The organism is Brevundimonas sp. NIBR10, assembly GCF_027912515.1.
Classification (GTDB): domain Bacteria; phylum Pseudomonadota; class Alphaproteobacteria; order Caulobacterales; family Caulobacteraceae; genus Brevundimonas.
Genome location: NZ_CP115464.1, coordinates 2,015,343 through 2,474,322, shown reverse-complemented (window position 1 = coordinate 2,474,322; position 458,980 = coordinate 2,015,343). Strand labels below are relative to the sequence as shown.

Annotated in this window: 424 protein-coding genes, 2 tRNA genes and 6 pseudogenes (1 of these 432 running past the window's edge); 191 read left to right on the top strand and 241 right to left on the bottom strand. The window is 64.8% G+C overall.

Going from position 1 to position 458,980, the window contains the following annotated elements; all coding sequences use genetic code 11:
• The 5 genes from O5K39_RS12115 to O5K39_RS12095 all read right to left on the bottom strand — a co-directional run.
• Positions 1-220, bottom strand: the beginning of a protein-coding gene (locus O5K39_RS12115; protein WP_271143884.1) for a Gfo/Idh/MocA family oxidoreductase. Its footprint begins 860 nt before the window's first position; 220 of the gene's 1,080 nt are visible here — the first part of the coding sequence; the start codon lies at positions 218-220; the stop codon falls past the left edge of the window.
• Positions 217-705 (bottom strand): nuclear transport factor 2 family protein, encoded by a 489-nt coding sequence (locus tag O5K39_RS12110; protein ID WP_271143883.1) that lies wholly within the window; start codon positions 703-705, stop codon positions 217-219. Before O5K39_RS12110 ends, O5K39_RS12115 begins: the two co-directional genes overlap by 4 nt.
• Positions 706-716: 11 nt before the next feature.
• Entirely contained in the window at positions 717-1,508 is a 792-nt protein-coding gene (locus tag O5K39_RS12105) for an SDR family oxidoreductase (protein ID WP_271143882.1), read from the bottom strand.
• Positions 1,509-1,616: 108 nt separating this feature from the next.
• Positions 1,617-2,153, bottom strand: a complete 537-nt coding sequence (locus tag O5K39_RS12100) for a TetR/AcrR family transcriptional regulator (RefSeq protein ID WP_271143881.1) — start codon at positions 2,151-2,153, stop codon at positions 1,617-1,619.
• A 185-nt stretch (positions 2,154-2,338) separates the two neighbouring features.
• On the bottom strand, positions 2,339-3,757 hold the full coding sequence (locus tag O5K39_RS12095) for an aromatic ring-hydroxylating dioxygenase subunit alpha (RefSeq protein ID WP_271143880.1): 1,419 nt from the start codon (positions 3,755-3,757) through the stop codon (positions 2,339-2,341).
• Positions 3,758-3,907: 150 nt separating this feature from the next.
• Here O5K39_RS12095 and O5K39_RS12090 point away from each other — a divergent pair, with 150 nt between their 5' ends.
• The 4 genes from O5K39_RS12090 to O5K39_RS12075 all read left to right on the top strand — a co-directional run bounded on the left by O5K39_RS12090 (position 3,908) and on the right by O5K39_RS12075 (position 8,427).
• Positions 3,908-4,372 carry a nuclear transport factor 2 family protein gene (locus O5K39_RS12090; protein ID WP_271143879.1) on the top strand — a complete coding sequence of 155 codons (465 nt, stop codon included), beginning with the start codon at positions 3,908-3,910 and terminating at the stop codon, positions 4,370-4,372.
• A 61-nt stretch (positions 4,373-4,433) separates the two neighbouring features.
• Complete coding sequence (locus O5K39_RS12085; RefSeq protein ID WP_271143878.1) at positions 4,434-4,922, top strand: nuclear transport factor 2 family protein; 489 nt, start codon at positions 4,434-4,436, stop codon at positions 4,920-4,922.
• A gap of 43 nt (positions 4,923-4,965) precedes the next feature.
• Complete coding sequence (locus O5K39_RS12080; protein ID WP_271143877.1) at positions 4,966-5,712, top strand: hypothetical protein; 747 nt, start codon at positions 4,966-4,968, stop codon at positions 5,710-5,712.
• A gap of 237 nt (positions 5,713-5,949) precedes the next feature.
• Positions 5,950-8,427 carry a TonB-dependent receptor gene (locus O5K39_RS12075; protein WP_271143876.1) on the top strand — a complete coding sequence of 826 codons (2,478 nt, stop codon included), beginning with the start codon at positions 5,950-5,952 and terminating at the stop codon, positions 8,425-8,427.
• A gap of 112 nt (positions 8,428-8,539) precedes the next feature.
• Here the strand turns inward: O5K39_RS12075 and O5K39_RS12070 are convergent, their stop codons facing one another.
• A complete protein-coding gene (locus tag O5K39_RS12070) occupies positions 8,540-9,442 on the bottom strand; it encodes a tyrosine-protein phosphatase (protein ID WP_271143875.1) in 903 nt (300 codons plus the stop codon).
• A 10-nt stretch (positions 9,443-9,452) separates the two neighbouring features.
• A complete protein-coding gene (locus O5K39_RS12065) occupies positions 9,453-10,232 on the bottom strand; it encodes an acyl-CoA thioesterase domain-containing protein (protein ID WP_271143874.1) in 780 nt (259 codons plus the stop codon).
• Between the two features lie 351 nt (positions 10,233-10,583).
• Between O5K39_RS12065 and O5K39_RS12060 the strand changes: the two genes are divergently transcribed.
• Both O5K39_RS12060 and O5K39_RS12055 read left to right on the top strand, forming a co-directional pair.
• On the top strand, positions 10,584-12,791 hold the full coding sequence (locus O5K39_RS12060) for an acyl-CoA dehydrogenase (RefSeq protein WP_271143873.1): 2,208 nt from the start codon (positions 10,584-10,586) through the stop codon (positions 12,789-12,791).
• A 32-nt stretch (positions 12,792-12,823) separates the two neighbouring features.
• Complete coding sequence (locus tag O5K39_RS12055; protein ID WP_271143872.1) at positions 12,824-14,494, top strand: FAD-dependent oxidoreductase; 1,671 nt, start codon at positions 12,824-12,826, stop codon at positions 14,492-14,494.
• Here the strand turns inward: O5K39_RS12055 and O5K39_RS12050 are convergent, their stop codons facing one another.
• Complete coding sequence (locus tag O5K39_RS12050) at positions 14,495-15,181, bottom strand: TetR/AcrR family transcriptional regulator (RefSeq protein ID WP_271143871.1); 687 nt, start codon at positions 15,179-15,181, stop codon at positions 14,495-14,497.
• 3 nt (positions 15,182-15,184) lie between these two features.
• A complete protein-coding gene (locus tag O5K39_RS12045) occupies positions 15,185-16,930 on the bottom strand; it encodes an amidohydrolase family protein (protein WP_271143870.1) in 1,746 nt (581 codons plus the stop codon).
• Positions 16,931-17,091: 161 nt separating this feature from the next.
• Here O5K39_RS12045 and O5K39_RS12040 point away from each other — a divergent pair, with 161 nt between their 5' ends.
• Positions 17,092-18,438 (top strand): amidohydrolase family protein, encoded by a 1,347-nt coding sequence (locus O5K39_RS12040; RefSeq protein ID WP_271143869.1) that lies wholly within the window; start codon positions 17,092-17,094, stop codon positions 18,436-18,438.
• A 50-nt stretch (positions 18,439-18,488) separates the two neighbouring features.
• Here O5K39_RS12040 and O5K39_RS12035 read toward each other — a convergent pair whose 3' ends face one another.
• On the bottom strand, positions 18,489-19,127 hold the full coding sequence (locus tag O5K39_RS12035) for a TetR/AcrR family transcriptional regulator (protein ID WP_271143868.1): 639 nt from the start codon (positions 19,125-19,127) through the stop codon (positions 18,489-18,491).
• A 69-nt stretch (positions 19,128-19,196) separates the two neighbouring features.
• A complete protein-coding gene (locus O5K39_RS12030) occupies positions 19,197-19,577 on the bottom strand; it encodes a nuclear transport factor 2 family protein (protein WP_271143867.1) in 381 nt (126 codons plus the stop codon).
• 203 nt (positions 19,578-19,780) lie between these two features.
• Here O5K39_RS12030 and O5K39_RS12025 point away from each other — a divergent pair, with 203 nt between their 5' ends.
• Positions 19,781-20,560, top strand: a complete 780-nt coding sequence (locus O5K39_RS12025; protein WP_271143866.1) for an SDR family oxidoreductase — start codon at positions 19,781-19,783, stop codon at positions 20,558-20,560.
• Positions 20,561-20,573: 13 nt separating this feature from the next.
• Here O5K39_RS12025 and O5K39_RS12020 read toward each other — a convergent pair whose 3' ends face one another.
• Positions 20,574-21,902: a CoA transferase gene (locus O5K39_RS12020; RefSeq protein WP_271143865.1), complete on the bottom strand. Its 1,329-nt coding sequence runs from the start codon at positions 21,900-21,902 to the stop codon at positions 20,574-20,576.
• Between the two features lie 73 nt (positions 21,903-21,975).
• On the opposite strand from O5K39_RS12020, the gene O5K39_RS12015 reads away from it, so the two are divergent.
• The gene (locus O5K39_RS12015) at positions 21,976-22,953 is read left to right on the top strand and encodes an enoyl-CoA hydratase/isomerase family protein (RefSeq protein WP_271143864.1); all 978 of its coding nucleotides are present in this window, start codon (positions 21,976-21,978) and stop codon (positions 22,951-22,953) included.
• Here the strand turns inward: O5K39_RS12015 and O5K39_RS12010 are convergent.
• The 8 genes from O5K39_RS12010 to O5K39_RS11975 form a co-directional block, all read right to left on the bottom strand.
• Complete coding sequence (locus O5K39_RS12010) at positions 22,849-24,276, bottom strand: amidohydrolase family protein (RefSeq protein ID WP_271143863.1); 1,428 nt, start codon at positions 24,274-24,276, stop codon at positions 22,849-22,851. The genes O5K39_RS12015 and O5K39_RS12010 overlap by 105 nt on opposite strands.
• Position 24,277: 1 nt before the next feature.
• The gene (locus O5K39_RS12005; RefSeq protein ID WP_271143862.1) at positions 24,278-25,771 is read right to left on the bottom strand and encodes a fatty acid--CoA ligase family protein; all 1,494 of its coding nucleotides are present in this window, start codon (positions 25,769-25,771) and stop codon (positions 24,278-24,280) included.
• Positions 25,772-25,777: 6 nt separating this feature from the next.
• Positions 25,778-26,068, bottom strand: coding sequence for a hypothetical protein (locus O5K39_RS12000; RefSeq protein WP_271143861.1), 291 nt, complete (start codon positions 26,066-26,068; stop codon positions 25,778-25,780).
• A 21-nt stretch (positions 26,069-26,089) separates the two neighbouring features.
• On the bottom strand, positions 26,090-27,316 hold the full coding sequence (locus tag O5K39_RS11995; RefSeq protein ID WP_271143860.1) for a CoA transferase: 1,227 nt from the start codon (positions 27,314-27,316) through the stop codon (positions 26,090-26,092).
• Between the two features lie 134 nt (positions 27,317-27,450).
• Positions 27,451-28,116, bottom strand: a complete 666-nt coding sequence (locus O5K39_RS11990) for a TetR/AcrR family transcriptional regulator (RefSeq protein WP_271143859.1) — start codon at positions 28,114-28,116, stop codon at positions 27,451-27,453.
• Between the two features lie 121 nt (positions 28,117-28,237).
• Entirely contained in the window at positions 28,238-29,704 is a 1,467-nt protein-coding gene (locus O5K39_RS11985) for an aldehyde dehydrogenase family protein (RefSeq protein WP_271143858.1), read from the bottom strand.
• Positions 29,705-29,748: 44 nt separating this feature from the next.
• Complete coding sequence (locus O5K39_RS11980; protein ID WP_271143857.1) at positions 29,749-30,489, bottom strand: SDR family oxidoreductase; 741 nt, start codon at positions 30,487-30,489, stop codon at positions 29,749-29,751.
• A gap of 73 nt (positions 30,490-30,562) precedes the next feature.
• Positions 30,563-31,354: a hypothetical protein gene (locus O5K39_RS11975; RefSeq protein ID WP_271143856.1), complete on the bottom strand. Its 792-nt coding sequence runs from the start codon at positions 31,352-31,354 to the stop codon at positions 30,563-30,565.
• A gap of 227 nt (positions 31,355-31,581) precedes the next feature.
• Between O5K39_RS11975 and O5K39_RS11970 the strand changes: the two genes are divergently transcribed.
• Complete coding sequence (locus O5K39_RS11970; protein WP_271143855.1) at positions 31,582-32,754, top strand: thiolase family protein; 1,173 nt, start codon at positions 31,582-31,584, stop codon at positions 32,752-32,754.
• A 13-nt stretch (positions 32,755-32,767) separates the two neighbouring features.
• Here the strand turns inward: O5K39_RS11970 and O5K39_RS11965 are convergent, their stop codons facing one another.
• Positions 32,768-33,955: an FAD-dependent oxidoreductase gene (locus O5K39_RS11965; RefSeq protein ID WP_271143854.1), complete on the bottom strand. Its 1,188-nt coding sequence runs from the start codon at positions 33,953-33,955 to the stop codon at positions 32,768-32,770.
• A gap of 205 nt (positions 33,956-34,160) precedes the next feature.
• Here O5K39_RS11965 and O5K39_RS11960 point away from each other — a divergent pair, with 205 nt between their 5' ends.
• The 7 genes from O5K39_RS11960 (at position 34,161) to O5K39_RS11930 (ending at position 39,561) form a co-directional block, all read left to right on the top strand.
• Entirely contained in the window at positions 34,161-34,913 is a 753-nt protein-coding gene (locus tag O5K39_RS11960; RefSeq protein ID WP_271143853.1) for a thioesterase family protein, read from the top strand.
• Between the two features lie 116 nt (positions 34,914-35,029).
• On the top strand, positions 35,030-36,043 hold the full coding sequence (locus O5K39_RS11955) for a thiamine pyrophosphate-dependent dehydrogenase E1 component subunit alpha (RefSeq protein ID WP_271143852.1): 1,014 nt from the start codon (positions 35,030-35,032) through the stop codon (positions 36,041-36,043).
• Positions 36,043-37,053 carry an alpha-ketoacid dehydrogenase subunit beta gene (locus tag O5K39_RS11950; protein ID WP_271143851.1) on the top strand — a complete coding sequence of 337 codons (1,011 nt, stop codon included), beginning with the start codon at positions 36,043-36,045 and terminating at the stop codon, positions 37,051-37,053. The genes O5K39_RS11955 and O5K39_RS11950 overlap by 1 nt, the downstream gene beginning before the upstream one ends.
• A gap of 16 nt (positions 37,054-37,069) precedes the next feature.
• A complete protein-coding gene (locus O5K39_RS11945; RefSeq protein WP_271143850.1) occupies positions 37,070-37,300 on the top strand; it encodes a biotin/lipoyl-containing protein in 231 nt (76 codons plus the stop codon).
• 7 nt (positions 37,301-37,307) lie between these two features.
• On the top strand, positions 37,308-38,087 hold the full coding sequence (locus O5K39_RS11940; protein WP_271143849.1) for a coniferyl-alcohol dehydrogenase: 780 nt from the start codon (positions 37,308-37,310) through the stop codon (positions 38,085-38,087).
• A complete protein-coding gene (locus tag O5K39_RS11935) occupies positions 38,088-39,044 on the top strand; it encodes an alpha/beta hydrolase (RefSeq protein ID WP_271143848.1) in 957 nt (318 codons plus the stop codon).
• On the top strand, positions 39,031-39,561 hold the full coding sequence (locus tag O5K39_RS11930) for a hypothetical protein (RefSeq protein ID WP_271143847.1): 531 nt from the start codon (positions 39,031-39,033) through the stop codon (positions 39,559-39,561). Before O5K39_RS11935 ends, O5K39_RS11930 begins: the two co-directional genes overlap by 14 nt.
• On the opposite strand, the gene O5K39_RS11925 is transcribed toward O5K39_RS11930, so the two are convergent.
• From O5K39_RS11925 to O5K39_RS11885, 9 genes are all read right to left on the bottom strand, one after another.
• A complete protein-coding gene (locus tag O5K39_RS11925) occupies positions 39,550-40,506 on the bottom strand; it encodes an oxygenase MpaB family protein (protein ID WP_271143846.1) in 957 nt (318 codons plus the stop codon). The two genes, O5K39_RS11930 and O5K39_RS11925, sit on opposite strands and share 12 nt — an antisense overlap.
• Positions 40,491-41,117, bottom strand: coding sequence for a TetR/AcrR family transcriptional regulator (locus O5K39_RS11920; RefSeq protein ID WP_271143845.1), 627 nt, complete (start codon positions 41,115-41,117; stop codon positions 40,491-40,493). The genes O5K39_RS11925 and O5K39_RS11920 overlap by 16 nt, the downstream gene beginning before the upstream one ends.
• Before the next feature lie 66 nt (positions 41,118-41,183).
• A complete protein-coding gene (locus O5K39_RS11915) occupies positions 41,184-41,909 on the bottom strand; it encodes an SDR family oxidoreductase (protein WP_271143844.1) in 726 nt (241 codons plus the stop codon).
• Positions 41,910-41,950: 41 nt separating this feature from the next.
• Positions 41,951-43,102: a hypothetical protein gene (locus tag O5K39_RS11910; RefSeq protein WP_271143843.1), complete on the bottom strand. Its 1,152-nt coding sequence runs from the start codon at positions 43,100-43,102 to the stop codon at positions 41,951-41,953.
• A 40-nt stretch (positions 43,103-43,142) separates the two neighbouring features.
• Positions 43,143-44,120, bottom strand: a complete 978-nt coding sequence (locus O5K39_RS11905) for a phosphotransferase family protein (RefSeq protein ID WP_271143842.1) — start codon at positions 44,118-44,120, stop codon at positions 43,143-43,145.
• Between the two features lies 1 nt (position 44,121).
• Positions 44,122-45,267, bottom strand: a complete 1,146-nt coding sequence (locus O5K39_RS11900) for a thiolase family protein (RefSeq protein WP_271143841.1) — start codon at positions 45,265-45,267, stop codon at positions 44,122-44,124.
• Positions 45,264-45,644: an OB-fold domain-containing protein gene (locus tag O5K39_RS11895; protein ID WP_271143840.1), complete on the bottom strand. Its 381-nt coding sequence runs from the start codon at positions 45,642-45,644 to the stop codon at positions 45,264-45,266. Before O5K39_RS11895 ends, O5K39_RS11900 begins: the two co-directional genes overlap by 4 nt.
• A gap of 47 nt (positions 45,645-45,691) precedes the next feature.
• Positions 45,692-47,284: an AMP-binding protein gene (locus O5K39_RS11890; protein WP_271143839.1), complete on the bottom strand. Its 1,593-nt coding sequence runs from the start codon at positions 47,282-47,284 to the stop codon at positions 45,692-45,694.
• Positions 47,281-48,459, bottom strand: coding sequence for an acyl-CoA dehydrogenase family protein (locus O5K39_RS11885; RefSeq protein ID WP_271143838.1), 1,179 nt, complete (start codon positions 48,457-48,459; stop codon positions 47,281-47,283). Before O5K39_RS11885 ends, O5K39_RS11890 begins: the two co-directional genes overlap by 4 nt.
• Positions 48,460-48,710: 251 nt before the next feature.
• On the opposite strand from O5K39_RS11885, the gene O5K39_RS11880 reads away from it, so the two are divergent.
• From O5K39_RS11880 to O5K39_RS11845, 8 genes are read left to right on the top strand one after another with little or no spacing between them, the layout of a single operon-like run.
• A complete protein-coding gene (locus O5K39_RS11880; RefSeq protein WP_271143837.1) occupies positions 48,711-50,678 on the top strand; it encodes an NAD(P)/FAD-dependent oxidoreductase in 1,968 nt (655 codons plus the stop codon).
• The gene (locus tag O5K39_RS11875) at positions 50,675-52,774 is read left to right on the top strand and encodes an acetate--CoA ligase family protein (RefSeq protein ID WP_271143836.1); all 2,100 of its coding nucleotides are present in this window, start codon (positions 50,675-50,677) and stop codon (positions 52,772-52,774) included. Before O5K39_RS11880 ends, O5K39_RS11875 begins: the two co-directional genes overlap by 4 nt.
• Entirely contained in the window at positions 52,771-53,664 is an 894-nt protein-coding gene (locus tag O5K39_RS11870) for an enoyl-CoA hydratase (RefSeq protein WP_271143835.1), read from the top strand. The genes O5K39_RS11875 and O5K39_RS11870 overlap by 4 nt, the downstream gene beginning before the upstream one ends.
• Positions 53,661-54,818, top strand: a complete 1,158-nt coding sequence (locus O5K39_RS11865; protein WP_271143834.1) for an acyl-CoA dehydrogenase family protein — start codon at positions 53,661-53,663, stop codon at positions 54,816-54,818. Before O5K39_RS11870 ends, O5K39_RS11865 begins: the two co-directional genes overlap by 4 nt.
• A 4-nt stretch (positions 54,819-54,822) precedes the next feature.
• The gene (locus O5K39_RS11860) at positions 54,823-55,854 is read left to right on the top strand and encodes an acyl-CoA dehydrogenase (RefSeq protein WP_271143833.1); all 1,032 of its coding nucleotides are present in this window, start codon (positions 54,823-54,825) and stop codon (positions 55,852-55,854) included.
• On the top strand, positions 55,851-57,842 hold the full coding sequence (locus O5K39_RS11855; RefSeq protein WP_271143832.1) for an NAD(P)/FAD-dependent oxidoreductase: 1,992 nt from the start codon (positions 55,851-55,853) through the stop codon (positions 57,840-57,842). The genes O5K39_RS11860 and O5K39_RS11855 overlap by 4 nt, the downstream gene beginning before the upstream one ends.
• The gene (locus O5K39_RS11850; RefSeq protein WP_271143831.1) at positions 57,842-58,510 is read left to right on the top strand and encodes an SDR family oxidoreductase; all 669 of its coding nucleotides are present in this window, start codon (positions 57,842-57,844) and stop codon (positions 58,508-58,510) included. The genes O5K39_RS11855 and O5K39_RS11850 overlap by 1 nt, the downstream gene beginning before the upstream one ends.
• Before the next feature lies 1 nt (position 58,511).
• Entirely contained in the window at positions 58,512-58,847 is a 336-nt protein-coding gene (locus tag O5K39_RS11845) for a hypothetical protein (RefSeq protein ID WP_271143830.1), read from the top strand.
• 3 nt (positions 58,848-58,850) lie between these two features.
• Here the strand turns inward: O5K39_RS11845 and O5K39_RS11840 are convergent, their stop codons facing one another.
• Entirely contained in the window at positions 58,851-59,897 is a 1,047-nt protein-coding gene (locus O5K39_RS11840) for a cyclase family protein (RefSeq protein WP_271143829.1), read from the bottom strand.
• 77 nt (positions 59,898-59,974) lie between these two features.
• On the opposite strand from O5K39_RS11840, the gene O5K39_RS11835 reads away from it, so the two are divergent.
• Positions 59,975-60,769: a TIM barrel protein gene (locus O5K39_RS11835; RefSeq protein ID WP_271143828.1), complete on the top strand. Its 795-nt coding sequence runs from the start codon at positions 59,975-59,977 to the stop codon at positions 60,767-60,769.
• A 7-nt stretch (positions 60,770-60,776) separates the two neighbouring features.
• Here the strand turns inward: O5K39_RS11835 and O5K39_RS11830 are convergent, their stop codons facing one another.
• Positions 60,777-61,076, bottom strand: a complete 300-nt coding sequence (locus O5K39_RS11830; protein WP_271143827.1) for a hypothetical protein — start codon at positions 61,074-61,076, stop codon at positions 60,777-60,779.
• 265 nt (positions 61,077-61,341) lie between these two features.
• Here O5K39_RS11830 and O5K39_RS11825 point away from each other — a divergent pair, with 265 nt between their 5' ends.
• Both O5K39_RS11825 and O5K39_RS11820 read left to right on the top strand, forming a co-directional pair.
• Positions 61,342-61,761, top strand: coding sequence for a nuclear transport factor 2 family protein (locus O5K39_RS11825; protein ID WP_271143826.1), 420 nt, complete (start codon positions 61,342-61,344; stop codon positions 61,759-61,761).
• Complete coding sequence (locus O5K39_RS11820; RefSeq protein WP_348637107.1) at positions 61,736-62,947, top strand: Gfo/Idh/MocA family oxidoreductase; 1,212 nt, start codon at positions 61,736-61,738, stop codon at positions 62,945-62,947. Before O5K39_RS11825 ends, O5K39_RS11820 begins: the two co-directional genes overlap by 26 nt.
• Positions 62,948-62,951: 4 nt before the next feature.
• On the opposite strand, the gene O5K39_RS11815 is transcribed toward O5K39_RS11820, so the two are convergent.
• From O5K39_RS11815 to O5K39_RS11800, 4 genes are read right to left on the bottom strand one after another with little or no spacing between them, the layout of a single operon-like run.
• The gene (locus O5K39_RS11815) at positions 62,952-63,902 is read right to left on the bottom strand and encodes an alpha/beta hydrolase (protein ID WP_271143824.1); all 951 of its coding nucleotides are present in this window, start codon (positions 63,900-63,902) and stop codon (positions 62,952-62,954) included.
• Positions 63,899-64,684: an SDR family NAD(P)-dependent oxidoreductase gene (locus O5K39_RS11810; protein WP_271143823.1), complete on the bottom strand. Its 786-nt coding sequence runs from the start codon at positions 64,682-64,684 to the stop codon at positions 63,899-63,901. The genes O5K39_RS11815 and O5K39_RS11810 overlap by 4 nt, the downstream gene beginning before the upstream one ends.
• A gap of 7 nt (positions 64,685-64,691) precedes the next feature.
• Complete coding sequence (locus O5K39_RS11805; protein WP_271143822.1) at positions 64,692-66,092, bottom strand: FAD-binding oxidoreductase; 1,401 nt, start codon at positions 66,090-66,092, stop codon at positions 64,692-64,694.
• Positions 66,093-66,096: 4 nt separating this feature from the next.
• On the bottom strand, positions 66,097-66,300 hold the full coding sequence (locus O5K39_RS11800; RefSeq protein ID WP_271143821.1) for a ferredoxin: 204 nt from the start codon (positions 66,298-66,300) through the stop codon (positions 66,097-66,099).
• A gap of 205 nt (positions 66,301-66,505) precedes the next feature.
• Between O5K39_RS11800 and O5K39_RS11795 the strand changes: the two genes are divergently transcribed.
• The 3 genes from O5K39_RS11795 to O5K39_RS11785 all read left to right on the top strand — a co-directional run bounded on the left by O5K39_RS11795 (position 66,506) and on the right by O5K39_RS11785 (position 69,537).
• Positions 66,506-67,795, top strand: a complete 1,290-nt coding sequence (locus O5K39_RS11795; protein WP_271143820.1) for an MFS transporter — start codon at positions 66,506-66,508, stop codon at positions 67,793-67,795.
• A 132-nt stretch (positions 67,796-67,927) separates the two neighbouring features.
• Entirely contained in the window at positions 67,928-69,160 is a 1,233-nt protein-coding gene (locus O5K39_RS11790) for a cytochrome P450 (RefSeq protein ID WP_271143819.1), read from the top strand.
• Positions 69,124-69,537 (top strand): nuclear transport factor 2 family protein, encoded by a 414-nt coding sequence (locus O5K39_RS11785; RefSeq protein ID WP_348637106.1) that lies wholly within the window; start codon positions 69,124-69,126, stop codon positions 69,535-69,537. Before O5K39_RS11790 ends, O5K39_RS11785 begins: the two co-directional genes overlap by 37 nt.
• A gap of 41 nt (positions 69,538-69,578) precedes the next feature.
• Here the strand turns inward: O5K39_RS11785 and O5K39_RS11780 are convergent, their stop codons facing one another.
• Together O5K39_RS11780 and O5K39_RS11775 are read right to left on the bottom strand one after the other, a co-directional pair.
• Positions 69,579-71,243, bottom strand: coding sequence for an MFS transporter (locus O5K39_RS11780; protein ID WP_271143817.1), 1,665 nt, complete (start codon positions 71,241-71,243; stop codon positions 69,579-69,581).
• A gap of 51 nt (positions 71,244-71,294) precedes the next feature.
• Positions 71,295-72,908, bottom strand: coding sequence for a GMC family oxidoreductase N-terminal domain-containing protein (locus O5K39_RS11775; RefSeq protein ID WP_271143816.1), 1,614 nt, complete (start codon positions 72,906-72,908; stop codon positions 71,295-71,297).
• 157 nt (positions 72,909-73,065) lie between these two features.
• Here O5K39_RS11775 and O5K39_RS11770 point away from each other — a divergent pair, with 157 nt between their 5' ends.
• The 7 genes from O5K39_RS11770 to O5K39_RS11740 all read left to right on the top strand — a co-directional run bounded on the left by O5K39_RS11770 (position 73,066) and on the right by O5K39_RS11740 (position 80,243).
• Positions 73,066-73,848 carry an NAD(P)-dependent oxidoreductase gene (locus O5K39_RS11770; RefSeq protein ID WP_271143815.1) on the top strand — a complete coding sequence of 261 codons (783 nt, stop codon included), beginning with the start codon at positions 73,066-73,068 and terminating at the stop codon, positions 73,846-73,848.
• Positions 73,845-74,726, top strand: a complete 882-nt coding sequence (locus O5K39_RS11765; RefSeq protein ID WP_271143814.1) for an SMP-30/gluconolactonase/LRE family protein — start codon at positions 73,845-73,847, stop codon at positions 74,724-74,726. The genes O5K39_RS11770 and O5K39_RS11765 overlap by 4 nt, the downstream gene beginning before the upstream one ends.
• A gap of 159 nt (positions 74,727-74,885) precedes the next feature.
• Positions 74,886-75,851: an acyl-CoA dehydrogenase gene (locus O5K39_RS11760; RefSeq protein WP_271143813.1), complete on the top strand. Its 966-nt coding sequence runs from the start codon at positions 74,886-74,888 to the stop codon at positions 75,849-75,851.
• A gap of 3 nt (positions 75,852-75,854) precedes the next feature.
• A complete protein-coding gene (locus O5K39_RS11755) occupies positions 75,855-77,033 on the top strand; it encodes an acyl-CoA dehydrogenase family protein (protein WP_271143812.1) in 1,179 nt (392 codons plus the stop codon).
• Between the two features lie 11 nt (positions 77,034-77,044).
• Positions 77,045-77,737, top strand: coding sequence for a hypothetical protein (locus tag O5K39_RS11750; protein ID WP_271143811.1), 693 nt, complete (start codon positions 77,045-77,047; stop codon positions 77,735-77,737).
• Entirely contained in the window at positions 77,734-79,386 is a 1,653-nt protein-coding gene (locus O5K39_RS11745) for an AMP-binding protein (protein ID WP_271143810.1), read from the top strand. Before O5K39_RS11750 ends, O5K39_RS11745 begins: the two co-directional genes overlap by 4 nt.
• Positions 79,383-80,243, top strand: a complete 861-nt coding sequence (locus O5K39_RS11740) for an enoyl-CoA hydratase (RefSeq protein ID WP_271143809.1) — start codon at positions 79,383-79,385, stop codon at positions 80,241-80,243. The genes O5K39_RS11745 and O5K39_RS11740 overlap by 4 nt, the downstream gene beginning before the upstream one ends.
• 37 nt (positions 80,244-80,280) lie before the next feature.
• On the opposite strand, the gene O5K39_RS11735 is transcribed toward O5K39_RS11740, so the two are convergent.
• The 10 genes from O5K39_RS11735 to O5K39_RS11690 form a co-directional block, all read right to left on the bottom strand.
• On the bottom strand, positions 80,281-80,511 hold the full coding sequence (locus tag O5K39_RS11735; protein WP_271143808.1) for a hypothetical protein: 231 nt from the start codon (positions 80,509-80,511) through the stop codon (positions 80,281-80,283).
• Positions 80,508-81,395, bottom strand: a complete 888-nt coding sequence (locus O5K39_RS11730; protein ID WP_271147149.1) for an SGNH/GDSL hydrolase family protein — start codon at positions 81,393-81,395, stop codon at positions 80,508-80,510. The genes O5K39_RS11735 and O5K39_RS11730 overlap by 4 nt, the downstream gene beginning before the upstream one ends.
• Complete coding sequence (locus tag O5K39_RS11725; RefSeq protein ID WP_271143807.1) at positions 81,395-82,237, bottom strand: SDR family oxidoreductase; 843 nt, start codon at positions 82,235-82,237, stop codon at positions 81,395-81,397. The genes O5K39_RS11730 and O5K39_RS11725 overlap by 1 nt, the downstream gene beginning before the upstream one ends.
• 37 nt (positions 82,238-82,274) lie before the next feature.
• Positions 82,275-83,012, bottom strand: coding sequence for an SDR family NAD(P)-dependent oxidoreductase (locus O5K39_RS11720; protein ID WP_271143806.1), 738 nt, complete (start codon positions 83,010-83,012; stop codon positions 82,275-82,277).
• A gap of 95 nt (positions 83,013-83,107) precedes the next feature.
• Positions 83,108-83,818, bottom strand: coding sequence for a 2-oxo acid dehydrogenase subunit E2 (locus tag O5K39_RS11715; protein ID WP_271143805.1), 711 nt, complete (start codon positions 83,816-83,818; stop codon positions 83,108-83,110).
• Between the two features lie 77 nt (positions 83,819-83,895).
• Complete coding sequence (locus tag O5K39_RS11710; protein WP_271143804.1) at positions 83,896-84,696, bottom strand: helix-turn-helix domain-containing protein; 801 nt, start codon at positions 84,694-84,696, stop codon at positions 83,896-83,898.
• Between the two features lie 219 nt (positions 84,697-84,915).
• The gene (locus tag O5K39_RS11705) at positions 84,916-85,614 is read right to left on the bottom strand and encodes a DUF2889 domain-containing protein (RefSeq protein ID WP_271143803.1); all 699 of its coding nucleotides are present in this window, start codon (positions 85,612-85,614) and stop codon (positions 84,916-84,918) included.
• Positions 85,615-85,666: 52 nt separating this feature from the next.
• Complete coding sequence (locus O5K39_RS11700) at positions 85,667-86,827, bottom strand: thiolase family protein (RefSeq protein WP_271143802.1); 1,161 nt, start codon at positions 86,825-86,827, stop codon at positions 85,667-85,669.
• Between the two features lie 2 nt (positions 86,828-86,829).
• Positions 86,830-87,231: an OB-fold domain-containing protein gene (locus O5K39_RS11695; protein WP_271147148.1), complete on the bottom strand. Its 402-nt coding sequence runs from the start codon at positions 87,229-87,231 to the stop codon at positions 86,830-86,832.
• A gap of 2 nt (positions 87,232-87,233) precedes the next feature.
• A complete protein-coding gene (locus O5K39_RS11690) occupies positions 87,234-88,421 on the bottom strand; it encodes a cytochrome P450 (RefSeq protein WP_271143801.1) in 1,188 nt (395 codons plus the stop codon).
• Positions 88,422-88,704: 283 nt separating this feature from the next.
• On the opposite strand from O5K39_RS11690, the gene O5K39_RS11685 reads away from it, so the two are divergent.
• A complete protein-coding gene (locus O5K39_RS11685; RefSeq protein ID WP_271143800.1) occupies positions 88,705-88,911 on the top strand; it encodes a ferredoxin in 207 nt (68 codons plus the stop codon).
• Positions 88,908-89,711 (top strand): enoyl-CoA hydratase/isomerase family protein, encoded by an 804-nt coding sequence (locus O5K39_RS11680; RefSeq protein WP_271143799.1) that lies wholly within the window; start codon positions 88,908-88,910, stop codon positions 89,709-89,711. The genes O5K39_RS11685 and O5K39_RS11680 overlap by 4 nt, the downstream gene beginning before the upstream one ends.
• Before the next feature lie 89 nt (positions 89,712-89,800).
• Here O5K39_RS11680 and O5K39_RS11675 read toward each other — a convergent pair whose 3' ends face one another.
• From O5K39_RS11675 to O5K39_RS11665, 3 genes are all read right to left on the bottom strand, one after another.
• Positions 89,801-90,499: a TetR/AcrR family transcriptional regulator gene (locus O5K39_RS11675; RefSeq protein WP_271143798.1), complete on the bottom strand. Its 699-nt coding sequence runs from the start codon at positions 90,497-90,499 to the stop codon at positions 89,801-89,803.
• Between the two features lie 105 nt (positions 90,500-90,604).
• A complete protein-coding gene (locus O5K39_RS11670) occupies positions 90,605-91,837 on the bottom strand; it encodes an FAD-dependent oxidoreductase (RefSeq protein ID WP_271143797.1) in 1,233 nt (410 codons plus the stop codon).
• 54 nt (positions 91,838-91,891) lie between these two features.
• Entirely contained in the window at positions 91,892-92,209 is a 318-nt protein-coding gene (locus O5K39_RS11665; protein ID WP_271143796.1) for a 2Fe-2S iron-sulfur cluster-binding protein, read from the bottom strand.
• Positions 92,210-92,580: 371 nt separating this feature from the next.
• Here O5K39_RS11665 and O5K39_RS11660 point away from each other — a divergent pair, with 371 nt between their 5' ends.
• From O5K39_RS11660 to O5K39_RS11645, 4 genes are all read left to right on the top strand, one after another.
• Complete coding sequence (locus O5K39_RS11660) at positions 92,581-92,760, top strand: hypothetical protein (protein ID WP_271143795.1); 180 nt, start codon at positions 92,581-92,583, stop codon at positions 92,758-92,760.
• Between the two features lie 40 nt (positions 92,761-92,800).
• The gene (locus O5K39_RS11655) at positions 92,801-94,060 is read left to right on the top strand and encodes an MFS transporter (RefSeq protein ID WP_271143794.1); all 1,260 of its coding nucleotides are present in this window, start codon (positions 92,801-92,803) and stop codon (positions 94,058-94,060) included.
• 155 nt (positions 94,061-94,215) lie between these two features.
• Positions 94,216-95,718, top strand: a complete 1,503-nt coding sequence (locus O5K39_RS11650) for a CoA-acylating methylmalonate-semialdehyde dehydrogenase (protein WP_271143793.1) — start codon at positions 94,216-94,218, stop codon at positions 95,716-95,718.
• A gap of 109 nt (positions 95,719-95,827) precedes the next feature.
• Positions 95,828-96,943 carry an NAD-dependent epimerase/dehydratase family protein gene (locus O5K39_RS11645; protein ID WP_348637105.1) on the top strand — a complete coding sequence of 372 codons (1,116 nt, stop codon included), beginning with the start codon at positions 95,828-95,830 and terminating at the stop codon, positions 96,941-96,943.
• A 747-nt stretch (positions 96,944-97,690) separates the two neighbouring features.
• Here O5K39_RS11645 and O5K39_RS11640 read toward each other — a convergent pair.
• The 4 genes from O5K39_RS11640 to O5K39_RS11625 all read right to left on the bottom strand — a co-directional run bounded on the left by O5K39_RS11640 (position 97,691) and on the right by O5K39_RS11625 (position 104,403).
• Positions 97,691-98,911, bottom strand: coding sequence for an FAD-dependent oxidoreductase (locus O5K39_RS11640; RefSeq protein ID WP_271143791.1), 1,221 nt, complete (start codon positions 98,909-98,911; stop codon positions 97,691-97,693).
• 152 nt (positions 98,912-99,063) lie between these two features.
• A complete protein-coding gene (locus O5K39_RS11635; protein WP_271143790.1) occupies positions 99,064-101,709 on the bottom strand; it encodes a TonB-dependent receptor in 2,646 nt (881 codons plus the stop codon).
• A gap of 80 nt (positions 101,710-101,789) precedes the next feature.
• Positions 101,790-103,328, bottom strand: coding sequence for a hypothetical protein (locus tag O5K39_RS11630; protein WP_271143789.1), 1,539 nt, complete (start codon positions 103,326-103,328; stop codon positions 101,790-101,792).
• A gap of 322 nt (positions 103,329-103,650) precedes the next feature.
• Positions 103,651-104,403: a hypothetical protein gene (locus O5K39_RS11625; RefSeq protein ID WP_271143788.1), complete on the bottom strand. Its 753-nt coding sequence runs from the start codon at positions 104,401-104,403 to the stop codon at positions 103,651-103,653.
• A gap of 81 nt (positions 104,404-104,484) precedes the next feature.
• Here O5K39_RS11625 and O5K39_RS11620 point away from each other — a divergent pair, with 81 nt between their 5' ends.
• Positions 104,485-105,090 carry a TIGR00730 family Rossman fold protein gene (locus O5K39_RS11620; protein WP_271143787.1) on the top strand — a complete coding sequence of 202 codons (606 nt, stop codon included), beginning with the start codon at positions 104,485-104,487 and terminating at the stop codon, positions 105,088-105,090.
• A gap of 121 nt (positions 105,091-105,211) precedes the next feature.
• A complete protein-coding gene (locus O5K39_RS11615; RefSeq protein WP_271143786.1) occupies positions 105,212-105,526 on the top strand; it encodes a hypothetical protein in 315 nt (104 codons plus the stop codon).
• Positions 105,527-105,582: 56 nt separating this feature from the next.
• Here O5K39_RS11615 and gltX read toward each other — a convergent pair whose 3' ends face one another.
• Positions 105,583-106,929 carry a glutamate--tRNA ligase gene (gltX, locus tag O5K39_RS11610; RefSeq protein ID WP_271143785.1) on the bottom strand — a complete coding sequence of 449 codons (1,347 nt, stop codon included), beginning with the start codon at positions 106,927-106,929 and terminating at the stop codon, positions 105,583-105,585.
• A 103-nt stretch (positions 106,930-107,032) separates the two neighbouring features.
• On the opposite strand from gltX, the gene O5K39_RS11605 reads away from it, so the two are divergent.
• Positions 107,033-107,296 (top strand): type II toxin-antitoxin system VapB family antitoxin, encoded by a 264-nt coding sequence (locus tag O5K39_RS11605; protein WP_271143784.1) that lies wholly within the window; start codon positions 107,033-107,035, stop codon positions 107,294-107,296.
• Entirely contained in the window at positions 107,293-107,688 is a 396-nt protein-coding gene (locus O5K39_RS11600) for a type II toxin-antitoxin system VapC family toxin (RefSeq protein WP_271143783.1), read from the top strand. Before O5K39_RS11605 ends, O5K39_RS11600 begins: the two co-directional genes overlap by 4 nt.
• Positions 107,689-107,699: 11 nt before the next feature.
• On the opposite strand, the gene dksA is transcribed toward O5K39_RS11600, so the two are convergent.
• Both dksA and O5K39_RS11590 read right to left on the bottom strand, forming a co-directional pair.
• Positions 107,700-108,134 (bottom strand): RNA polymerase-binding protein DksA, encoded by a 435-nt coding sequence (dksA, locus tag O5K39_RS11595; RefSeq protein ID WP_271143782.1) that lies wholly within the window; start codon positions 108,132-108,134, stop codon positions 107,700-107,702.
• Between the two features lie 181 nt (positions 108,135-108,315).
• Entirely contained in the window at positions 108,316-108,741 is a 426-nt protein-coding gene (locus O5K39_RS11590; protein WP_271143781.1) for a flagellar assembly protein FliX, read from the bottom strand.
• Positions 108,742-108,970: 229 nt separating this feature from the next.
• Between O5K39_RS11590 and O5K39_RS11585 the strand changes: the two genes are divergently transcribed.
• The 4 genes from O5K39_RS11585 to O5K39_RS11570 all read left to right on the top strand — a co-directional run bounded on the left by O5K39_RS11585 (position 108,971) and on the right by O5K39_RS11570 (position 112,444).
• Positions 108,971-110,035, top strand: a complete 1,065-nt coding sequence (locus O5K39_RS11585; protein ID WP_271147147.1) for a flagellar basal body P-ring protein FlgI — start codon at positions 108,971-108,973, stop codon at positions 110,033-110,035.
• Positions 110,035-110,331 carry a rod-binding protein gene (locus tag O5K39_RS11580; protein ID WP_271143780.1) on the top strand — a complete coding sequence of 99 codons (297 nt, stop codon included), beginning with the start codon at positions 110,035-110,037 and terminating at the stop codon, positions 110,329-110,331. Before O5K39_RS11585 ends, O5K39_RS11580 begins: the two co-directional genes overlap by 1 nt.
• A complete protein-coding gene (locus O5K39_RS11575) occupies positions 110,328-110,771 on the top strand; it encodes a flagellar basal-body protein FlbY (RefSeq protein WP_271143779.1) in 444 nt (147 codons plus the stop codon). Before O5K39_RS11580 ends, O5K39_RS11575 begins: the two co-directional genes overlap by 4 nt.
• Before the next feature lie 89 nt (positions 110,772-110,860).
• Positions 110,861-112,444 (top strand): EAL domain-containing protein, encoded by a 1,584-nt coding sequence (locus tag O5K39_RS11570; protein ID WP_271143778.1) that lies wholly within the window; start codon positions 110,861-110,863, stop codon positions 112,442-112,444.
• Positions 112,445-112,509: 65 nt separating this feature from the next.
• Here O5K39_RS11570 and O5K39_RS11565 read toward each other — a convergent pair whose 3' ends face one another.
• The 3 genes from O5K39_RS11565 to O5K39_RS11555 all read right to left on the bottom strand — a co-directional run bounded on the left by O5K39_RS11565 (position 112,510) and on the right by O5K39_RS11555 (position 114,445).
• On the bottom strand, positions 112,510-112,686 hold the full coding sequence (locus O5K39_RS11565; protein WP_271143777.1) for a hypothetical protein: 177 nt from the start codon (positions 112,684-112,686) through the stop codon (positions 112,510-112,512).
• Between the two features lie 6 nt (positions 112,687-112,692).
• Positions 112,693-114,252, bottom strand: a complete 1,560-nt coding sequence (locus tag O5K39_RS11560; RefSeq protein WP_271147146.1) for an ABC-F family ATP-binding cassette domain-containing protein — start codon at positions 114,250-114,252, stop codon at positions 112,693-112,695.
• A gap of 64 nt (positions 114,253-114,316) precedes the next feature.
• Positions 114,317-114,445 carry a hypothetical protein gene (locus O5K39_RS11555; protein ID WP_271147229.1) on the bottom strand — a complete coding sequence of 43 codons (129 nt, stop codon included), beginning with the start codon at positions 114,443-114,445 and terminating at the stop codon, positions 114,317-114,319.
• Positions 114,446-114,570: 125 nt separating this feature from the next.
• Between O5K39_RS11555 and O5K39_RS11550 the strand changes: the two genes are divergently transcribed.
• Positions 114,571-115,008, top strand: coding sequence for a hypothetical protein (locus tag O5K39_RS11550; protein ID WP_271143776.1), 438 nt, complete (start codon positions 114,571-114,573; stop codon positions 115,006-115,008).
• Here O5K39_RS11550 and O5K39_RS11545 read toward each other — a convergent pair whose 3' ends face one another.
• Together O5K39_RS11545 and O5K39_RS11540 are read right to left on the bottom strand one after the other, a co-directional pair.
• Positions 115,009-115,188 (bottom strand): hypothetical protein, encoded by a 180-nt coding sequence (locus tag O5K39_RS11545; RefSeq protein ID WP_271143775.1) that lies wholly within the window; start codon positions 115,186-115,188, stop codon positions 115,009-115,011.
• Between the two features lie 257 nt (positions 115,189-115,445).
• Positions 115,446-115,712, bottom strand: coding sequence for a type II toxin-antitoxin system Phd/YefM family antitoxin (locus O5K39_RS11540; protein WP_271143774.1), 267 nt, complete (start codon positions 115,710-115,712; stop codon positions 115,446-115,448).
• Positions 115,713-115,865: 153 nt separating this feature from the next.
• Here O5K39_RS11540 and uvrA point away from each other — a divergent pair, with 153 nt between their 5' ends.
• Entirely contained in the window at positions 115,866-118,808 is a 2,943-nt protein-coding gene (gene uvrA, locus O5K39_RS11535) for an excinuclease ABC subunit UvrA (RefSeq protein ID WP_271143773.1), read from the top strand.
• A gap of 6 nt (positions 118,809-118,814) precedes the next feature.
• Here uvrA and O5K39_RS11530 read toward each other — a convergent pair whose 3' ends face one another.
• From O5K39_RS11530 to O5K39_RS11520, 3 genes are read right to left on the bottom strand one after another with little or no spacing between them, the layout of a single operon-like run.
• On the bottom strand, positions 118,815-119,714 hold the full coding sequence (locus O5K39_RS11530) for a hypothetical protein (RefSeq protein WP_271143772.1): 900 nt from the start codon (positions 119,712-119,714) through the stop codon (positions 118,815-118,817).
• A gap of 60 nt (positions 119,715-119,774) precedes the next feature.
• Positions 119,775-120,611, bottom strand: a complete 837-nt coding sequence (locus O5K39_RS11525) for a hypothetical protein (RefSeq protein ID WP_271143771.1) — start codon at positions 120,609-120,611, stop codon at positions 119,775-119,777.
• A 40-nt stretch (positions 120,612-120,651) separates the two neighbouring features.
• A complete protein-coding gene (locus O5K39_RS11520) occupies positions 120,652-121,467 on the bottom strand; it encodes a hypothetical protein (protein WP_271143770.1) in 816 nt (271 codons plus the stop codon).
• An 81-nt stretch (positions 121,468-121,548) separates the two neighbouring features.
• Between O5K39_RS11520 and trmFO the strand changes: the two genes are divergently transcribed.
• Both trmFO and O5K39_RS11510 read left to right on the top strand, forming a co-directional pair.
• A complete protein-coding gene (gene trmFO / locus O5K39_RS11515) occupies positions 121,549-122,940 on the top strand; it encodes a methylenetetrahydrofolate--tRNA-(uracil(54)-C(5))-methyltransferase (FADH(2)-oxidizing) TrmFO (protein ID WP_271143769.1) in 1,392 nt (463 codons plus the stop codon).
• Between the two features lies 1 nt (position 122,941).
• Positions 122,942-123,820 carry an oxygenase MpaB family protein gene (locus tag O5K39_RS11510; protein ID WP_271143768.1) on the top strand — a complete coding sequence of 293 codons (879 nt, stop codon included), beginning with the start codon at positions 122,942-122,944 and terminating at the stop codon, positions 123,818-123,820.
• On the opposite strand, the gene O5K39_RS11505 is transcribed toward O5K39_RS11510, so the two are convergent.
• The 10 genes from O5K39_RS11505 to serS all read right to left on the bottom strand — a co-directional run bounded on the left by O5K39_RS11505 (position 123,817) and on the right by serS (position 133,273).
• The gene (locus tag O5K39_RS11505; protein ID WP_271143767.1) at positions 123,817-124,464 is read right to left on the bottom strand and encodes a squalene/phytoene synthase family protein; all 648 of its coding nucleotides are present in this window, start codon (positions 124,462-124,464) and stop codon (positions 123,817-123,819) included. The genes O5K39_RS11510 and O5K39_RS11505 overlap by 4 nt on opposite strands.
• A 1-nt stretch (position 124,465) precedes the next feature.
• Positions 124,466-125,086 carry a hypothetical protein gene (locus O5K39_RS11500; RefSeq protein WP_271143766.1) on the bottom strand — a complete coding sequence of 207 codons (621 nt, stop codon included), beginning with the start codon at positions 125,084-125,086 and terminating at the stop codon, positions 124,466-124,468.
• A 201-nt stretch (positions 125,087-125,287) separates the two neighbouring features.
• A complete protein-coding gene (gene secF, locus O5K39_RS11495) occupies positions 125,288-126,271 on the bottom strand; it encodes a protein translocase subunit SecF (protein WP_271143765.1) in 984 nt (327 codons plus the stop codon).
• Positions 126,268-127,884 carry a protein translocase subunit SecD gene (gene secD / locus O5K39_RS11490; RefSeq protein ID WP_271143764.1) on the bottom strand — a complete coding sequence of 539 codons (1,617 nt, stop codon included), beginning with the start codon at positions 127,882-127,884 and terminating at the stop codon, positions 126,268-126,270. Before secD ends, secF begins: the two co-directional genes overlap by 4 nt.
• A gap of 32 nt (positions 127,885-127,916) precedes the next feature.
• The gene (yajC, locus tag O5K39_RS11485; protein WP_271143763.1) at positions 127,917-128,243 is read right to left on the bottom strand and encodes a preprotein translocase subunit YajC; all 327 of its coding nucleotides are present in this window, start codon (positions 128,241-128,243) and stop codon (positions 127,917-127,919) included.
• Positions 128,244-128,388: 145 nt separating this feature from the next.
• The gene (locus O5K39_RS11480) at positions 128,389-129,510 is read right to left on the bottom strand and encodes a peptidoglycan DD-metalloendopeptidase family protein (protein WP_271143762.1); all 1,122 of its coding nucleotides are present in this window, start codon (positions 129,508-129,510) and stop codon (positions 128,389-128,391) included.
• A gap of 170 nt (positions 129,511-129,680) precedes the next feature.
• On the bottom strand, positions 129,681-130,325 hold the full coding sequence (locus tag O5K39_RS11475) for a protein-L-isoaspartate(D-aspartate) O-methyltransferase (protein ID WP_271143761.1): 645 nt from the start codon (positions 130,323-130,325) through the stop codon (positions 129,681-129,683).
• Entirely contained in the window at positions 130,322-131,110 is a 789-nt protein-coding gene (gene surE / locus O5K39_RS11470) for a 5'/3'-nucleotidase SurE (RefSeq protein ID WP_271143760.1), read from the bottom strand. Before surE ends, O5K39_RS11475 begins: the two co-directional genes overlap by 4 nt.
• Positions 131,111-131,206: 96 nt before the next feature.
• Entirely contained in the window at positions 131,207-131,590 is a 384-nt protein-coding gene (locus O5K39_RS11465) for a hypothetical protein (RefSeq protein ID WP_271143759.1), read from the bottom strand.
• Positions 131,591-131,737: 147 nt separating this feature from the next.
• Entirely contained in the window at positions 131,738-133,273 is a 1,536-nt protein-coding gene (gene serS / locus O5K39_RS11460; RefSeq protein ID WP_271143758.1) for a serine--tRNA ligase, read from the bottom strand.
• 105 nt (positions 133,274-133,378) lie between these two features.
• On the opposite strand from serS, the gene O5K39_RS11455 reads away from it, so the two are divergent.
• Complete coding sequence (locus O5K39_RS11455; protein ID WP_271143757.1) at positions 133,379-134,572, top strand: SGNH/GDSL hydrolase family protein; 1,194 nt, start codon at positions 133,379-133,381, stop codon at positions 134,570-134,572.
• 78 nt (positions 134,573-134,650) lie between these two features.
• Positions 134,651-135,733 (top strand): PA0069 family radical SAM protein, encoded by a 1,083-nt coding sequence (locus O5K39_RS11450; protein ID WP_271143756.1) that lies wholly within the window; start codon positions 134,651-134,653, stop codon positions 135,731-135,733.
• A gap of 20 nt (positions 135,734-135,753) precedes the next feature.
• On the opposite strand, the gene O5K39_RS11445 is transcribed toward O5K39_RS11450, so the two are convergent.
• A complete protein-coding gene (locus O5K39_RS11445; protein ID WP_271143755.1) occupies positions 135,754-136,830 on the bottom strand; it encodes a branched-chain amino acid aminotransferase in 1,077 nt (358 codons plus the stop codon).
• A gap of 80 nt (positions 136,831-136,910) precedes the next feature.
• Positions 136,911-138,155 carry a class I SAM-dependent RNA methyltransferase gene (locus O5K39_RS11440; protein WP_271143754.1) on the bottom strand — a complete coding sequence of 415 codons (1,245 nt, stop codon included), beginning with the start codon at positions 138,153-138,155 and terminating at the stop codon, positions 136,911-136,913.
• A 138-nt stretch (positions 138,156-138,293) separates the two neighbouring features.
• Here O5K39_RS11440 and O5K39_RS11435 point away from each other — a divergent pair, with 138 nt between their 5' ends.
• Entirely contained in the window at positions 138,294-138,926 is a 633-nt protein-coding gene (locus tag O5K39_RS11435) for a glycine zipper 2TM domain-containing protein (protein WP_271143753.1), read from the top strand.
• A 159-nt stretch (positions 138,927-139,085) separates the two neighbouring features.
• On the opposite strand, the gene O5K39_RS11430 is transcribed toward O5K39_RS11435, so the two are convergent.
• The 5 genes from O5K39_RS11430 to O5K39_RS11410 form a co-directional block, all read right to left on the bottom strand.
• Positions 139,086-139,814, bottom strand: coding sequence for a TlyA family RNA methyltransferase (locus tag O5K39_RS11430; RefSeq protein ID WP_271143752.1), 729 nt, complete (start codon positions 139,812-139,814; stop codon positions 139,086-139,088).
• A gap of 10 nt (positions 139,815-139,824) precedes the next feature.
• Positions 139,825-142,623, bottom strand: a complete 2,799-nt coding sequence (locus tag O5K39_RS11425; RefSeq protein ID WP_271143751.1) for a valine--tRNA ligase — start codon at positions 142,621-142,623, stop codon at positions 139,825-139,827.
• A gap of 76 nt (positions 142,624-142,699) precedes the next feature.
• Complete coding sequence (locus tag O5K39_RS11420; protein WP_271143750.1) at positions 142,700-143,284, bottom strand: DUF2497 domain-containing protein; 585 nt, start codon at positions 143,282-143,284, stop codon at positions 142,700-142,702.
• Between the two features lie 167 nt (positions 143,285-143,451).
• Positions 143,452-145,002 (bottom strand): TolC family outer membrane protein, encoded by a 1,551-nt coding sequence (locus O5K39_RS11415; RefSeq protein ID WP_271143749.1) that lies wholly within the window; start codon positions 145,000-145,002, stop codon positions 143,452-143,454.
• A gap of 137 nt (positions 145,003-145,139) precedes the next feature.
• Positions 145,140-145,784, bottom strand: a complete 645-nt coding sequence (locus O5K39_RS11410) for a protein-L-isoaspartate O-methyltransferase (protein WP_271143748.1) — start codon at positions 145,782-145,784, stop codon at positions 145,140-145,142.
• Positions 145,785-145,937: 153 nt separating this feature from the next.
• On the opposite strand from O5K39_RS11410, the gene O5K39_RS11405 reads away from it, so the two are divergent.
• From O5K39_RS11405 to O5K39_RS11385, 5 genes are all read left to right on the top strand, one after another.
• Positions 145,938-146,011 (top strand) — tRNA-Cys (locus tag O5K39_RS11405).
• A 148-nt stretch (positions 146,012-146,159) separates the two neighbouring features.
• Positions 146,160-147,743: a DUF5605 domain-containing protein gene (locus O5K39_RS11400; RefSeq protein WP_271143747.1), complete on the top strand. Its 1,584-nt coding sequence runs from the start codon at positions 146,160-146,162 to the stop codon at positions 147,741-147,743.
• 38 nt (positions 147,744-147,781) lie between these two features.
• Positions 147,782-148,447 (top strand): exonuclease domain-containing protein, encoded by a 666-nt coding sequence (locus tag O5K39_RS11395; protein ID WP_271143746.1) that lies wholly within the window; start codon positions 147,782-147,784, stop codon positions 148,445-148,447.
• 475 nt (positions 148,448-148,922) lie between these two features.
• Positions 148,923-151,346 carry a penicillin-binding protein 1A gene (locus O5K39_RS11390; RefSeq protein WP_271143745.1) on the top strand — a complete coding sequence of 808 codons (2,424 nt, stop codon included), beginning with the start codon at positions 148,923-148,925 and terminating at the stop codon, positions 151,344-151,346.
• Positions 151,347-151,425: 79 nt separating this feature from the next.
• A complete protein-coding gene (locus O5K39_RS11385; RefSeq protein WP_271143744.1) occupies positions 151,426-154,674 on the top strand; it encodes a S41 family peptidase in 3,249 nt (1,082 codons plus the stop codon).
• Positions 154,675-154,680: 6 nt separating this feature from the next.
• Here the strand turns inward: O5K39_RS11385 and O5K39_RS11380 are convergent, their stop codons facing one another.
• The 14 genes from O5K39_RS11380 to O5K39_RS11315 all read right to left on the bottom strand — a co-directional run bounded on the left by O5K39_RS11380 (position 154,681) and on the right by O5K39_RS11315 (position 165,453).
• Positions 154,681-155,721, bottom strand: coding sequence for a glycerophosphodiester phosphodiesterase (locus tag O5K39_RS11380; RefSeq protein WP_271143743.1), 1,041 nt, complete (start codon positions 155,719-155,721; stop codon positions 154,681-154,683).
• Between the two features lie 65 nt (positions 155,722-155,786).
• Positions 155,787-156,593, bottom strand: a complete 807-nt coding sequence (locus tag O5K39_RS11375; protein WP_271143742.1) for an inositol monophosphatase family protein — start codon at positions 156,591-156,593, stop codon at positions 155,787-155,789.
• A 103-nt stretch (positions 156,594-156,696) separates the two neighbouring features.
• On the bottom strand, positions 156,697-157,266 hold the full coding sequence (gene efp / locus O5K39_RS11370) for an elongation factor P (protein WP_271143741.1): 570 nt from the start codon (positions 157,264-157,266) through the stop codon (positions 156,697-156,699).
• Positions 157,267-157,399: 133 nt separating this feature from the next.
• Positions 157,400-157,768, bottom strand: a complete 369-nt coding sequence (locus O5K39_RS11365; protein ID WP_271143740.1) for a TonB family protein — start codon at positions 157,766-157,768, stop codon at positions 157,400-157,402.
• The gene (gene der, locus O5K39_RS11360; RefSeq protein ID WP_271143739.1) at positions 157,765-159,378 is read right to left on the bottom strand and encodes a ribosome biogenesis GTPase Der; all 1,614 of its coding nucleotides are present in this window, start codon (positions 159,376-159,378) and stop codon (positions 157,765-157,767) included. The genes O5K39_RS11365 and der overlap by 4 nt, the downstream gene beginning before the upstream one ends.
• A 32-nt stretch (positions 159,379-159,410) precedes the next feature.
• Positions 159,411-160,847, bottom strand: a complete 1,437-nt coding sequence (locus O5K39_RS11355) for a PQQ-binding-like beta-propeller repeat protein (protein WP_271143738.1) — start codon at positions 160,845-160,847, stop codon at positions 159,411-159,413.
• Between the two features lie 29 nt (positions 160,848-160,876).
• On the bottom strand, positions 160,877-161,656 hold the full coding sequence (locus tag O5K39_RS11350) for a tetratricopeptide repeat protein (protein WP_271143737.1): 780 nt from the start codon (positions 161,654-161,656) through the stop codon (positions 160,877-160,879).
• 107 nt (positions 161,657-161,763) lie between these two features.
• A complete protein-coding gene (panB, locus tag O5K39_RS11345; RefSeq protein ID WP_271143736.1) occupies positions 161,764-162,600 on the bottom strand; it encodes a 3-methyl-2-oxobutanoate hydroxymethyltransferase in 837 nt (278 codons plus the stop codon).
• Positions 162,601-162,670: 70 nt separating this feature from the next.
• Positions 162,671-163,084 carry a hypothetical protein gene (locus tag O5K39_RS11340; protein ID WP_271143735.1) on the bottom strand — a complete coding sequence of 138 codons (414 nt, stop codon included), beginning with the start codon at positions 163,082-163,084 and terminating at the stop codon, positions 162,671-162,673.
• Positions 163,074-163,631, bottom strand: coding sequence for a sigma-70 family RNA polymerase sigma factor (locus O5K39_RS11335; protein ID WP_271143734.1), 558 nt, complete (start codon positions 163,629-163,631; stop codon positions 163,074-163,076). The genes O5K39_RS11340 and O5K39_RS11335 overlap by 11 nt, the downstream gene beginning before the upstream one ends.
• A gap of 29 nt (positions 163,632-163,660) precedes the next feature.
• On the bottom strand, positions 163,661-164,047 hold the full coding sequence (locus O5K39_RS11330; protein ID WP_271143733.1) for a DUF6249 domain-containing protein: 387 nt from the start codon (positions 164,045-164,047) through the stop codon (positions 163,661-163,663).
• Between the two features lie 112 nt (positions 164,048-164,159).
• Positions 164,160-164,498 carry a hypothetical protein gene (locus O5K39_RS11325; RefSeq protein WP_271143732.1) on the bottom strand — a complete coding sequence of 113 codons (339 nt, stop codon included), beginning with the start codon at positions 164,496-164,498 and terminating at the stop codon, positions 164,160-164,162.
• Entirely contained in the window at positions 164,488-165,018 is a 531-nt protein-coding gene (locus O5K39_RS11320) for an RNA polymerase sigma factor (RefSeq protein ID WP_271143731.1), read from the bottom strand. Before O5K39_RS11320 ends, O5K39_RS11325 begins: the two co-directional genes overlap by 11 nt.
• 24 nt (positions 165,019-165,042) lie before the next feature.
• Positions 165,043-165,453, bottom strand: a complete 411-nt coding sequence (locus O5K39_RS11315) for a hypothetical protein (RefSeq protein ID WP_271143730.1) — start codon at positions 165,451-165,453, stop codon at positions 165,043-165,045.
• Positions 165,454-165,625: 172 nt separating this feature from the next.
• Between O5K39_RS11315 and O5K39_RS11310 the strand changes: the two genes are divergently transcribed.
• Both O5K39_RS11310 and O5K39_RS11305 read left to right on the top strand, forming a co-directional pair.
• On the top strand, positions 165,626-166,123 hold the full coding sequence (locus O5K39_RS11310; protein WP_271143729.1) for a hypothetical protein: 498 nt from the start codon (positions 165,626-165,628) through the stop codon (positions 166,121-166,123).
• Positions 166,124-166,141: 18 nt separating this feature from the next.
• Positions 166,142-166,381, top strand: a complete 240-nt coding sequence (locus O5K39_RS11305) for a DUF2188 domain-containing protein (RefSeq protein WP_271143728.1) — start codon at positions 166,142-166,144, stop codon at positions 166,379-166,381.
• Between the two features lie 31 nt (positions 166,382-166,412).
• Here the strand turns inward: O5K39_RS11305 and O5K39_RS11300 are convergent, their stop codons facing one another.
• From O5K39_RS11300 to O5K39_RS11185, 24 genes are all read right to left on the bottom strand, one after another.
• On the bottom strand, positions 166,413-166,664 hold the full coding sequence (locus O5K39_RS11300) for a DUF1467 family protein (protein WP_271143727.1): 252 nt from the start codon (positions 166,662-166,664) through the stop codon (positions 166,413-166,415).
• A gap of 93 nt (positions 166,665-166,757) precedes the next feature.
• Positions 166,758-168,434, bottom strand: a complete 1,677-nt coding sequence (locus O5K39_RS11295) for a ribonuclease J (protein WP_271143726.1) — start codon at positions 168,432-168,434, stop codon at positions 166,758-166,760.
• A complete protein-coding gene (locus tag O5K39_RS11290) occupies positions 168,435-169,211 on the bottom strand; it encodes a type III pantothenate kinase (protein WP_271147145.1) in 777 nt (258 codons plus the stop codon).
• Positions 169,208-169,975, bottom strand: coding sequence for a biotin--[acetyl-CoA-carboxylase] ligase (locus O5K39_RS11285; protein ID WP_271143725.1), 768 nt, complete (start codon positions 169,973-169,975; stop codon positions 169,208-169,210). Before O5K39_RS11285 ends, O5K39_RS11290 begins: the two co-directional genes overlap by 4 nt.
• Before the next feature lies 1 nt (position 169,976).
• A complete protein-coding gene (nuoN, locus tag O5K39_RS11280) occupies positions 169,977-171,422 on the bottom strand; it encodes an NADH-quinone oxidoreductase subunit NuoN (RefSeq protein WP_271143724.1) in 1,446 nt (481 codons plus the stop codon).
• Between the two features lie 7 nt (positions 171,423-171,429).
• Complete coding sequence (locus tag O5K39_RS11275; RefSeq protein ID WP_271143723.1) at positions 171,430-172,914, bottom strand: NADH-quinone oxidoreductase subunit M; 1,485 nt, start codon at positions 172,912-172,914, stop codon at positions 171,430-171,432.
• Between the two features lie 2 nt (positions 172,915-172,916).
• Positions 172,917-175,019: an NADH-quinone oxidoreductase subunit L gene (nuoL, locus tag O5K39_RS11270; protein ID WP_271147144.1), complete on the bottom strand. Its 2,103-nt coding sequence runs from the start codon at positions 175,017-175,019 to the stop codon at positions 172,917-172,919.
• 8 nt (positions 175,020-175,027) lie between these two features.
• Complete coding sequence (gene nuoK / locus O5K39_RS11265; protein ID WP_271143722.1) at positions 175,028-175,336, bottom strand: NADH-quinone oxidoreductase subunit NuoK; 309 nt, start codon at positions 175,334-175,336, stop codon at positions 175,028-175,030.
• A complete protein-coding gene (locus O5K39_RS11260; protein WP_271143721.1) occupies positions 175,336-175,962 on the bottom strand; it encodes an NADH-quinone oxidoreductase subunit J in 627 nt (208 codons plus the stop codon). Before O5K39_RS11260 ends, nuoK begins: the two co-directional genes overlap by 1 nt.
• Before the next feature lie 69 nt (positions 175,963-176,031).
• Entirely contained in the window at positions 176,032-176,523 is a 492-nt protein-coding gene (gene nuoI, locus O5K39_RS11255) for an NADH-quinone oxidoreductase subunit NuoI (protein ID WP_271143720.1), read from the bottom strand.
• On the bottom strand, positions 176,523-176,729 hold the full coding sequence (locus O5K39_RS11250) for a hypothetical protein (RefSeq protein WP_271143719.1): 207 nt from the start codon (positions 176,727-176,729) through the stop codon (positions 176,523-176,525). Before O5K39_RS11250 ends, nuoI begins: the two co-directional genes overlap by 1 nt.
• Before the next feature lie 5 nt (positions 176,730-176,734).
• Positions 176,735-177,805 (bottom strand): NADH-quinone oxidoreductase subunit NuoH, encoded by a 1,071-nt coding sequence (gene nuoH / locus O5K39_RS11245; RefSeq protein ID WP_271143718.1) that lies wholly within the window; start codon positions 177,803-177,805, stop codon positions 176,735-176,737.
• Between the two features lie 3 nt (positions 177,806-177,808).
• Positions 177,809-179,857 (bottom strand): NADH-quinone oxidoreductase subunit NuoG, encoded by a 2,049-nt coding sequence (gene nuoG, locus O5K39_RS11240; RefSeq protein ID WP_271143717.1) that lies wholly within the window; start codon positions 179,855-179,857, stop codon positions 177,809-177,811.
• Entirely contained in the window at positions 179,857-180,357 is a 501-nt protein-coding gene (locus O5K39_RS11235) for a hypothetical protein (RefSeq protein WP_271143716.1), read from the bottom strand. The genes nuoG and O5K39_RS11235 overlap by 1 nt, the downstream gene beginning before the upstream one ends.
• A complete protein-coding gene (locus O5K39_RS11230; protein WP_271143715.1) occupies positions 180,354-181,115 on the bottom strand; it encodes a GDSL-type esterase/lipase family protein in 762 nt (253 codons plus the stop codon). The genes O5K39_RS11235 and O5K39_RS11230 overlap by 4 nt, the downstream gene beginning before the upstream one ends.
• A gap of 5 nt (positions 181,116-181,120) precedes the next feature.
• Positions 181,121-182,434 carry an NADH-quinone oxidoreductase subunit NuoF gene (nuoF, locus tag O5K39_RS11225; protein ID WP_271143714.1) on the bottom strand — a complete coding sequence of 438 codons (1,314 nt, stop codon included), beginning with the start codon at positions 182,432-182,434 and terminating at the stop codon, positions 181,121-181,123.
• Positions 182,435-182,437: 3 nt separating this feature from the next.
• Complete coding sequence (locus tag O5K39_RS11220) at positions 182,438-182,698, bottom strand: hypothetical protein (protein ID WP_271143713.1); 261 nt, start codon at positions 182,696-182,698, stop codon at positions 182,438-182,440.
• Between the two features lies 1 nt (position 182,699).
• Positions 182,700-182,888, bottom strand: coding sequence for a hypothetical protein (locus O5K39_RS11215; protein ID WP_271143712.1), 189 nt, complete (start codon positions 182,886-182,888; stop codon positions 182,700-182,702).
• Entirely contained in the window at positions 182,885-183,547 is a 663-nt protein-coding gene (gene nuoE, locus O5K39_RS11210) for an NADH-quinone oxidoreductase subunit NuoE (RefSeq protein WP_271143711.1), read from the bottom strand. Before nuoE ends, O5K39_RS11215 begins: the two co-directional genes overlap by 4 nt.
• Complete coding sequence (locus tag O5K39_RS11205; RefSeq protein WP_271143710.1) at positions 183,547-183,738, bottom strand: hypothetical protein; 192 nt, start codon at positions 183,736-183,738, stop codon at positions 183,547-183,549. The genes nuoE and O5K39_RS11205 overlap by 1 nt, the downstream gene beginning before the upstream one ends.
• Positions 183,735-184,913 carry an NADH-quinone oxidoreductase subunit D gene (locus tag O5K39_RS11200; protein ID WP_271147143.1) on the bottom strand — a complete coding sequence of 393 codons (1,179 nt, stop codon included), beginning with the start codon at positions 184,911-184,913 and terminating at the stop codon, positions 183,735-183,737. The genes O5K39_RS11205 and O5K39_RS11200 overlap by 4 nt, the downstream gene beginning before the upstream one ends.
• 107 nt (positions 184,914-185,020) lie before the next feature.
• Positions 185,021-185,614, bottom strand: coding sequence for an NADH-quinone oxidoreductase subunit C (locus O5K39_RS11195; protein WP_271147142.1), 594 nt, complete (start codon positions 185,612-185,614; stop codon positions 185,021-185,023).
• A gap of 59 nt (positions 185,615-185,673) precedes the next feature.
• Complete coding sequence (locus O5K39_RS11190; protein ID WP_271143709.1) at positions 185,674-186,309, bottom strand: NADH-quinone oxidoreductase subunit B; 636 nt, start codon at positions 186,307-186,309, stop codon at positions 185,674-185,676.
• The gene (locus O5K39_RS11185; RefSeq protein ID WP_271143708.1) at positions 186,279-186,656 is read right to left on the bottom strand and encodes an NADH-quinone oxidoreductase subunit A; all 378 of its coding nucleotides are present in this window, start codon (positions 186,654-186,656) and stop codon (positions 186,279-186,281) included. Before O5K39_RS11185 ends, O5K39_RS11190 begins: the two co-directional genes overlap by 31 nt.
• Positions 186,657-186,955: 299 nt before the next feature.
• Between O5K39_RS11185 and O5K39_RS11180 the strand changes: the two genes are divergently transcribed.
• Positions 186,956-188,611 (top strand): AbgT family transporter, encoded by a 1,656-nt coding sequence (locus O5K39_RS11180; protein ID WP_271143707.1) that lies wholly within the window; start codon positions 186,956-186,958, stop codon positions 188,609-188,611.
• A gap of 95 nt (positions 188,612-188,706) precedes the next feature.
• A tRNA-Asp gene (locus O5K39_RS11175) sits at positions 188,707-188,783 on the top strand.
• Positions 188,784-188,854: 71 nt separating this feature from the next.
• On the opposite strand, the gene O5K39_RS11170 is transcribed toward O5K39_RS11175, so the two are convergent.
• A complete protein-coding gene (locus O5K39_RS11170) occupies positions 188,855-190,105 on the bottom strand; it encodes a glycosyltransferase (protein ID WP_271143706.1) in 1,251 nt (416 codons plus the stop codon).
• A gap of 289 nt (positions 190,106-190,394) precedes the next feature.
• Here O5K39_RS11170 and O5K39_RS11165 point away from each other — a divergent pair, with 289 nt between their 5' ends.
• Together O5K39_RS11165 and O5K39_RS11160 are read left to right on the top strand one after the other, a co-directional pair.
• A complete protein-coding gene (locus O5K39_RS11165) occupies positions 190,395-193,571 on the top strand; it encodes an autotransporter domain-containing protein (protein ID WP_271143705.1) in 3,177 nt (1,058 codons plus the stop codon).
• Positions 193,572-193,799: 228 nt separating this feature from the next.
• Positions 193,800-195,332, top strand: a complete 1,533-nt coding sequence (locus O5K39_RS11160; protein WP_271143704.1) for a site-specific integrase — start codon at positions 193,800-193,802, stop codon at positions 195,330-195,332.
• 16 nt (positions 195,333-195,348) lie between these two features.
• On the opposite strand, the gene O5K39_RS11155 is transcribed toward O5K39_RS11160, so the two are convergent.
• Positions 195,349-195,531, bottom strand: a complete 183-nt coding sequence (locus O5K39_RS11155) for a hypothetical protein (RefSeq protein ID WP_271143703.1) — start codon at positions 195,529-195,531, stop codon at positions 195,349-195,351.
• A gap of 111 nt (positions 195,532-195,642) precedes the next feature.
• Between O5K39_RS11155 and O5K39_RS11150 the strand changes: the two genes are divergently transcribed.
• The gene (locus O5K39_RS11150; RefSeq protein WP_271143702.1) at positions 195,643-196,299 is read left to right on the top strand and encodes a DUF433 domain-containing protein; all 657 of its coding nucleotides are present in this window, start codon (positions 195,643-195,645) and stop codon (positions 196,297-196,299) included.
• Positions 196,296-196,673 (top strand): DUF5615 family PIN-like protein, encoded by a 378-nt coding sequence (locus tag O5K39_RS11145; RefSeq protein ID WP_271143701.1) that lies wholly within the window; start codon positions 196,296-196,298, stop codon positions 196,671-196,673. Before O5K39_RS11150 ends, O5K39_RS11145 begins: the two co-directional genes overlap by 4 nt.
• 501 nt (positions 196,674-197,174) lie before the next feature.
• Here the strand turns inward: O5K39_RS11145 and O5K39_RS11140 are convergent.
• The 8 genes from O5K39_RS11140 to O5K39_RS11105 all read right to left on the bottom strand — a co-directional run bounded on the left by O5K39_RS11140 (position 197,175) and on the right by O5K39_RS11105 (position 206,659).
• Positions 197,175-198,836, bottom strand: coding sequence for an MFS transporter (locus tag O5K39_RS11140; protein WP_271143700.1), 1,662 nt, complete (start codon positions 198,834-198,836; stop codon positions 197,175-197,177).
• Between the two features lie 240 nt (positions 198,837-199,076).
• Positions 199,077-199,652 (bottom strand): NTP transferase domain-containing protein, encoded by a 576-nt coding sequence (locus O5K39_RS11135; RefSeq protein ID WP_271147141.1) that lies wholly within the window; start codon positions 199,650-199,652, stop codon positions 199,077-199,079.
• 11 nt (positions 199,653-199,663) lie between these two features.
• Positions 199,664-200,497, bottom strand: a complete 834-nt coding sequence (gene fdhD / locus O5K39_RS11130; protein ID WP_271143699.1) for a formate dehydrogenase accessory sulfurtransferase FdhD — start codon at positions 200,495-200,497, stop codon at positions 199,664-199,666.
• A gap of 52 nt (positions 200,498-200,549) precedes the next feature.
• Complete coding sequence (locus tag O5K39_RS11125; protein ID WP_271143698.1) at positions 200,550-200,843, bottom strand: formate dehydrogenase subunit delta; 294 nt, start codon at positions 200,841-200,843, stop codon at positions 200,550-200,552.
• On the bottom strand, positions 200,840-203,686 hold the full coding sequence (fdhF, locus tag O5K39_RS11120; protein WP_271143697.1) for a formate dehydrogenase subunit alpha: 2,847 nt from the start codon (positions 203,684-203,686) through the stop codon (positions 200,840-200,842). The genes O5K39_RS11125 and fdhF overlap by 4 nt, the downstream gene beginning before the upstream one ends.
• A gap of 4 nt (positions 203,687-203,690) precedes the next feature.
• Positions 203,691-205,181, bottom strand: coding sequence for an NADH-ubiquinone oxidoreductase-F iron-sulfur binding region domain-containing protein (locus O5K39_RS11115; protein ID WP_271143696.1), 1,491 nt, complete (start codon positions 205,179-205,181; stop codon positions 203,691-203,693).
• Positions 205,178-205,747 carry a formate dehydrogenase subunit gamma gene (locus tag O5K39_RS11110; RefSeq protein ID WP_271143695.1) on the bottom strand — a complete coding sequence of 190 codons (570 nt, stop codon included), beginning with the start codon at positions 205,745-205,747 and terminating at the stop codon, positions 205,178-205,180. Before O5K39_RS11110 ends, O5K39_RS11115 begins: the two co-directional genes overlap by 4 nt.
• Before the next feature lie 6 nt (positions 205,748-205,753).
• Positions 205,754-206,659: a LysR family transcriptional regulator gene (locus O5K39_RS11105; RefSeq protein ID WP_271143694.1), complete on the bottom strand. Its 906-nt coding sequence runs from the start codon at positions 206,657-206,659 to the stop codon at positions 205,754-205,756.
• A 398-nt stretch (positions 206,660-207,057) separates the two neighbouring features.
• Between O5K39_RS11105 and O5K39_RS11100 the strand changes: the two genes are divergently transcribed.
• On the top strand, positions 207,058-208,500 hold the full coding sequence (locus O5K39_RS11100; protein ID WP_271143693.1) for an alpha/beta hydrolase domain-containing protein: 1,443 nt from the start codon (positions 207,058-207,060) through the stop codon (positions 208,498-208,500).
• Here the strand turns inward: O5K39_RS11100 and O5K39_RS11095 are convergent.
• Positions 208,488-209,093: a TetR/AcrR family transcriptional regulator gene (locus tag O5K39_RS11095; RefSeq protein WP_271143692.1), complete on the bottom strand. Its 606-nt coding sequence runs from the start codon at positions 209,091-209,093 to the stop codon at positions 208,488-208,490. The genes O5K39_RS11100 and O5K39_RS11095 overlap by 13 nt on opposite strands.
• An 85-nt stretch (positions 209,094-209,178) precedes the next feature.
• On the opposite strand from O5K39_RS11095, the gene O5K39_RS11090 reads away from it, so the two are divergent.
• The 3 genes from O5K39_RS11090 (at position 209,179) to O5K39_RS11080 (ending at position 214,111) form a co-directional block, all read left to right on the top strand.
• Positions 209,179-210,834, top strand: a complete 1,656-nt coding sequence (locus O5K39_RS11090; RefSeq protein ID WP_271143691.1) for a GMC family oxidoreductase N-terminal domain-containing protein — start codon at positions 209,179-209,181, stop codon at positions 210,832-210,834.
• Positions 210,835-210,871: 37 nt separating this feature from the next.
• Positions 210,872-212,362 (top strand): aldehyde dehydrogenase family protein, encoded by a 1,491-nt coding sequence (locus O5K39_RS11085; RefSeq protein ID WP_271143690.1) that lies wholly within the window; start codon positions 210,872-210,874, stop codon positions 212,360-212,362.
• 96 nt (positions 212,363-212,458) lie between these two features.
• Positions 212,459-214,111, top strand: a complete 1,653-nt coding sequence (locus tag O5K39_RS11080) for a carboxylesterase/lipase family protein (protein ID WP_271143689.1) — start codon at positions 212,459-212,461, stop codon at positions 214,109-214,111.
• 4 nt (positions 214,112-214,115) lie between these two features.
• On the opposite strand, the gene O5K39_RS11075 is transcribed toward O5K39_RS11080, so the two are convergent.
• Together O5K39_RS11075 and O5K39_RS11070 are read right to left on the bottom strand one after the other, a co-directional pair.
• Positions 214,116-215,447 carry a GntR family transcriptional regulator gene (locus O5K39_RS11075; RefSeq protein ID WP_271143688.1) on the bottom strand — a complete coding sequence of 444 codons (1,332 nt, stop codon included), beginning with the start codon at positions 215,445-215,447 and terminating at the stop codon, positions 214,116-214,118.
• Positions 215,448-215,555: 108 nt separating this feature from the next.
• Positions 215,556-217,874 carry a TonB-dependent receptor gene (locus O5K39_RS11070; protein WP_271143687.1) on the bottom strand — a complete coding sequence of 773 codons (2,319 nt, stop codon included), beginning with the start codon at positions 217,872-217,874 and terminating at the stop codon, positions 215,556-215,558.
• Positions 217,875-218,154: 280 nt separating this feature from the next.
• On the opposite strand from O5K39_RS11070, the gene O5K39_RS11065 reads away from it, so the two are divergent.
• Together O5K39_RS11065 and O5K39_RS11060 are read left to right on the top strand one after the other, a co-directional pair.
• Entirely contained in the window at positions 218,155-220,248 is a 2,094-nt protein-coding gene (locus tag O5K39_RS11065) for a hypothetical protein (RefSeq protein WP_271143686.1), read from the top strand.
• Positions 220,249-220,366: 118 nt separating this feature from the next.
• Positions 220,367-222,010, top strand: a complete 1,644-nt coding sequence (locus O5K39_RS11060) for a tannase/feruloyl esterase family alpha/beta hydrolase (RefSeq protein ID WP_271143685.1) — start codon at positions 220,367-220,369, stop codon at positions 222,008-222,010.
• A 63-nt stretch (positions 222,011-222,073) separates the two neighbouring features.
• Here the strand turns inward: O5K39_RS11060 and O5K39_RS11055 are convergent, their stop codons facing one another.
• Positions 222,074-222,745: a TetR/AcrR family transcriptional regulator gene (locus O5K39_RS11055; protein WP_271143684.1), complete on the bottom strand. Its 672-nt coding sequence runs from the start codon at positions 222,743-222,745 to the stop codon at positions 222,074-222,076.
• Positions 222,746-223,083: 338 nt separating this feature from the next.
• On the opposite strand from O5K39_RS11055, the gene O5K39_RS11050 reads away from it, so the two are divergent.
• From O5K39_RS11050 to O5K39_RS11005, 10 genes are all read left to right on the top strand, one after another.
• Positions 223,084-224,748 (top strand): carboxylesterase family protein, encoded by a 1,665-nt coding sequence (locus O5K39_RS11050; protein WP_271143683.1) that lies wholly within the window; start codon positions 223,084-223,086, stop codon positions 224,746-224,748.
• 51 nt (positions 224,749-224,799) lie between these two features.
• The gene (locus tag O5K39_RS11045) at positions 224,800-225,639 is read left to right on the top strand and encodes an SDR family oxidoreductase (protein ID WP_271143682.1); all 840 of its coding nucleotides are present in this window, start codon (positions 224,800-224,802) and stop codon (positions 225,637-225,639) included.
• 3 nt (positions 225,640-225,642) lie between these two features.
• Complete coding sequence (locus tag O5K39_RS11040; RefSeq protein WP_271143681.1) at positions 225,643-226,581, top strand: nuclear transport factor 2 family protein; 939 nt, start codon at positions 225,643-225,645, stop codon at positions 226,579-226,581.
• Positions 226,582-226,797: 216 nt separating this feature from the next.
• Complete coding sequence (locus tag O5K39_RS11035; RefSeq protein ID WP_271143680.1) at positions 226,798-229,038, top strand: TonB-dependent receptor; 2,241 nt, start codon at positions 226,798-226,800, stop codon at positions 229,036-229,038.
• 89 nt (positions 229,039-229,127) lie between these two features.
• Entirely contained in the window at positions 229,128-229,955 is an 828-nt protein-coding gene (locus tag O5K39_RS11030) for an SDR family NAD(P)-dependent oxidoreductase (protein ID WP_271143679.1), read from the top strand.
• A 4-nt stretch (positions 229,956-229,959) separates the two neighbouring features.
• The gene (locus O5K39_RS11025) at positions 229,960-230,760 is read left to right on the top strand and encodes an SDR family NAD(P)-dependent oxidoreductase (RefSeq protein ID WP_271143678.1); all 801 of its coding nucleotides are present in this window, start codon (positions 229,960-229,962) and stop codon (positions 230,758-230,760) included.
• A complete protein-coding gene (locus tag O5K39_RS11020; RefSeq protein ID WP_271143677.1) occupies positions 230,760-232,103 on the top strand; it encodes an MFS transporter in 1,344 nt (447 codons plus the stop codon). The genes O5K39_RS11025 and O5K39_RS11020 overlap by 1 nt, the downstream gene beginning before the upstream one ends.
• Positions 232,104-232,150: 47 nt before the next feature.
• Complete coding sequence (locus tag O5K39_RS11015) at positions 232,151-233,185, top strand: hypothetical protein (RefSeq protein WP_271143676.1); 1,035 nt, start codon at positions 232,151-232,153, stop codon at positions 233,183-233,185.
• Positions 233,182-233,532, top strand: coding sequence for a nuclear transport factor 2 family protein (locus tag O5K39_RS11010; RefSeq protein WP_271143675.1), 351 nt, complete (start codon positions 233,182-233,184; stop codon positions 233,530-233,532). Before O5K39_RS11015 ends, O5K39_RS11010 begins: the two co-directional genes overlap by 4 nt.
• Position 233,533: 1 nt before the next feature.
• Entirely contained in the window at positions 233,534-235,093 is a 1,560-nt protein-coding gene (locus tag O5K39_RS11005; protein ID WP_271143674.1) for an NAD(P)/FAD-dependent oxidoreductase, read from the top strand.
• A 10-nt stretch (positions 235,094-235,103) separates the two neighbouring features.
• On the opposite strand, the gene O5K39_RS11000 is transcribed toward O5K39_RS11005, so the two are convergent.
• A complete protein-coding gene (locus O5K39_RS11000) occupies positions 235,104-235,904 on the bottom strand; it encodes an SDR family NAD(P)-dependent oxidoreductase (protein ID WP_271143673.1) in 801 nt (266 codons plus the stop codon).
• A complete protein-coding gene (locus O5K39_RS10995; RefSeq protein WP_271143672.1) occupies positions 235,901-237,085 on the bottom strand; it encodes an MFS transporter in 1,185 nt (394 codons plus the stop codon). The genes O5K39_RS11000 and O5K39_RS10995 overlap by 4 nt, the downstream gene beginning before the upstream one ends.
• A 108-nt stretch (positions 237,086-237,193) precedes the next feature.
• Between O5K39_RS10995 and O5K39_RS10990 the strand changes: the two genes are divergently transcribed.
• A complete protein-coding gene (locus tag O5K39_RS10990; protein WP_271143671.1) occupies positions 237,194-238,222 on the top strand; it encodes an amidohydrolase family protein in 1,029 nt (342 codons plus the stop codon).
• Between the two features lie 22 nt (positions 238,223-238,244).
• Here O5K39_RS10990 and O5K39_RS10985 read toward each other — a convergent pair whose 3' ends face one another.
• Complete coding sequence (locus O5K39_RS10985) at positions 238,245-239,597, bottom strand: MFS transporter (RefSeq protein ID WP_271143670.1); 1,353 nt, start codon at positions 239,595-239,597, stop codon at positions 238,245-238,247.
• Between the two features lie 290 nt (positions 239,598-239,887).
• On the opposite strand from O5K39_RS10985, the gene O5K39_RS10980 reads away from it, so the two are divergent.
• From O5K39_RS10980 to O5K39_RS10970, 3 genes are all read left to right on the top strand, one after another.
• Positions 239,888-240,964 (top strand): amidohydrolase family protein, encoded by a 1,077-nt coding sequence (locus tag O5K39_RS10980; RefSeq protein WP_271143669.1) that lies wholly within the window; start codon positions 239,888-239,890, stop codon positions 240,962-240,964.
• A 104-nt stretch (positions 240,965-241,068) separates the two neighbouring features.
• A complete protein-coding gene (locus tag O5K39_RS10975; RefSeq protein ID WP_271143668.1) occupies positions 241,069-241,470 on the top strand; it encodes a hypothetical protein in 402 nt (133 codons plus the stop codon).
• On the top strand, positions 241,467-242,312 hold the full coding sequence (locus O5K39_RS10970) for a fumarylacetoacetate hydrolase family protein (protein ID WP_271143667.1): 846 nt from the start codon (positions 241,467-241,469) through the stop codon (positions 242,310-242,312). Before O5K39_RS10975 ends, O5K39_RS10970 begins: the two co-directional genes overlap by 4 nt.
• A gap of 9 nt (positions 242,313-242,321) precedes the next feature.
• Here the strand turns inward: O5K39_RS10970 and O5K39_RS10965 are convergent, their stop codons facing one another.
• Positions 242,322-242,984 carry a TetR/AcrR family transcriptional regulator gene (locus O5K39_RS10965; RefSeq protein WP_271143666.1) on the bottom strand — a complete coding sequence of 221 codons (663 nt, stop codon included), beginning with the start codon at positions 242,982-242,984 and terminating at the stop codon, positions 242,322-242,324.
• 159 nt (positions 242,985-243,143) lie between these two features.
• Between O5K39_RS10965 and O5K39_RS10960 the strand changes: the two genes are divergently transcribed.
• Positions 243,144-243,995, top strand: a complete 852-nt coding sequence (locus O5K39_RS10960; RefSeq protein ID WP_271143665.1) for an SDR family oxidoreductase — start codon at positions 243,144-243,146, stop codon at positions 243,993-243,995.
• Positions 243,996-244,264: 269 nt separating this feature from the next.
• Here the strand turns inward: O5K39_RS10960 and O5K39_RS10955 are convergent, their stop codons facing one another.
• From O5K39_RS10955 to O5K39_RS10925, 7 genes are read right to left on the bottom strand one after another with little or no spacing between them, the layout of a single operon-like run.
• Positions 244,265-244,978 (bottom strand): SDR family oxidoreductase, encoded by a 714-nt coding sequence (locus O5K39_RS10955; RefSeq protein ID WP_271143664.1) that lies wholly within the window; start codon positions 244,976-244,978, stop codon positions 244,265-244,267.
• The gene (locus tag O5K39_RS10950; RefSeq protein ID WP_271143663.1) at positions 244,969-245,796 is read right to left on the bottom strand and encodes an SDR family NAD(P)-dependent oxidoreductase; all 828 of its coding nucleotides are present in this window, start codon (positions 245,794-245,796) and stop codon (positions 244,969-244,971) included. Before O5K39_RS10950 ends, O5K39_RS10955 begins: the two co-directional genes overlap by 10 nt.
• Positions 245,797-245,819: 23 nt before the next feature.
• On the bottom strand, positions 245,820-246,632 hold the full coding sequence (locus O5K39_RS10945) for an SDR family oxidoreductase (protein WP_271143662.1): 813 nt from the start codon (positions 246,630-246,632) through the stop codon (positions 245,820-245,822).
• Positions 246,632-247,546: a VOC family protein gene (locus O5K39_RS10940; RefSeq protein ID WP_271143661.1), complete on the bottom strand. Its 915-nt coding sequence runs from the start codon at positions 247,544-247,546 to the stop codon at positions 246,632-246,634. The genes O5K39_RS10945 and O5K39_RS10940 overlap by 1 nt, the downstream gene beginning before the upstream one ends.
• A 27-nt stretch (positions 247,547-247,573) precedes the next feature.
• Positions 247,574-248,332, bottom strand: a complete 759-nt coding sequence (locus O5K39_RS10935; RefSeq protein WP_271143660.1) for an SDR family NAD(P)-dependent oxidoreductase — start codon at positions 248,330-248,332, stop codon at positions 247,574-247,576.
• Complete coding sequence (locus O5K39_RS10930) at positions 248,329-249,714, bottom strand: MFS transporter (RefSeq protein WP_271143659.1); 1,386 nt, start codon at positions 249,712-249,714, stop codon at positions 248,329-248,331. The genes O5K39_RS10935 and O5K39_RS10930 overlap by 4 nt, the downstream gene beginning before the upstream one ends.
• Entirely contained in the window at positions 249,711-249,929 is a 219-nt protein-coding gene (locus tag O5K39_RS10925) for a ferredoxin (protein ID WP_271143658.1), read from the bottom strand. The genes O5K39_RS10930 and O5K39_RS10925 overlap by 4 nt, the downstream gene beginning before the upstream one ends.
• Before the next feature lie 148 nt (positions 249,930-250,077).
• On the opposite strand from O5K39_RS10925, the gene O5K39_RS10920 reads away from it, so the two are divergent.
• The 3 genes from O5K39_RS10920 (at position 250,078) to O5K39_RS10910 (ending at position 253,081) form a co-directional block, all read left to right on the top strand.
• Complete coding sequence (locus O5K39_RS10920; RefSeq protein ID WP_271143657.1) at positions 250,078-251,454, top strand: aromatic ring-hydroxylating dioxygenase subunit alpha; 1,377 nt, start codon at positions 250,078-250,080, stop codon at positions 251,452-251,454.
• A 31-nt stretch (positions 251,455-251,485) separates the two neighbouring features.
• The gene (locus O5K39_RS10915; RefSeq protein WP_271143656.1) at positions 251,486-252,067 is read left to right on the top strand and encodes a 3-phenylpropionate/cinnamic acid dioxygenase subunit beta; all 582 of its coding nucleotides are present in this window, start codon (positions 251,486-251,488) and stop codon (positions 252,065-252,067) included.
• 87 nt (positions 252,068-252,154) lie between these two features.
• Positions 252,155-253,081, top strand: a complete 927-nt coding sequence (locus O5K39_RS10910) for a zinc-binding dehydrogenase (RefSeq protein ID WP_271143655.1) — start codon at positions 252,155-252,157, stop codon at positions 253,079-253,081.
• A 53-nt stretch (positions 253,082-253,134) separates the two neighbouring features.
• On the opposite strand, the gene O5K39_RS10905 is transcribed toward O5K39_RS10910, so the two are convergent.
• On the bottom strand, positions 253,135-253,683 hold the full coding sequence (locus tag O5K39_RS10905; RefSeq protein WP_271143654.1) for a glutathione peroxidase: 549 nt from the start codon (positions 253,681-253,683) through the stop codon (positions 253,135-253,137).
• Positions 253,684-253,802: 119 nt separating this feature from the next.
• Here O5K39_RS10905 and O5K39_RS10900 point away from each other — a divergent pair, with 119 nt between their 5' ends.
• Together O5K39_RS10900 and O5K39_RS10895 are read left to right on the top strand one after the other, a co-directional pair.
• Positions 253,803-254,201, top strand: coding sequence for a limonene-1,2-epoxide hydrolase family protein (locus O5K39_RS10900; RefSeq protein ID WP_271143653.1), 399 nt, complete (start codon positions 253,803-253,805; stop codon positions 254,199-254,201).
• 105 nt (positions 254,202-254,306) lie between these two features.
• Positions 254,307-255,587: a cytochrome P450 gene (locus O5K39_RS10895; protein WP_271143652.1), complete on the top strand. Its 1,281-nt coding sequence runs from the start codon at positions 254,307-254,309 to the stop codon at positions 255,585-255,587.
• 142 nt (positions 255,588-255,729) lie between these two features.
• Here the strand turns inward: O5K39_RS10895 and O5K39_RS10890 are convergent, their stop codons facing one another.
• Positions 255,730-258,156, bottom strand: a complete 2,427-nt coding sequence (locus tag O5K39_RS10890) for a TonB-dependent receptor (RefSeq protein WP_271143651.1) — start codon at positions 258,154-258,156, stop codon at positions 255,730-255,732.
• 257 nt (positions 258,157-258,413) lie between these two features.
• Between O5K39_RS10890 and O5K39_RS10885 the strand changes: the two genes are divergently transcribed.
• Positions 258,414-259,178 (top strand): SDR family NAD(P)-dependent oxidoreductase, encoded by a 765-nt coding sequence (locus tag O5K39_RS10885; protein WP_271143650.1) that lies wholly within the window; start codon positions 258,414-258,416, stop codon positions 259,176-259,178.
• Here the strand turns inward: O5K39_RS10885 and O5K39_RS10880 are convergent.
• The 5 genes from O5K39_RS10880 to O5K39_RS10860 all read right to left on the bottom strand — a co-directional run bounded on the left by O5K39_RS10880 (position 259,175) and on the right by O5K39_RS10860 (position 266,282).
• Entirely contained in the window at positions 259,175-260,074 is a 900-nt protein-coding gene (locus tag O5K39_RS10880; protein WP_271143649.1) for a fumarylacetoacetate hydrolase family protein, read from the bottom strand. The two genes, O5K39_RS10885 and O5K39_RS10880, sit on opposite strands and share 4 nt — an antisense overlap.
• Before the next feature lie 27 nt (positions 260,075-260,101).
• Positions 260,102-260,869, bottom strand: a complete 768-nt coding sequence (locus O5K39_RS10875) for an SDR family oxidoreductase (protein WP_271143648.1) — start codon at positions 260,867-260,869, stop codon at positions 260,102-260,104.
• A 96-nt stretch (positions 260,870-260,965) separates the two neighbouring features.
• Entirely contained in the window at positions 260,966-263,233 is a 2,268-nt protein-coding gene (locus tag O5K39_RS10870) for a TonB-dependent receptor (protein ID WP_271143647.1), read from the bottom strand.
• Between the two features lie 187 nt (positions 263,234-263,420).
• Positions 263,421-265,043, bottom strand: a complete 1,623-nt coding sequence (locus tag O5K39_RS10865) for an AMP-binding protein (protein WP_271143646.1) — start codon at positions 265,041-265,043, stop codon at positions 263,421-263,423.
• Positions 265,044-265,259: 216 nt separating this feature from the next.
• On the bottom strand, positions 265,260-266,282 hold the full coding sequence (locus O5K39_RS10860) for an NADPH:quinone oxidoreductase family protein (protein ID WP_271143645.1): 1,023 nt from the start codon (positions 266,280-266,282) through the stop codon (positions 265,260-265,262).
• 240 nt (positions 266,283-266,522) lie between these two features.
• Between O5K39_RS10860 and O5K39_RS10855 the strand changes: the two genes are divergently transcribed.
• The 7 genes from O5K39_RS10855 to O5K39_RS10825 all read left to right on the top strand — a co-directional run bounded on the left by O5K39_RS10855 (position 266,523) and on the right by O5K39_RS10825 (position 272,815).
• Positions 266,523-267,803 (top strand): MFS transporter, encoded by a 1,281-nt coding sequence (locus O5K39_RS10855; protein WP_271143644.1) that lies wholly within the window; start codon positions 266,523-266,525, stop codon positions 267,801-267,803.
• 73 nt (positions 267,804-267,876) lie between these two features.
• On the top strand, positions 267,877-268,671 hold the full coding sequence (locus O5K39_RS10850; protein ID WP_271143643.1) for an enoyl-CoA hydratase-related protein: 795 nt from the start codon (positions 267,877-267,879) through the stop codon (positions 268,669-268,671).
• 35 nt (positions 268,672-268,706) lie between these two features.
• Positions 268,707-269,102: a Zn-ribbon domain-containing OB-fold protein gene (locus tag O5K39_RS10845; RefSeq protein WP_271143642.1), complete on the top strand. Its 396-nt coding sequence runs from the start codon at positions 268,707-268,709 to the stop codon at positions 269,100-269,102.
• Positions 269,102-270,292: a thiolase family protein gene (locus O5K39_RS10840; protein WP_271143641.1), complete on the top strand. Its 1,191-nt coding sequence runs from the start codon at positions 269,102-269,104 to the stop codon at positions 270,290-270,292. The genes O5K39_RS10845 and O5K39_RS10840 overlap by 1 nt, the downstream gene beginning before the upstream one ends.
• Before the next feature lie 48 nt (positions 270,293-270,340).
• Positions 270,341-271,309, top strand: coding sequence for a lactoylglutathione lyase (locus O5K39_RS10835; protein ID WP_271143640.1), 969 nt, complete (start codon positions 270,341-270,343; stop codon positions 271,307-271,309).
• 4 nt (positions 271,310-271,313) lie between these two features.
• A complete protein-coding gene (locus tag O5K39_RS10830) occupies positions 271,314-271,850 on the top strand; it encodes a carboxymuconolactone decarboxylase family protein (RefSeq protein WP_271143639.1) in 537 nt (178 codons plus the stop codon).
• Entirely contained in the window at positions 271,847-272,815 is a 969-nt protein-coding gene (locus tag O5K39_RS10825; RefSeq protein WP_271143638.1) for a DMT family transporter, read from the top strand. Before O5K39_RS10830 ends, O5K39_RS10825 begins: the two co-directional genes overlap by 4 nt.
• 9 nt (positions 272,816-272,824) lie before the next feature.
• On the opposite strand, the gene O5K39_RS10820 is transcribed toward O5K39_RS10825, so the two are convergent.
• From O5K39_RS10820 to O5K39_RS10805, 4 genes are read right to left on the bottom strand one after another with little or no spacing between them, the layout of a single operon-like run.
• Positions 272,825-273,493 (bottom strand): SDR family NAD(P)-dependent oxidoreductase, encoded by a 669-nt coding sequence (locus O5K39_RS10820; RefSeq protein ID WP_271143637.1) that lies wholly within the window; start codon positions 273,491-273,493, stop codon positions 272,825-272,827.
• Entirely contained in the window at positions 273,478-274,149 is a 672-nt protein-coding gene (locus O5K39_RS10815) for a glutathione S-transferase N-terminal domain-containing protein (protein WP_271143636.1), read from the bottom strand. The genes O5K39_RS10820 and O5K39_RS10815 overlap by 16 nt, the downstream gene beginning before the upstream one ends.
• A gap of 16 nt (positions 274,150-274,165) precedes the next feature.
• Positions 274,166-275,353 (bottom strand): thiolase family protein, encoded by a 1,188-nt coding sequence (locus O5K39_RS10810; RefSeq protein ID WP_271143635.1) that lies wholly within the window; start codon positions 275,351-275,353, stop codon positions 274,166-274,168.
• A complete protein-coding gene (locus O5K39_RS10805) occupies positions 275,350-276,240 on the bottom strand; it encodes a 3-hydroxyacyl-CoA dehydrogenase (protein ID WP_271143634.1) in 891 nt (296 codons plus the stop codon). Before O5K39_RS10805 ends, O5K39_RS10810 begins: the two co-directional genes overlap by 4 nt.
• A 257-nt stretch (positions 276,241-276,497) precedes the next feature.
• On the opposite strand from O5K39_RS10805, the gene O5K39_RS10800 reads away from it, so the two are divergent.
• The 5 genes from O5K39_RS10800 to O5K39_RS10780 are packed head-to-tail and all read left to right on the top strand — an operon-like array spanning position 276,498 to position 281,419.
• Complete coding sequence (locus O5K39_RS10800; protein ID WP_271143633.1) at positions 276,498-277,649, top strand: acyl-CoA dehydrogenase family protein; 1,152 nt, start codon at positions 276,498-276,500, stop codon at positions 277,647-277,649.
• Positions 277,649-278,665: an acyl-CoA dehydrogenase family protein gene (locus tag O5K39_RS10795; protein ID WP_271143632.1), complete on the top strand. Its 1,017-nt coding sequence runs from the start codon at positions 277,649-277,651 to the stop codon at positions 278,663-278,665. Before O5K39_RS10800 ends, O5K39_RS10795 begins: the two co-directional genes overlap by 1 nt.
• Positions 278,662-279,462 carry a crotonase/enoyl-CoA hydratase family protein gene (locus O5K39_RS10790; protein WP_271143631.1) on the top strand — a complete coding sequence of 267 codons (801 nt, stop codon included), beginning with the start codon at positions 278,662-278,664 and terminating at the stop codon, positions 279,460-279,462. Before O5K39_RS10795 ends, O5K39_RS10790 begins: the two co-directional genes overlap by 4 nt.
• A gap of 7 nt (positions 279,463-279,469) precedes the next feature.
• Positions 279,470-280,606 carry an acyl-CoA dehydrogenase family protein gene (locus O5K39_RS10785; RefSeq protein ID WP_271143630.1) on the top strand — a complete coding sequence of 379 codons (1,137 nt, stop codon included), beginning with the start codon at positions 279,470-279,472 and terminating at the stop codon, positions 280,604-280,606.
• Positions 280,607-280,639: 33 nt separating this feature from the next.
• Entirely contained in the window at positions 280,640-281,419 is a 780-nt protein-coding gene (locus tag O5K39_RS10780; RefSeq protein ID WP_271143629.1) for an SDR family oxidoreductase, read from the top strand.
• Here the strand turns inward: O5K39_RS10780 and O5K39_RS10775 are convergent.
• The 4 genes from O5K39_RS10775 to O5K39_RS10760 form a co-directional block, all read right to left on the bottom strand.
• Positions 281,416-282,399 (bottom strand): fumarylacetoacetate hydrolase family protein, encoded by a 984-nt coding sequence (locus O5K39_RS10775; RefSeq protein WP_271143628.1) that lies wholly within the window; start codon positions 282,397-282,399, stop codon positions 281,416-281,418. The two genes, O5K39_RS10780 and O5K39_RS10775, sit on opposite strands and share 4 nt — an antisense overlap.
• A 36-nt stretch (positions 282,400-282,435) precedes the next feature.
• Complete coding sequence (locus tag O5K39_RS10770) at positions 282,436-283,203, bottom strand: TonB-dependent receptor (RefSeq protein WP_271147140.1); 768 nt, start codon at positions 283,201-283,203, stop codon at positions 282,436-282,438.
• Between the two features lie 11 nt (positions 283,204-283,214).
• The gene (locus O5K39_RS10765; RefSeq protein WP_271143627.1) at positions 283,215-284,879 is read right to left on the bottom strand and encodes a TonB-dependent receptor; all 1,665 of its coding nucleotides are present in this window, start codon (positions 284,877-284,879) and stop codon (positions 283,215-283,217) included.
• A 282-nt stretch (positions 284,880-285,161) separates the two neighbouring features.
• Positions 285,162-285,779, bottom strand: a complete 618-nt coding sequence (locus O5K39_RS10760) for a TetR/AcrR family transcriptional regulator (RefSeq protein WP_271143626.1) — start codon at positions 285,777-285,779, stop codon at positions 285,162-285,164.
• Positions 285,780-285,846: 67 nt separating this feature from the next.
• Between O5K39_RS10760 and O5K39_RS10755 the strand changes: the two genes are divergently transcribed.
• The 3 genes from O5K39_RS10755 to O5K39_RS10745 are packed head-to-tail and all read left to right on the top strand — an operon-like array spanning position 285,847 to position 288,963.
• On the top strand, positions 285,847-286,578 hold the full coding sequence (locus tag O5K39_RS10755; protein WP_271143625.1) for an SDR family NAD(P)-dependent oxidoreductase: 732 nt from the start codon (positions 285,847-285,849) through the stop codon (positions 286,576-286,578).
• Between the two features lie 25 nt (positions 286,579-286,603).
• Positions 286,604-287,902: an acyl-CoA dehydrogenase family protein gene (locus O5K39_RS10750; RefSeq protein ID WP_271143624.1), complete on the top strand. Its 1,299-nt coding sequence runs from the start codon at positions 286,604-286,606 to the stop codon at positions 287,900-287,902.
• Positions 287,899-288,963 (top strand): phosphotransferase family protein, encoded by a 1,065-nt coding sequence (locus O5K39_RS10745; protein ID WP_271143623.1) that lies wholly within the window; start codon positions 287,899-287,901, stop codon positions 288,961-288,963. Before O5K39_RS10750 ends, O5K39_RS10745 begins: the two co-directional genes overlap by 4 nt.
• A 57-nt stretch (positions 288,964-289,020) precedes the next feature.
• Here O5K39_RS10745 and O5K39_RS10740 read toward each other — a convergent pair whose 3' ends face one another.
• Entirely contained in the window at positions 289,021-290,355 is a 1,335-nt protein-coding gene (locus O5K39_RS10740) for an amidohydrolase family protein (RefSeq protein ID WP_271143622.1), read from the bottom strand.
• A gap of 165 nt (positions 290,356-290,520) precedes the next feature.
• On the opposite strand from O5K39_RS10740, the gene O5K39_RS10735 reads away from it, so the two are divergent.
• Entirely contained in the window at positions 290,521-290,925 is a 405-nt protein-coding gene (locus O5K39_RS10735; RefSeq protein WP_271143621.1) for a VOC family protein, read from the top strand.
• 12 nt (positions 290,926-290,937) lie between these two features.
• Here O5K39_RS10735 and O5K39_RS10730 read toward each other — a convergent pair whose 3' ends face one another.
• Complete coding sequence (locus O5K39_RS10730) at positions 290,938-291,774, bottom strand: IclR family transcriptional regulator C-terminal domain-containing protein (RefSeq protein WP_271143620.1); 837 nt, start codon at positions 291,772-291,774, stop codon at positions 290,938-290,940.
• 228 nt (positions 291,775-292,002) lie between these two features.
• On the opposite strand from O5K39_RS10730, the gene O5K39_RS10725 reads away from it, so the two are divergent.
• A complete protein-coding gene (locus O5K39_RS10725) occupies positions 292,003-292,467 on the top strand; it encodes a PaaI family thioesterase (protein WP_271143619.1) in 465 nt (154 codons plus the stop codon).
• A gap of 14 nt (positions 292,468-292,481) precedes the next feature.
• Here O5K39_RS10725 and O5K39_RS10720 read toward each other — a convergent pair whose 3' ends face one another.
• The 8 genes from O5K39_RS10720 to O5K39_RS10685 are packed head-to-tail and all read right to left on the bottom strand — an operon-like array spanning position 292,482 to position 303,008.
• A complete protein-coding gene (locus O5K39_RS10720) occupies positions 292,482-293,333 on the bottom strand; it encodes an NAD(P)H-binding protein (protein ID WP_271143618.1) in 852 nt (283 codons plus the stop codon).
• 38 nt (positions 293,334-293,371) lie between these two features.
• On the bottom strand, positions 293,372-295,267 hold the full coding sequence (locus tag O5K39_RS10715) for a biotin carboxylase N-terminal domain-containing protein (protein ID WP_271143617.1): 1,896 nt from the start codon (positions 295,265-295,267) through the stop codon (positions 293,372-293,374).
• A 5-nt stretch (positions 295,268-295,272) separates the two neighbouring features.
• On the bottom strand, positions 295,273-296,880 hold the full coding sequence (locus O5K39_RS10710) for a carboxyl transferase domain-containing protein (protein WP_271143616.1): 1,608 nt from the start codon (positions 296,878-296,880) through the stop codon (positions 295,273-295,275).
• Entirely contained in the window at positions 296,880-298,043 is a 1,164-nt protein-coding gene (locus O5K39_RS10705) for an isovaleryl-CoA dehydrogenase (RefSeq protein WP_271143615.1), read from the bottom strand. The genes O5K39_RS10710 and O5K39_RS10705 overlap by 1 nt, the downstream gene beginning before the upstream one ends.
• 16 nt (positions 298,044-298,059) lie before the next feature.
• Complete coding sequence (gene lpdA, locus O5K39_RS10700) at positions 298,060-299,463, bottom strand: dihydrolipoyl dehydrogenase (RefSeq protein WP_271143614.1); 1,404 nt, start codon at positions 299,461-299,463, stop codon at positions 298,060-298,062.
• Between the two features lie 4 nt (positions 299,464-299,467).
• Positions 299,468-300,757, bottom strand: a complete 1,290-nt coding sequence (locus O5K39_RS10695) for a dihydrolipoamide acetyltransferase family protein (protein ID WP_271143613.1) — start codon at positions 300,755-300,757, stop codon at positions 299,468-299,470.
• A 3-nt stretch (positions 300,758-300,760) separates the two neighbouring features.
• Positions 300,761-301,774, bottom strand: a complete 1,014-nt coding sequence (locus O5K39_RS10690) for an alpha-ketoacid dehydrogenase subunit beta (protein ID WP_271143612.1) — start codon at positions 301,772-301,774, stop codon at positions 300,761-300,763.
• Between the two features lie 4 nt (positions 301,775-301,778).
• Complete coding sequence (locus tag O5K39_RS10685; protein ID WP_271143611.1) at positions 301,779-303,008, bottom strand: thiamine pyrophosphate-dependent enzyme; 1,230 nt, start codon at positions 303,006-303,008, stop codon at positions 301,779-301,781.
• A 119-nt stretch (positions 303,009-303,127) separates the two neighbouring features.
• Between O5K39_RS10685 and O5K39_RS10680 the strand changes: the two genes are divergently transcribed.
• Both O5K39_RS10680 and O5K39_RS10675 read left to right on the top strand, forming a co-directional pair.
• Positions 303,128-303,676 (top strand): Lrp/AsnC family transcriptional regulator, encoded by a 549-nt coding sequence (locus O5K39_RS10680; RefSeq protein WP_271143610.1) that lies wholly within the window; start codon positions 303,128-303,130, stop codon positions 303,674-303,676.
• Positions 303,677-304,255: 579 nt separating this feature from the next.
• The gene (locus tag O5K39_RS10675; protein ID WP_271143609.1) at positions 304,256-304,456 is read left to right on the top strand and encodes a hypothetical protein; all 201 of its coding nucleotides are present in this window, start codon (positions 304,256-304,258) and stop codon (positions 304,454-304,456) included.
• Between the two features lie 40 nt (positions 304,457-304,496).
• On the opposite strand, the gene O5K39_RS10670 is transcribed toward O5K39_RS10675, so the two are convergent.
• Genes O5K39_RS10670 through O5K39_RS10655 form a run of 4 tightly spaced genes read right to left on the bottom strand, consistent with a single transcriptional unit; the run spans position 304,497 to position 305,698 of the window.
• Entirely contained in the window at positions 304,497-304,937 is a 441-nt protein-coding gene (locus O5K39_RS10670) for an AlpA family phage regulatory protein (protein WP_271143608.1), read from the bottom strand.
• Entirely contained in the window at positions 304,934-305,128 is a 195-nt protein-coding gene (locus tag O5K39_RS10665; RefSeq protein ID WP_271143607.1) for a hypothetical protein, read from the bottom strand. Before O5K39_RS10665 ends, O5K39_RS10670 begins: the two co-directional genes overlap by 4 nt.
• Positions 305,121-305,396 carry a hypothetical protein gene (locus O5K39_RS10660; RefSeq protein WP_271143606.1) on the bottom strand — a complete coding sequence of 92 codons (276 nt, stop codon included), beginning with the start codon at positions 305,394-305,396 and terminating at the stop codon, positions 305,121-305,123. Before O5K39_RS10660 ends, O5K39_RS10665 begins: the two co-directional genes overlap by 8 nt.
• Entirely contained in the window at positions 305,393-305,698 is a 306-nt protein-coding gene (locus O5K39_RS10655) for a lytic transglycosylase domain-containing protein (protein ID WP_271147139.1), read from the bottom strand. The genes O5K39_RS10660 and O5K39_RS10655 overlap by 4 nt, the downstream gene beginning before the upstream one ends.
• Between O5K39_RS10655 and O5K39_RS10650 the strand changes: the two genes are divergently transcribed.
• Positions 305,690-306,505, top strand: a complete 816-nt coding sequence (locus tag O5K39_RS10650; RefSeq protein WP_271143605.1) for a LysR family transcriptional regulator — start codon at positions 305,690-305,692, stop codon at positions 306,503-306,505. The genes O5K39_RS10655 and O5K39_RS10650 overlap by 9 nt on opposite strands.
• 94 nt (positions 306,506-306,599) lie before the next feature.
• Here the strand turns inward: O5K39_RS10650 and O5K39_RS10645 are convergent, their stop codons facing one another.
• Positions 306,600-306,794 (bottom strand): hypothetical protein, encoded by a 195-nt coding sequence (locus O5K39_RS10645; RefSeq protein WP_271143604.1) that lies wholly within the window; start codon positions 306,792-306,794, stop codon positions 306,600-306,602.
• Between O5K39_RS10645 and O5K39_RS10640 the strand changes: the two genes are divergently transcribed.
• Positions 306,793-307,773, top strand: a complete 981-nt coding sequence (locus O5K39_RS10640) for an aldo/keto reductase (protein ID WP_271143603.1) — start codon at positions 306,793-306,795, stop codon at positions 307,771-307,773. The two genes, O5K39_RS10645 and O5K39_RS10640, sit on opposite strands and share 2 nt — an antisense overlap.
• Positions 307,774-307,829: 56 nt before the next feature.
• Positions 307,830-308,198, top strand: coding sequence for an SDR family NAD(P)-dependent oxidoreductase (locus O5K39_RS10635; RefSeq protein WP_271143602.1), 369 nt, complete (start codon positions 307,830-307,832; stop codon positions 308,196-308,198).
• Between the two features lie 371 nt (positions 308,199-308,569).
• Here the strand turns inward: O5K39_RS10635 and O5K39_RS10630 are convergent, their stop codons facing one another.
• The 4 genes from O5K39_RS10630 to O5K39_RS10615 are packed head-to-tail and all read right to left on the bottom strand — an operon-like array spanning position 308,570 to position 312,150.
• Positions 308,570-308,962, bottom strand: a complete 393-nt coding sequence (locus O5K39_RS10630; RefSeq protein WP_271143601.1) for a response regulator — start codon at positions 308,960-308,962, stop codon at positions 308,570-308,572.
• Positions 308,963-309,008: 46 nt separating this feature from the next.
• On the bottom strand, positions 309,009-309,287 hold the full coding sequence (locus O5K39_RS10625) for an Hpt domain-containing protein (protein ID WP_271143600.1): 279 nt from the start codon (positions 309,285-309,287) through the stop codon (positions 309,009-309,011).
• Complete coding sequence (locus tag O5K39_RS10620; RefSeq protein ID WP_271143599.1) at positions 309,284-309,655, bottom strand: response regulator; 372 nt, start codon at positions 309,653-309,655, stop codon at positions 309,284-309,286. The genes O5K39_RS10625 and O5K39_RS10620 overlap by 4 nt, the downstream gene beginning before the upstream one ends.
• 2 nt (positions 309,656-309,657) lie before the next feature.
• Positions 309,658-312,150, bottom strand: a complete 2,493-nt coding sequence (locus O5K39_RS10615; RefSeq protein ID WP_271143598.1) for a CHASE3 domain-containing protein — start codon at positions 312,148-312,150, stop codon at positions 309,658-309,660.
• Between the two features lie 18 nt (positions 312,151-312,168).
• Here O5K39_RS10615 and O5K39_RS10610 point away from each other — a divergent pair, with 18 nt between their 5' ends.
• Positions 312,169-312,555 (top strand): response regulator, encoded by a 387-nt coding sequence (locus O5K39_RS10610; RefSeq protein ID WP_348637104.1) that lies wholly within the window; start codon positions 312,169-312,171, stop codon positions 312,553-312,555.
• 21 nt (positions 312,556-312,576) lie between these two features.
• On the opposite strand, the gene O5K39_RS10605 is transcribed toward O5K39_RS10610, so the two are convergent.
• The 4 genes from O5K39_RS10605 to O5K39_RS10590 are packed head-to-tail and all read right to left on the bottom strand — an operon-like array spanning position 312,577 to position 316,544.
• Positions 312,577-314,019: a glycosyltransferase gene (locus tag O5K39_RS10605; RefSeq protein WP_271143596.1), complete on the bottom strand. Its 1,443-nt coding sequence runs from the start codon at positions 314,017-314,019 to the stop codon at positions 312,577-312,579.
• Positions 314,013-315,089 (bottom strand): HEAT repeat domain-containing protein, encoded by a 1,077-nt coding sequence (locus tag O5K39_RS10600; protein ID WP_271143595.1) that lies wholly within the window; start codon positions 315,087-315,089, stop codon positions 314,013-314,015. The genes O5K39_RS10605 and O5K39_RS10600 overlap by 7 nt, the downstream gene beginning before the upstream one ends.
• A complete protein-coding gene (locus tag O5K39_RS10595; protein WP_271143594.1) occupies positions 315,089-316,159 on the bottom strand; it encodes a YaiO family outer membrane beta-barrel protein in 1,071 nt (356 codons plus the stop codon). Before O5K39_RS10595 ends, O5K39_RS10600 begins: the two co-directional genes overlap by 1 nt.
• Complete coding sequence (locus O5K39_RS10590) at positions 316,134-316,544, bottom strand: response regulator (protein ID WP_271143593.1); 411 nt, start codon at positions 316,542-316,544, stop codon at positions 316,134-316,136. The genes O5K39_RS10595 and O5K39_RS10590 overlap by 26 nt, the downstream gene beginning before the upstream one ends.
• A 787-nt stretch (positions 316,545-317,331) precedes the next feature.
• On the opposite strand from O5K39_RS10590, the gene O5K39_RS10585 reads away from it, so the two are divergent.
• Both O5K39_RS10585 and O5K39_RS10580 read left to right on the top strand, forming a co-directional pair.
• Positions 317,332-321,651, top strand: a complete 4,320-nt coding sequence (locus O5K39_RS10585; RefSeq protein WP_271143592.1) for a M10 family metallopeptidase C-terminal domain-containing protein — start codon at positions 317,332-317,334, stop codon at positions 321,649-321,651.
• Between the two features lie 826 nt (positions 321,652-322,477).
• Positions 322,478-322,631: pseudogene (locus O5K39_RS10580) on the top strand (transposase); the annotation flags it as partial.
• A gap of 192 nt (positions 322,632-322,823) precedes the next feature.
• On the opposite strand, the gene O5K39_RS10575 reads toward O5K39_RS10580, so the two are convergent.
• Positions 322,824-323,090, bottom strand: coding sequence for a hypothetical protein (locus O5K39_RS10575; protein ID WP_271143591.1), 267 nt, complete (start codon positions 323,088-323,090; stop codon positions 322,824-322,826).
• 285 nt (positions 323,091-323,375) lie between these two features.
• Between O5K39_RS10575 and O5K39_RS10570 the strand changes: the two genes are divergently transcribed.
• Together O5K39_RS10570 and O5K39_RS10565 are read left to right on the top strand one after the other, a co-directional pair.
• On the top strand, positions 323,376-324,596 hold the full coding sequence (locus tag O5K39_RS10570; protein ID WP_271143590.1) for a hypothetical protein: 1,221 nt from the start codon (positions 323,376-323,378) through the stop codon (positions 324,594-324,596).
• 192 nt (positions 324,597-324,788) lie between these two features.
• Positions 324,789-325,100, top strand: a complete 312-nt coding sequence (locus O5K39_RS10565; RefSeq protein ID WP_271143589.1) for a helix-turn-helix transcriptional regulator — start codon at positions 324,789-324,791, stop codon at positions 325,098-325,100.
• 99 nt (positions 325,101-325,199) lie between these two features.
• On the opposite strand, the gene O5K39_RS10560 is transcribed toward O5K39_RS10565, so the two are convergent.
• The 5 genes from O5K39_RS10560 to O5K39_RS10540 all read right to left on the bottom strand — a co-directional run bounded on the left by O5K39_RS10560 (position 325,200) and on the right by O5K39_RS10540 (position 327,858).
• The gene (locus O5K39_RS10560) at positions 325,200-325,328 is read right to left on the bottom strand and encodes a hypothetical protein (protein WP_271143588.1); all 129 of its coding nucleotides are present in this window, start codon (positions 325,326-325,328) and stop codon (positions 325,200-325,202) included.
• Between the two features lie 165 nt (positions 325,329-325,493).
• Entirely contained in the window at positions 325,494-325,652 is a 159-nt protein-coding gene (locus O5K39_RS10555; RefSeq protein ID WP_271143587.1) for a DUF6766 family protein, read from the bottom strand.
• Positions 325,653-325,955: 303 nt separating this feature from the next.
• Positions 325,956-326,165: a DUF3597 family protein gene (locus O5K39_RS10550; protein WP_271143586.1), complete on the bottom strand. Its 210-nt coding sequence runs from the start codon at positions 326,163-326,165 to the stop codon at positions 325,956-325,958.
• The gene (locus O5K39_RS10545; protein ID WP_271143585.1) at positions 326,110-326,352 is read right to left on the bottom strand and encodes a DUF3597 family protein; all 243 of its coding nucleotides are present in this window, start codon (positions 326,350-326,352) and stop codon (positions 326,110-326,112) included. Before O5K39_RS10545 ends, O5K39_RS10550 begins: the two co-directional genes overlap by 56 nt.
• Positions 326,353-326,556: 204 nt before the next feature.
• A complete protein-coding gene (locus O5K39_RS10540) occupies positions 326,557-327,858 on the bottom strand; it encodes a mechanosensitive ion channel (protein WP_271143584.1) in 1,302 nt (433 codons plus the stop codon).
• 184 nt (positions 327,859-328,042) lie between these two features.
• Here O5K39_RS10540 and O5K39_RS10535 point away from each other — a divergent pair, with 184 nt between their 5' ends.
• Entirely contained in the window at positions 328,043-328,546 is a 504-nt protein-coding gene (locus O5K39_RS10535) for a DUF892 family protein (protein ID WP_271143583.1), read from the top strand.
• A 30-nt stretch (positions 328,547-328,576) separates the two neighbouring features.
• Here the strand turns inward: O5K39_RS10535 and O5K39_RS10530 are convergent.
• Positions 328,577-329,254, bottom strand: a pseudogene (locus tag O5K39_RS10530) (IS3 family transposase); the annotation flags it as partial.
• On the opposite strand from O5K39_RS10530, the pseudogene O5K39_RS10525 reads away from it, so the two are divergent.
• The 8 genes and pseudogenes from O5K39_RS10525 to O5K39_RS10490 all read left to right on the top strand — a co-directional run.
• A pseudogene (locus tag O5K39_RS10525) lies at positions 329,253-329,399 on the top strand (IS30 family transposase); the annotation flags it as partial. The pseudogenes O5K39_RS10530 and O5K39_RS10525 overlap by 2 nt on opposite strands.
• Positions 329,400-330,306: 907 nt before the next feature.
• Complete coding sequence (locus O5K39_RS10520; protein ID WP_271143582.1) at positions 330,307-332,400, top strand: ATP-binding protein; 2,094 nt, start codon at positions 330,307-330,309, stop codon at positions 332,398-332,400.
• Positions 332,401-332,410: 10 nt separating this feature from the next.
• On the top strand, positions 332,411-333,088 hold the full coding sequence (locus tag O5K39_RS10515; RefSeq protein WP_271143581.1) for a TorF family putative porin: 678 nt from the start codon (positions 332,411-332,413) through the stop codon (positions 333,086-333,088).
• 410 nt (positions 333,089-333,498) lie between these two features.
• Positions 333,499-339,309 carry a HAMP domain-containing protein gene (locus tag O5K39_RS10510; RefSeq protein WP_271143580.1) on the top strand — a complete coding sequence of 1,937 codons (5,811 nt, stop codon included), beginning with the start codon at positions 333,499-333,501 and terminating at the stop codon, positions 339,307-339,309.
• Between the two features lie 44 nt (positions 339,310-339,353).
• Entirely contained in the window at positions 339,354-341,339 is a 1,986-nt protein-coding gene (locus tag O5K39_RS10505) for a response regulator (RefSeq protein WP_271143579.1), read from the top strand.
• 181 nt (positions 341,340-341,520) lie between these two features.
• Entirely contained in the window at positions 341,521-341,913 is a 393-nt protein-coding gene (locus tag O5K39_RS10500; RefSeq protein ID WP_271143578.1) for a hypothetical protein, read from the top strand.
• Positions 341,910-342,182, top strand: a complete 273-nt coding sequence (locus O5K39_RS10495) for a DUF5985 family protein (protein WP_271143577.1) — start codon at positions 341,910-341,912, stop codon at positions 342,180-342,182. The genes O5K39_RS10500 and O5K39_RS10495 overlap by 4 nt, the downstream gene beginning before the upstream one ends.
• Positions 342,179-342,436, top strand: a complete 258-nt coding sequence (locus tag O5K39_RS10490) for a DUF5985 family protein (protein ID WP_271143576.1) — start codon at positions 342,179-342,181, stop codon at positions 342,434-342,436. Before O5K39_RS10495 ends, O5K39_RS10490 begins: the two co-directional genes overlap by 4 nt.
• Before the next feature lie 165 nt (positions 342,437-342,601).
• Here O5K39_RS10490 and O5K39_RS10485 read toward each other — a convergent pair whose 3' ends face one another.
• Entirely contained in the window at positions 342,602-343,852 is a 1,251-nt protein-coding gene (locus tag O5K39_RS10485; protein ID WP_271143575.1) for a hypothetical protein, read from the bottom strand.
• A 691-nt stretch (positions 343,853-344,543) separates the two neighbouring features.
• Entirely contained in the window at positions 344,544-347,165 is a 2,622-nt protein-coding gene (locus tag O5K39_RS10480; protein WP_271143574.1) for a calcium-binding protein, read from the bottom strand.
• Positions 347,166-347,696: 531 nt separating this feature from the next.
• Here O5K39_RS10480 and O5K39_RS10475 point away from each other — a divergent pair.
• Both O5K39_RS10475 and O5K39_RS10470 read left to right on the top strand, forming a co-directional pair.
• Entirely contained in the window at positions 347,697-350,024 is a 2,328-nt protein-coding gene (locus O5K39_RS10475; protein WP_271143573.1) for a calcium-binding protein, read from the top strand.
• Between the two features lie 375 nt (positions 350,025-350,399).
• Positions 350,400-350,603, top strand: a complete 204-nt coding sequence (locus O5K39_RS10470; protein ID WP_271143572.1) for a hypothetical protein — start codon at positions 350,400-350,402, stop codon at positions 350,601-350,603.
• A gap of 270 nt (positions 350,604-350,873) precedes the next feature.
• On the opposite strand, the gene O5K39_RS10465 is transcribed toward O5K39_RS10470, so the two are convergent.
• Complete coding sequence (locus tag O5K39_RS10465; protein WP_271143571.1) at positions 350,874-351,593, bottom strand: hypothetical protein; 720 nt, start codon at positions 351,591-351,593, stop codon at positions 350,874-350,876.
• 646 nt (positions 351,594-352,239) lie between these two features.
• On the opposite strand from O5K39_RS10465, the gene O5K39_RS10460 reads away from it, so the two are divergent.
• Both O5K39_RS10460 and O5K39_RS10455 read left to right on the top strand, forming a co-directional pair.
• Positions 352,240-353,607: a PAS domain-containing protein gene (locus O5K39_RS10460; protein ID WP_271143570.1), complete on the top strand. Its 1,368-nt coding sequence runs from the start codon at positions 352,240-352,242 to the stop codon at positions 353,605-353,607.
• 170 nt (positions 353,608-353,777) lie between these two features.
• Positions 353,778-355,334: an HWE histidine kinase domain-containing protein gene (locus tag O5K39_RS10455; RefSeq protein ID WP_271143569.1), complete on the top strand. Its 1,557-nt coding sequence runs from the start codon at positions 353,778-353,780 to the stop codon at positions 355,332-355,334.
• A gap of 59 nt (positions 355,335-355,393) precedes the next feature.
• Here the strand turns inward: O5K39_RS10455 and O5K39_RS10450 are convergent, their stop codons facing one another.
• Together O5K39_RS10450 and O5K39_RS10445 are read right to left on the bottom strand one after the other, a co-directional pair.
• On the bottom strand, positions 355,394-355,645 hold the full coding sequence (locus tag O5K39_RS10450) for a hypothetical protein (RefSeq protein ID WP_271143568.1): 252 nt from the start codon (positions 355,643-355,645) through the stop codon (positions 355,394-355,396).
• A 62-nt stretch (positions 355,646-355,707) separates the two neighbouring features.
• Positions 355,708-355,890 (bottom strand): hypothetical protein, encoded by a 183-nt coding sequence (locus tag O5K39_RS10445; RefSeq protein ID WP_271143567.1) that lies wholly within the window; start codon positions 355,888-355,890, stop codon positions 355,708-355,710.
• A gap of 388 nt (positions 355,891-356,278) precedes the next feature.
• On the opposite strand from O5K39_RS10445, the gene O5K39_RS10440 reads away from it, so the two are divergent.
• Entirely contained in the window at positions 356,279-356,734 is a 456-nt protein-coding gene (locus O5K39_RS10440; RefSeq protein WP_271143566.1) for a PA2169 family four-helix-bundle protein, read from the top strand.
• On the opposite strand, the pseudogene O5K39_RS10435 reads toward O5K39_RS10440, so the two are convergent.
• The 3 genes and pseudogenes from O5K39_RS10435 to O5K39_RS10425 all read right to left on the bottom strand — a co-directional run.
• Positions 356,714-357,595 (bottom strand): annotated as a pseudogene (locus O5K39_RS10435) (GNAT family N-acetyltransferase); the annotation flags it as partial. The gene O5K39_RS10440 and the pseudogene O5K39_RS10435 sit on opposite strands and share 21 nt — an antisense overlap.
• 191 nt (positions 357,596-357,786) lie before the next feature.
• Complete coding sequence (locus O5K39_RS10430) at positions 357,787-359,028, bottom strand: DUF3363 domain-containing protein (protein ID WP_271143565.1); 1,242 nt, start codon at positions 359,026-359,028, stop codon at positions 357,787-357,789.
• Positions 359,029-359,358: 330 nt separating this feature from the next.
• Positions 359,359-360,300 (bottom strand): DUF2493 domain-containing protein, encoded by a 942-nt coding sequence (locus O5K39_RS10425; protein WP_271143564.1) that lies wholly within the window; start codon positions 360,298-360,300, stop codon positions 359,359-359,361.
• A gap of 386 nt (positions 360,301-360,686) precedes the next feature.
• Here O5K39_RS10425 and O5K39_RS10420 point away from each other — a divergent pair, with 386 nt between their 5' ends.
• Positions 360,687-360,908, top strand: coding sequence for a hypothetical protein (locus tag O5K39_RS10420; RefSeq protein WP_271143563.1), 222 nt, complete (start codon positions 360,687-360,689; stop codon positions 360,906-360,908).
• Positions 360,909-360,932: 24 nt separating this feature from the next.
• Here O5K39_RS10420 and O5K39_RS10415 read toward each other — a convergent pair whose 3' ends face one another.
• From O5K39_RS10415 to O5K39_RS10375, 9 genes are all read right to left on the bottom strand, one after another.
• Positions 360,933-361,133: a hypothetical protein gene (locus O5K39_RS10415; protein ID WP_271143562.1), complete on the bottom strand. Its 201-nt coding sequence runs from the start codon at positions 361,131-361,133 to the stop codon at positions 360,933-360,935.
• Between the two features lie 160 nt (positions 361,134-361,293).
• On the bottom strand, positions 361,294-361,758 hold the full coding sequence (locus O5K39_RS10410; protein ID WP_271143561.1) for a GcrA family cell cycle regulator: 465 nt from the start codon (positions 361,756-361,758) through the stop codon (positions 361,294-361,296).
• 124 nt (positions 361,759-361,882) lie between these two features.
• Entirely contained in the window at positions 361,883-362,302 is a 420-nt protein-coding gene (locus tag O5K39_RS10405) for a single-stranded DNA-binding protein (protein WP_271143560.1), read from the bottom strand.
• 2 nt (positions 362,303-362,304) lie between these two features.
• Positions 362,305-364,389, bottom strand: a complete 2,085-nt coding sequence (locus O5K39_RS10400) for a strawberry notch-like NTP hydrolase domain-containing protein (protein ID WP_271143559.1) — start codon at positions 364,387-364,389, stop codon at positions 362,305-362,307.
• 161 nt (positions 364,390-364,550) lie between these two features.
• Positions 364,551-366,617, bottom strand: a complete 2,067-nt coding sequence (locus O5K39_RS10395; RefSeq protein WP_271143558.1) for a chromosome partitioning protein ParB — start codon at positions 366,615-366,617, stop codon at positions 364,551-364,553.
• A gap of 51 nt (positions 366,618-366,668) precedes the next feature.
• Entirely contained in the window at positions 366,669-367,574 is a 906-nt protein-coding gene (locus O5K39_RS10390; RefSeq protein WP_271143557.1) for a toprim domain-containing protein, read from the bottom strand.
• A gap of 7 nt (positions 367,575-367,581) precedes the next feature.
• Positions 367,582-368,274, bottom strand: coding sequence for a DNA repair protein RadC (gene radC, locus O5K39_RS10385; RefSeq protein WP_271143556.1), 693 nt, complete (start codon positions 368,272-368,274; stop codon positions 367,582-367,584).
• 544 nt (positions 368,275-368,818) lie between these two features.
• A complete protein-coding gene (locus tag O5K39_RS10380; protein ID WP_271143555.1) occupies positions 368,819-369,817 on the bottom strand; it encodes an alpha/beta hydrolase in 999 nt (332 codons plus the stop codon).
• Positions 369,818-369,819: 2 nt separating this feature from the next.
• Complete coding sequence (locus O5K39_RS10375) at positions 369,820-370,359, bottom strand: 4-oxalocrotonate tautomerase family protein (RefSeq protein ID WP_271143554.1); 540 nt, start codon at positions 370,357-370,359, stop codon at positions 369,820-369,822.
• Between O5K39_RS10375 and O5K39_RS10370 the strand changes: the two genes are divergently transcribed.
• The gene (locus O5K39_RS10370; RefSeq protein WP_271143553.1) at positions 370,324-371,061 is read left to right on the top strand and encodes a LysR substrate-binding domain-containing protein; all 738 of its coding nucleotides are present in this window, start codon (positions 370,324-370,326) and stop codon (positions 371,059-371,061) included. The two genes, O5K39_RS10375 and O5K39_RS10370, sit on opposite strands and share 36 nt — an antisense overlap.
• 727 nt (positions 371,062-371,788) lie before the next feature.
• On the opposite strand, the gene O5K39_RS10365 is transcribed toward O5K39_RS10370, so the two are convergent.
• A complete protein-coding gene (locus O5K39_RS10365) occupies positions 371,789-371,965 on the bottom strand; it encodes a hypothetical protein (protein ID WP_271143552.1) in 177 nt (58 codons plus the stop codon).
• 206 nt (positions 371,966-372,171) lie between these two features.
• Between O5K39_RS10365 and O5K39_RS10360 the strand changes: the two genes are divergently transcribed.
• The 8 genes from O5K39_RS10360 (at position 372,172) to O5K39_RS10325 (ending at position 382,679) form a co-directional block, all read left to right on the top strand.
• Positions 372,172-372,618 (top strand): hypothetical protein, encoded by a 447-nt coding sequence (locus O5K39_RS10360; RefSeq protein ID WP_271143551.1) that lies wholly within the window; start codon positions 372,172-372,174, stop codon positions 372,616-372,618.
• A gap of 50 nt (positions 372,619-372,668) precedes the next feature.
• The gene (locus O5K39_RS10355) at positions 372,669-373,985 is read left to right on the top strand and encodes a TolC family protein (RefSeq protein ID WP_271143550.1); all 1,317 of its coding nucleotides are present in this window, start codon (positions 372,669-372,671) and stop codon (positions 373,983-373,985) included.
• On the top strand, positions 373,982-375,238 hold the full coding sequence (locus tag O5K39_RS10350; RefSeq protein WP_271143549.1) for an HlyD family efflux transporter periplasmic adaptor subunit: 1,257 nt from the start codon (positions 373,982-373,984) through the stop codon (positions 375,236-375,238). The genes O5K39_RS10355 and O5K39_RS10350 overlap by 4 nt, the downstream gene beginning before the upstream one ends.
• Before the next feature lie 12 nt (positions 375,239-375,250).
• Positions 375,251-378,421 carry a CusA/CzcA family heavy metal efflux RND transporter gene (locus tag O5K39_RS10345; protein WP_271143548.1) on the top strand — a complete coding sequence of 1,057 codons (3,171 nt, stop codon included), beginning with the start codon at positions 375,251-375,253 and terminating at the stop codon, positions 378,419-378,421.
• Between the two features lie 11 nt (positions 378,422-378,432).
• Positions 378,433-379,209 carry an acyltransferase gene (locus O5K39_RS10340; protein ID WP_271143547.1) on the top strand — a complete coding sequence of 259 codons (777 nt, stop codon included), beginning with the start codon at positions 378,433-378,435 and terminating at the stop codon, positions 379,207-379,209.
• Between the two features lie 589 nt (positions 379,210-379,798).
• Positions 379,799-381,232, top strand: coding sequence for an ATPase domain-containing protein (locus tag O5K39_RS10335; RefSeq protein ID WP_271143546.1), 1,434 nt, complete (start codon positions 379,799-379,801; stop codon positions 381,230-381,232).
• Entirely contained in the window at positions 381,229-382,272 is a 1,044-nt protein-coding gene (locus O5K39_RS10330) for a sensor histidine kinase (protein WP_271143545.1), read from the top strand. Before O5K39_RS10335 ends, O5K39_RS10330 begins: the two co-directional genes overlap by 4 nt.
• Before the next feature lie 17 nt (positions 382,273-382,289).
• A complete protein-coding gene (locus O5K39_RS10325) occupies positions 382,290-382,679 on the top strand; it encodes a response regulator (RefSeq protein ID WP_271143544.1) in 390 nt (129 codons plus the stop codon).
• Positions 382,680-383,160: 481 nt separating this feature from the next.
• Here O5K39_RS10325 and O5K39_RS10320 read toward each other — a convergent pair whose 3' ends face one another.
• Genes O5K39_RS10320 through O5K39_RS10310 form a run of 3 tightly spaced genes read right to left on the bottom strand, consistent with a single transcriptional unit; the run spans position 383,161 to position 386,613 of the window.
• Complete coding sequence (locus O5K39_RS10320; protein WP_271143543.1) at positions 383,161-383,361, bottom strand: hypothetical protein; 201 nt, start codon at positions 383,359-383,361, stop codon at positions 383,161-383,163.
• A complete protein-coding gene (locus tag O5K39_RS10315) occupies positions 383,361-384,446 on the bottom strand; it encodes a PepSY domain-containing protein (RefSeq protein ID WP_271143542.1) in 1,086 nt (361 codons plus the stop codon). The genes O5K39_RS10320 and O5K39_RS10315 overlap by 1 nt, the downstream gene beginning before the upstream one ends.
• A gap of 4 nt (positions 384,447-384,450) precedes the next feature.
• Positions 384,451-386,613: a TonB-dependent siderophore receptor gene (locus O5K39_RS10310; protein WP_271143541.1), complete on the bottom strand. Its 2,163-nt coding sequence runs from the start codon at positions 386,611-386,613 to the stop codon at positions 384,451-384,453.
• A 675-nt stretch (positions 386,614-387,288) separates the two neighbouring features.
• Here O5K39_RS10310 and O5K39_RS10305 point away from each other — a divergent pair.
• From O5K39_RS10305 to gspD, 6 genes are all read left to right on the top strand, one after another.
• Entirely contained in the window at positions 387,289-387,975 is a 687-nt protein-coding gene (locus O5K39_RS10305; RefSeq protein ID WP_271143540.1) for a neutral zinc metallopeptidase, read from the top strand.
• 138 nt (positions 387,976-388,113) lie between these two features.
• A complete protein-coding gene (locus O5K39_RS10300) occupies positions 388,114-389,001 on the top strand; it encodes a hypothetical protein (RefSeq protein ID WP_271143539.1) in 888 nt (295 codons plus the stop codon).
• A 180-nt stretch (positions 389,002-389,181) separates the two neighbouring features.
• On the top strand, positions 389,182-390,741 hold the full coding sequence (locus O5K39_RS10295; protein WP_271143538.1) for a DUF4331 domain-containing protein: 1,560 nt from the start codon (positions 389,182-389,184) through the stop codon (positions 390,739-390,741).
• A gap of 438 nt (positions 390,742-391,179) precedes the next feature.
• Positions 391,180-391,599, top strand: a complete 420-nt coding sequence (gene gspG / locus O5K39_RS10290; protein WP_271147138.1) for a type II secretion system major pseudopilin GspG — start codon at positions 391,180-391,182, stop codon at positions 391,597-391,599.
• 200 nt (positions 391,600-391,799) lie between these two features.
• Positions 391,800-392,678, top strand: coding sequence for a type II secretion system protein N (locus O5K39_RS10285; RefSeq protein WP_271143537.1), 879 nt, complete (start codon positions 391,800-391,802; stop codon positions 392,676-392,678).
• Positions 392,626-394,749 (top strand): type II secretion system secretin GspD, encoded by a 2,124-nt coding sequence (gene gspD / locus O5K39_RS10280; RefSeq protein WP_271143536.1) that lies wholly within the window; start codon positions 392,626-392,628, stop codon positions 394,747-394,749. Before O5K39_RS10285 ends, gspD begins: the two co-directional genes overlap by 53 nt.
• 7 nt (positions 394,750-394,756) lie before the next feature.
• Here the strand turns inward: gspD and O5K39_RS10275 are convergent, their stop codons facing one another.
• On the bottom strand, positions 394,757-395,572 hold the full coding sequence (locus O5K39_RS10275) for a DUF4198 domain-containing protein (protein WP_271143535.1): 816 nt from the start codon (positions 395,570-395,572) through the stop codon (positions 394,757-394,759).
• On the opposite strand from O5K39_RS10275, the gene O5K39_RS10270 reads away from it, so the two are divergent.
• A complete protein-coding gene (locus O5K39_RS10270; RefSeq protein ID WP_271143534.1) occupies positions 395,565-396,332 on the top strand; it encodes a HupE/UreJ family protein in 768 nt (255 codons plus the stop codon). The genes O5K39_RS10275 and O5K39_RS10270 overlap by 8 nt on opposite strands.
• Positions 396,332-396,814 carry a hypothetical protein gene (locus O5K39_RS10265; protein ID WP_271143533.1) on the top strand — a complete coding sequence of 161 codons (483 nt, stop codon included), beginning with the start codon at positions 396,332-396,334 and terminating at the stop codon, positions 396,812-396,814. The genes O5K39_RS10270 and O5K39_RS10265 overlap by 1 nt, the downstream gene beginning before the upstream one ends.
• A gap of 245 nt (positions 396,815-397,059) precedes the next feature.
• On the opposite strand, the gene O5K39_RS10260 is transcribed toward O5K39_RS10265, so the two are convergent.
• Entirely contained in the window at positions 397,060-397,488 is a 429-nt protein-coding gene (locus O5K39_RS10260) for a response regulator (RefSeq protein ID WP_271143532.1), read from the bottom strand.
• Between the two features lie 247 nt (positions 397,489-397,735).
• Here O5K39_RS10260 and O5K39_RS10255 point away from each other — a divergent pair, with 247 nt between their 5' ends.
• From O5K39_RS10255 to O5K39_RS10235, 5 genes are all read left to right on the top strand, one after another.
• Positions 397,736-397,894 (top strand): hypothetical protein, encoded by a 159-nt coding sequence (locus tag O5K39_RS10255; RefSeq protein ID WP_271143531.1) that lies wholly within the window; start codon positions 397,736-397,738, stop codon positions 397,892-397,894.
• Between the two features lie 424 nt (positions 397,895-398,318).
• Positions 398,319-398,879, top strand: a complete 561-nt coding sequence (locus O5K39_RS10250; protein ID WP_271143530.1) for a hypothetical protein — start codon at positions 398,319-398,321, stop codon at positions 398,877-398,879.
• Positions 398,880-399,055: 176 nt separating this feature from the next.
• Complete coding sequence (locus O5K39_RS10245; protein ID WP_271143529.1) at positions 399,056-399,541, top strand: MucR family transcriptional regulator; 486 nt, start codon at positions 399,056-399,058, stop codon at positions 399,539-399,541.
• A gap of 322 nt (positions 399,542-399,863) precedes the next feature.
• Positions 399,864-400,178 carry a hypothetical protein gene (locus O5K39_RS10240; protein WP_271143528.1) on the top strand — a complete coding sequence of 105 codons (315 nt, stop codon included), beginning with the start codon at positions 399,864-399,866 and terminating at the stop codon, positions 400,176-400,178.
• 70 nt (positions 400,179-400,248) lie between these two features.
• Positions 400,249-400,722 (top strand): hypothetical protein, encoded by a 474-nt coding sequence (locus O5K39_RS10235; protein WP_271143527.1) that lies wholly within the window; start codon positions 400,249-400,251, stop codon positions 400,720-400,722.
• A 136-nt stretch (positions 400,723-400,858) separates the two neighbouring features.
• Here O5K39_RS10235 and O5K39_RS10230 read toward each other — a convergent pair whose 3' ends face one another.
• Positions 400,859-401,122 (bottom strand): LysR family transcriptional regulator, encoded by a 264-nt coding sequence (locus O5K39_RS10230; protein WP_271143526.1) that lies wholly within the window; start codon positions 401,120-401,122, stop codon positions 400,859-400,861.
• A gap of 378 nt (positions 401,123-401,500) precedes the next feature.
• Between O5K39_RS10230 and istA the strand changes: the two genes are divergently transcribed.
• On the top strand, positions 401,501-403,012 hold the full coding sequence (gene istA / locus O5K39_RS10225) for an IS21 family transposase (RefSeq protein ID WP_271143525.1): 1,512 nt from the start codon (positions 401,501-401,503) through the stop codon (positions 403,010-403,012).
• Positions 402,999-403,727 (top strand): IS21-like element helper ATPase IstB, encoded by a 729-nt coding sequence (gene istB, locus O5K39_RS10220; RefSeq protein WP_271143524.1) that lies wholly within the window; start codon positions 402,999-403,001, stop codon positions 403,725-403,727. Before istA ends, istB begins: the two co-directional genes overlap by 14 nt.
• Positions 403,728-404,200: 473 nt before the next feature.
• Here the strand turns inward: istB and O5K39_RS10215 are convergent, their stop codons facing one another.
• The 3 genes from O5K39_RS10215 to O5K39_RS10205 form a co-directional block, all read right to left on the bottom strand.
• Positions 404,201-404,542 carry a YkvA family protein gene (locus O5K39_RS10215; protein WP_271143523.1) on the bottom strand — a complete coding sequence of 114 codons (342 nt, stop codon included), beginning with the start codon at positions 404,540-404,542 and terminating at the stop codon, positions 404,201-404,203.
• 1,049 nt (positions 404,543-405,591) lie between these two features.
• The gene (locus O5K39_RS10210) at positions 405,592-407,316 is read right to left on the bottom strand and encodes a response regulator (RefSeq protein ID WP_271143522.1); all 1,725 of its coding nucleotides are present in this window, start codon (positions 407,314-407,316) and stop codon (positions 405,592-405,594) included.
• On the bottom strand, positions 407,313-408,806 hold the full coding sequence (locus O5K39_RS10205; RefSeq protein WP_271143521.1) for an ATPase domain-containing protein: 1,494 nt from the start codon (positions 408,804-408,806) through the stop codon (positions 407,313-407,315). The genes O5K39_RS10210 and O5K39_RS10205 overlap by 4 nt, the downstream gene beginning before the upstream one ends.
• Before the next feature lie 365 nt (positions 408,807-409,171).
• Here O5K39_RS10205 and O5K39_RS10200 point away from each other — a divergent pair, with 365 nt between their 5' ends.
• Positions 409,172-409,393: a hypothetical protein gene (locus O5K39_RS10200; protein WP_271143520.1), complete on the top strand. Its 222-nt coding sequence runs from the start codon at positions 409,172-409,174 to the stop codon at positions 409,391-409,393.
• A 403-nt stretch (positions 409,394-409,796) separates the two neighbouring features.
• Entirely contained in the window at positions 409,797-409,946 is a 150-nt protein-coding gene (locus O5K39_RS10195; protein WP_271143519.1) for a hypothetical protein, read from the top strand.
• 115 nt (positions 409,947-410,061) lie between these two features.
• On the opposite strand, the gene O5K39_RS10190 is transcribed toward O5K39_RS10195, so the two are convergent.
• Positions 410,062-410,328 (bottom strand): hypothetical protein, encoded by a 267-nt coding sequence (locus O5K39_RS10190; protein ID WP_271143518.1) that lies wholly within the window; start codon positions 410,326-410,328, stop codon positions 410,062-410,064.
• A gap of 527 nt (positions 410,329-410,855) precedes the next feature.
• Between O5K39_RS10190 and O5K39_RS10185 the strand changes: the two genes are divergently transcribed.
• From O5K39_RS10185 to O5K39_RS10165, 5 genes are all read left to right on the top strand, one after another.
• Positions 410,856-411,119, top strand: a complete 264-nt coding sequence (locus O5K39_RS10185; protein WP_271143517.1) for a DksA/TraR family C4-type zinc finger protein — start codon at positions 410,856-410,858, stop codon at positions 411,117-411,119.
• A gap of 97 nt (positions 411,120-411,216) precedes the next feature.
• Complete coding sequence (locus O5K39_RS10180; protein WP_271143516.1) at positions 411,217-411,699, top strand: alpha-ketoglutarate-dependent dioxygenase AlkB; 483 nt, start codon at positions 411,217-411,219, stop codon at positions 411,697-411,699.
• Between the two features lie 45 nt (positions 411,700-411,744).
• Positions 411,745-412,557, top strand: a complete 813-nt coding sequence (locus O5K39_RS10175; protein ID WP_271143515.1) for a TIGR02587 family membrane protein — start codon at positions 411,745-411,747, stop codon at positions 412,555-412,557.
• Positions 412,557-412,952: a hypothetical protein gene (locus O5K39_RS10170; protein ID WP_271143514.1), complete on the top strand. Its 396-nt coding sequence runs from the start codon at positions 412,557-412,559 to the stop codon at positions 412,950-412,952. Before O5K39_RS10175 ends, O5K39_RS10170 begins: the two co-directional genes overlap by 1 nt.
• 119 nt (positions 412,953-413,071) lie before the next feature.
• A complete protein-coding gene (locus O5K39_RS10165; protein ID WP_271143513.1) occupies positions 413,072-413,260 on the top strand; it encodes a hypothetical protein in 189 nt (62 codons plus the stop codon).
• A 259-nt stretch (positions 413,261-413,519) separates the two neighbouring features.
• On the opposite strand, the pseudogene O5K39_RS10160 reads toward O5K39_RS10165, so the two are convergent.
• From O5K39_RS10160 to O5K39_RS10150, 3 genes and pseudogenes are all read right to left on the bottom strand, one after another.
• Positions 413,520-413,681 (bottom strand): annotated as a pseudogene (locus O5K39_RS10160) (transposase); the annotation flags it as partial.
• A gap of 382 nt (positions 413,682-414,063) precedes the next feature.
• On the bottom strand, positions 414,064-414,537 hold the full coding sequence (locus tag O5K39_RS10155; protein WP_271143512.1) for a hypothetical protein: 474 nt from the start codon (positions 414,535-414,537) through the stop codon (positions 414,064-414,066).
• On the bottom strand, positions 414,516-415,241 hold the full coding sequence (locus O5K39_RS10150) for a Tad domain-containing protein (RefSeq protein WP_271143511.1): 726 nt from the start codon (positions 415,239-415,241) through the stop codon (positions 414,516-414,518). The genes O5K39_RS10155 and O5K39_RS10150 overlap by 22 nt, the downstream gene beginning before the upstream one ends.
• Positions 415,242-415,831: 590 nt before the next feature.
• On the opposite strand from O5K39_RS10150, the gene O5K39_RS10145 reads away from it, so the two are divergent.
• Positions 415,832-416,290, top strand: coding sequence for a response regulator (locus O5K39_RS10145; RefSeq protein ID WP_271143510.1), 459 nt, complete (start codon positions 415,832-415,834; stop codon positions 416,288-416,290).
• Positions 416,291-416,775: 485 nt separating this feature from the next.
• Here the strand turns inward: O5K39_RS10145 and O5K39_RS10140 are convergent, their stop codons facing one another.
• The 3 genes from O5K39_RS10140 to O5K39_RS10130 form a co-directional block, all read right to left on the bottom strand.
• Positions 416,776-417,414 carry a general stress protein gene (locus O5K39_RS10140; RefSeq protein ID WP_271143509.1) on the bottom strand — a complete coding sequence of 213 codons (639 nt, stop codon included), beginning with the start codon at positions 417,412-417,414 and terminating at the stop codon, positions 416,776-416,778.
• 51 nt (positions 417,415-417,465) lie between these two features.
• Positions 417,466-417,813 carry a hypothetical protein gene (locus O5K39_RS10135; RefSeq protein WP_271143508.1) on the bottom strand — a complete coding sequence of 116 codons (348 nt, stop codon included), beginning with the start codon at positions 417,811-417,813 and terminating at the stop codon, positions 417,466-417,468.
• Between the two features lie 198 nt (positions 417,814-418,011).
• The gene (locus O5K39_RS10130) at positions 418,012-419,028 is read right to left on the bottom strand and encodes a histidine kinase dimerization/phosphoacceptor domain -containing protein (RefSeq protein WP_271143507.1); all 1,017 of its coding nucleotides are present in this window, start codon (positions 419,026-419,028) and stop codon (positions 418,012-418,014) included.
• A 205-nt stretch (positions 419,029-419,233) separates the two neighbouring features.
• On the opposite strand from O5K39_RS10130, the gene O5K39_RS10125 reads away from it, so the two are divergent.
• From O5K39_RS10125 to O5K39_RS10090, 8 genes are all read left to right on the top strand, one after another.
• The gene (locus tag O5K39_RS10125; RefSeq protein ID WP_271143506.1) at positions 419,234-421,231 is read left to right on the top strand and encodes an ATP-binding protein; all 1,998 of its coding nucleotides are present in this window, start codon (positions 419,234-419,236) and stop codon (positions 421,229-421,231) included.
• Between the two features lie 221 nt (positions 421,232-421,452).
• Positions 421,453-422,271 carry an MHYT domain-containing protein gene (locus O5K39_RS10120; RefSeq protein WP_271143505.1) on the top strand — a complete coding sequence of 273 codons (819 nt, stop codon included), beginning with the start codon at positions 421,453-421,455 and terminating at the stop codon, positions 422,269-422,271.
• Entirely contained in the window at positions 422,201-423,109 is a 909-nt protein-coding gene (locus tag O5K39_RS10115) for an HWE histidine kinase domain-containing protein (protein WP_271143504.1), read from the top strand. The genes O5K39_RS10120 and O5K39_RS10115 overlap by 71 nt, the downstream gene beginning before the upstream one ends.
• Positions 423,110-424,162: 1,053 nt before the next feature.
• Entirely contained in the window at positions 424,163-424,531 is a 369-nt protein-coding gene (copC, locus tag O5K39_RS10110) for a copper homeostasis periplasmic binding protein CopC (protein ID WP_271143503.1), read from the top strand.
• Between the two features lie 2 nt (positions 424,532-424,533).
• A complete protein-coding gene (copD, locus tag O5K39_RS10105) occupies positions 424,534-425,451 on the top strand; it encodes a copper homeostasis membrane protein CopD (RefSeq protein ID WP_271143502.1) in 918 nt (305 codons plus the stop codon).
• Between the two features lie 57 nt (positions 425,452-425,508).
• Positions 425,509-425,790 carry a hypothetical protein gene (locus O5K39_RS10100; protein WP_271143501.1) on the top strand — a complete coding sequence of 94 codons (282 nt, stop codon included), beginning with the start codon at positions 425,509-425,511 and terminating at the stop codon, positions 425,788-425,790.
• Positions 425,787-426,227 (top strand): periplasmic heavy metal sensor, encoded by a 441-nt coding sequence (locus O5K39_RS10095; protein ID WP_271143500.1) that lies wholly within the window; start codon positions 425,787-425,789, stop codon positions 426,225-426,227. The genes O5K39_RS10100 and O5K39_RS10095 overlap by 4 nt, the downstream gene beginning before the upstream one ends.
• The gene (locus O5K39_RS10090; protein WP_271143499.1) at positions 426,224-426,817 is read left to right on the top strand and encodes an RNA polymerase sigma factor; all 594 of its coding nucleotides are present in this window, start codon (positions 426,224-426,226) and stop codon (positions 426,815-426,817) included. The genes O5K39_RS10095 and O5K39_RS10090 overlap by 4 nt, the downstream gene beginning before the upstream one ends.
• Positions 426,818-426,821: 4 nt before the next feature.
• On the opposite strand, the gene O5K39_RS10085 is transcribed toward O5K39_RS10090, so the two are convergent.
• The 6 genes and pseudogenes from O5K39_RS10085 to O5K39_RS10055 form a co-directional block, all read right to left on the bottom strand.
• Positions 426,822-427,313 carry a nuclear transport factor 2 family protein gene (locus O5K39_RS10085; protein ID WP_271143498.1) on the bottom strand — a complete coding sequence of 164 codons (492 nt, stop codon included), beginning with the start codon at positions 427,311-427,313 and terminating at the stop codon, positions 426,822-426,824.
• 68 nt (positions 427,314-427,381) lie between these two features.
• Positions 427,382-427,597, bottom strand: coding sequence for an ammonium transporter family protein (locus O5K39_RS10080; protein WP_271143497.1), 216 nt, complete (start codon positions 427,595-427,597; stop codon positions 427,382-427,384).
• A gap of 36 nt (positions 427,598-427,633) precedes the next feature.
• The gene (locus O5K39_RS10075) at positions 427,634-428,161 is read right to left on the bottom strand and encodes a copper resistance protein CopC (RefSeq protein ID WP_271143496.1); all 528 of its coding nucleotides are present in this window, start codon (positions 428,159-428,161) and stop codon (positions 427,634-427,636) included.
• A gap of 35 nt (positions 428,162-428,196) precedes the next feature.
• Entirely contained in the window at positions 428,197-429,546 is a 1,350-nt protein-coding gene (locus O5K39_RS10070) for a copper oxidase (protein WP_271143495.1), read from the bottom strand.
• A 2-nt stretch (positions 429,547-429,548) separates the two neighbouring features.
• Positions 429,549-430,811: pseudogene (locus O5K39_RS19565) on the bottom strand (TolC family protein); the annotation flags it as partial.
• Positions 430,812-431,183: 372 nt separating this feature from the next.
• The gene (locus tag O5K39_RS10055; RefSeq protein WP_271143494.1) at positions 431,184-433,550 is read right to left on the bottom strand and encodes a heavy metal translocating P-type ATPase; all 2,367 of its coding nucleotides are present in this window, start codon (positions 433,548-433,550) and stop codon (positions 431,184-431,186) included.
• Between the two features lie 98 nt (positions 433,551-433,648).
• Here O5K39_RS10055 and O5K39_RS10050 point away from each other — a divergent pair, with 98 nt between their 5' ends.
• Positions 433,649-433,924: a metal-sensitive transcriptional regulator gene (locus O5K39_RS10050; protein WP_271143493.1), complete on the top strand. Its 276-nt coding sequence runs from the start codon at positions 433,649-433,651 to the stop codon at positions 433,922-433,924.
• Between the two features lie 273 nt (positions 433,925-434,197).
• On the opposite strand, the gene O5K39_RS10045 is transcribed toward O5K39_RS10050, so the two are convergent.
• From O5K39_RS10045 to O5K39_RS10035, 3 genes are all read right to left on the bottom strand, one after another.
• Positions 434,198-435,520 carry an AarF/ABC1/UbiB kinase family protein gene (locus O5K39_RS10045; RefSeq protein WP_271143492.1) on the bottom strand — a complete coding sequence of 441 codons (1,323 nt, stop codon included), beginning with the start codon at positions 435,518-435,520 and terminating at the stop codon, positions 434,198-434,200.
• 4 nt (positions 435,521-435,524) lie between these two features.
• A complete protein-coding gene (locus tag O5K39_RS10040) occupies positions 435,525-435,995 on the bottom strand; it encodes a DUF427 domain-containing protein (protein WP_271143491.1) in 471 nt (156 codons plus the stop codon).
• Positions 435,996-436,480: 485 nt separating this feature from the next.
• Complete coding sequence (locus tag O5K39_RS10035) at positions 436,481-443,308, bottom strand: tandem-95 repeat protein (RefSeq protein WP_271143490.1); 6,828 nt, start codon at positions 443,306-443,308, stop codon at positions 436,481-436,483.
• Positions 443,309-443,711: 403 nt separating this feature from the next.
• Here O5K39_RS10035 and O5K39_RS10030 point away from each other — a divergent pair, with 403 nt between their 5' ends.
• From O5K39_RS10030 to O5K39_RS10015, 4 genes are all read left to right on the top strand, one after another.
• Positions 443,712-444,662, top strand: a complete 951-nt coding sequence (locus O5K39_RS10030) for a helix-turn-helix transcriptional regulator (protein WP_271143489.1) — start codon at positions 443,712-443,714, stop codon at positions 444,660-444,662.
• Positions 444,663-445,008: 346 nt separating this feature from the next.
• Complete coding sequence (locus tag O5K39_RS10025) at positions 445,009-445,950, top strand: hypothetical protein (RefSeq protein ID WP_271143488.1); 942 nt, start codon at positions 445,009-445,011, stop codon at positions 445,948-445,950.
• Between the two features lie 11 nt (positions 445,951-445,961).
• Entirely contained in the window at positions 445,962-446,516 is a 555-nt protein-coding gene (locus O5K39_RS10020) for a fasciclin domain-containing protein (RefSeq protein WP_271143487.1), read from the top strand.
• 28 nt (positions 446,517-446,544) lie between these two features.
• Entirely contained in the window at positions 446,545-446,793 is a 249-nt protein-coding gene (locus O5K39_RS10015; RefSeq protein ID WP_271143486.1) for a hypothetical protein, read from the top strand.
• Positions 446,794-446,928: 135 nt separating this feature from the next.
• On the opposite strand, the gene O5K39_RS10010 is transcribed toward O5K39_RS10015, so the two are convergent.
• Complete coding sequence (locus O5K39_RS10010) at positions 446,929-447,225, bottom strand: hypothetical protein (protein WP_271143485.1); 297 nt, start codon at positions 447,223-447,225, stop codon at positions 446,929-446,931.
• Between the two features lie 17 nt (positions 447,226-447,242).
• Positions 447,243-447,467 (bottom strand): hypothetical protein, encoded by a 225-nt coding sequence (locus tag O5K39_RS10005; protein WP_271143484.1) that lies wholly within the window; start codon positions 447,465-447,467, stop codon positions 447,243-447,245.
• Positions 447,468-447,683: 216 nt separating this feature from the next.
• On the opposite strand from O5K39_RS10005, the gene O5K39_RS10000 reads away from it, so the two are divergent.
• Positions 447,684-447,950, top strand: a complete 267-nt coding sequence (locus O5K39_RS10000; protein ID WP_271143483.1) for a hypothetical protein — start codon at positions 447,684-447,686, stop codon at positions 447,948-447,950.
• Between the two features lie 70 nt (positions 447,951-448,020).
• On the opposite strand, the gene O5K39_RS09995 is transcribed toward O5K39_RS10000, so the two are convergent.
• Positions 448,021-448,473, bottom strand: a complete 453-nt coding sequence (locus tag O5K39_RS09995; protein WP_271143482.1) for a PA2169 family four-helix-bundle protein — start codon at positions 448,471-448,473, stop codon at positions 448,021-448,023.
• A 279-nt stretch (positions 448,474-448,752) separates the two neighbouring features.
• A complete protein-coding gene (locus O5K39_RS09990; protein ID WP_271147136.1) occupies positions 448,753-449,412 on the bottom strand; it encodes a helix-turn-helix domain-containing protein in 660 nt (219 codons plus the stop codon).
• A gap of 248 nt (positions 449,413-449,660) precedes the next feature.
• On the opposite strand from O5K39_RS09990, the gene O5K39_RS09985 reads away from it, so the two are divergent.
• Complete coding sequence (locus O5K39_RS09985) at positions 449,661-450,473, top strand: class I SAM-dependent methyltransferase (protein WP_271143481.1); 813 nt, start codon at positions 449,661-449,663, stop codon at positions 450,471-450,473.
• 1,145 nt (positions 450,474-451,618) lie between these two features.
• Positions 451,619-452,128, top strand: coding sequence for a thermonuclease family protein (locus tag O5K39_RS09980; protein ID WP_271143480.1), 510 nt, complete (start codon positions 451,619-451,621; stop codon positions 452,126-452,128).
• Positions 452,129-452,835: 707 nt separating this feature from the next.
• Here O5K39_RS09980 and O5K39_RS09975 read toward each other — a convergent pair.
• Entirely contained in the window at positions 452,836-453,573 is a 738-nt protein-coding gene (locus O5K39_RS09975) for a hypothetical protein (protein WP_271143479.1), read from the bottom strand.
• Entirely contained in the window at positions 453,570-454,073 is a 504-nt protein-coding gene (locus O5K39_RS09970) for an RNA polymerase sigma factor (RefSeq protein ID WP_271143478.1), read from the bottom strand. Before O5K39_RS09970 ends, O5K39_RS09975 begins: the two co-directional genes overlap by 4 nt.
• 106 nt (positions 454,074-454,179) lie before the next feature.
• Between O5K39_RS09970 and O5K39_RS09965 the strand changes: the two genes are divergently transcribed.
• Positions 454,180-455,490 (top strand): S8 family serine peptidase, encoded by a 1,311-nt coding sequence (locus tag O5K39_RS09965; RefSeq protein ID WP_271143477.1) that lies wholly within the window; start codon positions 454,180-454,182, stop codon positions 455,488-455,490.
• A gap of 1,075 nt (positions 455,491-456,565) precedes the next feature.
• On the opposite strand, the gene O5K39_RS09960 is transcribed toward O5K39_RS09965, so the two are convergent.
• Positions 456,566-458,146 carry a phospholipase D-like domain-containing protein gene (locus tag O5K39_RS09960; RefSeq protein WP_271143476.1) on the bottom strand — a complete coding sequence of 527 codons (1,581 nt, stop codon included), beginning with the start codon at positions 458,144-458,146 and terminating at the stop codon, positions 456,566-456,568.
• Between the two features lie 198 nt (positions 458,147-458,344).
• Here O5K39_RS09960 and O5K39_RS09955 point away from each other — a divergent pair, with 198 nt between their 5' ends.
• Entirely contained in the window at positions 458,345-458,950 is a 606-nt protein-coding gene (locus tag O5K39_RS09955; protein WP_271143475.1) for a PAS domain S-box protein, read from the top strand.
• Positions 458,951-458,980 lie beyond the last annotated feature (30 nt).

Here is a 458,980-nt window from a genome sequence, read left to right as displayed (position 1 = left end):
TCGAGGGGCTGCGGGCCAGTTCGAGTGAATCCCCAAAGGCTGCCTCGGCCCCGTAGGCTTCGCGCGCTTCCTCGGCCAAGACCTGAGTCCGGGCCGAGACCGCCGATAGGACAAAATCCCCCAAGAGTTCTCGGAGCGCGGGGATGTGAGCGTCACGCGCCCAGCCCCGCTTCGCGTTGGCCCCCACTATTCCGACACGGATCGGCGGTTGTGCACTCATTGCCCCGGGCCCTCCTTCAGGCGGCCGAGCAATCGGGAGGCGGCAGGATCGCCATCCAGCATGTTGTTCTGGCGATGGACAATCTTCCACGCACCGTCCGATTGCCGAGCGAGCTCAAGGCGCGACGCGCTCAGCCGACCGATGAAGAAGCCGTCGTCACCATGCCTGGCCACCATTGTGTGGCAGGTGGCGATCGCCTTGTCGCCCTCCACCAGGACATGCGGCACGGTCGACATATGCGCGCAGCCGGCACCGACATAGGCGAGGTGGCCCGGATCACGCGTGATGGCCTCGATGGTCTCTCGACCCTTCATCTCCCCGATGTCGCCGACAGCGTAGACGCCGTCATCCGTGTAGCAGGCCCCGACAGCTGCGGCATTCAGACCATCGACCGCATAGCCATAGCTATTGACCACCTGATAGATGGCAAGCTGGTCCTCGAGCTTCTGCAGCCGGGCCTCTACTGGCGAATGATCGCTTGTCATGACGTTTGCCCTCAGCCCACCATGACGCCGCCGGCGTCACAGTTAATGGATTGTCCGGTGATAGTCCGGCTTTCATCGCTGGCCAGAAAAAGGGCCAGGTTGCCGATGTCTTCCGGCTGGGAAATCGTGCGCAACGGCACCTCGGAAAGGGCCTTGGTTTTCCAGTCCTCGAAACTGATGCCCTGTTCTGCCGCCATCCGGATGCCCCAGTTTTTCCAGAGATCGGTCTCGATTCCTCCGGGGACCAGGCAGTTGCAGCGGATTCCGAACTCGCCGGCCTCGGTCGCAATCACCTTCGTAAGCGCGCGCAGGGCCGCCTTGGCCGTAACGTAGTGGGACTTGCGCGGCATCCCGGTCCAACCGGCCGTCGATGAGAAATTTATGATGGACCCGGTCCGCCGCTCCAACATCGAGCGCTGCAAGACCTCTCGCGCACACAGCATGGGGCCAGTGAGGGCGACGCTGATCACAGCGTTCCAGTTCTCGAGCGTCTGTTCCCAGACGAACTTGTCCTGCCCGGGAATGACGGCGTTGTTGAGCAGGATATCGATCTGTCCGAACGCCTCGAGCGCCCGGTCGACCATGATGCGGATATCGTCCTCGTTGGTGATGTCGGCCCGCACGCCGATCGCGCCCTCACCCGCCTCTTTTGCGGCCGCGAGCACCTCGGCTTCACGTCGTGCCACCAGGACGACCTTGGCGCCCTCGTTCACGAACTGCCTGGCCATGACGGCGCCCGTACCCTTGCTGGCGCCCGTGATGATCGCGACCTTGCCAGAGAGGCGGCCCAGGCGTCCTGTCATCGATCTCTCCCGGGTCCTGCCCAAGCGCATCAAGGGGCCACGCGGCCCTATTAGCTAACAGGTGTTAGCTCGAATGCTAGAGGAATGCAATGCAGGCGGTCCATTCCGTCAGTCCGCGAACAGTCGGCCAAGGGTCTCGCGTATGAAACCCTCGACCAAGGGGGCAGAGTTGCCCGGTCGCGCCGGGGCCAAGTGGGCCAAAGCGATACGGCCATGCGCAAGCGAGATCGTCAGGATGGCAGACGAGGCGGTATCCGCTGTAGGAAGCTTGCCGCCCGATCGGGCGTGACTTTCGATGGTCTCGACGACTGGACGGTAGGCGGGCCTTACTGGCCCATCGACGTCGGTATCGCTGGAGAGCTGAGTGGCGAACAGCAGCTGATATCGAGAAGGCCTCTGCATCGCATACCGGACATAGGCGCCGAGTTGTTCCTGCAGGCGCGAAAGCGGCGGCTCCTCCTGGACCTGTTCGGCGGCTGCAGACATTTCCAGGCCAAGCTGCCGCCAGCATTCGCGCTCCACCTCCCTCAACATGGCCGAAGCGTCATCGAACTGCCGATAGAGCGAAGGAGCCGCTACGCCGGCTTCCTTGGCGACGGTGCGAAGACTGAGCTGGCTCCCCGGAGATCGATCCAGAATCCGCATGGCGGCCTCGACCACCTCCTGCCTCAGGCGACCGCCTTCACCGCGAAGATTCCGCTGTCGCTTGAGCCCTGCTTCGGTCATTGATCGTGGTCTTCGGCCCAACTGCGGCCCCTTGGCCACCGAATACATCCTGCGTCGCGATCGATTCCAAGACCAGTCAGGTTGTTCCCTCTCCGCTTGAGGCCCTAAAAGCCGATGTCGACGATCGGGTGTTCAAAGCCATCGTTGGTGAGGTGCTGGGCCTTGGCGAGTTTCGCGGGATCCAGTTCGGCCAGATAACCGTCAATCAGACGATTGTAGTTGCTGATCAGCCCCTCCGCATCCTTTGACAGCCGCATGTAGTCGAAGCCGACGGCATGAAGGCCGCGCTGCTGACGCGGGAGATTTTCGTAATCCTGACGGGGGATCTCCGGGAAATCAGTGCTGTCGTAGGGAAGCACGATGGGGGCCTTTACCGGTTCACGCGCAGGATCGTCCGGCAGAAAGGCCAGAGACCAGATTTCGAAGAGGCAGGTCTCTGGGGTCAGCGGACGAATGCGATAGGCCGACATCGAACCGTAGAAGGGCAGAAGGAAATAGTGGGGGAACAGAAACTCGACCGTCCGGTGGGGGTTGGCGAGGTCGGCGGCGTTCAGGTCCGGTATCGGCAGGCCGTTCGCTACACCCTGCTGATGAATTTCGGTCTTCAGGCGATCGAGGAACACCCCGTAGGCGGCCATGGGATCTTCGGGCAGGTCCATGCCCGCGAGGCTTTCAGCGATCTTGACCTCACTCGAATGGACCATGCCCGCCATCCCGCTGCTCAACCGCGCGAGGAAGCGCGTGAACAGGTCGATATGTCCACGGGAGTCCAGGTCTTTCTGAATGAGCGTCGGGCCGTCCGCATCAGGCCCATACGGATTGAACGCCGACAGATCCTGCAGCTGCGGATGGGTCTTCATCGTGTGGTAGCCTTCCATGAAGGCCTCCATCGCAAGCTTCCAGTTGGTGGGGAGCTCGGTCGCGTACCACCATTCCATCTTCAGCCCGTCAGGATTGCGGATGCCCAGGCGCTCGGCCACTGGCCCGAGTGAATCGAGCAGTGACGGCGCGTCGTCGTCGAAATTGATGAAGGCGTGGCCGCCCCAGGTCTCCAGCCGACAGGGGACCAAGCTCAACTCGGCCTTGTCCAGCAACTCCTCGGAAAAGATCTGCTTGCCGAAGACGAAGGTGTTCTCGCCTTCCATGTTCCAGCGCCAGCCATGGAAGGGGCATACGAAACCCTTGGTCTTGCAGTTGCCCGCGCCCTCGACCAACGTCAGACCACGATGCCGACACGCATTGTGGAACGCCTTTACCCCGTTCTTGGTGCGGACCACGATGACCGATCGGTCAAGTATCTTGTATTCGACATAGTCCCCGACCTCAGCCACCTCCTCGAGCCGGCACGCCATCTGCCAGACGTGCGGCCAGAGCTTTTCACGTTCGAGATCGAAGAAGGCCTTATCGTAGTATCGCCGGGACGGAATCTTCTCCTGATCAACGACACGCAGCGGCACTTTAGCCAGCAGAGTCTCGTCATCGGAGATCGTCGTTGAGCGGTTCAGGTCCAGGGTCATAGCCATGACGGATCCCTAAAATGAGCTGGCGTTGGTGCAATCTGCGCGAGGCCGAGGCGTTACCTCGGGGGTCACCGTAGCGAACCCGACTGCAGCTGTCCCCGCTTGCCACGAAAGCTAACAGGTGTAATCATAAAATGACACGGGGGCGATGTATTGCAAATTTCCGGCCTGGAAAAACTGAAGGCGTTAGAGGCGATCCATCTCCTGAAGGCTCGGCGAGATCGCGCGGCCGACACCAAGGATTGGGCCCTGTACGAGTCCCTTCACGCCGTCGATCACCATTCCTACAACGGCGACTATCCGGCCTGGACCACGGCTGCGGAAATGATCGCCAACATCCGCGAGATCATGGAAAGCCTGACCACGCTTCACCATTCCCACACGCCGGAAATCACCTTCGAGACCGAGAACAGGGCCAAAGGGATCTGGGCGATGAAAGGCCTCTCCCTCTGGAAGCAGGGCGAAGCTGATCACTGGTTTCTCGCCTTCGGCCATTACTTCGAGACCTATGAGAAGCGAGCCGGAGAATGGCTGTTCACCAGCCGGTTACTGAAATATCTCCACACGGCGTCGTCGCCAGGCGCGGACTTCCCGCCTCGTCCGAGGGTCGAAACATGACCGCCGCAAAGCCGACAAGCGAACGGTGGGGCGTTGTCGTATCGCGGCAAGGACGGGCATCATGACAGAGATGACCGACATCGAACGGCTGGTGGCGATCGAAGACATCAAGCTGCTGAAGGCCCGGCGCGATCGCGCGGTCGACACCAAGGACTGGGACACTTACCTGTCCCTGCACGCTCCGGATCACCAATCGCACAACGACGGATTTCCATCATGGAACTCCGCTGACGAGATGATCGCAAACGTGAAACGCATCCTCGACCACACGAGGATCACCGTCCACCACTCTCACACGCCGGAAATCACCTTTGACGGATCGACCGTCGCGAAAGGCATCTGGGCGATGGAGGACAACATCTTCTGGAAGCAGGACGGCGAAGACCACTGGCTCCACGGCTTCGGCTTCTATCACGAGACCTATGAAAAACGTGATGGTCAGTGGGTGTTCACCCGCCGCCGGTTGCAGCGGACGCAGGTGCGGACTTCGCCGGGTGGCGTCCTGGACCCAACGGCACTGACCACGGACGTACCCGCAGGCCCCGAATGACAGCGCATCACGCCCCCTTACCCAAGCAGATTGAAACCCGGTCATGATCCTTCACGGTACGCCATCCGAACAGCTTCCCGACGTGCTCGGCACCGGCGAGACCGCCGTCCGGTTCGTGTTCTTCTCGTTGTCGGCCAGACACCCAGACGGCCGCGACGCGGAGTACATCGCCTGGCACTCGCTGGATCACCGGCCCGAGCAGTACCGCCTTCCGCAAATACGCAACGCCTTGCGCCTGGTCTCGACGCCGGCCTGTCGCGCGGCTCGCGCCGCCAGTGCAGAGCCTTACGACGCAGCCGACCATGTGATGACCTATATGTTCACCGACGAGGGTGGCATTCCCGGATTCAACACGCTGGGAAATGCCCTGAACGAAGGGGGACGGATGCCGATCCGCCTTCCCAGCGTCGGCTTCATGACCTCTGAACTCGTCGGCAAGGTTGCGGCCGACAGGGCGGTGGCCGGGGCGGACGTCATCCCCTGGAGACCGGCGCTCGGCGTCTATCTGATGATCGAGCGCGGCCAGGCCTCTCCTGCTTCGCTCGTCGAAATCCCCGGCGTCGCGGGCGTCTGGTGGTTCGACGGACTGGAGGCCCCCGCGCCTTACAACTCCGACGCCCGAGGGCTTCGCATTACCTACTGCTTCCTCGACGCCGACCCTGTTGCAACTGCGGAGGCCTTGAGGGCCAGAGTGACGGAGCGCTGGGCCAGCGGTGAGGTGCAGCCTCTGCTGGCGGCTCCCTTCTTCGTCATTGTCCCCTTCGAGTGGGATCGTTACCTTCCCACCTGAAAATACCTGGGGGATTCAGGCATTCGACGGGGCCCTAGAAATCGCCCCCCCGATGCGCAAGAGAATCGCTCCCAGCGCCGAACCATGTAATGTACCGTGCGAAGCGAGAGGCAAATCGTGCCTCGGAATAAATACAATGCCCGTGAGGCATTGATTAAAAAACGCCAACTTCAAAAGTCATCGAGGGAGAGACGCATGACGAACCAGAGGCAAGACACGAGAACGCGCACAGGATTGATGATCGGCACCGCCCTGGTGTCGAGCATGATCCTCGTCGGCGCGGCCCAGGCGCAGACCGCGCCTGATGCACAATTATCCGAACGGTCGGATCAAGTCGACGATATCATCGTCACCGCCCAGAAGCGCGAGCAGCGGCTTCAGGACGTGCCAATCGCCGTAACGGCGATCACCTCGGAAGCGCTGGAAGCCAATCGGATCACCAATGTGACCGACCTCAGCGGTCTTGCCCCCAACGTCACGGTTCGCCCCGCTGCCGGTGGCTCGCAGACTCCCGCATTCTCGATGCGCGGCGCCGTCAGCTACGGCGTGGTTCCCGGCTCGGACAAGGCGGTCTCGATCTATCTGGACGGCGTCTATATCGGCAATCCCAAGGGATCGATCTTCGACGTGCCGGATGTGTCGCGCATCGAGGTGCTGCGCGGTCCCCAGGGCACGCTGTTCGGTCGTAACGCGACGGCGGGCGCCGTCAGCGTGACGACACGCGATCCCGACGGTGTGTTTGGCGTCCGCCAGGAATTCACCATCGGCAACTTCGATCAGCGCCGTTCGCGGACCAGCATCGACACCCCGACATGGGGCCCGTTCAGTGCCTATCTCAGCTATGTCCACAACGAACGTAGCGGAGATGCCCGCAACCTAGGAGCCGGCACGGTCTGGGATCGTACGGCCCCAGAATCCGGCCTGGGTCTCCAGACTTCGCCGCAGACCCTCGGCGACAAGGACCAGAACTCGTTCTTCGTGGCGGTCAGGTTCGAGCCGAACGAGCGGTTCAGCACGGTCTACAAGTTCGACCACACCAAGGACGACTACACGCCGGACGCCACGTCCTTCGTTGGGATCAATGCGGCCGCCCCGCTGATCGGGTCGTTCCTGAACGCCCTGCTCACCAGCCAGACTACACCGGTGATCGCAAACACTGCGATGGTCCGTCCGGACGTCGTCAACAACGCCTTCACGGTTCCGGCCGAGCAGCGAAACAGCGGCCACAGCCTGACCAGCACTTTCCAGGTCAACGACGCGGTCACGATCAAGAACATCGCGTCGTACCGTTCGTCCTACCTGAACGCGACCACCCAGCTGGACGGACTGGGCGGCCTGACGTTCACCTCGGCGGCTCTGGTGCCGTACGCCACCTTCGTGGCCTTCTCCCAGAACCCCTCGCTGGCCCTGGCTTCGCCAGCGGTTCAAGGCGCGACCATCGGCGCCTTTGCAGCGGGCCTCGCCCCGCTCGTGGGTTCGCGCTTCCTGGTCGTGGGAGCCAACACACAGGACGATGGCGATCAGTGGAGTGACGAGCTTCAGGTCAACTTCGACAACGACTTCGTCTCGTTGACCGCCGGTGCCCTCTACTACCACCAGGAAGGTCGTTCGGGCAGCCCGCTCGGGCTCCCGGGCACGGCGAGCTTCTCACCGCTGCCGACGACTGGCCGTATCCCGATCGGCAACCAATCGGTCTCGTACAACGAAGCCACCTCGATCGCCGCCTACGCGCAGGGCGACTTCCATCTGACACCTCAGCTGGACCTCGTTGCTGGCTATCGCATCACGAACGACAAGAAGTCGGGCACCTATGAATCGGGTGGCGTCTTCACCCCCGCGTCGCCGGGCTCGGTGACGGCCGGAACATTCACCGGGATCCGGGTCACCCCGTTCGACTATGACGACACCCAGCCGTCGTACACCATCGGCGCGAACTACAAGCCCAACGACGACATCCTGATCTACGGCAAGTATTCCCGCTCGTTCGTGTCCGGGGGTTCGGTCGGCGGTGTCGGTTTCGAGCCGGAAATCGCAAAGGGGTTTGAAGCCGGTTTGAAGGCAGACTTCCTCAATCGCAGCCTGCGGACCAATCTGGCCCTCTTCCATGTAGATTACGAGAACCTTCAGGCGGCATCCTCCGGTATCAACGTCGGGCGGCCTGATCTGGGAACACTCGTCATCCAGCAAGGCGACTCCACCGCCAAGGGCGTCGAACTGGAAGTGACCTATGTTCCTACGACCGGTCTGACTCTCAACGGCAGCTTCGGCTACACCGACGTCGAGTTCGGCCCCGTCAATCCAGTCCTTCAGGCTTCAGTCGGCGCCGGCCAGTTCCTGCCGACCCTGGTCCCGGATTACACCGCGAACCTGTCGGCCCAGTACGAAACGGCGCCGATCTGGGGCAATGCGTATCTTTTCTTCCGGACCGACGCCGCCTGGCGTTCGGAACAACGCACCTATTCCAACCCGGTGCAGGCCGCGGCCATTCCGGTCTTTGGCTTGATCGACCACTCGGACGCCACCTGGATCGTGAACGCCCGCGCCTCGATCAAGGACATCTCCTTGGCCGGCGGCACGGCTGAACTCGCCCTGTGGGCCCGTAACCTGACGGACGACGACTCGCCGACCTTCCCGCTGGGATTCTCCAACTTCCTGGTGTCGTCCGCGTTCCAGCGCGCACGGACCTTCGGTCTCGACCTGATCTTCGACTTCTAGACCAGGTATCAAGGCAAGCGACTTCGGAACGGGCGGCCCCAAGGGTCGCCCGTTTTCGCGTTCCGCCCGGCCGTCACGGAGTCCGGTGGCTGGTGGCTGGTGGCTGGTGGGGCTATTCGGTGTAGAGTGCTTTCAAACGACGAATGTCGTCAGCATCGACGCCCAGTCTCTGGTCCAGATAGGTTTCGATCGACCCGTAGTCCCGGTCGATCTGCGCAAACACAGCGCGGAGATAGGCGGCATCCACCCGCATGAATACGGCGGCGACGTCAGGCGGCAGACGACCGGTCCCCGCCTGACGTCGCGCCTGACTCGCATCGGCGGCGCCGGCCGGGTTCACTCCTGAGAAATAGCGGTTCGACAACTCATAGTCGTAGAGGATGGTCTCGCGCGGCACACCCAGGGCGGAGAGGATCATGGCCGTCGCCAGCCCCGTGCGATCCTTTCCCGCCGTGCAGTGGTAGAGGCTCGCGCCGTCGTTCCTCAGTAGCACTTCAAACAGTGCCGCTTGCTGAGGACGCTGCGTGTCGAGGAATGTCGCGTAAAGATTGACGAACGCATCGCGCGCGCCGTCGACCGTGGGCGTGCCCTGATACAGACCTGCCATGGCCGAAAGATCCAGGTCATAGTCTCGCGTGAGGATGGTGGGTGCGCCGGACCCGGCCCAGGTCGTCGGCTCGGCTCGCCGTTCCGATACCGAGCGGAGGTCATAGATGGTGTGGATATTCAGCCCTGCGACAGCGGTAAGATCGGCTGGTGTCAGATGCGATAGCTCGGCCGACCGATAGATCCGACCCCAGGCCACATGGCGTCCGTCCAGGGTGCGGTAACCTCCTATGTCGCGAAAATTCTGGACTCCCGCCAACGGTACCAATCGCGGGGCAAAGATCGCGCTATCGCCGGCGGGCACCGGCGTTTGTGCGACTGCGAATACAGGGCCCGCCGACGCCGCCAAGGCGGCAAACGCGAGGGCAAGGACGATCTTTCGGCGGTTCATGGCCAGCCCCTTGTTCATGAGTCGAAACCTACATCCATCGCAGGGACGCCTCTTGGGTCACCGTCGCGACAAGCCGCTTCTGCTGGTCGAAGATCAGCCCGCGCGACAATCCCCTCCCCTCGTCGGCCCAGGGACTCTCCGTGGTGTACAGGAGCCACGCATCGGCGCGCGCCGGGCGATGAAACCAGATGGAATGATTGAGCGATGCCACGGAACGAAGCGTCCGGACGCCCTGATGGCCCATAGCGATCGTGCCCGGCAACCAGTAGTCGGACATGAGCGCTAGCAGGGCCTGATGATCTCGCGGCAGCTCGACATCTTGAGCCGAAGGCATCCGAAACCAGAAATCGCGCCGATGCTCGCCGGTTGCCTGGTGGAGCGACCCCGGATCGATCAGGCGCACTTCAATCGGAAAGGGCCTTTGAAAGATGCCTGCCACTGCCGGCGCCAGGAGGTCCGACTGGCTGACGGCCAACTGTTGCAGGTTCGCCAGCCCGGCGGGACCGACCACGTCCGGCGCCGTGACCGTCTGATGCGATACGCCGCCATCGGGGTCGTGGAATGAACACAACATGCTGAAGATCGGCCGCCCCAGCTGGCTCGCCTCGACGAACCGGGACGCGAATCGCCGACCATCGTGCAGACGCCTGACCTCGAATTCGATCGGGAGATCAATGACGCCGCCGCGCAGAAAGTAACCGCTCAGGCTGGTGGCTCGCCAATCGGGAGCGGTGCGGCCGGCCGCCGCGAGCGCTTGGCCCAGAGCCTGCCCGCCGAACGTGACGCCCGCAAGATTGTCCAGGTTCACCCGCGCGCGAAAGCGGTCCTCTCCAGCGATATCGAGGCCTAGAAGCTCCGTCGCGGTCGGGGGAGATCTGGAGATGGTTTCACACCTTTGCGGCTCATTGCTTGTCCCGGTGCCGGGAAGACGTCGCACCTGCAATCATACTTGCCAAACCTCGCCTAGCCGGCCTTTCAGGTCGAGACGAAAGACCGTCAGAGCGCGTTCCCGGGCCGCGACGCTCGCCACAATCGCCGCCACGATGTCTCTGTCGGTGTCTGGTCGCCCCGGTGCATGCGCGATAGCTGTGCTGGCATCGCAAGGGGTGTAACTGCACCTCGTCTCGCGGGCCTTAGGGGCGCTTGAAAGGGTAACACCATGCAATTGAGCCTCCCGGCCGACAGCGTTCCCGTGAAGGAGATGTTCGAGAAATTCTTCGCTGCGGAGTCGACCGTGGCGAGGGTCCGCGCCTCAGAGCCGGTCGGGTTCGATCCTGACTTCTGGCGGGAATTGATCAGTCTCGAGCTGCCCTTCATGCGACTGTCCGCTGAAGCCGGTGGTGGTGGCATGAGCTTGTTCGACGCATGCCTCATGCTGGAGCAGGCGGGTCGACGCCTGGCCCCCGCTCCGCTGGCTGAGTCTGTCGTCGCCCTTCGTATTCTTGGGGAAATCGGCGGCGAAACAGCCTCGGAGTGGATCGAGAAGCTGCGTGACGGCGAGACCGTCCTCACATTGGCTCTGAACCAGGTCGAGCCGGGCAAGGCCCAGATGGTGCCGGGCGCTGCTGTGGCGAGCGGTATCCTCACCTTCGATGGCCAGACCCTGGCGATCGAAGTGCCATCCCAGGCCCCTGAGGCCCCACTTACTCTGGGGGGTTCCGGTCTGGCGACCTTCACCCCCGGCTCCGGGGACCGGATCGTGCTCGCCAGCAATGCCGACGCCGGCGCCGTCTGGGCCGCAGGGATCGAGGAATGGAAACTTCTGACCTCCGCGGCTCTGGTCGGCCTGTCCCAGGAGGCGCTGACGATGGCCGCCGCCTACGCCTGCGAGCGGATCGCCTTCGGACAGCCGATCGGCGCCAATCAGGGCATCGCCCATCCTCTGGCCGTCGATGCGATCGACGCGGATGGAGCCCAGTTGCTGCTGTGGTGGACGCTGCGAGGCGTCGCGGATCAAAAGGCTGACGCGGGCGCGTTGATCGCCCTGTCACTGTGGTGGGCCAGCAGGACGGCGAGCAACAGTGTCGCTCATGCGATCCATACGTTCGGTGGTTACGGCCTGACTAACGAGTACGATATCCAACTCTACCACCGGCGCGCCAAGTCCTGGAGCCAGGCGTTAGGCGATCCCGAAGCCCAGCTGGAACGTGCCGGCAGAAGGCTGTTCCTTGGCGAAACGACGAGCCTGCCCGATCCCGGCGCGGTCGAAGTCGATTTCGAAACGCCGAACCACAAAAGCCCGCTCGCCGACCAGGCCCGCGAAATCCTGTCGGGACTGCTCGACCCAGATCGCGCGAACTTCGGCGAGCAGAATTTTGAGGCGCACGACTGGGCGGTTCATCACGCGATGGGCCAGGCAGGTCTGCTCTTCCCCGACTGGCCGGCCCGATGGGGTGGGCATGACGCCGATGCAGACACCACAAGGTCCATCCACGCTGTTTCGACGGAACTTGGCTACGCCGGGCTTTCTAGGGGCGTGACGAGCATGGCCGGCGTCCTCGTTCAGAAGTTGGGCTCGCCCGAGTTGCAGGACGAAGTCCTGCTCCGGATTGCAAAAGGCGAGGCGACGTCCTGCCTGGGGTTCACCGAGCCTTCGGGCGGATCCGATGTATTCGCCGCCAAGACCCGCGCGGTGCGCGACGGCGACGATTGGGTCATCAACGGCCAGAAGATGTTCACCTCGGGGGCGGACATCTCCAACTATGTCCTCCTGCTGACCCGGACCGACCCGGACGTCCCCAAGCACAAGGGGCTGACCCTGTTCCTGGTCCCGCTGGATCTGCCCGGTGTGGAGATCCATCCGGTTCACACCTTCATGGACGAGTTGACCAACGCGACCTTCTACGCCGATGTCCGGATATCCGATCGCTACCGGCTCGGCGACGTCGGCGGCGGTGTGAAGGCCATGTCCATCGCTCTGACCATGGAACAGGGCGGCAGCTACTATTTCGTGCAGATGCGCGAGATGATCGACGCCGTGACGGCGTGGGCGCGCGAGGAACAGCGCGATGGTGCATGCGTCATCGAACATCCTGCGACCCTGGCGCGGCTGGCCCGCGTTTATGGCGCGGCGTGCATCGCCGAGGGGCTGACGGCGCGCGCATTCTGGACGCGTCTCGCCGGCGAGCAGGACCTGGCCTATGGACCCGCCGCCAAGGTTTTCGGAACCCAGACCTTCATCGACCTGTCGGCCGACCTGCTGGACCTCGCGGCCCCCGGCTCGCTGGTGCGGGGTAACTCGGGCCTGGGACTGGTCGAAAAGGGCTATCGCCATTCGACAGCCACGTCGATCTACGGCGGCACCAGTGAGGTCCTGCGAAGCATGGTCGCCGAGCGACGTCTCGGTCTGCCGCGAAGCCGCGCCTAGCCTCGCCCGCCCCCCAGTCTGGAGATCAAGACATGAGCACGTTCGACGAACAGTTCGACTTCGTGGTGGTCGGCAGCGGTGGGGGCTCTATGTGCGCGGCGCTCGTCATGCGGGCGGCGGGAAAATCCGTCCTGATTCTGGAGAAGGCGGACCTGATCGGCGGCACGACCTCCATTTCAGGCGGCGTGATGTGGATCCCGAACAACCGCTTCATGAAGCGGGACGGAATCCCCGACAGTCTTGAGCAGGCGACCGCCTATCTCGACGCGGTGGTCGGTGATCGCAACGACGCGCCCGGCGCAACGCGCGAGCGCCGCCACAGATACCTGGTTGAAGGTCCGTCAATGATCGACTTCCTGGTCGATCAGGGCATCAAGATGACGCGCATCTCCCGCTGGCCCGACTACTACGACGACCGCCCGGGCGGATCGGACGCCGGGCGGACCGTGGTCGCCGACCTGTTCGACGCGAACCAGCTTGGGGAGTGGAAAGACAGACTGCGTCCGAACTTCCTGCCCCTCGCCGCTTCTCTCGAAGAAGCGCTGACGCTGCCGCACATGAAGAAGTCGGGCGAGGCCAAGAAGAACCTGGCCAAGATCGGACTGCGGACGATCTGGGGCAAGCTCACCGGCAAACACTACGTCGCGGCCGGGGCGGCACTTCAGGGCCGGATGCTTCACGCGGCGCTTAAGGCCGGAACCGATGTCCGCACCGGGAGTCCCGTCACTGAACTGATCGTCGAGGCCGGTCGCGTCACCGGCGTCGTTGTCACCAGGGACGGCAAGGCTGTGCGCATCGGCGGCCGCCTAGGCGTGTTGATCAACGCCGGCGGCTTTGCGCGAAATCAGGCGATGCGCGACCAGTATCAGCCGGGAATGTCCGCCAACCGCACCAATGTGGCCGAGGGCGATACGGGTGAGATGATCCAGGAGATGATCCGTCACGGCGGCGCGGTCGCGCAGATGGACGGTTATATCGGCTCTCCGGTTTCCATCCCGCCCGGCATGGAGGGGTCACCGGTCAAGCCCGGTTCACAAGGCCTCACGGCGGCGCCGCACGCCATTCTCGTCGATCAGACGGGTGTGCGCTACATGAACGAGAGCAGCAACTACACTGACTTTTGCCTAGGCATGACGGAACGCAACAGAGAGGTCCCTGCCCTCCCCAGCTGGGCCGTCTTCGACGCCAGTGTTGTCCGTGACTATATGGTCGCCGGCACCATGCCGGGATCCAAGAAGCCGCAGGCCTGGACGGACAGTGGCTATATGAAACAGGCGAACTCGATCGAAGAGCTGGCCGCCATCCTCAATATTGAGCCGTCAGTGCTGCGCGGAACCGTCGATCGGTTCAACGGATTCGTCGCCGCCAATGACGACGCGGACTTCAAGCGAGGGGCCCGAGCCTATGATCGCTGGCTGGGCGATCCCTTCCACAAACCCAATGAGACCCTCGGCGCGATCAGCGAAGGCCCGTTCTATGCCGTCCCGGTGATGCCCGGCGACGTCGGAACATTGGGGGGGGTGATCACCGATAGCGAGGGCCGTGTGTTGCGTGACGACGGTCTGCCGATCTCCGGACTTTACGCCACCGGTGTGTCGACCGCGTCCGTCATGGGACGGACATCCCCGGGCGCCGGTGTGAACGTGGGGCCGTCGTTCGTCTGGGGTTATGTGGCCGCCAAACACGCCTTGGCTTCGGCCTAGTCATCCGCGCTTTGGCGTAGGGTCTGTGCCGACGAACTGCAAAAACCGATCGGCCAGGATGTCGATCACATCGGATGACGGCGCGAAAGCCGTTCCCAGCGCAGCATGGTTGCTCTGATCGAGGATTTCGTAGAGCAGCAGCCAGGCTTCCTGCCAGCGACGGCGGCCTTTCTGATCGTTGGCATCCAAGCCAAAGGCAGGGATCGTCATGCCCAGGTCCATGATCAGATCGCTGATCAGCGCCTGAGCGCGCTGTGTGAAATTGCCTTCCTCCGTCGTGGCCTGGATGAAGATCCTCAGCATGCGATGATCGGCTTTGTCTGCCTCGAAGATGTCCGTGATCCATTGAAGCACGGCGGGGCGATCCTGAAATGGCTGGTCCCGGATCGCGCGGTACAAGGGTCTTCGCGTCTCGGCCGCATTTCTGAACACCTCGGCCGTCAGCGCCGCCTTGCTGGTGAAATGTCGGTAAAAGGTGACTCGGCTGACACCGGCCGCCGAAGCGATATCGTCGATGGTGACCGCGAAATAGCCCCGCTCGCAGAACCGCTCGATGGCCGCCGCCAGGAGTCTGTCACGACTGTCTTGTTTGCGCCGGCGATGAAAAGCCATCAGGCCGCCAAGACGGGGATCCCGGTCCTCGGCCGACAATGCCGGATCGGGCCGGACTTTCTCAGCGGTATCCACTGACTATTCGGCAGCCATGGCGAGCGACGCCGGCTGCTCAGGACCGATGAACTCGCCCGGGAAGCGTCCTGTGAAGGCTCCGTTGTCGAAGATGGGCACGCCGTTCACAAGCGTCAGGCGCATCGGCGCCGGGGCCCGTGTGTAGCGATAGGTGCGGCCGCCCTCGCCGTCCCAGACGTCCCAGATTTTTTCTTCCGGGCGACGTTCGATTTCGTCGAGCTTGAAGACCACGACGTCGGCGACCTTGCCGACCTGGATCACGCCCCGGTCATGCAGACCGAAGAAGTTGGCCAGCTTGCCGGTCAGGACGTGAACGCCCTCCTCGATCGTCAGAAGGCCGCGGTCGCGCACATAGTCGGTGAGCACCAGGACATTGTCGCCCGTGCCGCAGAACATCTTGCCATGGGCCCCGCCGTCCGAGGTGTTGCCGACCGAGAACGGATCCCGGAACAGGGACAGAAGAACGTCTTCGTCAACCTCCCATGACCGCTTGTGAACGACCGATTCCGCTCCGTTGTTGATGACCCATTGCGCCAGGGCGTCCGAGGCGTGAGCGATGCCGCTTTCAGCCATGTAGTCGGCCAAGGTCCCGGTGACCGGTCCCCAGCCGGATTCGCTGTCCATGAAGGTCAGGGCCGAGGGATCGTGCAGGTACGAATGGGGATAGGTGTCGTGGTCCCAGGCCTGGCGCGCTCGCGCCAGCCAGTCGGGGTCGGACAGCAAGGCGACCTTGTCCTCCCAGATCGGGGTATCGATGACTTCCTGCCAGACCTGGTTGCCGTTCTGGGCAAAGACGAGCGAGCGCCCGAAATTGATCACCGAGGTCGGTGAGACATGATGGTAGCCGGTCCAGACATCCAGGCCTTCGGCCTTGAAGCGATCGTGCACCACCTGAGACTTCTTGCCGATCTCCTTCTGGAACTTGAGTGACGGCAACCCGACCCACTGCAGGCGGACGCCTGCGGCCGTCGCCAGACGACCAAAGCGCTCGGCGGAATCAGGCCCCGTCATTCGCATGAAGTGATCGACGATGACCTGAACCGTGGCGCCTGGATAGCGGGCCACCACATCGAACAGCGCCTTGTACTCGGCGTCGTCGGCCTGCTGGGAGGGAAGCGGCCGGTCGTGCTTGTCGTAGTCGAGTTGATTGGACGAGAAGCCGATCGCTCCGGCGTCCATCGCGTCTTCCAGCAGCGCGACCATCTGTCTGATCTCGTCGGGGGTGGCGGTGCGATTCCAGGCGTCCTGCCCCATGACGGACAGCCGCATCGGAATATGTCCACAAAAGGCCGCGAAATTCACAGGTACCTTTACGTTCCGCAGGAACGAGGCCTTGTATTCGCTCCAGGTTTTCCAGTCCCAGGGCACCAGCTTCTGCATGGGGGCCTCGGGGATGTCTTCGAAGAAGTTGAAGATGTCGATGACGTTCTGCTGGTCCTCAACAGTTTGCGGATTCGGGGCCATCGAGAATCCGCAGTTACCGTTGATCGAGGTCGTGATTCCGTAGGCCGGCAAGGGCTCCATGTTGGGCGACCACCAGACCCCGCCGTCCCAGTGGTTGTGAGTTTCGATGAAGCCCGGTGTCACCAGGCACCCCACGGCATCGATCACACGTTCGCCTGTTCCCGCCGTCAGGTTTGGTCCGACCTCGGCGATCCGACCGTTGGCAATGCGGACATCGCCAACAAAGGCTTCAGCGCCAGATCCGTCGACGACCGTGCCACCTTTAATCAGAAGACGAAATTGCATGAAATCCTCCCGTAGACGACGACACATTATTGCTTGTGATACGCTCTGTAACGCAAGCCGCCTTCATACTCAAATCAGAATGCACACGACGATGCGCTTTACCTCGCCACCCAAAGTCGCTACAGAAACCGGTAAGCTGTCGGTTTTAGGGAGAGAGCGCCGTGAAAATAGAAGACATGATCATCGTCAGCGTCGACGACCATATCGTCGAACCGCCTACGATGTACGACCAGCACATCAGCGTGCAGCACAAGGGGATCGCCCCCGAATTGCGCAAGGACAAGAACGGCGTCGAGTTCTGGCTCTACGAAGGACGCCGCACGGGCGCGATCGGCCTGAACGCGGTCGTCGGACGGGTAAAGGAAGAATACGGCTGCGAACCCGTCTCGCTGCAACAGATGCGCAAGGGTGCCTGGGACATCGACGCTCGCATCGAGGACATGAATGCGAACGGCATACTGTCGTCCCTGAACTTTCCGAGCGTGGTCCAGTTCGACGGCTTCCTGTTCCACGGCATGCAGGACAAGGCGAACGCTTTGATCATCCTGCGCGCCTACAACGACTGGCATATCGATGAATGGTGCGGCAGCTATCCTGGCCGCAACATCCCCAACGCGATCCTGCCCTATTGGGACATCGACGCGACGGTCGAAGAAATCCGCCGTGTGGCCGCCAAGGGCTGCCACAACGTCTCGTTCAGCGACAATCCGGCGATCAAGGGATACCCCAGCATCCACAATGCCCACTGGGAGCCGCTGTGGAAGGCCTGTGTCGAAAACGACATGTGCATCAATATCCACATCGGGTCGGGCGCCCAGGCACCCCACGCCTCGATGGAATCGCCGATCGACGCCTGGATCACCACCATGCCGATCTCGATCGTGAACTCCGCCGCAGACTGGCTCTTCCTCAAAGCGCTTCAGAAATACCCGCTGAAAATCGCCCTGTCAGAGGGCGGGATCGGCTGGATTCCCTATTTCCTTGAACGCGCCGATTTCTCATTCCAGCAACACAACGCCTGGACACATTCGGACTTTGGCCCGGGCAGAAAGCCGAGTGACCTGTTCCGTGAGCACTTCCTCACCTGTTTCGTCGACGACAAGTTCGGCCTGGCCAACATCGCGGCGATTGGAGAAGACAATATCGCCTATGAGTGCGACTACCCGCACTCGGACACCTTGTGGCCCGACGTGCCCGAGATCCTGCACGCCAGCCTGAACCACCTGTCCGACGCCCAGATCGACAAGATCAGTCACGGCAACGCGCTGAAGCGATTCAACTTCGATGCCGTGAGCGTGCTGGGCGGTCGAGAAAAGTGCACGGTCGGCGCGCTGCGCAAGCTGGCGGCCCACGTCGATACCCGGCCTCAGTCGTTTGGCGGACCTGCGCCGCTTGCGCCGGGCGAAGTCCATAGGGCTGTGACCTCCGGCGACATCATGAAGATGTTCATGGACGTCGCCAAGGAAGACGGCACGACAGTCGAACCGGCTCTCGAACCGGCCGAATGATCACGGGCGGCGCGGGTCACCCGACCCGCGCCGCGTCCCTCGACGGCGGCTTATGCGCTTGCCGAAGGCGATAGAAGAAGCGTCAAGATGTCCGTCTCGGCGCGCTTCAGATCGTCACTGTCGAGTTCGTCCGACACAAAGTGAATCGAAGCATATCGGGCGGCCATCCGTTCGATTGCCGAGTAGACGATCACGGCCCGGGCAAAGGCATCCCGGTCTGAAAGCGTGTTTTGGCCCTGCGCCGCCCGAATTCGCTCCGCCAGACGCCCGACAATCGGCAGTGCGCTCGCGTTGCGGATTTCAGCGAACGCGGCCTGTCCGCCGTCCCCCCTGAAATTACGAATGTTCAGAATGGCGCGGTGCTTGTCCCAGTAGCGGTAGAACGCGGTGACGAACCGTTCGGCGTGGAACCGGGTATCCTCCGGTTTCCAGGGTTGATCGAGTTCCGCCAGGAGCTCACCGGTATCCTGCGCCGCATCCGCGCTCAGATGCAGCAGGACCTCTTCGACATCGTCAAAATACAGATAGAAGGTCTGTGAGGCGAGACTGGCGGCCCGCGCGATGCCGCTCGCGGTCAGCTTTTCGGCCGACATTGTCGAAATCAACTCGAGGGCGGCGACCAATAGACGGTTGCGGGTCTCCGCACCCTTTCGCCCAATCGCCTGGCCATCCTTGTTGATTTTCACCATGCCCGATGTTTGTCGCGTCGCGGAGGTGATCGCAAGGTTCGTCTCGGCGGCCGGGGAAGGCCGAATGGTTCAATCGGCCGCCAGTTCGAAGCTTCCGGCCCTGTCGACATACTCTTCGATGCGAAGGATCCGTCCGCTTTCGATCCGGACGATCAGGCAGACGGGCCATGCCCGTCGCGCCCCCCGGGAGTCGCGAACCACGAACAGGTGCTGCTGTACGAACGAACCGCCCTCGGTTCGTTCGCGTGAGATCCGTTCAAGGCCTCGCTCCGGGAAGGCCGTGATCATGCCCCCCCAGTCGGCCATCGTTTCATCCAAGCACCGGTCGATGCGATCGAAGTTGTGCCAGACCAGGGCTTCGGGCGCGAAACAGGCTCTTGCCGCCACCAGGTCGCCGCGCTGCATCGCGCCATAGGCATCCTCGATAACCCGCCCCTCGTCCTGCATCATGCGATGGCCTTCTCGTCGCTAGAAAGATGTGACGATGCACGTCTTCGATACTCTGGCGAAGGCAGATCCAAACAGCATCGCTGGGACGATTGGCGGCGCGAACGCCCCCACGATATCAGATCGCCATCGCCCTCCGCACGCTTGTCGCGAACGCCAGCCACAGCAACAGATCAATCCAACCTTGCCCCCGGAGAAAGACGGCCATGAAGATCGACTCCAGCGTATCAGCGATCGTCACCGGCGGAGCCTCCGGTCTGGGACTCGCGAGCGTCAAGGCCTTGCGCGCGGCAGGCGCGAAGGTTGCGATCTTTGACCTGAACCCCGAAGCCGGTGAACAGGCTGCGGCAGAGACAGGGTCGGTCTATTGCCAGGTCGACGTCCTGTCGGACGAAAGCCTCGACGCTGCCTTCGCCAAGGCCCGGGCCTCGAATGGCCAGGAGCGGTTGCTGGTTGCCTGCGCAGGCGGCGGCAACGCCCATGGCACGATCAAAAAGGACAAGGCGACCGGTGAGTTCATCGTCTTCCCGACCGCCGCCTTCGCTTGGGCCTTGACTCTCAATGCGGTCGGGACGTTCGCCACCGTCACACGGTTCGCCGCCGGCGCCGCGACGCTTGAGCCGGTCGACGGCGAACGTGGGGCGATTGTCTGCACAGCGTCGGTGGCTGCCGAGGACGGCCAGCAGGGTCAGGCGGCCTATGCCGCAGGCAAGGCCGCTATCATCGGCATGACCCTGCCGATCGCGCGCGATCTTTCGCGGTTCGGGATTCGCATCAACACGATCCTGCCCGGCATCTTCGATACCCCCGCAATGGGCCCCACGCCTCAGGAGGCGAAGGATGCGATGTCTGCGACCGTCGCCTTCCCCAAGCGGCTCGGCGATCCCGCAGAGTTCGCGAGCCTGGCTCTGGAATTGCTGCGTAACGGCTATTTCAATGCCGAGACCATCCGCCTCGACGGCGGGCTGCGTTTCGCCGCGCGCTGACGGGATTGGCGGCTTAAAGTTCGGACAATAGCGAGACCGTATCCGCGCCCAAGGGACTCGCAATGCCTAGCGGTTGGCGCAGGCTATAAAGGGGTCCCTCATCCGCCTCTGCGAAAGCCTGCCAGGCGCTCAGCTCGCTGCCCGAAACTTCGCCTAGACCGCTTGCGTAAGCGATGACGTCAGCCAAGGCGATATCAACCAGACGGGCCCCTCCCCCGAGCCAGGACGCCCAGGCGGCGAAGGCGGCAACCAGTCCGGTCAGCGGATCGGCGATGGCGTCTCCGACGAAGAGACTCTCACCCCAGCCACGCCGCATCGCCGCCGAGGCTCCGCCGGCGACCGCCGCATCATCGCCAAACCCAATCAGATTGGCGGTCGCTCCCGTACGGCCGTAGGCCGTGATCGATACCCATGTCGCGCCACGCCGCGCCACTGAACCGGCATCGATACCGAGCTGCTCAAGGGCCCGGGGCCGAGTGCTTTCGATCACGATGTCTGCGGCGTCGATCAGGGCACGGAGCCGCCGGACGCCTTCCGGGTCCTTGAAATCGAGCGCCACGCTGGCCTTGCCGGCGTTGAGCAGATCGTAGAAGCGGGGATCACCACCGCGAGCCCCATCAGGTCGGCTTAGGCTTTCGACCTTCACCACCCGGGCCCCCATAGCGCCCAGTAAGGACGCCGCCAGCGGCCCAGCCCAGAGCGCCGAAAGGTCAACCACCAGCGGGCGACGCGGGCGGGTGGTGGCGGCCCCAAGGGGGGGCTGGACCGAAAATGGACACGCCGGGCTCGGCGGGCGCCCTTCGGGCGCGATCGCCATGCCCAGAATCCGCCCTTGGGCCACCAAGCTTTCCGTTGTTCGTTGAGCGACCTGAACGGCGACCTCGCACCAGTCCGAGGCGACAACACCGAGCAGGGCCGGTAGCGAGTCCCAATCCTCTTTCCTCGCCAGGTTCAGCGCCAAATGGCCATCGAGCGTTTTCAACAAGCGCGCAGAACCATTGGCCGAGACCTGACCCCGTCGGCGCAGCCCCAGTCGCCTGGCCCTTTCGCCGAGGAGGGCCGCGCCGTTGGAAGGCAGGTCGGCATCTGGCGCCAAAGCCCCAAGAGCTAGAACCAGCCCATCCGCCAAGGACGTCAGGGGGATCGGCGCAACCAGGCCTGGCCCATCAGCCCGGCCGGTCAGCTCCAGCAAACCGCTGCGACGCCAGGCCAGGGCCGGATGATCGGCTTGCCAGCCCGAAAGATCGACTGGGCCAAGCGGCTCAAGCAGCCGGCGCGCAACCGATACCGCGAGGCTGCCGTCGTTTCGGGGCAAGGCCAGAGAAGGCTCGGCGGCGCGCATCGCGATCGATAGACCACCCTTGTTGCACCTGCCAAGGCTTGCCGGAACAGTCCGAACCTTCCAAGCAGGGGCCATGACCTACCACCGGCTGGAACCGTGGATGTTGAGCGCCGACTGGCGCCACGACGACCGCCCTTTTGTGGTGATCGACCTTACGACATGGCCGCGCGCGGTGCCGCTCGATCCACTGCCGCCGATACCTGTGATCGCTGTAGGTTCGCCGCTCCATCCCTTGGCTGAACAGGCCGATATCCGTGTCGATACGGCCCTCAACCTCGTCGGTCTCGCATCCGCGATCACCAAAGCGCCTCGGGCCGCCTGGGTGATTGTGGATCTGCTTCGCGCGACGGAAGGGATGGAGACATTAAGGGCCCTGACCTGCGAATCCCTTGCTTTCGCGGCCCTGCAATCGGGTCGCGAGCACCGCAACTGGTTGGCAGCGCACTCGGCTCGAACTCCAACGGGCCAGGGAGGGGTGGTGACCGAGCGCGATGGCGATGTCGTAAGCATCACCGTCGACCGCCCGACAGCGCGTAACGCGATCGACCGCGCCCTTCGTGACGCTCTGTTCGATGCCTGTTCGCTCGCGAACCTTGATGCTGACATTCAAACTGTGCGGATAACTGCGACCGGGCGATGTTTTGGTGTCGGCGCGGATTTGAGCGAGTTCGGAACGACCGACGATCCTCCCAGCGCGCATTTTATCCGAAGCCGCACTCTACCGGCGCGCGCGATCCTGCCGCGAGCGTCGATCTATGAGGTTCATGTCCGAGGCGCCTGCATAGGAGCCAGTCTCGAATTCGCGGCCTTCGCCGGTCGAGTGACCGCCTCCTCCGACGCCTGGTTTCAGCTTCCGGAACTGGGCATGGGCATCTTGCCGGGCGCGGGAGGATGCGTTTCCGTACCAAGACGAATTGGACGTCAGCGCGCAGCCCTGATGATGCTGTCAGGCAGACGCATCGACGCCCAAACCGCCCTGGACTGGGGCCTGATCGACGCGATCGTAGATGACCCTGCCCTCGATCACCGTGGCCCTGACATCGGCGGCTGATAGCGCGTTACGCACTTCGGTCCATGGCCGGGTCAAGAGGCAAAGGCTGGCGGCGCAGCCCACCTCCACGTACCGTTGTCGTCGAAGATCAACGGGGTCCGCCGTGAACAGACTTAGCGCCTGTTCCGGACTCATCGCCTCGCAGGCCCCGATCACGTGACCAGAGAGTGTCCGGCGCGATACCGCAGCTGCCATCGCGGCCCAGGGATCAGGATCGCCGAAGGGAACGTCGGTGCCCCCGGCCAATGTGACTCCCGCCGAGACGAAACTCTGCAGGCGGTAGAGGGCAGACCATTCGTCTGGCGCAATGGACTGGCGATAGGCGTCCCCGCGTTCGGACACGAAGTTCGGTTGCGCCACGACAGACAGCCCCTGGTCGGCGATATCCTGCAGCAGATGATCCGGACAGATCGAGGCATGCTCGATCCGATCTCCGGGCTCGACCCCTGCGTCGCGCAATGCTGCCAGAGTAAAGACCAGTTCGAGTTCCGAGACGCAGTGAACGGCGACAGTCCGTCCCTTGGCGTGGGCCTTGCGCATCATGGACACCACCGTGTCGAAATCAGGCATGTCTGCCTCATGAAGATGAATCTTGACCGGCCCCAGCTTGAGCGCCCGATTCATACCCCCGGCCCCGAGCGAAGCCTGACCCGCAAGGACGACCGATTGAGGTAGAGCTCCCCGCTCACGCTCCGCAACAAAATGAGACGCGACACGATCGTCGTTGGCCGGGCTCATCTCCGTGATCCCCGTGACGCCAAGACGGGACCACTCAGCCCCGACGTCATCGAAGGCTGGCATATTGGCGGCCATGACTTGCTGCATCCAGGCGTCTTCGTCGAAGAGCCTGCCGGTGACCCGGTCCAGGCCAGAAGGGAGCGGAACTCCGGGTGCCAGAAGAGTTTCGAGCGCAGCCGTGTTCAAGAACCACATCCGTCCAGACCGATGCTGGATTCGCACCGGGCGCTCCGGAGCCACCTGATCGAGCCAGACGCGGTCAAGCATGCCCGCAACGCTTTCGTGATATCCGACACCACGCAGCCAGCCGATCCCAGGCATCGACAGACACCGCGCGAGGCCTTCCCGGTCGACGACGTCGGGGGGACCACATTTGACGGAAGTTCGAGCAGCGGCCGTTGCAGCAACATGGACGTGATGATCGTGCAATCCGGGAATCAGCAGGCCGGCTTCAGCCTCGATTACCCTGGCGTCGGCGGCGTCCAAGCCCGACCCAATTTCCACAATCAGCCCACCGACGATCCGCACGTCCACAGATCGGCCGTCAAGCAGGGTCGCGCCGCGGATAAGCAGCGCCGGGATCAATCTACCGGCTCTCGCCGAACAGCTTGCGCACGTCTCGGCGCAACAACTTTCCCATCTCATTGTACGGCAGGGCATCGACGATCAAGATCTGCTCGGGCACGCGTGACGAACGCAGGCGTCCACGGACCAAGTCCTTGATGTCATCATGGGAAGGTGCGGTTCCCCTGACGACGATCGCGGTGGCCACGGCCTCTCCCCATTCGGCCGAAGGGACGCCGACTGCAGCGACATCCGCGATGTCCGGGTGCGACAACAGCACGTCCTCGATTTCGCCAGGCGATATGTTCTCGCCACCCCTTACGATCACGTCGTCGGCGCGCCCCGAAAGGAACAGATAGCCGTCGGCGTCGAGATAGCCGGCGTCGCGGGTCGGGAACCAGCCTTGCGTATCCAGGGCAGAGCGTTCGCGATACTCGCCGGACACCTGTTCTCCGCGAACATAGATCTCGCCAGGCACTCCGGCCGGAAGAACCCCGCCCTCCTCGTCCCGGATCTCTAGCTCGATGGTCGGCAGTGGTCGGCCTACGGACCCGAGCCTCGCGCGGACGGCCGGATCGTCGGAGGCGTGCGCCAGGCGATGCTCTTCGGGGCCCAGCAGGGCCACCGTGGAACTCGTCTCGGTCAGGCCATAAGCGTTGGTGAAGCCGCAGGACGGGAACAGCTCCAGCGCCCGCGCGACGAGTTCCAGCGGCATGCGCCCCCCGCCGTAGGCGATAGAACGCAACGAGAGCAGATTCCTGGCCTGTTCATCGTCGAGACCTTCCACAATCCGCGACAGCATTGTGGGGACGACAAAGGCGTTGGTCACCCGTTCGGCGCCGCAGAGCTGGGTCCAGGCTTTGGGCTCGAAGGCCGGCAGTAGAACGATCCGACGCATCGCATAGATTGAGCTCAACAGGGCCGCAATGCCTGCGATATGGTAGGGTGGCACGCTGACCAATGCGGCCTCGCTCTCATCCGCCGCCCCGAACTCGACCGTGCCAAGGATGTAAGAGACAAGGTTTGCGTGCCTCAGGATCGCGGCCTTGGGAGCCGCCGTGGTGCCGCTGGTGAAGAGTTGCACGGCAACCCCCTCCCCTTCGCCCGTCCCACGATCCGGCTCCGCCATAGCCTCGGCCCGCGCCACAAACTCCACCCGAGTCAGAAGCTGGTTCCCCGTTCCGGACATGAGTGCGCCTACCCGCGAGGTATCGCCGACCACAAACGCCGGCTCGATCCGAGCAAGGAGAGCCGCGAGGTCCGCGTCCGCCAGGCGATAGTTCAGGGGACAGTAGGGCACGCCGGCAAGCGCGGCGCCGAACAGCGCAATCGGAGCGGCTTCGCTACCCGTGTCCAGCAAGGCGACCTGCTCGCAACCACTCGCGGCGATCGCGGCGGCTGCGCCGGTCGCCGCGTTCCAGAGCTCGCCATAGCTCCAGGATCGGCCATCGCAGGTCAGACCGATCCGATCCGGCTCGGTATCCGCGGCCATTTTCAGCAGAAGCGAGATATCCACTGAGGATCAGTCCGAAGAGGGCAAGGGCTTGGCGTCCTTGACCTTGAGAGCGACGCCATTCAGCGCCAGCGAACCTTTTCCCGGCTTGATGCAAAGCAGTTCGACGGTACCGGAATCATCAACATAGCGCTTGCCCATGATCGTGCCTGAGGAGAAGGCGGGATCAAGGTCGCTCGAGACTCCGCGCTCAGCGACCATTGCCGCACCACCGCATTCGGCGACACCGTCAGGCACAGCCTTGATCACCATGATCTCGGTATCGCAGACGGCGCTCTTCAGCTTGGTTCCAGCTTTCATGTCACTCTTCCTTGCTAACGGTCAGGCGATGGCCTTGGCAGCCTTCAGGCTTTCGATCCTATCCCAGTCGAGCCCGAGCTCCATCAGGAACGGCTCGGTGTGCTCCGAAGCCTGAGGCGCACGGGTGGTCTCGACCGGCTGGTGATTGAACTGAACGGGATTCCGCACCAGCTTGATCGGCGCTCCGCCATCGACAGCCTCGACTTCGATGAGCATGTCGTTGGCAATCGCCTGATAATCCTGCGCCAGATCCAGCAGACTCTGCACCGGAGCCCACTGCCCCGTGAAGGTCTTCAGCTTCTCGCGCCAGTAGGCGAAAGGCTTTGCCAGGAAGGCGGCGGCGATCAGGTCGCTGGCGGCCTGATGGTTTTCCATGATCTTGTGAGCGTCCGAGAAACGCGGGTCGTCCGCGGCTTCCGGAATGCCCATGTGGGCGAACAGGTCCCTTGCATAGGGTCCGGGCGTCAGGGTGCACAGGTTGATCACCCCGCCGTCGGATGTCGCGTAGTTGCCGAGGAAGGGGTTGCCCGGAATTCCGCCGGACATCGGCATACGGGTGCGCGGTGCCGTGCCTGTTTCGATCGCCTGATCGACGGCGGCGCCGCTGGCCCACCAGCTGGTGCTGAGCAGCGAGACATCCACCTCGATCGCCTCGCCGGTTCGTGCACGGTGAAACAGGGCGGCGGCGATGCCGCCTGCGATGTTCATCCCGCCAATGGAGTCACCGAAGGCGGCGATCGGCTGCATGAAGGCGCCCCCCAGTTCCTCCGGCGTCATTGTGTAGGCCAGGCCACCCCGGGTCCAGAAGGCGGTGTTGTCGAACCCGCCCGCCGTTCGCTCGGGACCCTTGTCCCCATAAGCCGAGCCGCGCGCATAGATGATGTTCGGATTGGCGGCCCGAATCTGCTCGACGTCGAAGCCCAGTTTCTGCCTCACGGACGGCAGGTAGTTGGTCAGGAAAACATCCGCCGTCGCGGCGATCTCGTAGATCAGCTGTCGGCCTTCTTCGGTGGAGATGTCGATGCCGACGCTGCGCTTGCCACGGTTGGGATGCTCCACGAGCATGTTGCGCAAGGGGTCCACCTTGACCCCGCCCATGTTGACGAAGCCGCGCTGAGTGTCACCGCGAACCGGATGTTCAATCTTGATGACGTCGGCACCCCAGTCCGCCAGGACAGCCCCCGCTGCGGGGACGAAGGTGAATTGCGCTACCTCGAGGACCCGTACGCCCTTCATTACTTGTGTCATCTGTGCCGTCCCATTGCGCCGCGCTCAGTGCATTCCTGTGCGACGAAGCAGAAGGTAACGGGACGCCCGTGTCGGTCATAGCGGTGTAGCGGGTCGTGCTGACGTAATCGCGGCGGCGATGCCGGGCCGGTCGATCAGCGATTATTGCGACGCTGGTCCCTTATGGCGATTTCAGTCAACCGCGATTGCGCGGTGATGAGATTATCAATGTAGACCTCTTCGGCACTGGTTCCGTGGGCCGGCGAGGTGATGTGGAAATGTGGGGTCGTGACGACCGTAGCAACACGTTCAAGGCCAGTGAGGACGACGGTCGCCAGATGGGCGCAAGGGGTGTCCCCGTCGGCGAGATCGCAACCCATTTGTCGCGTCAGCGCATTCAGAAGCGGTCGTGTCGCTTGCGATCTGTAACTCAGAACTGCGAGATCGCAATCATCAGCGAAACTATTCCGCATTCTGAGTAATCGCGCATGACGCTTCCAGAACAGATAATGGGCCCGATGAAACGCTAGACAGTCTTCTGTGAGAGTTTCGTCTCGCCAGTAATCGCGTACCAGCTTCATGAAGGCATCGCCCGCAGTGTCCATCACGCATCGGAGCACTGCGAGAAGCAGGTCGCCCATCGCCGGAAAGTAAAGGTAGAGCGTCGTCATTCCGACCGACGCTTCCTTGGCCACCGCCGTCAGTGTCACCGGTGGGCCTTCCGGGTCGTCCAGAAGGGTCAACATGGCGCTGATGACCCGCTCGCGGGTTTCCTGGCCCTTACGGCCCAGGCGTTGACCAACGAGGTTGTAGGTCACCACCTGGGGGGAGGTCCCTGCCTGTGCCCGAGCCGAAGGGCGGGTCATGTCGCCTCGCCAGGGCGTCGCAGCCTGTTGCCGCCTCTTCCGGCGGCTCCGAAATGGGCAAAACGCACGGCCATCGTCAGGCAGCGATCCCGATGGATTTGGTTTCGAGGTATTCCTCAAAACCTTCCAGACCCCACTCTCTCCCGACACCGCTCTGCTTGTAGCCGCCGAACGGCATATCGGGCGAACTCCAGCTTCCGCCGTTCACGCCAATCGTTCCGGTCCGCATACGGCGCGCGACCTTCATCGCCCGCTCGCGGTCGGCCGACTGCACGCCCCCGGACAGGCCGTAGTCGCTGTCGTTGGCGATCCTGACCGCGTCATCGTCGTCCTCGAACGGGATGACGACCAGGACCGGTCCAAAGATCTCTTCACGGGCAATTGTCATGTCCGACGTCACATCGACGAAACAGGTGGGTTCGATGAAATAGCCGTCGCCCTTGTCGGTCGCAACATTGCCGCCTGCGATCAACCGCGCGCCCTCCGCCTTGCCCGTTTCGATATAACCCATGACCCGGTCGCGCTGACGCGCCGAGATCACCGGACCCATGACATTAGTCGGGTCATCGATCTTGCCCCATACACCGGCATAGGCCGCATAAGTGTGTTCCAGCACGGCTACAGCTTCTTCGTAGCGGCTGCGCGGCACCAACAGACGCGTACTGATCGCGCAACCCTGCCCGGCATGGAAGCAGACGATCGAATGCGCGACCGCCGTCGCGAAATCCGGCGTGTCGTCGAGGAGAATGTTCGCCGACTTTCCGCCGAGTTCGAGGAAAACCCGCTTCAGCGTCGCTGCGCCCTTCTCCATGATCCGCTTGCCCACGCCGGTCGAGCCGGTGAACGAAATGAGATCGACCCGCTTGTCAGTCACCAGCATTTCACCGGTGAGGACCGGGTCCTTCGCCGTCACCACATTGAAGACGCCCGCCGGGAAACCTGCCTCATGGGCGAGTTCGCCCATCAAGGCATTGATTAGGGGCGTCTCAGGCGCGGCCTTGAGGATCACGGTGCACCCCGCCAGAAGCGCTGGCACCACCTTGCCGACGGCAATGTAGAAGGGCACGTTCCAGGGCGTGATCGCGCCGACGACACCTACCGGCTCTCGCACCACGAGACGGTCGTTCGTGACTCCGTAGCTCACCCGCTGGCCCATGTTCTTCTCCCACTCGAAGGCATCGAACATTGTGATGAGTTCATTCCAGTAGGAGAGCGGCCCATCGACCTGTGGGCCCAGGGCCGCGCCCAGGGCTGAGCCCAGCTCATGCTGCGCGAGCGGAACGAGCCTGTCCCGATTGGCCTGCAGCCGCTCGCCCAATTTGACGACCATCTCGCGACGCAGGGCGTGGTTCGTCGACCAATCGGTGTCGTCAAAGGCCCGCCGCGCAGCAGCGATCGCTTCTTCCATGTCCTCGGCTGACGCGTCAGCAGCATGTCCGAAGACTTGCCCGGTCCAGGGATCGATGTCCTCGTAGGTCGCACCGCCCGCTGCGTCCCTCAGCCGGCCGTCGATGTAGAGCTTGCCTTCATTGAACGTCGTCATCTGCTGATCCTCAATCCTGTGTGTTTGCGCCGGGTCGAATGGGTTCAGTCGGCCGGGCGAGCCTGATAGGCCATGAGGCCAATGTGGAGGTCCGCCGGAAGGTCGACGATCGTCCGGAAGAGGTGCACCGTGGAGGCGTATTGCGAAACCGGTCGGGTCATGAAGTCGATGCCCTTCTTGGCGGCTGCGGTTAGGAAACGCATAGCGGCCTCGGGCTCCATGGTCGCGGAACTGCCTGGTCCAACCATCGCGCCGGCGCGCACGATGCTCACGCGGATGTTTCGGTCTTCGAGTTCGCTGTGCAGATCCTTGCTGAATCGCTCGATCGCGGACTTGGTGGACTGGTACATCAGCAGATGCGGGACGGGATGCTCGACGGATTCCGAGCTCAGATTGATGATCTGACCACCGCGATCCAGCATGGGGATGGCAGACCGGCAACAGAGCACAGGACCGGCGAAATTAGTCAGGACCGCTCCCATGATCTGGTCGTCCGTGGCTTCCTCGATCAGGAAGGGATTGAAGATCGCGGCGTTGTTGATGAGGACGTCGATCTTCGGGTGCGATCGCGCGATCTCGGCAAAGGCTGCGCGCACGGAATCCGGCGAGGCGACGTCACAGGCGATTGGAAGCGTTTTGCCCCCAATGTCTCTGGCGACTTCGCTGACCTTTTCGAGCGAACGCGCCAACATCACGACTGTCTCGCCGTCGTCGGCAAACCGTTGCGCCAGAGCCCGACCGAGGCCGCCATTGGCGCCCGTGATCACGATAACCTTGCCCGTCATGTCTGCTCCTGCATCCTTGCCTGTCGTTCAATCCTGCCACGACGCGGATAGCCGTGCGCGCGACACCCATCCGCTATCGCCACGGCGATGCCGACTGCCCACGCGTTGCCTCCGGGTAGACAGAGAGATCACCGGCATAGGCCACGCCTCCCGGCCAGAACTCCGTGCCGCTGATCTTTCTAAAATAGTGAACCGTCCGCGCGACCGAGCCGGCTTTTGAGCGCGGCTCCATGGTGACCCCGCTGGGAGATTTGCCCAATGCGCGCATGCCAAAGTCGGTGACCGTGAAAATCAGATCGTCGGTCTGCTGAGCCGTCATCACGAGCTGGTCGCCGGGACAGTAGCTGCGCGGCTCGACCTGAATATCAGACAGGACGCCGCGCTTCATGCCGACATGGCCCGGAACGTTGATCACCTCGACGCTGTGCACGTTCTCATACCAGGCCTGGTATTCGTCGAAACGTCCGGGAACATAGTTGCCCAGGATGATGCTGACGCCCGACAAAGGCTTGTCCCGCTGCCAGTTCGGGCCGATTTTCCAGTCGCCGAACAGTTGGAATGTGTGAAGTCGCTCCGCGCCATCTGCTGAGACCAGTCCGGAGTCGCGAGCCTCCGCGAGCAATGGACCGAGCGCGGGAATCTGGAGCTTCGGGTCACTGACCTCAAAATCGTAAACGCTCAGATATCGCCAGCACTGAACGGCATCAGGCATGATCTGGGCCTCAGTGACTTCATAGCGATCTGCCCCGGCAAAGCCCTTCAACCGAACCAGGGCGTCACGGTGCGGACCATCGAACCAATCTGCATAGGCTCCGGTCTTGTCCTCGGGAACATTGTGAAGATGGAGCGTCGTATAGAGTGTCATGTCCCCCACTCCTGTCATTGGGCGGCGTCGGGCTGGCTTTACGCACTGCAGTCCGGCAAGCAATCCGGCGCGATCGCAAGCACCCGAGATATCGCCCGCGTGGTGTTGCGGCCGACGTCGCTACCGCCCCGGCGATGACTGTGGTCCGCCGCTTGGCCTTGACTACAGATGGCTTACCGGCTGGACCACGTCGTGCCAGACAACGGCGTTGATCTGGAGAGCATTCAATGTCGTCCGCCGTGGTTGTGAGTGCGGTCCGCACCGCCGTTGGAACCGCCCGCAAGGGTTCGCTCGCCAACATGTCGGCGGAAGCGCTCGCCGCGATCGTCGTCCGCGCAGCGGTCGAACGGTCTGGCTTCGATCCCCAGGATGTCGACGACGTCGTTCTCGCCGAGTCGATGGCGGGCGGCGGAGCCGTGGCGCGGCATGCGGCCGTGGAGCTGGGCATGTTCCGGGCTGCCGGCATGGCCGTAAACCGCCATTGTGCGGGTGGCCTCAGCGCCGTGGGCGTGGCGGCCGGCGCGGTTCTGGCCGGTATGGAACGGATCATCGTGGCGGGCGGGGTCAACGCCATGTCCATGTCGCCGCGAATGCAGCGACGCGACCCTGTCACCGGAGAATGGATCGACTGGTGGATCCCGCCAACCCATCCCGACAGCGCCGAAGCGCCCAATCGCGACATGTCCATTACGGTGGGATGGAACGCCGCCAAGGAAGTCGGCCTCACGCGAGAGGAGATGGACGCCTGGGCTTTCCGGTCTCACGCGCGCGCGATCGCAGCGATCGATGAGGGTCGGTTCCTGGACGAGATTGTCCCGGTCCGCGTCCGGAACGCTGATGGCCAGGAGGTCGAGTTCAAGGTGGACGAGCATCCGCGACGCGGCGGCTCCCTTGAAAAATTGGCCTCGCTGGCCGTGCTTCACCCCGAGATCGAGGGCTTTTCGATCACCGCGGGCAATTCGAGCGGTCTCAATGACGCCGCCGCCGCCATGGTCGTTACCAGCGACGAGATCGCGCGCGCCGAAGGTCGGGAAATTCTGGCGACGATCCGCGGCTGGACGTCGATCGGGATCGACCCCGCCCGCACGGGTGTCTCGGTCCCTGACGTTGCGCGCAAGCTGTTGATGCGCGCCGGGCTCTCCACCGGAGACATCCGGCTGTGGGAAATCAACGAAGCCTTCGCAGCCGTACCGCTCGCGGCCTGTCGCACGATGAACCTTGACGAGGAGACGGTGAACGTCTCGGGAAGCGGGTGCTCGATCGGACACCCGATCTCCGCCTCCGGTGGACGGATGCTCGCGACCCTGGCCAATGAACTGAAACGCCGCGGAGGTGGGCTGGGGGTCGCCGCCATGTGCGCCGGCGGCGGTCAGGCCGGGGCGGTGCTGATCGAGGTTTGAGCGCCTCGCCTGTTTACACCGCCGCCAGGGCCTCTTCCCACGAGGGATCGTTCTCCAGCATGCGCCGGAATTTGAGCAGCTTGCCCGTGGCGGCCAGCCCCAAGGCCGCAACGAGCCGGTCGGCGCGTCGATACAGCGCGACGAACCTCTCCTCTTCGCCCGAACCGAACACGATCCGGACCTCATCGTGGGCCACAGGCGAGCCGACCAGTTGCATCTTCAGGCCGTACTGATCCGACCAGAACCAGGGCACAGGCATGTAGGGCCCGGGATTGAGACCGCCCCCGTCGGCCAAGAGACGTTTTGCTGCGTGCTCCGCCTGACGAACGGCATTGTCCCAGTGCTCGACCCTGCGAAGCTCGCCATAGCGGCGGTTCGGCCAACGCGCGATATCCCCGGCCGCAACGATCCCTGGCGCGGCGAGACAGGTTTCGTCGCAAACCAGGCCGTTGTCGATCGTCAGTCCAGAGCCTTCCAGCCAACCCGTGTTAGGCGTGACCCCGATGCCGAGAATGGCGACGTCCGCCGCGACGACAGACCCGTCGCTAAGGTGGACGCGCTCCAGGCGCTCGACGCCCTCAAAGGCCGCCGCAGCAACCCCCAGGCGGACATCGACACCATGGCGACGGTGCATATCGCCGATGATACCGCCGATTTCCGCGCCCAGGACATGCGCCGCCGGCGCAACCGCCTCGATCATGGTCACCGAAAGGTCCAGCTTACGCGCCGAGGCCGCTGCCTCCTGGCCCACGAAGCCGGCACCGACCACGACGACACGACAACCAGGTCGGGCCAGATCGTCTCGCAAGGCGATGGCGTCATCCAGGGTTCGCACCACATGCACACCCTTGATGTAGGTCCCGGGAAGCCGCCGTGGCGCGGCGCCTGTCGCGATGACGATGCCGTCGAACGACTCCGACTGACCCTCACCGTAGGTCAGGGTGCGCGACGCCGCGTCAAGTCCGGTCACAGCACAGCCCAGTTTCCATTCCGCATCGTCCAGCAAGGCGTCGATCGGAAGCGCGGCCTTCTCCGGCGGCCAGTCTCCGCGCGCGATCTCCTTTGAGAGCGGTGGCCGGTCGTAGGGAAAGTGCGGTTCATCGCCGAAGACTACCAACCGCCCGGCAAAGCCTTCCCGTCGCAGGGTCTCCGCAGCATTCAATCCGGCAAGTGATGCGCCGACGATCGCGATGGAATTCATGGTCAAACTTCGAGCCCTTGGTTCATCGGATGGCGAGGCGTAGGGGCCGAAAAGAACCGCTGTCAAACGACCGAGCCATTGCTGTGCTCGGTATCGCCGGGGCGTTTGCCGCCAGTGACCGGATGTCTGCTAGGTCACCCCGAACCTTCCAAGTTTCGAGCTCGGCGGGTGAATTGGCTGAGAGAAGTAGGCACGAGGAACGAGCGTGAGCGACAGCTTCTATACCCGCCTCGGCGACGGCTTTGCGCCGACAGGTCTGGGCGTTAGCGTCTGGAACCCGAATGCCCAGATGGGTGTCGCGCTCGCTGGGCTTGCAGCCCACGTCCTGGACACGATCCCCGCTCCCGCCGCCATGTCCCCTGCCCGGCTGACGATCGATATTCTCGGTGCCGTGCCGCTCGCGCCCCTTACACCCGCTGTCCGGATCGTTCGCGAAGGCAAGCGAATGCAGGTGCTCGAAGTCGAACTGTCCCTGGGAAATCGGACCTGGGTCAGGGCGTCTGCGCTGAGGGTCAGAACGGCCCTGTCTCCTGTGGCCGAGCCGGCGCCATCCCACCCGTTCCCTGACCTCGCCGAGAGCGTGGGGATCACTCACGATTCCGATTTCGCGACCACCGTGCGCCTTCACGGCGGCTTTCCTGATCCCGGTCCCGGCGCATGGTGGGTGAAGCCGAAGGTCTCAGTCGTCGCCGGTTGCCCCTTGAGCGCGCTGGAAGGCGTCGCGATGGTTTCGGACTATGGTTCCGGCGTGGGGCCCCTCGTCTCGTCGAAGGATTGGACCTACGCCAACGTCGACGTTTCGATCCACCTTACGCGGATTCCACGGGGGCCGTGGCTGCTGATCGACACGCGCAGCGAGAGCGCGGGAAATGGAATCGGAATGGTGCACAGTCGGCTTGGTGATCAGGACGGCATGATCGGCATGGCGCACCAGACCGTGTTTCTCGACCGCCGCTGAAACGCGGTATCGCCGGGGCGAAATCACTTCGGCGCGCCTTGCTGTTGGCGAGCAGGCGATGCCAAGTCCGGCCGGGGCGCGAGGTTTGCGCCGCCCAGCACAGAAAGACGGCATCGATGGCCACGACAGGGCAAGGCGAGGGCGTGAACGCAGCCGTTCCGGATGCCGCCACTCAGATCGAAATCTACCGGCGGATGTCCCTCATCATGCAGAACGACGAGGCCTCCCGGAAGGTCGTGCGGTCGGGCCGACTGATGATGCCCTATTATTCCCCGCGGGGTCAGGAGGTTATCCCGTCCGCCGTGTCCGTGAACCTCACCAATGAGGATCAGATCTGCACCATCTATCGTGGGATCCACGACATGCTGGCCAAGGGCGTCCCGCTCAAGGACCTGTGGGCCGAGGTGGCCGGGCGGGTCACCGGCACCTGCAAGGGCAAGGGCGGCCCGATGCACATCACCCATCCTGCGTCCGGAGCCATCCTGACGACCGGCATCGTCGGCTCATCGATGCCGATTGCGAACGGCCTGGCCTGGGCCCACAAGCTTGATGGAACGCGTCGGGTGGTTATCGCCTATTTCGGCGACGGAGCCTCCAATATCGGGGCCTTCCACGAAAGCCTGAACCTGGCCTCGCTTTGGAAGCTGCCCGTCGTCTTCGTCTGCCAGAACAACCGGTTCGGCGAACACACCCGCTATGAGAACGCCACCTCGGTTGATCAGATTTCCAAACGCGCCGTGGGGTACAACATGCCCGGCGTCACCGTGGACGGAAACGACCCGTTCGCCATGTATGCAGCCGCCAATGAAGCCATCAACCGGGCCCGCGACGGCGATGGGCCGACCCTGATCGAGGCCATGACCTTCCGCTTCTTCGGTCACGTCTTCGGCGACGACGACTTCTACATGACCAAGGAAGAGAAGGCCGAGGCGATCGCCAAGGACCCTGTCCCGGCCTTCCGCGCCCGGCTAATCGCCGACGGCGTGGCGACCGAGGCCCAACTCGCCGACCTTGAGGCCGATCTGGCCAAACAGATCGAGGAGGCCATCCAGTATGCTCTCGCCAGCGACCTGCCGTCCGCCGACGAACTGACCCGCGACGTTTTCGCTGCTGAAACCGAGGCCGCCTGATGCCCAAGATCAACATCATCCAGGCCATCAACGAGGCCATCGCGGAATCCATGGTGGCGGATCCCAAGGTCATCGTCCTGGGCGAGGACGTGGCCGACCGCGAAGGCGGCGGGGTTGTCGGCATCACGCGCGGCCTGTCCACCCGCTTCGGCGATGCTCGTGTCCGGTCCACGCCCATCGCCGAACAGGCGATCATGGGGGCGGCCATCGGCGCGGCGATCAACGGCTACAAGCCGGTCGCCGAGATCATGCTGATGAACTTCACCACCGTGGCCATGGACATGATCGTAAACCACGCCGCAAAGCTGCGGTTCATGTCAGGCGGCCAGACGACGGTTCCGATCGTGATCCGCATGATGACGGGTGCCGGCATCGCGGCCGCCGCCCAGCACAGCGACTTCCTTGAGGCCTGGTTCGCCCACACGGCGGGCATCAAGGTTGTTGCCCCGTCGAACGCCGCTGACGCCAAGGGGCTGATGCTGTCCTGCATCGCCGATCCCGACCCCTGTATGTTCATCGAATGCTCGCGCGCCTACGGCAATGCCTGCGAGGTTCCGGCCGACCAGGGGCCGATCCCGCTCGGCAAGGCCCGGATCGCCCAGGAAGGCCGCGACGTCACCATCATCAGCTACTCCGAAATTTTCATGCGCGCCGAGGCTGCGGCCAAGGAGCTGGAGGCGGATGGCGTCTCGGTCGAACTGATCGATCTGCGGACCATCTCGCCATGGGACCGCGAGACCGTCATCGCCTCGGTCCGCAAGACCGGTCGCGCCGTGATCGCACACGAAGCCGTCCGCCAGTTCGGTGTCGGCGCCGAGATCGCCGCCACCTTGCAGGAGGAGTTGTTCGGCGAACTTAAGGCTCCAGTGAAACGTCTGGGTGCCCCCTATACGTCGGTGCCGTTCTCGCCTGGCCTCGAACAGCTGTTCATCGTGTCGGTCAAAGATATCGCCGACGCCGCCCGCGCCACTCTCGGCGCGAAAACTCCCGCGGCCTTGGCCGTTTCCTGACCACAGGCACAGACCCATGGCATTCGACATCATCCTGCCCAAGATCGGCTTCTCGATGACGGAAGGCGTCCTCAGCGAATGGCTTGCAGAGGACGGCGCAAGCATCACTGAAGGCCAGCCGCTCTACTCGATCGAGAGCGACAAGTCGGTCAACGAGGTCGAGGCGCCGGCCTCGGGCACGCTTCGGATCACGGGCGTCGCTGGCACGACCTATGACGTCGGCGCCGTCATCGGCACGATCGAGTAGGACGCCCATGGTCGATCCGCTCGGCTTCGCAGGCAAGCGGATTGTCGTCACTGGATGCGCGTCGGGGATCGGTCACGCGACCGCATCGCTGTTGATCGAGGCCGGCGCCGAGGTGCATGGCATGGATCTGCACCCGTCGGACCTTTCGCTTGCGGCCTTCAACAAGGTCGATCTCGGCGACCCTGTGTCAATCGATACACTGGGATTTGAAGGTCGGCTGGACGCACTCCTCAACTGCGCCGGGATGTCACCGACAAGGCCCGCCGTCGAGATTGTGAGCGTCAACTTTTTGGGCACCCGGTATCTGACCAAGAAACTTGTCGATCACATGAGCGTCGGAAGCGCGATCGTGAATGTTTCCTCGAACGGCGGCGCTCGGTGGCGAAATCGACGATCGGACCTGCTCGCATTTATCGATACAGCCTCGTTCGCCGAGGGCCTCGCCTGGTTCGAGACCAACAAGCACACGATCCCCAACGGCTACGCCTTTTCGAAGGAAGCCCTGATCGTCTGGACACTTCAGCAGTCTCAATCGCTGATCCGGCGCGGTATCCGCATCAACGCCACCAGCCCCGGCGCGGTCCAGACCCCGATGCTGGTCGATATCGAAACCAGGGTGCCCGGCGAAGTGATCGACGCCGTCGCTCAACCGATCGGCCGACGCTCGACGCCGGTCGAGCAGGCATGGCCCCTCTTGATGCTGGCCAGCGATGCAGCAGCCTACATCAACGGCGTTGACCTCGCCGTGGATGGCGGCTGGGCGGCCGGCATGATGTTGGGGGACTAGATGGAACTCGGCAGGGTCGCAGCCGAACTCCAAGGGCCGCTGCGCAAGGTGCCGCCCACACCGTTCAACAGCGCGCTCGGACGATGGGCGATCAACGCCGCTATCGGTCTGATTCCGGCCATCGCCACCGAAGGCGTCGAGATGCGCAGGGTCGCTGGCACCACGCGTGGGTTGAGGGTTCACGTCCCCCTCGTCCGAAAATCCAAGGGCGCCCTGCTCTGGATTCACGGTGGCGGATACATCATCGGAAGCCCGGTCCTCGATGATCGGCTTTGCGGCGCGACGGCTCGAAAACTGGGAATCCCCGTGATTGCGGCCAGCTATCGCCTCGCTCCCAAACACTCCTTCCCGGCCCCGCTCGACGACTGTTTCGCCGCTTGGCGGTGGGTGCAGGATCATGCGTCCGATCTGGGCATAGATGCGAAACGAGTGGCCGTGGGCGGCCAGAGCGCCGGCGGCGGGCTGGCCGCTGGTCTGATCCAGCGCATCCAGGACAGAGATGGCCCCGATGCGGCCGCGCAGTGGCTGTTCAGCCCCATGCTGGATGACCGAACGGCCGCACGGCGCGACCTGGATGCTGCCGGGAATTTTGTTTGGAGCAATCGGCAGAACGCCTTGGGCTGGTCCGCCTATCTGGCGGCCGAACCCGGAGGGCGAGACCTGCCCGACTATGCGTCGCCGGCCCGGCGCAGTGGACTGGAAGGACTGCCACCCGCCTGGATCGGCGTCGGGGAGCTCGATCTGTTTCTGGACGAGAACCGCGCCTATGCCGACCGACTTCGGGCGGCGGGCATCGACGTCGTGATCGACACCATTCCCGGCGCGCCCCACGGCTTCGAGTCCTGGGCTTATGACACGGCGATCGCGCAAGACTTCATCAAGAGCGCACAGGCCTGGTTGGAAAAAGCTCTGGACCAGCCAGAGACGGCAGCAGGAGGAAACCATGAGCGACACTGAGACCCAAAAGTCCGGATTTGCCATCTACCGCGCCAAGGATGCCCCGGGCCTGATGGACACGGGCCGAATGTGCATCGCGTCGACGACCGATGTTCAGCGGGCGGGAATGAAGAGCCTTGTCGCCGTCGGTTATCTGGACGGCGACGAAACCACGATGCTGGTCGACAAGCCTGGCTTCGCGCTGACCCACGCCTGGCTCAAGGCGAGCTATCCGCTGGCGCTGCACAGCCACGACTCCGACTGCCTGTATCATGTCGTCGCCGGCAGCCTCAGAATCGGGACCGAGGAGTTGGGACCGCGCGACAGCTTTTTTGTGCCGGCAAACACGCCCTACACCTACACACCCGGCCCCGAGGGCGTGGAGGTGCTGGAGTTCCGACACGCGCAGGCATTCAACTTCGTCAACCTGTCGAAGGGTGAGGCCTTTTATACGAAGGCCGCCGTGACCATTTCGGCAAACCGCCGAGCCTGGCAGACTGCGAGGCCGCCTTCTGGATTCGAAAGTTCAGGCGACTGAGGTCTGGCTGGGATGAGCCCCCGTCTGACCGGCGGCGGCGAGAGCCGGTGCTGGCTCTGGCTTGGGGGGCTTCACGTGGGTCCCCACTTCGGAGACCTTGTACCCGTTCGGGTATACGGTCCGGATCAAGGCCTCATGCTGGCTCGGCGCACCGTCCGGGACAGGATCGGCGGCCGCAGCGCGTTTGAGCAAGACGTCGGCGAGACCCCTCATGAATTTGGATCCCGGCTTGATGCCGCAGGCTCGAGCCACACGGGGATCCAGTTGCGCCGAAAGCAAGGGCCCGATCATCGGACGCAACCATAACGGCATCAAGGAGCGGTTGAACTTGATGAAGACCTTGGCGAGTTCCTCGTTGCGCGGTTCGTAGCGGGTTTCAGTGTCGAGATAGTGGGAGAAGAAGGCCTGCGCCTCGGCGTAGGTCGGCGGAAGCGGCTTTGGAGATCCAAACGCCCGGGTCTGGTGGCTGTAGTACCGAAGGACGGCTTCACGTTCCTTGTCCGTGACCGGGCGCCAGCCGTAGCGTTCGGCCAGTTCGATCGAGCCGACCACCTCCTCGATCCCCACGGCCAGAAAATCATCCGTCTCGATATCGTATTGTTTGTGCATGGCGTTCACGCGACGGGCGGCATCGCGCCCCTCCCCCACGAAGCCTTCCGTCAGGACCTTGCTGGCCAGGATGGTCGTGTCGATCACCCGCTTGGCGACGCGCTTCTCCAACTCCCCGGATGCGTGCAGCACCTTCGATATCCGTGGACCCGAATAGGTCATCAGGAACCCGTTGAAGGCCTTGGCCATCATGGCGGACTGAAAGTCGCCGTAGAACAGGAGCGTGATCTCCCGATAATCGGTCTCTACATCCAGCGACTCGATCTTCCTCAGCCGTGCGTAGCGATCCGGCTCACCCAACCAGCGCTTCTCCTGGCGATTCATGTCGTCCCCCATTCGTCGTTCTTCTTGATGAAATGCTCGAGCAGATCGCCCGCCACGATCAGCAGGGACGCACCCAGTCCCTTGCCGTCGTCCCGGGCAGCCTGCAGACAGGCCCAGCCGAGATCACGCATCACGACCAGGGCCCAGGCCCGCGCAAGCTCGTGTGCACCGCTGTTGTCCAGTGCCGCCGCGAAGGCCGGCAGCCGTGCTGCCAAGGCGCCGATCAATCGGTCACCAATCTGGCTCACGGCCATAGGCGCATCTACGCGTTCGGAAAGGTGAGTAATAAGGATTGCGGGCGTCCTGTCGTCGGCGATGAACCGGGCGAGTTCACCGACCCAGACGCCGATCTCGGCTCGTGACGGGTTCGGGCTCGGCAATCGCTCGACAACCTTGCACAGGGCGTCACCGTAAGCCTTGGCGATATGGGTGAGCATATCAGGCTTGTCCGGGAAATAGAGATAGAGCGTCGAGCGGGAGACGCCGGCCGCCTGGGCGATCTCGTCGATTGTCGCCTCATGATAACCGCGGCCGAAGAAGGTCTCGCGCGCAGCATCCTGAATCCGCGCGCGCGTATGGGCGCGATGGGAGTCGCGAAGGGACAGGGGCCTGGCATCCGACATAGTGCCAGATTAGCTAGATCGGACGCTATGTACAATGGCCGGACACAGTGTCCGGTATTTTTCCACCTAGGCGCTTTGTGCGCGATCCGCGACAATGCTGGCACCGGAAATGAAGCTGGCGCGATCCGACGCCAGATAGAGGATCAGGTCGGCAACCTCTTCGGCGCGGCCAGGCCGGCCGGTCGTGACCATCTTCATCACCGTCTCCGGCGGCCCGACCTTGGCCAGAATGGTATAGAGGTCCTGAGCCATCGAGGTGTCGATCAATCCGGGATGAACCGCGTTGATGCGAATATCATGTCCGGCCCGGGCGACTTCGAGGGCTGCGCTGCGGGTGTAGTGCGCCACCGCAGCCTTGCTCGCTCCGTAACTCGCCATGATCGGGTTGCCCTTGAGCGAGGCCGCAGAGGACAGATTGATGATCGTGCCTTTCCCCGCCGGCCGCATGAAGGTGAGCGCAACCGCCATCCCCAGCAGCGAGCCCTCCACATTGATCGCGAAGGTCCGACGATAGATCTCCAGGTCCGCGTCGCCGACCCGATCGGACAGGGACACGCCGGCGCTGTTGACCAGAATATCGAGCCGACCGAACCGTGATCTGATCCAGTCCGCAAGTTCACCCCAAGCCACGGCGTCCGTGACATCCAAGACGCGAGCCTCGGCCGTGCCCCCGATGGCCATCGTCGTTGCCTGCACGCCGGAAGCGTCCCGGTCGATGGCTATGAGGGTTGCACCCGCGTCCGCGAGGGCGCGGGCCGCCGCCCGCCCGATACCAGCGGCGGCGCCGGTCACCACTGCAACGCGACCCGTCAGGTCGATCCAGGGCGCGGACATCAGACCATCGTCGCTGCGGGCCATTCGCCCCGAACAAGGGACTCGACGTCGGCATAGCCCTGCGAATCGCCTTCGCGGATTCTGAGCGGCCGATCGCGAACCTCCCAGCGCGCGCTTTCTGCAAGCTTGGCGGGGTCGTTGACGTCCTCGACCAGTTCGCCGTCCAGAAAGTCATCGCCCTTGTAGGCGCCGTGGATCAGACCTTTCCAGGCGCCGTACATGCCGGGTTGCAGTCGGAATCCCATCTCGGGATTTATGGCTTCCACCTCGAACACGCGCTCGGTCACATCCCGGCGACCGCTGGATTCCAGCACGTAGAGCTTCCCGCCCATCATGGCATGATCGGACTGGCGATAGGTCAGCTCCGGGTAAACCCGCAGCAGCTTGGTCTGACGACCGTCGGCTTCGTTGATGAAGCCGGTGAAATAGTCCAGCCCGCGTGGCTCGCGGTACTCGCGGAAATAATAGTTCAGGCCGTATCGGCTGCCGTCCGGGCGTTCGAGACATCCGACGAACCAGTTGAAATGGAAATCGGTGCTCGCCCCTTTAGGCGGCGGAACCAGATCGACAGGATCGACCCCGACGTGCTCGCGCACGCCCCAGCTGTGATCTCGGACACCGAACCATTCGTCGGAATTCACCGGGATTCTTTCGCCTTCGATCTGTATCCACCCGCTGATGGTTCCAGTTTGGTGATACCGGACCACATCTGTCGCCAGACGGCCGTTATGAATCTCCCGGTCTCGCCCCTCGAAGAAGGCGGGCATCAGGTCGGTGAAGGTCAGATCGAACTCGAGCGGCTGCGCAGCATTCGCGGCGCACGTCACCCGGATTCTGCGAAAAGGCTCCAGGACTTCGTAGCGCAGAGGGCCGACCGCCAGATCGTCGATGGCGGGGCGCAAAACGCGGCTGGCCCGGATCGTGCGCTGGCTCGTGCCCTGCTGACAGCCGGCGAAACCATCCAGCACGTTCCGGTTGCTGTATTTCCCCAAACCGAAATCGACCTGAAGCGACCCGTCCTTCCGGAACAAGGTCATCCAGATCTTTTCGGTCCAGCCGCGATCAGCCGTCTCCACCGTCGCGTGGGTATTGGCGATCTGGTGGTTCAGAAACTCATCCGCGCCGGTCAGCGCCGCGATCGTGGGGACCATCTTATCCGCCTTTGCTTGAAGTCTTGGTCATGTCCGACAGTCAGCCGAGAACGACGTCCATGAGGGCAATGTTGGCGTCCAACATCTCTTTCCAGCGCGCCATCTTTGGATCGTGCGACTCGCCGGCAACGATCATCTGATAGCCGCGCGCGACAATGGCAGCGATCTTTCCGACCGCTGCGGCCTCGTACCATTCGAAACCTTGAGCCGATCGCCCCGAGGCGGCCTCCCAGGCTTTTACCGCCTCGTCTCGACTGATGATCCCCGACAATGATGGCAAAGGGACGCCGAAATAGATTTCAGGGCGGAAGAAGTAGAGCACATAACCCAGGTCGGTCAGCGGCTCTCCATTGTGGCCCAGTTCCCAGTCCAGAACCGCCGAGAGCCTGAAGTCGGACCACATGAGGTTCGCGATCTTGGGGTCCCCGTGGACCGGAGACACTGGTCCCGATCGCGGCGCAGGTCTGGAAAGCAGGCGATCATAAAGCGCTACGAGGGCCGGGCAGTCGGCATTGGCAGCCCAGCTGCGCCACTTGCGAGCATCACTCTCCGGGGTGGCAGGGGTTCCGAAAGCCGCCAGAGGCTGAAGTCTTGCGATCGACCCGATCGCCGCCACCCATTGGCGCGACACAGACGTCCGTTGATCGGGGGTCGCCTCGGTGAACCATTCAGGCAGGACGTAGTCGGTCACCGCAGCTCCAGGGACCGTCTCCATGATGAAGAATGGATCGCCCAGAAGCCCTGAGTCCTCTTCGAGGTGAAGGATGCGAGGGGTCGGCAGGATATCAGGAAGCGCGCCGAGCTCCTGATATACATGGCCCTGTGTGATGACCCCGTGCCCTTGGAGGACCGGCGGCGTACTGGGCGGGAGCCGCAGAATGGCGTCGAGCCCCTCGAGCACGTAGGTTTCGTTGGAGTGACCTGCGGTCAGCGGACGGACGCCCGTGATCTCGACGCCGCGGGGCACACCCGCGCGGAGGCCCGCCAGAAGCGCGTTGATGTCGCGTTCGGCCGACATCTTAGGCCTTCTCGAGGATGTGCACGCCCGCGACGCCCGCGACACTGCTGAAGCCCAGCACATGGGCCAGGCCCAAGCGCGCGCCCTGAACCTGTCGAGCCCCTGCCTCCCCGCGAAGGTGCATGACTATCTCGACGATATTGGCGATCCCGGTCGCGCCGATCGGATGCCCCTTCGACAGAAGTCCGCCCGACACATTCACCGGAATCCGCCCGCCCAGAGCCGTAGCCCCACTGTCGATCAGGGCCCCCGCCTCCCCGTCGCCGCACAGACCGAGGTTCTCGTAATGAAGGATTTCCGCCGTGGCGAAACAGTCGTGAAGCTCGACCAGATCCAGGTCGTTCGGTCCGACACCGGCCATCTCGTAGGCCTTGGACACAGCGAGGCGCGTCACGGAATCGGCATCAAGCAAGACGGGGTTGCGCGGTTCATAGGGGTCAGACGCCAGCGCGGATCCCCGCACCCTTACCGCCCGCGAAAGCCCCAGTTCACGCGCCTTCTTCTCGGACACGAGGATGGCGGCGGCGGCGCCGTCGACATTGGCCGAGCACATCAACTTGGTCAGGGGCGTGGCGATCATTTCGCTGGCCAGGACTTCCTCCAGTGGCGTTTCGCGCTGGTACATCGCCTTGGAATTCATGGTCGAATGGTGATGGTTCTTGACCGCGACCTGGGCGAACTGTTCCATCGTCGTGCCGTATTTACCGGCGTGGATCATCCCCGCCTCGGCGAACATCGCCGGGGTCGTTCCCGATCCGAACAACCCCTCGGGCGAAGGGCCGTCGCCGATCGGTCCGCCGAGCAATCCCTTGGGATTCTTCTCGGCCCCGACCGCGAGGGCGACATCATATAGACCGCTCTTGATGGCGACGAACGCCTCGCGAAAGGCGGTCGCGCCCGAGGCACAGGCGTTCGAGACGTTGACGCAGGGTATCCCCGTCTGGCCGATCTGTTTGAGGATTTGCTGGCCGATCATCGAGGCGGCGTTGAACGTCGATGACGCATAGACGATGTCGAGATCGCGAACGGTCAGTCCGGCGTCATCCAGTGCCAGCAGCGCAGCCTCGGCGCCCAGTTGTGCCGGTGTGCGATCGGGGTATCGACCAAACCGGATCAGGTCCGCGCCGACGACATAGACGTCGCTCATTCCGCTGCTCCTGCCTTGACGAAATGAAAGCCGACATAGGGCGCGCCGTCAGGCGCCCGTGCGCCACCGGCGTCGTCAAACACCAGCGAAACCGGCAGACCGACACCCAGGGACTCCGGATCGACGCCGCGGACCGTGCCCTTCAGCGTCAAGCCGTCATCCAGGTCGACGATCGCCGATACGAACGGTGTTTTCACGCCTGGAAAACTCCGCAGGACCGTCGACCAGGTGACGATACGACCCCTCTCGCCGACGCGGAAAGCTTGAGGCGGCGTTCGGGAGGTACAGGCCCGACAGGCCATCGGCTGATCGATCATGATCGCGCCGCAGTCCGCGCAGCGAAAGCCCTCGATCGAGGGCTCGCCGGTCTCGGCCACGCGGATCGCGGCGTGGGCCGGTATCGCGACATGCGGATCAACGGCCATCAGACGGGCGTCCCGTATTTCAGTCGCAGGGCCTTCTTGTCCGGTTTGCCGACAGCGGACAGCGGAATGGCCTCCACGAAAACCACTGACTTCGGAGCCTGAACGGCCCCCTTCTGCGAACGGACCAGGGCGATCAGGTCTTCGGGACACGGCTCGGAGCCTGGCACGGCAACGACGATCGCCATCACCGCCTCGCCCCATTTCGGATCCGGAACGCCGATGACCGCGGCCTGTCTGACGCCCGGGTGGGTCGCCAGCACATCCTCGACCTCGCGCGCGAACACGTTGAAGCCGCCGGTGACGATCATGTCCTTCTTGCGATCGACGATGCGCAGGAAGCCGTCCGGCCCCTTGATCGCTACGTCGCCCGTATGCAGCCAGCCGCCCTCGAACACCTTCTCCGTTTCCTCGGGCATCCCCAGATAACCCGCCATGAGCAGCGGCCCGCGCACGCAGATTTCGCCAGGCCGGCCGTCTTCGACCTCACGGCAATCGTCATCCAGCAGCGCGACATGGACCCAGGGCGTGGGCCGGCCGCAACTCGCGAGCCGCAGAGGATCATCGGTCAGATGCTCCTTGCGCCGCATGACGGTGACCGACAGCGGCGCTTCGGCCTGGCCATAGAACTGGAAGAAGATCGGCCCCAGCTTGGCAATCGCATCTTTCAGCCGTGAGGCCGGGAACGCCGATGCGCCGTAGAAGACCACCTCGAGACTGGACAGGTCGAACTCGCCAAAGCGCGGATGATCGATCAGCGCAAGCACCATGGTGGGCACCATCAGGGTCGCAGTGATCCGGTATTTCTCGACCGCCGCCATGAACCCGACGGGGTCGAAACCGGGCAGGACCACCATGGCCCCGCCCTTGACCAGGATCGGTGTCAGCGACGCGGCCCCCGCATGGCTCAGCGGCGCGCAGATCAGGTAGCGGATTTCCTCGGGCCATTCCCATTCGGTGAGCTGGATAAGGGACGCCGTCAGAATGCCCCGGTGGGTCACCATGATGCCCTTGGGTTTGCCGGTGGTCCCGCCGGAATAGGCGATCCGCGCCAGGGCGTCCGGATCGACGACGGGTGCCGCCAATGGCCGGGCCTCGTAGGCTGCGGCGGCCTTGTCCAAGGACCGCACACCCTGCCCGCCCAAGGCCAGAAAGTGCTGGATACGAGGGGCGCGCCGCTCGATCTCGGCGACCTGCGCCTCGAAATGATCGGCATCGTAGATCAGAAGGTCGATCTCCGCGTCTTCGATGACATACAGATAGTCTTCGACCGACCCCATCGGGTGCAGGGACGTTGCCACAATCCCGGCGAAGGTCAGGCCGACGGATGCCGCGGGCACTTCCGGTCGGTTCTTCGACAGCAAGGCCGCGCGCAGGGGACGCGGCGACAGTGCGCCATAAGTCTGGGCGTAACGGCTGACCGACGCGGCCATCTGGCCCGCGGTGACCGTGCGTCCGTCGTCGAGGATGACGACGGGACGATCAAGATCGCGGCTCAGAGCGTGGGCGAGCAGGTCGGCGCCGTGGATGGGCTGGCGAAGGACGGCGTCGGGCACGGACGAGGAGGTGGGGCTCGGCGTCGCCAAACCGGTCATGCCGCGCCCTTCACGAAGGTCTGCGGCGGCACCAGTGCGGGCGAGTTGTGGAACAACTGGTTGGCGATGATGGCGTAGTGCATCTCCGAGGCGCCCTCAGCGATCGTCTTGGCCTTGGCGTCGCGCATGTATCGGTTGACCCCGGTGGAATCCATGATCCCGCTGCCGCCCCACATCTGAAGAAGCTTGCAACAGATCTCGAAGCAGGCGTCGCCGATGAACGCCTTGCAGGCGTTGGAGGTCGCAGGCTGCATCTCGCCGCGATCGAAGGCGGCGGCCGTGTCGTAGAGCAACGCGCGGCAGGCCTGGATCTTCGCCCAGGCCTCGGCCATCCAGTAGCTGATCGGCTGAAGCTCGGACATGTTGCGCCCGTAGAGCCGGCGGTCCTTGACGTACTCCAGGGTCAGGTCGAACAGCCCTTCGGCGCATCCGATCGAGGTCGCGACGTGCCCCAGGAGATTGGCGTGGTTGGCGGCGCGGTGGCTGAATCCGCCTGTCAGCAGGTCGCCCAGCACATTTTCAGGCTCGATGCGGACGTTGTCGAAGGCGATCGGTCCCGTGTTGGTTCCTCGCCAGCCCAGCTTGTGCTCATAGGGGGCAATGTGAAGCCCCTCGGCCTCGCGCTCGACGATCACGCAGCCGAAGCCTTCCTTGCCGTCTTTGTCGCGTGTGCGGCACATGACCAGATAGGTCTGCGCGGGCCCTTGTGTGCAATAGAGCTTGGAGCCGTCGAGGCGATAGCCATTCCCGTCGGGGATGGCCCGCGTAAGGTGCTCCATGACGTTGCCGGCGCCCGCAGGCTCGCTCTGCGAATAGGCCATGAGCCGCTCCCCCGAGGCGGAGCGTGGCAGGATGCGCTGTTTCTGCTCTTCGGTGCCCAGGATCGCCACAGCCGCGGGACACAGGATCATCTCGACCGTCAGAGCGCCAGCAAAGGCGGGACTGGCCTTGGCGATCTCTTCGCAGACAAGGCAGACCGAGACCATGTCTGCGCCGGCGCCGCCGTACTCGACGGGGGTGTAAAGGCCATAAAGACCGAACTCGGCCGCCTTGGAGATGAGGGAATCGGGTGTCCTTTCTTCCATGTCGATCTGGTTGGCGATCGGCATGACTTCCTTGCGGGCAAACGCCTCGGCCATGTCACGCAGGGCGCGCTGGTCGTCGGTCAGGATCATGGTCGGTTCCTCACAACCCCCGACCACCCGCGCGGCCAGAACGGGCCGGTTGTCGCCTACGCGGTCATGCGCAGAAAGGGTCAGCCAGCACAAAACGCCACGGCGATGCCGACCATTACCGAGGCGACGCGGGGGCGATAAATGCGCCGGTCGCATTGCATTGAAACGGACGACCGCTATCCCTCTGCCCGATCCTGCGACGGCGATCGGCGCGGGTTCAGACTTGAACAACGACGGATTGGCGGCGGACGATGACGGCTCCAAACGACACGCAAGCGCTGAAGGCTCTCGTCGGAGATCGCTTCCATCTGGCCGAAGCGTTGAAGGCCGCAGACGTGGCTCCCCTGCTGATGGTGCTGATCCACCTCGGCGGCGATCCTGCCTGGCTGGATCGCATCGCGCCCCACATCCAGGGGCCCTGGAGTTTTCACGAACACACGCCCGACGATCTGAAGGCGGAGTTGCGTCAAGCCGTGATCGATCTTCTGGCAGACTATGCAACGACCGGTCGGCAGCTGCCGATCACGCCACCGATGCACCTCCTGCCCCGGATGCTGGATGTCTGCACGGGCCAACACGTTCCGGCCGAATACTATCCGATGGTGCTGGAGGAAATGGACCTCGCCGGCGACGATCCAAAGACCGTCAAATGGCGAAGACCGGTGGCGCGTGAGGCACTGGACCATTTCAACGTCCTTGTCATCGGTGCGGGCTTCTCAGGAGTCGCCATGGGGATCAAGCTCAAGGAAGCGGGGATCGCCTTCACCATCATTGAGAAGAACGAGACCGTCGGGGGCACATGGTACGAGAATTCGTACCCGGGCTGCGGCGTCGATACCGCCAATCATTTCTATTCGTACAGCTTCAACAACAACCACGACTGGGATCATTTCTTCGCCAAACGCGACGAGATATTCCACTATATTCAGCGCAACTCGGATGCCAACGCACTAGGCGATCAGATCCGCTACAACGAAGAAGTCACCAGCGCAGAGTGGGACGACGCGGCCCAGCTGTGGCGGGTCGAGATTCGCGGCAACGACGGCAAGGCTTCAAGCGCGACGGCCAACGTCGTCGTGAGCGCGGTCGGCCAGCTGAACCGGCCGCAGATGCCGACCATTCCCGGAATGGACGATTTCGAGGGTCCTGCCTTCCACACCGCACGCTGGAACCACGAAGCCGACATCGCCGGCCGCCGCGTGGGTCTAATCGGCACCGGCGCCAGCGGGATGCAGGTCGGTCCGGCCATCGCGCCGATCGTCGACAATCTGACCATATTCCAGCGGTCGCCCCACTGGGCCATGGCTAATCCACTCTATTTCGAGACCGTCTCGGATGACAAAAAGTGGGTGCTCAAGAACATTCCCTTCTATGCCAAATGGTTCCGGTTTCAGCTGTTCTGGTCGTCGTCGGATGGCTTCCATCCGATGCTTCAGATCGATCCGACCTGGCCGGACCAGAAGCGGTCGCTCAACGCCGCCAACGCCAAGATCCGCGAACAGCTTGAAGCGCACATCGCCAGCGAACTGAATCATGATCCGGAGCTGATCCGGAAGTCGACGCCCGACTATCCGCCTTACGGCAAGCGGATGCTGCGCGACAATCACTGGTACCGGATGCTGACGCGGACCAACGTCGATCTCGTCACCGACCATATCGACCATATCGAGAAGGACGCCGTCGTCACCAAGGACGGCGTACGCCATCCGGTCGATGTGCTTGTGTTCGCCACTGGGTTTCAGGCTCGGCGGATGCTCAGCCCCATGCATATCGAGGGCCGTGACGGCATCACCATCCGTGAAAGCTGGGGCGAGGACGATCCTCGCGCACATCTGGGCATGACCATGCCAGGTTTTCCCAACCTGTTCCTGATCTATGGCCCCAATACCAACCTGGCCCACGGCGGCAGCGCGGTGTTCCATTCGGAATGCCAGATCCGCTACATCATGCAGGCGATCCGCGAACTGGTCGAAACCGGCGCGACCTCGGTCGAGGTCAAGGAAAAGCCTTTCTGGGACTACCAGGAGAGGGTCGATGTGGCGCACCGGGGCATGGTCTGGTCGCACCCCGGCGTGACCAGCTGGTACAAGAACGCGGCGGGCCGGGTGACGCAGAACTCGCCCTGGAGGCTGGTCGACTATCGCAACATGACCGAAGTCTTCGATCCGTCGGAGTATGAGTTCCGAGGTCCGGCGACAGGCTCGGAGAAGGCGGCATGAGCCTCGCCGCCCTGCTGAAGCCCCGGTCGATCGCCATTATTGGCGCGTCCGACAATCCCAAGCGTGTCGGCGGCATCCCCATGGAGCTACTGGCGCGCGCCGGGTTCGAGAAACTGTATCCCGTCAATCCCAAGAGCCCGACCGTTCAGGGCCGCACGGCCTATGCGGACATCGAATCCGTGCCTGAAGTGGTGGACCTCGCCCTCCTCGCCCTCGGCGCTGACGATGTCGTGCCCTATCTCGATCGCTGCCATGCCGTCGGCGTAAAGTCAGCCGTCGTCTTCGCGGCAGGTTATGCCGAAACCAACGAAGCCGAAGGTCTCGCCCGACAGGCCGCGCTGGAGGCATTCACGGCCCGTACCGGGATGCGCGTCGCCGGACCCAACTGCATGGGCAATGCCAATTTCGTCGATGGCATCTTCACCACCTTCGGCACCAGCTTCCAGCCCGGAGATCCGGCCGGTTCGACCGCCTTGCTGACCCAGAGCGGCAATATGGCTGCCACCGTCTATCGCATCGCCCGCCGCGCCGGGGTGGCCTTCAGCCACGTCATCAACACCGGCAACGAAGCGGACGTCGATTTCGCCGACTATCTCGGCTTCCTGGCCGAGGACCCCGATACGACCTGCGCCCTCTGCTACATCGAGGAACTCCGCAACGGCGGCGCATTCCTGCAAGCAGCCGCCGCGTTCCGGGCCAAGGGCAAGCTGCTGGCCGTCTTCAAGGTCGGGTCCAGCGAAAAGGGCGCGGAGGCCGCTCGTTCGCACACGGCCGCTCTCGCCGGTGACAGCGCCGCCTATGACGCCGCCTTCACAGCCGCCGGGGTTGCAAGGGCGGGCGAACTGGTGGGCCTGTCCGACCTCGCCTACCTGAACCAGTTCGGAACCAAGATTGGCGGCAACGCCTGCGCCATCCTGAGCGTCTCCGGCGCTGCGGGGGCCATCCTGTCGGATGCTCTGGCTTTGAACGGCGGTGACGTCCCCACGCTGCCGGACGACATCCAGGCCGCCTTGCGCGCGGAAATCCCGGCCTTCGGCATGGTGTCCAATCCTGTCGACCTGACCGGCAATCTGGTCAACGCCAATGACTTTCTGTTCGAAGCCATCGGTCTGGCGCTTCGGCCCGATAACATCGACGTCCTGCTGCTGTATCTCCCAGGCGTCTTTCTGGAGCGCGCCCTTGATCAGGTCGAACGCGCCGCCGCGGCGTCCAAAAAGCTGATCGTGGCCATCGACACCTTCGCTCTCGCCGACCGCGCCAAGCTCGCCGCCGCCGGCATCGCCTGTTTCGACGACTTCGACCGCGCAGCGCGCGCCGTCGCGACCTACGGCAGATGGAAGGCTCAGGGCAACGCGGTTGTCACCCCGGCGAGCGCCAGCGCGACCTGGCCCGCCTTCCCGGTTGGAGAGTCCGCCCTTTCGGAAACCGAGGCCAAGCATGCGCTCGCGGCCTTCGGCGTTCCGGTGGTCCACGACGCCGTGGTTCATGACGCCGCTGAGGCCCGTGAGGCCGCCCATAGGATCGGCTACCCGCTCGTCGCCAAGCTGGTTAGCCCGGATGTGGCGCACAAGACCGAGCATGGCCTGATCCGGCTGAGCCTCAGGGACGCAGACAGTGTCGTCGAGGCTTTCGAGGCTATGATGGACAAGGCCAGATCCATGCCCGGCGTGCGGATCGAGGGCGTGACCTTGGAGCCCATGCTTCAAGGCGGCGTCGAAATCCTGGCAGGCGTCACCCGCGATCCCGTCTTCGGCTGGATGTTGACTGTCGGCCTGGGTGGCGTCTGGACCGAACTCATGAAGGACGTTCAGCACCGGCTGTTGCCCGTCGATGCAGCGGGGGCCGAAGCCATGCTTCGCGGCCTCAAGGGCTTCAAGCTGCTGGACGGCTATCGCGGCGGGCCCAGGGGAGACGTCGCGGCGGCGGGCAAGGCGATCGCCGCCCTGTGCAATGCCGTCATGGCTGGCGGCGAGCGACTTCGGGAAGTGGAAATCAATCCGCTTCTGGTCATGCCGGAGGGTCTTGGCGCGATCGCCGTGGATGCCCTGGTGCTTTTGGACAGCGGACAAGACGATACACAGGAGCAGGCCGCATGACCGATCTGGTGGAGCCCAAGGCGACCGAGATCGTCTACGAGACCGAGGAGCCCATCCTCTACGCCGTCGAGGACGGCGTCGCCTGGATCACGATGAACCGTCCCGGTTTCAACAACGCCCAGAACGGTCAGATGACCTATGCGCTGGATGACGCCTTCCAGCGCGCCGTGAACGACGACGACGTCCGCTGTATTGTCCTGGCGGGACAGGGCAAGCATTTCTCGGCCGGGCACGATATCGGCACGCCGGGTCGCGACCTGCACAGGGATTTCGATCGCCGCCTTATGTTCGGCCGCCACGTCAACCGGCCGGCCGCCGAACTGCTCTACACCCGTGAGCAGGAACAGTATCTGGGGATGTGCCGACGCTGGCGCGAAGCCCCAAAGCCGACCGTGGCCATGGTTCAGGGGGCCTGTATCGCCGGAGGTCTGATGCTGGCCTGGGTCTGCGACCTGATCATCGCCTCGGACGACGCCTTCTTCCAGGATCCGGTCGTCCGCATGGGCATCCCGGGCGTCGAGTATTTCGCCCATGCCTTCGAGCTGCCCCCCCGCATCGCCAAGGAGTTCCTGCTGCTCGGTGAGCGGATGACGGCTCAGCGGGCCGAGCAGTTCGGCATGGTCAACCGGATCGTGCCGCGCGACAAACTCCGCGAGGAAACCGCCGCGGTCGCCGCCAAGCTGGCCGCCCAGCCTCGCCTCGGTGCCTGGCTGACCAAACAGGCCGTCAACCATGTCGAGGAACTGCGCGGCAAGAGAACAGCCATGGAGGCGGTGTTCCATATGCACCATTTCGCCCACGCCCAGAACGACTTGACGTCCGACAACAGCCTGGGCGGGCTGGACGCGAAATCCATGGCCTCGGCCAACAAGAAGCAGGCCGGCGAGTGAAGCTCGAGTACACCCCTGAACAGGACGCGTTCCGCGCCGAGGTCCGCGCCTGGATGGAGGCCAACGTCCCGTCCGGGCCCCTCCCCTCCTTCGACCTGACGCGCGAAGGGTTCGAAGCCCACCGCGACTGGGAGCGCAAGCTCAGCGAAGGGCGCTGGGGTATGGTCACCTGGCCCGAGGCCTACGGCGGCCGTGCTCTGGACCTGATCCGCTGGCTGATCTTCGAGGAAGAGTACTACCGCGCCAAGGCTCCGACGCGTGTCAACCAGAACGGCATCTTCCTGCTCGGCCCCACCATGATGGAGTTCGGCACCGAGGATCAGAAGGCGCGGTTCCTGCCGCGCATGGCCGCAGGGGACGACATCTGGGCCCAGGCCTGGTCCGAGCCCGGCGCAGGCAGCGATCTTGCCGGCGTTCGCGCCACCGCGACCCGTGACGGCGACCATTACATCCTCAACGGGCAGAAGACCTGGTCCAGCCGCGCCGTCTTCGCCGACTGGGCCTTCGGCCTGTTCCGCGAACCGGGCAGCGAGCGGCACAAGGGCATGAGCCTGATCCTGTTTCCGCTTGATGCGCCCGGCGTGACACGTCGTCCCATTCAGCGGATGGACGGCAAGATGGTGTTCGCCGAACTCTTCCTGGACAATGTCCGGGTGCCGGTTGCCGATCGCTTGGGCGACGAAGGCCAGGGCTGGCACGTCTGCATGGCCACCGCAGGGTTCGAGCGCGGGCTGATGCTACGCTCGCCCGCCCGTTATCAAGTCGCGGCGTCCAACCTGCTGACACTGTACGAAAACAACAAGAACTCGCTCCCGGCCTCGGTTGCCGAGCGCGTGGCCCAGAGCTGGATGGATGCCGACGCCTATGCCCTGTCGATCTATTCGACCGCGTCGCGCCTGACGGCGGGCGGATCGATCGGGCCGGAGTCCTCGACAAACAAGATCTTCTGGTCCGAAATGGATATCGCCCTGCACCAGACCGCGCTCGACATTCTGGGTGACCGGGCCGAGTTGGCGCCGCCAGACCTGGGCACGACGGCAGTCGACTGGCTGGAGGACTATATCTTCGCCCTCGCGGGTCCGATCTACGCCGGATCGAACGAGATCCAGCGCAACATCATCGCCGAGCGGATGCTCGGCCTGCCGAGGGCCTGAGCCGATGCAGTTCGCCTTCGACGAAGATCAGCTCGCCATGACCGACGCCGCGCGGGTCATGCTGGTCGAGACCTGCACCCCCGCCGACCTGCGCCATCTTCTGGAGCGGAACGAAGCCTGGGATGAGGCGCGTTGGAACGCTATCCGGGACATGGGATTGGTAGCGATGCTCGCCCCCGAGGACGCTGGCGGTCTCGAGCTCGCACCGGTCGACTTGGTCGGCATTGCAGAGGCTGCGGGCTATGTAGGCCTGCCCGAGCCTCTGGTCGAACAAGCCGGGATTGTCGTCCCGTTGCTGGCTTCGCTTGCCGACGATCGCGGCTGGATCGAGCGTGTGATCAGGGGCGAGGTCGTCGCCGTCGGCCATCCGGCAAATCCGTTCGTCGCCGACGCGGATACGGCCGGTGCCTTCATCCTCCCTCATGGCGCGGAGCTCCATCTGGTAGAACGAGAACAGGTTTCACTGACGCTCCGGCATAGTGTCGATACCTTCCGTCGGCTGTTCACTGTCGATTGGAGCCCGTCGCCAGAAACCATGGTCGGGTCCGACTGGGGTCAGACCGCCGATCGCGGCGCTCTGTTCACCGCAGCCCAGTTAATCGGTCTTGGCCAGCGCGCCATCGACCTCGCCGTCGCCTACGCCAAGGACCGGACTCAGTTCGGAAAGCCGATCGGCAGCTACCAGGCGGTCAAACATCTGATCGCCTCGGCCCAGGTCAAGATCGAGTTCGCCCGCCCCGTCGTTCACGCCGCTGCTGCCGAGCTCCCCCTCGACACTTTCGCCTCCCGCGCCCGCGTCGCCCATGCCAAGATCGCCGCCGGCGACGCGGCCGATCTCGCCACCCGAACGGCGGTCCAGGTCTATGGCGCCATGGGAATGACCCGCGAAGCCGACGTCCATTTCTTCCTCAAGCGTACCCTGGCGTTACGCTATGCCTGGGGTACGGCCTTCGATCATCGGGCGACCGTGATCGAGCGTTTGAACACCCGGCCGACAGGACCCGATATGACCTTTGCCAGTCGGGTGCCAGCGTGAGCGCGACCTTCGCTGTTCCTGGTCTCTCAGACGTCGCCCCGCTGACGGCGAGCGATGACGAGATCGATGCGGCGGTCGGCGATCTCGGCCTGTTGCCGCTTCTGATGTCAGTCGTCCACCTGACAGGCAGCACCGAAATTCTGCGCGCCGCAGGACCGACCCTGAGACCCCAGTATTCCACCGACCTGTCGGGCAGTGTCCCCGCCGACCTCCAGGTCGAACTGCGCGCCAAGGCGGCCCAGGCGATCAAGGCATGGCGTGATGCGGGTTGCCCCGCCCCTCACCTTCCAGACACGATTCAACTGCGCGAGATGATCGCCACGCTGACCGGCAAGTCGCTCGACCCTCGCTACGAACCCCTGATCGCCGAGGAACTGGGCTTCGGCGGCGATGCCCGTGCGTTTCAATGGGACAAGCTCGTCGATCAGACAGCGGTCAACGCCAAGCCGGTAATGACCGTCGGAGCCGGGCTTTCGGGTCTGGTTATGGGCTATCGGCTCAAAGAGGCCGGCATTCCCTTCACCATCGTCGAGAAGAACAGCGGCCCTGGCGGTACCTGGTTCGAGAACCGCTTTCCCGGCGCGCGTGTGGATGTGCCCAGCCACTGCTATTCCTTCACCTTCGTGCGCGACCAGACCTGGCCGGAACTGTTCTCGCCGTGGCCGGTGTTGCGATCCTATTTCGCGGACCTGGCGGATCGCCTGGGGCTCACATCGCACATCCGGTACGAGACCGAAGTTCTGCGCGCCGTCTATGATGACGAGTCTGCGCATTGGAATGTGACGTTGCGCTCGGCCGGGGGCGAGGAACAGGTTCGTGTCGCCGCACTGGTCAGTGCCGTCGGGCAGCTCAACCGCCCCCTGATCCCGGACATCGAAGGTCAGGATGCATTCAAGGGGGTTCGCGTCCACACGGCGAAATGGTCGGAAGACCTGTCGGCCGAAGGCAAGAAGGTGCTCGTCATCGGTTCGGCCGCGACGGCCTTGCAGATCGTGCCCGAACTGGCCGAGCAGGCGGCCCACTTGACCGTCTTTCAACGCTCCCCGACCTGGGTTCTCGTCCACCCGGAGTACCGCCGAAAGGTCTCGGACTCCGAGCACTGGGCCATGGACACTCTGCCCGGCTATGCCCGTTGGACCCGGGCGATCATGTACAACTGGGCGCTGGACGGTTCGCCCGACCATATGGTGATCGATCCGCAATGGACCGGAGGGCCGCAGGCCGTCAGCGCCGCCAATGACGCCGCGCGCGAGCGCCTGACCCAGGGCATGAAGGCCGCCATCGGCGACGATCCGGAACTGCAAGCGAAGCTGATCCCGACCTACCCACCCTATGTGAAGCGACCCAATCTGGGAGACGGCGGCTATTTCCGCGCCTTTCAGCGTGAGAATGTCACCCTGTGCACCGATGGTGCCGCGCGTTTTGACGAGACCGGAATCATCGATGGCAAGGGGGTCCATCACGACGCAGACATCGTCGTCTATGCCACCGGGTTCAAGGCGCTCGAATATCTGGCCCCGATGGAGATCGTGGGTCGAACCGGAAAGAGGATCGACCAATTCTGGGACGACACGCCACGCGCCCACCTCGGTATCACCGTACCCGAGTTTCCCAACCTTTTCCTGATGTATGGGCCGGGCACCAACCTGGGTTTCAATGGCAACCTGTTCTTCAACTCCGAATGCCAGGCGCGATACATCGCCAACGCCCTGAAATGGATGGTGCAGGACGACATCGACGCGATCGAACTCAAGCCGACGGTCTTTGCGGATTATTCCGCCCGGATGGACGCGGCGCTGTCCCGGTTCACCTGGTCCCACGACAGCGCGGGAAGCTGGTACAAGAACGCCGCGGGAAAGGTCATCGCAAACTCGCCCTGGCCATTGATCGACTACTGGGAATGGACCCGGGCACCGGACCCGCAAGAGTTCATCACCACGCGCGTGTCGGCTCATATCGACAGCCCAGCCACTGAAGGAGTTGCCTGATGGCCGTCATTATCGTCACGGGAGGCTTCGGGGCTCTGGGTCGCGCCGTTGTCCGCCATCTGGCTGATGCCGGGCATCAGGTCGCCGCCGTCGATATGGCTCCCGTCTCGACGGAAACCCTAGCCAAACTGACCCTGGGCGGCGTCGATCTGGCGGAAGAACACGCAGTCGCCGAGGCCTATCGAAATGTGGTCAGCGACCTCGGAGCGATTGGCGGCGTCGTCAACATCGCCGGGGGTTTCGTATGGGAGACCGTGGCGGACGGCTCGCTGGACAGCTTCGACCGGATGTATCGCATGAACCTGCGCACGGCAGCCGCTTCGTGTCGCGCGGCGATTCCGCTGCTTGTGGAGGGATCGGCGATCGTCAACGTGGGTGCTGCCGGGGCCGTCCGACCTGGCACAGGGTTCGCGGCCTATGCCGCGTCAAAGACTGGCGTTCACGCCCTGACCGAAAGCCTGGCCGAAGAACTCAAGGGCAGGGGCATCCGTGTGAATGCGGTCCTCCCGACCATTATCGACACACCGACGAACCGCGCCGACATGCCCGACGCCGATACATCGGCCTGGGTCAGTCCGGAAGCGGCGGCGCGGGTCATCGCCTTCCTGCTGTCTCGCGAATCCGGCGCGGTGACCGGAGCCGCCATTCCTCTGTCGCTGGCCGGCTGAAATGGGCCAGTACACCTACGTGGCCTTCATCTGTCCGACACCGGGGCGAGAGCAGGAGTTCGATCACTGGTACGACACCGTGCATATGCCGGACGTGGCCAGAATGCCGGGCGTTGTCAGCGCGCGACGATTCAACATCGAACGGATCAAGACCAAGGACTGGGAGCCGCCGGCGTGGCGATCCATGGCCATTTATGAGCTTGAGACAGACGATCCCGAAATCACGCTCGCAGCCATCCGGGAGGCCTCCGGAACCGAAATCATGCCGCTCAGCGACGCCATGACAAAGGACGGAATGCTGACGATCGTGGGCCGCCCTACCGCCTCGATCGGCTGAACCTCAGACCGTCCCGACACCGGTCACGGGAGATCCCACCGCGCCGGGCAGACGAAGCGGCGGTGCGGTCAGCAGAAAGCGTGACCGGTCATGTGCCCGGAGCCAGTCGGCCAGGTCGGACAGCAGGAACAGCTCGCCCAATGGGATGCCAAGCTTGAACAGGCACAGGTGATGCAGGGGAATATGCGTGCCGTGGCCGTGCGGCACACTGGAGGGCGGCAAAAGCTCCACCGCCTCATTGTCCGACAGGATGGCGACGAGGCCACTGTCATCGATCCATCGCTGCAACCGCTCGTCTGCACCGTCCAACCCCGAACACCGATGCTGATCGAAGGGCGCGGACGGATCGCTGTAGCGTCCCAGAAGCGCGCGATCGAAACCTGTCCGCAGGCATAGAACATCTCCGGCCTCGACCGAGGTCCGGTCCGCCTCGAGTATGCGCATTAGCGGGTCATAGCCCACCGCCACTCGCTCCAGGCCGACATGGCTGAACAGATCGACCATGACCCCGCGCGCCTGCAAGGCAGTTTCGGCCATGGTTTCAATACCCAGGGCCCCTGCACCATACGGGCCGTCGCAGGCTCGCCGATCCCGGAGATAATCGACGGGTCCATGGATGTGATCGTTAGCCCGAAAACCGTTGTAATAGGTCGCTTCGCGGCATCCATCGCCATGGGCGTCATGCAGCGCGCCGATGTGGCAAAGACTGTCCCACTGGGTCGAGAACTGAAGGCTGATCAGCGCCTTGTCGTCACAGACCACATCGTCCTGATCCGGGTTCACGCGCGACATCGGATAGTTCAGCGTCGGATCCTCGCCTCGCAGGAAAAACCCCAACTCGGGCGGCTTTCGGCGAGGATGCAGTTCCACGTGTCGCGGACAGTCGAGCGGCAAGGACAGACAGAACGCCAAGCCTTCGCGGACCTCCTGGGCGGCCGCTCGCCGACGCTCCGGCGTGATCAGATTCAGTCGACCAAGCTGGTCGTCCGGACCGAAATCGCCCCAGTTCGAGCCTTCGGGCCGCAGGGTCCAGCGAACAGACTTCGTCATGACATTTTCCTCAAGCAGATCATCGATTGCAACGACCTCGATGCATTGGCAAGAACCAAGCTCCGTTGGAGCTTGCGATGCACCCTATGATCTCGGTTAACACGCTCAGCCTCGCGCCCGCTCCTTTCGACGTCCATGTCGATCAGGTCGTCCGCCTGGGCCTGAACGCGATCAGCCCGACGCTCGAGGAAGTCACGGAGTTCGGCTCCGCGCAGGCTCGCCGACTGCTTGACGACGTGGGACTGTCCGTAGCCACCTTCACCCACCGGGCCTTTGCCTACGCCACACCGGAACTGGCAAAGGCCGGTCGGGAGCGGCTGCTAGCAACCCTGCGTCTCGCACAAGAGATCCAAGCCGATTCCATCACCATGACGACGGGGGGGCGCGAACACCTGTACTGGCCCGACGCCGCCCAAATGTTCGCCCAGGCCATCGCGCCCTGCGCACAAAGTGCTCGTGAGGTCGGGATCAAGCTGGCGATCGAACCCACGTCGCATCTCTATGCCGACGTCTCGATCGCCCATCGATTGGCGGACACGGTCTCACTGGCAAAACAGGCCGGCATTCATCTGGGCATAGACCTTTTCGCCTGCTGGATGGATGCGGATATCGACGCCGCCATTCGAGCCGCCGCTCCCCTGTGCGCCGTCGTCCAGGTCAGCGACTACGTGATGGGGGACCGCGCCCTGCCCTGTCGCGCTGTGCCGGGCGATGGCGGGATCCCCTTGGGCCGGCTCTTGCCTCAAATCGTGGCCGCAGGGTTCAATGGCTGGTTCGATCTGGAAATTATCGGCCCGCGGATCGCCGCCGAAGGGCATGAAGCCGCCCTGACGCGCGCCGCAAACACGATCCGCATGATCCTCTCCGCCTGACTCCCGCTTAGCCGGTTCTCGTTCCTGAAAGTGGGAATGTGCCAAACGCGCCCGCTTTCACCGAGCCTGCAATGGCGTCGCCATCGATCGTGGCCTCGTTCTCCAGGGTCATCGGCATCGGTGACGTCATCTTGGTCACCCACCGGATCGTGTCGCCCTCGATCGTTCCGTCAGTGATCTCATTGGTTCCCATCTGTCCGGCCTGGGAACCGGTCCAGGTCGCGCCGTCGGTCTTGACCGTCAGGACCGCCTTCTGGTCCCCCATCGGTGACTTCACGGTGACTTCATACACGCCGTCGATCGCCATTCTTGTCTCCTGTTGAACCGGATCTTTCGGCGGAACCCGGCCAAAAATCCTGCAGGCTCCACCGTATGGCCGACGCAGCCATTTAAACATCGCCGAGAAGCAAAGTTCGCCCCGGCGAAACACGCGCCGAGAGGCAAGTGCGCTGCTGACAGAACTTCCGTCGCCCTCGCATGGTGAGTCGATAATCGAGCAGCCAAGCGCTCTCCGCCGCCTTTCAACTCGATAGGCAAGGTCGCGATCGACCAGCAACCATGCGAGCACGACGATGACCGACATTCAGGACTGGATCGCCATCTGCGAGGTCAAGGCGCGGTATTGCCGCCTCATGGACACCAAACAGTGGGATGCGTGGCGCGATCTGTTCACCGAAGACTACGAGCTGGATGTTTCGGAGGCCGGCGGCCCGCCGCCGATCAAGGGCCGGACGGAGGCCCTCGGAATGGCCATGTCTTTCGTCTTGCCCGCGATCACTGTCCATCAGGTCCATTGTCCCGAGATCACTATCAACGGAGACACCGCCGAGGGCATCTGGGCCATGCAGGATCGGGTCGTGTTCGGACCGCAGGGCCCCTCTCTTTCGGGCTTCGGCCATTATCACGACCGGTTTCGGCGCCTTGACGGGGTCTGGAAGATCTCGGCGTCGAAATTGACGCGGCTGCATGTCGACATGGTCGCGATCGGCTAGCGCCACGACGAGAGCGGGTTGGCCAAAGCCTGTCGCAAACAAGACCATGGAACGCAGAGCGCACATGACAAAGCCCCTGAGAGTCGGAATCATTAGCGCCCAATGGGGCGCCATGGGACATCTGCCGGCGTGGCGACTGATCCCGGACGTCGAGGTCACCGCCATGTGCACCTCCCGCCAGGAGACAGCCGAGGCCGCGGTCGCGCAACACGGGATCGCGCGGCCATTCTGGGATTTCGAGGCGATGTGCGCCGACCCCGACATCGACATCATCGACGTCGGCAGCAGCCCGATCCTGCGCGAGTCCATGGTCGCGGCCGCCATCCGCGCCGGCAAGCACGTCGTCAACAACATGCCGTTCGCGACCTCGGGCGAGGCCGCCGACCGCCTCGCCGCGCTTCAACAGAACGCCGGCGTGGTCGGTGGTGCCGCCTCCAGCCTGGCGGGGCTGCCCCATCTTGCCCTGATGAAGGAGATGATCGACGCCGGGGAGATCGGCGAGGTCTTCCAGATCGACACCGCCTTCCAGCTATCCTTCTTCCTGGAGATCATGCCGGGCTTTCCCTATCTGTGGTTCGGCAAGGCGGGCCTAGGCGTCAGCGTGACCCGCAACCACGGCTCCCACATCCTGCACGCACTCCGGTACCTGAACGGCCCCATCACCTCCGTCGTCGCCCGGATGGAGACCCAGCTCAAGACCTGGAACGTCCCGGGCGAGGGCCCGCGTGCCGCCGAAACCGACGACACCTGCCACGCCCTGCTCGGCTTCGCCAATGGTGCCATGGGCTCCATGCGAACCTCCTGGACCGCCGCCGACAGCCCAGGCTTCACCCTGGATGTGTTCGGCAGCAAGGGCAGGCTGAAACTGGACGCCCTGCTCTATCCCAGCATCTCCACGGCCAAGCTCTACGCCTCGACCGGACCGATCAGCATGGTTCCGACCGGCTCCGAGGTAGTCGTGCCCGATCGGCTTTTGAGCGTTGCGGGTCGCCGCGTCGAACCGTCCGCCGCCGACATGATGAATGGTGGCCAGACACTATCGCTCGCCCGCGTCTTCGAAAGCGTCGTCGCCGAAATCCGGGGAACCGGCCAAGCCATGCCGAATTTTGGCCGCGCCGCCGAAATCCAGCGCCTGATCGACGCCCTCTACGCTTCGCACGCTTCGCGGGGCTGGATCGACGTCTGAACGTTCAGCCGGCCTCCCCGGCTGCGCTTCGTATCCATCGCGACACCTCTGCCAATGCCTCGGCAGCCAGCGGAATGGCTCCCGCGGCGCCCAGATAGCCGTGCACCATGCCGGCGTCGCACCGCGTCGCGACCGCGATCCCCGCCTGTGCCAGGTGGTCGGCATAGGCCAGACCCTCGTCGCGCAGCGGGTCGAGCTCTGCAACGGCCACGAACGTGGCGGGAAGGCCGACGGGATCCGTCAGCCGAAGCGGCGAGATCAGCGGATCCGAGCGATCAACCCCAGACGGTGCGTAGTGGTCCCAGAAGTAACGCATGTCGGCTGTCGAAAGCAGCCAGTTCCGCTCGCCCACCTCCTGATAGGAGCCGGTCGTGAAATCGTGATCCGTCACCGGGTAGGCGAGGACTTGGCCGACCAGCCTGGGGCCGTTGCAATCGCGTGCCCGGATGGCGCAGGCGGCCGCCAGATTGGCGCCCGCGCTCTCGCCGACTACGAGCAGAGGTCCGGGCCGGGACGCCGCCGCCCATTCGAGGACGGCATAGGCGTCGTCCAGAGGCTGAGGAAAGGGGTGCTCAGGGGCGAGCCGGTAGTCCACGCTGATGAACTCACACTGGCTTGCTGCAGCCAGGCGTCGGCATGTCGTATCCGAGAAATCCAGGTCGCCGATGACCCAGCCGCCCGCATGAAGATAGACGCAGACGCCCAGCGGCGGACCTGAAGGTACATAGCGACGGACCGGGATGGGACCATTGGGGCCTTGGACGACGGCATCGACGACAGCCTCCAGTCCGACGAGGCCGGCCGGTGTCGGCGCCGCCATCATGGAGGCGCGCAACATCTCGCGGGCGACCGTCGGCGACACCTGATGCAGAAAGGGCCGGTTGGCCGCCGCGTAGGCATCGATGATCGCCTGGAACACCGGATGGGGCCGGGAGGAGTTGGCGGCGTCGCTCATGCGGTCGCCTCCAGCCGACGACGTTGTTGGGCGATGATGTTTGGCTGCCCGCTATGCGCCATCCTGCCCCCATCGACCACGAAGGTCGCGCCGGTCACGAACGAGGCCTCGTCGGATGCGAGAAAGGCCACGACATTGGCAACCTCGTGCGGTTGTCCCACGCGCCCCATAGGAATGCCGTCCAGCCATTCCTGGCGATCCGCTTGGCTACCATGGGTGCCTACGCCCATGGCGGTGGAGCCTATAGCCCCCGGGCACACCACATTCACCCTGATGCCGTCGCGGGCGCAGTCCAGGGCCAGTGAGCGGGTGTAATTGATCACCGCCGCCTTGGACGCATTGTAGGCGCTGAACCCATAGTCACCCAAGAGGCCCGAGACCGAGGCGATATTGACCACGGCTCCGCCGCCGGATCGCCGCATCGCCGGGATCGCATCCCGACAGGTGCGATAGACTGACGTCGCATTGACGGCGAACACCCGTTCCCATTGCGCTTCGGACAGATCCGGCGTCTCGGCAAGCACGCCTATCCCAGCATTGTTGACCAGAATATCGAGCCGCCCGAAGCGGCTCATCGTTTCGGCGACCATCGCGGTGACCTGGGTCGAGTCCGTGACGTCCGTCGCGATGAACAGACTACCGGCCGCGTCGGGCTCCGGGGCCTTGATGTCGGCGACCACGACCTGAGCGCCTTCGCTGGCGAGGCGCGCGACAATCGCCGCGCCGATGCCGGTGGCTCCGCCCGTGACGATCGCAACCCTGCCCTGAAAACGATCGGTCATGGCCACCTCACATCGCGTCGAGCAATTTTCCGGGATTCAGGACGCGGTTTGGATCAAGCGCGCCCTTCAATGTCCGCATCAGATCGATTTCCGCTGGCGAACGGGTCCAGGACAGATAGGGCGCGCGGGACACGCCGATCCCGTGCTCCGCCGCGATCGAACCGCCGACGTCACGCACCGCGTCGAAGATCGCCGTGTCGAAACCGCGCTGGATGTCGGTGTCCATGGAGCCACGGCTGACGATCGCATGCAGGTTCCCGTCGCCGGCATGGCCGTAGAACAGGACACTGGCGTCGGGATAGACCTTGGCCAGACCCGCACGCGCCGCCGCCACGAAGGCAGGCATATCGGCGATGCCCATGCTCACGTCGTAGGCGCAGAAGGGACGCAAGGGCGTCAAACCCGGCGTCATATCCTCGCGCACCGCCCAGATGTTTTCCCGCTCGCGATCGGACTGGGCGATGATCGCATCGGCGACCAACCCCTCTTCGATCAGGCTCATCAGGACCCGTTCGAACTGCTCGTTGTCGGCGACCGCGTCGCCCCCCATCGCCTCGACAAGCGCGTAGAATCCATGGCCTGGAGCCATGGGTGCAGGACGTTGCGACGACTGCGCCTCGGTCATCGCCGCGTAGAAATCGCTCCACATCAGTTCGAACGACGACAGCTTGCCCGAAAGCGCGACCTCGAGCCGCCTCATCGCGATGATGGCGTCCTCGAACCGTTCGGTCGCGATCAGGGCGGTCTGGCGCGAGGTCGGAATAGGCCGCAGCCTCAGCACGGCCCGGGTGACGATGCCGAGCGTCCCCTCGCTGCCGATCAGGAGATGCTTCCAGTTATAGCCGGCGTTGTCCTTGAGCATCTTGGTCAGGGACGACACGATCGTACCGTCGGCCAACACGACCTCCAGCCCGATCACCATGTCCCGCATCATGCCCCAGCGGATGACCCGGTTACCACCGGCATTGGTGCCGATCACCCCGCCGATGGTCGCCGATCCCCGGGCACCGAGGTCGAGGGGCAGGAATGCGCCTCGGACTTCCGCCGCTTCCTGAGCCAGTTGCAGGATGCAGCCCGCCTCGACGGTCATGGTCATCGAAAGGGGGTCGATTTCGACGACACGGCTCATCCGCTCCAGCGACAAGGCGATCCCGCCGTCCGCAGGCACGGCCGAACCGACCGTGCCGCTCTGCCCCCCCACGACGGTGATGGAAAGCCCCCGCCGGCTCGCCAGCCTGACGATGGCGGCGACCTCGTCCGTGCTGGCGGGTTTGACCAGGGCCACCGGTCGAGACTGATACTTTCGCGACACGTCCACGCGGTAGCGTTCGCCGATCGCATCGCCAATGTGGACATGGTCCTCCCCGACGACGGTGCGCAGTTCCGCTTCCAGTCCGTCGCAGGTCACCGGTTCATCCCTGGCGCTCGATCCGCAGGGCGTGTTTGGGGCAGACGCGGACGGCGGCCTCGGCCTTGGGCCTATCCGCTTCGGTCAGTTCATCTCGAAGCACGATCAGGTTGTCGTCGTCGTCAATCTCAAGGAGTTCGGGTGCCTCGAAGGTGCAGACTCCGTTGCCGTCGCACAGCGGCCATTCCACCACCAGCTTGTCCGCCATTCCAGCTACTCCCACGATCCTGCCAGCCTCTGGCTATGCGCGGGCCCAAGGGGGGTCAATCGAGCGGCCGGCAAATCCGCCACGGCGATGCCCTTGGCCGACGTCGTGCAATCACTGGCCATCCGGTGTTGCATGACGGTGTCGCGGCTGCCGCTGGCCGCGGCCAATCGTCTGCCGTGTCCGTGTCTTGGGAACATCCGCGTCAATGGCCGCTTCCGAAAATCAAGTACAGACGGGCCCAATCAAGGCCGCCGGGCTCGGTAGCACCCGTGCGGAATGGCGCGCCAACTGGCCGGTCGTAGCGGCGGCGACGACGGGCGTCGCCATATCGACCATCAACATCTATTCGGTCGGCCTGTTCATCGCCCCTTTCGAGGCCGACTTCGGATGGTCGCGCGGCGACATTTCCTTCGGCCCGGCTCTCGCCGGATTCGCCACCATCTTGACGGGCCCGATGATCGGGTTGGCGATCGACCGGTTCGGGCCTCGCCGGGTGGGCCTGATGGGCGCTGTCGTCATCACCATCCTGACGGCCCTCCTGTCCCAGATCACGTCCGACATCCGATCCTGGTGGGCGTTCTGGGTGCTGCTGGCGGCCATCAACGCCTTCGTGCAGCCGACCGTCTGGACCGCCGGCGTATCGGGCTTTTTCAACGCGAGCCGTGGCCTGGCGTTCGCGATAACCCTGTGCGGCAGCGGCCTGGCGTCGCTGATCACCCCGGTCCTGACCTACCAGTTGATCGAACAATTCGGATGGCGTGGCGCGTTCGTCGGGCTCGCTGTCTTTTGGGGCTTGATCGCCATCCCGATGATCCTGTTCTTCTTCACGAGCCAGATCGACGTGAACAGGCGGGCGGTTAAGGCCGGAAAGATAGAAAGGGCGAAGCCCCCCTCAGGAGGCCTGTCCGTGCTTTGGTCTCGGAGCTTTGTCCAGATCGCCCTGGGCGGCTTCCTGATCGCGTCGGTCGTGGTGCCTCTGGTCGTCAATCTGGTGCCGGTGCTGACCTGGAACGGCATCGACCGATCTCATGCCGCCGAGATCGCGGCCTCTCTCGGCATCGCTTCAATCGCGGGCCGTCTGGTCGTCGGCCATCTTCTGGATCGGTTCGATGGCCGCGTGCTGGCGGCGGTCAGCGTATGCCTTCCCATGGGGGCCAGTCTTCTTCTGCTAGCATTTCCCGGGTCAATGCCCATGGCCTTTGCGGGCGTCATCCTGCTGGGCCTGACCCTGGGTGCCGAACTGGACCTGGTGGCCTACCTGACGTCCAGATACTTCGACCTGGATCGCTTTGGTCTGCTGTTCGGCGTCATCGGTGCCCTGATCACCCTGGCGGGTGGCGCAGGTCCGTGGGTTGTCAGCCTCGTCTACGATCACTCGGGATCTTACCGCCCGGTGCTTCTGGCCGCCTTCCCCATGTGCCTGGCGGCCGCGGCCCTGTTTGCATCGCTCAAGCCGTATCGCGTTATGACGCCGAAACCCGCTGCCGCGACCTAGGTCGCAAAGCCAGGCGGCATCGCCTGACCGGTATCGCGGGGCGGAGGTTTGACAGGCCTCGGAGCGGCGCTCTAGCCCTTCGACTGCGCGGCACGAGAGGTCGCTCTGACGATCCCCCAGGAGATTGACGCCATGGGCGCCGAAGCGTTTCGCGCAGCCGACTACGACCCTTTCTCGCCGGCGGTGATGAACGACCCCCTGCCCTTCTACAAGACTCTGCGCCGCGACCATCCGGTGCTCTATATGGAAAAGTACGACGGCTTCTTCTTCTCGCGTTTCGAGGACGTCCTCGAGCTTCTCAGCCACGTCGACAACAGCTTCCTCCAGAGCGAGGGTTCCCTGCCGACGCCAGCCGTTCTGTCCGCCCACAACGCCGCAGCCTTGCCGCCTCCTGTCACGGATCCCTTTCCGATCTCCATGCGAATGGGTCTTCCCGTCCATGGCGAGGTCCGTCGCGCCCATGTCCGCCCGATGATGCCACGGCATGTCGCAGGCCTGACCGATTTCGTCCGTGATCTCGCCAACGAGCGGCTGGACCTGCTGCTTCCGCAAAAGACCTTCAATCTCAGCCGCGACTATGGCGGCATCGTCTCGGCCAGCGTCCTTTGCAATCTCATGGGAATGCCACTGGAACTGGCCGGCGAAGCCCTCGCCATCATAAATTCCGGTACGCGGACGGACCCGGAAAAGGGCGGCTTCGACTCGGCCGCCGTCGCGGCGCAGGCGATCGACTTCTACCTACCCTATGTCGAGGCGCGCTTCGCCGCCGGGGCCGACGGCAGCGTGCCCATGGTCGACGGTATGATCAACTGGCGGTTCGAGGGTCGGGCGCTGACACCTCGCGAAGTCGCGGTCCAACTGGTCTGCGCCTTCATCGGCGGTATCGAGACTGTGCCCAAGATCACCGCCCATGGCCTGATGGAGCTCAATGCCCGGCCCGAGCAGATGGCCGCCGTCCGGGCCGATCTGGAAGCCAATGTACCCAAGGTGGTCGAGGAGATGCTGCGCTATTGCGCCCCCGCCCAGTGGTTCATGCGGACTTGCAACACGCCGGTGACTGTCGCTGGCCAGAGCATCCGCCCCGGCCAGCGTGCGTTCGCCATGATCGCGTCAGGGCTGCGGGACGAGCGCGAGTTCGACGAGCCGGATGAGTTCCGCTGGAACCGTCCGGTTCCCCGCGTCCTGTCGTTCGGCGCTGGGATGCATTTCTGCATCGGCGTCCACCTCGCCAGGATGGAAATCCGCACCATGGTCGATGCCTTCCTGCGGCGCGTTCCCGAGTTCGAGTTCGACATGGACAAGGCCGTGCGGCATCCGTCCAGCTTCCAATGGGGCTGGAACGAGCTTCACGTCACCGTCAAATGAGCACAGACATCGAACAAGCGGTCCTGGCTGCAGAACGGGCGCGATGCGAGGCAATGCTTGCGAACGACGGTCAGGCGCTGGACGCCATCCTCGACGGTCGCCTCCATTTCAGTCACGCCACGGGCGCGGTGGATGACAAGGCCACCTATCTGGCCAAGATGTCGATGGGGCGGATCACCTATGTCTCGATCGACTGGAGCGAGGATCGTGTGACGCCGCTTGCCGCGAACGCGGCCCTCCTCACGGGACGAATGACGTCTGTCGTCAGTGTCGAAGGGGTCCGTAAGCAGCTGGACAACAGGGTCATGTCGGCATGGACAAACGACCAAGGCCGATGGCGCGTCGTCGCGTTTCAATCGACGCCTCTGGCCACCTGACCGCGTTCACGACCGTGCTGTGAGCTCCTCTGCGCCTTGGTTCAGGGAGCGCCGGCGCTGCCTGAAGGACCGATATCGACGCCGCGGTCAGGCGTTTCATCTTTCCATCGCACCGACCCGGCGGGCCGCTCCAGCATTCTCCGTACACGCGGCGTAGACGTCGGGTCGAGCAGGCTTCGGCTCTGGTCCAGCAGATCGACCCCGGCCCCAACGACCCGCTGACTCAGGTGCAGGTAGTCGTTCCAGGTCGGGCTGTGAAAGCGTTCCGTCCACAGGGTGGGATCTGCGATGTCACGCGACAGCGACCATCCATAGGCTCCGGACGCCTGGCGCGATCGCCGGACGCGCTGCATCGCTTCGTAGAAGGGTCGCGCGTTAGCTTGGGGTACGTCGTAGTCGACCATGATGACGATGGGTCCACTCCGCAGCGTCAGATCCAGCAGTACGGTTTGGTCCTCTCGGTTCGCAGGTTCGTTGGCCCCGGCGGTCGCCATCTCCGGTAGCCGTAGAACAAGCCCGACCAGCGTTGATGCGATCATCAGCGCCCCTGCGACCGCGAGGGTTTCCTTGACCCCGACCTGATCTGCCAATTCACCCCATCCCCAGGCGCCCAGGGCCACCCCCCCTGCGATCGTCGCCTGAAAGATGGACAGCGCCCTTCCGGCCACCCAGCGGGGCGCGCCAACCTGGATCGAGATCGTGAACAGCGTCAAGATGCTCGTCCAGGCCGCGCCGGCGATCAATAGAGCCGCCAGGGTGATCGCTTCACTGCGACTGAAGGCAATGCAGATGACCATGGCACCGACGATCATGGCGACAAGCCGACTCCAGATTTCGGTCGAGAAGCGGGCGCGTATCCACGGCAACAGGACAGCGCCAAGCAGAGCGCCGAGACCAAACGCTCCCAAAAGAACGCCATAGACCGGGGCGCCTCCGTTCAGAAGTTCGCTCGCGATCAGCGGCATCAGAGCTGGAATGACGCCCCCGACGAGCCCGAACACCACCGTGCGAAGGATGAAGATGCGGTGGGAGGGCGAGTAGCGAATGAATCGGATGCCCGACACCATGGCGCGCCAGAAGGTTTCCGGCCCCAGGCGAGGTGGTTCCTGTCGCCGTTTCCACACCAGCAGCACAACCAGCATCGGCAGATAGAAGACGGCATTCACCGCAAAGGCACCGATGGCCCCGACCGAGGCGACGATCACGCCACCGATCGCGGGCCCGAAACTGCGCGCCACATTGTAACTCATCCCGGCCAGAGCCACGGCCGACGGAAGGGCTTCGGGAGGAACCTGCTCGCTTACGGACGCCTGCCAGGCGGGCCCGAACAAGGCCATCCCGGATCCGACGACGAAGCAAAAGACGAGCAGTATCAGCGGCGTTAGAAGGCCCATGGCCGTGACGACGCAAAGACCGACCGCTCCGACCAATGCTACAATCAGGGCGACGATACAGACGATGCGCCGATCGAACATATCCGAGATCGCGCCTGCCGGCAGGGCGATCAGCATGAGGGGAAACATCAGGGCAGTCTGGACCAGGGCCACCATGGTGACGTCATCCGTCAGCCGGCTCATGCTCCAGGCGGCCCCGACCCCCTGGATCAGGATACCGAAATTCGACAGCAGGCTGGCGAGCCAGATACGTCTAAAGACCGGCACTCCCAGAGGGGCCAGAAGGCTTTGTGATTTGTCCGCTTCGGTCATGAACGGCTTTCGGCAACGTCGACGGCTGGTCTTGCCGGAAGGGTCAGGGCCCTAGGCGTCTCGATCCGCGAGGATGAAGTCCGCCGCCCGCAGACCGATCACCATGGCAGGCCCATTGGTGTTGCCGGAAATCAGCGTCGGCATGATCGAGGTGTCGGCGACCCGCAACCCCTGTACCCCGCGCACGCGCAACTGAGGATCGACCACCGAGCGCGGATCGGCCCCCATCCGCGCCGTACCCGCGCTGTGGAAGCAGGTTCCCCCCAGGGTCATGGCGTTGGCGAGGATGTCGTCGTCGGTCTCGACCAGGCCCGCCGGATAGATTTCGTCGATGACCCAATCTTTCAGCGCAGGCTGAGCCGCCATGCGCCGTAGCCAGTGAAAGGCCGCGACAAAGGTCTTTCGATCGATCTCGGCGCTGAGGTGGCGCATATTGACCGACAATGGCGCATCGGGATCGGCCGACTGAATCCGCACCTCCCCCTGACTCTGCGGCCTGGTGAAATAGGCCAGGAGGGTGATGCCGGGATAAGGATCGAGGGCGATGTCCTCGTCCTTGCCGTTGCTGCCTGCGGAGACCGTCATCAATCCGAACTGAAGGTCGGCATGGTCCAGGGCAGGGTCCGACTTCGCAAAGCCGCCGACCTCGTGCGCCGCATGGGTCATCGGTCCCTTCTTCAGGAACAGGTATTTGAGCATCGACCACACGGCGGCGAGCCCGCCCAATTGGGGATTCTGGCTGCCACTTTTCACCTTCAGGCGCAGATCGACGTGACGATGTTCCCGTAGATTGCCTCCGACGTCAGGCGAATCGACCACGACTTCGACCCCTACCGACTTGAGGAGCTCGGCAGGACCGATTCCCGAGAGTTGCAGTAGTTTGGGTGTCTGGAACGCGCCGGCGGCCAGGATGATCTCGCAGGTGGCCTCCACGCGCCGTTCCCCTGCGGAATCGCGAACCTGGACGGCCACGGCCCGGTCACCTTCGAAAAGAACACGGAGAACATCCGTCTCGGTGGCCACCGTCAGGTTCAAGCGCTTTCGCGCCGGCTCGAGGAAAGCCCGCGCCGCACTAAAGCGTTGGCCGCCGAACCGGGTTGTAGGCTGATAGCCAATGCCGCCGGCCCGGACCGCTTCAACATCGTTCACATCGACCACGCGAGGCACGCCCATCTGGGTTCCGGCCTCGATAATCGCCTCGAACAGAGGCTCTCCCTTGGGATGGGTCGTGATGCGCAGCGGGCCGCCTGTCCCTCGCCAGGGCCCCTTGCCCAGGTCGTGATCCTCGAGCTCGACGAATTTGGGTCCGATGTCTTTCCAGCCCCAGCCATCACATCCCGCCGCAGCCCAGCCGTCGTAGTCGCTCGGAGCCCCGCGCATATAGACCATGCCGTTGACCGAACTCGATCCGCCCAGAGTCCGGCCCCGGTACCATCGTTCGGTCGGTCCGTTGCCCCCCGTCTGGACCTGGTACTCCCAGATCACCTTGCTGCCGGGATTCAGGATCAATCCCAGCCCGCGGGGCATATGGATCATGGCGTTCTTGTCGACAGGTCCGCTCTCGATCAGAAGCACGGTGTTGGACGCGTCTTGGGACAGTCGATTGGCCAGGGCACAGCCTGCCGATCCGGCCCCGACGATGATATAGTCGTACCGATCCGTCACCGGCTGCCTCCGCGGTCAATTGGACATTCGCTGTACCACCCCGAGCATCGCGCGCGAGAAGTCCGTCCCAGAACATCGTGGCGATGATATCGACGCCCGCCGCCTCGCGCCTCCGACCAAACCGAGTAGCTAGACGCAGGCAGAGCAGGGTTGACATATGCGGGTCGCGTGGATCGGGCTGGGAGCGATGGGCAGGCCGATGGCGCTCGCTGCGGCAAAGGCGGGCCATAGTGTCAGGGGCTATGCAAGACGCCCGGGCGAATTGGCTGAGATTAAGAGCGCCGGCATTCCGGTCACAGACAATCTGTTAGAGACGGCCGCCTATGCCGAAGTGGCCTGCGTCACCCTGTTCTCGGAGGTCCAGGTCCGCGAGGTGGTCCTTGACGGCGGTGTGCTGTCGGCCCTTCCGACCGGCTCCATCCTTGTTTTGCACAGTACCGTGAGCCCTGACTTTGCGCAGGAGGTCGCCGCGCTCCGTGCCGACATCGCCGTACTTGACGCTGGGTTCAGCGGAGGGCCCGATGAGGCCGCCAGCGGTCAGCTTACGCTGATGGTCGGCGGAGATGCTGAGGCTCTCGAACGCTCGCGACCTGTTCTGTCAAGCTATGGCGATCACATCGCCCATCTCGGGCCGGTCGGTGCAGGCATGACTCTCAAGGTCATCAACAATCTGATGTTCGCGGCCAATATCGCCATCGCCCGTGATGCCCTGCGTCTCGTGGATCGCCAAGGCCTGGACCTCGGTACCGCCTTACAGACCCTGAGTCGGGGAAGCGCCGGCAGCACGGCATTGCGGCTTCTTGGGCGGGGCGGCCAGCCCGAAGCCACGCTCGATGCCATCCGCCACTATCTTGAAAAGGACGTCTCCATAGCCCGGGATGGCGCGCGAGCCATGCCGCTCGGCACCCTCGACGGCGCGACCTCGGAGTTCGTGAAATGATCAAATCCGTCGAGGTCGTGCGCGCATTCGACGCCGATAACCACTTGGGCGAGACCCCGGTCTGGTCGGTCGGCGAACAGGCCCTGTGGTGGGTGAACTGCGAGCAGCCCGCCGAAATCCATCGCTGGTCGCCGGAGACGGACGCTCATGACTTCTGGCCGATGCCAAAACGGACCGGTGGCTTTGTCTTCAAGTCTTCCGGCGGCCTGCTCGTCGCCCTGAGCGATGGCCTGTACGACTTCGAGCCTGGCTCTGGCGCCCTGTCGCTGCGCGTCGCATCGCCGCTGCCCCCTCATGTCGGCCTGCATGAATGCCAATGCGACCGGCAGGGCCGACTGTGGACCGGCGGCTTCGATCACCACTACCCAGCGGATCGATCGGCCTCCGACGCGGGTTACTTCCGGCTCGACGGCGACCGCCTCATTCCGGTCGTCCCGGAGGTTGCAGTCGCCAACGGCCTTGCGATCAGCCCGGATGGACTCACGTTGTACGCCCACCCGTCGCCGAAGCGCGAGGTCCACGCCTTCGACCTTGATCCCGCTACGGGACGACTGTCCAATCGCCGCACCTTTCTGACCCTGGAGCCCGGGTTCGGCTTCGTCGACGGCGCGACCGTCGATACGGACGGCGGCTACTGGCTGGCAGTCGTCGGCGCGGGTGCCCTGCGACGCTACACACCGGACGGAGCCCTGGATCTTGAGATACCGCTGCCCTTCTCAAATCCGACGAAGCCTGCGTTCGGCGGTCCCGACATGAGGACCCTCTACGTCACCTCCACCAAACTTCGGATCGGCGAGGAGGGCCGTCAGGCCAACGGCGGCATCTTCGCATTGCGGCCAGGCTATGCAGGCGTGCCGGACACATATTTCGCCGGCTGACAGATATCGCTCGGGCGGGCATTTCGCCGCCGATCATTGCCAACCTCGATTAATGTACCTCAGCTGTTGCATTAAGCTTGGACGCCTCCTTAGGAAGGGAGGCTACGAGGGAACAGGGATCTATGGCTGAACTTCGCCTTGCGCGTTCGGGAGCACAGTATGTTCCTCGCGCCTGACGGCCATGAAATCGAGATCGCGGATGCGGCAGCAAGCTTCCTTGCCGAGGTGATGCCTATTGCACGCCTGCACGGCGCCGCCCCCCAATCGAGCGCGGCCCTGCGTCTCACGGTCGGCGAAATGGGCTGGTTCGCCCTGGCGCTGTCGGAAGAGAAGTCAGGCAGCGGCCTTTCGCCTGTCGAGTTTGCCCTGTTTTTTCGGGAGGTCGGACGTCAATGCGGTCCCGTTGACGTGCTCGCGCAATGTCTCGCCGTCCTCCTGGACATGGACGATACCGCACGCGCCGATCTGCTTTCAGGCAGTACCGGTGTCGTGCTCGCGGTCGGTCAAGGACTGCGTCTCCTCGGCTCTCCTGACGCGGTCTATGCCCTGGACGTTTCTCCAACCGGATCGCGTCTTCTTCATCTGGGCGAGACGGAAGCGGACGAACGGCCGTCCCTGGACCCAGCGACCCCCATGCGATCGATCACGAGCCTGCCGACGACCGCCGTAGCCACCGCCTCAGGCGAACATGTCTGGCGAATGGGCCAGTTGGGCGTGGCGGCGATGCTCATCGGCCTTGGCGAAGCGGCGCTGGACCAGATCGTCGCCTACGCGAAGATCCGCGAAACGTTCGGGCGCAAGATTGGGTCGTACCAGGCGGTTCGCCATCCGTGTGCAGACATGGCGCTGCGCATCGAAGCGGCCCGGTCGCAACTCTGGTACGCCGCAACGGCCCTGAAGGAGGGACGCGGGGATGCCGGCGTGCACCTCGACGCGGCCAAACACCTCGCCAACCAGGCTGCGGTGGCCAACGCCGACACCAATATCCAGCTTCATGGCGGCATCGGCGTGACCGAAGAGCACACGGCCCACCTTTACCTTAAGCATGCCCTGCTGCTGGCCAAGCTGTTCGGCGCCAAACGTCCCTTGCTAGCCAACCTGCTTCATGCCCAGGCAGAGGTTTAAAGCATGGACCTTCAATACTCCGAGGCCGACCGTGAATTCCGCGAACGTGCGCGCGCCTGGCTCGTGGACGCCGTGCCGAAACAGCCCCGCCCGGCTCATGGCGCGGAAGCAGCGAGCTTCGACCGCGCCTGGCAGCGCAAGATGTATGAACACGGCTGGGCGGGCGTTGCCTGGCCAAAGCAATACGGGGGCCTGGGCCTCACCGGCTTGCAGCAGGTCATCTGGTACGAGGAACTCGCCCGCGCCCGCGCGCCTCACTATATCAACACCACCTATATCGCCCTGATGCATGCCGGGCCGACCCTGATCGCGCGCGGCACAGACGCGCAGAAGGCCTTCCATCTGCCCAAGATCCTCTCGGGCGAGGCGCTCTGGTGTCAGGGCTTCTCGGAGCCCAATGCGGGCTCGGACCTGGCCTCGCTCAAGACGCGGGGCGACGTCGGCAACGACGACATCGTCGTGAACGGCGCCAAGATGTGGACGACCGACGCGAAGTACGCGGACTATCAGGAACTGCTGATCCGCACCGATCCCGCGTCAGAAAGGCACAAAGGGCTGACCTGGCTGATCGGCGACATGAAGGCGCCCGGCATAGACATCAAGCCGATCCGCACCATGCTGATGGACGAACACGTCAACACCGTATTCTACGACAACGTCCACATCCCGTTGGTCAACGTCGTCGGCGAGATCGACAAGGGCTGGTCGACGGCCCTGTCCACCCTGTCCTTCGAACGCGGTCTGGGCTTCATCGGTGATCAGCTGGAACTCTATGAACGCGTCGGAAGGGCGATCGACCTGGCCGGCAAGACCCGCCTAGAGGACGGCCGCTTCGCCATCGAAGATGACGGCATCGCCCAGCGCCTGGCCTCCCTGAAAGCTGATTCTCTGGCCATACGCGCCATGACCCTGGCCCATATCACTGAAAGCGACCGCACCGGCGATCCCGGCCCGAAGGGCTCGCTGATGAAGCTGCTCGTCACCGGCACCCACAAGGCGCTGAGCGAGACGGTCGGCGAGATCCTCGGCTGGTCCTTCCTCGAGTTCAACGGTGACAGGACCGAGCACCCCTGGACCTATGACTATCTGTGGAGCTGGGTTTTCTCCATCTCGGGCGGCACCAGCGAGATCCAGCGCGAGATCACGGCGGATCGTCTCCTCGAACTGCCCCGAGCGCGATAGGGAGTCCCGCCATGTCCAATGCGCTCCAACTCGTCCTGTCGAACCCCACGCCCGGCATGGAGGCCGAGTTCGACGAATGGTATGGCGGCAGCCACCTGATCCACGGCGTCGAAACACCCGGCGTCCTGTCGGGCCAGCGGTTTCGCCGGGCCGGCGGACCGTGGCCTTCCGGCGTCCACGACTATCTGATGATCTGGGAACTCGACGATCCAGCCTTCACGCTGGCCGAACTGGCAAAGGTCAAGGGGTCAGCCGAGATGCCGATCAGTCCCGCCATCAACATGGACACGGTCCAGCCTCCGACCATGTGGCGTCGCGCGGAGGTGCGCAGCGCGGCTCGCTCGACGACGGATTCGACCTCGCTCCACACGATCGTTTTCGGGCTCTACAATGCGGCCGAGGGCCAGACCGAGGCCTTTGCGGAATCCCTTCTGCATGGCGGTCTGGCTCGGCTGGCCGATTTGCCGGGCGTCCGCGCAGCACAGTACCTGACGCTCGCCGACGAGCAGATCCGGGGCAACTGCCGCAAATACTCCCAAGGCCTCGTCATCGAACTGGACGACGAGCAGCAGGGCCTGACCAGCCTGACCGATGCGCTGGCCACCCTGCCCCACGCCGACCCCGATCGCTGGATGGCCATCGTGTTCCGTCCGCTCGACAAGCGTATGACCAAGCAGGACGTTGAGCGGCTGACCCACCCATGAGCGTGCTGAAGACCGATCCCAGCGGCTGGACCATTCGCTGGCCGCAAGCCCAGGCCGACCGCTATCTGAGCGAGGGGGCCTGGCGCTCGACCACCCTGGTCGATGCCGCGCGGACAGCCGTGACCGAAGACCCGGCCCGCACCCTTCTGATCGAAGGCGACAGCCGCCTGACACGTGGGCAGGCCTGGGACGAAGCCTTGCGGGTCGCCGGTTTCTTCCTGGCGCGCGGCCTGAAACCCGGCGACGTCGTCGCCTTCCAGCTTCCCAACTGGACAGAGGCCGCCGTTCTGGCTCTGGCCGCGCGGATGACCGGGATCGTCATCAACCCCATTCCGCCGATCTACCGCGAGTCAGAGCTCGGCTACATTCTGGCGGACTGCGGCGCGAAGTTGATCTTCATCCCCGACGTGTTCCGCAAGCACGATCACCGACAGATGCTCGGCGCGTTGCGCGAACTGCTGCCCGCGCTGCAAGACGTTATCGTCGTCCGTGGTGCCGGCGACCTGACCTGGGACGAAGTCGTGTCCCACGCTCCGGCCGCAGAGGCGGACCTGCCCGTCGTCGATGCCGCGTCTGTCATGATGGTGATGTACACCTCGGGCACGACTGGCAAACCCAAGGGTGTCCTGCACATCCATCATGGGTTCGATCACCGCGTGCGGTCGATGGGCGAGGCCTGGGGCATCGGGCCCGACGACGTGGTCTTCATGCCCTCCCCGATCAGCCACATCACCGGCGCCTTCTGGGCTTTTGACATGCCATGGGTCCGAGGCTGCCAGAGCGTTCTGCTCGACGTCTGGGGGGCCGACGACGGCCTTAAATGCATCGAGACCAACCGCTGCACGGTGACCGGTGGTGCCACGCCGTTCCTGCAACAGCTGCTGGATACGGCCCGGTCGCGACCCAAGGCCGTTGAATCCCTGAGGCTGTTCTTCTGCGGCGGCACGACGGTCTCACCGGGGCTGATCCGCGAGGCCAGCGACGCCTTTCCCGGATGCCTGATGTTCCGGGTCTATGGCTCGACAGAGATGACCTGCGCCACCCTCGGCATCAGGGACAAGAGCCTGGCCAATCTGGGGGCCGAGACCGACGGCGAAATCCTCTATCCGACCGAAATTCGCATCGTCAATCCGGCCGGAAATGAACCGGTGCCCGATGGCGAGGAAGGCGAAATCCTCGCGCGCGGCCCCGGCCTCTTCGTCGGCTATCTGCATCCCGCCGACAATGAGGGCCAGTTCGACGACGAGGGCTTCTTCCGCATGGGCGACCTGGGCCGTCGGGTGCATGGTGACTACCTCGTCATCACCGGGCGCAAGAAGGACATCATCATCCGATCGGGCGAGAACATCAGCCCCAAGGAAGTCGAAGACCTCCTCTACACCCATCCCGGCATCGCCGAGGTCGCCATCGTCGCCATGCCCAGCGTCAAGACTGGCGAAAAGGGCTGCGCCTTCGTCATCCCCAAGGAAGACTGGAACGTAGACATGGCCGACATCAGCCGATTCCTGTCCGGCGCCGGTCTCGCCAGACAGAAGTTTCCGGAGCATCTCGTGCTCGTGGACGATCTGCCGCGCGTGCCTTCCGGCAAGGTCAAGAAGGACGTCCTGCGCCTGCGCGCGGCCAAAATCGCCAAGGAACTCGAAGCATGACCGAACCCCTCATCCGCTACGAAGACCCGGCTCCCGGCGTCGCTCGCATCGTCATGGCGCGCGCCGACAAGATGAATGCCATCAATCCGACGATGATCTTCCAGATCGACGCCGCCTTTGGCCGCGCCCTCGCCGACGACAGCGTCAAGGTCATCATCCTGGCCGCCGACGGCAAGCATTTCTCGGCCGGGCACGACATCGCCGAAACGGTCGAGATGTACCAGGCCGACATGCAGGAGCGCAGCCCGCGCGTCAGCGGCTGGAGCGGATTCAACGAGCCCGGCACTCACGGCTGGTATGCTTCCGAAAAGGAAGGCTACCTCGAGACGGCCCGGCGCTGGCGAAATATCTCCAAGCCGACGATCTGCGCGGTCCAGGGCAAATGTATCGCCGGCGCCCTGATCTTCGCCTGGGTGTGCGACATCATCGTCGCATCCAAGGACGCCTTGTTCTCGGACCCCGTCGTCAATTTCGGCGTCTCAGGGGTCGAGTGGTTTGGCCACCCGTGGGAACTCGGCGCGCGCAAGGCCAAGGAGTTCCTCTTCACCGCCGACGCCTGGACGGCCGACGAGGCGCATCGGCTCGGCATGGTGAACCACGTCGTCGAACGCGACGCCCTGCCCGACTTCGCGCTCGACATGGCGAGGAAGATCGCGCTCAAGCCCAGCTTCGCCCTGAAGCTGGCCAAGGAAGCCGTCAACAAGACCCTGGACACCCAGGGCCAGGCCAACGCCATCGACGCCGCCTTCTCGCTGCACCACCTCTGCCACACACAGAACTTCCGCCTGTTCGGCTGGGGCATGGACCCGACGAACGTCCCGAAGCTCGCGACTGTGCCGAAGCAGCCTGAAGGATAGGTATCGTTTCGCGTCGAACTGTCGCGCCGGTCGGTTGTCAGGCTAGGTCTTCTTCGGCGACGACAGGCCGGCTCTCGCGCGTGGCACGCATGGTCCCTCCCGGATCACTCGCGTCGTGAAGAAGCACATGTTCGGGGTGGACTTCGACCAGCGTTCCAACGAATGGCATTCCGGAAAGCGAGCCCGTGACGCGGTAGCTGACACAGTCTCCGGCCTGGAACGTCGTCGCATCGAAGTTGAAGCTGAAGGGGCAGGCCTCGGCCATCACGACGCCGTCGCCTTCCCGTCCAGGAGGTCGTTCACCGCCTGCGCCATCGCCCTTGCGCCTTCAAGTGTGGGATGGAACGGCGTGTTCTTGGCATCCACCCAGCCATTCACCCACGGCTCAGCGCTGCAGGCGTGGTGAGCGGCGCCAAGGGCCTGCATATCGATGACGTCGACGCCGGCGTCAGAGCCCGCCTGTCTGGTGACCGTCGCCAACCGGTCTCCGACCTCGCGCATCGCATCCACCTCGGTCTGGGGCAGCTGAAGCGTGGTACAGGCATCACCGGGCGGCACAATCTGGGGATAGGTCAGCACGACGATACGGGCGCGCGGTGCCCGACGCCGTATCTCGCGCAAGGTCGAGACCAGGTCGTCGTGGACCTTGGCGTAGTCACGGTCCCCTTCCGCCTTAGGGCCTGACCAGATCCGCCGCATGAACCAGCCTGCGATGGATTTCGAGCGGCTGCCGGCCCCCAGCGCCAGATCCCCGACATAGCTGATGTCATTCCCTCCCGCCGTCAGGGTCACGAGTTCCGTCTGAGGACCGACCGCATCGATCTGGGGCCCCAGAAACACCTGTCCGCCCTGACCCACGTGGGTCGTCGTCGCCCCCGAGCACGTCATGTCGACCAGTTCGAGGTTCCTCAATCGCGCAAGCTGGGCCGGATAGCCGCTGTCGCTGCGCTGACAGACGATCGGTGATCCCTTGATCCGGTTCCCCAGGCCTATCCCCGCAGCGAACGAACTGCCGAGCGCGACATACTGCGGCCTCCCCTCCGGCTTCTGCTTGGCCTGGACGAAGAGCAGGCCGACGGCGATGACCCCGACAACGATGAGCAGGCTGGCAAGGCCGCCGATCACGATCGCCGTCCAGCGAAGGATAGTCATCACCCACCCATCATGGATTTGACGAAGGCCGTCGCACCGCCATCGACCTTCAGATCGCATCCGGTGATGTAGCTCGCCTGATCACTTGCCAGGAACCAGGCTGCGGCAGCGATATCCGTGGCCACCCCGGCGCGACCCGCCGGCGCCATGTCGGCCATCTGCGCAGCACCAGCCGTCTTTTCCATCTCTTGGCGACCCATCGGTGTGAGGATCATGCCGGGCGAGATGCTGACGATGCGGGCACCGCGTTGGCCCCACGCCCCAGCCCGGCGCTCGCAGATCGCAAGAGTCGCCCGCTTGCTCATTGTGTAGCTGATACCCGAGGTCCCGCCGGCCATGGGCCCCATCTGTTCGACGAAGGGCTGGATCAGGTCCAGGAAGTCGGGAGCCAATGGATCCTTCATCAGGGCATCGACCTCCGGCACGCCAGCCATCATGTGGCCGGCGACCGAGGCGATCACGATGCCGATCGAGCCGGGCGCCAGGACAGGTTCGATCGCGTTGAGCAGCCTTTCCGTCGCGATCAGGTTGACGCTCATGATGGCGCGCCAATCGGCCAGCGCAGGCGACAGCCCCGCGGTGTGCAGCAGGGTAAAGGGCGCATCTCCCGAAACCTCGCTGACCAGAGCGGCCAGAACCTCGTCGTCCGACAGATCTCCGGCCAGACTCGCAGCGACCGTGTAACCGTCGCGTTTCAGCTCTTCGGCGAACCCGTCGAGGGCCGTCGCGACGACGTCCGTCAGCACGAGATCGTGCGTCGCACCGAACAGGCGAGCGCAGGCTCGCCCCATCCCGCCAGCGGCGCCTGTGATCAAAACCTTGCGTCGTGCTGCCTGCGCCATGTCTATTCCCTGAAAGCCTGGTCTGAGTTTATGTCGATCATTGCCAGGAGAAGCCGCCATCCACTGGAAGATGCGCGCCGGTCGTGAAGCCGGAATCCGACGACGAGAAGAACAGCGCGGCCCGCGCCACGTCCTCGGTCAGGCCGAGCCGCTTCAGCGCCACGCGCTCCGCGGCACGGGCCGTATGCTCGGCATTCTCCCAGAGGTAACGCGTCATCTCGGTCTGGATCACACCAGGACATATCGCGTTGGCGCGAATGTCGGGCCCGAGATCGAACCCGAGGCAGCGCGTCAGCATCAGCAGTCCGGCCTTGCTCGCTGAATATCCCGCCGTGCCCGCCATCGGCATCAGGGCGCTGATCGAAGCGATGTTGACGATGGTCGCGGACGGGCTGGCCTGCAGAAACGGCAGTGCTGCGTAAACGACATTGTAGGGGCCTGTCAGATTGACCGCGATCATTCGGTCAAAGCTTTCAGGCAGGAGCTGCTCGAACGGTTTGATGTCCAGGATTCCGGCGGCGTTGACGACGCCATCCAGGCCGCCGAGTTGTTCGGCTGCAGCCTGAACGGTCTTGTTGACCTGCGCCCTGTCAGTAACATCGCAGCCGAACCCCGCCACGCCGAGTTCGCTCGCGACGGCGGTGGTGCCATTGACGTTGCGATCGACGGCCGCCACCGCGGCGCCTTCCTGAACAAAGAGTTCGGCGATGGCGCGTCCCATGCCGCTGGCGGCGCCTGTCACCAGAACCCGCCTGCCTGTCAGCTTTCCTGCCATACGCATGGTCCCCCGGGTGTTCTGTGACTAGACCGATTTCCCCGGTTGTCGAGACCGGGTCAGAGCGCTCGATCGACCATCGTCGCGGCGATGTCCTAACCGCCGACTTTGGCGAGAGAGGCTCCGATGTGGCGCACGAACCGGGCGGCGTCGGCCCCGTTGATCACCCGGTGATCGTAACTCAACGACAGGGGAAGGATCTGGCGCGGCACGAACGCCTGCCCGTCCCAGACCGGCCGTGTCTGGATGCCCGTGGCGCCGAGAATCGCAACTTCGGGCGCATTGATGATCGGGGTGAAGTAGGTCCCGCCGATGCCGCCCAAAGACGAGATCGATATGCAGCCGCCCGACATCCTGTCCATGGACAGACCCTTGGTGCGCGCCAGCAAGGAAACGTCTTTCAGCTCAGCCGAAAGCTGCCCGACATCCTTCTGGTCGCAGTCCCGCAACACCGGGACCAGAAGTCCCAGCGGTCCGTCAACGGCGATGCCGATGTGAAAATAGTCCTTCAGGATCAGCGAGCCGCCATCCGGGGCCAGCGATGCGTTGAAATGAGGAAACGCCTTGAGCGCATCCACGACCGCCTTGACCAGAAAGACCAGGGGCGAAACCTTCTGGTCCGACGTCAGGCTTTTGCGATAGGCCTCGAGGTCGGTGACATCCACGTCGTCGCAGTGGGTGACGTGTGGAATGGTGGTCACGTTCGTCGTCATGGTCTTGGCGACGAACTTCTGTACGCGCGTCCGGTCGACGACGCGAACCGGTCCGAAGGACGCAAAATAGTCTTCGGCAGAGGTGTCAGTCATGATTTTCCAGTGCGATCACGCGCCGCCGCGAGGGCCAGACTACGGCGGGATCGTCTCCGCCGCTCCGGCGTCGAAGGTCAGACTGCGCGGGCGAAGGGCGCGAAGTCGTTGGACAGGTCACGCATGGCGTTGGGCGAGAACTGACTGACGCCATAACGCAACGTCTCAAGCAAAGCCTCGGCGCCGATTGTCGAGCCCTCAGGATAGAGCACGCCCAGCGCAAGCGGACGCTCGCCAGCCGAGACCGGCACGAGCGCGGTCGTCACTTGAGCGCCAGCGATAAACCCTGCCTGACCTACGGCATGGCCCTGCTGGCGGTAGGTCGCCGCGCGCTCGCAGTATTCCGCGTGGCCAAATTTCTGATCCGGCGCAGCCTCGGAGTTCAGGCGCCAGAGCGTTTTCTTCGTCTGCTCCTGGCCGAGCGTCGAGAGAAGAAGCAGCCCGGTCGCGCTGGCGTACAGGACCTCGGAATCGCCCTGTTCGAGCGCGACAGCACCATCGTCGGCGCCGTTCGAGACGCGGAACACCTGGGTGTGCGTCCCGACCATGCCGAACAGGGCTACCGTTTGACGGGTCGATTGGGCCAGACGGTCCATGTAGGTATAGAGGCGACCATCGCGAATGAATTCGGGCTGGGCTGCGCCTCCCAAGGTCGCCAGACGTGGAGTCGGCAGGTAGGACCGGGTCATGGGGTCTTTGTACAGAAGGCCCATCTCGACCAGACTGGCCAGCAGTTCGGACGTGCTCGACTGCGGCCGGCCATAGCGACGCACGATGTCCATGACCGTCGCGCTTTTGTTGGTCGTCCCGAAATAGTCGAAAACCTCGATCACGCGCTTGGCGATCTTGGTGCGATTGGAATCCAGTCCCGTGGCCATCCGTCGTCTCCCTGGGTTTGTGTTCTTATCTTTTCCCCAGACTATCCGCCGACATTCTCGACTCGTCAACAAAAAATGAGATAGCCTCTGTTTTTATGTTATTCCATTGAATCGGCTCACTTATTTAGCTTTGGCGATCGAAGCGTGCCTCCCGACCTGTACGTTCAATGCAATGCTCTCGAGTCGTTCGGCTGGCTGCGTCAGACTTCGCAGCCGAGTTCATTGATGAGCGATGATGCCGTCGGAGCCGGGTGGAAGGTCAAAACTCTGCGCCCGATCCGCCAAGGGTAGCGCGCCTTCCCGGCTCAGATCCCTGGGTACGTCGGGACGCCGGATGGCGTCTCGCGCCTGTTCGGGCTGAAAAGTGAAACAAGCCCCGCTTGGGAAGGCTGTCGCCGAAAGGCCCTCGGGGATCTCCATGGCCCGTCCATAGGCCATGATGGCGGCCCATCGAAGAATTCGGGCGCCCTCGCGTCGGTCACGGTCGAGCGTCGAAATCCACTCCCCGAGTTGGCTGAGACTGAGCCCCGCCAGATCCGACGGCGCGATGAACAGATCATTCTCCTGCCTCCAGGAAAACATCGGCACCCCATTCCGTACCAGTTCTGCGACACGCCGCCCATCAACCGGATCCGACACCGTCACATCGTAGGCGATCGCAGACGTCTCTGCTGCGTGCGCAGCCGCAAACAGGGCGAGATCATGAAGGTGCGTACAGTTGTGTGTTCGCTCTCCCTGCCGGGCCAGCTGGTCGAGCGCCGCCCCCTCCAAGGTTTGGCTCAACTGGGCAATCGCGCCCCGACAGGTCGTCCAGGGCCAACGCTTCATGTCGCTTGCGACATCGACGACGACCCCGTCGCGATGGGTCAAGGTAACGACCATCCGATGCCAGTCGTCCTCGAGCTCGGCCGTCACCACACCGGGCGACGGTTCTATGAGAACCCGGCGCCTGAAGGCCGGTGCCGACACCTCAGTCCCGGACAAGCAAGAGGGCCGTCGCCAATGGCCCACCACCCGAGGTTGCGACCGCGACCCTCGGCTCTCCCTTGACCTGCCGCGCGCCCCCCTGCCCCCGGAGCTGGACGACCGCTTCATGGGCGAAGCCGAAGCCATGCAGCCGACCGGCGCCGATCTGACCGCCAAAGGTGTTCAGCGGCAATTCTCCGTCCAGAGCGATCCGCTTGCCGTCGCCGAGGAAATCCCCGGCCTCTCCTCGCTTGCAGAACCCCAGACCTTCCAACCAGGTCACGGCGTTAAAGCTGAAGCCGTCGTAGAGTTGGGCGACATCGACGTCCTTGGGCTTATAGTCGGTGCGCTTCCACAGCTCCGCTCCGGTCGGGTAAGCTGCGACCCATTCCGACTGATCCCAGCTATGACGCTCGACCGAATAGGCCATGGCGTCGATCCGGATGGCCCTGCATTTGACGTCACCCAAGGCGTCACCCGCTGACACGATCAGCACTGTCGAGGCGTCGGTGAACCGGTCGCAATCGTACAAGCACAGTGGATCCGAGATCATCCTCGCGGACATGTAATCGTCCAGCGTCAGGGGCTCGCGGACGAGGGCGCGTGGATTCAGGGCTGCATGGGCGCGCCCGGTGATGGCGATCTGGGCTAGTTGCTCGCGCTTGAGGCCGTATTTCTTGATGTGTCGCATCGCATACTGAGCGATCCAGTTGGACGCCGAATAGGCGTTGAACGGCAACAGCCATTCCATCATGCCGTCGACTCGTCCTGGGCCCGGCCGGGGATATTCGTCCGGCCGCGACAGGGCGGCAGCCTCGTAGACCGTGCGGAAACACAGCACGTGGCGCGCTTGGCCGCTCATGACGGCGCCCACGGCCTCGACCACCGCGCCGAGCTGAGAGGTGATCTCGAAGCCGCCGTTGTACCAGCGCACATTGAGACGCAGGGACTCGATGACGTCCTCGGTCCCGACCGGCGAATACCCCGGAGGCTGTGCGGTTTTGCCCGGATAGGTTGAAACGCCGTCGATGTCCGCCAAAGTCAGTCCGGCGTCGTCCAGCGCCTCCCGGATGGCGTCGATGGTCAGAAGCAGAGGATGGCGGGCCAGCCGGACCCCGACCTCCGATTGACCGATTCCGGTGATATAGGCGTCTGGATTAGCCATCGTCAGGCTTTCTCGAACAGCGGCAGCCAGACGTCGTCATGCTGCTCGAAAGCCACCTTTACGGCGTCGCCGATTTCGACCGCCTCGACCGAACAATCGATGATGTTGGTGGTCAGATAGACACCCGGAGCCCCATCGATCGCCACACGGGCGATCACATAGGGTACCTCGAGCACTGGCTGCCACTTCTGGTGGTTGATCGTATAGGTGTCGACCACGCCTGTCCCCGGCACGGTAGCGGGGGAGACAGCTTCAGACTGGCAATTGGGACAGATCGGACGGGGCGGGTGCACAAAGGTCTCACAGGCCTCGCACCGCAGAAAGCGAAGCCGGCCATCCGATCCGCTGGTCCAGAAGAAGCGGTTCTCCGCATTCAGGCGGGGAAGCAAACGAAAGCCAGCCACCGTCAGTCCCAACGCAGCGGCAGGGAGTCGATGGCGATGATGTTGCCGGCGTGGAACACCGTGGGCTTGGCGTCATCCAGTCGGAACGTCGGCAGCCGCGCGAGCATCTGTTCATAGAGAACTTGCAGCTCGATCCGCGCCAGGTGCGACCCCAGGCAACGGTGCGGACCGGCCCCAAAGGCGATGTGAACATTGTTCTCGCGATCGATGTCGAACGCCTCGGGCTTGGCGAACTCGCGTTGGTCGAGGTCGGCCCCGGGCAAAAACAGCATCAGTCGATCCCCGTCCTTCATCTCGACGCCGGCGAACTCGACATCCTTGGCGATGCGACGCGTCGGGACAGTGAAGGTGTAGCGCCGCAGCAGCTCTTCCGCCGCTTCGGGGATCCGCTTCGGATTGGCGCGCAGTTCTTCCTGGAACGCCGGATTCTGCGCCAGGTGGCGCACGCCAAACCCCATGCCGTTGATGACGGTGTCCAGTCCGGCGATGAACAGGAGAACGGCGTAGTCCTCCATCAGCTCGAACGTCATCGGCTCGCCGTCGAACTCCGACGTCCACAGAAGGCTAAGCAGGTCGTCTTTAGGATCGGTCCGGCGGGCCTCGATCTCGCCCTTCATCGCGTTAGCGACCTTCCTCATTCGATAGATCGGGGCGAGTTCCGTATCCGGCGGAGACATGAATTCATGGACCAGGTCGCGGAACTCTGCGGATCGTTCGAGCGGCAGGCCCATCATTTTCAGGAAGACCTGCACGGGCAGGGGCTCGGCGATATCCGGGACGAAGTCGCAATGGCCCTGCTCGATCACGGCGTCGATCAAGGAATTGGCCAGATTTCTGACCTCTTCCTTACGCGCAAGCATCGCCTTGGGTGAAAACGCAAGTTGCAGCGGCCGACGGAACTTCGTGTGGTCCGGCGGATCCAGGTTGATCGGGGTCGGCAACGGCACGTGTCCGATCTGCTGCGCCAGCATGGCCCGCATCCCGTCCATCATCGGTCGGGGGTAGATTTCGCTCGAGAAGGTCTCGAAATCACGCGACGCATCGTAGTTCTCACGAAACCCTGTGACGACCCAATGCCCGCCGTTGCGCGGCGTCCAGAAGACCGGTGGTGCATCACGCAGCAGTTCGCGCACGCGTTCGTGCGGATCCTGAAGCAAGGCCGGATCGACGAACATGTCGAAATCGTACACGGACGCATCCGCGACATGCGTCGGCTTCGAAACGGCAGGACTGAGGTCGGTCAATCGTTAGCTCCTGGGGAGGCGGTAGGCATCTGGCGACACTATTCCTCATTCGACCCGAGGGCAGAGGCAATGCGCACAAGACCGATACCGTCCCCACGATCCTGCGTGCGCCAGGGCGATCGCCCGCGCGATTTTCCTGCGGATCGATTGATCCGGCGACCGCTCTTGGCTCTACGTTGAGTACATTCCAGGGCCGACCCGGCCCACGACATCCGCGCAGGTCATTGCCATGAGAATCCGGATCGAGAAGGCCCAATGCACGGGGAACGCCCGGTGCAACGCGGTCGCCGAAGACCTCTATCCCCTCGACGACGAAGGTTACATCGCAACCGAAGGCTTTGAGGTCCCGCCAGGCCAGGAGGATCTCGCCCGTCGCGGCGCCCGCGCCTGCCCGGAACGCATCATTTTCGTCATCGAGGACGAAGAAACCGCATGACCGAGGCCCCGCATGTTCTTGTCAACGAAGCGGATGGCGTCCTTGTCGCCACGCTCAACCGACCCGAAAAGCTTAATGCGCTGAGCCGCCAGACCCTCGAAATCCTTGAGTCGGCCGTCTACCGCTTTCGCGACTCGCCATCCCTGAGGGTTATGCTCATCCGTGCAACGGGCCGCTATTTCTCGGCCGGGGCGGACCTGCGCGAAGCCGGTGTTTCCGCGCCGCCGACGTCGGGCACGGAGATACGCGAGATGCATCGCCTTCACCTGAACGGCATGCGCCGCATGTACGATGAGATGGAAGCGATCGAGAAGCCCTTCGTGATCGCGCATCAGGGCCCTTGCGTCGGAGGCGGGCTGGAGCTGTCCCTGTCCTGCGACTTCCGTCTGGCGGCCGCGTCCGCCAGTTACAGCTTTCCCGAAGGCAAGATGGGCGTGCTGCCCGCCACCAATGGAATCAGTCGTCTGGTACGGCTCGTTGGCGCACACTGGGCACGCTACCTCGTCATGGCCAACTTGCCGGCCAATGCGCAGAAGGCCCTCGTCATGGGTCTGGTGCACGAGGTTTTCCCGGACGAAGGCTTCGACGACGCCGCCATGGCATTCTGCCGGCACCTCGTCGGCAACAATCCGGACCAGATGGGGGCGGCAAAAGTTGCGATCGAGATTGCGCGTGAACTCGGCGTGACCCAGGCCGCCAGCGTAGAGCGCCTCGCTAACAGTGCATTGATGCTGGCGCCCGCATATCTGGAGGGCATGCGGGCCCATGTGGCGACGATCGGGACCAAGACGAGCGGCTGAGAAGGCTTGGGCTTCCCGACCGTCGCCCTCCCGGCCTTATCGGGCGTCGACTTTGGGCAGCCTGGCCTTCTTCACATCGGCCTTTCGAGCTACAGCCGGCCCGAATGCCCCAGGATGAAAAGTTTCACCCGCTCCTCGATGTCCGGTTCGCTGGTCCGGGCGGTGATCCACTCGGCATAGGTCATGATCGGCGCACTGCCCAGGATCAGATCCGAAAACAGTTCAGCCAGACGGTCGTAGTCGCCTTCGGGAATCAGCTTTGCGCGCGCCAGGCTTTCGAACATGCGGGCGATATTTCGACGAAACCGCGCGAACGCCGCCGTGCCGACGGATCGCATCAGCTCTGGAAACCGTTTGCTCTCGGCGATCATGAGCCGCATCAGATCGATGGGGCGGGGCCGCAAAGAATAGGTGTGCATGTAGCGCGCCGTCTTCATCAACGCGGACTGCAGGGTCTCGCCGGACTCAAGGACCGGTGCCGGAAGAACTGCGCCCGTGTCGCGCGCAAAGATCACGTCACGAAACAACGCCTCCTTGTCCCCGAAGTGTTGGTAGAGCGTCCGCGTCGCGACACCGGCCCCCTTGGCGATATCGACAAGAGACGTCGCAGCATAGCCGTGATGCACGAAGAGTTCGGTCGCGACCTCCATGACCTTGGCCTTGCGACGCTCCAGTTCGGCTGCCGTTGGTCGACCTGCCTGATTGACCAGCCGTTCGGGAGACGCGGACTCTACGGACGCCGATCCGACGACCGGATTAGACAGGGAGGGGGCGGCGCGTTTGGTCAATTGGTTGTCGCTCGTGGTTGTCGCTCGCTCGAGGGCTCGGAGCCTCGCTAGAACAAATCTTGCCGGATCGAAAGAACCGATCACCGGGACCTGGTTGTTCTCACGCTAGGCAACCGGTGCCAGTGTCTTCAGCGGGATCGCCGGGTCAGCGAGATCGGTGACCGACGGGGACACGGCTGCAGTGACCAACGCCTTGCCCTGGACATAGTCCTTGGTGGCGTTGACGCAATCCAGCGCAATGACGCGACCCTGCTTCAGATAGATGACCGAGAAGCTGCGATCGTCCAAGGACCCGCGCAGGACGGTCTGATCGTGGCCTAACGACAGGCCGACGGTCTGCAGCCGTAGATCGTACTGGTTGGACCAGAACCAGGGCACGGCGTGGTAAGGGACCGGGTCGCCTGTGATCGCCCTGGCCACGACCATAGCCTGGTCATTGGCGTTCTGGACCGACTCTACGCGAATGGTCATCCCATTGGCAAAGGCATTGGCGTGGGCCGCGCAATCACCGATCGCATAGATGTCCGCCAGGCTGGTTCGACAAAAGGCGTCGACCGCAACGCCATTTCCACCCTCGGCGCCGGCGGCGAGAAGGGGCTCCACGGATGGAACGATACCGATGCCGACAATGACCATCTGGGCTGGCAGGATTTCACCATCAGAAAGGCGGACGCCTGTCGCCTTCCGCGCGACCTCTTCAATACACTCCACGGTCACACCGAGCCGGACCTCCACGTCGTGAGACCGATGTTCCGCCTCATAGAACCGTGATAAAACTTCGCCAGCGACCCGGGCCAGCACCCGATCCTGGGCCTCCAGCACCGTCACGGCCTTGCCCGCCTTTGCGAGAACCGCCGCGGCTTCAAGCCCGATATAGCCGCCGCCGATGACCACGACCCGATCGACTGCGGTGAGTTCCTCCATCATCCGATCGACGTCGGCGCGTGTACGGACGCCATGGACGCCGTCGAGGTCGTGGCCACTACAAGCCAGACGCCGCGGCTCCCCACCGGCCGCCCAGATCAGCACGCCAAAGCCGAGGATGTCGCCAGTCGCGAGTCGAACCGTGTGCGCCGCCGCATCCACCGCGACCACCGTCTGCCCCAAGAGCATCGTGATCTCACGCTCGATCCAGAAGGCTTCGGGCCGGATCAACAGTCTGTCGAACGTCTTTTCACCCGACAGGTAATCCTTTGATAGAGGCGGGCGTTCGTAGGGCAGTTCGGGCTCGGCGCCGACAATGGCGACGGAACCGGAGAATTTTCTCTGACGCAGGGCTGCGGCCACCTGAGCGCCGGCATGGCCTCCCCCGACGATCAGCACATCATAGGTCTTCATCAATTGCTGCGCCCCTGGGTCACAGGAGACCCGCTCATTCAAACCGCTATGTCGTCAGTCCTCGGGTGCGATCGTGACCCGAAGTCCCGTCAGTTCATCCTTCATCCGGATCTGGCAGGACAGCCTTGAGGTCGGCTGACGATGCTCCGAACTGTCCAGCAGGTCGTCCTCGTCTTCACTCATCGCCGACAGCTGGGGGACGAACTCCGGATCGACGATGACATGACAGGTCGCGCAGGAGCAGCATCCGCCGCAAAGGGCCATCAGTTCGTCGATTCCCTTGTCCCGAATGGCTTCCATGACTGAGCGGCCAACGACGGCCTCGACGCTGACCTTGTCACCTTCCCGCGTTGTCACGATGATCGTCGGCATTAGGTGTCTTCCTTCAGAATCGGATGAGGCGTCGCAGTCCTAGCGCGCGTAAAGGGCCTATAAGAGCGAGTGTCGCACGATTGAAGCGCTGATCCGCCCCGGTAAAGGCCAATGCCCGGCGCGTCGCGAAGGAATCAAGGACATATTGCCTGGGCGATATCCTGCGCCGAGGCACGAGAACCCCGGCGAACTCCGTGCCCAATCGGGGACGCAAACTCCAAGGCGTCGCTAATACGGCCGGGCCGGGCGCGGCCGTTTCATCACGGGCGACCACGATGGACCGGCTATTAATGACATTGACGATATGCATTATTGTGCCAGTATTCACCTAACGAATTTGGGACCTCAATGTCCCGACAAGGGAGATGAGAATGCAGGGCGCAAAGTCCGAAGGAAGAATTCTGTGCGGCTTCGTCGAGGCCCTGATTGGCGGCAGCGCGATGGCAGGGATTCTCGCGGTAGCGTTCCTTATTTCCGCGACCGTCATGCCCACGGTCACCCAAACCCTGATGCAAATGACCGATAGGACCGGCGTCGTCGCCGCCCGGTGAGTTTCGAACTCGGCGACGTTGACTGCCTTCCGGGTCACAAATGACAAATCCGCTGGGTAGCTCGACACAGGAATGGCGGCGCGGCTGGTCCGTCGTGCTGGCGGCAGCCGGCGGCATGGCGCTGTCAACGGCGAACGTATACTCCACAGGCGTCTTCATGGGCCCGCTACAGGAGACCTTTGGCTGGAGTCGAACTGAAATTTCGGCCGGGCTGTCGATCGGGTCGCTGGCCGCCGTCGTCTGCTCGCCCTTCGTCGGTCTTGCCGTCGATCGCTTCGGGCCGCGCCGCATAGGCATAGCCGGCGCGATCGCATTCTGTGCGGCATGGGCTCTCTTCTCGACTGTTCAGTCGTCTATCTGGACCTGGTGGGCCGTCAGTGGCCTGCTGGCCATCGCCAGTCTGGGTGTCGGTCCCACGGTCTGGACCGCTGCCGTCTCGAGCTTGTTCTTCAAAAGCCGCGGTCTTGCTTTGGCCGTTCTGCTTTGCGGCATCGGAGTGGGGTCGGCCGTGACCCCGATGCTGAGCAGCGTCCTGGTGACGAACCTTGGCTGGCGCGGGGCCTATCTCGGCCTGGCCGGGGTCTGGGCCCTCGTCATCATCCCGTTGCTGATGCTTCTTTTCACCAGTTCCAAGGATCGGGATCGCTTGGGTCCCGAAACAGCCAAGTCTAGCGTGGTCGCCTTGTCCGGTGTCGGTGTCCGTGAGGGTCTACGGTCGCTCAGGTTCGTCAAGCTGGCCGTCAGCGGGTTCATCCTCGCCGGCGTCGGTGGTGGCATCGCCATCAATATGGTGCCGATCATGATGTCCCTTGGGGCCTCCAAAACGAGCGCGGCAGGTCTGGCAGCGTTGCTTGGCCTTTCCTCGATGGTCGGTCGGCTCTCGGTCGGCATGCTGCTCGACCGGTTCAATGCCAACATGGTCGCAGCTTCGGTCGCGTTGATTCCGATCCCGGCCCTGTTGCTTCTCCTTGGCGTACCAGGCTCGCCGATTATCCTGGTCGTCGCTATCCTCGCCTTGGGCCTGGCGCTCGGCGGAGAGTTGGATTGCCTCGCCTATCTGACCAGTCGACATTTTGGCCTGAAAAGCTTCGGCACATTGTTCGGCACGATCGGGGGTGCAATGGCGCTGTCCGTCGGGATGGCCCCCGTCTTGATCAGCTACGCCTTCGACCGGACGGGGTCGTATGCTCTGGTGTTGTGGATTGCGGTCCCGCTTTGCCTGATCGCTTCCGCCTTTGTCGCGACCTTGGGACGCTTCAGGCCCCTGGACGCCGACCTGGTGAGTAGCCCGGCAAACTGAGACCCCAAGCTGCCTCGCGCCGCTCATAAGCACGGCGTAGGCCGGATCGCCGTGGTGATATCTGCTCCGTTCCGACGGCAGCCCCCTGTTCGGAGATTTGTCGCCTCCCTCTCGGTGTTAGAGCGATCGCGTAACAATCCTCAAGGACCGCCGCCATGCGCGACATCAACCACTTCATCGACGGCGCGAGTTTCACCGGGGCCTCGGGACGGTTCGCCGATGTGTTCAATCCAAACACGGGTGAGGTGCAGGCGCGGGTGCAGCTGGCCTCGGTCGCCGAGATGGACCGGGCGGTGCAGTCGGCGCAAGGCGCGTTCGAGGGCTGGTCGAGCACCAACCCCCAGCGCCGCGCGCGGGTGATGTTCGAGTTCAAGCGGCTGGTCGAGGCCAATATGACCGAGCTGGCCGAGCTGCTGTCCAGCGAGCACGGCAAGGTCGTCGCCGATAGCAAGGGCGACATCCAGCGCGGCCTCGAGGTCATCGAGTTCGCCTGTGGCATCCCCCATGCACTGAAGGGTGAATATACCTGGGGTGCCGGGCCCGGCATCGACGTCTATTCGATGCGCCAGCCGCTGGGCGTCGTTTCGGGCATCACCCCGTTCAACTTCCCGGCCATGATCCCGATGTGGATGTTCGGCGTGGCCATCGCGGTGGGCAACACCTTCATCCTGAAACCGTCCGAGCGCGATCCTTCCGTGCCGGTGCGTCTAGCCGAGCTGATGATGGAGGCGGGGGCGCCCAAGGGCGTGCTGAACGTCGTCCACGGCGACAAGCTGGCCGTGGATTCGATCCTGGAGCACCCGCTGGTGCATGCGGTCAGCTTCGTCGGTTCGTCCGACATCGCCCACTATGTCTATCAGACGGGCGCAGCCAACCATAAGCGCGTCCAGGCCATGGGTGGGGCCAAGAACCATGGCATCGTCCTGCCCGACGCCGACATGGATCAGGTGATCAAGGACCTGTCCGGCGCGGCCTACGGCTCGGCCGGCGAACGCTGCATGGCCCTGCCGGTCGTGGTGCCGGTCGGCAAGAAGACCGCCGACGAACTGCGCGAACGCATGGTCGCCGAGATCCCGACCATGCGGGTCGGCGTCTCCACCGACGCAGGTGCCCACTATGGTCCGGTCGTCACCCAGACCCACCGCGACAAGATCGCCGGCTGGATCGAGACCGGCGTGCGCGAGGGTGCCGAATTGGTCGTCGACGGCCGCGACTTCTCTCTGCAAGGCTACGAGAAGGGCTTCTTCATCGGCCCGTCGCTGTTCGACAACGTCACGACCGAGATGGAATCCTACAAGGAGGAGATCTTCGGCCCCGTGCTCCAGATCGTCCGCGCCGCCTCCTTCGAGGAGGCGCTGGCCCTGCCGTCCAGGCACCAGTACGGCAACGGCGTCGCCATCTTCACCCAGAACGGCCGCGCGGCCCGCGACTTCGCCGCCCGCGTCAATGTCGGGATGGTCGGCATCAATGTGCCTATCCCGGTGCCGGTCGCCTATCACACCTTCGGCGGCTGGAAGCGTTCGGCCTTCGGCGACACCAACCAGCACGGCATGGAAGGCCTCAAATTCTGGACCAAGGTCAAGACGGTCACCGCCCGCTGGCCGGACTCGGAGTTGGAACACGCGGACAGTTCGTTCGTCATCCCGACGATGGCGTGATCAGGCCTTGGCCGACACCGGATGACACCAGGTCCGGCCGGTTCCCGACCGACTTGGCTCGCCGCTACGGTGCGAGCGTCCATCCGAACCAGCGCCTAGGAAACCGCCGATGACCAGGCGCAACCATATCCTCATCGTCGGCTCGAGCGGGGTGATCGGCACCGGCGCGGTCGAGCATTTCACAGGTCTGGGCGACTGGGAGGTCACAGCCACCTCGCGCCGCCTGCCGGTCGTCGCAGATGACTGTCGTTTCTCACATATCCCGCTCGATTTATCGGATCCGGAGGGATGCAAAACGGTCATCGGCGGCCTGCGACCCGTCACCCATCTGATTTATGCGGCCGTCGCCGAGGCCCCAGGGTTGAGCGGTGGATGGTATGACCCCGAGCTGATCGCGGCCAACGGTGCCATGTTCGCCAATGTGATCGATCCACTGAGCGTTCAAGGCTCGCTTCGTCATGTCAGCCTGCTTCAGGGCGCCAAAGCCTATGGCGCGCACCACCATCCCGTCGAGGTCCCGTGCCGGGAAGACCAACCGCGCGATGACCATCCCAACTTCTACTGGCTCCATGAAGACCGCCTGCGACTGCGGGCGCGCGAAGCCGGTTTCACCTTCTCGATCTTTCGGCCCCAGGTCCTGTTGGGCACCGCACCCGGCGCGGCAATGAACCCCATAGCTCCGATCGGAGCCTATGCGGCGCTCTGCCGGGAACTTGGTCGCCCGTTCGCCTTTCCAGGCCAGTCGGCTTCGCTGTTGGAAATGGTGGACACAGGCCTGCTGGCGGAAGCCTTCGCTTGGGCCGCAACCGATCCAGCGGCGGCGGACCAGACCTTCAACATCACCAACGGCGACATTCTCGTTCTGGCTCACGCGTGGCCTTATCTGGCGGAGCGCCTGAACCTGCCGGTCGAAGGCGAACCGCCGTCAAGCCTATCGACCTTCTTCGCCGAACCGGAAGTCCAGTCCGCCTGGCGCCGGCTAGCCGCCCGGCACGATCTCAGGTTCGCCGAGCTGACCGATCTTCTCGGCCAATCCCATCACTACGTCGATCTGTTGCTGGGGCAGCGCCTAGCCGCCAAGGCTTCGCCCGTTCTGCTGGATACCAACAAGATCCGCCGGGCGGGATTCCTCGGCTTCAGGGACAGCCGCCACTCTCTCGTGCATTGGCTGCAGCGAATGGTCGAGTTGGGCCTGCTTCCGCCGCTGACATCGGGGGCCAACTAAAGGCCGCTATGGGCGGAAAGGATTGGCCGTTCTGCGCTCAAAAAAAAGCCGCGCCCAAGAGGACGCGGCGAAAGTCTTGGGAGGAAATGCCCAAACGGGCCAATGACGTCTAGGCGTAGGACACCCTTTCGACAACCGCTCACGACCCCCGTCACAGCCTGATCGTCCCGCCGATGCGCTGCCGGCCATTCTGCGACCGTACGACTGGCTTCGGCGACTCTTTGTGGTTGACGAGTAGAAATGGCAACCGGCGTGTTCAACGACTTCACCAATGATGCGCGGGGGCTCCGCGTGTGAGCCAACTCGGTTGGTTGGTAAAGATCTGGATCGCGGCCCGGGTCACGGACAGTGGCGCCGACGCAAACATCACTGAGCCAACGCGCATAGTCGCAGCCATTCTTCAACTGCAGCCGAAACATTGTGCCGGGACTCCTGACCCACTGTCGACCGGTCCGGATGTCTCGACATATCCATCAGGCGTTGCGCCATCACTTTTGAACCGGATTTGATGCCGCCGATGAGTTCAGAACCGAGCGAGTCTGCGATCCTTGGCACTAGGAAAGGGCTGTATCGAGCCTGTGATTGATCAAACCGTCACCATGAGCGCGCTGTTCTTGATGGCCGATCACACTCAGCTGATTGAAAAATCGCGCCTTTCTTGAAACAAGGAGAAACACCACACACGGACGAAATTCGCTTACCCGCGGAGCCAGCTCGGGGCTTTTCCCGACATTGTGAGACGGTTCGTCAGCCCTCTGCGGCGACGGCCTTCATCGAGACCGCCATGTCGGCCAGCTTGACCGGATCGACAGGCGTGGCGCGGCCGATGAGCTGGCGGCCGGCCATGAATTCGGGCGGGGCGCTGATGGCCTCGACGCAGACGATCCTGTCGCCCGCCAGGTGGAAGACGGCGAATCGGCCATCGGCTGGATCGCCCCGCACGATCTGGCGATCGACGCCGAACGGCATCCCCGCGATCTGCAGCTTGACCTCGTACTGATCGGACCAGAACCACGGAACCTCGGGTGCCGGCAGCGGGCGGCCCGTGATGGCACTGGCGACGATCTTGGCCTGCTCCAGGGCATTGGGCACGCTCTCGAGCCTCAGCGAGCGGTCATAGAGCGGCATGGGGCGCTGCGTCACGTCGCCGATGGCGAAGATGGCGGGGTCGGAAGTTCGCGCCTCGTGGTCCACGACAACGCCGTTGTCGCAGGCCAGTCCGGCGTCGCTGGCCAGATCGTCATTCGGAATGGCCCCGATCCCGACCAGCACGGCATCACAATGGATCGTATCCCCGCCGGCCAGGCGAACGCCCGACACCTGGCCGTCCAGACCGTCGAACCCTTCGACGTTCACGCCGAAATGAAAACGGACACCGTGGCCCTCATGCAGGGTCTGGAAGAAGGTGGACAGGACCGGTCCGGCGACCCTCGCCAGCAACCGGTCCTCGCGTTCCAGCAGATCGACCTCCGCTCCCAGCTTGCGGGCCGAAGCCGCGACCTCGAGCCCGACATAGCCGCCACCGATGATGGCCAAGCGGAAGCCCGGCCGGAACCAGGCCTTGATGGCCTCGGCGTCCTCGATGGTGCGGAGTTCCAGGAACCCCTTCAGGTCGCTGCCCGGCAGCTTCAACTGGCGCGCACGGGCACCTGTGGCCAGGATCAGGGTGTCGTAGTCCAGGGTATCGTCGGTCGACAGGGTCAGCTGACGCTTGTCACGGTCGATCTTGATGACGCGTGTGGAGGTCCGCAGGTCGATGTCGTTCTCGGCGTACCAGTCGCGCGGGCGCAGCAGCAGGCCATCGCCGTCGACCTCACCCTTGAGCCAGCCCTTGGACAGCGGCGGCCGCTGATAGGGAGGATGGGGTTCCTCGCCCACCACGACGATCGGGTCCTGATGGCCGAACTGACGCAACTGGCCCGCCACCGCACCGCCGCCGTGTCCCCCGCCGATGATCACCGTCGTCATGGATCGTCCCCCAAAGCCTGACACCTCGACGCTGGTCTCGCGCCGCTGGCGGATGCTCTAGAGGACGCGGGCGCTCACGCCAATCACCCTGACAGCAACGAAAAAGGGACCGACCTTGCGGTCGGTCCCTTCGATGTCGTTCGGTCTGATCGCTAGAAGCGCGCGGTCAGGCTGACCGAGGCGCTGCGGCCCAGTTCATAGCGATTCACCGCGATCGTGGAGTTGCCCAGGGTCTGGAACTCGTCGAAGTCGGTGCGCAGCAGGTTGCGCAGTTCCAGGGCAAAGCCCAGGTCGCGGCCCATGGCGTCGAAGTCCTTGCGATAGACGAAGTCCAGGAACACGCCCGGATCCTGGATCAGGTCGGGCTCGCCCGGACGTCCACGCGCCGAGGTGCGCTCCGACACATAGTTGACGATGATCGTGGCCTGGGACCGGGCCGTGTCGTCTTCCCAGCCGAACTGGGCGTTGGCGACGTGGTCCGACTGGCCCTGCAGACGGCTGCCGTCCACCACATAGAAGCTGGCCGGCTGGGCGATGCCCAGGCTGTTCTGGGTCGTGACCGTGTCCCCGGCACCGACCTTCACCTCGGAAGAGGCATAGGTGTAGTTGGCCTGAACCAGCCACTTCTTGTTGGCGATGAAGCTCATGCCGTTGTCGGGGAACTCGAAGTATTTCTTACCTTCCAGCTCAAAGCCGATGATCGTGGCCTTGGGAGCGTTCAGGAAGGTCTGGGAGATGTTGGCACCCTGGTCGATCACGCTCGATTCGATCGGGTTTTCCAGATCCTTGTAGAAGACGCCGGCGGTCACATACTGCTGGCGGGCGAAATACCACTCGTAGCGGGCGTCGATGTTCAGCAGTTCGGTGTCGACCAGATACGGGTTGCCGATGAAGGTCCGGTCGCTTTCGACGTCCGTGTACTGCTGGGGTGCGAGTTCGCGGAACTGGGGCCGGCCGATCGTCTTGGATGCGCCCAGACGCAGTTGCATGTCCTCGGCGAAGTTCCAGGTGATCGTCCCGGCCGGCAGCCAGTACTGCTCCTCGATGCTCGTCGGGAGGAAACCGGTCGCGGCGCCGAACAGATCGAACGGATTGACCGACTGCTCACCGTCTTCATAGCGGACGCCGAGGTTCAGGTTGACCAGGGGGATGATCTCGGCCTCGACCTGGGCGTATCCAGCCAGCACCTGAAGCTGGGCGTCATAGGCCGAGGCACCGTTCGAGCCGGTGATCTCCTGGATCTGCAGGAAGGGCCCGATATTGAAGTCGGAGAACAGATAGTCGACCCGCGATTCGACCTGATCGGCGCTCAGGCCGTTCGGGGCGATGAACTGAAGCGCGCGCTGTTCCGATGACCGCTCATTGTCATAGCTGGCCACACCCGCCTTGAAGACGATCTCGCGATAGTCCGACAGCGGCAGGGTGTAGCTGACATCCGCCCCGCCCGAGATGACCTGGTCGTCCAGTTCGCTGAACTGGATGCGATTGGTCTGGATGTTGTGGATAATCTCGCCCGTGGGACGGCGGCCATAGCCGAACTGGGTCTCGTACGGCGCGTCGCGCGAGGTCTTGGCGAAGGCGGCACGCCAGGACACGTCCCAGGCCTCGCCCAGCGAATGCTCGCCGGCCAGTTGGGTCGTGAACAGCTGGCGCGCGAACCATTCGGTGTAGTCGGTGCGGCGGAAGGCCTGGCCGCCCAGATCGTCGATACCCTCGACCGAGCGGGCTTCCTTGGTAACGTTGCGAACAAACAGGTTCGTCCACTTGACCGTGTTGTTCTCGTTTTCGAGGCTCAGCGACCCGAACAGGTTCAGGCCGATGTTGTTCTCGTTCGACCGGAAGTCGTAGTCGTCGGCCAGCACCAGCTTGCCGCTGTCGATCCGGCCCGACTGGCGGATGCCTTCACGGCCCTTCCAGCTGTTGTCGTAGCCGGCGACGAAGACGGCGCCGAGCGAGCCGATGCCGGTCTCCATCGACGAGCCGCCGGTCACGCCGAGGCTGAAGTTGATGGGCGTAACTTCTTCCTGGAGCAGGCGAAGCGGCGCGTTCTCCAGCGACTGGCCCAACAGGCGCAGCTGCGCGGCGGTGTAGTTCGGGCCGGCCTGGATGCGGTTGCCACTCGAGAAGGCTAGGGCGATGGGATCGGGAACGCTGCGCGTACCGTCGTCATAGCCGGTGAAGTCGGAGCGCGAGCCGAAATAGATCAGGGCTTCCTGGCCGGTCGACTCGGTGTTGCCGGCGAGGGAGGCCTTCATCGTGAAGAAGGGCTCGTTGGGCGTGCCGATGGTCTGCAGGTCGATCACGCCGCCACCGAACTCACCGGGATAGCTGACGGAATAGGTCTTCTGGACGGTCACGCCCTTCAGGATGTCGGCCGGGAACAGGTCCAGCGGCACGACCCGTTGCAGCGGCTCGGGGCTGGGCAGCGGCGAACCGTTCAACAGGGCCGACGAATAGCGCTCACCCAGGCCACGCACATAGACGAACCGGCCTTCGACCACCGACAGACCAGTGACGCGGGTCAGGGCGGCGGCGGCGTTGGAGTCGCCCGTGCGTTGCAGGTCTTCGGCCGTCAGGAATGCCGCGACCTCGGGGCTCTCGCGGTTCGGCTGCGGGATGAAGCGGCCCAGGACCACGATCTCGTCCAGTTGCGACGACTCTTCGGGCTCGGCCTCGGGTTCGGTCTGCTCAGCAGGTGTCTGTTCGACAGGAGCGGTCTGGGCGTACGTCATGCCCGGCGCGATCAGTGCGCTGGTAGCCAGGAGGACCCCGGTCAGGGTCAGGGAAAGGGTCTTCATGGGATTCTGCGCCTTGCAGGAAATGACGAGGAACGGCGAAACCGGAGGGCGTCCGCATGGACGCCCTCCGCCATTCGTCATCAGCAGTTGGAGCCGGCAGCCAGGCCGCAGGTCCAGCCCAGGTACCAGGTGTCCGCCGCATTCCGGACGGCACCGATGTAGGTCACGTTCGAGAAGAACGAGTACAGTGCGTTGCCGTTGGTCGGCGTCACCAGGGCCGCATTGCCGCCCGTGATGAAGATCAGCGAGCTGTTCTGGATCGTGGCACCGGCCGGGGCCAGCAGACCCGTCGATGAGCCGTTCGGGGTGTTGAACACATTGGTCGCCGACAGGAAGACAGCTTCGGTCGCCGCGCCGTTGACGCTGGTATCGTTCTCGTAGGGACGCGAGCAGGCGAAGTAGACCGAGCGGAAGATCGGGGCGTTGGTCACCGTCTGGGCGTCGTCGATGTCCAGGCAGGCCGCGGCCGAGGTCGAGGGGTTGGTCACGATCGAGTTGATGATCGTGGGCTGGGTGCCGGTGTTCAGGGTCAGCAGGGCATCGGCGGCGACGGCGGCGTTACGGCCGACGATGGTGAAGTTCGACACCTTGGGCTGGGCGAAGAAGGCGGTGCCGGACGGAGCGGCCGACCATTCGAAGCCACGGCTGCCGTTGGTCACGGCGGTCGGCTTCTGGGTGATGATGCCGAACTGGGCCCCACCGCGCCAGCCGGTGTCGGTGTCCAGGCCGTCGTCGTCGGCGCCGTTGATGACGATGTTCTTCAGGTTGACGGTGCCGCCAAAGATTTCGATGCCGTCATCCGACGAGTTGTAGGACTGGAAGAACTCGACCACCGTGCCGTTGCCGACGCCGGCCAGGGTCAGGGCCTGAAGCTCGTTGTTCGGCGACAGCTCGAAGCCCGAATAGTTGACCTGGACATAGCGCAGGCGGCCCGAGTTATCGGCCGGCGAGTTGCCGCCGTAGTTGGCGCTGGTGCCTTCGACCTGACCGACGCAGGCCGCGTTCGGCGCGGTCACGCCGACGGGGCAGACGGCGGTCGGGGCGCGACCGGCGATCACGATGCCGCCCCACTGGCCCTGCGAGGTCGCGGTCGTCGTGCCCTCGATGTTCTGGCGGCTGGTGAAGATAATCGGGTTGGTTGCGGTGCCTTCTGCGAAAATCTGCGAGCCGCGGTTGACCAGCAGATAGTCGGTGCCGCCGGAGGCGAAGACCTTGACGCCCGGATCGATGGTCAGGACGCCCTGCACACTGCCGGCGACGGGCGCGGTCGGATCAGCGCCGCGATCGGTGCCGACTTCGGTGCGGCCCGAGATCGAATAGATGGTGCCGGCGCGGACCGACAGGGTCAGGGAGCCGGTGATGGTGGCGGGCAGCTGGCAGGCGCGCAGCGTGCCGTTGGCGACCAGGCCGACGTTCGACAGGCCGGTCGGGCAATCCGCAGCGGGCGTGCCGGGCGTCGGGGTCGTAGGCGTGGTGGGGGTCGTCGGCGTGGTCGGCGTGGTGCCGCCGCCGAAGTCGCCTTCGCCGGGCGAAGCCACTTCGGCCGAGCCGCACGCGGCCAGGGTCAGGGCGCTGGCGGCGACCGTCAGGAGGGTTGTCAGTCGAAAGCCGGTCATCATGTCCACCATGTCTGATCAATGTCGCGACAGGATGGATGCGCGGCGTCATGCCTCGCGTCCGACGATGTTTCGCCCAACCTGCCCGCCGCTTTCACTAGGGAAGGTCTGTGACGCCGTCCGCGCCGAACCATGACGGTTCCAGCGCGCTTGTGTGAAGTTGTCGTATCGCGATGATGACTGTTGATCCGGACCCGTCGGATTCATTCGAGCCAAAAAAAGCCCGACGCGAGCGCCGGGCGAAATCAGTCTGGTGATGGTGGGTGTCCTCAAGAAGAAGACAGTCCCAGAGAACGCCGATTGGGTTAACGCGACGCTAACGGCGTCAGGCCGGGTCCGGGAACCAGGCGTTCTGTATCGCCCCGCCCGGCGTGTTCCAGGACACCATACGCCCGCCGGGGCCTCTTTCGACCGAGAACGAGGCCGGGCTGCCGGTCGGCGGCGACGGGATGGAGTAGACCCGGTCCTCGACCACGACGACCCGCGAACCGGATGCCAGAGGAAGGACCCAGCGCCCATCCTGGTTTGCCTGGATTTCGACCGGGCTTCCGTCCGTCGTCACCTCGGTTGGCCCCTGAGCGGCGGCACGTCCGGATGCGAGCAGATTCCGCCCATCGCCGTCGATCACGTCCAGCGGTCCTGCCTGATCCAGCCGGAGGCTGGGCCCGCCGGGGGTCAGAAGGGCGATGGGCCCCGCGATGTCAGCACTGACCAGCAGTCGGTAAGTCGCGGGCGTCGCGTCCTGACCGGTCTGGGTCTCGACCATGAACAGGGCGGCCTCCCGGGGGGCGTCGATACGGACCGAGAAACGCCCGCTGGCGTCGGCGCTGGTGGCATAGGCGATGCCTCCCGGGCCACGCACGACCACCCGCCCGTCCGGCGCGGCGCGGCCGCCCAGCATCAGGCCGTCCTGACGCCTTTCCACGCTTTCCACCTGAGGCGTCATGACCCAGGCCGAGGCCTCGGCAGCGGCCGACTTCGGCGCGCTTTGCGGCGCGGTACAGGCCGCGGTCGACGCCAGGGCGACGCCGATGACCAAAGCTGTGACTCGCCTCGACAACAGATTCGCCCGTTTCATCCCGCTCGCCGGCCCTATAGGACTGTCGCCCCAGATAGACCGTCGCGCGGCGGCCTGTCTCGCATTTCCGTCCGAGGCCCCATGTCTGTTCTTTCCGCGACCGTCGCCCCCTACGAAGGCCGTTCCGTCTGTCTGTTCTGTGCCTCCTCCGACGGCGCGGATCCTGCCTATCTCGAGGCGGCGCGTGAGTTCGGTGCCGCTACGGCCCGTGTCGGCTGGCGGCTGGTCTATGGCGGAGGCGGCGTCGGCCTGATGGGGGCCTCGGCCCGCGCGGCCCACGCAGCCGACGGACGCGTCGTCGGCATCATGCCCGGCTTCCTGCGCAGCCGCGAACGCCTGTTCGACGAGGTGGAGACCGTGGTCGTCACCTCCATGCACGAGCGCAAACAGCTGATGTACGACAACTCCGATGCCTTCGTGGTGGCCCCTGGCGGCGTCGGGACGCTGGAAGAGGTCGTCGAACTGCTGTCATGGAAACGGCTGGACCTGCATGCCAAGCCGATCATCTTTCTCAACATCAAGGGCTTCTGGGACACCTTCTTCACCCTCGTCGACCACAGCGTCGCCGAGGGCATGACGCCGGCATCCTTCCTCCAGGCCTATTCGGTCTGTGACACGGTCGAAGACGCGATCACCCTGATGCAGCAGGACCACGAAGGCCCGGTGTTGCGGTTCGATCCCAGATAGATGATCATCGATCACTTATTGTCGCAGCGCAGCGAAAACGGCTTGACAGTTTTCTAAAGAAACTGACAGTGGGGCATCGGATGCGCATCGTGCGGCTCCGAACGCCATACGGAGACCTCCCATGCGCGCACTCGCTCTTGCCGCCGCCCTGATGCTGGCCGGCACCGCCCCTGCCTTCGCCCAGTCCAACGCGTCCAGCTTCACGGTCCAGAACGTCGCCTTCACGCCGAGCGCACCGGTCATCATCGACGGCACCAACTGGCGCTGCGGGACCAACAACCTCTGTGTCGGCACCGGTGTGGGCGCCAACCAGCCCGCCACGCGGGCCTGCCGCCGGGTCGTCGCCAAGGTCGGCGTGGCCCTGGCCAGCTTCACCTACAAGGGCGTGACCCTGACGGACGCCCAACTGGCGACCTGCAACACCGCCGCCGCCTGATCGCTTGATCAGGCTGAAATCAGGGCCGGACGGGCGACCGTCCGGCCCTTTTCGTATCAGGCGGTCTCGCCGTTGAGCCGTTGCACCATCCGATCGCGCCCGATCAGCGGAATGATAGTCGCCATGTCCGGCCCGTGCGCCTGGCCTGTCAGGATCAGCCGCAGCGGCATGAACAGGGTCTTGCCCTTGGCCCCGGTCGCCTCCTTGACGGCCGAGGTCCAGGCCGACCAGGCCGTCTCGTCGATCACGGCCGGCAGCAACCCCAGCGCCGCCTCGGCGAATGCCGCATCTTCGATCATCGGCGTCACCGGCCCCTGGACGATCCGAGCCTGATCGACCACGTCACCGAACTTGACCAGGTTCGGCCGGACGGCGTTCCAGAAGGTCTCGCCCAGGTCGACGCCCAAGGCTGCCAGCCTCACCTGCGCGGCCGAATACGGCATGGCGTGCAGGGCCTGGGCGTTCAGCCGGTCGAGATCGGCCGTGTCGTACCGCGCCGGAGACCGGCCCATCTTGGTGAAGGCGAAGGTATCGCCCAGCGCGTCGACCGAGGCACCGACTTCCAGCGGATCGGATGTGCCGATCCGGCCCAGATGGCTGGTGATGGCTATCGGCTCATATCCCTGCTCTCGCATCTCGGCGATCGACAGCGAGCCCAGCCGCTTTGACAGGGCCTGACCGTCGGCACCGACCAGCAGCGGCATATGGGCAAAACCCGGCGTTGGGCCGCCGAGAGCCTCGAAGATTTCGATCTGTGCCCCGGTGTTGGTGACGTGATCCTCACCACGGATGACATGGGTAATCCCCATGTCGATGTCGTCCACCACCGACGGCAGGGTGTAGAGGAACAACCCGTCCTCGCGGACCAGCACGGGATCCGACATCGAGGTCGTGTCCACCTCGGCATGACCGCGCGCCAGGTCCTCCCAGGCGACACGGCGACCTTCCAGCTTGAACCGCCAGTGGGGCTTTCGACCTTCGGCCTCGAACGCCGCCTTGTCGGCCTCGGTCAGGTCCAGCGCGGCCCGGTCATAGATGGGCGGCAGGCCGCGTGCCAACTGCACCTTGCGCCGCCGATCCAGCTCCTCACCCGTCTCGTAACAGGGATAAAGCCGCCCGGCTGCCTTCAGCCGCGATGCCGCTTCCTCATAGCGATCGAAACGCTTGGACTGGTTGTACCGCTCGTCCCAGACCAGCCCCAGCCATGTCAGGTCGTCCTCGATCCCCTGCTCGAACGCGGCCGTCGAGCGCGCCAGATCGGTGTCGTCGATGCGCAAGACGAACGCCCCCCCCTGTCCCTTGGCGAACATCCAGTTGACAAGGGCGGTCCGCACATTGCCGACGTGCAGCTTCCCGGTTGGTGACGGGGCGAAACGGACCTTGACGGGCGGGTTGGCGGACATGACAGGCGACCTCGAAAGCGAGGCGCGTAGGTCGGTTACAGGGGTGGCGAAGTCAAGGCGCAGGTTGGAGGCCCGTGAGTGTCATGATAGGCTGGCATTTGTCATGAACGCGCCCGTCCAGATTCGAAAGCCCGAAGTTGCAGAGCGGCTGAGAAGCCTGGCGCGCCTCGAGGGCAAGTCCATCACCGAACTGGTCGAGGAAATGGTGCGCGAACGCGACGAGCGGCTGACCTCCTCGCGCGAGGCCGATATCGCCGAGCGTCGCCGTGGCGTCGAAGAGGCCGTCCGTCGGTTCAACGCCCTGCCGATCGTTGGTCCCCTGCTGACGGACGATGACCTCTATGATGAAGACGGCCTGCCGAAGTGATTGCCGTAGACGCGTCGGCCCTGGTGGCCATTCTGCTCGAGGAACCCGAGGCGATCTCGTTTCGGGAGTTCCTGCTGGCTCAACCCCACCTCGTGCTTTCGCCGATCGGATACTGGGAGGCGACGACCCGACTACGAAGTCTGCGGGGAGATTCTGGCGTTGCTGAGTTGCAGTCGGTTATCCACGACCTTCGTATCCGGGTGGCACCCGCGACCCGGGAGACGGCCAGACTGGCTTGCGATGCCGAAGCGACCTTCGGCAAGCGAACGGCGGCGAAACTCAATCTCGGTGACTGCTTCGCCTACGCCCTGGCAAAGGAGACTGACGCGCCGCTTTTGTTCAAGGGCAATGATTTCAGCGAAACAGACGTCGTCCCCGCCATTCCTGCCTGATCGCCTGACGATCAGTCGTCCCGGTGGACCCGCTCGCGGCGTTCGTGGCGTTCCTGGGCTTCAACCGACAGGGTCGCGGTCGGACGGGCTTCCAGCCGACCAAGGCCGATCGGTTCGCCGGTGTCCTCGCAATAGCCATAGGAGCCGTCCTCGATACGGCGGAGGGCGTCCTCGATCTTGGAGATCAGCTTGCGCTGTCGATCCCGCGTGCGCAGTTCCAGCGCCCGGTCCGAGGCCGAGGACGCGCGGTCCAGCAGATCGGGATGGTTCTCCGTCTCGGCCTTCAGATTGACCACCGTGCCCTTGGACTCGCGCAGGATGTCGTCCCGCCAGGCCATCAGCTTGTGTTTGAAATAGGCCAGTTGCCGTTCGTTCATGAACGGCTCGTCGTCGGACGGCCGATAGGCGACCGGTTCCGGAACAACGACAGAGGCAACTGCGGTCATCGCACTCACACTCATACTAAACACCCCCCTGCGGCGTCGTCCTGCCTATAGGCAGATGACAGAGTCGGAGCAACACAGGTCGCGCGTCCGTGATCGCCGTTTGGTTGTCCGTGGCGTCGGCGTGACATTTCTTCATCACCGACGGTGCTCGCAGGCGAAATAACCCAGCGATTCGACGGATTTATGCTGCACTGCGGCGAACTTCCGCCTTGGCGAGTTCCACCGCCGCGCGCAGATCGATCTGGTTAAGAAGGTCGGTCAGACCCGGCTCATCGTCGTCGGTCCTGGCCTCGCGCACGTCCCGACCGAGCCGTTCAAGCGCCCCCTCCCCGGCTTCCCCCGACAGCAGGGCGATCTTGAGCTCGTCCAGACGGTCCAGCAGACCGCCGCCGCGCCGGATGGCCCGACGCCGGCGTTCGGTCGCGGTTTCGACCCCTTGCAAGGCCATCAGGGCCGACAGACCGGCGACATTGGTCGTGGCAGGGGCTGCGGGTGCGGCCGTCGACGCAGACGCGCCAGCCGTTGATCCCAGGCTGAAACCGCCCGTCGCACGCGCCGCACGAGACGGCGTCGAGGTCGTCGGGGCCGAGGGGCCGGTCACCTTCATGAAAGCACGCTCCGGGACATGAGCCACCCTCGCCGGGGACCGTCACTGTTTGGTTAACGGCCAGGCAAGTTTTGCCGCCTCGACACCAGACCAAATCATCAACCAGCTGTAAAATAATCAAATTCCCTGCGGCACGGCCTTCGCATGAGACGCGACGTCAGTCCTCCAGGATCGCTGCCCGATGCAGAAGTTGCTTACCCGCCTGATCGCTCCCCTCGCCGTCCTGGCGATGATGGCCTGCGCCGGCGGGGCGCTTGCCCAGTCCCGCATCAAGGACATCGCCTCGGTCGAAGGCGTCCGCACCAACCAGTTGGTCGGATACGGCCTCGTCGTCGGCCTTAACGGCACCGGCGACTCGCTGCGTAACGCCCCCTTCACCCGTCAGTCACTGGAGGGGATGACCGAGCGGCTGGGCGTCAATATCCGCGGTGCCAACGCCAACACCAAGAACACCGCCGCCGTCCTGGTCACCGCCGAACTGCCCCCCTTCGCCACGCCGGGCGCCCGCATCGATGTCGCTGTCGCCAGCCTGGGCGACGCCAAGAGCCTGCTGGGCGGGACCTTGATCGTCACCAGCCTGCAAGGGGCCGACGGTCAGGTCTATGCGGTGGCGCAAGGGTCGGTCCAGACCGGTTCGGTCTCCGGCTCGGGCGGTTCGGGATCGTCCGTCACACGCGGCGTGCCGACCGCCGGACGCATCGCCTCGGGTGCCACGGTCGAGGCCGAGACCGGTTTCAACCTGGACGGCATGGCCGAGGTTCGCCTGACCCTGCGCAATCCCGACTTCACCACGGCCCAGCGGGTCGCCGCCGCCATCAACCAGACCTATCCCGGCACGGCCTTGGCAGAGAACGGTTCGGTCATCGCCCTGCGCGCGCCGGCCCAGCTCGGCATGGCGGGCTTCATCAGCCGGGTCGAGAACCTGCCCGTCGCCGTCGACGTGCCCGCCAAGGTGATCATCGACGAGGTCAACGGCGTCATCGTCATGGGCGAGGCGGTACGGGTCTCCACCGTCGCCATCGCGCAAGGCAACCTGACCATCTCCGTTCAGGAAAGCCCCCAGGTCAGCCAGCCGGCCCCCTTCAGTCAGGGCCAGACCGCCGTCGTCCCCCAGTCCGACGTGACGGTCGAGGAGGAACTCGGCCGCGAGATCAGGCTCGTGAACGGCGGAACCTCGCTCTCCACCCTGGTCAATGGCCTGAACGCCCTGGGCGTCTCGCCGCGCGACATGATCTCCATCCTCCAGGCCATCAAGGCCGCCGGTGCCCTCCAGGCCGAAATCGAGGTGATGTGATGATCGAAGTCACCTCTCCCCTCGCCGCCATCGCGCCCACCCCGGCCCAGCTGGCTCAAACCGCCCGGATGCGCCGCACCGCTGAGGACTTCGAGACCAGCTTCATGTCGCAGATGATGAAGCCGATGTTCGAGGGCCTGTCGACCGACGGCATGTTCGGCGGCGGCGAGGCCGAGGCCACCTGGCGCAGCTTCCTCATCGATGCCATGGCCAAACAGACCGTCAAGGCCGGCGGTATCGGCCTGACCGACACGGTCATGGCCGAGATGATCAAGATGCAGGAGCAGGGCCGGTGAACGCCTCGGACCCCATCACCGCAACAGCCCATGCGCGACGCCTTGTCGCTCTGACCGACCGTTTGACTGAACGGCTTGAGGCCGAGACCCGTGCCTTCGCCGAACGGCGTCCCGGCGATGTCGTGGCCAGCCTGCCCCAGACCCAGGACCTGACCAATCAGTATCGCCGAGAGTCCGCCCAGCTGAAGGCCGCGCCCGGCCTGATGTCTCAGGCCCCGAGCAGCGAACGCATGGCCCTGATCCGCGCGACCGAACGGTTCGAGGCGGTGCTCGCCAGACACGCCCGCGCCGTCGAGGCCGCCCGAATCATCTCCGAAGGCCTGATCCAGACGATCGCCGCCGAGGTCGCCGGGGCCCGCGCCATGGGCACCGGTTACGGCGCGACGGGCCGCGCCTATCAGGGTGACGGCCGCGCCATCACATTGAACCGCAGCGCCTGAGGTCCATGCGGGAGATTGAACACGGCAAACCAGCCGGTTAACCCTTCTGGACGGCGAAGCCTAAACCTTTTGTGGGTTAGATTTCGAGAATGCAGCTTCGCCACCGCCTTCTGGGTTTCGCCTTCGCATCGGGCGATCTGCTGATCGAGATGCAGCCGGACGGGTCCGTCACGTTCGCGCTCGGGGCCGGCCCGACCAGCAATGTGACCCCGGCCAGCCTTCATGGCCGCCCATTCGACGCCCTGATCGTACACCGACCCGAAGCGGTCGCCGCCGCCCTCTCCGCCCTGGAACCCGGGGGTCGGCTCGCCCCAATGGAAATCCTCATGGCGTGCGGCCAAGGCAGGGTCCGTCGCGCGACCCTGGCCGCCTTCGTCCTGCCTGATCTCGCGCCGAGCATTTCCTGTTCGATCCGCTACGAAGGCCCGGCCTTCACCTTGGCGTCCTCCCAGGAAGAGGCACGGCCCGCCGAACTGATCGATGCGGAAGCCTTCCTCGCTCGCGCGAGGACGGTCCTGGCCGGTGGCGAACCCGCCAGTCTGGCCGTCGCCTTTGTCGATGTCGCCGGCCTGAAGGCGTCTGGCACGGAGAACATGCGAGCCGCCGCCCGGATTGAAGCGGCGCTGCAATCGGCGTCTGTCGGCGGCGCGGCGTCACGACTGACGGAAGATCGCTATGCCGTACTGCGCGACCAGAATGACACGCGCGACATCCTCGGCGAGGTCGGGGAGCTGGCACGCGACGAAGGCCTGGACGTCGATGTCACCGGCTCGATCGCCGACCTGTCGGGAGCGTCACCGGTCAACGCCCTTCGCGCCCTGCGCTTCGCCATCCAGAGCTGCCTGGTCGACGGATGCGACAGTCGTCCCGACGAGGCTTTCGACGCCGCCCTGGCTCGCACCCTGCGCGAGGCCGACCAGTTTCGCGCCATGGTCCGGGGGCGCGATTTCGCTCTGCATTATCAGCCGATCGTGGCCCTCGACACCGGGGCGGTCCACCATTTCGAGGCCCTGGCCCGCTTCGGCTGGGGAAGCCCAGGCCAGACCATCCAGATGGCCGAGGAACTCGCGCTGATCGAGGGATTCGACCTGGCCGTCGCGGAAAAGGCTATCCAGCGCCTGCGCCAGCCCGGTTCGGGCCTGCTGAAGATCGCCGTCAACGTCTCGGGCGCTTCCCTGGCCGACGATGCCTACGTCCAACACCTGCTGCGCATGACCGCCGCCATGCCTCAGGATCGTCGTCGCCTGATCGTCGAGGTCACCGAATCCGCCGCCCTGGCCGACATCGGAGCCGCCAATCGCCGGCTGGGTGCCCTGCGCCAGGCGGGTATCCAGATCTGCATCGACGACTTCGGTGCCGGCGCCGCTTCGTTCGACTATATCCACGGCCTGTCGGTCGACACCGTCAAGATCGACGGCAAGTTCGTCAGGGGGCTGGGATCCGACGCCCGCGCCCGCACCCTGATCGCCCACCTGGTCGAGATGTGCGGATCATTGGACCTGACCACCATCGCCGAGTTTGTGGAGACCCAAGACCAGGCCGACATCCTGCGCGACCTTGGCGTCGACTACGGCCAGGGCTGGCTGTTCGGCAAGGCCGAACCCGAACCCCGAACGGTGATCGCTGCCGCCGCGCCGGCCCGACGACGCGGGACGGTCGAAGCCTGGGGCTAGGCCCTGCGCGGGCACACAGCGCCGCCTTCGGTGAGTGCAACAAACGCCTTTGACCCGCCGTGGCCTCAGGGCTTGTCGCGAGCCTTGGTGGCCGCATCCATAAGCCTCAATCCGCTTATTTCGGCGGCATCCGGGGTCATTTTCAGCTTGGCTTCCGGAGGATCGACCGCCTCGACATAGCCGTCCACAGCCTCCGGCTTCAGAGGTTCAATGATGGTCGGTGTATCATCATTCCTGGTCATGCGAACTCAACTCGGATCAATCACCGCTGTTCCACGGCCTCGCGCCTCCGCACCGTCGAGCCCGATCACTTCATCCACCTCAATCGCCTCCACAAACGCGGCATCATGACTGACCACCATCAGGGCACCGTCATAGGCCCGGAGCGCTGCCTCCACCGCCTCGATCGCGTCGAGGTCGAGATGGTTGGTCGGTTCGTCCAGCACGAGAAGCTGCGCCGGCCGGGCGCCTCCGAGGACACAGGCCAGGCCTGCCCTCAACCGCTCGCCGCCTGACAGGCCCTCGACCCGCTTGTCGCCGGCGACGTTGCGGAACAGGAACCGCGCCAGGGCCGCACGCGCGTCCTGATCCGTGGCCTCGGGGTTGAGGCGCCGGAACGCCTCGACCAGTGTTTCGCCGGCATGCAGCAGGCCGACATCCTGATCCAGGATGGCCGCGCGCACCGGTCGTTCGACGCTGCCGGACGTCGGTTCCAGCAGCCCAACCGCCAACCGCAGCAGGGTGGTCTTGCCGGCCCCGTTCGGACCGGTGATCGCCACCCGCCGGGGTCCCGTGATCGACAGGTCGAGCGGCCCGACGATCCGTCGCCCCTGCGGCGTCGCCCAGACGGCCTCGTCCATCCGCAGCACGGTCCGCCCCGCCGCCAGCCCCGACGAAGGCATCGGAATGGAGAGCTCGCGGACCCGTTCGACGCGCGCCCGGGCCTCAGCCAGCGCGGCCTCGGCCCCTTCCAGGCGTCGTTCGGCCAGCCGACCTTCACGGGCACCGGAGCCTTCGGCCCGTTCGGCCATCATCCCCAGCGCGATCTTGGGTGCCGAGCCCGAAGCCGCGAAGGCCCGACCGGCCCGATCCCGCCGCGCCTTCTTCTCCATTGCGCGAGCCCCCTCGCGCTGCGCCCGCTCGACCTCGCGCCCGGCCGTCGCCAACTCCCGCTCCGCCGCAGCCCGCTCCGCTGTCTTGCGTTCGAGATAGAGGTCGTAGTTGCCGCCATCGACCGACGCCCCCAGGCTCGACAGTTCGACGATCCGGTCCATCCGCCGCAGCAGTTCGCGATCGTGGCTGACCACCACCGCCCCGCCGGTCCAGCGCCCCAGAACCTGCGCCACAATAGCCCGGCCCTCGGCGTCGAGATGGTTCGTCGGCTCATCGAGCAGCAACAGATCCGGTGCGGCGATCAACAAGCCCGCCAGTCGTACCCGCGTCTGCTCCCCGCCGCTCAGGCTGGCCGTCGCGCGCGACAGGTCGAGGCCTGCCAGCCCGACCTGTTCCAGAGCATCCTCAATCCGCGCATCCAGACCCCAATCGGCTTCTGCCAGATCCTTGGCGGTCCCCTCGCCCGCCAGCACCCGAGCGACCACCGCCCAACCATCTGCTACGCCGAGTGTCAGAGCCACCGTTTCGTCGGGAGAAGGATTGACCCTCTGGGCCAGGACGCCGACCGAGCCGCCGCGCCAGACCGTCCCCTCGGACACCGGCTGCTCGCCGACGAGCACGCGCAGCAGCGTGGACTTGCCGACACCGTTGCGCCCGACCACGCCGGTTCGTTCGCCGCTGAAAGCGAGGCTCAGATTGTCGAGGAGTGTGGACCCGTCCGGCGTGCGGACGGTAACCCGATCGAGGACGGCACCCGGCTTAGCGGCGGGTACGCCTGTCCTGGATGTGGACCTTGACCCGCTTGGGCTTGGGGAGGGACGAGACATAGAGAACCATCAACATCGCGGATGCGGAAAGGGCGGCGCCGATTTCCAGGGCGATGATCATGGGCTCAGGTCTCCTCGCAGGATCGCGATCGGTCAAAGATGGCTTCACCTGCCGACCGATGCAAGCGCGACGGTGTCTGGCTCTGAACACGGCTGTGTGACAGGCTGACGTCAGGAGACCCAACCATGCGTATCGTTCCGCTAGCCACCTGCCTCGCCGCCGCCCTGTCGACCACGGCCTGCGCCTCGATGGGCGGCGAATCCGACGGCCCGCCCGGCGAGCCGGATCTCGCCCGCTCAGCCGGCGAGCCCGCACCGCCCCAGGCTGCATTCTATGCCGACTGCATCGCCGCGGCGGCCGCCACGAAATCCTATGTGAAGGAGCCGGGCGAGAACTTCCTGCGCTTCACCTGCACCGGCCGGGTCGCCCGCGCCTTTTACGACGCTTTGGGTCCGTGGAGCGCATCGCAAGGTTCGGAATACGTCGTCGCCGGCCGCACCGAACGCTTCGGCCAGCGCCTCGTCGAGAACACCGTCGGCATCGACAGTTGCTCCACCGACGGCACCGGCGACTACCGCTGCACTGTGGTGCTCAACGTTGGGGAATTTTTGAGCGCGGATTGACTACTCCGAGCGGGCGACGAGGGCGGCGCGACGGGCCAGCACAGCCGATCTGAACGCCTCGCGGACCTTGTTCATCAAGGCGGCGGGCAAGACACCGTAGGCCACCCCGCCAGGACCCGCACCCGGCGGGAACCGCAGATCAGGTCCTGGCCAGACGAAGCGGTTTGCTTCCGTGACCATGATCCATGATCGTTCTGCATCGAGCCCAAGTCGCGCCTTGGTGGCAGCAGGGATTTCGATCGCATGCTCTGGCAACCGAGGCGGCGAATGAGTGATCGGCAGGACCACCACCTGACGATCCCCCGCAGCGGTCGTCATGGAAAGCACGACGGCACGAGGCCGGTCCTTCACACCCTCCTCGCGTCCGGCCTTGTGCTCGGATTGCCAGAGGTAGGCGTATCGAATGACCAGACCCGCCGCGGGTTCTGGCAGCCGGCTCAGCCCTCGACCTCGTGATCGAACCCGGCGGCGTCGGGATGCATCGGCGCCGTCATGATCCCGTCAAGATCGGCGTTGCTGAAGTCCTCCAGGGCAAGCACCTCTCGGTCGCGCCGTTTCAGACGGTGATACTCCTGCGCGGATATGGTGACCGTCCGCTCGCGCCCATTGCGGGTCACCACGACCGGACGGCGCAGCGCCTCGTCCTGATACCGACTGACCTCGCGCTGGAACTGGGTCGCCGTGACATGGAGCGTATCAGTCATGCGGGCACTCCTGAAAGTTTGAAAAATACATACTTTACGAAGTTATGGCAAGTCACAGTGTTCCCACATTGTTCTTGCTGAATCGGCCGGATCAGTCCCCATATAGTGGCGTTGCACCGGACCCTTGTCCGGCTCCCTGCGTTCCCCGGACCCATGACCGAAAAGCACAACTTCATCCGCGTGCGCGGCGCGCGCGAGCACAACCTCAAGGGCGTGGATGTCGATATCCCGCGCGAGAAGCTGGTCGTCATGACCGGCCTGTCGGGATCAGGCAAATCCTCGCTGGCGTTCGACACCATCTATGCCGAGGGCCAGCGGCGCTATGTCGAGAGCTTGAGCGCCTACGCCCGCCAGTTCCTGGAGCTGATGGGCAAGCCGGATGTCGATCTGATCGAGGGTCTGTCGCCCGCCATCTCGATCGAACAGAAGACGACCTCCAAGAACCCGCGCTCGACCGTCGGTACGGTGACGGAGATCCACGACTATATGCGCCTGCTGTGGGCTCGGGTGGGCGTCCCCTATTCGCCCGCCACCGGCCTGCCGATCGAGAGCCAGACGATCAGCCAGATGGTCGACAAGCTGGTCGCCCTGCCCGACGGCGAACGGCTTCTGTTGCTGGCCCCCGTCGTTCGGGGCCGGAAGGGTGAGTACAAGAAGGAGATGACCGAGTGGCAACGCTCGGGCTTCCAGCGGCTCAAGATCGACGGCCAATTCTACGCCGTTGAGGACGCGCCGACGCTGGACAAGAAGTTCAAGCACGACATCGACATCGTCGTGGACAGGATCGTCACCAAGGGCGGGCTCGAGGCGCGCTACGCCGACTCGATCCAGACCGCTCTTGGTCTGGCCGACGGCATCGCGGTGGCGGAATGGGCCAATGCGGATGAGGGCCAGGAGCCCCGGCGGATCACCTTTTCCGAGAAATTCGCCTGCCCCGTTTCAGGCTTCACGATCTCAGAGATCGAGCCCCGACTTTTCTCGTTCAACAACCCCTTCGGCGCCTGTCCGGTCTGTGACGGCCTGGGGGTCAAGCTGGCGTTCGACGCCGATCTGGTGATCCCCGATCGCGACAAGACCCTGCACAAGGGTGCCGTCGCCCCGTGGTCTCGCGGGCCGTCGCCGCTCTACACCCAGACGCTGCAGGCGCTGGCGCTGCACTACGGCTTCTCGATGGACAAGCCGTGGCGCGACCTGCCCGACAAGGCCCAGAAGGTCATTCTTCAGGGCACGGGCACGGAGAAGATCAAGTTCGTCTATGACGACAACGCCCGCAAATACGAGGTCTCCAAGCCGTTCGAAGGCGTCGTCCCCAACCTCGACCGCCGCTGGCGGGAAACGGATTCGGCCTGGGTCCGCGAGGAACTGGGTCGCTTCCAGTCAGAGACGCCCTGCGACGCCTGCCATGGCAAGCGGCTGAAGCCAGAGGCCCTCGCGGTCAAGATCGACGGTTCCGACATCGCCGACATCTCGACCCTGTCGATCAAGAAGGCCTACGACTGGGTCTCTGCCCTTCCCGAACAACTGACCGAGAAACAGATGGAGATCGGCCGGCGTATCCTGAAGGAAATCGGCGACCGCCTGCGGTTCCTGAACAACGTCGGCCTCGACTACCTGTCTCTGTCCCGCGCCTCAGGCACCCTGTCCGGCGGCGAGAGCCAGCGCATTCGCTTGGCGTCACAGATCGGCTCGGGCCTGACGGGCGTCCTCTATGTGCTGGACGAGCCGTCGATCGGCCTGCACCAGCGCGACAACACCCGCCTGCTGGAATCCCTGCGCGGTCTGCGTGACCTCGGTAACTCGGTCCTCGTCGTCGAGCACGACGAGGAGGCGATCCTGACTGCCGACTATGTCATCGACATGGGTCCGGCCGCCGGCGTCCATGGCGGCGAGATTTGCGCCGAGGGCACGCCGGAAGAGGTGATGGCCAATCCGAAATCCCTGACCGGCAAATACCTGACCGGCGAGCGCGAGATCGAACTGCCGGTGGACGGCCGCCGTCCGGTCGACAAGAAGAAGATGCTGAAGATCAGCGGCGCGACCGGCAACAACCTCAAGAACGTCACCGGGGCCGTCCCCGTCGGCCTGTTCACCTGCGTCACCGGTGTGTCGGGCGGCGGCAAGTCGACCTTCACGATCGAGACCCTGTACAAGGCCGCCGCACGTCGGCTGCACAACGCGTCCGACGCCCCCGCCAACTATGACCGGATCGAGGGGCTGGAGCATTTCGACAAAGTCATCGACATCGACCAGTCCCCGATCGGCCGCACGCCGCGCTCGAACCCGGCGACCTACACCGGCGCCTTCGGCCCGATTCGCGACTGGTATGCGGGTCTGCCGGAATCCAAGGCGCGCGGATACGGCCCCGGCCGCTTCAGCTTCAACGTCAAGGGCGGTCGCTGCGAGGCCTGTCAGGGCGATGGCCTGATCAAGATCGAGATGCATTTCCTGCCGGACGTCTACGTCACCTGCGACATCTGCAAGGGCAAGCGGTACAACCGCGAGACCCTGGAGATCGTGTTCAAGGGCAAGTCGATCTCGGACGTCCTTGACATGACGGTGGAGGAGGCCGGGCATTTCTTCAAGGCCGTGCCGCCGATCCGCGACAAGATGCTGACCCTCTCACGGGTCGGCCTGGACTACGTCAAGGTCGGGCAGTCGGCGACGACCCTGTCGGGCGGCGAGGCCCAGAGGGTCAAGCTGTCCAAGGAACTGTCGAAGCGGGCGACCGGCAAGACCCTCTACATCCTCGACGAGCCCACCACCGGCCTGCACTTCGAGGACACCCGCAAACTGCTCGAGGTGCTTCAGGAGCTGGTCGACAGCGGCAACACCATCGTGGTGATCGAGCACAATCTGGATGTGATCAAGGTCGCCGACTACCTGCTCGACTTCGGACCCGAGGGCGGCGACGGCGGCGGCGAGATCGTCGCAGTCGGCACCCCGGAGCAGGTCGCGGCCAACGACGCCAGCTGGACCGGTAGATACCTGAAGGAAGTCCTGGACCGCCACGAGACCCGCCGCAAGGCTCGCGTCGCCGCGCTCACGGCCTCGGTCGAGAAGCCGGTCAGGGCCGGCAAGAAGGCCGCGGCGGGCTGACCGGCGTCAGCCCGCTTCGAGACCCTTGATCTGCCGGTAGGCCTCGGCGAACGGGGCATACATGATAGCCAGTTGCAGGGCCGAGACCACGGCGTTGAACAGGCCGGACACGATCAGGATGGGCGCCAGCTTCGGCAGGATCTCAGTCACGCTCTGGCCTTCCAGGCCCGCAAACTGGGACGCCATGGACCCGCCGACCAACAGGGTCAGCGGCATGGAGATCAGCCAGCCGAGGAAGGCCACCACGATCGCCATGATGAAGGCCAGCAGGGCCATGCCCAGCAACGGCCAGAACCGCCCCTTGGTCAGGCCGAACGAGGACAGGACGGTGAACCGCTTCTCGGCGACGATGATCGGCACCATCAGGCTCAGCCGCACCGCTAGCCAGATCAGGCCACAAAATCCGGCCAGTCCGAGTAGCAGAGCCAGGGCGAACCAGCCGCCTTGCCCGCTGGAGCTCGCATAGGCCCCGACGCCGAAGACCACCCCGAACACGACCAGATAATAGACGGCGATCAGCAGCATCAGCACCACCATCGCGCCGAAGACCCTGAGTTCATCCATGCCGAGCCGAAGATAGCCGAAGGCGCTGTCCTTGGGCCGCACAACGGCGCGCGCGATCGCGGTGCTCAACATGGTGCTGACGATGATCGACAGCGGTGCGACCACCAGCAGGATGACGCCGTAGGCCTGGAACAGCGGCCCCAGGGTCTCCATCGTCGGAGTCGCACCTGAGTTCTCGAGCGCCTCGACCTGCTGCATGATGGTGACGAAGGAACTCCCCGCCAGCAGGAAGGTCAGCGCGAAGAAGACGATATAGGCCAGGGCCCACATCAGCATCGCCAGCGGTCGTCGCCGCACGATCCGAAAGCCCTCGAACGCTGCATCGCTGGCTGAAAACGTCATGATGGTCCCCCCTGGCAGGTGTGACCTTAGGACGAAACCGACGCCGTCGCCAAGCCGGTCTCAGTCCTGACCGGCCGTCAGATCGCGATAGGCGGCCATGAAGGGGGCCGACAGAATGATCGTGACCAGCGCTGCGCCCACCGCCATCAGCAACAGAACCAGCAGCGCACCGGCAGCACCCGCCGGCGACGTCGCGGCCCCTGCCATCATCGCAGAGAGCGGCAGGGACACGATCAACAGCAATAGGCCGACGATACAGGCCATGACCCCCGCGATGATGGCCATGCCGAACAGGGGCCAGAACCGGCCCTCGGTCAGCCTCCAGGCCCCCTTCAGATCGATGCGCCCCCGGCTGAAGGTTGCGGGAACGGCCAGCACCATCCGTACGGCCACGAAGAGGTTGAGGGCCGTGGTCGCGATCCCGATCAACGCGCCCACAAAGCTCAGATTGACGCCCTGGGTCGCGAGCACGGCCGTATCGCCGACCTGTCCCAGCACGACACTGATGATCGCCAGCAGCAGCAGGACCAGCAGAACCCGCAACTCGTCCCGGCCCAACCGCACGAAGGCGAACGGGTCGCGGACTTCACTTTGCATGGCGCGGTACAGGGCCGGCATGACGATCGCCTGGGTCACCAGACTGACCGGCATGGTGGCCAGCATCGCATAGGTGACCCGGCTCTGGATGGCGGCGGGCAGGCCCGACCCGCCACCGGACATGGCGGTGCGCATCGCGTCCTGCAACTCGCCCATGACCGGGCCCAGGATCGGCAGCGCCGTCAGGGCCGTCGCGATCAGGGACACCAGCCAGATCAGGGTCCAGCCCGCCACCGCCCTGGGGTGCTGGCGGGTGACCCGAAAGCCTTCAAACGCCGCTTCGCCTGCCGAGAATTTCATTTGCGGCCTCTAGCATGGGTCGCCGACCGGGGCGAAGGCCCTAAAGCGGGGCCAGGTCCTCGCCCGGCCGTTCCAGCCGTCGATAGGCCGCCCCAAGGAACGATGCCGTCAGCGGAGCCTGCACGGCCGCCAGCACGATGATCCCGCCGATCACGGCGACGGGGCCGGTCACGACGCCCGTGATCATCAGCACAAGCCAGAGCGTCCTGGGCATCTCGACGAGCAGCAGTCCGACGAACAGCGGAAGCATCGACCCGTTGGTCAGGCGGGTGACCGTCAGCGACGTCATCCGCTCACGCCCCACCGTCGCCTGGGCATAGAGCGACAGCCGCAGGGCCAGCAGCACCGGCGCGCCCAGGACGATCACCCCGACGATGGCCAGCAGCACCCGCTTCCACAGCGGCCCCGCCCCGGCCCAGTCCCGCGCCCGGATCGCCTCGGCGTCCAGCCCCGCCCCGCCGAACAGCGCCAAGGCTACGAGCGCCAGCAGCGACAGGATGATGGTCAGGAACAGCGCGCACAACAGGGTCGCGCCCGCCAGCCGCGCCTCGGTCCGGGTCAGCTGGAATCCGAACGGTCCCAGCCCCAAAGCCTTGGCCCCAGGCAGATCCTGGGCCACCCCGATCCGCGTCACCGCCCCGAACGCGACCAGCGACGCCGTCACCAGCCAGACCCAGCAGACCGCGCGCATCGGCCCGGCCAGCGGGAGCATGGCCAGCACCACGGCCGCCAGAGCCGCTATGCCGATTGCCCCGCCCGCGCCCCGCCACATCTCGGGGAGCCGGCGCAGGGTCTCGGCCAAGGTCTCGCGCAAATTCAGTTTCTGGCTCAGTTTCTGGCTCGGCCGCTCGGTCATGCCCCTTCCGTAACGACGCACCCCGCCTGACGCTAGCATACGGAGGCTGACGATCGCGCCCCAAGGCCCTAGAAGGCCCCGATGAACCCTTCCGACCTCAAGCCTATCCACGTCATCGGCGGCGGCCTCGCCGGTTCAGAGGCCGCCTGGCAGATCGCCCAGGCCGGCGTGCCCGTCGTCCTGCACGAGATGCGCGGCGTGCCCGGCGTGAAGACCGACGCCCATCACACCGACGGCCTGGCCGAACTGGTCTGTTCAAATTCCTTCCGGTCGGACGACTGGGAGCACAATGCGGTCGGTCTGCTGCACGCAGAGATGCGCGAGCTGGGCTCGATCATCATGGCCAGCGCCCACGACCATCAGGTGCCGGCGGGCGGTGCCCTGGCCGTCGACCGCGACGGCTTTTCACAGAAGGTGACGGCGACGCTGGAAGCACACCCGCTGATCACCATCCAGCGCGAGGAGATCGCCGGCCTGCCGCCCGAGGATTGGGACAGCGTTATCATCGCCACCGGCCCCCTCACCTCCCCCGCCCTGGCCGAGGCGATCCTGAAACTGACCGGCGAGGAGAGCCTCAGCTTCTTCGACGCCATCGCCCCCATCGTCCACGCCGACTCCATCGACTTCGACATCGCCTGGCGTCAGTCGCGCTATGACAAGGAGGGCCCGGGCGGCGACGCCGCCGCCTACGTGAACTGCCCCATGAACAAGGCCGAATACGAGGCCTTCATCGACGCTCTGATCACAGGCCCCAAGGCCGAGTTCAAGGAGTGGGAGAACGTCCCCTATTTCGACGGCTGCCTGCCCATCGAGGTGATGGCGGAACGCGGTCGCGAGACCCTGCGTCACGGCCCGATGAAGCCCGTCGGCCTGACCAACCCGCGTGACCCGCTGGTCAAGGCCCATGCCATCGTTCAGCTGCGTCAGGACAATGCCCTGGGCACCCTGTTCAACATCGTCGGTTTCCAGACCAAGCTGAAACACGGGGCCCAGGCCGAGACCTTCCGCATGATCCCGGGCCTCCAGAACGCCCAGTTCGCGCGGCTGGGGGGTCTGCACCGAAACACCTATCTGAACAGCCCGCATCTGCTGGATCGGCAGTTGCGGATGAAGTCGATGCCTCGCCTTCGGTTCGCCGGTCAGGTCACGGGGGTCGAGGGCTATGTCGAGAGCGCCGCGACGGGCCTGCTGGCCGGACGCCTGGCCGCCGCCGAACGGCTGGGCCAGCCGCTGGACGCTCCCGCTGCCCACACGGCCATCGGTGCCCTGGTCGAGCACATCACCGGCGGCCACCTGACCGGCTCGAAATTCCAGCCGATGAATATCAACTATGGCCTGCTGCCCCCGCTGGAGACGCCCAAGATCGACGAGGACGGCAAGAAGATCCCGCTCAAGGAACGCGGCCGGGCCAAGAAGCGGTTGATGAGCATCCGGGCGATCGAGGCGCTCAAGCAGTGGCGCGACGCGACCTGACATGGAGTTCGCCAAGGTCGCCATCCGTCGCCGGATCAACGAACTGTTCAACGACTATGAGCGGGGCGAGCGACCCGCCCTGCGCCGTGCCGACGCCCTGTTTCCCGCCGACTCCGTCGCCTGGCGAGTCAATGGCGACATCGTCACCATGATGATCGGCGGGGTGTCGGGCCTGTTGCTCCAGATGCTGCATCCGGCGGTGCTGGCCGGCGTCTGGGACCACTCCGACTTCCGCGCCGACATGCACGGCCGCCTGCGCCGCACGGCCAAGTTCATCGCCGTCACCACATATGACCACGCCGTTTCCGGCCAGGCCGCGATCGACAAGGTGCGCTCGATCCACGACAAACTCTCCGGCACGACGGCCGACGGCACCCCCTATCGCGTCAGTGATCCGGCCTTGCTGGCCTGGGTCCATGTGACGGAGACGACCAGCTTCCTCGACGCCTGGGTTCGCTATGGCCAACCCGGCATGTCGATGGCGGACCAGGACGCCTATCTGGCGGAAATGGCCCGGATCGGCCGCGCCCTCGGTGCCGATCCCGTCCCCACCGACCGCGTCTCGGCCGAGGCCCTGATCCAGTCGATGCGGCCTCAGCTCAAAGCCGACGCCCGCACCCGAGAGGTTGCCGCCCTGGTCATGCGCCAGAAGGTCGGCGGTCTGGCCGAGGATCGCGCCGCCGAACTGATCATGGCGGCGGGTGCCGACCTGTTGCCCGACTGGGCCCGCCGGATGCACGGCCTGCCGCCCGCCTCGCCGATCACCCGCGCCGGTGCCCGCACGATGCAGCGCACCCTGGACTGGGTCTATACGGGATCACCCAACCGCCAGGTCTGGTCCGCCGACGTCCTGGCTTGGCCGACAGGCGCGCCGCGCTAGATTCGTCCCGTCAGGTTCGCCCAGACCAGCCTCAGCCGCTTGCCGCCCTCGCCCTGTGCCGGATTGGACAAGGCCGCGTGGGCCACCGCCGGGAAGGCTGCGGTCGGAAGGCCCTTGAGCGTCCGGTTCGCCGCGCCTCGCAGCGCTCTCGCCTCATCCCGTCGACCGACCTGTGTCAGGCCCCACAGCCGACCGGCCTCGAAGACCTTCGCGTCGTGTCCCGGCCCAGCCAGCAGATGGACGGCCATCTGCATGGGCCCCACATAGAAGGCGTCCAGATCGTGAGGATCGCCGTGGACCCGGCCGATGTGAGCCTCGATCAGGGCCTCGAAGGGCCTGCGCTCCAGCCCCCATCGCGCGACCACATCCGTCAACGCCTCCAGCACCGGATGGCCCTTCCTCGGCACGCCCGCGAACACCCCGTCCAGCTGGTCGCGCCACCAGACATAGCGCATCTCGGCCAGCAACGGCTGGGTCACCCGCGTCGGGATGGCCATCAGCTCGGCCTCCAACGCGTACAGAGCGATCAGGTCAGACCGTGCCTGCGCATCGGAGACGAACCGGCTGGACAGCCAGCGATCGGGATCGGCGGCGCGGACCTGCCCATCCAGATCGGGGGCCCGAGTCTGCGCCGCCTGGTCCAAATCAGCCGAACAGGGTCTGGTACATGGCCATGGAGGTCAGCATGGGCAGACTGAGCAGCAGGTTGGTGCGGCTGGCCAGCATGGCGACTCGCGCGGCCTTGGCTTTCTTCTCGTCATCCACGACCACGATGCCGAGCGCCCGCTTCTGGTTCGGCCAGATGATGCCCCAGACGTTCAGGAACATGATCACGGCCAGCCAGACGCCGACGCCCATCAGGGTGAAACCCTGATCGCCCTGGACCATCCCGCCCGCGAACCCGAAGCTCAGCACATCGGCCGCATAGGCGTGACCGCGCGTGAACATGACGGCCAGACCTGCCACAACCGTCGCCAGCGCCGCCCAGCGGAACCAGAACAGGGCCTCGGGCGCGATATGTTTGCCGATGGCGGGTTTCAGCTCGGCCGGGATCGACGGCATGATCCGGAGCTGGACGAAGTTGAAATAGTACAGCAGCCCGATCCACAGGATGCCCGCGACGACGTGGACCCACCGCAGCGCCGCCTGCCAGAAGCCCAGGTCGAACCCGCCCGGCGCCACCCGCCCGAACGCGAACATCATCAGGACCGCGAGCGCCACGCTCAGCAGGATCGTCGTGCGAAAGTTCGTCAGCAGATTGGCCATGGATCAAGCCCTCCCCAGGGATTCGGAAAGCGCCAGCCTAGTCCTTCTCCCTTTGCGGGAGAAGGTGGCACGCGGAGCGTGACGGATGAGGGGTGGCTCGGTTTCGACGATGAGGTTGCCGGACGCTGTTCCAACCGTCTGAGTGACCCCTCATCCGTCAGCCTTCGGCTGCCACCTTCTCCCGCAAGGGGAGAAGGAAACCTAAGGCCGCGACGCCATACCCAGCTTCACCGGCTTGGCTTCCTCGCCGATCTCGCCGCGCTTCACGCCCCACAACAGGATGATCGGCGCCCCGACGTAGATCGATGAATAGGTGCCTACGATGATCCCGAACATCAGGGCCAGGGAGAAGCCGCGCAGGGCCTCGCCGCCGAACACGGCAAGCGCCGCCAGCACCATGACGGCGGTAACGCCGGTGATGATGGTCCGCGTCAGGGTCTCGTTCAGCGACAGGTCGATCACGTCGCGCAACGGCATGGTCTTGTATTTGCGCAGGTTCTCGCGAAGCCGGTCGAACACCACGACCGTATCGTTCATCGAATAGCCGATGACGGTCAGGATGGCCGCGACCATGTTCAGGCTGAACTCCAGCCGGAGCAGCACAATCAGTCCGAAGGTCAGGATCACGTCGTGCAGCAGGCCCGCCACGGCGCCGAAGCCGAACTGCGGCTCGAAGCGGAACCAGATATAGGCGAACATCAGCACGATTGCCGACCCCAGGGCCAGCAGGCCGGAGGTGAAGAGCTCGCCCGAAACCTTGGACCCGACGACCTCGACGCCCGAATATCTCACCTCACCCACAGCCTGGGTGATCGCACTCTCGACCTGTTGCACCACCTGGGTCTGGTCGCGGCCCTCGGGCACCTGGAAGCGGACGATGGCGGTCGAGCCGTCATCGATGTTGTTGTCACGCCGGGCGATGCCCTGGACCCCGACGTCGCCGATATCGAGGTCATTGACCGATCCGCGCAGGGCGTCGAAATCGATCGTCTGGCCGGCCGGCTTGGACACCTCCATCGAGGCCCCGCCCCGGAAGTCGATACCCAGGTTCAGACCCGGATAGAAGCAGGACACGATCGACGCGATGCACAGCACCACCGACAGGACGGCGGCATAGCGCGCGTACTTGACGAAATGCAGGTTGGTCTTCTGCGGAAGAACCTTGATGAGGGGCCACCAGGTCATTTCACCGTCTCCGCGTCCGCGATCGGCAGTTTCTTGGGCTTGGCGCTCTTCAGCCACCAGGCCAGCAGCACCTGGGCCACCAGCACGGACGAGAACACCGAGGTGAACACCCCGATGGTCAGGGTCCAGGCAAAGCCGCGCACCGGTCCGGCGCCGAACACGAACATGATGCCCGCGGCGACCAGGCTGGTCAGGTTGGCGTCGATGATGGTGCCCATGGCCTTGTTAAAGCCGGCGTCCATCGACGCGATCACCGATCGCCCGGCCCGCGCCTCGTCACGCATCCGCTCATAGATCAGCACGTTGGCGTCAACCGCCACGGCGAAGGTCAGGATCAGACCGGCGATCCCCGGCAGGGTCAGGCTGGCCCCCGTAAGCGACATGGCCGCCACGATCATCAGTCCGTTCAGCAACAGGCCGATCACCGACACCCCGCCGAACAGGAAGCCGTAGGTCAGGAACATGAAGGCCACGATGATGACGAAGCCGATCGCAGTGGACAGAGCCCCCGCCTCGACCGCGTCCTGGCCCAGTTCGGCCGAAACCGTGCGGCGCTCCTCGACCTTCAGTGGCGCCGGCAGGGCACCGCCGTTCAGCAGATTGACCATCTCGGACGCCTCGGCGATCGAGAAGTTTCCGGTGATCTGGCCCTGGCCGCTCGGGATGGTCCCGATGATGTTCGGGGCCGAGATGACCCGGTTGTCCAGGATGATGGCGAACCGCTTGCCGATGTTCTCGGACGCCGTGGCGGCGGCGAAGCGTCGTGCGCCGACGCCGTCGAAGCGGAAGCCGATGGCCGGGCGGCCGTTCTGATCGGAATCGACCGAGGCCCGCGTCAACTGCTCGCCCGAGACCAGTACCCGTTTCTTGATCAGCAGGGGCGTGACCCCGTCCTGATCGACCATCAGCACCGAATCCGGCGGCACCGAGCCTTGCAGGGCTAGGTTGATCAGTTCGGGATCGTCCTCGACCATCTGGAAGGTCAGCTGGGCGGTCTGGCCGATGACCCGTTCCAGGGCGGCGGGGTCGCTTTCACCCGGGGCCTGAACCACGATCCGGTCTGCGCCCTGGCGGGTGATGGAGGTTTCGCGGGTACCCAGTGAATCGATCCGGCGACGCACCACCTCGATCGACTGGTCCACGGCGGTCGCGGCCATGGCGCTCATGGCCTGGTCGGTGAAGGCATAGCGGATACGGTCGTTGCCGAGCCGGCTGGCGGCGCGTTCCTGGACGCCCTGCTGGTTCGGCCCGCCAGCGAGCAGGCGCATGGCCTCGAGGGCGGCGTCCTGTTGCGCGGGGTTGGCCAGGGTCACGACGACCCCGCCCTCTTCGCGCTGGAAGGCATTGGTCGCGAAATTGCCCTCGCGCATGGTCACCCGCGCGTCCTCGACCATGTTGTCGATTCGCTTGGCCCGCATGGCCGGCACGTCGACCTCAAGCAGCAGGTAGGACCCGCCCTGCAGATCGAGGCCCAGGCTCAGCCCGTTCTTGGGCAGCCAGCCCGGCAGGGCGTCCTTCTGGGACTGCGACAGCACGTTCGGATAGGCCAGCAGCACGCCGAACACGAGCGCCAGCACCAGGACGATGATCTTCCAGCGCGACTGCTGAACCATGGGAAAGCCTTACGGGTCGGCGACGCTGAGGATCAGGCCTTGGTGACGGCTTTGGTGTCGTTGGCGGCGATGGCCGTGCGGTTCCGCACCTCGGCGATCATGCCCTTGACGACGCGGACGTTGACCGACGGCGCGATCTCGACGTTGACTTCGGCCTCTTCGACCCGCGTCACCTTGCCGATCAGGCCAGACGACAGGACGATGGTGTCGCCGCGCTTGACCGCCGCGATCAGCGCCGCGTGTTCCTTGGCGCGCTTCTGCTGCGGACGGATCAGCAGGAAGTAGAACAGCACGAAGATCGCCACGAACGGCAGGAACTGCATGATCGTGGCGGTCAGGCCGCCGGCTTCAGTAGGCATGGTGTGGACAATCCCGAACGCGGGCACCGCTGACGGGCCCGTTGAAATGAAGGCGCGATACCTAGTGCCCGCCGCCCGTCATTGCAACGCAGCCGTTGCTGTCAGCCGCAGGCGCTGTGTCGATCGCGCCTCAACCCCTTGAAACTCAGCGCGGCAACACCGTCAGCGGATCGACCGCCACGGGGTTGTCGCCCTGCATCCGCCGCGTCTCGAAATGGATCGAGGGTCGCCCGTCGCCGGCCGTCAGCCCGACGGTGCCGATCTGCTGGCCCGCGCGGACGTCGGCATTGTTGGCCACCGTCGCCGAGCCCAGATGGCCATAGACGGTTCTCCAGCCGTCGCGATGCACGATCAGAACCGTCAGCCCCTGCCCCACCAGATCGTCCCCGACATAGGCGACGCGTCCTGCGGCGGCGGCGCGGACCTCGGCCCCCGCCTCGGCCCCGATATTGATGCCGTTGTTGCGCTCGCCCATCGCCACCGGCCCGAACCGCCGCACGATGTCGCCCCGCACCGGCCATTGCAGCGCCAGCCCTCCGGCCGTCGCAGGCGCGGCAGGCGCGGGCGAAGGCGAAGGCGCAGGCGTAGGCGCCGGCCTGGGCGCGACCGGCACCGGTACCGTCTGCACCGGACGCGGTGCCGCGACCACCGGCGGCGCAGGCGGCGGGGGAATCTCGGTCTCGTCCACGATCCCTTCGACGACGATCAGACCCGGCCCCGTCGCATAGGGGTCCGACCCCAGATCGGTCGCACTGGCCGGCAACAGGATCCGCTGACCCGGCGTGATCGCCGCCCGGGGCCCCAGATTGTTGAGGTCGATCAGCGCCTGTACCGGCGTCCGGAACCGTCGTCCGACACCCGAGATTGTGTCCCCCGGCTGGATCACATAGGCCTTGCGCCCGCCCTCGGATGCGCTCGGCACGCTCACGCTCGACGAGGGCTCATACGCAGGCTCGGACGGTACCTCGTTCACCGGAGCGGGCACCACCACCGGCCGTGACGGTCCGCCGTTGAGGCCCGAGGTGATCGTCGCCGTAGGCAGGGCCCCACCCTCGATCGGTTCGATCGGCGCGGTCAGGGGGGGCGGTGCCTCGACCGGGGCAGGCCGCGTCGTCGGATAGACCGGCTGCGGCGGATAGGCCGCCGGGCCCACCGTCCCGTCCGCCCTCGTCGAATAGCGCGGCGCATCCGGATAACTCGAACAGGCCGCCGCCGTCAGCGCCGCCCCGGCGATAAGGAAAAGCCTCGTCCAGCCACCCATACCCATGCCGCTCTCCTGATCGTCCAAGCTCTGCTTTGCCCCGCGTCGCCCCATTAGCCAAGCCGCCAATCGGCACGAAAGTGGGGCGATGAGCTTCGAGGGGCGAGGGATGAGGGCCGAGGCTCGTGGGTGGTGTTCGTTCTCGCCCCTCGCCCCTCGAACCTAAACCCTTCCTTCTACCCCTCCTTCGCCGTGCCCTCGACCAGGGGCACGAACCGCACCTCGCACAGGCTTTCGCGGCGGAACGACCCGTCCGGCTGGCCCGAATAGCGGTGCAGCATCTGCACCGAGGTCCGCCCGACCGGACAGACCAGCACCCCGCCGGGCTTCAGCTGTTTCAACAGTTCCGTCGGCTCGGTTGGCGAGGCCGCCGTCACCATGATCCGGTCGAAGGGCGCCTGATCCGGCCAGCCCAGGCCGCCGTCGGAGTGTTTGGTGATCACGTTGTCGATCTGGAGCCGCTTCAGCTTCGCCTCGGCCTCGACCAGCAGCGACTTGTACCGCTCCACCGAATAGACATAGCGCGCCAGCCGGCTCAGCACCGCGCACTGATACCCGCTGCCGGTGCCGATCTCGAGCACGCGGTGGCGCGGCTCCACCTCCAGCGCCTGGGTCATCAGGCCGACGATATAGGGCTGGCTGATCGTCTGGGCGCAGTCGATCGGCAGGGCCTGATCCTCCCACGCCTGATCGAGGAATTTTTCGTGCACGAAGACGGCGCGGTCGATCGATTCCATCGCCGCCAGCACCTTGCCGTCGGTCACGCCTTGCTGGCGCAGGGAAAGGATCAGTCGACCCGCGCGGTCGTTGTGCAGGTTCATCCCAGACCGGCCTTTAGAGGAACCCCGCCGATCACGCCCTTCAGGCTGTGCACGCTCTCGCGGTGCGTCAGGTCGATGTGCAGGGGCGTCACCGAGATCCTGCCGTCATCCATGGCGCGCAAATCCGTGCCCGGCGCATGGTCCTGTTTCGCCCCCCGGAAACTCATCCAGTAGTAGTCGCGCCCGCGCAGGTCGGTGCGCTTGACCGCGTGCATCTCGCCGATGTTCCGGAAACCCTGGACCGTCACCTCGACCTCTTTCACATCCTCGATCGGCCGGGCGGGGAAGTTCAGGTTCATGACCACGCCCGGGGCCCAATCCTGTTCCAGCAATTTCTGGATAATCCCCGGCGCGAAATGGGCGGCGGTGTCCCAGTGGGCAGTCACCTCGTCATGGAAACGCTCCAGCGACTGCGACAGGGCGATCGACCGCACCCCCAGCGCCATCCCCTGCAAGGCGCCCGCCACGGTGCCCGAGTACGAACAGTCCTCGCCGACATTGTGCCCGCGATTCACCCCGGACAGCACGAGGCCGGGCGGCCCGTCCATGATGTCGCTGAACGCCAGCACCACACAGTCGGTCGGCGTCCCCGTCACCGAGAACCGCTTTTCGCCCAGCCGGTTGACGCGCAGCGGCTCGGTCAAGGTGATCCCCCGCCCCTTGCCCGACTGCTCGGTCGCCGGTGCCACGACCCACACATCATCCGACAGCGTCCGCGCGATCGTCTCCAGGCATTCGAGGCCCTCGGCGTCGATGCCGTCATCGTTGGTCAGGAGGATTCGCATGGCGCTCAACTAGCCCGAAGGGCGATAGCGCGACAACAAGCTGCGGGCGTTAACGTGCGGGCGGAGACGCGACAACCGGCACGCCATCAACGCTCTTCAGCTTCCGCGCAGCACCCGGAAGGTATCCGCCTGGATCACCGTCGCCCCGCCGCACTCGTTGGCGACGCGAGAACCCTTGAAGTTCATCACCGGCCCGTCCGCCTCGGTCCAGGCCACGGCCTTGCCGCTGAACCGCACCTGTGTGCCGCCCAGGTTGGCCGTCCGCTGCAGATCGCGCGGCAGGACCACCGAGGTGCAGGGCCGGGCGAAGGGCTGCTGGATATCGCGCTGGCTTTGGTACAGCTGGATCTCGCCGTTCACGACCTTGACCCATCCGGTAAAGCTCTCGGCCCCCGGCAGCGCATCCGGTGTCCCCGCCTGCTGCGCCGAGGCCGTCCCCGCGATCAGGGCGGCGGCGAGTGCGGCAATCATGATCCTCATGGTCATTTCCCTTTTCCGATCATCCCGGCGAAAGCCGGGACCCAGTTCTTTGGGCGATGGCTATCGCCCACAGGAAGCAAACGCCAATCCCACGCACCTGTGCCTCATAAAAGCACTGGGTCCCGGCTTTCGCCGGGATGAGCGGGATCAGGTGTTTCCGCCCACGTGGGTCACGCCCCCCATATAGGACTTCAACGCCTCAGGGACCGCGATCCGGCCCCCCTCGTCCTGATAATTTTCCATGACGGCCACCAGGGTCCGCCCGACCGCCAGCCCCGAGCCGTTCAATGTGTGGACAAATTCAGGCTTGCCCCCCCCCGACCGCTTGAACCGCGCATCCATCCGCCGGGCCTGAAAGTCCCCGCAGTTGGAGACCGAACTGATCTCGCGATACGTCCCCTGCGACGGCAGCCAGACCTCCAGGTCGAAGGTCTTCCGCGCCGAGAACCCCATGTCGCCCTTGCACAGCAGCATCCGCCGATAGGGGAGCTCCAGCCGCTTCAACACGGCCTCGGCACAGGTCGTCATCCGCTCGTGTTCAGCGTCGGAATCCTCGGGCCGGGTGATCGAGACCATCTCCACCTTGTAGAACTGATGCTGGCGGATCAGCCCCCGCGTATCCCGCCCCGCCGACCCCGCCTCGGCCCGGAAGCAGGGCGTCAGGGCGGTGAGCCGCAACGGCAACTCCTCCTCCGGCGTGATCTGCTCGCGCACGAGATTGGTCAGGGAGACTTCGGCGGTAGGGATGAGGTAGCGACGATCAGAGAACTCTCCGGCCTTATCCCGCCGAGCCCAATCAGCACCAAATGCTTGAGTTGCCGCAGCATCGATCTGATCAACAAACCCCTTCTTGGCCAGGTTAAAGTCTGCCTCGTCGAACTCCTCTCCAAGCCTCAAAAGCTGTTGCGCAGCTTCGGTAAAGTTCGCATCAAAAAACCGAAACGCTTCCTCTCGGATAGCGGCATCTCGGCGTTCGACATCGACGTTCTCGGTACGAAACAAATCCTCCTCGAACTTCGGAAGTTGCCCCGTCCCAAACATCGCCTCATCGCGCACCAGATAGGGCGGATTGACCTCCAGATAGCCGTGCTCGGTCGTCTGCAGGTCCAGCATGAACTGGCCCAGCGCCCGTTCCAGCCGCGCCAGCCCGCCCTTCAGCACCGCGAACCGCGCCCCCGACATCCGCGCCGCCGCTTCGAAATCCAGTAGCCCCATCGCCTCGCCCAGATCGGCATGATCCTTGGCCGCCGCCCCCACGACCGGCTTCGGCGCGCCGTCCCGCTCCGCCGCCCAGGTCGCCGTCACCACATTGCCGGCCTCGTCCTCCCCGTCCGGCACATCGTCCGCCGCCAGGTTCTGCTGCTTGGCCAGCAGGTCGCGCAGCGCCCCGCCGACCCGCGCCTCGGTCTCGCCCGTGGCGACGATCTCGCCTTTAAGCCCCTCGACCTCGGCCTTCAGCCGATCCGCCTCGGCCGCATCCTTGCGACCCATGGCGGCCCCGATCAGCTTGGACGCCGCATTCCGCTTCGCCAACGCCTCCTGCCCCGCCGTCTGCGCCGCCCTCAGCTCCGCATCCAGCCGCAGGATCTCCGCCACCAGCCCATCCGCATCCCCCACCCCACGCGCCGACCAGCCGCCCACGAAGGCTTCCGGCGTCTCGCGAATGGCTTTGATGTCATGCATGGCGTGGGTCTCCTCTAACGCCCCGCCTTACCGCCCACGACACCGTCGGAGCAACCTTGCGAAGTCGTCTTCCCCCGCTGCGCGGCAGAAGAATAAGGTGCCTCCATGTTCATCCTTCCCCTGTTCCTATCCGCCCTCGTCGCCACCGCCGCCCCGGCGCAGGATCGGTGGATCGCCGGATGGACCTATGCGCCGGTATCGAGCGTGGGTCCGACCTCGCCGCCGTCGCCGCCCAATCCCAATGACGTGCGCGGCCCCCTCGGCCCCGTCATGGTCGAGAACCAGACCGTCAGCCAGACCACGATCGTGGCCGCCGCCGGGGACCGCATCCGCATCCGCCTGTCCAATCTCTATGGCGCGGCACCCATCGTCGTGGGTGCCGTGACCGTCGCCGTCGGCGACGCCGCCCCCATCCCCGTCGCCTTCGACGACGCGTCGGGCCTGACCCTGCCGGCCGGGGCACCTCGCCTGTCCGACCCGGTCGCCCTGCCCGTCCGCGCGCTCGACCGCGTCACCGTCAGCGTCTTTTACCCGGCCCCGACCGCCCTGCCGAACCACCGCCTGCGTCAGGTCCTGCGCGACGGCAACGCCTCGGCCGAGCCACTCGCGCCCGACGCGCCCAGGATGCGCCTCGGCGCCCTGCTGACCCGGATCGAGGTCGAGACCGACGCGGCCAGCGCCGTCGTCGTCGCCCTGGGCGATTCGATCACCGAGGGCACCGGCTCACTGCCTGGCGGTCTGGGCGGCTGGCCCGAACGCCTCGCCGCCCGCATGGTCGACGCCGGCCGACCCTATGCCGTCGTCAACGCCGGCATAGGCGGCAACCGCCTTCTGCATCAGGGATCGGGGCCTTCCGGCCTGGAACGGCTCGACGCCGACGCCCTGGCCGTGCCCGGCACGACCTGCCTGATCCTGCTGGAGGGGATCAACGACCTCGGTCGCCCCGCCCGGCCCGAATACGCCCACGAAGCCGTCACCGCCGACGACCTGATCGCCGGCTATCGCCAGGTCCTCGCGCGCGCCAGGGCCGCCGGGATCAAGCTCGTCGTCGCCACCATCCCGCCGTTCGAGGGGGCCAACTATTTCAGCGAAACGGGCGAGGCGATCCGTGTGGCCACGAACGCCTGGATCCGCACCTCGCCCGAGATCCACGGCTTCGTGGATTTTGACGCCGCAATCCGCGACCCGGCAAACCCCCGACGCCTGCGGCCCGAAGCCGACAGCGGGGATCGCCTGCACCCCTCGGACGCCGGCTATCAAGCCATGGCCGAGGCCATCCCCCTCGACGTCTGCGACTGAGACAAGGGGGCGCAGACGGCGTCGTTCCTACGTCCATTTTGTTCTTGCTTTGTTCCGGCACGCGTCTATCGTCGTCCCATGGTCCCGGCGACGAAGCCATTGCAGACGAAAGGACGCGGCGCCCGGACCAACGCCACCGGCCGGTACGAACCCGTGGTGCACGAGACCTTCGACGACGGCTGGACGGCCGAAGACGACACCCCCGCCCCCTTGCGGACCACACTCACGCCCGAGCACGCCCGCAGGATCATCACGACGAACACCTCGCCCGACATCGGTTTCGACCGCTCAATCAACCCCTACAAAGGCTGCGAACATGGCTGCATCTACTGCTACGCCCGTCCATCCCATGCCTGGATGGGCCTATCCCCGGGCCTGGATTTCGAGAGCAAGCTCTTCTTCAAGCCCGAAGGCCCGCGTCTCCTGGAACAGGAGCTCGCCGCCCGCCGGTACGTCTGCAAGCGCATCCACATAGGCGGCAACACCGACCCCTATCAGCCGGTCGAGCGCGAGCACCGGATCACGCGCGGCCTGCTGGAGGTCATGCAGCGGTTCAGCCAGCCCTTCTCCATCATCACCAAGTCGAACCTGATCACCCGCGATGTGGATATCCTTGGCCCGATGGGCCGCGAGAACCTGGCCCAGGCCTTCGTGTCGATCACGACGCTCGACCGCGACCTCGCGCGCACCATGGAGCCCCGGGCCGCGACCCCGGCCCGCCGCCTCGACGCGGTGAAGCGGCTGGCCGATGCGGGTGTCCCCGTCGGCGTCGGCTTCGCCCCCGTCATCCCCGGCCTCAACGACCACGAACTGGAATCCATCCTGGAGGCCGCCGCCAAGGCCGGGGCGACGCGGGCCATGTACGTCACCCTGCGCCTGCCGCTCGAGATCAAGGACCTGTTCCAGGAATGGCTGGCCGACGCCCGGCCGGACCGCGCCGCCCGCGTCATGTCCCTGGTCCGCCAGACGCGCGGCGGCAAGGACTACGACGCCGACTGGTCCCAGCGCATGAAGGGCACCGGCCCCGTCGCCGACCTGATCGCCGTCCGCTTCAAGGCCGCCGTCAAACGCTACGGCCTGAACGGCCCCTTGCGCGAGCTCGACGTGACGAAGTTCAGGGTCCCCGCCGACGCCCGGCCCCAGTTGGAGCTGTTCGGCTGAGGCTCGGCCGCCCCGAGGGCTCAGCCCAGGGTGACGGTATGGTTCCAGCCGTGGGGGTCGGGCCGTTCACCGCGCTGGATGCCGGTCAGTTCGGCGCGAAGCGAGGTCGTGACCGGCCCCTCGACTCCGCCGCCGACGGCCTGTTCGCCGCCGGTCCAGCGGATCTCGCCCACCGCCGCGACCACCGCCGCCGTGCCGCAGGCGAAGGCCTCGGTCAGCCGGCCGCTGGCGGCGTCCGCCTTCCAGCTGTCGATGTCATAGGGGGCTTCCTCGACCGTCATGCCGCGATCGCGCGCCAGGGTCAGGATCGAAGCGCGGGTGATCCCCGGCAGGATGGTCCCCAGCGGCGGGGTCCGCAAAGTGCCGTCGTCGAACACGAAGAACATGTTCATCCCGCCCAGTTCCTCGACCCAGCGGTGTTCGGCGGCGTCCAGGAAGACGACCTGGTCGCAACCCTTGGCCACGGCCTGCTGCTGGGCGACCAGGCTGGAGGCATAGTTGCCGCCGCACTTGGCCGCGCCCGTCCCGCCCGGCGCCGCGCGGGTATAGTCGTCCGACACCCACAGCTTCACCGGCTTGGCCCCGCCCTTGAAGTAGGCGCTGGCCGGCGAGGCGATGACGCAGAACATGTATTCGGTCGCCGCCCGCACCCCCAGGAAGGCCTCGTTGGCGAACATGAAGGGGCGCAGATACAGGCTGGAGCCCTCCTGCTCCGGAATCCAGTCGATCTCGGTGCGGACCAGGGCCTCGATCGCGCCGATGAACAGGTCGTCGGGCAGGACCGGCATGGCCAGCCGTTCGGCCGAACGGGCGAACCGGGCCGCGTTCTCCAGCGGACGGAACAGGGTCACCCCATTGCCCGACCGATAGGCCTTCATCCCCTCGAAGATTTCCTGGGCATAGTGGAGCACGCTGGCCGCCGGGTCGATCTGGAACGGCTGACGCGGCCCGATCTGGGCGTCATGCCAGCCGTCGGCCTCGGTCCAGCGGATCGTGGCCATATGGTCGGTGAACACCCGCCCGAATCCGGGATCGATCAGGCGCTTGGCCCGCTCATCGGCTGCGGTCGGCGCGGGATGGGTCAGGAACTTGAACACGGACGATCTCTGGACAGGCTGGATGGGGAAGTCGGGCGTTCCCTAACCCGTATCGGCCGCCGTGTTGAGGGCGTTTGTGACTACCTGCGAAACACCCCGACCAGTTCGACGTGCGCGGACCACAGGAACTGGTCGATCGGCGTCACGGTCTCGAGCCGAAACCCGGCATCGATCAGGGTCCGCGCGTCGCGGGCGAAGGTCACCGGATTGCACGACACCCCGACGACCACCGACGCCTTGGTCCCCACGATCTGAGCCGTCTGGTCCACAGCCCCGGCTCTCGGCGGATCGAAGACAATGGCGTCGCAGCCCTTGAGGTCGAACGGGCTCAGCGGACGGCGGAACAGGTCGCGCGCCTCGGCCGTGATCTGGCGCAACCCCTTGGCCGACCCCACCCCTGCCTTCAGCGCCGCGATCCCCGCCGCCGACCCGTCGGCCGCCAGCACCGGGGCCACCGTCGCCAAGGGAAAGGTGAAGGTTCCCGCCCCGCAGAACAGGTCGGCGATCTTCTTTGCGCCCTTTACCGCCGCCACCGCCCGCGACGTCATCGCGGCCTCCGCCTCCGGCACCGCCTGCAAGAAGCCCCCCGCCGGCACCGGCACGGTCGCCGGCCCAAACGCAACCAGGGGCTGGCGCGCCATCATCAAGGTGTCTCCGGCCAGGCTCAGCCGCGCCAGATCGGCTGCGTTGGCCGCGCGGATAGCCTGCATCTGGCGATCGGCCGACAACCCGCCCGACTTGCGCTCCACCCCGGTCACATCGACGTCGAGCCCGGTCAGGGTCCAGGTGACATGCAGGGTCGGCGCCGACTTCGGATGTTCCAGAAAGGCCGCCGCGATCTTGGCCAGGGCCGGAAACGCCGCCACAAGCCGGGGATCGGCCACGGGACACGTGCTGACCTCGACCAGCCGCCACGACTTCCGTGCCTTGAACCCCAGGATGACCCGCCCCTCGGGCGTTCGCCGCGCATGCAGGGCAATCCGACGCCGCGATCCGGGCGGGGACGCCACCGTCGCCTCGATCTCGGTCTCGATCCCCTCGCGGGCCAGGGCCAGCCGCACCTGCTCCCACTTCCAGTCCAGATAGGGCCCCGCCGCCCAGTGCTGCAGCGAACACCCGCCGCAGTCGCCATAGTGGGGCGACACAGGCGCGATCCGGTCCGGGCTGGCCTCGACGATCTCGACCCTTTCGGCCCGGCCGTCCTTGACCTCGGCCCGCACCCTTTCGCCGGGCAGGGTCAGGGGCGCGAACACGGGCCCGCCGGGCGTCTCGGCGATCCCGTCGCCCTGGGCCCCGATGCGGTCGATCGTCAGCAAATCATCCATGAGGGCCCTTAGCCCAATCCTGAACGAAGATGAACGACGCGCTCAAAGGCCGTTCAGTTTCGGAGTCGTAAACAGGACGCAACAGACGGGGGCCCGGGTCGTTGTGACCGCAGCCTTCATCTTCAACAGGATCAGACCATGTCCCGACTGTCTCGCTCCATCGCCCTGGCCACCGCCGCCGCTGCGGCCGCCGGCGCGGTCGCCCTGCCCGCCTCCGCCCAGTCCTATTACGGCGCGCCCGCCTATGGCCCCGGCTATCAATCGCAGGGCCACTACAGCCAGCCCGCTTACGGCGACAGCTACCGCTGCGATCGCGAACGCTCGGGCCGGACCGGCGCGGGTGCCGTGATCGGCGGCGGCCTGGGTGCCGTGGTCGGGTCGCAACTGGCCGCGCGCGGTCGCCGCACCGAGGGGTCGATCCTAGGCGGCGTCCTGGGCGCCGTCGTCGGCGGCAGCGTCGGTCGCGGCTCCAGCGATCGCTGCTACGAGCAGGGCTCCTACAGCTATGGCCAGAACGGCTACAGCCAGGGTGGATATAGCCAGAACAGCTACGGCTACAGCCAGCCCTCGTCGTCCTACGGTTCGGCCAACGTCTACTACGACCAGAACGGCTATGGTCCCTACGCGGCCAACGACCGCCGCTACGACGATCGCCGTCACGACGACCGCCGCCGCGATGACCGCTACGACCGCGGCTATGGCGACAACCGCCAGGTCAGCCCCGATGGCCGCTACGTCTATGATTCGCAATACGGCTGGGTCCCGCGCTGATCCGCCAAGAGATCATGTCATCGATCAGTTTCAGCCCCCCTGTCGGTCGATGATGTGACGGGAGCCGCCGAGGGAGAAATCCCCCGGCGGCTTTCTATATTCTGGTCGCTATCGCTCGCGACGCGGTCGCTCGCTGCTTGAGCGACGAGGGCTTTGGCTTCACGCGCCCTTCACCGCCCACAGCAGGAACTCGACATTGCCGTCGCCGCCGGTGACGGGGCTCTGGGTCGTCGCCCGGACAGTCCAGCCGACGCCCTCCAGCCAGTCCGACACCCGCTGAACCGCCGCCGCATGGGCCGTCGGGTCCTTGACCACCCCCTTCTTGCTGCGCCCCTCGGGCCCCGCCGCCTCGAACTGCGGTTTGACCAGGGCGATCAGGTCGGTCCCCGCCTCCGCCAGACCCAGCGCCGCCGGCAGCACCTTGGCCAAGCCGATGAAACTGACGTCGCAGACGATCAGACCGGGCACCTGGGGGATCACCTCGACATCCAGCATCCGCGCATCGGTCTGTTCCAGATTGACCACGCGCGGATCGTCCGCCACCCGCCGATGCATCTGGCCCTGACCGACATCGACGGCGAACACGATCGCCGCCCCGCGTTCCAGACAGACCTCGGTAAACCCCCCGGTGGATGCCCCTACGTCCAGCACCACCCGCCCCTCGACCACGACGGGCCACAGGGTCAGGGCGTGATCCAGCTTCAGCGCGCCGCGACCGACGAACCGGTGGGCGGCCTCGGCGGTGATCTCGACATCCTCGAGCACAGGCTGCGCAGGTCGAGTCGCCACGGTGCCGCCGACCGTTACCCGCCCCGCCTCGATGGCCGCCTTCGCCTGCGACCGTGTCTCGAACAGGCCGCGCGAAACCAGCAGGTGATCCAGCCTCACCGAAACGTCCTCACCCGAGCGCCTCGATCCGCGCCAGCGCCGCGACCATCCGCGCCTTGCCTTCCTCGGCCTCGGCCAGTTTGGCGCGTTGCTCGTCGATGACGGTGGAGGCCGCCTTGGCGACGAAGTTCGGGTTGCCCAGCTTCTTGTTCACGTGGCCGATGTCGCTCTCGAACGCCGCGATCGCCTTGGCCAGCCGCGCCCGTTCGGCGGCCAGATCGATGATTCCGGCCAGCGACAGGGCGGCCGTCGCCCCGCCCGAGACGAAACTGACAGCCCCCGACGGCGCGGCCTCGACCGACGCCACCTCCGACACCCGCGCCAGGGTCAGGATCAAGGGCCGATGCCGCTCCAGCCGCTCGGCCGTCACTGTGTCAGGCGCCACGAAGGCCAGGGGCGGCTTGGCCCCCGGCGGTACGTTCATCTCGGCCCGCAGCTGACGCACCTCGGTGACCAGATCGACCAGCCAGCCGATTTCGGCCTCCGCTGCCGGATCGATGAAGCCGTCGTCGAACCGGGGCCAGGCCGCGCCGATCAGCATCGGCTCTTCCCGCGCGGCACCCTCCCGTCCCAGCTCGGCCCACAGCTCCTCGGTGATAAACGGCATGACCGGGTGCAGCAGCTTCAGCGTCTGGTCCAGGGTCCAGGCGGTCATCGCCCGCGTCTCGGCCTTCGCCGCCTCATCGGCACCGTTCAGCACCGGCTTGGACAGTTCGACGTACCAGTCGCAGAAGACGTTCCAGACGAACCGGTAGAGCGCCGACGCCGCGTCGTCGAACCGCCCGCCCTCGATGGCCTCGGCGACCTGACGCTCACACTTGACCAGCTCGCCCCGGATCCAGCGGTTGATCGTCTGTTCGACGGTCGCCGGATCGAAGCCCTCGACCCGAAGCGCCTCGTTCATCTGGCTGAAGCGGGCGGCGTTCCACAGCTTGGTGCCGAAGTTGCGGTAGCCCTCGATCCTTTCCTTCGACAGCTTGATGTCGCGGGTGCCCGACAGGATGGCCATGGTGAACCGCAGCGGATCGGCGCCCAGTTCGTCGATGATGACCAGGGGATCGATCACGTTCCCCTTGGACTTGCTCATCTTCTGGCCCTTCTCGTCGCGGACCAGGCCATTGATGATCACCCGCTTGAACGGTGCCTCGCCGTCCATGAAATGCAGCCCCATCATCATCATCCGGGCCACCCAGAAGAAGATGATGTCGGCCGCCGTGACGAGGTCGGACGTCGGATAGAACCGCTCCAGATCCTCGGTCTTCTCGGGCCACCCCATGGTCGAGAAGGGCCACAGCGCCGAGGAGAACCAGGTGTCGAGGACGTCCTCGTCCTGGGTCAGGGCGACGACGGAATCATAGTCGTCCATGGCCAGTTCACGGGCGTCTTCTTCCGTCTCGGCGACGTAGATCTCGCCGTTCGGACCGTACCAGGCGGGGATGCGATGCCCCCACCAGAGCTGGCGCGAGATGCACCAGGGCTCGATGTTGCGCAGCCACTCGAAATAGATCTTCTCGTAGGACTTCGGCTCGAACACTGTCGCGCCGGTCTCCACCGCCTTCAGTGCCGGCTGGGCCAGCGTATGGGCGTCGACGTACCACTGGTCCGTCAGCCACGGTTCGATGACGACGCCGGACCGGTCGCCGTGCGGGACAACGTGCTTCGTCTTCTCGATCTCCTTCAGCCAGCCCTCGGCCTCGGCCCGGGCCACGATGGCCTTGCGCGCGACGAAGCGATCGAGGCCGCGCAGTTCGGCAGGGATCGTGCCGACGACGAACTCGGGCGTCTCGGGTTCGAACTGGTCGTCGGTCTCATCGACGCCGGTCGGTGTATCCTTCCAGTCGAGGATGGCCGCGAACTGGTTCAGGATGTTGATCGAGGGCAACCCCGCCCGCTTGCCGACCTGAAAGTCGTTGAAGTCATGCGCCGGCGTGATCTTCACCGCGCCGGAGCCCTTGCTCGGATCGGCATAGTCGTCCGCCACGATCGGAATCCGCCGCCCGACGATGGGCAGGGTCACGAACTTGCCGACCAGCTCCGCATACCGCTCGTCTCCCGGATGCACCGCGACACCCGTATCGCCCAGCATGGTCTCCGGCCGGGTCGTCGCCACGACGATATAGTCGCGCGTCTCCCACTCGGTCGCCACACCCTCCTCGTCGCACGCGACCGGGTGCTCGTACGTCACCCCGTCCGCCAGCGGATAGGCGAAATGCCAGTAGAAGCCGTCGACCTCGCGCTGCTCGACCTCCAGGTCGCTGATCGCCGTCTGGAACTGCGGGTCCCAGTTGACGAGCCGCTTGTCGCGATAGATCAGCCCCTCGCGGTGCAGCTGGACGAAGACCTTCCTCACCGCCGCGTTCAGCCCCTCGTCCAGGGTGAACCGCTCGCGCGACCAGTCGCACGACGCGCCCAGCCGCCGCAGTTGCTGCACGATCGTGCCGCCGCTCTCCGCCTTCCAGTCCCAGATCTTCTGCACGAAGGCGTCGCGGCCCATGTCGCGCCGCCCGACATTCCCCGCCGCCGCCAGCTGGCGCTCGACCACCATCTGGGTCGCGATGCCTGCGTGGTCAGTGCCCGGCAGCCACAGCACCGCCTTGCCGCACATCCGGTGATAGCGGGCCAGGATGTCCTGAAGCGTGTTGTTCAGCGCGTGGCCGATGTGCAGCGACCCCGTCACGTTCGGCGGCGGGATGACGATCGAATAGGCCTCGGCCGCGCCGTCGGTCTTCGGCGCGAACGCACCCGATGCCTCCCACTGCGCATACAGGCGGGGTTCGGCGGCCCTGGGGTCGAAGGTCTTGTCGAGCATAACGCGGTCCGGAAAACAGAAGGGGCGGCCCCGTCGGAGCCGCCCCTGTTGATCTAGCGGGGGATGAAGCCGAGGGCTAGGTGGCGGACCGGGCGATCCGCTCTACCTCGGCCTTGACCGCCGTCTCGACGATGCCGGGCAGGTTGGCGTCGAGCCAGTCCTTGATCATCGGACGCAGCATCTCGGCGACCATCCCCTCGACGGTCGAACCCGACATGAAGGACAGGTCACCCCCGGACGGCGCAGCGGCCGGCGCGGGCTTCTTCAGGCTGGACGCCAGACCGGCGAAGGCCGAGGCGGCGCTGGCGGCGGCGCTTTCGCCGACGAGCGAGTCATAGCTGGGAGCCGCCGCAGGCCTCGGGGCCGGCGCGGGCTCAGGCTCGGGAGAGAACACGTCGAGGTCGCCGATGCTTTCGGCCTCGGGGGCCTCATAGACGTCGGTCAGTTCCAGCACATCGTCTTCCGGCTCGACCGGTGCAGGCGCAGGCTCGGGTTCCGGGGCGGCCATGAAGGCCACCGGCTCGGGTTCGGGCGTGTACACCGGCTCGGGCGCAGGCGCGGGGGCCGCAGCCTCGGCCGGGGCGTCGTCCTCGGAGATGATCCGGCGAATCGACGCCAGGATTTCCTCCATCGTCGGTTCCTGGGCGGTCGGATCGGTCATGCGTAACCTCGGGCGAGCCTGGCGGAAAAGGTCCAGGGGCAATCAGCGAACGGCGACGCACGGCACAGCTTGGCCCCGCATCCCCTTGGTCCTGTCGTCGCATCAACGCCCAACGGAATCAACGGCCGTTTTTCGCGTCTTTGGTTAATGTCCGTGGACCCGCAGGTTCAGGCGGCGGGGGCGGTGCGGATGACGTCGGACTTCAACTGCTCGTCGATGGGCGCGTCGGCCGCATCGTTCGCGGGCATGACCGGCGGGGCGGCGATTCTGTCGATGGTTTCCAGCACCCCGTCCCAGGGCAGGGCCCCACGGTTGCGCACGGCGTCGGCGTTGGCGGCCGGATCGTACAGTTCGATGTTCGGATCCAGATCGCCGCCTTCCAGCCGGCCCATGGCCGACAGCAGCAGGGCCTGGGCCACATATTCGTTGCGCCGTGCGTTGGTCAGCAGGATCTGGGCGTTCCGGAGCTCCAGTTCCTGGTTCAGCACATCCAGGGTGGTGCGCAGGCCGACCTGGGCCTCCTGGCGCACGCCCTCGGCCGCCACGGTGGCGGCCCGCACGGCTTCCTCGCCCGCCGCCAGGCTGGCGCGGGTCGAGATGACCTGGGCAAAGGACGACGACACGTCCTGGAGCACACCCCGGCGCTCGCCCTCGATACCGATCTGGGCGGCGTTGGCCTGTTCACGGGCCTGGGCCACGCGCGACTGGTTCAGCCCGCCGGTGAACAGCGGGATCGAGATCGAGGCCCCGGCCTGGAACGCCGTGCGATCGGCCAGGTCGAACCCGTCGGGGCTGCCCGACCCGCCGTACGACGCCGTCAGCCGCGCCGACGGCAGATATTCGGCCCGCGCCGCCGCGACCCGGCTCTCGGCGACCCGAAGCTGATATTCGGCCGCCTTGATCGACGGGTTCTCGGCCAGGCCGGTGCTCAGGGCGACCTCGAAGTCGGACGGCACGCCGGGCAGTTGCGGCGGCGTCACCAGCGTCGCCGGGGCCTGGCCGACGACGGCGGCGTAGGCCGCGCGCGATACCGACAGCTGGGCCTGGGCATTGGCCAGATCGGCCTGGGACTGGGCCAGACGCGATTCGGACTGGGCCACGTCGGTGCGGGTGATCTCACCCACCTCGAAGCGGGCGTTGGACTCGTCCAGTTGGCGGCGCAGCACGGTCAGGTTCTGCTGGCGGATCTGCAGGATCTCGATGTCGCGCAGAACGTCGACATAGGCCTGGATGACCGAGGCCAGCACCTGCTGCTCGATCGCGCGCAGGTTCTCGCGCCCGCCCAGCACATTCGCCTCGGCCGCCGAGATGGCGTGGCCGATACGGCCGCCGGAATACAGGGTCTGCGACAGGCCGATCGAGGCCGAGCCCGTCGTCGCCTCGCTCACACCGTCCGAGCCGGGTGAGGCCGGAACGTCGTCGATACCGTCGCCGTTGAAGTCGATGCCGGCCGTCGGTGCGGTCTCGTTGGCCCCCGCGTGGACCCGGCTGTAGTTGGCGCTGGCCGAGACATCGATAGTCGGCCGCAGCCCTGCCCGCGCCTGGGGCACGCTTTCGTCCAGGGCTCGCTGGTTGGCCCGCTGGGCCAGCAGGGTCGGGTTGGTACGATAGGCCAGGGCGATGGCCTCTTGCAGGGTCTCCGCGAAGGCGGGCGCGGCGATCCCCGCCATGACGGCGGCGACGCAGGCCGAGGCGAGCACGGACGAACGTTTCAGCATGACCCTATCCCGATGATCGCGCCGGAGAGGGCGCGCCATAAACTGTTGCAGTCGGCGTAAAGCGCAGGTCGACCGCCCTGCGCCAGTTAAGTTTTATTCACGCGGGCGCCAGAGGGCTCCGTCGCGCCGCCGCTACCTTAAAGTGCGAAAGCCGGCGCGGGCGTCATTTCGGCCACGACCCCCGGGTTGGAATCGAACAGTTCGCGCCGCGACACCCCCTCGCGACCCTTGACGTAGAGCACCGCCTTGCCGGCCGGCCCTGCCCGCTCGACGACAGCCAGACGCCCGCCGACCTTCAGCGCAGCGATCCAGGCCTCGGGCCGCTGGGCCACGCCGACCTCGGACACGATCAGGTCGTAGTCCCCGCCCGCAGGCTCGCTCAGCGGCTGATTCACCGTCGTCACACCGGCTTCGGCCAGGCCCTCGGACACCACGTCCAGAACCGCCTGGTCCGAATCCTGGGCCGTCACCGTCAGCCCCATCGCCGCCAGAACCGACGCGGCATAAGGGCCTGCGATGGCCAGGGCCGTCTCGCCGGCGCGCGGCTGAAGCGCCTGCAACAGCTTGGCCACATCACGCGCCATCATCAGCTTGCGGTCGCCGGTAATCTCGACCTCGACCTCGGCATAGGCGGCCCAGGCGCGGTCGGGGGCACAGAACTTCTCACGCGCCACGGACAGCAGGGCGGCCTGGACGCCCCGGTCGGTGACGTCGTTCACTCGAACCTGCGAATCCACCATCACCTTGCGCGCAGCAGCCGTGTCCACGGGGGCGTTATCCATCTTCGACGGCCTTCGGTGAGAGAATCTTTGAAAATCAGCGCCGCTTATAGGTCCGCGCGTTGCGGCCGACAATCCGATCTGATAGCAACCGCGCCTCGCGAGGCCCAGCCCTGCGAGACTTGGGCCCCTCCGCCGGGGCCCCGGGATTGAGACGGCCTGATGGCGGAGTGGTGACGCAGAGGACTGCAAATCCTTGCACCCGGGTTCGATTCCCGGTCAGGCCTCCAACCTGTTTTCAATGCCCTGACCTGGCGTTGCCCTGCGGTCGTCCGTTCAGGCGCTCTGTCCTCTTCGATATCGGTGCCTGACTTGCGGCGAAGACCCGTGACGTCCAGCCTTGTTGTCAACGCGCTAGACGCGAGCCAGGGGAACGCCATGAAGACCGGGATCACGCGACGCGAGACGCTGACCGTCATGACCGCGAGTGCAGCCGCCCTTGCAGGGGGAACCGCCGCCGTGGCCTCGATCGCGATCCAGCGTTGGGGCCTGCACGAGATCGTCCTGACGGCCCCCGCCGGCTCCCGTCCGTTCGACGTCCGGCTGGAGGCGGTGTTCAGCCAGGGCGCGACCTCCCTCGTCAACCCGGGGTTCTACGATGGCGAAGACGTCTGGCGCATACGGTTCTCTCCGCCTGAGACGGGCGAATGGCGCTGGCGGACCCGCAGCGATCAGGCCGCCCTGGACGGCCAGGAAGGCGTCGTCGAGGTCGGACCTGCCACCGGTGAGAACCATGGCCCCGTCGGCGTGACCGCCGGCTATCATTTCGCCCACGCCGACGGCACCCCGTTCCGACAGGTCGGCACCACCAGCTACGGCTGGACGCATCAACCGCCGGCAAGGCGGCAGGAGACGCTGGCGACGCTTGGCACTGCGCCGTTCAACAAGATCCGCATGCTGGTGTTTCCGAACACCTCGCTGACCACCAACGAGGCCCTCTTCCCCTTTGCCCGTACGGGAGACGGCGATCGCGACTGGGATCCGGCGACGTTCAACCCCGCCTTCTTCCGGCGGCTGGAGCAATGCGTCGGCGCACTGGGCGAACTGAGCATCCAGGCCGACCTGATCCTGTTCCATCCCTACGACGGGAAGTTCGGGCTGGACGAGATGAAGGCCGAGGATGACGATCGTTACGTGCGCTACGTCACCGCACGACTGGCAGCCTGTCGCAATGTCTGGTGGTCGCTGGCCAATGAATACGACATCCTGAAATCAAAGACCGAGGCGGACTGGGATCGGCTGTTCCAGGTGGTCCGCGACCACGACCCCTATGGCCGCCTGCGCTCGATCCACAACTGGAGGGTGTTGTATGACAACGGCAAGCCCTGGGTGACCCATTCCAGCATCCAGAACGGCTCGGCGGTGCTCAATGACGCGACCGCCGAAACATACCGCAGCGTCTGGAAGAAGGCGGTGATCTTCGACGAGGTCTGTTACGAAGGATCGCTCGACGAACGCTGGGGCAATCTGACGGGTCAGCAAATGGTCCGCGCCTTCTGGCACGGTCTGGTCGCGGGAACCTATGTCGGCCATTCGGAATGTTTCCCGGTCGCCGGCGGCTTCTGGCTCGGCGAGGGCGGCACCCTGCGCGGCGCGAGCTGGCCGCGTCTGGCCTTCCTGAAATCGATCATGGAGGCCGGCCCTCGCCCCGGGATCGAGCCGATCGACAAATGGTGGGACCAGCATCTCGGCGGGGTGCCCGGCCAGTACTACCTGCGCTATTTCGGCGATGAGACCCCGACGGAGTGGGCGATCGACGTGCCCCGCGACGGCATCACCGGCGGCGAACGGTTCCACGTGGATGTCATCGACACCTGGAACATGAGGATCACCCGCCAGCCCGGCATCCTCACACTGTCGAAGAAGGAGGGCACCAAATATTTCTTCCACGACCCCGCCCGGCCGAAGATCACCCTGCCGGGCCGGCCCTGGATGGCAGTCCGTCTTGAGCGCGCGGCCTGACGGGTCGCACAACGTCTGACACAGCCTATATCCGCACCATGCGCCTGCGAGTCGTCGATCTGGAAACCACCGGCGGGGATCGGACCTCGGAGATCATCGAGGTCGGGATCGTCGATGTCGTTCAAGGGTCGGACGGTGGCTGGACCGCCCTGCCCCCGGTGGCGAAACTGTTCCGGCCCAGGGGCGAGATCTCGTTCCACGCCATGGCCGTGCATCACCTGACGCCCGATCACTTCTGCGAAGCCGATCCGCACTGCGATGAGTACGCCCTGCGCGAGATGTTCGCATCCTGCGGCCCGGCCGACGTCATGGTCGCCCACTCGGCCCGGTTCGAACGCGGCTTCATCGCCGACACGGCCCATGGCGGCCTGCCGTGGATCTGTACCCTGCGCAGCGCCAAACAGGTCTGGCCCGACGCGCCCGGCCATTCCAACCAGGTGCTGCGCTACTGGCGCGGCCATCGCCACGACCCGGCCCTGGCCGACCCCGCCCACCGCGCCGGCCCCGACGCCTGGGTCACGGCCCACACCCTGATCGACCTGATGAAGACCGCCTCGATCGAACAGATGATCGAATGGTCGAACGCCCCCGCGACGTGGAGACCGTTCCCTTCGGCAAGCACCGCCGCAAACCCTGGGCCCAGGTGCCGGACGACTATCTGCGCTGGATGGCCGGCCAGTCCGACATGGACACCGATGTCCTGACCGCCGCCCGCGCCGAGATCGAACGGCGGGCACAGGCCTGAATCTGGCTGCTATGGCGACCCCAGGTTTCAAACTTCGACCGCCCAATCCGTTGCACGGCAAGGGATTGATGCGACATCGGCCCCCTTCGGCAAGCCTGGGGTCCCACCCGTGTTAGGATGCACCTCTCGGTCTTTGACATCTCGCACCTCTGCCGCTCCCGGTAGAGTCCGGACTCAACGGACTCAATGGACTCTCCGGACTCTGTTTTTGAGTCCGGACTCTCCGGACCCTTCGGACTCTTCGGACTCTGTTTTTTGAGTCCGGACTCCCGGGATGCCATGCGGTGCCGACCGCTCGGAAACCGGGGATGGCTTGCAGAACACTGTTCGACGAAGTGCTTTTTACGCCGTATCCTGGGACTGGCGTCTCACCGCCCCTTTGATTGCCCGGCGGCGCGGTCTAAACCCGATCCACTGAGGGTATTCCGGAGTCGATGGTGAAGGTTGCCGAACGCTGGTTCGTGATAGCGGGCATCGGCCTGCTCGGCGCGATCGCGCTGGCCGGGCTGGTGGTGGCGATCTATGCCGCCTGGCTGTTCCATGACCTGCCCGACGCCTCGGACCTGGCCGACTATCGTCCGCCGACCGCGACGCGCGTCTATGCCGGCGACGGCACCCTGATCGGCGAGTTCTCGGACGAGCGCCGCATCTACGTCACCTATGACCAGATCCCCCAGCCGGTGATCCACGCCTTCCTGGCGGCCGAGGATCGCAACTTCTTCTCCCACGGCGGCATCGACGTATCGGGCCTGGGCCGGGCGATGTTCAAGAACATCTTCAACGCCGTCGCTGGTCGCAGGCTCGAGGGCGGATCGACCATCACCCAGCAGGTGGCCAAGAACGTCCTGCTGACCAATGAATCGACCATCGGCCGCAAGCTGAAGGAGGCCATCCTCTCCAGCCGCCTGGAAGCCACCCTGTCGAAACAGCAGATCCTCGAACTGTATCTGAACGAGATCTTCCTGGGCTACCGCAGCTACGGCGTCGCCTCGGCCGCCTACAACTATTTCGGCAAGTCCCTGGCCCAGCTGACCCCGGACGAGGCGGCCTTCCTCGCCTCCCTGCCCAAGGGCCCGAACAACTACCATCCCAAGCGCCATCCCGGCGCCGCCAAGGGCCGCCGTGACTGGGTCCTGGGCGAGATGGACCAGAGCAACTGGCTGGACGGGGCCAACCTGACCGAGCTGCGCGCCCGCCCCCTGGTCACCCAGGACGCCCCCAAACGCGCCCAGTACCAGGACGCCGACTTCTTCGTCGAAGAGGCCCGCCGGATCGCCGCCGCCAACCCCGATGTCGGTGCCCAGTTGAACGCTGGTGGCTACTATATGCGCACCACCCTGGACCCCTCGCTCCAGACGGCGGCCCGCGACGCCTTGATGACCGGGCTCGAGAACTATGACCGCCGCCACGGCTGGCGCGGAGCCTGGGGCACGACCGACCTCGCCGACGGCTGGCAGGCCGACGCTCTGAAGAAGACCGCTCCGCCCGAACGCCGCGCCTGGGAAGCCGCCGCCGTTACCGCCGCCGCTGGAAGCAGCGTTCAGATCGTCACGGCCCGCACTGGCGAGACCGGCAGCCTGATCGGCGCCGACGTGTCCTGGGCCAACGCCACCCGCGGCCTGAAGCGCGGCGACCTGATCTTCGTGGAGAAGAAGGGCGGCCAGTACGCCCTGAAACAGATTCCCGCCGTCAACGGTGCCCTGGTCGCCATCGAGCCCCAGTCGGGCCGGGTGCTCGCCATGGTCGGCGGCTATTCCTACGCCCTCAGCAGCTTCAACCGCGCGACCCAGGCCGAGCGCCAGCCCGGCTCGGCCTTCAAGCCCATCGTCTATGCCACGGCGCTGGAAAGCGGCGACTTCACCCCCGCCTCGATCGTGCTGGACGCCCCGATCAGCTTCGCGGGCGGTGCCAACGGCGGCCGCTGGAGCCCTGAGAACTACAGCCGCGAATACTACGGCCCCCAGACCCTGCGGCGGGGCCTTGAGCTGTCGCGCAACGTCATGACCGTCCGCCTGGCCAACGCCGTCGGCATGAACAAGGTCGTGGAACTGTCCAAGAAGATGGGCGTCTCGGACAACCTCCAGCCCAACCTGTCGGTGTCGCTGGGTGCCGGCGAGACCACGCCTTATCGCCTGACCGCCGCCTATTCAGCCTTCGTCAACGGGGGCCGCCGCGTCGATCCCTATCTGATCGAATACATCCAGGACCGGAACGGCGAGACCATCTATCGCGGCGATCGCCGCAACTGTCGTGAGTGCGGACGCGGCTTCTCGGGCCAGGAATCGCCCCGCCTCCAGGCGCGCGGAACCCAGGTCATCGACCCCATCACCGCCTATCAGATCTCGTCCATGCTCGAGGGCGTGGTCCAGCGCGGCACGGCCGCCAGCGCCCGGGGCCTGGGCCGCTGGATCGGCGGCAAGACCGGCACGACCAACGACTACCGCTCGGCCTGGTTCGTCGGCTTCTCGACCGACATCGTGGTCGGCGTCTTCATCGGCTTCGACGACAACCGCTCCCTGGGGTCCGGCGAGACAGGCGCCACCACCCCGGTGCCGATCTTCAACCAGTTCATGCAGGCGGCCCTGAAGGAACGCCCCGCCCGCCCCTTCGTGCGGCCGCGCAACGCCATCTTCCGCACCGTGCGTGGTGTGGAGGAGGCCTTCCGTCCCGGCACCGAGCGTGCCCGCGAGGAAGAGGCCCCGCGCGACCCCACCGCCCCCGTTGGCCCCCAGACCTATGACGACGTGATCCGCAACGAGCTCAACGCTGCCCCGCCCCAGGGCCCCACCGCCCCGCCGCCGTCCGCGCCCCCACCCCCGACCAAGGCCCCGGCCCAGGACCTCGAAGGTCTTTATTAGGTCAATGGCCGCCTGACCGTCTTGCCTTCCGCGCCCCGCCTGCGAAGCTGATTGTCGTGGCTTTCGAGAGGGTGGGCGGATGAACTGGACGATGCGCGCGGCGGCGTGGGTGATGGCGGGTGTCGTCGCAGCGGGCCCAACCCTGACGCTGGCCCAGACGGCAGCCCCGACCTCAACCTCCGTCGAGGCCCGCCAGTCGCTCGCCGAGCCGTCCCTGTCCGCCGACGGCTCGATGATCGCCTTCGTCTCCGGAGGTGACGTCTGGGAGGTCGAGGCCACCGGTGGCGTCGCCCGACTGCTGGTCACTGATGCGGCGACCGAGGGCCGCCCCCTGTATTCGCCGGACGGCCAGTCACTGGCCTTCACCTCGACCCGGGGCGGCCAGGCCAACATCTATGTCCTGAACCTGACGACCGGCGTCGTGACCCGGGTCACCTATGCCGAGGCCAACGAAGAGCTCGACGCCTGGTCCGCCGACGGTAAATGGCTCTACTTCGCCTCGGCCATCAACGACGTGGGCCGCCAGCCCGACATCTTCCGCGTCGCCGCCTCCGGCGGCACCCCGCTGGAGGTCAGCCGCGAACAATACCTCTCCGAGTTCCAGGCCGCCCCCTCCCCCGACGGCCAGTCCATCGCCCTGATGGCGCGCGGCTTCTCCAACGGCCAGTGGTGGCGCAACGGCTCGTCCCATATCGACCAGAGCGAGATCTGGGTGAAGGGGGTGGCCCAGGACGGGGCCTATCGCCGCCTGCTCGACGACGACGCCCGTCATGCCTGGCCGATGTGGACCCCCGACGGCCAGACCCTGTATTTCATGAGCGACAAGTCCGGCACCGAGAACCTGTGGCGCATCCCCTCAGCGGGCGGCGCGGCCCAGGCTGTGACCGACTTCAAGGCCGGCCGCGTCCTCTATCCGTCGATCGCCGCTGACGGCTCGGCCATCGTGTTCGAGCGGGAGTTCGGCATCTGGCGGCTCGACCCCGCGACGGGCCTGGCGGCGGCCGTGCCGATCACCCTGCGCGGCGGCCCGGCGGCCGAGGGCTCGCGGATCCTGCCCCTGACCAGTTTCGACCGCATGGCCCTGTCGCCCGACGGCCAGAAGGTCGCCGTCATCGCCCGGGGCGAACTGTTCGCCGCCTCGCTGAAGGACGGCGGCCCCGCCCAGCGCATCACCACCACCGTGGCGGCCGAGCGCGAGGTCGTCTGGTCGCCCGACTCGCGCAAGCTGCTCTACGTCTCCGAGCGCGGCCTCGACCGCGTCGTCGCCACTTACGACGTCGCCGCCCTGACCGAGACCGTCCTGACCGGCCCCGGCATCGCCTCGGCCCTGGCCTGGGCTCCCGACGGCAAGTCCGCCGTCTATGTGCTCAACAACCGCGAACTGCGCCTGCTGACCCTCCCGACGCCCGCAAAGCCCGCCACGGACCGCGTCCTGTTCACCGGTGCCTTGGCCACCGACGAGCGCGGCCCCCGCCCGGTCTGGTCTCCCGACGGCCTGAACATCGCCTTCCCGGTCGTGGATCGCCGCTCCTTCACCAATCTGCACGTCGTCGCGGCCGCCGGCGGCGAAGCCCGGCCGATCACCTTCCTCGCCAATGGCCAGCTGGGCGGCGTCGCCTGGTCCCCGGACGGCAGATTCATCCTGTTTGACACGTCCCAGCGCACCGAGGATTCGCGCATCGTCCGCGTCGACCTCCTGCCCAACGTTCCCAAATACCGCGAGGACCAGTTCCGCGGCCTGTTCGATCCGGCGAAGCCCGAAGAGACGCCCCCGGCCGAGGGCGCGACGCCCGCCACGCCCCCCGGCCCCTCGACCCAGCCGGCCAAGCCTTCGGTCGCCATCGTCTATGACGGCATCCGCGAGCGGGCCACCATCCTGCCGCTGGGCCTGAACGCAGACACCCCGGTCATCAGCGACGATGGCAAGACGCTGGTGTTCCGCGCCAGCGAGCGCGGCCAGCAGAATCTGTATTCCTACTCCATCGACGAACTGGCCTCCGAACCGCCGGTGGCCCAGCAGCTCACCACCACGACCCGGCCCAAGGCCGACTTCGCCCTGACGAAGGACGGCAAGACCCTGGTCTATCTGGAGGGCGGTACGGTCATCTCCAGCCCGCTGGAGAACCCCCGGCCCAAGGCCACGGCCATCGCCGCGTCCATGGAGGTCGATTTCTCGCGCGAGAAGATGGCCGTGTTCGACCAGGCCTGGACCATCCTGAACCAGGTCTTCTTCGACCCCGACTTCAATGGCCAAGACTGGCCCGCCCTGCGCACCCAGTACCAGCCCTATGTCGCGGGGGCGCGGACGTCGGACGAGATGCGCCGGGTCATCAGTCTGATGATCGGTGAACTGAACGCCTCGCACAGCGGCATCGGCCGACCTGCGGGCGGCCCCGGCTCCGACCGCATCGGCGACATCGGCCTGCGTTACGACCGCGAGGCGTCCGAGGCCGGACGTGGTCTGGTCGTCCGCGAAGTCGTCACCCTGGGCCCCGCCTTCATCGAGGGCACGATCAGGACCGGCGAGCGGCTGGTCTCCGTCAACGGCACGGCCATCACCCCCTCGACCAACCTTGACGCCCTGCTCCAGAATCAGGTCGGGCGCCGTACCGTCCTCGGCATCGAGGGCACCACGGGCCGTCGCGACGCCGTGGTCCGCCCGGTCTCCGCCTCGGCGGCGGCGGGTCTGGTCTACCGTCAGTGGGTCAACCATCGCCGGGCCTATGTCGAGCGGGTCTCGGGCGGGCGGCTCGGTTACGTCCACATCCCCGACATGTCCGAGGGGTCGCTGAACCAGCTGTATCTGGACCTGGACGCCCAGAACCAGTCGAAGCAGGGCGTCGTCATCGACATCCGCAACAACAACGGCGGCTTCGTCAACGGCTATGCCCTGGACGTCTTCTCGCGCCGGAACTTCCTCACCATGACGCCACGGGACCTGTTCTCGATGCCGGGGCGTCAGGCCCTGGGGCAGCGGGCGCTCGACCTGCCGACCGTGCTGGTGACCAATGAATCGTCCCTGTCCGACGCCGAGGACTTCACCGAAGGATACCGCGCCCTGGGCCTCGGCAAGGTGGTCGGCCAGCCAACGGCGGGCTGGATCATCTTCACCGGCGGAGAGCGGCTGATCGACGGCTCGACCCTGCGCACGCCCGGGACCCGCATCCAGGGCATCGCCGGCGACGACATGGAGATGAACCCCCGCCCGGTGGACATCGTGGTGGAACGGCCGCTCGGTGAGACCGGTGCCGGGGTGGACGCCCAGCTCGATGCCGCGGTGGCGGTCCTGCTCAACGGTCCCCCTGCGGCGCCGACCTCGACCCAGTAGTCCGGCTCAGCGAGCGGCGACGGCGAGGCCGGGAAAGTCGCTGAACACGGCGTCGATCCCCAGGGCATAGTGCCGCCTGAGCTGGCCGGTCAGGTCGCCGTGCTGGGCGGACAGGACGCCGCGACGATCGCCCTTCGGCAGGAACACGTTCTCAGCCCGAAAGGTCCAGCCGACAATCCTCAGCCCGGCTGCGTGGGCGTCGGCGATCAGGGACGTCGCCGGCTGGGCAGCGCTCGTCTCGTCGCGCGGCTCGATAAGCGTCGTCTCGACGCCAATCCAGTCGGCATAGGTCGCGATGTCCGAAAGGCCCGACGGCGAGGTCATGACGGTCTGCAACAGCGTCTGCACATCGGACGGGCTCTGACCGGCGGCGATCAGTTGCAGCAGGGGTGCGGCGACCCCGGCCCGTCGCAGGTCTTTCAACGCCCCGACCTCGAAGCACTGGATCAGGATGGGGGCATCCTTGTCGGTCAGCTCGTTGTCCTGAAGCACCGCGACGAACGGCGCGACCATGTCCAGACCCAGGTCGCGGAAATGGCTCGGATGTTTGAGCTCGGGCGCCACGCCGATCGTCCGACCCGTCCGGATCGACCCGGATCGGGCGATGTCGATCACCTCCTGAAAGGTCAGGATCGGTTCGTGGCCGTCGAACGTGGCGTTGCCTGGCCGCAGCTCTGGCAGCCGCTCCCGCGCCCGCAGCGTCTTCAGCTCCGCCAGGGTGAAGTCCTCGGTGAACCAGCCGGTGACGGACTGACTGTCGACCAGACGGGTCCGCCGACGGTCAGCGAACTCCGGATGCGAGGCCACGTCGGTCGTGCCGCCGATCTCGTTCTCGTGCCGAACGATCAGGACGCCGTCCTTCGACATTACCAGGTCGGGCTCGATGAAATCTGCGCCCTGGTCGATGGCCAGCTCATAGGCCGCCCGCGTGTGCTCGGGCCGCTCGCCCGAGGCACCGCGATGGGCGATCACGAGGGGATGAACCTGGGCCAGGGCGGGCGTTCCCATCAACAGCAGAAGGACGGCGGTCACGAGGGCTCGGGTCATGGCCTTGCCTAGCGCAGCGCCACGACAGGTTGGTGACCGCTCCCCGCGACTTGTCCGAGAGGAATCTAGGCGGCCTGCAAGATCTTGCGCAACTGCGGATGCAGTTCGGTGTTGGACGCCAGGATCGACGAGCCGGTCTTGGGATCGCCGTCGTTGTCGATGGTGGTCACGGTGCCGCCCGCCTCGGTGACGAACAGCACGCCCGCCGCCACGTCCCAGGGCTTCAGGTTACGCTCGAAATAGGCGTCGTAGCGACCGCAGGCGACCCAGGCGAAATCCAGCGCCGCCGAGCCCAGACGGCGGATGCCGGCCGTACGCTGGCTGATGGCGTGGATGTCCTTGATGGTCTGGGCATGGCCGGTCTTGCCGATGAAGGGCAGGCCGGTGCCGATCAGGCTTTCCGACAGATCACGACGCCCGGCGACCCGGATGCGCTGGTCGTTCAGATAGCAGCCCTTGCCCTTCTCGGCCCAGAACAGCTCATTCATGATCGGGTTGTAGGTGACGCCCGCGACGATCTCGGACGAGCCGTCCGGCGCATAGCGTTGCAAGCCGACCGTGATCGCGAAATGCGGCATGGCGTGCATGAAGTTGGTGGTGCCGTCGATCGGATCGACGATCCAGGTGTGGGACTTGTCCGTCCCTTCCATCATGCCGCGCTCCTCGCCCAGAAAACCGTAGCCCGGACGGGCCTTCATCAGCAGCTCATACAGAGTGTCCTCGGCCTTGATGTCGGCGGCCGTGACGAAGTCGCCGGGGCCTTTGCGAGACACCTGCAGGTGCGCGACCTCGCCGAAGTCGCGCAGCATGGGCCGGGCGGTCTTGCGAACCGCGTCGATGATGACGGAAACGAGGGCGGAGGCGAGGGCCATGGGGATCTCCTGGTCCGCCGGTCCTTGAAAAGCTGTCGCCCGGACCGTCGGAGAAGTTGGCAGGGGCGCGACATGCGCCTCCGGTCGTAAAAAGGGGTTCGGACTATTCCGCGCGGCGGACGTATTCGCCCGTCGTCGTGTCGACGATGATGCGCTCCCCCGGACCCATATAGGGCGGGATCATGATGCGGACGCCGTTATCGGCGATGGCGGGCTTGTAGGACGACGAGGCCGTCTGGCCCTTCACGGTCGGCTCGGTCTCGGCGACGGTCAGGGTGACCTGATCGGGAAGCGACAGGCCGATGGGGCGACCTTCGTGCAGTTCGATGGTGACTTTCATGCCGTCCTGCAGATAGGCGACGCGATCCTCGCCGACCCAGTCCTTTTGCAGCTCGGTCTGTTCGTAGTTCTCGTCGTCCATGAAGACCAGGGCGTCGCCCTGTTCGTACAGGTAGGAGAACTCCTTCTGTTCCAGCGTGACGCGCTCGACCTTGTCCTCGGACCGGAAGCGTTCGTTCAGCTTGTTGCCGGTCTCCAGGTTCTTGGCCTCGACGTTGGCGAAGGCACCGCCCTTGCCGGGCTTGACGTGGCTGGCCTTGGTGACGACCCACAGGCCCTTGTTGTGCTCGATCACCATGCCGGGCTTGATGGTGTTGCCGTTGATTTTCGCCATGGGATCACTGGGTCTGGACGCGGCCGAGGGGCACGCGAAAGTGGGCGCGATCCCTAGAGGACGGCGCTGGAAAGGGCAAGGCGTGGCGATGATGGATGTGAACGGGCCGGATTCAGAGCTCAGGACGCTGCGACTAACGTTCTTGGTGCGGATTGAAGCTCACGCCGAACTGAAACGTCGTGTCTGATTTAAAGGTTGGGACGTCTGTCCGCATCGCCATGATCTCGCTGAGGTGTAGCGCCACCGAGCCGAATCCATGGCCAGATGGAGTCTCGCTCATGATCCGGCAATTGGTCATCTCACCCATCGAATTGGTGCGGCAGCGCAGGACAACCTCACCTGAAACTCCTTCGGCCCGAGCGGCGGCCGGGTAGTTGGCACGGACGTCCTGCGGCGTGATGTTGCGAGCCCAGACAGCCGGGTTCCATGCTGCGGTCGGCTCGGATGCACATCCCTGTCCTGCCAGTAGCAGAGCCAGCAACCCGAGACGGAACCTCGTCATTTCTTCGGGACGTGCTTCTGGCCCGTCCGCACACGGCCCGACCGCGACACCTGCCTGGCGCCGCCGCGCGCGCCCTTCTGGATGGCCACCGAGGAGCCGGCCTTCTTGGAGGCGCTGTTCTTGACGGCGGAGATGACGCGCGGCTTGGCGACGCGGGTCTTCTTCTGCTCCAGAGCCTTGCCGGGCAGGTGGCTCTCTTCCTCTGCCTTCTTGCGGACCTTGCGCGGTGCGGTCTTGGCGTCGCCCTTGTAGCGTTCGGGGCCGGACTTGGCACCGCCCGAGGCATAGGGGTTCTCCGACCCGCCCTTGACGGTCAGCCGCAGCGGCGTGCCCGGCAGGTCGAAACTCTCGCGCAGGGAGTTGGTCAGATAGCGGATGTAGTGCTCGGGCAGGGCCCCGCCCCGGCTGGCGAACAGCACGAAGGTCGGTGGGCGGGCCTTGGTCTGGGCCATGTATTTGGTCTTGATCCGCTTGCCGTCCACGGCGGGGGGCGGATGCCTCTGGGTCGCCAGGGCCAGCCAGTCGTTGAGGTCCTTGGTCTTCACCTTGACCGACCAGGTCTCATAGGCCTTGAGCACCGCCGGCATCAGCCGCTCGACGCCGCGCCCGCTGTGCGCTGACAGGGCCACGAAAGGCGTACCCTTCAGCTGCGACAGCTTTTCCTCGGCCAGGGACTTGAGCTCGGCCATCTTGGCCTGGGGCTCCTCTTCGAGGTCCCATTTGGACGCGACATAGACGATCGCCCGCCCCTCGCGCTCGACGAGGTCGGCGAGCTGAAGGTCCTGGACGTCGAAGGCGTTGTCCTTGTCCATCATCAGGACCACGACCTCGGCGAAATTGATCGCGCGGATGGTGTCGGCGACCGACAGCTTCTCCAGCTTCTCCTGCACCCGGGCCTTGCGGCGCATCCCGGCGGTGTCGACCAGCCGGATATTGTGGCCTTCGTATTCCCAGTCCACCGAGATCGAATCGCGCGTGATCCCGGCCTCGGGGCCCGTCAGCATCCGGTCCTCGCCGATCAGACGATTGATCAGGGTGGACTTGCCCGCGTTGGGACGGCCGATGATGGCGATGCGGATCGGCTTGTCGGGCTCGTCGATCTCTTCGATGAAGATGTCGGCGCTAGCCGCGACGATGGCGGCATAGAGATCGGCCATCCCCTCGCCGTGCTCGGCCGAGATGGCAACGGGCTCGCCGAAGCCCAGGGCATAGGCTTCGCCCACGCCGCCGCCCGATTCGCGGCTCTCGGACTTGTTGGCTAACAGGATGACGGGCTTGTGCTGTTTCCTCAGGCGATCGGCGAAGATGGTGTCCAGCGAGGTCACGCCCTCGCGCGCATCCATCATGAAAAGGATCAGGTCGCCGTCTTCCAGCGCCAGCTCGGTCTGTTCGCGCATCCGCGATTCCAGACTGTCGTCGCTGACGTCCTCGTACCCTGCGGTATCGATCAGCGTCAGGTCCATATCGCCGATGTTGCCGTCGGCATAGCGCCGGTCGCGAGTCACACCCGGGCGATCGTCGACGAGCGCCAGGCGCTTGCCTACCAGCCTGTTGAACAGGGTCGACTTGCCCACGTTGGGGCGGCCGACGATGGCGACCTTCAATGCCATGTCGGCGGTTCTAACTTAAAAAGCAGGGTTCGTCAGCGGATGCTGACGAGTTCGCCCCGGTCCGTCAGGACGTAAAGGGCACCGTTATAGGCCGCAGGCGCGACATAGGCAGGACCGCCCAGGTTGATCGAGGCGGTCTGGAGGCCCGTCTTCGGATCAAAGGCCACGGCCTCGCCGTCCGAGTTGACCAGCACCAGCCGGTTGGACGCCAGGATCGGACCCGACCATTCCGGCCGCACGGTGCGGTCGAAGAAGCCGAACAGGCCGCCTTCCTGGCGCACCCGGCCGACGTTCAGATCCTTGGTCCAGTAGACGCCGCCGGTATCGCGATTGACCAGGGTCAGCTCGCCCGACTTGGACACGACATAGACCACGTCACCGGCCGGCAGGGGCGCATTGACGCCGGCGACCGGCAAGGACCACTTCGGCTGGCCCGAACGGATGTCCATCGCCTGCATCATGCCCGAGTGGCTGACCGCATAAACAAAGCCGCGCGAAATGACCGGGCGACCCGCGATGTCGCGGATTTCCGACAGGGCGCTGGTCCGGCTGGAGCGCGACAGGACCTGGTTCCAGACGGCCTGGCCGTTGGAGGCGCGCAGGGCGACGACTTCGCCGGACGAGAACGGTGCGATTACCGTGTCGCCGCTGACGGCGGGTGAGGAGGCGCGCATGATCCGGGCGGGCTCGGCGATGCCGCGATAGGACCAGCTCTGCTGGCCCGTGGCGGTGTCGAAGGCGATGATCTGGTTGTCGATGTCGACGACGAAGACCCGGGCCCCGGCGACCGTCGGTGCGCCGTGCAGGGGAACATCCGTACGCACGGTCCACAGCACCGCGCCGGTCGCGGCGTCCAGCGCCGACATGGTGCGATAGCCCGAGGCCACGAAGACCTTGCCGCCGCCGACGGCGACGCCGCCGCCGAAGCCGCCCGAGACCTGACCGCCGCCACGCCCGATGCCGAAACCCAGGATGCCGCCGCCGCGCTCGCGCTCGTCCGGCTTGACGTTATGCTTCCACAGGATCTCGCCCGAGCCGGAATCCACGGCCGTGACGGTCGAATCGCCGTCCAGCACGAAGACCTTGCCGCCATCGGCCACGATGGGGGCCATGACCTGGCTGGTCTTGGACGAACCTGCGCCGATGTCGCGCTTCCAGGCGACGGCGAACTCGGGCGCGGCGATGACGTGTTCGACCGAGTTCTCGATCGTGCCGCCGGGGACGGGCCAGGCCGTCGCGGCCTGGGGACCCGGCAGGAAGAAGTCGCGACCCGACAGGGCGGCCGACGGGGCCAGCTGCTGTTCGAACTCCAGGACCGAGATCCGCTGGCCCTCGGTGGCGATCGCGGTGTTCTCTTCCTTGCCACCCAGCCCGAACGGCAGCATCGCCCGCTGTGCCGCACAGGAGGCGACGCTCAGCGCCACGCCGCCGACGAGGGCGATCTTGAGCATGCGGTTCAGGGCGGGCATTCGCACTCCGGTCGAGGGGGTCGCGGTGGTCACTGGGCGGGTGCCTGCTGCTGTTGCGCGGCCTGAGCCATGGCGGCCTGCATCTGCATTTGCTCAGGCGTCATCTGCGGCACAGGCGGCAGGGCGGCCTGGGCCTTGGTGATGTCGTTGATGTTCACGGCCGAACCGGAATCGATGGTCTCGATCGCCGTCTGGGCCAGCTGGCGCACGGCGTCGGGCACGTCCTGGCCCAGCGTCAGCTGGACGAAGGACGAACGGGCGTCGGCGGTCTTGCCGTACTGAAGGCGGGCCATGCCGAGCGCGAGCTGGGCGAACGGCCGCTGAGGACGATCTTCCTCGGCCAGCGGCGTCAGACGGGCCTCAATGTCGGCCAGGGGCGCATTGGTGTCCATGACGAGATAGGCGGCCTTCAGACGCGCCACATCGGCCAGGATCGGATCGCTGGAGGCCTTGGCCGCCTCGTCAAACAGACGGATGGCCTCGGTCGGATTGTTGGCGGCCTCGGCCAGACCGGCCTGCTGTTGCAGTGCCAGGGCCTTGTAGGCGCCGTTGCCGACCTTGGCCGATTCCTCGAACGCGGCCTTGGCACCCGCGTTGTTGCCCGACGAAAGCGCCTCGACGCCGCGCTCATAGGCCAGCGACGCCTTGTCGGCCTGCGAGTTCTGGTACGAATCCCAGCCCCACCAGGCCAGGGCAGCGATCAGGGCCAGCAGCAGCAGGCCGCCCACGATGGGCAGCCAGGTGCGGGCGAGACGCGCGTAACGGGCGGAGCGAAGCTCCTCCTCGACCTCTTCAAAGACATCAACCACGAAAAACGTCGCCCCACATCGCCGGCCAGATACGCAGATAGCCAATCGGCGCGGACCCTAGAGGCTCGCTCCCCTCCCCGCAACGACTCTCCCGTCGAAGGAAGGCGCTACGGCGAAGCCGGCTTTTTGGAGAAGTAGGTCTCGACTTCGGCAGGAAAACGGCGGGCGCGCACATCGGCGGCGTATCCGGCCACTGCCCGGTCGATTTCACCGCGCAGATCAGCATATTTGCGCACGAACCTGGGCGTCCAGTCGAACAGGCCCAACATATCGGGCGTCACCAGCACCTGACCGTCGCAGGCGGCCGAGGCCCCGATGCCGATGGTGGGCTTGTCGATCGCCTCGGTGATCTCGCGGGCCAGGCTCTCGGCGACGCCTTCGATGACGACCGAAAAGGCACCGGCGTTCGCGGTGTCATGGGCGGACTGCAGGATGCGGGCGCGCTCGGCCTCGTCGCGGCCCTTGGCCTTGAACGATCCGTCGATGTTGATCGACTGAGGCAGCAGGCCGACATGGCCCATGACCGGGATACCCCGCTTGACCAGGTATTCGATGGTGGCCGGCGCGGTCGGGCCACTCTCCAGCTTGATGGCCTGTGCGCCGGTTTCCTTCATGACCCGCACGGCGTTGGCATAGGCCGTCTCCATGCCCGCCTCATAGCTGCCGAAGGGCATGTCGATGACGACCATGGCCCGTTTGGCACCGCGCATCACGGCCTGGCCGTGCAGGATCATCATCTCCAGGGTGACGCCGACGGTCGAGGTCATGCCGTGGACGGCCATGCCCAGACTGTCGCCGACCAGAAGGACGTCGCAGTGCGGGTCCATGATCGCGGCGGTCGGCGCGTCATAGGCGGTCAGGACGACAATCGGCTCGCCGCCCTTCCTCGCCCGGATGTCGGGGGCGGTGATCCGCTTGATGGTGTCCTGAACCTGGCTGGACATCGGCCCTCCCCGTCTGCTTCGGCGGACAGATAGGGGCTGGGGCCCGCCCCGTCGACCGTCCCCGCGCCGATCAGGTCTCTTGCGACAACCTCACCACCCCGGCGGCGGCCAGGGCGACCAGGGCACCGGTGGCGATCCAGAACAGCTGCATCCCGCCCATGGACCCAAGCGAGAGATCGGCCAGGCCGAACTGATCCATGACTCCCCGGATCGCCCCGCTCGCATCGGCACTGACGTTCTGGAGCCCCTGGCCTAACGCCCGGCTGGAGGCTCCGGCGGGCGACAGGGTGAAGTCCAGGTTCAGCGATTCGCGCACCGCGATACAGCCGCCGACCAGCCCCGCCACCGTCAGCGCCAAAGTCCTGACCCTTGAGCCGGAGGCCAGTTTCGCCTCCACATCAGCGGCGAACAGGGACGCGTCGGGCATCTGCGGCGTTCGGGCGAACAGCCGCTCGATCATGGGATCGAACTCGTCAGACGACATGAGCCGCCCTCCCGTACTGAGCCGGTTCCGGCGTGAGCCGGGCGCGGAGTTTATCCAGACCACGTTTGACATGAGACTTCACCGTACCGAGCGGCAGATTCATGGCGGCCGCGATTTCGGGGTGGGACATTCCCGCCCCGTGACACAGGGAAACGCACAGGCGTTCCGTTTCGCTGAGCGATTTCAGCGCTTCGTCCAGGTCGACCAGACCGGGCGTATCGACGGCCGGGGCCATTTCCTCGCTCTCGATCTCGGCGACATAGCGGGCATCCCGGGACTTGCGCTTCAGGTACTGACGCGCCGCGATCCGCTTGACCCAGGCCGCGAAGGTGCCCTCGCCCCGGAATTCGGCCGACCGCTGGAAGGCGGTCAGGAAGGCGTCCTGGGCGACGTCGTCGGCCTCGGAGGCCTGGGCCCCCATCCGGCGCAGCAGGGCTCGCACGGCCGAACCGTGACGCCGCACCAGCTCGCCGAACTCGCGACGTCCGCCCGCCGCCGCAAGGGCGGCGAGCTCGACATCGTGAAGGTCGTGCAGAGGTTTGGTCATGACAGCTTTCCCCCTGTCTCAGACCGGGCTCAGCCCTTGTTCTTGTTGAAGGCGCTGAGGATGATGAAGGCCAGACCGACCATGCCGGGGATGGCGGAAAGACCCATGATCGGCACCGACACCTTGGACTCTTCGAAGCCGCTGATGAAGGTGAAGGCATAGCCGAACAGGGCGACGCCGATGCTGACGGCCAGCAGGATGACCCCGACCCGCAGGTCGCTATGGGCCGTTGGCGGTGCCTTGACCCCTTCCTTTGACAGGGCCTCGATGACCTCGGGCGGCAGGGGCTGACCCTTTTCGATCGAGGCGCGCAGGGTCGCCTGCATTTCCTTGCGCTCCCGATGCTTCAGATAGCCGGGAACGATAGCGATGCCTGCGATCATGGCGAAGAAGGCGATCGGAATGAGTTCTTCCATGGTGTAACCCCTTTGATGTCCTGGCCGACGCCTGATGCTCCGGCCTTATGATGACAAGAGGCGGCGACGGGCTCCGGCGGATGCAGGCTGGGCCGTGAAACTTTCGTAAGGTTCAGCGCGCGCCGAACGCAACCCGCCCAACCCGCCGCCTCAGGCCCGGATCGACCAACAGCGCCCCCGCCAGAGCCGCCCCTGCCAGGGCGACCGTCGCCACACCCGGCCCGAGAGCCGGAACCAGGGTGGACGCCAGTTCTCCGGACAGCTTTGCCACCGCCGGACGCAGGGCCCACAGCAGGGCTGCTGCGGCCACCGCCCAGGGGACGAGCGCCAGAACCGTCATGATCGCACGGCGCAGGGCGACCCTGCGCGCGACCTCGGCGACGAACACCCGGTCGGGCGTCCGGGGCGTATCTGCGGCCAGCATCAGGGCCAGTTTCTGTTCAGGCGTCATCGGATCCTCCGAGCGCTTTCAGGAGCCGCGCCCGACCCCGCGCAACATGCGACTTCACCGTGCCCAGTGGCAAGCCCAGAACCCCGGCCGCCTCCCCGTGCGAAAACCCGTCGGCCAGACACAGGGCCACGCAGGCCCGGACGTCGGGGGCCAGTTCGGCCATCGCAGCGGCCATGGCCATCCGGTCCTCGGCCGAGATCCCGGCCGGCGTCTCGGCCTCGTCCAGCCAGGCATGGTCCCGCGCCGCCGAACGCCGCGCCGAGCGGATGCGATCCTGCGCCTTCCTCCAGGCGATGCCGCACAGCCAGGACCGCACCCCATCCGGATCCTTGAGCCGCCCCAGCGAAGCCCAGGCCGCCAGAAAGGTCTCCTGCGCCACATCGTCCGCCTCGGCCCAGCCACTGCCCAGCGTCCGCCTCAGGAAGCCACGCACCGGTGCCTGATGACGCTCGACCAGCCGGGCGAAGGCCGTGTCCGAGCCGCCGCGGGCCGCCCGGACCAGATCGGCGTCCGTCATCATCCCCCCCACCGACGACCGGGCCCGTCACGAGGGGTCGCGGCGTCGGCCGACGAGGGTCGAGACCAGGAAGGCCGCGAAAAGGGCTCCCATCACGAAGGCCACGACCAGGAAGGCTTCGCCCGCCCCCATCATGTCCGTCGCTGCCGCATAGCCGAAGCCCAGGGCCATGACGCCGAAGAGCACGGTCGAGAACAGGTTGCCCGCCCCGTTGGGCGTGCCGCAGCCGTCGCCGTTGTTCCAGCGCTCGGTGCTCTCGTTACGCTCCAGCTGGGCCAGCAGGGCCTCGGGCGGCTCCCTGCCCTGATCGGCATAGGATTTGATCGTCTTCAGCACGTCCTTGTGCCGGAAATAGTTCATCAGGCTGGAGAAGGCCTGGATGACAAACCAGCTCAGCGGGAACAGCAGCCACCAATAGGATCGAAACAGGTCTTCCATCGTCGTGTACCCCTTAGGACCGGGCCCATCGCCCCGTCATTCACAGGATAGTCGTCGCCGACCCGCCCGGTGGATGCAGGTGCCGATCACTTTCATCGACAGCCGTTCGCCGAGCCTCGACAACCCTGCCACAGCAACGCTTACTGCCCATGCGCCAACACGGGAGAATGCGATGCTGCTGCCTCAGCTTTCCGCCATCGGCTGGTTCCATACCCTGGGCAGCCTGCCCGCCATCCCGCTGGCCCTGTACCTGCTGGTCCGCCATGGCCGCATCGTGCCCGGGACCGCGATGGGCAAGGCCTATCTGGTCTTCATGTTCATCGGGGCGATCTCGGGCGTCATCGTGATCCGCGACCCGCCGGGCGTGCTGATCTCGATCCTCGCGCTCGGCTCGCTGATCGTGGGCTCCACGATCGGATATGTCTCTGCCCTGGCCCGACACCGCTGGTGGATCGAAACCACGGCCTTGTCGACCAGCGCCTTCACCCTGTTCCTGCCCAGCGTCACCGAGACTCTGACCCGCCTGCCCGCCGACAGTCCGATCGCCGACAGTCCCCAGGCCCCACTGGTCGTCGCGTTCCAGCTCACCCTGCTGGTCATCCTGGTCGTCGGCGTCTTCTTCCAGCTACGGTTCCTGAAACCCAAGACGCCCTCTATGGTTACCGCCTGAGTTCAACAGGAGTTCGCCATGAGCCACGTCACCTATCGCATCGTCGAACATGACGGCGGCTGGGCCTACAAGCTGGGCGACACGTTCTCGGAAACCTTCCCCAGCCACGACGCTGCCCGCGCCGCTGCGGTAAAGGCCGCCGGCGAACAGCGCGTCGCCGACCGCACCGCCTTCATCGAATATGCCGACCCGACCGGCACCTGGATCACCGAACGCGCCGACGGCCATGACCGGCCTGAGACGAGCGTGGAGGGTTAGACCCTTCCTGCTCCCGCCAAGGGAGAAGAGATTATCCCATCCGGGGCAAGGGCAGCCAGCCGGTCCAGATGGTCAGCATGATCCCGGCCCAGACGATCACCGAAACCCACGTGGTCGTGATGAATTTCTTCTTGAGCTTGGGATCGGCCGGGGCACCCCACTGGGACCCGTCCGTCGGCGGCGACTGATCCTGCTGGGCCATGCCGATGGGCAGGACGGCGAACAGCACCGTCCACCAGACGGTGATGTAGATAGCGATCATGGTGATCGGGCCGATAGGCATCGGGGCTTATCCTGAAAACGAGCGCGCCAGCCCTACGCCCGTTTCCGGACGTGGGCCAGCATCACCCCGGTGTCCTGCGACACCATGTGCGGATCAGAGGCGCAGGATGACCGTCTCGACTATGGGGCGGCGGTCCCAGATCTGCTGCGAGCCCTTCTTGAGCACGCGGCCGACGGCCATCTCCACCGCCGTGTCATCGAAACGGGCCTCGCCCTTCAGGCTGTTGACGGCCTGTTCGGCGCGCTCGGCCAGATCGTCCAGGGCGTCGCCCAGCGGGTTCTCGTCATCGCCGGGCAGGCCAATGCCGCGCACGTCGATGTCAGAGACGATCTTGCCGTTCCGGTCCATGGCGAACGACACCACCAGGATGCCGTTGGTCGAGGCGTGACGACGCTCGCGCAGGGCCTCGCCCATCTCGGGGACCAGCATCCCGCCGTCAACGAACAGGCGACCGTTGGGCACCTCGTCGATGATGACGGCCGGGCCCGGCGCGATACGGACCATGTCGCCGTTGCGGGGAGTCACCGTCTGGGGCACGCCCAGTTCGGTGGCCAGCAAGGCGTGCTCGGCGATGTGGCGCCGCATCCCGTGCGTCGGGATGGCGATCGTCGGCCGGGCCCAGGCATACATCTGGCGCAGTTCGGCGCGGCAGGGGTGGCCAGAGACGTGGATGCCCGGGTGGTCCTTCTCGGTATAAAGCCGCACCCCACGTTCGGCGAGACGGTCCTGCAAACGCCCGATCGACAGTTCGTTGCCCGGGATGACCCGCGCGGAGAAGATGCAGTGGTCGCCGCGACCCAGCTTGACCGTCGGATGGGTGCCCGAGGCCACGCGGGCCAGGGCCGCGTTCTGTTCGCCCTGGCTGCCGGTGCAGAGGTACAGGATCTCGTCGGCGGGCCAGTGACGGGCCTCGTCGTCGGACAGAAATTTCTTGATGTCCGACAGCATCCCGACGTGTTTGGCGGCGGCGGTGATGCGGTTCATCGACCGGCCGGCCAGGAAGATGCGGCGGCCATGCTTCTCGGCCGCGCGGATCACGCTGTCCATGCGGGCGACGTTGGAGGCGAAGCATCCGACCGCGATCCGGCCGTGCTTCAGGCTGCCGATCAGGGTGTCCAGTTCCTCGGCCACGCCCGTCTCGGACCCGGCATAGCCTTCGGAGAAGACGTTTGTCGAGTCGCACACCATGGCCAGCACGCCCTCGTCGCCGAGCGCGGTGATGGCGGCCGCGTCGGTGACTTCGCCGACCACGGGGCCGTCATCGATCTTCCAGTCGCCGGTGTGGAACACGGTCCCCAGCGGCGTGCGGATGGCCAGGCCGTTCGGCTCGGCGATCGAGTGGGTCATGGTGATCATCTGGATCTGGAACGGGCCCAGATCGACGTTGCCGTTCAGCGGCACCTCGATGATCCGCACCTGATTCAGGATGCCCGCCTCGCGAAGCTTCTCGCGGATCAGATAGGCGGTAAACGGCGTGGCATAGAGCGGCGCCTTCATCCGCGTCCACAGCCAGCCGAGCGCGCCGATATGGTCCTCGTGCGCGTGGGTCAGGACGATGCCGCGGATCTTCTCGCCCTCGAGGAAGGACGGATCGGGCACGATCACGTCGATGCCGGGCGTGGACGGATCGCCGAAGGTCACGCCGACGTCGGCGATGATCCACTCGCGCGCATGCTCCGGCCCATAGCCGTAGCAGTTCAGATTCATGCCGATCTCGTTGGAGCCGCCCAGCGGCAGGAAGACGAGTTCGTCGTTAGGGTTCTTTTTCATTCAGTCTTTCGTTGCGTTGCGGCGCCAGATTTCCAGCAGGCCGCGGATGGTCAAATCCGGATCGAACCGGTCGATGCTTGTTGTGGCGCCCTCGAACAGGGAGGCGACGCCGCCGGTGCCAATCACGGTCAGGGGTGCACCCCACTCGGCCTTGATACGGTCCACCAGCCCCTCGATGAGGGCGATATATCCCCAGAAGACCCCGGACTGCATGGCCTGGACCGTGTCCTTGCCGATGACCCGTTCGGGCTTCTGGATGGCGATGCGCGGAAGCTTGGCGGCGGCCTCGTGCAGCGCGTGAAGGGAAAGGTTGATGCCCGGCGCGATCAGGCCGCCCTCGAAGGCACCGTCGGCGGCCACCACGTCGAATGTGGTGGCGGTGCCACTATCGATCAAGAGCAGGTCGCCGGGATAGGTCAGATGGGCCCCGATGGCGTTGACCAGACGGTCGGCCCCCGCCTCGGTCGGCTTGGTGATCCGCACCTCGATGCCGAGCTTGGCGTTCTCGCCGACGATCAGCGGCTCGACGTTCATGTAGCGCCGCGACAGGTTGCGCAGGTTGAAGATCGACTGCGGCACGACGCTGGAAATGATGCAGCCGTCCAGGTCCTCGAACCCGAGGCCGTTCATGTGCAGCAACTGGGTCAGCCAGACGGCGTATTCGTCAGCGGTGCGATTGGCCTCGGTCGCCGTGCGCCACTGGGCGATCCATTCGACGTCGTTGTGAACGGCGAACATGGTGTTGGTGTTGCCCTGTTCGATGGCGAGCAGCATCAGGCGGCCTTTCCAGGGATGTCCGAGCCAAAGAAGACGTCACCGGCCGAAATCAGCCGCATCGAGCCGTCGGCCAGCTTCAGGCGCAGAGAACCGTCCGCCGCGACCCCATCGGCGATCCCTGAGACCGTTTCATGGCCCAGGCGCGCGGTGCAGGCCTGATCCAGACCTCGGCTGCGCGCCACCCAGGCGTCGAGGATCGGTTGAAACCCGAGCGTATCCCACCGGTCCATCCAGATCGCGAAATGGTGGGCCAGCACCTCGATCGCTTCGGCGACGGTGGGCGCGGCGCGCACCTCGCCCTTGAGATGCCCGCCGATGGCCGTGGCAGGTCGTTCCGTTCCTGACGGTGCGTGCGCGAGATTCACCCCGATTCCGACCGCCAGCCACAGGCCACCCGTATCGTGCGCTCCGGATTCGACCAGGATTCCTGCGGCCTTGTCGGCCTCGATCATCACGTCGTTGGGCCATTTGATCGTGACCAGTGGCGCCGGCACGAAGGTGCAGATCAGATCGGCGACAGCAAGGGCGGCGACGAAGGTGACCTGGGCCGCCTCGGCCGGAGCCTTGCGTGTGGTGGTCAGCAGGGTGGCGTAGAGGTTGCCGGTCTCCGACACCCAGGCCCGGCCGCGACGCCCCCTGCCCTCGCCCTGACACCGCGCGACGATCCACAGCGGCCCGGTCTGTCCGGCCTCTGCGCGTCGCCGCGCCTCCGCATTGGTGGAATCGACGTCTTCGAGGATCAGGATCGAGGGGGCTTGCGCCACCTCACCCGGCCCCGAAGCCCACGGAGGCGGCCTTGGTCAGGGGCTCGAGCCAGATCAGGGCCACGATCACCAGCGGGAAGGAGAAGGCGGCGGCGACCCAGCCGATGACCTTGGCCTCGACCGGCGCGGGGTCGGTCGCCACGGCGTCCACCGGCGCGTCGAACCACATCAGCTTGATGATCCGCAGATAGTAGAAGGCGGCCACGACCGAGGCGACCAGGCCAGCGGCCCCGACCATCCAGTAGCCTTCTTGCGCCGCCGCGCCGAAGACGTAGTATTTCGACCAGAAACCCGCGAACGGCGGCATGCCCAGCACCGACAGCGACAGCACGGTGATGGCGATCGCCGTCACCGGCCGGTCCTGCTTGAGCCCCGCCAGATCGGCGATCCTGCGGATCGGCCGCCCGCCCTTCGAAAGGCTGAGCAGTATGGCGAAGAACCCGATTTGGTCGATCACGTACAGGGTCATGAACATCAGCATGGCCTGAAGGCCGACCGTGGTCCCGGCCGTGATGCCCAGCACGGCGTAGCCGATGTTGACGATCGACGAATAGGCCAGCAGTCGCTGGATGTCCTTCTGGGCCAGCCCCCCGAACGACCCCACCGCGAACGAGATCAGGGCGATCAGCACCAGGACCTGGGCCCACTGGTCATGGATCTCGCCGAACGGCCCCATGAGGGTCCGCGCGATCAGCACCATGGCCGCGACCTTGGGCGCGGTGGCGAACAGGGCCACCACGGGCGTCGGAGCGCCTTCGTAGACGTCGGGCGTCCACATGTGGAAGGGCGCAGCCGAGACCTTGAACGCCAGGCCACAGATGAGGAAGACCAGACCGAAGATCAGGCCGGGGCCGACATCGCCCTGTGCGGCCACGACGGCGATGTCCTCAAACCGCATCGACCCGGTAAAGCCGTAGATCAGGCTGGCCCCGTAGAGCAGCAGCCCCGACGACAGGGCACCGAGCACGAAATACTTGAGCCCCGCCTCGGACGCCTTGAGGTCGTCGCGGTGGAAGGCGGCCAGCACATACAGGGCCAGCGAATGCAGTTCGATGCCGACATAGAGCGAAATCAGATCGCCGGACGATGCCATCATGCTCATCCCGACCGAGGCCAGCACGATCAGGATCGGAAATTCGAAGCGGGCGATCCGGGTGCGCTGCATCCAGCCGCCGCCGAGGATGACGGCGATGGCCGAGGCCAGATAGATCAGGACCTTGGCATAGACCGCCAGGGGATCGGCGACATAGGCCCCGTTGAACGCGGCACCCAGCGGGCCGTTGGCGGCGACGGCCGCGCCGGCGATCAACAGCGCGACGGACAGGATCGAGATCAGCCGGGCCGACTTCTCGCCGATGAAGGCGCCCAGCACGAGCAGGAACAGTGCGCCGATCGCGAGCGTCAGCTCGGGCGCGGCCAGGTGCATTGCGGTGAAGATATCAGGCATCAGTCTCTCACCCGCCCGTCGCGGCAGTATAGGCGCCGACGACGGCGTCCACGGAAGCGGCGGTATAGTTCAGCACCAGGTCCGGCTGTACGCCCAGCCAGATCGTCCCGACGATCAGGGGCACGAAGATCAGCAGCTCGCGCTTGTCGATGTCGGTGATCGTGGCCAGGGCCGGGTTCTTGATCTCGCCGAACATGACGTTGCGATACAGGGTCAGGGCATAGACCGCCGACAAGATCACACCGCTGGCTGCCACGAAGGCCGCCCAGGTCGAGGCCTGATAGGCGCCGGTCATGGTCAAGATTTCGCCGACGAAACCCGACGTTCCCGGCAGGCCGACATTCGCCATGGTGAACATCAGGAAGATGGCCGCGTACCAGGGCATCCGCTGGGTCAGGCCGCCGTAGAAGGCGATCTCGCGCGTATGCATCCGGTCGTAGACGACGCCGACGCACAGGAAGAGCGCGCCCGAGATCAGGCCGTGGCTCAGCATCTGGAACACCGCGCCCTGCATCCCCTGGGCGTTGCCGGCGAAGATACCCATGGTCACGAAGCCCATGTGGGCGACCGAGGAATAGGCGATCAGCTTCTTGATGTCCGTCTGCCGGAAAGCGACCAGCGACGTATAGACCACGGCGATGACCGACAGGGTCAGGACCAGCGGCTGGAACATCTGGGACGCGACCGGGAACATCGGCACGTTGAACAGGATGAAGCCATATCCGCCCAGCTTCAGCAGGATGCCGGCCAGGATCACCGAACCTGCCGTCGGGGCCTGGACGTGGGCGTCGGGCAGCCAGGTGTGGACCGGCCACATCGGCATCTTGACCGCGAACGAGGCGAAGAAGGCCAACCACAGCAGTGGCTGATAGCGCGCATCGAAGACGTGTTCCTTCAGCGCCGGAATGCTGGTCGTGCCGGCGTCATAGGCCATCCACAGCATGGCCAGCAGCATCAGGACCGACCCCAGGAGGGTGTAGAGGAAGAATTTGTAGGAGGCGTAGATCCGGTTCGCCCCGCCCCATATGCCGATGATCAGGAACATCGGCACCAGGGTGCCCTCGAAGAAGATGTAGAACAGGAACAGGTCCAGCGAGGTGAACACCCCGATGACCAGGGTCTCCAGCACCAGGAAGGCGATCATGTATTCGACGACGCGCGTCTCGATCGACTTCCAGCTCGACACGATGCAGATCGGCAGCAGGAAGGCGGTCAAAAGCACGAACAGGATCGAGATCCCGTCGACGCCGAGATGATAGCTGGCTCCCGCGAACCACTGGTGCATCTCGACGAACTGATAGCCGGGGTTCGACTGATCGAACGTCGCCGTCAGCACGACTGACACCGCCAGCGTTGCCAGCGTCGTGACGAGCGCGATCCAGCGTGCGGCCGGGGCGGCGGCGTCCGCTGACTTGGCTATCAACCGCGCGATCAGCAGGATCGCGGCACCCACCAGCGGCAGGAAGGTGACGATGCTCAGAATAGCCGGCACGGTCACGCTCCGAACGCATAGAGGGCGAAGGCGAGCAGACCGGCGACCCCGATCAGCATCACGAACGCATAGTGATAGACATAGCCGGACTGGACCTTGGCCAGCCGCGCCGCCGACTTCAGCGACGCCCAGGCCGCGCCGTTCGGACCCAGGCCGTCGATCAGCTTAACGTCGCCGATCTTCCAGAACAGGTCGCCGAGCCCCTTGGCACCCTTGACGAAGACCGCGTCATACAGCTCGTCGAAATACCATTTGTTGTACAGGAAGGCCCAGACCGGCGACTTGCCGTCGGCCCAGCGCTTGGCCAGACCTTCGCGAGCGACGTAGATCCAGAAGGCGACGGCGGCCCCCAGCAGGGTGACGATCAGCGGCGACCACTTCACCCAGGTCGGGACATCGTGACTGTCGTGCAGGACGTGGTTGTGGTCGCCCGTGAATATCGCGCCGCGCCAGAACTCGTGCTCGTGATGGCCGATGAAGTGAGGCGCGAAGACGAGCCCCGCGAACACCGCCCCGACCGACAGCGCGATCAGCGGAACCAGCATGACCCAAGGGCTCTCGTGCGGCTTCAGCGGGCCATGATGGCCGTGGTCGTCATGCGCGTGGTTATCGTGGGCGTCAGGCTCGGAATGGGTCTCGATCTGCGCCGGATGGGCCGCGTGGTCGTCGTGCGCATGATGGTCGTCGTGCGCGTGCTCGTCCTTCCACACCGGCTTGTTGTGGAAGGTCATGAAAATCAGCCGCCACGAATAATAGCTGGTCAACAGGGCCGCCGAGATGCCGATGAAGAAGGCGAAATAACCGGCCGGCGAATGGCCACTGGTCGCCGCCGCATAGGCGCTCTCGATGATCGAATCCTTGGAATAGAAGCCCGCGAAGCCGCCACCCTCGAAACCACCAAAGCCGGGCAGGCCGAGGCCGGTGATGGCGATCGTGCCGATGACCATGACGGCATAGGTCACGGGCAGCAGCTTCCACAGCCCGCCCATCTTCCGCATGTCCTGCTCGTGGTGCATCCCGTGGATCACCGAACCGGCGCCGAGGAACAGCAAGGCCTTGAAGAAGGCGTGGGTGAACAGGTGGAACATCGCCCCCTGGTAAGCACCGACGCCCGCCGCGAAGAACATATAGCCCAGCTGCGAACAGGTCGAATAGGCGATGACCCGCTTGATGTCGTTCTGCACCATGCCGACGGTGGCGGCGAAGATGGCCGTGATCGCGCCGGTGATGGCCACGATGAGCGAGGCCGTAGGGGCGTATTCGAAGATCGGGCTGAGCAGGCAGACCATGTACACACCGGCCGTGACCATGGTCGCGGCGTGGATCAGGGCCGACACCGGCGTCGGGCCCTCCATGGCGTCGGGTAGCCAGGTGTGCAGGAAGAACTGGGCCGACTTGCCCATGGCCCCGATGAACAGGAGAAGGGCCGCCAGATCGATCGCCGACCAGTCGTGGCCGATGAAGTTCCAGGTCGTGCCAGCATTGGCGGCGATCATCGGGAACAGTTCGGCGAACTGGATCGTGCCGAACATCCAGAAGACGGTGATGATGCCGAGCGCGAAGCCGAAGTCGCCGACGCGATTGACCACGAAGGCCTTGATGGCGGCGGCGGATGCGGTGGGCTTCTTGTACCAGAAACCGATCAGCAGATAGGACGCCAGCCCCACCCCTTCCCAGCCGAAGAACAGCTGCATGAAGTCGGCGGCCGTGACGAGCGCCAGCATGGCGAAGGTGAACAGCGACAGATAGGCGAAGAAGCGCGGCCGCGAGTCGTCCTCGACCATATATCCCCAGCTGTACAGGTGGACGAGCGAGGACACGCTGGTCACCACGACCAGCATGGTCGCCGACAGGGCATCGACGCGGATCGACCAGACCGACTGGAAGTCGCCGACGGTGATGAAGGGTGCCAGCTGGACGGTGAAGGCCTCCATATGCCCCCAGGTCCAGTTGCCGAAGATGACCCAGGCAACGGCGCAGCTGAAGAACAGCAGGCCGGTCGTGATGGTCTGGGAAACGATGTCGCCCAGGCGACGGCCGAAGAAGCCGACGATGGCTGCGCCGAGCAGAGGGGCGAAGACGCCGAGGGTGACGAGCAGGTGCAGGTCCACGATCAGCCCTTCATCACGGAGGCGTCGTCCACGGCGATGTCGCCGCGGTTACGGAAGAAGGTCACCAGGATGGCCAGGCCGACGGCGGCCTCGGCGGCGGCGACGGTCAGCACGAACATCGCCATGATCTGCCCCTGCACGTCATGCAGATAGGCCGAGAAGGCGACGAAGTTGATGTTCACAGCCAGCAGGATCAGTTCGATCGACATCAGGATGACGATCACGTTCTTGCGGTTCACGAAGATGCCGAACACCCCGATGGTGAACAGCATGGCCGCGACGATCAGATAGGATTGCAGCGAGACGACCATCAGATCAGATCCTCGGAGGTGACGCCAGCGCCGGTCTGGGCGCCCTTGATTTCGATGGCGGTCTTGGCGTCGCGGTTGACCTGAACGTGGATGTTCTGGCGACGCACGCCAGGCTTGTGCCGCAGGGTCAGGACGATGGCCCCGATCATGGCGATCAGCAGCACAATCCCGGCCGCCTGGAAGAAGTAGATGTAGTCGGTGTAGAGCACCCGCCCGATCGTCTCGATGTTGGACGCCTCGGGCGTCGCGGTCATCGGCGCGGTCGCATCGGCCGCCGCCCCGCCCGAGATCACCGCCGCCGAGATCAGGATCATCTCGAACAGCAGGATGCCGGCGATGATCACCGCGATCGGCAGGTATTTGGCAAAGCCCTCGCGCAGCCGCACGAAGTCGACGTCCAGCATCATGACGACGAACAGGAACAGCACCGCCACGGCACCGACGTAGACGACGACCAGAAGCATGGCCAGGAACTCGGCCCCCAGCAGCACGAACAGACCCGCCGACGAGAAGAAGGCCAGGATCAGGAACAGGACGCTGTGCACGGGATTGCGCGCGGTCACGACCAGAAGGCCGGAGACCACGGCGACCGTCGCCAGCAGATAGAAGGCTATGCCTTGCAGCATGGTGGGCCGACGCCCCTTTCCGTCCTGAGCCGCGCTGTTGAGTCGCGGTGTCGTTAAGCGAGACGCGCCTTAGCGGTAAGGCGCGTCGAGTTCCAGATTCTTCGCGAGCACCCGTTCCCAGCGGTCGCCGTTATCGAGTAGTCGCTGCTTGTCGTAGAGCAGTTCCTCGCGCGTCTCGACGCTGAACTCCTGGTTCGGCCCCTCGACGATGGCGTCCACCGGGCAGGCCTCCTGGCACAGGCCGCAGTAGATGCATTTGGTCATGTCGATGTCGTAGCGGGTCGTGCGGCGGCTGCCGTCCTCGCGCGGTTCGGCCTCGATCGTGATGGCCTGGGCCGGACAGATGGCTTCGCACAGCTTGCAGGCGATGCAGCGTTCCTCGCCGTTGGCGTAACGGCGCAGGGCGTGTTCACCCCTGAAACGCGGCGACTGGGGATTACGCTCGAACGGATAGTTGACCGTCATCTTGGGACGGAACATCTCGCGCGTCGTCAGGCCGATTGCGCCGACGATGTCCAGCATCATCGCGCCCTTCGCCGTCTGGATCAGGCGTTTCAGCATCAGCTCGGGTCTCCCGGACGGGTACAGTCGCGTTTGAAGCGATCGCTGTCCTTGTTCATCAGGGCGCAGGTGCGCACGCGTTCGGCCTCGCGACGCTGGATGTCCTCTTGGCGACGCTGCCACTGGTAGGACGAGGTCGGGTCGGCCTCATAGGGTGCCGGCAGGCAGGCGGAGACGCTGAGGCCCAGGGTAGCAATGGCGACCATCCGGATCACGCCCCCACCACAAAGACGCGCCAGGCGGACACGCCCACCACAGCCAGCAGCGAGGTCGGCAGGAAGATCTTCCAGCCCAGCCGCATCAACTGGTCGTAGCGATAGCGGGGCACGAAGCCCTTCACCATCGAGATGATGATGAACCAGAAGACGATCTTGGTGCAGAGGACCAGCAGGAAGAACAGGTTGGCCAGCCAGACCGGCCAGCTGCCCAGCGCGATCAAATCCGTGTCGAAGCCCGGATTCCAGCCCCCGAAGAACAGGATGCTGATCATGGCGCACATGAAGATGATGTTGACGTACTCGCCCATCATGAACAGCAGGTACGGGGTCGACGAATACTCGACCTGATAGCCGGCGACGAGTTCGGACTCAGCCTCGGGCAGGTCGAACGGCGGCCGGTTGGTCTCGGCCAGGGCCGAGATGAAGAAGATGATGGCCATCGGGAACATGATGACGATCAACGGCAGGGTATCGAGCCCGCCACCGAACGCGAACCAGTTCCAGATCCACCCCTCTTGCTGGATCACGATCTCCGACAGGTTCATCGTCCCGGCCAGCAGGATGACGTTGACGATGACCAGGCCGATCGAGACCTCGTAGGACACCATCTGCGCCGCCGACCGCAGCGAGCCGAGGAACGGATACTTCGAGTTGGACGCCCAGCCGCCCATGATGATGCCGTAGACGCCCAGCGACGAGATCGCGAACACGTACAGGATGCCGACGTTCAGGTCGGAGATCACCCAGCCCGGCGCGAACGGGATCACCGCCCAGACGATGAAGGCCGTAATCACGGTGATCACCGGTGCCAGCAGGAAGACGCCCTTGTCGGCCCCGGCCGGCACGACGACTTCTTTTAGAACGAATTTGATCATGTCGGCGAAGGACTGCAGCAGGCCGAACGGACCCACGACGTTGGGGCCCTTTCGCATCTGGATGCCCGCCCAGATCTTGCGGTCGGCGAGCAGCAAGAAGGCCACGGCGATCAGCACGCCGACCGTCACCAGCAGCACGGCGCCGGTGGTCATCAGGAACCAGCCGAGGGGGGAGGACCAGAAATCCATGACTTACTCCGCCGCCATCGCCGTGGCCGGGGCGATCCGCAGGGCGGACAGCTCGGACATCGTCGCGCTGGCGCGCGCGATCGGGTTGTTGAGGTAGGGGTCGCTGACCGCCGAGACGAACAGTGTGTCGCCCAGGTCGCCCTTCACGCCCAGCTTCGACGGATCGAACGCGGCCGGGGTCGGCAGATAGTCGATGCGGCCGAAGGTCGGATGGTCGGCCATCAGCTTGGTGCGCAGCTGGTCCAGGGTGTCGAACGGCAGCTTGTGGCCCACCCGCTCGGACAGGGCCCGCAGGATGGCCCAGTCTTCCTTGGCGTCGCCCTTGGGGAAGACGACCCGTTCGGCCATCTGCACCCGGCCCTCGGTGTTGACGTAGATCCCCGACTTCTCGGTATAGGCCGCGCCCGGCAGGATGACGTCGGCGCCGTGGGCCCCGTTGTCGCCATGGCTGCCCAGATAGACGCGAAACGCGTTCGACGCCGTCGCATTCACCTCGTCGGCGCCCAGCAGGAACAGCACGTCCAGAGCGTTGGGCTTGAGCATCTCGGCGACCGTCAGACCGCCTTCAGCGGGGACAAAGCCCATGTCGAGACCCGCCACGCGCGACGCCGCGTGGTGCAGAACGTTGAACCCGTTCCACCCTTCGCCGATCACGCCGACCTTCTTGGCCAGGGCGCCGAGCGCGTTCAGCACCGCCGCCCCGCCCTCGCCCGCCAGCGCTCCGCCGCCGACGATGATCGCCGGCCGCTCGGCCTTGGTCAGGGCCTCCAGCGCCGCCTTGGGCAGTTTCGCCAGGGTCTTCGATCCCGCGCCCAGATACGAGTACGGATAGGTCAGGTCGGCCTGTTCGCCGATCAGGGCGATCTCGGCCTGGCCCGACAGCCAGATCTTGCGCAGGCGGGTGTTCAGCAGCGCTGCTTCGGTCCGCGGGTTGACCCCGACCAGCAGCACATAGTCCGCCGCCTCGATGCCCCGGAGCCCAGAGTTGAACAGCCAGCTCTCGCGCGGGCCATACCCCAGTGACGACCCGTCCTGACGGCAATCGGTATTGGCCGAACCCAGGGCGCGGAACAGGTCCAGCGTCGCCTTCATCGACTCCGCGTCCTGAAGGTCGCCCGCGATGGCGCCGATCCGGTTCGCCGGTGCCGCCTTCAGCTTGCCCGCCACGACCGACAGGGCCTCGTCCCACGACGCGGCGCGCAGCTTGCCGTTCTCGCGCACATACGGCCGGTCCAGGCGGCGCTTCTGCAGGCCGTCGACGACATAGCGGCTCTTGTCGGTCAGCCACTCCTCGTTGATGCCCTCGTGGACGCGGGGCAGGATGCGCATCACCTCGGCACCCTTGGCATCGGCGCGGATGTTGGCGCCCAGGGCGTCCATCACATCGATGGTCTCGGTCTTCTTCAGCTCCCACGGACGATAGTGGAACTGCCACGGCCGGTGGGTCAGGGCACCGACCGGGCACAGGTCGTTGACGTTGCCCGACAGCTCCGAGTCGATGTTCTTTTCCAGATAGGTCGTGATCTCGGCGTCTTCGCCGCGCGAAATCATGCCGATGTCCGGCACGCCCGCCACTTCACTGATGAAGCGTACGCAGCGGGTGCACTGGATGCAGCGGGTCATGAAGGTCTTGACGGTCGGGCCCATGGCCTTTTCCTCGACCGCGCGCTTGTTCTCGGAATAGCGCGAGCCGTCGCGGCCGTAGCCGACCGACTGGTCCTGCAGGTCGCACTCACCGCCCTGGTCGCAGATCGGGCAGTCGAGCGGGTGGTTGATGAGCAGGAACTCCATCACCCCTTCGCGCGCCTTCTTCACCATCGGCGTGTCGGTGAAGATCATCTGGCCCTCGGCGGCCGGCAGGGCGCAGGACGCCTGAGGCTTCGGCGGCCCCGGCTTCACCTCGACCAGGCACATCCGGCAATTCCCGGCGATCGACAGCCGCTCGTGATAGCAGAAGCGCGGAATCTCGGCGCCCGCGCGCTCGGCGACCTGAAGCACGGTCATGCCGGCTTCGAATTCGACGTCTACGCCGTTGACCTTGGCGACGGGCATCAGCGGGCCTCTTCCTGAACCACGACGGCATAATCCTGCGTCGAGGTCGTCCCATCCGGGAGGGTTGTCGTGACCGTGACCGCCGCGTCGTCGAGGACGAAGCGGACCACGGGGTCGCCGGACTGGTTCATCCAGCGGTTCTGTTCGGCCACCGGTCGATCGACCGGTTTCCAGGTGATCAGGTCGCCGTCGACCCGGCATTGCGCGCGCATCCGGCCGCCGTCGACCGGCGCGCGCCACGAGGCGTTGACGACCGAGCCTTCCAGGCTGTCGACCTGGACCGCGTCTACATCCTGACCGTGGACCGACGCCAGCCCGGCCCGGCACACCCGTCGCAAATCGGTGGCGGAGAGCGGGCCCTGCGCGGATTTGGCGACCGTGTCGCTGACCGGCACGTTGGCCGACACCCGCTCGGACGGCGTCGGCGCGGGCTCGGGCGCAGCCTCGCAGCCTGCGAGGACCAGACCGACCGGCAATACCATGGCGTGGGCGCGCATCATCCGCATCGCCCCTCGCCCGTGAGGCATCCGCCGACGACCGTCAGCCACCGCTGATAGCCCTGGCCGGTCAGATGCAGATCGTCGATTGTATAGGCCGGGTTCAGCCGGTCGCCGCTCAGCAGGGGGGTATAGACATCGATGTATCGGGCACCGCGCGCCGTCGCGATCGCGGACAGCTGAGTGTTCAGATCCTCGATCCGCTCACGGAACTCGGGCTGACGCGGCATGACTGACTGAACGTAGATTTCGGCGCTCGGCAGCTCGGTCCTGAATCGCGTGACCAGGGCATCGACATTGGCGGCGATGTCGGCCGGCGTCTGTTCATAGCTGGCCAGATCATTGGTGCCGATCAGGATGAAGACCTTGGCCGGGCGCGTCGCGATGATCTGGGCGGCCCGGCCCAGAAGGCCAAAGCTGGTGTCTCCGCCGATGCCCCAGTTGCGAATGTTGCGACCCGGAAAGGCCTCGCTCCAGCGGAAGCCGTCGGTGATGCTGTCGCCTACCATGGCGATGCCGCCGGGCTGGGACGGCAGTATGGCGAACTGGGTCACATGATCCACATAGGAGCCGTTGATCCAGCTGCCCGGCGCGAACTGGCTGGGTTGGGTCACGCCGACGGCAGCGGCGGTCGGACGCTGGGCGGCGAAGGGATCGACGACCTGAACGGCAGCGGCGGCGGGCGGTGCGCTGGTGGCGCACGCGCTCAACAGGGCGACAAGGCACCCCGTCAAAGCCAGCCGTCCGAGGATCGAACCCAAGCCCGTTACTCCGCCGCGATCGCGTGGCCGGCGAAGTTCGCGCGGCGGGTGCGATAGGTCTGGATGCGGTCCTCGATCTCGTGGCGGAAATGCCGGATCAGCCCCTGAACCGGCCAGGCGGCGGCGTCGCCCAGCGCGCAGATGGTGTGGCCTTCGACCTGCGACGCGACGTCGAGCAGCAGATCGATCTCCGACGGATCGGCCTCGCCCACGGCCATGCGTTCCAGCACGCGCCACATCCAGCCGGTGCCTTCGCGGCACGGCGTACACTGGCCGCAGCTCTCATGCTTGTAGAAATAGCTGATGCGGGCAATCGCCTTCACCAGGTCGGTATCGTTGTCCATGACGATGACGGCGGCAGTGCCAAGGCCCGACTTCATGTCGCGCAGGCTGTCGAAGTCCATCAGTGCCGTTTCGGACATCTCGCGCGTGATCAGGGGCACGGAAACCCCGCCCGGGATCACGGCCTTCAGATTGCCCCAGCCGCCGCGAACGCCGCCACAATGCTCTTCCAGCAGCTGACGCAGCGGGATCGACATGGCCTCTTCGACATTGCACGGCTTGTTCACATGCCCGCTGATGCTCATCAGCTTGGTGCCGGTGTTGTTGGCGCGGCCGAAGCCCGCGAACCAGTCCGCGCCACGACGCAGGATCGTACCCACCACCGCGATCGACTCGACGTTGTTCACCGTGGTGGGACACCCGTAGAGCCCCGCGCCGGCCGGGAACGGCGGCTTCAGACGCGGCTGACCCTTCTTGCCTTCCAGCGATTCCAGCAGGGCGGTCTCTTCGCCGCAAATGTACGCGCCGGCACCGTGGTGGATATAGACGTCGAAGTCCCAGCCGTGGACGTTGTTCTTGCCGATCAGCCTGGCCTCGTAGGCCTGCTTGACGGCCGCCTCCATCCGCTCGCGCTCGAGCACATATTCGCCGCGCAGATAGATGTAGCAGGCGTGGGCCTGCATCGCGAACGACGCGATCAGACAGCCTTCGATCAGCAGGTGGGGATCATGGCGCATGATCTCCCGGTCCTTGCAGGTGCCGGGCTCGGATTCGTCGGCGTTGACGACCAGATAGTGCGGACGATCCTTCAGCTCCTTGGGCATGAAGGACCATTTCAGACCTGTCGAGAAGCCCGCGCCGCCACGCCCACGGAGCCCTGAGTTCTTCACGTTGGTGATGAGCCAGTCGCGGCCCATGTCCAGCATGTCCCTGGTCGCGTTCCAGCAGCCGCGGTTCTTCGCGCCCTCGAGGCCCCAGTCCTGGAGCCCGTACAGGTTGGTGAAGATGCGGTCCTTGTCTTCGAGAATGCCGACCATGGTTCAGTTCAACTCCCGCAGACGGCGGCGGTGATAGCGAGTACGCAGGAAGATGGCGGTCAGCATCAGGGCCCAACCGGCGGCGAGCGCGCCATAGCCCGCCAACTGGACCGTGCCGGCCAGATCGCCCGCGCGGGTCGCGGCCCAGACCAGGATCGCGCCCAGCAGAACCAGGCCGAACCCGGCGAGGCGCTGGCTCCGGCCCACGGTGCGCAGTTCCGCGCGATAGGCGGCGACCTGGACTTCGGTTTGGGGGTCGATCATCTTAGCGATCACCCTTGCGCGAGCGAACACGACCACCGAGGCCGATCACCAGAAAGACGATGCCGATGGCCAGGAAGGCCGCGTTATTGTCGCCGCTCAGCCCGAGCACAAAGAACACGAACCCGATCGCGAAGAAGGCGTCGGTATTCTGCAAGGACGGGCTGGACTTGGGTTCGACGGGCTCGGTCATGCCGGCACCGGATCGCTGTTCGGCAGCTTCCTGATCGGCTTGGCCGCCGAGCCGTCATAGAGCTTCGGATCGGTCAGGGTCAGGGCCCCACCCTCGGGCGCCGAGTTGACGCGATCGACGCGCGGCCCCCGCTCGGGCGACTTGCCGGCGGCGAAGTCGTCGATGATCTGGTTCATGTCCGAGGCCGTCAGGTCCTCGAAATAGTAGTCGTTGACCATGGCCATCGGCGCGTTGACGCAGGCACCCAGGCACTCGACCTCTTCCCAGTAGAACTTTCCATCAGCGGAGAGTGTCTGTTTCGCACCGATCCGGTCCTTGCAGACCTTCATCAGTTCGCCCGAGCCGCGCAGCATGCAGGGCGTGGTGCCGCAGACCTGGATCAGGGCGGCCGAGCCGACGGGCTCCAGCATGAACATCGTATAGAAGGTCGCGACCTCCAGCACCCGGATATAGGCCATGCCCAGCAGGTCGGCGATGGCGCGCAGCGCGGGTTCCGAGACCCAACCCTCCTGCTTCTGAACCAGCCACAGGATCGGGATCACCGCCGACTGACGACGGTCGGCGGGATACTTCTGGATCCACCAATCGCATTTGGCCTTCGTCGCCTTGGAGAAGGCGAAGGACGCGGGCTGGACCTTGGCGAGACGACGAACCGACATCAGACGTCCATTTCCGAATCGACGACGACTCCGTCACCGAGAATTTTCTTACGCAGAACCAGAACCTTGTGCTGGCCCTGACGGCGCAGGAGCACGCTGTGCTGATAGGTCGTGCCCGAGGCGTCCGTGGTCGAATAGCCGACGATCTCCCAGCCCTGGGAGACGAGCGTGCTGATAGGGGTGTCGCTCACCGATCGACCTCGCCGAACACGATGTCGAGGGAACCCAGGATCGCCGACACGTCGGCCAGCTGGTGGCCGCGGTTCATCCAGTCCATGGCCTGGAGGTGGCGGAAGCCGGGGGCCGAGATCTTGACGCGGTAGGGCTTGTTGGTGCCGTCGGACACGACATAGACGCCGAACTCGCCCTTGGGGGCCTCGACGGCAGCATAGACCTCGCCCGGCGGAGTCTTGAAGCCTTCGGTGTAGAGCTTGAAGTGATGGATCAGGGATTCCATCGACCGCTTCATCTCGCCACGACGCGGCGGAACGACCTTGTTGTCCTCACTCATGACCGGCTCGCCGGGGCAGTTGCGCAGCTTGTGGATGCACTGCTCCATGATGTGGATCGACTGCTTCATCTCCTCGACGCGGCAGAGGTAGCGATCCCAGCAGTCGCCGTTCTTGCCGACCACGATGTCGAACTCCAGGTCAGCATAGCATTCGTAAGGCTGCGACTTGCGCAGGTCCCACGGGATGTCCGAGCCACGCAGCATGACGCCGGTGAAGCCCCATTCCAGCGCCTGCTGTTTCGACACCACGCCGATGTCGACGTTGCGCTGCTTGTAGATGCGGTTCTCGGTGACGAGATCCTCGATGTCCTTGAGCTTCTGCGGAAACTGGGCGCACCAGGCGGCGATGTCGTCGATCAGGGCCATCGGCAGGTCCTGATGGACCCCACCCGGCCGGAAATAGTTGGCGTGCAGCCGCGATCCCGAGGCCCGCTCGTAGAAGACCATTAGTTGTTCGCGCTGCTCGAAGCCCCACAGCGGCGGCGTCAGGGCGCCGACGTCCAGGGCCTGGGTCGTCACGTTCAGCAGGTGCGACAGGATGCGGCCGATTTCCGAGTACAGCACCCGAATCAACTGGGCACGATACGGCACCTCCAGCTCCAGCAGCCGCTCGATCGCCAGACAGAAGGCGTGCTCCTGGTTCATCGGCGCGACGTAATCGAGCCGGTCCAGATAGGGCACGTTCTGGAGGTAGGTGCGCGCCTCCATCAGCTTTTCGGTGCCGCGGTGCAGAAGGCCGATGTGCGGATCGACCCGCTCGACGATCTCGCCGTCCAGCTCCAGCACCAGGCGAAGCACACCGTGGGCGGCCGGGTGTTGCGGGCCGAAATTGATCGTGAACTTGCGATCGTCCATCTCGCGCGCGTGCGCGGTCCGGCCGTCGATATGGCCCAGGTCGTCCTCGAACACGTCGAGCGAGGACAGGTCGGGCGTGGCGTTCTGGATAGCGTGACCGTCGGCCATCAGACCTTGCCTCCCGACGGCGTGCCCGCCGAACCGACCGCCTTCTCGTCTCCCGGCAGGACGGCGGCCGGATAGTCGGCGCCTTCCCAGGGGCTCAGGAAGTCGAAGTTGCGGTATTCCTGCGTCAGCTTGACGGGCTCATAGACCACCCGCTTCTGCTCCTCGTCGTAGCGGACCTCGACATAGCCGGTCATCGGGAAGTCCTTGCGCAGCGGATGCCCCTGGAAACCATAGTCCGTCAGAAGCCGACGCATGTCGGGGTGGCCCGAGAACAGCATGCCGTACATGTCGAACGCCTCGCGCTCGAACCATCCGGCCGACGGGTAGGCCGGGATGGCGCTGGGCACCGGCGCGGTCTCGTCCGTCGAGACCTTGACCCGGATGCGCGCGTTCCGCGTCAGCGACAGCAGGTGATAGACGACGTCGAACCGCTCAGGCCGCTCAGGGTAATCGGCACCGCACAGATCGATCAGCTGCTGGAACCCGAACCGGTCGCGCAGATCGGTCAGCACCTCGACGATCCGGTCGCGGTGGCAGGTCAACGTCAGCTCGCCGAAGGCGACGCTCGCCTCGACCTGAAGCTCGGTCACCATCTCCTGGCCCAGAGGCGTCAGCACGGCGGTGTTGGCCGCCACGGTCGCGAGATGCCCGCTCATCGGTCGATCGTCCCGGTGCGGCGAATCTTCTTCTGCAACTGCAGCAGGCCGTACACCAGCGCCTCCGCCGTCGGCGGGCACCCGGGCACATAGACGTCCACGGGCACGATCCGGTCACAACCCCGAACGACGCTGTAGCTGTAGTGGTAGTAGCCACCGCCGTTGGCGCACGATCCCATCGACAGGACGTAGCGCGGATCCGGCATCTGGTCGTAGACCTTGCGAAGGGCCGGAGCCATCTTGTTGGTCAGAGTGCCGGCGACGATCATCAGGTCGCACTGGCGTGGGCTGGCGCGCGGGGCCATGCCGAAGCGCTCCAGGTCATAGCGCGGCATGGCGGCCTGGATCATCTCCACGGCGCAGCAGGCCAGGCCGAACGTCATCCACATCAGCGAGCCGGTGCGGGCCCACTGGATGACGTCGTCGAGCGGTGCCGTCAGGAAGCCCTGCTCGGTGACCTCGGTGTTGACCGCCTCGAAGAATTTGTCGTGCAGCTTGGGGTCATAACCCTCGACGGTCGAGCGCGCACCCTGGCCATAGGGACTCAGGACCGGCGACGCGCCGGTGTTGCCGCGGCCGATGATGGGCAGGTTGTTGTCCACTATTCCCACTCCAGCGCGCCCTTCTTCCATTCGTAGATGAAGCCCACGGTCAGCACGCCCAGGAAGACCATCATCGACCAGAAGGCGAAGATCATCCCGCCCTTGGACAGGTCGAAGATCGACACAGCCCACGGAAACAGGAAGGCGACCTCAAGATCGAAAATGATGAAGAGGATCGACACCAGATAGAACCGCACGTCGAACTTCATCCGCGCGTCGTCGAACGCGTTGAACCCGCACTCATAGGCCGACAGCTTCTCGGAATCGGGACTGGACGGTGCCATCACCAGGGCGGCGACGATGAACAGGACGCCGACGATCGCCGCGATCCCGATGAAGATCACGATCGGCAGGTACTGGAGCAGAAAAGCATTCATGGACGACGGGGCCTCGTGCGGCGATCCGCAGGCTGGGGAGGACGGCGGATTCGGCGCTTTCTAGACCCAAGATCGCCGCCGTTCAAACCCATGCGGCAAAAGGGATTTTCTTGAGAATGGTTCGCAGGAATTACAACACCCAGAACGCCGGTACTCGACACCTGGGGCAAGCAAATTCCTGCGGCGACGACGCCCCTGCTGCGACTGGATCGGATCGGCCCGATCGTGAATAGTGCCCGGGCGTCGATGCCGCGCGAGCCGCGCCAGCGCTTCACGGATCAACTGTTCGAGCCCGCCCCATGAGCGAGACCCCCTCCGACGTCCTGCCGCCCAACAAGGGCTTCCTCGGCTTTGTCGAGCGCACGGGAAACCGGCTGCCCGATCCCGTCTTCCTTTTCCTGTGGCTTATTGTTGGGCTGATCGGGCTCAGCATCGTCGGAGCCGGCCTGGGGTGGCAGGCAGTCAATCCGGTGACCGGCGACACCCTGATCGCCCAGAGCCTGTTGTCTTCAGAGAACCTGGAGAAACTGATCATCGGCATGCCCCGGACCCTGGCGGACTTTCCGCCGCTGGGGATCGTGATCACCATCATCTATGGGGCGGCCGTGGCCGAGCGCACCGGCCTGTTCACGACCGCCATTCGCGGTGCGCTGCTGAATGCGCCCAAACTGATCCTGACACCCGTCGTCGTGATCGTCGGCATGGTCTCGCACCATGCTTCGGACGCCTCCTATGTCGTCGTGATCCCGCTGGCCGCCGTGATCTTCGCCGCTGCCGGCCGTCATCCGCTGGCGGGACTGGCCGCCGGATTCGCCGCCGTCTCCGGGGGCTATGCGGGCAATCTGTTTCCAGGAGCCTCGGACGCCCTGATCCTGGGGATCACCGAGCCCGCCGCCCACCTGATCGATCCATCCTACCAGGTCAGCATCGCGGGCAACTGGTTCTTCATCATCGGGGTCGTGCTGGTCTTCACTCCGATCGTCTGGTTTATCACCGACCGGGTGATCGAGCCGCGCCTCGGTCGATGGCTGCCGCCCGCTGGCGTCGCCCCGCCCGCCCAGGAAGAGCGGGAACCTCTCACCGCGCTACAGAAGCGCGGCCTCCTGTTCGCCGGTCTGGCGCTGCTGGCCATGATCGCCCTGTGGACCCTGATCACCGCCCTGCCCGGCTCGCCCTTCATCGACCCGGAAGCCGAGCCGGCCCAGAAATTCAATTCGCTGTACCGCTCGCTGGCCGCCTTCTTTGCGGTGACCTTCTTCGTCACCGGCGCGGCCTTCGGCGCGGGTGCGGGTACGATCCGCAGCCATCGCGATCTGGTGCGGATGATGGGCGAAGGCATATCGGTGCTGGCCCCCTATATCGTGCTGGCCTTCTTCGCCGCCCATTTCGTGGCCATGTTCAACTGGTCGGGTCTGGGCCCCATCCTGGCCGTCAACGCGGCAGCCGGCCTTCGCGAACTGGCCATGCCGACGCCGCTGCTGCTGATTTCGGTGGTGCTGGTATCCTGCTTCTTCGACCTGTTCATCGGCTCGGCCTCGGCCAAATGGTCGGCGCTGGCCCCGATCGTGGTGCCCATGTTCATGCTGCTGGGCATCAGCCCTGAGATGACCACCGCCGCCTATCGGATGGGCGATTCGGTCACCAACATCGCCACGCCCCTGATGAGCTATTTTCCCCTGATCCTGGCCTTTGCCCAGCGGTGGGATCCTCGTTTCGGCCTGGGGTCCCTGATGGCCACCATGCTGCCCTATGCGGGGTCCTTCCTGGTCGCGGGTCTGATCATGGTCGCGGCTTGGGTGGCGCTGGATCTGCCCCTGGGGCCGGGCGTGGGGGTCCACTACGACGTGCCGGCCCCCGCCGTCGCCGCCCAGCCCCCTGTGGACGGCGGAATCCTGGGCCCCGAAAGCCCGCCTCAACCGGCTGCCGTACCCCCAATCGCGGCCGCACAACGCTGATCGCGATTTTATGACGAGGGGTCGCTTGACAGTGCAAGCACCCCCCGCCTAAACGACGCCCCTCGCCGCGACGCACTGTCTTCGCGGCGAGGAATGCGGGTGTAGCTCAGTTGGTTAGAGTGCCGGCCTGTCACGCCGGAGGTCGCGGGTTCGAGTCCCGTCACTCGCGCCACTTCTCATGAAAATTGAAACGAGAAGTGGCGCGCCACCCCCTGCTGGCGGCGCGCCGGACTTTGTCCGCGCTCAGTGAACCGCCCAGGTCTCCGCCGGCTGGACGAAAGCGCTCTCGCCGCTCACGTCGCCATAGACCATGCACAGATCCTCGAAGACGCGGTTCCAGGCGAAACGCTCGACCGTGTGAACACGCGCCGCCGCACCGATCGCCTCGATATCCCGCGCAAACAGGGCCTCGATGGCGGCGGCGTACTCGGTCGGATCGGCCGAGTTGGCCAGTTGGCCGACGCTGGCGTTCACGGTCTCGGCGACCCCGCCCGCATTGACCCCCACGACTGGCCGGCCACAGGCCATGGCCTCCAGCACGATCAGGCCGAACGGCTCCTTGTCGTTGGCGTGGACGAAGGCGTCGCAACTGGCGATGATCCGTGCAACCGCTCGCGGGTCGCGCTCATAAGGCAGGGCGATGACCCGGTCTTCGGGCGGCATCCCGGTGCCGGCACCGACCAGGACCAGGTGATATGGCGCGCCCAGCTTCTGGACCGCCTCGATCAGGACATCGATGTTCTTTTCCTTGGCCGGTCGGCCCGCGAAACACAGCAAACGGGCATCCGCGCCGAGCCCAAGCCGCTTCAGCAGCCAGTCCCGATCGCGCCGATCAGGGCGAAAGGTGTCGATCTCGACGCCCAGGGGCCGGATCACGATATTGCCGACGCCGGCCTCGATCAGGCGTTCGGCGATGAATTTGCTGGGCGAAATGACCCGGTCGAACTGGCCGAACAACTTGGCCCACCGCCGTTCCACCGGCTTCTTGGCCCACTCGCCAAAATGCAATGCGGCAAGACCCGCCGGATCGGAATGGCAGAAGCCGACCACAGGACACCCGGCGCGCTGGCCGGCCTCCAGGGCCCCCTGGCCCGGCGTGTAGGGATCGCCCGCCTCGATGATCGACGGCTTCAGCGATGCGACCCAGGCCCCCCAGCGCTTGACCGACGTGGGCCAGCGGTAGCCGTCACCGAAGGGCAGCTTGGTCGCATGAAGCTTGACGATGCCGTCATCGCCCGCCGAATGGGAAGCGCCCGGCACGACCAGCGAATGGGCGATGCCCGGACGGTTCGCTTCCAGCCACGATTTCTTGGACAGCAGATAGCGCTTCACGCCTCCGGAGCGCGGTGCATACAGCATGGTGGTGTCGACGAGCCGCGGACGCGGATCGTTGCTGGACGCCTTCAACGCCCGCAAGGTGTCGGCGACCTCGTCGTCGAGCCCGGGAATCAGGCGCAGTTCGCTTTCCTGGACGTCGTGGTCGATCATGCTCACAGGGGAGATCTCCGAAGGTGTCGGCCGGGCAACGCCTGACCGTCGAGTTTGGATGCGTCCGGATGATTTACGCGTGACCATAAGCGCCCCTAGACCCAGCCACGGCCAAGCTCAAGAGGGTGTGTCTTGAGACGATGCAGTCGGCGGCGACCCGGCCCGGCGCTTTGAAACACAGTGTTCAGGCCTTGCAATCGCCTCAAATTCGCGAAACTTGAAGCATGCCGACGCGACCCCTGTTAGAGGGGCCACAGCGTTTGCGCGCGTCGTGTCCACAGGGGTCTTTTTCCGAATGCGTAAACTGCTCGCGACCGCCGCAGCGATCGCTCCGCTGCTGGTCGCTTCCGGGGCCAGCGCGGACGTCGTTATCTCGACCGTGCGCACCACGCCCATCCTGACCTCGAACGCTACCGGCACGGCGGCGGACAACATTCGTTTCAGCACGGGTGGCGGTTTGAACCTGACGTCCGGAACCGGCGTCACGATCGATTCCAACAACACGCTGACGGTCGATTCCGGGACCAATATCAACATCCAGAACTCGGCCGACGGATCGATCGGCGTTCTGGTCAACGGCGGCGTGACCACCGGCGTGAACATTGCCGGCCAGATCCTGGTCAGCGACAGCCTGGGCGACTACCCGGACACCGACACCGACGGTGACGTTGACGGTCCATGGGCGACGGGCACGGGGCGCTACGGCATCCGACTGGCTGGAACCGGCGCCGTCACAGGCAACATCCTGCTGGACACCAGCGGCACGCTGCAGGTCGAGGGCAACAACTCGACCGGTATTGCGGTGGACACCGCCCTGATCGGTAATCTGAACAGCTACGGCACGCTGACCACGTTCGGCGACAACTCGTTCGGCGTCCGGACGACGGCCCCGATCACGGGCTCGGTCACGCTCGACGGCACCATCAGCTCCAACGGCGGCGGGACCAGCGCGGTCGCCATCCAGGGCGATGTCAGCGGCCGTCTGACCCTTCAGGGTGCGATCACGTCCTCGGGCTATCGCTACCGCTCGCTCGGCACGGACGCCTTTGTCGCCAAGCTGGATGCCGAGGACCTGCTCCAGGGCGGATCGACGGTGATCGTTGCCGGCAACGTCGGCGGTGGCGTGGTCTTCGACACCCAACCCACCGAGTCCGACAGCACCTCGAACGACGATGATGTCGATGGCCGCCTCGACAGCACCGAAGGCTCGGCCTCGATCACCAGCTTCGGCTCGGCACCGGCCGTAACGGTCGGTTCGACGACCCAGACGGTGACCCTCGGTGCCGTCGGCACGGGCGAGGCGGCCTATGGCTTCATCAACCGTGGCTCCATCGTCGGCAACGGCGTCTATGCCAACATCGATTCCAACGCGGTACGACTCGGCGTTACCGGCGGCCAGGCTGTGTCGATCGCCGGTGGCGTTCGCAACGACGGGACCCTCGGCACCCTGGCCAATGCGGCCAATGCCACAACCCTGCGCGTCGGGTCGGGCGTCACGACGCCGACCATCCTGAACAATGGCTTCATCACGGCCGCTGCGGCGACCGAACTGGTCAGCAGCGTCAACGCCGTGCGCATCGAGGCCGGTGCCAATGTCGCGACCCTGACCAACAACGGCAACATCCTGGCCACCGCCGGCGGCGGCACCGCCAACCTGACGGCGATCCAGGATCTCAGCGGCACCCTGACGGCGGTGCTAAACACCGGTTCGCTTCAAGCCAACCTGGTCGCCAATGCCGCCGGCGCGCCCCTGACCGGGACGGCGATCGCGCTCGACGCCCGCGCCACTACGACCGGGGTCAACTTCACGCAGACAGGCGTGCTGAGCCCCACGGACAGCACCGCAGACGACACCGACAATGACGGCGTCGACGACGTCGATGAGCCGTTTACCCTGGGTGCCATCCTGCTCGGGTCCGGAGACGACGGCGTCAATATCAAGAACGGCCAGGTCAACAGCGACATCTCGTTCGGTGCCGGCGCGGATCAGCTGAATATCTCGGGCGGGGCCATCGTGCGCGGTGCCATCACCGACAGCGACGGCCGGCTCGCCATCGACATCGGCAACGGGACGCTCGAGGCCCAACAGGCGTCGCGAACGAATGTGACCGGCCTGAATGTCGGCGCAACCGGCACCCTTCTGGTCGGATTGAACGCCAGTACCGGGGCGAACGGTGGCTTCCGCGTCAACGGCGCCGCCAACCTGGCCAATGGCGCCAGCCTGGGCATCCGGTTCACGTCGCTGCTGCAGTCGCCGCAACGATTCACGATCATCGACGCCGACACCCTGACCATCGGCACTCTGAACCAGACGGGCATCCAGACCAACTCGCCGTATCTCTATGTCGTCAGCGCAGGCGCGGATATCGCGGCCGCCGACGTCTATATCGATGCGCGCCGTCGCACTGCCTCCGAGGCCGGATTGATCCCGGTCGAAGCCTCGGCCTTTGACGTCATCTACGGCTCGATCGACGACAACAGCACTCTGCTGAACGCCTTCCTGGGCCAGACGACCCGCGAGGGCTTCATCGATCTGTACGAGCAGATGCTGCCCGATCACTCGGGCGGGCCGCTGCTGTCGCTGGCCTCGGGCGTCGATGCGGTGACGCGGGCGCTGACGGGGCGCAACGCCTCGGCCGGCGTCGGCGAGACCAGCGCCTGGTTGCAGGAAATCAATTTCTACGCCGACAAGGACAAGACCGACACCTACGGCTTCCGCTCCGAGGGCTTCGGCGTCGCGGGCGGGATCGAGCGCGGCACCGGATTCGGTGCCTTGGGCGTGTCCCTGGCCTTCACCTCGTCCGACATCGAGGACCCCGAGTCCGAGGCCGAGGAAGTCCTGTCGGCCAGCCTAGTCGAACTGGGCCTCTACTGGCGAGCCCAGGGCCGCAACTGGACCACCTGGGCGCGGGCGGCGGGTGGTTACGCCACCTTCGATTCGACCCGGTCGCTGGTCGCCGAGAACCTGTATCTGAACAACCAGTCGAGCTGGAACGGCTTCACCCTGGCCTTGGCCGGCGGTGCCTCCTACGAGCGGAACTTCGGGCGCCTGAACATCCGGCCCGAGGTCTATGCCGAGTATTTCGGCCTGAGCGAGGACGCCCACACCGAGACCGGCGGCGGTTCCGGCTTCGATCTTGAGATCGACGAACGGACAGGCCACATCTTCTCGACCGTTGCGGCGGTCAACGTCGGCTACGGCTTCGGCGAGAACGGATGGATCCGGCCGGAGCTGCGCCTCGGCTGGCGTCAGAACGTCTCGGTCGATGCGGGCGAGACGATCGCGCGCTTCACCTCGGGAACGTCGAAATACACCCTGTCGCCGGCCTCGATCGAGGGTGGCGGTCCGCTGGCGGGCATACGTCTGGCGGTCGGCAACGAGCTGGGCATGCTTTCGGTCAGCGCCGACGCCGAGATGATCGAGGACTACGTCCGCTACACCCTGCTGCTGCGGGCCAGCTTCCGGTTCTGACGGTAGGCGGCGACGGGTTCGAACCGCCGACCCTCTCGGTGTAAATGGCCCCGAACGCAGTTTTTCTGCTTTTCAGGGCTTTCTGATAACGCCGCAAGTCATTGAATATGCGGCATTTGATCGTTTCATGGCTTTGCTCGGGTTTGCAGCGAATCTTGCACCAACTGCCCCACTATTGCCCCAGTAGATGATAGGCTGGCGGGGTTGATTTGTTCCTGAGCCGCTGCCTTGGCCGCATCACTCGTCACAACCGACCGTCAGGTCGCCAGTCTGAAGCCAGACGCCAAGCTCTTCGAGCGGCGAGTGTCAGGATCGCGCGGCCTGAGCCTGCGGATCTTTCCGTCCGGGCTGAAACAGTTCGAAGTCCGCTTCGCTGTCAAGGGTGGACCTCGCCGGCGCCAAACCCTTGGCGACTACCCCACCCTGTCTCTCGCTGAGGCGCGGGAACAGGCGACAGCACTCAGGCTTCAGATCCTCAAGGGCGTGGATCCAGTGGCCGAACGGGCGCTCGCCGCCCTTCCCGCCCCGCCCCAGGACACATTGGACGAGGTCGCGGAGGCCTACTGGGCGGCTGCCGAACTGGGACTGCACGGCGGTCGCCGACGCCCTAAACGCCCACGGACGATCGCCAACGAACGCCACCTCTGGAAACGCCACATCTCTGCGACGTTCGGCAAGACGGCTCCGCGCGATCTGAGGCGGGCACAGGCCAAGCCGTTCATGCGCTCGCTGGTCACAGAGCGACGGCTCTCAGCCGCCAGCGCCGCCTCGATCGGGGGACTGCTCCACAGCGTCCTGGCGTTCTGCGTGCAGGAAGAAATGATCGACGCCAATCCGATGGTCGGCCTCGCTCGTCCCCTGGCACTCGTGTCCCGGGACCGGCTGCTGGACGAACCCGGTCTGAGGCTGGTCTGGGACATCGCACGCGACGGCGCGCAGCCTCGGCCGCCTGGCTATCTCAACGTCGGTCTCGCGGCGCGGCCCGAGCCTGTGATGGCCCTGGCCATCCAGCTGCTCATGCTCACCCTGACGCGGCGCAACGAGGTTGCGGGCGCCAAAAAGTCCGAGATCGATCTCGACGCCAAGGTCTGGGTGATCCCCTCGCAGAGGGCGAAGGCCAACCATCAGCACGTGGTCCCCCTGAGCCCGCAGGCCCTGGAGGTGCTCGCCGCAGCCTATGCACTCGATCCCGACAGTCCCTTCGTCTTCCCCTCGCCCCGCGTAGCCGACCAATGCATCGACGAGCAGGCGATCACCCGCACCTTTTCGCGCGTGTTCGAAAGGCGGAAGCTGCCGCTCCGGTCGCCCCACGATGTGCGCCGAACCGGGGCGACGACGCTGACCGGCCGCTATGGTGTGACACGGTTCATCGTCGGTCTGATCCTGGGCCATACGCCCAAGGAAGGGGCCGCAGTCACTGCGGTCTACGATCGATACACCTATGTTCCGGAGAAGCGGGACGCTCTGCAGAAGTGGGCCGACCATCTGACCGGCGTGAAGGCCGAAGCGCCTCCGGCCGAGCCCGACGCGACCACACTCGCCGCCGAGCGCGCCGACGATCTCGAGAAGGCCAAGCGTCGGGCGCTCGACTTCTGCGCCGAGGGTCGGTCTCATCAGGCGGTCATGACGATGTGCATGGCGGCCAGTCGCATCGGTTCCGTCTCGCCGGCCCATATGGATCTGCTGGCGAACGTCGGCCTCGACCTTGCTGGAAAGAACGACTGGTCCGAACTCGAGGCCTGGATCAATGGCTTTGGATAGGTGACGCTCGGGCTCATCAGGCTGTCGGGTTCGTCAGTTCAGTGAATGCGACCACGGTCTGCCTGCTTTCGTAGCGAGTGAGCTGCCAGACCCGCGCGACAACGATCACGGCGCCGCTCAGGGCTTTCAGGGCGTAGGCGGGGTCGGGCCGGCGCGCGATCAGAAACCATTCCGCCATAAGCTCAAACGCCGAGGTCAACCCATGCGTCAGCCCGCACGTGCGATCGAAATGTGTACTGACCCGCCAGGGCCTCGAACGGTTGAACCTTGTTCGGAAAAGCGCTAAATCGTCTTTCTGGAGAGAATCTTTATGTCGAGCACCCGCCTTTACACCGTGTCGGAGGCGGCCGCCGTCAGTGGGCTCCCCCTGAAGGCGGTCAACAACTCGATCGACAAGGGGCTTGTCGAAATCGCACCCTCGCCCAAGACGGGGCGGTCGAAACCTCGCGTGCTCACGGGCGCCGATCTCGTCAGCCTGCGTCTGGAACACGGACTGGCCGGCAAGTTGCCCATCGAACGACGCCTCGATCTGTTTCGCCGCATGGCCGCCAGACCGAAGGCTCGCCACCTGTCGGCGGGTGAGTTTCTGATGGTGGATGTGGCCGCTGCGCGTCGCGACGTCACGGCCAGGATCCGGACCCTGGGCGAAGCCGAGGCCGCTATCGTGGCGGACAAGACCATCATGGGGGGCGAGCCTGTGTTCAAGGGCACACGGATTCCCGTCTATGCAATTGCGGCGATGCTGGAGGCCGGGGCGAGCGAGATCGAACTGCTGGACGGCTATCCCAAGCTCGACAGCCGGCTGCTTCGGCTGGCGCGGATATGGGTTGCGGCTCACCCCCGAAGGGGACGTCCCAAGCGCCTCGAGGCGTCAGGCTTGACGCCCACCTCGGTTCGCCACGTCGTGCGCAAGAGTGTGACGGCCTCGACCCATGGGTCCCGCGCGGACGCATCGCCCGGCCGGTGAATTTCCTTTTCGACGAATGTCTGCACACCTCGCTCGTCGCGGTCGCCCGAGGCCTTGGCCATGACGCGAGCCACGTGAACTGGCTGGGGCTGAGCGGCATGGCCGATTGGGACCTGATGCCCCGCATCGTCGCCGACGACTTCGTCTTCGTCACCAACAACGCCCAGGACTTTCGTCGGCTCTACCGCGACCAGCCGCTTCACGCCGGCCTGGTGATCTTCATTCCCCAGTGCCGACCCGACCAGCAGCGCGAGCTTCTCGAAGCGGCGATCGATGCCTTGGGCCAAGGCCCCGATCCGCTGTTGAACCAGGCCATGGAACTCGATCTCGAAGACGACGCCATCGCAATCCGGCTGTACGCCCTTCCCGGATAGCGACGCCGTTCCCTGCCTTGGCGGCCGGACCTTTCTCGCCAATTCTGACGGTGGGTCGGAGGGTTCCGTGGCAGGCAGGAACACAGCGCCGAGTCGGCCCTCACAAAGCGGCTGGAGGAGGGGCGCAATCGTCGGAATCGTCGAGCTGAGGACGACAATGTTAGCGAGATCTGGTTTGTCTCCCGGGACGGCGCTGGTGGTGAAAGCCCGTAGGGAGTTGCAGAGAACGGAGCATCAAGGACGGCGTCGCAGGCCTTTCGACCGCCCCGACTGCACCGGCGCAGAGCGCAGGCATTGCTCTGCGGCCCCGACAGGGCGCTTACTCTGAGCGGCCAAATGATGTCGTTATGAAGCGCCTCCGCCCGGGTGAACAATGTCTGACCTGGCCTCACAAAGAGTCCGTCTGGCCCAGCGGCCGAACTGCTGTCAGTTCTCACGCTCAAGGACAAATCAACCCACCAGACAGGCGAAAGACTTTGGATTATTCGCCTGTTGTCTCAGTCATGTGCCGTCTGCGCGCGGGCCGACCGGGGTGACCATGGAACCGCCGGCATCGCGCACGTCGTCAGTCGAGCGAACAGAACCCGCAGGGCGCTCGAGCATCCGCCGGACCCGAACCGGCGTTGACGGCTCAAGCAGGCCCCGCACATCCTCGAGAACCTCGCGCCCGGCACTGGTCGCGCGCTGGCTCAAGTGCAGATAGTCGTTCCAGGTCGGGCTATGAAATCGCTCGGTCCAACGGGTCGCGTCGGCGATATCGCGTGCGATGGACCAGCCATAGGCTCCCATACCCTGACGGAAGCGACGGACTTTCTGCATGGCGTCGTAAAAGGCCCGGGCGTTTGCCTCAGGCGTCACATAATCGATCTCAATCACGATTGGGCCGCTACGAAGGGTAAGATCGAGCACAATCTCGGGATCGGCACGATTGAGCGACGTCAGGGCTGGCGCGTGGCTCAGGTCAGGCAGCCGAAAAATAAAGCCAAGCCCAATCGAAGCGGCCATCAGGCTCGCCGCCGTGACCAGCGCCTGCTGGACACCGATAAGATTGACAAGCTGGCCCCACGCGATGGCACCCATCGCCACGCCGCCAGTGATCGTGGCCTGATAGATGGCGAGCGCCCGACCGGCGACCCAGCGCGGCGCAGAAATCTGTACAGAAATGCTGTAGAGTGTCAGCACGGTGGTCCAGGCTAGGCCCGCGACCAGCATCCCCAGAATGCCCAGCGCTTCGTTTCGGCTCAAACCGACCAACAGCAGGGCCCCCGCCATAGCCGCGGCCGACAGGCGGCTGGCCGTCTCCGTCGAACACCGCTTCCTGATCCAGGGCAGGACCACAGCCCCAGCCACGGCACCAAGTCCGAATGCCCCAAGCAGAACGCCATAGACAGTTGCCCCACCGCCGAGCAGGTCTTTGGCGATCAGAGGCGTCAGGGCCGGGGCTACGCCGCCGATCAGTCCAAACGCGGCGGTTCTCAAGATGAACAGCCGGTGCGAGGGCGAGTACCGGATGAAGCGGAGCCCCGACACGATGGCGCGCCAGAAAGTCTCAGGTGCCAACCGAGCCGGTTCAGGCTTCCGCTTCCAAAGGAAAAGCACGATCAGTAGCGGCACATAGGCCACCGCATTGGCCACAAAGGCACCAATCGCGCCAAATGCCGCGACGATCACCCCGCCGATGGCTGGACCGAAGCTTCGTGCCACGTTGTAGCTGATCCCGGTTAGGGCAATGGCGGGCGCTAGAGCCTCTACCGGCACCTGTTCGGCGACCGACGACTGCCAGGCCGGACTGAACAGCGCCATGCTGGTACCGACGATGAAGCAGAAGCCCAATAGGATCCACGGCGTAAGCAGTCCTGCAAATGACAGGCATGACAAAGTCATCGCTCCCACGAAGGCCAGCAACAGCGCCAGAATACAAACGAGCCGGCGGTCAAACATGTCCGAGATCGCTCCAGCAGGGAGAGCGAACAACATCATCGGCAGCATGAGCGCCGTCTGAACCATCGCGACCATTGAGGCGTCTGAAGTCAGCTTGCTCATCGTCCATGCTGCGCCAACGCCCTGGATCAGGATGCCGAAGTTGGTCAGAAGACTGGCCAGCCAGATGCGGCGGAACACAGGGGTAGCGAAAGGCGCGAGAAGATTTGTCGAACCGGCCATGCATTGTGCCCCAATTTAATCAACGTCGTCTCGCGACTTATCGCGCAGTTTCGACTTGCTGTTGCGAGAACTTGATTCAGTGGGTGCTGATCTTCTCCGGGAAAAGGGGAAGGGGTCAGGCCGCTCTGCGATCGGCCGTGGCGGGGCCGATGGAGGCGTTCGGTTTTGAGGGGTCGGCGGTTCTCGCAGGCCGGCGCGTCGCATAAGCCGCTCCACACGGATCTCCTCAGCCACAGCGCTTCAGACTCCCGGGCCGCGCCGCTGGAGCAAATCCTGTGGGAAGTTCACATTCGCGCCGTCATAGTCGCGCAGCCCCATCTGCGAGGCACCAAGCCGATCCAGAACATGTCGGATAGGCGGATGAAGCCCGTCAGTGATCGCCTCACCCACCACCCTGAGGCCCGCCGCAACAGGCCAGATCGACACCAGCGGTTCCAGGCCTGTGCTGGATATCGCGACGATCGCCGTCTCGTCATCTGCGAGTGCATCCACTAGCGCCTCATAGTGGCACCCCTCAATGCTGACGGCGTCGCAGGGTGCCAGCGCAAGTCGATGCGCGCCGCGGGCCGAGGCCCATTCAAGGCCCCGCCGGATGCCGGCCAAGGGGCCTTCGACGTCGCCTGGAGCGTCTCTGAGACTATCGACGCCCAACTTACTCGCATGGCGTTCTGCCCCTGAACCCGCCCGGGCGGACACAGCCAGGGCAACGCAGACGGAACCAAGCGCGCGTAGGGGGACATCCATGAGGACACCATCACCAAAGGGAGCCACCGCTTTTTCCGCGCCGAAGCGCCGCGACCGGCCGCCGCAGAGCACAAGGCCCACGATCACGGAAGACGCACCCGTTCCGGGTGGCAGAAGATTTCGAACCCGTCGGACCGGGCCACGGCTACGAGCGTCATTCCCACAGCTTGCGCCGTACGCAGCGCCAAGGCCGTCGGAGCGGACACGGCGCACAAGATCGCGACCCCCATGACTGCAGCCTTCTGAACCATCTCGACGGAAACGCGACTGGTCAACAAAACCACCCCGTCCGTTGTCATGTCGCGCGCACAAGCTCCGACGAGTTTGTCCAGAGCGTTGTGTCGCCCCACGTCCTCACGCACGGCGACCAGGCCGCCCTCTGCCCTCCAGAACCCTGCCGCGTGAACCGCCCGGGTTTCTCGGCCCAGACTCTGAGCCTGGGCAAGGCTGTCCATGGCGTCGAGCAGCGCATCGGCATCTACGGCCATGTCGGATCCGGCAAGGCGATGAATCGGCCGGACGGCTTCGGCCAGGCTCTCGATGCCACAGAGACCACAGCCCGTCGGACCTGCCAGTCTTCGACGCCGCCTCGAGAGCTTTTGGCTGTGGCCCTCCACGAGCCAGACCCGGACCTCGACGCCGAGGTCGTTTGGGACAACCTCGATCGAACGAATGTCGTCAATATGATCGACCACGCCCTCACTCAGGCTGAAGCCGATCGCGAAATCCTCCAGATTGGCCGGGGTCGCCATCATAACCGCTGTGGTCGAGGCGTCATGGACGATCGCGATCGCGGTCTCCTCCGGCAGGGATCGCAAGCCCGGCGTGCCAACGCCATGGCGCTTCCACGATACCCTCGGGGTCGGTTTCGACGCCTGTTCAGTCTCATAGACCGGTATCGACGGTGGACGGGTCAACTCCGGGCCGAACCGATCGATCGGAGGACTCTGATTTGTCGATCCACCCGTTTCACCCTGCATCAGCCGGCACCTCTCCGTCGGCAGCGGGTCCGAAGGCGGTCGCCTGGGTCTGGGAAATCGGCATACGTCCCCCGGCGAGTTTCACCACGGCGGCCCGGGCCGCGGTCGACAGGTCGGCCCCGCCCTTAGCCTCGTGAGCGACGATCATGGCGACCATCCGCGGGTCCCAGAAATGCCAGAGGTGATCCCAGACTGCATCGGTCGCATTGCCGGGCTGCTGGTGCTCGAACTCGGCGGCGATCTGGTTGGCGCTGCGGATCAGCTTGTCGAGCGTGCTGCTCATTCGGCAGCTGCCACCGGCTGGATGCGGCGCGACCGGTGCGAGAGCACGGTGTAGCTCGCCTGCCAGTCCGACGGGCCGTTGGACTTGCCCACCTGGACCGCGGTGACCTTGTATTCGGGGCAGTTGGTAGCCCAATCGGAATTGTCGGTCGTGACCACATTGGCCTGGGTCCCGGGGTGGTGGAAGGTCGTGTAGACGACGCCCGGTGCGACCCGATCGGTGAGTTCGGCCCGCACCGAGGTCTCGCCCGCACGACTGGCGACCCGGACCCAGTCGCCATCAACGATTCCGCGCTGTTCGGCGTCATGGGGATGGATTTCGAGTCGGTCCTCAGTGTGCCAGCGGCTGTTCTCGGTCCGGCGGGTCTGGGCCCCGACATTGTACTGGCTGAGAATGCGGCCCGTCGTCAGCAACAGAGGGAATCGTGGCCCCGTGCGTTCCTCCGTCGGTACATACTCTGTGCGAACGAACTTGCCGCGCCCGCGCACGAAGCCGTCCATATGCATGATCGGCGTGCCCTCGGGCGCGGCCGCGTTGCAGGGCCACTGCACCGAGCCCAGGGTCTCCAGACGGTCGTAGGAAACGCCGGCGAAGGACGGCGTCAGGGCCGCAATCTCGTCCATGATCTGCGACGGATGATCATAGGCCATGTCGTAACCCAGTGCCTGGGCCAGACCTTGCGTCACCTCCCAGTCGGCCAGTCCGTTCCGTGGCGTCATGACCTTGCGGACCCGCTGGATACGGCGTTCGGCATTGGTGAAGGTGCCGTCCTTTTCCAGGAAGGTCGAGCCGGGCAGGAAGACATGGGCGTAGTTGGCGGTCTCGTTCAGGAACAGATCCTGGACCACCACGCATTCCATCGCTGCCAGCCCCGCCGAGACATGGCGGGTATCCGGGTCGGACTGCAGGATGTCCTCGCCCTGGATATAGAGTCCCTTGAACGTGCCATCGACGGCAGCGTCGAGCATGTTCGGGATACGCAGGCCAGGCGCGTGATCCAGCTCGGTGCCCCACAGGTCCTTGAACATCGCCCGCGCCGCGTCGTCCGAGACATGGCGATAACCCGAAAGCTCGTGCGGGAAACTGCCCATATCGCAGGCCCCCTGAACGTTGTTCTGGCCACGTAACGGATTCACCCCAACACCGTCGCGACCGATGTTGCCGGTGACCATGGCCAGGTTGGCGATCGCCATGACCGTGGTCGAGCCCTGGCTATGTTCGGTGACGCCCAGACCGTAGTAGATCGCACCGTTGCCACCCGTGGCGAACAGCCGGGCCGCCGCACGGACCTCGGCCGCCGCGACACCCGTCAGGGGCTCGGTGGACTCGGGCGCATGGCGCGGATCGGACACGAACTCGGCCCAGTCGGCGTATTCGGACAGGTCGCAGCGTTCGCGGATAAAGGCCTCGTCGCTGAGCCCTTCCGTGACGATGACATGGGCCATGGCGGTCAGCACCGCGACATTGGTGCCGGGTCGCAGCGGCAGGTGATGATCTGCCTCCACATGCGGCGACCGGACGATATCGGTCCGGCGCGGATCGATCACGATCAGCCGCGCGCCCACGCGAAGCCTGCGCTTGAGCCGCGAGGCGAACACCGGATGGCCGTCGGTCGGATTGGCCCCGATGACGACGACCACATCGGAGGCCATCACACTGTCGAAATCCTGCGTCCCTGCAGAGGTGCCAAACGTCGTTTTCAGGCCATAGCCGGTCGGCGAATGACAGACCCGTGCGCAGGTATCGACGTTGTTGTTGCCGAAGCCTGCCCGGACCAGCTTCTGGACTAGGAAGGTCTCTTCGTTGGTGCAGCGCGACGAGGTGATGCCGCCGACCGACGACTTGCCATAGGTCTCCTGGATCCGCCGGAATTCCGACGCCGTGTGGGTGAAGGCCTCGGCCCAGCTGACTTCGCGCCACGGCTCGTCGATCGAGGCGCGGATCATCGGATTCAGGATGCGCTCCTGATGGTTGGCATAGCCCCAGGCGAACCGGCCCTTGACGCAGGAATGGCCACGGTTGGCCTTGCCCTCCTTCCACGGGACCATCCGCACCAGTTCCTCGCCGCGCATCTCGGCGCGGAAGGTGCAGCCGACGCCGCAATAGGCACAGGTGGTGACCACCGAGGTGTCGGGCGTGCCGACCTCGACCACCTTCTTCTCGATGAGGGTGGCGGTCGGACAGGCCTGGACGCAGGCACCGCAGGACACGCATTCGCTGCCGAAAAAGTCCTCGCCCTGGCTGGCCGCGACCTTGCTGCCGAACCCCAGGCCCTGGATCGTCAGCGCGAAGGTGCCCTGGACCTCGTCGCAGGCGCGGACGCATCGTGAGCAAACGATGCATTTGGACGGGTCGAAGTCGAAATAGGGGTTTGACGTGTCCTTGGCCTGGCCCAGGTGGTTGGCGGGCGTCGGAGCGTACCGGACCTCGCGCAGGCCCACGGCCCCTGCCTGATCCTGCAGCTCGCAGTCGCCGTTGGCGGCGCAGGTCAGACAGTCCAGCGGGTGGTCGGAGATATAGAGTTCCATCACCCCGCGTCGCAACGTCTTGAGCTTCTCGGTCTGTGTGCGGACCACCATTCCGGAGGCGGCGGGGGTGGTGCAGGAGGCCGGATAGCCCGCCCGACCCTCGACCTCGACGAGACACAGGCGACACGACCCGAACGCTTCCAGACTGTCGGTGGCGCAGAGTTTCGGGATCGTTGCGCCCATCAAGGCCGCCGCCCGCATCAGGGACGTACCTTCGGGTACGCTGACGGTCTGTCCGTCGATCACGATGTCCACCAGGGGCGCAGACTGCGGGGCGGGCTTGGTCCCGAGGTCGATCTCGCGCGCATAGGCCATCGGTCTACTCCGCCGCCGTGGCGAACGCAGACACGCCGCCGAAATCTTCAGGGAAATGCTCCAGTGCGCTCAGGACCGGATAAGGGGTGAAGCCGCCGAGGGCGCACAGCGATCCGAACTTCATGGTGTCGCAAAGGTCGCGCAGGATCTCGAGATTCTCGTCGATGCGATCCCCCGCGATGATGCGGTCTACCGTCTCGACGCCGCGCGTCGAACCGATGCGGCACGGGGTGCATTTGCCGCAGCTTTCGGCGGCGCAAAACTCCATCGCGAACCGCGCCATCCCGGCCATATCCACGGTGTCGTCGAAGACCGTGAGTCCGGCGTGCCCGATCAAACCGCCCGCCGCAGCGAAGGCCTCGTAGTCGAACGGCAGATGAAACATCGACGGCGGGAAATAGGCGCCCAGGGGGCCGCCCACCTGCACCGCCCGCACCGGTCGCCCGCTCTCGGTTCCCCCACCGATGCCGTTGACCAGTTCGCCGAGGGTGACGCCGAACCCGACCTCGTAAAGTCCGCCGTTCCTCACATTGCCCGCAATCTGGATGGGCATGGTGCCGCGTGACCGCCCAAAGCCGACGTCGGCATAGGCTGATGCGCCATGGCTCAGAATGAAGGGCGCAGCGGCCAGGCTGAGCACGTTGTTGATCACCGTCGGCTTGCCGAACAGCCCCTTGATGGCCGGAAGCGGCGGCTTGGCCCGCACCTGCCCCCGTCTGCCCTCGATGGAGTCGAGCAAGGCCGTCTCCTCGCCGCAGACGTACGCTCCGGCACCGACGCGGACCTCCAGCCGGAAGGGCGCGACGCGATCCGCCGATCTGGAGATCGCGTCCCGCATCGTCGCGACGGCGAACGGATACTCCGAACGGATATAGACATAGCCGTAATCCGCCCCGACCGCGTGACCGGCGATGGCCATGCCCTCGATCAGACAGAAGGGGTCACCCTCCATCAGCAACCGGTCCGCAAAGGTGCCGCTGTCGCCCTCGTCGGCATTGCAGACGATGAATTTCTCAGGTCCCGGCGCGGCCAGAACCGTCTGCCACTTGATCCCGGTCGGAAAGCCCGCCCCGCCCCGACCGCGCAGGCCACTGTCGCGCACCACGGCGACGACCTCGGCGGGCACCATCGCCCTCGCCGCATCCAGTCCGACCCAGCCGCCTTGAGCTGCATAGGCATCCATGTCGAGCGGATCGATCACCCCGCACCGGGCAAAGGTGAACCGTTGCTGCCCCACGAAGAACGGCATGGCCTCGACATCGCCGAGTCGGTTGGGGTGCGTCCCGGCCAGCACCGCCGAGACGTCCTCGGGGCCGACGGGGCCATAGCCGGTTCGCCCGTCGGGGACCTCGACCTCGACCAGTGGTTCGATACGGAACAGGCCCCGGCTGCCTGTCCGCACGACCTCCACACCCGCATCGACGAAGGCGCGCGCGACCTCGTCGGCCCCCAGGGCCACCGAGGCCATATCACGACTGATGAAGACCCGCGTCATGCGTTCACCTGGTCGATCAACCGGTCGAGCCGCGCCGCGTCGATCCGGGACACCGGCATGCCGTCGACCAGGGCGTTGGGACCCGTGGCGCACAGACCCAGACAATAGACCGGCTCCAGCGACACCTGCCCGTCGGCCCGGGTGTTCCCCATCGCCACGCCCAGCTTCTGCACCGCCGCCCGCTCGATTGCCTTACCCCCTCGCGCCTGACAGCTTTCGGCCCGGCACAGGCGAACGACGTGGCGCCCGGCCGGCTGACGGCGGAAATCGTGATAAAAGGTCACCACGCCGTGGACGTCGGCCCGACTCAAATTCAGTGCATCAGCGACTACCGGAACGATGCGGTCGTCGATGTAGCCGAACTCGGCTTGCACGGCATGCAGCCAAGGCAGCAGCATGCCGCGATCAACACCCAGCGTCGCCTTCAGCCGGTCGACCGTCGGCGCGAAGATCGGGTCCGCTTGAACAGCCGGTCGTTCAATCGGTCTGTCTTTGCGTCCCATCCGACCGGACTGCCGCGCCGGCACACCACCGTCAAATCGCGGTTTCCAATCGATGATAAGCAAAGGCTATCATGGTGGAGAAAATTTCGGCGCGAGGGCGAGGCCTCGCGCGGCAAGTGCTGCGGCCTTGGCCAACCGACTGGTCGGTGAACGATCCGAGATGATCAGGCCGACCCTGCTAGAGGGCAATGGATCGTCGAACTGAACCACTCGCGCCCACAGGTCCGTCGGCAGAAGGCTGGCGTAGACATCCGGCACGATCGACGCATAAACGCCGCTCTCGACCAGAACAATCAAGGCCACATATGAATCCGCCGTCGCGCGGGGATGTACCGCCAGACCCCGTTCAGCGAGATGGGCGTCCAGTATTCTGCGGTTCTGCATCCCTTCGTGGAGCAGGCACAGGGGATATGACAGGGCCTCACCTACGGAAATGCCCGCGGCGTCGGTCGGGCGGCTGCCCGCTTGGGCAAGAAACACTGCGCGCTCGGAATACAACGGCACGCTGACAACCTGGGCCGGCGGCTCGTGGTCGAGATAGGTGACCCCGGCGTCCAGCTCGAACGCGGCCAGGCCCCGCTCGATCTCGCGGGAGGTCAGCGAGCGCACAGAGACGGTCAGGTCCGGATGCCCAGCCCTCAACGCCCGCACGAGTGGGCCGATGACCGGCATGGATGCGGGGATCGCACCCAGCCGCAAGTCGCCTCGCAGTGGCCCCGTATCGGCCTCGGCCGTCTGGTGCAGCCCATCCAGCATGGCAACGATCTGCTGGGCCCAGGGCAGAATGGCCGCACCGTCCGCCGTCAGGCCGATGAAGCGCCGGTCCCGATCGACAAGCCGCCTTCCCAGCAGATCTTCCAACGTCAGCAGACCCGCCGACAGTGCGGGTTGGGTCACACTGCATGCCGCCGCCGCCCGAGCGAAATGCCCCTCTCGGGCCAGGACTACGAAATATTCGAGCAGTCGCAGTTGCATGACGTGTTCCGTGACGGGTCTACGAGGACATCTGGATCCGTGCTCGGTGATCTCTAGCGGGCGGCTCTGTCAGGGCAAACTCTTCGCGCTGCTCATGCGTTCTGCGACTAGCGGGTCGCCGTTCCGAGTAGCGCAGGCGGCAGAGCTCGGCTGCTTCAGCGCCGTTTGCTCGCGGCTGACAGGGTCTTGACTGTGACCCGCCGGCGGGAGCCCAGCGGAAGGCTCGACCTGAGCGATTCTGCGCCATCTCGAGCACCCCTGAACACTTCCCATGGCCAAGGCTGCTAACGCAATCGTGGCGGTTCCGCGTGCCGATGCGTATACGGTTGTCATTCTAAATACGATCACACATTCTGATTTCGATCGGCTCGTCAGGTGTTGGCGGACAAGGCTCGAAGATGACCATAGCTTCCATCGACAAGGCGAAATCCGCTCCGCCGTCCGACCGGGCGACGGTGATGCGGCCGATCGCAGGCCCACCTGCGCTCACCCTGACGGACTTTGACCTCGCCGAGGTCGGATACCGGGTCGATGAACATCTCCTATCCGGGCACGCCACCGCCTACGGGGCGTCAGGGCCACACGGCCGCGACGGCCGCTGGTCTGCGAGACCGCGAGATACAGCCCAATACGCGACGCGTCTGGTTGTCGTGCGGCCCGTCGATGCGACTCTGTTCAACGGCACGGTCGTCGTTGAATGGCTGAATGTCAGCGCCGGGGCCGATACCGCGCCGGAGTGGGGATACACGCATCGCGAACTGATCCGGAGCGGCTACGCCTGGATCGGTGTGTCTGCTCAGAAGGCCGGGATCGACGGCGGCGGACTGATGGCTTTTCCCGGAATGGAGGCTCTGAAAAAGGCCGATCCGGAACGCTACGGATCGCTCAACCACCCCGGTGACGCCTTCTGCTACGACATCTTCACCCAGGCCGCAAAGGCGGTTCGGGCCGAGCCGGAGAGACTCCTGGGCGTCAAGGCAGCGAAGACACTGATCGCCGCCGGAGAGTCACAGTCGGCAGGACGGTTGACGACCTATATCAACGCCATCGCGCTGCTGGAACAGGTGTTCGACGGATATCTGGTGCATTCTCGATTTGGCGGCGCACCGGGCCTCGGCAAGTCGTCGATCCTGATGTCGCTGCTGACCGCGCTGCGGCCGATCCATATGCGCGCCGATACGCCCGTCCCGATCCTGAACATCATCACCGAGACCGACCTGATGATGAAGCGGTTCGGCTATCTTCCGGCGCGTCAGCCTGACCATGATCGGCTCAGGACCTGGGAGGTCGCGGGCACGGCTCACGCCGACACCTATGTCATGGGGGCATCCCCGATGGACAGCGGCATGGCGTCTTCGGAAGCGTTGGCCCGTGCCATGGCCCCGACCTGCGACCTTCTGGGTCTGACCCTGCCCGGCAATATCAACGCCGCTCCGCAACACCACTATGTCATGATGGCCGCCTTGTCCGCGCTGAACCGGTGGGTCACGACAGGCGAAGCCCCGCCGACCGCGCCGCGATTGACGCTGGAAGCCGACGGACCGGCGAGGCTGAAACTTGACGACACCGGCAACGCCGTGGGCGGCATACGCTCGCCCTGGATGGACGTCCCGACGTGCAGACTGTCCGGGCTGGCCGTAGCGAAAAGCCGGATGGGGGCTTTGTTCGGATCGACCGTCGCCTTGGAACCGGCCGTTCTTTCCCGGCTCTATCCGGCCGGGCACGACGATTATCTGGCAAAGTTTCGTGAGGCACTGACGGCTGCGATCAATGCCGGTTTCATCCTGCCTCAGGACCGCGCCGAGATCGAAGCCTTGGCGGCGGCGAGCTATCCGAAGTGACCTGAACCTCGGTGTGTCTCCTCCGTGTCGGACCGGATGCCTTCAAGCAGCAGGGCCAGAATGCGCGGCGCGCGGACCCGGCGCTCCTCCAGTCCCCACCGCTTCAAGGCAGACCCCGCCATGACGGTCAGGTCCAGAAGATCCGTCTCGTCGAGATCCGGACGGACGAGGCCGGCCCGGCGCGCGGTCTCCAGCGGAACCTGACAGATGGCGACGAACCGGGCCAGCAGCGGTGCCGGCACGATGAGGTCGCTGTCCAGCAAAGGTGCGACGTCGATGTCCTGGTCGATCATGGTCCGGATGAGGGTCAGCAGCCCGTCCGGCTGATCCGCGAGATCGGCCGCCAGGGCTTCCAGGTCGTCGAGGTTTCGGTTCAGGAGGGCGACGACCAGGTCGATCCGCTCCGGGAAATGCCGATACAAGGTTCCCCGCCCTACCCCGGCCCGTTTCGCGATCTCGCCCAGCGGTGCCTCGACGCCGCCCGCTGCGAACACCTGAGCCGCCGCGTCCAGCAGGGCCGCCCGATGACGGACAACATCCTTGCGCGGCAGTGGCTTCGGAACAGAAATCGTCTTTTTGTTCAAAACGGACATTGATGTACTGTTTTTTCGGGTGGATAGTCGTCGTCTGGAACCGCGACCGACGCAAGCGTCACGGACCATACAAGGGACGAAAACCGTGCAGGACCAATTCGACTACATCGTCATCGGTGCAGGGTCGGCAGGCTGCGTGCTCGCCAACCGACTGTCTGCAGACCCGACCAATTCGGTCCTGCTGGTCGAGAGTGGGCCGTCGGACGACAGCCTGTTCGTCAGGATGCCGCGCGGCATCGGCGTGCTGCTGACCCCCGGCAACGAGCGGCTGTTCACCTATGAGGCTCGCCAGGGCGGCAATCGCAAGACCGAGACCTGGGTCAAGGGTCGTACGCTCGGCGGATCGAGCTCGGTCAACGGCATGGTCTATATCCGGGGCGCTCCGCGCGATTTCGACGGTTGGGAAGCCGAAGGCTGTACCGGCTGGGGCTGGGATGAGATGCGTCGCCGCTTCATCGAGCTGGAAGACCACGAACTGGGTGCGGGTCCAGATCGGGGCGTGGGCGGGCCGCTGAAGATTACCGTACCCGAGTTCGGCGATCCGATGAGCGAGGCGCTGATCACCGGCGCGGGCGAACTGGGGGTGCCCCGTGCCCGTGACATCAATGACCGGGCTTCGGTCGATGACGGCGGGTTCGGCTATCAGCCAGTGACGATCCATGACGGCTCGCGGTTCAGCGCGGCCAAGGCCTTCATCCATCCGATCCGCAAGCGCGCCAACCTGACGGTCGTCAGCGACACTCATGCCCTGCGCCTCCTGTTCGACGGGACTCAGGTCGTGGGCGTCCGGCTGCGCGGCAAGACCGGCGAGCATGACATCCAGTGCCGACGCGAGATCGTCCTTAGCGCCGGGGCGATAGAGACGCCCAAGCTAATGCAGTTGTCGGGGATCGGCCCGCGCGACCTTCTGACCTCGCTAGGTATCGACGTCGTCGCCGAGGCCCCCAACGTCGGCAAGAACCTGATCGAGCATCGCTATCTGTCGATCCAGCATCGCAGCCGCGCTCCCAGCCAGAACGAGAAGCTGCGGGGGCCGGCCATGCTAGGCAGTCTCCTGACCTATCTGTTTGCGGGCAAGGGTCCGATGACACGGGGCGCCTACGAGGGTGGGGGCTTCATCAAGACCGACCTCGCACTGGAACACCCGGACATCCAGATCGGCGTCGGCCTGTTTTCCATGGCCGAAATGGGCCTGTCGCTGGACGGCGCGCCGGAACCGAAACCCGGCGAGACACCCAAGCCGCCCAAGATGCAGGTCGATTCCGCGCCTGGGGTCTCGGTGGGTGGCTATTTCACCCAGCCCAAGAGCCGGGGCGAGATGCGGATCCAGTCGGCCGATCCCGATTTTCCGCCGATCATCGACGCCAACTATTTCTCTCATCCCGACGACCGAAAACACTCCATCGCCATGGTCCGCTGGATCCGACGGCTGATGCGGACCGAGGCGGTTCGTCCTCTGATTGTCGAGGAATTGGTCCCAGGTCCAACCTGTGAAACCGATGACGAAATCATCGAAGCCTTCCTGACACTTGGGACCACAGCCTTCCACGTCGCAGGAACCTGCCGGATGGGATCGGATGCTCAGTCAGTCGTCGATCCTCGGTTGCGAGTCCGGGGAGTCAGCGGCCTGCGCGTCATGGACACCTCGGTCATGCCGACCCTGGTGTCCGGCAACACCAATGCCGCGACCCAGGCGATGGCCCTCCACGCCGCCGACCTGATCCTCGAAGACGCCGCCTGAAGGCGGACCCCTTCCCTTTTCTCCGGAGACCCCTGACGTGGACATCCCCTTCACCGACATCAGCAGCCTCTACATCGACGGAAAATGGGTACCGGGTGATGAACCCGCACAGGCGGTCCTGAACCCCGCGACCGAACAGATCATCGGCCATGCGCCGGTCGGCGGCGTCGACATGGCCGACGCCGCAGTCGAAGCGGCGCGACGGGCCTTTGACAACGGACCCTGGCCCCAGATGTCGATGGCGGAGCGGGTGGCGGTTATGACGCGCCTTCACGCCGCACTTGAGGCGCGAAAGACCCGGATCGCAGCCCTGATCGTCGCCGAAGTCGGATGTTCGCAGGGCATCACCTGGGCCATGCAGGTCCAGGCACCGCTTGACCATTTCCGCGACGCCATGGTCCACGCCATGCGCGACACCACGGTTCAGTTGCCGATTGAGGCGACGCCCAACCCGATGAATCCCGAAGGCCCACAAATCCTCGGAGGAACGACCGTGGTGCGCGAACCGGTCGGGGTGATCGCGGGGATCACCGGCTACAACTTCCCCTTCCTGCTGAACCTGTCGAAGGTCGCGCCTGTCCTACTGGCCGGCAACACCCTGGTCCTGAAGCCGTCGGCCTTCACGCCGTTCTCGGCCCTGCTGTTCGGTGATGCGGCCGACGAGGCAGGCCTGCCCCCCGGCGTGCTCAACATCGTCAATGGGGGGCCCGAGGTCGGCCAGCTGCTGACCACCGATCCCCGTGTCGACATGGTCAGTTTCACGGGCTCCGAAGCCGTCGGCGCCGCGATCATGGCCCAGGCCTCGCCTACGCTGAAACGCGTGCATCTGGAACTCGGCGGCAAGTCGGCCCTGATTATCCGCCACGACGCCGACGTGCAGCGCGCGGCCATGACCGTAGTCGGGATGCTGTCTGTCAACGCGGGACAGGGATGCGCCCTGCTGACGCGCCTGCTGGTCCACAACAGCATCCGCCCGGCCTTCGTCGAGACGGTCAAGGCCTTCGCCGCCATGTGGAAGATCGGCGATCCGGCCGATCCCAGCGTCATGATGGGGCCACTGATCCGCGAGTCGCAGCGCGCCAAGGTCGAACACTATATCCAGCTGGGTCTCGATTCCGGGGCAAAGCTGATCTACGGCGGCGGGCGACCGGCGGGCCTGGACAAGGGGTTCTTCACCGACCTGACGCTGTTCGACGATGTCGACAACAGCACGGCCATCGCACAGGACGAGATCTTCGGACCGGTCGGCTGTATCATCGGCTTCGACACCGACGAAGAAGCGATCCGGATCGCCAATGATTCTCGCTACGGCCTGAACGGCGGCATCGAGACCGCCGACGCCGCGACCGGCTATACGATGGCCCGCCGGATCCGGGCCGGCAGCGTGATGATCAACGGCGGCACCGGCAAGATGAGCTTCGCCCCCATCGGCGGCTACAAGCGGTCCGGCGTCGGCCGCGAATACGGGCCGGACTGGCTCAAGGAATTCACCCAGGAAAAATCGATCTTCTACCCTGTCGGCCACTGAGGCGGCACCTAGGACGGCGTTCAGGCCCCGCCGGCCATCGGCGGATCAATGGAAGCGCAAGGCCCATCCCACGGCGCGCTCAAGGGAGACTGAAACATGACTGACACCTTTGCCGCTCCAAACCGGCGCACCCTGTTCGGCGCAGCGGCGCTCGCCGCCGGTGCCGCCCTCTCGACCGAGGCCTTGGCATCGACCGGAGCGACGACGCCGTCGCTGCCCGATGCGCTGTCCAGCCCGGGGTTCCCGGTCGTCGAGACCACCCACGGCAAGGTACGCGGCCAGACCAACGGCGATGTGCGTCAGTTCAAGGGCATCCCTTATGGTGCCCCGACTGGCGGTCGCGACCGCTTCATGCCGCCGCGCAAGCCGGAGCCCTGGATCGGTGTCCGCGACGCGCTCGGCTTCGGCCCGGTCAGTCCCCAGACCCTGATCGATCTGCGCGCCGACCTGGCCATGCTGGTGCAGTGGGACCGTCAGGAAGGCGGCATGGGCGAGAGCCCGCTGCACCTGAACATCTGGACCCAGGGTCTGGATGACGGCAAGAAGCGGCCGGTGCTGGTCTCGATCCACGGCGGCGGTTTCGAGAGCGGATCCGGCAATGCGCCCGGCTTCGACGGGGCCCAGCTGGCGCGCTACGGCGATGTCGTGGTGGTGACGGTCAGCCATCGGCTAGCCAGCTTCGGCTATATCAACCTTGTCGACAACGGAGCGCCTGCCGAGTTCGCCTCGGCAGGTGTGACCGGCATCATGGACCTGGTCCTGTCGCTGGAGTGGGTGCGCGACAATATTGCGGCATTCGGCGGTGATCCGGCCAATGTGACGATCTTTGGCCAGTCCGGCGGCGGCTACAAGACGACCGTTCTGCTGGCCACGCCCGCCGCCAAGGGTCTGTTCCACCGGGCGATGATCCAGAGCGGCTCGGCGCTGAAGCTGACGGAGCGCGAAGCCTCGGCCCGCACCGCCGCGGCCCTGCTGAACCATCTGGGGATCGACAAGAGCCGTGTCACGGACCTGCAACAGGTACCGTGGACGACGCTGCTGGAGGCCCAGACGGCGATTGCGGCCACGCCGACCGGCGGGCGGTTCTCGCCGGTCCTCGACGGGACCTACCTCACACATCATCCGTTCGATCCGGGCGGTCCGGCCGAGTCCGCCGACATCCCCCTGATCATCTCGACGACGCTCGAGGACGGCGGCCTCATCAGCTTCAACTGGGATCTGGACGAGGCCGGATTGAAGGCCCAGATGGCCGCAAGAATGGGCGCGCTCGGCGACCAGGCCATCGACCTGTACCGCGCCCGCTATCCGAACAAGTCGCCCTTCCTGATCCAGGCCCAGATCGCCACCGACGCCGGTTTCCGCAAGAACGCCATCCTCCAGGCCGAGCGCAAGGCCGCCCAGAGCCCCGGGAAGGTGTGGATGTATCAGTGGGACTGGGAGACTCCGGCCTATGATGGCAAGTTCGGGGCGATCCACGGGATCGACGTCTCGGCCTCGTTCCATAACTACCGCGACGGCATGGTCGGATGCGGCGCGGCCTCGGGTCGACTGATGTGCGACCGACTGGCCTCGACGCTTGTCGCCTTCGCCCGGACGGGCAATCCGAACAACGACCAGATCCCGGCCTGGCCTCCCTATGACGTCCAGACGCGCGCCACGATGATCTTCGACAATGAGATGCGGGTGGAGAACGATCCTCGGTCGGAGATCCTCGAGTTCTGGAACCGTCTGCCGGTGCCGACGCGGTAGACCGTTAACGCTGGGGCAAGCCCTGTGTCCGTTCAAGGACGATTCGCCGCGCCAGCGGTGCATCGCCCCTGAGCAGGGCCTGATGCAGACCCGGAACCGACGCCACGGCGGGGCCCGCACCTTGCGCGGGGATGGCCCCTGCGACCGACAGGAACATCTCGATCGCGTCATCGCCGGACAACTGACCGAGGTGGTCGAAAATCGCTGACTCGACGACGGATTTCATACGTTCTGCGCGGACCGCATCCGGCGTTTCACAGACGGCGCTCACCGCCTCAAGCAGGAGATGCCGATGGAATGACGCCAGGTCATCCGGCGCGACCGTCGTCTGCGCCAGATAGTCGAGCGCCCGTTTCAGGGCCACGGCTGGCTCAGGTACCGTGACGACCAGTCCGCCGGATCGCCCCCGCTCCATCCGGACCACCGCGTTCTGTTCCAGGATACGGACGGCCTGGCGCAGAGTGCCTACCGTGACCTTGTAGCGCGCCAGAAGATCTCCGGCCCCGCCGATTCTAGCACCCGGCTTCCAGTCGAGCAGACGAACATCGCGCAGCAGTTCGCGCGCCAGACGCTCGGCCGGGCTGGCCCCACCGCTCTGGGGCTGGTCGGTCTCGATGGGCGGCAGGAGGCGCCCCTCCCTGTCAATCGCACTCCAGGCGTCCTGGCTGTCACGGATCACGGCCAGTTGGCGGCGACGCAGATCGAAAAGAGCGGCGACGTCGCCGGCCATCTGCGCCTCGACCATCTCCAGCAAGGCGTCCCACCACGCGCGCTGAAAGTCCCGTCCCCCGGCAACAACGCTGTAGGGTACCAGATCCTGCCCATAATCAGCCGTCACCTCATAGGCGAGGCCGGCCAGGGGGTCTTTGACCAGACGCCTGATGGCGACCATCAACTGACTGATCTCGCCAGCTGGCATCCGGTCGGCGTAACTGTCCCGCCTCAGCCGCAACGTAAGTTTCCGGATGCGCTGGCACTCGACCAGTTCGAGTCTTGGCGTCGATGTCAGAAAGACGTGGGTATCGGTCGCCTTCAGAAGGCGTTCGAGGGCGTGAGGACCCTTCATCCGGCTTTCCAGCACGATGGCGAGCGCCCTGCCGGCTGAACGTGGATCGGGAGGAGAGACGATCAGGCCACCGCCCGCGCCCCGCTTCATGGTCGCGACACCCCGCTCGTCAAGAATACGCACCGCCTGACGCAGAATCGATCGCCCGACAACGTGGCGAGCGCGCAGATCCTGCTCCGACGCGACCACATCTCCCGGCTTCAGGTTCGATCCACGGATCAGGTCTGTCAGTTGTGTCGCGAGTTGGACGGCGGCCGGATCGGCGGACATGGTTCTAACCGTCACTGTCGCAAAGACGCCGCCGATCGATACGCGATCCGGGGTGGCCCGAATAGAGATACCGATCGACGGCGCACGCGCGACAGACCAGACCTGAAATCAGGTCCCGAAATCGAACCGCAGCTCGACCCCGAAGAAGCGAGGCTGGCCGTACAGATAGGTGGCGACCCCAAACTGGCTCGTCAGTTGGTTGTTCGTACCGGTGATATACTCTTCGTCAGTGGCATTGCGGACGTACGCAGCGGCGCTCACGCCCGTGCCGTTGATGTTGCGCCAGTCAGCCCGCAGATCGATACGGGTGTAGGCGTCGACATTGGTGCCCATGCTGGACAGGGCGACCAGCGCGTTTCCGTTCGGGACGTTGGCCGGATCGGTGGCGATGCCACTCTGGTAGTAGACGCTGGCCAGGGCCGACAAATCGCCCATCCCTTCGGGCAGCGGGATTTCCACCCGGGGCGTGAAGTTCAGCTGGTGCTCGGGCGTATTCGGGAATCGGCTACTGGACAGGTCGCCGAGCAGGGCGTCGTTGTAGCTGTCGTATTTGGCGTCGAGATAGGTGTATTGCACCGAGGCGCTGAACCAGTCGGTCGGGGCAATGGTCAGATCGAGATCGATCCCGGCGATGGAACCCGCGGCCGCGTTGCGCGTCACCGTCGATGCCGGCACGGTCGCCAGGTTCACGAACCGCTGGATGTTGGTGTAGTCGTCGTAGAAGACGTCAGCCGCATACCGCACCTGCCAGTCGCCCAAGACGGCCAGACCCTTGATCCCGAACTCGTAGTCCGTGACTTCCTCGGGCTGGAAGAACTGGTCCGCCGGGTTGATCGCCGTGCCGTTGAAACCGCCGCTCTTGAAACCCTTTCGGACGGTCGCATAGACGTTGAGATCCTGGCTGAACTGGTAGTTGGCCGCCACGTTCCATGTCGTGGCATCAAACGACGCGAACAGCCTGGCACCGGCCGCCGCAGTAAGACCGGTCGGGTAGGGCTGAAGCGGCGAGAACAGTACGAAAGTCTCGGACGGACCGCTGGAGCGTTCATCGGTGGTCTTGCGAATACCGCCGGTCAGGGTCAGCTGATCCGTGACCGACCAGTCGACCTGGCCGTAAAAGGCGCGACTGCCCGACGAACCCTGGGCGATGTTGACGGCCTGGATCACGCCGCCGTTGGGCAGAAGGCCCGGGATCCGCACGAACTGTCGCGTGTCAAATCCGTAGACAATCGGCGTGTTGGAATCCTCGGTGAAATAGCCGATGACCCCGTCGATGTTCCCGAAGTTGAACTGGGCCTGGAACTCTTCGCTGGTGGTCTTGGTCTTCTTGCCGACCGGGTTGGTGACGTGCAGGACCGTGATCGGGCTGCCGTCCAGATCATACGATTGACCGGCCGTGAATCGACGCTGGCTGTAGATGTTCTTCAGCGTCAGATGATCGTTCAGGCGCCAGCTGGTCGTATTGATCCAGCCCTGGCTGTCCAGCTTGATGAAGTCAGGCTCGTAGTTGGTCGCGATGGATCGCGGTCCTCGCGCCCTCTGGGCCGTCAGAGCCGTCTGCAACTGGGTATAGATCGGCTCATTGGAGAAGGTCGGGGTGATGACCGACAGCAGCAGGCCGGAACCGGCCTCGTCAACCTCTACGTCTTGGTAGAGCAGTGTGTTCTCGAATCCGTCGAACGGACGTGCGGTGATGCTGGCACGCCAGGCCTGGCGATGCTCATTGTCCATCTGATCGCCGGTCGTCACATTGTCGGTATAGCCGTCGCGGCGCAGCATCTGGCCCGCCACCCGGAACAGCAGCCGCTCGCCCAGGATCGGACCACCGACGCCGAATTCGACGTCGCGGCGGCTATAGTTGCCGACACGGCCGAGCAGGTAGCCGTTGAAATCCTCACTCGGTGCCTTGGGAGCAAACAGGATGGCACCGCCGGTGGTGTTGCGGCCGAACAGCGTGCCCTGCGGTCCTTTCAGGACCTGGATACCCTGCAGATCGAAAATGGCGTCCCCGAACGAGGGCACTTCGGCGAAATAGGGCACGACGCCCGGCGAGTTCTGGCCGAAGGCCTGGCCCTGACCCCGGATCGAATAGGTGATGTTGTTGCGGTTGGCGGTGGTGTTCTGAACGCTGAGACCCGGCGCGACCTGACCCAGGTCGTTGGCGTCCCGGACGCCCTTTTCTTCCAGGATTTCCTCGCTCAGCGCCGTCACGGCGATCGGCACTTCCTGCAGGCGTTCCTGGCGCCGACGGGCGGTGACGACCACGTCGTCCACGGCGGACGCCGCATTCGGGTCACTGGATGGCGATGCGGTCTGCTGAGCCGAGACCAGTGTCGGAGCCGTCAGACAGGTCGCAAACAGCAGACCGGCAAGGCCGAGCTTGCGAAGTGGGCGCGCGAAACCGGCGCCGAAAGCGTGATCGTTCATCGTTCCCTCCGTGCCGGCAAGACCCTTGATGGGCGCTGGTGGGATGATCCCCCCGCCGTGCATTGAACAAATCAGTCTCACATGTTCAGAAAGTCGGCAAGAACATTCGTCTGATATCAGAACGCAGTATCGGCGACCCGACAAAACGGCACATTTGCGGTCACGCATTTCACGTTATTTCCCCTAGAGAATAGTTGACCGATATCAGAACGCCTGCCTAGATGACGCCACTGGCCGCAGAGCCGGGACCGGATGCGGTCACACATTGGGAAGAACGCTCATGCTGGATGTCGTCGAAAAACCGGCGCTGGACACCCGCGGCTACGTCGTGGGGGACAGCTATTTCGGGGCACCGTACATCGATCGTGATGAGTGGCGCGAGAAGCCCTACCCGCACCGCAACGTTCACGGGGGATTCGCCGACACCGACACCCGTTTCACCTTCTACTTCCCGGCCAAGGAGGAGTGGGGCGGCCGGATGTATCATCCGCTCGAAGGGGCCCACGCGGGTCACGAGGAAGCGTTCGCCGGGGCCATGGGCGCGCTGCTGGGTGGCCTCGACATGATGGTCGGTCTGGGCGGCTATATGGTCGAATCGAACTCGGGCCATATCGGCGACGACATCGACCCGCGCGCGGGCATCGATCCGGGACTGTATGGGTATCGCGCCAGCGTCGAGAGCGCACGGTTCTCCAAATATGTCTGCAAACAGGTGTTCGGCCGCGAGCCGGACTACAGCTACGTCTGGGGCGGCAGCGGCGGCGGTCGGCGGTCGCCACTGTGTCTCGAATATTGCGACGGTGTCTATGACGGCGCCCTGCCCTTCATGGGCGGCGGCAATGTCGAGCCGCACGGCACCAACTCACGCGTCCGCAGCGAGCAGCCCTTCTCCTTCGGGAGCATGTTCAACGTCCAGCGCCTGTTGCGTGGCGACAAGCTGGAAGGCGTCATCGACGCCATGGCCCCCGGCGGCAGCGGGGATCCGTTCACCGGGCTGAGCCAGCACGAACGCGAGGAATTGGCCAACCTCTACCGGCTCGGATTCCCGCGGGGCGACGAGTTCATGATCGCCAAACCCATGGGCCAGATCTGGCTGTGGTGTTCGATCGCCAGCATGCTGCTGGAGGAGGACTCGGACTATTTCGCCGACTTCTGGACCCGCCCCGGCTACATCGGCCACGACCGGCCCGAGGTAGTCTCGGACGACCTGATCGACGTCACCCTGCCGATCACACGGATCATCACGGCCCAGGACCTGATGGGCGAGGAGTTCGCCGGGGCCGAGTACGCAGACTCCAAGGCGATGATCATGCTGATGGCATCCAGCAGCGGTGCCTGGGATCTGCCGGTCGCGGTCGAGGTCAAGGGCCTGACCCGCGGTTACAGCACCGGGTGCGGCGTCAAAATCGACAGCGGTGCCGTCGCCGGACGGCAATTGTTCTGCACCCGCGCGGTTGGCGACATATGGTTCTGCGACGGGCGGGCCGACGCCAATATCCTGCGCTTCCGAGGTGTCGAGGTCGGTGACAGCGTCCACCTGGACAACCATGCCTTCCTCGCCTTCTGCTACGCCTATCGGCACCACATTTCCGAAGACCCGCTGAACGACTTCCTGCGCGTGGACGGCCAGCCGATCTATCCGCAGCACGGCGTACCGGTTCAGTCACCCCTGATGGGCGTGCCATATTCCGGTCAGTACGAGGGCAAGCTGTTGTGGGTCCACCACACCCACGACGCTTCGCTGTGGCCGCCCCAGGGCGTCATCTACAAGCGAGCGGTCGAAGAGGCGCAAGGGTCTGAAAAGGCGCGCGAGAGGTTCCGTCTGCAGTGGACCCAGAACGCCGAGCACGTTCCGCCGATGCTGCTGCCGACCAATCCCAAACGCGCGACGACGACCTGGCTGATCGACTATATGCCCGTGATCGAACAGGGACTGGTCGATCTGGCGACCTGGGTCGAACAGGGCATCCCACCAGCCGAGACGACCTATGCCTTCTCGGACGGAAAGGTCACCCTGCCTCGTTCCGCCCGGGAACGCGGCGGCATTCAGCCGGTCGTGGAGGTCACTGCCAACGGCACCGTCCGGACCGACGTCAAGGTCGGCGAACCGGTCACCCTGACGGCCCATGCCGAGGCACCGGAAGGCGCGGGGACCTTCACCCAGGCGCATTGGGATCTCGACGCCAGCGGTGCCTATTCGCTCAAGGCAGAGGTGGTGCCAGGCCAGACCGACCTGACGCTGTCGACGACGACCGCCTTCGACAAGCCCGGTGTCTATTTCGTCACCTGCCGGGTGCGGCTGAACCGTCACGGTGACCCAGCGGCCCGCAGACAGGTCGAAAACCTCGCCTCGGCAAGGGTCGTGGTCACCTGAGTTCAGAACGCCGACCGGGTCCAAGGCGACCCCGATTTTTTCCAGCGTCGGTGATGCGTCCAATCAAGAGGCGCGATGCCGGCGGAAACGTCCAGGGAGGACAATCGTGAGTCTATCTGTGAAATCCAGACTACTGGCGTGCGGCGGTGCCGTCGGGGCGCTGGCGCTATTCTACGGGTCATCCGCATCCGCAGGCACGTGCGAGACCGCCGCGATCCAGGCCAGCGCACCCGCCGACACCACGATCACCTCGGCGACCTCGACGGCGGCCCCCGTGCCGCACTGCCGAATCGAGGGCTATGTGACGACGACCAACCCGGGGCCGAACAAGGTCAATTTCCGGCTGCAACTTCCCGACACCGGCTGGCAGAACCGCTACTATTTCATCGGCATGGGCGGAGCCGCAGGCTACGTGCCGTCCGACTCGCAGATCCCCGCCGGCAATCCGCTGGTTCAGGGCTTCGCCGTCGCCGGCACCGATACGGGGCACACCGGGCACATCCTGGACTGGAGCTTCCTGGCCGATCCCGCTCAGGCCCGCGACCACATCGACCGCGGGGCCCATGTCACCGCTGTCGCGACCCAACAGATCACGCGTCTCTACTACGGCGTCCAGTCCTTCTATCGCTACACGTCCGGCTGCTCCGGTGGCGGGCGGATGACGACCGAAGCTATCGAGCGACACCCCGAGGACTATGACGGCGTCCTGCTCGGTGCCCCCGGTGGTCGCAGCTCGGCGACCATGCTGGCCTTCATCAACGCGGCCCAGCAGATGGCGCGCGAGCCGGGATCGTGGGTCTCGCCGGCCAAATTCGTCATGCTGGACGCCAAGGTCACCGCCGCCTGCGACGAGATCGACGGTGCCAAGGACGACATCATCCAGGATCATACAAAGTGCCAGTTCGACTTCGACACGGTAGCCTGCGCCGACGGTGACAAGCCGGATTGCCTGACCCAGCCCGAACTCAAAAGCATCAAGGCCATCGTAGCCGGGCCTCGCAGCCCGGCAGGTCAGATCAAGGTCGGCTTTCCGATCTCCAACATGACGGTGTGGGCCGGCTTCATGGGTCAGGTTCCGCCACCATGGTCGGACGCCGCCACTGTCGGGAACATGGCGCGTTCATCGCCCGGCTATGTGATCGGCAGCTCGCTGGCCAAGGTCCTGTTCGGCCCTGACTTCGACGTGATGACCATGGACCTCAACGACCAGGCCACCATCGACCGCTGGTGGGAGGCAACCAAGAAGCTGGATTTCGGCTGGCCCTACAGCGCCAACCTCGCGCCCTATCGCGCCGCCGGGGGCAAGGTGCTGATGTGGAACGGGGTCAGTGATCCTTGCTGCATCGACACGGAGATGGAGCAATACTACGCCGATGCGGCCGTCTCGGTCGACGGTATGAACAACCTGCGTCAGTTCGCCAGCTTCTATAAGATCCCGGGCATGGGTCACTGCGGTTCGGGCACTGGCCCGGGCGATGCGCCCGACGTCCTGATGACCGAACTCATCAACTGGGTCGAGAAGGGCGAGGCCCCCGGTGCCGTCGTCGCGCACCGAGGCGTTGACCGTCAGCAGCTGCTGTTCGCCGATCCCGCGACCCGGATGGTGTCCGGTGTCCTCGTGCCGCCGCCGACGGGAACCTCGCGCGATTTCATGCTGTGCCGCTATCCAGAGGTCGCCGTGTTTGATCGCTCCAAGGCCGGCGTGCCCAACGCCGTCTATGACGCCGCAAACTGGACCTGCCAGGCCCCGCCACGCGCCTGACAGGACTAGGTTGCGACTTGGGACGCCGCTCCACCTGCGTGGGGCGGCGTCTTCGTATCCACATCAGCTTGCGTCGGCTTTGCGGAAATCGGCGCGGGCCTCGGTCGAGAACGGACAGGTCAGGACCGCCAGGGCGGCCTCGAAGACGTCACTGCAATACTGGTCGGTGCTGGCATAGCCGGCAGGCGACAGCTTGAGCTTGCCGCCCAGCTCGGAAATGCCGTTCAGAAACACGCTGGCGCTCAGCGCTAGCCGGCGGCGGAACACATCGGGCTCGAGATGCGAGAGCGATTCGCTGAGCTTGCTGCGGATCTCGGTCGAGGCCGGCGATATGTCGGTCGATCGCACGAACGGATGCTGTTCCGGGTCCAGATGCATCACGGCCAGGGTGAAGCGCGCATAGTCCTTCATGTCCTGCGCCTCCAGCACCGTCACCAAGGGGGAGAACAGGCAGCTGAGCATTCGCGCCACGCTGAAATCATTCTCGGCCCGGGCCGCGTCGAGGAGGCTCTGGCGATGAGCCTCCATGGCCGGAAGTCGCATCTCCGACACCGCCTGGATCAGGCCGAGCTTGGATCCGAAATGATGCTGGACGACATAGTTGTTGGCCTGGCCGGCGGCGGTGGCCAGTTGGCGCAGCGACACTCCATCCAGACCGTGCTGACCGTACAGCCGTTCCGCCGCCAGCATCAGCTTTTTGGCGGTCTTAGGATACTCGTGAAACAGTCTTGCCATCTGCGGTCCTTGCCCCACTGCCGCACAAAATAAAAGCAGACGATCCCGCGAAGAAATTCGAGAAGTTCGCTGCCGATCCGATTTAAGGCGCTTGACTTATACAGGCGTTCGTTCTCAGATGCAGCGGGGCATTTCAAGCGGCGGAGGAAGCAAACGCCGCTTGATCAGACCTCGAAAAAGCGGTCGTCGGCCCGTCGCCGTACGACCCGTGAGTGGAAACGCAGTCATCACCGTTCTCACCCGCTTTGCGGCGCGGTCGGCTATGCCGACTCTTCGACAAGGCCTGAGACGGACCACCAGCAACGAGATCCCCGGGGTCTCTGGAAAACAGGTTCGGCATGTCTCATCTCCTTGCATTCAGCGGAGCCGCATCGGCGGCGGCCGCGGTCATCCTCGCCGCCGTACTGGCCGTGGCCCTGCCCCCGCCCCCTGCACAGGCCCAGGACGCGGCACCCATCGTTGCGACCCCCGAGGGCCAGCTTCAGGGCGTGCCTTCCAAAGGCGTATTGTCGTTCCTCGGCATCCACTATGGAGCCGATACAGGCGGCGCGAACCGCTTCCTTCCGCCTGCCCCGCCACCGGCCTGGGGCGGAGTTCGGGTCGCTGACCGCATGGGCGATCGGTGCCCACAGCCGCCCGTGAACATGCCGCCCGAGATGGCGAGCGTCCTGTCCTTCTCCGATCTGCCGACCAGCGAGGACTGCCTGGTCCTCAACGTCTGGACCCCCGCGGTCGCTGACAACGCCAAGCGCCCGGTCATGGTCTGGCTGCACGGCGGCGGCTTCTTCCTGGGGAGCGGCGGCGACAAATACTATGAAGGCAGCAACCTTTCGCGCGGCCAAGACGTCGTGGTCGTCACGCTGAACCACCGCCTGAATGTGTTCGGCTATCTTCAACTCGGGGCGGAGGCGGGGCCGCAGTACGCCGACTCGAACCTGGCCGGGATGCTGGACATCGTGGCGGCCTTGAAATGGGTCAAGGCCAATATCGCGTCCTTCGGCGGTGACCCCGACAACGTCACCATCTTCGGCCAGTCGGGCGGCGGCTCCAAGGTCAGCACCCTGCTGGCCATGCCGTCAGCCCAGGGCCTGTTCCACAAGGCGATCATCCAGAGCGGCGCGGCCGTGAAGGTCGGCACGCTTGAGGCCGCGACCACCACACGCGACAAGCTGTTCGCCCAGCTGGGTCTACAGGTCGGGGATGTCGCAGCTCTGCGTGCCTTGCCGACCGACACCCTCATGAAGGCCGGGGCCCGCGCCGGACTCCTGGCCTATATGCCCGCCGTCGATGGCGAGACATTGCCCACCAACCCTTTCGACCCCGTCGGCTCGCCCTTGTCGGCTGGCGTCCCGATTATGGTCGGCTCGACCAAGGACGAGGCCACCAATGTGGTCCTCAGCGACCCGACCTGGCAGACGATGACCGAGGCCGATCTGACCACCCGCGTCGGCGGCATCGTCGGCCCAGCCGAAGCAGCCAACACCATCGCCCTGTATCGCGCCCAAGCCCCGAACGACCTGCCGATGCACCTCTACACCAGCGTCATGACGGACATGATGTTCACGGCCAGCTCGATCACCCTCGCCGAGCGCAAGTACGCCCAGCAGGCCGCGCCGGTATACATGTACAAGATCGACTGGAACTCGCCCGTGCTCGGCGGCAAGCTGCGGTCGCCCCACGCGGTCGAACTGCCTTTCATCTTCGACAATGTCGATGTCTCGGCAGGCCTGGTTGGTGCAGGCCCCGAGCAGAACGCCATGGCGGACCTGATGAGCGCGACCTTCGCCGCCTTCGCACGCACCGGCAATCCGTCGATCCCCGGTGCGCCCGCCTGGCCGGCCTATACGCCGCAGACGCGCGAGACCTTCATCTACGATGTGCGCCCGAGCGTCGTCGCCGATCCCAACGGCCAGCTCAGGGCCTATTGGGCCGCCCGCGCCGCCCAGCCAGAACCGGCCGAGTCCCCGATCCAGGGCGTCATGGACGGCAAGAAGTTTGAATAGCCGCCCGCTCCGCGAGAACGCCCGACCGACCCCTGTGAACGGAAGAACAGCATGACACGTCTGGCTGGCAAGACTGCCGTCATCACAGGGGCCGGCTCGGGCATCGGCCGCGCCTCCGCCCTGAAGTTCTCAGCCGAGGGCGCTGCCGTCGCCGTCACCGATATTCTCGGCGACACCGCCGAGGCCGTGGCCGACGAAATCCGGGCCGCAGGCGGCAAGGCGATCGGCTTCGCCGTCGACGTCGCCGACGACCTGGCTCTGAGAGGTATGATCGACCGCACCATCGCCGACCTGGGCAGGCTGGACATCCTGTTCAACAACGCCGTCAACACCGCGGCCGGCAAGCGCAAGCGGGACGTCGATTTCCTGGAGTTCGATCCCGCGGTCTTTCACGAGATCGTCCAGGTCAACGTTCTTGGCGGGGTGCTCGCCTCGAAACACGCCCTGCCCCACATGCTGGAACGGGGCAGCGGCTGCATCCTGTTCACCTCCTCGACCAGTTCGCTGGGCGGAGATGTGGCGCAGTTTTCGTACGGCGCATCCAAGGCGATGGTGAACTGGTACGTCAAGACGATCGCCACCAACTATGGAAAGCAGGGCATCCGCTGCAACGCGGTCATCCCGGGCGTGATCGAGACCCCGGCGATGAAGGCCTGGGCTAGCGCCGAGATGCATGCCGCCTTCATGAAGCTGCAGAATGCGCCCCGCCTGGGTCGCCCCGAGGACATCGCGAATCTGGCCGCCTATCTGGCGTCCGATGAGGCGGCCTTCATGAACGGCGGGCTCTACAAATGCGACGGCGGAATGACCGCGCCCCTGCCCTTCGCCCAGCTTCAGCTCGACTATCTGATCCCCCAGCACAAGCCGGCCGCGATGCCGGTGGAGGCCTGACCGATGGGTGCGCGACAGGAAGACGCCGTCCGTCGGATGCTGGCGTCATGGAGTCACGATGGGGGAATCGCCATCGACAGGATCGCCGGATGCTTTTCCGACGACGCACGATGGACCCTCTATATGCCGGACGGGCCTACGCTGGTCGGCCACCATGCCATCCGGGCGGAACTCGAGCGGCAGGCGACATACATCTCGGCCATCGAGACGGAGATCGTGCTCGTCGCCTCAAGCGATGACATGGTGATCGCAGAGCGACACGATCGCTTCATGCGGGACGGCAGGCCTGTCGAGCGATGGGTCGCAGGTGCCTTCGAATTGAGTGCCGAAGGCCGCATCACGGCCTGGCGCGATTATTTCGACGGGCTGGATTTCGCACGGCAGGCCGGCGTCTCGCCGGACACCTTGTCAGGCCTCGAAGGCCTGGACGCGCGGCCTGGGCTGGAACGCCGACCGCCGGTTCCGGAGGCGACGGACGGGACTGGCCTGTCGATGGCCCTGCATGCGCCGCAAGGGCCTCAGCAAGCGTTCGTCGAGGCCTTCTGCGGGGCCTGGGGTGACGGAACGCCGACCAGCCGGCCCGATGTCGATCGCATCATCGCGATGATGGCACCCGACGCCGAATGGCGGCTCTGGGTTCCGGGTGGTCCTCTGGTCAAGGGACGCGAAGCTCTGGCCGCCGAAATCACCCGCCAGATCGCCTATTCGGGCCACAACCGGTGCAACACCGTCCGCGCGGTGTCGAATGCGCACGTCGTCATACAGGAGCGATCAGACTGGGCCGTGCTGGTAGGGCGGCCCTGCCCGCACCAGATGATCGCCATCTACGAGCTGGATGACGAGGGCCTGATCGTCCGCTGGCGCGAATACATCAACATGGCCGATCTGGATCGGAAGCGCGGAGTCAAGGCCGAAGTCGCCCACGTCGAGACCGCGTCGTAAGTCACTTGACTTATCTTTTTTAGAAGATCAGTCTCATGTCAGATCGCAACCAAGGGATCGGGGCTCGCTACCAGGCTTCAGGGACCCGCCGCGCTTCGTCCAGTTCGATGAAGGCACGACAGTCCACGCGCACGTGACGACATTCAAACCAGCTCGAACATCAAGGACGGCATAGACGGTCCTGAGCTGGCCAACATCATTTCCTTAGGGGGAAACATGGCTAGACATACCCTGCTCGCGGGAGCGAGCGCGCTTGCACTCTTACTGTCTTCGTCGGTCGGACTGAGTGCCGCCCAGGCCCAGAACCGCCCGGCACCGGCCGAGGAAGACCAGGCCTCCGCACTCGGAGACATAGTTGTCGTCGCCCGCCGTTCCGAAGAACGCCTCCAGGACGTTCCGCTCAGCGTGACGGGGATCTCGGCGGAGGAGCTCGAAAGCCGCACGATCACGACCGGCACCGATCTCCAGAAGCTGGTTCCAACCCTCAGCGTCGGTGTCAGCATTTTCGGCGGGGCGCAGCAGTTCTCGCTACGGGGTGTTCGCACCGGCGTGGTCAGCTATCTCAACGAGGTTCCCGTCAACGCCGTCCTGGCCGATCAGATGCTGTGGGACCTGGCCTCGATCCAGGCCGTCTCCGGCCCCCAGGGCACCCTGTTCGGCAAGAACAGCACCGGCGGTGCCGTCCTGTTCGTCCAGAACACGCCGACGGACGAATTCGAAGGCTACCTCGAAGGGCGGGTCGGCAGTTACAACCTGTATGAAGGCACTGCGGTCGTAAACCTGCCCGTCAACGACATGCTCGCCCTGCGCTTCGGGGCCCGCGTGACCCGGCGCGACGGCCTCATCGACAACCTGACCGGCCCGGATCTTCAGAAGCTGGATCATCGGTCGGTTCGGTTCTCGGCCCGATTCACGCCCAATGAGTATCTGAGCAACGTCACGACCTTCAATCTCGCGGATCGAGACGATACGCCCTACGCCCAGATCAGTGGTGCCGGCCCGGGAACGCCGACCTGCCCGACAGCCTTGCCGGCCTGCATCTACGGCGCGGCCTACGGCGTCGAACTGGCCGCCCAGCGCGCGCGCGGCATTCGAACCGTGTCCATCCCGCTGAACGCCAGCCAGACCGCCACGCCGTGGCAGTTCACCAATGTGCTGAGCGGCTATTTTGGATCGGTCACGGCCAAATACATCTTCGGCTACCAGAAAAACGAGGACCGCCAGTTCACCAGCCAGCTGTCGATCCCTCTGCCCGTCATCATCGGGCTGAACGACAACGAGACCAGCCTGACCACCCATGAAGCCCAGCTGCTGGGGACCGCGTTCGGTGAGCGACTGTCCTGGGTCACCGGCCTGTATTCGTCGGCCAGCGACGTGAACAACTTCAACGCCTATCTGTTGTTCGCCCCGGTCGGCACGTCTCACAACGTCAATACGACCCAGCAGACCGGCGGGAACACCACCACCGATTCCTGGGCTGTCTATGCGCAGGGCACCCTGGCGGTGACCGATCGCCTGAACCTGACGGCGGGCATCCGATACACTGAGGACGATGTGAAGACCGCCCAATTCGGCTTCAGCCCTGGCCTGCGCTGCAATCTTCCGGCGGCCCTGCCCAGCGTGAACATCGCCACCTGCACCCAGCGCATCGCCGCCCAGACGGACGCCGTCACCTACAACCTGTCGGTGGATTTCAAGGCCACCGACGACGTGCTGCTGTATGCGACCACGCGCAAGGGCTACAATGCCGGAGGCTTCAACGCCAACATCAACGATCCCGACCTGGAGGTCGTACGGCCCGAGTTCATCACCGACTACGAGGCCGGTCTGAAGGCGGACTGGAGTCTGGGCAGCATGCCGATCCGGACCAATCTGTCGGCCTTCTACGCCGAGTACACCGACATCCAGCGCACCACCTCGCTGCTGTTCCAGAACCTGGTCGTGACCGGCAATTTCAACGCCGCCGAAGCGACCATCTATGGCGGGCAGATCGAACTTCTGGCGCGGCCGCTGGAGTCCCTGACAATCCAGGCGTCCTACGGCTATCTGCACACCCAGTACGACAGCTATCAAAACGCCATCCTCGGCGACGTCAGCGGCAACCGCTTTGCCCAGGCACCCCAGGACTCGGTGAACCTTTCGGCGACCTGGCGTCACCCCTTGAGCGTCGGCGAACTGGTCGGCGAGATCGGCTATGCCTACATCAGCGAGGTTGCCTTCGCCGACGACAACCTGACCACGCCCGGCAACATCGCCCCGGCCTATGGCCTGATCGATGCGCGTCTGGACTGGAAGGATGTCGGCGGTCGCGGCATCGATCTGGGCGTCTACGTCAAGAACGCGACCGACGAAGATTACCTGCTGAACACGACCGACCGGACGACCCCGTTCGGCTTCCAGTCCCAGCTTTATGGCGACCCGCGGACCTTCGGCTTCGAAGTTCGCTACGCGCTTTAGACCCCACCACCCCGCCTTCCGCTCCCGGCCCACCCGCCGGGAGCGGACTTTTCTTTTTCGCGAAAGCGACCCGACTGAAAGATCCGGCCATGATTGACGAAAGCCGGCGAGATCCGACCTTTGTCTCGAAATATGGTCCCTGGGTGCTGGTCAGCGGCGCTTCGGAGGGCACAGGCGCGGAGCTGGCGACCCTCGCGGCGGCCAAGGGCTGCAATGTGGTGCTGGTGGCGCGACGGCTGAACAAGCTGGATGCGCTGGCGACGGTATTGCGCGACCGGTTTGGCGTGGAGGTCGTAGCGCACTCCCTGGACCTGACGGTCGTGGACGGTGCCGCAAGGCTTCAGGCCTGCGCTGGCGGGCTCGACCTGGGCCTCGTCGTCTTCAACGCCGGCGGCGACAGCGTCGGAGGGCCGTTTCTGGCCAAGCCCTATTCCGAGTGGCGACAACTGCTTCAACGCAACATCGACATGCTGACCGAGGCCTGTCACCGCTTCGCCACGGCCTTTGTCGCCCAGGGTCGCGGAGGGATCGTCATCATCGGATCGGAGGCGGCGTTCCAGGGAACCGGTCGGCTGGCGCTCTATTCCGCGACCAAGGGCTATGCCTTGAACCTGGGTGAAAGCCTGTGGCGCGAGCTGAAGCCCAAGGGGGTCGATGTCCTGAACGTCCTGATCGGCGCGACCGATACGCCCAAGCTGCGCACGGTGTTCGAGAGGAACAATCTGTCGCCGGACGCGGTGCCGCTGACCCTGGCCGAGGATGTCGCGCGGGTCGCGCTCGACCACCTCGGCGATGGGCCGACCGTGGTCCTGGACGCGCTGGACAACGACGACAATCCGATGCTGTCACGACGCCTTCGGCGCGAGCGGGTGGTGAATCACAGCGAATTCCTGAATCACTTCTATGGGCCGGAGTGACTCCATGAGACGGCTAGAAGGCAAGATCGCCATCGTCACCGGCGGGGCCGGTGGCATCGGCTCCGCGACCGCCCGCCGGCTGACGTCCGAAGGCGCGATCACGGTGATTGCCGACCACGATCTGGAGCGCGCGAAAGCCGTGGCGGACGATATTGGCCACAGCGCCACCGCGGCCTTCTACGACGCGGGGAAGATGGACACGGTCGAGGCCCTGGTCGTCTCGACCGTGGCGCAATTCGATCGTCTGGACATCCTGCTGAACAACGCCGCCATCACGACGCCGCAGATCCAGAAAGACGACACGACGGCGGTCGATATCGCCTTCGAGACCTGGGACCGGGTCATGGCGGTCAACCTTCGGGGCTATCTGGCCGGCTGCAAATACGCGGTTCCGGCCATGCTCAAGACCGGGGGCGGCGCGATCGTCAACACCGCCTCGGGGTCCGGCCTGGTCGGCGACCTGTCGCGGATCGCCTATGGAACTTCAAAGGCCGGGGTCATCGCCCTGACCCGTTCGGTCGCGACCCAGTACGGCCGCCAAGGCATCCGCTGCAACGCCGTCGCGCCGGGTCTGATCCTGACCGAGTCGGCAAGGGAGGGCGTGCCCGAACTGATCGAGTTGATCCAGAACCACGTCCTGACACCTCGCCTCGGCACGCCGGAGGACGTGGCCGCAGTGGTGGCCTTCCTGGCGTCCGAGGACGCGGGCTTCATCAATGGCGAGACCATCGTCTGCAACGGCGGCTCGCTCGCACATCAGCCCCATACCCACGATCTCGCGCAGTATCTGGAAGGGCGTCACTGATGTCGGACACGTTGATCGCCCCTCCTGCAAAGGTGCCGGGAAAACACTATCGCTGGCTGGTGCTAGCGGTACTGACCGCCGTCCATTCCACGCATCACATCGACCGCAACGTCCTGTCGGTCGTGGTCGAGCCGATCCGTCAGGAGTTCGGGCTCAGCGACAGCCAGATGGGGATGCTGGGCAGCCTGGGTTATGCCCTGGCCTTCGCCGTCGCCGCGATCCCGATGGGCTATCTCGTCGACCGGGTGAATCGCAGGAATATGCTGGTCGGCATTCTGGCGCTGTGGAGCATCATGACGGCGGTCTGCGCCTCGGCCAATTCCTATATGCAGTTGCTGCTGGCACGGATGGGGGTCGGCATCGCCGAGGCCGGCGGGGCCCCGACCGCCATGTCCATGGTCTCGGACTATTTCCCGCCCAAGCAGCGATCGACCGCCATCGGCATCTGGTACCTGAGTTCGGCCATCGGCACCGGCATCATCTTCCTGGTCGGAGGGATTCTGGCCCAGTCATTCGGCTGGCGGACCGTCTTTCTGGTCGCGGGCATCCCCGGACTGGTGATGGGGGTCATCCTGTTCCTCGTCGTGCGCGAACCTCGTCGTGGGGGGTCGGAAGTCGTCGTCGTCGATACGCCAGAGGCCAGCCCCGAAGCCATCCCTGCGCCGTCTGCCGACAAGGCGGAGAAGGCCGCGACGCTCAGCGAAGCGTTCGCCTATGTGCTCCGCCGCCCCGCCATTCTCAGCATGATGACCGGCATCGTGCTGGCCGCCGCGATGAGCTCGGCCTTCGCCCTGTGGTCGGTGTCGTTCCTTGTCCGCGTCCATCAGATGCCCCTTGCCCTGGCCGGGGTGTCGATCGCCGTCGCCTTCACGGTGTTCGGGATCGTCATCCCCCTGATCTCCGGCCTGATGGGAGACCGGCTGTCAAACTCGAAACAGGGCCACCGGCCGGAGCGTCTGGCCCTGCTCAGCGCCACCACAATGACCGGCGTGGTCATCTGCGGGGTCGCCGCCGCCCTGTCGGGCAGCGCGGTGATGGCGGTGGCCATGATGTGCCTTTGGTGCGGACTGATGCTGGCCCACAACGGACCGGCCAATGCGCTGGTGCTCAGCCTGTTGCGTCCCCGGATGCGTGGCGTCGTGGTGGCGACCTTGCAGACGGTCGCGACCGTCGTGGGCACGGGGTTGGGGCCCTTTCTGGTCGGCGTGCTCAGCGACGTCTACGGCGGCCCGAATTCACTGCGCTGGGCGATCATGACCGGGATGTCGCTGAACGTCGTGGCGGTGCTGTGCTTCCTCAACGCGGCGCGGACGGCGCGACGGGATTCCCTGCTGGACGGCTGAACCATTCTCCGGTTTAACTAAACAAAAATAGGGAAACTGTTCAGGATATGCGCACGTTCAACCGGACGATGCCGCGTGCCGACTTCAACTATCAGGTGCTGGTCGCACCGATGGAGGTCAGCGCCCCGGCCATGAATGACACACGGGGCTTCTTCGGCCTGGTGATGAACAAGACCATGCCCTACGGCGTGTTGCGCGACGCCGAGGGCCATCTGTATGCCCCCGTCCGCGCCCTGATGGCCCCGACCGGAACCCCCAATCCGACCACCTTCTTCTATCAGTCCACGCGGCAGGGCGAAGACACCCTGGTGATGGACCGACCACGCATGGCGGCCCAGGCCCAAACCGCCCTGCCCGTCCAGGCGCTGGAAGGCGACACTGTCGTCTGGCGCTCGCCCGACACCGACGCCGGCAATGCGTGGCGAGTCACTGCGTCCGCCGAGCGGTTCACCTGGACCGAGGACGGGCTGTTCGAGATCAGCGGCAAGCTGCTGGGTGTCGGGATGCAGTGGTATCTGCCCGGTATTGACTGGGGCACCTTCTACACCGCCCAGATCTATGAGGTCAGCGGCGTCTGCGACGGCCATCCGGTCAAAGGCGTCATCTCGCTGGACCAGGCCTATCTCGCCGAGGGCGGCGCGATCCACTACAAGAAGGATTTGATCGTCAACAACGGCATGCACGTCATCTGGTGGAATTTCGCCACCGTATACGAGGACGGCACCTTCGATGTGGGGTCCTTCTGCGTCGGCCACGACATGCTCGGCTACGCCATCTTCCAGAACGAGAAGGGCGAGATCCGCACCACGACCAAGATCGAGGGCGTGTCCCACCATCCCGACGGCGACTATTTCTGCGACACGGCCCGGATCATTCTCGACGACAGTGAGGAATGGGAGTTCCTGCCTGACCCCAAGGGGCGGATGGTCAGCTTCCTCGGCGGATTTCCGATCACGGCCCAACAAGAGGGCCGCTGGCGGCGTGTGGGCGACACTCGCGAGCCGTCGCACTGGCTGGGCTGGGGCGAGACGGACCGGCGCAACGGCACATCGCGCAACGTCCGGGGCTCGGACATCTCATGACCCTCGCAAAAGCCGAGATCGAACGCTTCCTGCACGGCCAGTTGGATTCGTGGAACGCTCATGACCGAGAGGCCTTCTTCGACTTCTATCGCGAGTTCGGGCGGAACGGCCTGACCATCGACTACGTCGGCAAGCCACGCCGCGACGCCATGGAAATCCTCGAAACCATGTGGTCCGACCACAATGCGCGGATGCGGCTGGAGGCGGTCAAGGCGGTGATCAACGGGCACGAAGCGGCCTGTCACCACCGCAACCATATCGACGCGGCCAATGTCGTGATCGAGACGATGGAGCTCTACGATTTCGGCGAAGGAACCCTGTCGATCCGCTACTTCATCGACGCCTGATATGGATGATCGCTACGACGTCGTCATCGTCGGCGGTGGCCACAACGGCCTGATCGCCGGCACGTATCTGTCCAAGGCAGGCAAGCGGGTCCTGGTCGTCGAACAGGCTGCCATGGCGGGCGGTCTTTCGCAGTCGGACCATGTGATCCCCGAAGCGCCCGATCACATGATCAACACCGGCACGGCCGAGCTGATCCACATCCGCGCCTCGCCGGTGATGCAGGAACTGGACCTACGCAGCCACGGCTGGAAGACGGTCGAGACCGACCCGACCTATGCCTGGCTCGACCCCGAGGGCGGCTCGATCGCCGTGTTTCGCGACCCGCGCCGGACGGCCGAGGATATCGCCCGGTACTCTAAGGCAGATGCCCGGGCCTATCTCGAATTCATCGAACTGATCGACGGCCTGATGCAGTTCGCCGGCGCCATGGGCAAGGGCGATCCGGGGGTTCGTACGGCCGGCAACTATCTGGACCTTGCCAAAGTCGCGATCCGAAATCGGGCGCTGAAGTCCAAGCTTCAGCTCATCAGCACCGCCCCCGCCGACCAGCTGGCGGCCGAATGGTTCGAACATCCGGCGACCCAGGCCCTGTTGCTCGGCATCGTGGCGGGCGCTGGCCCTTTCGACACCGACGGCAACGGCATCGCCTATGCCCTGTTTGGACTGCTGCATCGGGTTGGGGTGTCCAAGGCCGTGGGCGGGATGCGGATGTTCGCAGACGCGCTGGCCAGCGCCTATGCGGCCTCGGGAGGCGATCTGATGCTGAACGCCAAGGTCGCGGAGATCGTCATCCGCGACGGCGCGACCCGGGGCGTACGCCTGACCGACGGTCAGATGGTCGAGGCCGGGGTGGTGATCGCCACCTGCGACCCGATCACGGCCGCACGCCTGGCAACACCAAGCGGACTCGACCGGGTCACGCGCACCCGACTGGAGTACGCCCCGGCTCACCGCGCCAACGTCGGGCCGTCGCTGATCAACGTCGCCTCGTCCCGGCCCTTTCGGCTCAGGCGGCATCGGCGCGACGACGGCCTGGATCTGAACCAGACGGTCGGCCTGATCGGCACCGCTGACGAACTGAGGCAGGCGCTGGTCCAGGCGCGGCGCGGATTGGTCCCGACGGTGCCGGTTTTCTCCCTGTCGCCGATGACAAACTGGGACCCGTTGATGGCGCCGGACGGTCAGGGCGTGGCCTATATCTATCTGCCGGTCTTCCCGGTCGACGTGAACGCAGGCTGGGACACGGTCAAGGCCCCGGCGGCTCAGGCCATCGTCACGCGGGCGGCGGAATACTATGACGGCTTCGATGGCGAACTGGGCCGGTGGTTCGAGACCTGTCCTGACCGCGAGGCCCGCACAGGCCTGACCAAGGGCTGCGTCACCCATGTCGATTTCGGGGCCCAGCGGACGGGGGCCAAACGACCGGCCTTCGGTCTCGGTGGACCCGAACCCCTGGTCCCCGGCTTCTTCCTGGGCGGCGCGGGAATCCATCCCGGCGGCGGCGTGTCTGGCGGTCCAGGGCGGCTGGTGTCGAAACGGGTGCTCGACTACCTGGCCTGACGGCCAGCGATCACATCATCACGCCGGAATGCAGGGCCAACTGACCGCCGTCGTTATTCAGGATCACCCCGCTCAGATAGGAGGCCGCGTCCGACGCCAGGAAGGCGATGGCCACCGCCTGTTCCTCAATAGTGCCCATGCGGCCCAGGGGAACACGCCCCACGCGGGCCTTGAGCCGTTCCGGGTCCATGCCGGTGGGGCCGGTCGTCATGTCCGTCGCCGTGATGCCCGGACAGACGCAGTTGACCCGAATGCCGTACCGCCCCCACTCCACCGCCAGAGACCTGGTCAGACCGACGACACCGTGCTTGGACACGACGTAACCGATCTGGTTCGGCACGGCCGCCAGACCCGCGATCGAGGCGACATTGACGATCGCGCCCCGTCCCGCCGGGATCATCGCCGTCTTGGCCACCACTCGGGACCAGTAGAACTGCGAATACAGATTGGTGCGGATCACCCGGTCCCAGGCGACGAAATCCTCGGCCGGCGCGACGACAGAAATGCCGGCGTTGTTCACCAGGATGTCGATCCGGCCGTACGCATTGAGCACCCGGGCTGACGCTTCATCGACAACGGCCTCGTCGGCAGCGTCCCCGCCGATGACACAGCCCTTGCCCCCCTTTGCCTCGATCTCGGCGACCACTGCCGCCGCCGCAGCGGGATCGAGATCGTTGACCGCGACGAGTGCACCCTGATCCGCCAGCAGCAGGGCCGTGGACCGGCCGATGCCGCCGCCCGCGCCCGTGACGATCGCGACCCTGTCCTCGAAGCGCATGGCGTCAACCTCCTTGTGTTTGATGAAGCTCATGTATCGACCGCCCTGGCTGAAACCACGGTTGCTCGCCCTGCGATCAGGCCTGTGGCGATCAGGCCGATCCCGATCAGCGCGACCAGCCCCGCCACGGCCTCGAACCCGCCCGTCCATTGATGCAGAAGGCCAATGGCCAAGGGGGCGAGGGCCGCCGGGACATAGCCGACGCTCTGGGCCATGCTCGACATATGGGACGCGACATGGCTGTTGGGCGACCTCAGCAGCACCATGGTCAGGGCCAAAGAGAACAGCCCGCCCTGCGCTAGTCCCTGAACGATCGCCCAGACCCAGACGCCGGACAGCGGAGCCAGCAACAGTCCCAAAAGACCCACCGTTCCGAATACCGACAACACCACCGCGATCACACGCTGCGCCGGCCTGCGTGTCGCGATCGAGGGAATGGTCAGGGAGGTCGCCAACTGAACCACGATCAGGACTGACAGGACCAGGCCGGCCGTCACGGCGTCCAGCCCTCGTTCTCTCAGGATCGGGGCCAGCCAGCCCAGTACGCAAAACGCCAGCGCCGACTGCAGCCCCATGAACAGCGCGACACTCCACGCCAGCGGATCGCGCCACAGGCCCTTGACCGGCAGGACGACACTGACCGCCGTCGTTCCTCCGCGCAGTTGGGGCAGCCACAGCACGAGGGCCGCAGCGACCGGCAGTGCCCACATCGACAGGCCGACCTGCCAGCCGCCGCCCAGCATCGCTTCGACCGGCACGGTGACCGCAGCTGCCAATGCCGCGCCGCCAGAGATCGCCGTGACATAGCCCCCGGTCAGCAGGGCTGTCCGGTCCTCGAAATCCCGCTTCACCAGGGTGGGCAGAAGCACGTTGGCTGTGGCGATGGCCGCCCCCGCCAGGATCGAGAACGAGAACAGCGCCCATACCGGCCCCAGGGCCCGGCACGCCGTGCCCAGCCCGATCAGCAACAGCGCCCCGAAGAGACTGCGCTCGGTCCCCCACCGCCTGGCCAGTCGTGGCGCCAGCGGCGCGCACAGGCCCAGACACAGCACCGGCAGGGTCGTCAGCACTCCCACCTGCCAGGGCTCCATTCCCGTCGCCCGGAAGACTTCGGGCAGCCGCACCGACAGGCTGGCGAAGACCAGTCTCAGGCAGAAGGCCGTGCCGATGATTCCTGCCGCCAGCAGCAACCTGTCTTTCGGTCGTGACGCCATCCTGTTCGGCTCCTCACCACCGCCGGTCGATCAAATCTACGGGGACCGCTTGCCACAGATCATTCGACAGTGAGAATATCAATCTAATAACAGATATCGAGGAAGCCCATGTTGATCGACGTCCACGCCCACCTCTTCACGCCCGGCATGCTGAACCGGCACCCGTTCTGGGGGCCCTTCATGAAGCCCCAGGGTCTGACCGTCGGCCATTTCTCGCTCGGCACCAAACAGCCCGCCAAGGCGGCGAACGACGCCGAGGCCGAAGCCAATCTGCTGGCCCGGATGACCCACGCCGCCCGGCTCGAGGTCATGGCCCAGCGCGGAGTCGACAAACTGGTGCTGTCCACGCCGTCTCACGCCTTCATGTATTGGGCGGGCGAGTTCGGGACGGAATACGCGCGCATCTGCAACGACGAACTGTCCGCCTTCTGTCGCGTCATGCCCGACAAGTTCGACTTCTGGGCCCATGCCAACCTGGCCGACCCCGAGGCGGCAGTACAGGAGATCGACCGGGCCGTGCGCGTGCTGCGCGCCAAGGGTCTGTGCGTCGGCGGCACAAATTTCGACGGCATCCAGACCTATGACGAACGGCTGTTCCCCGTCTGGGCCAAGCTGGTCGAGCTGGATGTGCCGATCATGGTCCACGGCTTCAACCAGTCGATCTATCTGGGCGAGCGCCACCACGAGGACCGGTTCGAGACCACCTCCATCGTCGGCGACTGCGTCGATGAGACCCTGTTCTTCTGGTATCTGATCTGCGGCGGTGCGCTGGACGCCTTCCCGACGCTGAAAACCTACGTCACCCACGCCGGCGGGATGGCGGTGTTCCAGCTGGGCCGGTTGTCGGAGCTGAACGGCGTCATGGCGCCCGATTCGAAGAACCAGCGCCCGGTCATGGACTATATGAAGAATTTCTACTTCGACCTGGATGTCCACCACCCGGCCCTGCGGCGGGCCGTCGCCGAGGTGATAGGCGCGGACCAGCTACTCTACGGCACCAATTTCGGCGGAGCCTATGACTACGGCGACCTGACCGCCGGCATCGACCTGTCGGATGGCGATCGCGACAAGATCCGCAGCGGCAATGCGATCAAACTGCTCAAGCTCGACATGACCCGGGCCGCCCAGGCGGCCTGACCCCGACCCAGGCCGCGTCCCTTCAGGAGGGTTGCGCGGCCTGGGCCCTCAGGGCCTCCACGGTCCGTTGGTACGGCTTCAGCCCCGACCAGGTCAGCCAAAGCCCCAGCAACGAGATCGGCCCCCCGACGATGGCCAGGGCATAGGGCAGTGCCGAGTCGTCCTTGAACACGTGGTCGGTGACCAGCGCGATCGACATGGGCCCGAAACCGATCCCGACCAGCCCGCCGATCAGCAGATAGACGGCGACGGCCTTGCCCCGCATCCGGTTGGGGGTGATCTCCTGCACCGCCGTCGGAGCCGCAGCCTGGGCCATGCCGAAGCCGGTGATGACTACGGTCAACAGGCTGAAACTCAGCCAGGGAATCGGAACCAGCGACCAGACGCACACGGTGGGAAGCACCAGCAACCAGGCCAGCATGGCGACCCTCAACCGTGCCGCAGGCACACCCCTGGCGGCCCACCGGTCGCTGATCCAGCCGCTCACCAGGGTGCCGGTCAGGCCACCGACGGCAACCAGCACGCCGATGATGATCCCGGACGTCTGGGTCGGAATGTCGAACCGCCGATCGAAGAAGGTCGGGGCCCAGGCCAGGTTGCCATAACCGACCACCGCCACCACCCCCGGATAGGTCAGGACGCGCGAGAAGGTCGAAAAATGCCGTTTCAAGTGGCCTAGAAAGTCGCCCCAGCTGGCTCCGGCCTTGGACAACAGCGCCGCCGCCGCGTCGCGACGGACTGGCTCGCGGATCGTGAACAGCAACAGGGCCAGGAACAGCCCCGGCGCACCAGCGATCAGGAAGGTCAGACGCCACTGGGACATCAGGCCCACACCCGGCAGGCTCAATCCCACGTCCGGAATGATCCGGGCGATCAACGCGCCCAGGATGAGCGACGCCCCCGACCCGATCGCTAGGGCCAGATAGTAGACGCTGAATGCCCTGCCCCGCCGATCCGGCGCGACATAGTCGGCGATGATCGAATAGGCGGCCGGTGCCAGGACGGCTTCCCCGATGCCGACGCCCATGCGGGTCATCACCAGTTGTTCGTAGCTCTGGGCAAAGCCCGACAGGACCGTCATCACGCTCCACAGAACCATGCCGACGACGATCAGGTTTCGGCGCACGGTCCGGTCGATCAGCCAGCCGAACGGCAGGCCCGCGAAGGTGTAGAACAGGGCGAACGCATAGCCTTGCAGGAAGCTGAAGGCCGTGTCGGAGATGCCGAACTCGGCGCGGATGGGGCGGACCAGCAGAGCCGGCAGTTGCCGGTCGAGCTGTGACAGCAGGGTCGCCACAAACAGCACGCCGATGACATACCAGGCATATCGAATGGGTGGGTAAGGAGTCTCGCCGGGTAGTGCCTGGGCCGTCATTCTCAACCTCCATCCATGTTCGCCTGGATCAGGCGCGCCGGGCTTTGCGCCGGGGAGCCGGCGGGGCCTCTCTTGCTCTTGCGCTCACAGGTCGCGACGCGCCGACAAGATACCCGGCGCGGCCTGCGATGTGTCAAGGATTGTTTTGACACGCGAATGCCATTCGCGGTACAGAATAAGCTGAACACTATCGACCAGATCGTTCAAAATATGCGATGATCGGTCATCAGGGAACGCCATTTGGATCGAAGAGTCCCATCAAGGGGCCTCGACGCAGGAAGGACATCGAATTGCTGATCGATCTTCACGCCCACGCCCCGCTGCCGGGCTATTACAATCAGGACCCGCACTGGGGTCCGTTCTTCGAGAAGCATGACGACGGCCATATCCGCCTGCGGGTCGGTGAATGGATCCTGACGCTCGGATCGCCGGAACGGCGTGCGGCGGTCCTGCGGGGCGAGACGATGGAAGTCTCCGAATTCATGTCCAAATGGAACGACCCCAAGCACCGTCTCGCGGGTATGGATGCGCTCAGCCAGGACGCCCAGGTGCTCTCGGTGCCGTCGCACTGCTATATGTATTGGGCCGATCCAGCGTTCGCCAACAAGTTCTCGACCACGGTCAACGACACCCTTGCCGACTACTGCGATCGCTCGGGCGGCCGGCTGATGATGTGGGCGACGGCCGCGCTTCAGGATCCGGTCGAGGCCGCCAAGGAAATCCGCCGTGCCTGTACCCAGTTGGGTGCCAAAGGCCTCAGCGCCGGCGGTTCCAACTTCGGCGGCATGGAGTTCGACGATCCGCGCATGGACCCGATCTGGGAAGTCCTGTGCGACCTCGACCTGCCGATGTTCGTCCACGGCTACAATCAGTCCGTGACCTGGGGCGACAAGGCCAATACGGACAAATACGAGACCACGGCCATCGTCGGCATGAACTATGACGAGACCAAATGCTTCTGGTATCTGATCTGCGGCGGCGTGCTGGATCGGTTCCCCAACCTCAAGGTCTACATCACCCACGCCGGTGGCTTCGTGCCCTACCAGCTGGGTCGCCTGGCCCAGACGATCAAGAACCTCGATGTCGTCCACAACAAGAAGGACCTCGAGGAGTACCTGCCGAATTTCTGGTTCGACCCGGAACTGCACGAACTGCCGATGCGCCAGGCCCTGGTCGAGGTGATCGGTGCGGACCGTCTGGTCTATGGCACGAATTTCGGCGGATCGGACGCGATCCGGGGCGACCTGACCACGGGCCTGAAGGTGTCCCCCGAGGACCTGGAAAAGATCCGCTGGAAGAATGCGGCCGAGCTGCTGCACATCGACCTGAACAAGATGGGCCGGGCCGTCAAGCCGCTCGCCGCCTGATCCTTCGTCATCGAGAACGGCGGCTCCATGCGGGGTCGCCGTTTTCATTCGTGGCCTCGGCGAGGACGTTCATGACCGCACAACCCGGATGCAAGATCTGCTCGATGCTGGACGCTGCGGCACCCGACGACGTGGTGCTGGCCGGCGAGCATTGGGGCGTGGTAACGATGCAGGACACGCCCGGTATCCTCATGGCCTTCACGCGCGACCACGACGCCGGGATCGGGACGGTTTCCGACCAGGCGGCCATCGTGTTCGGTCCGATGATCAAGACGCTTTCGGCGGGCCTGGTGGCAACCGGCGACTTCGAGAAGACCTCCCTGATCTATCTCGGCGACAATGCGATCCACACCCATTTCATGCTCGTGGGCCGCAAGCCCGGAGATGCACCGATATTCGACAACAGCCCGCTCATGGCGCGGTTCGCAGACAAGGATCGCGACCGCACGCGCGCGCTCGCAGCCGGGCTCCGCGACGCCCTCAGCCCCTCAGGAACGACGCCATGAAACTGGCCCGATGCACCGACGGCGGCGCACCCTTCTGGGCGGTCGTGGATCCCGAAACCGACACCGCGAGGCCGATCAAGGGCTGGGTCGCCGACTGGGGACCGGCCGTGACGCGCGGCGACGGCGAAGCGGCCCTGACCTTCGACGGCCCTGACCGCCTCCTTTCGGCGCTTCGGCTGCTCGCCCCGTGCGACAACACCTCCAAGGTCGTGATCGCCGGTGCCAACTACAGCAAGCACCTGGTCGAGTTCGGCGTCGCCGCCCCGGTCCAGCCGATCGCCTTCCTCAAGGCCTACGGCGCCCTGATCGGCGCGAACGATCCGATCCGCTATCCACCCCTGACCGAGCAGCTCGACTATGAGTGCGAACTGGTCGTGGTGATCGGGGACGATGCCGTCGATCTCAACGACCCCCTCGCCTCGGTCCTGGGATACACGGCCGGCAACGACGTCAGTGCCCGCGACCTGCAACGCAGCGGGCCGCCGGGTATCGGCATGGACCTGTATGCCGCCAAGAGCCAGGACCGGGCCACGCCGGTCGGACCCTGGATCGTCACCAGGGACGAGTTCCCGGCGGGCAGTCCGGCGCTGAAACTGTCGACGACCATCAACGGCGAGGTCCGCCAGGACGGGACCACGGCCGACATGACCTGGGACGTCGCCGAGCTGATCCGGTTCGTGCAGCCGCGCGTCAGTTTCGGCATCGGCGACCTGCTGTTCACGGGAACGCCAGAAGGCGTCGGTCAGGGATCGGGTCGTTATCTGAACCCCGGCGACGTCGTCGAGGTCACGCTGGAAGGGATCGGTACGCTTCGCAACCTGATCGGGCCCAAGGCCGGCTGAAGCCTCGTCCTAGCCGTGCTTCAGAGTCCGCAGGATAAGGTCTATCGTGGTCTGAAGCCGCAGGGCCAGCGGCTTGCCCTCGGCGGGAGGCACGACCGTTTCGCTGAGTGCAAGACGCACCATCATCTCGGCGATGGCAGTGCGGTCCACGGGCGTACCGATGTCCCGCTCCCAGGCGTCGAAGACCGGGTCCAGGGCATTCAGCACCCGCGCGATGAAGTGATCGAAGTTCGATTCGAAATACTGGATCACGAAGGCGGGTTCGACATGCAGGAACTGCGAACCCCGACGGGTCTCGTTGTTCGAGACGCTGTATCTCAGGAAGGCGGCGAAGCGTTCGGTCGGGGTCTCGCACCCCTCCATCGCATGATTCAACTCCTCGTCGGTCTCCGTGCGAAGACGCAGCACCACGGCCTCGAGCACCGCCTCCATTGACGGGAAATAGCGGTACAGGGTGCCGCGCGAGACCCCGGCGGCGTCGCAGACCTCCTGGGCGGTGATGCGCGGCGTGCCGTGATTCATCATCACGTTCTGGGCTGCATTGACGATGTTCTCGATGGTCTTGGCCGCGCGGGGATCGGGACGGCGCGTGCGAGCCGGCTCCGGCGCGGCGCGGTTGGCCGGGCGCTCGGCCATCGCCTCTGGGCGGGCCTTTCGGGCGCTGACGGTCATACGGTGAAGGCTCCGAGGATTCGATTCAAGGGTAGCTTGCGGGGGTCGGAATCGCAAACCGCGCAGGCTTCGGACGAAATAATCCGAGACAGAAATGCAAATTCTGACTAGAAAATATTTACGGATCGGCTCGCCAGAAGCCCACGAGGAAATCAGACCATGCATATCGATCTCAGCGCCAAGCGAGTCATCGTCACGGGTGCCAGCCGGGGCATCGGATATGCGACCGCTGCGGCCTTTGCCCGCGAAGGCGTGCGGCTGGCGATCTGTTCACGAAGCCCCAAAACCCTGTCGGTCGTCGCGGACGAAATGAGGGCTCTGGGGGCCACCGAGGTCATCGCGGTCGCGCTGGACGTTCGCGATACAGGGGCCGTTCGCGCCTTCGTGGCCCAGGTCGCCGAGGCCTGGGGCGGTGTCGATGTGCTGGTCAACAACGCCGGGCAAGGCAAGGGCGGCAGTCTGGAGAGCCTGCAGCCCGAGGACATCCTGGATCACGCCAACAACATTCAGGTCGCCCATTTCCGCTTCGTCCAGGCGGTCGTGCCCCATATGCGCAAGCAGCGGTGGGGTCGGATCATCAACATCAACGCCCTGGCGGGGGCCCTGCCGACGCCGGACGGCATCCCATCGGTGACCAATCGCGCCGCCGGGATTGCCCTGTCCAAACTGCTGGGTCAGCAACTGGCCAAGGACAATATCCTGGTCAACAGCCTGAACATGGGCTGGATCGACACGGGCCAGTGGGATCGCCACTACAAGGAAATGCCCTCGACGATCACGCGCGAGGAGTTCCTGGAGATGGTCGTCAAGATCGTGCCCTTGGGTCGGTTCGGGAGGCCGGAGGAAGTCGCCAACGTCTGCGTCTTCCTGGCCAGCGATCTGGCGACCTTCCTCAGCGCGGCGTCGATCGACGTGTCCGGCGGATTGCAAGGCGCGATCGCCTATTACCCCACGCTGAAGCGCGAGATGCAGGAGATGGGTCGCGACCGGGAGGCGGCGCTGGCCGGGTAGGCGCAAGCCGTGTGCGCGGGCGCCGGACCAGGGTGGCGGTGAAAAACAGACCACCAAAGCGCCACACCGCCACATCGCCAACACAACTGACAAGTTTCAACCCGTTGCCTAGCCGAAGGTTGGCGGCCGTCACGATATTCGGCGTCCCGACCGGCGATCCTGGGCGGTTCGCCTTTATCAGGTTGTCAAAGACCATACCCCGGAGGTGGGAAAGTTCGCTTCAAGACACACGACCCGATGAGGAATAGATTCCTCATGCCGCGCAGGTGTCAGTAGGCCTCGCCTTGCGGGTAGAGGGCCAGGCGAGCGATGTTGGCGCGGTCCGGCTGCTCCAGCATGAAGCGGATGGCGCGGGCGACGTCCTGCGGGTCCAGCGCGACAGGCGACTCCACTTTCGCGGCAGCCATCATCTTGTCGAACATCTCGCTTGAGGTGGATCCCGGCGCGATGGTGCCGACCTTGACACCCGTGCCGGCCAGCTCGATGCGCAGCGACTGGGTATAGGCTTCGAGCGCGTGTTTGAGCCCGCCGTAGACCCCGCCCGCGCGCGAGATCAGATAGGCGCTGATGCTCGACACATTGATGATGGCTCCCGACGATTGGCCCCGAAATTCTCGCGCGAAGACGTAGGAGCTGCGCACGACCGCCTCGAAATTCACGCGGATCATGTAGCTGACGGCGTCCAGGTCGATGGTGTCCATCGTCCCGACCGCCATGACTCCCGCATTGTTGATGACGACGTCGGCGCGGCCGAACCGCTCCTTCGCCAGAGCCAGAAGCTGTTCCGGAACCCCGGCCTCGGCGATGTCGGCGGCCAGCAGGGCGCTGGGCCCCGGAAGGGTTGCGGCCAGCGCCTCGAGCCTTTCCGTGCGACGGCTAGTCATCACCAGATTGCAGCCAGCCTGGCTGAGTTCCAGCGCGGTGGCCGCCCCGATGCCGGCCGAGGCCCCCGTGAGGACGACGGTCTTGCCGTTCAGCTCCATTGGCCGGGTGCCTTCTTCATGCCGTCGATGATGGGCCGCATGTCCGCGACATTGGGCAGGTGGGCCGTGAAGCCCCCGTCGACCGACAGAATCTGGCCGGTGACGTAGGAACTGAGGTCCGAGGCCAGAAAGACGACCATGTTGGCGATGTCTCGCGGCGTACCCAGACGCGGCACAAGGCAGTGGCTGAGGAAGATCTTCTGGATATGGGCGGGCAGCCGCTGCTCCATGCCGGGCTGGATGATCAGTCCGGCGGCGATCGCGTTCACCCGGATGCCGCGAGGGCTGTAGCCGGTCGCCATATGGCGGGTCAGTGAATTGACCGCCGCCTTGGAGGCCGCATAGGCGAAATTGCTGACGTCGCCGGACAAGGACTGGCCCGACGAGATGTTGATGATCGAGCCACCGCCGCGTTCCAGCATCGACGGGATCGCGTATTTGCAGAACAGCATCGGCGCTCGGGCATTGATCGATAGAACCTGGTCCCAAAGCTCAACGGACATGTCGGGGATGTCGAGATCGCGGGATGAGTATCCGGTCGCCCCGGCGTTGTTGTCGAGGATGTCGACGCCACCGAAGGTCTCGATAGCGAACCCGACGACGGCGCGAATGTCGTCCTCGGACGTGATGTCCCCGGCCTGGCAAGCGACGTCGTATCCCTGAGTTCTCAGGCCTTCGGTCACGGCCTGAAGCTCGGGCGCGCGCAGGTCGGTCAGCACGACCCGCGCGCCTTGTTCCGCCAGGGCCAGCGCCGTTTCCGAGCCGATCGATCCCGCCGCGCCAGTGACCAGCGCCACCTTTCCGTCCAGCAATCCCATAGTCTTCTCCCCTGTCGTCGGCTTCAGCCGCCCTGTTGTTCCATCTCGGCCACGTTCGGTGGCCGCGACTGGTAGCCCGGCATATGCAGGCCGCCGTCGACGTTGATCATCTCGCCCGTGACGAATCGCGACATCTCCGACGCCAGGAAGACCGCGACGGGTGCGACGTCCTCCTCCGGGTCGCCGTTTCGCAGCAGGGGTTTCCTGGAGGCCGCCATCTCGGCGAAGCCCGGCGTGGCCTCGGCCATGCGGTGGAAGACCGTGCCCATCGCCGCAGGTGACAGCAGGTTGACCCGGATGTTGAACCGGCCCCATTCGTGCGCTGCGCTGCGGGTCAGGCCGCGCAAGGCCGACTTGGTGATGTTGTAGTCGGAGTTCAGCCACGCGGCCGTCTCAACATCGATCGAATAGAAGTTGATGATCGATCCGCCGCCGCGCGCCGCCATATGCGGTCGCGCTGCCTGCATCGACCACCAGCCGGCCCACAGGCCCGAATGCAGTGTGGCATCCAGCATCTCGTCGGTCTTCTGCTCCAGCAGCACCTTGGGGCTGAGGGTGAAGGCGTTGTTGACCAGGATATCGATGCCGCCGAACAGTTCGACCGTCTTTTCGACCGCGCCCTGAATCTGTTCCTTGACCCGGACATCGGCCTTGATGACCTCGGCGCGGCCGCCGAGTTCCTCGGTCAACTCCTGTTTGATCGAGGCGCAGTAGTCGTCGTTGAACTCGGCGACGACGACGGTCGCTCCCTCGCGGATGAATTTGCGGGCGATGCCCCGACCGATGCCGCCGCCGCCGCCGGTGACCAGGGCGACCTTGCCGTCGAGCAATCCCATCAGCGAAGTTCCTCAGGCGTACGGATGGTCGTGCCCAGGATCGGGCCAACCAGTTCATGACCCCAGTAGCTGAGGCGTTCGGCGTTCAGTTCGAACGGGTCGCCCGGCCAGGGGTGGGTCTCGGCGATCACCTCGACGGCGAACCCCGACGGGGTGAAATGATAGAAGGAGAAATGCGGGTCTTGGGTGTGCTGACCCAGGGTCATCTGCACCGGGATCTGGCGTTTGTTGACGATGTCCCAGGTCTCGCCCACATCACGCAGGTCGCCGGTCAGCAGACCCATATGCTGGATGCCCATCCGGCCTGGCGCATGGCCATAGCCGATGTCGTGGCTGGTCAGGTTGTTGAGCCCGGCGCGATAGAAGCCGGTCTTGCCCTTGCCCGCGCCCGAACCGTACCACTGAAAACCCATGATATTGATCAGGAAGTCGTCGAGCTCCGGTCCGTATTCCGGGGTCATGACCACGACATGGCCAAAGCCCCGGCCGTAGGTGTTGAAGCCGCCGTGACGCCTGCCGGGCACGAAGGAATCCGGTTCACCCTTCTGGCCGTAAAAAAGCTCGTACTGATAGCCGACCGGATCCTTGAATCGGACCACGTCGCGAACGGCGCGGCGGGCGCGCAAGTCGTCGTTGCCGTGCTCGACAGCGATGCCCGCGTCTTCCAGCTTCTTCACCGCCTTCTCGAAGGCAATGCGGTTGACGCATTCCCAGCCGATATAGGCCAGCTTGTCGATCGGGCCGGGCTGGAAGGCGAATCGGTAACGACGGTCGTCCATGCGCAGGTACAGCGCCTCGGGCTCGTCCTCGGGCGATTTGGCGATGGCGAGGCCCAGGACCTCTGGGCCATAGGTTCGCCAGGCGTCGATGTTGGGGCTTTCAAAGCCCAGATAGCCGATACCCCGGATATCCATGGTCAGATCCTCAAGTCTTGCGGTGGGCTAACAGGCGGTCGTGCCGCCATCGATGATGATGTCGGCACCGGTGATGAAGGCGGCTTCGTCCGAGGCCAGGAAGGCGGCCATGCCGACCACGTCCTCGGGCTCGCCGGGGCGGCCGATGGGAATGCCGGCGATCAGCCCGGCCCGCACCGCAGGGTTCTCGACGAAGGCGCGAGTGCCGGGGGTGATGACGAAGCCGGGGCTGATGGAGTTGGCGCGAATTCCGAGCGGGGCCCCTTCCAGCGCCATCTGGCGGGTCATGGCGATGACGCCGCCCTTGGTCGCGTTATGGGCGACGGTGCCGTTGCCGCGCGATCCCTGCCAGCCGGCCGTCGAGGCCACATTGATGATCGACCCCCCCTGTCTGGCCAGATGCGGCCAGGCGTATTTGGTGGTCAGGAAGACCAGGTCGAGTTCGTTGCGGATCGTGAACCGCCAGTCCTCGACCGACAGGTCCGCGATGGAGCCGAACTTCGCGGCCGAGGCATTGTTATAGACGATGTCGATCCGACCGTGATCCGACACCGCCCTGTCGATCCAGGCCTGAGCGCCCTCCGGATCACCGAGATCGCAGACCATAGTGGTCATGACGCCGCCGGCCTCTGCGACCAGACGCGCGGTCTCCGCATCGGCCTCGGCATTCACGTCGCAGCCGACGACGATGGCACCGTCGGCCACGAAGCGGAGTGCCGCCGCCCTTCCCTGCCCGCCCCCGGTGCCCGAGATAACGGCGACACGGCCGTCCAGACGACAGGTCATGCCGTTGTCTCCGCCTGGGCGTCTCGTGCGTCGAGAGCCGTCCGGATGGCGGCGTGTTTCTCGCGCGTCAGTGGATAGGTAAAGGACAGCCAGGCACCAAGCAGGAACAGCACCGCCGACGGACCGGCGAACACCATCTCCAGCCCGGAGATGGCCTCGGGCGTATTGGCGGTCATCAGTCCAGGCTTGTATCCGACCATGGCCAGCGCCGCGAAGGACAGGCCGACCGCCAGCGCACCGCCCAGCTTCCAGCTGCTGATGAGCAGGGCATAGAGGACGCCGGTCTGGTCCGAGCCAGTGTCCAGCCTCAGTTCATCGCCGGCATCCGCCATCATGGCACGGGGCAGAAGGTTGAATGCCCCGAACGACAGACCCCAGCCCATCATGCCCAATGAGACCGCGATCAGGTTGCCGTCCGGAAGGAAGACGAAGACGACGCTGACGATCGCCGCCAGCAGGCCGGTGATCCCCAGCACGAAGTGCTTGTCCAGCCGCCTCGCCAACCAGGCCACGGCGGGGACGGTGATCATCGCCGTGACCACCTGGGCGATCAGGACGACGCCGACCGCGCTGCGATCCAGCCCCTTGGCGGCCGTGACGAAGAAGACCAACATGGCCGAGGCCGTACCGAAGCCCAGGCCGAACAGCAGGTCGATGGCCGCGATGCGGAACACAGCTTTGCGGCCGACGACGGCGAGATACTCTTTGATACCTACGATGTGTCGCTGGGCGGAAGCGGCGGCCTCAGGCACCCGCCAGGCCGCAAGCGCGACTGCGGGGGCCATCAGGACGATGATGATCCAACCCATGATCTGGGTCGGGGCCATGCCCGTGTCGCCGAGCGACTTGAGCAGGATGGGAAAACCCATGACCGTCAGGATTCCCAGCAGCGAAGCGAACTGCAGCCAGGCATAGACGCGCGATCGCCCGTCGTAGCTGGCCGCCAGTCCCGACGCCAAAGCCAGTTGCGCAAGAGACAGGACCGACCAGCCGAGAAAGGCCGCCGTCAGCGTCAGCAGCAGATAGATCGGCCCGACACCCGGCTTGGCCATGAACAGCAGATAGACCGCCAGCATCAGGGCCGGAGCCCCGAAGATCAGCCACGGCCGGTAGCGACCCCAGCGACTGCGCGTCCGATCCATAGCCGCCCCGATCAAGGGATCGACGACGATGTCGAAGATGCGCACGCCGGTGAAGATCAGCCCGATGACGGCCAGCGGCAGGCCCAGCACGGTCGCGTAGTGCTCGGGGATCATCACCACCAGCGGCAGCGACAGGGCCGTCAGCGGAATACCCATGAGCGACAGCGACAACAGCCCCGGCAGCTTGCGTCCGCCTGCTGGCGCGGCCGCCGGGTTCGCGGCGACGGTGGGCGCGGTCATCCCGTGACTGGTTCCACGACCAGGGCCGATTGCGGGCAGGACTCGGCACCTTCGATGGCCCGTTCCAGCAGTTCCGGCGGAACGATATCCATCGTCAGGACCACCAGCCCGCCTTCGAGCTGATAGATTTCCGGGCAGATTTCGACGCACGTCCCATAGCCGCAGCACGAACCGCGATCGGCGACAACGCGATGGGCGATAGCTTGTGAACTCATAGTCATCCTCCGTGCCGGGAGTCCCTTGGGGACTTCTCCGGGGGCGCTCGGCCCGTCGTTCCTCGTTGAATCGAAGAGTTGCATTTTCTATACAGAAATGCCACCTCTGTTCAAAATTATATGGCGCAAGTCGCCGCGGAGGACAACCATGCTGGACCGGACACGGACGACGCTTTCGGACGGGACAACGATCGACGACCTGATCAATGTGCAGACCCGAGAGGTACAGCTGCGCGCGATCTCGGATCCCGAACTCTACGACATCGAGATGCGCAAGGTGTTCGGGAAAACCTGGCTCTTGCTCGGTCACGAGAGCGAGATTCCGGCCTCGGGCGACTTTATCACCCGGCTGATGGGATCGGACCCCGTCCTGATCACGCGCCAGAAAGACGAGACCATCAAGGTCATGCTGAACGTCTGTCCCCACCGGGGTATGCGCGTTTGCGTCAACGACGCCGGCAACGCCAAGGTCCACACCTGCATCTATCACGGCTGGGCGTTCAAGAACGACGGCGACTTCATCGGCGCGCCCGTGGCGGGCGAACAGATGCATGGTACGATTCTGCCCAAGGAAAAGCTCGGCCTGACCCAGGCGCGCGTCCACATCTACGGCGGCCTGATCTTCGCCACCTGGAATTTCGAAGGCCCCTCGTTCGACGAATTCCTCGGCGAGATGAAGTGGTACTACGACATGCTGTTCTGCCGGACGGACAACGGCCTTGAGGTCCTGGGTCCGCCGCAGCGCTTCACCATCAAGGCCAACTGGAAAACGGCCTGCGAGCAGTCCGCCTCCGACGGTTTCCACACGCTGACGCTCCACCGCTGGCTTGGCGAGTTCGCCAAATTCGGCGATGGCGACCTGACCACCTCGATGTACGGCACCGAAGTGAGCTCCCTGCAGGGTCACTCCCTGCGCTGCATGCCCGTAGCGAACAAGTTCAAACAGGCCAAGGATTTCCGGGACGGAAACCTGACGATCGCCGAGAAGCTGGCCATCGTGCCCCCCCCCGGCATCACCAAGGAAATGCTGCCCGAGCTGGTCCGCAACCTGACGCCGGAACAGCTGGGCCTGTTGGTCGATAGCCCGCCTCAGGTCGGCGGCATGTTCCCCAACGTCCTGATCGCCTTCATCTATGTGCCCCAGCCGGACGGCGAGATCATCGGCCTGACCTCGCTGCACACCTATATCCCCAAGGGTCCGGACGAGCTGGAGTTCTGCAACTACATCCTCGCTGAAAAGGACGCCCCCGAGGAGCACAAGCAGAAGGCGCTGCAGTTCGCGGTACGGATGCTGGGCACCTCGGGCATGGTCGAACAGGACGATTCCGACACTTGGCCGCACATCACACAGACGGCCAAGGGTGCCGCCGCCCGCAACATCACGATGAAGTATCAGGCCGTCTGCACCACCCCGCCCCGGCCCGACTGGCCCGGCCCGGCCCTGGTCTATGAAGGCTTCACCAAGGACGACACCCAGTGGAATTGGTGGCTGGCCTATCGCGACCTGATGAACGCCCCGGCTTGATCATCGCAGACATCATCAGGATACCATCGCCATGACCATGAACGCCGTCATCCCCACCGACGTCAGCGTCGCCGAGGAGGCTCCCTTCCGTCCCAACCGCGTCCCGGTCGGGTCACCCGCCTACAACCAGATCGCCGAGTTCCTGTACGAGGAGGCCTGGCTGCTGGACGAGATCCGCCTCAAGGACTGGGTCGCGCGGCTCGATATCGACCTGCGTTATACCTGCCCGGTGCGCCAGACGCGATCCTTGGCCCAGAACGCTCAGTCGATCGTCCGCACCGTGATGCATTTCGACGAGACCTATGCCTCGATCAGGGGCCGGGTCGGCCGCATCACCGACACCAAGAGCGCCTGGGCCGAAGATCCGCCCTCGCGTACCCGTCGTCTGGTGACCAACATCCTGGTCGAATCGACTGAGGATCCGGACGAATTCGAGGTGAAGAGCTACCTGCTTTGCAGCCGTAGCCGGTTCGAGGAGACGACGTTGCTGATGCTCAGCTGCGTCCGCAACGACCTGCTGCGTCGCCACGGCGCCAGCTTCAAACTGGCCCGGCGCGAGATCATCGTCGATCAGACAGTCCTGGGCTTCCCGAACCTCGCCATCTTCCTCTGACGGCGACGATCCGCTGACGTCAGCGCCGCCCGCTTGCGCGGGCGAGCGCCGACGCGTGCCTCACACTTCCGATATCAGGAGCCGCCTATGCGCGCCGCCGTCATCTCCGGCAACGGAGCCGCCCCGGTCCTTCAGGACTTCCCCGAACCGACGGCCCAGGAAGGATCGGTCCTGATCGAGGTCGATACCGCAGGGCTCGGCGGCTGGGACGTGCTGGGGGCCTATCGCCTGGGCGTCCAGTATCCGTGCGTGATCCGGGGCGAAGGCGTCGGCCGCGCCGAGGACGGTCGCCGCGTCTATTTCGGGGAACGGTCGGTCGCACCCTGGGGTGCTTGGGCGGAGACGACCGTCGTCCCAGTCGCCGAAGTCTGGGACGTGCCCGACGACATCGACGACCGGACGGCCATCACCATGGGCATCGCCGGCACCGGCATCCTGATCCCGCTGGAGGCCGCAAAGATCCAGCCGGGCGAGAGCGTGCTGATCCTTGGGGCCACCGGAGTCCTGGGCCAGATCGGCCTGCAACTCGCCAGAACTCTGGGGGCCGGCCGAGTGGTTGCCGCCGCCCGCAGCCAGGCCGGGCTTGACCGCCTGATGGAACGAGGCCTCGCCGACGCCGTCGTGGCCATGGGCGGCGACAACGACACCGAAGCGCTCAAGGTCGCGTCGGGCGGGGACGGGTTCGACGTCGTCCTCGACCTTGTGTTCGGCAAACCCTTCCTATCGGCGGTCAAGGCGACGAAATGGGGCGCGCGTCTGATCACCATCGGCACCGGCGCGGGTCGTACGGTGGAGCTCAACATCGGCGACCTGCTGTTCCGGACCCTGACCTGCATCGGCACCGGCCAGCGCCCGGCGGCCGACCGCGAGCAGATCTGGCGACGACTGCTGGCCATGCAGAAGGATCAGGCAATCGAGGTCGATTACATCGACTATGACTTCGCGGATTCCGCCGAGGCCTGGGCCGCCCAGGTCTCCGGCCCCCACGCCAAGATCACGGCGAAGGTGCGCTGATGATCGGCGCGGAGGATGCATATAGCCCCCGCGCCAATCGCCATTCGCAGGCGTCAGCCGGCCGCCAACGCCTTGTCGATCGCGCCGACCAGTCGGGGATCGGCGGCGTCGATGTCCGGGGCGAACCGGCCGATGACCTGACCATCACGGCCGACCAGGAATTTCTCGAAATTCCACACCACCTCGCCGGGTCCGCCCGTGGCGATGCCGTAGCCGTTCAGCCGCTCGCGCATCGGGCCGTCGCCGACGGCCTCGGTCTTGACCGCCGTCAGGCCGGCGTAGAGGGGATGGATGTCCTCGCCCTTGACGCTGATCTTGGAATAGAGCGGAAAGGTCACGTCGAAGCTGGTCTGGCAGAAGCTCGCGATCTCCTCATCCGAGCCCGGCTCCTGGCCGTTGAAGTTGTTCGCCGGAAACGCCAGCACTTCCAGGCCGTCCGCCGCCTTGGCGCGGTACAGGGCCTCGAGCCCTTCGTATTGCGGCGTCAATCCGCATTTGGACGCGACATTGACGATCAGCAGAACCTTGCCGGCGTGGTCGGCCAGGGTGTCCGCACCGCCGTCGTTGCGGGTCAGGGGAATGGCGGTGATCGCGTCGCTCATGTCGGCTCCAACTGGTCTGGACGGCGGTCGCCGCCTTGCCCGGAAACCCTAGCAAATCGCCCGCCGGACCGCGCTCGAAATCCGGCTCGCCGCGCCAGAAATCGAAGGAAATCCAGGCCATGAAACGCGCTCCGATCGACATCGTCGGCGACTTCCTCGACATCTGGTCCGCAGGGCCCGAACCGCTGGAAGCCGCGATCCGCGCCCTGTTCCGGCCCGACACCGAATGGGTCAACATGGGCCTGTCGAAGACCGTCGGGGCCGGCGAGGCCCTGGCCATGGGCGCGAAATTCGAGGCCGCCATGGGCTATGCCAAGATCTTGGTCGAGACCCTGCATATCGCCGCCCACGGCAATGTCGTGCTGACCGAACGCATGGACCGGCTAGTCGCCGCCGACGGCCGCGAGATCGGCGCCTTTGCCATCGCCGGGATTTTCGAGTTGGACGACGACGGCAAGCTGATCCGCTGGCGCGACTACACCGACCCGTCGGCCATTGCGCTGATCCACGGCCATTGATTGCAACGATCGTCTCCGTTCGATGGACAATTTGATCAGAATACTATTCTGTATTTGAAACAGATCGCGCCCATGAGGCCGGCTATTTCGCGGGAAGGAAGACCGATGAGCACCGCCCAGATGACCCCCAACAAGGACCTTGCCGAAGGCTTCGCCCAGGTCGGTGCCCTGTTCGCCGGCGACGACCGGAACATCGAGGAAATCTACCGCGATCACCGCGCCAACATGCCGGTGATGCAGGGAGACATCTGCGCTGAACTCGGGGCTGCGTCGTTCGCAGGCGACACCGGCCGCCCGATCTACACCATCTTCAGGCACGCCGACGTCATGAAGGTGTTGCGTGACACCAAGACCTATACCAGCGGCATCCTGATGGAGACGGGCCTGGGCCAGTTCCTGGACGGGCTGATGATCACCGGCCTGGACGGCGACGAGCACCGCCAGCTGCGCGGCATTCTGCAGCCGTCGTTCACACCGGCGGTGATGGAGGAGTGGCGCGAGACCTATATCCGGCCGCTGATCCAGAAGTCCTTCATCGAGCCGCTGGTGCCCCAGGGCAAGGCCGAGCTGGTATCGACGGTCGGCGTGATGTTCCCGATCCATGTGGTCTATGCGGTGCTGGGGTTCCCCGACGACGATCCGGCAGCGCTCGAGACCTTCGCCACCAAGGCGCTCAAAGTGCTGGGCGGCATGGCCAATGATCCCGAGGCCAAGCGTGCGGCCTTCCAGGCCTTCCAGGAACTGTACGATCCCACTCTGGCCGCCGTTCAGGCGCGCCGCGCGTCCGGTGCCGAAGGGTCCGACCTTATCAGCCGCCTGATCCGCGCCGAGTTCGAGGGCCGGACCCTGAACGACCACCAGATCACCAATTTCGTGCGGATGATGCTGCCGGCCGCGTCGGAAACGACCTCGCGGACCTTCGCGATCATGATGACCCATCTGTTCGACCATCCCGAGGTGCTGGAACGTCTGCGCGCCGACCGCTCGCTGATGCGCAAGGTGCTGGACGAGAGCGTCCGCCACGACGCCGTCGCCACCTTCAAGGTGCGCGAGACCCAGACCGAGGTCACGCTCCAGGACGTCACCATACCCAAGGGAGCGATCATCTCGGCCTGCGTCGGCTCGGCCAATCGGGACGAGACCGTGTTCGAGAACCCCGACGTGTTCGACATCGACCGCAAGCAGATGGCGGCCTTCGGTTTCGGCTTCGGTGCGCATATGTGCGTCGGGATGTGGCTGGCCAAGGTCGAGATCGAGGAGGCGGTGGGCCTGCTTCTCGACTTGATGCCCAACCTGCGGCTCGACCCCGACTATCCTCGCCCGGTGGTGCGCGGCGTGTCCCTGCGCGGGCCGGACGCGGTCCATGTGGTGTGGGACGTTCCCTGATCTATCGACACCGCCGAAATGACGACCAAGGCCCCCGCCATCCGGCGGGGGCCTTTTTGGTTGGGCGCGCCCCTCCCCTCCCATGAAAAAGCCGCCGACCGGTTTCCCGATCGGCGGCAAGGTTCAACAGGAGACGTTGGGTCTAGAAGCGCTTGGTCAGGGAGGCACCGTAGGTCGTGGGCTCGCCGATGAAGGCGGTCGCGAAGCCAAGGCCGGCCGCATAGACATCGGCGAACTGGCGAGTGTTGTATTCCTCGCCGGTCAGGTTCTTGCCGTAGATCGCGAACTCGACGTTCTGGGCGTCGAACTCGATGGCGAAGCGGGCGTTCAGCAGGCCATAGCCCGGAGTGCGGGTGATATCGTTGGACGCCGCATAGATCGCCTTGGTCGCAGCCGACTGGTTCACCGACGGAGTGACCGGGTTGTAGAACTGACGGCCCAAGTACGAATAGTCGACGTGCAGGGTCACCGCGCCGAAGGACGTCGGCAACACCTGGGTGGCGCCCAGGTTGAACTGGATCTTGGGAAGCTGCGGCAGTTCCTCGCCGCTGCGATCGACGGGGCAGATCGACGCCGTGCCCGCCGGGTTCAGCGTACAGCCCGTGAAGCCGACGCCGGGAACGGCCTGCCGCTCGATGAAGGATCCGCTTTCGTATTCTCCGTCCATCAGGCTGACGTTCGAGGTCAGTTCCATGCCCGACCAGGGGCGATAGGCACCTTCCAGCTCGATACCATAGACGCGCGCGTTACCGGCGTTGACGATGAACTGGGTGCTCGCGCCGGCCGGTGTCAGGGCGGCGGCGTTGCGCTGAACGTCCGATTGCCACGAATGGAAGACCGCGACGTTGGTGCGCAGACGGTTCTCGAGCCAGGTCGCCTTGAGGCCGGCTTCCAGGTCCTTGACGGTTTCCGGCTCGAAGGCCGGCAGGCCGCCGGCGCGGGTGTTCCAGCCGCCGGACTTGGAGGCGCGGCGGGTCTGGACGTAGGCGAACACGTCCTCGTTGATCTGCCAGTCCACGCCCAGGGTCCAGGCAGGGTAGTCGAACTTGACCTCCTGGGTCTGGGTACAGACGCCGACGACGTCGGGCGTGGGCACGTTACAGGTGCCGGGCAGGCCCCAGACCGTGAAGTTGTGCAGCTCGGTGTCGCGGCTGTCCCAAGTCCAGCGCAGGCCGGCGGCGATGCGCACCGAATCCGTCAGCTGGTAGTAGCCCTGGCCGAAGACGCCGGCCGACTGGTTGTGGACGTCCGCCAGGTTCTGGCCCGCCAGTCCGGCATTGGGACGCGAGACGGCGTTGTAGGGCAGGAAGCCGAAATTCTGGGAACGGCTGAACTCCAGGCCTTCTTCATTCGAGAAGTAAACGCCTGAGATATAGGTGAATTTATCACCGACCGAACCGCTGATCTGGAGCTCCTGCGACCACTGGTCAGAGCTGTAGCCGGCCCAGGTCGTCAGGATCGGGACGGGCGTCCCGTCCGTGTCGATGATGCCGTCGGTGTCGCTGAAGCGGTAGGCCGTGATGGACTTGAGGGTCGCGTTGCCCAGATCCAGCGAGGCATTCAGGCTGAAGCCATAGGCCTCCAGCTGGTTGCCGAGCGGTCGGCTGTACAGGGCGCGCACCTCGGCGGGCAGGGTCGCGAACGTCGGCGTGTTCGGCACGAGGAAGCCGGTCGCATAGCTGCTGTAGAAGCCGTTCCGGTTATGAAGCGAGTTGTTCAGCGTCGTGGCCAGGCCGAACGCGCCGAACGATCCAGCCGGACCGAACAGTTCGGGCGCATAGGCGTGCAGGGCCGTGAACTGGCCGTTGTCCTCGATCTTGTTGTAGTCACCGGACAAGACCAGCTCCAGCCGATCGTCTTCATACTTGAGCTTGGCGCGGACGAAGTCGCTGTCCTGGTCCCAGACGTCCCGTCCCAGAGGGATACTGCGGCCGTAGCCACTGCGGCCCTTGGTGCTGGCGACGACGCGGGCGGACAACCGGTCGGTCAGAGGACCGTTCGCGACGAAGCTGGCACCGACCTGGTCATAGCTGCCGGCCTCGACCTTGATCAGGCCGCTGTAGTCCTGGCTGGGATCGGCGCTCAGGATGTTGACGGCACCGCCGATGGTGTTGCGCCCGAACAGGGTCCCTTGCGGACCGCGCAGAACCTCGACGCGTTGCAGGTCGAACAGGTCGGTCAGGCCCTGGGACGGGCGGGCGATGTAGACGCCGTCCACATAGATGGCGACGGCCGGATCGTTCGACACCAGCGCCTGCAGATTGCCCTGGCCACGCATGGCGACGAAGGCGAAGCCAGAGGAGGACGGCGCGCCGGTGGCGATCGACAGGCTGGGTGTGGTGCGTTGCAGGTCGGTGACGTCGGATACCTGGGCCCGCTCCAGCGCCTGGGCGTTGATGGCCGTCACCGCGACAGGTGTCGATTGCAGGTTTTCTTCCGTCCGACGCGCGGTCACGACGATCTCATCGAGCTGGTCCGACTGAGGCTGCGATGCCGCGCTCTGGGCGAAGGCCGGAGCGGTCAGGGCTGTGCAGGCGAGAAGACCCAGAGCCCCGCTTCGACGGACCATTCTGGACACACGTACGCTGTTTGAGACTCTCATCGCAACCTCCCCGGTGGGGTCTATCGCCCCGCGTTTCACAGCTGCCGGAAGGCGCTGCGTTGAGGATAAACTAAACAGATTTGGAAATCTGTCGCAAGAATAAAAATCTAGGGTAAGAATGATTCCGCCTTATGATCGGGCGCGTGGCATGAACCGCGCGCTTCCGACCCAGGTCGCCGACCGACCGTCGATGTGAAGTGGGCCGAGCCCTCGGAGATGATCCCATGAGTGACACGACCGCCCTGTCGGGCAAGCGAATCATCGTCACCGGTGCAGCCCGGGGTATCGGTGCCAGCGCAGCCCGAGCCCTGGCTTTTGCAGGTGCCCGGGTGACCGCGCTCGACGTCGAGGAGCGTCCGGCCGAAACGACTCATGACGGGCGTCTGAGCCAGGACCTGTGCGACGTCTCCTCCCGTAGTTCAGTCACAGCGGCCTTCGACCGGGCCGTCGGGGCGATGGGTGGATTGGATGTGCTTGTCCACGTCGCCGGCGTTCAACGCTATACGCCTGCTGAGGCCATCACCGACGACGAGTGGGATCTGGTGGTCGGCGTTAATGCGCGCGGCACGATGATCACCAACCAGGCAGCGTTCGCCCACCTGAAGGACGGGGGCGGACGAATCGTCAACTTCGCCTCGGCGGCCGGGGCGCTCGGTCTGCGCGGCTGCGCCCACTATGCGGCCTCGAAGGGTGCGGTCCTGGCCTGGACGCGCACCATCGCCCAGGAGTGGGGCCCTTACGGGATTTCTGCCAATGCCGTCGCGCCCGGAATGTGGACGCCCATGTACGACACGACGCGCGCGGGCATGACGCCCGAACAACTCGAGGCTCACGATCGCGGCATGGCGACCATGATCCCGCTGGGCGGCAAGCTCGGAGACCCCGATACGGACATGGCACCAGTACTGGTCTTCCTGGCCAGCGACGCCTCGCGCTTCATCACCGGCCAGACCCTGGCGGTCGACGGCGGCCTGATGATGGTGCGCTAGACCAGCCGCACATCCAGGTCGGTGCGGATTCGGGGCGCGTCGATGATCGGGTTGGTCAACACGCCGACCCCCTCGATCTCGACCCCGACGACGTCGCCCGGCACGAGCCACTTCGGATTGGGCGAGCCGGCGGCGACGCCCGAGGGCGTGCCCGTCGCGATCAGATCACCGGGATAGAGGGTGAAGATCGTCGACATCAGATGCACCAGATGCGCCACATCCCAGTGCATCTCGGCGATGTCGGCGCTCTGACGCAGATCGCCGTTGACGTGGGTCGTCAGACGCAAGCCCTTGCACCCGGGCGGCAGTTCGTCCGCCGTCACGATCTCGGGGCCGAACCCGCCGGTGTTCAGGAAATTCTTGCCCGCCGTAACCGCCGACGGGATGTAGTTGTAGGCCCTCACACTGCCGTCGTTGTGGCAGGTGTAACCGGCGACGTGAGACAGGGCCTCGTCGCGGGAAATCATCCGCCCTCCCCTGCCGATCACGATCATGAGTTCGCCCTCGTAGTCGAGCGTGTCCGAGGCCTCCGGCCGCCAGATCGGCTGGTTGTGCGCCACCATGGAGTCATGCGTCCGCAAGAACATTCCGGGGAATTTCTGCGTGTCGGCCTTCATCTCTTCGACGTGCTTCATGTAGTTCTTGCCCAGGCCGATAATTTTGTCCGGCCGGGCGATCGGCGTCAGGTGGCGCAATCCCTCCAGTGGATGACGCGCATCCGCGCCTGAGTCCGAGGCGGCCCTCTTAGCGGCGAGCAAGGCGTCAGGGCCGGCCGCCAGCAGGGAGCGGATGTCGCGTGGCAGGTCGGGTGCCGCGACAGTCAGGTCGACGACCTCGTCGCCGAGGCGGACCCCCGTGGTCGCCACGCCATTCAGCTCAAACGACAGCAGTCGCATCGACGTCTCCCTTTGCGTTCATCGGCCTCAGCGGACCATCAACATTCCGCCGTCGATGGGAATGATCTGGCCGCTGATAAAGCGTGCGCCCGGTGACGCCAGAAAGGCCATGGCCGGCACCAAGTCCCGCTCCACGTCGCCCAGTCGTCCGCCCAACGGAATCGTCCTGGCCTTCGTCGCATCGTGGTCGGCGAGGTCGTTGGCGGTCATGTCGGCACGGGTCCGGTCGTACATCGGAGTCCAGATCGCCGGCGCTATGCAGTTGGCGGAGATGCCGTAGCCCCCCCATTCCGCGGCGATGGTGCGGGTCCAGGCCACCACAGCCCCCTTGGCCGCCGCATAGGCCGCCTTGGTCGGATGGCCCCGGACCCCGGCGGCGGAAGCGAAGTTCAGGATGGCACCGCCATCGTCCTTCAGGTGCGGGAAGGCAGCCCGATTGACCAGGAAGGTTCCCGTGGCATTGGCCGCCATGACTCGGTTCCAGACGTCCAGGGTCGTGGTCGCCGCAGCCCCACCGGTCGCGACGCCCGCCGCATGGATCAGAACATCGAGGCCACCCAACCGTTCGGCGGCCCGATCGACGGCACCCTGGATCGAGGTTTCGTCGGCGACGTCGGCGGCCTCGAACCCGGCAGCGCCCGCCTCGTTCGCGATGTTAGCGCCCGCCTCGGCCGAAAGGTCGATGGAGACGACCGCCGCCCCCAGACCGGGAAAGGCCTGCACCAGAGCCTGGCCCATGCCGCTGGCCCCGCCCGTGACGATGATGCGGCGACCCGCGAGTGACACGATCGACATCCCGATGCTCCATCGTCACGCTGGAAAAAAAGCGGCGCGGTCCGGGAGGAACCGCGCCGTCGTCACGACCCGAACGCGCGGGTCAGGCTGGAAACCTCAGAAGGCGTAGTGGAGGCTGACGCCATAGGTCCGGGGGCTGCCCACCACGATGGAGTTGAAGTTGGCCGCCGCGAACGAGCCCGACCGCGCCGCGAAATACTCGTCCGTCAGGTTCTTGCCGTAGGCGGCCAGAGTGATCGGTGCGTTGGCGAAGGTGAAGGACAGCTGGGCGTTCAGCAGACCATACCCTTCCTGACTGATCGAGCGGCGCTGGAAATCAGTCAGCGGGACCGGCCCCGTGCCCGTGATCGACACCGTGTTCAGGAAGAAGACTTCGGACCGGTAGTTGTAGTCGGCGTGCAGGTCAAGGCGGCCGGCCGAGAGCTCGATCGGATAGTCGGCGCTGAATGAGTAGGTGGTCTTTGCCACCGTCGGGATTTCCGACCCTTTGTAAGGCCCCTCGGTGAACTCCGGATGGATCAGGCCCAGGGAGGCGTTCAGGCGCAGATCGCCCAGCAGGGCCGTCGCCTCGAACTCGCCGCCGTAGATCTCCGCCGTCCCCGAGTTGAGCACGGCGATGATGACCGGGCTGGCCGACAAGATGGCGTTCTGTTGGATGTCCTCGAAGGTCGAGAAATAGCCGCTCAGCCCCATCCGCAGACGGTTTTCGAAGAAGGTCAGCTTGGCGCCGGCCTCATAGCTGGCGACGCTTTCCTCGTCGAACGGGCGATAGAAGGCGGCGGTCGTGCCGCTGGCCTGCTGGAAGCCGCCCGAGCGGAAGCCCTTCGAGAATTTCGCGAACAACAAGCCGTCGCCCGGCAGGCGGTAGTCGAGCCCCACCGTGAACGGGACCGTGTTGAACTCGATGTCGGCAGGTGTGTAGAGGCAGCTGCCGGGCGCTTCGTTCAGGCCGATCGCGGTGAACGGACAGGCGGCCGGGGTGATCGCGGTCGCCGCCGGCTCTGCGACCAATGCCGCTCCGGCGACGGCGAAGCGTGCCGGCGTATAGGTCATGCCCCGCGTGTCCTTCACGGCGCGAACGCCGCCGGTGAGGCGCAGACGCGGCAGGAGTTCGTAGCTGAGCTGGGCAAAGACGCTCATCGATTCGTTGTCGGGCCGGATCGTGTTGTCCTGGATCGCTGTCGGCACCCGGGTGATCGGCGAGTTGCGGATCTGCTCGCGGAAATAATAGGCGCCGGTGGTCCAGTTCAGACGGTCGGCGAAGGCCGTGCCCGTGAGCTGAAGCTCCTGCGACACCTGATGGCCGTCCAGCTCGAAGACCCGCACGTCGGCGGTCGGGATCGGCGTGCCGTCAAGGTCGGACGCGCCCTCGAAATTGACGTTGCGATAGGCCGAAATCGACTTCAGCGTCGCCGAGCCCAGTTGCGCGGTGATCGTGCCGGTGAAGTCATAGACCTCGGAATCGTTGACGGGGTTGTAGCCCGCCTGGCTGACCCGTGTTTCGGCGGGTGCGACGTACGGCGCATACACCGCCGCCGACAGTCCGGCCTGATAGGAGTTCAGCACCCACAAGGGCTGATGGTTCGAGCCGGAATAGTGGTCGAAACTCAGGTCAACGCGCAGGTCGGGCGAGATGTCGGCGCGAACGCTGGCGCGCAGGAAGTCATCGTTCTGGTCCGCCACGTCGCTGCGCAGCGTCGGATTATAGCCGTAGCCTTCGTGCTCGACGTGGCTGTAGACGAAGCGCGCCGCCAGTTTGTCGTCCACGAGCGGGAGGTTGACGATGCCCGTCGCGGTGATCGCATTGTAGTTGCCGTAGCCGACCTTCACCGATCCGCCGAAGTCGTAGGACGGCTTGTTTGTCGTGATGTTCAGCGCGCCACCGATCGTGTTGCGGCCGAAAAGGGTGCCCTGCGGACCGCGCAGAACCTCCGCCGAGGCGACGTCGACCATGGCGAAATTGCTGCCCTCTGGCCGGGCGTAGTAAAGGCCGTCGACATAGGTGCCCACTGCCTGGTCGACGTTCGGCAATACGCCGCCGGGCGCGACGCCGCGGATGGCCAGGATCAGGTCGTTGTTGCCATAGGGCGTGGCGGTGAAGGTGATCGAGGGCGCATTCTCGGTCAGGGAACGAACGTCCGTGATCTGACGACGGTCAAGCTCGCGCGCGCTGAAGGCAGTGACCGCTACCGGCACGTCCTGAAGTCGTTCCTCGCGCCGCTGGGCGGTGACGATGACCTCCTCCAGGCCCGTCGCCACCTCGGGGTCGGGCTGCGGGCCAACGGCCTGCGCCATCGCGAGGGTCGGCAGCCAGACCAGCGATGCGCCGGCGAACATCGCGGCATTCTTCATCGAGCGTGACATGTATTTCCTCCCCGTGCGCCTTATTCGCGCGTCCGCAACCTGAGCGACCCCTGACGGTCCGCACGGTCTCTTGTCGTTAGGGAAAGGACACCACAGCGAAAACTAAGTCAACTGCTTTAATCTGATATCCGAATGTCATTCTTGCTTTGAGATGCGAACGACACATCGAGCCGCACGAACCGCGCGGTTACCGACTGGGCTTGATGTCGGTCGTCTCGATATCCCAGGTGGTCGGCGTTGCGCCTTCGTCGCGAAGCTGGAACTTGAGGACCCGCCCCTGCGGATTGACGGGCAACTCCGGCCTGAACTCGATGTAGCGGGGCACGGCATAATAGGGCACGCGCCCCATCAGCCATCGGCACAGATCCTCTTCGGTCAGTGCAGCACCCGGCTTGAGCTTGGCCGTCACCTTCAGGTCGTCTTCCTGCATGTTCGACGGTACGGCGTGGACGGCGACCTGCTCGATCTCAGGGTGAGTCAGGATCGAGGTCTCCATCTCGAAACTGGAGATGTTCTCGCCCCGCCGACGCAGATAGTCCTTTTTGCGGTCAACGAAGTAGAAGAAGCCGTTCTCGTCGAACTTGCCGATGTCGCCGGTGTGGAACCACAGATTGCCCCAGACCTTGAGCGTGTCCTCGGGCCGACGCCAGTAGCCCTTGAAGATGATGTCGGGCAGCAGGGGCCGGCACACCACCTCGCCCGACGTCCCGGCAGGAACCTCGTTGTCGTTGTCGTCGAAGATGCGGACATCGAGCTCGGGCGCGGCCTTGCCGGAACATCCTTCCGCATAGGATCCGTCATCCGGCATCGAGGTCAGCAGCCCCTCGGTCAGGCCGTAGACGTTTGAGCCGATCTTTTTCGCACCGAACCGCTCGCGCCAGATCGCCTTGATCTCTTCGGGGAAGGGGTTGCCCTTGACGGTGTGGACCTGGCCGAAACAGCGCGCCATCGCCTCGTGCTCGTCGGCGCGCGCCAGCATGGTACCCAGCGAGCCCAGGATCGACACCACCGTCGCCCCCGACTTCTCGATGGCCGGCCAGAAGCCCGAGACCGAGAACTTCGGTGCGAACGAGATCGTCGCCCCCACCAGCATCACCGACACCACCCCCGTCGCCAGGGCGTTCATGTGGAACAGCGGCAAGGGGGTCCAGTAGATGTCGTCAGGTCCGAATGGTGCCGAGCGTGTCAGCATCCGCGCGAAATGGCACATCTGGTTGCCGGTGATCATGCAGCCCTTGGACGGGCCCGTCGTTCCGGAGGTATAGATCAGGGCGTTCAGCGCGCCGGGATCGGGCAGTTCGGCAAAGCCGCTGTCGTCGGTCCCGCGATGGTCGTCCAGGGCGGCGATGGTGAAGGCCGACCTCGTCGGTTCCTCGAACGCGCCCCGGACCAGAACGGTCGTCAAGGTCGTGAGCTGGTCCTCGATGTCGAGCACCCGCTGGAGATATTTGGCCTCACACACCAGCAGGGTCGCACCGGCGTCCTCGATCTGGTGGCGCAGGAACTGGCCGATCAGGGCGGTGTTCAGCGGCACGCTGATGACCGAGATCTTGTTGGCGGCGATCCAGGTCGTGATCGCATCGACATTGTTGTCCAGCATCGACACGATCGGCAGGCCGGCGATCAGGCCGAAGTCCTGAAGCACATGGGCGAACCGGTTGCTGGTCCGGTCGAACGCGCCGTAGGTGTGCTTTTCGCCGCTGAAATCCAGGAAGATCTTGTCCGGATGGGCCTCGACCGCGCGGCGCAGGGCGGCGATCGGCGTGTCCCGGGGGCCTGTGCGCCAACCCGCCTGCGTGCTGCTGTTCATCGCGTTCATTCGTCCACCCTTGGCCCGGACGGGTCAATCCGTCGCCCCGGGCCAGACCCACGACGCCGGCGACACGCCTCGCCTTCCTCGTCCCTACGGCCCTGCCGTCTCGCCCTCAGTTGACCTGAATGCCGGACAGGAACCGGACCCCGCGCTGTAGGATCATGGAAGCGAAACTAGCCGGGTCGCCCCGGCCGGTCCAGCAATATTCTGATACTAGTCATCCATTCTGTTTTCAGAACTCACGATCCCGACCACGATCTTGCCGTTCGCGCCGCGCGACGCCAGCCGCCCGATCGCCTCTCCGCCCCGCTCCAGCGGATAGCGTTCCGAGACCAGCGGCCTGATACTCCCCTCGGCATAGAGTGCCATCAAGTCGCGCATGTCCTGGGCCCCCGCCAGCGGGTTGCGCGCCATCCAGGCACCCCAGAAGACGCCGACGATCTGGGCGTTCTTCAGCAGGATGAGGTTCATCGGGATGGACGGAATGCCTGCCGCGAACCCTACCACCAGATGACGCCCCTCCCAGGCGATCGACCGGAACGCCGGCTCGGCATAGGCACCGCCGACGGGATCCAGGATGATGTCGGCCCCCGCCTCGCCACACGCGGCCTTCAACGCCTGGCTGAAGGCCTTGGCCCGCACGGCATCCGACAGGTCGCGATCATACAGCACCCCGGCGTCGGCACCCCTGGCCAGGGCGGCATCGAGCTTTTCCTGCGACGATGCCGCGGCGACGACCCTGGCACCGAGAGCCTTGCCCAGTTCGACCGCCGCCAGCCCGATCCCGCCCCCGGCACCCAGCACAAGCAGGGTCTCGCCTGCGCGGATTGAGGCCCGGCCGACCAGGGCATAGTAGACGGTGCCGTAGGTCACCTGAAACGCCGCCGCCTCATCGAACGGCATGGCGTCCGGAATCACGGTGCAACGCTCCGCGGACACGACCACGACCTCGGCCATGGCACCGAACGGCAGGGACGCCGACACCCGCTGCCCTACGATCGGCGCCGTGACGCCGGACCCCACGGTGCGCACGACACCCGACAACTCGCTGCCAGGCGAAAATGGCCGGGGCGGCCGGAGCTGATATCGATCCTCGATCACCAGCACGTCGGGAAAATTGACACCACAGGCGTGGACGGTGATCGCGACCTGACCTGCGCCCGGGACCGGCTCATCGATCTCGCGGACCAACAACGTTTCCGGACCGCCCGGCGTCACACTCTGAAGGGCTCGCACCGCAAATCTCCCATCGCGCCGCAGGACTCGCAGGTCCCGCTCTCGCCCTATCGGCCGGCGCGACCTTGGACAAGCAAATATATTCTGGTGTTAGAACGTCGTTTCGCTTGCCGAATTACGATCGCCGTTCTAGCCTTTCCGAAACAGACGCCGCTCCAAGCGCGCCCGGAGGATAGCAGTGCCCGTCATTTTCCGCACCACGGCGACGCCGGATTCAGGCTGCAGGGCGGGTCTGTAGACATGCCCACCACCTCGACTTCGCCGCTCGCCAAGGGTGCCTGGTACACTCTCTTCATCCTGACTCTGGTCTATATCTCGAACTCGATCGACCGGACGGCGATGTCGATCCTGATCGAGCCGGTGAAGGCCGAGTTCGACCTGTCCGACAGCCAGCTGGGCCTTCTGACCGGCCTCGCCTTCGGGGTGACCTATGCGCTGGCGGGCATTCCGATGGGGTGGCTGATCGATCGGGTCAATCGAACCAAGCTGCTGGCGGCCGTCGTGGCGACCTGGAGTCTGTGTACCGCCCTGTGCGGCTTCGCCCAGAGCTATCCGGCCCTGGTCATGGCCAGGCTTGCGGTCGGTGCCTCGGAGTCTGCGGCGGCGCCCACGGCCATGTCGATGATCGCCGATCTGTTTCCGAAGAACCGCCGGTCTACCGCCATGGGCATCTTCTGGACCAGCACCGCCTTCGGCACCGCCATCAGCCTGGTGCTAGGCGGTGTGATCGCGGCCAACTACGGCTGGCGGGCCGCCTTCTTCGTCGCCGGTGTACCCGGGCTCATCCTGGCAGTACTGATCCTGCTCACCGTCCGCGAACCGATCCGCGAACGCGGCCTTGCCGACAAGGCGGGCGACCCTGCACCGTCGATGTTCCAGACGCTCAAGTTCGTCTGCGCCAATCCGACCGTGTTCCATCCCTTCGCGGGTATCGGCCTGGCCTCCCTCGCCATGTCGGGCGTGCCCGTCTGGGCTGCGTCCTTCCTGGTGCGGACCCAGGACTTCACCCTGCCACAGGCAGGTCTCATGGCCGGGCTGGGGGTCGGGATCTTCGGCGCGATGGGATCGCTGCTGGGCGGCCCTCTGGGTGACGCCGTGTCGAAACGATGGGGTGTCCAGACACTACCGGCCGTCCCCATGGCGGCCTGCGCCATGGCCTGTGTGTCCGGTCTCGTGTTCGCGTTGGGATCATCGCTGATCGTCGTGGCCATCGGTTTCATCGTCTTCGAGATCGTCTCGCGCGCCTTCACCGCCCCGGCCTATGCAATCCTCGTCACCGGCGTGGAGCCACGGATGCGCGGCGTCGTCGTATCCTCTGTCCAGGCCGTGACCAACTTGATCGGATACGGGGTCGGGCCCCTGGTGGTGGGTGTCGTCAGCGACCGGGTAGGCGGGGCGAACTCTCTGAAGTTCGGCATCGCTGCGGTCATGATCTTTAGCCTGTGGTCCAGCCTGCATTTCCTGGCCGCCTGGTTTGCGGCGCGCAAATCGGAGCGATTCGTAGAAGGAGCTGCCGCGTGACCAGCAAACCGGCCCGATCCCTGAACACCCAGAGCGGCCGTCGAACGACCGCCGCACCCGACGGAGCCTGACCATGGCGGATGGATCTATCGAACGCGCGGTCCAGATTGAGCGCGTCAATCGCGTGGGCTGGGTGGTGCTGAACCGCCCCGGACAGATCAATGCGATCAACCCTGCGCTCCGGACCGAAGCGACGCAGGCGCTGGAACTTCTGGACCGGGACCCGGAGGTCGGCGTGATCGTCATCCGCGGCGCCGGCGAGCGCGGCTTCTGCGCCGGAGCAGACATCAAGTCCCAGAGCGATGCGACCTCTCTGCCCGCACTTCGCGAGGGCATGACGCCGGGCTGGATCGAGGTTCTGGACCGCGTCAGAAAGCCTGTCATCGCCGCCATACACGGCTTCTGTCTGGGCGGCGGGATAGAGATCGCCATGGCCTGTGACATCCGTATCGCGGCACCCAGCGCGGTGTTCGGCCTGCCCGAGACGGGCCTCGGCCTGATCCCTGGCGGCGGTGGCACCCAGCGGCTACCGCGTATCGTCGGTCTGGGCCGCGCGCTGGATCTGTTGCTGACCGGCGACCGGATCGACGCCGCCGAGGCGCACAGGATCGGCCTGGTCTCGCGCCTGTCGGCGTCGCCCGAGAGCCTGGTCGAAGAAGTCCAGGCGATCGCCGAGCGCATCGCCTCGAAACCCGCGGCCGCCTCGGCCTACGTCAAGGAGGCGGCGCGGGACGGTCTGGAACTCGACCTGCGCGCGGGGCTCAAGCTGGAGAAGGACCTGTTCGTCCTGCTCATGTCGACCGAGGACCGCAAGGAGGCCGCCGCCGCCTTCAAGGAAAAGCGCCCACCGGCGTTCACGGGGCGCTAGATGGACCGTCGTCGTCGCAGTCGAGGGGCCGTCGCATGAGAAAGCTTCCGTTGCTCAGCGCGGAAACCCGCCCCTTCTGGACCGGCGGCGAGGTCGGCGAGCTGCGGATGCACCGCTGCGAAGACTGCAGCCGGTTCTTCCACCCCCCCGCCCCGATCTGTCGCCATTGCAGCAGCCTGAACGTCACACCGACGCCAGTTTCGGGGCGTGGACGGGTTGTGACCTTCACCATCAATCATCAGGCCTGGACGCCCGAGTTCACCGAGCCCTACGTCGTCGCCATCGTCGAACTGGAGGAACAGGCTGGCCTGCGCTTCCTGTCCAACGTCGTGAACTGCTCCCCCGAGGCCGTCGAGATCGGCATGCCCGTGACCGTCGTGTTCGAGAACGTCGAGGACGTCTGGATTCCTCTGTTCGAGAGGGCCGCCTGATGGACACCCGGTTCCTGGAAAAGAACGTCGCCATCACCGGCATCGGCCAGTCCGAGGTCGGCCGCCCCTCGTCTCGCTCGGCCATGCAACTGACCGTGGACGCGGCGCTCGAGGCCATCGCCGATGCGGGCCTGGACCCCAAGGACATCGACGGCGTCTGTTCGTGGCCCGGCGACAACTCGAACGGCTCCAGCTTCTCGCCGGTCGGTCCCCTGTCGGTTATGACCATGCTGGGTCTCAACTGCAACTGGTTCAGCGGAGGCTATGAGGCGGCCGGGCCGCTCGCCGGGGTCATGAACGGCGTCATGGCCATCGCCTCGGGCATGGCCAACCATGTGCTGGTGTTTCGCACCATCACCGAGTCCAGCAACCGCACCAGCGGCTCGAAGGACCAGAGCCTGGCGGCCAAGTCCGGCCCTCGCGACGGCAATTTCATGTGGCAGTGGTGTACGCCGTTCAACGTGCTGTCGGTCGTCAACATCACGGCGATGTATGCGGCCCTGCACATGAAGACCTATGGCACCACGCCGGAACAACTGGCCCAGATCGCCCTGACCACGCGCCGCAACGCCCAGCTGAATCCCAAGGCCGTCATGCGCAAACCCATGACGATGGACGATTATTTCGCGTCGAAGATGATTTCCACCCCCTTGCGGATGTTCGACTGCGACGTCCATTGCGACGCCTCGACCGCCATAGTCCTGTCGCGCCGGGACATGGCGAAGGATCTGCGTCAGCCCCCGATCCGCATCGAGGCGATCGGGGCCGCGATGAACCAGCCCTATCTGTGGGATCAGGTCGATCTGACCGCCAATGCCATGCCCGACGCAGCCAACGCCATGTGGGCCCGTACCGACCTCAAACCCGCCGACGTCGATACGGCGCAACTGTATGACGGCTTCAGCATCCTGACGATGATGTGGCTGGAAGGCCTCGGCCTGTGTCCCAAGGGCGGAAGCGGCGCCTTCGTCGAGGGCGGAAGCCGCATCGCCCTTAACGGCCAACTGCCCCTGAACACTAACGGCGGCCAACTGTCGGGCGGACGCACCCACGGCATGGGCTATGTCCACGAGGCCTGCACCCAGTTGTGGGGACGCGGTGGCGAACGCCAGATCCGCGAGCCGCGCGTCGCCGTCTGCGCCGCCGGCGGCGGACCGCTCGCCGGCAGTCTGCTGCTGGCCAAGGACTGAAAATCATTCGGGGAGCGCCCATGCGCCGCCGACGAGAAGGAGAACGAGATGAGCTTCTACGACCTGCTGCTCAGCGGCGACCTGATGGTCCACGACGCCGACCATACGGCCGAACAGATCGTCTCCAAGCTGGAGATCCACGGTCACCCCAACTGGCGTCAGGCCTTCCCCGGGCATCCCTATGTCGCCCACTTCCTGCGGGTGCATAAGTCGCTGGCCGTTTCTCCGACGCGGGTCGAGCCGCAGGGCCATCTGAACTTCCCCAACCACGGCGACCCGATGTTCCCGGGCTTTCTCAAGAGCCTGGAGGACTTCCAGGGTCCGTTCCGCCCGATCAAGACCCACGCCACCGTCCTGGTCTCCGACGATATCGGTGGTGTCGTCGAACACCTGCTGAGCAAGAACCAGCCCTTCCGTCTGGCCCAACTGACACCCGAGATGCCGTTTGACCGCCTTTGGGTCGGCTGCACGCCCGAGAACCCGGTCTATGAGCCGTCGGTCGACGGCGGTCTGTGCATCGAGGTCATTCCGCTGGCAGCGATCCAGATGCCCGCCGAGGCCTTCAGCAATCCTCCGCCCCGGCCCCGCGATCTCAAGCCTGGCGACATGGTCCGGGTCGTGGGCCGGGGCTACCTCGTGCGCGATCTCGACGACGTCCTGCGCCGCCTCGACGCCAACCTCGACCTCCAGCCCGCCAGTGCTGTCGAGCAACTGGACGGCGAGGGCTACAAGGTCGCCCGCATCGGCTTCAACCTGGGGACCAGCGCCACGCTCGATGTCATCCAGCCGACGAAATGGGACAGCCCGTCGGGCCGCTATCTCCACAACTGGGGACCAGGTCCCCACTATATCCGCATCTCGGTCAACGGCCTGGACGCCAAGGCCGAACGTCTTGCCGCCCTGGGCGTGAAGTTCGAGCGGATCGAGGACTGCGAGGCCGTCAACGGCACCCTGCTGCGCGTCGATCCGGCCGAACTCGGCGGCGCGATCTTCGAGTTCTGCGAAAACCAGGGTTAGCGAAATGGCCCGCGTCGCCCCCCTCCCCCTCGACAGCCTGTCGGATCCCCTGCGCGCCTCGATCGCCCAGGGGACGGCGACGCGGATGCTGTCCAACACACTGCCGGTCCAGATCTGGGCCCGGCGTCCGGCCGCCGCAAACGCCTGGCTCCGTACGATGGCGGAAATTCACGAGCGCGGTGTCCTGCCCGAACGACTGCGTGAACTGGTCCGGCTCAAGATCGCCTCGATCACCACCTGCCCCGTCTGCCAGATCGCACGCAAGTCCGACGATGTGTCCGAGGCCGACATCGTCGCGTGCAGCGACTGGTCCGACCCGCGATTCAGCCCACCTGAACAGGCCGCCCTGCGCTTCGCCGAGCTGTTCGCGGGCGACTATTTCTCCATGGGCGACGAGGTCTACGACCACCTGCGCGAACATTTCAGCGAGGAACAGATCGTCGAACTGCATCTGTTCAGCGGTCTGATGCTGGCCGGCGGCCGGATGACCTATGTCCTCAAGGGCTACGAAGACACGAGTTCCGGGGAAACGCCCGCTTGAAGGCCTATTTCTCGCGCCTTTCGCCCAATGTGCAGGGCGCGATCTGGGTTCTGCTGTCCGGTGTGACCTTCGTCACCATGACGACCCTGGTGAAGCATCTCAGCGGCGACTACCCGTCCCATGTCCAGAATTTCTATCGCCAGACCGGCTCGCTGATCGTCGCTATCCCCTTCATGTTGCGCAGCCCGCGACAGGTGCTGTTCGTGCCCCGCTCGACCATGCCTGCGCTGTTCCTGCGATCGCTGCTGGCCACGATCGGGATGATCCTGCTGCTCTATACCTACGAGGCCATGCCCATGGCCGAGGCGAATGCCCTGTCGTTCACTCGCCCGCTCTGGGTGGTCCTTCTGGCAGCGATCTTCCTGCGCGAAGTCATCGGCCCGAGCCGGATCGCGGCGGTCCTGATGGGTTTCGTTGGCGTGATGATCATCATGCGGCCCTGGGCGTCAGGCGTCGATATTGGTTGGTCGCACCTTGCCGCCCTGGTCTCGGCGCTCTGCCTCGCCGGTACGATCACGGGGGTGAAGTCCCTGACCCGGAACCTGTCCGCGAGTTCCATCCTGGTGTGGTCCAGCATCATCGGAGAACTGCTGGCCCTGCCGTTTGCCCTGGCGGACTGGCGCTGGCCCAGCCCGGGGGACCTCGTACCCCTGTTCCTGATCGGCCTGCTCAGCGCCGCCAACCAGGTGCTGTTCATCAAGGGCATGGCGGTCGGCGAGGCCGCCGTCCTGGCACCCATCGACTATGCGCGGCTGGTCCTGTCGGTCGTCGCGGGCCTGTTGGTGTTCGGCGAATGGCCCGATATCTTCACCTGGCTGGGCGCTGGGGTCATCGTAGTCTCGACCCTCTACATCACCATCCGAGAGATCCAGTGCAAGCGCGCGAAGACCCTGGCCATTGACGCGGGTCAGCCGGATGCTGCCACGCCGCTGGGGCTGGACACCAAGGCCGATCGGACGCCCTGATCGATCTTTTCACGACGCCGCGAGCGCGATCCCTGCACCGTTCACCGCGACGGAGACGTCCGACAGTAGGAAGGCGATCACTTCGGCGGCGTCGGCCGGACGAATCCACCCCGCTGGATCCGCGTCCGGCATGTCACGGCGATTGGTCGGTGTGTCGAGGATCGTAGGCAGGACCGCATTGATCCGAACGCCCTTGCCGCGAACCTCGTCTGCAAGGCTGCGGGTCAGGGCCATGACCCCCGCCTTCGACGCGGCATAGGGGGCCATGCCCGTTGCCGGGTCCACCGCACCCGCTGCGCCGACGTTGACGATCGACCCGCCCTGTTTCAGCAGATGCGGCAGTGCAGCCCGGCTGGCCAGGGCTGCGGTCAGCAGGTTCGTCCGGAACATGCGATCCCAGGTCTGCGCCTCACCGCCGACGACGGGCTCCCAGACGAAGCCTCCGGCGATATTGGCCAGTCCGGTAATCGGACCGAGGGCCGTGGCTACGGTCTCGAACGCCGTGGCGACCGACGCGGCATCCGCCAGGTCCACGCCGGGGAGGACCAGATCCGCGTCGATCTCGACCGTGGCCACCGCATCCACAGCCGCGACGACAACGCCTTCTGCCCTCAATCTTGCGACGACGGCACGGCCAAGCGCGCCCGAGGCACCGGTAACGATCACGATCCTGGACACGACAGGTCTCCCTTGATGGCCCAGACAGGAAAAGGCGGCGTCTTCTCGCGCGCCATGGCCCGCTGAACGCCGGGCCGCTCGGCCATACGCTGAGCCAAGGCCGAATAGTGCGTCATCTCGACCATCGGATAATCACCCGCCACGCCCCAGGCGTAGAAGACGAGCGCATAAGCGTCCGCGACCGACAGACAGTCTCCGACCAACCAATCGCGACCCGCGAGCATCGCGTCGACCTTGCGCAGGTTGGCCTCGAACCGGATGCGGCCCTCGGCTCTGAGCGGTTCATGGGCCGCTTCGTCCGCCGTGAACCGGAACGGTGCTCGCGCCATCCGGCCGGTGATGTGAACCGTACTGGCGAACCACGCCGTCAGCGACAGGGCGCGCGCCACGTCGAACGCATCGTCGGGCAACAAGCCCGCCGCGGGCACCAGCCGCGCCACATAGTCGAGGATGGCAACATTCTCGGTCAGTAGCCGCCCGTCGGCAATCAGGGCCGGGACCCCGCCTGACGGATTGGTCCGACGCCAGACCGCGACCGCGTCCGGGTCGTGCAGGCGGATGCGGCTGGCCTCGAACGCCAGACCCGACTCTTCCAGCGCGATGTGCGACGCCAGCGAACAGGTCGTTGGCGTATAGAAATAAGTCAGCTCAGGCATGGTCACGCCTCCGCCTTCAGGTCGTCGGCGTTGGAATCAGGTTCTCATACACCGTCGCCGTGGCCAGGCCGCCGGCACAGCAGATCGCCTGGAGCCCGTATTTCTGACCCGTCCGGCCCAGTTCGTGGATCAGACTGGTGGCCAGCCGCGCCCCCGTGGCGCCCAGAGGATGGCCCAGCGCGATGGCGCCTCCGTTGACGTTCAGCCGGTCCGACCCGACGCCCGTCTGCTGCATCCACATCAGGGGTACGCTGGCAAAGGCCTCGTTGACCTCGAACAGGGCGATATCGTCGAACGACAGCCCGGCCGACGCAGCCGCCTTCTGGCTGGCCGCGATCGGGCCTTCCAGCATCATCACCGGATCGGCGCCGACGACGGCGACCGACCTGACCAGCGCCAGGGCCGTCAGGCCATATTTCTTCACGGCCGCCTCGGACGCCAGCAACACGACCGCCGCCCCGTCCGAAATCTGAGACGCATTGCCGGCGGTGACGCGGCCGTTCTCACGAAAGCTGGTCTTCAGCGTCGACAGCTTCTCGCGGCTGGTGTCGCGGCGGATGGTCTGGTCGGTGTCCAACGCGTCGCGTGGCCCCTCCCAGTCCTTCTCGGCCAGGTCGCCGACCGGCACGGACACCGTCTCGGCGCGGAAATGGCCCGCGTCGGTCGCTACGGCGGCGCGTCTGTGGCTCTCGGCCGCGAAGTCGTCCAGCGCGTCGCGGTCGAAGCCGTATTTGTCGGAAATCCGCTCGGCCGCTTCGCCCTGACTGGTCAGTTCGTACCGGTCCGACACCATCCAGCCGAAGGCCTCGCCATGGATGGCGCGATTGGAGCCCATCGGCACCCGCGACATCGCCTCGGCCCCGCCCGCGACGACAAGGTCGCTCAGGCCTGCCGCGATCTGGGCCGCGCCGATATGAATCGCCGCTTCCGACGACCCGCATTTGCGATCGACGGTCATGGCCGGGATCGTCACCGGCCAGCCCGCGCCCAACAGCGATGTCCGCGCGATATTGGCCGACTGCTCACCGATCTGGGTGACGTTGCCGAAGATCACGTCGTCGATCTGGCCGGCCTCGACCCCCGCCCGCGCGAGCAGCGCGTTCAGGACATGGGCACCGAGATGGTCGGCTCGCACACCGGCCAGCGCCCCGCGAAACTTCCCGATCGGCGTCCGAACCGCCGCGACCACATAGACGGGATTCACAGGTTGGTCCCCTTCAGGCCCGACCCCGGCACCTTGACGCTGTTCTCGTATCTGTAGACGCCCCAGCCGACTTTACGGCCGTAGCGCCCGGCCTTGACCATCTTGATGATCAGCGGGCACGGCCTGAACTTGTCGCCCAGGGTGGCGTGCAGATAGTGCAGCACCGACAGCCGGGTGTCCCAGCCGGTCAGGTCGCCCAGCTCCAGCGGCCCCATCGGGTGGTTGAAACCGAGCCTCAGCGCCGTGTCTATATCCTCGGCGGTCGCGGCGCCTTCCTGGAGCATCCACATGGCCTCGTTGCCGGCCATGGCCGACATCCGGCTGGTGGTCAGGCCCGGCGTCTCGTTGACGACGATCGCCGTCTTGCCCAGTTGCGCCACATAGTCCCGACAAACGGCCACAGCCTCGTCGGTGGTGGCCAGTCCCCGCACCAGTTCGACCAGCTTCATCTTCTGGACCGGATTGAAGAAATGCATCCCGATGACGCGCGTCGGGTCGACACAGGCGGCCGCGATCTCGGTCACGCTCAGCGCCGAAGTGTTGGTCGCCAGCAGGCCGGTCGGGGCCATCACGGCCTCGGCCTTCTTGACCACATCGATCTTGATCGCGAGGTTTTCGGACACCGTCTCGACCAGAAGGTCGGCACCCGCCGCCCCGTCGGTGACGCTCTGCAACGTCGTCAGCCGCGCCAGGGCTGCGTCCGCTGCCGGTTGCTCGACCTTGCCCAGCCTGACCCCATCTGCGAGAATCCCCGCGATCGTCGTCTGCGCCTTGGCCAGTTGCTCGCCCGAGACATCGATCAGACAGACCGTATGGCCGGACGACGCGAACGCATGCGCGATCCCGACGCCCATCAGGCCGGCCCCCACCACTGCAACCTTGGCCAATGCACTATCCTCTTGCTGGGCAGGATCGCCGCGTCGCCGCGGGTGCCGGGCACGCCGTGCAGGCCGGTAAAACCGGGCTGCTTCGGACGCTGGAGCCTCCCCCGTGCGCAACGGACCGGCCGTCGTCATCGTTGGCCCGACCCTAACGGAAAACAGGATGTCGCAGCAAACAGTATTCTCTGGTCAGAACGATATTCTGGAATGTATAGAACGAAACGCTCCGCTAGAGAGCCGATTCAAACGTCCGGGAAGCCTTCGTGAACCTGCTCGACCAGTTCGGCCCGCCTGTTCTGCCAACAGGTCTGGGGCCTCTTCGCACCGCCGTCCGTGAGTTCGTCGCCGAATGGACGCCGACCTCGACGCCCGAGAAGCGCGCCCTGTCCTGGATGGGGTTCGACGCCGACTTCAGCCGTCTGCTGGGCACAAAGGGCTGGCTCGGCCTCAGCATTCCCAAACAGTATGGCGGCCACGACGCCTCGCCGTTCGAACGGTTCGTGGTCAGCGAGGAACTGCTGGCCGCCGGTGCCCCCGTCACCGCACACTGGATCGCAGACCGCCAGAGCGCGCCGCTGATCCTGCGTCACGGCACGGAGGCGCAGAAGCAGCGCTACCTGCCCGCCATCTGCGCGGGAGAACTGCATTTCTGCATCGGGATGAGCGAGCCGGCGTCCGGCTCCGACCTCGCCTCAGTTCGCACCAAGGCCGACCGTCAGGCTGACGGATCGTGGGTTCTGAACGGCCGCAAGGTCTGGACCACCAATGCCGACCGCTGCCACTTCATGATCGCCCTGGTCCGCACCGACCCCGCCAGCGAGCGCCACGCCGGCCTGTCCCAGATCATCGTCGACCTGACCCTGCCCGGCGTCATGATCCGCCCGATCAAGGATCTGTCTGGCCATGAGCATTTCAACGAGGTCACCTTCGACGACGTACGCCTGGAAGCCGACGCCCTGATCGGGGTCGAGGGCGACGGCTGGGCCCAGGCGACCTCGGAACTGGCCTTCGAACGCAGCGGTCCGGAACGGTTCCTCAGCGCCATGACCCTGTTCCGCTGTCTGGTCGGCGCGGTCGGCCCGACGCCGGACGCGCGCCAGGCCATGGAGATCGGCCGCCTCGCCGCCTGGCTAATCTCGCTGCGGTCGATGTCGATCTCGGTCACGGCCCAGCTCGCGAGCGGCGAGGATCCTGTCTGGGCCGCCTCCTGCGTCAAGGATCTGGGCACCGGCTATGAACAGGACACGGTCGAGGTGGCCATGCGGCTGATCGATTCCCTGCCCCCCGGCGAACAGGCCGCGACGACCCGGCGGGTCCTGGCCATCGTCCAGAGCATGGCACCCTCATTTTCCCTGCGCGGCGGCACGCGCGAGATACTGCGCGGCATCCTCGCCCGCGGCCTGGGAGTACGCTGATGCGAACCCTGCTTCAGGAGACGATCGAGCGGCTGCTGGCCGATACGGTCACGCCCGACCTGCTGCGCGCCGCCGAGACCGGCGTCTGGCCTGCCGACCTCTGGGCCGAGATCGAGGCCCTGGGCCTGCCCTTCGCAGCCGTGCCCGAAGACCTCGGCGGGACGGGCGCGAGCTGGAGCGACATCTTCGTGGTGGTCCGCGCCTGCGGAGCCGCCGCCGCGCCGGTGCCCCTGCCCGAGGCCATCCTCGCCAACAGCCTGCTGGCGTCCGCCGGCCTCGCCCCGCCCGAGAGCGGTGTCATCGTCTTCGCCGCCGGTTCCGCCGATGCGCCGATCGCCGACGTGCCCTGGGCCCGTCACGCCCAATGGCTGGCGCTTCGCGACACCACCACCGGCCGCATCGCCCTGTATTCGCTGACCGACGCCCGGATCGCGCCTGACAGCAATGTCGCCGGCGAGCCCCGCGACACCGTCACCCTGGCTCCGGGTTCGCTGATCGCCGACGCCGATACCTCGGCCGCGACCGACGCCGTCCTGCTCGGCGGGGCCATGCTGCGGTCGGCCCAGATGGCCGGGGCGCTGGGCCGACTTACCGAGGTCAACGCCGACTACGCCAATGAACGCGTCCAGTTCGGCCGCCCGATCGGCAAGTTCCAGGCGGTCCAGCAACAGCTGGCGGTCTTGGCCACCCAGGCCGCCGCCGCCGTCGCCGCCGCCGAAGCGGCCTTCCTGATGGCCGATCCCGCACCTGACCTCCTGACCACCGCCTCGGCCAAGGCCGTGTCGGGAGAGGCTGCCGGCAAGGGTGCCGCCATCGCTCACGCCGTCTTCGGCGCCATCGGCTTCACCCACGAACACAGCCTGCATTTCCTGACTCGCCGCCTGTGGGCCTGGCGCGCGGAATACGGCTCCGACGCCTTCTGGGCCGAGCGGCTGGGCCGGACTATAGCTGCGGCCGGTGACGACGGCCTGTGGCCCCTGGTCACCGGCGCGTTCGCGGAAACAACGAACCCATGACCGACTTTCTGCTCAAGACCCGCGACGGCCCTGTCGCCGTCTGGACCCTGAACCGGCCCGAGAGCCGAAACGCCTTCTCCAAGCCGGAGGATATGTTCGAGATCGAGGACGCCTGCGAGGAGGTCCGTGCCGACCCCTCGGTTCGCGTCGTCCTCCTGACCGGCGCGGGCGCGTCGTTCTGTGCAGGCGGCGACATCAAGGCGATGCAGACTCGCACCGGCATCTTCGAAGGTTCCCCATATCGCCTGCGCAACCGCTATCGCGACGGTATCCAGCGCATTCCGATGGCCCTGTACGAACTCGAGACGCCGGTGATCGCCGCCGTCAACGGCCACGCTATCGGCGCCGGCCTCGACTTCGCCTGTATGGCCGACATCCGCATCGCCTCGACCACCGCGACCTTCGCTGAAAGCTTCGTCAAGCTGGGCATCGTCCCCGGCGACGGCGGGGCCTGGCTGCTGCCCCGTATCGTCGGGATGCCGCGCGCCAGCCATATGGCCCTGACCGGCGACGCCCTGAACGCCCAGATCGCCCTGGACTGGACCCTGGTCACCCAGCTGACCGCGCCCGAGGATCTGATGACCACGGCCCTGGCCCTGGCCCACCGCGTCGCCTCCAGCCCCGGCCATGCTCTCCGCCTGACCAAGCGGCTGCTGCGCGAGGGCCAGCACATGCGGTTGGGTCCCCTGCTGGAGCTGTCGGCCGCCTATCAGGCGCTGGCCCACCACACCAACGATCACGCAGAGGCCGTCAATGCGATGATCGAGAAACGCCCCCCCAACTACACGGACAGCTGAGCCCGCCATGACCACCCGCAAGGTCTTCCGCGACGACCACGAGATGTTCCGGGATCAGGTCCGGCGTTTCGTCGAGACCGAGATCGTTCCGCACCACGGCGAGTGGGAACGCGACGGCATTGTGCCGAAATCCCTGTGGCTTCGCGCGGGCGAGGAAGGCCTGCTGTGCGTCACCGCGCCCGAGGAATACGGCGGCTCCGGCGGCGACTTCGGCCACAGCGCCGTCCTGATCGAAGAACTGGCGCGGGTGAATGCGACCGCCGTGGGCTTCACCACCCACTCCGACATCGCCGTCCCCTATCTGGTCAACTATGGCACCGACGACCAGAAGGCCCGCTGGTTGCCGCGACTGATCACGGGCGAACTGATCGCCGTCATCGCCATGTCAGAGCCCCAGATCGGCAGCGACCTGCGCGGCATGAAGACCAAGGCGGTCCGCGACGGCGACCACTATGTCCTGTCGGGCCAGAAGACCTTCATCACCAACGGCATCAACTCGGGTCTCGCCATCGTCGCGGCCAAGGTCGAAGGCCAGGCCAACCCCAAGGACATCACCCTGTTCTGCGTCGAGGAGGGCACGCCCGGCTTCGAGAAAGGCAAGAAACTGGAGAAGATCGGCCTTCGCGGCCAGGACACCTCCGAACTGTTCTTCTCCGACGTCCGGGTGCCGGTCGAGAACAGGCTGGGCGAGGAAAGCGGCGGCTTCACCTGTCTGATGACCGAACTGGCCAAGGAGCGGCTGGTCATCGGCATCCGCGCCGCCGCCTCGCTGGAATCCATGCTCGACAAGACGGTCGCCTACACCAAGGACCGTGTCGTCTTCGGCAAGCCCCTGTTCGAGTTCCAGAACACCCGGTTCAAACTGGCCGACGTCAAGGCGCGGACCCAGATGCTGCGGGTTTTCATCGACGACTGCCTGCAGAAGCTGCTGGACGGCGAACTGACGCCCGAGGCCGCTGCCATGGCCAAGCTGACCAGCGCCGAACTGCACGGCCAGCTTCTGGACGAACTGCTCCAGCTTCACGGCGGATACGGCTTTATGAGCGAATACGATGTCGGGCGCGCCTGGGTCGATGCGCGGGTTGCCCGCATCTATGCCGGCACGTCCGAGATCATGAAGGAAATCATCGCCCGCACCCTGTAGGCGACGATCAGAAGCCGGCCCAGGAGGCTCAGGATGGATTTCGGCATCACCGGCAAGCGCGCCCTGATCTGCGCCTCTTCGTCAGGGCTGGGCCAGGGCTGCGCCATCTCTCTCTCAACCGAAGGCGTCGAGGTCTGGATCAACGGCCGCGACGCCGAGCGGCTTGAGGCCGCGGCTACCGAGATCACGACCCTGACCGGCCGACGCCCCCATACGGTCCTCGCCGATATCGACACCGCCGAGGGTCGCGCCGCAGCTCTGGCTGCCTGTCGCTCACCCGACATCCTCGTCTGCAACAGCGGCGGCCCCAAGCCCGGCCGCCTTCAGGACTGGACCGAAGCCGCCTGGTCCGAAGTCGTCGCCGCCAAGATGATCTCGCCGATCCTATTGATCCAGTCGGTGATCGGCGGCATGCGCGAGCGCGGCTTCGGCCGCGTCGTCGCCATCACCTCCGCCATGGTCAAGACGCCCAAGTTTCCGATGGCCCTGTCCACAGGACCCCGCGCGGGCCTGACCGCCTTCTGCAAGTCCCTGGCCGGAGAGGTCGCGGCCGACGGCGTCACCATCAACTGCATCCTGCCCGAAAAGGTCGAGACCGAACGGCTGGCCCAGATGACCAGGTCCCTCGCCCGCGTCCGTCAGATCGACCCGGCCGATGCCCGCGCCGAACTGGTCGCGTCCATTCCCGCCGGCCGCTTTGGTCGCCCGTCCGAGGTCGGGGACGCCTGCGCCTTCCTGTGTTCGGACCGTGCCGGCTATATCACCGGCCAGAACCTGCAACTGGACGGCGGTGCCTATTCCGGCCTGGTCTAAGCTTCCCGGACGATCCGGTTTTTCAGGATGCCGATCCCGGACACCTCCAACTCGACCTCGTCGCCGGATTTCAGAAACCGCTGAGCCTCCAGGCCACAGCCGTTGCCGACAGTCCCCGACCCCAGGAACTCGCCTGGATGCAGGGTCTCGGACCGCGAGATGAAGGCGATCAAATCTTCGAACTTCCAGTGCATGGTCCCCGAGTTCCCTCGGCCCCACTCCTCGCCGTTGACCCGAGCGATCATGGTCAGGTCATAGGGATCTGGCATCTCGTCGGCGGTGACGATGCAGGGCCCCATGGCGTTGCCCGTATCGAAATCCTTGCCTTTCGAGGGCCCCAGCTGACCGATCATCTCGACGGCTTGCGCGTCTCTCGCGCTGAAGTCGTTGTAGATCGTATAGCCGAAGATATAGTCGTGGGCCTTCTCGACCGGCACGTCCTTGGCCGCCTTTTTGATGTAGCAGCCAAACTCCAGCTCGAAATCCATCATCCGCGAATAGGCCGGCCAGATGACCGTCTCCTCGGTCCCGATCACCGAGAACCGGTTGGCCTTGTAGTAGAGCGGCTGTTTGACAAAGAGGTCCAGGATCCGCTGCTCGGCCTCCGACGGTCCGGTGTCCTCGATGACCTCGACGCCCTTGGCCCTGGCCCGCATCGCACGCCCGGCGGCATAGGCCTGACGCTGGTGCGCCTCGAAGGTGCTGCAGTCCCGCATCTGCGGCGGCGGCTGGATCGGTGCCCTCAGCTTTACGTCGGCCCGGCTCAGGATCGCGGTTTCGGCTGCCGACTTCACCGCCTCCACCGCCATGTCCAGCGCGTCGTCGCCTCCCTCTATCAGGCACAGGATGTCTGCCAGCGCCGGAGCGTGGGCCCCGTGCCTTTGCTGATGGGCGGTGGCCAGATCGACGATGCGGGTATCGCCGTCGATGAAGGCCCCGGCCCGACGACGACCCTCGAACTCGAACGTGACCAGACGCAACGACTTACCCCTTACAGGCCGGCATTTCCCGGCAGATCAGAACGGACGGAAGGTGAGCTGGAGCATCACTTCGCGGCCCCGGTTGACGTTGCCGCTCAGGTCGGCGAGCCCACCGACGGTGTTCGATCCGGTCCGGGTCGCTGTGCCGGTCTGGGGCACATTCGAGGCGACGTCGACGCGGTATTCCTCGGTGAGGTTACGCCCGATGACGGCCAGCTCCCAGCGACGATCGCTACTGAACACTCGCACGCCAGCATTGAGGAAGGTCACGCCGTCCTGTGCCGCGCCCGGATGCAGTTCGGGGTGAGGGTTGTATTCGGATTTGAACAGGGCATCCACGTTCATGCCCCAATCGACGCCCTCGATGGACGTGGAACCAGTGTAGCTTCCGCCCACGGAGCCGGTCCATTCCGGCGCATTGACCAGGCGCTCGCCACCCAGTTGCTGGCCCGTGAATCGGTTGGTGGTCGGGTTGAGCAGCAGGTTGCACCCGTCTGCCACCGTCTGGCCGATATAGCAGGTGGCCAGAAAATCGGTGTAGGTCGCGTCATTGAAGTTGGCCGCACCGCGAATGGTCAGGCCCGGCACGGCCGGCAGCCGAAGGGTGAAGTCGCCCTCGAAGCCCTTGACCGTCGCGGCCCCCGCGTTGTTGACGCGGATCACCGGCACCCCGCTGGAGTTGTCCAGCGAGTTCACCTGGAGGTTCGTGTAATCATAGCTGTAGGCGGCGGTGTTCAGGCGCAGGGCACCGTCGAACAACAGGGCCTTGATCCCGCCCTCGAAACCTTCAGCCGACTCAGGCAGGTACAGGGCGTTCAGCGGCGTCGTGAAGGCCGCGCCGGTGTTGGTCGCGGCAGCGAAGCCCCCGACTTGAACCCTTCCTTGTAGGCACCATACAGCGTTAACCGATCGGTCGGCCGCCAGGTCAGGGTGACCTCGGGCGAGGTATTCTCGAAATCGGCGGAGCCGGGGGCGACGGGCTGGAAGACGCCGTTGCGCGCCACGGCGAAGTCCTTGGATTCCTTGCTCCAGCGCAGACCACCGGCCAGCTCCAGCTTGTCGGAGATGTCCCAAAGCGCCTGGCCGAACACCGACTGGGTCGTCCCGTCGATGAAGTGCAGGAACAGCGGGGCTCCTGCCAGAATGTTGCGGGTATAGGTCTCCAGCTCCGAGCTCTCGTAGAAGCCCCCCATCAGGAAGTTGAACGGCCCCGACAGGTCCGACGCGATCCGAACTTCCTGGGTAAACTGGGTATAGCCGGTGTTGCCGGTGAAATCGTTGGCGCCGACGGCGTCAGACGGCGCGACAGCGTAAGTGTCGACCCGGAAGTCGTCATTCTTGGCCCAGCCGGTGACCGAGGTCAGCTTCAGCCAGTCCGTCGGCCGATAGTTGAGCTCCAGCGAGTGCAGTTGCTGGCTGTAGTTGCCGGCCCCGTCCGGATCGGTGAACCCCTCGGGCGAGCCGACCAGGAAGGCGGGATTGATGTTGCCGTTGGCATAGGTCGCATCGGCCCGGCAGTTATCGACCGACAGGGCCGTCGCCAGCGCCGGATTGGCGACGTTACCGTTGAGGGCCGTCGCCTGCGGGGCCAGCTGGGGCGCACCATTAGGGCAATAGATCCGCTGGAACCCGCCGGTTTGGTTGTAGCCGATGCCCTCGTTGTCGGCGTAGCTGAGCTTGAGGCGCGCGTCGAAGGCCGCGCTCGGCTCCCACTTCAACGTGCCGCGCGTGAAGAAGAACCGCTGCTGTGGTCCACCGGAGGTCGAGCCCGACACCGATCCCGGCCGGATCGCATTGGCCGCGGCCGCCGCCGTGTCGGCGATATTGTCGCGCCACCCTTCCATGTCCGCGCCATAGACCACCAGGCGCGCCCCCAGAGTATCGGTGATGGGACCCGAGATCGTGGCTTCCATCTGGCGTTCCTGAGCATTGAACTCATAGCCGCCGCGCACTTCGGTCTCGAAGGCTCTGGTCGGGTCGGCGGTGGTGATCGAGATCACCCCGGCCGGGCTGTTCTTGCCGAAGAACAGCGCCTGGGGTCCGCGCAGGACCTCGATCTTCTCCATGTCGATCTGACCGACACGCACCGCGCCGCCGCGTGACAGCTGGACGCCGTCGATGTTGACCGCGACGGTCTGCTCGAATGTCGGGTTGGAGCCGGCCGTCGTGCCGACGCCGCGCAGGGATACCGTACCACCGACGCCACCGGCGACCTCGCCCACGGAGATGCCGGGCGTCACCGCGCGCAGATCCTGCAGACTGTCGACCGCGAGGGTTCGCAACTGTTCCGACCCCAGAACCGTGACCGAAACGGGCACCGAGATCGGCACCTCGTCGCGACGCCGCGCCGTGACCACGACCTCGTCGATGGCCGACGCCTCGTCCTGATCGGGTTGCGTCTGCGCCACGGCAGGCATGGAAACGCATGCGAGGGCCCAGGCCAGGGCCACACACGATACTCCGGTCTTGGTGATGTTCATTCCGCTCTCTCCCCGCCCTCGTCCCCGCGTCTGTGGCGGAATCCGTTAGAGCCAAAGGACCAGCTGACACTCTGATCCAACCCCGATGCTAGTCAGGGACGGCGGCCGGAGCAACAAGAAATCTGATACTGGAATAACATTCTGTGATCCGAACCCGCCCGGTCCTATCAAGTCTTTGAACGACCGCGAATTTCAGCCAACTTATGAACAGTATCCGAATTATGTTCTGATATAAGAATAAACACTGGATTCAGAGCGGCCAAACGCCGACCTCCGGACGCCTCAGGACGCGGGAGCCACCATCCCGACGAGCGTCGCGACCAGATCGTCCAGGGTCGCGTCGGGATGCCAGAAAGGATGTTCCGGGTTCGAGGCCAGCGCGGCTTCCCGCGCCGTCATCACAGCCCGCAACCCAAGGCTCAGGAACACGAGCCGCCGCTCCAGCACCTCGGGAGCGGCCGGGGCCAGGCGCCGGATGTGGTCCAGGCACCGCTGGTAGCCCCGATTCCAGCCGTCCCCGACGATGGCGTCGAACGCCACGCGGTTCTGCAGGCTGAAGGTCGAGATGAAGCGCAGATAGTCGCCCTCCCCCCCATTCCGCCCCAGGTCGGTGGACGGCAAGATCAGCACCTCCATCACTTCGCGCAGAGAACCGGGCCCACCGGCGGCCTCCAGCGCGTCCAGTCTCGCATTGCGGCGCTCGTCGATCAGCCTGGCCCCGTCGATGACCAGCTGCGCCACCAGGTCGTCCTTTGACCCGAAATAATAGTGCAGCGAGGCTCCGTTTTTCTGGCCCGCCGCCATCAGAATATCGCGCACCGACACGGCATCGACGCCCCGTGCGGCGAACAGGCTCTGTGCGGCGCGCTTGATCGCGTCCCGGGCGATATCGGCTTTCATGGATTGACGGTCTAACCCGACCATGCAAAATAAAACAACTGTTTCATTCTTTCGCTTTAGGCATGCCGTGGACCTCGACTTCACCGACAGGAATGTTCTCGTCGTCGGCGGCACCAGCGGTATCGGCCTGGCGTGTGCTCAGGCCTTCGCCGCGCGCGGCTCATCCGTAGCCGTGACAGGCACCCGCGCGAACAAGGCTGCCTATGGCGAGGGTGCCGTGGCTCTGGAGGCGTTCGTCTTCTCGACCCTGAACGTCGCTACGCCGGGCGCGGTCGAGGCCTGGGTCCCGCCGTTCGAGGCGCTCGACGTCGTGATCCTGTCCCAGGGCGCGGTCCAGTACCGCCGCCAGGAGTTCCAGGCCGAGGCGTTCCGCCAAGTGGTCGAGGTCAACCTCAACAGCCTGATGGCCTGCGCCCAGAAACTGGCACCGGCACTGGAGACCCGCAGCGGAAGCCTGATCGTCATCAGCTCGGTCGGCGGCTTTCGGGCCGCACGCGGCAACCCGGCCTATTCGGCGTCCAAGGCGGGGGCCATCCACCTGACACGCACACTCGGCGACGCCTGGGCCGAGCGGGGCATCCGCGTCAACGGCATCGCGCCGGGCCTGATCGCCACCAAGATGACCGAGGTCACGACCTCAGACCCCGTGCGCCTGAACGAACGCCTGAAGGCCATCCCCCTGAACCGCCTGGGTCGGCCGGAGGAGATCGCCGGAGTGGCGCTATTCCTGGCCTCGCCCTTGGCCGCCTACATCGTCGGCGAGACCATCGTCGTCGATGGCGGCCGAACACTGTCCTGAAAAACAAGAACGAACGGAAACGCCGATGGCTTGGGAATTCGAGACCGACCCCGATTTCGCCGAACAGCTGGCCTGGATCGACGCCTTCGTGCGCGACGAGGTTGAGCCGTTGGACATGATCCTGCAAAGCCCGTTCGACGTCGACAATCCTCTAAACGTCCGGTTCGTCCGGCCCCTGCAACAACAGGTCAAGGATCGCGGCCTGTGGGCCTGCCACCTCGGTCCGGAACTGGGCGGGCCCGGCTACGGTCAGGTCAAGCTGGCCCTGATGAACGAGATTCTCGGCCGTTCGGTCTTCGCCCCGACCGTGTTCGGCTGCCAGGCGCCCGATTCCGGCAATGCGGAGATTCTCGCCGTCTACGGCACCCACGCCCAGAAGGCCCAGTACCTAGAACCCCTACTGGCCAACGACATCGTCTCCTGCTTCTCAATGACGGAACCCCAGGGCGGTGCCGATCCCACGACCTTCACCGCACGCGCCGTGCTCAAGGGTGAGCAATGGGTTCTGAACGGCGAGAAATGGTTCGCCACCAACGCCCGCTACGCCAGCTTCTTCCTCGTGATGGCCGTGACCGATCCGGACGCGCCACCGCACCGTCGCCTGTCGGTCTTTATCATACCCAAGGGCACGCGCGGGCTCGAGATCGTGCGCAACGTCGGTTACAGCGATCGCGATCCAAGCCACGCCTATCTGCGTTTCACCGACGTGGGCGTTCCCCTGGATCATATGCTGGGCGGTCAGGGGGATGGCTTCGTCGTGGCCCAGGTCCGGCTCGGCGGCGGGCGCATCCACCATGCCATGCGCACCATCGGCAAGGCGCGCCAAGCGTTTGACATGTTGTGCGACCGGGCCCTGTCGCGCGTCACCCGCAACGAGCCCTTGGCCAACAAACAAATGGTTCAGGAGAAGATCGCCGACAGCTGGATCGAGCTCGAGCAATTCCGCCTGCTGGTCCTACGCACCGCCTGGAAGATCGATCGCGAGAAGGACTACAACAAGGTCCGCGGCGACATCTCGGCGGTGAAGGCGGCCATGCCCAAGGTGTTGCACGACATCGCCGCCCGCGCCGTCTATGTCCACGGAAGCCTGGGCCTGTCGAACGAGACCCCTCTGGCCGCCATGGTGCTGGACTCGTTCCAGGTCGGCCTCGCCGACGGTCCGACTGACATCCACAAGGTGACCTTGGCCAAACAGCTGCTGCGCGGCCGCAAACATTCCCAGGGCCTGTTCCCCGACTACCACCTGCCCGCCCGGCGCGAGGCCGCCCTGGCCAGATACGGCCTCTCGGGCGACGAGGTCGGCCTGAAGGCGGCGGTCGCATGACCATCGATCGTCCGCACGGGCTGGAACTCGTCGATCTCGGCGCCCTGACCGACTGGATGGACGCCCAGGGGCTCGGCACGGGTCCCATCGTCGATGTCGTCCAGCTGACCGGCGGGTCCCAGAATGTCCTGCTGCGCTTCAGGCGGGCCGGTCGCGAATACGTCCTGCGCCGCCCGCCACTCAACCCGCGTCACGACGGCAGCGACACCATGCGGCGCGAGGCTCGGGTGCTGAAGGCGCTGGCCGGATCGAACGTGCCCCACGCCGGCCTGATCGCCGCCTGCGACGACGGGTCAGTGCTGGGAGCCGCATTCTATCTGATGGAGCCCTTGGACGGATTCAACGCCGCCGTGGGCATGCCGGCGCTCCACGCCGGATCGCCACAGGCGCGTCACGCCATGGGCCTGTCGGTGATCGAGGGCCTCTCGCGCATCGCCCTGATCGACTACCAGGCCGTGGGTCTGGGCGACTTCGGCAGGCCGGAGGGTTTTCTCGATCGTCAGGCCCGTCGCTGGATGAAACAGCTCGACAGTTACAGCGAGTTCGCGAACTGGCCCGGCCCGGGCGGCCTGCCAGACGTCCACGCCATCGGCGACTGGCTGGACCTGAACCGCCCCACGACCTTCCGCCCGGGGCTGATGCACGGCGACTTTCACCTCAAGAACGTGCTGTTCCACCAGGACGCCCCCGCGCTCGAAGCCATCATCGACTGGGAATTGTCGACCATCGGCGACCCCCTGGTCGATCTCGGCTGGCTACTCGCCACCTGGCCCGGTCCTGGCGGCGACATGAGCCAGACGACCATCGTCGTCCAGCCCTGGGACGGCTTCCCCGAGGCCGAGGAACTTGTCGAGGTCTATGGCCGTCTGACCGGCGCCGACCTGTCGAACCTCAACTGGTACCGGGTCTTCGCCTGCTACAAGCTGGCCCTGATCCTGGAAGGCTCCTACGCCCGCGCCTGCGCCGGCAAGGCTCCGATGGAGATCGGCGAACGGCTGCACGGCAATGCGGTTCGCCTGCTCGGCCGCGCCGGACGCTGGATCGAAGGCAAACGCACATAGCGGACATGAAAACGCCCGCCGGGTCGAACCCGGCGGGCGCCTCAGTCTTCGATCGATTTAGCGGCGGCCCGAGACCGTCGATTCCGCCGAGGCGTTCTCGAACATCCGGTTGATGTCGCCCGAGGTCACCGGCTTTCCGGCCTCACGCTTGGGCGCCGCGCCGCCGAGGTTCAGCAGCGGATCGGTATGCACCGGCACGGCCGCGGCCGCCGCCTTCAGCGCGCCGACGGTGCAGTCTTCCTTCTTGAGCACCGAGAACGGATCATAGGAGAACTCGCGCATCGCATTGATGTGGGTGATCTTGTCGATCGTCTCGCGCGACAGATGCTGGACGTCGGCCCACAGCTTCTCGGCCGAGTGCGGCCAGACCGAGTCCGAGTGCGGATAGTCGCATTCGTACATGACCATGTCCTCGCCAATGTAGTCGAGGTTGGCCAGGCCGAACTTGTCTTCGATGAAGCAGCTGATGATGTGCTTCTTGTAGATGTCGCTCGGCATCTTGCCGGGACCGAAGTTCGAGTTGGTCCAGGCGTTGTGGTGGCCGTGGGTGAAGTCGGCGCGTTCCAGCAGGTACGGAATCCAGCCGATCCCGCCCTCGGACAGGGCCATCTTCAGGTCCGGGAATTTCTTCCACATCGGACCCCAGATCCAGTCGGCCGCCGAGTTGGCGATCGAGATGGGCATCGAGGTGATCCAGGCGTCGATCGGCGACAGGTCCGAGGCGTGCTGAGCGGCCGAACCGGTGCCGATATGGCAGCAGATGACGACCTTGTTGTCGGCACAGGCCTTCCACAACGGATCCCAGTAGTCGTCGTGCAGCGAGGGCCAGCCGGCCAGGGCCGGGTTGTCTGAGAACGACAGGGCGTGGACGCCCAGCCGGGCCATGCGCTCGACCTCGGCCACGGCCGCCTGCATGTCCCAGAACGGCGTCAGCATTAGCGGGATGAAACGGCCCGGCGCAGCGCCAGCCCAATCATGGACGTGCCAGTCGTTATAGGCGCGGATTGCGGCCAGGGCGACGTCCGGGTCCTGTTTCGATGCGGTCTGGAACCGGGCACCGGCGAAACCGGGGAAGGTGGGGAAGCAGATCGAGCCCAGGATACCGTTGGCGTCCATGTCCTCGACACGCGCCTTGATGTCCCAGGTGCCACGACGCATCTGCTCGTAGTTGAGCGGCTCCATGCCGTACTCTTCCTTCGGACGACCGACGACGGAGTTCAGGCCCATGTATCCGGCGGCCTTTTCCTCGAACATCCAGACGTCGCGTCCGTCGCGCTGCTCGATATGGGGCTGACGGCCTTTGAGGCGCTCGGGCCAGTGTCGGTCGAACGCATTGGGCGGCTCGATGACGTGGTCGTCCACGCTCACGAGGATCAGGTCATCGACGGTCATGTGGCTCTTCCTCATTTCCAAGGGCGGCTTGTCGCCGCCTCTAATCCGGGCGCAGTCTCGTAAGGGCTGCGTCATTCAGAATTCCGTTCTATAACAAAAACGCAAAAACTGTCTAGAAAATATGATGCGTCATCTGGACGCCGGATACCAAAAGAGAGGGGTCCCATGATCCGCCGCATGGACCATTTTACCATCGTCACCGATCGACTGGCCGCGACGCTGGATTTCTATGCGATTCTGGGACTGAGCCCGGGGCCCCGCCCCGACTTCGGCTTTCCCGGCGCATGGCTCTATGTCGCAGACAGTCCGGTGCTGCACGTCGTCGAGACGGACCGGATGCCGGAGCCCCGCCGTGGTGCCTTGGATCACATGGCCTTCTTCGCCGAAGACCTGATCGGAACGACCGACCGGATCACGGCCGCGTCCCTGGACTATCGAATGATCCGCACACCACGACCGTTCAGTCGATGGCAGATGTTCCTGTTCGATCCCAACGGTGTGGAGGTCGAACTGGATTTCGTCGCCGAAGAGACCCCGCCCGCCGACTGGAAATCCCGCGCCGGCCGCTGAAACCAGGACCGATCAGGTTAGGGCGTTGGTCAGCCGGCGACCTGCATCCCGCAGGGCCGCGCCGATCTCGTCGAGCTGGCCGTCTTCATACTGACCCAGCAGCATGACGCCGACGATGCTGAAGGCCACATCGCCCGCCCGGTCGAACACCGGGGCCGCGATCGTCTGCACGCCCTTGGTGAAATAGCCCTGATCGCTGGCCCACCCGCGCGCCTCCGCCGCCTCGACCTGCTCCCAGTAATCCTCGAACGTCAGCGGGGTCTGCCAGCGCAGCGCCTTGAACGCCGCCTTCAGATCCTTGCGCGACCAGCCCAGATGCGGCGCCATGATCCGGCCCGTCGATGCCATCAAGACCGGCAGCCGCTGACCCTCCGCCATCTCGATACGGACATTGGCCGGGCTGGCGACGCTCTTGACGAGCACGATCTTGTCCGGCCCCAGCCGTTTCCACAGGGTCATTGTGATGTTGTAGCGGTCGGCCAGTTCGCGCATCTGCGGCGTCGCCGCCGCCACACGCTGGCCTTCGGTCAGCAGGTTCCCGACCAGGGTCGTCAGTCCCACGCCGACGGAATAGGTCTTGGCCACCGGATCAAACTCGACCACGTCCTCGAGCACCAGGGTGCGCAGGATGTTGAAACAGGTGCTGGCGTTCAGGCCCAGGCTGCGCGAGATCGTTACCGACCGCGTCGGCCCGCCCGCCTCGACCAGAAATTTCAGAATGCGAATCGCGTTGGCCGCCGGTTTGACGATCACCATCTTCTCGCCGGCATCGTTCGCCGTCGCAGACTCCGCGCCATCGGAGGCGCTGGCCTCTTCGCGGAGGGCCCTTCCTGCTGCTGATCGCGCCATGCGCACTCCGTCAATTCGTGCGGCATGGCCGCAATAACCTGTTTTGCCTAGCAGGCATTGGCGCGCAAGCGAAACTGGAAACGATGTCGGCCAGGGCCCGCAAACCCAAGCGGCGCGGCATCCGGGGCAAAAGAACCGCGCCGACCCGCCTTGCGCGAGCGGTTCTGGTGCGAGAAACCACGTCTCCATACAGTTGCGTCTCGCGGCGGCGTTGGAGGGGAGAAACCGATGGTGGATCACATTGCTCTGTGCCGAGGATGCCGCGTCGGCGCTCGGGCCTGCCGGTTCGGCGCCGACGACTTCGTTGCGATCGACCTCAACGAGGGACGGGTTTGTCTGACCTGCCCGTTCGACGTTCAGGGAGGACCCGACGTCGCCCATGGCGGATGGATATCGGGCGTCTTCGATGATGCCCTGGGCCGTTTCCTGACCCATCGTGGACTATTGACGGTGACCGCGACCCTGACGATCGACTTCCTGATGCCGGTCCCTGTCGAACGACCGCTGATCCTGACCGTCCGCATAGAGAAGGAGGACGGCCGCCGCCGCTTCATGTCGGGAAGCCTGCGCCTGGAAGGAGACGACCGTGACCGCGCCACGGCACACGGCGTCTGGGTCGAACGCCGACCGGACCATTTCGACCGCCATCAGGCTCAGATGTCAGGGTTCAGAGACCCGGGCTCCGACGCCTGACGGCCGGTGTCCGATCAGCCCTCGCCGAACGCGGCCTCGGCCAGCACATCCTCGAGCGACCGGGGCGTCCGACCCGAAAGTCGTTCGATATCGCCGGTGACGATGTCGAAGCCTCCCGCGACAAAGCCCTGACGGATCGACAGGACGACCTCGACGATGTGAGGTGGCAGGCCGGCTTGCAGGAAGCGGGCGCGCAGGTCGTCGGTCGTCATGACGACGTGGCTTAGGGGCGTGCCGCTCAGTCTGGCAACCAGCTCCGCCCGTTCGGTGCCTGACCATGTTCTCGGCCCCGTGCCTGTATAGATCGCCCCCTCATGGCCTTTTCCGGCCAGCAGCCCCGCTGCCGCTGCCGCCAGATCGGCGCGCGACACAAAGGCCACCCGGTTCTCGCCCAGGCCGACCAGCGCCCCTTGAGCGAGCGCGCCCTTGGCCTCGTCCGCAAAGGATTCGGCGTAGTAGTTCATCCTCAGAATGCTCCATTGCGCCGCCGTCCGCATCAGATGCTGTTCCGCCGCGAAATAGGACGCCCAGACATCGGGCTCGGCCCGGGACCGAGTCCCTGCCGATGACATGAAGACGACGTGTCGGACGCCCGCTCGGTTCGCGGCGTCGATCGCCGCCAGATTCTGCCGCGCCCGCTGGCCCGGAGCCAGAGCCACGGTCGGAATGATCAGCAGTCTATCCAGTCCGGCATAGGCGGCATCCAGGGTCTCAGGCTGATCGTAGTCGCCGAAGCGGGCATTGTACGCCGCGGCCGGATCGGGTGTGCGCGAAATGCCGACGACCTCCAAGCCAGCCTGTCCCGCCAGATGGTCAAGGACGCTCCCGCCCAGCTTCCCGCTCGCACCGCTGACACCGACTCTCATTCGATCATTCCTTATTCCGGTGAAAGTCCACCCTCGTCTCAACCCGCCTCAACGACTGCCAGAACGGCATCGGCGGCGACCTGATCGCCGACCGCCGCTCCGACCCCGGACACCTTGCCGTCGAAGGGGGCAACCAGCGCATGCTCCATCTTCATGGCCTCCAGCACCACGATCGGTTGGCCCTTTGCCACGGCGTCGCCGACGGCGGCGGAGACGGCAACGATCTTGCCGGGCATCGGCGCGCGCAGCGAGCCGTCTGAGGCGGAGCCGCCGCCTGCGCCCATCTGTTTGAATGCCGAGATCTCGAAGGCGAGACCGTCCTCGAACCAGACGCCGTTATGGGCGGTCAGGGGTCTGTAGGTCGCCGGCGGATAGTCGTCGGGCGTCATGGCGACGCTGTGGGCCTCGCCGTGGACGACGATGGTCTGGCGGCTCTCGGACGGGCCGTTCAGGCGGAAGCCCTGCGGGCCGTTCCAGGTATCCCAAGGAGCCCAGTGATCGTTACCATCGGCGACGACACCGTGTTCACGCAGGGCCCGCGCGGCACCCTCCAGTCCGAACTTTGACAGGGAGGACGCGACCAGCGCCTCCTCCTCAGCCCCGATGAAGCCCGTATCGACGTCGCCCTCCACGAACCTCGGATGCTCGAGGCACTTCACCAGGAACGCAGCATTGGTCTTCACCGGCCAGACCTCGACCTCGGCGCAGGCGTCGGCGAGGCGGGCGGCGGCGGCTTCGCGGCTGGTCTCATGGACGATCAGCTTGGCGATCATGGGGTCGTAGAACTGGCTGACCTCGCCGCCCTGAAAGACGCCCGTATCCACCCGGATGTCGTCGGGCAGGCGGAAATGCTCGAGCTTGCCGATGCTCGGCAGGAAGCCGTTGGCCGGGTCCTCGGCATAGAGCCGCGCCTCCATGGCCCAGCCGTTCATGGGGATGTCGGCCTGTTTCAGGGGGACGGGTTCGCCGGCCGCCGCGCGGAACTGCCATTCGACCAGGTCGACGCCGGTGATGCTCTCGGTGACGGGGTGCTCGACCTGGAGCCGGGTGTTCATCTCCATGAACCAGATGCGGTCGGCGCGCAGGCCCTCGGACGCATCGGCGATGAACTCGATCGTGCCCGCGCCGACATAGTTCACGGCCTTCGCCGCCTTGACCGCCGCGTCGGTGACCGCCGCGCGGGTGGCCGCGTCCATGCCCGGGGCCGGTGCCTCCTCGATCACCTTCTGGTGGCGGCGCTGCAGGGAGCAGTCGCGTTCGTACAGGTGGACGACCTCGCCGTTTGAGTCCCCGAACACCTGAACCTCGATGTGGCGGGGCGACAGGATGTATTTCTCGATCAGCACCCGGTCGTCGCCAAAGCTGGACGCGGCCTCTCGCTGACAAGACGCCAGGGCATCGAGGAAGGCGTCGGAGGTCTCGACCCGCCGCATCCCCTTGCCGCCACCGCCCGCGACCGCCTTGATCAGCACGGGATAGCCGATGGCGTCGGCCTCGGACTTCAACCGGTCGGGATTCTGGTCCTCGCCCATGTATCCGGGGGTCACCGGCACGCCCGCCGCGACCATCAGCTTCTTCGCCGCGTCCTTCAGACCCATGGCCCGGATCGAGGCCGGGGGTGCGCCGATCCAGATGATCCCCGCCGCCATGACCGCCTCGGCGAACTCCGCGTTCTCGGACAGGAAGCCGTAACCGGGGTGGATGGCCTCGGCCCCCGTGGCCTTGGCCGCCGCCAGCACCTTGTCCGCGACCAGATAGGACTCGCGCGCGGCGGCCGGTCCGATCAGCACCGCCTCGTCCGCCTCGCGCACGTGCAGGGCCTTGGCGTCCGCCTCTGAATAGACGGCGATGGCGCGGATACCCATCCGCTTTGCGGTGCGGAAGACGCGACAGGCGATCTCGCCACGATTGGCGACCAGGACGGATTTGAACATGGCCATTACATCCTGAACACGCCGAACACCGTGTCCGGTATGGGCGCATTGAGCGTGGCGGAGAGGGCGAGGCCGAGGACGTCGCGGGTCTGGGCGGGGTCGATGATGCCGTCGTCCCACAGGCGGGCGGTGGCGTAGTAGGGGTTGCCTTCGTCCTCGTATTTCTGGCGGACAGGCGCTTTGAAGGCTTCGGCCTGTTCAGGCGTCCAGCTGTCGGCGTCGCGGTGGACCGTGGCCAGCACGGCCGCCGCCTGTTCGCCGCCCATGACGCTGATCCGGCTGTTGGGCCAGGTGAACAGGAAGCGCGGCGAATAGGCCCGGCCGCACATGCCGTAGTTGCCGGCACCGAACGACCCGCCGATCAGGACGGTGATCTTGGGCACGGCGGCGCAGGCGACGGCGGTGACCAGCTTGGCACCGTGCTTGGCGATGCCCTCGGCCTCGTACTTGCCGCCGACCATGAAGCCCGAGATGTTCTGCAGGAACAGCAGCGGAATCTTGCGCTTGCAGGCCAGTTCGATGAAGTGCGCCCCCTTCTGCGCGCTCTCGCTGAACAGAACCCCGTTGTTGGCCAGGATGGCGACCGGATAGCCCCAGATGCGCGCGAACCCGCACACCAGGGTCGTGCCGTACAAGGCCTTGAACTCCTCGAACTCCGAGCCGTCGGTGATCCGGGCGATGACCTCGCGCACGTCATAGGGAGCCCGCACGTCGTCGGGGATCAGGCCGTACAGTTCCTCCGCATCGAAGGCGGGGGCACGGGGTTCGCGGACGTCGATGGAGACGGTCTTGACGGTGTTCAGCGACGCCACGATGTCGCGCACGATCTGGAGCGCGTGCTCGTCGTTCTCGGCAACGTGATCGACGACGCCCGATTTGCGCGAATGGGTCTCGGCCCCGCCCAGGTCCTCGGCCGAGATCACCTCGCCGGTCGCGGCCTTCACCAGCGGCGGGCCAGCCAGGAAGATGGTGCCTTGATTCCTGACGATCACCGTCTCGTCGGACATGGCGGGCACATAGGCCCCGCCGGCCGTACACGACCCCATGACGCAGGCGATCTGGGGGATCGACTTCGCCGACATCCGGGCCTGGTTGAAGAAGATGCGCCCGAAATGTTCGCGGTCGGGAAACACCTCGGCCTGGTGCGGCAGGTTGGCCCCACCGGAATCGACCAGATAGACGCACGGCAGTTCGTTCTGCTCGGCGATCTCCTGGGCCCGCAGATGCTTCTTCACCGTCATGGGGAAGTATGCGCCGCCCTTCACCGTCGGGTCGTTGCAGACGATCATGACCTCGCGGCCCGACACCCGTCCGATGCCGCAGATCATCCCGGCGCCGGGAGCCCCGTCGGGGTCCTTCGCATCGCCATACATGCCATTGGCCGCCAGCTGGCCGATCTCCAGAAACGGCGAGCCGGGGTCCAGCAGCCGTTCGACCCGGTCCCGTGGCAACAGCTTGCCGCGCGAGACGTGGCGGTCGCGCGACGCATCGGATCCGCCCCGCCCGGCCCTGGCGACCTTCTCGCGCAGTTCGGCGTTGAGCGCGCGATTGTGGGCGTCGAGCGCCTTGAAGGCCGCGCTGTTCGGATCGATCGAGGAGGTCAGGCGGGGCATCAGCTTCCCAGCAATTCGCGGCCGATCAGGAAGCGGCGGATCTCATTCGTCCCCGCGCCGATGTCATACAGCTTGGCGTCGCGGACGAGGCGTTCGACGGGCCATTCCTTCGTATAGCCTGCGCCGCCCAGAGCCTGCACCGCCTCCAGCGACACCTTCACCGCGTTCTCGGACGCCAGCAGGATCGCTCCCGCCGCGTCATACCGCGTGGTTTTGCCCTGATCGCAGGCGCGGGCGACGGCGTAGACATAGGCGCGGGCCGAGTTCAGAGCGACATACATGTCGGCGACCTTGGCCTGCATCAGCTGGAACGAACCGATGGGTTTGCCGAACTGTTTCCTGTCCCGCAGGTAGGGCAGCACCACATCCAGCGCCGCCTGCATGATGCCCAGCGGTCCGCCCGACAGCACCGCCCGCTCATAGTCCAGACCGCTCATCAGGATGGCCGCCCCCTGGCCCGGCGCTCCCATGACGTTCTCGGCCGGGACTTCGCAATCCTCGAACACCAGCTCGGCCGTGTCGGACCCGCGCATGCCCATCTTGTCCAGCTTCTTGGAGACGCTGAAGCCCTTCATCCCGCGCTCAATCAGGAAGGCGGTGACCCCGCCGTTACCGTCGCCGGTACGGGCATAGACGACCAGGGTGTCGGCGGTCGGCGAGTTGGTGATCCAGAATTTCGTGCCGTTCAGGATGTAGCGGTCGCCCCGCGCATCAGCCTTCGTCCGCATCGACATGACGTCGGAGCCCGAGCCGGCCTCCGACATGGCCAGCGACCCCAGATGTTCGCCGGAGATCAGCTTGGGCAGATATTTCGCCTTCTGCTCCTCATTGCCCCACCGCCGGATCTGGTTGACGCACAGGTTGGAGTGAGCCCCGTAGCTCAGCCCGATTGAGGCCGAGGCCCGCGACACCTCCTCCATCGCCACGACGTGCTCGAGATAGCCCATCCCCAGCCCGCCGTACTCCTCCTCGACCGTAATCCCGTGCAGCCCCAACTCACCCATCTCGGGCCACAGGTCGCGGGCGAATTTGTTGGTCTCGTCGATCTCTGCGGCGCGCGGTGCCAGCCGGTCGGCGGCCCAGCGGGCGGTCGTCTCCCGGATCATGTCGGCGTTCTCGCCGAGGCCGAACTCCATGGACTGCGGGGCGAAGGGAATGCTCATGGCTTTGGATCCAGCGTCAGATGTGGATGGCATGACCGAGCGCCTTCAGGGCGCTCTCGTGAATGGCCTCACCCAAGGTCGGATGGACGTGAATTGTACCGGCGACATCCTCCAGCACAGCCCCCATCTCCAGCAGGGTGGCGAACTCGCCGGCGAACTCTGAGCAGTGACGGCCCACGGCCTGAATGCCGAGTATCCGGTGATCGGACTTCCGCGCCAGTACCCGGACGAAACCGCCGTCGTCGCCCGCCTGCATAGACAGGGCCCGACCGTTGGCCTGAAACGGGAACTGACCGACGAGCGTGTCGATTCCTTCGGGAGCCTGATCGGGCGTAAGACCGACGCTGACGATCTCGGGCTCGGTGAAACAGACGGCGGCGATGGCGACGGGGTCGAACCGCCGCCGATGGCCCGCGATGATCTCGGCCACCATCTCGCCCTGGGCCGAGGCCTTGTGCGCAAGCATGGGCTCACCAACCAGATCACCGATGGCCCAGACATGGGTGGTCGAGGTCGCGCAGCGGTCGTCGATCTTCACGAACCGGCCATCCATCGCGAGCGCCATCTGATCCAGCCCCCAGCCCTCGGTCAGGGGCTTGCGGCCCACGGTGACCAGGATGCGATCGGCCGGGATCGTCAGCCGGCTCTGGCCGCCCGCCGTCTCGATAAGAAGGCCTTCCGCGTCCTGACCAAGCGCCCTGGCTCCCAAATGAACCGTGACGCCATGCTTCTCGAGCCAGCGCAGGACGGGCATGGTCAGGGCCGCATCGTACAGCGGCAGGATGCGATCCTGCGCCTCCACGATTGTCACCCTCGACCCGAGTTTGGCGTAGGCGATGCCGAGCTCCAGCCCGATGTAGCCGCCGCCGACCACCGCCAGGGTCGCCGGGACCTCGGGCAGCGACAGGGCCTCGGTCGAGGAAATCACCCTGTCATCGAACGGCAGGAACGGCAGCTCCACCGCCGTCGATCCCGTCGCCAGGATCACATGCTCGGGCCGGATGGTGACGACGCCATCCGCCGTCTCGACGGTGCAGGTCTTGGCGTCGGAGAAGTTCGCCCAGCCGGTGACCGTTCTCACCTTCGCCTTGCGCAACAGGCCGCCAACGCCGCCGCTAAGCCGATCGACGATGCCGTCCTTCCAGCCGAGGGTCTCGTCGAACCGCAACTCCGGTGCCTGATTCAGGTGGATGCCGAAACGCCCGCTCCCGCTCGACGCCAGCACCGCCTCCTCATACAGGCCCGCCGCGTGAATCAGGGCCTTGGACGGGATACAGCCGCGCGTAAGACAGGTGCCGCCCAGCCGCCCGCTCTCGACCAGCACCGTGTCCAGCCCCAGCTGCCCGGCGCGTATGGCGGCGACATAGCCGCCCGGCCCCCCGCCGACGACGAGGACCTTGGGTCTCAGGGTCTCGGTCATCGCATCAGTCCATGAAGATCAGAGCGGGGTGTTCGAGCAGCCGCTTGACCCGCTGCACGAACAGGGCGGCGTCATAGCCGTCGACGATCCGGTGATCGAAGGCCGACGACAGGTTCATTGTCTTGCGTACCGTGATGAAAGACCCGTCGATCACCGGCCGGCTCACCAGCTTGTTGGGATTGAGGATCGCCACCTCCGGATGGTTGATCACCGGCGTCGAGACGATCCCGCCCAGCGGCCCCATACTGGTCAGGGTGATGGTCGAGCCTGACAGTTCGTCGCGCCCCGCCGTGCCGTCGCGCACCGCCTTGGCCAGTCGCGAAACCTCGCGGGCGCAGTCCCAGACATCCAGTGCCTCGACGTGGCGCACCACCGGCACGATCAGACCGTTCGGGGTCTGGGTGGCAATGCCGATGTGGACACCCTCATGGGCGTGCAGCACGCCGTTGTCGTCGTCGTACAGGGCGTTGACCTGCGGGAAATCCGGCAGCGCCTTGGCCATGGCCCGCATGATGAAGGGTAGCAGGGTCAGCTTGGGCTGGTCGGCGATCCGATGTTCGTTGAGGTCCAGCCGCAGGGCCTCAAGCTCGGTCAGGTCACATTCCTCGACATAGTTGATATGCGGAATGCGGCGCTTGGCCTCCTGCATCTTCTCGGCGATCTTGCGGCGCAGGCCGATGATGCGGGTGTCGTTGACGCCGGTGCGGGCCACCCGGGACGTGCCGCCCGTCGGAGCCTTGCCGTCCTGGGCCAGAAAGACGTCGAGATCGTCGGGCGTGATCCGTCCGGCCGGCCCGCTACCCGGCACCTGAATCAACGACACGCCGAGATCGAGGGCACGTCGCCGGGTCGAGGGCGCGGCCAGCGGTGCCTCACCGGTAGAGCGGCCCGAAGTCGACCGAGACGCAGGTGCCGGCATCGTCGCAGCCTTGGCCGGGGCCGAGGGAGGTGGAGCGGAAGCCTGAGCGACGGGCTCCGGCTTGACCGCCACCTCGACCGGGGCCGGCGCAGCTGGCGCTGAGGGAGCGGACGCGGCGACCGCGTCGCTCCCCTCGAAGCTCTCGAACTCAACCAGGACGGCACCGACCGGCAGCATACCGCCGACTTCGCCGTGGATCGCCGTGACCGTGCCGCCCACCGGCGAGCTGATCTCGACCGTGGCCTTGTCGGTCATGACCTCGGCAATGTTCTGGTCTTCCTCAACGACGTCGCCGACCTTGACCAGCCAGGCGACGATCTCGGCCTCGGCGACACCCTCGCCCACATCGGGCAGCCGGAACAGATAGAGCCCCATGACCTAGTCCTCCATTGCGCGCTTGAGCGCCGCCGCCAGCCTTGCGGGCCCGGGGAAATAGTCCCATTCGAAGGCGTGCGGATAAGGCGTGTCCCAGCCCGCAACCCGCTGCACCGCGCTCTTCAGGTGATAGAAGCAGCGCTCCTGGACCAGGGCCGACAGCTCGCCGCCGAAGCCGCCGAACCGCGACGCCTCGTGCAGGATCACGCACCGCCCGGTCTTCTTCACCGAGGCTACGATGGCGTCGACGTCCAGCGGCACGATGGAGCGCAGGTCGATCAGCTCGGCGTCCACCCCGCTGTCCTCGATCCCAGCCAAGGCGACGTGAACCATGGTGCCATAGGCCAGCACCGTTGCCTCGGTCCCCTCGCGCACCGTCGCCGCCTTGCCCAACGGCACGGTGTAGTGGCCCGCTGGAACCTCGGCCATCGGATCGCCGGCCCAGGTCTTCAGCGCCTGCTCGTGCCGCCCGTCGAACGGCCCGTTGTAGAGCCGCTTCGGCTCCAGGAAGATGACCGGATCGTCGTCCTCGATCGAGGCGATCAACAGGCCCTTGGCGTCATAGGGATTGGACGGGATCACAGTCTTGAGGCCCGTGATATGGGCAAAGATCGCTTCCGGGCTCTGGCTGTGCGTCTGCCCCCCGAAGATGCCTCCGCCATAAGGAGACCGCACCGTGATCGGTGCCCAGAACTCCCCGTTCGACCGGTAGCGCAGCCGGGCTGCCTCCGACACCAGTTGGTCGAACGCCGGCAAGATATAGTCGGCGAACTGGATCTCGGGGATCGGCCGCAGACCGAACGCTCCCATGCCGATGGCCGTGGCGATAATACCCCCTTCCGAGATCGGGGCGTCGAAGCAGCGGGTCAGGCCATGCTTCTTCTGCAATCCGTCCGTCACCCGGAAAACGCCGCCAAAATAGCCGACGTCCTCGCCGAAGATCAGCGTATCGGGATCCTCGGTCAGGACGACATCGAGCGCCGAGTTCAGCGCCTGGATCATGTTCATGGTCGGCATGGCGTCAGATCCCCAATTCGCGACGTTGTTCAGTGACGCGCCAGTCAGGGTCCTTGAAGACACCCTCAAACATCTCCTTCACGCTCGGCTTGGACTTACCGAGCGTGCCGACCGCCTCGGCCGCCTTGACTGCCGCGCGAACCTCGGCGTCCAGTTCCGCGATCAGAGCCGCATGGCGTTGCTCGTCCCAGGCTCCAAGCCCGATCAGATGGGTCTTCAGCCGCTCAACCGGATCGCCCAGCGGCCAGGCCTCGGCCTCGTCAGCGGGACGGTATTTACTCGGATCATCGGAGGTCGAATGGCCGGATGCCCGATAGGTGTAGAGCTCGATCAGGGTCGCGCCGAGATTGTTCCGCGCCCGCTCCGCCGCCCATTCCGTCGCCGCCCAGATAGCCAGGAAGTCGTTGCCGTCGACCCGCAGCCCCGGCAGGCCATAGGCCAGGGCCTTGGCGGCGAAGGTGGTCTCATTGGCGCCCGCGATGCCCGAGAAACTCGAGATGGCCCACTGGTTGTTGGTCACGCACAGGATCACCGGGGCCCTGTAAACACTAGCAAAAGTCAGGGCCTCGTGGAAATCGCCCTCGGCCGTCGTGCCCTCGCCGATATAGGCTAGCGCGATGGAGTCACCTCCCTTGAACGCGGAAGCCATGGCCCATCCGACCGCGTGGCCGAACCGACTGCCGACGTTTCCAGACAGCGAGTAGAAGCCGTATTTCCGCGCCGAATACAGGATCGGCAACTGCCGCCCCTTCAGGGGGTCGTCAGCGTTGGAGAAGATCTGGTTGCACAGGTCGATCAGCGGATAGTTCCGCGCCATCAGCCAGCTGAGCACTCGATAGGTCGGGAAACACATGTCGTCGCGGTCGAGGAACAACGACTGGGCTGCGCCGATCGCCTCCTCGCCGGTGGACTTCATGTAGAAGCTGGTCTTGCCCTGGCGGTGCGCGCGAAACAGCCGCTCGTCGAAGGCGCGGGTAAGAAGCATCGCCCGTTGACCAGCCAACAAGGTCTCCACCGGTAGATGCGGATTCCAGGGTCCTGACGCCTCGCCCGCGTCATTCAGAACGCGCACCAACCCGAAGGGCAGGTCACGCATCTCGGCCTCGAGGGCCGTCGTCTCGGGCCGACGCGTGTCACCGGGCTCCGGGATCAGCGCCCGATCGAAGGCTGGCGTATCCCCCGGCCGGGCCTCGGGCTCGGGAATATGAAGTCGAAGGGCGGGACGGTTCTTCATGACAAGCGACCGATGCGAAGGGAGGTGCCAACTTATCGTCTGATATCAGAAATAACGTACTCGATATGGAACGCAATTTAAGACGCAGCGCATTCATCAATCCGTCAAATCAACCAATCATGGACTTTCATTTCTTTTTGTTCGATGCCCTTGGATCAAACCCGCCCACCCCCTCGCTGCACGAAGGACCAGACATGGCTTCCCTAGCCGATCTCGACGAAACAGACCTGAAGATCCTCGACGTCGTCCAGCGCAATGCGCCAATGACGACGGCAGAACTCGCCGAGAGAGTTGGTATGTCCCAATCGCCGTGCTGGCGTCGTCTCACACGATTGAAAGATGATGGCTATATCATCGATCAGGTCACGCGCCTGTCAGCAGACAAGATGGGCCTGCGCACGAATGTATTTGCCAACGTCAAACTGTCAGCTCACGGTCGAACCAATCTTAATGAGTTCATCGAAGCCGTATCTCGGATTCCTGAGGTTCTGGAAGTCCATCCGACCATGGGCCCCTTTGACTTCTTGCTACGGATTATCACGCGCGATGTGGAGGACTACCGGGAGCTAGCCTTTGGCCGATTGCTGACCCTTCCGACTGTCCAGGAGATCAACTCGACAATGTCGCTCGGCCCGGTCAAAATGACTACCGCCCTGCCAATTCGCTAACCCTATGGCTTCGTACGACACGTCCACGCCCCTCTCTGCGAGGACTTCTTCATGTCACGCAAGCTCAGCGAGAAGCGGCAGTACATTCAAACCGCCTGCCGAATGACGTCGGGCTTGTTCCGGTGCCCTCTGAACGACAATCTCTACATATCCCGCTGATTTCACATTGCCTTTCGGCTATTCAGTGGGAAGGATTGAACACCTGAATGACAGCGACTTCTTGAGCCTTGGATCCGACACTGCCCAACGGGCTGCGCATTTTGATTGACGCCCTGGCGATCCATGAGAGAGTCCTAACCATGTCGATCAGTCTCGTCCTTTTAGCCGCCGCCAGAGAAGGCGGTCCGCGCGGCGCGACCCCCTTCATGACTATGAAGGGGCGACATAGACATTCAACGATACCAAAGCATTCGATGGGCACGGTTTCGACCCAGCTTTTTGCGGGCTGCCGATACCGGAGCTTGAGATCGGGGCTCGCCGTCCTTGCCGTCGCTGGGCCTCCCCTGGTGCCAGCAAGGCCGACGGCGGCGCTGGTCACGATCGCTCCTCGACGCTTCATGGGATGATCTGGAGACCGACATGACAGAGGTAAGACTGTCCGAGGCCCCGCATGGAAACAGGGCCAAGTCGACCGTGAGCTTCCCGAACGGCGTCTCGATGAGTTCGGCGGAGACCTACCCGACCGTGTCGGAAGCGCTCGCGGCAGCCGCGCTCAAACTGCTCGACATGCCAGATCGGCTCGCGCGCCTCGATCAGGCTGCCAAGGTCCCCAAGCTTTGATCGCTGTCGCCCGTTGCTGACCACCCCCGGGCGGCCACGCTCAGAAGCCGAAATCGATCTGGTCGAGCGAGGCTGAAGTTCTGCGCCGCCGTTTCGGCCGTCCGGCGACCAGGGACGGATCAACCCGCTCCGGAGGCGAGATGTCCTGGAGAATTGCGGCCGGCTCGACCGGTCGCTTCGCTGGACGGACCGGACAGCGGGCCGTGTTCAGACCCGGAAGCTTCGGCGCCCGCGCCGGCGTCAGCGCACGCGCCGCGACCGAAGGCGGGGCCTCCCTCGTTCGCGCCGCCGACCAGGCCAGCAGTTCGCTCTCGCGCCACGCGACCCGGTTGACGGATATCCGCACCGGCGACGGAAAACTCCCGGCGCGCTGCAGCCGCCATGCCGTGGTTCGGCTCAGTCCCGTGATATCCTGGACCCGGGGCCACGCCAGAAGGCGGTCGTCCGATCCCCCGGGCTCAATCCGACCCTTCTCCGTCATTTCTGGACAGCCATCACCGCCAGGACGGCACCCTGGAACACTGCCTGCAGGATCGCCGCGTCGTTGGCGGCATCGACCGGGTCGCGAGCGGCCCAGTCCCGAACGACGGCCTTGAGGGCGAAGCTCGCCGCGGGATCGGCGAGGATAGCATCGGCCGTGGGCCATGGAATTCGGCGACCGGACTCAGACACGGCGGCGCGCCTGGGAAGCCGCCGGCGCCGCCGTCCGAAGGTCGGAAATCTGGGACGCCGCCCAGGCTTCCAGAAGGTCGCGGGGATAGAAGGGTTTGGCTCTGATGTGGCGGCACGGCGGCCCCCCTCCTCCGGTTGACCAGAGGCGCGCCAGGGTCGCGGGCTTCAGCCGCACGCCGAACTGCTCCAGATGGGCTGCCGCTTCGGCCCGGGTCAGCAGGGCTCCACCATCCGGGCCGGCCGAGCCGTCGTCACCAGGCGCGATCATGGCGCATCTCCAGCCGGCCGACACTGGGTCGAACGACGAACGCTCCGTCCGGCGCTCAGGGCCAGATAGCATTCAATGACCGTCGAGACATACGCCCGGGTCTCGGCGATGTCGGGCACGCGTCCCAGTCGCGCAACCCGCGACGGGCCCGCGTTGTAGGCGGCGAGCGCCAGTCTCAGATCGCCAAAGCGAAGGAGCTGGCGGGCAAGATAGTCGGCCCCTCCCGTGAGGTTTTCAACCGGATCGAAGCGATCCCTGACGCCAAGCTCACCCGCGCCGCAGCGCGCCTGGGCATGTCGCAGCCCGCTCTGAGCCAGGCGATGAAGGGGCTGGAGGCTCGGCTGAACGTCAGGCTCCTGTCGCGCACGACGCGATCCGTCTCGACCACCGAGGCCGGCGAGACCTTGTTGCGGTCCCTGCGACCGGCGCTTGAAGACATCGGCGCGGGCCTGGCCAAGGTCGGAGCGCTCGGCAGCGCGCCCTCCGGCACGATACGGCTGACCTCGACCAAGAACGCAATCACCGCCATCCTGATGCCGGCCCTGCCGGGCTTCCTCGCGGCCCATCCCAATGTCACCGTCGAGAGCATCGTCGATGACAACCTGACCGACATCGTCGCCAATCGCTTCGACGCCGGCATCCGCTTCGGCAACATCGTCGAGCAGGACATGATCGCGGTCCGCATCGGTCCCGACATGCGCCGCGCCGTCGTCGGCTCCCCAGCTTACTTCGCCGAACATCCAGCGCCGGTCTCGCCCCACGATCTCGGCGCCCACGCCTGCATCGCCTATCGGATGGTCAAGACCGGCAGCCTCTACGCCTGGGAGTTCGAGGAGAACGGGCGGCCGTTGCAGGTTCGAGTCGATGGCCCGCTGGTCTTCAACGACACGGACCTGATGCGGCAGGCCTCCATCCAGGGACATGGCCTGGCCTATCTGTATGAAGACGACGCCGCCGAGGACATCCGCGCCGGGCGGCTGGTCCGCATCCTGGAAGACTGGTGCCCGGCGTTGCCAGGCTACTATCTCTATCACCCAAGCCGGCGCCAGACGCCGCCCGCGCTGTCGGCTCTGATCGCCGCGCTTCGCTATCGCAGTCCCAAAGGCTGACATCGCTGGTCGGGTTTCATTCGCTGGACGAATAACCCCTAGGCGAAACCTACGTCTTATCCATGGATGGCGGTTCGCTATCTTGGACTCCTGATCACCGCAGGAGCGAGATGATGACGCCTACTGACAGCAACGCCTCACAATCCACCGGTTCGTCGAGCCGCCGCGACTTCATCGTCCGATCGGCCTTGGGCGCCTCGGTCATGGCGATTGCGCCATCCGCCTGGGCGGGCTCACGCCCCGCCAGCCAGACCAACCCATCCTCACCCTCATCAGGAACCTCAAACATGAAGACCCGCAAACTCGGCCAGATGGAGGTGTCCGAACTGGGCGCCGGCTGCATGTCCCTCAGTTCGAATTACGGCCCGGCCGCCCCTGGCTTCATGGGCATCAACACCCTGCGCGCCGCACATGAGCGAGGCGTCACCTTCTTCGACACCGCAGAAGTCTACGGTGCCTACACCAATGAACTGCTCGTCGGCGAAGCGCTGGCCCCGATCCGCAACGAGGTGAAGATCGCCACCAAGTTCGGATTCGACGTCGAAGGCTCGGGCGGCCCGCTCAGTACGCCCGCCAATATTAGGAAGGTCGCCGAAGACTCCCTTCGCCGCCTGCGCACGGATCGCATCGATCTGTTCTATCAGCACCGTGTCGATCCGAACGTGCCGATCGAGGACGTCGCTGGAACGGTCGCCGACCTTATCCGCGAGGGCAAGGTCCTGCACTTCGGTCTGTCAGAGGCCAGCGCCGCCACCATCCGTCGCGCCCACGCCGTCCAGGCGGTGACCGCCGTCCAGACCGAATACTCCTTCGTCGAGCGTGCGCCCGAGGCCAACGGCGTCCTCGACGTCTGCGAGGAACTGGGCATCGGCTTCGTGCCGTGGGGGCCGGTCGGCATGGCCTTCCTGACCGGCTGGATGACACCGGAGACCAAGTTCGATCCGGCCACGGACTTTCGCGCGAATTTCCCGCGCTTCTCGTCGGAGAACATCCGCGCCAACCTGCCGATCCTCGACATCGTCCGCCGCAAGGCCGCCGAGAAGGGCGCGACGCCCGTTCAGGTCGCCCTGGCCTGGTTGCTGGCGCAGAAGCCGTTCATCGTCCCGATCCCCGCAACTCGCAGCCAGGATCACCTGGCCGAGAACCACGGCGCCCTGAACGTCGAACTGACCGCCGCCGACCTCGCCGAGATGCAGGCCGCCTTCGCGCCGCTCACCGTCCATGGCGCGAGTATGGACGCCGACAACATGGCGCTCGTCCAGCGCTAGTGCCCAGCCGGCCGCGTCAGCGCGCGGCCGGCACCTTTCTCGACAGGATCACCGACATGAACCCCACCTATGACTTCACCGGTCAGATCGCCCTCGTCACCGGCGCCAGTTCCGGCCTCGGGCTGGCGACGGCCCAGGCCTTCGCCGAAGCGGGGGCGACGGTGGTTCTGTCATCCCACGACGAAGACAAGCTGCGCACCGCTACCGAAGGCCTTGCCGTCGCCGGTCACAACGTCCTCGCGGTTGTCTGCGACGTCTCCGACGAAGCCCAGGTCGCGGCGCTGGTTGCGCGGACCGTCGAAACCTTCGGCCGCCTCGACATGGCGTTCAACAACGCCGGCATCGACGGCCCGCATGGTGACTTCACCGAGGTACCCGCTATGCGCCTACGGGGCCGTAGCCGAGATCGCGACTGCAGGCCTTGAGTTCAGCCCAGTAGGATTCGCGCAGCAAATCTAGCGGCAATGAGCACAAGCACGACGACGATCACGATCGCGATCAGACGCGTTGGACCTCGCCGCGCTTTTGGCACCGTAGGCTCGAACGGATTTTGTCTCTCTGGTTTGATCGGCACGGCGGCAGTCTAGTCGCGCCACGGTTAAGCTTCAAATCGAGAACCGGTTCATCTGCTTGCGTCTAACGGCCATTCCAAGAAGCACACGGGCCAAGCGGCGAATAGCGGTCACGACAACGCGGCAAACACGACATTCCGCGCTGCGTCGGATACCCGGCGGTTCACGCCTTCACGGCTGTCGTCATACCAAACTGCGGCCGACGTCTTCCCTTTTGTAACCCACTAATCGTCGAGATAGTGGATCGCACCGCTTGCCGGCTTGAGGGGTGCTCGGACGCGGCCGATCAGATCTTTGGGTTCAAAGGGCTTCAACAGATATCCATTACCACCCAGGGCCAGGACGTCGCGGACCGTCTCGGCGCTGCTGTCGGTAGTCATCATAAGGATCGGGGCCTTGTAGCCGCTCCAGCGAAGCGCACTTAGCAACTTTAGCCCGGAGATATCCGGCAACCTGATGTCAAGCAACACGAGGTGCGGCTTGAAGCGTGCAACCAGATTGACCGCGCCGTTTCCAACTGCGGTGCTGGCGAGTGAATAACCGGCATGGGTCAGGATGAGATCGACGGCTTCCCGTAGGAGGTCATCGTCCTCGACCACAAACACGCGCTGGGTCACAGATATTTCCTCCGTTGCAACGGAGCGGGGAACCCTCGTTCGTCCGTCATTCCGGGGACTGCGCCAGTTCGTTCAAGCCGGCCTTCAGACGATCCATGCTCGCAGGATCCGCCGCCATGCCGGATGCCATTTGATCGTCGATTTCCATCGCCGCCTCGCTGAGGGATCGATAACCGAAAGTGCCCGCCGTGCCCGCCAGATTATGCACTAGGCGGCGCAGCTCGTCGCTGGCGAGATTCTCCCGCGCCAGGAACTCGAGCGCCTCACGATCCGCCAATGCGCGATCGCGAAAGCGGGCCCTGAGAGCTGCGAGGGGATCGGTCATGCGCTGGCCAGGTGGTCGCGAATCTGCTGACCGAGGGTCATCGGATCGAACGGCTTCAAAATCACTGCGAGGGCACCAAGGCCGAGAAACCGTTCCAGCTCATGGGACTGGGCCCGGGCCGTCATGAAGATCACAGGCGTGTCGGCACGGGCGGGGATTGTGCGTAGTCGTTCGAGCGTGCCCGGACCGTCCAGCTCCGGCATCATGACATCCAGCAATATGACGTCGATCTGAGTATTTGACTCCAGAACGCCCAGGGCCTCTCCGCCGGATGCGGCGGATCGAACATTGACGTCCGGGTCCATTTCTAGCGCCAGCGCCGCAACTTCACGGATATCGGATTCGTCGTCAACGTGCAGAACGTGCAAGATCATTTTCCAGCTCCACTGGCATCCGTTAGTCTACGCACCGTTCGCGCCAGGCCTGCGAGAGACGTGCGCGACTTGGTCAGGACCGCCTCGACCCGGTCCGCTAACGCCCCGTCCATCTCCTGCGCCGAATAGACGACCACAGGGATCGTCTTCCCGGTGCCATCTCCTAGGTCAGTCAGCAGTTCCAGCCCCGACCCATCAGGCAGGCCGAGGTCGAGGATCACGAGGTCAGGCTTCATTCCCGACAGCAACACCCGCGCCGCAGCCAGACTTTCGGCGGAGGTGACGTCCACGCCACTACCAAGGGCAGAGGCGGTGACCTCCAGAATGTCGCGATCGTCATCGACGTGCAGGATGCGCGGTTTCCGGTCCTTGGTGCGCTGATGGAGAGCGGCGACGGCAGTGCGGAGTCGAGCCTGGTCGAACGGCTTTTCAAGCCAGTCCACAACCTCCAGCGACCGCCCCCGCGCCATACCCCGGGCCGTGTCCCCTGAGACCACCACCACAGGGAGATCCCGCGTGTCGGGCCTTGCCCTCAGGGCCCGGATCAGCCCGATCCCGTCGGCATCCGGCAACTGAAGATCGACCAGCAGGGCGGCGTAGGCACCGGTCCGCGCCGCGGACAGAGCCTCGCGGCCGGTCGCAATCACATCCGCTGCATAGCCGTCACGTTCCAGCATCTCTCGCAGTACCTCGGCTGCGTCCGCGTCATCCTCGACGATCAGCAGGCGTGGCCCCCCCATGTCGGCCGATGCTGCAGGGACTTCGAACAGCGGCAAGTCGAGGTGGAAGGTCGCGCCGAAGCCTTCGGCGGACTCGAACCAAAGACGACCGCCATGGCGTTCCGCGATCTCGCGGGCGATCGCGAGCCCGAGACCCGTGCCGCCCTTGGCCCGGGTGTCGGAGCCGTCAGCCTGGGCGAACTTCGAGAAAATACGCGCACGGAAAGCATCGGGGATACCGGGTCCTTGGTCAACGACGCTCAGTCGCGCCAGCCGGGTCTCGGGATCGACGCTGATCCGGACCTCGCCGCCTCGAGGCGAAAACTTGAGCGCGTTGGACAGCAGGTTGGTCACGACCTGGATAAGCCGGTCCGCATCCCCGCGAACAGGGACCGGACCGTGTCCGGTCAGGGTGAGCGTGACCTCCAGATCGCCGGCATAGCCGCCGACGCCTTCCACTGACCGCTCGGCGATCTCGCGCAGGTCCAGGGGAGCCATATCGAGCCGAAGCTTGCCGGATTCGATCTTCTCGATGTCAAGGATGTCATTGATCAGCCTCACGAGCCGCTGGCTGTTGGCGTGGGCGATCTGGATCAACCGCGCGGCCTTGTCAGGCAAGGCTCCCGCCGCACCGCCGGCCAGCAGTCCCAGTGATCCCGCTATGGACGTCAGGGGCGTTCGCAGTTCGTGGCTTACCGTCGCAACGAACTCATTCTTCATCTGCTCCATCCGGTGCCGTTCAGAGATGTCCCTGACGATAGCGACGATATGGATGCCGGAAGGCAAGCGCATCGGGCCCAGGGCGACATCGACCGGGAAGGTGTCGCCGTTCTTGCGGCGGGCCTCCATCTGGCGAAGAAGGCCGCCCTCCAGCGCGCCCTGCGATGCACCCAACCGCTTGAGGAACTCCCCGTCGCCGTCAGGCGCGATGTCGATCAGCAGGGACACGTCCCGACGGGTGATCTCCCGAGCGTCGTAACCAAACATGCGCGCAGCTGCGGCGTTCACCGTTTCGATTGTGCCGCTAGGATTCAGGGTGACGATGCCGTCGATAGCGCTGTCGAAAATCGCGCTCTGCCGGGCCGCGGTGGCTTCGATGGCCGAAAGCATCGTCTGCCGGGTGCGAATATAGCGCCAGATCAGGAACGATGCGCCGCCGATCGCTGCGATCAACGCTAGGAACAGTACGCCGACGAGGATCTCTGTCCGGGCGGTGCGCATCTGGGCCGTGCGCGCGTAGGCGTCCAAAGCCTCGGCCTCCACAGCATTCATTTGGGCAACAACTGCGCGAACCTCGTCCATGAGGCGCTTGCCCTCCCCCGCGGACACCACGGCGATTCCTGCTTCCAACCCCTGGGTCTGACGCGCGTCGATCCCGACCTCCATCGCCGCGACCTTGCGCACAGCCAGATCATTGAGCCTCGCGTAGTCGTCGGCCTGTTCGGGGTGGCGCCTGAAGAGCACGCCCAAGGTCTGCATCTGCCGGTCGAGATCGCTGGTCGCGCGCTCGTACGGCTCAAGAAAGCGCTCGTCTCCCGTAATGACGAAACCCCGCTGCCCGGTCTCGGCGTCCTGCAGCAGGGAGAATACACTCTGAATTTGTGAGCGGGTTTCGTACGATCGGTCGATCTCGGCGCGGACGATCCGGTTGCTTCTAAACTCGTTCACCAGTTCAAAACCTGAAAAGACCAGCAGCACCGGCGCCAGCACGGCCGCGACGACCACGGGCCAGCGATATATGACCTGCCAGACTTGACGCGCCCCCCTCAAGGTCGCGTATCCTTGCCAGTGTCAGCACAACCCGTGGGAGCCAGCCGGGTGAAAGTTTGCGTCATCGACGACGATCCACTGATGTTGCAGCATCTGCAAGACATGGTCGCCGGACTTGGTTTCGAAGTCGTGAGTGCTCCCGACGTGAACAGCGCGTTCGAGCTCATAGCCGCCCAACACTGCGAAGCAGCGGTCGTCGATATTCTGATGCCTGAGCGCGACGGGATCGATTTCATCATGCAGGCGCGCCGCGTCCATCCCGACCTTCGGATCGTGGCGATCAGCGGCGGAGGAAGATTGGGGGCTGACGCGGTTCTGGGCATGGCGGCCGGGCTCGGAGCAGACAGGACGCTCGTGAAGCCGTTCTCGGCCAGTGAACTGCAGATAGCTCTTACAGCGGCGTAATCGACCCCGCGATGGTCGCGCTCAGGTCCCACGCGTAACGCTCGCAGATCCGAAGCCCTTGCGGGTCATGGTCCCCCATGACTGGCTCCGCCTCAGATACTGCAAGACGCCCCGCAGTCGCCACAACGTGTTGAGCTGGCGGTACCCGAAGTTTTCCAGCACGGCGACAAGGGTCAGCAAGACAAGGTCGCGGGCGCGGGGGAAGCGTCGCAGCTCGGACTCTTCGAGCGCGAGAGAGCCCACCGAGATGACGACGCCAAAGGTGAAACTCATGGCCACAAACGCCAGCAAATATTCGACCGAGAGCAGACCGGACATCCAGAACAGAGGGATCAACAGATAGCCCAATGCCTCAACGATCGGTCCCAGGACGTCGACCAGGAGAATATAGCCGAAACCGATCGCGCCGACCCTTCCATAGCGAGGGATGAAGAGCATCGGCCAATGGCGCTCGAACGTCTCCAGAGCGCCGCGGTGCCAGCGCGACCGCTGCCGGCCGAGCACGCTCAGGCTTTCCGGTGCTTCGGTCCAGCACACCGGCTCGGGTACAAAAGCGATGCGGTAAGGGAGCCCGTTGTCGCGCATCAGCCGATGCAGCTTTACGACCAGTTCCATGTCCTCACCCACGGTGGCATGGGTGTACCCGCCGACTTCGATGACGCGGGCGCGGCGAAACAGGCCGAAAGCACCAGAAATGATTGTGAGGGTGTTGATGCGGCTCCAGGCAAGGCGCGCCATCAGGAACGCCCTCAGATATTCGACCGTCTGAAGCAGGGCCAGAAGATTGCGCGGCGCGCGGACCTCGACCACCCGCCCGTCGGCGATCACACAGCCGTTTGCGATCCGCACGGTCCCCCCGACGGCTACCGTGCGAACGGGGTCCTCGACAAAGGGGCGCACCGCCCTCAGTAAGGCATCAGGCTCCAGTAGAGAATCCGCGTCCATGGAGCAGAAGATGGGCGCGCGCGAGACATTGATCCCGGCGTTCAGGGCGTCGGCCTTACCGCCGTTTACCTTGTCGATCACGATCAGCCGCGGTTGATGGACCGCTCCATAGAGACCGCGTATCGCCGCATGGGCGATTTCCAGATCGTAGTGCCGCTCGATCGGTTCAAGATCGAAGGTTTCTATCAATACGGCCAAGGTGTCGTCGCTTGAACCGTCGTTGATGACCACGACTTCGAAGTTTGGGTAGTGCAGCGACAGCAACGACCGAACGGATTGGCTGATTGTCAGGGACTCGTTGTATGCCGGGGCCAGAAGCGCGATCGGCGGGGCGCTTTCGGACAATCGACGCCACATTACCCCAGCCTGGGACGTAGGCGGGCGTTCCACAAGGGCTGTGGCGGCCAGCCCGAGCTGCACCAGATAGATGAGGTTCTGCAGAAGTCCTGTTCCGATCACGAACCAGGCGATTGCGGCAGCGGCGACAGCGAGGAACAGCCCGGGCTCGATGTTCAGCACGACCCGCGCTCCAGCACGGGAGCGGCAAAGCCCTTCTCAGCCAGGGCGAGGGATGCGGCTCGACGCGGGAGGTCATCGGAGAGTCGCGAGGCGTGCAGGAGGGCTTCCAGACCGTCCGGGCCCAAGCGGCCCAGGGCCTCGGCCGCCTGGAATCGCACCCACCACACGCTGTCGGCGAGCAATTCTGCCAGATCGGCGACGCCCTCGCCAAAGCCGGTACGCCCCATCGCTTCGCAAGCAGCGGCGCGGACTTCCCAGTCCGGATCCGACAGGGCTTCCGTCAAGGTGGGGATCGAAGCCGGGTGGGCGAGCAGGCTTAGCCCCCTTATGGCAGCCATCCGAAGATCCGGCCGATCGGCCCGCGCGGCCCGCTGAAGCGGCGCGACGGCGCGATAGTCTCCGCTCACGGCGACGGCATCCGCGAGCAACACGCGCGCGGCGGGCGAGGTGGCGGAGGAGTCCAGCCGGCTCATGGCCTCATCTGGCGACAAGGCGACCAGACGGCGCACGATCGGAAGGTAGACGAGCGAGTCGGTCATCTTCCTAGCTTCGAGTTCGTCTAGCAGCCGACCCAGCGGCGGGGGTCGATCAAGTTCGACAAGGGAACGGACGGCCGCGGCAGCGAGTTCGGCGTCGCGCGGGTCGTTGACGACCCGGTTGAGAGCGCGCTCGGTCTCGTCTGACGGAAACAAGGCGAGGGCCTCCGCCGCTGCCAGACGCCCCGCTTTGCTTCCAGCGAACAGCCGCTCGCGGAAGCGCGAATCCGCCGCCATCAGCCGATAGGCCGCAATCAAGCGCTCCCGCTCAGCGCCCCGAACGATCGCTCCAAACTCCAGCAGCGCTTCCGCCATCAACCGGGCCCGATGCTGAAATGGTCGCAAACCTTCGGCCGTCTCGCCGGCTTCGCTCACGATCGCCAGACAGACCTCCCGCAGGCGCTTGCGGTCCAGATCGCGCGCCCGGCCGCTTCGCTCGCGGCCCAAGCGGGCCAGCACCAGGCCGAACATCCAGACCAAGGCGCTGAGAGCAAGGGCAAGAGATCCCCACCACAGGGAGGCAAGAAGCGTCATCAGAACCGGACGCCGAGTCCGACCGCGATCTCGTCCCGTCGATAGCTGGCGCGGTCCTCCTGAACCAGGGTCAGTCGAGCAGTGATCCGTTCGACCAGATCAACTTCGAGACCGATGCCCGTTGCCCGCACGTCCACGGTCACCCCCTCGGACGTTTCAGGCGCGGCAGCATAGCTGAGGGTCACACGAGACCGATCCGTTACGGCGGCGCTGGCGCGTATCGCATATCCGGATCGACGGCGGTCCTGCTCATCCCAGACGAGGATCCAACGGGCTGCCAGCACTATTCTGGCTGAGGCCATGGTCGCCGTCAGTCCCGGCTGGAAGTTGCGAACAGTGCCTGTGGCGTAGCGCGCAGCACCGGCTTCGATCGAAGCTGCGAAGCGGTTGCTTAAGGGCGTCGCCCCGCCGATCCGCACAGCCCGCTCAGCCCGGTAGTCGGCTCCAGGCGCCCCGCCGATGGCCACAAAGACGGATGCGCGCCCCCATTCCCGATCGAGCTGGCCTTCCAGATAGACGTCCTCATCGCCAAACCGCTCGGTCCGCTCGATGGAGAGCCCCGCTGCCGTGCGTTCGTTGAGACGTCTTGTTATACCAAGACGCTCGCTGCTCCAGTCCGGGAGGTCCTGCGACAGCCGGCTGCGGGAAGCATCGAGGTCAAATCGCCAGAGCGGCACGTCCATGGCGGCCGAGAGCGCTTGAACGTCGTCACGGTCCGGCGCGACGGCCGTGGCCAGATCGAGCTGGCGTCGGGCCGCAGCGGCGTCGCCGCGCCGACGCGCCACCTGGACGAGGCCAAGGCGGGCGTCGACATATTCCGGCGCGGCCTCGAGAACCGTTTCAAGCGCGGCTTCGGCGTCATCCAGCCTGTCCAGCGCCAGCAGAGTCAGTCCAAGGTTCAGCCTGGCGTCCAGATTGGCCGGCTCGGCGTTGAGTACGGCTTGAAAGCCAGCCAGGGCAGCCGCGTAACGACCTGCTCGGCGATCTGCGACTGCGGTATCGTATACGGTTTGGGTTTGAGCCTGTACGACGATGGCCGCAGGTTCAACCGGGACGGCGTGCACGGGCATCTAAGGTCTCGCTGTGGGGACTGGCAGCCAGAACGCGTCGTATCCGTTGGCTTAGTTCGTCGGGAATGAAGGGCTTGGCCAGATAATCGGCCGCGCCGAGCTCAAGGGCCCCGACAATATCGGCCTCCCGCTTGAGCGCTGTCAGCATGATCACGGGCGTGGAGTCCGGACTGGCCCCGGTCTTCAGGCGGCGCAGGATCTCGAAGCCGTCCATTACCGGCATCATCGCATCAAGCACGATCAGGTCCGGGCGGCATTCTTCAATGACGGAAAGCACACGCGAGCCATCTTCCAAGGCCAGCACGTCATGACCGTCGGCGGATAGACGATATGTAAGCAGAGCCCTGAGGAGCTCGTCATCGTCGACAATCAGAATACGCGCCATCGGTTGACCCAGTCATGATCTCGGCCCCACCAAGAGAGTCAATCATGCGGGCTTCAGGTAAACCAATCGCTATTGCGGGCGATTTGGCCGTAGCGTCCTGCGCGTTCGCGCCCCCCGATATAGGGCGAATAGGTGGAGCGAGTGACTTTGATAACGACTGATGGAGCGCATCCGACGTTCTGTTTGGCTTCACGAATCCGAAGAACCCGTCCGACCGAGCACGTCTATCGTGGTGTCGATCCAGGTGACTGCGATCCAAGAAGCTGACCTACCATTGGCTTATCTGAGTCAGAGTGGCATCTCGCTACCCTCTTCCGTTGCGGCAGGCCCCTAGCCCGGAAGCGGACCTCGCGAACTTCAGCTTGCAGTCCGACTCGGGCCTAAGCCCCCTGCCCTTTTTCGCCTAACGGCCAGTATGCGAAGCTTGCACGCCGAATTCCTGAGGTCCGCTGGGGAATGCCTCAAGATGGCGTGTCTCTGGGCCATCCAGCGTTTTCTTTGCCTGATGCCAGAACCCATCTGTGTCGACGCTCTGTTTCTTCGAGCTCGCAGTGACGTCCCCGCGTCTCGCGACTCAGCCATAATCAGGATCCGAACCCCGCAAAGGGCACGCCGATCAGGGCCGCCGCTAGTCCGGCCGGCGTCAGGCCGCGACGCTCAGCTCCTGAGCGAGCAAACCGCCCAACTTCGAATCCCCGGTGATAATCGGCTTGCGCCCGAGTCACTGCAGCGAGCTTGACCCAGCACAATCTAGAATATTATTGTTCGTCGATCGGGGAGATGAACTATGCCTACCGTGACATCCGGTGCCAATACGGGCGGTGGACCGACCAACACGAACATCACCTATGAGGTTCGTGTCACCAGGCTCGACGACGGAAACGGCACTGCGCAACTCCAATTCCTACGAAATGGCGTAGTCGTGGCGACCCAGAACAATGGCGGCTGGGACGACGCCATTCCCTGGGCTGCCGGCAGCTATGTCATCCGCCAGGATGGCACAAGATTCACCGGCCCAAGCGGCGACCCGGCACCCAAATTCAACTTCGTACAAGACCCCACGGATCGCCTCGGCGTTCAGCTTCACCTGGGCAACATGGCGCGACCGTCGCAGGCCGTCACCGGTTGCATTGGAGCGAACGAGACCTTCCTGAAGGCGATCTCCAACACCTTGGCGGCAGACAACAACGCGACCGCCGATATCGCGATGAACGTCACCGGCGGCACCCAATTCACCATCGGCGCGCGAGTGAACGACACCTCAATCGGAGAGGGCGAGACAGCAGAGATCACTATCACCCTGAACGGCCTAACGCGAGGCGTCTCCAAGGACATTTGGGTCCGGCTGGACGTGGGCGATGGCACCGCGATCTATGGCGCCGACTACAAGATCGTTCCAAAGACCATGGGGATCGGGGGCCTTGAGGTCAGTTCACCGGGGAAGAACACCACGACAGGCCATTGGGAGGCTGGACTCTATGTGAAAATCCCGGCTGGGCAGACCTCGGTCACCTATTCGATCGTCGCCACTCGGGATGCCCTGACCGAGCAGTCCGAGAACATCAACGTCAGCGTCACCGACTATTTCGCGGTTCGCACCAATGCGAATGGGACCGAAAGAGAGCGATACTCCGATACCCAGGTCGATCCGGGCGGCGTCCTCCTGCGCAGCCCGATAAACTTGAACGTCGCCATCGAACCCGAAGACCGTCTGGTCCGCGATTCCCGCAGCGGCAGTTTCGAGACCTTCACCCGCACCTATCACGTGGCGGTCGGCGACCAGATCCAATACAGTTTCGAGGCCTATACGATCCTCGACAGCCTGACGATCTCGGGGGTGTCACCACCGATCAGCACGGGGATGATCAGCGGCTATCGGACCGCGACGATGACCGCGACGTCGGACACCATCGTCGTCACCGTCGTGGGGGGATCCAGTGGCACGGCTTGGGACTTCATCATCGCCGACCTCAGCAACGGCGGCTCGCTGAGCGGCGGATCGATCAACCAGCCCTCGGCGCCTGTTGTGGAGAGTCCTGACGACGACGGCAGCGATGCAGACGGGGACCCGGATGACGCGATCGACGCCCTGTTGGCCTCCTTCCAGGACGCCTCCGTCGATCCTGCCGCTCGCGCGACCATCGCGACGCACACCTCGGCGAATGTCACCCTGGCGGCAGGCGGCCAGGCCACGGTAGCCACCGCCCTGCTCCAGGCGGGGCATGAATACCTTGTGCGCCTGGTCGGCTCCGAGCAAAACGGAGCGGGCTGGATCGGAGACGGCTGGGTCCGGATACTTGACGCCGGGCAATCCACGCCCAGCGCCGAATTCCACGGGGCGGCCTTTGGATCTCAGCCCTACGGCTTCATCCGGGCGACCACTGACGGTGTGAGCAATATCGTCGTCGGTTCCGATCGCAACGAGGCCGGTCAGGCCCGTGTCGAGATCTTCGACGTCACAGGCATGACGACCTCGGTCCTGCATTTCGGACAGCGTTCCCTGACTGCGATGGAAGGTGACGAGACCGGACAGGGCAGCCTGACCGTCTATCGGATAGGCAACACTTCTCGCGCGGAAACCTTCACCCTGACCGTGACGCCCCAGAACGGGTCGAACGTGACAGGTGCGGACTTCGCTTCCGGTGGACTGACACGGACGATCACTTTTGCCGCCGGCCAGACGTCGGCCACCGTCGACTTTACCTCCCTTGCCGACGGGGTGAACGAAGGCGTCGAGGTCGCGGTGATCAGCTTGGCGGCCGGAACGCTCAGTGCTGACAGCGACGCTAACATGCAGCTGCTGGGTCTCAATCGCACGACTGTTTTTTCTCTGCACGACCCGGACACCTTTGTACGCACCAGTTTCCCCAGTCTGAGCGCCACGGCGGTCAGCGCCGTCGAACTGGACGGACAGATCGTGTTTGAACTTGTCCTCAGCGAGGCCCCGACCCAGGCCGTGACAGTCACCTACGCCACCTTGGGCGGCACGGCCGGTCTTGACGATTTCACCGATACGGTCGGATCGGTGACCTTCGCGGTGGGCCAGACTCGGGCGCGCGTGACGATCCCGCTGAACATCGACACTGTGGCCGAGACCGCTGAGACCCTGACGCTCAAGCTATTCTCGCCCGAAGGTGTCTACCTCGGCTCGGGCTTGGCGGTGCTGAACATCGCCGGCTCGATCACCGACGTCGCCCAGACCCTGGGTACGGCCAACGCCGACACCCTGAACGGAACAGCCAATCGCGACTGGCTGTCGGGCGGCGACGGCGACGACGTCCTGAACGGTCTGGGATCTCGCGATCTGCTGAGCGGCGGCAACGGGCGAGACACCCTTCACGGCGGCGACGGAGACGACATCCTCTATGGCGAACAGTCCCTCGCAACCGGCAGCGGAACCCAGTTTCCGAATGCCGTGCGGCTGACGGGTTTCAACACCCAGGCCGACCCGAACATCGAGAGCGCCACGACTTTCCCCCACGTGACCGTGAACATCACCGGCGACAACTCGATACGGGTCTTCTCGGTCAGCGCTCAGGCCAATGACCGACTGATCCTGGACGTCGACGGCGGGAGCTTCGACACCTACATCAGGGTCTATAACGCCGCCGGAACCCAAGTCTTCGCCAACGACGACTCGTCAACTGCGAACGGTGCCGGAGGAAGCACGGCCGGGACGGATTCCTATCTCAACGTCATCCTGGCCACCGCAGGGGCCTACTACATCGAGCTGGCGCGCTACAGCCGGAACCCGATCGCCACAGGCGCAACCGCCACCCTGCACGTCTCTCTGACCAGCGGTCTGAACCAACCGACCACGCCCACCACGACCGGAACCGAGGACCAGCTGTTCGGCGACGCGGGAGATGACGTGCTGATCGGCGGGTCGGGTGCCGACACGTTGACGGGCGGCGCAGGAGCCGACACCTTCCGCTTTCTCACGGCCTCGGACTCCGGTCCGACGGCTCAGGACGTGATCACCGACTTCCAGATCGGCGTCGATCGCATCGACCTGACCCCCATGGACCCGACCAGCGTGAGTGTCGGCCGGGTAGCGGGCGGCGGAAGCGTGGTCTTCGCAGAATCGGCGTCCGGCGCGTTTCAGCTGTTCGTCCAAGGCGCAAACCTGAATGTTACGGATTTCAACTTCGGTCGCGCCTTCGGCGTCTACATGATCGGATCCGCCTCCGCCGATATCATTCTGGGCGGCGCGCGGCCTGATCCCCTCGTCGGCAATGGAGGGGACGACATCATCGTCGGCGGCGCCGGCGCGGATGCGATCGCCGGTGGGGCGGGCCGGGACATCTATCGCTATCTGGCACGCTCGGACTCCAACCAGACTACAGGGTTCGACAACCTGTATGACTTCTCGTCCGGCGAGGATCGGATCGACCTCGCGCCCATGGCCCCGACCTCGGTCAGCATACTGCGAACGGACAACGGCTCGAGCTTCATCTACGCCGAGACGGCGCAGGGTGTGTTCCTCACCACGGCAGCGAACCGGACGGTGCAGGCGACGGACATCGACTACGGCGGCAGCTTCGGCATCTACATGGTCGGCTCGGGCGTCGCGGACCTGCTGATCGGGACTTCGCTGGCGGACCCGATCGCCGGGGGAGGCGGCAACGACTACATCATCGGCGGTGGCGGAGCGGACGCGATGTTCGGTGACGGTGGGCTGGACACTTTCGTCTATACCTCGGCGTCGGACTCAACCGCTGCGGCGTCCGACGGCATCTTCGGCTTCATCTCGGGCCAGGACCGGATAGACCTGACCCAGGTGCGCACCGGCGCGAGCGACACCTTTGGCATCGCCTACCTCAGCGGCGGGTCTTACCTATTCGTGGACTTGGGTGGGAATGGGACTTCGGATTTAGTAATCGGTCTGGCCGGCACGACGCTGGTGGCTTCCGACATAATCTGGGGAACAAGCGCAATCGGAAACGCGCCGGAGGTCAAGCACGAGCGGCCGGAGGTGCTGCCATTAGAGGACGAGGGAGAGTTCACCGACTTTGGCGAAGTACCCGGACTGGCCGGCCATAGTGGGCGGTTCATGCTAGACTTAGAAGGGGCCCGCGGGTTCCACGGCCAGGATTGGTACCTCTAGGTGGCTTTGTGAGCGAAACTTCTCCAAGGTGAGACGCCGCATGGGTGACAGCGTTGCATGAATAGTGGCCTGGGGGAAAGACTTTCTCGTCCGATTGTTCTCCCGAAGCCGGCCGGGTCGATGCAGAGACTTCAAATCTAGCTGATCCAAGCCGCGCCGTATAAGGCCCAGCCGTCTGTAGTGATAGTCTACGGCTCGACCGGCGGGTTGTGAAATAGCTGCTTGAGCAGCTTCAATGCTCAGCATCTCGAGCACCTTCAGCCCGGAGTGTCCGGCAGCCAGATATAAAGGGGGTCATGGCAAATCTAGTAACCTTTCAGGGGATCGCCATAAACCGGGATTTCGTTGCCCGGACCACAAGGTGCATTGCAGTGCAGCAGAGACTGTGTCTCAAGTTACAGAGGGGTGTATCAGGCTCCGCAGAAGTGGGAAGCTGCAGTGCTTAAATCTCAGCTTGTGCGCCGGCTTGCTGAAGAGCGGCCTGACATTCCGGTTGCCGTAATCGAGCGCACAGTCACTGCGATCTTCGACAACATCACCAATCAGCTCGCGCGAGGTGGGCGTACGGAGTTGCGAAAATTTGGAGCGTTCAGCGTCCGGGTTAGAGGGCCGTATCTGGGTCGCAATCCGAAAACTGGCGAACCTGTCAACATTCTACGTAGAACGACACCTTCATTTCGGGCGAGTAGTTCTTTGAGCGTTCACTTAAAGGGTGGCCTGAATGGCGATCTTTAGGCTCAGAACCGTTGATGTGATGCGTTCGATCTGATCCAGGCTCTGCGAGGAGACTGGATATGAGCGACTTGATTGCCTGACGGACGATCAGATGGCGCAGCTTCAGCCGCACTTCCTCAGGAGCCAGGGCAGGCTCAATGTCGATGATCGCCTCGTGCTGAGCGGGATCATCTTCGTCAATCGCAACGGGCTTCGTTGGCGTGACGCGCCGCGCCTATGGGCCCCACCAGACCCTGTACAATCGCTGAAAGGGGTGGAGTGAGGCGGGCGTCTTCATCCGGATGATGCAGGGCCTGTTCGGTGGCAAGGCCGGCCATCAAGGCCGACCACGACGCCGTCAGCGGCCTCAAACACCGACTCAACTGACACCCGGTACAAACTCGGCCTAAAAAAAAGTTAGCGACGCCCCCACTCAATGGGCGCGTCGCTTTCCTATGTTATTCAGTCCGCGCTGCAGCGTCTGCCGCGGCGTCGGTCTTCCGGTCGGCGGTGTCAGCGGCGGCATCGACGTTTTCCGCGGCCCTATTGGTCGCGGCGGCGGCGCTGTCGGCGGCCGCGTCCGCATTGGCGGCGGTATCACTTGCAGCTGATGCCACGGTGGCACCCGCATTATCAGCGGTGGCCGCTGCCTTGTCTTCCGTCCTATCGGAGCAGGCGGCCAACGAAAGGGCAGCAACGGCGGTAGCAATATAGGTGATGCGCATGTTTGTCTCCTCGGAGTGACGCGACAGCTGATCCGTCTCAAGGTTAGCCATTCACGCCAACGCGCAGCACGCCGGATTGCGACAGGCTTCGCAGTCGGACCTGATCGGTCGGCACGGAAATCGACGAGATGCCCTCTGGGCCCGATCATTGAAAAGCGCGACGCCCAGTCATCATAGCGGGCTCAAATGTCTGTTCGCCGAGCAGGGTTGTTTGGGTGCCCGCCCGCCGTCCGTTACGTCAATCTTCACTCCAATCCTGCACGCTTGGGAGAGTGAGGTCAGCGTATGTCGGCGGTTGCATGCTTGAGAGTTCTAGTCGACGGCAGCCGCACTGATGTGCCCGCGGACCGCCTCGGTCCGCTCGTGGCAAAATACTCCAACATCTTTCTGGAGGTGCGCTGGACGCTTCCTCGCCGTTTCCAGTCGCTCAGTCATTTCAGCTACCTGCTGACTGATCCCACCACACAGGGGCTCGACACCGTCGAGCTCGCTCAGTTGTCCCACCAGTTGCAGGAGCGCCTCTTCGGCACAGGCGTTGAAGAGGCCGTTAAACTCGTCCTGTTCGAGGGCGATGCCGATGCGATGGCCCGTTTTTCCGCTTACTCCACCGAGGAAGTTCTGGCGGCAATGGAGGATCCTAGCGGCCTTCCCGCCGGAGGGCGCTTGCGACGGATCGCGGCAGACGGGACCCTGAGCGACGTTCCCGAACAGTCACGCAGTGCGGCAACCGCAGAGGCTTTCCAGTTTGGGGCGACGATCGACGGCGTCCAAGGAGTCTACTTCCCGAAAGGAGGTGCCTTCATCGGAGACGTGGTCAACTGCACGCCCGTTTCGGCCGCGAGCTACTTCAGCGTTCTTGATGGCGCTGCTCATTGGCCGGATGATACCGACTCCTTTGACGAAGCGTGCGTCACGACGGCTCTTCGGCTCTTGACTGAATTCCCTATCGTAACGCCTCTCTATGTTCCGGTATGCTTTGCAACCTTCGTCCGCTCCAGCCGGCGTGAAGTCTGGACGGACCTCGCCAAAGTTCTACCGCCGGCAACCTGGGGTCGTCTCGCGGTCACGGTGTATGACGTCCCGCGAGCGCCAACCTTTCAAGCCTTGACCGCAATCCGCAGCTCACTGGCCAGTCAGTTCTGCGCCATCGACCTCTGCGTCCGGGACCCGGATTTTGAGGTTACGCAGCTGGCGGACCGGGCCGTAGTGAGCGTCACCCTGGCGCTACCCGACGCGGTGCCCGATGTCAGACTGCAAACGCTCCGCAGATTTGCCAGCCACTCCGCCGACTATCGTAGGCGCCGCATAGCCGCTGGAGTGACAAATGTTCAAAGTCGCGCTGAGCTGGACCTCGCCATCGACCTTCGCGTGCCCTTCATGTCCGGAACGGGCGTCGCCTTCAATCGAGACAGGCCCGTTGGCGGACGGTCATGTAAGGTATTTGATCTGCCTTGTCTTCGCGGTGAGCAAGCAGCACACCTCTTTCAAAGACGGCACGCTGGTTGAGAATGAAGTGATCGAAGCGGTGACGTCCGGCAAGCGACATTTACGATGGAGCAGCGTTCTTGCCGCTGGCCCCTCGCGCGACCTGTAGCCGCGCTGGCACATTACTGAAAACTGCCATCAAAAACCATGGAGCATCTGCGCAGGGCTGCCATTGTGGTTGTAAGGCGTCGAGAAAGCTCAAGGGGTCTTTCAATGTCAACAGAAAAGCAAGCCGGCCGCAAAATGATCCCGCCGGAAGCAGGGCAATCTGCTCGAGCCTCGACGGGTAAAGTCGTGCACCCTGTTGACCGTCATGTCGGGGGTCGAGTGCGTCTTCGGCGGATGGAACTCGGCCAAACCCAAACGGATTTGGCTCGCGCACTTGGCGTGTCTTTTCAGCAAATACAGAAGTACGAGACGGCAAATGATCGCATCTCGGCGTCTAAGCTATGGAGTATTTCAGAGGCACTAGAGGTCGATATTGGATACTTCTTTGAGGGCATGGCCAAGGGGCCAATCCTGTGACAGATGTCCCGGTAAAGGCTAAAGGCCCTCTGGGTAGTTTCAGCGTGTCAACAACTGTGCTCAATCCAGTGCACTCTCGGAGCCTTAACCGCCCTTCGGCTAAAAAAGGCTGATCCCGGTTACGCCTTCAAGTATGGAGCCCGCCAACAGAATCGCGAGCGGCCCGGCGGTGGCCAGCAAAACGATGCGCGGATGCCGATGAACGAAGGTGAAGAGGCGGGCGGTCATTCTGAAAAGGAATGTCTCTGGCCGTCACTGCGAGCGGCGGTTTGAGAGGATAGCGACCCGGCCTTAACGGGGGGCTGGAGTGGCCGGGCCGCCGTCTACGCCTGGAGGGATATCCAGGTGTAGATCCGAGCCTAAGTCCTCATGGCCGCTCTGGTTCCAAGATCGTCAGCTAGGACAGGCGATCATTTGCAGGGCCAACCCGCCGTGCTGGGCTCGGTCGGCGTTCTCGCTGACGAGGCCTGTGAACGCTTGATCCAAGAGGCTGGCCAGGAACAGCAGACCCAGCACCAGGGTCAAGCCGTTGTCTCGCAAGACGCGGCTCATCCTGACACCCTTTGTCTCGCCCTAATCCGAGGCGCTACCATTGCTCAACCGCGACGTCCCCAACGGGCCGGTCATCCTTTCCAACATCAACTCCGTCAGCATATCGGCCGCACGTGCGGTGACCGGCGAGCCCGCCTGGCCGAAATAGCGGATGGATGCGTCAAGTCGGTCATCGCTTAGCCCCTCGACAGCGGCCTTGATATCCGGCCAAGCGACCGGTCCATGGCCGGCTGCATGGACGTCAAGGTGACGTGCGAGCAGTATAACTGCGGCCTCTTCCTCAGCCGACATCGGCCCGACCCGCTAGTCGCGCAGGCTGGCGGGGAACTGGCCGCTGTTCTCTGCAAGTTTCCGCCAGACCGCTTTCGACAGGGCGATGTCCTGTTCCGCCGAGCCATGAGCGCCAGCGTTTACGCCCAACTCCTCGGCGAGCTCTTTGCGGGCGTCGAGGCTGGAGTTAGGTCGAGCAGATTGAGTAATCGACGATCGATGTCCGCCAGTTTCCGCCGCCACCCTTCATCTCGGCCATCTGGGACAGGACTTGGTCAACATGGACCGGTTGAGGCGTGAAGGGAGTGGCGGGCGCTACAGGAACGGGGTGTGCTGAGACCGGCGTGCTCGTAGGCGCTTGGGCCTGAGGCGTCGTTGGATGCGCCTTTTGGCCGGTGATCTTGTCGCAGATTTTGCCGAAAAAGCTCATCATGTCTCTTGAAGGTAAAATGGCCCGGGCGGTGAGCCCTGGACTGGAGGGTTAGCGCTGACGACGACCAGTGCCGTGCGGCGGTTTTCGGCAAGGCCAGTGGAACCATGCGGGGTCCCGATTGCGGTTGTCGGTCAGGTCGAACTCATCGTTAAAGGGAAAAGAATGCGGCCGACTAGTTCGACGATAGTCGGCCGCCGGGTCTCACTGAGTCGGGGTCTTGGTGACCTTGTCGGCCCAAGTCTGAGCCACCTTGCCCGCGGCGTCGCGTCCGCCCAGTCCAAAGGCCAGAGCGGCGGCCACCGCTGCGGCACCCAGGATCAGACCAAAGGCCAGCAGGACAATATCATCGGCGATACCCATGAAGCGCAGGCCCATGGCCGTCGCCAAGGCGATCGTAGCCCATCTCACCAGTGTCGAAGCGAAGCCGTCGGTGCCGCCGGTCCCCTTGTTGATAAGGTTGGCGAGGACGCCGCCGATCAGGACGCCGGCGGTGATGATTATCCCACCGACAATGACGTGGCCTGCCAGCGACAGGATCTCCTGCAAGGTCACCGCGATCGTGCCAAACTGCAGCAGCTTGGCAGCCTCGACCGCAGTGAAGGCGACGATCGCCGCCATGGCGATCTTGCCCACGATGCTGGACGGCGTCATTGGCCTAGGCACCTCGCCCCCAAGCACGCGCGCCGTGGCCGGTGTTACGTCGCCGGCATAAGGCGCAGTGGACGGTTTCGGCGCGGCCGACGCCTGCGTCGTGGCGGTCAGCGCCGTCAGGCTGGAGATGCTGCGATCGAACCCAGTCGCTGGCAAGATGCGTTCAATCAGCTGGGCGACCCAACGACCGATAAACCAACCCACCGCCAAAACGATGGCGGCGGCGAGAACGTTCGGGATCGCAGCCAGTACGGTCGACAGGACGGCAACCGCTGGGACCGTCAATGACTCAATGCCCAGTTGCTCCAGCGCCGCGATCGTGATGGGGATGATGATCAGGACGAATACTAGGGTGCCGATAGCGGTGCTGACGCCAGTCGAGCCCGTCGCCTTGGTTAGACCAGCTTTCTCAAGCCAGCGATCCGCATTGGCGGCCTGCAGCGCGGCCTCAACGACACGCTTGGCAAGGGTGGCGACCACGAACCCGATGAAGAAGATCAGGACTGCGCCAAGGACGCTCGGCACGAATGACGCGACCTGCGTGAGCAGAGAGTTCAGAGGAGTAACGACCTGGCCAAGGTTCAGAACGCCGAGAGCGGCGACAACGCCGAAAAGCAAGATCAGCCAGAAGGCGACATCACCGAGGCTCGCTCCGATCGAGTGCTTAGGATTTTCACTGGTTGTGGCCTTCGAAGCGCCAGGGATGCGGTTGATCCCCTTGGCCAGTGCCCATTTCACGGCCTTGCCGATGAACCAAGCCGCGATGAGGATCAGCACGGCGCCGATCACCTTGGGCGCCCACTCATAGAGTAGCGCATCCCAGCCGATGAACTCATAGTTTGGTGTTTGCATGCAGCCCTCTCCCTGACGCAAATCGCGCGGGTTTACAGCGGGCCTAACAAGATGGGGCCTGTCTTGTTCCGGCCACAAACGAAACGATCGGCCGGAACGGATGGTTGGCTAATCGCTTACGGGTCCAGCGCGGCTTTCTGAACCTCCGCACGACATCCGATCAACTCATCCAGTAGGAACATCCATGTCCACGCCAGAAGATCTGAAAGACCTTTACACCGACGAGCTGAAGGACCTGTGGTCTGCCAACGACCAGATGCAGCGCGTTCTGAAGAAGATCGCCCCGAAAGCCTCTGATCCGTCGCTCAAGGACATGCTTAGCAAGTCGGTCGAGGGCATCTCAAAGCATACCGAGCTGCTGAAGGAGCTGCTCGCCGGGCAGGACGAGAAAGTCTCCAAGGAACATTGCAAAGGCATGGAAGGCCTCGTCGCCGAAGCCACCAAGCATGTCCTCGAAGAAGGGCCTGAAAAGGGCCCTGTGTTGGACGCCATGATCATCGCGCAATACCAGCGGATGTCCCACTACGGCATCGCGGGTTTCGGGACCGCAGCGGCTTTCGCGGCGGGCTCGGGCCTCAAGGCCGACGACAAAAAGCTGAAGGCCGCGACCAAGGATATCTACGAAAGCGATGAGTACATGACCAAGCTCGCGGAGCTGACGGTCAACCTACAGGCCAAGGACGCTTAAGGTGATCTTCCCCCGCAAAAGTGGACGGGGTTAAGCCGCTCTGCGTTCGGCCTCGGCAAGGCTGATGTAGCCCAGTGCTGAGTGCAGGCGACGGGGATTGTAGAAGCCCTCGATGTATCCGAACAGGTCTCTGCGGGCCTAGTCCCGGGTGGCGTAGACGCGGTGATGGACGCGCTCGGTCTTGAGGGTGTGGAAGAAGCTCTCCATGGGCGCATTGTCCCAGCAGTCGCCCTTTCGGCTCATCGACGGGGTGATGCCGGATCGGGCCAGAGCTGATCGATAGGCCTCGGCGGCGTATTGGATTCCCCGATCGGAGTGATGGATCAGGCCCGGCGCAGGCCGCTGACGTTCGACGGCCATGTTGAGAGCGTCCAGGGCGATCTCGATGTGCAGGGTCTGGCGCATGGCCCAGCCGACGACCTTGCGGGTGTGCAGATCCAGGATGGCGGCAAGGTAGAGCCAGCCTTCGCCCGTTGGGATGTAGGTCAGGTCGGCGAGCCAGACCTGGTTGGGAGCCGCCGCCTCGAAGTTACGAGCGAGCCTGTTGGGCGAGATCGGATAGCCGTGGCGGCTGTTCGTCGTCCTAGCCCGACGCGGCAGGGCCGCCAGTCTTCGCAGGCCGGCGCGGCGCATCAGCCGCTCCACGCGGGACCGGCCAACCCGTCGCCCGTGCCGACGCAGGGTGGCGTGGACGCGCGGCGAACCGTATCTGCCCCACGGGACTGACCTGTCTTTGCACAGCCAGGCGCAGCTCAGCGTTATCGCCCGACAGCTCAACGAACGCCCCAGAAAGACCTTGCTCTACCGGACGCCCACTGAGACCTTCGCCGAGTGTGTTGCAGCGATCAGTTGAGCCCACCGTCGAAACCAGTCAGAGGCATCCAGCCGAAAAGCGGACCTTTCAGGCCCCCTCCCCGCGCCTAACGGCCAGTATGTGAAGGGCCGGCTATACACTGGGCGAGATGGTTGATTAGCAGGGGCCTGCCGCCGGTTCGTTGCCCGACTAGCGAGACCGCGACATTGCGATTGATAGTTGTCCTGCTGCGCTTACGAACGGGGAACAATCAGCAGGAAAGACGCACAAGCCGGCATCGACCAGCAAACGGTGATACGGCGATGTTCGCACGACACTGTGAACGGCCGTTGAAACACCAATGCGAGACCAGTGCGTTCCTCAGTTTCGCCCCGAGGAGCCGCCATGTCCGCGTCTGATCCCATCATCCCGCTCAAACAGTACGGCTATCACAGATTCTCTGCCAAGCCGTCGTGGCGACTGCCAAAGAATCATGACTGCCCACCTCAAAGCCGTGCTGCGCGGAGCCTTCAGGAGCAGCGGGACCAAATCCTGAGCGCTTGAACGCTGAAATTACTTAAACTTTAGTGGAAATCACTTGTTAGCTACGAGTAGATAGGGATCTGCCGACGAGCTCTACACTTGGATCTTAAGAAGCAAGGAGCCGGGGTCCAGTAACCGATTTCGGCGAGTCGCGGATAGGTCACGGTCGGGAGTCTGCTCCTTTTGCCTGATGGAAGTCTGGAAACCGGATAAAGGCGGCCATCGGGACTATACCACTCCCCGCCCAAGGCCGTCACCCGAATGTTCTGTTCAATCTGGATTGCCGCACTCAGTCTTCAGGTCACTCCAAGGGCGGCTCAAGCAGCATGTTTCGTTTTGACTATGCTCGTCCTGAGCGGAACGGCTGCGGCGAGGTTATCAAACTTTTCAGGGTGTTTGCTTAGGCCTGTCTCCAGAGGAGACAATGTCGGAAGCTTCAGCACTCACACGCGCGCATCTGCTGCGGCTCATACTGGTCGGGCTGCTTGCCGTCGCTACCGTGCTGCTCGCCGTCGGCGGCATGATCGCGTATTCCGCCCACGTTCTCGACAGGATGAACCTTGAGACCCAGACGGCGCTGACCGAGCGCCGCGTCGAACGCCGCCTGGAAGGGCTTCGCGAGGACGTCATCTCTGCGACCGTGTGGAACGAGGCTTACACGCAGACGCTTGCCGGCGACGCCGACTGGATGCAGATCAACTACGGCGACTATTTCGCGGACTACATGAACCACGAGGTGTCCCTGGCCTACGATGGAGCCGGCCGGGTCACCTACGCCTCCCGCGACAGCGAGGCGGTTGATCCACGGACCGAGGCCGCGCTCACAAGAGCCGTCCAGCCCCTCGTCGACGCCGTTCGGACCTCTGCTCCGGCACCAAGCCGTTCCGGACTACGTTCGGCCTATGGACTGGATACTGTAGTCACGCGGCAAGCCACGGTGATGGTGGGAGCAGAGCCCTATTTCGTCAGTGTCTCGACGGTCGTCCCGGAAGACGCAGCGCACGCTGTTGCGAACAGGCCTGACCCAATCGTGGTCAGCGGGCTCTCTGCCCGGACGTTCGTCGCGACCCTGGACGCCGACCTGATGCTAGATCATCCGCGGCTGATCGGACCGGAGGCACCGCAAAGCGAAGCGTGGGTGGTCCTGAAGGACAGCGCAGGCCGCAGTCTCGGCGCCATCGAATGGACCCCTGATCATCCCAGCGCGTCTTTACTGTCTCGCGCGATTCCCGCCCTTATCGTACTGGTCCTGCTCCTGCTGGTTGCCCTTGGGGTCGGAGGACTACGAGTTTACCGCCTGATCCGCGACCTCGCCTATAATGAAGAAGCTCTCGACCGAACTCTCGGCGAAGCCAAAGCCGCCAACGCCGCCAAGTCGCAGTTCCTCGCCAATATGAGCCATGAGCTGCGAACGCCTTTGAACGGCGTCATCGCCATGACCGAATTGCTCTACGCGCATCAGATCGACGAACGGGGTCGCGAGATGGCGCGCACCATCGTGGCGTCCGGTCAAACGCTCGAACATGTGGTGAACGACATACTGGACGTCGCCAAGATCGAGGCCGGCCAACTTCAGTTCGAGATCGCCCCCTTTGACTTGGCTGAAGTGCTGCGATCGGCAGCAGCCCTGCATGGTGCCTCCGCTGCGGCCAAGGGCGTTTCACTGGGCTTGACGATTCACCCGGACGCGGAGGGTGTCTACGCCGGCGACAAGACCCGCGTGTCACAGGTTGTGACGAACCTCGTTGGGAATGCCGTCAAGTTCACGGAAAGCGGCTGCGTGCAACTGACGGCGCGCCGCCATAACGGCGGAAAGCTCTGCATCAGCGTCAGTGACACCGGCATCGGCTTTGACCGTGCGACGGCGGCACGGCTGTTCCAGCGCTTCGAACAGGCCGATGTCTCGGTCAGCCGCCAATACGGCGGAACCGGGCTGGGATTATCGATTTGCGCTTCACTATCCCAGATGATGGGCGGCTCGGTCACGGTTAGATCCGTTCCCGGGAAAGGGTCCACTTTCTTCGCCCACCTTCCGCTTCGCCGGCTGACGGACGTCGCCGCCACCCCGGCCGACCTCGCTCCAGCAGCTCACAGCATGCCGAGCCAGGTCAGCCTGCGGGTTCTGTATGCCGACGATCACGCGATTAATCGGCAGGTCGTCGCGATGATCCTGGAGCCGCTCGGCGTGGACCTGACCCTCGCCGAAACCGGCGTGGAGGCCCTCGACCTCTTCAAGGCCGCACCGTTTGATCTGATCTTGATGGATGTCCAGATGCCGCAGATGGATGGCTTGACGGCCACCCGCGCCCTGCGCACGCATGAGGCGGCCGCGGGTTTGCCTCGCACGCCGGTCATCTCGCTCACGGCGAACGCTATGGCGGACGACATTCGCCGAAGCTTGGACGCGGGCTCCGACATGCATCTCGCCAAGCCTATCCGTCCCGCCGCGTTGATTGAGGCCATGGAGAGCCTCCTCGACGCGAGCGCCCCCGCCCCTTCCACTGCTGTCGCAGCCTGAACGGAAACCAATGCTGAGATCGATTGTCCTCGTCACTTGCTTGCTGACCGCCGGGCCGAGCCTCGCCCAAACCGGGACATGGACGTCCAAGGCGACGGTCGGGGTCGTGAGCGACTATCGCTACCGGGGCTACTCCCTGTCAGGCAACGATTCTGCTCTGCAGGGCGGCCTCACCTTCACCCATAGCTCTGGCTTCTACGCAGACGCCTATGTTTCTACGATCGAGGAATACGGCATCGGAGACGATGGGGACGGGGCCGAGGTGGAAATCACTGGCTCCTTGGGATGGAACGGATCCGTCTCAGGCTACGACATCGATGCCTCGGTGGCAGTCTACCGGTACCCGGACGGTGATGACGTCAACTACTACGAGCTTCCGGTTCAGGTGAGCCGCACATTCGATGCCCTGACGGGCACACTGGGTTTCGCTTATGCGCCGGATCAGGAGGCTCTCGGCGATGATGACAATCGATATGGTTGGGCGAGCCTGAGTTACGCTCCACACAGATGGCCGGTCGGGCTCAACGCTCGGCTCGGATATGAAGACGGCGCATTCGCGACAGGTGGGAAGACCGACTGGGAGGTGGGTGTCAGCCGAGACGTGGGACCAGCCTCACTAGGACTTGCTTGGACGGATAGCGATCTCACCCCAGGCGCGGTGATCGCCTCCCTTTTCATCGGATTCTAAGGAGATAGGCCGCTTCCGCCAAGCGATGGCGCAGTGAACCGTCATAACGCGGCAGAAATTGAGCATTCGGTTTCTGAAGCGCCAGCAGCAAGAGCAGCGTGCCGCAGAGAAGCAGACGCTATGAAACACCGCGATGGTGTCGGCCTCGGCCGTTCCTTCCCCTGCCATTCTACACCTAACAGTCACTATGTGAGGGAGCACAGCATTACGCGAACTGATAGCGCCTCCCGCAGCGCTGGGTGCCAAGCTTTAATGGCGATGGAACCAAGCGCTGCGTTACCGGTTTAGTCCGGATTCTGGGGGACGATTTAGCGGGGGATAAGGTGGGGGAGCTGCAGGTTTTTAAGACCAACACCCCCGCTCGGCGTCCGCTGCCTCAGTCACGGGATTGAGACGCGCGGAGTTCAAAAATGTCTTTGGTTGCTTTGGCCCCTGAGGCCGCGCTGGATAATCGTCAGCTTTTGGCGGCTCTAAGGGCTTTCCGCCGTGGCGACTTTTCGGTTCGCCTGCCCGGCGACCTGACCGGCATGGATGGGGAGCTGGCCGAGGCCTTCAATGACGTCGTCGAACTGAACGACCGAATGAGCCGTGAGTTTAGCCGGCTCGGCGAGGTGGTTGGACGCCAGGGTAAAATCGGAAATCGCGCGCGGGTTCCCGCGGCCGTTGGTGCCTGGGCCGCGAGCGTGGACGCGGTCAACACTCTGATCGAGGACATGGTGCACCCGACCGCCGAGATGGCGCGGGTGATTGGTGCCGTCGCCAAGGGCGACCTCAGCCAGACCATGGACCTGGAGAACGAGGAGCGGCCGCTGCGCGGCGAATTCCTGCGCATCGGCAAGGTGGTGAACACCATGGTGGGCCAGCTGGGCTCGTTCGCCTCGGAAGTGACCCGCGTCGCGCGCGAGGTCGGCACCGAGGGCAAACTGGGCGGTCAGGCGAACGTGAAGGGCGTGGCCGGGGCCTGGAAGGACCTGACCGACAATGTGAACTTCATGGCCGCCAACCTGACCGGACAGGTGCGCAACATCGCCGAAGTGACCACCGCCGTGGCCAACGGCGACCTCAGTCGCAAGATCACGGTGGACGTGAAGGGCGAGGTGCTGGAGCTGAAGAACACCATCAACACCATGGTGGACCAGCTGAACGCCTTCGCCTCCGAAGTCACCCGGATGGCCCGCGAGGTCGGCACCGAGGGCAAGCTGGGCGGACAGGCCCAGGTGAAGGGCGTGACCGGCACCTGGAAGGACCTGACCGAGAACGTGAACTTCATGGCTGCGAACCTGACCAGCCAGGTCCGCAACATCGCCGAGGTGACCACCGCGGTGGCCAAGGGCGATCTGTCCAAGAAGATCACCGTCGATGTGAAGGGCGAGATCCTGGAGCTGAAGGTCACCATCAACACCATGGTGGACCAGTTGAACGCCTTTGCCTCCGAAGTGACCCGGGTGGCGCGGGAAGTCGGAACTGAAGGCAAGCTAGGGGGCCAGGCGCGGGTGGAAGGCGTCGGCGGGACCTGGAAAGACCTGACGGACAACGTCAACCTGATGGCCGACAACCTGACCGGTCAGGTCCGCAACATCGCGGAGGTGACCACTGCGGTCGCCAAGGGCGACCTGTCCAAGAAGATCACCGTGCAAGTGCGCGGCGAGGTGCTGGAGCTGAAGGACACCATCAACGTCATGGTGGACCAGCTGAACGCCTTCGCCTCCGAAGTGACCCGGGTTGCCAAGGAGGTCGGCACCGACGGCAAGCTGGGCGGCCAGGCGCAGGTCGAGGGCGTCACCGGGGCGTGGAAGGACCTGACCGATAATGTGAACCTGATGGCCGACAACCTGACCGGTCAAGTCCGGAACATCGCCGAGGTGACCACTGCCGTGGCCAACGGCGACCTGTCGAAGAAGATCACCGTGGACGTGAAGGGCGAGATTCTCGAACTGAAGTCGACCATCAACGTGATGGTGGACCAGCTGAACTCGTTCGCCTCCGAGGTGTCCCGCGTGGCGCGCGAGGTCGGCACAGACGGCAAGCTAGGCGGGCAGGCTAATGTGAAGGGCGTCGGCGGGGCCTGGAAGGACCTGACCGACAACGTGAACTTCATGGCCGCCAACCTGACGGGTCAGGTGCGCAACATCGCCGAGGTGACGACCGCCGTGGCCAATGGTGACCTGTCCAAGAAGATTACCGTGGATGTGAAGGGGGAGGTGCTGGAGCTGAAGGATACCATCAACGTCATGGTGGACCAGCTGAACGCCTTCGCTTCGGAAGTGACCCGCGTGGCCAAGGAGGTCGGAACGGACGGAAAGCTGGGCGGACAGGCCCAGGTGGAGGGCGTGACTGGCACCTGGAAAGACCTGACCGACAATGTCAACCTGATGGCCGACAACTTGACCGGTCAGGTCCGGAACATCGCCGAGGTGACGACCGCCGTGGCCAACGGCGACCTGTCCAAGAAGATCACCGTGGACGTGAAAGGCGAGATCCTGGAGCTGAAATCGACCATCAACGTGATGGTGGATCAGCTGAACTCGTTCGCCTCCGAGGTGTCCCGCGTGGCGCGCGAGGTCGGCACCGAGGGCAAGCTGGGCGGGCAGGCCAATGTGCGCGGCGTCGCCGGTACCTGGAAGGACCTGACCGACAACGTGAACTTCATGGCCGGCAACTTGACGGGCCAGGTACGGAACATCGCCGAGGTCACCACCGCTGTGGCCAAGGGCGACCTGTCCAAGAAAATCACCGTGGATGTGAAGGGCGAGATCCTCGAGCTGAAAGACACAATCAACACGATGGTGGACCAGCTGAACGCGTTCGCGTCAGAAGTGACCCGGATGGCGCGCGAGGTGGGTACCGAAGGCAAACTGGGCGGTCAGGCCCAAGTGGCCGGGGTCACCGGGGCCTGGAAGGATCTGACCGACAACGTGAACTCCATGGCCGCCAACCTGACAGGTCAGGTGCGCGGAATCGCCCAGGTCGTGACGGCGGTGGCCAACGGGGATCTGAAGCGAAAGCTGACGCTCGACGCCAAGGGCGAGATCGCGTCGCTGGCCGACACCATCAACGGCATGATCGAGACCCTGGCCATCTTCGCCGACCAGGTGACGAACGTGGCGCGGGAAGTGGGGATCGAGGGCAAGCTAGGCGGACAGGCGCGGGTGCCGGGTGCCGCCGGCCTGTGGCGCGATCTGACCGACAATGTGAACCAGCTAGCCGGTAACCTGACCACGCAGGTGCGCGCTATCGCCGAGGTGTCCACCGCCGTGACCAAGGGCGAGCTGACGCGGTCCATTACGGTGGAGGCCTCGGGCGAGGTCGCGGCGCTGAAGGACAACATCAACGAGATGATCCGCAATCTGAAGGATCAGACGCTGAAGAACACCGAGCAGGACTGGCTGAAGACCAACCTGGCGCGCTTCACCCGCATGCTGCAGGGCGAGCGCGATCTTGCCACGGTGTCGAACATGGTGCTTTCCGAGCTGGCGCCCCTGATCAATGCCCAGCACGCCGTCTTCTATGCCGCCGATGCGGACATCGAGGCGGAACCGGTTCTGGTGCTGGCTGCGACCTATGCCACAACCGAGCGTGAGCAGCTGTCGCCGACCTTCCGACTGGGAGAGAGCCTGATCGGTCAATGCGCCAAGGAGAAGGAGCGCATCCTGCTGACCAACGTCCCGCGCGACTATGTGCGGATCGGCTCGGGCCTCGGTGGCGCGGCCCCCCTCAACATCATCGTCCTGCCGGCGCTATTCGAGGGTGAGGTCAAGGCGGTGATCGAGCTGGCGACCTTTGGCGAGTTCTCCGAGACCCACCAATCCTTCCTCAGCCAGCTGATGGAATCCGTGGGCATCGTTCTGAACACTATCGCGGCCAACATGCGGACCGAGGGCCTGCTGAGCCAGTCGCAGTTGCTGACGTCGGAGCTTCAGGCCCAACAGGGCGAGCTGAAATCCACGAACGATCGTCTCGAACAGCAGGCCGCGTCCCTGCGCCAGTCCGAGGAACTGCTCCGCGCCAAGCAGGAAGAGCTCCAGCAGTCCAACGCCGAACTGGAAGACAAGGCCATCTTGCTCTCCGCGCAGAATAAACAGGTGGAAGCCAAGAATATCGAGGTCGAACAGGCGCGCTTCGCGCTGGAGGAAAAGGCCGAACAGCTGGCCCTGACGTCGAAATACAAGTCCGAGTTCCTGGCCAACATGAGCCACGAGCTGCGCACGCCGCTGAACAGCCTGCTGATCCTGTCCAAAATGCTTAGCGAGAACACCCAGGGCAACCTGACGGGCAAGCAGGTGGAGTTCGCCAAGAACATCCATGCCGCCGGTTCAGACCTTCTGGGCCTCATCAACGACATTCTCGACCTGTCCAAGATCGAGTCAGGCACGGTCACCCTGGACATTGGCGAAACCAGCTTTGCCGATCTTCGCGACCAGATGGAGCGAACCTTCGCCCAGATCGCCCAGGACAAACGGCTCGATTTCCGGATCGAATTGGACCCCGCGCTACCCACGTCTATGTATACCGATGACAAGCGACTGCAGCAGATCATCAAGAATCTGCTCTCGAACGCGTTCAAGTTCACCGCCGCCGGTGGCGTCAGCCTGAAGGTCGAGAAGGTGGAGCACGGCTGGAGCTCGGCCAATGAGCACCTCGGCAAGGCGGGTCAGGTTCTGGCCTTCTCCGTCCACGACAGCGGCATCGGTATCCCCGAAGAGAAGCAGCGGATCATCTTCGAAGCCTTCCAGCAGGCGGACGGGACGACGAGCCGCAAATACGGCGGCACGGGGCTGGGCCTTTCCATCAGCCGCGAGATCACCCGCACGCTCGGCGGGGAACTCAAGGTAGAGAGCGAGATCGACAAGGGCTCGACCTTCACCCTTTTCCTTCCCCTGAACTTCAGCCCGGCCGTGCCTGCCGCAGGGGCCTCGGCCCGCGAACCGGGGCAGTTGATCACCGTACGCTCCACGCCGGTTGAGGAGGAGATGGAACACGTCGAGGCCGTCATCGACGATCGCGATGCGATCGCGCCGGGCGATCCGGTGATCCTGATCGTCGAGGACGATCCGCGGTTCGGCTCCATCCTGCTCGCCCTTGTTCACGATTGCGGGTTCAAGGGCGTGGTCACGCAACAGGGTGTGGCAGCGGCGTCTTTGGCGCGACGCTATGGGCCGCAAGCGATCATGCTGGATGTCGGCCTGCCAGACATGGACGGTCTGGCACTTCTTGACCTGCTCAAACGAACGCCCGAGACTCGCCACATCCCGGTTCATGTCATTTCGGCGGATGATCAGGCCGGGCTGGGCCTGGCGATCGGAGCCTTCGGCTTCACCCCCAAACCCATCGATCGGGAAGGCGTGGTCGCCAGCCTGGACGACGTGCGACGGTTCGTGTCGGTAACAAATCGCCGGCTGGTCTTCGTTGGCCCTGCAGGCGAAGCGGTGACGGTATTGAAATCGGCGTTCGGCACCGTCACGCGTGTAGAGTCTCTCAAGTCGCTCTCGCGGGCCAAGATCAAACCCTCCGACAGTCTGGTCATGGACGCAGCCGGTGCGTCGGTGCCGGCCCTGGTCGACTGGCTGAGGGCCGCTGAACGCCCGGCGATAGTCTATGCCGCGGACGCTCTGGCTGCCGCAGACGAAAGACGACTGCGGCTGGCGGTTTTCGCAGGCCATGCGCGGTTGGCGCGGACGCCAGAGCAACTGCTTGAACAGGCGACGCTGCTGCTGCACCAGCCGACGCAGACCCTGTCGGAAGAGGCCCGCACGACCTTGGCCCAGACCCGCAAGGACGACGCCATCCTGACGGGTCGCACCGCGCTCGTCATCGACGACGACATCCGCAATATCTTTTCCATGGCCAGCGCCCTGGAGGAGTTTGGGGTCGGGCTTCTCTACGCCGAGAGCGGCCGGGCGGGGCTGGACCTGCTGCGTCAGCATCCGGAGATCGACATCATCCTGGTCGACATCATGATGCCGGACATGGACGGCTATGAGACGATGCGCGAGATCCGCTCAATCGCCCAGTTCGCCGATCTGCCGATCATCGCCGTCACCGCCAAGGCGATGAAGGGCGACCGTGCCAAATGCATCCAGGCCGGGGCTTCGGACTATGTCTCCAAGCCAGTCGACATCGACTATCTGATTTCCGTCATGCGGGTTTCGATCCAGAGGACGGATGCCACACGGCTGGCCGCTTCCACGCTCGAAACGCCCCGCGAACCGGCGGTGCTGTGATGGTCCGCGCCACCAGAATGAAGCCCGGTCCACCCAGGGCGCGAGTGCTGATTGTAGACGATGACGAACGCAACGCCTTCGCAGCCACGGAGGCGCTCGAGATCCTCGGCCATGACCTAGTCGTCGCCCGCTCCGGCGAGGAAGCGCTGCGCATCCTGTTAGTGCAGGAGTTCGCTGTCATCCTGCTGGACCTCCACATGCCCGGCATGGATGGCTACGAAACCGCTCGCCTGATCCGGGAACACCCGCGCACACGCGACACGCCCATCGTCTTTGTCACCGCCGTATTCCGGGACGAGCCGCACATCTTCCAGGCCTATTCCGTCGGGGCCGTGGACGTCGTGTTCAAGCCGGCCGATCCGTTCATCCTGCGCTCGAAGGTCGCCATTCTAGCCGACCTTCACCTGAAGACGCTGGAGTTGCGCCACCAGAACCAGGAGCGTCAGGCTCTGCTCGAAGACCATGCGCGGATCAGCGAAGAAAAGCTGGCGGCCGAACGCGCGCTGAGGGCCACGCGCGAGCGCCAGGACGCGATCCTGAAGTCACTTCCCGTCGTCTTCACCTCGCGGGCTACGGTCCACCCCTTCAAGGCGCTGTTCGTAAGCGACAGCATTATGCCGCTAACGGGCTTCACCCCTGAACGCTTTATAGAAGATCCGGAGCTCGGCTTGGGCCGTCTGCACCCCGATGATGTCGCCAGCGTCGCGGACTGCCTCATGAAGGCTTCGGAGACTGGAGCCTACGCTTGCGAGTATCGATGGCAGTGCGCCGACGGAACCTATCGCACCTTCCTCGACCAAGGCGTGTGGGTTCCGGATGAGATCGGTGGAGAAGGCCATATCCATGGAACGCTGCTCGACGTCACCGAGCGTCGCCAGCTGGAAGAACAGTTGATCCAGGCGCGAAAGATGGAGGCGGTCGGCCAGTTGACCGGGGGTGTCGCCCACGATTTTAATAATCTTCTTACGGTGGTGCTGGGCAACGCCGACATCCTGCTGCGGCGGGCTGAAGGCCAGGCAGGGCTGATCAAGCATCTGGCGGCGATCCGCGCCGCAACAGAGCGAGGCCAGACCCTGACACGCCAGCTCCTGGCGTTTTCCAGGCGACAGACGCTCAATCCTCGGGTTGTCGATCTCAATCAGCTGATCACTGAGTTTGTTCCCCTGCTTCAGCAGGCCGTGGGCGACGGCGTCGAAATCGAAACCCAGCTGTCCGCCGACCCAATTCGCGTTATGGTGGACCCGACTCATCTGGAGACGGCGCTCCTCAACCTTGCGGTCAATGCGCGTGACGCCATGAGCGGACGGGGCCGACTGATGATCGGCTCGGACGGGCCACCTGCCTGGGATGAAGCCGGCGCTTTTGCGCGGATTTGCGTCGACGATACGGGGCCGGGGATGCCGCCGGACGTCGCCGCGCGAATCTTCGAGCCGTTCTTTACCACCAAGGACGTTGGGAAGGGCTCCGGCTTGGGGTTGTCGCAAGTGTTCGGCTTCGTCACTCAATCGGGCGGTCAGGTGAGTGTCGCAAGCGAGCCCGGCAAGGGCGCAAGTTTCGAGCTCCGCCTCCCGGTGACGACGGAGCCGCTCGCGACAGAGGGGCGGAGCTCTCGGGCGGATGACGATCTTACAGGCACCGAGCGGGTCCTCATCGTCGAAGACGATCCTGCGGTGCTCAGCGTCTGCCTCGATATGCTCGCCAGCCTTGGCTACACCTGCGAGGTCGCTTCGGACGCTCAGGGTGCCCTGCACCGCCTGTCGGGCGAAAGTCGGTTCGACCTGCTGTTTTCCGACGTCGTCATGCCGGGAGGGATGAACGGAATAGAACTGGCACGTCAGGCTCTCCAGATCCGGCCACAGCTGCGTGTTCTGCTCACCTCCGGATATCTGGGCGAAGGTGTCGAGACGTCTACGCATGAGTTTACCCTGATCGACAAACCCTACGAGCGCGCACAACTTGCCCAATGCCTTAGACAGGTCCTGAGCGAAGGGAACCAGCCTGTCTTCGAGCGCAAGGCACTTGGGCAGTGAGGGGCCCGTACGCAGGCGTGAGGGGCTCCCAAACCATTGGCACGAAACGCCCGAACCCAAGCCCAGTTAAACACTGCGCGGCGTCCATGCCGCAGGCAGCCAGAGCTGCCGGCATTGCCTCCTGCAAAGGATCCGCCCGGTTCTTGCTCGGGTCGCTTTCCAACAAAGCCCGCGTCGAACCGTGACGGATCCGAATCCGCCTGGCATCGACCCGGAGCTGCGCGCCCTTATTGAAGGAGCGCTCCCCTCGGTCTGGGCGCTTGAAACCTTCCTCGCACTAAAGCGGGACACGGAGACACCGTGGACTGTGGACGGTTTGGTCAGTGAGCTGCGCGCCAACACGTCTCTTGTGGCGGACTGTCTTGGCCACTTGGAACGTGCAGGTCTGATCGCCTCGATCAACGGTACATACCGATACCAGCCGGCCTCAATAGCCCTCGGCCGGTTGGCGGACGATCTCCAAGCCGCGTATGGCGAACGGCCGTTCACAGTCATTGGCGTGATAACGTCAAGACGGGTTGATCCTTTGAAGGGCTTTGCCGATTCATTCAAACTTGGGAGAAGGAAACCGTGAGCGTATTCGCCCCAGGAGTCATTTATTCCCTGTGCCTTGCTGCCAGCTCCGCATGCGCCGTCCTTTTGATCCGATCTTACCTTCGATCGCGTCAGCCTTTGCTGTTGTGGAGCGCGGGTTGCTTCTGCCTTCTTGCGCTCAACAACACCGCCGTCGTCCTGGACATGATCGTGCTTCCCGACCTGGATCTTACCCTTGCACGCCAGTTGACGGCGCTAAGCGCGGTTGGAGTTCTTATTTATGGCTTTGTTTGGGAAGTTGATCGATGAGCGGGTCCGAAGCGCTCACCGGTGCAATCATCATGGGATACACGGTCGCCAGCCTGTTCTTTTTGAAGTTCTGGCGACGTACAGGGGACAGTCTGTTTTTTGCTTTCGCCATCGCCTTCCTGCTGCTCGCTGCCACCCCGTTGCTCACTCTCGTTTTCTCGGTTCCCCGCGAAGAGCAGAGCCCATTCCATGTGATCCGCGCTAGCGCCTTCATAATCATCATTCTCGCAATCGTCATGAAGTCTCGACGCTAGAGCATTTTTCGATCACTGGGCATTATAGCCTGCGGCTGCGCAGTGATTTTCGCATTCGCGCGGCGAGTGGTTCTGGATGACTCGGGCGATGGTCCCAGAGATAGAAGATGGCGTTTTCTGGAGCAACTGTGGCTTTACCTGACAACACCGTCGAAACCGCTTGAGTCAGGTTCCTGAGGCCGCCTTGATTTCTGCCGAAGCACGCCAAGCGACAGAGACGCTGAGCCGGTCGATGTAGGCGGTCTGCTCCTGAAGGGTTCGAGCGTCGTTGCGGTAGCCGGCGGAAATCAGGTGCTCGTGGATACGGCTTGTTTCGCGAGTAAGAATCCGGTGGGCTGCGAGCAGATTGTCTTCCTGAAGCGCCAGCCCGGCGGCGACTGTCAATGCGTTTGCGGTTGCAGCGAAAGATACCCGCGCGCCATCGGTGCGGGCGCGATCAAACCGCTCCATGCTCGCGGCAGCACGGTCAAAGTGCATCATCCCGAACTGATAAACGGCAACCTGACTGAGCCAAGCCAACGTCTCGGGATGGTCGGCTCCAAGACTGCGCCCCATCAGATCCAAGGCTTCCTCATTGATGCGAAGTCCTTCGTTTTGGCGCTCGGTGTCCGGGTCAGCGGTTTTTATAAGGAGTTCCCCAAGCTCAGCGGCAACGACCGGAGTTGGAGTCTGACCGCCGATCCGCTCATCGGCGTAGAGAGATCGATAAATGGCCTCAGCCTCGACGATGCGCGGGTCGTCGGCCACGTCATTGGTAGAGTAGAACAGCGAGCGAGCCAGACGCACCCTGGCCATCTTCACGTCGTGGTGTCTGCCGGAAGCTTCACGTAGAACGACGAGCCTACGTGCGAACGGCTCAGCCTCAGCTTTGTCATCGCGGGCCATCAAAAGGTCTATTCGGCTCTCCAGCGTGTCAGGATCGGCAAGGTCCCCGTCCGTTACTCGGAGACGCACAGCTTCAGCATCGGCGGCTCGGTTCATACCCGAGTACACCCTCGCCAGGATGTAGCCCGTGGAACGTGCGTCCTCAAACCGCCCTGCCGCGAGTTCGGTCTCCAGTTCACCGCGTAGCAGCGGCTCAGCTCTTTCGTATTGGCCTGTGACAGCAAGTAGACGAGACAAGCCCTTGCGGAAGTCACTCGTCGTCGGATCCTGAGGGCCTAAACGTGCCAATGACCCCGTGTAGCCATTCTCTGCGATGCCTAGAGCCTCGGTCGTCGCATCCAGCTCCATCAGTACGGACATCAGGCGTGCCTCGATGCGTAAGGTGCTACCTTCACCGGGTCGATCGCGCTGTTCCAACGCCAAGAGTTCGCGAAGGAGCGCGGCTGCCTCAGCGGGACGGTCGGCACTCTGCAGCGAGATCGCTTGTCGCCACATCGCTTCTCGAGATCTGTCAGACTCAGTCGACGCCATGACCTGCGCTCCAAATGCGGCCGAAGCTTCCCCCGCGGCGGGCATCACGACAGCAAGAAAAATTGCGAGGCGAACCAGCGGGACCATGGGTTGGACGTTCCATGAATGAGGTGGACTGGATACCTCCGCAACCTGACGATCGTGAGCTCGTCGAAGCGCCAAGGCCAACTTCTCTTAGCCGAAGTCCACATTAGCCGAGCAAGATTCTACAGCTCTTCCGGCACAGGTCCGCCACCGGAACATGGGCCTTCTGCTCGCGCAGGATCCCGATGATCTGCTCTTCTCCGAACTTTGATCGAGGTCGCCGAGTACCCCGATGGCAAGATCGGCCTCCGCCACAAGGGCGCTAACCTGCCCTATCGTCTGTTCGACAAGAAGCTGCGCGTCAGCTAGACCGCCGTGGTGGAGAACAAGTTCTTCGGGCTGTTGCTGGCGCATATCCGGGAGGATCAGCTGAAGCGGGACGCTGTGTCCAAGCCTCGCCGCAACCTTCACCCATCGCGGGAGATCGAGGCTCGCTGATATAACCCTGGTACCGAGGCGGTGCTGCGCTCCGCTTCGCCCTCGTGTGAGCGATCAGTGAGTGACATCTTTATCTTGCCCAGCCAGTGACATCTCTAAATGGCGTGGACAGGCGAAAAGTGACAATCTGCAGGGTTGCGACACATGGTCAAGCAGGCCGGTGCCCGTGTCAGAGACACCAGTCGTATCTGTGAGAAATCCGGGCCCCCTCCAGATCGAGCATCCACCCCCTTGTCATCGGCGACGGGTCCAGCGACATCTCGCCGTCGAACAGTTCGCCGTCATCCCCAACGGGCAGCACCTCTGGCCCCGCCGCCTTGACCCCCGGCTCCTCGCCGATCGCGCCCGTGTTCCACAGGATGTCGGAGGCGATCAGAGTCGTCCCGGCCAGCCCGATCACCAGGTCGCTGGTCCCGTTCCCGCCCAGATCGACGAACAGATACGAACCGCCCGACAGATAAGCGATCCCGAACGTATCCGCCGCCCCCGTCCGCACCGCCCTCAGGTCCAGCCTGTCCGTCCCCGACACGAACCCGAAGATCCCGTCAGAGGCCGCCGCCGTCGAGTCCGAGGCGCTCAGATAGACGAAGGTATCCGCGCCCCCGTCGCCGAACATGGCGTCTGCCCCGCCGCCGCCGGTGATGGTGTCGTTGCCCGCACCCCCCGCGATCGGATCGGCCAGCGACGTCCCGACCAGAACGTCATCGACGCCCGACCCGACCAGATAGATGCCGAAGCCCCCGACGCCGTTGGGCCCCGATCCATAGGTGATGTCGGTCGCCTGCACCGTCCGGTTCGCGGCGGTGGTCAGGAACACCCCGGCCGCCGTCTCCGCATAGATGAAGCTGGATCCGTTGTCGGTCCTCAGGATCGAGATCGACGAGGCGTTCAGCAGCGTCAGGTCGAGCCTGTCCTCGCCCGAGGTGAAGTCGTACAGATTGTCGAACCCGGTCTGCTGGTTCGAATCCCCGCGCGACACATACCGGAACACATCCCGTCCGGCCCCGCCCGCGATGGCGTCGGCTCCGGCCCCGCCGGTGATCACATCGTCGCCACCGTTGCCGACCAGGGGGTCGGGCACCGCCGTGCCCTGGATCACATCGGCACCCTCGGAGCCGATCACGAACACCCCGAACCCGCCGTTGAAGACGAAGTCCCCGCCGTTCAGGCTGGCCCCTGCGACAAAGGTCTGGAACGCCCCGCCCGCCGTCTCGGCAAACACCACCGTCCCCCCACCCGCCAGCCGCGCGATCGACACCGAGCTCGGGTTCAGCGCCGTCAGGTCGATCCGGTCGATGCCGGCGACGAAGTCGGTGATGGTGTCGGAGGCGGCGGCGGTCGAGTCCGAGGCGGCCAGATAGCGGAACACGTCTGCACCTGCGCCGCCGGTCAGGGTGTCGGCACCGCCGCCGCCGATCAGAACGTCGTCTCCTACATCCCCGGCCAGGGTGTCGCTGCCCGCGCTGCCCGTCAGGGTCTCTGACGGAATGGCAACTTCAACGACCTGATCGCGAAATTGCAGACGTTCGACCCGGGTCAGGACATCGCGTCCCTCCGGACCGTCGACCGTCACCGTCCGCCCGTCGCTCGAGATCGTGACCGTATATGCGGCCCGGTCCTGGCTGAATACGACGCGGTCGAGGCCTGCTCCCCCATCCAGCGTATCGTCGCCCTGGCCCCCGTTCAGGATATCGTCGCCCGCCTGTCCGAACAGGGCGTCGGCACCGTCGCCGCCAGCCAGGACATTCGTCGCGGCGTCGCCGCGAAGGGTGTCAGCATAGACCGAGCCCACCACATTCTCGAAGCCGCTGACTGTGTTAGCGCCCAAGTCCAGCGCGACGCCGCCGACGATGGCCCCGGCCAGATCATGCCGGCGGGCCGAGAAGTTCAGAGTATCGATCCCGTCGCCGCCTCGCAGGGTGTTGCCCGAGAACACTAGGTCCACATTCCCCTGCGCCACCATCTCGAAGGTCAGCACGTCATCGCCGCCTCCCATGTCGATAGTGTTGCCGGTGATCTCCGCCCGGCCCTCGCCCGGCCGACCGTCCGGCATCCGGGGCAGGTTGCTGCCGACATAACCGCCCTGTCCGCCGCCGGGCGCGAAGGCTCCAACTTGGATGCTCAACTGGTTGGCGTCGGCAGACCCGGTAATCGTGTTGCCGGTGAAGGTTGCATAGGCGTTGCCGCCAGCTCCGCCTGCGGTCGCCGCGTCGCTTTCCTCGCGATAACCGCTGGGGCTTGTGCCGCTCTCGGCCGTGGCGGCACCGGAACCACCGCTCGCGCCCGAAGCATTCACCTGGATGTAGCTCTGGGAAAAATTGCCGGTGACGCTGTTTCCCGACACCACGGTCCGCGCGCTCCCGCCAACGCCCGCCTGGGTGTTCAGACCGGATCGCCCGGGAACCTGGCCGTTGCCGCCAGCGCCGCCAAATCCTGCGACACCGCCGCTGCCGCCCTGAGATAGGGTGTAGATGGCGACCGAGAACCGCTCGCCGCCGGTTCCTTCAAAGCGCGAATCCATCAGGCGTGCGGTGGCCTCGCCGCCGTTGCCAGCACGCCCGCCGTTGCCGCCGATGCCGCCGAAGGTCGCCGCGCCATTTACAGAGACGTTGCCGACCGCATTGCTGCCGGGTCCGCCATGGCCTCCGGCTCCGGCCCGAGCCACCACCGACACGTAGTTCTGACCCCCGACCAGGCCGCTGGCCTCAGCCAAGGCTGCGCCTGCGTTGGCTCCCGACCCCCCACTCCAGGAATAGACGTAGTCATTCTCGAAAATGCTCCCTGCTGCCATGCCGCCATACCCGCCGCGCCCGGACGTAGCGGTTAAGTTGTAGGATTCGCCGAAGGCCAGCGCCGTGCCCGTCAATCGCTGCGTTGCAGCCAACGAGATCGTCCCGTCGCCGCCGTTCGAACGTGGCGGGGTCGAACCTCCTGTTCCGCCGAAAATTCCAGAGCCAACGCCGTCCACGCCGTTCGGAGTAGTGGTGTCAAAAGTCGGCACTTGGCCCTCCCGGTTTCGCGGTTTTGAAACGAAGATTTCCGACGGAACGAAGCATGTCAATCGAGAGGACATAGCGTGGGTGTGCGGACGCCACTGGCCGCGACGTCATCGATGTGAGCTCGCAGAGAGTCTCGGTTGGGCAAATCCCGCGACAGGCTCATGAAACGAAGGTCAATCATCACCTCGACACCAATAGGGAGACCGAACCAGAGAGCTGCCACCAACCTCGTCGCAAGGGAGATTGACAGCCGCCGGAGCCGTTCTCAAAGTTCTCGTCCGTTTTGTGTCTCGTCCAGTGCGAGTTGGTCAGGAGTTTGAACGATGCCTACCATTGCCGCGAGTTTCCTCGACTCGGCACGAGTCGCCGCAATCTTCCAGAACCTGAGGAATGGTGATCCCCGGTTCTCCGGCGGTGAGTTCATCATCAGCGACGACAACGCGGGAATTACTTTCGAGGGCACGTTCGGGAGCTTCGTCAATGGCTACCCAACGTCCGGGACAATCACCTCGATGTGGTGGGTATCGTCGGCCGGGCAATCGGTTCAGGTCCGTGGCCTGAACGTCTCGGTTGCCGCCTTGTTCAGCGCGGCCAACAGCAACAATCTGGCCGCCTTCACCCAAATAGTTTTTGAAGACGCCGGCGGCTTCGTCATCACGGGCGCTTCGGACTTTGATGACGTCCTACACGGCTTCGGCGACAATGACACCTTCAACGGCCTGAACGGCAACGACACCTTTTATGGTGAGGGTGGCAACGATACCTTGAATGGAGGACTGAACGATGATCGCCTCTTTGGTGGGGCGGGCAACGACATCCTCTTGGGCTTTCCGGGGAACGACCTGCTCGATGGCGGGGATGGCGTCGACATCGTCACCTTCCAGAACATTCTGCTCGCTTATCAAGGCATCGGAGCCAACGTCTCACTTCTGATCCAGGGATCGCAGAACACCAACTTCGGCATGGACACCTTCGTGGGCGTCGAGAACGTGTACGGCACGGTCTACGCCGACACATTGCGCGGCGACAATTCGGCCAATCAGCTATGGGGCTTAGGTCGGGGCAACGATAGCTTGTTTGGAGAGGGCGGCAATGACGTCCTGATTGTTAGCCTTGAAAATGGGGTGTCGGCCGGGTCGCAGACGGTCGAGGGTGGGTCGGGAACTGACACTCTATGGTTCTCGTCTACGGGAACGGTCAGCGGCGTTGTCTTCAACCTTGAATTTCAGGGCCTGCGTCAAAACGTTCCAAACGGTTCAGTTCTTGCCACAGGGATCGAAAATATCGATGGCAGCACGGGCGGCGACACTCTTGTCGGGGATGCCAATATCAATCAATTGCGCGGTGGATCGGGGGCGGACACGATCGACGGTCGGGCCGGAGCGGACCGATTGACAGGTGACGCAGGAGCCGATGTGCTGATCGGGGGCGCGGGAGCGGATCAACTTTTCGGCGGGACGGATGCGGACATTTTCCGGTATCTTCTAACCTCGGACTCTACCGCTGTGGCATCGGACGTCATCAACGATTTCCAGGTCGGTGATCGGATCGATTTGGCCCCGCTCTCTGCCACATCGATCAGCGTCGCGCGTTTGGCCGGCGGGATCAGCGTGATCTTCGCCGAAACCCCCGGAGGCTCCTTCCAGACGCAAGCCATCGGGGCCGTCAACGGAACAGACATTCTGCATGGCGGCCTGTTCGGCGTCTACATGATCGGATCTGACCAGGCCGACATCATGGTGGGAACAGCCCGGGCCGATCCTTTAGTCGGAAATGCCGGAGACGATGTCCTGACCGGCGGCGCGGGCGCTGACGCCATCGCAGGCGGGGCGGGACGCGACGTCTACCGATATGTGTCTCGCGCGGATTCGAACCAGGATACTGGATCGGGAATTGACAATCTCTACGACTTCACGACCAGCGAGGATCGCATCGATCTCAGCCTGATAGGGGCGACATCCATCAGCGTCATCCGCACTGACAACGGGTCCAGCTTCGTCTTTGCCGAGACCCCTAGCGGAGTGTTCCTGACGACGTCTGCCGGCCGGGCGATCAATGGCAACGACTTCATCTATTCGAACGGGTTTGGCGTCTATCTGGTCGGCTCCTCCCAAAGCGAAATCCTCCAGGGCTCATCCTTGGCCGACCCTATCTCAGGCGGCGCAGGCAATGACTACATCACCGGCGGCGGTGGCGCTGACGCGATGTTCGGCGATGCCGGGTTCGACACGTTCGTCTACGCGGCGGCTTCCGATTCCACACAGGCGGCGGCAGACGGAATCTTCGGTTTCGTGTCGGGCGAGGATCGGATCGATCTGCGCGCCGTTCGCACAGGCGCGAGCGACAGCTACGGCATTGCCTACCTTTCGGGGGGATCGTTCCTGTTCGTCGATCTCGGCGGCAACGGGACAAACGACATGGTGATCGGCTTAGCCAACACCACTCTTCGGGCTAGCGACATCCTGTGGGCCCTTGGATCGCTAAGCGAAGAACCGACCGTCAAGGAGGCTGGGCCGCAAACTCTTCCCCGCGAGGACGAGGGTCTCACCGGCGTCTGGGTAAGTGAGGACGGCACGAACGGGCGCTTCGCACCGGACCTCGATGTCGCGACTGGGGCGCGCTTTGACGGTCGAGCGGACTGGTTTCTCTGACTTCCTCTCTTGCCGGTTTGGACCATTGCTGTCTCACATCTCAGAGACAGGTGTCGAGCAAGCTTCCACGGGACCGGGTACCGCCATTACGGCGAGCTTGATCTGAGCTGCGGGATTAGCTTCAATCCCGCCATGGGAAGGATGCTCGACAAGCTGCTGATAGGCGTACCCGTCCGACAGGTTCACGATGGGAAGGGGCTCAACCTTTACCCGGTGGAAGGGCATGAGGTGAGTTCGACGACCTCGTGCGAACCATCGCCAACCATGCCGGGATCGAGTACGTCGCCTTTCCTAGGCCAGCTGGTCCGCACCACTATGACGACATCCTCGTCGTGGGGTTCGACACCAGACCTCGCTACCAAAGCGGAGGCCGTCATGGCGAAAAGCACGCAGGAGACCGAACTCTACGTCGCGGTCATCTCCCACGTAATGGGACGGACCAAGTCAGATCCCATGGACGAGAAGGCGGTGTTGAAGGTCGCGAGGGCGTGGCAGGTACACGAGAAGCAAACCGTGATGATCGAGACGCCAGATGGCCAGCGATGCTGGATCATGGCTGACTTCATCGGCCGGCCCTAAAGGCTACTCGCCCTGTGGCGAGGCTTATCGATCCGTCCACGACCTTGATCATACAGAAGGTCGTCGATGGTCTCTAGGAAGGTGTCCAGGCGAAGGGGCTAGCGGGTCACGCGCCCTGCAACGTGGTGGCGACCCGTCCGACGTTGGGCCTCGGACGGGTCGCCGTTCGCGAAATACGAGCCCTTCCGCGAAGGCCCAAGTTATGCAGTCGCCTTCGGGTGGTTTCAACCACTATCGCTCGGCGACATTTTACCGGCCGGCACAAGTCTTTTAGGACCTAGGTGTCGGATAGACCTTTCGGGGCTCAGTCGAAACATCAGCAGCTTCACGTGACACCTCGGGGGACGTTCGCCCCTCCAGGCCCGCCTTTGCCATCCAACGATGGTTACGGGTGCCGTACAGGCCACCGAACACCGCCGCAATTCCGCTAAGCAGCATGGTCAGAAATCCCCAGAGAGCCAGGGTCGCGGTATTGTTTGCTGTGTTCTCGGCTTCGACACGCTCGATCGATGGGATAGCCAGTTGCCCGTCACCCAGGCGTCGATCCGGTGACAGTGCATCGCCAATCACGGTCTCACCCGCGTCGGCGCGTGAGGCTTCACCTCCAGCGACGCCAGCGGTGTTCACGGCGGCGGACCCAGCGGCGATCAGGATGGCGAGCAGGAACGCGAGGGCCCAGACACTAAGGCCATGAAGCGCACCCTTGTGGTGATCGGCATACTTGGCCGCGCGGCTCGCCAACGCGCCGCCCACGAACAGTGCGATGGAGTTGGCGATCACGGCCCAGATGCCGGCGGCGGCTGCAAAGCCTTCAGCGTCGCCACCGTCGACATCATAGGGATTGAAGGCCCCCGCTCCGAGAGCGAGTCCCAGCAGATTGAGCATGGCCCCCACGGCTACCGCTACGATTGCGCCAGCGATCACGGCCGGCCAGGACACCAGCGCGTGAAGGGGATGGGCTTGGGCGTTTCGATCAAGATAGTCGGTCATGGCTTCCCTCCAGAAACTTCAGGGCAGTTCAATCTTCAGCGGAGGCGAACGGTTCCCGAGCCGAGATTCGGCGCGGCGTGACGGCGAGCGGGGCTTGTGGTCCCGCGATTTGTACTGATCCACAGCAATGAGAACAGAAAAAGAACGACTGGCTTGCCGCGCCCGGCCGCCGGAGCCTAGATCGCCCTCGGGCCGGCAACCTGGAGAGCGACATGAACGATCGATCCCTTGCCGACATGCTGGCCGAAAAACCAGATTGCAGCCACAGTTCAATTCGCTCGTCACCCCGCCAGCGGACTTACGGGGTGGTAGAGTTGTAGGGGCTATAAGGGTCAGATGGACGCCGCCGCCCCGGTTTAGGAGACCAAGGGGCTGCCGGACCGCTCGGCCCTAGCGTTATTCTCTGAAATGGATCCAACCGAGGGTGTGCGTTGAAGTCCTCCGGCGTCGCCTCGGTAAAGGCCACAACCAACGTTCACCAACTGGGCAGCATGCTAGCGCCGATGAGGCTTGCGTTTGCCTACCGTCATTCTACGAGGTATCCCCTAAGCTCGTCGCCCATCCTTCCCTGTGCCGGCCCCGTCGTCATCGCCATGTCCCTCCAGGTCGCAGAAATCGCAGTTCCTACAAGGCGCGGCATACGTCGTTGAGCAGCTCGGACCCCCAGGAAATAAGCCTTGCAGCACTGGCTGAAATGTCGCCAGCCATGCTTTGGCGAGGCGACGACCAGGGCCGTTGTGTATATCTGAATTTAGCAATGCGCGAATTTTGGGGCCTGAAGCTTCAGGACTGCGGCAATTTCGACTGGTCCTCCAGCGTTCTACCCGAAGACCACCCGGCAGTGTTTGGGCCCCTTGGTCAGGCGATGGCAACGGTAGAGCCCTTCATCTGCGAGGGCCGGTACCGACGAGCGGATGGGGAAGTTCGGGTTTTAAGAACACGTGCCCAGCCCTATCGCGATGAACTCGGTGCCTTCGCCGGCATGGTGGGCGTGAATGAAGATATCACCGAACTTCGTGCGGTGGAGCACACACTATCCTTGCGCAACATGGAACTCGCCGCGAGTGTCGGGGCGCTCAAGTCGACAGCGGACCGGTTCGCATTGGCCAGCAGCATATCTGGTCTGGCCATGTCCGAGCATGATCAGGAATTGCGATATACTTGGGCCCACAATGTGCCCGATAGCCTGGGCAAGACGCCCAGCGAAATAGTAGGACCAGAGGTCGGACAACCGCTGGAGCGCCTGCTCCGCCGCACACTCGAAACCGGCGAAAGTCAGAACGAAGAACTGTCGTTCCTAATGGGCGAGCAGCGAATGTGGGTCGACATCCAGTCGTCCCCGACCACGCTTCCAGACGGTCAAGCGGGTGTTATCGCCAGTGCAATGGATGTAACCGCGCGCAAGCTGAACGAGTCGAAGCTCGAGGTGCTGGCAAAGGAACTCAGCCACCGGGTGAAGAATGTGTTCGCGGTAGTGCAGGCGATCATCCGTCAGTCGGCCCGGACGGTAGGGGTGCCGGACACCTTCGTGAAGGCCGTAGAAGGGCGGTTGGTGGCCCTATCAGAGGCCCAGAATGCGCTGCTGCAAATGGGAAACGACCAATTCCAGCTGGATACATTGCTGAACGGCCAGCTCTCGCATCTCGACCGAGTCGACATCTCCGGACCAGAAATCCGTTTGCCCGGCAGACTGGCACCTTATGTTTCTCTGGCGGTGCACGAGCTGGGCACAAACGCGCTGAAATACGGTAGTCTAAGCGTGCCGGGCGGGCGCGTCCTCGTCCGGTGGGAGAAGGTGGACGAACAGAACCTCCAGCTTCGCTGGGAAGAACGCGACGGTCCTTCGCCGAAAAAAGCCGAGAGCACGGCTACACGACGCGACAGTGGTTTCGGATCCAAGCTGCTTACAACGGTTTTTGACAGCGCGACTGGCGGAAGTTCTGTTTTGATGTTCGCATCAGACGGCCTGGTTTGGACCGCAACCATTCCCACTACAGTCCGCTTGACCCTATGACATTGGCAACGTTGGACGCGCCGCCAACGCGTAGCGGTGGCAGTGTGCCCGTTGCAGCACCACGCAGGAGCTTTTTTAAGCTGGTTCCTTTGGCAATGTGTACCGATTAGGGTAGTCGGAGTGCGTATGGCGTTCCGAAGGCAGATCCACGCAGGCCGTCGAGGGACGTCGTGAGTTTCGGTCAACCGGTCATGTCGCCCGTGGATTCGCTCTCTGAAGAACTTCGAGCCATTCGCGTCGTCAACGAGACGGGCGCGCTGATTACCTCCAGGCTCGAGCTCGACGTCCTCGTCCAGTCCGTCGTGGACATCGGCGTGGAACTGACGGGTGCGGAGTTCGGGGCCTTCTTCTACAACGTCATCGGGGAAGAGGGCGAAGCTCTAAGCCTCTATGCCCTATCGGGGGCGGATCGCAGCGCGTTCGCGAGCTACCCGCACCCTAGGGCCACCGCCGTGTTCTCCCCGACCTTCAACGGCGAAGGGGTGGTTCGATCCGACGATATCATGGCCGATCCGCGATATGGCCAGTCCGCGCCCTATCACGGCATGCCCGCCGGACATCTTCCCGTGCGTAGCTATCTCGCTGTGCCCGTGGTTTCACGATCCGGTGAAGTGATCGGCGGCCTGTTCTTTGGGCACGCGGACACGGGTAAATTGGTCGACTGGCATGAACGCGTAGTCGTCGGTATCGCCAACCACGCCGCCGTAGGGATCGACAACTCTCGGCTCTACGGCGCGGCGAAGGCGGAGATCAGCAGGCGGGAGACTGCCGAGGCGAAGCTGCGTGAGACCGACCGGCGTCTCAACGCGGTTCTGAACAACGCCAGTGTCGCGATCTTCCTCATGAACGACGTTCAGCACTGCGTTTACATGAACGCGGCGGCGGAACGGTTGACTGGCTTCACGCTGGCGGAAACGGCTGGACGTCCTCTGCACGATGTCATCCATCACACCCGTCCTGACGGCTCTCCATTCCTGCTCTGCGACTGCGTCATCGACCGGGCTTTCCCGGAGAACGCAGGCACCCAGGGCGAGGAGGTCTTTGTTCACAAGGATGGCCACTTCTACCCCGTCGCGTTCACGGCCAGCCCGGTTCATGATGATGAGGCCAGGGTGGTGGGCACCATCATCGAGGCGCGCGACATCACTGAGGAGAAGAAGAGTGAGGAGGCTCGAACCCTCCTTATGCGCGAGGTGGATCACCGCGCCCGTAACGTTCTTGCCATTGTTCAATCCCTGACCCAACTTACGCGCGCCGACGACTTGGACGCCTACAAGGCCGTCTTAACCGGTCGGATAAACGCGCTTGCCCGTGCCCAGACATCTCTGGCCAATCGCCGCTGGGAGGATGGCTGCCTCAAGGACATCGTTCGGGAGGAACTGGAGGCTCTGTGTCCAAAGGAGCAGGTGATATCCAGCGGACCCGCCGCTACCCTGAGCCCAGACAAGGTTCAGCCGCTCAGCATGCTGCTACACGAGCTTGCGACCAACGCGAACAAATATGGGGCCTGTAGCCAAGAGCACGGGACTGTCTCCGTGTCTTGGCAGATCAACGATGGGCGGATTGATCTTCAATGGCGAGAGATCGGAGGGCCCAGCACTACTACCCCAGAAAGGCAAGGCTTCGGATCAAAGCTGATGGCCAAGGTCGTGGGGCAACTCAACGGAACGCTCAGTCGCCATTGGGAGCCCACCGGCCTTTGCGTGGATGTCAGCTTTCCGGCTTGAATCACTGGGCTGTTGGCCACGTTTACCGGTCGAGCCGGTTCAGCCAACCTGAGTCTGATTCATCCAAGTACGCCACATGCATGCGCGTCGATCTTATCCAAGGGCAAGACGAACATCTGGCTGTAGCGGTTCCCCCCGTCGCTGGTCGTGAAGACGACAAAATCATCACCTGCGTGATTTGCCGCTTCGCGGACCAGATCGCTGAACTCGTCCAGACGATCAAGATTCCCAACGAGGGTAAAGCCATCCCCCTCCGGCTTGACCGAAAACGCTGGGCTGCCGTGGATCAACCGGTCGAGAAGCTGTCCCATGCAAGCAGAAAAACACCGATTTTTTCTCCAGTCAAGCGAGGCAGTTCGAACGACACATCGGCTCAGTGTTTGGGAAGTCGTCCTTTCAACCCGGCATTCCCCTCGATGATGGCTGCCCGACGTTCAAGATCGAGGGCGTAGTCGTCGATTTCCCTGGCGGCCAGGGGATCGAGTATGAAGGCCTTGAGGAGCCGAAGCCGGGCAGCCTCCGCACGCAGCGTGTCGGATGAAAGAGACATATCCATGGAATGCACCGGCACGCCTGCTGTTCGAGCGTGGCTGTTGGTTTCGCACAAATCCCAAAGGCGGTAGAGGCCTGAGATCGGGGGAATCGATCTCAGGCCGCTCGCCCAAGGAACTCAGGGCGTCTCGAAGAGCCAGTCGACGCATCGCATCCCGACAGTGGGTGCCAATTCGTCCGAAGCTCGTAAGCCGAGACCCGAACATGTGCACCTCCCCGTGCACAAGGCTTCAACGACAGCCCCGTCAGTGAGGTTCCGGGGAGTGGGTTGAAAGTCAATGAATATAGACGAGTGGCGACCTGGGAGAGTGCGGCCTCAAGCGTTGGGTTCAAGCAAGGGAACGGCTCCCTACGAGACGGGTTATGACACTTAACTGAAACGGAGTGTCCATATGAGTGACCACGACCGCGACCACGCGGTGAAGCTGCTGAACAGCTTGTTCGAAACTACACTCGATAGCGCGCAGGGCTACAAACATGCCGCTGACGGCGTTACCGATCCAGCGTTGAAGGCGATGTTCTCGGAACGGGCTGGCCATCGCGAAGACCTCAGCCGGACCTTGCAGAATGCAGTTCGCAGTCTGGGTGCAGAACCGGAAGACGATCAGTCCCTGCTCGGCCGCATTCACAACAAATTCGCTCAGGTCCGTGGGGAGATCATGGGCCGGGACGACAAGGGTGTCGTCGACGAGGTCGAGCGGGGCGAAGACGTCGTCAAGGGCAAATTCGAATTTGCTAAGGAAGACGAGAGCCTTCCGTCTTCCGTGTTGGACCTCATCGAGTCGGGGTACAGCCGCATCAAGAGCGATCATGACTCGGTCAGCCAGCTAAAGCATTCGATGCACTGATCGGATGAACTCAGCACTTTGATAGATGTGATGCAGGTTCGCGTCGGCACCTTTGATCCTCCTCCCAGGCGTCGACTGCGGCCCGGACACTCCGCCCCCCCTTTGAGGCCGGGTGGCTATCCCCTCCGGGAGCCGGCTGCACTCACGCCGAGCATACGGCGATTCAGTATGACCGAATGCATCTTTATCCTCGCTTACCCTTGTCAGCCCGACCGCAATGCCCTGGATGCCCGACGGTCTCGCTGATGACGCGCTGTGGAGGCTGGCGAGCAGTTCCACCCGCCGGGTCACTGCATGCGGGATCCGCAGCAGTAAACTGGCTGGCGGGGAGACTCCCACGGCGCTGGTGTGCCGTGACGATAAGCGCATCCGATTACCGCCGTTGGAGACCCGTGCCGTGCCTGCGATTAGGGGCAGGTGCCGGTTAGCGAACTCACGCTTGAACCTGTAGCCTCCGTCTCCGAGATCGATGCGTTGAATATCGAGTAGTGAAGAGCCCTTCGCAATCTCATGGAGCAAAGCGATGGCTGGAGACAGATTGGCAAATCTGTCGTCATAGACCGGAAACCAGTAATGGAGAGTGGCGTCGCCCAGCAATCCAAAGTGCCCGGCCGCAAGTGCTCCGTCGATCCATAGAGTGGACAGTAACCCACGGGTACCCCCAGGCGTGGTCGGCATGGTCAAAAAAAGACGGTCTATCAAGGCACGCGTCAACCGGGCGCCGAAGATGTCGATCTGGCGGGTGCGGCGATATTGCTTGCGCTTCATCGCCAAGACCAGCTCCAAACTAGCCGGGTCGCGATCGTCGAGGCGGATCTCAACGTTGCAATCCCGGAGTTTTCGTCCCGCCGTTCGAAGGTTCTGACGGGCCTGGGAGGCGCCTTTTTCGCGTTAGCTGCGTAGGCCGCTTCGTGCAACATCAGCGCGGCCAATAGCTGCTCCTACTTCGTCAGGTCGCTCATGACGTCTCCGCTCTGACCGCTCCTCACCAGTTCACCGCCGCCTGACGGCCCACTCTGCATAGACATGAGACCCGCAAGCACTCCCAGCCTCTACAGACCGATATCCGCACCCCGCCCAAGCACCAGCCGCGCCACGCCGTTCTCGCCGCCGTGGAGTTCGACCTCCTTGCCGGCCTTGGGCAGCGCAGCCCCGGCGCCCAGCCGGGCGTAATGTTCGACCCCGCCCTTGTCCTTGACGATGACCCAGGGCGAGGCCCCGGCCTCATCATGCGCGCCCGCGCGAACGACCCGCCCGGCGACTCTCCCCTTCCCCAGCGCTCTGACCTCCTTGGCACCTTCGAGCCGCCGCTGGTTCAGCGTCCGGATGACGTCACGGCGGACCTGGAGCGTCCTCAGCTTGAGCTCCATCTCGCCGTCGAGCCGGTAGCGTCGGCCTGACCTCACCGCCAGCCCGAGCCCTTCCAGATGACGGAGCCTGCCTCGGGTCAACGCCGCCCAGGCGTCGCTCGCCCCAACCCCGTCATCGACCATCCCGCCGGCGTCGACGGCGGCCAGCAGCCGCTTGTCGAACCCCGTAAGCCGATCCGCCTGGGTCTCTTTCCAGATCCGCCTCTCGGCATCGACCCGCGACAGATCGCCCAGCCGCTCCTGCGCCACTTCCTGGGCCCGGGCCCGGAAGCCGTAGCCGATGTAGTCGCGAGGGATCACGAGATCGCGCCCATCGCCGCGCCTGCCCCGGATGAGCACATGGGCGTGGGGCTGATCGGTATCGTAGTGACAGGTCGCGATCCATTTCAGGGCAGGCTCCCCAAGGTCCGCGCCGACGCGGGACATGACCTCCCGGACATAGCCCTTCAGATCGTCGATCCGGTCGCCGTGCTCGGGCGAAATGATGAAGCGGAAATGATGGCGGTCGTCGCTCCAGCCGCTCGTCTCGGCGACGGGCGACAGAGCGTCGCCTTCGCGATCGAAGAACTCCGGACGGGCACCCTCGACGCCCGCGCCGGTCCGGCCGAGATAGGACACATGCATGGCCAGAGCCGCCGCCCGATCCGCGCCCTTGCCCACATGCCGCGAGACCAGGGCCTTGACGATCACGCGTTGACGGACGTCGAGCCGGAAGGCGCGACCGGACCGGTTCTGCGCCGCCCTGAGCACCCCTGAACGATCGCCCAGCGCGAAGACGCGCGAACTCGCTAGCCGCTTCATCAGGCCGTTCTTGACGCTCATCCGCTCGGTTTTCAGCCGCAGCGGAAGGCCGACATGGACCGCATCGGTCCGACCCCCGGCACCGGCCGAAACCCGGTCTTCGATGGCCTCACGGATCAGCATCGCCTCACCTCCACGGGCTGGCCAGAACACCGAACCAGGACAACTCATTCCAAGTCATCCAGGACCAGAATTGGGCCGAGTAACATGCTGACAAGATACGAGAAAAGGGAACCGTCCCAAACCCCCTTTTATCTTGCCCTAAGTCCTTTTTCCCGGATTTCCAGATATCCTCATCAATGCCGATCAGAGGTCAGCAAAGGCACGCAAATCTCCGCCGACGGTGTCGTCTGAAGCGTAGTGCGGCCGTCGGATCGCCAAGTAGACCGCAGACGACAGAGAAAAACCCGCCCGGCCGAAGCCGAGCGGGTCGTTGATCTCAGTCGTGATGCTTCAGGCCGCGCGCGCCTTGATGGAGACGTGCCGCAGCCCGGACTCCATCGCCTTCTGTCCAAGGTTGAGCGCGGGTCCGAATGGGCGCGGGTCTTCTCTCATCCCGACCACCGAATGGACCAGGGTCAAGCAGACTTCCGGCTCGAGCGCGATCAGCTCGTCGTTCGCCCGGAAGGGAGCGGCCTTGCCGTGCGTATCGAAATCCGCCCGGGCGAGGATCAGCTTCACCCCCTTCTGCTGGGCCCATTTGATTGCGAGCTTCTCGGATCCCTTCGCCCCCGTCGTCGCCAGAGCCATGTCTGGCCATTCCTGTTTCGCCCAGTTCAGGGCGTCGAAGATCCGACCCGCATCCTCCGAAGTGTCGGCCGAGGGCGCGCCCCGGAAGGCGATGACCGGACCGCCCGGATCCGCTTCTCCAGACTTCCGCTGCTTGATCGCCCGGATCGCCTGTTTGGCTTCCAGCTGGGCCGCCGTCAGATGCGTGCCGCGCCGCGATCCCCGCCAGGCCGTCCAGACCTCCCCGGTCGCGACCGTCCAGGTTTCCGAGGCCGCGTCCCGGATGAGTTCGCAGGCCTGCGTCGCTGCATCGCCCGCCCTCGCCTTGGCCGTGGCTTCCTGAAGCTCGGTGTCGGCCGCCTCCGATCCGTCGAAGTCGCGGTCGAGCGATCGCACCGTGTCGCGCGCCCTGTCCGCATCTCTCTCGATCCGCCCGGCCGCCGAATGGAAGGCGCCGATCAGGGCCTCCCCGATGATCGTCTGATAGTCCTCCAGCGCCGTGTCCGAGATCACATCCACCAGCTCGGTCATGAGCGCGCGCCCGAGCTGGACCAGCGCCGCCTCGGTCGGATGCGGACGCGGGTCTCCAAGAGAGGCGGACAGGTCATCGAAGGCGGAGTCGGACTTCGGGCTGAAGGCGGAGGAAGAAGTGTTGAAGCGGGTCATTGGAACATTCCTTGAGAATGTCGAGCGCCCCATGCGCAACGACCCCGGTCTTGGCCATATCGGGGTCCCCGGCAGTCACCGGAGCGGGCGGCCGCTTAGCCGACCGTGGAGGGGAACGGCGCAGCCGTTGACTTCCGGGGTGATATGACAAGATCGGAGGGCGTTGTGTGGGGGCAAGTCCTCGCCCTCCTTCAGGGCGAGGACCCCGTTCGGCGCCGTCGCGCCGATGCGAAAGACAAGACAACGCTCTTCCCGTCCGTCGACGGCGGCGAGCCGACGGCGCTACGCCGTCGCGGACATCGTCCCGCGCCGCAGGCAGTCCTGCGCCTCACGCTGGCGGCGCCAGGCTTGGAATCAATACCGCCTTTCAACACCGGAGCCTGAGGATGGAGAAGATCACCGTCGCCGTGTTGCGAACCGAGGGCGGTTGGCGCGTCATGAAAGACGATCGGCAGATCGGCGAATATGACTGCCGCGTGGACGCCGAGGACGCCGGGCTGAAGTTGACCCGCCAGATCCATCTGGCCGGGCTCGAGGTCGAACTGCTCGTCCAGGAGAACGGATCCTGGGAGGTGACGCCCCTGGCCGGATGGGCGACCGTCCACTAGGGCCGGGACCGTTGACGGTCTCGATCAGCCAAACCCCGGTTCGCTCCAGCCGGCCGGTCTCCAGCCGCTGAGAAAGGCTTCCATGGCGACCCGGACGGGACCGCTGATGTCGCGGTCTCCCGCCTCCATCGCATGGATGCGCGCCTCGATTTTTTCAGGCGTCCCGGCCAGCCGCAGCGCCCGTCCGGTCGTCAGGGCGTCCCATCCGAGGATTTGACGGGCCATCTTCAGTTCAGCGGCCGGAGCTGCCATGCGGACCTCATGTGGCAAGGGGATCGGTTAAGAGACCGCGCGGTTCGCGATCCGAGCAATGCGGAAACGGCGACCTCGTCGAGGCCGCCGTTATAGTCCATCGGAGCTGTCTGCCGCCAGCGCGTGTCGATCGTCAGTCGAGCCTGGCAAGGCGTTCGAGACCGCGCGCCGGGTCCCGGGCCGGCCGGTAGGCGACGTGCGCGTGCGGACCACAGAACGCTCCGCGTTCGACCGGTCGACCACAGACACTCAGGTCGGGTGCCCCCGGTGCATCCATCGGCCAGCGACATTGAAAACGGCGGACCGAGAGCAGCGTCGCCAGCCCGGGCTGGGCGGCCGGAGGCGGCGGCGGCGCGACTGACGGGATGTCGAGCGCGCGGATCGGCCGGGCCTTCACCGCCTTGACGCCGGCAGGCGGGGCCAGGACGGATCGGCGGGACCGGCTGTTCGACAGACCCAACCGGTTCACCTTGCCCAGGACGGCGCTGCGGGAGATCCCGTGCCCCAGGTCGCGCGCGACCTGATCGGCGGTCTTGCCCTCGCGCCAAAGGGTCTTCAATCGATCTATGCGGTCTTCGGTCCAACCAGAGGCGGTCATGGCAGGATCTCCTTGAGCCAACGAGCCCCATCGGCTCGCCTCGCTCCGCCCTCGCTTTCCCCTCCGGTCCGGACGAGAATCGGCCCGGCGCGTGCGCGCCGGGCCGTCCTGGAACCTCCCGTGATCAGAACGGGATATCGTCGTTGAGGTCGTAGCCGCCACTCTGTTCCTGCACGCCGGCGTCGATCTGGCTGTCCTCCCGGCCGACACGGTCGCGCCGGTTCTTCAACCGGATGTCTCCAACGATCAGCCGCAGGTCGTAGTGCTCCACGCCGTCCTTGCCCGTCCAGGTGTCGTTCTCGACATGGCCCTGGATGACGACGCGGCTGCCCTTCCTGGCGAACGGCTCGATGTAATTCTCGGTCGTCGCCTCATTGAAGCAGATGCAGTTGAAGCCCGTGGTCCGTTCGCCCGGCGTGCCGTCGGCCTTGCGGTAGCGGGTGGTCTCCAGCACGCGGAAGCTCGCGCGTTTCTTGCTGGAGCCCTGGGCCGACAGGATCGAGGGATCGGCGGCCATATAGCCTTCGAGGGTCAGGGTTTGCATGGTTATTCGACACCCTCGAACGACAGGGAGCGGGCCACGTAAAGACCGAGCGCCTTGAGCTCACGGGCCACCAGCTCCATGGCCGCGACCCCTCCCCGATCCATGGCTTCCAGGAAGTCGGGCCGGGACATGAACGGCGCCTCGGGCCCGCCCCAGAGACCGAGCCGGGCCGCGTAGGCGAGATTCTCGGCCGTCGTCGCCCCCGTGGCGGAGACGTAGAGAATCCGCGCATCGGGCAGGCGGTTCTGCAGCGCAAGTCCGGCCATCCCCTGCTGGGACGCCTTCTTGGTGCCGCGCGCGCCCTTGCCGCCGCCGGCGGCGTTAGCCATGGCGTGGGCTTCGTCGAAGGCGATGACGCCGTCGAAATCCTCGCCCAGCCACGTGACGATCTGGTCGAGGCGCGATTGCCGCCCACCCCGCGCCGCCTGACGCAGGGTAGCGTAGGTGGTAAACAGGATCCCGCGGTCGAGGCGGACGGCGTCACCCTGTTTCCAGCTCGAGAGCGGCACGATGTCGTGAGCGCCGCCGCCGATCGCGGCCCAGTCGCGCCGGGCGTCCTCCAGCAGGGCGTCGTTGCGGGACAGCCAGAGGGCCCTGACCCGGCCTTGCGCCATGTTGTCGACGACGACGGCCGCGATCTGGCGGCCCTTGCCGCAGCCGGTGCCGTCGCCGAGGAAGAAGCCGCGACGCCGCGAGACCGCGTTTTCCGCGTCCTCCCGAACGAGGGTCATCTCGTGGGGCGCCTCCCCGAGGCGCCACCGGCCCGGCAGAACCGCGCCGTGCGCTTCGCCGGCATAGATGACCGTCTCGGTCTGGGCGTCGGAAATCCGGCCCTCGTCTCGCAACGCCGGCGGCAGAACAGGCCGGTATGTCGGCGCCGGCGGCGCGACCGAGGCCATGGGCCCGGACTCGACAAGAGGAGATGGGTGCGGCCGGGGGTCCGGAAGGTCGATGCGCGCCAGGGCGTGGGCCTGATAGAGGCCGACGTCGCGCCCCTCCCCGGTCCAGTCCCGCGCCGCATAAGCCAAGGGCATCGCGCCGTTCAGAAAGGCGGGCCGACCGGACGGCAGGGCCAGGCCGCGTCCGCGCGGCGCGAGGACGGCGGCGGCGTCGAGCACCACACGCACCCTCGGTCGGGCGGTGGCCCGCCCGGGCAAGCTCGCGACCAGGCGGGCGACCGCCGCCAGATCCTCGGGCCGATGAAGCAGACCGTCCCATCGGGTGTCCTCGCCCCGATCCATGACCAGAAGGCCGGTTTCGACCGAGGTGCCGTGCCGGGCAAAGGCGCGGGCGGGAAAGGCCACGGCGGCCGTCATGGCGCCGTGGCGCTCGAGGCCGTGCCGCAGACCGCGGTCGGCCAAGGCGGTGAGCGGCACGATGGCCGCCATCCGGCCGCCGTCGGCGAGGACCTTCAGGGCCGCGACCAGATGGGCCTGCAGATCGGAGAAGGGCGGATTGCACAGCGCCACGTCGAAGGTGCCCGAGGACGGCAGCAGATCGTGAAGACGGCGACCGTCGTGACGGGTCCGCGCCGCCTTCGGGAACAGCCCGTCGAGCAAGGCCGCGCGCGTCGGTGCGATCTCGTTGAGCGACAGCACACCGCCGCAGGCCTCCGCCACCGCGCCGATCAGTCCGGTTCCCGCCGAAGGCTCCAGGACGGCATCCTGCGGCCGCACCTGGGCGGCGAGGACGGCGAGCGCCGCCAGTTCGGGCGGGGTCGAGAACTGCTCCAGGGCGACCTGTTCCTCGCTTCGCCGAGAGTGGGGCAGCCCCAGGACGGAGACGCCGGCCAGCACGGCGACGATCTCGGCCGGCGCGTCCTCCAGCCGGGCGATCTGCGGCGCGAGCCTGCGGATCTGATGCACGGTCGCCGCCTCGATCGCGTCATAGGCGTCGCGCCAGGCCCATCCGCCCTCGGCGTCCGAAGCGCCGAAGGCGGTGGTCATCACATCGGCGACCAGACGGCGGTCGAGCGCGCGGGATCGGGCCAGATGGGTCGCCAGCGCCCGGGCGGCCGCCAGGATGTTGGCGGGCGCGTCGATCGGCGCAGCGTCGGCGAAGAGGGACAGGGTGGGGGTCGAGGGCATGAGAAAGACTCCGGTCGCCTGGAGCGGAGGGCGCCTCCCTCTCGGTCCTCCAGGCTCGCGTCGCCCCGCCCTTCCTCCGGCCTTCCCGACACGGTCGCGACGGCCGAATGACGACGCCGCCCCGGCGAGGACCAGGGCGGCGTGCGCAGATCACCGGACGATCAGGCGGCGTGAGGTTCGAGCGCCGCCTCTCCGGCAGGCGTGACCGCGAAGGCGCCGACCCCGTCGTCCTCCGACCAGTCGTCCGCAACCTCGGCGCCGTCCTTTTCATCCGGACCGTCGGGCGTTATGCCGGCCTCATCGCCGGGGGCGGCCGCGAACGACAGGCTTGCCGGCGCCCAGGTCCGGGACGCCGCCTGTTCCGCCACCCAATCGACCAGTTCGGTCTTCCTGAGCGACTTCGCGCGTTCGTCCCCGGCGCCCATCGTCTCCAGCATCCCAAGCAACAGCCCCTTGGAATGGGGCTGCAGGAAGGGCGCATCGGGCGTCCAGTGCAGGGTGATGTCGGCAGCGCAGAGCGCCGCCAGCTCCGTCGCCTCGGACCGCGCGGCGCCGCGGATCAGGGAGGTCCGTTCCTCCCGGACGTCGAGACTGATCGCGGTCAGCTCCGCCAGCAGTCCCATCTTCTCGCCGTGCGGCAGGCCATGGATCCAGCCGATGACGGTGTCGCCGGAGGCCTCGAAGGCGGCCCGGCGGTCGTCGAGCCTCCGGCGGACCTCGCCGTCCAGGCTCTCGATCACCCGCCCTCCCGCCGGATTGAAGCCGGTTGCGAGGATGGCCAGGGCGGAGTCCGAGCGCGCGATCCGCGTGCGCAGCACCAGGACCGTGAAGAGTCGGGCGATCAGGGCGGTCAGGGCCGCGCCGGGGTCGTCGGCGAGCGCGCGGATGAGACCTCGCGTGGCGACGTCGGTGCGCACGCCGTGAAGGGCGTGGTTGACCCCGTCCGTGTCGGGATCGGCCGCTTCGACAGCGGGCGCGACATAGGCCGGCGGCGCGGAGAGGCGCAGCGTAGCCCCTTCGTCTTCAGGTCCGACCTCGGGCTCCGGTTCCTCTGGCGTGTAGCAGCGGATATCCACCCCCGTGCCGGAGGCCGGCCAAAGAACCATTGTGGTGACGCCCCGGCCTCCGCATCCGGTCTGGTCGGCGGCGATCCGCGCATGGATCATGTCGACAATGGCCAGATCGGCGACGTCGGGCGTGGCGGTCGCTTGCAGAGCCAGACGCACCGCCTCGGCCCGGTCGTTGTAGACTTCGCGCTGGGCGCGGTAGCGCGACATCTCCTCGGGAGGCAGCGACCCGCCGTAGACATAGCCGAGCGCCTCCAGGTCCTCGGGCAGGTCGGGCTCCGGCCCGGCCGTCACATGGACGACCATCCCCTCGGCTTCGAATACGGCCGCGATGCCGCGGGCGCGGGCCAGCCACAGACCGGTCAGGATGTCCGGATCGAGCAGAACCGGGGCCAGTTCGCCGAACAGGTCGGCCTCGGTGCGCCCGCCTGCGGTTCCGTAGGACCCAGGATCGACTAGGGCACAGCGACGATCGCGGGTCGTCACCCGGCTGTCATCGAGCTTCTCGATGATCCGCCAGTCCTGGAAGCCGCGGCCTTCCATCGCCGCTTCAGCCATCGCCTCCTGCTCGGCCTTGTCCGGCAGGCGCGCCAGAAGCCTCGCCTGCTTCAGCGTCATCTTCCCGGACTTCAGGGCGCCCAGAGCGGCGGACGGAAGCCCGGCCAGGGCGGCCAGGCGCTTGATCTCGACCTCCGCATACCCCAGGGCCGTCGCGATGACGGGGATGGTCAGCTTCGACTTCAGCATCCGGCCGATGGCGGCGATGACGTCGGCGACATGGACCGGAACGGCGGTGTTGGTCAAAAGGACGGCCGCCGCCTGGCGGGCGGGGTCGGTTTCGACATAGACCTCGACCGGATAGTCGTCGTCGATCTCTCCGGCTTCCAGCAGTAAACCGAACGCCAGGCACCGGCGGCGACCGTCCAGCGCCATCCAGGGATCTTCCTTCTTGCCGCGGCCGGGTCGCACGGTCAGGCGCTGCAGCTGGCCGGCCGCGCGCAGGGTCGCAGCCAGGTTGGGAATGTCCTCATCCGGCGGTTCGCCATGGCGCAGGTTTTCGTGCGCGATGCCGAGGTCGCCGAGGCGGATCGTGCGTTCGTCGCGTTGGACGATAGCCACTGGACGAGAGGCGGGGGTGATGACGGGAACGAGATCGGTCATGAGGGAACTCCTGCCGGTCGACGAGGCCCATCCCCGCCGCTCCGGCGCCCGTCAGCGCCCTCCCTCCTCCCTTCCCGGTGCGGCTGCGATCGCCACCTCGTTCCAGTCCCCGAACGGCGGCTCAGGCGAGACCACCTCAACGCCCAGACCTTCCCGGACCAGCCTACGGTACAGCCGGGCCGCGGCGCTTTCGCCGGCGGGCCCGCGATCGGCGGCGATCAGTACCCGGCGAACCATCGGCGGCGGCGTCCAGGCGGCGAGGTTGTGGGCGGCCATCAGCGCCCATCCAGGGAGAGCGAACCGCTCGATGGCGGACAGGGTGGTGATGACGCCTTCCCCCACCAGCATCTCCTCCGCGACGGGGAACAGCCGGACAGCAGAGCCCGCCGGAACCTGACCGACGGTCTTTCTGACGAGCCGCAACCCGGCGGCGGGCCGCCCGCCGGGTTCAAGATAGGTAAGTTCCACCGCGGTCAGACGTTCGTCTGGATCGCTGATCCGCACGACCATCGCAGGCCGCGTTCGATGGCCCTCCCGGTAGACCGAAAGCGGCGCCCTTGGATGGCAGCCGAGATTGAGCGCCCGGAAGGCGGACTGCACGGCGCGCCGCCCGAGATAAAGATGCGCCGGATCCCCGGCCTCAAGACTGCGGACACCGGACCAGAGCCGGGACGCGGTCTCGACGCGAACGCGCTGGTCGGGGCGCGGCGTCGACGACCGGCCGCAACTGCCCCCCGTCAGCCGACCCGCGTCGTCGATGAAACCCCGGTCGCGCAGATCATCCCGGGCGGCGCGCCAGTCGGCGCCCCCGAACCCATGGATCACCACCCGGCCCTCGGTCAGCCAGAGCGACACGGAACGGTCGCGCCCGCTGTGGCCCGGCGCTGGGATGCTCGCTCGCGCGCCGGCGCTGTAGAGGTCGCCGCCCAGTGCGGCGACAATCGCGTGAAGGGTCATGTCCGCCTCAGATCAGGCCGAGCTGTTTGAAGCTCGCCGTGCCCTGGCGACCGATGACGAGATGGTCGTGGACCTGGAGCCCGAAGACGCGCGCGGCGTCGACGATCTTGCGGGTCATCTGGATGTCGGCGTGGGACGGTGTGGGGTCACCGGACGGATGATTGTGGACGAGAATGAGCGCCGAGGCCGAGAGCTCGAGCGCCCGCCTTATGATCTCTCTGGGATAGACCGGCGCGTGGTCGACCGTTCCGTGCGCCACAAACTCATCGCGGAGCAGGATGTTCCTGCGATCCAGGTAGAGGGTCCGGAATTGTTCCCGGGGCTCGTGAGCCAGTGCGGCGCGGGCGTAGGCCACAAGCGAGGCCCACGACGACATGACGGGGCGACGGCAGGTTTCAGACCGGGCCAATCGCACGCTCAGCCGGCGCAACAGTTGGAAGTCCGTGATCGTGATCGCATCGAGCGAGGCGACGCGCGTCAACTCTGGAGAATCGGCCGCGACGACGGCGGCGACGGTGCCGAAGACCTCCAACAAAATCTCAACGGCCCGAGGGATGTCCGACGGGCGCATGGTCCGCGTCATCAACAGGGCCAGCAGGGCTGCATCGTCGAACTCGGGATCGACGCCCGTTGTAAGTTCAAGGAGAGACGCCGAGGCCCCTTGCGAGGGCTGGGGCGTCGACGAAGGCAAGGGTCCCATCACGGGCTCCTGAGTTGCACACCCCGGATCAGGGCGATCGCCTCCTCCCTTCCTTTGTCACCTTCAGCCCGCGAGGCGGGCCGACCGCGTCAGGCCGCATTCAGCATCTCGTCTTTCGCAAGCCTCATCCTCGCTGCCTTGGGAGCGTGCCAATGCCAAACGATGCAATAGGTCCAGCGCAGGGGGGCAGTGCTGCCTGTTGAAGACGCCGAAGTGAAAGGTCGCCATGACAGACGCCGGCCTTGAAGGAGCCCCCGTTCCCAAGCGGCGTCCTGACGACGATGACAGACCCGCCCCCAACCGCCGTTGAGATCCATGTCGCCTGAGCTCCGGCAGGCTCACCCTGGTCGCCAGCTCCGTCATGTCGTAGAGGGGTGCCTGGCCTCCGCGACGGCGGAGCGATTGCCCTGGGGCTTGGCGCTGAAAACCGGTCTTCAGAGCAGGGATCGGACTTGCGGCCAGGGCGCCGCTACCGGCACGATGGCCGACAGCGTCGGCGAGGCCCTTGGCCGGGTGATCCCACCTCCGCCGAGGGACATCACCGTCAACGCCCGAGGAACGCTTCGACGTCCGCCGCGAACTTCACCGGGTTCTTGAACATCAGGAAGTGATCGCCCTGCTCGGCTTCGGTGTAGTCGTAGAGGGTCGCATCCGGAATGATCGACGCCATCCAGCGCTGGCTGGGCAGGTTGTTGCTGAAGGCTCCCGAGAAGATCGCCGCTGGAACGTCGATCTTGCTGTGGATGACGTCGCGCCAGTCGTTAGTCGCGTGATCGAACAGCACCCGACCCATCGCGGCCGGATCGTCGGTGACGGAGGCCTCGGCGAAGGCTTGGGAGTTGACGAAATAGGCCGAGTCCCGGACCGCGAACCGCTGCATTGCCCGGGGATCGACGATCAGGCTGTTGCTCGGCGCCCCCGTGGTGAAGGCGGCGACCATCCGCTCGGCCGAGGTGGTCATGCCGCCGGCGTCCAGCCGCTCCTGCTCGGTCCAGTCCGCGTGGGAATAGATGGAGACCGGCTCGTCCACAAAGATGGCCTTGCGGATACCGCCCGTGCCGAACAGGTCGATATAGCCCCACAGCACCGAGGCTCCCATCGACCAGCCGCAGTAGTTCGCCGACTCCAGGCCGAGGTGGTCGGAGAACTCCTTGAGGTCCATCGAGAAGCGCGAGATCCGCGATCCGTAGGCGACATCCTGCGACAGGCCCTGGTTGCGGGGATCGAGGACATAGACGTGGTAGCGCTGGCTCAGCAGGTACATCACATTGATGTATTCCGCTCCGTTCGCCGACCACCCGGGAAGAAAGATCAGGGGCTCGCCCTGGCCCGCTTCCCAGTAGGCCAGCTTGACGCCGTCGTTGGTGGTGAAGCTGTTGATCTCCAGCCCCGGGAAGTCCGACAGCCTGGCCGGCATGCCCTCGATCCGGTTGGGGAAGGTGAAGTCCCGCCCCAGGACCTCGGTCGCCGGTTCTGCAAGGGCCTCGACCGGAGCGATGATCATGAGGAGGGCGCTCAGGGCCCCGGCCAGATGTCCGCGCATGGTCAGCTGGCCTCTGCCGGTTCGCCGTACAGCTTGCCAGCACCGGCCCAGTCGCTCGGCGCGACGTCGTCGAAGATGACGTAGATATTGGCGGGGTCGGTCTGGGTGTTGCGGACGATGCTCTCGGTGATCTCGGCCGCTACCTTGCCTTTGGTTTCGTGGTCCTTGCCTTCAAACCAGCTCACGCGAACGACGGGCATGGGGCTCTCCTGTAAATCGATCCAGCGAGCCGGGGTGGTCGCTGCAGTTGATGAGTCATTTGACCGGAGCCACGCAGATGATAAAGCCGCTCCGAAGAGCAACTTTGTAGACTTGAAGTCGACTCGCGAGCGCCCATGGCCGATCTTGATCCATTCGCCGGTGTCAGCATCTTCGTCGCCGCCGCGCGCGCCGGCAGCTTCACCCAGGCTGCGGACCAGCTTGGAATCACCAAGTCTGCGGTTGGGAAATCGATCGCCCGGCTGGAGACCCGGCTCGGGGTCAAACTGTTCCACCGCACCACCCGCATGAACCGCCTGACGGTCGATGGCGAAGCCTTCCATGCGGCGTGCGCCGCCGCCCTGGAAGAGATCACCGGGGCTGAAGCGGCCCTCACCTCGGCGCGACAGACCCTGACGGGCAGATTGCGGATCGATATGCCGGTGGCGTTCGGCCGCAGCGTGCTGCTTCCGCTCCTGCTCGAAATCGTGCGTCCCCATCCGGGCTTGCGTCTGACCTTGAGCTTCACCGACGAGACGATCGATCCCTTGCTGGAGAATGTCGATCTGGCGATCCGCTTCGGGGATCTGAAGGACAGCAGCCATCTGATCGCCCGCCATCTCGCGACCCAGGCCCGGGTAATCTGCGCTGCGCCCTCCTACCTGACAGAGCACGGCATTCCTCAGACACTGGAAGATCTGCGCGACCATCGCGGCGTCGTCGGTGCAGCGAAAGGCCCCCCGGTAAGCTGGGTCGTGCGAGAAGACGGGATAGTCCGGCGTATCGCTCCGCCGACCTCGCATCAGTTGAACGACGGCGAGGCCATGGTAGCGGCGGCGGTCGGCGGGCTGGGCCTTTGCCAGGTGCCGATCTCGATGGTGCGCGACCTGATCGCGCGGGGCGCGCTCAACACGGTGCTCGATCCCTACTCGGCGGTCCCCGTCGACATCCACGCGGTTTGGCCGCGACAGGCCCATTTGAGCCCACGCGTCCGTCACGTCGTCGACCGACTCCTCGCTTTCGCGGCGCAAGGTCGACTCGACTGAGAGCATTCAGCCGTCAAGCCGCGAACCGGGCCCTGGCTAATCATCGACGGCTCGACACAGATATGTGTGCGCTTGAGGGTCGATAACGCCAAAATCAGCGAGACGGAGCTGGGCGTATTCGGCGCCGAATCGGGCGGAGGTCGGGTCATCAAGGACCATGCGATCGCTACCGCTCGCCCCCCTACGGGAAGTCTGTCGGATTTCGGAAACGTGGCCGCCTCGGCCATTCGACCCGGCTTTTCGCGCCAAAGGGGTCGTATGCGTAACAGCCGTGGTGAAGGCTGCAGGTCAGCCCAGCAGGATGAGCGCAGCGCGACTCGCAGCGATGAGTGCCAACACGATAAGCAACACGATCGCGATCAAACGCAGTGGGAATCGCCGCGCCTTTGGCACTGCGGGCCAGAACGGGTTCTGTCTTTCTGGTTTGATCGGCATGGCGACAGTCTAACCGCGCCTGCGCTCACCCACAAATGGAGGAACGATTTGACGGGCCGTGCCTAACGGCCATTCCGCGAAATGGCACTTTGGCAGCCAAGTGCAAATGTCACCGGCAGCCAAAGTAGAGAGGTGACTCTCCGGGCTTCCAGCAACCCTGGCAGGATGATTCGGGTGGCTGTGTTGATCATGAGTGGCGAAGAGTGAAGCGGCTCGAAGTGTTGTGCTGCGTGACCCCGGCGGAGTTGGTCACCTTCGAGCCGTGATATACACGATGCGTCGTTCAAACACCTCAATATCCGCAGCCAGGAGCTTGGAAGTCACCGGCACTTCTTCGGAGCACGCTGCCAACAGCGCCCAACGTCAACAGGCTGACGTCGCTGCAGGCGATGCGAGCACCTTCGAGCATGGATGAAGCCAGGACCCCGAGCCTGAGCTTATCTTCCAGCGCGTCCTGGATATCGAACATGGTGTCGGCAGGCTCTGGCGTATCCCTGCGCTCGACCAGCGCGGGAAGTCCAGTCGGAAGGCGGATTTGCGCTATGAGCCGTCTTTGGCACCAAGACGAAAGCCAGACACGGATGCCCACGCTTGGCTCTAGGATCGCGCCAGCGGAACCTCGGCGTTGCCATTGCGGGCGGGTCGCCCTATGGCCCGTGGAGGAGCCGTCCAATCTTGCCTCGCCTGTTTCGAACCCTTTGCGTCAGCCTGTGCGCCGCCCTTGTGGCGGTCTTGTGCCTGCACGGGGTGCAGGACGGCCAGCACCAGATCGCCCATGCGTCGGATTGGCAGACGGCGGCTATCACCGAGGGCGATCACGCCGAGGGGGTCATGTCCGATCACGGCTCGCATGTCATTGATGTCTACCTTGAAGCACCGGTCGATGACGCGCTGGATCAGACCGAAAATACTGACGGAGATGGCAACGCCGGGCGACCGTCCAACCATCACCATCACAGCGGCGGCGACAACCACACCGCCATCCCTGTCCTTGGCCGTGACGTAAGTCCCCTGATCGCCACGAGCGCCATGGTGCTGCAACCGGCAGTCGATGGCGCGCGTCCAGGCCGCACGGGCGACGGGCCTGAATACCCTCCCAAACGGCTGCAGACGATCATCTGATCCGACGCGACCCATCGGTCGCGCGCAACCCGTTTCCCGGAGAGAATCCCTTGAAGACCCCATCGTCCGGCCTCGCCGGACCATGGGCGCGACTCACGGCCGTGTCGGCCCTCGCGCTCATTCTGGCGGCCTCAGTGCCGCCGACCCTCGCTTCCGCGCAGGATGCGGCGGGGGCTACGACCACGCCTGTCCTGTCTCTGGTCGAGGCTTTGCGTCGCGCCGCTCTCGTCGATCCGGCGCTGGCACCGACCGAGGCCCGGCGACAAGCCTCACAGGCCGCCGTGCGTCAGGCCGATGTTCGCCCCAACCCCACACTGGGCGTCGTGGTCGAGAACTTCCCGACCATCGGTGGGGGCAATCTTTTCCGGCGGACCGAGACCACCCTCAGTGTCGAGCAGAGGTTCGAGCGGGGCGGAGACCGTCAGGCGCGCGTCTCTCTCGCCGAAGCCGAAGGTTTGCTGGTCGACGCCACGGCACGCATCCGCCAACTGGATCGGCTCGAACAGGTGCAGCGCGCCTGGGCGGACGCTTTGGCGGCCCAGGCCGAACTGGAGATCGCCCGCGAGCGTCTCGACCTGGCCGAACGGTTCCAGACCGAGGTCGGTCGCCGCGTGGACATGGCGCGTGATCCCCTGTTCGCCGGCGCACGGGCCGAAGCCGAACTGGCCCAGGCCCAGATCGACTTCGACCAGGCCGAGATCGCCCTGCGGGTGGCCAACATCTCGCTGGCCCGGTTCTGGGAGGGTTCAGCCGACTTCATCCTTGGCGCAGACGCCTTCGCCGACACCCGGTCGGCGCTCGTCGTCGCAGACGGGGTCGCCCAGCCGGACCTCGACATCTTCGTCGCTCAGCGGGACATCTCCATCGCCCGCGTGGCGATGGAGACCGCCCGCGCCCGGTCCGACGCAACGATCAGCGCCGGCCTCCGTCATTTCGGTGACGGCAACGATCTCGGGTTCGTCATTGGCGGCTCGATCCCCCTGGGTCGTTATGACCAGAACCTCGGTGCCATCGACCGCGCCCGGGCGGAGGGTCTGGCCGCCGAGGGTGATCTCGCCGCCGCCCGCATCGACCGGGAACGAGAGATCGCCCGCTTGCAGGTCCAGGTCATGGCTCGCGCCAGCGAAGCCCGTCGGATCGGGGAGGAAACCTTGCCCCAGGCTGAACGCGCCGTCGTTCTGGTGCGCGACGGCTTCAATCGGGGCGGCTTCACCTACAACGACGTCATCTCCGCCCAGACCGCCCTGTTGCAGACCCGCGCCCGACGTGTCGCGGTGCTCAAGCAATTCCACATCGATCGCGCCCGCCTCGACCGTCTGACCGGCGCGCACGGCGACCTGATCCTCGCCCTGGAGACTCAACCATGATCCGCCTGAACCCCTCCCGGCGATGGATCGCGGCGTCCGCGATCCTCTTCGCCTTCGCCGCCGCCGCCTGCGGGGACAAGCCTGCCGAAAAGGCCGGCAAACAGGCCGAGGCCGCCGCCGCCGACTATGAACGCGGTCCGCACCGTGGCCGGATGCTCCGCGACGGCGACTTCGCCCTCGAACTGACCATATTCGAGGAAGGACCGGAGCCCCTGTTCAGGCTCTATCCCTATGTGAAGGATAAGCCGCTGGACCCGCGTCAGGTCCAGGCGACCATCGACCTGACGCGTCTTGGCGGCAAGATCGATCGCTTCGCCTTCACCGCGATCGATGACTATCTGGCCAGTCCTGGCGTCGTGTCGGAGCCGCATTCGTTCGACGTCGCCGTGAACGCGACCCATGCCGGCAAGGCCTCGACCTGGGCCTACCAATCCTACGAGGGCCGGACCGTCATCACCGCCGACGCCGCCCGCGATGGAGGCGTGACGACCGAGCGGGCGGGCTCCGCCTGGCTGGGCGAGTCGCTGCCGTTGAACGGCCGGATCGAGATCACGCCGGAGGGCCAGGCCGACGTCCATGCGCGCTACCCCGGCCGGGTGATGATGCTGTCGCTTCAGCTCGGCGACCGCGTGCGCCGTGGACAGGTGGTCGCGCGGGTCGAGTCCAGTGAAAGCCTCCAGACCTATTCTGTCACCGCGCCGATCTCGGGCGTGGTCATGGCCAAGAACGTTGGGGTCGGGGCCATCACGGGCAATGAACCCATGCTGGTCATCGGCGATCCGAACCAGGTTCATGCCGAGTTCTTCCTTTATCCCCGCGATGCGGAACGCGTCCGCGTGGGCCAGCGCGTGGAGGTCCGCAGCCTCGCCGGTGATCACCGCATCAATGCCGAGATCGAGGCCGTCCTGCCGACCGCCGATCTGACTAGCCAGACACTAATCGCCCATGTCCATCTGCCGTCCCAGAACGGGGCCTGGCGGCCGGGGCTGGGGGTGCAGGGGACGGTGCAGGTCGGCACCACGCAGACGCCGCTGGCCGTCCGAACCAAGGCCATCCAGCCTTTCCGCGACTTCCAGGTCGTCTACGCCAAGGTCGGCGACACCTATGAGGTGCGGATGCTCGAACTCGGTCGCCGCACGCCGGAATGGACCGAGGTCCTGGGCGGACTCGAACCCGGAACCGAATACGTCGTCGACGGCGCCTTCCTCATTCGCGCGGACATCGATAAGTCCGGCGCGAGCCACGACCACTAGGGGGCGCTGAGCATGCTTGAACGCATCATCGCGCTGTCGATCCGGTTCCGCTGGGGCGTCATGGCCCTTGTCCTTCTGGCCTGCGCGGTCGGCGTCTGGAGTTTCCAGAGTCTGCCCATCGACGCCACCCCGGACATCACCAATGTCCAGGTCCAGATCAGCACCGAGGCACCCGGCTTCTCGCCGCTGGAATCCGAACAGAGGATCACCTTCCCGGTCGAGACCGCCATCGCCGGCGTGCCGGGTCTGCAATACACCCGCTCGATCTCACGTTACGGGCTGAGCCAGGTCACCGTCGTCTTCGAGGACGGCACGGACATCTATTTCGCGCGACAGTTGGTCAACGAACGGCTCCAGGCCGCCAGGGCCCAGTTGCCCGAGGGGATCATCCCCGAACTCGGGCCGATCTCGACCGGTCTCGGCGAGATCTTCATGTATACGGTCGAGGCCGAGCCGGGCGCACGTCGGCCCGACGGCGAGCCCTACAGCGCCGAAGACCTGCGCACCCTTCAGGACTGGGTGATCCGGCCCCAGCTTCGCAACACGCCGGGCGTCACCGAGGTCAACACCATCGGGGGGTTCGAGCGCCAGTATCATGTCACCCCATATCCCGACCGGCTGGCCGCCTATGGCGTGACCCTGAGCGAGGTGGTTGAGGCGCTGAAACGCAACAACGCCAACGTCGGTGCCGGCTATGTCGAGCGGTTCGGGGAACAGTATCTGGTACGGGTGCCGGGTCAGGCCACCTCGGTCGAAGACCTGGGCGCGATCACCGTGGCCAACCGGAATGGTGCGCCGATCCGCATCGGCGATGTCGCCGACGTCCTCCTCGGCGAGGAACTCCGCACGGGGGCAGCAACCGAGAACGGCAAGGAGATCGTGCTGGGTACGGTCTTCATGCTGGTCGGCGAGAACAGCCGGACGGTGTCCCAAGCGACGGCTGCGCGGCTGGAGATCGCCGCGCGGTCGCTTCCCGCCGGCGTCGATGCGGTCGCCGTCTATGACCGGACCGACCTGGTCGATCGCGCCATCCATACCGTCGAGAAGAACCTCCTCGAAGGCGCGCTGCTGGTCATCGTCGTGCTGTTTCTCCTGCTCGGGAACATTCGCGCCGCCCTGATCACGGCGGCAGTCATCCCCGTCACCATGCTGATGACAATCACTGGCATGGTCCAGACCGGCACCTCGGGCAATCTGATGAGCCTGGGGGCGCTGGACTTCGGCCTCATCGTCGACGGGGCCGTCATCATCGTCGAAAATGTGCTGCGTCGCTTCGGCGAGGCCCAGCATCGCCACGGACGCCTCCTTTCGCGCGACGAACGGTTCGCTCTGGCGGCCTCGGCCTCCAGCGAGGTCATTCGGCCGTCGCTATTCGGGGTCCTGATCATCACGCTCGTTTACGTGCCGATCTTCGCCCTGACCGGGGTGGAGGGAAAGATGTTCCACCCGATGGCGATCACCGTCGTCATGGCGCTGACGTTCGCCCTGATCCTGTCGCTCACCTTCGTGCCCGCCGCCGTCGCCTTGTTCGTCACGGGCAAGGTCGAGGAGAAGGACAGCTTCCTGATGCGGGGGGCGCGCCGGTTTTACGAACCCGCGCTGGACGTGGCCCTGCGGCTGCGGGTCGCCTTCGTGGGCGTCGCCGTGGCCCTGGTCGCGATCGCCGGTTTCGGCGCATCGCGGATGGGGTCGGAGTTCATCCCGAACCTGGACGAGGGCGACATCGCCATGCACGCCCTGCGCATTCCCGGCACCAGCCTGACCCAGGCCGTGCAGATGCAGACGGCGCTTGAACGCCGGTTGGCGCAGTTCCCTGAGGTCGAACGGGTCTTCGCCAAGATCGGCACGGCGGAGGTCGCCACCGACCCCATGCCGCCGTCCGTCGCCGACACCTTAATCATGCTGAAGGATCGCTCCGACTGGCCTGACCCAAGGAAGCCCAGGGCTGAACTCATCGAGGAGATGCGTGAGGCCGTCGAACTGATCCCCGGCAATAACTACGAGTTCACACAGCCGATCCAGATGCGGTTCAACGAGCTGCTCTCCGGCGTTCGCGCCGATGTGGCGATCAAGGTGTTCGGCGACGACCTGGAGCAGTTGCTGGAGGTCGGTCAGGCTGTCGAAGGCGTCGTCGGCGCCATTCCCGGCGCCCAGGACGTTGCGGTCGAACAGGTCACAGGCCTTCCGGTGCTTCAGATCACGCCCGACCGCGCGGCCCTGTCGCGCCTGGGTCTGAGCATCGACGACGTCCAGTCGGTCGTCGCGACCTCGATCGGCGGGATTGTTGCGGGTCAGGTCTTCGAAGGCGACCGTCGCTTCGACGTCGTGGTTCGAATGCCGGAGGCCCTGCGCCAGAATACCGACGCGATTGGGCGGCTTCAGATCCCGTTGCCGTCATCAGGCGGCGGTCAGGCCTTCGTTCCGCTGGAAGAGGTCGCCACCATCGCCCTTGAAAAGGGACCGAACCAGATCAGCCGCGAGGACGGAAAACGGAGAGTGGTCGTGACCGCCAATGTCCGCGACCGCGACTTGGGGTCATTCATCACCGAAGTGCAGGAGAAGGTTGGAGCCGAGGTCGAGGTCCCCGCCGGATACTGGATCAGCTACGGCGGTACGTTCGAGCAGCTGATCTCGGCGGCCAAGCGGCTTCAACTGGTCGTGCCGGTCGTGCTTCTGCTGATCTTCGGACTGCTGTTCGCCCTGTTCCGGTCGGTGAAGGACTCGGCCATCGTCTTCTCCGGCGTGCCCCTGGCCCTGACCGGGGGCGTGGCCGCCCTGATGATGCGCGGGCTACCCCTGTCGATTTCGGCGGGCGTCGGGTTCATCGCCCTGTCGGGGGTCGCGGTCCTCAACGGCGTCGTGATGGTGACCTTCATCCGCAGCCTGTTCGCCGAGGGCAAGCCGCTCGGCGAGGCGATCCGGGAGGGGGCGTTGACCCGTCTTCGCCCGGTGCTCATGACGGCGCTCGTCGCCAGCCTCGGCTTCGTGCCGATGGCGCTGAATGTTGGAGCGGGCGCCGAGGTCCAACGTCCGCTGGCCACGGTGGTCATCGGAGGGATCATCTCCTCGACCCTGCTGACCCTGCTCGTCCTGCCCGCCCTCTTTAGCCTCGTCCACGGACGCGAAGGTGGCTCGGAACGGCAGCGCCCGGCCTGGCTCGACCGCCTGCCGTTCCGTCCGTAGGGGCGGCGGCCGTGACGACGGTGCCAGAAGCGACGGTATCGACCCCAGACGCGGCTTCGGCCGGGTCAGGGGTCGGCATGCCGCAGGACCTGCCGTCCCTCACCAGCATCCGCTGGTTCCTGGCCCTGGGCGTCGTGCTGTTCCATTACCAACTCAACATGCTCGCACCTGACGCCGCAGGATGGGGGCTGATCGAACGTGCCCGGCTGCCGGTCGATGTCTTCTTCGTTTTGTCCGGCCTCGTGCTGGCCCATGTCTATTCGCGCCAGGTCGAGCAGGGACGATACAGTCACCGGCGCTTCCTGGTCGCGCGTTTCGCGCTCATCTATCCGGCCCATATCGCCATGCTGGCCGTCATAGTCGTCCTGGCGGCCGTGGCAATCGGCCTAGGTCAGAGGCTGGAGCCGTTCGACTATGGGCTGGAGGGTCTGTTCGCGGCGGCCCTGCTGATTCACGCCTGGTTTCCCATCACCGCCGGAAACGAGTGGAACGGGCCATCATGGTCGCAATCCGCGGAATGGGGGGCCTATCTGCTGTTTCCCGCCTTCGCCTGGGCAGGCCTCAGGTTCAAGCATCGCCCCCTGATCCTGGCGCATGTTCGAACAACCCGCCCGGCGACCACGCCCTTGCCCAACGCCCTGACATCCTTTGCGCCCTCGAGCCGCCGCTGGTTCAGCGTCCGGATGACGTCACGGCGGATCTGGAACGTCCTCAGCTTGAGCTCCATCTCGTCATCGAGCCGATGGCGTCGGCCCGACCTCACCGCCAGCCAGAGCCCTTTCGAATGACTCAGCCTGTCCCGGGTCAGTCCTGTTTTGCGGGCTCACGCCCCGGGCGCTGAACCATTGGCGACCGTTCCCTCCGAGGTCAAAGGGATCGAAGCCGTCCGCCACGACGACGCGGGTGTCGCCCAACCCCTCGGCGAGGACTTGGCCTAGGGGTGCCATGTCACGCGCCGAAGATCCGACCCCGTGGAGCATGACGATCAGCCGTCGGGCGGCTGTGTCGCCCTGCTGGCATACGAGGTCTGTCATGGCCGTCGCCTGTCACTCGCGCCTTCTCTAACAGGCTGACGTCGATGCAGGCGTTGTGAACGCCTTCGAGAATGGAGGAAGCAGGACCCCGAGCCTGAGCTTGGCTTCCAGCGCGTCTTGGATATCGAACATGGTTTCGGCAGGACTTGTGCGTCCCTGCGCTGACTACCGCTCGACCAGAGCGGGAGGTCCAGTCGGGGGTCGATATGGGTCAGCAGCGGTTACTCGCTCAAAGCCGATCACATGCTATTCACACCGACCCCAGCAGGCTTCGCGGCGGATTCGCCACTGGTTGGCTCAGCCCTTCTGTGGCACTTCGTCGATCCAGTTCGGAGAGTGATGAGTGACCAAGCGTAAAACCAAACCCGTCGCCACCGGCGTCGCAGGCCTGGACGAAATTCTCCGTGGCGGCCTGCCTCCCGCCAATCTCTATATGCTTCAGGGCGCGCCGGGTGCCGGCAAGACCACTGTCGCGCTGCAGTTCCTCCTGGCTGGCGTCGCCAACGGCGAGAAATGCATCTACGTCAGTCTTTCACAGACGAAGGCCGAGCTCGAATCCATCGCGCGCTCGCACGGCTGGTCGCTCGACGGCATTCGGGTCGAGGAGCTGTCGGCTTCTGACGCTGTCAGCGGCGCGGCCGATCAGACCATCTTTCAGACCGCCGAACTACGACTGGACGAGACCCGCCAGGCCATCGAGCAGGCGATCGAGGAGCACAAGCCCAGCCGACTGGTCTACGACTCCCTGCTGGAAATCCGCCTGATCACCGGTGACACGCCCCGCTTCCGACGCGAGCTGCTCGGGTTCAAGGCCTTCCTGGCCAAGCGCGACGTGGTGGCGCTTCTGCTGGACACTCAGAGCGGCGCGGCGATGAACGGCGAGGAGGTCGAAGGCATTGCCCACGGCGTCATCCGCTTCGACAAGCACCTGGAGGATTTTGGCCCTGTGCGACGACGCATCGAAGTCAGCAAGATGCGCGGCGTGCCGATCGCCGACGGCTATCACGACATGGCCATCCGCGAAGGCGAGGGCGTTGTGGTCTTCCCGCGGATCGTGCCCGGCGAGGAACGCGCCTCTGCCAAGCCCGACCTGATCAAGTCCGGCGTCGCGGCGCTCGACGATATGTTCGGGGGCGGCCAGGAGGGCGGGACCACAACCCTGGTGATCGGCCAAGCGGGGACGGGCAAGTCCACCATGGCCTCTCTCTATGCCACGGCCGCGCTCAAGCGCGGCGAGAGCGTCGCCCTGTTCCTGTTCGAAGAGCGGCTGGAGACCTTCTTCCGTCGGTCGGAGGGCCTCGGCATGGACCTGCGGACCTTCCACAAGGACGGCCGGCTCATCATCCGGGACTTCAATCCCAACGAAATCTCGCCCGGCGAGTTCGCCCAGGTGGTTCAGGCTATCGTCGAGGAGAACAAGACCCGCGTCGTCGTCATCGACAGCTTCACCGGCTATCTGAACTCGCTGCCCAATCGCGAGAAAGCGGTTCGGGACATCCAGTCCCTCCTCAAATACCTGGCGCGTGCGGGCGTGCTGACCATGCTGATCGTGGCTCAGCACGGGCTGCTGGGTCAGAACGTAAGCCTGGATGTGGACGTCAGCTTCCTGGGCGACACCGTCCTGCTGCTGCGCATCGCCGAGCATGAGGGACGTCTTCGTCGCAACATCACCGTGGTCAAGAAGCGTCACGGACCGCACGACCTGGATGTCCACGAACTCTTTATACGTAGTGAGGGCGTCAGCGTGGTGCCCTACAATCCGATTCCCGAGACTTGACCGAGACGCCGGAGGATCACGCGGGCCTGGACCATGTCCTGGTGCTCGCGCCCTATCGGCGCGATGCGGACTATCTGCGCCAGCTGTTGTCCGAGCAGGATCTGGAAGTCCGCATCTGCTCGACCGGAGATTCCGTCGCGCCCTATCTGTCGGCGTCGCCCGGCGTTCTGGTGGCGACGCATGAGGCCCTGACGCCGGACGTCGTGTCGGCCGTCGCGGACTGGCTCGAAACACAGCCGAGCTGGTCGGAGATGCCGATCATCGTCCTGTTGGACCGCCGGTCGCAGCAGGCCAAGATCAAGGGCGCTCTCGGTGCCAGCTGGCCTCGCGCGCGTCAGATCTTCTACCAACGGCCGGTCACACCCGTTGAGCTGGTCAGCGGCGTCCAGGCCGCGTTTCTGGCGCGCCTGCGTCAGCGCGACGTGCGTGACCACATCGACCGCGAGATCGAGTTGCGTCGCGAACTAAACCATCGCGTGAAGAATATCCTGGCCAGCGTCGTCTCCATCTTCGAGATGACGCAGCGGCGGGCGGACACGCTCGAGACATTCGCGGAAGATTTTCGGGGACGATTGACCGCCCTATCCAACGTTCACTCCGCCGTGTTCCAGGCCGAGGGTGAGGCCGTTTCCATCCAGGAGATCGTCGATCTCACGTTCGAACCCTACCGGCTCTCCGGCGATGAACGCGTGCTGACCGATGGGCCCCGGGTCATGCTTGACCGGGAGGGCGGCACCACCCTGTCTCTGTGTCTTCACGAGCTGGCGACCAATGCGATCAAATACGGCGGGCTCTCGACCCCAGACGGTCACGTCAGCTTCACCTGGGGCCTGTCCGACGACGACCTCTGGACGCGGTGGCAGGAAAGGGGCGGCGCGCCGGTCGTCGCGCCCTCCCGTACGGGTTACGGCACACGGTATCTGCGATCGGCGCTGGGCAGCCTCTTCGGTCGACCGCCTGTCCTGACATTTGATCCCAAGGGACTGATTGTGGAGGCAAAAGGCAACCTTTCGCGCATAACCCGCAACTCGGGTGACTGAGCCACGTTTCGAGCCTGATGCCTTCCAAATCCACGCCCGCTCGTCCCCTCAAAGTCCTGTGCCTGGAGGACAATCCCCTCATCGTCATGCACCTGGAACAGATGATCGAGGACTGTGGTCACGTGTTCGTCGGGTCTTTGGAAAGTTTCGCGGATCTGAGGGAGCAGTTCGACGCCCTCACTGTCGATTGCGTCCTGGTGGACATCGACCTCGCCGACGGCCGAACCGGGCCGGACGCGGCGTCGTGGCTCGCCCACAGGAAAGTGGCCACTCTTTTCGTCACAGGCCAAGAGCGACTTGCAGAAGAACTCCGCGACCTCGTCGTCGGCATCGTGCCAAAACCGCTTTCACTCCGCGCTCTCAAAACCGGGCTGGACCGAATCGCCATGCATGCAGTCACTGAATGACGCCATGCGCTATGCTGCAGGCCGCTTTTTCTCCTGAACCATGACCGTCAATCGTTGTACGAGCCGGCTGTGCTCGACAACCCTGGCTAAGGCTGTGAGCTGACCGCGGTCAGGATCGGGTCTGGCTCCTTCGTTGTTTTGACTGGCTATTGCAGCCGGAATGCCCGCAATGACTCCGGTGAGGTAGGCCGTACAAGCTCTGACGACTAGAGAATTTCGGTGTCGAAAAGTGCTACGGCCAAGGTGACCCAGGCATGCGCTTTCGGGAATGATGGCTAGAAAGCCGACATCACCAAACGCCGCGTTGACTCAGACTCGGGCCTTGGCCCCCTGCCCTTTTGCGCCTACGGGCCATTCCGCGAAACGGCACCGTCAGTTTGCTGGCTGCAGCACGGATCGATCCCGAACCGCCGCTGATGGGTGGACCTTCCAGACGGCCAAGATCAGTCGCCATCGGCCGTACTCTTCGTAAGCGATGCGGTTACCGCTCAGCTTTCGTCGACACCCTGATGCGCACCCACATGACCGTCCCCGCTGAGACTGCGATCAAGGCGGTCCCCAGCCAGTCCCACAAGCCGTCCCACAGCAGCGCGCCGATCAGGCCGGTCAGGCTGAGAACGCCGAGCAACAGCGGCCATCGGAAGATCGACCAGAGGCTTTGACGGTGCGCCAGCTTCATCATCAGCGCACAGACCGCTTGGCGAGCCATAGATAGAGACCCGACCCGAGGATGACGATGGTCGCCAGGTCCAGGAGCGCCCAGAGGATTTTCAACGCCAGGCCGCCGTAGTCGCCGAAGTGAAGCGGCTGGGACAGGCTGAGGGTCTTCACATACCAGGGCATAGGGGCGACGGCGGCCAGCGCTCCGGTACGGACGTCGATCAGGGCCGGGGTGATCATATGCGTCGTCAGCGGCGTGTCGCCGTGGAAGAAGACCGCATAGTGATGGTCGGTGGTGTACTCTGTCCTCGGGAAGGCCACGAACTGGAGCCGCATGCCGGGCAGGGCCTGCTGAGCGCGGCGGACGGCGGCGTCCAGCGAGGCGCGCTCAGTCGGCGGGGTCGGGGTCGCGTGTGGAGCGGCCAGCCCGGCCAGGGCGTCGGCCTTCCAGACGGCCAGGAGGGGCGTGGCCAGGGTGTTAACGACGCCCGTCACCCCGACAACCAGCACCCAGGCCAAGGTAACGACGCCGAGAAGATTGTGCCAGTCCAGCCACCGCGTGCGGGCGACCTTGTCGATGCGCAAGGTCCCGAACGGCAGTCGGCGCATGAACGGCGCATAGAGGACGACGCCCGACACCACCGCCACGATCAACAGCAGTCCCATCAGGCCCAGGAAGAGCATGCCGGGCAGGCCGAGGAACATGTCGGTGTGCAGCTGGAGCAGGAACTCGACCACGGGATGGCCGGCGACGAGCGGCGCGGGGTCGCCGGACGTCTGGTCGATCGGCTGGAAGTTGAACTGTCCGGCGGGCGCGGCGGGCGCGCGGCTGGTGACATTCACCACCGGCCGGTCCTCGTCGAAGCTCATGAAGGCGGGCACGTCGCCGGGGTGGCGGGCCAGGGCCGTGTCCAGCACCCGGTCCAAGTCGAGTTTCTGCCCCTGAGGGCTGGCCGCCTCCCATGGCTCATCGAGCAGAATCTCGTTGAGCTCATGGGAGAAGACCAGCGGCAATCCGGTGACGCACAGCATCAGAAGGAAGAGCGTGGAGACCAGGCTCGACCATTTGTGCGTCCAGGACCAGGCGCGGACCGTCGACGGCTTCACCGGATCAGAACCCGGCGGAGATCTGGATCGACAGGGTCCGGGGCGTGCCGAGCGTCAGATAGTTGGCGCCGGGAAAGCCGCCGACCGCGACCCAGTGATCCTCGTCCGCGAGGTTCTCGATGCGGGCGCGGGCGGTCAGGGGGCGACCCGCCGCCCGGAAGGCGTAGCGGACGCCGGCGTCCAAGCGCGTCCAGCTGTCGAGCTGGACCGTGTTGGTCGCGTCGACCTCCTGTTCGCCCGTGTAGACGACGCGGCCTTCCAGCGTCAGGCCCGAGACCTGGGGCACGTCCCACTCGACATTGACGTTGCCCTGCAGTTCGGGCGCGCCGATCGGGGCCTTGCCGTCGAGCACGCCGCCGGCCGTGCGGGTCAGCTCCGCATCCAGGAGGGTCCAGCCGCCCAGCAGACGCAGACCTTCGCGCGGCTCGCCGAAGAAGGCGATCTCGATGCCCTGATTGCGCTGTTCGCCATTGGTGACGAACCGGTTGTTCTCGACATAGGCGCTGGGCAGGGTCAGGCGGAACAGGCTGACCGATCCGCCAAAAGTGCCCAGGTCATACTTCATGCCGATCTCGGCCTGCTCGCCGCGGAAGGGCGACAGAACCTCGCCCGCGTTCGTCACCGGTACGCCGCCGGAAACGGCGGGCGCGGTCTGGCCGGGGATCAGCGCCTCGGCATAGTTGGCGTAGACCGAGATTTGCTCGATCGGCTTGTAAACGACGGCGAAGGCGGGGGTGATCGCGTCACCCTCATAGCCCGAACCGAACGCGCCGGTGTTGTACTCGTAGGTCCGGGTCTCGATCTCCTGATAGCGGGCGCCGGCCGTCACGAGCAGTCGGCCGTCCATGAAGGACAGCATGTCGGCGATGGCCAGGCTGGAGGTCTTGACCCGCTCGGTGACATTAGGGTCATCCAGATCGCCGCCGATGAAGAAGGTCGGGGCCGGCGGGGTAACGGCGACGGGGTTGTAAAGGTTGGAGGCGAAGCCTGCGAAGTTCGAGAAGGCATAGGCGTTCTCGGATTTCGACTGGACCTGCGACGCGGAGGCGACCAGCCGGTGACCGACCGAGCCGGTCGTCAGCTCGGCGCGGACGCCGACGTCGCCGGACCAGACCGTGTCCTCACGCGCGTTGTCGAAACGGTAAGCGCTGATGGTGCCGTCGGGCTGGGTCGTCGGATTGGCCAGGACATTGGCTTCCTGACCGCCGCGGCCGCCGAAGGCCGCCCAGGCGGTGACGTCGGCGGTCAGGTCGAACTCGCCGCGCGCCACGCCGAACAGCTGTTCCTCGTCGGTGTAGGTCCAGGGCTGGGCGAAGTTGCCGGATGCGTCAGGCGCGGAAGGGACGGCACCGGTCGGGGTGACGGTCGGGCGCGGCGCATCGATGCGGTGATCCTGCCAGCCCAGGTCGGCGGAAAATCGGGCACGGGCACCGCGACGGTCAAGGCCCAGGCCGACGACGTTCAGGGTGCGGGACTGGTCGTCGATGGCGCTTTCGCCGTCGCGACGGGCCAGGTTGAGGCGCAGGCCGGTGCCGCCATCGGTGCCGAAGCGGCGCGAGACGTCGGCGGCGGCATAGCCTTCCCCTCCGCCCTCCAGGCCGAGGGTCAGGCGGGTCAGGGGCTCGTTACCGGCCCGCTTGGGCGTCAGGTTGAAGGCACCGCCGATGCCCGATCCGCCAGGGGCCGCGCCGTTCAGGAAGGCCGTCGCTCCGTGGAAGACCTCCACCCGCTCCAGGAACTCGGCCGCCACGAACTGACGCGGCAGGATGCCGTAGAGGCCGTTGTAGGTCATGTCGTCGGAGTAAACCGGGAAGCCCCGAATGACGTACAGCTCCTGGAAGTTGCCGAATCCCTTGGACACACGGACAGCCGGGTCGTTCTGAAGCACGTCGCCGACGCTGCGGGCCTGCTGGTTGCGGGCAAGCTCTTCGGTGTAGGCAGTCACTGCGAACGGAGTATCCAGCTGGGACAGGGCACCGAACATGCCGACGCGGGCCCCGCGCGCCACCTGGCCGCCCTCATGGGCACCGGGGATGCGGACCTGGGAGCCCGTAACGATCACATCCTCCAACCGGTCCGACTCCTGCATCCCGGGGGTCGATTGCGCCTGGGCGGAGACGGCGATCACGAAGAAGGCGGTGGTGGTGAGGGCGAGCGTACGGAACATTCGGGAGGCAGCCTGTGAATGAGAACCGCTCGCATATAGACTTGTGCGGCTGCTAACAAGTCGCGCTGTTGTCGCGCCCCGACCAGTGCCTTTGCTCGGTTGCTTTCGTCGCCGGCGTTCGGGGACAAAAATGCAGGTCCAGACGGCTCTGCTGGACGGCTAGTCCAATAACAGACCTTCCGCACCGCCGCGTGGAGCCAAAATCGGTCATTCGCCCCTCCCCTTCTGGGACTGGAATAGTTACATGACTCGCTCGCCGGGGCGCGCCGATCTCGCGGGACCGAGGGAGACGCCAGAAGGCGATCCATGACCCGTATGCGAAACGCCAACACCATGCTCTTGCAGGTCAGCCCAGCAGGATCCGTGCGGCAAACCTGGCGGCAATGAGCACGAGCACAACAACGACCACAATGGCGATGAAACGCGCTGGTCCTCGCCGCGCTTTTGGCACTGCAGGCCAGAACGGGTTTTGTCTCTCTGGTTTGATCGGCATTGCAGGAGTTTAGCCCGGCCATCGCTCAGTCCCAAGCCGGGGAACAATCCGCCCGGCCGCGCACAACGGCCAGTATGAAAAGCACCCGAGAGTTTACGTTCCAAGGTGCGGTAGTTATTCAGATCCTAGCGGTTCTATCGCTGCAAAGATGGCCCCACAGTCATTCGACCGTCAAAGAAACTGTGACCTACCCCGATTGGTGTTTTGGTATTCCAATGTTCTCTCACCTTGGTTTGATCCTCCTCACCCTATCGCAATCGGCGAACGCCAATGGCGGCCCAGAGATACGCAAAACGATCTATGAAGCCATGGTTCGGTCGACCACAGTGGAGTGGACCTCTGCCTTCGAGGGGAAGAGATCGCTCTACGCCCCACCGCGCATCGTTTTCCTGGAGACTCCGGTGGGCCACCCGGCTCGCGGTGCCGGCTATTCGGCGGATGTCGGGGTCGTGCTGGACCTGGGCGACCTGAACGCGGTCGCACAGGGTCTGGGCGACGACGGCCCTTCCATGGCGGCACTCCTGGTGGCCCACGAGGTCGGTCACCACGTTCAGCACCTCATGGGTGACGATCCTGAGGTTCGGGGACCCCGGCGGGAACTTCAGGCCGATTGTTTGGCAGGATGGTGGATCGCAGCGGCCGGCCGCCGCGCGCAGGCCGACCATCGCGCGCCCGCTTATCCCGCGATCGACCTTGATCTTCGGCTAGCGCAAACCCTGGACATGCTCGAGGCGGTTCAGACGCGATCGGCCCCAGGAGCCCCCGTCGATCGCACAAGCCACGGCACGACCGCTGCTCGGGTCGCGGCGGTCACACGCGGTATGGCCGTGTCGGAACCGTGGACGTGTCTCTGGGCCACAAACCCCTGAGCGGTGCCGTTTGCATCCTAGAAGCCGATCGGGCGTAGCTGGGAGGTGAAACGGGCGACGCTGATCAACAGGCTGACAGATCCCACGACGCAGGTTCTGCGTGGGCTCTGGGGAGTCTTGCCTCTGCGGTTGCGATCGTTGGCGCGTCGCATCTCGTCCAGCATCGGGAAGCGTCCCCGCCGGGTGGCGCTTCCAGCCATCGTCCTCCTTCACATCGTCATTCTGTCCGCGCTCGCCATTCGCCCCTCTCCACCGGCACCCGACCTGAGCCGGTACATAGACGTCTCGCTGGCGGACGGCCGCGGGGTTGGCTCCCCGATCGCATCGGCGCCAAAGCCACCGACGGAATCGCACGACATCCAGGAGCCGGAGCCGCGCCTGGAACCGGCGGAGGAGGCCAGTGCACATGTCGAAGAGGCCGCGCCGCAAACCGAAGCGCGAGATCCTGCTCCGACAACCCCTGCTGGACCGCCGGTTCAAGGTGAGCCCCCTGAGGAAAGCGCAGACTTATCGACTGAAAGCCCCGATGTGCTGGCTCTGGTCGAACAATTGACGGGTGCCGACGCGACGGCGCTCAACACGCCTCCGGCACAGATCGCCGCCCTGTCGGATGAGCAGGTGGAGCGTCTCAAGGCTGCGGCTTTCGGCTCAAGCGGGGGCTGTGCAATCGATGCCCTGCTACAGGACAGGTACGGCCGTGACGAAGCGGTCCAGGCAGCCCTGACTGCCATTCCGTCAACGGCCCGATCGGTCTCGAACGCCATACAGCTGTGGGACGGCGACTGGGTTGCTCCGTCCGAAGCGTTGGCCGGCGATCCTTTGGCCGCTGTCAGAGCCATCACGATCGCGGTCGTCGAGAACGCTCCGCCCCGGTGCCGCAACCAACCTTTGCGCGGTCCACGGTTCGTGATTGTGCCGCTTCGGGACGGGGCCACGATGGTTGTCGTGATCGGCTCCGGGGAGTGGCGGTGGGTCGACGTCCTGCCCAGGCGTCAGCCGCGGCTGTTGCGCTGGCTCGGCCTCTAGAGCCACCTGCGCGGGGCCAATATCAACTTTTTTTCGCCGCATCTGCATCTGGAATGTGGCGAACAGCGTTGCTGGACATGGAAGTCCGTTGTGCAGGCGGCAGGCGTCCGACGAACAGTCGAACAACGTCAATGCTCCAGGAGAGCCCGTATGCACCCGACTCGCCGCCATCGTCTTGCGATGGCCACCGCCCTTTCATCCATGGTTGCGCTTGGCGCCGCACCGACATTGGCATCGAGCCACCGGGAAGCGGCCGCCATCACGAATTCCCCGAAGGTCGACGGCACCGACTTCTATATGTTCCGCAGCTATGAGCCCGGGCGCGAAGCTTTCGTCACGTTGATCGCGAACTATCAACCTCTCCAGGGTCCCGGTTACGGCCCCAACTATTTCACCCTGGATCCCGACGCGATCTATGAGATCCACATCGACAACAACGGCGACGCGGCCGAAGACATCACCTTCCAGTGGAAGTTCACCAATACGCTGCAAAATGGCGGCAATGGCGCGACGATCACCGTGGGCGGCAAGACCTTGCCTATCGCGCTGCGCGCCATTGGCCAGGTCACTGGCGGCAACGATCCCGACCTGGGCGAACAAGAAAGCTATACGATCAATGTGATCCGAGGCGACCGCAGGACCGGCACGATCCAGCCGATCACCACGCCCGGCGGAACGAACGTCACCATTCTGAAGCCGCTCGACAATGTCGGCCCAAAAACCATCCCCAACTACGCTGCCTATGCCAATGGCTTCATTCAGGCGGTCAATATTCCAGGCTGCGCTACGGCGGGTCGAGCCTTCGTCGGCCAACGGGCCGAAGCCTTCGCGGTTAACCTGGGTGAGTCCTTCGACCTCGTGAACTATGTGCCGATCGAGGGCGACAGCGCGCCGGGCGCAGGCGACGGTCGCGGCTTCCCCGGCGGCATCACCCAGAACCGCGCCAATGACGACCTCGTCGGCAGCCTGAACGTCACATCGATTGCGCTCGAGGTGCCGGTCAGCTGTCTGACCGGCACCGGCAACGGTGTGATCGGCGGCTGGACAACGGCCAGCCTGCCGCAGGCCACGCTGCGCGACCCAACGCCGACCTTCACCAATCCGACCGTGAATGGCGGCGCCTACGTGCAGGTGTCGCGTCTGTCGCACCCGCTGGTCAACGAACTGGTGATCGGCCTGCCGCAGAAAGACCTGTTCAATGCAGCCGAGCCGACCGGCGATGCCGCCCTGGCCGATTATGTGACCAACCCGACCTTCCCGGCAATCCTGAACGCCCTGTTCCGGGCCCCGGTCAACGCAACGCTGGGAACCAACATCGCGGACCTGGCACCCAACAACTTCCCCCGCAACGACCTTATCGCCACCTTTCTGACCGGCATCCCCACCCTGAACCAGCAGCAGACGGTGCGCGGTGCGGAGATCATGCGACTGAATACGGGCATCGCCCCGACGCCCCGGGCGACGCAAAGCACGTTCGGCGTGGTCGGCGACGACCTGGCCGGCTATCCCAACGGCCGGCGTCCCGGCGACGATACGGTGGACATCACACTCCGCGTCGCCATGGGTCGCCTCTGCTATCCGGTGCCTATCAACGGCGTCCAGACCGCTTTAGGGCTCTGCCAGCCGGCCAACGCGCCCGTCGGCAACGTCAACTTCACGGACGGGGCACCGATCCGGGCGACTGAACTCCAGAACGCCTTCCCCTACCTGAACACGCCTCTGCCCGGTGCCAGCCGATGAGCGCGCAATCGCACAGGCACTCGCCGCGGCTCATCGCCCGCGTGCTGTTGGGTGGGGCCGCTGCGTCAGCCCTGGTGGGGCTGGCGGCCTGTGGCGGAGGCGGGAGCAATGGAGCCACGGCTCCCCCGCCGCCGACGATGACGCCGCAGGGCGCGCAAAGGTTCGGAGCCGGTTTCGCGACCAGCTTCGGGGCGTCGTCGAACTCTGATCCTCGCGATCCAGGCGTGAACGATATCATTGCGTTGAGCCTGACGTCTGATCCGATCGAAGTGCCCTGATTACGACCTCAGACGGCACTGCGGCGGGGCTCACACCGAGTCCCGCCGCAGTCGTTTCGGTCGGATTATGACGCGTCGGTGCAGGCTTTTCACAGTGATCACAATGTTACGAACATCAGGGCGTCGGCGAAGCAAGGATTGCCCTGAGCTAGGCAAATCCATCACACCAAGGTCCGGGTTTACCCTGATCGAAATGATCGTGGTGCTTGCGATCATCGCCGTCGTCGCCCTGATGATCCTGCCAAACATCATCGGACGGCCGGATCAGGCGCGGGTGACCGTGGCCAAGAGCGATCTGCGCACCATCTCGGCGGCCCTGAAGGTCTACCGCCTGGACAACGGCGACTATCCCACGACAGGTCAGGGACTGGCCGCACTGGTCGATCGGCCGACCATGCCGCCGGTCGCGAGCAACTGGTCCGAGGAAGGCTATCTGTCCGAGGTTCCAGTAGATCCGTGGGGTGCCGCCTATGTCTATGAGAGCCCGGGCAGCGTGCGCACCTTTGATCTGATGAGCCTGGGCAAGGATGGAAAGATCGGCGGCGAAGGACTGGCCGCGGACCTCGTTGCGGATCGCTGACGAATGCGGCGCGTCTGAATGTCAATAAGTGCGCTACGATACCGCGTTCGTCGCGGCGACACACTCCGAGTGGCCTGCGGGAATAGAATGAGATGGCCCGCGACTGCAGTGTCTCCGAGGCCTTGGCGCTCCAAAGCGCACAACCGCGTGGAGGGCGAAATACGAATGAAGAATTTCGTCGATCGCTTGGGTATCCAGACGTGATCCAGCGCATTCTGATCCTTATTCGACGACTGGATGCACCACTGGCGCTTCAACTGCTGAGGGCTGCAGTCGTGATTTCGGTCGCCGTCGCCGCCGCGCCGGTGTTGTGGCGGATTGCCGGATTTGACGACGGACGCGACAGGACCGTCATTGCTCCGCCGGCCGGCGCAAACGCCACCACAACGGACCTCACGGCCATCCTGGCCTGGTCGCCGTTCGGCAGCCCTGAGGACGCCGCTCAAGAAGCAGGGGGCGGACTGCTCCTCAAGGCGATCTTCATGGCGATCCCGGCCGAGGCGTCGAGCGCGGTGATCGCGGTCGGCGACGCGCCGCCGGTTTCGGTCAGGCCGGGACAGGCGCTCTCCACGGGAGCAGTCGTTCAATCAATTCAGATCGATCACGTCATCCTGGAGATCAGTGGTCAAGCCGCGCGATTGGGTTTTCCCGCACCGGCCGCCCTGATCGACGCCCCGGTCGCGCCTGCAAACGGGCTGACGATCATAGCGCCCGCCAATCAAACGTCCCGGCCAGCCTCTACCCCTGCCGCTCCGTTGGCCAGCCCGCCCTCAACGGGCACCATTCCGTCTGTTGTCGATGCCTACCGCCAGAGGCTAGCCGGAAACGCTACGGGCCTCGCTCAAGACATGGATCTGACTCCGACCGAACAGGGCTACAGGGTCGGCGACAACCTTCCCCCTGCTCTACGCTCGTTAGGCTTACAGCCCGGCGACATCGTCACCCGCGTCAATAACCAGACGGTCGCCGGAAACGCCAATCCCCAGGCGATTCTGAACGAGGCCGTCCAGTCGGGTGGAGCCAGAGTTGACATCATCAGGGGTGGTAGGACGATCACACTGTCCTTCCCCCTTCGATAGGAGATCGGAGATCAACACGGTACTGTTCTGGCGCACGGCCCTGACGTTCTCGCTGAGCGCCAGCCTGCTGCTGGCCACGCCCGGTCTGGCCCAGACGCCTCCCCCCGACGTTTCGGGCGGGGTTGTGGTCAATATTCGCGGCACCGACATCAAGGATGTCGCTGAACAGATCTCGCGCATCACCGGCCGGACCCTGATCCTGGACCCCAGCGTGGCGGGGGTCGTCAACGTCACCTCGGCCGAGCCCTTGAGCGTCAACGGCGTCCTCGACCTGTTCCTGTCTGTGCTTCGTGTCCAGGGATACGGCGCGGTCCGCAGCGGCAACGCCTGGCGGATCGTCCCCCAAGCGGCCCTGATCCAGAACGGCTCGACCGATCTGCGTCGGGCCCGGACCCAGGACATCGTCACCCGCCTGATCCGCCTGCGGAACCTTGCCCCCGATCAGGCCGTCCGCGTGCTGCGGCCGCTGGTCGCCTCCTTCGGCAGCCTGGAATCGGTCAACGCGCCGCCAGCCATCATCGTCACCGACTATGCAGAGAACGTCCGTCGGATCGAACAGTTAGCCCAGGCCCTGGACAGCGGCAGCGGCCAGGCCTTCGAGAGCATCAACCTGCGCTACGCCAGCGCGACCGACGTCGGCCAGTCGATCACCAGCCTGCTGGCCCCCATCGGCGAGGGCGCGGGCATCCGTGTCGCCGTCGACGAGCGCAGTAACATCGTATTGGTGCGCGGGGACGCCAACAGCATCCGCGAGGCCCGCAAGGTCGCTGAGGCGCTCGACATTCCGGGCGGATCGGCACCGATCACCCGTGTCGTCCGGCTGAGCCACGGCGACGCGGAAACGGTCACCGACGTCATGCGCGGCCTGCTCGGCGCACCGCAGGAGGCGACCAACCCCGTCGCTCGCGCGCTGGGATCGACGGCGCAACAAGGTCAGCAGCTCAACGCGGCCGCCCTGATCGCGGCGCGAAGCCAGGGAGGCACGACGGGAGTCCTTGGGCAGGCGGGTCAGGCGGCAAGTCCGGTCGTCGTTCCCGCGCCTCAGGTCACCGGCGCGGGCGGCATTCGACTGACTGACATCACCATCCAGCCCGCGCCCGAGCTGAACGCCATCGCCCTGCGCGGCTCGCCGGCCGCCGTCGCGGAGATGGAAGCCCTGATCGCGGAACTCGACATCCGCCGGCCCCAGGTCACCATCGAGGCCGCGATCGTCGAGATCACCGGCGACCAGGCCGAACAGCTGGGCGTGCAGCTCGGTTTCGGCGGCGCGGCCATCGACTCCCCATCGTCGGGCGGGACGTCCTTCTCCTCGACAGGCGTATCGTTGCGGCAGGTTCTGCTGGCGCTGGGCGTCACGGCCGCCTCGGCCTTGGCACCCGAGGGCGCGTCGGCGGTCATCCGGGGCGGCAGCGACTTCAGCCTGCTGGTCCAGGCGCTCGGCACCTCGGCCCGCGCCAACCTGCTGTCGACGCCCAGCATCACCACTCTGGACAACGAACCGGCCGAGATCGTGGTCGGCCAGAACGTGCCGTTTCGTACCGGCAGCTTCGCCACCGACGGCAACACCATCAACCCCTTCACGACCATCGAGCGGCAGGACGTCGGCATCACCCTGAAGGTCGTGCCGCGCATCCACGACGGCGACGTGATCCGGCTAGAGGTCGCGCAGGAGGTGTCGTCCCTGGTCAACTCCAACCTCGCGGGGGCCGCGGACCTGATCACCAACCGGCGCAGCATCGAGACGACCATCCTCGCCGACAACGGCCAGACGATCGTCCTGGGGGGCCTGATCAGCGACGACCGTCTGTCGGCGGACAGCCAGGTGCCGGTACTCGGCGATATCCCGATCTTGGGCCGGGCGTTCCGCACCACCCGCAAGAGCACGTCGCGACGGACGCTGTTCATCTTCCTGCGCCCGACCATTCTGCGCGATCCCGCCGACGCAGCGGCGGCGGCACGGGCCCAGTTCGACCGGCTGCGGACCGAAGAGACCGTCCCGACGCGGGGCTGGAGCCTGCTCGCCTATCCGCCCGGCCAGCGACTGCCTGCCGAGATCGACGGAGTCTATTGAACGACCCTCAGCTCGCCGGCGGAGCGTCGAATCCAAAGGTCAGGCTTGAGAAGGTGGTGTCGAAATCGGCGGCCGGATTGCCGCTCAACGGCTCGCCCCAGACCACGTTCAACTGCCAGTCGCCCGAACGCGGGATCGAAAAACTGACGTTGCCGCGACGGTCGCTGATCCGGGTCGCAACAGGGCGTTCGTCCGCAGCCAAATTGACGAGTTTCACCAGAGCTCCGGTTAAAGGTCGTCCTTCATACAGAACCTGAAAACCAAGAGGTTGCCCGGCTGCAGCTGTGTAGGGGTTCTGAACTGGCACCAGTTCAAGCCGCAAACCCATGGGCTGAGTCACATAGGGGGCCTCCGTACCAGCTCCGGCTCCAACCCTGATCAACGCTTTCGCGCGTCGGCTGTAGATTTCCCGTCCCGGAGCATCGCTCTGACGAGAACGCTGGCGCTGCGCCCGTATCAGCGTCAGCCCTTCGGTATCGACATAGTCATTGAATCTGATCGAGGGGAGTTCGCTGGGTGTATGTCCAGTCTCCAAGGTGATCACATGGATTCCGGGTGTGGTGAAGGTCATCCGTCCCACCCCGCCTTGACGGATGGAGCCCTGCTGATTGGTGGTGCCGTTGGGACCGACGCTACGCAAGATGGTGACCTTGGCGATATCGGCATCCCACAGCTCCCGGTTCACCCCATGACCGACCCAAAGGCTGACTGCGGCCGGACGACCCGCCGCGACCCAGAACGGGTCGGGCTGCACCCAGAAGTCATGAGCGGTCGCCGGAAGGGCGAAAGAGGCGACAAGCACGCCGAGCCAGATTTTGCGCAAGACACGCCTCCATTTCGCTAACGTCATGACATCTGCGGCCAACGGCCAGACGTATGTGATTAAGGCAGCGTTGGTGCCTTCTGCGAATGTACGATCCATCGTCGGAAAAGGACGCGGTTTGACTTACAAAACAATATCCCGATCGGCCTGTTGGTCCGTGCCGCCGACCGAGAAGACTGTGCCCGTCCCCTTGGGCATCGTGATCGTTGCCCTGTCCGCGGGTACAGCCTCGGCACACGATGGAACCGGCCTAGCCGGCGGCTTCATTTCAGGCTTCCTGCATCCGCTCAATGGCCCCGATCATATGCTGGCCATGGTTGCCGTCGGTCTGTGGGGCGCGATCCTTGGCAGACCGCTGGTGATCGCCCTGCCGGTCGTGTTTCCGCTCATGATGGCCGTGGGCGGCGTTCTGGGAATACTGGGCTTCCCGATGCCGCCCGTCGAACTCGGCATCGGCCTCTCGGTACTGGTTCTTGGATCGGCGATTGCGTTCAGCTGGAAACCCGCCGACTGGATCGCCATCGTCCTGGTTGCGGTCTTTGCGCTGTTTCATGGCTTTGCCCATGGCCAGGAACTGCCATCAGCCGCCGATCCGACCGGCTATAGTGTCGGGTTCGTGGCATCGACCGGTCTGCTGCATATCGTCGGGATCATCATCGGTTACGGCGCGTTCCGGTTCGGAGGATTGCCCATACTCCGCGTTCTGGGCGGTCTGACCGCAGCGGCCGGTCTGTGGTTCCTGTTCCGAGCCGTCGCCTGATGCGGGACGGTGCGCTTCCTGCGGCCCTTCTCTGCGCTGCTCTGGGACTCCTGCTGGCCTACGCCCCGCGAAAGGCGCTGGCCCCCGCAGTTCTTGCGCTTGTCATCTTTGCCCTTGTCGTCTTCGCCGTCGGCATTCCGGTTCGCTGGGAGGAGGCTGCATTTTTCGGATGCTGGGCCAGCATCGTTGTCATGGCGGCCTCCATCCACATTCGCGGGGGGCCGGGATTCGCCTGGCCCGTCGTCCTGGCCGCCAACGCCGGCGTCTGGGCCGGCGCTGTGCTTTCGGTCGCTGGCCGATCGATGGACCTGGCCATCGCACTGCCGTGGATCCTGTTGGTGCTGCCCGCCTTGTGGGTCCGCAAAACCAAGATCTCGCTGGGGGTCAAGATTTTAGCCAGTTGGCTGGGCGCGGTGGCCATCTTGGCCGCTGCGATACCTTTGACGCCTACGCCCGGATATGCGCCCGATCACCGAGAGTAGAGTCGGGCTCTGTCAGGATGGTGCTGTCACATTAAGTCGCAAGTGCCGACGAGCGCGCGGGCTTAGGCTCAGGACTCATGACCAAAACAGCGCTGTAGCGGCGAGGGCGATGGCGGATAGAAGACGGTCAGAGCCCATGGACGAGAAGTCGGTTTTGAAGGTCGCGAGGGCGTGGCAGGTGCATGACAAGCAACCCGTGAGGATCGAGACGCCAGATGGCCAGCAATGCTGGATTATGGCTGACTTCAGCGGCCGGTCCTAGAGGCTACTCGGCCTGGGGCGAGGCTAGTCGATCCGTTGCGACCCTGTTCATATAGAAGGTCGTCGATGGTCTTCAGGAAGGTGTCCAGGCGAAGAGGCTTCTTGAGGACAGCGTCCGCACCGAGCATCTTGGCCGTGTGCAGGATGTAGTCGGCACCCACACCGCCCCCGCCGCTGATGGCGATGATTTTCAGATCCGGCTGCATTGTGCGCGCCTGCATGATGACCTCAACCCCGTCCATGTTCGGCATGAGCATGTCGGTGATCAGGAGGTCGATCTGGAGCGAGCCCAGGAGGTCGAGGACTTCTAGGCCGTCCTCCGCCAGTAAGGCAGCGTTATCGGTGGAGCGGAGCATCTCGCCCGCGATCTCCCGGATTACCGGATCGTCGTCTGCAATCAGGATCGTAGCCATCGCGCACCTCTTCAGAGGGTGTCGCAGGTGGAGCCTTACCTTTCGTCAAGAGACGTCCCTAACGGCGGGCGGGCAGTGGACTGACCCATCATCGGACCTGTGGGGTTGCCAATCTCGGCTCGTTCAAGACCCTCAACTCCGCAACCTCGACCGATCAATCCCAAGGCCAGTAAGCATTGCGATTGTCGGGCCATCCGACGCGCCTAGATTCGGTAATCGATCATGATGCTCGGGAAAGGACGCTCCCATGCACATCACCCCCGAACTCCTCGCCGCAGTCGCCACCCTTGTCACCGCTCTGTCCGATCTGGTCTGGGCATTCCGCCGGCGAGCGTGCCCGCCGGTCGCGATCCACAGCGGCGAGAACATTACAGGAACAATTGGCTTTTGGGGTCTGATCTCATGAGTCTAGATCGCGCTCGGGCCAGCAACCTGGTGAGAGACATGAACGATCGATCCCTTGCCGACATGCTGGCCGGGCTGGACGCCGAGCTGGCTCACCGCAACGGCCCTGACGTGGCCAGGCAGGTGCTGACCTGCGTCGAGACCCGTGCGCCAGGGTCCGTCCAGCGTCTTGCCGCTGGTATCCAGCTCTCCAACTCGGCTGCGCCACCAACGCTCGCTGGTGACGCCATGCCGGAAGCGAACCGCAACCTACCGCGCGAGGTCGCCGTGCCCTGCCGAGGGCATCGCCTCATCGTCCGCTGCGATCGGTCGAGCTGTGACCACGCGACCTTGCTCAACCCCTACCCTCTCTTCGGCGCTCGGCACAACTGGCCGGCGGAGGGCCGGACCGGGCGCTTCTGCTGCCGGTGGGTCACCGGGAGGCGGTGGTCAGCTACACCCGCAACGCCAGCCCTGCCGACGCCGATCTCGCCGACGCGGTCTCGCTCTGGTATTACGTGGGCCGCAAGGGCCTTCACGCCTACGCAAACGACGACTGGCGAAGGAATTCCGTCAACGTCGGCGTGATCGTCGAGAACCGCTGGTCGGCCTTTGGACACTGTACAGTGTGTGACCTGCGCATCTGGGCCGACTTGCACCGCATTATCCAGGCCAAGGGTCGGCACTACAGCCTTTGGGGCGCTAACGCCGCGTGTAGGCTGTCTGGGCAGGGTTCAGTTGGTGATTCGGCCTCACGGCGCGACGACCGACATTGTCATGACGGTAAAGGCCGTGCGGTCGGCAGGGAACATCTCGCGAGGATTGGCGATTTGTTCGGAATGACCAAGCCGTCAAAACCGTCTGTCGCCGACCCACTCGCCCCGGAAGCCGTGGACGGCTACGTCGAAGCCGTAGACCCGCCCGAAAGCAAGTTGAAGCTGACTCCCGACGCAGCCGAAATCTCTGCAATCCGGCTCCTGGACGCGGCAGCCAAGGCCCGGGAGTAGAGTTACCAGGCTTGTTTCAGCGATTAGAAGCGCAAACCACCGCGATCCGAGATAGTCTCCGTCGTTCAGCAACTAAGTTACAGAAGCAGACCACGGCATGACGAATCGGAATTTCTGTCCTTTCCCGTTGAGTGAGTTTCGTCTATCCCGTTGTTAAGCAACTTGGGAGAGTGACATTGGCTGATGAGAACTACGACGGGACCAACGATATTTTTGGCGCAACGATCGAACTTGTCTCGTCCTACGCATCCAATGCCAACAATAGGCTCTCCGCCGATGACCTGCAGACCCTCATCAAAGACACTTTTGCCACGCTGAAAGGGCTGGAGGGGGTTGCTGGTCCACCCGTCGAAGACGTCGAAGACCACACCAAAACCAAGGCAGAGATCAAAAAGTCCATCGGAACTGAAAGCCTGATCAGCTTCCTTGATGGTAAGCCTTACAAGAGCCTCAAGCGTCACCTCACCACGAACGGCTATTCCCCGGAAACCTACCGCAGTACCTTCGGGCTTCCGAACGACTATCCCATGACCCATCCGGCCTACAGCGCCAGACGGTCCGAGTTGGCTAAGAGCATTGGGCTGGGCTCGAAGGGCAGAATGGCCAAGACAGAGCCAACCGCGAAAAAGCCTAGAGCCGCAAAGGCACCAACATCAGAATAGCCTGATGATCAGCCCGGCCACCGTGCTGGGCTTTTCCACGTCTGCGAGACACTCAGGGTCGTTTTCCGGAGTTCGGATCGACCACAGGGCAGGTGTCAGACGGCTCGCGAGAAGCGGGGCGTGTTGCCGCAACGCCTTGTATTTTGAAGGATCGCCACGACCTACCCCACATGACCGCGCACATCCTGACCTTTGTCTATCGCCACCCCCGTCTTGTGGTCTGGTCCATTGCCGGGCTGTTGGCCGTGATGTTCCTGCGTTGAGACCCGAAAGAGCAACTGTGGTGGGGCGGGGGCGTTGCCCGGTCCAGAAGGAGCCTATCATGTCGCTTGTCCAGATTGCCATTGGCGTCGTCGTCGTGATCTATCTCTGGTCGCGCGCTTTTAAAGGCCCGGGCGGCTCACCACAGTTCTCGGACCAGGACAACAACGGAGCTCCGGATGCATCGGCGCACGACAAGCAGGCTGTGACCGAAATGGATCGGGCAGAGCAGGCCCGCCGTCATCCGGACGGCCAAGGTCGCCGGGCCGTCCCCGGACTCCTTGACCCAATCTGGTTCAGATCAATTAGCCGGCGTCTGGTGTCGTGCGGCTTGCTCGCTCACAGTCGATCTGGTGGATCCAGATTACCGGTGTAGGTTCCCGCCATGTGCAACCTCTACAGCCTCCGCAAAGGCCCAGCCTCAATCCTCGACCTCGCCACGGGCGATGACGAGCAACATCGGTAATCTGGAGCCGCGCGACACCTACCCCGATTACTTTGCGGCGATCGTGCGCCTGGATGCCAATGGCGAGACCGAGCTGGCGCTTTCCCGGTGGGGCATGCCGTTGTCGCGCAAGGCCCTATTCGACGCGGCGTCGAAGCGTACGGACAAGCTGCGCGCCGAGGGCAAATCCGTGGACTTCGACCGGCTGCTTGAGCTGGAGCCTGACGCCGGCACGACGAACGCCCGCAACACCAAGTCGGCGCACTGGCGTCCCGGGCTCTCACCAGCCAACGGGTGCCTAGTCTCGTTCACGGCGTTCAGCGGGCCCGGTCGCGACGCCGAAGGCCGCTACAAGTCGGTCTGGTTCAGGCTGATCGACAACGACCCGGAGCCGCTGGCTTTTTCGCTGGCGCCCACATCCTCGACCAGAGCACCAATCCCACCCGCACCAGTCAGCGGCACACTTTTCGTCTAGCGAAGTTGCGTTCCAGGCCCTCGCGACCGACATGGGTCAAAGTCCGCGCTGGTCGGTTTACGATGTTGGCAACCGGCCCGTAGGCGGACCTATCGAGCAGCCATCAGGGGTGGCAAGCGGTCATATGCAGAGCGGCCTACTCGCTTCGCAGATCGACTATGGCTTGAATGGAAGCCAAGACAGGCCGGAGTTCTTCGGCAAGCCCTCTTCCAACGACGGTCAGCCCTGTCACCCCGGCCGGGCCTCGTTCAGCCAATGGCCCAAAACGATCCTCTAGCCGACGGATGGCTTGGCTAACGACAGGCTGGGTTGTGCCAAGGCGTTCAGCCGCCTGGGTAAAGCTCGATGCGTCCGCGACCGCGACAAATACAAACAAATCCCCGAACTCTTGGCGCTTCATAGCCAACCGCTAGACCAACGTCTCATAGCCGACTAGGGCCTTGGTATCAGGGCAGCATGCCGAAGGCTGCTTCGGGTCGAAACCGGCCAAAGGCATTACGCCGGATAGCGGAGAAGCCGACCCCAGTAGTTGCGGCGCTGATAGTGCCCAATGGTCGCATCATTAATCCCGAGATGAAGCCAAGGCACGCACGGCAGCAATGGCCGCTTGCCGAAGCTTGGCATCATCGATCCTGAGAAAGGCGTGGACGATGTCCATGATGTGTGGATCGGCGTGGAAAAGGGACCCCGTTAGCGGTGTGATCGGCGTCGAATAAGGACCCCTCATCCCTGAGGTCTAACGGTGGCGGCTTGGCGGATGTCAGGCGGCGAGTTCGGGATGTTGGTGTTGGAGACGGTGTTGAGGATCCGGCGCGAGTTTGCGTCCGGGAAGGCGATCAAGGCGATCGCGCGTGACCTTCGATTGTCGCGCAAGGTGGTGCGCAAGGCGATCCGGGAGCCTGATGCGGAGTTCGCCTATCGGCGGGCGGTGCAGCCGTTGCCGAGGCTGGCGCCGTTCCAGGCCAGGCTCGATGAACTGCTGGAAGAGGACGAGGCGCGGCCGCGGCGCGAGAAGCTGCGGATGACGCGGGTCCATGACCTGCTGGTGCGCGAGGGGTTCGACGGGTCGTACGACGCGGTCCGGCGCTACGCGGCGGGGTGGCGGCTGAAGCGACGCCGGGGCGTAGCCGATGCGCCGACGTTCATCCCGCTGATGTTCCAGCCGGGCGAAGCCTACCAGTTCGACTGGAGCCACGAGGACGTGGAGATCGCGGGCAAGCCGATGCGGGTGAAGGTGGCGCACATGCGACTGTGCGCGTCACGCGCGATCTATGTTCGGGCCTACCCGCGCGAGACCCAGGAGATGCTGTTCGACGCGCATGCGCGGGCGTTCGCCTTCTTCGGCGGGGTGCCGACGCGCGGGATCTACGACAACATGAAGACGGCGGTGACGACGGTGTTCACGGGCAAGGACCGGCTGTTCAACCGGCGCTTCCTGGTCATGGCGAGCCACTACATGGTCGAACCGACGGCCTGTTCGCCAGCGGCCGGCTGGGAGAAGGGCCAGGTCGAGCACCAGGTCCAGACGGCGCGGGGACGGTTCTTCCAGCCGCGCCTGCGCTTCACCAGCCTGGAGGAGCTGAACGGCTGGCTGGAGGCAGAATGCCGTCGCTGGGGCGAGCTGCGCCAGCATCCCGAGCAGAAGGACCTGACGGTCGCTCAGGCCCTGGCCGCCGAGCGTCCGGCGCTGCAGCCCATGCTGGGCCCGTTCGACGGCTTCCACGAGAGCGAACACGCGGTGACGGGGACCTGCCTGATCAGCTTCGACCGCAACCGCTACTCGGTGATGGCCAGAGCCGGGCGACGCACGGTGCAGGTCCGCGCCTATGCCGACCGGATCGTCGTGCGCTGCGAGGGAGAGGTCATCGCCGACCATCGTCGGTTCTTCGGTCGCGACCGGACCCTCTACGATCCCTGGCATTACCTGCCGGTGCTGGCGACCAAGCCCGGGGCCCTGCGCAATGGCGCGCCGTTCCAGGACTGGGAGTTGCCGCCCGCGCTGGCGCGCCTGCGCCGCAAGCTGGGCTCAGGCGACGAGGCCGATCGCCGGTTCGTGCGGGTGCTGGCGGCGGTGCTGGAAGACGGCCTGGAGCCGGTCGAGGCTGCCGCGCGCGAGGCGCTCGCCGCCGGGACCGTCAGCGACGACGTCATCCTCAACATCCTGGCGCGCCGGCGCGAACCGCCCCGGCCGCTGAGCATCGTCACACCGGACGACCTGGCGCTGCGGCATCCGCCTCTGGCGGACTGCGACCGCTACGACAGCTTGCGAGGCCTGCATGCAGCGGCATGAGATGATGGCGGCCCTGACCGGCCTGGGCCTCAAGGGCATGGCCGGCGCCTTCGACGAAGCGGTCACCACGGGCCTGCAGCGCAAGCGTACGACCATGGAGATCCTCGCCGACCTGCTCCGCGCCGAGACGACCCACCGGCATGCGGCTTCCATCCGGTACCGGATGGCGGCAGCCAAGCTGCCGGCCGTGAAGGACCTCGACGCCTTCGTGTTCGACGGCACGCCGATCAACGAGGGACTGGTGCGCTCGCTTCACAGCGGCTCCTTCCTGGCGAACCGGCGCAACATCGTGCTGGTCGGCGGGACCGGCACGGGCAAGACCCACTTGGCCACGGCCATCATCGCCAACGTCGTGCGCGCCGGGGCGCGTGGCCGCTACTTCAACACCGTCGACCTGGTGAACCGCCTCGAGGAGGAGACCCGCCTGGGCAAGGCCGGTGCGCTGGCTGCTCACCTCTGCCGCCTCGACGTCGTGGTCCTCGACGAGCTCGGCTACCTGCCGTTCGCCCGCTCGGGCGGTCAGTTGCTGTTCCACCTGATCAGCAAGCTCTACGAGCGGACCTCGGTGATCGTCACGACCAACCTCGCCTTCGGCGAATGGCCGACCGTGTTCGGCGATCCCAAGATGACCACGGCCCTGCTCGACCGCATCACCCACCACTGCGACATCGTCGAGACCGGCAACGACAGCTGGCGCTTCAAACACCGCAGCTGACCCACCACGAAGAACGCCAAGCGAGGGTTGAGCCTCCGGTCGGGCTACGCCCTCCCTACGCCCCAACCCTCGCAAGCGGTGCGCTCGTGACGTCCATCACGAACCCCAAAAGGGGGTCCCTATTGCACGCCGATAAGGGGTCCCTTTTAGACGCCGATTGACATCCATGATGTCTGGGTCAGGGCAGATTTTGGTCACGAACTGCTGGCGTCCGAACCCTTTGTGGGTTTGGGACGCGGCAGTTTGGCTTTGGTCATGATCGAAGGTGAGTGCCATTTGATAACTCTTGCCGAACTGGGATGTCCGAATAGAAAGACGCGGGTTCAATCGACTTTAGCCTCAGCAAGGATCGGGCCGCGATTTCGGCCCATCGTGACGAGGGCAGCCTTTGCCAACGGTCGGACCCGCCAAGACCATCGCAGTAAAAGGCTGACGACCTAAATGACCCTGACCCGAACTTAGGCACGCGCTGGTCAGCGCCGCTGCCTCGACCACCAACCAACAACGATGATGAAGATCACGAGCCATAGAACGACTATCGCCGCAGCCATAGCACGGCTGATAGGTTTCGCCATTGCCACCGCTTCCGCTCGAAACTCGACCATTAGTGTGGGCGGGATCAGCCGAACCGCGAGCGCGATCCCCAGCGGGACTATCACGAGATCGTCGAGATAGCCGAGGACCGGCACGAAGTCTGGTATCAAGTCGATTGGGCTCAAGGCATAGGCAGCGACCGCGCCGGCCACCAGTTTTGCAGCAATCGGTGTGTGCGGGCTTCGCGCAGCGATCCAGAGAGCGACGACATCGCGTTGCAAGTCTCCGGCCCATGACTTAATCCGCGACAACATGACCTCGGTTGTCCCGCGACAGTCTTATGTCTGCAAGGGGTCGAAATCCGTCGGAGGCACTTGGCCGGACAGCGGACATGCCGCTCGATGGTGAAGGGTGGCTCCCTCGATCAGGCCACTCCAGCCTCGCGCATCAGGTGTTCCCGCAAGATACGCCTGGCGCGCTGGTGACCGCGATGACGGTCGCAGAAGCCGGACCTGGATACGGTCTTTAACAGGACTGCCTCATCAACAGTGGTCGGGTAGGCGACGAGGCTCTGACCGGCGGTCAGATGGCTGACCAAGCAGCGACCCTAAGGGCTGCGATGGGCGAGTCTGGCGGAGGCGGGTTGCCGGGGCGGCTGAGTGGCGTTCCGCGCGTCGGGGCCGCCGTGCCTCTCCCTGTGGCGGGACCGGCGATGGCAGGCAAAACGCCTTGGCCGCGCCCCATCGAGAACGGCGCGAGGCCAAGGTGGATGCCGAGAGGGACCGCTGGAACTAGATCAAAGGCTCTACGCGGGGAACGGATACGGCGAGACCAGGAACCCACCAGCCCGTCGCGGTTAGCTACGGCCCCGGTTCCACCGGTTTCGACGTCCAGCGCTCAGCCTAGGATCAGGCGGGCATTGCCCCAACTAGCCATCGGTCAACCTGGGAGTGGCACTATCTCACCGGCTGAACTGGGGGATACCGATGCGGCGCGTAGGCGGCGTTGTAGAGAATCCCACATCAGGCTCCCAGGCGAGGACATGGGGATAGCGGGAGTTGATCGGCAGGGCGACCAGGGCCCGCAGCCATTCGGCCAGTTGTCAGGGGGCCCAGCGGGGACGCCACCCAACCATGGTCGGGCTTGGCCGCTCCCATCTCGCCGCGTCGGCGAGAAACCCCATCTGTGGCCTGTCACTCGACCCAGAGACAAGGCGAGCTCTGTTGTTGACCGTCGGTCCTACCGGCCTTGGCCTCGGTTGTGGTCAGGCGGCAGACGAAACCGCCGTCTCTCGACGCCGTACCCAGCGTCCGAGACGAAGCCCATTCGGTCAAGGCGTCGTCTCGCGCATGACATCCGGCGCAAGGGGAAGGGGCTCGCGAACAGGGGGCACCGCGGTTAACGCAACGCGCGCCGCCGTCTCCAGCTCGGCGAGCCGGAACGGTTTGCGAAGTATCTGGTCCGGCGAAAGGACCGACTCGACGGCGGCCATGTCGGCGAACCCCGTGGCGAGGACGACGGGCAATTCGGGTCGGCGTCGCCGTGCCTCCCGGATGACCTCGACGCCGTTCATGCCGGGCATCGCATAATCGACGATTAGCAGGTCAGGCGGCCGGGTCTCAAGCTGGGACAGGCCGTCCACCCCGGCGGCAGCGGCGGCAACATCGTAACCGAGAGCTTGGAGGCCCTCGACCACATAGCGACGCACCCCCTCGTCATCATCGATCACCAGGACCTTCGGTCGCCCGCCCACTGTCATCGAGGGTTCGAGCTCAATCGACGTCGGGCGCTCAGTCTGAGCCTCGGCGGCCGGCAGCCGGATCTCGATCCGCGTTCCCCGGCCTTCCACGCTTTCGATCGTCACGGTTCCGCTGGACTGCTGCGCGATGCCGAAGACCTGGCTCAACCCGAGACCGGTGCCCTTGCCGACGGGTTTGGTGGTGAAGAAGGGATCGAACACCTTGCTCAGGAGGGCCGGCGGGATGCCCGTTCCGGTGTCCTCGACACTGACCACGGCGTACCGACCCGCGCCCAGCGCGGGGTCGTCGCTGACGTCCAGACGGGTCGCAATCTCCAGGCGGCCGTGTTCGCCCATGGCGTCACGCGCGTTGATTGCCAGGTTGAGGATCGCCAGCTCCAGTTGGTTCTTGTCGGCCATGGCCCATGGTGCGGCGCAATCTGGCCTCATGTCGATGACGAGCTGGTGTCCGATGGTTCGGACCAGAAGATCGCTCATGCCCAGGACGAGGGCGTTGAGGTCGGTTGGACGCAGGTCAAGCCGCTGACTGCGCGAGAAAGCCAACAGCTGGTGCGTCAGTTTGGCCGCGCGTTCGGCCGCCTCCCGGGCGTAACCAGCGAGTTTGGCCGTGCGAGGCTCCTGGGTCCGTCCCAGGATCAGTTCGAGATTGCCGTAGATGGCGGTCAGGAGATTGTTGAAGTCATGGGCGATTCCGCCCGTCAGCTGTCCGACAGCCTCCATCTTCTGGGATTGGGCGAGCGCCGCCTGCGCGGATTCGCGTTCCAGGATCTCCTCCGTCAGCCGGTTGTTGGCATTGGACAGTTCGATCGTCCGCTGGGCGATTCCCGCCTCTAGACCTGCGTTCGCCTGGGTCAGCAGACCTTCGGCTGACATCAACTCCGACAGCAATCGACGCGTCTCGTACTGGCGGGACCGTCCGCGTAGGCCGGATTTGACGGCGCTGGCCAGGGTCTCTCCATGAATGGGCCGTTCGAGAACGACGACATTTCCCATCCGTTCCAGCAACTCCTGGGCCGCTGGCGGCCGCCGGCCGACCCGCTTGGTCGCCAAAAGGATGAAAGGGAAATCCGACCACGCCGGTTGCCCTTCCAGCCAAGCGACCAAGGGCGAGTGAACCGATCCGAGGGATTCCTCGGTGACGATGACGGCCCCGGCCCCAAGGACCAGTTCCTCAGCCACCTCGTCGAGACTGGCGCAGATCAGACAATCGACGCCTTGCTTCCTCAGCAGCGTCTGCATGACCTCCGCGTCCCGCCCGCGAAGGGCCAGGATGAGGATACGGGTTTCAACGCTCACTTGGTGCCGGCGGCCGGTTCGGAGGACATCATCGGCGTCGCTCCGTGATAGGTCGGCAGCCCGGTCAACACCCCTTCAAAGTCCTTGAGCGGGACGCCGATCTCGATGCCGCGCGGCGTCAGGCGGAACTCCCGGATGCTGGCCTCGTGGGCTGTGGTCCGGCTCTTGGCGACCGACAGTGCTTTCAAAACGATCCCGCGCGCCTCGAAATAGCGAAACAGGACGATGGTATCGGAGAGATAGCTGAGGTCGATCTCCGAACGGATGTCGCCGACGATGCCGTGCTGACCCAAAATCAGGAAGGTCACCACGCCCTGCTGGTTCAGGTAGGAGAGCATCTCGTGCATCTGCAGCAGCAGATACTTCTCGCCGGGCATGGCCTGCAGGAAGGCGTTGAGGCTGTCGATCGCCAAAAACCGAGCGCCGTCTGTTTCGACGGCCTTTCTTACCCAGCTCGCAAACTCGCCTGGCGACACCTCGGCCGGATCGATCTGCTGGACGGCCAGCATGCCGCTGGCGATGTGGGGAGCGAGGTCCATGCCCATGGCCTTGGACCGGGCCAGCATGGTCGCCATCCCCTCGTCGAACAGATAGTAAACCGCCCGGTCCCCGCGCTCGATCGCACTCAAGCAGGCGCGGATTGCAGTGGTCGTCTTTCCGACGCCGGACGGGCCGTTCAGCAGGGTGTTGGTGCCGGGCGTGATGCCGCCGCCCAGCATTTCGTCAAATTCTGCGATGCCTGTCGAAAGCAGAATGTCGCTGAAGTCGCGGTGATGCTCGGCGGCGATCAGGCGAGGGAATACGGCGACCCCGCCCGTTTCAATGGCGAAGTCATGATAGCCGCCGCGATACTTCACGCCGCGCATCTTCACCACCTGCAGCCGCCGCCGCGCCGAGCCGTAATCTTCCGCCGCCTGCTCCAGGGTGATAACCCCATGGGCGATGCTGTGGAGCTGGACATCGCCGGGGTCGGAGCTGCGGTCGTCGAGCATCAGGACCGTGCAGTCCCGGGTGGAGAAATACTGTTTCAAAGCGAGGATCTGGCGGCGGTAGCGCAGCGAGCTTTGGGCCAGCAGCCGCATCTCCGAGAGACTGTCGAAGACCACACGCGCGGGCCGCAGGCGATCGACACATTCACGGACGCCTCTCAGGGTCTCGCCCAGCTCAACCTCGGACGGCTCGAGAATGGATTGCTCACTGTCGGGATCTAGGCCCGCCTCGGCAATCAGTTCAAACAGTTCGATGCCCTCCAGCGACCACCCATGGCTGGTGGCCACTTCACGCAGTTCCGTCGTTGTCTCGGACAAGGTTATGTAAAGGCCGGATTCGCCCTGCGTTGCCCCTTCCAAAAGGAACTGGAGCGCGATGGTTGTTTTACCCGATCCCGGCGTCCCTTCCAGGAGATAGGAGCGGTTGGCCGTCAGGCCGCCGCCTAGAACATTGTCGAGATCGCCTATGCCGGTGGACACGCGGCGGGTCGTCGGCAGCACTGGAGTCACGGGTCTTCCTCAGCTCACTCGAACATCTTCGGGCATGGAAACGGCCAAGTTCCCACTTGGCTCCGCCCTTCCCGACAGCAGCCCCTCCAAGGCTGAAGCCCAGAGCAATATTCTCGGCGTCTGGGACGTAATCTGAAGCATGATCCTCGCCGCTCGCGCCGCGGACCCCACAAGCAGGCGGTCAAGGTGCCTCAGTCGCAGAGCAGACATCAGCCCTTCTCATCGCGCCTGACGGCATTCCGCCCAACGGCACCGACGGTTTACTGACGAGAGGCACCTGATCAGGCGGCCTGGGATCCGTCCGACGCCCAGGCCCGATCCATCGAGGCGGCCGTGCAGGGTACACTGATCGATGCTTGTATCTGCTCAAGGGCAACCCGGCACCCGGGCCGGAGTTCGGCTACAAGCGAGCTTGGTTCGATCGTTTGATCGGGCACACCCAGAGCTTGATTTCGGCGAGGCTTCCCTTGCTCTCGCCGGCAATGTCGTCGCCGACGTCGGCCGAAATCCATCCAGCCCGTTCCATGGACGACATCGCACTGCTGAGCCCGGGAAGCGCGACGCCGACGTTGGTTTGATCGGTCAGGGCTGGGGCGTCCCTATGAATGAAGTCCAGACCGCATGGCGCAAAGCCGTTTCGGGCTGGGGACCTGGCGCTGAGGCTTGCAATGTCTTCACACACGACCCGCGCTGTTGAGCAGAGAGCGATGTGTTCGCCGCCCGACCTTCGGACCTGAACAGTAAGGGCTGCATTGAACTGCAAGCCGTGCGCCGGTCGCGGCGCAAAGAGAGTATCCGACATGCCGCGAGGAGACAAGTCCGCATACACTGACAAACAGGAGCGGAAGGCGGATCACATCGGCAACCGCGGCAGGGTCTCCCAACCCCGCTGACTGGAGCCTCATCCGGGAATCGGAGAGGCGTCGACAGGCGCTTCGAAAGAGTTCCTGTGACGGGTCCGTGCAATGGCAAAGGACGGCGATGACGATCCTGATCAGAGCTTATCGGCGTGAGGACCTCGGTGAGTTGATCCAGTTGTTTACGGACTCGGTGCATCGGGTAGCCTGCCGTAACTACGGCCCCGATCAGATCGCGGCCTGGGGACTGGCGGCGGTTAACCGGGAGCAATAGCGCACGAGGCTGGAGAGCCGGCCGACGTTCGTGGCCGAGGTGGCCTCTCAGATTGCAGGCTTTAGCGATCTCAAGCCAGACGGACACATCGACCTGATGTTTGTGAGCCCTCGCATCAAGGTCGTGGCGTTGCGCGCAGGTTTCTGGAGCACATCGAGGCCTGCGCTCGGGACCAGGGCATCAGTCGCCTGTTCACTGCGGCCAGCATCACCGCGCGGCTGTTTTCCAGAAATATGGTTTCGATCTGATCGCGGAACAAGAGGTTTTCCTCCGCGGGCAGATGTTCAGAAACTTTCACATGGCGAAGATGCTTCGGTCCGAGTGATGATCGGCAGCGAAAACTGGACGAGCGACGCCGCTCGCCCGCGCTCGTGTCTTCCATTGATATTGCTCTAGTGGTGCGAGCCCTCCTGAAGTCGAAGAAGGGCCACTAGCAGGCTCGGAAGAAGCCACCCCATCGAGCACGGCAACGGCATCATGGGTCAGCCTCGGCCGACATCCCCAAGCCGAATCTGGCGTGAAGTCGGCATCACGGTGGCGTATGGTTCGGATAGCGGTTTTCCGCCTTTCGTCGCCTTCGCCCAAATGACCGACCCTGCAAATCCGCGCGGCGTCTCGCGGAGGCAAGCTATCGGTTTCCTGTCGACTGAAGCGGCCTTTAGCGATTTTACAGAGGCAGAAGTCGGTCGCATCATGCCCTGCATGCTGGCGGATACCCTAAATCGGGCGATACGTTTTCAAATGCCCGGCAGAGCCAAGGCAATCCAGGCATTGCAGCGGACGCGATGGCCGGAGCTAGACTGTTCCAACGGACGTCTTATACGTCCAAAGACAGCAGCGGCTACGCTTGGCTATCGTATCACCAGTCCCATTTGTCCCTCTGACACCATTTGCTTTTGGGAGCTTCAGATGGCCGGAGGATGGACCCGCGACGGCGCGGTTCTGGATCAGATCGACAACACCGTCCTGGATGGGGTTTTAACGGCCCGCGCGCGCATGCCCGTCGGTGAGGGAACCGAAGACTGCATCGAATGTGGCGACCCTATTCCCGCCGCGCGCCGCCAGGCCCTGCCCGGCGTGATCACTTGCGTGCCGTGCCAGTCAGGTCGCGACAGCCGCGTCGTCGTCGCCGGCATCAACCGGCGCGGCAGCAAGGACAGTCAGCTGCGCTGACGGCATGGTCACCTCTCTCTTCCCCGAACCCGTCGCGACGGGTCCGGACGCTCGGCCTGACGGTCTATGCTATGCTGAGAAGGTTATTCCGCAGGATATGCAGGCCGATCTGATCGGTCGCGCCAGGACGCTCGACTTCGCCCCCTTCGACTTTCGGGGCTTCAAGGGCAATCGCCGCACGGTCGCGTTCGGCTCGCGTTACGATTTTAGCCGGAGCCGCGTGGACGTCGCCGAGCCCTTGCCGGACTGGCTGCTCCCGTTCCGCGGCATCGCCGGGTGGTTCGCCGACATTCCGGAGGATGAGTTGGCGCAGGCCCTGATCACGGAATATGCACCTGGTGCCGGTATCGGCTGGCACCGCGATCGGCCGGAGTACGGAAAGATCGTCGGCATGTCCTTCGGCTCCGACTGCGTGCTGCGTTTCCGCCATCCCGAAGCGGGTGGCTGGCGACGCGCCGCTCAGGTTCTGCGGCCCGGCTCCGCCTACCTGCTGGATGGTCCTGCCCGCCGGGAATGGCAGCACAGCATCACGCCCGGCGATCAGTTGCGCTATTCGGTGACGTTCCGCTCGATGCAGTAAGCAGGCACAAGCGCAGCCATACCCGTGCCGATGCGTTAGCGCGGTATGACGGCAACCCGGCCAGAACCCTTTTCAACGGCTCTCGGCCGCGCCGTTGTCGGCGCGATCCTCTTTGCCTTCCCGCTGCTGATGACGATGGAGATGTGGGAACTCGGCTTCCAGATGGATCGCCTGCGGCTGCTCCTGTTTCTGGGTGTCGGCATCGGCCTCATCTTCGGTCTCGCCTACTACTCCGGCTTTCGCGAGACACGCGGCCTGCTCAATGACGCCGTCGACACCTTCGCGGCCATCGCCATCGGTTTCCTGGTCAGCATCGTGCTGCTCGCCTTGTTCGGCGTCTACACGCTCGACGAGCCGTTCAGTGCCTCGGTCGGAAAGACCGCGCTGCAAGCCATCCCTGCGGCCCTGGGCGCAGTCCTCGCGCGGCATCAACTTATGGGCTCACAGACCAACGAGGCCTCGACAGCCGCCGGCTCAACCTACGCCGGGGAGCTGTTCCTGATGAGCGCAGGCGCCCTCTTCATTGCCTTCAACGTCGCTCCAACGGAGGAAATGATCCTGATCAGCTTCCAGATGGACCTGCCGCAAACCCTCCTGCTCGCCGCCCTGTCGATCGCCCTCCTGCATCTAGTGGTCTTTAGTCTGGGCTTTGCGGGACAGGAATCGCATGATGGGCAACTGCGCGCCCTCGCCCAGTTCACGATTCCCGGCTACGCGATCGCCCTGCTGGTGAGCCTCTACGTCCTGTGGACCTTTGGCCGGACCGACGGTTTGTCGCCGCATGAGATCGTCTCGACGATGATCGTGCTCGGATTTCCCGCCGCCCTGGGCGCGGCGCTGGCGAGGCTGGTGGTCTGATGCCCCAAGGAAAAGCAAAGACACCGGCGACATCGGCGTCGGACAGGCAGGGCCCCCTGACCTGGATCGTTTCCGGACTCGGCCTGCTGGTTATCGTGGCCTCGATCGTTATCGTTGCCCTCGACGCGACCGACCGAGCGACACCGCCGTATCTCCGCGTCACGGAGACGAGCCGCGACACTATCGCCGGAGTCACCCGCGTCGAGATCGAGGTGCGCAACCTAGGCGGCGAGGCTGCCTCCGCGGTCGAGGTAAAAGGGTTCACAGCTGCTCACGAGACCAGTCAGGTCAGTCTTGACTACGTCGCGGGGCACTCGCATCGCGAGGCAACCTTATCCTTCCAGGGCGACCCAGGCACCGTCAACTTTCAAGCGACAGGCTGGACCAAGCCGTAGTCGCGGAAGTCGTTCCGAACTTGTCCCTAGGCCCTGGGAGGCGGCTTTGCTCGGCTGCTGGAAACCGGACACTCTGCTGAGAGTAGACCGATCACGGCATGTCGTCGCCACAGGATCCAATGACAGCCGTCACAAAAACCCACCTCGACGCACTCGCTGACGACGCGCGCAAAATGATCGACGCCCTCAGAGCGCTCGTCCGGATCGGCGTGCCCGACTCGGTAGAATCGACCAAGTGGAACGTGCCAATCTTCGCAGTCGACGGCGTGATCGCATTAGGTTTGGCCTCGACCCCAAAGGCGGGGTAGGCCTCGTCCTGCACCAAGGTGCCAAATAACAAGTGCCGATCGATCCGACAGGCGTTGATCACGGCCCGTTTGCCCCCTGGCCGTCCCCGGATGGTCGTAGTTAATCTGCCTCTGTTGGTGCTGCGGCCGGAATGGGAGCCCGCAGGCTTCATAGCTGATCTCGGGCTCCGGTGGGAGCGGCCGGGCGGCGCAGCTATTCACGTCGCGCAGCCGCCTTGCCAAGTGGTTCAGCCGCACAGTCTCCGACGCGAAACCGCCGGGCGGAGTGCGGTCGGACGTGGTTGTAGTCGTGCCGCCACCGGTCGATCACGGCCCGGGCATCCGCCAGGGTCGTGAACACCTCCTCGTCCAGGCACTCGTCACGGAACTTGCCGTTGAAGCTCTCGACGAAGCCGTTCTGCCGCGGCTTGCCGGGATCGATGTCGTGCCCGCCAACGCCCGCCCGGTTGGCCCATCCAGCATCGCCCACGACGTCACCTCCGTCCCATTGTCTCCGACGATCAGCAGAAGGCTGCCCGGCCAACAGCGGGCCCAGTCAGTCTTTTCCCAGGATATCCTTCAACGCCGACACGTCCCGCATCGACTGCGCCAGCAACTTTTTCGGCCGCCGGTTCTCGTCCTGCAGCACCTTCAGCTTCTCGGCGTCCCCGATGCTGACGTGACGTCCCTGATGACGACACCCCAGAAAACCTGGTCAGATGGAGGTCGTCCACACCATCACGTCAGGCCTCCAGTCGTAAAAGGGCAGGTGCACGGTGGCCATCAGGGGAAGTCGGGCTGGAAACTTGTGGGCCATCCCGACATCAGTGGATGAGCTGCGCGCCGCCGGTTCGAGGACCAACCCCCGCCGGCACGGGGACGTTGGATGTCGAGTAGTTGGCGTTAATGATGAGGGATGGCGAGCCCTTCAGCTCGACCATTCGTGCAACGATAACCGTCCACGCACTGTCCCGTGCAACATCCGCCTTTCCACCCTCCACGATGAGAAGGGCGTTGGGGACGTAGATGACGCCCAGCAGGGTCTCGACGTTGTCACTGGTAATGATGAAGTCGTTGGTGTTCCCACGGGTCGCGACCATCACCATCCCGGCGTAAGGACCCGTCCGACGCCCATCCAGGTTGACCAAGGCATGGTCCTTGAACTCGAACTTGGAGTCCTTGTCGAAAAAGAGAACGAGGTCCTCCCCGGTCAACCGGGCGTTCTCCTTGATCTCCAGGTGCCCTCCGACGAAATAATGTTCGCCGGGCTCCAGGATCAGAACCGCATCGCCTGCCATCTTGTAGCCGCCGCAGTGAACACCGGGTGCGACGCGATAGCTCCGGTTTTGACATCCTCCTTTGGTGGGGACGCCGGACAAGCCTGATTGTCGTCAATGACCATGCTGGCGAAGGGATCCTCGATCAGCGCCGCCCCAGTCCCCGGCTTCGGGGAAATGACGCCACGGGCCGATGTGACGGCCTGAACCATGGACGCTGCGATACTTCCTCCTTCGACCAGGATGTCCCGGTTGGAATGGACAAGACAGGCAGGGGCTTGCAGCGTGCCTTGATCCTTGACGTTCAGGGCCTTGGACTTCGACGTTCCCGTCACAAGGACACAGAGCGGCGTCATCCCGACCGCGACCGCCTGGGACTTGACCTTATAGTTCCAGCCTCCCGGCGGCAACAGATTGCCGAAGAAGGAGTCGTTGTGGCCGTCGAGGATCACCTCCATGACGCGCCGTCCTTCCCGCTCGACCACAGTGATAGACATCTGGACTTCCGGCGGGCTTCGCCAGTCCGCGATATGCGCTCTGACGAAAGACTCGGCCCGCGCAATGGCGGCCTTGTCGTCGATCGCCAGACCGAGTTCATTCGCCCCGGCCAGCGCCGCGGCATCCGAAATGTCCTGAAGTCTCACGCGGGAGGACTGGACGTTGGACAGGTCCACAGCGCCTATGGAGATGAGGCCGATTGCGGGCAAACCGAGCGCGAACATCATGGCGATGTTGCCCCTCCGGTCTCCAAAAAATCCCGGCAGGAGGGTCGTGAAAGTCAATACTGAACTCAACGCTACACAGAAGATACGCAAACCAGGACCGACGCAGTCGCAAAACCCTAAGCAAACCCCGTCCCAAGGTCGGCGTTAGAAGTCCGCCACCGACATCTCGCGAGGCCAACGCATCGCGGACGCCGATAGCTGGGGTGGCGACCTGACCGAAAGTGGGGCGTCAAGGTCAGGCCGCCCGTCGCACGAGACCGTGGGACTCGCGCGACAATCTCGGGATCTGGCCAGTTCTGCCCCCGGCTGAACCACGCCATGAACAGACGAAACGGCCAGCCGCCGTTTGCCTTCCGCGCGACCGGGCGCGCGCGGCGGCCCTTTCCATTCATGAAGCTGATCACCAATGCGCCCACGTCCTGCCCGTCGGGAACCTAGTACCCGCCAAGGTCAACTGACAAGCGTTGCCGTTATAGTGTCTGTTAGCGTACCAAATGTACTTTGTGGAGGCCGAGGCGAGACAGACGTCAGTGATACTCTTTGACGAAAGCTAAGGACTGCGCTGCGACTTCTGTCGAAAGAGGTGCAAGATGGCGACTATCCTGATAGCCGACGACGATCCCATAGTTCGTGAAATCGCGTGCGAGATGCTCAGGTCCACGGACCATGCGGCGGTGATGGCTGAGGATGGCCTGGAAGTCCTGAAGCTGCTCAGTGCGCTGCACGTTGATCTGCTGATCACCGACATGCTGATGCCCAAGATGGACGGGGTCGAGGTCATGATGGAGGCGCGGATCAAGCATCCTTCCCTGAAGATTCTCGCGATCAGCGGAGGGGGATCTGTCGGAGCCGACTACATTCTGCATACGGCCAAGGTTCTCGGAGCGGATGCGGTTCTGAAGAAGCCGCTCCGCTTGAACACCTTCCTCGAAACCGTTGATGACCTGCTTTACGACCGTGTCCGAGGTCGCATCGGTAGGCCACGCGAACGGGTTACCTCCGGCGTGACGGCCGGACCAGCGTCAGAGCCTTCGCCCACCCCGGCCTGAGTTCGGATCCAGTTCGTCCCTGATGGTCCACAAGGATCATGCGCATTGAGCTTGGAAAATGGGCCGGGGTCTTGCGGTGCCCGGCCACCAGCTTTCGCCAGTGATGTCGGCCAGAGGCCAGCTTCAGGAGCAAGATCGTGATAAAGCCGCCAGTTTCAACCCCGTGCGACACCAGCGCGATCATGGCCGTGGTGGCAGTCACAGTCTTTAAAACAGGCAAAGCGATGGAGGCCCGACACGGCTGATGCCGTGTTGGATTGAGATACCTGCGCCAAGGAAGGCTGAAACGCCGGTATTGAACCGAAACAGCCGAATGTACCCGGTCAAGGAGACCTTGCGGTAGCCATCCGAGCGGCCCCGATGGCGATCAGAATTATCCAGGCCCGGGGGCTGGCCTTCAGACACCAAAACGGCTCGACGTCCATCGACGCCGAGCCGTAAGGGAAGATTATCGCAGCCGATCGCGAACGTCCGGCCCGCGTGTCCTAGCGATAACGCGCGCGTTCCTCAGCGATCTGATCGGTCGAATAGGGCTGGGCCTCCGCGTCGAACCGCGACCAGCCCGACTGACGATAGGCCTCGCCGCGGGTCGTGGCGTCATAACCACGCTGTCCATTCAAGATGGCTTCCAGACGATCCTTCTCGTCGCCGGCGGCTTTGATGCTGACCAAGGTGCCGCCGCGACGGACACCTTCGGAATAGACGTTGGCCTCCTCGTCGCTGTGACCGGCTTCCTTCAGCGCGCCCAGCAAGCCGCCCGTGGCACCACCAGCGACTGCGCCGACGGCAGCTCCGACGGCAGTGGAGGCCAGCCAGCCGGCGGCGACGACGGGACCCAGGCCGGGAATGGCGAGCATACCCAGGCCAGCCAGGACACCAGCTCCGGCCCCGAGAAGACCCCCAGTGGCGGCACCCTTGCCTGCCCCATCGGCGACGTCGTTCTCCCCGTCGCCATTGCGGTCGCCCAGTGGGCCATTAGAGCCACCCTTTTCACCGGAGTGCCAGTTGTCGGAATTGTTTGAGACGATGCTGATCTTGTCGTGAGAAACGCCGGCGGCTTCGAGGTCAGCGACGGCCTTCAAGGCTTCGGTATGGGTATCGAACAGACGTGTGACGGTGGCCATGCGATGGCTCCTTAAAAAATGAAATTGAACTGAGAGTGGAGTCGATGTGGCCTAAGACGGCGTCACGACGCCCTTGTAGTCGACCGACACGGTCGTGGCGGCACCGCCCTCACGGGTGGCCTGACCCTTCCAGATGCCCTGCTCGTCCTGGGTGAGCGGTCCGGAAACCATATAGCCTTGCTTCTCCATAGCTTGCTTGGCCTGCTCCTCGGTAAAGGAGTTGGCACCGGGCGTTAGAGCGGCTTTTTCCGAAGTCTCTTGCGTATCGACGGCCGGGTTTGCCGGCGCTTCTGCGCTGGAGACCGCAGGTCCTTCGACGGGCGCTTCGGCGGTGTCGCTGTTTCCACAAGCGGTCAGCAGGATGGATGTCGCCGATAGGGCGAGGATGGTTTTCAACATGAGTGCATTCCCTTCCAAGGTTGCCCAGCCGGAAGAGATTGGCCGCCAGTTCGTTCCGAAAGGCCAAGGTTGGGGGCCTTGGATAAAACGGAAAGTGGACGCTCGTCGGGGTCTGATTGGCTTGGAAGCGGCTAAACGCGACGTGCCAGACTACGGACCTTAGAAGGCCTAATCGGCACGCGGACCTCGCCGGCTCGTCTAAGACAACGGACTTGCCGAAGTCGGCAAGATCGGGTGTGACGCGGTGGCGCTCGGCCAGCTCAGCCGGGCGCTTGCGCCGGGTTCAGCCGACCGAAGTGACCACTGCCCACCCAACTGTCGGGTTAGGGCGGTAATGATCCTGAGCCCCAAGCTCCCGGTTTCACCGGTCGCAGCCTGGGAGACGCCCACGCCGTCGTCGGTGATCACCAAGTTGCGAACCGCTCCGTCGTCGCAAAGCTCAATAACGATCTTGCCCGGACGGTTCGGAAAGGCGTGTTCCAAGGCGTTGTTCACGCATTCTAGCATGATTAGGACGACCGGCGTTGCTTCCTCGGCCGACAAAGCCACCTCGCCGCTAGAGATGGAGACAGCCACATCGTCGCGGGCGGCGGCGGTGAGTGCGTCAGTCACGATCGAGCGTGCCAATGATTCGAAGGCAGTGGCCTGACGCTCCGCGTCAACCAAGCTTCTTTGGATGCGGGCAATCAGGGCGGTGCGGGCAGAGGCATCGGCCAAGGCCTTGCGAGCACCCGGATTGACCGCAGCTCGTGCTTCCAGGCTCAGCAGCGCACTTACCACTTGGATATTGTTGGACACCCGATGCTGCACTTCCCTCAACAGGATGTCTCTGCTTTCCGCGAGGGCGGCGTTGCGCTCGACCTCGCGGGCCAACCGGCGTGACACGCCGTCCATGCCGACGATGAAGAAGATGTCGATCGCTGCGACGAAGACGTAGAAGCTCAAGGCGACCAAGGTGGCGACGCCGATGTCGAAACCCTGTGGGCCGATCCAGAACCACCACGCGGTCACGCCGGACAGTGTGGCGGTCAGGACAGCAGGTCGAAGACCGGCATAGTAAGCTACCAGCACGACGGCTGGGAAGAAGGTCAAGTAGGGAAAGCCCGGCGGGAACCAGTGCGCCAGCCCATAGCGCACGGCAAAAGCGACACCCCAGGCGAGGAGGGCCAGCAGGTAGCCGCGCCACGCGGCGCGTCGAAAGAAATCCTGATGCATGCAATCCCCGCAGGCGCGAGAGCGCGGCTACCAGCGATCTATCGAAGGTGCATCGCAGGAAGTCGAGTCCGGTGGTCCGTCGTGGTCGATCTCCGCTCTCGTCCAAGCAAGAATTTTAACTAGTACAGCTCAGACTATCCTTGATTGAGGATCCAGTACGTTGATTACACTACCCGTTTCAGACCGCGAGGCCTGCAGGGTCGAAATGGTCCAGTCCTTTGGGCTCGTCGGTCAGCCGAGGGCGGCGCTGCACGACGAAGTTGCGGCACTTGCTCGCGATCTGGCCGGTGTCGATACCGCACTTGTTTCTTTGGTGAGCAGCGACCGAAACTGGTTCGCCGGGACCGCCAACTTTCCTCATTCCGACCAATGCCGCTGGACTTCCTTCTGCACCCACGTCGTAGCCGATCCAGATAGGCCTCTGTGGGTCGAAGATGCCAAACTCGACTTCCGGTTCGCCGATAACCGCTACGTGGTTGGGGAACCGTATCTGCGCTTCTACGCGGGGATCCCCATTCTTGTGAACGGCTATGCCGTAGGCTCCCTATGCGTGTTGGACAGCACACCCCGGCCTCTTGACCCTGTTCTCGCTGCGCGTCTTGCTGGGCTTGCTAAAATCGTCGGGGCTGATCTCGCGACACGACACCAAGTCCAGACGCTGCGAAAGTCTCTCGTGGATTCCGCAGACGCGTTGATCGACTGCGATGATACCGGCTCGATCACGGACTGGTCCCAAGGCGCCGAGCGTCTCTTCGGGTTCAGTCAAGCGGAAGCCTTGGGCCGCAAAGTGAATATCATCTGCCCGCCGGACCGGATCGAGGCCCATGAGCACGGCTTTGCACACTGGCACCAAAGCGGCAACGCCCGATTGGGTCGTCGTATAGAACTGACTGCCCAGGCAAAAGATGGAAGTCCGGTGGACATCGAGCTCTGGATGTCGGTCACCCATATCAATGGCGTACGCCATATCCATTCCAATATCAGAGATATATCGACGAGGAAGCGACAAGCGACGGAGCTGCTGGCCGCAAAGCTGGAGGCTGAAGCAGCGAATTTGGCCAAATCGACCTTCCTCGCAAATATGAGTCACGAATTGAGGACACCTTTAAACGGGGTTGTCGCCGTCGCGGACCTTCTGTCCAAGACGGGCCTGACACCTCACCAGACCGAACTTACCTCAATCATCCAGTCATCTTCCGATCAGTTGCGTCGTCTGATCGGCGATATCCTTGATCTGGCTCGTATCGAGTCTGGGGAGATCGAGTTGGCGGACACTTCTATGTCCTTGTCCGCCGTCGTCAGTGATGTCGAAAATCTCTCGTCCGTCATGGCGCAAGCGAAGGGTCTGTCGCTCGTGACCGACGTCGCCGCCGACGTTTCGGGGCTGGTCATGGGGGACGCATTGCGCCTCAAGCAGGTGCTCACCAATCTGGTGTCAAATGCGGTGAAATTCACCGAGACGGGATCGGTCACTCTTCGTCTAAGTCAGTCTTGTTCCGGCTACCGCTTCGAGGTTGTCGATACAGGGATCGGTTTCACCGACGAACAAAGGGCCAATATTTTCGAGCGCTTCCAACAGGCTGATGGCAGCATCACGCGCCGCTTCGGTGGAACGGGCCTCGGCTTGGCCATATCACGCCAACTCGTGACCGCAATGGGCGGCGAGTTGGACTGCCAGGGCCAACCCGGGAGCGGTGCCGCCTTCTGGTTCACCCTGCCGCTCCGCGCGGCGGAGCAGCTTACGCCGACCCCTGAACCTACAGGAGGGGCCGACTTAGGCATGGGCCGCGCCCTGGTTGTTGACGACAATCCCACAAATCGCCGCGTTGCCGAACTTCTCCTAAACTCTGTCGGAGCCGACGTTGTGTCTGTCGAGGACGGTGAGCAGGCGGTTGATGCGTTTCTTAACGGGCGTTTCGATGTGATCCTGATGGACATGATGATGCCCGTGATGGACGGGCTAGCTGCAACTCAAGCCATTCGCCGCATCGAAGTCGCGAGACGCCTCGTCCCAACTCCCATTTTGATGTTGACCGCGAACAGCTTGCCCGATCACGTCGCAGCAAGCTTTGATGCCGGTGCCGATGCCCATCTCGCCAAGCCGATCAATGCGGCGGGGTTATTCGAAATGCTCTCGGACCTCTGCGGAGGGCAAGATCAGGCGGCGTCGCCGGATAGCAACCCAATGGCGGCCGACGGCTGATCTTCTCACCTTGCTTTTCGCTTGCAGCCGAGTTTCCCCGGCATCGGTCTTTCACGGGCCTGAAATCGGACCTTGGTGTCGCTGGTGCCAAGCGGACTATCTGGGCAGCAGGAAAGGGTGGTCAGCCAGCCGGAGTCGGTCTTGCGGTACAACCACGAATCCGGAGGTGGTTTTTGCCTGGAGCCTCCGCTAACTCGTGGATTCTCAGGGACAGGTTCCGCGTGCCGCACCATAACGACCATATCTTTCTGCTGCTAGCGACCGGCCTTGCCGTGTTCGGTTCGTGGACTGCGCTCGACCTCTTCCGCAGGGCGAGACTCCACGACGGGACCGTGCAGGCGCAGTGGGTCACGCTCTCGGCGGTGGCCATGGGCGTAAGCATCTGGTCGATGCATTTCGTTGCGATGCTGGGTTTCGATCCCGGGTCGCCGGTCTCCTACGATTTCGGCCTAACCCTCGGCTCACTCGCTTTGGCTATGGCAGGAACCGCTGTTGCCTTTACCGTCTGCGCGCAGCCCGGAAAGGCCCTCACCCGCTTGACCGGCAGCGGCGTCATCATGGGGCTAAGCATCGGCGGGATGCATTACGTCGGGATGGCGGCCCTGCGGACGGCGGCCGTAGTTGGCTATAGCCCGGTCTGGGTCTTAGCGTCGATCGCCGTCGCGCTTACGGCATCGATCGCGGCCTTATGGTTCGCCAGAAATGACTACCGGCACCGGCTCCAGGTCGTCGCAGCTGCAGTGCTGGGCGCTGGCATCGTCTCTATGCACTATACGGCGATGGCGGCGGTTCGCCTGACCCCGATCCAAGGCGCGGCCGGGCCGCAGGGCATTCAGCCGTTGTGGCTCGCTTTTGGCGTCGCCGGATTGACGCTTTTGCTGCTCTTCCTAGGAATAGGTGCCAGCCTGGTGGATCAGAAGCAAGCGCTTCGCCTCGCCCTACGGGGGGGGGCGACTGGGCTATTGGGAGATGGATGTCGTCCGCCGCCGCCTGCGCTTATCGGAGGAGGGACGAGGTCTGCTTGGGCTAGCGCCCGATGAACCGTTCAGTCAGGCCCAAGTGCCAATGCTGTTGACGCCGGACAGTGCTGCAAACCGAAGCCGACTGCTGGATGAGGCCATCGCTGACGGTACAGATTACAGCGCCGACTATGAAATGCGTGACGGACGATGGCTCGAAGTGCGTGGCCAGATGCTGCGGGATGCGCGGGGCACAGCCCAGCGATTGGTCGGTACAATCCAAGACGTCACAATGCACCGACAGGCTTTTGTGGCCTTGGCAAAGAGCGAGGCCCGGCAACGAATCCTCGTCAATGAACTCAATCACCGAGTAAAAAACACGCTGGCCACTGTCCTATCTATGGCGCGTCTGACGGCGCGACGAGCAGCCGACCCAAACGCGTTCGTATCAGCGTTCGAAGCGCGTCTCCTGTCGCTATCCGCCACGCACAATCTGCTGACTGCAGAGGGCTGGGAAAGTGTTGACGTTAGAAGCGTGCTGGACGCCGAGTTCGGGCGGTTCGATCCAGCCCAAGTCGTCCTGGAAGGTCCCAACGTCTGGGCACCCCCTGAAACAGTGCTTGCGCTGGGCCTCGTCGCCCACGAGCTCGGAACGAACGCCTCGAAGTACGGTGCCCTCAGTTCCAGCGAAGGGTGCGTGCGAGTGACATGGTCGGTCAGCGAGGCTGTTCTCAAGGTGTCTTGGCGCGAGTCGGGCGGCCCCCCTGTCTCATCCCCTGACCGGCAGGGGTTCGGATCCCGCCTGATTGCGTCGACGGCCCAAAGGGCTGAGCTTAGATACCCAACGACCGGGTTCGAAGCCGACATCATCTTGGCCCTCGACCCGGTCTCCCGTCCTCAGCATTCCGAGCCGGATTAAGCGCGAGGCTCGTCCACGCCAACGAATGGGGGAGCCAGAATGGTGAAACGCCACGGCCTCCCGACAGCGGCACTGCGCTGGTAGCAGCCAAGGTCGTGCCCTTTGTCGTCACTCGTGTGGAGGTTCGACCCGGCTCGTCATGCAGGTATGGCGCAGGTCGAACTTTCGACGCGTCCCACGTCAAAGCGCGCAAAGTTGGAAAGGCCCTGACGTCATGTCCTGGATGACGACATCCCAGAAAATCCAGTCAGGTGGAGGTCGTCCACACCATCACCTCAGCTCAAACAGCGCCATCCGCCCAGACTGCGAAGGGGGTGGGTCGCCCCGGCTTGAGGCTGGCCGATGCCCTTAGAGGCCATGCGGGTGCTGTATTTGGTCGGTTGCCGTGACTAGTTTTCGCAATGCGAGGGTCGATATCGACGCCATCGATTTCGCCCTTGGACACTGCCCGGCCACTCCGCCGAGGAAAGGCAAGGATGATCGACTAAACACCGCGACTGCCGAGGACTTCAATGGCATCCCCTGGTTTGCGTGGCCATGGCTTCGAGATCGTTCGCTATCGCGGGCAGCGTGGTCGCTTCACCAGCCTTCGCCAACCCGACGAGGTGCCTGGCCTGGTCGGCAAGATCGACGGCGTGGGCACGCACGTCTCGGTCGAGGGGCCTAATACAGCCAACGCCACAGCCATTGCCTGGGCACCGTAAATGTCGGCATCCAGTTTCGCCCCCGATGTGTGGCGGCAACATACCCTACGCTGCCGCGAGGATCGATCGCTCCAAGTTCGGTTCCGGGGCAAGTGCGCTCACTCACTGAGTGCCGGAAAACGACATTCATACAGACTTCATCACGCCTAATCACGGCTGAAAAATCCGGTCGAAAGCCGGCACGTTAGGACCTTCTCCGACCCGTTGCGGACATCCGAGGGTCCCGGCATATGCCTTGTCATGGCGGCGAGGATCCAGTCACGGACGCGATGGAGATATCGCCGAGGGACAATGGCGTTTGGAACGTATCCACCATGAGCGGCGGACTTCGCTACCCGAGGAGAGTTTGATGGTCGATTTCACACGCACAGCCCTGGGCCTTGTGAGCGCCGCGGCCATCGTCGCTGCCACCGCGACCCCGGCCTTTGCTCACGCCGCCCTCGTGCGCGCCAACCCTGCCAAAGATACGACGGTCGCGCCGCTCCAGCGCGTCCAGCTGACGTTCAGTGCCCATGTCGAGACCCGCTTCTCGACCGTGCAAGTCGTTTCCGCCTCGGGGCAAACGGTCGCCGGCGAGAGCGCAGTCGGCTCGGACAGCCGCACCCTGACGGCGACGCTGACCCGACCGCTGACACCGGGTGCCTACCGCGTCGAGTGGCGGATCGTGTCGGCCGATGGCCACAGGATGCAGGGCGACTACGGCTTCACGGTACGCTGATCATGGTGCCCGCCTGGGTGGAGGTTCTGATCCGCCTGGCTCAGTACGGCTGTGGCCTTGTCTTGTTCGGCCTGGCCGCTTTCGCCGTCTATCGCCGCAAGGCATGGAAGGCGTCGGGAAGGACTCGTACACCCTTTCGGCTCACCCTGATTACCAGCGCGCTGGGTCTTCTGATCGCGGCGTTGGCGGCGACCGTGGCCCTGACCGTGAACATGTACGGCACCCTGGCGGACGCGCTGGACGTCGAAGCCGTTTGGTCAGTGCTGACCGGTCTCCAGGTCGGCGTGGCGCTCGGGGCTCGATTGGTGCTGACGGCCGTCTGCCTGCTGGTCCTTCTCTTCATGCCCGACAGGACGACGAGGCAACTGGCGCTCACCCTCATCGGGGGTGTGATCGTCGCCAGTTTTGCCTGGTCCGGCCATGGCGCGGCGACTGAGGGGTTGTGGGCACTCACTCATCTGATCTCCGACGTTCTCCACCTGGTGGCCGCTGCGATCTGGATCGGAGCCCTCGTGGCCCTGACCGGAGCCCTCGCGCACGCATCAGCCGCTCAGAAAGCAGTCTTGGTCGGGGCCGACCTCAAGGCCTTCTCCGCCCTTGGCACAGCATCAGTGTTGGTCATCGTGATCACCGGCCTGATCAACAGCGCGTTCCTCGTCGGCGTGGATCGGATCGGGCAGACGGCGAGCCATCCTTATGGTCAAATCCTGATCGCAAAGATCGCCCTGTTCGCTGCCATGCTCGGGCTCGCCGCCGCCAACCGGTTCGTTTTGGTACCGCGTCTGGAGCGGCTGGACCTCGCATCGGCCCCGTCCCTGTCCAGGCTGAAGATCAGCGTCGGCGTCGAGACCGCGCTGGGCGTTCTCGTTCTTCTGGCGGTCGCAGCCATGGGCCGGATCGCGCCCCTGTCGGGCGGGTGAGGGTCTCACACCGATGTTGCGTATACTGATCGGGGCGAGGACGCGCGGACCAACACGATGACACCTCTGGATCGACATCTGACGGCACTGGCCGGCGCGCCGACCGGTCGCGATCTGTCCGGTCTGGATCGGGAGGTCTGGCGCATGATCGACGCGCGTCCCGCGATGTCCACGCGAGGCCTCCGGCCCATCCAGTGGGCCGCCGTCTCGGCCGCGCTGGTCGTAGGGGTGGTCACGGGCACCTTCGCCATGGCCTCCTTCGACCGGCCGAGCGAGATGTCGGTCTTCTCGGCACACTCTCCCCTCGCCCCCTCGACCCTGCTGGCGGACCACGCGTGAGCGCGACGAAGCGGTATCTGATCCTCAGCATCGTGCTGGCGGTCATCGCCGGGGCGATCGGCGCAGCGTGCGCGGTGCACTGGCTGTCCCATCGCGAACAGACGTCGTCGTTGCATCAGCTGGTCCACGACGAACTCGGCCTGACAGCGGAGCAGCTGACTCGCATCGATGCCGCCGAGGCCCGGTTCGCCATCCGCCGCGTGGCGCTGGAGCAGGAGATGCAGGCTGCAAACCGCCAACTGGCCGGCGCCATCGAGGCCGACAAGTCCTATGGACCGGAAGCCCAAGCCGCGATCAACCGCTTTCACGGCGCGATGGGCGAACTCCAGGAACAGACTATCCTGCATGTGTTCGAGATGCGCGACGTGCTGACGCCCGAGCAGCAGGTCCGGTTCGATCGGACGGTGACGGCGTCCCTGACCGAACAGGAGCGGTGACGTCCGAGGTCGATCAGGCGGGGACCGACGACGATGCCCGGCTCGCTGTCGCGGCGGCGAGTGGCGACACGCGTGCGTTCGGGGTCCTGATGCGGCGGCACAAGGACGGCATCTACCGCTTCTGTCGTCGCTATGTCGGCGACGCCGACGACGCCTATGACCTGACGCAACAGACGTTCGTCTCGGCCTGGTCGGCGCTGGGCCGGTACGACCCGAACCGCGCCTTCACCACCTGGCTTCGCGCCATCGCCCTGAACAAATGCCGGGATCATGGACGCCGGGCCACCGTTCGACGGCTGATCTTCGGGACGAGGCCCGGCACCGAAGCCGGTTTGATTGAGGTTGCCAGTGACGCCCCGTCCGCCGAGACCCAGGCTCAGGACACTCAGGCGTTACGAGCGCTCGACCGCGCACTTTCAACCTTGTCGGATGCGCTGAAGACGCCCCTGATCCTGACCGCGCTGGACGGCCTGAGCACCGCCGAGGCCGCCGCCGTCATGGGCGTCTCGCCCAAGGCGGTGGAGACGCGCCTCTATCGCGCGCGCAAGGCGCTAGTCGCACAGATGGAAGCGTTCTTCGAAAGGGCGTGATGCCTCATGCGGCGGGGGCGGCGCGCGAGGACCAGTGGATGTGCTGGATGCGCCAGCCGTCGGGTCCGCGCTTCAGCACCATGGTCTCGACGGTCAGGCGGTCGATGGTTCGATCACCGGCCAGACCGGTGGTCCGGCCTTCGCTCGTCACCCAGGCTACCGCGCCGTCGGCCCAGCCCGCGCGGCGTGTTGTCTTCGCCTCCGTTACGGCAGCGAATGAGGCGTCTGCCTCAAGGTGATGGGCAGCGTATTCATCGCGCGAACGTTCCGCGCCGCCCTCCTCGAGGACCATCACATCTTCGGCCAGCAAGGCTAGAGCCTTGTCCGTCTCATTAGCTTTCAACGCAGCGTGAAAGGCATCGACGACCGCAGCGGCTTCGGACGCTTCGGATGAAACGGCACCGGCCGACCCAGAACCGACCTGGGCTCCCGCCGCGCCTGCCGTGGATGAAAGCAGCATGGCAGCGAGGGCGGCAACGACGAGAGAGCGAGGCATGGAAACTCCAGATCGGTGGGTCATTCCGCCGACGTCCGCGACGAACGGTTCAGCGTGATTGACGTCTCTCAGTCGACGGTGGGAGCCGGGGCCGGTTGTGGAGTTGGCTCCGGAGCAGGTGCCGGTGCCGGTGCCGGTGCCGGTGCGGGCATCGTCATGGTGTGGTCCATCGCACCTTCTGACTTCATCTTTTCACAGCAGCACGCCTCGGCGGCGAAGGCCGTCCCAGCGCTGAGCAAGGTCAGGGACCCGGCGAGGACGAGGGTCTTCTGGGTTCGGGTCATGGTCGTCTCCGTGATGTTGAGGTTGGAACGCTACACTCAGTGGACCATGAAGCCGAACGTGCCGGTCATGGTGTGGTCGGTTCCGGCAGCGGTCCAGGCGACCGTATAGGTGCCGGCCGGCAGCGTCGGGACAGGCGAGGTCACAGTGTCGACGGCGGAGTCGGACAGGGTCTCCGACAGCGGGATACGCTGCCCGGCGGAGTTGGTCAGACTGACCGACTGCACCGTCATCGCGTGCGGCAGTGTCATGGATATTTCGGTCGGCGAGGCGTTCAGCATGGCCCCGCCGGCGGGCGTGGAGGCCTTCAGAGCGGTTCCGGTCGGGGCCGGGACGGCCATGCCCCCCATCGCCGACATCTCGTGACCCGCGTGCGCATCGGCAGGCATGGAATGGCCCGCATGAGGATCGGCGGGCGCGGCCGTCTGAGGCGCAACCTGAGGTGCCGCCGCCGGCATGGTGTGACCCGCGTGGGGGTCGGCCGCCGGAGCGGTCTGGGCGCTGGCTGCACCGGCCGCGAGGACGACGAACAGGCCGGCAGTGGCAAAGGTGAGGGTCTTGGTCATGGGTGTCTCCTTGAGATGAAATCGCTGATGCGTGCTCAGGCCGGGCGGCGGGGCGGCGAGCCGAAGTTGCGGTCGGTGCTGACCCGGCTGGCGACCGTGCCGGGCGGGTGGTCGTACCAGCCGGGGTCGCCGTAATCGCCGGGGGCGACGTCGTCGCGGACCTTCACCAAAGTGAACATGCCGCCCATCTCCATGTTCCCGAACGGCCCCCGGCCGGTCATCATCGGCATGGTGTTGACCGGCCCCTGATGGCCCGCGTCCGTGTGGTCCTGGTGCTCGGCCATGCCTTCGCGCCCCATGGGCATGTAGCCGGGCAGCATCTTGCGCACCCGCGCCTCGACGCCGGTCTGGTCCACGCCTGTCGGGTTGGGCACATCATGGCCCATGGCGTTCATGGTGTGGTGGGCCATGTGGCAGTGCAGCGCCCAGTCGCCGGGCACGGCGGTGAACTCGATGTCGCGCATCTGGCCGACGCTGACGGTCTCGGTCACCTCGCGTCGCCACTGACTCTGGGGCCAGCGCCCGCCGTCCGAGCCGGTGACCAGGAACTCGACGCCGTGCAGATGGACCGGATGGTTCCACATCGACAGATTGCCGACGCGGATGCGGACGCGGTCTCCGGTCCGCGCGACCAGCGGCTCGATCGCGGGGAAGACCTTGGAGTTGAAGGTCCACAGATCAAAATCGACCATGACCGCCGGGTCGGGCCGCCACGTCCCCGGGTGCAGCGCCCAATTATGCAGCAGGAAGGCGAAGTCGCGGTCAATCGCCTCCCGCTGGCGCGGATGGATGATGAACAGGCCCATCATGCCGTAGGCCATCTGCGTCATCTCGTCGGCGTGCGGATGATACATATGGGTGCCGTGCTGGCGCAGGGTGAACTCATAGACATAGGTCTCGCCGGGCTGGATCGGCGGCTGGGTCAGCCCGCCGATGCCGTCCATTCCGGCCGGCAGGATCAGGCCGTGCCAGTGGACCGTGGTGTGTTCGCCCAAGGCGTTGGTGACGAAGATGCGGACCCGGTCACCCTCGACCGCCTCGATGGTCGGACCGGGCGTGGAGCCGTTGTAGCCCCAGCAGGTCGCGGTAGATCCCGCCCCGAACTCATGCTGGACCTCTTCGGCGATCAGATGGAACTCCTTTACGCCGCCGTTCATCCGGTAGGGCAGAGTCCACCCGTTCAGCGTCCGCACAGGCGTGTAGCGTCCATCGCGAGGGCTCGTCGGCGCAGGCCCCTCGACAACCGGCGTAGCGGCCGGAGCCGCCTCGGCCGGCATCGGCATGGCATGGCCGGAATGATCCTGTGCCACCGCGCGGCTGACCGGACCGGCGGCCGAGGCAAGCGCCACGGTGCCCGTCGCCAGCATGATGTCTCTGCGGCTCAAGCTCACGAGCGGCCCCCATGATTGCTGTGATCGGGAGCCAGGACGGGCGCCGGAGCGACGGGCGCGGCACCGTGCTGGGAGTGATCAATGCCTTCCATCGCTCCGCCCGCTGGCGGCGTCAGTATGTCCGACACGCTTGGCGTCGGCGCGCTGGCCTGACGCTCACTCGGCAGACGCGCCCCCACGACGCGCATCAGATCGATCCGCGCCAGCCAATAGTCGCGCACCGCCTCCAGATAGCTTTGGTAGGCGTCATATTCCTCGGTCTTGGCCCGGATCAGATCGAAAACGCCAATCAGCATGTAGTTCTGTTGCTCCTGGCTGCGCGCCACGACGATCTCGCGCTGAGGCACAAGTGCCTCGCGGTGGATGCGCACGATGTCGCTCATGACGCGCACCCGTTCCGCGCCCGCATCGACGGCATTGGCGGAACTCAACTCGATCCGCGCCAGTCGCGCGCGTGCGACTTGAAGCTGGGCCTGCGCCCGCGCCACCCGCGCCTGGCCCTGGCTGAAGATCGGCAGTTCAAGATCGAGCGTCGGTCCACTGATCCGGCCGCCGTTGATCTCCTCCTCGCGTTCATAGCCGATGCCGGTGTCGCCCAGCAGGCGGAAGGCGCGCGTCACCCCCGCCGCGCTGGCGCTGATCTCGGCCTCCCGTCGCGCGGCCAGAAGGGTCAGGCTGCTCTCTGCCGCCATGCGCCTGAGTTCAGCCGGATCGTCCTCAATCGCGACCGGCAGGGGCAGAACCGTCATCGCCTGCCAGTCGGCCTCGGGGCCGGTCAGGCCGATCAGGGTGGTCAGTTCCAGTTTCGCCATCCGGGCGTCCACCGCCGCCCGCGCGGCGTCGATCCTCGCCTCGCTGGCGGCGGCCTGTTCGCGGCTCAACTGCAGTTCGGAGATGTTGCCGGCGTCGAAGTAGCGCTGCGCCAGATCGGCCGACGCATCGAGGGCTTCGGCGACAGCCGCACGCATCTCGGCAACCTGCCGGGCGGCGACATGGGCATACCAGGCGGCCTCGACATCAAAACTCACGTCCATCACCGCCGCAGCGATCTGGTAGCGCGCCCGCTCATGCTCGGTCCTGGCCAACCGCACCCGCGACGGCAGCACCAGCAGATCGACGAGGGGCATGGCAAGGCCGTAGGAAAGTTGCGATCCCGGCCCGTCTTCGACCGCCAGCCGCGAGGCGCTGAGGCGCGGATTGGCGATCTGCACCGCCTCGAGGATGTCGGCGCGGGCCAGCCCCAATTCGCCGTATTGCTCCTGAAGCCGGGGCTGCGGAGCACTGCCATCTGGACGGCACGGTCAACGGTCATGGGCTCGATCAGCCAAGCCCGAACCGACGCCTCATCCTGGGCGGCACCGTTCGTCTCCCAACCCAGGCCGGGCGCACCGCGAGCGGTCAGCAGCTGGTTGATCTCTACCGTGTCCTGGATCGGATCGACGGTCGCGCAGGCGGCGAGGGTCGCAACGAGACCAAAGGCCAAAATCGGGCGCATGGCTGCACGGCACGGCAGCCGCGTCTTTTCGGCCAGACGGATCATTAAATTAGGCATGGGCCTCGATCGAAAGCGGGTCTTACATCCGATACGCGGACGGGCGCGTCACCCCTCACCGCTTCTCTGCGACGAGCCGTCACAACCGCACGGCCCGAAGACGAAGCGCGTTGCCTATGACGCTGACCGACGACAAGGCCATGGCCAGCGCCGCCACGGCCGGCGACAACAACAAGCCGAACGCAGGGTACAGAAGCCCCGCCGCAATCGGGATACCCAGGGCGTTGTAGCCGAACGCGAACACCAGGTTCTGGCGGATGTTGCCCATAACCGCCTTCGACAGATGTCGAGCACGCACGATCCCCTGCAGATCGCCGCCGAGAAGGGTCACGCCTGCACTTTCGATGGCGACGTCCGACCCCGCGCCCATGGCGACCCCGACATCAGCGGCGGCAAGCGCAGGCGCGTCGTTCACACCGTCGCCCGCCATGGCGACGACCCGCCCTTCAGAGCGCAGGCGCTGGACGACCGAGGCCTTGTCCTCGGGCAGAACCTCGGCCTGAACGTCGTCGATGCCCAACCGGTGCGCGACGGCCTCAGCGGTAGTGCGATTGTCACCGGTCATCATTACCAGCCTCAGCCCGGCTACCTTCAGTTCGATGATGGCCTGGGCGGTCGTGGCCTTGATCGGATCGGCGATGCCCAGAACACCGGCAGCCTTTCCGTCAACAGCCGCGAAGATCGCCGTGGCCCCGTCACCCCTGAGCGCCTCGGCCTCGGCTTCCAGCGCCGACACATTGATGCCGAGGCTGTCCATGAAGCGCGCATTGCCGAGCGCCACGGACCGCTTGTCAATACGACCTGAGACCCCCCGTCCAACCGGGCTGTCGAAGTCGGTCGCCTCTGAAAGGGCCAGTTTCCGCTCGTTGGCCGCCGCCACAATAGCGTCAGCCAGCGGGTGTTCGCTGCCTCGCTCAAGGCTGGCTGAGAGGCGCAGAAGTTCGTCTTCATCAAAGCCGGGCGCGGTGCGGATAGCCGTGACCGACGGACGCCCCTCGGTAAGGGTGCCGGTCTTGTCCAGCACCAGGGTGTCGACCTTCTCGAACCGTTCCAGCGCCTCGGCGCTGCGGATCAAGACGCCGGCATGGGCCCCCCGACCCACCCCGACCATGATCGAGATCGGCGTGGCCAGGCCGAGTGCGCAGGGGCAGGCGATGATGAGGACCGAGACCGCCGCGACCAGGGCATAGGACAGGCGCGGCTCAGGACCGACCAGGCCCCAGACGACGGCGGCCAGCACGGCCATGGCGATGACCATCGGCACGAACCAGCCGGAGACCGTGTCGGCCAGCCGCTGGATTGGGGCACGGCTGCGCTGGGCCTGGGCCACCATCTGGACAATACGGGACAGAAGGGTGTCGGCCCCGACCTTGTCGGCGCGCATCACGAACGAGCCGGTGCGGTTCAGGGACCCGCCGACGACGGCGGCACCGGCCTCCTTGGTCACGGGCATCGACTCGCCGGTGACCATCGACTCATCGATCGAGACGCGGCCGTCGAGGATGACTCCATCCACCGGCACCTGTTCGCCTGGACGGACCCTCAACCGGTCGCCGACGATGACTAGATCCAGCGTCACATCTTCATCCGCACCATCGTCTCTGACGCGACGAGCCGTCTTTGGCGTCAGGTCGAGCAGGGCGCGAATGGCACCGGAGGTCTGTTCGCGGGCGCGCATTTCCAGAATCTGGCCGACCAGAACCAGCACCGTGATGACCGCCGCCGCTTCGAAATAGACCGGGGCGCTGCCGTCCATGCGCAGGAAGGCGGGCGGGAACGCGCCGGGGGCCAAGACAGCGACGACGCTATAGGTCCAGGCCACGCCGACACCCATGGCGATCAGGGTGAACATGTTCAGATTGCGGGTCCGCAGGGACGCCCAGCCCCGTTGGAAGAAGGGCGCGCCGGCCCAAAGCACTACGGGCGTCGCCAGGGCGAACTGGATCCAGCTGGAGGTCTGGCCCGGGATCCGCATCATCAGGCCCGTCAGATGTCCCCCCATTTCGAGGGCGAAGACCGGAAGCGTCAGCACCAGCCCCACCCAGAACCGTCGCGTGAAGTCGATGAGTTCGTGGTTGACCGGCACCTCGGCCGTCACCGTCTCCGGCTCCAGCGCCATGCCGCAGATAGGGCAGGCCCCCGGGCCTTCCTGCCGAATCTGAGGATGCATGGGGCAGGTATAGATCGTGCCTGGTGCCGTCAGGATGGGCGCGTTCTTCGGTCCGAGATAGGTCTGCGGGGAGGCAACGAACTTGGTGTGACAGCCCGCCGAACAGAAGAAATAATCCGTGTATTCGTGTGTCGCGCGGTGCGGCGTCGTCGCTGGATCGACGCTCATGCCACAGACAGGGTCGATGGCTGTTTTGGCATCACCAGCGGGTTTCGCGCCCGAACAGCAGCAGGATTCTGGGGCGTCGGCGGGGGTCGGGGTTTCTGAATGGGACATGGAACGTCTCCTGACGGCGAACGCGGGACATATACCCTATGGGGGTATATCTCAAGATACCGTCATGGGGTATAACGCGCCTGAACCAGAGGCGACCTATGCAGGCAGACACAAAACCCAAGGTGCTCAATCGGCTGAGCCGGATCGAGGGCCAGGTCCGGGGGATCAGCCGGATGGTCGAGGATGATCGCTACTGCGTCGACCTTCTCACCCAGCTCCAGGCCGTGCGCGCCGCGCTGACGCGGGTTGAAAGCGAGGTTCTGAAGGACCACCTCGATCACTGCGTCATGCAGGCCATGACCGGAGACGACATGGCCGAGCGAAAGGCCAAGGCAGGCGAACTGATCGAACTCCTGGGACGCGCCCTGCGATAGGCGGCCCAAGGAACAAAGGTCATTCGCCGGTCGCTACGGGACCCGCTTCCAAGGACCCCGTCATGAACCCCTTCATTCCCCTCATCGCCACCTGCGCCTTCGCCACCGCCAACACGCCGCAGGCAGAGCCCAAGGCTGGCGAGCCCGGCCAACCATGACGACGGCTGACGCCGTTATGGCCAATCATCAGACGGACGGCTGTCGCTCGCAGCGGTGTAGGTTCAGACACACGCCCGGAGAGGGCGCCAAGTCGGTTCGGCGACAGCAAGCAATTTAAAGCCAGGTTTGAACAAGGGCCCTGATATCGATCCTGGCTTTCAGCCTGGCCGCCAACAGGGCCGTGCCGCTGATCTTTCGCTGGACAAACAGGATGTCCGTCGGTGGCACATGCCATGCGGCGCTGTCCGCCGCGATCTCCAGCCCCGGATCGCGCAACGCCGCCACAAAGCCGCGATCACCGAAGTCGAACGGGCCGGGGCGTTCAAGCTCGCCTAGGATCACATCAATCATGGCGTCGACGTGCGCGCCATGTCGCGCGACAGCGGCGGGGCCGAGGAAGCCGGCCGAAAGCGCTGCCGTCCGCGCGGCCGCACGGTCACTGGAGAGGCCCGCTTGCAAAAGCTGGCGATAGCCGACGGCCGTGGCCGGCTCCACCGGACGAGCCGCTCCGAAATCAAGGAGAACTATGCGGCCGGTCTCAGGCTGGACGCGATAGTTGGCGAAGTTCGGATCCGTCTGCATCACGCCGAACTCGAACAGTTCGCGCAGCACCAGCGTCATCAGGGTCTGCATGGCCCCGTCGCGGGCCTCCTGGGAGCCGGTTTCGAGCGTCTCGATCGAACGTCCCGAGAGGAAGGTCATCGCCAGAATCCGGGAGGTCGTCAGCTGCGGATCGAGCGTGGGGACGACGACCCCGGGTGTGTCGGCCAACAGGCGCTCGAACAGCATCAACTGCCTGCCCTCACGCTCATAATCGGCCTCTTCAGCGAGTTGGCGTTTGGCCTCCGAAAGGAGCGGCGCGATGTCGAGGCCCTTGGGCAAGGTACCGGACATCCTCAGTAGGGCGGCGACGTTGTCGACGTCGGAGTCGATGCTCTCGCGGACTCCAGGATATTGCACCTTGATCGCCAGATCCCGGCCGTCTCGCGTGATCGCCCGGTGAACCTGGCCGATAGAGGCCGCTGCGATCGGATGCAGGTCGAACCGCTGAAACCGGGTGCGCCAGTCCGGGTCCCATTCGCGGGCCAGAACGCTCTGCAGCTGGGCCGGCGGCATGTGGTGGGCGCTGTCGCGCAATCGCGCCATGATCGCCGTCAGCTCGGCGGGCAGCAGATCCCCGGCGTCCATCGAGATCATCTGCCCGAGCTTTATAGCCGCACCCCGCAGATGGGACAGGCGGTCGGCGACCCTGCCGACGTTCGACGGCGTCAGCAGCAGGTCTCGCAGATGCGGCCGCTCGCCGTTCGAGAGCCGTCGAGCTCCTTCCGCGACCATCCCTCCGGCGACGGATCCCGCCAGCTGACCGAACTGGCTCAGCCGCGACAGGCGGCCGCGCGGCACCGAACGTCCGAAGGATAGGTCTCGGCCCTTGCTCACGCTCTCACCAGCCCATGGTCCCTGGGCCGCCCTTGAACGGTCCCGCTTGGCGCGAGGTAATCCAGCCACCGTAGAACCCGCCGGCCTGAGGCACGACCGTCTCGCCGTCGATGCTGCAGCGATCGAAGGGCCCGGCATAGAAGGCAATGTGATCGCGCAGACATTCGAACGGAGCGGTCGGCCTCGGATAGCTCCAGCCGACGCGCGGCAGGACGCGGTCGCCGATCACGCCATCCCAGTAGGTCGCGTCGCCCTTCCACTCGCAGAACGAACCGCCACCTGCGCGTTGCAACATCCGCGGCGAGATGTCCGAGGGTGGAATATAGTAGCTGGGCGGATGGCTGGTCTCCAGCGTCCGGGCCGATGAGCGGGTGTCGGCCACGATCACGCCGGCGTGGACGATCTGAACGTGCGCTCTGGTCGGCTGGGCGATCGCTGGGCGCGGATAGGCCCACACGCTTTCCCGACCCGGCATCACAGGATCGGGGGAGGATCTGACATACGAACTCAGGGATGACATCGAACTTGCCGACTGCGACCGATCAACAGCTTTGCCATGGGCTGGATATGGGAAGGCGGCCCTCGAAGTCAGCACGGTGCGACATTGAGGCCCTCCACGGCCACGCCGCTGGCAAGGAAGGCTTTAGCGCCAGGAACGATCATTCTCTGATCGCCGGAAACGCGACACTCAGGCCAGCCACCAACGTCTGCTTTCTGGCTGGATGCCTTTGACTGCATTCGCCCCGATGCCGTCTTTCGGAGCGTCCGCTTCGGGAGGAAACCGGTCCACGGCATTCAACCGCAAGGCGGGTGCCCGATCGTACTGGGCCGGCACTTGCCGTTCCGCGACATAGGACGGACCGCCTGCCAAATGACGGCACCTTGCCCGTACCTGCAACGCGAGCGGGGCCTCCTGCCCGCCGACCTTGGTCAGCGAACAGGAACTATCACTTCCGGGTCTTAAGCCCAAAAATCCGCGCCCGGATGCACGCCGCCGAAGCCGGTACCTCCGAGATGAACATTAAGTTCATGGGGCAGGAGGGTCAGGATCCATTGGCCATCGCCGCCGCCGATCGTCGAAACGTCAGACACAAGATCCTCGAACCCGCTCATCGCGTCGTCGATGACGGGCTGATCGGACAGGGTGGTAAGGAAGGCGTCGTCCTCGAACACCGGCAGGACCTCCGGGCCGACGACCTTGGCGATCAGAGCCTCGGAGGGAAACACCGAAGGACCATCGATCGGCGAGGTTGCGGGGGCGGCGTTCTTGACCGTCTCGGTCATCACCATGGCCGCCGACGGCGCGGTTGTGTCGAAGATGAAGTCGTCGGCCGACAGATCCGCGAGTTGGACGCCGACCAGTGTCAGGACGTTCGCGCCCTGACCGAGGTTGATGACCACGTTCGCGCCGTTCTGGATGGAGACCGCGCGCACGTCGGCCAGGCTGGTGAAACCATAGCCGCGCAATTCAATGACATCGTCGGTCCCTACGCCGGCCTTGAAGTCGGTGATGGTGTCGCCGCCCGAGCCCCGCGTGAAGATGAACTTGTCGTCTCCAGTGCCGCCGGTCAGGACGTCGTTGCCTGTCAGGCCGATGATGATGTCGTTGCCGGCGCCCGCGTTCAGGTTGTCGGCACCCGTTCCGCCGATGAGCATATCATTAGCCTGCGACGAGCCGTTCAGCGAGGTGTAGAAGACCTTCGTCATGGTCTGGCCGGCCGCGAGGTCGCCGAAGCGGAAGGCCATGGTGATGGCCTCATCAACCAACTGCCCATTTCGATCGGTCGGGCTTGTGAACGATGCTGCGGCATAGGCGTCGTAGTTGCCGAACCCGTAGTTGGACGCTCGAGCGTCGGCGTCGAAAGACACCAGATTGACCGAGACGCCCGAGTTGGGCCCCGCTGCGCGAGACACGGCGAGACTATTCCCGGCGGTCGGGTTGGACAGAACGTCGTTGTTGGTGGTGTAGTTGCCGTAGCGGAACTGATCCTGGTCGGGATCGAAGCTGCGCAGGAAGCGCACGTCGTTGACCGTGGCCGAGCTGATGTTCGTCACGGTGATCGTGGTGGTGTAGTAGGTCGCGCCCGGATCCAGGGTGATCGTCTGGGTCATCCGGACTGCACCGCCCGCCACGCCGACGGTCTGGGCACCGAGCAAGGTCGACGTCGAGATGTCGGTCGTCGTGGTCGTGATGCCCCGGCGGCCGCTCCGCTCGTCCTGGGCATAGCTGGTTCCGTTGAAGCCGAGCACGATCGTGTCCACCGGCGAACCCGGCAGGGTGAAGTCCCCGGCTCGTGGAGCAGCCCCCGAGGTCCACCCGTCGGTGTCGACGACGTAGGAGATGTTGGACAGGCCCTGAGGGTGATAGTTGGATGGCGCAGCGGATGCCGTGCCCAGGGAGCCGGAAGCGGAAACTCCGATCTCCATGAAGTTGCCCTGCAGAAAGACGTCGCCGCCGATCGTGTCGTGGTCCGATAGTCCGACGACCAGAGAAACAGTTGCCGTATCCACCGCGCCGGACGCATCGCGCACATCGTAGGTGAAGGTGTCGCTGCCGCTGTAACCAACGGTCGGCGTGTAGGTTACCGTCCCGTTGGCGTTGATCAGGACGGTGCCGTGGGCGGCCGTCCCGACACTGTCGATCGAGATGGTCTCGCCTTCCGGATCGCTGTCGTTTGCGAGCACATTGATCACGACCGAGCCGCCCGAATTCGAGAAGGCGCTGTCGTCACCAGCGGTCGGGGCGTCGTTGGCACCCTCGATGACCACATCGACCGTGGCCGTCGAGACGATGCCGGCGGCGTCACGCACCGTATAGGTGAAACGATCGAGGCCCGTCTCGCCGACGCGCAGCGACTGGAAGGCGCTGCCCGGCGAATAGACGACCTGACCACCGACCAGTTGCACGGTGCCGAGCGAGCCGGCTCCGCTGACGGAGAGGATTGACAGGGTATCGCCGTCGGCATCGGTGTCGTTGGCCGTCAGTTGCCCGGCCGTCACGGTCAGCGAGCCGTCTTCGCTTGTCGTAAAGGTGTCCGGATGGGCGACAGGTGCGTCGTTGACCGGAGTGACCGCCACATTGACCGTGCTGGTCGCTAAGCCGCCCACGCCGTCGCTGATCGTGTAGTTGAAGCTCCGGTCGCCGTTGGCGTTCAGCGGCGGGGTGTAGGTCAGGGTGCCGTCGGCATTCATCGACACCGCGCCTCCATCAGCCAGGGTCACTGAACCGCCAGCCACGATGGCCGTTCCGTTGATCTGGGTGACGGTCAGGGTCGTGCTGTCCACGTCCGTATCATTGGACCGCACATCAAATGTCGTCGACGTGTCCTCATTCGTCGTCACCGCGTCGGCGTTGGCCACCGGGCCGTCATTGCGGCCGATAACCGTCACGCTGGCAATGGCGGTGCTGAAGCCGCCGCGTCCGTCGCTGATGGTGTATTCGAAGGTATCTACCAACTGCTGGCCGGCCGTCAGGAAGTCCAGGTGGCCGGCAGCGTCATAGGTCACCGAGCCGTTCGTGTTCAGCGTCACGACGGCGCCGTTGGCGCTTGCGCCGACCGAGACCACCGACAGGGCACCGCCATCCGGATCGATCGCCGTGGAGGTGAAATTCGTACCCGCGAAGGTGAAGCTCTCGTCCTCGCCTACGCCGCTCCGCAGAATGCCGGCAAAGCCGAGATCCATGCGCGCACCGACCGCACGACCACCTGTGGCGTCGTAAGAGCCGATGCGGAAGTCGATCGTATAGTTGCCGCTGGCAGCCAGGACGACGTCCTGGGTGACCACGCCGGTCGAGCCCGAGAACGGTGTCTGGTAGTTGAAAATCGTCTGGACGATCGCCCCCGTCACCGCGTCACGGATATAGCCGGTGCCGATGGCCTGGTCGCTGCCCGAGGACAGTCGATAGACGAAGCGAACCGTGTCGCCGGCCTGACCTGCGAAGGTGGTGCTGGTGATCGATGGACCAAAGCCTGTTCCATAGCCCGTCGGCACCTGGCCGGTGAACTGGAGGACGGCCACGGCCGCATCACCGGCGATGACGCCACCGGTCCGATCAACCACAGCCGTCGAACTGCTCGTGGCATTCAGCCCGCTGGTCGCGGTGCTGACGGTCCAGCCCTGGAAATTGGGGGTAGCGTCGAAGCCGCCGTTACCCAACTGGTTGACCTGAAGGGTGACGTCACGGGCCACCGGCGCATCGTTGGCCCCGTTGATCGTGATCGTCAGCTGGGCCGTGTCGGTCAACCCGGCCGCGTCCCGTACCGTGTAGGTGAAGATATCGGTCAGGGTGCTACCTGGTGCCAGGGCCTGAACGGTCGCGTTGCCGTCATTGACGACATAGCTGTAGCTACCGTTGGCGTTAAGCGTGAGCGTCCCGTAGGTGCCGTTGAGAGGCGATCCGACCGTCCCGGCGACACCGGAGCCCGTTTCCGCGCCCCGCCGTTCGGCGGAGACGACCAAGACGGTGTCATCAACGTCCGTGTCGTTGGCCAAGACGTTCCCGGTCGCGGCCAACCCCGCTGTACCGTTCGCCACGCCGCCGGCTTCCGTCGCGGAACCGAAGTCATTAACGGCGACGGGTCGGTCGTTGACGGGGTTCACGGTCAAGTTGACCGTGCTGGTGGCGGTACCGCCATGACCGTCGTTGATCGTGTAGTCGAAGGTCTGGGCGCCGTTGGTGTTGGCCGCCGGCGTGTAGGTCAGCGTACCGTTGGTGTTCAACGCCACCCGGGCGCCGTCCGACAGGACGACCGGGGTCCCCGTCGCGATGGCGGCACCGTTGATGTGGGTGACAGTCCGGGCCGTCCCATCGACGTCCGTGTCATTGGTGCGCACGTCGAAAGTGACCGGCGTATCCTCGTTGGTCGTTGCGGCATCGGCGTTGGCGACCGGAGCATCGTTGGTCCCCGTGACGGTGACCGAAACCGGCTGGGTGACCGTGCCGCCCTGCCCGTCAGAGACCGTGACGTTATAGGTCTGGGTCAGCGTCTGACCGGCGGCCAGATACTGGATCGCGGCCTGATCGACCGAGAAGGTCCAAGTCACTGCACCCGCGCCGTCTCCCGCGCCGTTGTCGTCGACCGTGGCGGTGAAGACGCCCAGATAGTTGGCACCGTTGGCCGAGCTCGTGACGGTATGAGCATCGCGCAGATCCACATCGGCGAAGGCGATGACGCCCGAAACCGCGGCCGCGCCGTCCTCAACGACGATGCCCGAGGACGCGGCAGTCGTGATCGTCGGGACGTCGTTCGTGCCGGTGATCGTGACGTTCACAATCTGGTCGACAGTGCCGCCATTGCCGTCGTCCACGGTCACCGTGTACTGCTGAACGCGCGTTTCGCCAGCTGCGAGGAACTGAAACTCTGCGGCCGTCGCATTGAAGGTCCAGGCGACCTGGCCGGCATTGACGCCCGTGGCGGCGCTCGCGACGATCGCGCTGAAGGCTCCCAGATAACCGGCTGCCTGGGCGGTCGCAGTCACCGAGTGAGTATCGATCAGATCGACGTCGTCGAAGGTGATCGAGCCCGTGGCGGCAAGCACACCATCCTCGACCAGATTGCCGCCACCGATCGCAGTCGCGATGATCGGAACATCATTGGCACCGGTGATTGTGACGGTGACAGGTTGGACGACCGAACCGCCCTCACCGTCCGAGATCGTGACGTTGTAGATTTGCGTCAGAACCTGACCAGCGGCCAGGAACTGGGTTGCCGCATTGTCCACGCTGAAGTTCCAGACAAGTTCGCCCGCGCCGTCGCCGGTGCCGTCGTCCGACATCGTTGCGGTGAACGTGCCAAGGTAGCCGGTGCCAGCGGCGCTGGTCGCCACCGTGTGACCGTCGCGCAGGTCCACGTCCGCAAAGCCGATCGAGCCCGTGGCCGCCAGAACGCCGTCTTCCAACGTGGCTCCGGTCGAGACCGCCGCCGTCACCGTGGGCACGTCATTGGCACCCGTGATGGTGACCGCGACACGCTGGTCCACGGTTCCGCCCTGACCATCGGAGACGGTGATGGTGTAGTTCTGAGTCAGCACCTGGCCGGCGGCCAGGTGCTGGACGACGGCATCGTCGACCGAAAAGGCCCAGCTCACCGCGCCCGCGCCATCGCCTGCGCCGTCATCCGTGACGGTAGCGGTGAACGTGCCGAGATAGGCGGCGCTGTCGGCGGTGCTGGACACGCTGTGAACGTCCCGCAGATCGATGTCTGCAAAGGCCACCGTTCCGTTGGTCGCCAGGGTCCCGTCCTCGAACACGGTGCCGCCGGCGACGGCGGCCGTGATGGTCGGGGCGTCGTTCGTGCCAGTGATGGTCACGGTGACTGGCTGCACCACCGATCCGCCCTGACCGTCCGATACCGTAACGTTGTAAACTTGGGTCAATACCTGACCGGCAGCCAGGTATTGGGTCGCCGCGTTGTCGACTGAGAAATTCCAGATGAGGCGACCTGCACCGTCACCGGCGCCGTCGTCCGTCATGGTGGCGGTGAACACGCCAAGATATCCCGCTCCCGTCGCGCTGGTTGCAACGGTGTGGCCGTCGCGCAGATCGGCGTCTGCGAAGGTGATCGCACCGGTCGCTGTCAGAGCACCGTCCTCGACGATAATACCTGTCGTGGCCGCTGCGGTCACGGAAGGGGCGTCATTGGTCCCGGTCAGGGTCACGGTGATGGGCTGGCTGACCGTCCCGCCTTGGCCGTCCGAGACGGTGACGGTGTAGGTCTGGGTCAGGGTCTCGCCTGCGGCCAGGTACTGGATCGCCGCGTCGTCGACGGCGAAGTTCCAGCGCACCGCGCCGGCACCGTCGCCCGCGCCGTTGTCCGTCACCGTCGCGGTGAACAGACCGAGGTAACCCGTGCCGTTGGCCGTGCTGGTCGCGGTGTGGCTGTCGCGCAGGTCGACGTCGGTGAAGGCGATCGAACCTTCGGCCGCCAGGACGCCGTTCTCGACGACGGCCCCGTTGGTCACGACCGCGCCGAGAACCGGGGCGTCGTTCGCGCCCGTGATGGTGACCGTGACAGTCGCCGTCGAGACGTCGCCGTCAGAGTCGCGCACCGAATAGGTAAAGGTGTCCGTCGCCGTCTGGCCTGCGGCCAGGTACTGCCAATGCGCGGAATCAGGCGTGTAGACGAAGCTGGCGGTGTCGCGCGCGCCGGGGGCCCCTGTGGTGCGAACCAGGGTCACGCTGCCGTGGCTGGGGTTCGTGTAGGTCAGGGCGGCGACCAGATCGGGCACGCTGTCGTTGGCCAGGACATCCACCGCAACACTGCGCGTTTCCTCGCCGGCGGCCATCACGTCGTTGACGAGGGTCACGGCCTGATCGCGCGGATCAAAGGCGACGCCGTCAACCGAGACAGTCAGATATTCCCATTTGGAAACCGTCAGGCCGAACGAGAATGTGAAGTTGGTGTTCTTGGCCTCGCCGTTCGCCGGGTTCGTGACGTCGGCCAGGAAGGCCAGGAAGCGGGCGATGTCCGCCTGCACGGCCGCGCTCTGCCATTCGGCCCGGGTCAGAACTAGATGCAGCGTGTCCTTGCCGGAACCGCCGTCATAGGTATCGGTCGAGCCGACGTTCTCGCTCATCACATACACAGCGGTGTCGTCGCCGGCGTCGCCGTTGACGATGTCGTTGCCGGAACCGCCGTCCATCCAGTCATCGCCCGAGCCGCCGTTGATCCGGTCGTTTCCGCCCATGCCGTAGATGCTGTCGTTGCCCGAGCCGCCGTTCAGGTGCTCGTTGCCCGCGCCGCCGTTGACGACGTTGGGACCGGATTTGGATTGCGATGCCGCCATGTGTCTTACCCTCTGAACTGTTTCAGGCATGACGATAGGCAGCCGCGATCGTCATGATCGCGAAGCAAACCGGCCTCGGACCCACCGAAACCGCCCGTGCTCGTTTGCTGAGTTCTCGTTACCCCCGCGCGGCCAGCTGGATTGTCGGCCGCTATTTTTTATGAGCCCCCGACGCATAGCGACAGGAAGGCCCCCCACGCCGGAAACTAGTGTTCGGCGCACGGATCGATAGGCCCAGACGTCTCAATCTTTTGCTCGTACAGATCAAGCGCAAGCAAAAAATCTCCTGTCGCGGGAAGGGTTTGCGGCGATTGGACTTGCCACCGGTCACGTTCTCAGAACATTGTTTGCCCTTGTGAAGCCCTGCGGGTAAGCGGGCCGGTCTGAGTTGCGTGAGAGTTGGATGAGCGTACCTTTCGTCGGAACACCCGTCGCCAGAACGGGCCGACCTGGATCTGACAACAAGCTGCTGCATGGCCCCAACGCGGCCGCGGCGGGCTACAAAAGCGGACTGGCGCTGTGGTACGAGGCACCGGTTCGAGCGGCATCCTTCGACACGGAACGGGACATTTTCCCCTTCCGGAACTTCGGCTCCTATCTTCTTGGCCGCGGAGATCGCGATGAACCGCTGAGCGCCGCGCAGGCACCTCAGGCGTCGAGCCTGTTTTCAGCGCGCGTCGGGGACGTGTCCGATCGCAACCACCCGCTCGGCCAACTTCGCCTTCGCGACCTCGAGCGCCCGGCCAGCGTTCGGGTTCAGTCACCGGACGCGATCGTTCTCGTTATCGATCGCGACGCATGTCCGGGATGGCTGCTCAGCCCCGCGCTCCACGGAGCCAGCATCGACGGAACGCTTGGCCTTGGCCGGATCGTCGCTGAATGCCTCAATGTGATCGCAGACGAAGCCTGGGAGGTCAGCGTCAGCGATGGAATTCTCGCGATCGAGATGCTGTTAAGACTTGCCGAGCGCGCCTTTACGCGACCCGTGGAACCGTCCTCGACAGGGCAAATCGACCTGCCCATGACGAGCCTCCGGTCGAGCGCCGCACAGATTATCGACGAGAACCTGCTCAGCGCTGACCTGAGTATTGAAAGCCTAGTCTCGAATCTAGGCGTGTCCCGATCGACATTGTTCAGAGCTTTCGCCGCGACTGGCGGCGTCCTTTTGCACATCCGTTCAGCCCGGCTTGAGCGCGCTAGACTGGCCTTGATTGCCAGAAGCGGACACAGACCCACGGTCGGCGAAATCGCGCATATGCACGGGTTCGTCAGCGAATCTCATTTTAATCGCGCATTCAAGAAGAAGTTCGGCATTGCCCCAGGCGGCATCGTGAGGGCCGGGAGGATTGACTAAATAGCGGCCGACAGTTTTGGGCCCAGTTCGATCCGCCATTAGACGCGCCAAATAGATCAGGTGTCCCTCTATTGAGGGCACGGGGCCTATAGAGAACGTCGCGGAGAGGGAGCGAAACGCCCGGCAAGGCTGGTAGCATAGGCTCGCTCGAAACCTTCGCTGCTGTTCGTCTGGCCCCTATGAGTCTAAGCGCGATCTTGCGAACCCTTCCCCATAACCGGTCTATCCGAAGGTCTGCCATGGGGATTAGGGGCGTTAGCCCAAGGTCCGCTCGTAACGCCTCCTATAACACTGGCGGAACAGCCAAGGCTGTAGGCCGTTAGGTCTTCGAGACAAGGATTCTGACATGAAACGATCACTGACCCTTACGAGCGCGTTCGCGCTGAGCCTGGCCATCTCAGGTGGAGCGATGGCACAGAACGGCAACGGCAATGGCCGGGCCAACGGAAACGGTGGGGGCAACGGTCAGCACGAACGCGGTGAGGGCAACGGTGGCGGAAATGCAAACCGGGGCGGCGGCAACGATAGCAGGGGCGGCAATAGCGGGCGCGGCAACGACCGCGCCAACCGGCAGGTCGAGGTCCGTATACCCCAAGCCGCGCGCGATATGACGCGGGGCTCAGACCGGATAGAACGCGACGTTCACCGTGAGGTAGAACAGCGGGTTGTCGACAATGGCGCGGTAATTCTGCGCCGTGACGTAAATCGTGGGCTGTTGAACGGTTGCCCGCCCGGGCTCGCCAAGCGTGACAACGGCTGCCTGCCTCCGGGTCAGGCGCGCCAGATCGAGCGGGCCCAGGATCCGTACAATCGCTACAACTACGTGTGGCGCACGCTGGGCGGTGACGGGGACTACCGCTACCGCGATGGCTATGTGTATCGCACTAGCCAACAGGGTGGCCTGCTGGGCTATCTGCCCGTACTGGGCGGGATTCTGTCGCCGGGCAACGCCTGGCCCACGCAGTACGCCTATCAGCGGCCGACCCAATATCTGTCAGATTACTATGGCCTGAACGATGCCGATCAGTACCGCTATGCCGATGGGGTGGTTTACCGCGTCGATCCGCAGACCTCGTCAATCGGTCAGGTCGCGGCACTTCTGACCGGGCAGCAGTTCAATGTCGGACAGCCTCTGCCGGCGGGCTATGATGTCTACAATGTGCCCTACGACTATCGGAACCAGTACGCCGACAGTGCCCAGAGCCAATATCGCTACAATGACGGCTACGTCTATCAAGTCGATCCCACCACCCAGCTGGTGCAGGCCGTCATCCAGCTGCTGACCTGAGGATAGACCTGATGCGCAATGCTAACAGCTGGGCGCTGGTGCCCGTGATGATCCTGAGCCTCGCCGCCTGCAGCGGCGGTGAGGCCGACAACTCAGCAAAGGCCGGCGCGACACCCGCGGCGTCTTCAAAAACCCTGGCCGTCGCCATCGGCGACGAAGGCGACCTCGACTTACTGGCGGCGGTGATTGCCAATGCCGGCCTGTCCGACGTTCTGGAGGGCAAGGGCCCCTACACCGTCTTCGCCCCAGCCAACACCGCGCTGGGCGCGTCGGGCGCGGACCTGTCGGGCGAGGCGATGAAGGCCCAGAGCGCAGCCCTGCTGCGCGCTCACATCGTGCCGGGTGCCATTACCCGCACTGATATTATCGCCGCTATCGAGCGCGGTGGTGGGGGCGGCATTCAAATGCGCACGATGGCGGACGGCCTACTCACCTTCTCCAAAGACGGTGACGTAGTGGTGGTTACGGGAGGCGACGGCGCGGTCGCACGGTTGACGGGCCAAGAAACGGTGGCGTCCAACGGCGTGGTCCAGCCGATCGATGGCGTTCTGGTGCAGGCCAAATAGTTCACGAAGCACCAGCGATACTAAACCGGTGAAATTGCACGTCGAATTGGGTGTGGGCGAAAAGCGGTCAGCGCGAAAAGACTGGCTGACCGACCCATTCGGCAGCTGGGCAGCCTTAAGTGCAGAGATGCCGATGAAGCCTGAGCGACAGAATCCGTTTTGGCCAGAGGTCCCACGCGCGCGGCGTGCTGCCCCAAGCCTGATCGCGGTGGGGGTCATCGTGGCACTGTTCATGGTGGCGGCAATCATTTTGGCGCGAATTTTTGAGGCTGATTGAAAACGAAACAGCCCCGCCTGGAATGATCTAGCCTGTTGGCCAAGCAACCATTGTGGATGTCTCCCTCGCGTCGATATCCGTCAAAGCCACCACGCCGACAGGTTGACCTTCCGCCTGGCGGCGGTCGTTAGTCGGCTAGATGGTGCCTCTATGAACCATGTCGAGACCGACTACCGCCGCTGCGACTATGCTTGAAACCACATAGGCCAAGACGTTGATCTTCCAGGAAAGGCGCAAACGGCGGCTGGCGACGATGGTTGGAATCAGGAGCGCAACGATAACGAGGCCAGGCAACAGCCAAGGCTCAAAGCCCAGCATATCGCTGATCCGCGCTTCGTCATTAAGGTTGAATACGCTGACGCCGGCCGCGATCACTCGCATGAACAGAGCGAAATAAAGAACAGCGTAGGCAAAGAGGCTTTCGCGTCGCACGACGAAGTAGAAGGCGATCAGCGCTGTAATGACGGTAAGAGCCGGTCCCCCGCAGACATCAGCATATGATCACCAGCCGTCATGTGCGAGCCGGGGATCACGCTGTTGATCCCGTATGAAACAGGATAGCCGAGCGCCGCGCCTGCGATCCAATGCGCCGCTTCGTGGATGACGTAGGTCGCTGCGCCGACAAGCGCGAGCCAACCATAAAAGCCAGCGGCGACCGGTCTGATGTTTCGCATGGTTTCGCTCCCTTGTCTCGCTGTTGGGGGAAGTGACCCAGAGATGTCGAGTTACCTTTCGGTCATGGAGGGGAGCGCTGTCTGGGCCACGGCCCATAGATGCGACGTTCCAACACAGGATTCTCGATCAATCCAGTCGCCAGCGGACGGACTACCCGCTAGGCTCCATCAACTGACTTTGAAGGCGGATCAGCCGCCAAGTCCGGAGGATACGAAATGCGTACCATGTTTTTCGCCGCTGTCGCGGCAAGCATGTCATTGACAGCCTGTTCTGAGAATACGGAAGACAAGGCGGCCGCCACGGCTGATAACGCAGGGGCCACAGTTGCTTCTGCTGCGAGTGACACCGCAGCCAATGCAGAGGCCGCTGCCGACAGCACCGCGGCCGCGACCCGCGAGGCGGCTTCTAATGTCGATGCAGCGGCCGGCACTGCGGCTCGGAAAACCGATGCTGCTGTCGATGCCGCAGCCCGAACAGAGTAGGTAGCATAGAACGACGCGCCGGAGACACTAGTCAGGCGCGTCGTTCAATCGTTAGACGGGATACTATGCCCTAGTTGCGGCTATGCTTCAGAGCGCTGATAGTATCGTGATCAGCCTTGATCGACACGTATTCTTCGGCAATGCGCTGGCGGAGCGTGTCGGGAAGATCGGTGTCCTTGGTCGCATCTTCGAACCGGGCCTTGATCACGTCCTCGCCACGCTCGACCTCGTCGATCACGCCGCTGTCGTCACGACCCATGAGTTCGCCTCTGATTTCTGCGAACTTGTTGTGGATGCGACCCAGCAGAGACTGGTCATCCTCGGGCTCGCTACCAAAGCTGCGGACTTCGGCCTGAAGCCGACGGCTGAGTTCTTCACGCTTGCCGGCGCGCTCTGTGAACAGGGTTTTCAGTTCCGGATTGCTGACCCCGTCGGCGGCATGACGATAGCCATTTGCGCTATCCAGCGTCGTCTCGATCAGATCGTTGAGGGTCTTGATGGCGCGATCATTGTCGGTGTGCATTGAGGGTTGTCCGTTGTTGAAGGGACACAGAGAACTATCGATGCTCCGCCATGTTCCCCGAGACGGTTTTCCCCTGTGAATCGAGACAGAGAGTGTGGTGTCGGAAGCAGGTAAAGCCACCTGTCCGGCTAGCGGAATGCCACTGATGGCGAGAGGGCTTCCCTGCAATCAGCCCCTCCAGCCTCACGCTTCAGGTGTTCCCGCAGGATGCGCCTAGGGTTGCGAACATGCCTTGGGGCTATCTCGCGGTTAACTCTAATCGGCCGTCGCGTGGATCGACTAGGCGACGCATTTCTGGAGGCTAGCGAAACGGCTGGAGCCCAGCCAGGTCTGAAAGCTGCTTTCCAGCTCTCGATTGCCGACCACAACCAGTCGACCGTCGTCCATCGCCGCGCCTATCGGTGCGTAGCCCATCCAGACCTCTGTCAGCGTTCTCAGATCCGTCGTGACGTAGAGATCCACATCGTAACCCGGGTCGACCGAGCAGAGATCGACCTCATTCCCAGGCTGAACGAGTAGCCACCAATTGCGCGTCGCGGTCGGGAGATCCCGGTAGATGAATTGGATGGTGCTGCGGCCCGACGGAAGGGGATTGGGATTGATTTTGCGGCGCATATTCCACATCAGAAGTTTCACATCGAGGTGGGCGAGCGTCGCCTGGGTGGTGATCCAGCGGTGCCCCCAGTCACCCATCGCGTCGATGACGGGCTCGATAGCGCGGCCCGCCTCCGTCAAGGAATACTCGTGAAGTTCGATCCCGTCAGCTGCCAGACCTCGCGATACGATGCCGGCACTTTCGAGATCCTTAAGCCTCTTGGACAGCAAGGCGGGCGACATTCTGGGCAGTCCACGGCGTAGATCGTTGAAGCGGGTCGTCCCGCTGAGCAACTCGCTTAGCAGCATCATCGTCCATCGGGAGCAGAGAAGATCTGACGCCATCGCCAAGGGACAGAACTGCCTATGCCCACTGGCCGCCATCACCGTTCCTCTCGAAATGTAAAGCTTGATCTACACCTACGCCGCCGGGTCGAACAGTTCAGATTCTCTACCTGATCGGTACAGTTTCAGAACTTGTTGTCGGCCGGTCCCGTCGTTTAGGCAGATCCAACGGTCGGCGAAATTCGCCTACCGAAACAGGGAGCCTCATCATGAGTACGCAACAGTCCGGGTCGGCAGGGACCACCGCTGTGAACCCCAACAAGATGCTTTGGGAAAAGGGAGACTTTACCCGGATTGCCCAATCGATGCGAGAAAGCGGTGATGCTCTGGTCCATAGCCTAAATGTGGTGCCGGGAATGGCTATTCTGGACCTTGGGTGCGGCGACGGCACCACGGCTCTGCCGGCGGCCGAGCGGGGAGCCAATGTCCTCGGGGTCGACATCGCCGAGAATCTGGTCGCGGCCGGCAATGCTCGGGCAACAGCGGCCGGTCTAACCAACCTGCGTTTCCAGCAGGGCGACGCCTCGGATCTGACGGATCTGGCCGACGAGAGCTTCGACCTGGTTGTCAGCATCTTCGGGGCCATGTTCGCGCCTCGGCCGTTGGCCGTCGCAAAGGAGATGACGCGGGTCACACGCAGCGGCGGCAGGATCGTCATGGGCAACTGGATTCCCGGTGATCCGACCCTGGTCGCACAGGTTCTGAAAACCAGCGCGGCCTACACGCCACCGCCTCCTGAAGGATTCATCAGCCCGATGACCTGGGGGACCGAGGAGACCGTCCGCGAGCGGTTCGAAGCCGCCGGGGTACCCGCCGAGAACATCACCTGCGAACGCGGGACTTACATATTCCGACGCCAGGGTCCGCCGCAGGAGCTTTTACACACCTTCAAGCATTACTACGGGCCGACGATGAATGCCTTCGAGGCTGCCGACAAGGCCGGACGCGCCGATGCGCTTGAAGCCGAACTAATCCGCCTGTTCAGCGCGCACAACCTTGGTGGAGAGAGCGACACCGAAATCCCCGCGACGTTCCTCAGGGTCACAGTGCATAAGCCCTGATAGAACTGGGTCGGCCTTATTCATTGAATGTCGTTGCCAACGTCCGCTGTTGGTCGAGCGTGGCAAAAACCCTGGCCGAATAGCGGCAGCTATTATTCGGGCAACAAACAGGACCGCGTTCCGTTGTTCCACCATGGGCGGCGGGAGAGAAAAAAATGCGCGCGATCTCAATTGGCCTGGTTTTGGCAGCTACTGTAGCAGTGGCCGCCCCTGGAAATGCCCAGTCCCCAGAGGCCGGCTCTCCGACCGTTGTGCGGGCGGGTGACGAAGCCCTGACCTGCGATCAGATGGCTGATGAAGCGGCCACATTGAGTGCCAACATGGGCGAATCTGGCGGAGGCGGATTGCTGGGGAGGATCGTGGGCGTCGCGCGTGTCGGAGCGGCGATGGCTGTGCCGGCGGCAGGCTTGGCAATGGCGGGGGCCGATGCGTTGGCCGCATCAAGCAGAGAGCGTCAGGATGCCAAGGCCGATGGTGAAAGGGACCGCTGGAACTACCTGAACGGCCTGTATGCTGGAAAGGGCTGCGGCGAACCCCAAGAGGCTGTCATTGTACCCACACCGGCAACCGCCCCGGTGGCGCAAGATCCGCTTCCGGCCGTCCGACCTCGGATACGACCCGGCTCTTTGCCCAACTAGCCAAAGCTTCCCGACACAACGGTTGGGCTGGCAGTGGTTGTTCGTGAACAGTGTGCTTTGGGGTCTGAGGTCACGAGGCGACGACCTGGTGCGTAGCATCCCGAAACAGGCCGGGACCGAGTACGTCGCCTTTCCAAGGCTGGCCGGCCCGCACACTATGACAGTGTCCTGGTCGTGAGGTTTTGACACCTGACCTCCGTACTAGCTACAAAAAGCCGATGGCAAAAGACACTGAAGAGACTCAGCTCGACGTGGCGGTCGTCCCTCACGCGCTAGGACAAACTCGGTCAGAGCACATGGACGAAAAGGTCGTGAGGAAGGTCGCGAGGGCGTGGCAGACACGAAAAGCGACCTCTCAGGATTGAGACGCCAAGCGGCCAGCAATGCTGGATCATGGCTGACCTCTTCGGCCGCTCCAAAAATCGCATACCGTCCGGAGCCGCACGACGCTCACCAATATTTAGCCCAAAGACCCCACCACTTGGATTTGCCGGGTAACCTGCCCCGATGCTCTGTCACGCTCTTTGTGCACTCGCCGTCCTTGCCCCGGCGTCGACCACCGATCCCCTCGTTGGTCGCGCGTCGGTCATCGATGGTGACACGGTCGAGATCCGCGGCCGGCGGATTCGGTTGTGGGGCATCGATGCGCCTGAAAGGCGGCAGACCTGTACCAAAGACGGGGAGATCTACCGGTGTGGACAAGCCAGCGCGACCAACCTCACAGACCTGGTGCAGAACTATCCAGTGACCTGCGTACCCAAGGCGCGCCCTGATCGCTACCGGAGGATCATCGCAACCTGCACAGTCACCGTTCCCCCTGGAGAAGGTCCCGGACAACTGGCCGGGTCATCCAACACCCATGATCTGGGCGCGTGGCAGGTGTTGTCGGGATATGCGCAGGATTGGCCCCTCTACTCCGGTGGTGCCTACCTGATCCATGAAGCCCTGGCTGAAGAGCACGAAGCTGGCATGTGGTCTGGAGAGTTCCAAAAGCCTTGGGAGTGGCGCTGCAGGTGAGTTACCCCATCACGCCAGACAGCCGGTACTTCGTTGTTCGCAGCCGCCTATGGCGCACCTCACGGCCTGACTTGGATCCTGGAGAGCGCCAGCACCGGGTCGATGAGCTGATGTCGGCAAGAAGGGCCGTCAGGACGGCTAAGGAAACAGGCGGAGGGATGGCTGATGCCCGACGCAGAGTGAACAGTACCAAGGTCGCTCTGGGTGAGCGAGGACCAGTCTGGTGGGATGACGGCGCACCAGACCTCAACCGTCATTTGGCGAAGAACACCGTCTATGCAGAGTGGTTCGAGGCCTTGGTGTAACGTGCCTTCGGAGTGGAGGGGGAAATAAGCCTCTGGTATGGTCGCTGAGTAATAAGCCGCATCTGCCTCCCAATGGTCAAAACAGCAGAACGCCGGCCCCCGTGAGAAGCCGGCGTCTGTCGTTCAGTGCGCGTTCTATGAGCGGGGCGCAGGTGCCAGCTCAACGTGCGCGGGGTTAGGCGTCAGGTCGAGCATCGCGCCCGAACCCGCATCTGTCTGCTCTCACAAGCGATCTAGCCACCACAGGAGCGGCGCTTACCGCCTTGGTTGCCCCCAGATGGCCAGGACCAGCAACCCTTTCCGATACTTTGCCAACTCGCGGGAGGCGATCCGGACGGCGATAATGGACGTCAAGTATCCGCTGTCTTTGCGGAACGTAGAAAGAATACTCGAAGCGCGACATCACCGTTTGATTGACCACCCGGCGTCCCGCGCCCGTGCCTCGACCGCGCCGTCCGCAGTCCCGCCCTCAATCAGCGCATCTACCGCCGCCAGTACGGGCTCGGGGGTGTCGACGGACGCCGTTCGCACGTCGCCGTCCTTCGTCAGGGGAGCCAGGACATTGATCCCCCAGCCGGCCCCGCTGCGGCAGGCCAACCCAGCCACCCCAGCCTGGCCCGCACGGAAGGTGCGGCACCAGCGGCCATCGGCGTCCTGAAACGTCAGGCCTACAGCCCGGCCCTGAGGATCGTCACCCTCGGCCGCCAGCCGCTCGTCCAGCACATGGACAAGGCTACCGTCGATGATCGTTCCGTTGCGGCCTACAGTCACAGCACCGGAGTCGCCGTAAGACATCAGCGGCCCGACCAGCACCCCGCCGAAGAAGGCCGCGGTCGCCAGTCCGCCCCACAGCGCCGCACGGCGCGGCGCGAACGCCTCGGTCAGGACTGACGCGAACCGCGCGGTCAGACCCGGCGAACTCGGCGGACCCGCCCGAATCAACCGCGCCAGATCGCGATCACGAGGGTCGGACACGATGGGGAACGCGTCCCGAACGACGCCGCGCAGCCGCGCCGCGACCGCCAATCGCGCTGCAAGCGCCGGATCCGCTGCAGCCGCCGCGTCGATCGCCGCAGCTTGGTCGGGCGACAGATCGCCGTCGATCCGGCGCATCAGGATGTCGTCGTCGTATCGGGTCATCCCGTTATCCCTTGTTCGGCCAAGACTTGAATCAGGGTCTGGCGGCCGCGGACCAGGCGGCTGGTCAGTGTTCCGGCCGGAACGCCCAGAACCTGAGCCGCCTCGGCGTAGGAGAGGCCTTCGATCAGAACCAAGGCGACCGCGTGTTTCTGGTCGTCAGGCAGGGCGTGGATCGCGTCGCGCACTGCCCAGGCATCAGCGATCAGGGCCTCATCCGCCCGGCCTGTGTCGGCCACACGTGCGGTGGCGTCGTCCTCTGGCGTGACCACCCGGCCCCAACGCTGGGCCGAGCGCCCCTCGTCTATGGCGATACGTCTCATGATGGTGAAGGTCCAGCTGTCGAGCCGCGTTCCGACCCGGAACCGTGCGCGCGAAGCCAGCGCCCGCTCGACCGTCTGCTGGACCAGATCTTGCGCCTGCGCATCCTGGGACTGCAGCACCCGAGCAAAGCGGCGAAGGCGCGGGAGAAGCTCCACAAGCCCCGTTTGAAAATCGTCCAAGCGTCTGCCTCGTCCATGGGGATGAAACGAGCGGCCCCGGTCGTTTCATCCATCGCATACGCACGCCGAACGCGCTTTTATGCAAGCACCCGATTGGAGAGGCCTCTTGCGTTCACCCATACCCATCGCCGGATGGATCGCCATCGCCGCTATGGCTGTCGCAGCGCCCGCAGTGGCGCAAATCGCCCTGCCAGGCGGAGGCGGCCTGGCGCAGGTCCTGCCCCGAGTGACCGATCGGCTGCCGCTGGGAGAGGGCCGGCTTGATGGCTTGGCGGGCGAACTGATCGATACGGCGCTTAAGGCCCCGGAACGGCTGGGTCGGCTTGTGCGCCAATCGCGCGGTGCCCTACAGGCAGACCCCGAAGGCTGGCCGGTGGTGTCAGATGAAATCGTGGTCGTCGGCCTGAGCGATGCGGCCCGCGCCCGGGCCTTTTCAGCCGGTTTCACGGTCGTTAGAGAGGATCGGCTGGAGGCTTTGAATCTTTCCTCCGTTGTCTTTGCCCCGCCACGCCGCCAGCCTCTGCACCGCGCCCTGCGCCGTCTGCGCGAGATCGCGCCCGGCGCGGAGGCGACCCTTAATCACGTCTACGCCCCAGCAGGGATGGCAACCGCCACCGCAAACCCGCCGGCGGCTCCCCTGCTCACCTCAACCGCACAAAGCGGCATCGCCCGCCTCGGCCTCATCGATACAGGCGTTGAAGCAACGCATCCGGCCCTTGCGGGATCAAGCATCGAGCAGCGGGGGTTCGCGGGGCCGGCTCGGATGGGCAGTCACGGCACTGCAGTCGCCTCACTTATGGTCGGCCGCTTCGGCGCGTTTCGAGGTGGGGATCCCGGCGCGGCCCTGAAGATCGCCGATATTTACGGCGGCCGACCAGCAGGCGGATCTTCGACCGCTTTGGCCGAGGCCCTGGCCTGGATGGTGGAACAACGCGTCCTGGTCGTGAACGTCAGCCTGGTCGGACCACGCAACATCTTGGTGGAACGGGCCGTTGCCGCAGCCCAGTTGAGGGGCGTCATTGTAGTCGCTGCAGCAGGCAACGACGGCCCGGCTGCTCCACCTCTTTATCCCGCCGCCTATCCAGGCGTCATCGGAGTGACGGGCCTTGGTGGCCGAGACCGGCCCTTGCCTGAAGCCGCCAGAGGCTCACAGGTCGACTTCGCTGCCCCAGGTGCCGACATGGCCGCAGCGGGAGCCGCTGGGAGCTGGATAACGGTGCGTGGCACCTCGTTCGCGTCGCCCTTGGTCGCGGGATTGATCGCACATGAGGGAGGCGGGGTCGCCGGAGTTGAAATCGTCGCTCGAAGCGCACGCGACCTGGGAACCCCTGGTACGGATCCCGTCTATGGGCGGGGCATGGTCGCCGGCGACCGCCGTGTCGCACCCGCGGCTATGGGCGCACGCGGCCGTTTGTAGAAAAAGTTTGGGCCGCTGGATGATACCCGCCAGGCCGGTCGTTGGACCTGTGAGGGCGCATCGCCCGCAACTTTGACGCAGGAGACATCAAGATGAAATCGGCTCTGATGACCGCGACGATTGCCGCAGCCCTAGTTCTGGCAAGCACCTCCCAAGCCCAGATTCTCGGCGGCGGGGGTGGCCTGACTGGCGCTCTGGGTGGAGGCCTGGGCAACGGTCTGGGCGGCACCCTCGGCGCGAGTGGCGGGCTGACCGGCTCGCTGGACGGCTCAATGATCCGGGACCGGGCGACCGGTGCAGTTTCCGGGGTACAGACCCGGGCTCAGCGCGCTCAAGCGCGCGCCACGGCGGCGGCTGAGCGGACCCGGGCCCGCGGAGCGGGGGCCTTGTCGACTATGGAGGGTCTGGCGTCCTCGAGCACTGCTGCAGCCTCGGGCTCGACGTCTGGAATGACCTCGAGCTCCAACGGGCAATCCTCGGGCGAAGCAACCAGCGCGTCCAGTGGTGCGGGCTGGCCCGGTGAAAACGGTCTGTTGATTTCCGGGTCCGCCGATGGTTCGGGCGGCCTGATGCGGACCGCGCCCACTGCGAGTGAATCTAACAACGACGCTGCGCCGCCCGCCAACCGCAGCGCTTCCAGTGACACTGCGGCAAGCAACTCGGCCACTGCAAGTCGGCACGGCGTTTCAGCCTCTTTGGCGACCAACGCTTCGGGTCGTGCCGGTAGCGTTCAGTAATCGAACGACATTGCGCAATGGTGGCTAGGGCCAGCCAACATGCCCTCCGCCCCGTCAGCTTTTCTGGCGGGGCGGTAGCGATCGTGTAGGTCGCAAGGGCCAAGAGAGGCAGCCGCCATCATCGGGCGTGATAAGGAAGGGCTGCCTGCCTCATCCGTCACGCTCAGACAGGTCGGGGCATCTTTCGCCTTTTCGGAGCGAACATAGCGCCAAGCTATGATCAGGGCATGCCAGATGGAGCTCCGCAGGACTGGCTTGCGTTTGCCCACCATCAGGACTGTGCAAACGGTATCCGAAGGCCTGCCCACTCAGACCAATCCAGGTGCTGGCACGCTACGTCACTGAGATGTCCCTTCCGGATGATCATCGTTGCCTGAGCTGGCGCTGGCCTCGGGTTCGATTGGTCCCCCTAGAGGAACCTCCGGCGCTGCAATCTCGGCGCGATCGAGCCGATGGATCGCGGCGGCGAGTTTGTGGCGCATCTGGGCGGGGCGTCGCCACGGTCTCAGGCTGTCCGCCGCCGAGATAGGGTCACCCAGGTGGTGCATCGCGATGAAGTTGGACAAGGCCCCATGGGAGCGCGAGCGCAGAGGTTGCAGGCGCACTCGTCCCTTAGCTCGAAGAACTTCAATCCCTCCACCCAGGCTTCCCGCATGGCTGACGGCGTCTCCCACTTCGTCGCCTTCGCACCCCAGCCAGTGGGCTACCAGACGATCGCGAAATTGGGACACGCAGGCGCGACCGTTCCCGTCCGCGGCTTTCCCTCCGTCCAGCGTCAAATCGCACTCAGTATCAAACCCCTCCGAACGATTGTTGACGTTGCTGGAGCCGACCCGGACGTAGCGGTCGTCGATGACGGCGAGCTTCGCGTGAACGATGATGATCTGATCGTTGGCCGTAACCGGACTGTAAGCCCTAAATCGCCCATACCCATCGGCGTCCTCGAGCCGCTTCAGGAACACCGATCGAGTCTTGTCCATCGTCATCTGATCGAACCAGCTTGGTGAGTGCTGGGTCGAAACAAGTACCACCTCGGGACCGTCCGGTTCCCCGAGCCGCTGGGCCAGCGCTTCGGCGACAATTGGAGATGTGAAATACTGGTTTTCGAGGTAAATCGTCGACTTTGCCGAGGCTATGGCGGCAAGGGTCGCGGTCTCGCCCTCCCGGACTTCCGGATAGTCGCGCCATGGTGCCTGGGTCCTGGAAAGTCCAACCGGAACGTCTCGAAAGTCAGGCACGACACCGGCGGGCCAGGCGTCGTGGGCTACCGGCAAGGTCAGGGGAAGCGCCAACTCGGTTGCTCGCTTCCAGCGGTCACGGAATAGTTGGCCCAAGCTGACGGCCGGCGGTCCATCGACCATGGCCATCACCTCGTGGCGACAGTCATAGCAGGGCGAACCTCGCTGGGATTTGGCGCGCCGCGGATCGGGATGGAGGTGTTCGGGGCTGTCCCAGCGATCCGGTCCGATGTCGCAACTGCCGCAAAAGGCGACGGAGTCATCTACGATGACTGCTTTCTGGTGGTGCGATGCCCCCAGGGGCAAAGTCCCATCCAAACGAAAGTCGACACGCGTCCCCGCGAAGAACCGGTGGCTGCGCAGTGGAAAGAATCTCTGCGTCGCCGCCACGGGAAGTGGCGATTTCCAGCAGAGGATACGGATATCGAGTTCCGGCCTGAGCTCCGACATCGACCTCAGGAATCTACCTATGGATTCCGGCTCGGAGTCGGGTCCGTCCGGCGCATGGTCTAGGACTGTATCCGGGTCAAAAGCCCAGTTGAGGAAGTGGATCGTGCGCGTGGCCCGGAGCATGGCTCCCTTGGCGGCAGCCAAATAGGGTTCCATATCCAACAGCAACGTAGCCCGGGGTGCCCTCTCCACGCGCCAGCAGGTCGATCCAGCTTCCAGCATGTCGTTCATTTTCCTTGCTTGCTGTCTGTTTTACTTTGCAACCGTGGAGCACCCGGCTTACGCGCCGCCAGGCGAAAAGGCACGGGCCCCAGCCCACGTGTCCAACGTGCAAGTCAATCACCACATTCACGATTGCCTCGGCTGCCAGTGCCAGCTGAGCCAAACACACCGTTCGACATGCCTGCGCGCTAGCGGTTATTCTTTCGAATGACCAATCCCAGGGCACGCGATATCGATCTTTTAACGCTGGCGCTCGACTCCTTGCTCGACGCCGTGGTGGTTATCGATCGTCACGGCGACGTTCTCGCCTGGAACCCCATCGCCGAGGCGACTTTTGGGTGGACCGCCTCGGAAGCAGTAGGTCATTCCATGAGCGACCTAATCGTCCCGCCCCATCACCGGGAGGGCCATTCCCAAGGTATGGCGCGCTTCCTGAACACTGGGATCGCCCATGTGATTGGTCGACGAATCGAGATTTCCGCCGTCGATCGGGGCGACCGCGAGTTTCCAATCGAACTGTCGATCGTGGCTCTACAGCTGGATGACGAGACTGTTTTTATCGGGTTTCTGCGGGATATCTCTGCACGGGTCGCGGCTGAGGCGAGAGATCGTTTCATGCTGGAACTTACGGAACTGCTCCGCCTGCCCAACACGACCGCGACCCTACAGGGCGCGTGTCAGCTGTTAGGCGCCCATTTTGGCGTGAGCCGAGTGGGCTACGGGCACCTAGATCCGGTGGACAACACCTTCGATTACGACGTTTGCTGGACAGACGGCCAAGTTCCTCCGTTGCTGGGCCGGTTTCCGGCGTAGGCCTTCGGAGCCAAAATCGTTGCTCGATTG

Coding starts and splice junctions, on each gene's coding strand:
- O5K39_RS11890 (WP_271143839.1), bottom strand. CDS start 47,284: ATGACCGGTTTGGCGACGCCGAGCCCCACCTCCTCGTCCGTGCCCGAC.
- O5K39_RS09955 (WP_271143475.1), top strand. CDS start 458,345: ATGACCAATCCCAGGGCACGCGATATCGATCTTTTAACGCTGGCGCTC.
- nuoI (WP_271143720.1), bottom strand. CDS start 176,523: ATGCTGAAACGCCTGATCCAGACGGCGAAGGGCGCGATGATGCTGGAC.
- O5K39_RS12035 (WP_271143868.1), bottom strand. CDS start 19,127: ATGGTGAAAATCAACAAGGATGGCCAGGCGATTGGGCGAAAGGGTGCG.
- O5K39_RS11235 (WP_271143716.1), bottom strand. CDS start 180,357: ATGATGCGCGCCCACGCCATGGTATTGCCGGTCGGTCTGGTCCTCGCA.
- nuoN (WP_271143724.1), bottom strand. CDS start 171,422: ATGCCTGATATCTTCACCGCAATGCACCTGGCCGCGCCCGAGCTGACG.
- O5K39_RS11385 (WP_271143744.1), top strand. CDS start 151,426: ATGAACTGGACGATGCGCGCGGCGGCGTGGGTGATGGCGGGTGTCGTC.
- O5K39_RS11250 (WP_271143719.1), bottom strand. CDS start 176,729: ATGGTCGCCATTGCTACCCTGGGCCTCAGCGTCTCCGCCTGCCTGCCG.
- O5K39_RS10085 (WP_271143498.1), bottom strand. CDS start 427,313: ATGCCTCGCTCTCTCGTCGTTGCCGCCCTCGCTGCCATGCTGCTTTCA.
- O5K39_RS10310 (WP_271143541.1), bottom strand. CDS start 386,613: ATGTTCCGTACGCTCGCCCTCACCACCACCGCCTTCTTCGTGATCGCC.
- O5K39_RS11860 (WP_271143833.1), top strand. CDS start 54,823: ATGCAGTTCGCCTTCGACGAAGATCAGCTCGCCATGACCGACGCCGCG.
- O5K39_RS10390 (WP_271143557.1), bottom strand. CDS start 367,574: ATGACCCTTCACGCGATTGTCGCCGCACTGGGCGGCGACCTCTACAGC.
- O5K39_RS11660 (WP_271143795.1), top strand. CDS start 92,581: ATGCAGGGCGCAAAGTCCGAAGGAAGAATTCTGTGCGGCTTCGTCGAG.
- O5K39_RS10365 (WP_271143552.1), bottom strand. CDS start 371,965: ATGTTCGATATCCAGGACGCGCTGGAAGATAAGCTCAGGCTCGGGGTC.
- O5K39_RS11395 (WP_271143746.1), top strand. CDS start 147,782: ATGCGCCTGCGAGTCGTCGATCTGGAAACCACCGGCGGGGATCGGACC.
- O5K39_RS11125 (WP_271143698.1), bottom strand. CDS start 200,843: ATGAGCAGCACGCTCGACAAGCTGATCCGCAGCGCCAACCAGATCGCC.
- O5K39_RS11880 (WP_271143837.1), top strand. CDS start 48,711: ATGACGGCTCCAAACGACACGCAAGCGCTGAAGGCTCTCGTCGGAGAT.
- O5K39_RS11200 (WP_271147143.1), bottom strand. CDS start 184,913: ATGGACGATCGCAAGTTCACGATCAATTTCGGCCCGCAACACCCGGCC.
- copC (WP_271143503.1), top strand. CDS start 424,163: ATGGTCGATTTCACACGCACAGCCCTGGGCCTTGTGAGCGCCGCGGCC.
- O5K39_RS10785 (WP_271143630.1), top strand. CDS start 279,470: ATGACCACCCGCAAGGTCTTCCGCGACGACCACGAGATGTTCCGGGAT.
- O5K39_RS10050 (WP_271143493.1), top strand. CDS start 433,649: ATGCAGGCAGACACAAAACCCAAGGTGCTCAATCGGCTGAGCCGGATC.
- O5K39_RS10155 (WP_271143512.1), bottom strand. CDS start 414,537: ATGGCAGGCGATGCGGTTCTGATCCTGGAGCCCGGCGAACATTATTTC.
- O5K39_RS10880 (WP_271143649.1), bottom strand. CDS start 260,074: ATGCGACTGCTGTCGTTTGAGCTGAATGGCGTGGCGACCACGGGGGTC.
- O5K39_RS11440 (WP_271143754.1), bottom strand. CDS start 138,155: ATGGATGATTTGCTGACGATCGACCGCATCGGGGCCCAGGGCGACGGG.
- fdhF (WP_271143697.1), bottom strand. CDS start 203,686: ATGGCCTATGCGCGCGAGATCGACCTCGGGACCAAGCCCGCCCCGCAG.
- O5K39_RS11050 (WP_271143683.1), top strand. CDS start 223,084: ATGTCTCATCTCCTTGCATTCAGCGGAGCCGCATCGGCGGCGGCCGCG.
- O5K39_RS11870 (WP_271143835.1), top strand. CDS start 52,771: ATGACCGATCTGGTGGAGCCCAAGGCGACCGAGATCGTCTACGAGACC.
- O5K39_RS11650 (WP_271143793.1), top strand. CDS start 94,216: ATGCGCGACATCAACCACTTCATCGACGGCGCGAGTTTCACCGGGGCC.
- O5K39_RS11720 (WP_271143806.1), bottom strand. CDS start 83,012: ATGGCAGGAAAGCTGACAGGCAGGCGGGTTCTGGTGACAGGCGCCGCC.
- O5K39_RS10675 (WP_271143609.1), top strand. CDS start 304,256: ATGACAGAGGTAAGACTGTCCGAGGCCCCGCATGGAAACAGGGCCAAG.
- O5K39_RS11465 (WP_271143759.1), bottom strand. CDS start 131,590: ATGAGGATCATGATTGCCGCACTCGCCGCCGCCCTGATCGCGGGGACG.
- O5K39_RS11970 (WP_271143855.1), top strand. CDS start 31,582: ATGTCGTCCGCCGTGGTTGTGAGTGCGGTCCGCACCGCCGTTGGAACC.
- O5K39_RS11340 (WP_271143735.1), bottom strand. CDS start 163,084: ATGTCGTCTGACGAGTTCGATCCCATGATCGAGCGGCTGTTCGCCCGA.
- O5K39_RS12015 (WP_271143864.1), top strand. CDS start 21,976: ATGACCTACCACCGGCTGGAACCGTGGATGTTGAGCGCCGACTGGCGC.
- O5K39_RS11420 (WP_271143750.1), bottom strand. CDS start 143,284: ATGACCGATCCGACCGCCCAGGAACCGACGATGGAGGAAATCCTGGCG.
- O5K39_RS10080 (WP_271143497.1), bottom strand. CDS start 427,597: ATGACCCGAACCCAGAAGACCCTCGTCCTCGCCGGGTCCCTGACCTTG.
- O5K39_RS11680 (WP_271143799.1), top strand. CDS start 88,908: ATGACCGAGGCCCCGCATGTTCTTGTCAACGAAGCGGATGGCGTCCTT.
- O5K39_RS10745 (WP_271143623.1), top strand. CDS start 287,899: ATGACCATCGATCGTCCGCACGGGCTGGAACTCGTCGATCTCGGCGCC.
- O5K39_RS11840 (WP_271143829.1), bottom strand. CDS start 59,897: ATGACGAAGTCTGTTCGCTGGACCCTGCGGCCCGAAGGCTCGAACTGG.
- O5K39_RS11985 (WP_271143858.1), bottom strand. CDS start 29,704: ATGACGACGTTCAATGAAGGCAAGCTCTACATCGACGGCCGGCTGAGG.
- lpdA (WP_271143614.1), bottom strand. CDS start 299,463: ATGACCGAGACCCTGAGACCCAAGGTCCTCGTCGTCGGCGGGGGGCCG.
- O5K39_RS10000 (WP_271143483.1), top strand. CDS start 447,684: ATGCGTACCATGTTTTTCGCCGCTGTCGCGGCAAGCATGTCATTGACA.
- O5K39_RS10990 (WP_271143671.1), top strand. CDS start 237,194: ATGTTGATCGACGTCCACGCCCACCTCTTCACGCCCGGCATGCTGAAC.
- O5K39_RS09995 (WP_271143482.1), bottom strand. CDS start 448,473: ATGCACACCGACAATGATCGCGCCATCAAGACCCTCAACGATCTGATC.
- O5K39_RS11455 (WP_271143757.1), top strand. CDS start 133,379: ATGTTCATCCTTCCCCTGTTCCTATCCGCCCTCGTCGCCACCGCCGCC.
- O5K39_RS11980 (WP_271143857.1), bottom strand. CDS start 30,489: ATGACGGGCAAGGTTATCGTGATCACGGGCGCCAATGGCGGCCTCGGT.
- O5K39_RS10725 (WP_271143619.1), top strand. CDS start 292,003: ATGGTGGATCACATTGCTCTGTGCCGAGGATGCCGCGTCGGCGCTCGG.
- O5K39_RS11325 (WP_271143732.1), bottom strand. CDS start 164,498: ATGACGCCTGAACAGAAACTGGCCCTGATGCTGGCCGCAGATACGCCC.
- O5K39_RS11615 (WP_271143786.1), top strand. CDS start 105,212: ATGCGCGCACTCGCTCTTGCCGCCGCCCTGATGCTGGCCGGCACCGCC.
- O5K39_RS12045 (WP_271143870.1), bottom strand. CDS start 16,930: ATGCAATTTCGTCTTCTGATTAAAGGTGGCACGGTCGTCGACGGATCT.
- O5K39_RS10765 (WP_271143627.1), bottom strand. CDS start 284,879: ATGAACATCACCAAGACCGGAGTATCGTGTGTGGCCCTGGCCTGGGCC.
- O5K39_RS10510 (WP_271143580.1), top strand. CDS start 333,499: ATGTCTTTGGTTGCTTTGGCCCCTGAGGCCGCGCTGGATAATCGTCAG.
- O5K39_RS11765 (WP_271143814.1), top strand. CDS start 73,845: ATGATCAAATCCGTCGAGGTCGTGCGCGCATTCGACGCCGATAACCAC.
- O5K39_RS10875 (WP_271143648.1), bottom strand. CDS start 260,869: ATGTCGATCGTGTCACTCGCGGGTCGCCGCATCATCGTCACGGGCGGG.
- O5K39_RS10935 (WP_271143660.1), bottom strand. CDS start 248,332: ATGACCTGTCGTCTGGACGGCCGTGTCGCCGTTATCTCGGGCACCGGG.
- O5K39_RS11330 (WP_271143733.1), bottom strand. CDS start 164,047: ATGGAAGAACTCATTCCGATCGCCTTCTTCGCCATGATCGCAGGCATC.
- O5K39_RS10240 (WP_271143528.1), top strand. CDS start 399,864: ATGTCGCTTGTCCAGATTGCCATTGGCGTCGTCGTCGTGATCTATCTC.
- O5K39_RS10915 (WP_271143656.1), top strand. CDS start 251,486: ATGACCATGAACGCCGTCATCCCCACCGACGTCAGCGTCGCCGAGGAG.
- O5K39_RS11450 (WP_271143756.1), top strand. CDS start 134,651: ATGGTCCCGGCGACGAAGCCATTGCAGACGAAAGGACGCGGCGCCCGG.
- O5K39_RS10625 (WP_271143600.1), bottom strand. CDS start 309,287: ATGACCGATCCCCTCGCAGCTCTCAGGGCCCGCTTTCGCGATCGCGCA.
- O5K39_RS11435 (WP_271143753.1), top strand. CDS start 138,294: ATGTCCCGACTGTCTCGCTCCATCGCCCTGGCCACCGCCGCCGCTGCG.
- O5K39_RS11590 (WP_271143781.1), bottom strand. CDS start 108,741: ATGAAGGTGACCGGCCCCTCGGCCCCGACGACCTCGACGCCGTCTCGT.
- O5K39_RS10570 (WP_271143590.1), top strand. CDS start 323,376: ATGTCGGCGGTTGCATGCTTGAGAGTTCTAGTCGACGGCAGCCGCACT.
- O5K39_RS10830 (WP_271143639.1), top strand. CDS start 271,314: ATGGCCCGCGTCGCCCCCCTCCCCCTCGACAGCCTGTCGGATCCCCTG.
- O5K39_RS11940 (WP_271143849.1), top strand. CDS start 37,308: ATGGTCGATCCGCTCGGCTTCGCAGGCAAGCGGATTGTCGTCACTGGA.
- O5K39_RS10145 (WP_271143510.1), top strand. CDS start 415,832: ATGGCGACTATCCTGATAGCCGACGACGATCCCATAGTTCGTGAAATC.
- O5K39_RS10555 (WP_271143587.1), bottom strand. CDS start 325,652: ATGAGCCGCGTCTTGCGAGACAACGGCTTGACCCTGGTGCTGGGTCTG.
- O5K39_RS10645 (WP_271143604.1), bottom strand. CDS start 306,794: ATGTTTGAGGTTCCTGATGAGGGTGAGGATGGGTTGGTCTGGCTGGCG.
- O5K39_RS10515 (WP_271143581.1), top strand. CDS start 332,411: ATGCTGAGATCGATTGTCCTCGTCACTTGCTTGCTGACCGCCGGGCCG.
- O5K39_RS10595 (WP_271143594.1), bottom strand. CDS start 316,159: ATGCCCGTGCACGCCGTCCCGGTTGAACCTGCGGCCATCGTCGTACAG.
- O5K39_RS12100 (WP_271143881.1), bottom strand. CDS start 2,153: ATGCGGATTCTGGATCGATCTCCGGGGAGCCAGCTCAGTCTTCGCACC.
- O5K39_RS10950 (WP_271143663.1), bottom strand. CDS start 245,796: ATGGGATTGCTGGACGGAAAGGTGGCGCTGGTCACTGGCGCGGCGGGA.
- O5K39_RS11630 (WP_271143789.1), bottom strand. CDS start 103,328: ATGATGACCGGCTTTCGACTGACAACCCTCCTGACGGTCGCCGCCAGC.
- O5K39_RS11315 (WP_271143730.1), bottom strand. CDS start 165,453: ATGGAAGACCTGTTTCGATCCTATTGGTGGCTGCTGTTCCCGCTGAGC.
- O5K39_RS11075 (WP_271143688.1), bottom strand. CDS start 215,447: ATGTCCGCCGATCCGGCCGCCGTCCAACTCGCGACACAACTGACAGAC.
- O5K39_RS11070 (WP_271143687.1), bottom strand. CDS start 217,874: ATGAACGATCACGCTTTCGGCGCCGGTTTCGCGCGCCCACTTCGCAAG.
- O5K39_RS11830 (WP_271143827.1), bottom strand. CDS start 61,076: ATGGCGATCGACGGCGTGTATGAAGTCACCGTGAAGTCACCGATGGGG.
- O5K39_RS11540 (WP_271143774.1), bottom strand. CDS start 115,712: ATGACTGATACGCTCCATGTCACGGCGACCCAGTTCCAGCGCGAGGTC.
- O5K39_RS11665 (WP_271143796.1), bottom strand. CDS start 92,209: ATGCCGACGATCATCGTGACAACGCGGGAAGGTGACAAGGTCAGCGTC.
- O5K39_RS10905 (WP_271143654.1), bottom strand. CDS start 253,683: ATGAGCGACGCGATCACCGCCATTCCCCTGACCCGCAACGACGGCGGT.
- O5K39_RS12080 (WP_271143877.1), top strand. CDS start 4,966: ATGATCCTTCACGGTACGCCATCCGAACAGCTTCCCGACGTGCTCGGC.
- O5K39_RS10705 (WP_271143615.1), bottom strand. CDS start 298,043: ATGAGCATTCCCTTCGCCCCGCAGTCCATGGAGTTCGGCCTCGGCGAG.
- O5K39_RS10175 (WP_271143515.1), top strand. CDS start 411,745: ATGACGGCAACCCGGCCAGAACCCTTTTCAACGGCTCTCGGCCGCGCC.
- nuoK (WP_271143722.1), bottom strand. CDS start 175,336: ATGGTCGTCTCGCTGCAATCCTATCTGATCGTCGCGGCCATGCTGTTC.
- O5K39_RS10115 (WP_271143504.1), top strand. CDS start 422,201: ATGGATGTCGTCCGCCGCCGCCTGCGCTTATCGGAGGAGGGACGAGGT.
- O5K39_RS10190 (WP_271143518.1), bottom strand. CDS start 410,328: ATGGAAGACACGAGCGCGGGCGAGCGGCGTCGCTCGTCCAGTTTTCGC.
- O5K39_RS11820 (WP_348637107.1), top strand. CDS start 61,736: ATGTCGACATGGTCGCGATCGGCTAGCGCCACGACGAGAGCGGGTTGG.
- O5K39_RS12020 (WP_271143865.1), bottom strand. CDS start 21,902: ATGCGCGCCGCCGAGCCTTCTCTGGCCTTGCCCCGAAACGACGGCAGC.
- O5K39_RS10730 (WP_271143620.1), bottom strand. CDS start 291,774: ATGGCGCGATCAGCAGCAGGAAGGGCCCTCCGCGAAGAGGCCAGCGCC.
- O5K39_RS11670 (WP_271143797.1), bottom strand. CDS start 91,837: ATGAAGACCTATGATGTGCTGATCGTCGGGGGAGGCCATGCCGGCGCT.
- O5K39_RS10180 (WP_271143516.1), top strand. CDS start 411,217: ATGCAGGCCGATCTGATCGGTCGCGCCAGGACGCTCGACTTCGCCCCC.
- O5K39_RS11425 (WP_271143751.1), bottom strand. CDS start 142,623: ATGCTCGACAAGACCTTCGACCCCAGGGCCGCCGAACCCCGCCTGTAT.
- istA (WP_271143525.1), top strand. CDS start 401,501: ATGTTGGTGTTGGAGACGGTGTTGAGGATCCGGCGCGAGTTTGCGTCC.
- uvrA (WP_271143773.1), top strand. CDS start 115,866: ATGACCGAAAAGCACAACTTCATCCGCGTGCGCGGCGCGCGCGAGCAC.
- O5K39_RS12095 (WP_271143880.1), bottom strand. CDS start 3,757: ATGGCTATGACCCTGGACCTGAACCGCTCAACGACGATCTCCGATGAC.
- O5K39_RS10635 (WP_271143602.1), top strand. CDS start 307,830: ATGAACCCCACCTATGACTTCACCGGTCAGATCGCCCTCGTCACCGGC.
- O5K39_RS10760 (WP_271143626.1), bottom strand. CDS start 285,779: ATGAAAGCCGATATCGCCCGGGACGCGATCAAGCGCGCCGCACAGAGC.
- O5K39_RS11480 (WP_271143762.1), bottom strand. CDS start 129,510: ATGGGTATGGGTGGCTGGACGAGGCTTTTCCTTATCGCCGGGGCGGCG.
- O5K39_RS09980 (WP_271143480.1), top strand. CDS start 451,619: ATGCTCTGTCACGCTCTTTGTGCACTCGCCGTCCTTGCCCCGGCGTCG.
- O5K39_RS11150 (WP_271143702.1), top strand. CDS start 195,643: ATGTCGAGCACCCGCCTTTACACCGTGTCGGAGGCGGCCGCCGTCAGT.
- O5K39_RS11005 (WP_271143674.1), top strand. CDS start 233,534: ATGGATGATCGCTACGACGTCGTCATCGTCGGCGGTGGCCACAACGGC.
- O5K39_RS10695 (WP_271143613.1), bottom strand. CDS start 300,757: ATGGGGCTCTATCTGTTCCGGCTGCCCGATGTGGGCGAGGGTGTCGCC.
- O5K39_RS10790 (WP_271143631.1), top strand. CDS start 278,662: ATGACCGACTTTCTGCTCAAGACCCGCGACGGCCCTGTCGCCGTCTGG.
- O5K39_RS11800 (WP_271143821.1), bottom strand. CDS start 66,300: ATGGCGGACAAGCTGGTGGTGGAATGGCCGCTGTGCGACGGCAACGGA.
- O5K39_RS10395 (WP_271143558.1), bottom strand. CDS start 366,617: ATGACCGATCTCGTTCCCGTCATCACCCCCGCCTCTCGTCCAGTGGCT.
- O5K39_RS11625 (WP_271143788.1), bottom strand. CDS start 104,403: ATGAAACGGGCGAATCTGTTGTCGAGGCGAGTCACAGCTTTGGTCATC.
- radC (WP_271143556.1), bottom strand. CDS start 368,274: ATGGGACCCTTGCCTTCGTCGACGCCCCAGCCCTCGCAAGGGGCCTCG.
- O5K39_RS11925 (WP_271143846.1), bottom strand. CDS start 40,506: ATGGGGGACGACATGAATCGCCAGGAGAAGCGCTGGTTGGGTGAGCCG.
- O5K39_RS10470 (WP_271143572.1), top strand. CDS start 350,400: ATGGCGAAAAGCACGCAGGAGACCGAACTCTACGTCGCGGTCATCTCC.
- O5K39_RS10485 (WP_271143575.1), bottom strand. CDS start 343,852: ATGGCGTCGACTGAGTCTGACAGATCTCGAGAAGCGATGTGGCGACAA.
- O5K39_RS10475 (WP_271143573.1), top strand. CDS start 347,697: ATGCCTACCATTGCCGCGAGTTTCCTCGACTCGGCACGAGTCGCCGCA.
- O5K39_RS10440 (WP_271143566.1), top strand. CDS start 356,279: ATGAGTGACCACGACCGCGACCACGCGGTGAAGCTGCTGAACAGCTTG.
- O5K39_RS10560 (WP_271143588.1), bottom strand. CDS start 325,328: ATGACCGCCCGCCTCTTCACCTTCGTTCATCGGCATCCGCGCATCGTT.
- O5K39_RS10720 (WP_271143618.1), bottom strand. CDS start 293,333: ATGAGAGTCGGTGTCAGCGGTGCGAGCGGGAAGCTGGGCGGGAGCGTC.
- efp (WP_271143741.1), bottom strand. CDS start 157,266: ATGGCGAAAATCAACGGCAACACCATCAAGCCCGGCATGGTGATCGAG.
- O5K39_RS11015 (WP_271143676.1), top strand. CDS start 232,151: ATGCGCACGTTCAACCGGACGATGCCGCGTGCCGACTTCAACTATCAG.
- O5K39_RS11910 (WP_271143843.1), bottom strand. CDS start 43,102: ATGGTCCCCACGATCGCGGCGCTGACCGGCGCGGATGAGTTTCTGAAC.
- O5K39_RS10235 (WP_271143527.1), top strand. CDS start 400,249: ATGACGAGCAACATCGGTAATCTGGAGCCGCGCGACACCTACCCCGAT.
- der (WP_271143739.1), bottom strand. CDS start 159,378: ATGGCATTGAAGGTCGCCATCGTCGGCCGCCCCAACGTGGGCAAGTCG.
- O5K39_RS10920 (WP_271143657.1), top strand. CDS start 250,078: ATGCTGGACCGGACACGGACGACGCTTTCGGACGGGACAACGATCGAC.
- O5K39_RS10710 (WP_271143616.1), bottom strand. CDS start 296,880: ATGCCCCGCCTGACCTCCTCGATCGATCCGAACAGCGCGGCCTTCAAG.
- O5K39_RS11030 (WP_271143679.1), top strand. CDS start 229,128: ATGATTGACGAAAGCCGGCGAGATCCGACCTTTGTCTCGAAATATGGT.
- O5K39_RS11620 (WP_271143787.1), top strand. CDS start 104,485: ATGTCTGTTCTTTCCGCGACCGTCGCCCCCTACGAAGGCCGTTCCGTC.
- O5K39_RS09960 (WP_271143476.1), bottom strand. CDS start 458,146: ATGAACGACATGCTGGAAGCTGGATCGACCTGCTGGCGCGTGGAGAGG.
- O5K39_RS10020 (WP_271143487.1), top strand. CDS start 445,962: ATGCGCAATGCTAACAGCTGGGCGCTGGTGCCCGTGATGATCCTGAGC.
- dksA (WP_271143782.1), bottom strand. CDS start 108,134: ATGACCGCAGTTGCCTCTGTCGTTGTTCCGGAACCGGTCGCCTATCGG.
- O5K39_RS10845 (WP_271143642.1), top strand. CDS start 268,707: ATGAGAAAGCTTCCGTTGCTCAGCGCGGAAACCCGCCCCTTCTGGACC.
- O5K39_RS10945 (WP_271143662.1), bottom strand. CDS start 246,632: ATGGGATTGCTCGACGGCAAGGTCGCCCTGGTCACCGGCGGCGGCGGC.
- O5K39_RS11845 (WP_271143830.1), top strand. CDS start 58,512: ATGGGCCAGTACACCTACGTGGCCTTCATCTGTCCGACACCGGGGCGA.
- O5K39_RS11020 (WP_271143677.1), top strand. CDS start 230,760: ATGTCGGACACGTTGATCGCCCCTCCTGCAAAGGTGCCGGGAAAACAC.
- O5K39_RS10185 (WP_271143517.1), top strand. CDS start 410,856: ATGGCCGGAGGATGGACCCGCGACGGCGCGGTTCTGGATCAGATCGAC.
- O5K39_RS10995 (WP_271143672.1), bottom strand. CDS start 237,085: ATGGCGTCACGACCGAAAGACAGGTTGCTGCTGGCGGCAGGAATCATC.
- surE (WP_271143760.1), bottom strand. CDS start 131,110: ATGCGAATCCTCCTGACCAACGATGACGGCATCGACGCCGAGGGCCTC.
- O5K39_RS11655 (WP_271143794.1), top strand. CDS start 92,801: ATGACAAATCCGCTGGGTAGCTCGACACAGGAATGGCGGCGCGGCTGG.
- O5K39_RS11745 (WP_271143810.1), top strand. CDS start 77,734: ATGAGCGTGCTGAAGACCGATCCCAGCGGCTGGACCATTCGCTGGCCG.
- O5K39_RS10565 (WP_271143589.1), top strand. CDS start 324,789: ATGTCAACAGAAAAGCAAGCCGGCCGCAAAATGATCCCGCCGGAAGCA.
- O5K39_RS11790 (WP_271143819.1), top strand. CDS start 67,928: ATGGGCGCCGAAGCGTTTCGCGCAGCCGACTACGACCCTTTCTCGCCG.
- O5K39_RS11415 (WP_271143749.1), bottom strand. CDS start 145,002: ATGCTGAAACGTTCGTCCGTGCTCGCCTCGGCCTGCGTCGCCGCCGTC.
- O5K39_RS11390 (WP_271143745.1), top strand. CDS start 148,923: ATGGTGAAGGTTGCCGAACGCTGGTTCGTGATAGCGGGCATCGGCCTG.
- O5K39_RS11605 (WP_271143784.1), top strand. CDS start 107,033: ATGAACGCGCCCGTCCAGATTCGAAAGCCCGAAGTTGCAGAGCGGCTG.
- O5K39_RS11320 (WP_271143731.1), bottom strand. CDS start 165,018: ATGATGACGGACGCCGATCTGGTCCGGGCGGCCCGCGGCGGCTCGGAC.
- O5K39_RS10140 (WP_271143509.1), bottom strand. CDS start 417,414: ATGGCCACCGTCACACGTCTGTTCGATACCCATACCGAAGCCTTGAAG.
- O5K39_RS11365 (WP_271143740.1), bottom strand. CDS start 157,768: ATGACGAGGTTCCGTCTCGGGTTGCTGGCTCTGCTACTGGCAGGACAG.
- O5K39_RS11835 (WP_271143828.1), top strand. CDS start 59,975: ATGCACCCTATGATCTCGGTTAACACGCTCAGCCTCGCGCCCGCTCCT.
- O5K39_RS11810 (WP_271143823.1), bottom strand. CDS start 64,684: ATGACCGATCGTTTTCAGGGCAGGGTTGCGATCGTCACGGGCGGAGCC.
- O5K39_RS12055 (WP_271143872.1), top strand. CDS start 12,824: ATGAGCACGTTCGACGAACAGTTCGACTTCGTGGTGGTCGGCAGCGGT.
- O5K39_RS10685 (WP_271143611.1), bottom strand. CDS start 303,008: ATGAAGAACCGTCCCGCCCTTCGACTTCATATTCCCGAGCCCGAGGCC.
- O5K39_RS10795 (WP_271143632.1), top strand. CDS start 277,649: ATGCGAACCCTGCTTCAGGAGACGATCGAGCGGCTGCTGGCCGATACG.
- O5K39_RS10890 (WP_271143651.1), bottom strand. CDS start 258,156: ATGGTCCGTCGAAGCGGGGCTCTGGGTCTTCTCGCCTGCACAGCCCTG.
- O5K39_RS11685 (WP_271143800.1), top strand. CDS start 88,705: ATGAGAATCCGGATCGAGAAGGCCCAATGCACGGGGAACGCCCGGTGC.
- O5K39_RS11885 (WP_271143838.1), bottom strand. CDS start 48,459: ATGATCCTGACCGACGACCAGCGCGCCCTGCGTGACATGGCCGAGGCG.
- O5K39_RS11165 (WP_271143705.1), top strand. CDS start 190,395: ATGCGTAAACTGCTCGCGACCGCCGCAGCGATCGCTCCGCTGCTGGTC.
- O5K39_RS11750 (WP_271143811.1), top strand. CDS start 77,045: ATGTCCAATGCGCTCCAACTCGTCCTGTCGAACCCCACGCCCGGCATG.
- gltX (WP_271143785.1), bottom strand. CDS start 106,929: ATGTCCGCCAACCCGCCCGTCAAGGTCCGTTTCGCCCCGTCACCAACC.
- nuoE (WP_271143711.1), bottom strand. CDS start 183,547: ATGTCGGTTCGTCGTCTCGCCAAGGTCCAGCCCGCGTCCTTCGCCTTC.
- O5K39_RS10055 (WP_271143494.1), bottom strand. CDS start 433,550: ATGTCCCATTCAGAAACCCCGACCCCCGCCGACGCCCCAGAATCCTGC.
- O5K39_RS11310 (WP_271143729.1), top strand. CDS start 165,626: ATGCTGCTGCCTCAGCTTTCCGCCATCGGCTGGTTCCATACCCTGGGC.
- O5K39_RS10850 (WP_271143643.1), top strand. CDS start 267,877: ATGGCGGATGGATCTATCGAACGCGCGGTCCAGATTGAGCGCGTCAAT.
- O5K39_RS11785 (WP_348637106.1), top strand. CDS start 69,124: ATGGGGCTGGAACGAGCTTCACGTCACCGTCAAATGAGCACAGACATC.
- O5K39_RS11220 (WP_271143713.1), bottom strand. CDS start 182,698: ATGATCGACCCCCAAACCGAAGTCCAGGTCGCCGCCTATCGCGCGGAA.
- O5K39_RS11040 (WP_271143681.1), top strand. CDS start 225,643: ATGGGTGCGCGACAGGAAGACGCCGTCCGTCGGATGCTGGCGTCATGG.
- O5K39_RS11500 (WP_271143766.1), bottom strand. CDS start 125,086: ATGGCCAATCTGCTGACGAACTTTCGCACGACGATCCTGCTGAGCGTG.
- yajC (WP_271143763.1), bottom strand. CDS start 128,243: ATGCCTACTGAAGCCGGCGGCCTGACCGCCACGATCATGCAGTTCCTG.
- O5K39_RS10375 (WP_271143554.1), bottom strand. CDS start 370,359: ATGGAAGGCTTCGCCATCGACCGTCAGGCGGTTCATGCGGGTGGTGCG.
- O5K39_RS11550 (WP_271143776.1), top strand. CDS start 114,571: ATGCGTATCGTTCCGCTAGCCACCTGCCTCGCCGCCGCCCTGTCGACC.
- O5K39_RS10405 (WP_271143560.1), bottom strand. CDS start 362,302: ATGCAAACCCTGACCCTCGAAGGCTATATGGCCGCCGATCCCTCGATC.
- O5K39_RS10130 (WP_271143507.1), bottom strand. CDS start 419,028: ATGCATCAGGATTTCTTTCGACGCGCCGCGTGGCGCGGCTACCTGCTG.
- O5K39_RS10575 (WP_271143591.1), bottom strand. CDS start 323,090: ATGCGCATCACCTATATTGCTACCGCCGTTGCTGCCCTTTCGTTGGCC.
- O5K39_RS11585 (WP_271147147.1), top strand. CDS start 108,971: ATGATGGCCTGCGCCGGCGGGGCGCTTGCCCAGTCCCGCATCAAGGAC.
- O5K39_RS11095 (WP_271143692.1), bottom strand. CDS start 209,093: ATGTCCGTTTTGAACAAAAAGACGATTTCTGTTCCGAAGCCACTGCCG.
- O5K39_RS10885 (WP_271143650.1), top strand. CDS start 258,414: ATGAGTGACACGACCGCCCTGTCGGGCAAGCGAATCATCGTCACCGGT.
- O5K39_RS11920 (WP_271143845.1), bottom strand. CDS start 41,117: ATGTCGGATGCCAGGCCCCTGTCCCTTCGCGACTCCCATCGCGCCCAT.
- O5K39_RS11905 (WP_271143842.1), bottom strand. CDS start 44,120: ATGTCGGCCGAACGCGACATCAACGCGCTTCTGGCGGGCCTCCGCGCG.
- O5K39_RS11935 (WP_271143848.1), top strand. CDS start 38,088: ATGGAACTCGGCAGGGTCGCAGCCGAACTCCAAGGGCCGCTGCGCAAG.
- O5K39_RS10380 (WP_271143555.1), bottom strand. CDS start 369,817: ATGCGCGGACATCTGGCCGGGGCCCTGAGCGCCCTCCTCATGATCATC.
- O5K39_RS11995 (WP_271143860.1), bottom strand. CDS start 27,316: ATGACACAAGTAATGAAGGGCGTACGGGTCCTCGAGGTAGCGCAATTC.
- O5K39_RS10415 (WP_271143562.1), bottom strand. CDS start 361,133: ATGGCCCGTCAAATCCTCGGATGGGACGCCCTGACGACCGGACGGGCG.
- O5K39_RS10025 (WP_271143488.1), top strand. CDS start 445,009: ATGAAACGATCACTGACCCTTACGAGCGCGTTCGCGCTGAGCCTGGCC.
- O5K39_RS10410 (WP_271143561.1), bottom strand. CDS start 361,758: ATGACCGCCTCTGGTTGGACCGAAGACCGCATAGATCGATTGAAGACC.
- O5K39_RS11710 (WP_271143804.1), bottom strand. CDS start 84,696: ATGGCCACGGGACTGGATTCCAATCGCACCAAGATCGCCAAGCGCGTG.
- O5K39_RS10640 (WP_271143603.1), top strand. CDS start 306,793: ATGAAGACCCGCAAACTCGGCCAGATGGAGGTGTCCGAACTGGGCGCC.
- nuoF (WP_271143714.1), bottom strand. CDS start 182,434: ATGGTCGGCATTCTCGAAGACAAGGACCGCATCTTCACCAACCTGTAC.
- O5K39_RS12075 (WP_271143876.1), top strand. CDS start 5,950: ATGATCGGCACCGCCCTGGTGTCGAGCATGATCCTCGTCGGCGCGGCC.
- O5K39_RS11530 (WP_271143772.1), bottom strand. CDS start 119,714: ATGACGTTTTCAGCCAGCGATGCAGCGTTCGAGGGCTTTCGGATCGTG.
- O5K39_RS11185 (WP_271143708.1), bottom strand. CDS start 186,656: ATGAATGCTTTTCTGCTCCAGTACCTGCCGATCGTGATCTTCATCGGG.
- serS (WP_271143758.1), bottom strand. CDS start 133,273: ATGCATGACATCAAAGCCATTCGCGAGACGCCGGAAGCCTTCGTGGGC.
- O5K39_RS11080 (WP_271143689.1), top strand. CDS start 212,459: ATGACTGACACCTTTGCCGCTCCAAACCGGCGCACCCTGTTCGGCGCA.
- panB (WP_271143736.1), bottom strand. CDS start 162,600: ATGTCCAGCCAGGTTCAGGACACCATCAAGCGGATCACCGCCCCCGAC.
- O5K39_RS11965 (WP_271143854.1), bottom strand. CDS start 33,955: ATGAATTCCATCGCGATCGTCGGCGCATCACTTGCCGGATTGAATGCT.
- O5K39_RS10320 (WP_271143543.1), bottom strand. CDS start 383,361: ATGATGAAGCTGGCGCACCGTCAAAGCCTCTGGTCGATCTTCCGATGG.
- nuoG (WP_271143717.1), bottom strand. CDS start 179,857: ATGCCCGTCGCCAAGGTCAACGGCGTAGACGTCGAATTCGAAGCCGGC.
- O5K39_RS11825 (WP_271143826.1), top strand. CDS start 61,342: ATGACCGACATTCAGGACTGGATCGCCATCTGCGAGGTCAAGGCGCGG.
- O5K39_RS10895 (WP_271143652.1), top strand. CDS start 254,307: ATGAGCACCGCCCAGATGACCCCCAACAAGGACCTTGCCGAAGGCTTC.
- O5K39_RS10650 (WP_271143605.1), top strand. CDS start 305,690: ATGTCGCAGCCCGCTCTGAGCCAGGCGATGAAGGGGCTGGAGGCTCGG.
- O5K39_RS12030 (WP_271143867.1), bottom strand. CDS start 19,577: ATGATGCAGGACGAGGGGCGGGTTATCGAGGATGCCTATGGCGCGATG.
- O5K39_RS10670 (WP_271143608.1), bottom strand. CDS start 304,937: ATGACGGAGAAGGGTCGGATTGAGCCCGGGGGATCGGACGACCGCCTT.
- secD (WP_271143764.1), bottom strand. CDS start 127,884: ATGGTTCAGCAGTCGCGCTGGAAGATCATCGTCCTGGTGCTGGCGCTC.
- O5K39_RS10855 (WP_271143644.1), top strand. CDS start 266,523: ATGCCCACCACCTCGACTTCGCCGCTCGCCAAGGGTGCCTGGTACACT.
- O5K39_RS11510 (WP_271143768.1), top strand. CDS start 122,942: ATGGAGTTCGCCAAGGTCGCCATCCGTCGCCGGATCAACGAACTGTTC.
- O5K39_RS10135 (WP_271143508.1), bottom strand. CDS start 417,813: ATGTTGAAAACCATCCTCGCCCTATCGGCGACATCCATCCTGCTGACC.
- O5K39_RS11195 (WP_271147142.1), bottom strand. CDS start 185,614: ATGGTGACCGAGCTTCAGGTCGAGGCGAGCGTCGCCTTCGGCGAGCTG.
- O5K39_RS11700 (WP_271143802.1), bottom strand. CDS start 86,827: ATGGCTAATCCAGACGCCTATATCACCGGAATCGGTCAATCGGAGGTC.
- O5K39_RS10430 (WP_271143565.1), bottom strand. CDS start 359,028: ATGCTGATCCGTGAGGCCATCGAAGACCGGGTTTCGGCCGGTGCCGGG.
- O5K39_RS11335 (WP_271143734.1), bottom strand. CDS start 163,631: ATGACCAAACCTCTGCACGACCTTCACGATGTCGAGCTCGCCGCCCTT.
- O5K39_RS11400 (WP_271143747.1), top strand. CDS start 146,160: ATGAAGACCGGGATCACGCGACGCGAGACGCTGACCGTCATGACCGCG.
- O5K39_RS11555 (WP_271147229.1), bottom strand. CDS start 114,445: ATGATCATCGCCCTGGAAATCGGCGCCGCCCTTTCCGCATCCGCGATG.
- O5K39_RS11755 (WP_271143812.1), top strand. CDS start 75,855: ATGGACCTTCAATACTCCGAGGCCGACCGTGAATTCCGCGAACGTGCG.
- O5K39_RS11300 (WP_271143727.1), bottom strand. CDS start 166,664: ATGCCTATCGGCCCGATCACCATGATCGCTATCTACATCACCGTCTGG.
- O5K39_RS11740 (WP_271143809.1), top strand. CDS start 79,383: ATGACCGAACCCCTCATCCGCTACGAAGACCCGGCTCCCGGCGTCGCT.
- O5K39_RS10035 (WP_271143490.1), bottom strand. CDS start 443,308: ATGGCGGCATCGCAATCCAAATCCGGTCCCAACGTCGTCAACGGCGGC.
- O5K39_RS11780 (WP_271143817.1), bottom strand. CDS start 71,243: ATGACCGAAGCGGACAAATCACAAAGCCTTCTGGCCCCTCTGGGAGTG.
- O5K39_RS10520 (WP_271143582.1), top strand. CDS start 330,307: ATGTCGGAAGCTTCAGCACTCACACGCGCGCATCTGCTGCGGCTCATA.
- O5K39_RS11100 (WP_271143693.1), top strand. CDS start 207,058: ATGACCATAGCTTCCATCGACAAGGCGAAATCCGCTCCGCCGTCCGAC.
- O5K39_RS10835 (WP_271143640.1), top strand. CDS start 270,341: ATGAGCTTCTACGACCTGCTGCTCAGCGGCGACCTGATGGTCCACGAC.
- O5K39_RS11875 (WP_271143836.1), top strand. CDS start 50,675: ATGAGCCTCGCCGCCCTGCTGAAGCCCCGGTCGATCGCCATTATTGGC.
- O5K39_RS10165 (WP_271143513.1), top strand. CDS start 413,072: ATGACAGCCGTCACAAAAACCCACCTCGACGCACTCGCTGACGACGCG.
- O5K39_RS10465 (WP_271143571.1), bottom strand. CDS start 351,593: ATGACCGACTATCTTGATCGAAACGCCCAAGCCCATCCCCTTCACGCG.
- O5K39_RS11950 (WP_271143851.1), top strand. CDS start 36,043: ATGCCCAAGATCAACATCATCCAGGCCATCAACGAGGCCATCGCGGAA.
- O5K39_RS11180 (WP_271143707.1), top strand. CDS start 186,956: ATGAGCGAGACCCCCTCCGACGTCCTGCCGCCCAACAAGGGCTTCCTC.
- O5K39_RS11565 (WP_271143777.1), bottom strand. CDS start 112,686: ATGACCAGGAATGATGATACACCGACCATCATTGAACCTCTGAAGCCG.
- O5K39_RS10735 (WP_271143621.1), top strand. CDS start 290,521: ATGATCCGCCGCATGGACCATTTTACCATCGTCACCGATCGACTGGCC.
- O5K39_RS10600 (WP_271143595.1), bottom strand. CDS start 315,089: ATGACGCTTCTTGCCTCCCTGTGGTGGGGATCTCTTGCCCTTGCTCTC.
- O5K39_RS11025 (WP_271143678.1), top strand. CDS start 229,960: ATGAGACGGCTAGAAGGCAAGATCGCCATCGTCACCGGCGGGGCCGGT.
- O5K39_RS11760 (WP_271143813.1), top strand. CDS start 74,886: ATGTTCCTCGCGCCTGACGGCCATGAAATCGAGATCGCGGATGCGGCA.
- O5K39_RS10295 (WP_271143538.1), top strand. CDS start 389,182: ATGGCCACCGCCCTTTCATCCATGGTTGCGCTTGGCGCCGCACCGACA.
- O5K39_RS12060 (WP_271143873.1), top strand. CDS start 10,584: ATGCAATTGAGCCTCCCGGCCGACAGCGTTCCCGTGAAGGAGATGTTC.
- O5K39_RS12000 (WP_271143861.1), bottom strand. CDS start 26,068: ATGAAAGCTGGAACCAAGCTGAAGAGCGCCGTCTGCGATACCGAGATC.
- O5K39_RS10150 (WP_271143511.1), bottom strand. CDS start 415,241: ATGATGTTCGCGCTCGGTTTGCCCGCAATCGGCCTCATCTCCATAGGC.
- O5K39_RS11045 (WP_271143682.1), top strand. CDS start 224,800: ATGACACGTCTGGCTGGCAAGACTGCCGTCATCACAGGGGCCGGCTCG.
- O5K39_RS10925 (WP_271143658.1), bottom strand. CDS start 249,929: ATGAGTTCACAAGCTATCGCCCATCGCGTTGTCGCCGATCGCGGTTCG.
- O5K39_RS10490 (WP_271143576.1), top strand. CDS start 342,179: ATGAGCGGGTCCGAAGCGCTCACCGGTGCAATCATCATGGGATACACG.
- O5K39_RS10170 (WP_271143514.1), top strand. CDS start 412,557: ATGCCCCAAGGAAAAGCAAAGACACCGGCGACATCGGCGTCGGACAGG.
- O5K39_RS10975 (WP_271143668.1), top strand. CDS start 241,069: ATGCTGGACGCTGCGGCACCCGACGACGTGGTGCTGGCCGGCGAGCAT.
- O5K39_RS11525 (WP_271143771.1), bottom strand. CDS start 120,611: ATGAAATTCTCGGCAGGCGAAGCGGCGTTTGAAGGCTTTCGGGTCACC.
- O5K39_RS12105 (WP_271143882.1), bottom strand. CDS start 1,508: ATGACAGGACGCCTGGGCCGCCTCTCTGGCAAGGTCGCGATCATCACG.
- O5K39_RS12070 (WP_271143875.1), bottom strand. CDS start 9,442: ATGAACAAGGGGCTGGCCATGAACCGCCGAAAGATCGTCCTTGCCCTC.
- O5K39_RS10985 (WP_271143670.1), bottom strand. CDS start 239,597: ATGACGGCCCAGGCACTACCCGGCGAGACTCCTTACCCACCCATTCGA.
- O5K39_RS10040 (WP_271143491.1), bottom strand. CDS start 435,995: ATGCCGGGTCGGGAAAGCGTGTGGGCCTATCCGCGCCCAGCGATCGCC.
- O5K39_RS10260 (WP_271143532.1), bottom strand. CDS start 397,488: ATGGCTACGATCCTGATTGCAGACGACGATCCGGTAATCCGGGAGATC.
- O5K39_RS11730 (WP_271147149.1), bottom strand. CDS start 81,395: ATGACTATCCTTCGCTGGACGGCGATCGTGATCGGCGGCCTTGCCAGC.
- O5K39_RS11795 (WP_271143820.1), top strand. CDS start 66,506: ATGGCCGCTTCCGAAAATCAAGTACAGACGGGCCCAATCAAGGCCGCC.
- O5K39_RS10780 (WP_271143629.1), top strand. CDS start 280,640: ATGGATTTCGGCATCACCGGCAAGCGCGCCCTGATCTGCGCCTCTTCG.
- istB (WP_271143524.1), top strand. CDS start 402,999: ATGCAGCGGCATGAGATGATGGCGGCCCTGACCGGCCTGGGCCTCAAG.
- O5K39_RS10350 (WP_271143549.1), top strand. CDS start 373,982: ATGATCCGCCTGAACCCCTCCCGGCGATGGATCGCGGCGTCCGCGATC.
- O5K39_RS11975 (WP_271143856.1), bottom strand. CDS start 31,354: ATGACACTCTATACGACGCTCCATCTTCACAATGTTCCCGAGGACAAG.
- O5K39_RS10545 (WP_271143585.1), bottom strand. CDS start 326,352: ATGAGCTTTTTCGGCAAAATCTGCGACAAGATCACCGGCCAAAAGGCG.
- O5K39_RS10420 (WP_271143563.1), top strand. CDS start 360,687: ATGGAGAAGATCACCGTCGCCGTGTTGCGAACCGAGGGCGGTTGGCGC.
- O5K39_RS11410 (WP_271143748.1), bottom strand. CDS start 145,784: ATGGATAACGCCCCCGTGGACACGGCTGCTGCGCGCAAGGTGATGGTG.
- O5K39_RS10480 (WP_271143574.1), bottom strand. CDS start 347,165: ATGGCAGCAGGGAGCATTTTCGAGAATGACTACGTCTATTCCTGGAGT.
- O5K39_RS10195 (WP_271143519.1), top strand. CDS start 409,797: ATGACGATCCTGATCAGAGCTTATCGGCGTGAGGACCTCGGTGAGTTG.
- O5K39_RS11305 (WP_271143728.1), top strand. CDS start 166,142: ATGAGCCACGTCACCTATCGCATCGTCGAACATGACGGCGGCTGGGCC.
- O5K39_RS10965 (WP_271143666.1), bottom strand. CDS start 242,984: ATGACCGTCAGCGCCCGAAAGGCCCGCCCAGAGGCGATGGCCGAGCGC.
- O5K39_RS11900 (WP_271143841.1), bottom strand. CDS start 45,267: ATGAGCGACGTCTATGTCGTCGGCGCGGACCTGATCCGGTTTGGTCGA.
- O5K39_RS11815 (WP_271143824.1), bottom strand. CDS start 63,902: ATGAGCGACGCCGCCAACTCCTCCCGGCCCCATCCGGTGTTCCAGGCG.
- O5K39_RS10370 (WP_271143553.1), top strand. CDS start 370,324: ATGAACCGCCTGACGGTCGATGGCGAAGCCTTCCATGCGGCGTGCGCC.
- O5K39_RS11380 (WP_271143743.1), bottom strand. CDS start 155,721: ATGACCCGAGCCCTCGTGACCGCCGTCCTTCTGCTGTTGATGGGAACG.
- O5K39_RS10970 (WP_271143667.1), top strand. CDS start 241,467: ATGAAACTGGCCCGATGCACCGACGGCGGCGCACCCTTCTGGGCGGTC.
- O5K39_RS10865 (WP_271143646.1), bottom strand. CDS start 265,043: ATGAACAGCAGCACGCAGGCGGGTTGGCGCACAGGCCCCCGGGACACG.
- O5K39_RS11355 (WP_271143738.1), bottom strand. CDS start 160,847: ATGCCCGCCCTGAACCGCATGCTCAAGATCGCCCTCGTCGGCGGCGTG.
- O5K39_RS11580 (WP_271143780.1), top strand. CDS start 110,035: ATGATCGAAGTCACCTCTCCCCTCGCCGCCATCGCGCCCACCCCGGCC.
- O5K39_RS11260 (WP_271143721.1), bottom strand. CDS start 175,962: ATGCTGCAAGGCATAGCCTTCTATCTGCTGGCGACGGTCGCCGTGGTC.
- O5K39_RS11140 (WP_271143700.1), bottom strand. CDS start 198,836: ATGGCCGGTTCGACAAATCTTCTCGCGCCTTTCGCTACCCCTGTGTTC.
- O5K39_RS10900 (WP_271143653.1), top strand. CDS start 253,803: ATGAAACGCGCTCCGATCGACATCGTCGGCGACTTCCTCGACATCTGG.
- O5K39_RS11475 (WP_271143761.1), bottom strand. CDS start 130,325: ATGAACCTGCACAACGACCGCGCGGGTCGACTGATCCTTTCCCTGCGC.
- O5K39_RS10930 (WP_271143659.1), bottom strand. CDS start 249,714: ATGACCGCGCCCACCGTCGCCGCGAACCCGGCGGCCGCGCCAGCAGGC.
- O5K39_RS10265 (WP_271143533.1), top strand. CDS start 396,332: ATGCGGGACGGTGCGCTTCCTGCGGCCCTTCTCTGCGCTGCTCTGGGA.
- O5K39_RS10400 (WP_271143559.1), bottom strand. CDS start 364,389: ATGCCCTCGACCCCCACCCTGTCCCTCTTCGCCGACGCTGCGCCGATC.
- O5K39_RS11640 (WP_271143791.1), bottom strand. CDS start 98,911: ATGACGACGGTGATCATCGGCGGGGGACACGGCGGCGGTGCGGTGGCG.
- O5K39_RS11115 (WP_271143696.1), bottom strand. CDS start 205,181: ATGACGCGGGTCTTCATCAGTCGTGATATGGCCTCGGTGGCCCTGGGG.
- O5K39_RS10590 (WP_271143593.1), bottom strand. CDS start 316,544: ATGGCGCGTATTCTGATTGTCGACGATGACGAGCTCCTCAGGGCTCTG.
- O5K39_RS09990 (WP_271147136.1), bottom strand. CDS start 449,412: ATGGCGTCAGATCTTCTCTGCTCCCGATGGACGATGATGCTGCTAAGC.
- O5K39_RS10870 (WP_271143647.1), bottom strand. CDS start 263,233: ATGTCACGCTCGATGAAGAATGCCGCGATGTTCGCCGGCGCATCGCTG.
- O5K39_RS10690 (WP_271143612.1), bottom strand. CDS start 301,774: ATGCCGACCATGAACATGATCCAGGCGCTGAACTCGGCGCTCGATGTC.
- O5K39_RS10940 (WP_271143661.1), bottom strand. CDS start 247,546: ATGGATATCCGGGGTATCGGCTATCTGGGCTTTGAAAGCCCCAACATC.
- O5K39_RS11725 (WP_271143807.1), bottom strand. CDS start 82,237: ATGGCGCAGGCAGCACGACGCAAGGTTTTGATCACAGGCGCCGCTGGC.
- O5K39_RS10660 (WP_271143606.1), bottom strand. CDS start 305,396: ATGATCGCGCCTGGTGACGACGGCTCGGCCGGCCCGGATGGTGGAGCC.
- O5K39_RS11955 (WP_271143852.1), top strand. CDS start 35,030: ATGGCCACGACAGGGCAAGGCGAGGGCGTGAACGCAGCCGTTCCGGAT.
- O5K39_RS10840 (WP_271143641.1), top strand. CDS start 269,102: ATGGACACCCGGTTCCTGGAAAAGAACGTCGCCATCACCGGCATCGGC.
- O5K39_RS11010 (WP_271143675.1), top strand. CDS start 233,182: ATGACCCTCGCAAAAGCCGAGATCGAACGCTTCCTGCACGGCCAGTTG.
- nuoH (WP_271143718.1), bottom strand. CDS start 177,805: ATGGATTTCTGGTCCTCCCCCCTCGGCTGGTTCCTGATGACCACCGGC.
- O5K39_RS12110 (WP_271143883.1), bottom strand. CDS start 705: ATGACAAGCGATCATTCGCCAGTAGAGGCCCGGCTGCAGAAGCTCGAG.
- O5K39_RS11055 (WP_271143684.1), bottom strand. CDS start 222,745: ATGGCAAGACTGTTTCACGAGTATCCTAAGACCGCCAAAAAGCTGATG.
- O5K39_RS10910 (WP_271143655.1), top strand. CDS start 252,155: ATGCGCGCCGCCGTCATCTCCGGCAACGGAGCCGCCCCGGTCCTTCAG.
- O5K39_RS10255 (WP_271143531.1), top strand. CDS start 397,736: ATGCACATCACCCCCGAACTCCTCGCCGCAGTCGCCACCCTTGTCACC.
- O5K39_RS11645 (WP_348637105.1), top strand. CDS start 95,828: ATGACCAGGCGCAACCATATCCTCATCGTCGGCTCGAGCGGGGTGATC.
- O5K39_RS11295 (WP_271143726.1), bottom strand. CDS start 168,434: ATGAAAAAGAACCCTAACGACGAACTCGTCTTCCTGCCGCTGGGCGGC.
- O5K39_RS10540 (WP_271143584.1), bottom strand. CDS start 327,858: ATGCAAACACCAAACTATGAGTTCATCGGCTGGGATGCGCTACTCTAT.
- O5K39_RS12085 (WP_271143878.1), top strand. CDS start 4,434: ATGACAGAGATGACCGACATCGAACGGCTGGTGGCGATCGAAGACATC.
- O5K39_RS10125 (WP_271143506.1), top strand. CDS start 419,234: ATGGTCCAGTCCTTTGGGCTCGTCGGTCAGCCGAGGGCGGCGCTGCAC.
- O5K39_RS11000 (WP_271143673.1), bottom strand. CDS start 235,904: ATGAGCTTCATCAAACACAAGGAGGTTGACGCCATGCGCTTCGAGGAC.
- O5K39_RS10230 (WP_271143526.1), bottom strand. CDS start 401,122: ATGAAGCGCCAAGAGTTCGGGGATTTGTTTGTATTTGTCGCGGTCGCG.
- O5K39_RS10325 (WP_271143544.1), top strand. CDS start 382,290: ATGCCTTCCAAATCCACGCCCGCTCGTCCCCTCAAAGTCCTGTGCCTG.
- O5K39_RS10345 (WP_271143548.1), top strand. CDS start 375,251: ATGCTTGAACGCATCATCGCGCTGTCGATCCGGTTCCGCTGGGGCGTC.
- O5K39_RS10750 (WP_271143624.1), top strand. CDS start 286,604: ATGGCTTGGGAATTCGAGACCGACCCCGATTTCGCCGAACAGCTGGCC.
- O5K39_RS11190 (WP_271143709.1), bottom strand. CDS start 186,309: ATGGAAGAAGGGCGCGCTGGAGTGGGAATAGTGGACAACAACCTGCCC.
- O5K39_RS11035 (WP_271143680.1), top strand. CDS start 226,798: ATGGCTAGACATACCCTGCTCGCGGGAGCGAGCGCGCTTGCACTCTTA.
- O5K39_RS11635 (WP_271143790.1), bottom strand. CDS start 101,709: ATGAAGACCCTTTCCCTGACCCTGACCGGGGTCCTCCTGGCTACCAGC.
- O5K39_RS11215 (WP_271143712.1), bottom strand. CDS start 182,888: ATGACCGAGCCCGTCGAACCCAAGTCCAGCCCGTCCTTGCAGAATACC.
- O5K39_RS11065 (WP_271143686.1), top strand. CDS start 218,155: ATGCTGGATGTCGTCGAAAAACCGGCGCTGGACACCCGCGGCTACGTC.
- O5K39_RS11770 (WP_271143815.1), top strand. CDS start 73,066: ATGCGGGTCGCGTGGATCGGGCTGGGAGCGATGGGCAGGCCGATGGCG.
- O5K39_RS10425 (WP_271143564.1), bottom strand. CDS start 360,300: ATGACCCGCTTCAACACTTCTTCCTCCGCCTTCAGCCCGAAGTCCGAC.
- O5K39_RS10815 (WP_271143636.1), bottom strand. CDS start 274,149: ATGCCTGAGCTGACTTATTTCTATACGCCAACGACCTGTTCGCTGGCG.
- O5K39_RS10535 (WP_271143583.1), top strand. CDS start 328,043: ATGTCCACGCCAGAAGATCTGAAAGACCTTTACACCGACGAGCTGAAG.
- O5K39_RS10450 (WP_271143568.1), bottom strand. CDS start 355,645: ATGGGACAGCTTCTCGACCGGTTGATCCACGGCAGCCCAGCGTTTTCG.
- O5K39_RS11930 (WP_271143847.1), top strand. CDS start 39,031: ATGAGCGACACTGAGACCCAAAAGTCCGGATTTGCCATCTACCGCGCC.
- O5K39_RS10100 (WP_271143501.1), top strand. CDS start 425,509: ATGACACCTCTGGATCGACATCTGACGGCACTGGCCGGCGCGCCGACC.
- O5K39_RS10960 (WP_271143665.1), top strand. CDS start 243,144: ATGCATATCGATCTCAGCGCCAAGCGAGTCATCGTCACGGGTGCCAGC.
- O5K39_RS10030 (WP_271143489.1), top strand. CDS start 443,712: ATGAGCGTACCTTTCGTCGGAACACCCGTCGCCAGAACGGGCCGACCT.
- O5K39_RS10740 (WP_271143622.1), bottom strand. CDS start 290,355: ATGACCGTCGATGACCTGATCCTCGTGAGCGTGGACGACCACGTCATC.
- O5K39_RS12025 (WP_271143866.1), top strand. CDS start 19,781: ATGAAGATCGACTCCAGCGTATCAGCGATCGTCACCGGCGGAGCCTCC.
- O5K39_RS10005 (WP_271143484.1), bottom strand. CDS start 447,467: ATGCGAAACATCAGACCGGTCGCCGCTGGCTTTTATGGTTGGCTCGCG.
- O5K39_RS11105 (WP_271143694.1), bottom strand. CDS start 206,659: ATGCAACTGCGACTGCTCGAATATTTCGTAGTCCTGGCCCGAGAGGGG.
- O5K39_RS10445 (WP_271143567.1), bottom strand. CDS start 355,890: ATGGATATGTCTCTTTCATCCGACACGCTGCGTGCGGAGGCTGCCCGG.
- O5K39_RS11850 (WP_271143831.1), top strand. CDS start 57,842: ATGGCCGTCATTATCGTCACGGGAGGCTTCGGGGCTCTGGGTCGCGCC.
- secF (WP_271143765.1), bottom strand. CDS start 126,271: ATGACCTGGTGGCCCCTCATCAAGGTTCTTCCGCAGAAGACCAACCTG.
- O5K39_RS11570 (WP_271143778.1), top strand. CDS start 110,861: ATGCAGCTTCGCCACCGCCTTCTGGGTTTCGCCTTCGCATCGGGCGAT.
- O5K39_RS11945 (WP_271143850.1), top strand. CDS start 37,070: ATGGCATTCGACATCATCCTGCCCAAGATCGGCTTCTCGATGACGGAA.
- O5K39_RS11375 (WP_271143742.1), bottom strand. CDS start 156,593: ATGGCCCTCGCCTCCGCCCTCGTTTCCGTCATCATCGACGCGGTTCGC.
- trmFO (WP_271143769.1), top strand. CDS start 121,549: ATGAACCCTTCCGACCTCAAGCCTATCCACGTCATCGGCGGCGGCCTC.
- O5K39_RS11545 (WP_271143775.1), bottom strand. CDS start 115,188: ATGGTCACGGAAGCAAACCGCTTCGTCTGGCCAGGACCTGATCTGCGG.
- O5K39_RS09975 (WP_271143479.1), bottom strand. CDS start 453,573: ATGACCCGATACGACGACGACATCCTGATGCGCCGGATCGACGGCGAT.
- O5K39_RS10955 (WP_271143664.1), bottom strand. CDS start 244,978: ATGGAGCTGAACGGCAAGACCGTCGTCCTCACGGGGGCCTCGGCCGGC.
- O5K39_RS10585 (WP_271143592.1), top strand. CDS start 317,332: ATGCCTACCGTGACATCCGGTGCCAATACGGGCGGTGGACCGACCAAC.
- O5K39_RS11715 (WP_271143805.1), bottom strand. CDS start 83,818: ATGACTGACACCTCTGCCGAAGACTATTTTGCGTCCTTCGGACCGGTT.
- O5K39_RS10715 (WP_271143617.1), bottom strand. CDS start 295,267: ATGTTCAAATCCGTCCTGGTCGCCAATCGTGGCGAGATCGCCTGTCGC.
- copD (WP_271143502.1), top strand. CDS start 424,534: ATGGTGCCCGCCTGGGTGGAGGTTCTGATCCGCCTGGCTCAGTACGGC.
- O5K39_RS10680 (WP_271143610.1), top strand. CDS start 303,128: ATGGACTTTCATTTCTTTTTGTTCGATGCCCTTGGATCAAACCCGCCC.
- O5K39_RS10075 (WP_271143496.1), bottom strand. CDS start 428,161: ATGACCAAGACCCTCACCTTTGCCACTGCCGGCCTGTTCGTCGTCCTC.
- O5K39_RS11520 (WP_271143770.1), bottom strand. CDS start 121,467: ATGACCGAGCGGCCGAGCCAGAAACTGAGCCAGAAACTGAATTTGCGC.